The sequence below is a fragment of the Shewanella schlegeliana genome (assembly GCF_016765635.1).
In the GTDB taxonomy this organism is placed as follows: Bacteria; Pseudomonadota; Gammaproteobacteria; order Enterobacterales; family Shewanellaceae; genus Shewanella; species Shewanella schlegeliana.
Genome location: NZ_JAESVD010000003.1, coordinates 57,672 through 519,044 on the forward strand (window position 1 = coordinate 57,672; position 461,373 = coordinate 519,044).

The 461,373-nt window shown below is 45.7% G+C and carries 399 protein-coding genes, 6 tRNA genes, 2 pseudogenes and 2 riboswitches (1 of these 409 cut by a window edge); of the genes and pseudogenes, 144 read left to right on the forward strand and 263 right to left on the reverse strand.

Annotated elements, in window-relative coordinates; all coding sequences use genetic code 11:
* The 9 genes from JMA39_RS05700 to JMA39_RS05740 all read left to right on the forward strand — a co-directional run.
* Window positions 1–441: the 3' portion of a basic amino acid ABC transporter substrate-binding protein gene (locus JMA39_RS05700; protein WP_202720876.1), read on the forward strand. The gene continues 297 nt to the left of window position 1, outside the view; the window shows 441 of its 738 coding nt (coding positions 298–738); its start codon lies off the left edge, out of view; its stop codon occupies window positions 439–441.
* A 7-nt stretch (window positions 442–448) separates the two neighbouring features.
* Entirely contained in the window at window positions 449–1,129 is a 681-nt protein-coding gene (locus JMA39_RS05705) for an amino acid ABC transporter permease (RefSeq protein WP_202720877.1), read from the forward strand.
* Window positions 1,122–1,847 (forward strand): amino acid ABC transporter ATP-binding protein, encoded by a 726-nt coding sequence (locus JMA39_RS05710; RefSeq protein WP_202720878.1) that lies wholly within the window; start codon window positions 1,122–1,124, stop codon window positions 1,845–1,847. Before JMA39_RS05705 ends, JMA39_RS05710 begins: the two co-directional genes overlap by 8 nt.
* Window positions 1,848–2,008: 161 nt before the next feature.
* Window positions 2,009–2,488 carry an aminoacyl-tRNA deacylase gene (locus JMA39_RS05715; RefSeq protein WP_202720879.1) on the forward strand — a complete coding sequence of 160 codons (480 nt, stop codon included), beginning with the start codon at window positions 2,009–2,011 and terminating at the stop codon, window positions 2,486–2,488.
* A 248-nt stretch (window positions 2,489–2,736) separates the two neighbouring features.
* Entirely contained in the window at window positions 2,737–3,231 is a 495-nt protein-coding gene (locus tag JMA39_RS05720; RefSeq protein WP_202720880.1) for a hypothetical protein, read from the forward strand.
* Between the two features lie 346 nt (window positions 3,232–3,577).
* Window positions 3,578–4,144, forward strand: a complete 567-nt coding sequence (locus JMA39_RS05725; protein WP_202720881.1) for an NAD(P)H-dependent oxidoreductase — start codon at window positions 3,578–3,580, stop codon at window positions 4,142–4,144.
* Window positions 4,145–4,197: 53 nt separating this feature from the next.
* Window positions 4,198–5,445 (forward strand): NupC/NupG family nucleoside CNT transporter, encoded by a 1,248-nt coding sequence (locus JMA39_RS05730; RefSeq protein ID WP_202720882.1) that lies wholly within the window; start codon window positions 4,198–4,200, stop codon window positions 5,443–5,445.
* A 310-nt stretch (window positions 5,446–5,755) separates the two neighbouring features.
* Window positions 5,756–6,436, forward strand: a complete 681-nt coding sequence (locus JMA39_RS05735; protein WP_202720883.1) for a DUF2076 domain-containing protein — start codon at window positions 5,756–5,758, stop codon at window positions 6,434–6,436.
* Between the two features lie 609 nt (window positions 6,437–7,045).
* Window positions 7,046–9,088, forward strand: coding sequence for a dipeptidyl-peptidase 5 (locus tag JMA39_RS05740; protein WP_202720884.1), 2,043 nt, complete (start codon window positions 7,046–7,048; stop codon window positions 9,086–9,088).
* 123 nt (window positions 9,089–9,211) lie between these two features.
* Here the strand turns inward: JMA39_RS05740 and JMA39_RS05745 are convergent, their stop codons facing one another.
* The 3 genes from JMA39_RS05745 to JMA39_RS05755 all read right to left on the reverse strand — a co-directional run bounded on the left by JMA39_RS05745 (window position 9,212) and on the right by JMA39_RS05755 (window position 16,446).
* Window positions 9,212–9,559: a zinc-ribbon domain-containing protein gene (locus JMA39_RS05745; protein WP_202720885.1), complete on the reverse strand. Its 348-nt coding sequence runs from the start codon at window positions 9,557–9,559 to the stop codon at window positions 9,212–9,214.
* 216 nt (window positions 9,560–9,775) lie between these two features.
* Window positions 9,776–14,302, reverse strand: a complete 4,527-nt coding sequence (locus JMA39_RS05750) for an SslE/AcfD family lipoprotein zinc metalloprotease (protein ID WP_202720886.1) — start codon at window positions 14,300–14,302, stop codon at window positions 9,776–9,778.
* 302 nt (window positions 14,303–14,604) lie between these two features.
* Window positions 14,605–16,446, reverse strand: a complete 1,842-nt coding sequence (locus JMA39_RS05755) for a carboxypeptidase-like regulatory domain-containing protein (RefSeq protein ID WP_202720887.1) — start codon at window positions 16,444–16,446, stop codon at window positions 14,605–14,607.
* A 421-nt stretch (window positions 16,447–16,867) separates the two neighbouring features.
* Here JMA39_RS05755 and JMA39_RS05760 point away from each other — a divergent pair, with 421 nt between their 5' ends.
* The 3 genes from JMA39_RS05760 to JMA39_RS05765 all read left to right on the forward strand — a co-directional run bounded on the left by JMA39_RS05760 (window position 16,868) and on the right by JMA39_RS05765 (window position 20,886).
* A complete protein-coding gene (locus tag JMA39_RS05760) occupies window positions 16,868–19,579 on the forward strand; it encodes a hypothetical protein (RefSeq protein ID WP_237732668.1) in 2,712 nt (903 codons plus the stop codon).
* Between the two features lie 63 nt (window positions 19,580–19,642).
* On the forward strand, window positions 19,643–20,437 hold the full coding sequence (locus JMA39_RS21150; protein ID WP_237732669.1) for a hypothetical protein: 795 nt from the start codon (window positions 19,643–19,645) through the stop codon (window positions 20,435–20,437).
* Between the two features lie 152 nt (window positions 20,438–20,589).
* Entirely contained in the window at window positions 20,590–20,886 is a 297-nt protein-coding gene (locus JMA39_RS05765; RefSeq protein WP_202720888.1) for a DNA polymerase III subunit epsilon, read from the forward strand.
* A gap of 99 nt (window positions 20,887–20,985) precedes the next feature.
* Here the strand turns inward: JMA39_RS05765 and JMA39_RS05770 are convergent, their stop codons facing one another.
* Window positions 20,986–22,287: an NAD(P)/FAD-dependent oxidoreductase gene (locus tag JMA39_RS05770; protein ID WP_202720889.1), complete on the reverse strand. Its 1,302-nt coding sequence runs from the start codon at window positions 22,285–22,287 to the stop codon at window positions 20,986–20,988.
* A gap of 417 nt (window positions 22,288–22,704) precedes the next feature.
* On the opposite strand from JMA39_RS05770, the gene JMA39_RS05775 reads away from it, so the two are divergent.
* Complete coding sequence (locus JMA39_RS05775; protein WP_202720890.1) at window positions 22,705–23,091, forward strand: DUF2541 family protein; 387 nt, start codon at window positions 22,705–22,707, stop codon at window positions 23,089–23,091.
* Between the two features lie 70 nt (window positions 23,092–23,161).
* On the opposite strand, the gene JMA39_RS05780 is transcribed toward JMA39_RS05775, so the two are convergent.
* Both JMA39_RS05780 and JMA39_RS05785 read right to left on the reverse strand, forming a co-directional pair.
* On the reverse strand, window positions 23,162–23,689 hold the full coding sequence (locus tag JMA39_RS05780) for a hypothetical protein (protein WP_202720891.1): 528 nt from the start codon (window positions 23,687–23,689) through the stop codon (window positions 23,162–23,164).
* Window positions 23,690–23,829: 140 nt separating this feature from the next.
* Complete coding sequence (locus JMA39_RS05785) at window positions 23,830–24,618, reverse strand: AraC family transcriptional regulator (protein ID WP_202720892.1); 789 nt, start codon at window positions 24,616–24,618, stop codon at window positions 23,830–23,832.
* 101 nt (window positions 24,619–24,719) lie between these two features.
* On the opposite strand from JMA39_RS05785, the gene JMA39_RS05790 reads away from it, so the two are divergent.
* The gene (locus JMA39_RS05790; RefSeq protein WP_202720893.1) at window positions 24,720–25,970 is read left to right on the forward strand and encodes an MFS transporter; all 1,251 of its coding nucleotides are present in this window, start codon (window positions 24,720–24,722) and stop codon (window positions 25,968–25,970) included.
* Window positions 25,971–26,026: 56 nt separating this feature from the next.
* On the opposite strand, the gene JMA39_RS05795 is transcribed toward JMA39_RS05790, so the two are convergent.
* Together JMA39_RS05795 and JMA39_RS05800 are read right to left on the reverse strand one after the other, a co-directional pair.
* Complete coding sequence (locus JMA39_RS05795) at window positions 26,027–27,088, reverse strand: DUF2955 domain-containing protein (RefSeq protein ID WP_202720894.1); 1,062 nt, start codon at window positions 27,086–27,088, stop codon at window positions 26,027–26,029.
* 45 nt (window positions 27,089–27,133) lie between these two features.
* Window positions 27,134–28,201, reverse strand: a complete 1,068-nt coding sequence (locus JMA39_RS05800) for an HlyD family secretion protein (RefSeq protein WP_202720895.1) — start codon at window positions 28,199–28,201, stop codon at window positions 27,134–27,136.
* 100 nt (window positions 28,202–28,301) lie between these two features.
* Here JMA39_RS05800 and JMA39_RS05805 point away from each other — a divergent pair, with 100 nt between their 5' ends.
* Window positions 28,302–29,168, forward strand: coding sequence for a LysR family transcriptional regulator (locus JMA39_RS05805; RefSeq protein WP_202720896.1), 867 nt, complete (start codon window positions 28,302–28,304; stop codon window positions 29,166–29,168).
* A gap of 109 nt (window positions 29,169–29,277) precedes the next feature.
* Here JMA39_RS05805 and JMA39_RS05810 read toward each other — a convergent pair whose 3' ends face one another.
* Both JMA39_RS05810 and JMA39_RS05815 read right to left on the reverse strand, forming a co-directional pair.
* A complete protein-coding gene (locus tag JMA39_RS05810; protein WP_202720897.1) occupies window positions 29,278–30,660 on the reverse strand; it encodes a Na+/H+ antiporter NhaC family protein in 1,383 nt (460 codons plus the stop codon).
* A gap of 366 nt (window positions 30,661–31,026) precedes the next feature.
* Complete coding sequence (locus JMA39_RS05815; protein ID WP_202720898.1) at window positions 31,027–31,974, reverse strand: hypothetical protein; 948 nt, start codon at window positions 31,972–31,974, stop codon at window positions 31,027–31,029.
* A gap of 305 nt (window positions 31,975–32,279) precedes the next feature.
* On the opposite strand from JMA39_RS05815, the gene JMA39_RS05820 reads away from it, so the two are divergent.
* Window positions 32,280–33,422 carry a permease gene (locus JMA39_RS05820; RefSeq protein WP_202720899.1) on the forward strand — a complete coding sequence of 381 codons (1,143 nt, stop codon included), beginning with the start codon at window positions 32,280–32,282 and terminating at the stop codon, window positions 33,420–33,422.
* A gap of 57 nt (window positions 33,423–33,479) precedes the next feature.
* Here JMA39_RS05820 and JMA39_RS05825 read toward each other — a convergent pair whose 3' ends face one another.
* Together JMA39_RS05825 and JMA39_RS05830 are read right to left on the reverse strand one after the other, a co-directional pair.
* Window positions 33,480–34,391: a LysR family transcriptional regulator gene (locus tag JMA39_RS05825; protein WP_202720900.1), complete on the reverse strand. Its 912-nt coding sequence runs from the start codon at window positions 34,389–34,391 to the stop codon at window positions 33,480–33,482.
* 156 nt (window positions 34,392–34,547) lie between these two features.
* Window positions 34,548–35,495: a LysR family transcriptional regulator gene (locus JMA39_RS05830; protein ID WP_202720901.1), complete on the reverse strand. Its 948-nt coding sequence runs from the start codon at window positions 35,493–35,495 to the stop codon at window positions 34,548–34,550.
* A gap of 459 nt (window positions 35,496–35,954) precedes the next feature.
* Between JMA39_RS05830 and JMA39_RS05835 the strand changes: the two genes are divergently transcribed.
* Complete coding sequence (locus tag JMA39_RS05835) at window positions 35,955–40,955, forward strand: S8 family serine peptidase (protein ID WP_244999898.1); 5,001 nt, start codon at window positions 35,955–35,957, stop codon at window positions 40,953–40,955.
* A gap of 283 nt (window positions 40,956–41,238) precedes the next feature.
* On the forward strand, window positions 41,239–41,451 hold the full coding sequence (locus JMA39_RS05840; protein WP_202720902.1) for a ribosome alternative rescue factor ArfA: 213 nt from the start codon (window positions 41,239–41,241) through the stop codon (window positions 41,449–41,451).
* Between the two features lie 119 nt (window positions 41,452–41,570).
* On the opposite strand, the gene JMA39_RS21280 is transcribed toward JMA39_RS05840, so the two are convergent.
* From JMA39_RS21280 to JMA39_RS05850, 3 genes are read right to left on the reverse strand one after another with little or no spacing between them, the layout of a single operon-like run.
* Window positions 41,571–41,693, reverse strand: a complete 123-nt coding sequence (locus tag JMA39_RS21280) for a hypothetical protein (protein ID WP_269154425.1) — start codon at window positions 41,691–41,693, stop codon at window positions 41,571–41,573.
* Between the two features lie 29 nt (window positions 41,694–41,722).
* Window positions 41,723–42,604 (reverse strand): 3'-5' exonuclease, encoded by an 882-nt coding sequence (locus JMA39_RS05845; RefSeq protein WP_202720903.1) that lies wholly within the window; start codon window positions 42,602–42,604, stop codon window positions 41,723–41,725.
* A 54-nt stretch (window positions 42,605–42,658) separates the two neighbouring features.
* Window positions 42,659–43,258: a hypothetical protein gene (locus JMA39_RS05850; protein WP_202720904.1), complete on the reverse strand. Its 600-nt coding sequence runs from the start codon at window positions 43,256–43,258 to the stop codon at window positions 42,659–42,661.
* 285 nt (window positions 43,259–43,543) lie between these two features.
* Here JMA39_RS05850 and JMA39_RS05855 point away from each other — a divergent pair, with 285 nt between their 5' ends.
* Complete coding sequence (locus JMA39_RS05855; RefSeq protein WP_202720905.1) at window positions 43,544–44,821, forward strand: lipopolysaccharide biosynthesis protein; 1,278 nt, start codon at window positions 43,544–43,546, stop codon at window positions 44,819–44,821.
* A gap of 169 nt (window positions 44,822–44,990) precedes the next feature.
* Here the strand turns inward: JMA39_RS05855 and JMA39_RS05860 are convergent, their stop codons facing one another.
* Window positions 44,991–45,521, reverse strand: a complete 531-nt coding sequence (locus JMA39_RS05860; protein ID WP_202720906.1) for a hypothetical protein — start codon at window positions 45,519–45,521, stop codon at window positions 44,991–44,993.
* Window positions 45,522–45,531: 10 nt separating this feature from the next.
* Window positions 45,532–46,353, reverse strand: a complete 822-nt coding sequence (locus JMA39_RS05865; RefSeq protein ID WP_202720907.1) for a cytochrome c3 family protein — start codon at window positions 46,351–46,353, stop codon at window positions 45,532–45,534.
* Window positions 46,354–46,806: 453 nt separating this feature from the next.
* Between JMA39_RS05865 and JMA39_RS05870 the strand changes: the two genes are divergently transcribed.
* Both JMA39_RS05870 and JMA39_RS05875 read left to right on the forward strand, forming a co-directional pair.
* Entirely contained in the window at window positions 46,807–47,559 is a 753-nt protein-coding gene (locus JMA39_RS05870) for a winged helix-turn-helix domain-containing protein (protein WP_202720908.1), read from the forward strand.
* A gap of 60 nt (window positions 47,560–47,619) precedes the next feature.
* Window positions 47,620–48,138: a hypothetical protein gene (locus JMA39_RS05875; protein ID WP_202720909.1), complete on the forward strand. Its 519-nt coding sequence runs from the start codon at window positions 47,620–47,622 to the stop codon at window positions 48,136–48,138.
* Window positions 48,139–48,206: 68 nt separating this feature from the next.
* Here the strand turns inward: JMA39_RS05875 and JMA39_RS05880 are convergent, their stop codons facing one another.
* Complete coding sequence (locus JMA39_RS05880; protein ID WP_202720910.1) at window positions 48,207–49,037, reverse strand: hypothetical protein; 831 nt, start codon at window positions 49,035–49,037, stop codon at window positions 48,207–48,209.
* A 463-nt stretch (window positions 49,038–49,500) separates the two neighbouring features.
* Here JMA39_RS05880 and JMA39_RS05885 point away from each other — a divergent pair, with 463 nt between their 5' ends.
* Window positions 49,501–50,157, forward strand: coding sequence for a thiol:disulfide interchange protein DsbA/DsbL (locus JMA39_RS05885; RefSeq protein ID WP_202720911.1), 657 nt, complete (start codon window positions 49,501–49,503; stop codon window positions 50,155–50,157).
* 29 nt (window positions 50,158–50,186) lie between these two features.
* Here the strand turns inward: JMA39_RS05885 and JMA39_RS05890 are convergent, their stop codons facing one another.
* The 6 genes from JMA39_RS05890 to JMA39_RS05915 form a co-directional block, all read right to left on the reverse strand.
* Window positions 50,187–51,230 (reverse strand): glycosyltransferase family 4 protein, encoded by a 1,044-nt coding sequence (locus tag JMA39_RS05890; protein ID WP_202720912.1) that lies wholly within the window; start codon window positions 51,228–51,230, stop codon window positions 50,187–50,189.
* Between the two features lie 166 nt (window positions 51,231–51,396).
* Window positions 51,397–51,927, reverse strand: a complete 531-nt coding sequence (locus JMA39_RS05895; protein ID WP_202720913.1) for a cytochrome b/b6 domain-containing protein — start codon at window positions 51,925–51,927, stop codon at window positions 51,397–51,399.
* A 17-nt stretch (window positions 51,928–51,944) separates the two neighbouring features.
* Window positions 51,945–52,478 (reverse strand): menaquinone-dependent protoporphyrinogen IX dehydrogenase, encoded by a 534-nt coding sequence (gene hemG, locus JMA39_RS05900; RefSeq protein WP_202720914.1) that lies wholly within the window; start codon window positions 52,476–52,478, stop codon window positions 51,945–51,947.
* Window positions 52,479–52,697: 219 nt separating this feature from the next.
* Window positions 52,698–54,392, reverse strand: coding sequence for a di-heme oxidoredictase family protein (locus JMA39_RS05905; RefSeq protein ID WP_237732672.1), 1,695 nt, complete (start codon window positions 54,390–54,392; stop codon window positions 52,698–52,700).
* A gap of 150 nt (window positions 54,393–54,542) precedes the next feature.
* A complete protein-coding gene (locus tag JMA39_RS05910) occupies window positions 54,543–55,694 on the reverse strand; it encodes an imelysin family protein (RefSeq protein ID WP_202720915.1) in 1,152 nt (383 codons plus the stop codon).
* Between the two features lie 23 nt (window positions 55,695–55,717).
* Window positions 55,718–57,049: a porin gene (locus JMA39_RS05915; protein ID WP_373316327.1), complete on the reverse strand. Its 1,332-nt coding sequence runs from the start codon at window positions 57,047–57,049 to the stop codon at window positions 55,718–55,720.
* Window positions 57,050–57,611: 562 nt separating this feature from the next.
* Between JMA39_RS05915 and JMA39_RS05920 the strand changes: the two genes are divergently transcribed.
* Window positions 57,612–58,472: a TIGR03899 family protein gene (locus tag JMA39_RS05920; RefSeq protein WP_202720917.1), complete on the forward strand. Its 861-nt coding sequence runs from the start codon at window positions 57,612–57,614 to the stop codon at window positions 58,470–58,472.
* Here the strand turns inward: JMA39_RS05920 and cysC are convergent.
* The 5 genes from cysC to cobA all read right to left on the reverse strand — a co-directional run bounded on the left by cysC (window position 58,469) and on the right by cobA (window position 64,180).
* The gene (gene cysC, locus JMA39_RS05925; RefSeq protein ID WP_202720918.1) at window positions 58,469–59,086 is read right to left on the reverse strand and encodes an adenylyl-sulfate kinase; all 618 of its coding nucleotides are present in this window, start codon (window positions 59,084–59,086) and stop codon (window positions 58,469–58,471) included. The genes JMA39_RS05920 and cysC overlap by 4 nt on opposite strands.
* Before the next feature lie 121 nt (window positions 59,087–59,207).
* Complete coding sequence (locus tag JMA39_RS05930; RefSeq protein WP_202720919.1) at window positions 59,208–60,932, reverse strand: SLC13 family permease; 1,725 nt, start codon at window positions 60,930–60,932, stop codon at window positions 59,208–59,210.
* A gap of 2 nt (window positions 60,933–60,934) precedes the next feature.
* Window positions 60,935–62,374, reverse strand: coding sequence for a sulfate adenylyltransferase subunit CysN (cysN, locus tag JMA39_RS05935; protein ID WP_202720920.1), 1,440 nt, complete (start codon window positions 62,372–62,374; stop codon window positions 60,935–60,937).
* A 49-nt stretch (window positions 62,375–62,423) separates the two neighbouring features.
* Window positions 62,424–63,332: a sulfate adenylyltransferase subunit CysD gene (gene cysD / locus JMA39_RS05940; RefSeq protein WP_202720921.1), complete on the reverse strand. Its 909-nt coding sequence runs from the start codon at window positions 63,330–63,332 to the stop codon at window positions 62,424–62,426.
* A 26-nt stretch (window positions 63,333–63,358) separates the two neighbouring features.
* Entirely contained in the window at window positions 63,359–64,180 is an 822-nt protein-coding gene (cobA, locus tag JMA39_RS05945; protein WP_202720922.1) for a uroporphyrinogen-III C-methyltransferase, read from the reverse strand.
* A gap of 410 nt (window positions 64,181–64,590) precedes the next feature.
* Here cobA and JMA39_RS05950 point away from each other — a divergent pair, with 410 nt between their 5' ends.
* From JMA39_RS05950 to JMA39_RS05960, 3 genes are all read left to right on the forward strand, one after another.
* Complete coding sequence (locus JMA39_RS05950) at window positions 64,591–65,541, forward strand: phospholipase A (RefSeq protein WP_202720923.1); 951 nt, start codon at window positions 64,591–64,593, stop codon at window positions 65,539–65,541.
* Window positions 65,542–65,624: 83 nt separating this feature from the next.
* The gene (locus tag JMA39_RS05955) at window positions 65,625–67,109 is read left to right on the forward strand and encodes a S41 family peptidase (protein WP_202720924.1); all 1,485 of its coding nucleotides are present in this window, start codon (window positions 65,625–65,627) and stop codon (window positions 67,107–67,109) included.
* A gap of 117 nt (window positions 67,110–67,226) precedes the next feature.
* Window positions 67,227–68,087 (forward strand): PA4780 family RIO1-like protein kinase, encoded by an 861-nt coding sequence (locus JMA39_RS05960; protein WP_202720925.1) that lies wholly within the window; start codon window positions 67,227–67,229, stop codon window positions 68,085–68,087.
* Between the two features lie 81 nt (window positions 68,088–68,168).
* On the opposite strand, the gene JMA39_RS05965 is transcribed toward JMA39_RS05960, so the two are convergent.
* From JMA39_RS05965 to JMA39_RS05990, 6 genes are all read right to left on the reverse strand, one after another.
* A complete protein-coding gene (locus JMA39_RS05965; protein ID WP_202720926.1) occupies window positions 68,169–68,738 on the reverse strand; it encodes a peroxiredoxin family protein in 570 nt (189 codons plus the stop codon).
* Between the two features lie 150 nt (window positions 68,739–68,888).
* Entirely contained in the window at window positions 68,889–69,314 is a 426-nt protein-coding gene (locus JMA39_RS05970) for a DUF3010 family protein (RefSeq protein ID WP_202720927.1), read from the reverse strand.
* An 89-nt stretch (window positions 69,315–69,403) separates the two neighbouring features.
* A complete protein-coding gene (locus JMA39_RS05975) occupies window positions 69,404–71,140 on the reverse strand; it encodes a hypothetical protein (protein ID WP_202720928.1) in 1,737 nt (578 codons plus the stop codon).
* A 698-nt stretch (window positions 71,141–71,838) separates the two neighbouring features.
* Complete coding sequence (locus JMA39_RS05980; protein WP_202720929.1) at window positions 71,839–72,600, reverse strand: phosphoadenylyl-sulfate reductase; 762 nt, start codon at window positions 72,598–72,600, stop codon at window positions 71,839–71,841.
* Complete coding sequence (gene cysI, locus JMA39_RS05985) at window positions 72,593–74,290, reverse strand: assimilatory sulfite reductase (NADPH) hemoprotein subunit (protein ID WP_202720930.1); 1,698 nt, start codon at window positions 74,288–74,290, stop codon at window positions 72,593–72,595. The genes JMA39_RS05980 and cysI overlap by 8 nt, the downstream gene beginning before the upstream one ends.
* A 91-nt stretch (window positions 74,291–74,381) precedes the next feature.
* The gene (locus tag JMA39_RS05990; protein WP_202720931.1) at window positions 74,382–76,178 is read right to left on the reverse strand and encodes an assimilatory sulfite reductase (NADPH) flavoprotein subunit; all 1,797 of its coding nucleotides are present in this window, start codon (window positions 76,176–76,178) and stop codon (window positions 74,382–74,384) included.
* 344 nt (window positions 76,179–76,522) lie between these two features.
* On the opposite strand from JMA39_RS05990, the gene JMA39_RS05995 reads away from it, so the two are divergent.
* From JMA39_RS05995 to JMA39_RS06010, 4 genes are all read left to right on the forward strand, one after another.
* The gene (locus JMA39_RS05995) at window positions 76,523–77,701 is read left to right on the forward strand and encodes a Re/Si-specific NAD(P)(+) transhydrogenase subunit alpha (RefSeq protein WP_202720932.1); all 1,179 of its coding nucleotides are present in this window, start codon (window positions 76,523–76,525) and stop codon (window positions 77,699–77,701) included.
* A complete protein-coding gene (locus JMA39_RS06000; RefSeq protein WP_012153916.1) occupies window positions 77,701–77,976 on the forward strand; it encodes an NAD(P) transhydrogenase subunit alpha in 276 nt (91 codons plus the stop codon). Before JMA39_RS05995 ends, JMA39_RS06000 begins: the two co-directional genes overlap by 1 nt.
* A 6-nt stretch (window positions 77,977–77,982) precedes the next feature.
* On the forward strand, window positions 77,983–79,365 hold the full coding sequence (locus tag JMA39_RS06005; RefSeq protein ID WP_202720933.1) for an NAD(P)(+) transhydrogenase (Re/Si-specific) subunit beta: 1,383 nt from the start codon (window positions 77,983–77,985) through the stop codon (window positions 79,363–79,365).
* 160 nt (window positions 79,366–79,525) lie between these two features.
* Window positions 79,526–80,914, forward strand: a complete 1,389-nt coding sequence (locus JMA39_RS06010; RefSeq protein WP_202720934.1) for a MipA/OmpV family protein — start codon at window positions 79,526–79,528, stop codon at window positions 80,912–80,914.
* A 55-nt stretch (window positions 80,915–80,969) separates the two neighbouring features.
* Here JMA39_RS06010 and JMA39_RS06015 read toward each other — a convergent pair whose 3' ends face one another.
* The 3 genes from JMA39_RS06015 to hldE form a co-directional block, all read right to left on the reverse strand.
* Window positions 80,970–81,443 (reverse strand): TetR family transcriptional regulator, encoded by a 474-nt coding sequence (locus JMA39_RS06015; RefSeq protein ID WP_202720935.1) that lies wholly within the window; start codon window positions 81,441–81,443, stop codon window positions 80,970–80,972.
* Window positions 81,444–81,607: 164 nt separating this feature from the next.
* Complete coding sequence (locus JMA39_RS06020; protein WP_237732673.1) at window positions 81,608–82,483, reverse strand: hypothetical protein; 876 nt, start codon at window positions 82,481–82,483, stop codon at window positions 81,608–81,610.
* Window positions 82,484–82,565: 82 nt separating this feature from the next.
* The gene (gene hldE / locus JMA39_RS06025; protein ID WP_202720937.1) at window positions 82,566–83,996 is read right to left on the reverse strand and encodes a bifunctional D-glycero-beta-D-manno-heptose-7-phosphate kinase/D-glycero-beta-D-manno-heptose 1-phosphate adenylyltransferase HldE; all 1,431 of its coding nucleotides are present in this window, start codon (window positions 83,994–83,996) and stop codon (window positions 82,566–82,568) included.
* Window positions 83,997–84,096: 100 nt separating this feature from the next.
* Between hldE and JMA39_RS06030 the strand changes: the two genes are divergently transcribed.
* Window positions 84,097–85,023: an LpxL/LpxP family Kdo(2)-lipid IV(A) lauroyl/palmitoleoyl acyltransferase gene (locus JMA39_RS06030; RefSeq protein WP_202720938.1), complete on the forward strand. Its 927-nt coding sequence runs from the start codon at window positions 84,097–84,099 to the stop codon at window positions 85,021–85,023.
* A 428-nt stretch (window positions 85,024–85,451) separates the two neighbouring features.
* Here the strand turns inward: JMA39_RS06030 and JMA39_RS06035 are convergent, their stop codons facing one another.
* Together JMA39_RS06035 and JMA39_RS06040 are read right to left on the reverse strand one after the other, a co-directional pair.
* On the reverse strand, window positions 85,452–85,979 hold the full coding sequence (locus tag JMA39_RS06035; RefSeq protein WP_202720939.1) for an RNA polymerase sigma factor: 528 nt from the start codon (window positions 85,977–85,979) through the stop codon (window positions 85,452–85,454).
* Between the two features lie 119 nt (window positions 85,980–86,098).
* On the reverse strand, window positions 86,099–86,545 hold the full coding sequence (locus tag JMA39_RS06040; RefSeq protein ID WP_237732675.1) for a DUF6789 family protein: 447 nt from the start codon (window positions 86,543–86,545) through the stop codon (window positions 86,099–86,101).
* Between the two features lie 488 nt (window positions 86,546–87,033).
* On the opposite strand from JMA39_RS06040, the gene norR reads away from it, so the two are divergent.
* The 5 genes from norR to JMA39_RS06065 all read left to right on the forward strand — a co-directional run bounded on the left by norR (window position 87,034) and on the right by JMA39_RS06065 (window position 93,589).
* On the forward strand, window positions 87,034–88,644 hold the full coding sequence (norR, locus tag JMA39_RS06045; protein ID WP_202720941.1) for a nitric oxide reductase transcriptional regulator NorR: 1,611 nt from the start codon (window positions 87,034–87,036) through the stop codon (window positions 88,642–88,644).
* Window positions 88,645–88,729: 85 nt separating this feature from the next.
* Window positions 88,730–90,166 carry a M16 family metallopeptidase gene (locus JMA39_RS06050; RefSeq protein WP_237732676.1) on the forward strand — a complete coding sequence of 479 codons (1,437 nt, stop codon included), beginning with the start codon at window positions 88,730–88,732 and terminating at the stop codon, window positions 90,164–90,166.
* On the forward strand, window positions 90,166–91,707 hold the full coding sequence (locus JMA39_RS06055) for an insulinase family protein (protein WP_237732678.1): 1,542 nt from the start codon (window positions 90,166–90,168) through the stop codon (window positions 91,705–91,707). Before JMA39_RS06050 ends, JMA39_RS06055 begins: the two co-directional genes overlap by 1 nt.
* 145 nt (window positions 91,708–91,852) lie before the next feature.
* Entirely contained in the window at window positions 91,853–92,866 is a 1,014-nt protein-coding gene (parM, locus tag JMA39_RS06060; RefSeq protein ID WP_202720942.1) for a plasmid segregation protein ParM domain-containing protein, read from the forward strand.
* Window positions 92,867–92,875: 9 nt separating this feature from the next.
* Entirely contained in the window at window positions 92,876–93,589 is a 714-nt protein-coding gene (locus JMA39_RS06065) for a hypothetical protein (protein ID WP_202720943.1), read from the forward strand.
* A gap of 132 nt (window positions 93,590–93,721) precedes the next feature.
* Here JMA39_RS06065 and JMA39_RS06070 read toward each other — a convergent pair whose 3' ends face one another.
* Together JMA39_RS06070 and dsdX are read right to left on the reverse strand one after the other, a co-directional pair.
* Window positions 93,722–95,044, reverse strand: coding sequence for a D-serine ammonia-lyase (locus JMA39_RS06070; protein WP_202720944.1), 1,323 nt, complete (start codon window positions 95,042–95,044; stop codon window positions 93,722–93,724).
* 45 nt (window positions 95,045–95,089) lie between these two features.
* Window positions 95,090–96,427, reverse strand: a complete 1,338-nt coding sequence (dsdX, locus tag JMA39_RS06075; RefSeq protein ID WP_202720945.1) for a D-serine transporter DsdX — start codon at window positions 96,425–96,427, stop codon at window positions 95,090–95,092.
* 231 nt (window positions 96,428–96,658) lie between these two features.
* Here dsdX and dsdC point away from each other — a divergent pair, with 231 nt between their 5' ends.
* Window positions 96,659–97,603 (forward strand): DNA-binding transcriptional regulator DsdC, encoded by a 945-nt coding sequence (gene dsdC, locus JMA39_RS06080; RefSeq protein WP_202720946.1) that lies wholly within the window; start codon window positions 96,659–96,661, stop codon window positions 97,601–97,603.
* Between the two features lie 110 nt (window positions 97,604–97,713).
* Window positions 97,714–97,983 carry a hypothetical protein gene (locus JMA39_RS06085; RefSeq protein ID WP_012278625.1) on the forward strand — a complete coding sequence of 90 codons (270 nt, stop codon included), beginning with the start codon at window positions 97,714–97,716 and terminating at the stop codon, window positions 97,981–97,983.
* Between the two features lie 136 nt (window positions 97,984–98,119).
* On the opposite strand, the gene JMA39_RS06090 is transcribed toward JMA39_RS06085, so the two are convergent.
* From JMA39_RS06090 to glnE, 6 genes are all read right to left on the reverse strand, one after another.
* Window positions 98,120–98,632, reverse strand: coding sequence for a DUF3592 domain-containing protein (locus JMA39_RS06090; protein ID WP_244999890.1), 513 nt, complete (start codon window positions 98,630–98,632; stop codon window positions 98,120–98,122).
* Complete coding sequence (locus JMA39_RS06095) at window positions 98,619–99,107, reverse strand: hypothetical protein (protein ID WP_202720947.1); 489 nt, start codon at window positions 99,105–99,107, stop codon at window positions 98,619–98,621. Before JMA39_RS06095 ends, JMA39_RS06090 begins: the two co-directional genes overlap by 14 nt.
* A gap of 340 nt (window positions 99,108–99,447) precedes the next feature.
* The gene (locus JMA39_RS06100) at window positions 99,448–100,779 is read right to left on the reverse strand and encodes a DUF4236 domain-containing protein (RefSeq protein WP_202720948.1); all 1,332 of its coding nucleotides are present in this window, start codon (window positions 100,777–100,779) and stop codon (window positions 99,448–99,450) included.
* Window positions 100,780–101,310: 531 nt separating this feature from the next.
* Complete coding sequence (locus JMA39_RS06105) at window positions 101,311–101,706, reverse strand: hypothetical protein (protein WP_202720949.1); 396 nt, start codon at window positions 101,704–101,706, stop codon at window positions 101,311–101,313.
* 154 nt (window positions 101,707–101,860) lie between these two features.
* On the reverse strand, window positions 101,861–102,565 hold the full coding sequence (locus tag JMA39_RS06110; protein ID WP_202720950.1) for a DUF4347 domain-containing protein: 705 nt from the start codon (window positions 102,563–102,565) through the stop codon (window positions 101,861–101,863).
* Between the two features lie 255 nt (window positions 102,566–102,820).
* On the reverse strand, window positions 102,821–105,676 hold the full coding sequence (gene glnE / locus JMA39_RS06115; RefSeq protein WP_202720951.1) for a bifunctional [glutamate--ammonia ligase]-adenylyl-L-tyrosine phosphorylase/[glutamate--ammonia-ligase] adenylyltransferase: 2,856 nt from the start codon (window positions 105,674–105,676) through the stop codon (window positions 102,821–102,823).
* Between the two features lie 352 nt (window positions 105,677–106,028).
* Between glnE and JMA39_RS06120 the strand changes: the two genes are divergently transcribed.
* From JMA39_RS06120 to JMA39_RS06155, 8 genes are all read left to right on the forward strand, one after another.
* The gene (locus tag JMA39_RS06120; RefSeq protein ID WP_202720952.1) at window positions 106,029–106,988 is read left to right on the forward strand and encodes a hypothetical protein; all 960 of its coding nucleotides are present in this window, start codon (window positions 106,029–106,031) and stop codon (window positions 106,986–106,988) included.
* A 13-nt stretch (window positions 106,989–107,001) separates the two neighbouring features.
* A complete protein-coding gene (locus tag JMA39_RS06125; protein WP_202720953.1) occupies window positions 107,002–107,901 on the forward strand; it encodes a DUF350 domain-containing protein in 900 nt (299 codons plus the stop codon).
* A 132-nt stretch (window positions 107,902–108,033) separates the two neighbouring features.
* Window positions 108,034–109,761: a polyamine aminopropyltransferase gene (locus JMA39_RS06130; protein WP_202720954.1), complete on the forward strand. Its 1,728-nt coding sequence runs from the start codon at window positions 108,034–108,036 to the stop codon at window positions 109,759–109,761.
* Window positions 109,762–109,852: 91 nt separating this feature from the next.
* Window positions 109,853–110,266, forward strand: coding sequence for a YjfI family protein (locus JMA39_RS06135; RefSeq protein WP_202720955.1), 414 nt, complete (start codon window positions 109,853–109,855; stop codon window positions 110,264–110,266).
* Window positions 110,267–110,278: 12 nt separating this feature from the next.
* On the forward strand, window positions 110,279–110,968 hold the full coding sequence (locus JMA39_RS06140; protein ID WP_202720956.1) for a PspA/IM30 family protein: 690 nt from the start codon (window positions 110,279–110,281) through the stop codon (window positions 110,966–110,968).
* Window positions 110,969–110,979: 11 nt separating this feature from the next.
* Window positions 110,980–111,630 carry a hypothetical protein gene (locus JMA39_RS06145; protein WP_202720957.1) on the forward strand — a complete coding sequence of 217 codons (651 nt, stop codon included), beginning with the start codon at window positions 110,980–110,982 and terminating at the stop codon, window positions 111,628–111,630.
* Between the two features lie 136 nt (window positions 111,631–111,766).
* Window positions 111,767–112,096 (forward strand): hypothetical protein, encoded by a 330-nt coding sequence (locus JMA39_RS06150; protein WP_202720958.1) that lies wholly within the window; start codon window positions 111,767–111,769, stop codon window positions 112,094–112,096.
* 58 nt (window positions 112,097–112,154) lie between these two features.
* Window positions 112,155–112,952, forward strand: coding sequence for a potassium channel family protein (locus JMA39_RS06155; RefSeq protein ID WP_202720959.1), 798 nt, complete (start codon window positions 112,155–112,157; stop codon window positions 112,950–112,952).
* 82 nt (window positions 112,953–113,034) lie between these two features.
* Here the strand turns inward: JMA39_RS06155 and JMA39_RS06160 are convergent, their stop codons facing one another.
* Window positions 113,035–114,522: a CYTH domain-containing protein gene (locus JMA39_RS06160; protein ID WP_202720960.1), complete on the reverse strand. Its 1,488-nt coding sequence runs from the start codon at window positions 114,520–114,522 to the stop codon at window positions 113,035–113,037.
* Window positions 114,523–114,754: 232 nt separating this feature from the next.
* Here JMA39_RS06160 and JMA39_RS06165 point away from each other — a divergent pair, with 232 nt between their 5' ends.
* The 6 genes from JMA39_RS06165 (at window position 114,755) to JMA39_RS06190 (ending at window position 125,635) form a co-directional block, all read left to right on the forward strand.
* Window positions 114,755–115,435, forward strand: coding sequence for a TIGR00153 family protein (locus tag JMA39_RS06165; protein ID WP_202720961.1), 681 nt, complete (start codon window positions 114,755–114,757; stop codon window positions 115,433–115,435).
* Window positions 115,436–115,460: 25 nt separating this feature from the next.
* Entirely contained in the window at window positions 115,461–116,729 is a 1,269-nt protein-coding gene (locus tag JMA39_RS06170; protein WP_202720962.1) for an inorganic phosphate transporter, read from the forward strand.
* A gap of 192 nt (window positions 116,730–116,921) precedes the next feature.
* Window positions 116,922–117,467 (forward strand): TIGR04211 family SH3 domain-containing protein, encoded by a 546-nt coding sequence (locus JMA39_RS06175; protein WP_202721292.1) that lies wholly within the window; start codon window positions 116,922–116,924, stop codon window positions 117,465–117,467.
* 776 nt (window positions 117,468–118,243) lie between these two features.
* Window positions 118,244–121,438: a bifunctional proline dehydrogenase/L-glutamate gamma-semialdehyde dehydrogenase PutA gene (putA, locus tag JMA39_RS06180; RefSeq protein ID WP_202720963.1), complete on the forward strand. Its 3,195-nt coding sequence runs from the start codon at window positions 118,244–118,246 to the stop codon at window positions 121,436–121,438.
* A 349-nt stretch (window positions 121,439–121,787) separates the two neighbouring features.
* On the forward strand, window positions 121,788–123,668 hold the full coding sequence (locus JMA39_RS06185) for a methyl-accepting chemotaxis protein (RefSeq protein ID WP_202720964.1): 1,881 nt from the start codon (window positions 121,788–121,790) through the stop codon (window positions 123,666–123,668).
* Between the two features lie 86 nt (window positions 123,669–123,754).
* On the forward strand, window positions 123,755–125,635 hold the full coding sequence (locus tag JMA39_RS06190; RefSeq protein WP_202720965.1) for a methyl-accepting chemotaxis protein: 1,881 nt from the start codon (window positions 123,755–123,757) through the stop codon (window positions 125,633–125,635).
* A gap of 100 nt (window positions 125,636–125,735) precedes the next feature.
* Here JMA39_RS06190 and cydC read toward each other — a convergent pair whose 3' ends face one another.
* From cydC to JMA39_RS06210, 4 genes are all read right to left on the reverse strand, one after another.
* Window positions 125,736–127,475, reverse strand: coding sequence for a heme ABC transporter ATP-binding protein/permease CydC (gene cydC / locus JMA39_RS06195; RefSeq protein ID WP_202720966.1), 1,740 nt, complete (start codon window positions 127,473–127,475; stop codon window positions 125,736–125,738).
* Window positions 127,475–129,268, reverse strand: a complete 1,794-nt coding sequence (gene cydD / locus JMA39_RS06200) for a heme ABC transporter permease/ATP-binding protein CydD (protein WP_202720967.1) — start codon at window positions 129,266–129,268, stop codon at window positions 127,475–127,477. Before cydD ends, cydC begins: the two co-directional genes overlap by 1 nt.
* Before the next feature lie 353 nt (window positions 129,269–129,621).
* Window positions 129,622–129,969, reverse strand: coding sequence for a DUF3622 domain-containing protein (locus JMA39_RS06205; RefSeq protein ID WP_202720968.1), 348 nt, complete (start codon window positions 129,967–129,969; stop codon window positions 129,622–129,624).
* 206 nt (window positions 129,970–130,175) lie between these two features.
* A complete protein-coding gene (locus tag JMA39_RS06210; RefSeq protein ID WP_308440722.1) occupies window positions 130,176–130,319 on the reverse strand; it encodes a DUF3565 domain-containing protein in 144 nt (47 codons plus the stop codon).
* A 464-nt stretch (window positions 130,320–130,783) separates the two neighbouring features.
* Here JMA39_RS06210 and JMA39_RS06215 point away from each other — a divergent pair, with 464 nt between their 5' ends.
* On the forward strand, window positions 130,784–132,310 hold the full coding sequence (locus tag JMA39_RS06215; RefSeq protein WP_202720970.1) for a DEAD/DEAH box helicase: 1,527 nt from the start codon (window positions 130,784–130,786) through the stop codon (window positions 132,308–132,310).
* A 186-nt stretch (window positions 132,311–132,496) separates the two neighbouring features.
* On the opposite strand, the gene dbpA is transcribed toward JMA39_RS06215, so the two are convergent.
* Both dbpA and JMA39_RS06225 read right to left on the reverse strand, forming a co-directional pair.
* Entirely contained in the window at window positions 132,497–133,906 is a 1,410-nt protein-coding gene (gene dbpA / locus JMA39_RS06220) for an ATP-dependent RNA helicase DbpA (RefSeq protein ID WP_202720971.1), read from the reverse strand.
* A gap of 253 nt (window positions 133,907–134,159) precedes the next feature.
* Entirely contained in the window at window positions 134,160–134,369 is a 210-nt protein-coding gene (locus JMA39_RS06225) for a YheV family putative zinc ribbon protein (RefSeq protein WP_202720972.1), read from the reverse strand.
* Window positions 134,370–134,522: 153 nt separating this feature from the next.
* On the opposite strand from JMA39_RS06225, the gene JMA39_RS06230 reads away from it, so the two are divergent.
* Together JMA39_RS06230 and JMA39_RS06235 are read left to right on the forward strand one after the other, a co-directional pair.
* Window positions 134,523–136,433, forward strand: coding sequence for an ABC transporter ATP-binding protein (locus tag JMA39_RS06230; RefSeq protein WP_202721294.1), 1,911 nt, complete (start codon window positions 134,523–134,525; stop codon window positions 136,431–136,433).
* A gap of 70 nt (window positions 136,434–136,503) precedes the next feature.
* Entirely contained in the window at window positions 136,504–136,974 is a 471-nt protein-coding gene (locus tag JMA39_RS06235; protein ID WP_202720973.1) for a TIGR02444 family protein, read from the forward strand.
* A gap of 40 nt (window positions 136,975–137,014) precedes the next feature.
* Here JMA39_RS06235 and JMA39_RS06240 read toward each other — a convergent pair whose 3' ends face one another.
* Genes JMA39_RS06240 through JMA39_RS06250 form a run of 3 tightly spaced genes read right to left on the reverse strand, consistent with a single transcriptional unit; the run spans window position 137,015 to window position 139,591 of the window.
* Entirely contained in the window at window positions 137,015–138,604 is a 1,590-nt protein-coding gene (locus tag JMA39_RS06240; protein WP_202720974.1) for a GMC family oxidoreductase, read from the reverse strand.
* Complete coding sequence (locus JMA39_RS06245; protein WP_202720975.1) at window positions 138,594–139,076, reverse strand: hypothetical protein; 483 nt, start codon at window positions 139,074–139,076, stop codon at window positions 138,594–138,596. The genes JMA39_RS06240 and JMA39_RS06245 overlap by 11 nt, the downstream gene beginning before the upstream one ends.
* Complete coding sequence (locus tag JMA39_RS06250; protein ID WP_202720976.1) at window positions 139,076–139,591, reverse strand: TAT leader-containing periplasmic protein; 516 nt, start codon at window positions 139,589–139,591, stop codon at window positions 139,076–139,078. The genes JMA39_RS06245 and JMA39_RS06250 overlap by 1 nt, the downstream gene beginning before the upstream one ends.
* A gap of 165 nt (window positions 139,592–139,756) precedes the next feature.
* Here JMA39_RS06250 and JMA39_RS06255 point away from each other — a divergent pair, with 165 nt between their 5' ends.
* The 3 genes from JMA39_RS06255 (at window position 139,757) to JMA39_RS06265 (ending at window position 142,003) form a co-directional block, all read left to right on the forward strand.
* Window positions 139,757–140,737 (forward strand): hydrolase, encoded by a 981-nt coding sequence (locus tag JMA39_RS06255; RefSeq protein ID WP_202720977.1) that lies wholly within the window; start codon window positions 139,757–139,759, stop codon window positions 140,735–140,737.
* The gene (locus tag JMA39_RS06260; protein ID WP_202720978.1) at window positions 140,731–140,985 is read left to right on the forward strand and encodes a YheU family protein; all 255 of its coding nucleotides are present in this window, start codon (window positions 140,731–140,733) and stop codon (window positions 140,983–140,985) included. Before JMA39_RS06255 ends, JMA39_RS06260 begins: the two co-directional genes overlap by 7 nt.
* Before the next feature lie 130 nt (window positions 140,986–141,115).
* Complete coding sequence (locus JMA39_RS06265) at window positions 141,116–142,003, forward strand: phosphoribulokinase (RefSeq protein ID WP_202720979.1); 888 nt, start codon at window positions 141,116–141,118, stop codon at window positions 142,001–142,003.
* Between the two features lie 993 nt (window positions 142,004–142,996).
* On the opposite strand, the gene JMA39_RS06270 is transcribed toward JMA39_RS06265, so the two are convergent.
* Complete coding sequence (locus JMA39_RS06270) at window positions 142,997–143,782, reverse strand: tetratricopeptide repeat protein (RefSeq protein WP_202720980.1); 786 nt, start codon at window positions 143,780–143,782, stop codon at window positions 142,997–142,999.
* A gap of 454 nt (window positions 143,783–144,236) precedes the next feature.
* On the opposite strand from JMA39_RS06270, the gene crp reads away from it, so the two are divergent.
* From crp to JMA39_RS06290, 4 genes are all read left to right on the forward strand, one after another.
* Window positions 144,237–144,872 carry a cAMP-activated global transcriptional regulator CRP gene (gene crp, locus JMA39_RS06275; protein ID WP_012156707.1) on the forward strand — a complete coding sequence of 212 codons (636 nt, stop codon included), beginning with the start codon at window positions 144,237–144,239 and terminating at the stop codon, window positions 144,870–144,872.
* Between the two features lie 83 nt (window positions 144,873–144,955).
* Window positions 144,956–145,291, forward strand: a complete 336-nt coding sequence (locus tag JMA39_RS06280; protein ID WP_244999892.1) for a PepSY domain-containing protein — start codon at window positions 144,956–144,958, stop codon at window positions 145,289–145,291.
* 108 nt (window positions 145,292–145,399) lie between these two features.
* Window positions 145,400–146,074 (forward strand): response regulator transcription factor, encoded by a 675-nt coding sequence (locus JMA39_RS06285; protein WP_202720981.1) that lies wholly within the window; start codon window positions 145,400–145,402, stop codon window positions 146,072–146,074.
* A complete protein-coding gene (locus tag JMA39_RS06290; protein WP_202720982.1) occupies window positions 146,071–147,396 on the forward strand; it encodes an ATP-binding protein in 1,326 nt (441 codons plus the stop codon). Before JMA39_RS06285 ends, JMA39_RS06290 begins: the two co-directional genes overlap by 4 nt.
* 79 nt (window positions 147,397–147,475) lie before the next feature.
* Here the strand turns inward: JMA39_RS06290 and JMA39_RS06295 are convergent, their stop codons facing one another.
* From JMA39_RS06295 to orn, 43 genes and pseudogenes are all read right to left on the reverse strand, one after another.
* Window positions 147,476–148,276, reverse strand: coding sequence for a DUF1338 domain-containing protein (locus JMA39_RS06295; protein WP_202720983.1), 801 nt, complete (start codon window positions 148,274–148,276; stop codon window positions 147,476–147,478).
* A 143-nt stretch (window positions 148,277–148,419) separates the two neighbouring features.
* Window positions 148,420–149,880, reverse strand: a complete 1,461-nt coding sequence (astD, locus tag JMA39_RS06300; protein ID WP_202720984.1) for a succinylglutamate-semialdehyde dehydrogenase — start codon at window positions 149,878–149,880, stop codon at window positions 148,420–148,422.
* Between the two features lie 9 nt (window positions 149,881–149,889).
* On the reverse strand, window positions 149,890–150,909 hold the full coding sequence (astA, locus tag JMA39_RS06305) for an arginine N-succinyltransferase (RefSeq protein ID WP_202720985.1): 1,020 nt from the start codon (window positions 150,907–150,909) through the stop codon (window positions 149,890–149,892).
* Between the two features lie 135 nt (window positions 150,910–151,044).
* Window positions 151,045–152,262 carry an aspartate aminotransferase family protein gene (locus JMA39_RS06310; RefSeq protein WP_202720986.1) on the reverse strand — a complete coding sequence of 406 codons (1,218 nt, stop codon included), beginning with the start codon at window positions 152,260–152,262 and terminating at the stop codon, window positions 151,045–151,047.
* A 477-nt stretch (window positions 152,263–152,739) separates the two neighbouring features.
* Window positions 152,740–153,882 (reverse strand): HDOD domain-containing protein, encoded by a 1,143-nt coding sequence (locus JMA39_RS06315; RefSeq protein ID WP_202720987.1) that lies wholly within the window; start codon window positions 153,880–153,882, stop codon window positions 152,740–152,742.
* A gap of 133 nt (window positions 153,883–154,015) precedes the next feature.
* A complete protein-coding gene (locus tag JMA39_RS06320; protein ID WP_202720988.1) occupies window positions 154,016–156,496 on the reverse strand; it encodes a S9 family peptidase in 2,481 nt (826 codons plus the stop codon).
* A 102-nt stretch (window positions 156,497–156,598) separates the two neighbouring features.
* Window positions 156,599–156,760: pseudogene (locus JMA39_RS06325) on the reverse strand (glutamine amidotransferase-related protein); the annotation flags it as partial.
* 13 nt (window positions 156,761–156,773) lie between these two features.
* Complete coding sequence (locus JMA39_RS06330) at window positions 156,774–156,884, reverse strand: glutamine amidotransferase-related protein (RefSeq protein ID WP_373316326.1); 111 nt, start codon at window positions 156,882–156,884, stop codon at window positions 156,774–156,776.
* 64 nt (window positions 156,885–156,948) lie between these two features.
* Window positions 156,949–157,521: an anthranilate synthase component II gene (locus tag JMA39_RS06335; RefSeq protein ID WP_202720989.1), complete on the reverse strand. Its 573-nt coding sequence runs from the start codon at window positions 157,519–157,521 to the stop codon at window positions 156,949–156,951.
* 154 nt (window positions 157,522–157,675) lie between these two features.
* The gene (locus JMA39_RS06340) at window positions 157,676–158,971 is read right to left on the reverse strand and encodes a tetratricopeptide repeat protein (protein WP_237732680.1); all 1,296 of its coding nucleotides are present in this window, start codon (window positions 158,969–158,971) and stop codon (window positions 157,676–157,678) included.
* Window positions 158,971–159,612 carry an energy transducer TonB gene (locus JMA39_RS06345; protein ID WP_202720990.1) on the reverse strand — a complete coding sequence of 214 codons (642 nt, stop codon included), beginning with the start codon at window positions 159,610–159,612 and terminating at the stop codon, window positions 158,971–158,973. The genes JMA39_RS06340 and JMA39_RS06345 overlap by 1 nt, the downstream gene beginning before the upstream one ends.
* Window positions 159,612–160,013 (reverse strand): ExbD/TolR family protein, encoded by a 402-nt coding sequence (locus JMA39_RS06350; protein ID WP_202720991.1) that lies wholly within the window; start codon window positions 160,011–160,013, stop codon window positions 159,612–159,614. Before JMA39_RS06350 ends, JMA39_RS06345 begins: the two co-directional genes overlap by 1 nt.
* Window positions 160,006–160,521 (reverse strand): MotA/TolQ/ExbB proton channel family protein, encoded by a 516-nt coding sequence (locus JMA39_RS06355; protein WP_202720992.1) that lies wholly within the window; start codon window positions 160,519–160,521, stop codon window positions 160,006–160,008. The genes JMA39_RS06350 and JMA39_RS06355 overlap by 8 nt, the downstream gene beginning before the upstream one ends.
* Window positions 160,508–161,914 carry a MotA/TolQ/ExbB proton channel family protein gene (locus tag JMA39_RS06360; protein ID WP_202720993.1) on the reverse strand — a complete coding sequence of 469 codons (1,407 nt, stop codon included), beginning with the start codon at window positions 161,912–161,914 and terminating at the stop codon, window positions 160,508–160,510. Before JMA39_RS06360 ends, JMA39_RS06355 begins: the two co-directional genes overlap by 14 nt.
* Window positions 161,914–162,699, reverse strand: a complete 786-nt coding sequence (locus JMA39_RS06365) for a DUF3450 domain-containing protein (RefSeq protein WP_202720994.1) — start codon at window positions 162,697–162,699, stop codon at window positions 161,914–161,916. Before JMA39_RS06365 ends, JMA39_RS06360 begins: the two co-directional genes overlap by 1 nt.
* Window positions 162,696–163,520: a hypothetical protein gene (locus JMA39_RS06370; RefSeq protein ID WP_202720995.1), complete on the reverse strand. Its 825-nt coding sequence runs from the start codon at window positions 163,518–163,520 to the stop codon at window positions 162,696–162,698. The genes JMA39_RS06365 and JMA39_RS06370 overlap by 4 nt, the downstream gene beginning before the upstream one ends.
* Window positions 163,517–164,209, reverse strand: coding sequence for a hypothetical protein (locus JMA39_RS06375; protein WP_202720996.1), 693 nt, complete (start codon window positions 164,207–164,209; stop codon window positions 163,517–163,519). Before JMA39_RS06375 ends, JMA39_RS06370 begins: the two co-directional genes overlap by 4 nt.
* Window positions 164,206–165,543, reverse strand: coding sequence for an ATP-binding cassette domain-containing protein (locus tag JMA39_RS06380; RefSeq protein ID WP_202720999.1), 1,338 nt, complete (start codon window positions 165,541–165,543; stop codon window positions 164,206–164,208). Before JMA39_RS06380 ends, JMA39_RS06375 begins: the two co-directional genes overlap by 4 nt.
* Window positions 165,543–166,589 (reverse strand): FecCD family ABC transporter permease, encoded by a 1,047-nt coding sequence (locus tag JMA39_RS06385; RefSeq protein WP_202721001.1) that lies wholly within the window; start codon window positions 166,587–166,589, stop codon window positions 165,543–165,545. The genes JMA39_RS06380 and JMA39_RS06385 overlap by 1 nt, the downstream gene beginning before the upstream one ends.
* Entirely contained in the window at window positions 166,580–167,578 is a 999-nt protein-coding gene (locus JMA39_RS06390) for an ABC transporter substrate-binding protein (protein ID WP_202721003.1), read from the reverse strand. Before JMA39_RS06390 ends, JMA39_RS06385 begins: the two co-directional genes overlap by 10 nt.
* A 9-nt stretch (window positions 167,579–167,587) precedes the next feature.
* The gene (locus JMA39_RS06395) at window positions 167,588–169,624 is read right to left on the reverse strand and encodes a TonB-dependent receptor plug domain-containing protein (RefSeq protein WP_202721005.1); all 2,037 of its coding nucleotides are present in this window, start codon (window positions 169,622–169,624) and stop codon (window positions 167,588–167,590) included.
* A gap of 495 nt (window positions 169,625–170,119) precedes the next feature.
* A complete protein-coding gene (locus JMA39_RS06400; RefSeq protein WP_202721006.1) occupies window positions 170,120–170,584 on the reverse strand; it encodes a ClpXP protease specificity-enhancing factor in 465 nt (154 codons plus the stop codon).
* Complete coding sequence (sspA, locus tag JMA39_RS06405; protein ID WP_012156731.1) at window positions 170,584–171,213, reverse strand: stringent starvation protein SspA; 630 nt, start codon at window positions 171,211–171,213, stop codon at window positions 170,584–170,586. The genes JMA39_RS06400 and sspA overlap by 1 nt, the downstream gene beginning before the upstream one ends.
* A gap of 109 nt (window positions 171,214–171,322) precedes the next feature.
* On the reverse strand, window positions 171,323–172,018 hold the full coding sequence (locus JMA39_RS06410; RefSeq protein ID WP_202721009.1) for a cytochrome c1: 696 nt from the start codon (window positions 172,016–172,018) through the stop codon (window positions 171,323–171,325).
* Window positions 172,018–173,232 (reverse strand): cytochrome b, encoded by a 1,215-nt coding sequence (locus JMA39_RS06415; RefSeq protein ID WP_202721010.1) that lies wholly within the window; start codon window positions 173,230–173,232, stop codon window positions 172,018–172,020. Before JMA39_RS06415 ends, JMA39_RS06410 begins: the two co-directional genes overlap by 1 nt.
* On the reverse strand, window positions 173,232–173,822 hold the full coding sequence (gene petA / locus JMA39_RS06420; RefSeq protein WP_202721011.1) for a ubiquinol-cytochrome c reductase iron-sulfur subunit: 591 nt from the start codon (window positions 173,820–173,822) through the stop codon (window positions 173,232–173,234). Before petA ends, JMA39_RS06415 begins: the two co-directional genes overlap by 1 nt.
* A 409-nt stretch (window positions 173,823–174,231) precedes the next feature.
* The gene (hflC, locus tag JMA39_RS06425) at window positions 174,232–175,110 is read right to left on the reverse strand and encodes a protease modulator HflC (RefSeq protein ID WP_202721012.1); all 879 of its coding nucleotides are present in this window, start codon (window positions 175,108–175,110) and stop codon (window positions 174,232–174,234) included.
* Window positions 175,111–175,113: 3 nt separating this feature from the next.
* Window positions 175,114–176,265, reverse strand: a complete 1,152-nt coding sequence (gene hflK / locus JMA39_RS06430) for an FtsH protease activity modulator HflK (RefSeq protein WP_202721013.1) — start codon at window positions 176,263–176,265, stop codon at window positions 175,114–175,116.
* A gap of 49 nt (window positions 176,266–176,314) precedes the next feature.
* Window positions 176,315–177,610, reverse strand: coding sequence for a ribosome rescue GTPase HflX (hflX, locus tag JMA39_RS06435; RefSeq protein WP_202721014.1), 1,296 nt, complete (start codon window positions 177,608–177,610; stop codon window positions 176,315–176,317).
* Window positions 177,611–177,633: 23 nt separating this feature from the next.
* Window positions 177,634–177,912 (reverse strand): RNA chaperone Hfq, encoded by a 279-nt coding sequence (gene hfq, locus JMA39_RS06440; RefSeq protein ID WP_028766005.1) that lies wholly within the window; start codon window positions 177,910–177,912, stop codon window positions 177,634–177,636.
* 93 nt (window positions 177,913–178,005) lie between these two features.
* On the reverse strand, window positions 178,006–178,896 hold the full coding sequence (miaA, locus tag JMA39_RS06445; RefSeq protein WP_220741565.1) for a tRNA (adenosine(37)-N6)-dimethylallyltransferase MiaA: 891 nt from the start codon (window positions 178,894–178,896) through the stop codon (window positions 178,006–178,008).
* A 25-nt stretch (window positions 178,897–178,921) separates the two neighbouring features.
* The gene (mutL, locus tag JMA39_RS06450) at window positions 178,922–180,808 is read right to left on the reverse strand and encodes a DNA mismatch repair endonuclease MutL (RefSeq protein ID WP_202721016.1); all 1,887 of its coding nucleotides are present in this window, start codon (window positions 180,806–180,808) and stop codon (window positions 178,922–178,924) included.
* A 17-nt stretch (window positions 180,809–180,825) separates the two neighbouring features.
* The gene (locus JMA39_RS06455; protein ID WP_202721017.1) at window positions 180,826–182,148 is read right to left on the reverse strand and encodes an N-acetylmuramoyl-L-alanine amidase; all 1,323 of its coding nucleotides are present in this window, start codon (window positions 182,146–182,148) and stop codon (window positions 180,826–180,828) included.
* Window positions 182,132–182,608: a tRNA (adenosine(37)-N6)-threonylcarbamoyltransferase complex ATPase subunit type 1 TsaE gene (gene tsaE, locus JMA39_RS06460; protein WP_202721304.1), complete on the reverse strand. Its 477-nt coding sequence runs from the start codon at window positions 182,606–182,608 to the stop codon at window positions 182,132–182,134. The genes JMA39_RS06455 and tsaE overlap by 17 nt, the downstream gene beginning before the upstream one ends.
* 80 nt (window positions 182,609–182,688) lie before the next feature.
* Complete coding sequence (locus JMA39_RS06465; protein ID WP_202721018.1) at window positions 182,689–184,167, reverse strand: NAD(P)H-hydrate dehydratase; 1,479 nt, start codon at window positions 184,165–184,167, stop codon at window positions 182,689–182,691.
* Window positions 184,168–184,354: 187 nt separating this feature from the next.
* Complete coding sequence (locus tag JMA39_RS06470) at window positions 184,355–184,810, reverse strand: hypothetical protein (RefSeq protein ID WP_202721019.1); 456 nt, start codon at window positions 184,808–184,810, stop codon at window positions 184,355–184,357.
* An 854-nt stretch (window positions 184,811–185,664) separates the two neighbouring features.
* Window positions 185,665–185,740 (reverse strand) — tRNA-Gly (locus JMA39_RS06475).
* A gap of 14 nt (window positions 185,741–185,754) precedes the next feature.
* A tRNA-Gly gene (locus JMA39_RS06480) sits at window positions 185,755–185,830 on the reverse strand.
* 14 nt (window positions 185,831–185,844) lie between these two features.
* A tRNA-Gly gene (locus JMA39_RS06485) sits at window positions 185,845–185,920 on the reverse strand.
* A gap of 163 nt (window positions 185,921–186,083) precedes the next feature.
* A tRNA-Gly gene (locus tag JMA39_RS06490) sits at window positions 186,084–186,159 on the reverse strand.
* A gap of 14 nt (window positions 186,160–186,173) precedes the next feature.
* Window positions 186,174–186,249: transfer RNA gene (locus tag JMA39_RS06495), tRNA-Gly, on the reverse strand.
* 48 nt (window positions 186,250–186,297) lie between these two features.
* Window positions 186,298–186,373: transfer RNA gene (locus JMA39_RS06500), tRNA-Gly, on the reverse strand.
* 115 nt (window positions 186,374–186,488) lie between these two features.
* Window positions 186,489–187,034: an oligoribonuclease gene (gene orn, locus JMA39_RS06505; RefSeq protein WP_202721020.1), complete on the reverse strand. Its 546-nt coding sequence runs from the start codon at window positions 187,032–187,034 to the stop codon at window positions 186,489–186,491.
* Between the two features lie 112 nt (window positions 187,035–187,146).
* On the opposite strand from orn, the gene rsgA reads away from it, so the two are divergent.
* The 5 genes from rsgA to JMA39_RS06530 all read left to right on the forward strand — a co-directional run bounded on the left by rsgA (window position 187,147) and on the right by JMA39_RS06530 (window position 194,101).
* A complete protein-coding gene (gene rsgA, locus JMA39_RS06510; protein ID WP_202721021.1) occupies window positions 187,147–188,211 on the forward strand; it encodes a small ribosomal subunit biogenesis GTPase RsgA in 1,065 nt (354 codons plus the stop codon).
* A 154-nt stretch (window positions 188,212–188,365) separates the two neighbouring features.
* Window positions 188,366–189,229 carry an archaetidylserine decarboxylase gene (asd, locus tag JMA39_RS06515; RefSeq protein WP_202721022.1) on the forward strand — a complete coding sequence of 288 codons (864 nt, stop codon included), beginning with the start codon at window positions 188,366–188,368 and terminating at the stop codon, window positions 189,227–189,229.
* Window positions 189,230–189,243: 14 nt separating this feature from the next.
* Window positions 189,244–190,122, forward strand: coding sequence for a DMT family transporter (locus tag JMA39_RS06520; protein ID WP_202721023.1), 879 nt, complete (start codon window positions 189,244–189,246; stop codon window positions 190,120–190,122).
* A gap of 70 nt (window positions 190,123–190,192) precedes the next feature.
* Window positions 190,193–193,381: a mechanosensitive ion channel domain-containing protein gene (locus JMA39_RS06525; protein ID WP_202721024.1), complete on the forward strand. Its 3,189-nt coding sequence runs from the start codon at window positions 190,193–190,195 to the stop codon at window positions 193,379–193,381.
* Window positions 193,382–193,405: 24 nt separating this feature from the next.
* Complete coding sequence (locus tag JMA39_RS06530) at window positions 193,406–194,101, forward strand: glycerophosphodiester phosphodiesterase (protein ID WP_202721025.1); 696 nt, start codon at window positions 193,406–193,408, stop codon at window positions 194,099–194,101.
* 84 nt (window positions 194,102–194,185) lie between these two features.
* Here the strand turns inward: JMA39_RS06530 and JMA39_RS06535 are convergent, their stop codons facing one another.
* Complete coding sequence (locus JMA39_RS06535; RefSeq protein WP_202721026.1) at window positions 194,186–194,530, reverse strand: DUF3392 domain-containing protein; 345 nt, start codon at window positions 194,528–194,530, stop codon at window positions 194,186–194,188.
* 49 nt (window positions 194,531–194,579) lie between these two features.
* Between JMA39_RS06535 and JMA39_RS06540 the strand changes: the two genes are divergently transcribed.
* Both JMA39_RS06540 and JMA39_RS06545 read left to right on the forward strand, forming a co-directional pair.
* On the forward strand, window positions 194,580–195,506 hold the full coding sequence (locus tag JMA39_RS06540; protein WP_202721027.1) for a D-2-hydroxyacid dehydrogenase: 927 nt from the start codon (window positions 194,580–194,582) through the stop codon (window positions 195,504–195,506).
* A 182-nt stretch (window positions 195,507–195,688) separates the two neighbouring features.
* On the forward strand, window positions 195,689–195,880 hold the full coding sequence (locus JMA39_RS06545; protein WP_202721028.1) for a bacterioferritin-associated ferredoxin: 192 nt from the start codon (window positions 195,689–195,691) through the stop codon (window positions 195,878–195,880).
* Window positions 195,881–195,993: 113 nt separating this feature from the next.
* On the opposite strand, the gene parC is transcribed toward JMA39_RS06545, so the two are convergent.
* Genes parC through nudF form a run of 7 tightly spaced genes read right to left on the reverse strand, consistent with a single transcriptional unit; the run spans window position 195,994 to window position 203,939 of the window.
* The gene (gene parC / locus JMA39_RS06550; RefSeq protein ID WP_202721029.1) at window positions 195,994–198,261 is read right to left on the reverse strand and encodes a DNA topoisomerase IV subunit A; all 2,268 of its coding nucleotides are present in this window, start codon (window positions 198,259–198,261) and stop codon (window positions 195,994–195,996) included.
* Window positions 198,261–199,403: a PQQ-dependent sugar dehydrogenase gene (locus JMA39_RS06555; RefSeq protein ID WP_202721030.1), complete on the reverse strand. Its 1,143-nt coding sequence runs from the start codon at window positions 199,401–199,403 to the stop codon at window positions 198,261–198,263. The genes parC and JMA39_RS06555 overlap by 1 nt, the downstream gene beginning before the upstream one ends.
* A gap of 38 nt (window positions 199,404–199,441) precedes the next feature.
* Window positions 199,442–201,328, reverse strand: coding sequence for a DNA topoisomerase IV subunit B (gene parE, locus JMA39_RS06560; RefSeq protein ID WP_202721031.1), 1,887 nt, complete (start codon window positions 201,326–201,328; stop codon window positions 199,442–199,444).
* Window positions 201,329–201,383: 55 nt separating this feature from the next.
* Window positions 201,384–201,956: a YqiA/YcfP family alpha/beta fold hydrolase gene (locus JMA39_RS06565; RefSeq protein ID WP_202721032.1), complete on the reverse strand. Its 573-nt coding sequence runs from the start codon at window positions 201,954–201,956 to the stop codon at window positions 201,384–201,386.
* 27 nt (window positions 201,957–201,983) lie between these two features.
* On the reverse strand, window positions 201,984–202,823 hold the full coding sequence (gene cpdA / locus JMA39_RS06570; protein WP_202721033.1) for a 3',5'-cyclic-AMP phosphodiesterase: 840 nt from the start codon (window positions 202,821–202,823) through the stop codon (window positions 201,984–201,986).
* A gap of 21 nt (window positions 202,824–202,844) precedes the next feature.
* Window positions 202,845–203,279, reverse strand: a complete 435-nt coding sequence (locus tag JMA39_RS06575; RefSeq protein ID WP_202721034.1) for a DUF1249 domain-containing protein — start codon at window positions 203,277–203,279, stop codon at window positions 202,845–202,847.
* Window positions 203,280–203,315: 36 nt separating this feature from the next.
* Window positions 203,316–203,939 carry an ADP-ribose diphosphatase gene (gene nudF / locus JMA39_RS06580; protein ID WP_202721035.1) on the reverse strand — a complete coding sequence of 208 codons (624 nt, stop codon included), beginning with the start codon at window positions 203,937–203,939 and terminating at the stop codon, window positions 203,316–203,318.
* 291 nt (window positions 203,940–204,230) lie between these two features.
* Between nudF and tolC the strand changes: the two genes are divergently transcribed.
* Entirely contained in the window at window positions 204,231–205,550 is a 1,320-nt protein-coding gene (tolC, locus tag JMA39_RS06585; protein WP_202721036.1) for an outer membrane channel protein TolC, read from the forward strand.
* A gap of 72 nt (window positions 205,551–205,622) precedes the next feature.
* Here the strand turns inward: tolC and JMA39_RS06590 are convergent, their stop codons facing one another.
* The 3 genes from JMA39_RS06590 to JMA39_RS06600 are packed head-to-tail and all read right to left on the reverse strand — an operon-like array spanning window position 205,623 to window position 207,826.
* A complete protein-coding gene (locus JMA39_RS06590; protein ID WP_202721037.1) occupies window positions 205,623–206,360 on the reverse strand; it encodes a TIGR04219 family outer membrane beta-barrel protein in 738 nt (245 codons plus the stop codon).
* Between the two features lie 2 nt (window positions 206,361–206,362).
* Complete coding sequence (locus JMA39_RS06595) at window positions 206,363–207,334, reverse strand: DUF2333 family protein (protein WP_202721038.1); 972 nt, start codon at window positions 207,332–207,334, stop codon at window positions 206,363–206,365.
* Window positions 207,335–207,346: 12 nt separating this feature from the next.
* Window positions 207,347–207,826: a copper chaperone PCu(A)C gene (locus JMA39_RS06600; RefSeq protein WP_202721039.1), complete on the reverse strand. Its 480-nt coding sequence runs from the start codon at window positions 207,824–207,826 to the stop codon at window positions 207,347–207,349.
* Between the two features lie 33 nt (window positions 207,827–207,859).
* Here JMA39_RS06600 and JMA39_RS06605 point away from each other — a divergent pair, with 33 nt between their 5' ends.
* The gene (locus tag JMA39_RS06605; RefSeq protein WP_202721040.1) at window positions 207,860–208,597 is read left to right on the forward strand and encodes an enoyl-CoA hydratase-related protein; all 738 of its coding nucleotides are present in this window, start codon (window positions 207,860–207,862) and stop codon (window positions 208,595–208,597) included.
* 175 nt (window positions 208,598–208,772) lie between these two features.
* Here the strand turns inward: JMA39_RS06605 and JMA39_RS06610 are convergent, their stop codons facing one another.
* The 3 genes from JMA39_RS06610 to dusA form a co-directional block, all read right to left on the reverse strand.
* Window positions 208,773–208,973 (reverse strand): PspC domain-containing protein, encoded by a 201-nt coding sequence (locus tag JMA39_RS06610; RefSeq protein ID WP_202721041.1) that lies wholly within the window; start codon window positions 208,971–208,973, stop codon window positions 208,773–208,775.
* A 126-nt stretch (window positions 208,974–209,099) separates the two neighbouring features.
* Window positions 209,100–209,408: a hypothetical protein gene (locus JMA39_RS06615; protein ID WP_202721042.1), complete on the reverse strand. Its 309-nt coding sequence runs from the start codon at window positions 209,406–209,408 to the stop codon at window positions 209,100–209,102.
* 258 nt (window positions 209,409–209,666) lie between these two features.
* Window positions 209,667–210,644 (reverse strand): tRNA dihydrouridine(20/20a) synthase DusA, encoded by a 978-nt coding sequence (dusA, locus tag JMA39_RS06620; protein WP_237732682.1) that lies wholly within the window; start codon window positions 210,642–210,644, stop codon window positions 209,667–209,669.
* Window positions 210,645–210,910: 266 nt separating this feature from the next.
* Here dusA and JMA39_RS21395 point away from each other — a divergent pair, with 266 nt between their 5' ends.
* The 3 genes from JMA39_RS21395 to JMA39_RS06635 all read left to right on the forward strand — a co-directional run bounded on the left by JMA39_RS21395 (window position 210,911) and on the right by JMA39_RS06635 (window position 214,489).
* Window positions 210,911–211,984: a site-specific integrase gene (locus JMA39_RS21395; RefSeq protein ID WP_202721044.1), complete on the forward strand. Its 1,074-nt coding sequence runs from the start codon at window positions 210,911–210,913 to the stop codon at window positions 211,982–211,984.
* 265 nt (window positions 211,985–212,249) lie between these two features.
* Window positions 212,250–213,359, forward strand: coding sequence for a site-specific integrase (locus JMA39_RS06630; RefSeq protein ID WP_202721045.1), 1,110 nt, complete (start codon window positions 212,250–212,252; stop codon window positions 213,357–213,359).
* 80 nt (window positions 213,360–213,439) lie between these two features.
* Window positions 213,440–214,489 carry an AAA family ATPase gene (locus JMA39_RS06635; RefSeq protein WP_202721046.1) on the forward strand — a complete coding sequence of 350 codons (1,050 nt, stop codon included), beginning with the start codon at window positions 213,440–213,442 and terminating at the stop codon, window positions 214,487–214,489.
* A gap of 61 nt (window positions 214,490–214,550) precedes the next feature.
* On the opposite strand, the gene JMA39_RS06640 is transcribed toward JMA39_RS06635, so the two are convergent.
* The 7 genes and pseudogenes from JMA39_RS06640 to JMA39_RS06670 form a co-directional block, all read right to left on the reverse strand.
* A complete protein-coding gene (locus JMA39_RS06640) occupies window positions 214,551–215,036 on the reverse strand; it encodes a hypothetical protein (protein ID WP_202721047.1) in 486 nt (161 codons plus the stop codon).
* Window positions 215,037–215,041: 5 nt separating this feature from the next.
* Window positions 215,042–215,434: a hypothetical protein gene (locus JMA39_RS06645; RefSeq protein WP_202721048.1), complete on the reverse strand. Its 393-nt coding sequence runs from the start codon at window positions 215,432–215,434 to the stop codon at window positions 215,042–215,044.
* Window positions 215,431–218,715, reverse strand: a complete 3,285-nt coding sequence (locus JMA39_RS06650) for a type I restriction endonuclease subunit R (protein WP_202721049.1) — start codon at window positions 218,713–218,715, stop codon at window positions 215,431–215,433. The genes JMA39_RS06645 and JMA39_RS06650 overlap by 4 nt, the downstream gene beginning before the upstream one ends.
* Window positions 218,716–218,903: 188 nt before the next feature.
* Window positions 218,904–220,265 carry a restriction endonuclease subunit S gene (locus JMA39_RS06655; RefSeq protein ID WP_202721050.1) on the reverse strand — a complete coding sequence of 454 codons (1,362 nt, stop codon included), beginning with the start codon at window positions 220,263–220,265 and terminating at the stop codon, window positions 218,904–218,906.
* The gene (locus JMA39_RS06660) at window positions 220,265–222,589 is read right to left on the reverse strand and encodes a type I restriction-modification system subunit M (RefSeq protein ID WP_202721051.1); all 2,325 of its coding nucleotides are present in this window, start codon (window positions 222,587–222,589) and stop codon (window positions 220,265–220,267) included. The genes JMA39_RS06655 and JMA39_RS06660 overlap by 1 nt, the downstream gene beginning before the upstream one ends.
* A gap of 1,975 nt (window positions 222,590–224,564) precedes the next feature.
* Window positions 224,565–226,160, reverse strand: a pseudogene (locus tag JMA39_RS21160) (type I restriction-modification system subunit M); the annotation flags it as partial.
* A 187-nt stretch (window positions 226,161–226,347) separates the two neighbouring features.
* Window positions 226,348–226,728: a hypothetical protein gene (locus tag JMA39_RS06670; RefSeq protein WP_202721053.1), complete on the reverse strand. Its 381-nt coding sequence runs from the start codon at window positions 226,726–226,728 to the stop codon at window positions 226,348–226,350.
* Window positions 226,729–226,979: 251 nt separating this feature from the next.
* Here JMA39_RS06670 and JMA39_RS06675 point away from each other — a divergent pair, with 251 nt between their 5' ends.
* Both JMA39_RS06675 and JMA39_RS06680 read left to right on the forward strand, forming a co-directional pair.
* The gene (locus JMA39_RS06675) at window positions 226,980–227,753 is read left to right on the forward strand and encodes a hypothetical protein (RefSeq protein ID WP_237732684.1); all 774 of its coding nucleotides are present in this window, start codon (window positions 226,980–226,982) and stop codon (window positions 227,751–227,753) included.
* Between the two features lie 2 nt (window positions 227,754–227,755).
* A complete protein-coding gene (locus JMA39_RS06680; protein ID WP_202721055.1) occupies window positions 227,756–228,055 on the forward strand; it encodes a hypothetical protein in 300 nt (99 codons plus the stop codon).
* Window positions 228,056–228,135: 80 nt separating this feature from the next.
* Here the strand turns inward: JMA39_RS06680 and JMA39_RS06685 are convergent, their stop codons facing one another.
* The 3 genes from JMA39_RS06685 to JMA39_RS06695 all read right to left on the reverse strand — a co-directional run bounded on the left by JMA39_RS06685 (window position 228,136) and on the right by JMA39_RS06695 (window position 231,123).
* Window positions 228,136–228,420, reverse strand: a complete 285-nt coding sequence (locus tag JMA39_RS06685) for a pyocin activator PrtN family protein (protein WP_202721056.1) — start codon at window positions 228,418–228,420, stop codon at window positions 228,136–228,138.
* A 791-nt stretch (window positions 228,421–229,211) separates the two neighbouring features.
* Window positions 229,212–230,162 (reverse strand): LysR family transcriptional regulator, encoded by a 951-nt coding sequence (locus JMA39_RS06690; protein WP_202721057.1) that lies wholly within the window; start codon window positions 230,160–230,162, stop codon window positions 229,212–229,214.
* Complete coding sequence (locus tag JMA39_RS06695; protein WP_202721058.1) at window positions 230,146–231,123, reverse strand: LysR family transcriptional regulator; 978 nt, start codon at window positions 231,121–231,123, stop codon at window positions 230,146–230,148. Before JMA39_RS06695 ends, JMA39_RS06690 begins: the two co-directional genes overlap by 17 nt.
* A 432-nt stretch (window positions 231,124–231,555) precedes the next feature.
* Between JMA39_RS06695 and JMA39_RS06700 the strand changes: the two genes are divergently transcribed.
* Window positions 231,556–233,697: an OmcA/MtrC family decaheme c-type cytochrome gene (locus JMA39_RS06700; protein ID WP_237732686.1), complete on the forward strand. Its 2,142-nt coding sequence runs from the start codon at window positions 231,556–231,558 to the stop codon at window positions 233,695–233,697.
* Window positions 233,698–233,922: 225 nt separating this feature from the next.
* On the opposite strand, the gene JMA39_RS06705 is transcribed toward JMA39_RS06700, so the two are convergent.
* The 10 genes from JMA39_RS06705 to dnaB all read right to left on the reverse strand — a co-directional run bounded on the left by JMA39_RS06705 (window position 233,923) and on the right by dnaB (window position 248,249).
* A complete protein-coding gene (locus tag JMA39_RS06705) occupies window positions 233,923–234,681 on the reverse strand; it encodes a helix-turn-helix transcriptional regulator (RefSeq protein ID WP_202721060.1) in 759 nt (252 codons plus the stop codon).
* 112 nt (window positions 234,682–234,793) lie between these two features.
* On the reverse strand, window positions 234,794–236,731 hold the full coding sequence (locus JMA39_RS06710) for a hypothetical protein (protein ID WP_202721061.1): 1,938 nt from the start codon (window positions 236,729–236,731) through the stop codon (window positions 234,794–234,796).
* A 303-nt stretch (window positions 236,732–237,034) separates the two neighbouring features.
* The gene (locus JMA39_RS06715; RefSeq protein ID WP_202721062.1) at window positions 237,035–238,795 is read right to left on the reverse strand and encodes a flavocytochrome c; all 1,761 of its coding nucleotides are present in this window, start codon (window positions 238,793–238,795) and stop codon (window positions 237,035–237,037) included.
* 191 nt (window positions 238,796–238,986) lie between these two features.
* Window positions 238,987–240,663, reverse strand: coding sequence for an HAL/PAL/TAL family ammonia-lyase (locus tag JMA39_RS06720; protein ID WP_202721063.1), 1,677 nt, complete (start codon window positions 240,661–240,663; stop codon window positions 238,987–238,989).
* A gap of 432 nt (window positions 240,664–241,095) precedes the next feature.
* A complete protein-coding gene (locus JMA39_RS06725; RefSeq protein ID WP_202721305.1) occupies window positions 241,096–242,316 on the reverse strand; it encodes a sensor histidine kinase in 1,221 nt (406 codons plus the stop codon).
* Complete coding sequence (locus JMA39_RS06730; RefSeq protein WP_202721064.1) at window positions 242,303–242,977, reverse strand: response regulator transcription factor; 675 nt, start codon at window positions 242,975–242,977, stop codon at window positions 242,303–242,305. The genes JMA39_RS06725 and JMA39_RS06730 overlap by 14 nt, the downstream gene beginning before the upstream one ends.
* A 3-nt stretch (window positions 242,978–242,980) precedes the next feature.
* Complete coding sequence (locus JMA39_RS06735) at window positions 242,981–243,748, reverse strand: LuxR family transcriptional regulator (RefSeq protein WP_202721065.1); 768 nt, start codon at window positions 243,746–243,748, stop codon at window positions 242,981–242,983.
* A gap of 539 nt (window positions 243,749–244,287) precedes the next feature.
* A complete protein-coding gene (locus JMA39_RS06740; RefSeq protein ID WP_202721306.1) occupies window positions 244,288–245,562 on the reverse strand; it encodes a BamA/TamA family outer membrane protein in 1,275 nt (424 codons plus the stop codon).
* Between the two features lie 111 nt (window positions 245,563–245,673).
* Window positions 245,674–246,750: an alanine racemase gene (gene alr, locus JMA39_RS06745; protein ID WP_202721066.1), complete on the reverse strand. Its 1,077-nt coding sequence runs from the start codon at window positions 246,748–246,750 to the stop codon at window positions 245,674–245,676.
* Between the two features lie 92 nt (window positions 246,751–246,842).
* The gene (gene dnaB / locus JMA39_RS06750; RefSeq protein ID WP_202721067.1) at window positions 246,843–248,249 is read right to left on the reverse strand and encodes a replicative DNA helicase; all 1,407 of its coding nucleotides are present in this window, start codon (window positions 248,247–248,249) and stop codon (window positions 246,843–246,845) included.
* Window positions 248,250–248,372: 123 nt separating this feature from the next.
* Here dnaB and JMA39_RS06755 point away from each other — a divergent pair, with 123 nt between their 5' ends.
* On the forward strand, window positions 248,373–250,598 hold the full coding sequence (locus tag JMA39_RS06755; protein WP_202721068.1) for a S46 family peptidase: 2,226 nt from the start codon (window positions 248,373–248,375) through the stop codon (window positions 250,596–250,598).
* Window positions 250,599–250,781: 183 nt separating this feature from the next.
* Here JMA39_RS06755 and JMA39_RS21285 read toward each other — a convergent pair whose 3' ends face one another.
* The 5 genes from JMA39_RS21285 to rpsF form a co-directional block, all read right to left on the reverse strand.
* Window positions 250,782–250,910 (reverse strand): hypothetical protein, encoded by a 129-nt coding sequence (locus JMA39_RS21285; RefSeq protein ID WP_269154426.1) that lies wholly within the window; start codon window positions 250,908–250,910, stop codon window positions 250,782–250,784.
* Between the two features lie 65 nt (window positions 250,911–250,975).
* Window positions 250,976–251,428, reverse strand: coding sequence for a 50S ribosomal protein L9 (rplI, locus tag JMA39_RS06760; protein ID WP_012278732.1), 453 nt, complete (start codon window positions 251,426–251,428; stop codon window positions 250,976–250,978).
* 27 nt (window positions 251,429–251,455) lie between these two features.
* Window positions 251,456–251,683: a 30S ribosomal protein S18 gene (rpsR, locus tag JMA39_RS06765; RefSeq protein WP_005497284.1), complete on the reverse strand. Its 228-nt coding sequence runs from the start codon at window positions 251,681–251,683 to the stop codon at window positions 251,456–251,458.
* A gap of 11 nt (window positions 251,684–251,694) precedes the next feature.
* Complete coding sequence (priB, locus tag JMA39_RS06770) at window positions 251,695–252,000, reverse strand: primosomal replication protein N (protein WP_202721069.1); 306 nt, start codon at window positions 251,998–252,000, stop codon at window positions 251,695–251,697.
* Between the two features lie 8 nt (window positions 252,001–252,008).
* Window positions 252,009–252,422: a 30S ribosomal protein S6 gene (gene rpsF, locus JMA39_RS06775; protein WP_028766438.1), complete on the reverse strand. Its 414-nt coding sequence runs from the start codon at window positions 252,420–252,422 to the stop codon at window positions 252,009–252,011.
* 336 nt (window positions 252,423–252,758) lie between these two features.
* On the opposite strand from rpsF, the gene JMA39_RS06780 reads away from it, so the two are divergent.
* Window positions 252,759–253,502 carry a DUF481 domain-containing protein gene (locus JMA39_RS06780; protein ID WP_202721070.1) on the forward strand — a complete coding sequence of 248 codons (744 nt, stop codon included), beginning with the start codon at window positions 252,759–252,761 and terminating at the stop codon, window positions 253,500–253,502.
* A 254-nt stretch (window positions 253,503–253,756) separates the two neighbouring features.
* Here the strand turns inward: JMA39_RS06780 and rlmB are convergent, their stop codons facing one another.
* The 8 genes from rlmB to zapE all read right to left on the reverse strand — a co-directional run bounded on the left by rlmB (window position 253,757) and on the right by zapE (window position 261,967).
* Window positions 253,757–254,497 carry a 23S rRNA (guanosine(2251)-2'-O)-methyltransferase RlmB gene (gene rlmB, locus JMA39_RS06785; protein ID WP_202721071.1) on the reverse strand — a complete coding sequence of 247 codons (741 nt, stop codon included), beginning with the start codon at window positions 254,495–254,497 and terminating at the stop codon, window positions 253,757–253,759.
* Window positions 254,498–256,990, reverse strand: coding sequence for a ribonuclease R (gene rnr / locus JMA39_RS06790; protein WP_202721072.1), 2,493 nt, complete (start codon window positions 256,988–256,990; stop codon window positions 254,498–254,500).
* Between the two features lie 41 nt (window positions 256,991–257,031).
* Window positions 257,032–257,655, reverse strand: coding sequence for a tetratricopeptide repeat protein (locus JMA39_RS06795; protein ID WP_202721073.1), 624 nt, complete (start codon window positions 257,653–257,655; stop codon window positions 257,032–257,034).
* 185 nt (window positions 257,656–257,840) lie between these two features.
* Window positions 257,841–259,136: an adenylosuccinate synthase gene (locus tag JMA39_RS06800; protein WP_202721074.1), complete on the reverse strand. Its 1,296-nt coding sequence runs from the start codon at window positions 259,134–259,136 to the stop codon at window positions 257,841–257,843.
* 66 nt (window positions 259,137–259,202) lie between these two features.
* Window positions 259,203–259,391, reverse strand: a complete 189-nt coding sequence (locus JMA39_RS06805) for a DUF2065 domain-containing protein (protein ID WP_202721075.1) — start codon at window positions 259,389–259,391, stop codon at window positions 259,203–259,205.
* 261 nt (window positions 259,392–259,652) lie between these two features.
* Window positions 259,653–260,045: a 30S ribosomal protein S9 gene (rpsI, locus tag JMA39_RS06810; protein ID WP_012156791.1), complete on the reverse strand. Its 393-nt coding sequence runs from the start codon at window positions 260,043–260,045 to the stop codon at window positions 259,653–259,655.
* Between the two features lie 14 nt (window positions 260,046–260,059).
* Window positions 260,060–260,491 carry a 50S ribosomal protein L13 gene (rplM, locus tag JMA39_RS06815; RefSeq protein WP_202721076.1) on the reverse strand — a complete coding sequence of 144 codons (432 nt, stop codon included), beginning with the start codon at window positions 260,489–260,491 and terminating at the stop codon, window positions 260,060–260,062.
* Window positions 260,492–260,857: 366 nt separating this feature from the next.
* Entirely contained in the window at window positions 260,858–261,967 is a 1,110-nt protein-coding gene (gene zapE / locus JMA39_RS06820; RefSeq protein ID WP_202721077.1) for a cell division protein ZapE, read from the reverse strand.
* A gap of 299 nt (window positions 261,968–262,266) precedes the next feature.
* On the opposite strand from zapE, the gene JMA39_RS06825 reads away from it, so the two are divergent.
* The 3 genes from JMA39_RS06825 (at window position 262,267) to degS (ending at window position 265,382) form a co-directional block, all read left to right on the forward strand.
* Window positions 262,267–262,623 carry a ZapG family protein gene (locus JMA39_RS06825; RefSeq protein WP_202721078.1) on the forward strand — a complete coding sequence of 119 codons (357 nt, stop codon included), beginning with the start codon at window positions 262,267–262,269 and terminating at the stop codon, window positions 262,621–262,623.
* 189 nt (window positions 262,624–262,812) lie between these two features.
* Entirely contained in the window at window positions 262,813–264,168 is a 1,356-nt protein-coding gene (gene degQ, locus JMA39_RS06830; protein WP_202721079.1) for a Do family serine endopeptidase DegQ, read from the forward strand.
* Between the two features lie 131 nt (window positions 264,169–264,299).
* The gene (gene degS / locus JMA39_RS06835) at window positions 264,300–265,382 is read left to right on the forward strand and encodes an outer membrane-stress sensor serine endopeptidase DegS (RefSeq protein ID WP_202721080.1); all 1,083 of its coding nucleotides are present in this window, start codon (window positions 264,300–264,302) and stop codon (window positions 265,380–265,382) included.
* A 558-nt stretch (window positions 265,383–265,940) separates the two neighbouring features.
* On the opposite strand, the gene JMA39_RS06840 is transcribed toward degS, so the two are convergent.
* The 10 genes from JMA39_RS06840 to mlaF all read right to left on the reverse strand — a co-directional run bounded on the left by JMA39_RS06840 (window position 265,941) and on the right by mlaF (window position 274,643).
* The gene (locus tag JMA39_RS06840; RefSeq protein WP_202721081.1) at window positions 265,941–267,614 is read right to left on the reverse strand and encodes an Ig-like domain-containing protein; all 1,674 of its coding nucleotides are present in this window, start codon (window positions 267,612–267,614) and stop codon (window positions 265,941–265,943) included.
* Between the two features lie 190 nt (window positions 267,615–267,804).
* Entirely contained in the window at window positions 267,805–268,443 is a 639-nt protein-coding gene (locus JMA39_RS06845; RefSeq protein ID WP_202721082.1) for a response regulator, read from the reverse strand.
* A complete protein-coding gene (locus JMA39_RS06850; protein WP_202721083.1) occupies window positions 268,443–269,837 on the reverse strand; it encodes a sensor histidine kinase in 1,395 nt (464 codons plus the stop codon). The genes JMA39_RS06845 and JMA39_RS06850 overlap by 1 nt, the downstream gene beginning before the upstream one ends.
* 140 nt (window positions 269,838–269,977) lie before the next feature.
* Complete coding sequence (gene murA, locus JMA39_RS06855; RefSeq protein ID WP_202721084.1) at window positions 269,978–271,240, reverse strand: UDP-N-acetylglucosamine 1-carboxyvinyltransferase; 1,263 nt, start codon at window positions 271,238–271,240, stop codon at window positions 269,978–269,980.
* A 22-nt stretch (window positions 271,241–271,262) separates the two neighbouring features.
* Entirely contained in the window at window positions 271,263–271,514 is a 252-nt protein-coding gene (locus tag JMA39_RS06860; RefSeq protein WP_202721085.1) for a BolA family protein, read from the reverse strand.
* Between the two features lie 13 nt (window positions 271,515–271,527).
* Entirely contained in the window at window positions 271,528–271,821 is a 294-nt protein-coding gene (locus JMA39_RS06865) for an STAS domain-containing protein (RefSeq protein WP_202721086.1), read from the reverse strand.
* Entirely contained in the window at window positions 271,821–272,480 is a 660-nt protein-coding gene (locus JMA39_RS06870) for an MlaC/ttg2D family ABC transporter substrate-binding protein (RefSeq protein ID WP_202721087.1), read from the reverse strand. The genes JMA39_RS06865 and JMA39_RS06870 overlap by 1 nt, the downstream gene beginning before the upstream one ends.
* 32 nt (window positions 272,481–272,512) lie before the next feature.
* Complete coding sequence (gene mlaD, locus JMA39_RS06875) at window positions 272,513–272,983, reverse strand: outer membrane lipid asymmetry maintenance protein MlaD (RefSeq protein ID WP_202721088.1); 471 nt, start codon at window positions 272,981–272,983, stop codon at window positions 272,513–272,515.
* Window positions 272,984–273,058: 75 nt separating this feature from the next.
* Entirely contained in the window at window positions 273,059–273,844 is a 786-nt protein-coding gene (mlaE, locus tag JMA39_RS06880) for a lipid asymmetry maintenance ABC transporter permease subunit MlaE (protein WP_202721089.1), read from the reverse strand.
* Complete coding sequence (mlaF, locus tag JMA39_RS06885) at window positions 273,831–274,643, reverse strand: phospholipid ABC transporter ATP-binding protein MlaF (RefSeq protein WP_202721090.1); 813 nt, start codon at window positions 274,641–274,643, stop codon at window positions 273,831–273,833. Before mlaF ends, mlaE begins: the two co-directional genes overlap by 14 nt.
* Before the next feature lie 175 nt (window positions 274,644–274,818).
* Here mlaF and JMA39_RS06890 point away from each other — a divergent pair, with 175 nt between their 5' ends.
* From JMA39_RS06890 to mgtE, 12 genes are all read left to right on the forward strand, one after another.
* Window positions 274,819–275,778, forward strand: coding sequence for a calcium/sodium antiporter (locus tag JMA39_RS06890; RefSeq protein WP_202721091.1), 960 nt, complete (start codon window positions 274,819–274,821; stop codon window positions 275,776–275,778).
* Between the two features lie 46 nt (window positions 275,779–275,824).
* Window positions 275,825–276,802, forward strand: coding sequence for a KpsF/GutQ family sugar-phosphate isomerase (locus JMA39_RS06895; protein ID WP_202721092.1), 978 nt, complete (start codon window positions 275,825–275,827; stop codon window positions 276,800–276,802).
* A gap of 1 nt (window position 276,803) precedes the next feature.
* On the forward strand, window positions 276,804–277,355 hold the full coding sequence (gene kdsC, locus JMA39_RS06900; RefSeq protein WP_202721093.1) for a 3-deoxy-manno-octulosonate-8-phosphatase KdsC: 552 nt from the start codon (window positions 276,804–276,806) through the stop codon (window positions 277,353–277,355).
* Window positions 277,352–277,909 carry an LPS export ABC transporter periplasmic protein LptC gene (gene lptC, locus JMA39_RS06905; protein ID WP_202721094.1) on the forward strand — a complete coding sequence of 186 codons (558 nt, stop codon included), beginning with the start codon at window positions 277,352–277,354 and terminating at the stop codon, window positions 277,907–277,909. Before kdsC ends, lptC begins: the two co-directional genes overlap by 4 nt.
* A 65-nt stretch (window positions 277,910–277,974) precedes the next feature.
* On the forward strand, window positions 277,975–278,514 hold the full coding sequence (gene lptA, locus JMA39_RS06910; RefSeq protein ID WP_202721095.1) for a lipopolysaccharide transport periplasmic protein LptA: 540 nt from the start codon (window positions 277,975–277,977) through the stop codon (window positions 278,512–278,514).
* Entirely contained in the window at window positions 278,511–279,242 is a 732-nt protein-coding gene (gene lptB, locus JMA39_RS06915) for an LPS export ABC transporter ATP-binding protein (RefSeq protein WP_202721096.1), read from the forward strand. The genes lptA and lptB overlap by 4 nt, the downstream gene beginning before the upstream one ends.
* Before the next feature lie 137 nt (window positions 279,243–279,379).
* Window positions 279,380–280,843, forward strand: coding sequence for an RNA polymerase factor sigma-54 (locus tag JMA39_RS06920; protein ID WP_202721097.1), 1,464 nt, complete (start codon window positions 279,380–279,382; stop codon window positions 280,841–280,843).
* 30 nt (window positions 280,844–280,873) lie between these two features.
* Window positions 280,874–281,161, forward strand: a complete 288-nt coding sequence (hpf, locus tag JMA39_RS06925; protein WP_202721098.1) for a ribosome hibernation promoting factor — start codon at window positions 280,874–280,876, stop codon at window positions 281,159–281,161.
* Between the two features lie 2 nt (window positions 281,162–281,163).
* Window positions 281,164–281,607, forward strand: a complete 444-nt coding sequence (gene ptsN / locus JMA39_RS06930) for a PTS IIA-like nitrogen regulatory protein PtsN (protein WP_202721099.1) — start codon at window positions 281,164–281,166, stop codon at window positions 281,605–281,607.
* Window positions 281,608–281,815: 208 nt separating this feature from the next.
* Window positions 281,816–282,670: an RNase adapter RapZ gene (gene rapZ, locus JMA39_RS06935; RefSeq protein WP_202721100.1), complete on the forward strand. Its 855-nt coding sequence runs from the start codon at window positions 281,816–281,818 to the stop codon at window positions 282,668–282,670.
* Window positions 282,657–282,932, forward strand: coding sequence for an HPr family phosphocarrier protein (locus tag JMA39_RS06940; protein ID WP_202721101.1), 276 nt, complete (start codon window positions 282,657–282,659; stop codon window positions 282,930–282,932). The genes rapZ and JMA39_RS06940 overlap by 14 nt, the downstream gene beginning before the upstream one ends.
* Window positions 282,933–283,029: 97 nt before the next feature.
* Entirely contained in the window at window positions 283,030–284,394 is a 1,365-nt protein-coding gene (gene mgtE, locus JMA39_RS06945) for a magnesium transporter (RefSeq protein ID WP_202721102.1), read from the forward strand.
* A gap of 65 nt (window positions 284,395–284,459) precedes the next feature.
* Here mgtE and JMA39_RS06950 read toward each other — a convergent pair whose 3' ends face one another.
* Window positions 284,460–285,251, reverse strand: coding sequence for a molybdate ABC transporter substrate-binding protein (locus tag JMA39_RS06950; protein ID WP_237732689.1), 792 nt, complete (start codon window positions 285,249–285,251; stop codon window positions 284,460–284,462).
* A 234-nt stretch (window positions 285,252–285,485) separates the two neighbouring features.
* Complete coding sequence (locus JMA39_RS06955; RefSeq protein ID WP_202721104.1) at window positions 285,486–286,160, reverse strand: OmpA family protein; 675 nt, start codon at window positions 286,158–286,160, stop codon at window positions 285,486–285,488.
* A gap of 460 nt (window positions 286,161–286,620) precedes the next feature.
* Here JMA39_RS06955 and JMA39_RS06960 point away from each other — a divergent pair, with 460 nt between their 5' ends.
* Window positions 286,621–286,836: a transposase gene (locus JMA39_RS06960; RefSeq protein ID WP_237732691.1), complete on the forward strand. Its 216-nt coding sequence runs from the start codon at window positions 286,621–286,623 to the stop codon at window positions 286,834–286,836.
* A gap of 146 nt (window positions 286,837–286,982) precedes the next feature.
* Here the strand turns inward: JMA39_RS06960 and JMA39_RS06965 are convergent, their stop codons facing one another.
* The 3 genes from JMA39_RS06965 to JMA39_RS06975 form a co-directional block, all read right to left on the reverse strand.
* Entirely contained in the window at window positions 286,983–288,350 is a 1,368-nt protein-coding gene (locus JMA39_RS06965) for a hypothetical protein (protein ID WP_202721106.1), read from the reverse strand.
* Between the two features lie 207 nt (window positions 288,351–288,557).
* Window positions 288,558–290,096 carry an FG-GAP repeat domain-containing protein gene (locus tag JMA39_RS06970; RefSeq protein WP_202721107.1) on the reverse strand — a complete coding sequence of 513 codons (1,539 nt, stop codon included), beginning with the start codon at window positions 290,094–290,096 and terminating at the stop codon, window positions 288,558–288,560.
* A gap of 464 nt (window positions 290,097–290,560) precedes the next feature.
* Complete coding sequence (locus JMA39_RS06975) at window positions 290,561–291,403, reverse strand: glycine zipper domain-containing protein (RefSeq protein ID WP_220741545.1); 843 nt, start codon at window positions 291,401–291,403, stop codon at window positions 290,561–290,563.
* A 177-nt stretch (window positions 291,404–291,580) separates the two neighbouring features.
* Here JMA39_RS06975 and JMA39_RS06980 point away from each other — a divergent pair, with 177 nt between their 5' ends.
* Window positions 291,581–292,531, forward strand: coding sequence for a helix-turn-helix domain-containing protein (locus JMA39_RS06980; protein ID WP_202721108.1), 951 nt, complete (start codon window positions 291,581–291,583; stop codon window positions 292,529–292,531).
* Between the two features lie 131 nt (window positions 292,532–292,662).
* On the opposite strand, the gene JMA39_RS06985 is transcribed toward JMA39_RS06980, so the two are convergent.
* Entirely contained in the window at window positions 292,663–293,256 is a 594-nt protein-coding gene (locus JMA39_RS06985; RefSeq protein WP_202721109.1) for an alpha/beta fold hydrolase, read from the reverse strand.
* Window positions 293,257–293,461: 205 nt separating this feature from the next.
* On the opposite strand from JMA39_RS06985, the gene JMA39_RS06990 reads away from it, so the two are divergent.
* The 4 genes from JMA39_RS06990 to JMA39_RS07005 all read left to right on the forward strand — a co-directional run bounded on the left by JMA39_RS06990 (window position 293,462) and on the right by JMA39_RS07005 (window position 297,925).
* The gene (locus JMA39_RS06990; protein WP_202721110.1) at window positions 293,462–294,499 is read left to right on the forward strand and encodes a class I SAM-dependent rRNA methyltransferase; all 1,038 of its coding nucleotides are present in this window, start codon (window positions 293,462–293,464) and stop codon (window positions 294,497–294,499) included.
* A 394-nt stretch (window positions 294,500–294,893) separates the two neighbouring features.
* Window positions 294,894–296,063: an MFS transporter gene (locus JMA39_RS06995; RefSeq protein WP_202721111.1), complete on the forward strand. Its 1,170-nt coding sequence runs from the start codon at window positions 294,894–294,896 to the stop codon at window positions 296,061–296,063.
* Window positions 296,064–296,313: 250 nt separating this feature from the next.
* Window positions 296,314–297,450, forward strand: a complete 1,137-nt coding sequence (rlmC, locus tag JMA39_RS07000) for a 23S rRNA (uracil(747)-C(5))-methyltransferase RlmC (protein WP_202721112.1) — start codon at window positions 296,314–296,316, stop codon at window positions 297,448–297,450.
* Window positions 297,451–297,715: 265 nt separating this feature from the next.
* On the forward strand, window positions 297,716–297,925 hold the full coding sequence (locus JMA39_RS07005; protein WP_012278778.1) for a TOBE domain-containing protein: 210 nt from the start codon (window positions 297,716–297,718) through the stop codon (window positions 297,923–297,925).
* Window positions 297,926–298,006: 81 nt separating this feature from the next.
* Here JMA39_RS07005 and JMA39_RS07010 read toward each other — a convergent pair whose 3' ends face one another.
* The 8 genes from JMA39_RS07010 to JMA39_RS07045 all read right to left on the reverse strand — a co-directional run bounded on the left by JMA39_RS07010 (window position 298,007) and on the right by JMA39_RS07045 (window position 304,156).
* Entirely contained in the window at window positions 298,007–298,330 is a 324-nt protein-coding gene (locus JMA39_RS07010; protein WP_202721113.1) for a hypothetical protein, read from the reverse strand.
* Between the two features lie 121 nt (window positions 298,331–298,451).
* On the reverse strand, window positions 298,452–298,985 hold the full coding sequence (locus JMA39_RS07015) for a NifB/NifX family molybdenum-iron cluster-binding protein (RefSeq protein WP_202721114.1): 534 nt from the start codon (window positions 298,983–298,985) through the stop codon (window positions 298,452–298,454).
* The gene (locus JMA39_RS07020) at window positions 298,982–299,278 is read right to left on the reverse strand and encodes a DUF134 domain-containing protein (protein ID WP_202721115.1); all 297 of its coding nucleotides are present in this window, start codon (window positions 299,276–299,278) and stop codon (window positions 298,982–298,984) included. The genes JMA39_RS07015 and JMA39_RS07020 overlap by 4 nt, the downstream gene beginning before the upstream one ends.
* Window positions 299,279–299,554: 276 nt before the next feature.
* Window positions 299,555–300,148 (reverse strand): ATP-binding cassette domain-containing protein, encoded by a 594-nt coding sequence (locus tag JMA39_RS07025; RefSeq protein WP_202721116.1) that lies wholly within the window; start codon window positions 300,146–300,148, stop codon window positions 299,555–299,557.
* Window positions 300,132–300,839 carry an ATP-binding cassette domain-containing protein gene (locus tag JMA39_RS07030; RefSeq protein WP_202721117.1) on the reverse strand — a complete coding sequence of 236 codons (708 nt, stop codon included), beginning with the start codon at window positions 300,837–300,839 and terminating at the stop codon, window positions 300,132–300,134. Before JMA39_RS07030 ends, JMA39_RS07025 begins: the two co-directional genes overlap by 17 nt.
* Window positions 300,833–301,666 (reverse strand): ABC transporter permease, encoded by an 834-nt coding sequence (locus JMA39_RS07035; protein ID WP_237732695.1) that lies wholly within the window; start codon window positions 301,664–301,666, stop codon window positions 300,833–300,835. The genes JMA39_RS07030 and JMA39_RS07035 overlap by 7 nt, the downstream gene beginning before the upstream one ends.
* Window positions 301,656–302,633, reverse strand: coding sequence for an ABC transporter permease (locus JMA39_RS07040; RefSeq protein WP_202721118.1), 978 nt, complete (start codon window positions 302,631–302,633; stop codon window positions 301,656–301,658). The genes JMA39_RS07035 and JMA39_RS07040 overlap by 11 nt, the downstream gene beginning before the upstream one ends.
* Window positions 302,633–304,156: an ABC transporter substrate-binding protein gene (locus JMA39_RS07045; protein ID WP_202721119.1), complete on the reverse strand. Its 1,524-nt coding sequence runs from the start codon at window positions 304,154–304,156 to the stop codon at window positions 302,633–302,635. Before JMA39_RS07045 ends, JMA39_RS07040 begins: the two co-directional genes overlap by 1 nt.
* Window positions 304,157–304,342: 186 nt before the next feature.
* On the opposite strand from JMA39_RS07045, the gene nikR reads away from it, so the two are divergent.
* Window positions 304,343–304,753 carry a nickel-responsive transcriptional regulator NikR gene (gene nikR, locus JMA39_RS07050; protein ID WP_202721120.1) on the forward strand — a complete coding sequence of 137 codons (411 nt, stop codon included), beginning with the start codon at window positions 304,343–304,345 and terminating at the stop codon, window positions 304,751–304,753.
* Window positions 304,754–304,767: 14 nt separating this feature from the next.
* Here nikR and JMA39_RS07055 read toward each other — a convergent pair whose 3' ends face one another.
* Window positions 304,768–305,568 carry an AraC family transcriptional regulator gene (locus JMA39_RS07055; RefSeq protein ID WP_202721121.1) on the reverse strand — a complete coding sequence of 267 codons (801 nt, stop codon included), beginning with the start codon at window positions 305,566–305,568 and terminating at the stop codon, window positions 304,768–304,770.
* Window positions 305,569–305,685: 117 nt separating this feature from the next.
* Here JMA39_RS07055 and JMA39_RS07060 point away from each other — a divergent pair, with 117 nt between their 5' ends.
* Together JMA39_RS07060 and JMA39_RS07065 are read left to right on the forward strand one after the other, a co-directional pair.
* Window positions 305,686–306,807, forward strand: coding sequence for a multidrug effflux MFS transporter (locus JMA39_RS07060; protein WP_202721122.1), 1,122 nt, complete (start codon window positions 305,686–305,688; stop codon window positions 306,805–306,807).
* Between the two features lie 348 nt (window positions 306,808–307,155).
* Window positions 307,156–307,824, forward strand: coding sequence for a YoaK family protein (locus tag JMA39_RS07065; RefSeq protein ID WP_202721123.1), 669 nt, complete (start codon window positions 307,156–307,158; stop codon window positions 307,822–307,824).
* 59 nt (window positions 307,825–307,883) lie between these two features.
* Here the strand turns inward: JMA39_RS07065 and JMA39_RS07070 are convergent, their stop codons facing one another.
* Window positions 307,884–308,378: a peptidylprolyl isomerase gene (locus JMA39_RS07070; RefSeq protein WP_202721124.1), complete on the reverse strand. Its 495-nt coding sequence runs from the start codon at window positions 308,376–308,378 to the stop codon at window positions 307,884–307,886.
* A 379-nt stretch (window positions 308,379–308,757) separates the two neighbouring features.
* Between JMA39_RS07070 and JMA39_RS07075 the strand changes: the two genes are divergently transcribed.
* Window positions 308,758–310,143 (forward strand): aminotransferase class V-fold PLP-dependent enzyme, encoded by a 1,386-nt coding sequence (locus JMA39_RS07075; RefSeq protein ID WP_202721125.1) that lies wholly within the window; start codon window positions 308,758–308,760, stop codon window positions 310,141–310,143.
* 109 nt (window positions 310,144–310,252) lie between these two features.
* On the opposite strand, the gene JMA39_RS07080 is transcribed toward JMA39_RS07075, so the two are convergent.
* From JMA39_RS07080 to JMA39_RS21290, 10 genes are all read right to left on the reverse strand, one after another.
* Window positions 310,253–312,622 carry a putative bifunctional diguanylate cyclase/phosphodiesterase gene (locus tag JMA39_RS07080; protein ID WP_237732697.1) on the reverse strand — a complete coding sequence of 790 codons (2,370 nt, stop codon included), beginning with the start codon at window positions 312,620–312,622 and terminating at the stop codon, window positions 310,253–310,255.
* Window positions 312,609–313,526, reverse strand: coding sequence for a transporter substrate-binding domain-containing protein (locus JMA39_RS07085; protein WP_237732699.1), 918 nt, complete (start codon window positions 313,524–313,526; stop codon window positions 312,609–312,611). The genes JMA39_RS07080 and JMA39_RS07085 overlap by 14 nt, the downstream gene beginning before the upstream one ends.
* Before the next feature lie 401 nt (window positions 313,527–313,927).
* Complete coding sequence (locus JMA39_RS07090; protein ID WP_202721126.1) at window positions 313,928–314,263, reverse strand: DUF1971 domain-containing protein; 336 nt, start codon at window positions 314,261–314,263, stop codon at window positions 313,928–313,930.
* A gap of 83 nt (window positions 314,264–314,346) precedes the next feature.
* Window positions 314,347–315,522: an NADH:flavorubredoxin reductase NorW gene (gene norW / locus JMA39_RS07095; protein ID WP_237732701.1), complete on the reverse strand. Its 1,176-nt coding sequence runs from the start codon at window positions 315,520–315,522 to the stop codon at window positions 314,347–314,349.
* On the reverse strand, window positions 315,519–317,045 hold the full coding sequence (norV, locus tag JMA39_RS07100) for an anaerobic nitric oxide reductase flavorubredoxin (protein ID WP_202721127.1): 1,527 nt from the start codon (window positions 317,043–317,045) through the stop codon (window positions 315,519–315,521). Before norV ends, norW begins: the two co-directional genes overlap by 4 nt.
* 283 nt (window positions 317,046–317,328) lie before the next feature.
* Window positions 317,329–318,879, reverse strand: a complete 1,551-nt coding sequence (locus JMA39_RS07105; RefSeq protein WP_202721128.1) for an Ig-like domain-containing protein — start codon at window positions 318,877–318,879, stop codon at window positions 317,329–317,331.
* Window positions 318,880–319,267: 388 nt separating this feature from the next.
* Window positions 319,268–320,149 carry an AraC family transcriptional regulator gene (locus JMA39_RS07110; protein WP_202721129.1) on the reverse strand — a complete coding sequence of 294 codons (882 nt, stop codon included), beginning with the start codon at window positions 320,147–320,149 and terminating at the stop codon, window positions 319,268–319,270.
* Between the two features lie 174 nt (window positions 320,150–320,323).
* Window positions 320,324–321,421 carry a cysteine synthase A gene (locus JMA39_RS07115; protein WP_202721130.1) on the reverse strand — a complete coding sequence of 366 codons (1,098 nt, stop codon included), beginning with the start codon at window positions 321,419–321,421 and terminating at the stop codon, window positions 320,324–320,326.
* 186 nt (window positions 321,422–321,607) lie between these two features.
* The gene (locus JMA39_RS07120; RefSeq protein WP_202721131.1) at window positions 321,608–322,768 is read right to left on the reverse strand and encodes a pyridoxal phosphate-dependent aminotransferase; all 1,161 of its coding nucleotides are present in this window, start codon (window positions 322,766–322,768) and stop codon (window positions 321,608–321,610) included.
* Window positions 322,769–322,998: 230 nt separating this feature from the next.
* A complete protein-coding gene (locus JMA39_RS21290) occupies window positions 322,999–325,182 on the reverse strand; it encodes an immunoglobulin-like domain-containing protein (protein ID WP_202721132.1) in 2,184 nt (727 codons plus the stop codon).
* A 70-nt stretch (window positions 325,183–325,252) separates the two neighbouring features.
* Window positions 325,253–325,338, reverse strand: a riboswitch (cyclic di-GMP riboswitch).
* A gap of 443 nt (window positions 325,339–325,781) precedes the next feature.
* On the opposite strand from JMA39_RS21290, the gene JMA39_RS07130 reads away from it, so the two are divergent.
* Together JMA39_RS07130 and JMA39_RS07135 are read left to right on the forward strand one after the other, a co-directional pair.
* Entirely contained in the window at window positions 325,782–326,093 is a 312-nt protein-coding gene (locus tag JMA39_RS07130; protein ID WP_202721133.1) for an Mg2+ and Co2+ transporter, read from the forward strand.
* Window positions 326,090–327,121: an HlyD family secretion protein gene (locus JMA39_RS07135; protein WP_202721134.1), complete on the forward strand. Its 1,032-nt coding sequence runs from the start codon at window positions 326,090–326,092 to the stop codon at window positions 327,119–327,121. The genes JMA39_RS07130 and JMA39_RS07135 overlap by 4 nt, the downstream gene beginning before the upstream one ends.
* A 338-nt stretch (window positions 327,122–327,459) precedes the next feature.
* Here the strand turns inward: JMA39_RS07135 and JMA39_RS07140 are convergent, their stop codons facing one another.
* Window positions 327,460–328,134 (reverse strand): Bax inhibitor-1 family protein, encoded by a 675-nt coding sequence (locus JMA39_RS07140; protein WP_202721135.1) that lies wholly within the window; start codon window positions 328,132–328,134, stop codon window positions 327,460–327,462.
* A 128-nt stretch (window positions 328,135–328,262) separates the two neighbouring features.
* On the reverse strand, window positions 328,263–328,403 hold the full coding sequence (locus tag JMA39_RS07145; RefSeq protein ID WP_202721136.1) for a hypothetical protein: 141 nt from the start codon (window positions 328,401–328,403) through the stop codon (window positions 328,263–328,265).
* A gap of 66 nt (window positions 328,404–328,469) precedes the next feature.
* Here JMA39_RS07145 and JMA39_RS07150 point away from each other — a divergent pair, with 66 nt between their 5' ends.
* On the forward strand, window positions 328,470–328,631 hold the full coding sequence (locus JMA39_RS07150; RefSeq protein ID WP_202721137.1) for a hypothetical protein: 162 nt from the start codon (window positions 328,470–328,472) through the stop codon (window positions 328,629–328,631).
* Window positions 328,632–328,972: 341 nt separating this feature from the next.
* A complete protein-coding gene (locus tag JMA39_RS07155; protein ID WP_012278807.1) occupies window positions 328,973–329,224 on the forward strand; it encodes a DUF2999 family protein in 252 nt (83 codons plus the stop codon).
* A gap of 113 nt (window positions 329,225–329,337) precedes the next feature.
* Here the strand turns inward: JMA39_RS07155 and JMA39_RS07160 are convergent, their stop codons facing one another.
* Both JMA39_RS07160 and JMA39_RS07165 read right to left on the reverse strand, forming a co-directional pair.
* Window positions 329,338–330,309: a toxin-antitoxin system YwqK family antitoxin gene (locus tag JMA39_RS07160; RefSeq protein WP_202721138.1), complete on the reverse strand. Its 972-nt coding sequence runs from the start codon at window positions 330,307–330,309 to the stop codon at window positions 329,338–329,340.
* Between the two features lie 90 nt (window positions 330,310–330,399).
* Window positions 330,400–330,675, reverse strand: a complete 276-nt coding sequence (locus JMA39_RS07165) for a hypothetical protein (RefSeq protein ID WP_202721139.1) — start codon at window positions 330,673–330,675, stop codon at window positions 330,400–330,402.
* Window positions 330,676–330,899: 224 nt separating this feature from the next.
* Window positions 330,900–330,999: riboswitch (purine riboswitch) on the forward strand.
* A gap of 108 nt (window positions 331,000–331,107) precedes the next feature.
* Between JMA39_RS07165 and JMA39_RS07170 the strand changes: the two genes are divergently transcribed.
* The gene (locus JMA39_RS07170) at window positions 331,108–332,478 is read left to right on the forward strand and encodes an NCS2 family permease (RefSeq protein WP_202721140.1); all 1,371 of its coding nucleotides are present in this window, start codon (window positions 331,108–331,110) and stop codon (window positions 332,476–332,478) included.
* Between the two features lie 73 nt (window positions 332,479–332,551).
* On the opposite strand, the gene JMA39_RS07175 is transcribed toward JMA39_RS07170, so the two are convergent.
* The 3 genes from JMA39_RS07175 to JMA39_RS07185 form a co-directional block, all read right to left on the reverse strand.
* Entirely contained in the window at window positions 332,552–334,087 is a 1,536-nt protein-coding gene (locus tag JMA39_RS07175) for a TerC family protein (protein WP_202721141.1), read from the reverse strand.
* Between the two features lie 676 nt (window positions 334,088–334,763).
* A complete protein-coding gene (locus JMA39_RS07180; RefSeq protein ID WP_202721142.1) occupies window positions 334,764–335,561 on the reverse strand; it encodes a hypothetical protein in 798 nt (265 codons plus the stop codon).
* 2 nt (window positions 335,562–335,563) lie between these two features.
* Window positions 335,564–336,730, reverse strand: coding sequence for a BamA/TamA family outer membrane protein (locus tag JMA39_RS07185; protein ID WP_202721143.1), 1,167 nt, complete (start codon window positions 336,728–336,730; stop codon window positions 335,564–335,566).
* A gap of 319 nt (window positions 336,731–337,049) precedes the next feature.
* Here JMA39_RS07185 and ppnP point away from each other — a divergent pair, with 319 nt between their 5' ends.
* Entirely contained in the window at window positions 337,050–337,331 is a 282-nt protein-coding gene (ppnP, locus tag JMA39_RS07190; protein WP_202721144.1) for a pyrimidine/purine nucleoside phosphorylase, read from the forward strand.
* A 137-nt stretch (window positions 337,332–337,468) separates the two neighbouring features.
* Here the strand turns inward: ppnP and JMA39_RS07195 are convergent, their stop codons facing one another.
* Complete coding sequence (locus JMA39_RS07195) at window positions 337,469–337,873, reverse strand: hypothetical protein (RefSeq protein ID WP_202721145.1); 405 nt, start codon at window positions 337,871–337,873, stop codon at window positions 337,469–337,471.
* 829 nt (window positions 337,874–338,702) lie between these two features.
* Between JMA39_RS07195 and JMA39_RS07200 the strand changes: the two genes are divergently transcribed.
* Window positions 338,703–340,367, forward strand: coding sequence for an ammonia-forming cytochrome c nitrite reductase subunit c552 (locus JMA39_RS07200; RefSeq protein WP_202721146.1), 1,665 nt, complete (start codon window positions 338,703–338,705; stop codon window positions 340,365–340,367).
* Between the two features lie 121 nt (window positions 340,368–340,488).
* On the opposite strand, the gene JMA39_RS07205 is transcribed toward JMA39_RS07200, so the two are convergent.
* A complete protein-coding gene (locus JMA39_RS07205) occupies window positions 340,489–341,472 on the reverse strand; it encodes a tetratricopeptide repeat protein (RefSeq protein ID WP_202721147.1) in 984 nt (327 codons plus the stop codon).
* A 279-nt stretch (window positions 341,473–341,751) separates the two neighbouring features.
* On the opposite strand from JMA39_RS07205, the gene JMA39_RS07210 reads away from it, so the two are divergent.
* Window positions 341,752–342,744 carry a hypothetical protein gene (locus JMA39_RS07210; RefSeq protein WP_202721148.1) on the forward strand — a complete coding sequence of 331 codons (993 nt, stop codon included), beginning with the start codon at window positions 341,752–341,754 and terminating at the stop codon, window positions 342,742–342,744.
* Between the two features lie 87 nt (window positions 342,745–342,831).
* On the opposite strand, the gene JMA39_RS07215 is transcribed toward JMA39_RS07210, so the two are convergent.
* Window positions 342,832–343,488: a Qnr family pentapeptide repeat protein gene (locus JMA39_RS07215; protein WP_202721149.1), complete on the reverse strand. Its 657-nt coding sequence runs from the start codon at window positions 343,486–343,488 to the stop codon at window positions 342,832–342,834.
* Window positions 343,489–344,068: 580 nt separating this feature from the next.
* Here JMA39_RS07215 and JMA39_RS07220 point away from each other — a divergent pair.
* Window positions 344,069–344,425, forward strand: a complete 357-nt coding sequence (locus JMA39_RS07220) for a hypothetical protein (RefSeq protein ID WP_202721150.1) — start codon at window positions 344,069–344,071, stop codon at window positions 344,423–344,425.
* 242 nt (window positions 344,426–344,667) lie between these two features.
* Here JMA39_RS07220 and JMA39_RS07225 read toward each other — a convergent pair whose 3' ends face one another.
* The 3 genes from JMA39_RS07225 to JMA39_RS07235 form a co-directional block, all read right to left on the reverse strand.
* Window positions 344,668–346,308, reverse strand: coding sequence for a BCCT family transporter (locus tag JMA39_RS07225; protein WP_202721151.1), 1,641 nt, complete (start codon window positions 346,306–346,308; stop codon window positions 344,668–344,670).
* A 461-nt stretch (window positions 346,309–346,769) separates the two neighbouring features.
* On the reverse strand, window positions 346,770–347,273 hold the full coding sequence (locus JMA39_RS07230; protein WP_202721152.1) for an ACT domain-containing protein: 504 nt from the start codon (window positions 347,271–347,273) through the stop codon (window positions 346,770–346,772).
* Window positions 347,274–347,538: 265 nt separating this feature from the next.
* On the reverse strand, window positions 347,539–348,717 hold the full coding sequence (locus tag JMA39_RS07235; protein ID WP_202721153.1) for a transglutaminase domain-containing protein: 1,179 nt from the start codon (window positions 348,715–348,717) through the stop codon (window positions 347,539–347,541).
* A 294-nt stretch (window positions 348,718–349,011) separates the two neighbouring features.
* Here JMA39_RS07235 and JMA39_RS07240 point away from each other — a divergent pair, with 294 nt between their 5' ends.
* The 3 genes from JMA39_RS07240 (at window position 349,012) to JMA39_RS07250 (ending at window position 352,884) form a co-directional block, all read left to right on the forward strand.
* Window positions 349,012–349,578 (forward strand): excalibur calcium-binding domain-containing protein, encoded by a 567-nt coding sequence (locus JMA39_RS07240; protein ID WP_202721154.1) that lies wholly within the window; start codon window positions 349,012–349,014, stop codon window positions 349,576–349,578.
* A 124-nt stretch (window positions 349,579–349,702) separates the two neighbouring features.
* Window positions 349,703–350,065 (forward strand): hypothetical protein, encoded by a 363-nt coding sequence (locus tag JMA39_RS07245; RefSeq protein WP_202721155.1) that lies wholly within the window; start codon window positions 349,703–349,705, stop codon window positions 350,063–350,065.
* 671 nt (window positions 350,066–350,736) lie between these two features.
* The gene (locus JMA39_RS07250) at window positions 350,737–352,884 is read left to right on the forward strand and encodes a bifunctional 2',3'-cyclic-nucleotide 2'-phosphodiesterase/3'-nucleotidase (RefSeq protein ID WP_202721156.1); all 2,148 of its coding nucleotides are present in this window, start codon (window positions 350,737–350,739) and stop codon (window positions 352,882–352,884) included.
* 174 nt (window positions 352,885–353,058) lie between these two features.
* Here the strand turns inward: JMA39_RS07250 and JMA39_RS07255 are convergent, their stop codons facing one another.
* Window positions 353,059–353,958: a DnaJ C-terminal domain-containing protein gene (locus tag JMA39_RS07255; RefSeq protein ID WP_202721157.1), complete on the reverse strand. Its 900-nt coding sequence runs from the start codon at window positions 353,956–353,958 to the stop codon at window positions 353,059–353,061.
* Window positions 353,959–354,556: 598 nt separating this feature from the next.
* On the opposite strand from JMA39_RS07255, the gene JMA39_RS07260 reads away from it, so the two are divergent.
* From JMA39_RS07260 to JMA39_RS07275, 4 genes are all read left to right on the forward strand, one after another.
* On the forward strand, window positions 354,557–355,117 hold the full coding sequence (locus JMA39_RS07260; protein WP_202721158.1) for an imm11 family protein: 561 nt from the start codon (window positions 354,557–354,559) through the stop codon (window positions 355,115–355,117).
* A gap of 1 nt (window position 355,118) precedes the next feature.
* On the forward strand, window positions 355,119–355,592 hold the full coding sequence (locus tag JMA39_RS07265) for a hypothetical protein (RefSeq protein WP_202721159.1): 474 nt from the start codon (window positions 355,119–355,121) through the stop codon (window positions 355,590–355,592).
* Between the two features lie 252 nt (window positions 355,593–355,844).
* Window positions 355,845–356,882 (forward strand): nuclease-related domain-containing protein, encoded by a 1,038-nt coding sequence (locus tag JMA39_RS07270; protein ID WP_202721160.1) that lies wholly within the window; start codon window positions 355,845–355,847, stop codon window positions 356,880–356,882.
* A 538-nt stretch (window positions 356,883–357,420) separates the two neighbouring features.
* On the forward strand, window positions 357,421–359,502 hold the full coding sequence (locus tag JMA39_RS07275; RefSeq protein WP_202721161.1) for a WD40 repeat domain-containing protein: 2,082 nt from the start codon (window positions 357,421–357,423) through the stop codon (window positions 359,500–359,502).
* Window positions 359,503–359,985: 483 nt separating this feature from the next.
* Here JMA39_RS07275 and groL read toward each other — a convergent pair whose 3' ends face one another.
* Window positions 359,986–361,629 carry a chaperonin GroEL gene (gene groL / locus JMA39_RS07280; protein ID WP_202721162.1) on the reverse strand — a complete coding sequence of 548 codons (1,644 nt, stop codon included), beginning with the start codon at window positions 361,627–361,629 and terminating at the stop codon, window positions 359,986–359,988.
* An 89-nt stretch (window positions 361,630–361,718) separates the two neighbouring features.
* Window positions 361,719–362,009, reverse strand: a complete 291-nt coding sequence (locus JMA39_RS07285; RefSeq protein ID WP_012278835.1) for a co-chaperone GroES — start codon at window positions 362,007–362,009, stop codon at window positions 361,719–361,721.
* Window positions 362,010–362,259: 250 nt separating this feature from the next.
* Between JMA39_RS07285 and JMA39_RS07290 the strand changes: the two genes are divergently transcribed.
* From JMA39_RS07290 to JMA39_RS07300, 3 genes are all read left to right on the forward strand, one after another.
* On the forward strand, window positions 362,260–363,621 hold the full coding sequence (locus JMA39_RS07290; protein WP_202721163.1) for an MATE family efflux transporter: 1,362 nt from the start codon (window positions 362,260–362,262) through the stop codon (window positions 363,619–363,621).
* A gap of 29 nt (window positions 363,622–363,650) precedes the next feature.
* A complete protein-coding gene (locus tag JMA39_RS07295) occupies window positions 363,651–364,307 on the forward strand; it encodes a Qnr family pentapeptide repeat protein (RefSeq protein ID WP_202721164.1) in 657 nt (218 codons plus the stop codon).
* Between the two features lie 195 nt (window positions 364,308–364,502).
* Window positions 364,503–364,901 (forward strand): c-type cytochrome domain-containing protein, encoded by a 399-nt coding sequence (locus JMA39_RS07300; RefSeq protein WP_202721165.1) that lies wholly within the window; start codon window positions 364,503–364,505, stop codon window positions 364,899–364,901.
* A 90-nt stretch (window positions 364,902–364,991) separates the two neighbouring features.
* Here JMA39_RS07300 and JMA39_RS07305 read toward each other — a convergent pair whose 3' ends face one another.
* Window positions 364,992–365,936: a LysR family transcriptional regulator gene (locus tag JMA39_RS07305; protein WP_202721166.1), complete on the reverse strand. Its 945-nt coding sequence runs from the start codon at window positions 365,934–365,936 to the stop codon at window positions 364,992–364,994.
* Between the two features lie 469 nt (window positions 365,937–366,405).
* On the opposite strand from JMA39_RS07305, the gene JMA39_RS07310 reads away from it, so the two are divergent.
* The 4 genes from JMA39_RS07310 (at window position 366,406) to JMA39_RS07325 (ending at window position 371,667) form a co-directional block, all read left to right on the forward strand.
* A complete protein-coding gene (locus JMA39_RS07310) occupies window positions 366,406–367,488 on the forward strand; it encodes an efflux RND transporter periplasmic adaptor subunit (RefSeq protein WP_202721167.1) in 1,083 nt (360 codons plus the stop codon).
* A gap of 101 nt (window positions 367,489–367,589) precedes the next feature.
* On the forward strand, window positions 367,590–370,667 hold the full coding sequence (locus JMA39_RS07315) for an efflux RND transporter permease subunit (RefSeq protein WP_202721168.1): 3,078 nt from the start codon (window positions 367,590–367,592) through the stop codon (window positions 370,665–370,667).
* 230 nt (window positions 370,668–370,897) lie between these two features.
* Window positions 370,898–371,269 carry a hypothetical protein gene (locus JMA39_RS07320; protein WP_202721169.1) on the forward strand — a complete coding sequence of 124 codons (372 nt, stop codon included), beginning with the start codon at window positions 370,898–370,900 and terminating at the stop codon, window positions 371,267–371,269.
* Window positions 371,270–371,310: 41 nt separating this feature from the next.
* Window positions 371,311–371,667: a DUF6677 family protein gene (locus JMA39_RS07325; RefSeq protein WP_202721170.1), complete on the forward strand. Its 357-nt coding sequence runs from the start codon at window positions 371,311–371,313 to the stop codon at window positions 371,665–371,667.
* A 122-nt stretch (window positions 371,668–371,789) separates the two neighbouring features.
* Here JMA39_RS07325 and JMA39_RS07330 read toward each other — a convergent pair whose 3' ends face one another.
* From JMA39_RS07330 to JMA39_RS07350, 5 genes are all read right to left on the reverse strand, one after another.
* Window positions 371,790–372,104 carry a hypothetical protein gene (locus JMA39_RS07330; protein WP_202721171.1) on the reverse strand — a complete coding sequence of 105 codons (315 nt, stop codon included), beginning with the start codon at window positions 372,102–372,104 and terminating at the stop codon, window positions 371,790–371,792.
* Window positions 372,105–372,241: 137 nt separating this feature from the next.
* Complete coding sequence (locus JMA39_RS07335) at window positions 372,242–372,709, reverse strand: hypothetical protein (RefSeq protein ID WP_202721172.1); 468 nt, start codon at window positions 372,707–372,709, stop codon at window positions 372,242–372,244.
* Between the two features lie 141 nt (window positions 372,710–372,850).
* A complete protein-coding gene (locus JMA39_RS07340; protein WP_202721173.1) occupies window positions 372,851–375,256 on the reverse strand; it encodes a zinc-dependent metalloprotease in 2,406 nt (801 codons plus the stop codon).
* 198 nt (window positions 375,257–375,454) lie between these two features.
* Entirely contained in the window at window positions 375,455–379,159 is a 3,705-nt protein-coding gene (locus JMA39_RS07345; protein WP_202721174.1) for a response regulator, read from the reverse strand.
* A gap of 190 nt (window positions 379,160–379,349) precedes the next feature.
* The gene (locus tag JMA39_RS07350; RefSeq protein WP_202721175.1) at window positions 379,350–380,744 is read right to left on the reverse strand and encodes a PhoH family protein; all 1,395 of its coding nucleotides are present in this window, start codon (window positions 380,742–380,744) and stop codon (window positions 379,350–379,352) included.
* Window positions 380,745–381,074: 330 nt separating this feature from the next.
* Here JMA39_RS07350 and rapA point away from each other — a divergent pair, with 330 nt between their 5' ends.
* Together rapA and JMA39_RS07360 are read left to right on the forward strand one after the other, a co-directional pair.
* Complete coding sequence (rapA, locus tag JMA39_RS07355) at window positions 381,075–383,981, forward strand: RNA polymerase-associated protein RapA (RefSeq protein WP_202721176.1); 2,907 nt, start codon at window positions 381,075–381,077, stop codon at window positions 383,979–383,981.
* A gap of 149 nt (window positions 383,982–384,130) precedes the next feature.
* The gene (locus JMA39_RS07360; protein WP_202721177.1) at window positions 384,131–385,045 is read left to right on the forward strand and encodes a DUF3530 family protein; all 915 of its coding nucleotides are present in this window, start codon (window positions 384,131–384,133) and stop codon (window positions 385,043–385,045) included.
* Between the two features lie 30 nt (window positions 385,046–385,075).
* Here JMA39_RS07360 and JMA39_RS07365 read toward each other — a convergent pair whose 3' ends face one another.
* Together JMA39_RS07365 and JMA39_RS07370 are read right to left on the reverse strand one after the other, a co-directional pair.
* Window positions 385,076–385,567 (reverse strand): YqhA family protein, encoded by a 492-nt coding sequence (locus JMA39_RS07365; protein ID WP_202721178.1) that lies wholly within the window; start codon window positions 385,565–385,567, stop codon window positions 385,076–385,078.
* A gap of 176 nt (window positions 385,568–385,743) precedes the next feature.
* Entirely contained in the window at window positions 385,744–386,550 is an 807-nt protein-coding gene (locus JMA39_RS07370) for a crotonase/enoyl-CoA hydratase family protein (RefSeq protein ID WP_202721179.1), read from the reverse strand.
* 374 nt (window positions 386,551–386,924) lie between these two features.
* Between JMA39_RS07370 and JMA39_RS07375 the strand changes: the two genes are divergently transcribed.
* Together JMA39_RS07375 and JMA39_RS07380 are read left to right on the forward strand one after the other, a co-directional pair.
* The gene (locus JMA39_RS07375; protein ID WP_202721180.1) at window positions 386,925–387,920 is read left to right on the forward strand and encodes a response regulator; all 996 of its coding nucleotides are present in this window, start codon (window positions 386,925–386,927) and stop codon (window positions 387,918–387,920) included.
* A 13-nt stretch (window positions 387,921–387,933) separates the two neighbouring features.
* Complete coding sequence (locus tag JMA39_RS07380; RefSeq protein WP_202721181.1) at window positions 387,934–388,896, forward strand: GGDEF domain-containing protein; 963 nt, start codon at window positions 387,934–387,936, stop codon at window positions 388,894–388,896.
* A gap of 78 nt (window positions 388,897–388,974) precedes the next feature.
* Here JMA39_RS07380 and rraB read toward each other — a convergent pair whose 3' ends face one another.
* From rraB to JMA39_RS07410, 6 genes are all read right to left on the reverse strand, one after another.
* Window positions 388,975–389,382: a ribonuclease E inhibitor RraB gene (rraB, locus tag JMA39_RS07385; protein ID WP_202721182.1), complete on the reverse strand. Its 408-nt coding sequence runs from the start codon at window positions 389,380–389,382 to the stop codon at window positions 388,975–388,977.
* 29 nt (window positions 389,383–389,411) lie between these two features.
* On the reverse strand, window positions 389,412–390,140 hold the full coding sequence (locus JMA39_RS07390) for a 1-acylglycerol-3-phosphate O-acyltransferase (protein WP_202721183.1): 729 nt from the start codon (window positions 390,138–390,140) through the stop codon (window positions 389,412–389,414).
* Between the two features lie 236 nt (window positions 390,141–390,376).
* Entirely contained in the window at window positions 390,377–391,168 is a 792-nt protein-coding gene (locus tag JMA39_RS07395; RefSeq protein WP_202721184.1) for a metal ABC transporter permease, read from the reverse strand.
* 125 nt (window positions 391,169–391,293) lie between these two features.
* The gene (locus JMA39_RS07400) at window positions 391,294–392,175 is read right to left on the reverse strand and encodes a metal ABC transporter solute-binding protein, Zn/Mn family (RefSeq protein WP_237732728.1); all 882 of its coding nucleotides are present in this window, start codon (window positions 392,173–392,175) and stop codon (window positions 391,294–391,296) included.
* A gap of 28 nt (window positions 392,176–392,203) precedes the next feature.
* The gene (locus tag JMA39_RS07405; protein WP_202721186.1) at window positions 392,204–393,397 is read right to left on the reverse strand and encodes a hypothetical protein; all 1,194 of its coding nucleotides are present in this window, start codon (window positions 393,395–393,397) and stop codon (window positions 392,204–392,206) included.
* 78 nt (window positions 393,398–393,475) lie between these two features.
* A complete protein-coding gene (locus JMA39_RS07410; RefSeq protein WP_202721187.1) occupies window positions 393,476–393,757 on the reverse strand; it encodes an ABC-type zinc uptake system zinc chaperone in 282 nt (93 codons plus the stop codon).
* A 230-nt stretch (window positions 393,758–393,987) separates the two neighbouring features.
* Between JMA39_RS07410 and JMA39_RS21295 the strand changes: the two genes are divergently transcribed.
* The gene (locus JMA39_RS21295; RefSeq protein ID WP_012278861.1) at window positions 393,988–394,113 is read left to right on the forward strand and encodes a hypothetical protein; all 126 of its coding nucleotides are present in this window, start codon (window positions 393,988–393,990) and stop codon (window positions 394,111–394,113) included.
* On the opposite strand, the gene JMA39_RS07415 is transcribed toward JMA39_RS21295, so the two are convergent.
* Together JMA39_RS07415 and JMA39_RS07420 are read right to left on the reverse strand one after the other, a co-directional pair.
* Complete coding sequence (locus JMA39_RS07415) at window positions 394,103–394,246, reverse strand: hypothetical protein (protein WP_202721188.1); 144 nt, start codon at window positions 394,244–394,246, stop codon at window positions 394,103–394,105. The two genes, JMA39_RS21295 and JMA39_RS07415, sit on opposite strands and share 11 nt — an antisense overlap.
* 33 nt (window positions 394,247–394,279) lie before the next feature.
* Entirely contained in the window at window positions 394,280–394,498 is a 219-nt protein-coding gene (locus tag JMA39_RS07420) for a hypothetical protein (RefSeq protein ID WP_237732703.1), read from the reverse strand.
* Between the two features lie 299 nt (window positions 394,499–394,797).
* Between JMA39_RS07420 and JMA39_RS07425 the strand changes: the two genes are divergently transcribed.
* The gene (locus JMA39_RS07425) at window positions 394,798–396,420 is read left to right on the forward strand and encodes a mechanosensitive ion channel family protein (protein WP_202721190.1); all 1,623 of its coding nucleotides are present in this window, start codon (window positions 394,798–394,800) and stop codon (window positions 396,418–396,420) included.
* An 83-nt stretch (window positions 396,421–396,503) separates the two neighbouring features.
* Here JMA39_RS07425 and JMA39_RS07430 read toward each other — a convergent pair whose 3' ends face one another.
* The 3 genes from JMA39_RS07430 to JMA39_RS07440 form a co-directional block, all read right to left on the reverse strand.
* Window positions 396,504–398,216 (reverse strand): formate--tetrahydrofolate ligase, encoded by a 1,713-nt coding sequence (locus JMA39_RS07430; RefSeq protein ID WP_202721191.1) that lies wholly within the window; start codon window positions 398,214–398,216, stop codon window positions 396,504–396,506.
* A gap of 251 nt (window positions 398,217–398,467) precedes the next feature.
* Window positions 398,468–399,334: a MaoC/PaaZ C-terminal domain-containing protein gene (locus JMA39_RS07435; RefSeq protein WP_202721192.1), complete on the reverse strand. Its 867-nt coding sequence runs from the start codon at window positions 399,332–399,334 to the stop codon at window positions 398,468–398,470.
* Between the two features lie 107 nt (window positions 399,335–399,441).
* The gene (locus tag JMA39_RS07440; RefSeq protein WP_202721193.1) at window positions 399,442–400,326 is read right to left on the reverse strand and encodes a TraB/GumN family protein; all 885 of its coding nucleotides are present in this window, start codon (window positions 400,324–400,326) and stop codon (window positions 399,442–399,444) included.
* A gap of 45 nt (window positions 400,327–400,371) precedes the next feature.
* Here JMA39_RS07440 and JMA39_RS07445 point away from each other — a divergent pair, with 45 nt between their 5' ends.
* Window positions 400,372–400,683, forward strand: a complete 312-nt coding sequence (locus JMA39_RS07445; protein WP_202721194.1) for a prephenate dehydrogenase — start codon at window positions 400,372–400,374, stop codon at window positions 400,681–400,683.
* Window positions 400,684–401,643: 960 nt separating this feature from the next.
* Here JMA39_RS07445 and JMA39_RS07450 read toward each other — a convergent pair.
* The gene (locus JMA39_RS07450) at window positions 401,644–402,168 is read right to left on the reverse strand and encodes a DUF3016 domain-containing protein (RefSeq protein WP_202721195.1); all 525 of its coding nucleotides are present in this window, start codon (window positions 402,166–402,168) and stop codon (window positions 401,644–401,646) included.
* A gap of 242 nt (window positions 402,169–402,410) precedes the next feature.
* Between JMA39_RS07450 and JMA39_RS07455 the strand changes: the two genes are divergently transcribed.
* Entirely contained in the window at window positions 402,411–402,716 is a 306-nt protein-coding gene (locus JMA39_RS07455) for a hypothetical protein (protein WP_202721196.1), read from the forward strand.
* Window positions 402,717–403,020: 304 nt separating this feature from the next.
* Window positions 403,021–403,329 carry a hypothetical protein gene (locus JMA39_RS07460; protein WP_202721197.1) on the forward strand — a complete coding sequence of 103 codons (309 nt, stop codon included), beginning with the start codon at window positions 403,021–403,023 and terminating at the stop codon, window positions 403,327–403,329.
* 90 nt (window positions 403,330–403,419) lie between these two features.
* Here JMA39_RS07460 and JMA39_RS07465 read toward each other — a convergent pair whose 3' ends face one another.
* Entirely contained in the window at window positions 403,420–403,929 is a 510-nt protein-coding gene (locus tag JMA39_RS07465) for a DUF4240 domain-containing protein (protein ID WP_202721198.1), read from the reverse strand.
* 166 nt (window positions 403,930–404,095) lie between these two features.
* Here JMA39_RS07465 and JMA39_RS07470 point away from each other — a divergent pair, with 166 nt between their 5' ends.
* From JMA39_RS07470 to JMA39_RS07490, 5 genes are all read left to right on the forward strand, one after another.
* Window positions 404,096–404,488 (forward strand): hypothetical protein, encoded by a 393-nt coding sequence (locus tag JMA39_RS07470; protein ID WP_202721199.1) that lies wholly within the window; start codon window positions 404,096–404,098, stop codon window positions 404,486–404,488.
* Window positions 404,489–404,597: 109 nt separating this feature from the next.
* The gene (locus JMA39_RS07475) at window positions 404,598–405,395 is read left to right on the forward strand and encodes a response regulator (protein ID WP_202721200.1); all 798 of its coding nucleotides are present in this window, start codon (window positions 404,598–404,600) and stop codon (window positions 405,393–405,395) included.
* Window positions 405,396–405,531: 136 nt separating this feature from the next.
* Window positions 405,532–405,804 carry an HU family DNA-binding protein gene (locus JMA39_RS07480; protein ID WP_202721201.1) on the forward strand — a complete coding sequence of 91 codons (273 nt, stop codon included), beginning with the start codon at window positions 405,532–405,534 and terminating at the stop codon, window positions 405,802–405,804.
* 238 nt (window positions 405,805–406,042) lie between these two features.
* Window positions 406,043–406,735, forward strand: coding sequence for a TorF family putative porin (locus JMA39_RS07485; protein WP_202721202.1), 693 nt, complete (start codon window positions 406,043–406,045; stop codon window positions 406,733–406,735).
* Window positions 406,736–407,067: 332 nt separating this feature from the next.
* Window positions 407,068–407,247, forward strand: a complete 180-nt coding sequence (locus JMA39_RS07490) for a PA3496 family putative envelope integrity protein (protein ID WP_202721203.1) — start codon at window positions 407,068–407,070, stop codon at window positions 407,245–407,247.
* Window positions 407,248–407,324: 77 nt separating this feature from the next.
* Here JMA39_RS07490 and JMA39_RS07495 read toward each other — a convergent pair whose 3' ends face one another.
* The 5 genes from JMA39_RS07495 to JMA39_RS07515 all read right to left on the reverse strand — a co-directional run bounded on the left by JMA39_RS07495 (window position 407,325) and on the right by JMA39_RS07515 (window position 413,746).
* A complete protein-coding gene (locus JMA39_RS07495; protein ID WP_202721204.1) occupies window positions 407,325–408,704 on the reverse strand; it encodes an alanine/glycine:cation symporter family protein in 1,380 nt (459 codons plus the stop codon).
* A gap of 465 nt (window positions 408,705–409,169) precedes the next feature.
* Window positions 409,170–410,396: an organoarsenical effux MFS transporter ArsJ gene (gene arsJ / locus JMA39_RS07500; RefSeq protein WP_202721205.1), complete on the reverse strand. Its 1,227-nt coding sequence runs from the start codon at window positions 410,394–410,396 to the stop codon at window positions 409,170–409,172.
* A gap of 802 nt (window positions 410,397–411,198) precedes the next feature.
* On the reverse strand, window positions 411,199–412,209 hold the full coding sequence (locus JMA39_RS07505) for an ArsJ-associated glyceraldehyde-3-phosphate dehydrogenase (RefSeq protein WP_202721206.1): 1,011 nt from the start codon (window positions 412,207–412,209) through the stop codon (window positions 411,199–411,201).
* A 96-nt stretch (window positions 412,210–412,305) separates the two neighbouring features.
* Window positions 412,306–413,343 carry an ACR3 family arsenite efflux transporter gene (gene arsB, locus JMA39_RS07510; RefSeq protein WP_202721207.1) on the reverse strand — a complete coding sequence of 346 codons (1,038 nt, stop codon included), beginning with the start codon at window positions 413,341–413,343 and terminating at the stop codon, window positions 412,306–412,308.
* A gap of 58 nt (window positions 413,344–413,401) precedes the next feature.
* Complete coding sequence (locus JMA39_RS07515; RefSeq protein ID WP_202721208.1) at window positions 413,402–413,746, reverse strand: metalloregulator ArsR/SmtB family transcription factor; 345 nt, start codon at window positions 413,744–413,746, stop codon at window positions 413,402–413,404.
* 227 nt (window positions 413,747–413,973) lie between these two features.
* Here JMA39_RS07515 and JMA39_RS07520 point away from each other — a divergent pair, with 227 nt between their 5' ends.
* The gene (locus tag JMA39_RS07520) at window positions 413,974–415,242 is read left to right on the forward strand and encodes an alpha/beta hydrolase (protein WP_202721209.1); all 1,269 of its coding nucleotides are present in this window, start codon (window positions 413,974–413,976) and stop codon (window positions 415,240–415,242) included.
* A 111-nt stretch (window positions 415,243–415,353) separates the two neighbouring features.
* Here JMA39_RS07520 and pmbA read toward each other — a convergent pair whose 3' ends face one another.
* Window positions 415,354–416,694 (reverse strand): metalloprotease PmbA, encoded by a 1,341-nt coding sequence (gene pmbA, locus JMA39_RS07525; protein WP_202721210.1) that lies wholly within the window; start codon window positions 416,692–416,694, stop codon window positions 415,354–415,356.
* A 206-nt stretch (window positions 416,695–416,900) separates the two neighbouring features.
* Between pmbA and yjgA the strand changes: the two genes are divergently transcribed.
* Both yjgA and JMA39_RS07535 read left to right on the forward strand, forming a co-directional pair.
* On the forward strand, window positions 416,901–417,443 hold the full coding sequence (yjgA, locus tag JMA39_RS07530; protein WP_202721211.1) for a ribosome biogenesis factor YjgA: 543 nt from the start codon (window positions 416,901–416,903) through the stop codon (window positions 417,441–417,443).
* Window positions 417,444–417,631: 188 nt separating this feature from the next.
* Window positions 417,632–420,154 carry an Ig-like domain-containing protein gene (locus JMA39_RS07535; RefSeq protein ID WP_202721212.1) on the forward strand — a complete coding sequence of 841 codons (2,523 nt, stop codon included), beginning with the start codon at window positions 417,632–417,634 and terminating at the stop codon, window positions 420,152–420,154.
* A gap of 293 nt (window positions 420,155–420,447) precedes the next feature.
* Here JMA39_RS07535 and JMA39_RS07540 read toward each other — a convergent pair whose 3' ends face one another.
* The 35 genes from JMA39_RS07540 to JMA39_RS07710 form a co-directional block, all read right to left on the reverse strand.
* Entirely contained in the window at window positions 420,448–421,584 is a 1,137-nt protein-coding gene (locus JMA39_RS07540) for an ABC transporter permease (RefSeq protein ID WP_202721213.1), read from the reverse strand.
* A 1-nt stretch (window position 421,585) separates the two neighbouring features.
* Entirely contained in the window at window positions 421,586–422,749 is a 1,164-nt protein-coding gene (locus tag JMA39_RS07545; protein ID WP_202721214.1) for an ABC transporter permease, read from the reverse strand.
* Window positions 422,750–422,779: 30 nt separating this feature from the next.
* Window positions 422,780–423,751, reverse strand: coding sequence for an HlyD family secretion protein (locus tag JMA39_RS07550; protein ID WP_202721215.1), 972 nt, complete (start codon window positions 423,749–423,751; stop codon window positions 422,780–422,782).
* The gene (locus tag JMA39_RS07555) at window positions 423,741–425,132 is read right to left on the reverse strand and encodes a TolC family protein (protein WP_202721216.1); all 1,392 of its coding nucleotides are present in this window, start codon (window positions 425,130–425,132) and stop codon (window positions 423,741–423,743) included. Before JMA39_RS07555 ends, JMA39_RS07550 begins: the two co-directional genes overlap by 11 nt.
* A gap of 119 nt (window positions 425,133–425,251) precedes the next feature.
* Window positions 425,252–426,700: a metalloprotease TldD gene (gene tldD, locus JMA39_RS07560; protein ID WP_202721217.1), complete on the reverse strand. Its 1,449-nt coding sequence runs from the start codon at window positions 426,698–426,700 to the stop codon at window positions 425,252–425,254.
* An 87-nt stretch (window positions 426,701–426,787) separates the two neighbouring features.
* Complete coding sequence (locus JMA39_RS07565) at window positions 426,788–427,618, reverse strand: carbon-nitrogen hydrolase family protein (protein WP_202721218.1); 831 nt, start codon at window positions 427,616–427,618, stop codon at window positions 426,788–426,790.
* Window positions 427,542–431,834: a YhdP family protein gene (locus JMA39_RS07570; protein WP_202721219.1), complete on the reverse strand. Its 4,293-nt coding sequence runs from the start codon at window positions 431,832–431,834 to the stop codon at window positions 427,542–427,544. The genes JMA39_RS07565 and JMA39_RS07570 overlap by 77 nt, the downstream gene beginning before the upstream one ends.
* Window positions 431,834–433,300, reverse strand: a complete 1,467-nt coding sequence (rng, locus tag JMA39_RS07575) for a ribonuclease G (protein WP_373316313.1) — start codon at window positions 433,298–433,300, stop codon at window positions 431,834–431,836. The genes JMA39_RS07570 and rng overlap by 1 nt, the downstream gene beginning before the upstream one ends.
* Before the next feature lie 200 nt (window positions 433,301–433,500).
* Window positions 433,501–434,109: a Maf family protein gene (locus JMA39_RS07580; protein WP_202721221.1), complete on the reverse strand. Its 609-nt coding sequence runs from the start codon at window positions 434,107–434,109 to the stop codon at window positions 433,501–433,503.
* 94 nt (window positions 434,110–434,203) lie between these two features.
* Entirely contained in the window at window positions 434,204–434,692 is a 489-nt protein-coding gene (gene mreD, locus JMA39_RS07585; RefSeq protein WP_202721222.1) for a rod shape-determining protein MreD, read from the reverse strand.
* On the reverse strand, window positions 434,689–435,576 hold the full coding sequence (mreC, locus tag JMA39_RS07590; protein ID WP_202721223.1) for a rod shape-determining protein MreC: 888 nt from the start codon (window positions 435,574–435,576) through the stop codon (window positions 434,689–434,691). Before mreC ends, mreD begins: the two co-directional genes overlap by 4 nt.
* Before the next feature lie 41 nt (window positions 435,577–435,617).
* Window positions 435,618–436,667 (reverse strand): rod shape-determining protein, encoded by a 1,050-nt coding sequence (locus JMA39_RS07595; RefSeq protein ID WP_012278897.1) that lies wholly within the window; start codon window positions 436,665–436,667, stop codon window positions 435,618–435,620.
* A 172-nt stretch (window positions 436,668–436,839) separates the two neighbouring features.
* The gene (locus JMA39_RS07600; RefSeq protein WP_244999879.1) at window positions 436,840–441,261 is read right to left on the reverse strand and encodes a DUF6701 domain-containing protein; all 4,422 of its coding nucleotides are present in this window, start codon (window positions 441,259–441,261) and stop codon (window positions 436,840–436,842) included.
* Complete coding sequence (locus JMA39_RS07605; RefSeq protein ID WP_202721224.1) at window positions 441,254–441,754, reverse strand: MSHA biogenesis protein MshP; 501 nt, start codon at window positions 441,752–441,754, stop codon at window positions 441,254–441,256. Before JMA39_RS07605 ends, JMA39_RS07600 begins: the two co-directional genes overlap by 8 nt.
* Window positions 441,744–442,631 carry a PilW family protein gene (locus JMA39_RS07610; protein ID WP_202721225.1) on the reverse strand — a complete coding sequence of 296 codons (888 nt, stop codon included), beginning with the start codon at window positions 442,629–442,631 and terminating at the stop codon, window positions 441,744–441,746. The genes JMA39_RS07605 and JMA39_RS07610 overlap by 11 nt, the downstream gene beginning before the upstream one ends.
* A complete protein-coding gene (locus tag JMA39_RS07615; RefSeq protein WP_202721226.1) occupies window positions 442,631–443,206 on the reverse strand; it encodes a type IV pilus modification PilV family protein in 576 nt (191 codons plus the stop codon). The genes JMA39_RS07610 and JMA39_RS07615 overlap by 1 nt, the downstream gene beginning before the upstream one ends.
* Complete coding sequence (locus JMA39_RS07620) at window positions 443,193–443,669, reverse strand: pilus assembly FimT family protein (RefSeq protein ID WP_202721227.1); 477 nt, start codon at window positions 443,667–443,669, stop codon at window positions 443,193–443,195. Before JMA39_RS07620 ends, JMA39_RS07615 begins: the two co-directional genes overlap by 14 nt.
* Before the next feature lie 273 nt (window positions 443,670–443,942).
* A complete protein-coding gene (locus JMA39_RS07625; RefSeq protein WP_202721228.1) occupies window positions 443,943–444,431 on the reverse strand; it encodes a type II secretion system protein in 489 nt (162 codons plus the stop codon).
* Between the two features lie 13 nt (window positions 444,432–444,444).
* Window positions 444,445–444,954: a type II secretion system protein gene (locus tag JMA39_RS07630; protein WP_202721229.1), complete on the reverse strand. Its 510-nt coding sequence runs from the start codon at window positions 444,952–444,954 to the stop codon at window positions 444,445–444,447.
* Window positions 444,955–445,049: 95 nt separating this feature from the next.
* Window positions 445,050–445,658, reverse strand: coding sequence for a type II secretion system protein (locus tag JMA39_RS07635; protein ID WP_202721230.1), 609 nt, complete (start codon window positions 445,656–445,658; stop codon window positions 445,050–445,052).
* A gap of 69 nt (window positions 445,659–445,727) precedes the next feature.
* On the reverse strand, window positions 445,728–446,219 hold the full coding sequence (locus tag JMA39_RS07640) for a hypothetical protein (RefSeq protein ID WP_202721231.1): 492 nt from the start codon (window positions 446,217–446,219) through the stop codon (window positions 445,728–445,730).
* Window positions 446,220–446,237: 18 nt separating this feature from the next.
* On the reverse strand, window positions 446,238–447,458 hold the full coding sequence (locus JMA39_RS07645) for a type II secretion system F family protein (RefSeq protein ID WP_202721232.1): 1,221 nt from the start codon (window positions 447,456–447,458) through the stop codon (window positions 446,238–446,240).
* A 2-nt stretch (window positions 447,459–447,460) separates the two neighbouring features.
* Window positions 447,461–449,194 carry a GspE/PulE family protein gene (locus tag JMA39_RS07650; protein ID WP_202721233.1) on the reverse strand — a complete coding sequence of 578 codons (1,734 nt, stop codon included), beginning with the start codon at window positions 449,192–449,194 and terminating at the stop codon, window positions 447,461–447,463.
* Window positions 449,194–450,447, reverse strand: coding sequence for a tetratricopeptide repeat protein (locus JMA39_RS07655; protein ID WP_202721234.1), 1,254 nt, complete (start codon window positions 450,445–450,447; stop codon window positions 449,194–449,196). Before JMA39_RS07655 ends, JMA39_RS07650 begins: the two co-directional genes overlap by 1 nt.
* Window positions 450,444–451,352, reverse strand: a complete 909-nt coding sequence (locus JMA39_RS07660; protein WP_202721235.1) for an ExeA family protein — start codon at window positions 451,350–451,352, stop codon at window positions 450,444–450,446. Before JMA39_RS07660 ends, JMA39_RS07655 begins: the two co-directional genes overlap by 4 nt.
* Before the next feature lie 2 nt (window positions 451,353–451,354).
* Complete coding sequence (gene mshL, locus JMA39_RS07665) at window positions 451,355–453,025, reverse strand: pilus (MSHA type) biogenesis protein MshL (RefSeq protein WP_202721236.1); 1,671 nt, start codon at window positions 453,023–453,025, stop codon at window positions 451,355–451,357.
* A gap of 5 nt (window positions 453,026–453,030) precedes the next feature.
* The gene (locus JMA39_RS21170) at window positions 453,031–453,240 is read right to left on the reverse strand and encodes a hypothetical protein (RefSeq protein ID WP_237732704.1); all 210 of its coding nucleotides are present in this window, start codon (window positions 453,238–453,240) and stop codon (window positions 453,031–453,033) included.
* Window positions 453,241–453,346: 106 nt separating this feature from the next.
* Window positions 453,347–454,003, reverse strand: a complete 657-nt coding sequence (locus tag JMA39_RS07675; RefSeq protein WP_202721238.1) for an MSHA biogenesis protein MshJ — start codon at window positions 454,001–454,003, stop codon at window positions 453,347–453,349.
* Window positions 454,000–454,605 carry a fimbrial assembly protein gene (locus tag JMA39_RS07680; protein ID WP_202721239.1) on the reverse strand — a complete coding sequence of 202 codons (606 nt, stop codon included), beginning with the start codon at window positions 454,603–454,605 and terminating at the stop codon, window positions 454,000–454,002. Before JMA39_RS07680 ends, JMA39_RS07675 begins: the two co-directional genes overlap by 4 nt.
* The gene (locus JMA39_RS07685; RefSeq protein WP_202721240.1) at window positions 454,605–455,483 is read right to left on the reverse strand and encodes an MSHA biogenesis protein MshI; all 879 of its coding nucleotides are present in this window, start codon (window positions 455,481–455,483) and stop codon (window positions 454,605–454,607) included. The genes JMA39_RS07680 and JMA39_RS07685 overlap by 1 nt, the downstream gene beginning before the upstream one ends.
* 216 nt (window positions 455,484–455,699) lie before the next feature.
* Window positions 455,700–457,619: an RNase E specificity factor CsrD gene (gene csrD, locus JMA39_RS07690; protein ID WP_202721241.1), complete on the reverse strand. Its 1,920-nt coding sequence runs from the start codon at window positions 457,617–457,619 to the stop codon at window positions 455,700–455,702.
* Window positions 457,620–457,797: 178 nt separating this feature from the next.
* On the reverse strand, window positions 457,798–459,048 hold the full coding sequence (locus JMA39_RS07695; RefSeq protein WP_202721242.1) for a malic enzyme-like NAD(P)-binding protein: 1,251 nt from the start codon (window positions 459,046–459,048) through the stop codon (window positions 457,798–457,800).
* A gap of 203 nt (window positions 459,049–459,251) precedes the next feature.
* Window positions 459,252–460,025 carry a thermonuclease family protein gene (locus tag JMA39_RS07700; protein WP_202721243.1) on the reverse strand — a complete coding sequence of 258 codons (774 nt, stop codon included), beginning with the start codon at window positions 460,023–460,025 and terminating at the stop codon, window positions 459,252–459,254.
* Between the two features lie 184 nt (window positions 460,026–460,209).
* A complete protein-coding gene (gene rpmE / locus JMA39_RS07705; RefSeq protein WP_044555581.1) occupies window positions 460,210–460,422 on the reverse strand; it encodes a 50S ribosomal protein L31 in 213 nt (70 codons plus the stop codon).
* Window positions 460,423–460,622: 200 nt separating this feature from the next.
* Entirely contained in the window at window positions 460,623–461,348 is a 726-nt protein-coding gene (locus tag JMA39_RS07710) for a FimV/HubP family polar landmark protein (RefSeq protein ID WP_202721244.1), read from the reverse strand.
* Window positions 461,349–461,373 lie beyond the last annotated feature (25 nt).

The window sequence follows — 461,373 nt, forward strand, 5'->3', positions numbered from 1 at the left end:
CCAGAGCGTCAGGCTAGTGTTAACTTTTCTGAGCCTTACTATGAAGCCACCCAGATGGTGCTCGTCAATAAAGATAACAACAGTATCAATAGCCTAGATGATCTTAAAGATAAGCATATTGCGGTACAACTTGGCTCGACAGGCGACATCATGGCTAAGAGCTACAGCCAACAGGTGACCGCGTTCAACTCAGGCTTCGAAGCCGTGATGGAGCTAAAAAATGCCAAGGTCGACCTAGTGTTGTTTGACAGCGAACCTGCCATCAGCTTTTTGGAGAAGAATCCACAGCTAAAAATGGTTGAGCTGGATTTTTCACCAGAGTTTTACGGCTTTGCCGTGGCTAAAGATAAAGTTGAGCTACTAAACAGCATCAACACCAGCTTAAGCACCATGAAGCAAAACGGTGGCTATGACGCCCTCGTTAGCAAGCATATGAAGTGAGCCGGTAATGATAGATGCAATTAACACCTCACTTTTTACCCCCATAGGCGAAGATGGCTTAATCGGAATTTATCTTATTCTGAATGGCCTTAAAGTCACTTTGATTGTGACCTTCTTTGCCATGATAATCGGTTCAATTCTCGGTGTGGCAACCACCTTGATGAAAATGTCATCAAAGTGGTACCTACGCTGGCCCGCTAATTTCTATGTCAGCGTGATCCGCGGAACACCAGTGGTTGTGCAGTTAGTGATCCTTTACTTTATTGTGCTAGCTGCACTGGATGTGGATAAGATCACCGCAGCCGTTATCGCCTTCGGTCTTAATAGTGGCGCCTATATCTCAGAGATTATTAGAGCCGGCATTCAAGCCGTCGATAAAGGCCAAATGGAAGCGGCACGTTCGCTAGGGTTATCACAAGCAGCGACCATGAAAGAGGTGATTTTGCCTCAGGCGATTAAGAATATTCTACCGTCGCTAGGTAACGAGTTTATCGTGCTACTCAAAGAAACCGCGGTGATTGGCTTTATTGGCGGCGTGGATCTAATGCGTGCAGGAGAGATCATCCGTAGCCGTACCTTTGAAGACAGTGTACCGCTATTTACCTGCGCACTGATCTATCTGCTACTGACCTATATCTTCACCTTTATGCTGTCGAAATTCGAAACGAGGTTAAAACAAAGTGATTAAGATTAATGATTTACATAAGAGCTTTGGCGATAACCAAGTGCTAAAGGGCATAAGCGAACAGATTAATCACGGCGAAGTCGTCAGCGTTATTGGCCCCTCCGGTAGCGGTAAGAGTACATTCCTGCGTTGTATCAACTTGCTTGAGCAGCCTACACAGGGTGAAATCATCATCGATGGTCAATCGATTACCGCTGCAGGGGCTTGTGTCGACAATCTAAGACAAAAAGTCGGCATGGTGTTCCAAAACTTTAACCTGTTTCCCCATAAGACGGTGAAACAGAATATCACCCTCGCGCCTGTAAAACTAAAGCTAATGACACAGGCACAAGCGGATATCGAAGCCATGGCTCTGCTTGAGCAGGTCGGCCTAAAAGAGAAAGCCGATGCCTATCCATCGAGTCTATCGGGTGGCCAGAAGCAGCGGGTCGCCATTGCTAGAGCACTGGCAATGAAACCCGAGCTAATGTTGTTCGATGAGCCAACCTCGGCGCTGGATCCTGAGATGGTCGGCGATGTACTCGATGTGATGAAGTCGCTAGCCCAAAAAGGCATGACCATGGTGATCGTCACTCACGAAATGGGCTTTGCACGGGATGTATCAGACAGGGTCATCTTTATGGACGGTGGCGTTATCGTCGAGCAGAATGAACCCGAAGCGCTATTTAGCAACCCACAAGAGGCCAGAACACAGGCGTTTTTAAGCAAGGTTCTTAGGTAACTCCTATTGGTAACAGATCTCCAGGGGCTCGCAGTAAATCACAAGCGGTCCCTTTTATCCTCACCAGCATTAGCCCTTCAATAGCTACAATCCCCCTCGTGAGCAGCAGCTCTATACTATAATTACAGCTAAGGTTGTTTCGTTTTTTAAGGGGTAACACTATGTCTATATCAGAACGATTGAATCAATACCTAAATGTTAACAAGGTCGACTATGAACTGGTTCCCCATCCCCACAGCTTTAGCTCATTAAGCTCGGCTATCGCCGCCAACATTCCACCATCGAAGCTTGCCAAAGCGGTGATCTTAGAGGATCACGAAGGACGCAGAGTCATGGCAGTATTACCAGCAAATCATAAAGTTAGCCTACGAACGCTAGGAGACAAGCTCAACCGAGATCTGCGCTTAATTGAGGAGAAAGAGGTCTATGAGATGTTTGGTGACTGCCAAAAGGGCGCAATTCCCTCATTAGGAGAGGTCTATAATCTAGAAGCGGTTTACGACGATCTGTTAGTCGAAGCCAAAGAGATCTACTTTGAGGCGGGCGACCACAACACGCTTGTTCACTTGGCTAGAGAAGACTTTGTCAGGCTGATTAAAGACGCCAAGCATCTAAGGTTTAGTCACGAGAGTATTCATTAGTATGCACTGCGACTCAGTAAGATAAAGAGTTAAGTTGGGCAGACTCCCGCTGTCCAACATTGCTATATTTTGACATAGCTCCCCTCTTAAAAATTGATGAAAAACATAGTCAACAGAAAGCTTAATTAACAGTTCCCTTTATTTTCAATACCTTAATTAAAAGCTTGGACTTGTTGAATTAGCCATTCGAGTGCATGATTTATACTAGCGAAGAAAAAACACGCAGATAATTGGGCAAGGAAAGCACTATGCATATTTTTCTCTGGGTTAGCTCTATATTGCTTGCCGCAGGCTTGTTGTTTTTATCGATAAACTCGCAAGCGACACCTAAATCAACTGACAAGTCTCCAGCTATTGCTGTGACCATTGAGCTCAATAAATACTTAGGTGGGACCCAGGGCAAGTTGAAAGACAAGTCTGCATTGATCTTCAGATTCGGTAATGGCAGTGCCAACAATAATTGCAGCATTATCACCACTGATAACTACCTTAGACACTCTAAAAATCGCTTAGAAAATATCAACCTCAGTGAGTCAAACTTTTACTTCGATTGTATGTGGGATGGCACTTACTATTTTTTGTCTAATCGCGTTAGGACTTATGCAGAGGTGATAATCAAACAGCCCGATAGCCAATTTCCGATGTCGATGCACATAGAAGCTAAGCTGGTCAGCCTAACTGGAGAGCAGGCAAATATCATTAGCGGCGATATCTCCCTCAGAAGGCAGGCTAGAAACAATTAACAAAACTAAATCAGCATAAGATTAATAAGCCCATAATTAATAAGCACATAGTTGATAAGCTTAGAATTAACAAGTAAAGCCACCCATTAGCCAAAGCTATTTAATTTTGTGCATCGTGACAAAAATCAGCCGCAAAATGCCCCTTAAATGTGACTCTGTTACCAATATCTCATCAAGCCAATCTACTTTAATAAGCCGCTATGCAATATTAGCGCGCCGCTGCGATCGTCCCCAAAAACAAATTACATAAACCGATTGGGATCCTCATTTTCAATAGATTGTGAGGGCGATACTGTGAGCACTTTAAGACATCTAGTTATTACTATTACTTCAAGTGTATATATCAATGAAAGACAAAATAAGTAACCTGCTACTGATCTCCGGTCACCCGGATCTCAGCCGTTCCGTTGCTAACCAGCAAATCCTTGAGCGACTACAAGACTGTAGTCAGATTAAGATCCATAAACTCGATGAGGTATACCCAAGCTATCGAATTGATGTTCTAAAGGAACAGGAGTTACTGACTCAAGCCGATATTATCGTGCTGCAGTTTCCACTTTACTGGTCCACCTATCCCGCTTTAATGAAGCTGTGGTTCGACGAAGTCTTTACCTACAACTTTGCCTTTGGTCCCGAAGGCGACAAGCTCAAAAGCAAGAAGGTTATTCTCTCTATCACCTGTGGGGCGACTGAAAGCTCTTATCAGCCAGGCGAGTTTAATTTCTTACCGTTAGATCAGTATCTGCAAGCCGCAGTGCACCCTATCAAGGCTGCACAGATGGAAATTATCGATACGGTAATCACCTTCGAAATGAACTCAACTCCAGATGAAGGGGGCGATCAAAACACCGTCATGCAGTTAGCTCAACAGCATGTTGATCGCTTAACCAACTTATTCAATCAACTTACTTAATTATCCGATTGTCATCAGCTTAATTAATCAATTTCATAATAGGTCTTTCCATCATGTTTCAATCCATATTAGGTATCGCAGCCCTACTTATCGTAGGCTACCTTTTCTGTAATGCTAAAAACCAAGTTAACTGGCGCACTGTGGGTGGCGCGCTGATTATTCAACTCGTGATCGCAGGCTTTGTACTAGCCACCAGCTTTGGTTCCATCGCATTACTTGCGGTCTCCAACGGAGTTGCCAATGTGCTCGGCTTTGCCGCCAAAGGCATTAGCTTTGTGTTCGGTAACCTAGTGACCTTCCAAGTGGAGAACCTAGGCTTTATCTTCGCGTTCCAAGTTCTTCCAGCCATCATCTTCACCGCATCATTAGTCAGCTTGCTGCACTATATGGGCATCATGGGCTTGGTTGTAAAAGTACTAGGTGGCGGACTACAAAAGCTAATTGGTTCTTCTAAAGCTGAATCGATGAACGCTATCGCCAACACCGTATGTGGCGGAACCGAGGCACCACTATTTGTTAAACCTTGGCACCCACACCTAACCAAGTCAGAGATTTTCGCCATCATGGTCGGTGGTTTGGCATCGATTGCAGGCTCTGTTCTAGCAGGTCTTGCTGGGATGGGCGTTGAAATTAAATATCTTGTGATGGCGTGCTTTATGAGCGCACCTGCAGGCTTATTATTTGCCAAATTGATTATCCCAGAAACAGAGCAAACGGTTAATGAAGCTCCAGAACTTCCAGATAATGAAAAGCCATCTAACTTTATCGATGCTATCGCTAAAGGCGCCATTGCTGGTATGCAAATCGCGGCTGTTGTAGGCGCGCTTTTAATCGCCTGTATCGGCTTAATCGCGATGTTAAACAGCATGATCGGCTGGGCTGGCGGCTTATTTGGCTTTGAAAACGTGACTCTAGAGCTATTAATGGGCTATGCATTTGCCCCCATAGCTTGGTTAATCGGTGTTCCTTGGGTTGAAGCGATTGTTGCGGGAAGTTTTATTGCGCAAAAGCTGGTACTGAACGAGTTTGTTGCGTTCGCAGGCTTCGCTCCTTATATCTCAGGTGAGACAGTGGTTGCAGCAACAGGCGAAGTGATGTCTCCTAAATCTGTTGCAGTTATTACCGTTGCCCTATGTGGTTTCGCTAACATCGGCTCTGTGTCTATGGTGGTTGCGGCGATCAGCACCATGATCCCTAACAAGTCTAGCTATATCGCTTCAGTAGGAATGAAAGTACTGTTAGCGGCAACCCTAGCTAACCTGCTATCGGCCACCGTTGTTGGCCTATTTATGTCATTCTAATACTGTCTAATAGTGGCTTAAATACTAAGGTGAGGCGTACATTCAGATGCGCCTCACTTTCACTGAAACCTGTTTGTTGGATTCAGAGCCCTCACACTCAATCTCCCCCCCGTTTTCTCCGCGCTTTTGAACATAAAACTCTCTTAATCTTTGTAAGTTTTTAAAGTGGCTTGTTTGTTAATTGTTGTTAACTGGCAGTTATTTAAGCTGTTGATTAGGTAAATAATTATTAGTGATACGTACTCAGTGAACCTTAGGCTAGGATGCACGTCATATACGTAAAGACGTATCTTACATTTAGGAATTTGAAATGACTCCACAAGAAAAAGAACTGATTCAAAACGTAGCCGATAAACTAAAAGCGAGCCCTAATAAGCCAAAAGATGCCGAAGCGGAAAGCTTAATCAGCCAAGAGATCGCATCTCAAGAAGATATCGTTTACAAGCTAACCCAAGCGGTACTTGTGCAAGAGATGGCGCTTAAAGAGCTTAAGTCAAAGAGTGACTTCTTACAGACTCAAGTTGAACACTTCAGAAAAGAATCTGAGCGTGGCGCGCTAAGCCGCATGATGGGCGGTGCTAACCCAGCGCCAGTGCAACCACAGCCTGTACGTCAGCCAAGTGCGTTTGGTAGCTTTATGCAAACCGCTGCGGGCGTAGCTGCTGGTATGGTTGCTGGTAACCTAATTAGCAACGCACTGTTTGGCGACGAAGCGCCTGCAACTGCAGAAGCAGCGCCAGAAGTTGCTCCTGAAACAGCTCCAGAAACCGATGCTGGTGCAACAGAAACTGCTGCAGCCGATACCGCTGCGCCAGAAGATTCAGGTTCAAGCTTCTTAGGTGATAACTCAGATTTCGCTTCTGAGTATGCTAGCGAAGACACTTTTGCTAACACTGGTTTTGGCGGTGATGAAAGCTTTGGCGGCTTCGATGACGCAGGTTTCGGTGATGGCGGCTTTGGCGACTTCGGCGGTGACGACGAAGATTTTTAATCTCGCTTAATCGCAGCTAGCACCACAGCTAAAAACGAAAAAGATAATGGCGGCCGAATTCTAGATTCAGCCGTCATTTTTTTCAGTCTAATTTACTTTCTCAAGCCTCCCTTCTATTCAAAACTCAATTAACTCTTTAATTAATTTCCGTTTAAAGCAGATGTGTAATACCAATTGCATTAAGAGTTTAATCAATTCAGAAGCGCTCAAGCTTTTCAATTCAAGGCGCATGGACGACAGAATGGTTATTCCCTTGTGAGTCAATGCAAAGCAGAAGTGGAATGCTTGAGCGTTTCCCTTTGGCTGGGTTTCAAAGCACTGTATGCTGCGCCAGAAACTCTCGATATACGACTAAAAGGATTTAGGAGGTAGGGCGAAGCAGGATGCCAGAGCCGAGAATAACTATTAGCTTCAAGTTTCCAGCTTGCCTTCAGCGCTTTGAATTCCCACTGAATGAACAGACTCTCAATGCAATTGGTATAATCTGCAACAGCCTTTTGATATTCATATCCTTTTTGTAATATTCGCGGCTATACTAGCTTCGCCAGTAACAAGCTGGCTAAAACACTAATAAAAAACTCAAACAAATTGTTCTCAAGGAGACCACTCGTGAAGAAAGCCGGGATTCTGTTACTGTGTCTGCTAATGCCAATGGCTACAGCATTTGCAGAGCAAAGCAAACCGCTTTCGGTTGATGTGCTGTGGCAGCTCAACCGTATAGGCAGTCCAATTATTTCACCATCAGGCGATCGTGTTATCGCGCCTGTTACTCAATATGATGTGCCAGAAGATAAAGGCTCGACTCAGCTTTGGCTATTCGACAAAGACGGCGATAGCCAGCAAGCTCTTACCGCAAAAGGGCTACGTGTCAGTGAGCCAACATTCTCGCCCGATGGCAACACACTCGCCTTTATCAGCAAGCGTGATAAAGATGAAGCAGGCCAAGTTTACCTGCTACCTATGAATGGTCCAGGTGAAGCACAAAAGCTAACTGATGTGCCAGGTGGCGTGTACGGCATGAAGTGGGTAGGTAAGCACATCTACTTTATTAGCCGCATCTTCCCAGGTAAAAACTGGGACGAGATGACTGAGCAGCTAAAAGCCGATAAAGACAGCAAGGTATCTGCTCACCAATGGAATGAGTTACCTTACTCAAGCTTTGACCACTGGATTGATGAAGACCGTGAAGCCCATGTTTTCCGTATTCCTGCCGTTGGCGGTGAAATCGAAGCCATCACACAACCGCTTAAGCATCAACTTCCTCGCTCATCACAAAGCGCCTCTAGCTATGATATTGACCCAAGTGAAAAGTGGATCGCCTTTAACGCTAACGGCTGGGATGCCTCGCTTAAGAGCCGCGAAGTCGACCCTAAGATTGATATCTTCCTCGCTAAGATTGGTAGCGGTAAGGTTGAGAACTTAAACCCTGACAATGAAGCACCTAACAGTAATCCACAGTTTAGTCCTGACGGCAAAACCTTGGCCTTTACTCAACAGCGTATTCACGGTTTTTATGCCGACACTTCGCGCTTAATACTGATGAACCTTAAGGATCGCAAACAGCGCAGCATGACCGATAACTGGGATCGCTCTGTTTCTCGCTTTGGTTGGACTAAAGACAGCAAAGGCTTCTACGCTGCCATAGATGACGCCGCCACCAGCCGCATTTACCATATCAATGCTAAAAACGGCAAGGTAAAAGCCATTACCAAAGAGACCAACTTTGGTAAGCCGGTAATGGCCAAAGACGGCACTATCGTTGCAACCAACGACAGTTTCTTGTACCCAGCACGTCTCGTGACTATTAACCCGCGTAATGGCAAAACCACACGTTTAGATAGCTTTAATGATGACATTCTTGCTGACATCGACATGGGTACCTACGAGTCGGTCACCTACAAGGGCTATAACGGTCAGGACATTCAGATGTGGGTGCACTACCCTCCAGGGTTTGATCGCAGCAAGAAATACCCGCTGATGATGCTTATTCACGGTGGCCCACACAATGCGATCTCCGATGGTTTCCACTATCGCTGGAACGCACAAACCTTTGCCTCTTGGGGTTATGTGACGGCATGGCCAAATTTTCACGGTTCGAGCGGATTCGGCCAAGACTTTGCCGACAGCATCAACCCTGACTGGAAGAACAAGTCATTAGAAGATGTGCTAAAAGCCACCGAGTGGTTTGAAAACAAAGAGTGGATCGACAGTGAGCGTATGGTTGCTGGCGGTGCAAGTTACGGTGGCTACCTGACCTCAATTATTTTGGGGCAAGAGCATCCGTTTAACGCGCTACTTATCCACGCAGCGGTGTACAACATGTACTCGCAGATGGCAGCAGACTTCTCGGTCCACAGTACTCGTTTTGGTAGCTACTGGGAAAAGCCAGAGATCTACAAGGCTATCTCTCCGCACTACTTTGCCGAAAACTTTAACACCCCGACTTTGGTGATCCACGGTCAGCTTGATTACCGCGTGCCTGTCGGCCAAGGTTTTGAGCTATTCCGCACCCTACAAACCCGCGGTGTTGAGTCTAAAATGATCTACTTCCCAGATGAGAATCACTGGATCATGAAGCCAAACAACTCTATCTATTGGTACAACCAAGTGGAAGATTGGATGACTCGCTTTGCCGAGCCAGGCGGGCGTTAATCGATTAATAGCTTAATTAAATACCGATAAACAAACATATAAAAGGCTGCCTTTTCAGGCAGCCTTTTTATTTCATCACACTAAACAAGCAATTTAGAATAAATTAATCAAGATCACCCTTGTTCATTCGAATCGAGATTTTTTGCTAGTCTCACGGTTTGCACCTTGATGCTCAGCGACTAACGCCTCTACCTTGCTATGTAAAATGCTGCAATACAAATCTTGATCGTAAGACCCAGAAAGTGCCAGTTGCCTGCCCAATGGCCGCGCCAGTTTTACTTCATATCGGCATAACTCACAGACTAACAGGTAGTCAGGAGTGAAGCGCCAAACCGGGATAAAAAACAGTGAGGCCCACTCGGTTTCCTTGTACAAACGCCATGATGTTTCTTGTTCACAGCATAAGCAGTTACAAGTTATCGAAGGCTCTATCAACTCATACTTTTTGTCCATGCCAATAAGAAATAACATGATTAATCTCCAGTAAGCACTACGCGTAAACAGCTTATACTAATCAGCATAAAGACAGCAGATCTATGTGGATGATAGATATGATCTTAAGACATTGTAGAAGGGTTCAATCGACTATTAATATTTGGGGGCAAACTCTGCCCCCAATATTTTACCAATCACATACTGACTGACTAACTAATACTAGTATGAGATTAGTATGAGGTTGATAGCAAACTATCTCACGGTAATGCGGTCAATTTGAAGTGGGTCGCGTGTAGGCTTAGGTAAGTTTAATGCGGCAACTTTTGCTAATCCCGCCGCAGAGATCCCCCCCTCATACTGAGGAGTTAGGTCACCAGGATAAATAAAGGCCTTGCTTCCCGGATTCCAAGCGCGGAAAAAATCACTGAGATCCGTTTGAGTCGCATAAGATGCACAGAGTAAGAGCTGATCGCTCTTACCTATGCCATCTTGCCGATGGCACAGGTTATCGCCATTTAGCACAAACTGCTTGTCATCAATATTACGGGTTAAACGGTGCATCAGTTTAAATAGGTTCCAGCCTTGCAAACCTGTAGCGCTATCGTAATAAGCGGGTAAAGTCCCTTCTGAATACCAATTATCGATATTAAATTCAGTTTCAGCCCACTCTTTTAACTGAGCAAACATCACCAAACGCTCACCCGCGCCGCCTGCGGCCCAAGCATGACCATTTTCAGCCGCAACAAAATCAGGCGCAATGCGGATATCCTGCTCAACTCGACTCATCTTGCCGAGATGCTTATCTTGCATATAAAGCGCGAGCAGGTTGTTAACCACTTCCGTCGCACCATCGACATTGAACGGTGCTTCAGCAGCATTATGGCCAACCTCGTGCCATAGCAACCAAGAGTTTAACGGCGTGAGCGCAAGGTTATGACTCTCAGCGTTAAAGCTTGCATTCATCACAGGATAACCTGAGTGAGCCGCTCCGATACTGATAGCGATGTCATTAACAAAATGATGACGATTAGTTGGAATACTACTATCGGTCGCTTTACGATTTAGCGTCCCCTGTAGTACCTCTTCGCGGCTATAGAAGTTATTCATATCCTCAGCAAAAGTATCCAGCTCCTTAGCAAATTGCTCTGGGCTACCGTTGTAATTGGCCGCGTTAAGGTTGGCTTTCGCTGCGGTATAAACAAAGCTTTGAGATATGACTTCACCAATAGGCGCAGGAGAATCGAGTGGATTCAACCATTGTCCGCCTTTACCATCATACTGATAAAGAGGCGCGTCGACACTACCAGTAAAGTTCAAGGTGACCGTTTGACTCTCTTGATTTTGAATGCCTTGCCCTTGCACATAAATTAAACCACCATAGGGTGAAGTTAGGCTGTAACTGCTGCCAATATCACCTGAGTTTAGTGTGAATGACTGAGTCATACGCGGTGGTCGCTTAAGGCCCAATTCATGCTTTTCGCGCCCTGTTAGATCATCGGCCAAAGCCACAGTAATGGTGACGGGTTGACTGCTGCTATTAACCGATACGGTAAACGGCTTCTGTGCAACAGCCCATTGTCCTGTTGGTTGACGATTTCCGGCAAACCAGGCTGCAGTGTTATTACTCAAGTCGAATGTAACTTGTCCTCCACCTTGAGAGCCCGTTGCTTCACCTGGGAACTGACGAGGGTCAACTTTAATATCCAGATCCCAGAAAGAGCGGCCTAGCATCAAACGAGTCAGTGGTTTTTCCATGTAGTTCAAAGGATAACTCGGATTCATGTATCCTTTGTATTCACCACTCTCTTGGCCGAGGAGCATCTGCAATGACAACATCTGCTGTTGCAACTCAGCGGGGCAGAGAGTGCCGCCTTGAGCACGATTGTCGCTATAACAGTTTAAAAACTGAGTAAAGCGCTCGAAGCCTAACTCATCATCAAGACCTGATTCATAGCGATAATCGAGATTGTTCCACAACCATACCGTCATATTTTGATAGGTACGTTTGAGATCAACATTAGATAAGCGTACGCCTTGTTGAGCTCGACTGCGGAAATAGAGCTCATGTTGATATAAGCGTTCAATATTGGTGCCTAAATCAGCCGCTTTTACCATGGCGCGAGCTTGTGCATCACCCAGATCTAACTGAGTATACCGAGGGACAAACATGCCTCCGGTAACCGGGATATTATTACCGGGTCGGTATTCAAGGCAGTTGATCTCATAATGAAAATTGGGGTCGGTACACTCTTGATACGCAGGCGAGCCATCTGACTTGGTGAAAGCAGACAAGATACGAGCTTTAGCCGCATTCAGATCATCCGTTTGGCTTTCATCAATAAACGCAGTGTGAGTCGTTTCAACTCCATCTTCATCAGTCTCAACCCATTTGGCAACGGATAGACTTGGTTTATCATCGGGCTTATTCTGCTGCTTATAGAGCCAATCTACGCTGCCATCGGCTTGATTAATGATATAAGGAGATGTCGGTGTGCCATCTTCGCCTTCCACAGCAGCATAACGCTCAATGATCCAGATCCCATCGCCACGTTGGTTACGGACACGATCGGCATATCCACCACTGGGGCCGTTACCATTAGCAACAACGGATCCCCCCATACCGAAAGCAATACCGGCACTGTCGAGTAAACGCGACAAGGCGCCCGCATTATTAGTACCAGCAAGGGTCTCCATAATCATGATGTTGCCGCCGTTATTGACGTAATCAATTAACGCCGTGACATCATCTTGAGTCAATTTTGGCTGGTTAGTGTCAGCTTGCATCGGCAGAGCATAGTGATTGCCGTTAGTATTAATTGTGTATTCAAAACCATTAAGGATAAGTAGCGGCATAGTTTGCGGGTCAATTCCAGCAAAGCTAGCGACCTGCTCAGTCATCACACCAAAGACAGGATCGATGATAAAAGGTTCTTGCTCACCTGTTACCTGACCACCACGCTTAAAATAAACGTAGGGAATGTTGGTACCAACGCTGTAGCCAGATTTACCATCAGTCAGATATTTGAAGCTATTTTGGAAGAAGTGCTTCATATCATCACTGTCACTAGCGACTCGGCACTGGCTATTGTCATCGATGCCACCATTCCAGCTATAGCCATTAGGGCAAACTAGCACTGAGTTATAGCGTGCATTACCCATGACCATAATCTTGCCTAAACCTATTTCACCAATGCTGATAAAAGGCAGGTTAAAGGTTGCAGTTTCACCACTAACCTTGTCAGGTACCACTGTCGATGGTGCTTCGGTGATATACGCGAGGGTATCTTTATCCCACGCTTTGTTCGCACCAAAAGGGATCCAGTAGTTATTATCGTTACGGGCCATCATCACAGGAAAAGCGCTGTTAGCGATATTAACGGTAGCCTGACCACGAGCATTACCTGTACTGCCATAAAAGTTGGTACTGTCGTGAAACACATGAAAAGCACTGACTTTATTCCAACCAGCATCAGATGTTGTGCCCCATAGACGCTGAATGTCAGCTAAAATCTGACCACTGTCATCGGTGACATTGTTTAAGGCTCTAACAATGTCAGCGCCCTCAGATTGCACTTCAGGTAATAACTCTCTTGCTTTAGCTGTTTGTTGACAGTTGATGTCACACAACACGCTATCAATATCTCTGGCGAGCCCTAACTCAAATTGTTTACTAAATTCGGCAGTGATTATTTGCTCACCATTGCCCGTATCTAGCACGGTCTCTTTACTACTTAGAGATAAGGAAATGATTTCATTGATAACATTAGGATACCTAGCAAAGACTTCAGCAACCTGCGTAGGTAATTGCCAAGCTTGCCCTTGGCTTGTGGCATAACGTAACACTAACGCCTCGGCATTGAGGCCGTTATTACCTTCGCCAAGCTGACTCAATGTATAGCTTTTCTGATTACCGCGAACCGCTCCAAGCTCAAAAGTATCGATGCCAAAGCTGACGCTATCGCCCCAAGAAAATTGGAACGAACCATCAGAATCCGTAATCCCACGGCTGCTGCGACTGAAATACTCAACACCTGCTACAGGTTTGCCTTGGCTATCAGTCAGTATCGCAGTGGATAGAATATTCTCCTCAGGCTTATACTGGTATGCAGCCTCTGCATCGGCCGCGACAAAGTGAGCATTTAAATCCGTAGATGTACCAGTACTCACCTCAGGCTTTATGTCGGGAAGATGGGTAGAGGGGAGTTTATCGGCTTGAGCATCGTTCGCTTGCTGCTCTAGTAAGTTTTTGAATACCTCCTCTGGCATGGATAAATTGTTGAGATAATTACTTTCAAACTGCAATGCCTGCAATGTCGATAGCTCGATATCGATTTGCCCGCCCCGCACAACTCCCATGGTCTTAATCAGAGTTTGAGCATTTGATGCATTTTCAGGGTGTTCGGTAAATTCATCGGCATCAATTAAAAGCAATTGTTTACGCTCAGTTGGTGCTGCAGCTCGTGCTATATCCGCTCTCACGTCACTGAATGTTAGTAGTGGCATATTGTTATAGAGACAAGAAACCGTGTCGCCGATTTCGATTTCAAAACCATTAGGCTTTTGGTCATTACAACGAATAGGCTCCCCCAATAGTAATGTCCCATCTAGTGACACGCTAATTTCAAGCTTAATCGGAGTGGATGGCTCTAGTGGAATAGAGGGCACCACTGGCGTCGACGGCTCCAATGGAATTAAGGGGATCGACGGCGCAGCAGGATCATCATTACCACACCCTCCAATCAGTATTAATAACGCCAGTGTTAGAATTGATTTTTTCATTTTATTCCTAAAGAAAACTAACGAGCCTCGGCTATGAGCGAAACTCATTGCTACTTGTATGTTCAGAATAGCGATTATCTAGATACCCTCTTAAGTCGACATTTTTATCCGGGACTGTTGAGGTTGATGCATTAATAATGCGGAATTTTTATCTATTGAAGTGAAGGGGCTTGAGCACTTAATGAACAGATACTAAATGCAATTGGTATAAATGCCCCCTTCTGAACTCAGTGGCTTGAGCTAAAAAAAAGAAGCAGCCAAATATGGCAGCTTCTTTTATTTCGGGACGGGATAATGGACGATTATTTAGTCACGCTAACGTTATACCACTTATGATCGTCATAGTTTGACCATACTACGATACCATCGCTATTACGCACATAAGCATTGAGATTAAACTGAGCGACCGCATCCTCCTCTTTAAAGGTGTATTCCACCTGACAAGGGCCCCAATCGCTAATGATATAATCACCATTACCACCGACATTATGATTACCCGCTTTCTCAAAACGGCACTCAACAATATCATCTTGTGGATCAGTATAGAGTGCCTGTAATTGGTAGCTTTGTCCGACTCGAGCCATCACATCGGTCGCTGTAACGCCATCAATCAGTAAATCGTCAACCAATGCAGGCTTTAACTGGGTATCGAGTGGGATCTTAATAAACACCTCTTCACGTTCATTAAGAAAATCAATATAGGTTATATATTGAATCTCATACACATAACGTGATTGTGCAAGACTTGCGTCAAAAACAAAACTGTCGCCTTTAGCTGTTATCGCATTAGCTTCATCTTTTGCTGCGACAACAAATTCAGCAATACGCTCATCAGGCCCTGTCACTTCAATGTCAATCTGCACGCTGCCATCAATCGCAATCGGTTGCTGCACTTCAACCAACATATAAGTTGAGTCTGGTGGGTTATCAAACACCTCAGCCCCTACAGTCACGGTTTCCACTTCAAGTTCTTCAGGCTCAATATAATCTGCCATCATAAACTGCATCGAGGCCTGCGCATCAGTTGTGCCATCTAAACCAAAGAAACCGTCATCATTACTCAACTGTGCAAATACCGATATCATATACTCAAAGGTATCAGCTTCGGTAATTGTGTGTTGGTACTGATATACACCATTCCCATTAACGACTTCTTCAGTCTCTTGACGATAGTTAACACTAAATTTAGTCGTTATTGGTCGGTTATTAGGATCTTCAGCTTTCAGCTCTACCCATACCGTATCACCTACCGCATACTCAGTATTGATATCGCTAGAGTACCAATGAAAATCTTGCCAAAAACCTTGATGCTTGGCTTCATGGTTGAGATTCACTTCAGTAATGATTGGATCTTGATGCATTCTGAATGCGCCAATTGAGTCATCAAACTCTTCAATCTCAACTAAAGTCCGTGTCCAGATATTTGAGCCATCAAGGGCGATATCATCGGCCTTGAGCGTATAAGTCCCCGTTGGAATACGTTCAAAAGAGAACTGACCGTTATCGTCAGTAACCGCTTCAAACTCACCATACTTACCTTTAAGCTGTACCGTCACGCCTGCAAGCGACACCCCATCGCTATCGGTATAGGAAAAATCAGGCTTACCATCACCGTCAATATCAATTAAACGGTCTGCTTGCATATCACCATCGACATCGATATTAAGGTCGCTAATACCATCAAAATTTTGATCGATATTAACATCCGCTTTTGCATCACAACTCATGTCGACGTTTAGGTAAATGCCATCTCTATCAGTTAAGAGATTAAGCTCAGCAACTTTGTCGCCGTTTAGATCGATATTGTAGTAAAGATTACCCTCATCATCGGTTAAGTTGGTATCGGCAACACCGTCATTATTATAATCTTTATTGTATAGAGCTGGCTCAATTAAGGCGTTATATGCAGCGCCACATACATGCCAGGTCGCTAACTCAGACTCACCTTGCTCACCATTTTCAGCACTGTAATTTGTGCCGCGACGAGAGTTGACTCGAGCAAGTGCTTTATCGTCAAAAAGGTATGCGTCTGCAACCACAGAACCTAACACTTGGCCGCCAGATTGCTCTGACTCACTTCCACCACCGCCACAGGCGGTTAATGCACTCACTGTAAAAGAAACTAATAGCGCTTTTTTCATCATGATCCGTATTCACATAACAACACTCATCCTCGCGGCAAGAATCTGCAGCGGGTAACATTCATGTTGTAAATTATTTATAGATTAGGGAGTTAGAAAGTCACCGAGCGGCAACATCCCTTAAATTCGGCTCGAGATTATATACGCAAGCATACAAATAGGGGAGACTATTTTTATCATGCAGTCTTCCCTCGCTTTTAACATAACCTTTGTAGCTGTAATAGCTTGATTGGCCGATTGAAATAGTTCAAAACAACCCAGTGCTTTAGGCATTTATGCCTGGGTTATCACAAATTTCCAGTCTGTCATAGAATTCGCTAGCTAAATAACTGTTCTCATTACAATGTTCAGTTATCCTCAAGTACAAATCTCGTCGTTATTCCAGCATTTTTGGAATAGTTCCAATGTAATTTAGGACTGCAGTATGGACGCATTTAACCACCTACAAGTTATCGAATTTAACCGCCACAGCCCAGCCAGTATCGAGCAAGCCTTACAAAGCTATCAAGCTAAACTAGAAGCGCATCAAGCCTTTGTTAGAGGTGGTCGATTCAACTTGATGTTTATGGATAACAGCAGTGGCACGCGTGAGCACCTGCAGTTGGACATGCTACAAGATCAGCAGCTAGCAATGGCAGCACTCTCACTCAATCCAGATGGCGGCCACTTAAGTAGTTATGTTGTAAGTGATGAACGTCTGCTGTATCTATCTGAGACCTTGTTATTTGCCCTAGCCCTTGAGCATGAGTCGCTTTACCCACAACTGCGTAAGACTGCACAAGCTATGGTCAACTACGCCCGCTTTGAAAACGACACCAGTGAGATGTGGCTCGATGACACCCGAGTATTTGGCGCAGAACCCTTGTATATGATGGCGGCCAAAGACGCTAATGACGCCACTTATTTAGCGCAGTTTTTTATCCCCTATTGGGATGATGAGCATGCTGTTGGCTATGGCGATATGATGTTAAGCCTGCTTAAGCAACATGGTTGGTGTGAGGCGATGATCAATGCCTTTATCTGGTGTGATAATCACAGCTTTAGATTCGCCTTTTACGGCAGTGATTGGGAGCAACCTGCGCCAAGATTCCAGCCACTTGGGGATTACTTAAAAGCTAATCCAGATAAATATCCACGCTTTATTGAGCTGGTTAAGCAGCGTTTTCATGCTCAGCCCGCACTGGTTTATAGCGAGCATGACTCACTTGAAGAACAAAAGCCGATCCTCAATTTATATCTCACCTTGTTCGCTGAATGTTGTGGTCAAGACAGTGAAGAGATGAACTGTGAGCTAGCGGAGCATTTCATTAATGATAGCCTCGAAAATGAGGCCATTAATTTACAAAACCAGCTAAAGCTTGAGCTTAATGGCAAACTATGTTGTTACGCAGGCAGTATTGCCTACCAACAAAAGCAACGTATCGCCCGCACAGAGCGTAAGGAGGCGCGCGATAAGTATCTAGGCGGACTTAAAATGGTCAGCGAGTTATTGCTGAGCCTTGATAATAGCCATACCTTGCTCTCCTATATCTCAACAGGTGAACAACCAGAGATCTTAAATGATATAGAGCGCTTTAACATTGTCAGCCATAGCGAAAAACACGCATTAGCCTTATTTGAAGCCATTCAAGAGTCTTGCTGGGATATAGACGACTTTGACCATGTACGCGACAACTTCCATGAGGTGATGGAGCACCTAGCAAAAGATTTGCTGCAAGATAATGATGAGGACATGAGCGAAGCAGAAATCAATGGCTTTATCAGCCGAGTCAATCCTAAGCCCGAAAATGTAACATTGGCATCGGCTAATACTCAGCCTGAAAGCCAAGTACGCAGTGCGCAAACCCTGTTACGATTTGTCGACATTTTCTACCGCTTCTTTGGCCAACAAGCCTTTAATGATGAAATGTGCGACCTGCTAACGGGTGAGACAGAGTATCAAGCCATTATCAGTGTGGATGATTACTACGCCCGCTTTATGCCAGCAGGTGCCAAACAAAAATCGACTAATGAGATTAGTAGAGCAGAACAAAAATCGCTAGAAAGCTTACTCGATGAGTTTTGTGACATTGGCTATAGCCAGATCTCAGCTGAAATGCTTGAGCAAGCTGATGAACTATTTGCCAATCGCGCCAGCTTAAACTGCCAAGACTGGCCCGAAGATGAGTTAGGTATCGATGCGCTATGTGCTTACCTACTACTTAAAGATAAACAGCAAAACCATCATGATGATTATACCCAGGCATTACATGACAAGCTTAAAGGCATGTTTGAGCGCGCTGTTAACTTGATGCTAGAAAATGCCGATATCTTAGATGATGGGCCTTTTACCGAAAAAGGCCTCAATGATACCGAACTACAACAGCTAAAAGCTTATTTTACCGAGGCAACACCAGAGCTTAATCAGCAGCAGATGATAGCGCTTTTAAATCAACACCTGTATAGCCAAGATATCTGTCGTCGGGCATATTTATACTTCCCTAAAATTAGCCCACTGCAAAAAAGCTATAGCTTCTTAGATGACCACGATGATGACTATCAACGGGTAGTCCTAAGTTGCTTATGGCTAAAGCAGCTCGACATCCCTGAAGCCATTAATGCAGAGCGTATTTGGCAACTGCTGATCACCATGGCCCCCATCAGAGTCGTGCATGTTATTGCAAAGGCCTATAGCGAACAAAGCCGCAAGTTGAGATTTGAGTCAGCTGTCGATGAGCAAAACTTTTTCGACATGCTAAACAGCCATGGCATAGACAAAGCCTTTACTTTGGCCTACCAAGTTGAGCAGTTTAGCGCTAGCACATCCCGCACTGATGATTACCTGAACTTGGTCGAGTTAATGGGTGAGTTAGATAATGAGCAGCAAGGCATGATGGCTGCCGCAAGACGCAATGATGCCAAGGCGTTACTGCGCGGATTAGATTACAGCTATCAGCCAACAAAGCTCGAATTTCATAAGCATGTGGCAATGGCTTTCCCAAGCATGCCTTTTGCTCTCGATAACCAGCTAAAACAATGTTTAGGCGACTTTATTAAGCTTAATCAAAACTCGTGGGAAGAGGCGATAGCGAGCCAGTTTAGCGACAATGTGATCTTCTCAGACTTTGTCACTGACGCAGCTGAACTGCCTAAATAATTACGCCTACCGGTCAAATGGCACCCTAATGCCGATCTGAGCCAAAGCCGTAAAAACGATAGAATGGATTGGATCTATAGCGAGATCTTGCAGCAAGTTGGCGACGAACTACTGGTACTAGTGGCGGACAAAGACACAGTTAAAGAAGGTAATTTTTACGTTGGCGGCCAAGTCGTGATCCTCAATGACAAAATAGACGCCCAAAACGTGATTGATGCGGTTAAAAATTTACCCAGTCCACAGGAGCGCCAAAACCAAGTGAACCAAAACCTATGGGCATATCTGCAGGGTGAGCTAAGTTATGATGAGTTTGCGCCGCAATTTAACCAGTATGTGAGCTATGAAACCACGCCAAGCCTGAAAGAGTATCGTAGCCATGCGTTAAGCCAATATGTGTGGCTGCTAGATGATGAGCGTTGCGGCCGCTTAGTTAAGTTAATGGCAAACCATAGTTATCGCGCTTACCGGGTGTTCACCGACGGGCTCATCACTGGCTATATGGACATGCTTGCCCTGCAAGGCAAAATGGATTTAGCATCGCGTTTAGAGTGCGATGAAGATGACTACGAAGAAGCGACCTATCAAGCACTGCTCGATTGGTTATTTAGCCAAAACGTTAAAGGTGAGTTTCTGCTGCTGTATATGATTAAAAACTACCGCCCATGTATGGGAGAGTATATTGCCAGCATGGCGCGCCGAGATGAAATCAAGCCTCTGATGTCATTCTTGTATATTCAAACCAAAGCAGCCTTAGTGGATATTCTTGCCAAGCAAGCAGACTCAGCAGAGTTGATGCCCCTGTTTGATGAAGAGAAATCACGACAAATCCGTGACAAGGTTGAGGTGGTATTAGGCTAACGGTTCTGTTCTCGTAAAAGCGCGATTGCATGGGGCTAGAAACTCATTTTATGCTAAAATCCCCTATCAGCTTTATGAATGTGCAATCGCTCTCATTTGTTTGACTGAAGGTAGGAAAACCCTATCGAAATAAACTAATGAGGATACAAGATATGAAAAAATTAAATGCCGAACAGCGCAAAGCCCGAGATAACGAACGTTTTGCACAGCGAGTAGATGAACGCAGAACCAAGGGCGAAGATGTTGTTGCTTATGCTCTCTCTAATGCAAAAGCCTATAAGTTTCTGACTAAACCAGAGAGATACGAGCTTAAGCAAAGACAAGCTGCACTGCTCAATGAAGTAAAGTTGACAGCGGAAGAAAAGCTTAAACTTAGACAAGAGCAAGAATTGCAGCAAATTGAAGCGACCTTTGAAGCCGATGAAGACGGTTCAGCGTCCAGCAACTAAGGCTCTGCAAACTTAGCTTAGTGAAAATCGAGCTAAAACAGTAAATAAAAAGGGAAGTAAACTAACTTCCCTTTTTTTAACACTTTAGCTTATTACACGTTAATGTAATTTCATTCTTGGCCTGACGACACGCATTAACTTTTCTGCGCACCATAAAGCCGCGGTTTTTAAGGTGCCGTGAATTGCTTGTTGGTGCATACGGTAGAGTGAGATATACACTAGGCGAGCAATCTTACCTTCGACAAACATGCTGCTTTTGGTCAGGTTGCCCATCAAGCTACCTACCGTACTGTAGCGCGATAGGTTAACCAATGAGCCATGATCTACATAGACGTAATCTACAAGCGGCTCACCTTTGAGCTCGTTAAGAATATTTATCTCAACACACTGCGCCATCTGATGAGCAGACTGCGCTCTTGGCGGCACAAAGCTGCCATCGACTTGTTGGCAGGCGCAGCAATCTCCAATCACGTAAATATCATCACTAACGGTACTAAGCAGGTTCGGTTTAACCATAATTTGATTAGCGCGGTTAAGCTCAAACAGACCAATATCTTTGATAAAGTCAGGCGCTTTAACACCCGCAGCCCACAGCATAATATTCGCTTCGATTAACTCACCTTCTGAGGTAACAAAGCCTGCAGAAGTTGCTTCGCTAATGCGGGTATTTTCCATCACTTTTACGCCTAACTTACTCAGCTCGCGTCTGGCAGAAGTTGCAATGCGTTCAGGCAAGGCAGGCAGTATACGCTCACCCGCTTCAATTAAGTGAATATTGAGCTTGTCGGCCGTCATCTTACTCAAACCGTAAACCTTGAGCAGATCGGTGACATGGTACAGCTCAGCAGATAACTCAACGCCTGTTGCACCACCACCGACAATGGCAATGTTAAGTTCGTTAATAGTTTCTGACTGATGCACTCGGGTAAAGCTATCTAACAGGGCGTTATGAAAGCGATTAGCTTGCTGGTGAGAATCTAAAAAGAAGCAGTTTTCTTTAACACCTGGGGTATTAAAGTCATTACTGACGCTACCAATAGCGATAACCAGTTTGTCGTATTGGATCTGCCGTTCAGGTAATAACACATTGCCCGCTTCATCCAAAATAGGTGCCACTGAAATCGCCTGACTCACTTCATCTAAGCCACAAAAAGTCCCCAATTGAAATTGATAACCATGCTTAGCCGCGTGGGCAGAATAAACCACGCCATCAAGCGCACTATCCAAAGATCCTGTAGCTACCTCGTGGAGTAATGGTTTCCAAATGTGAGTTCGGTTCTTATCGACTAAGATGATTTGCGCTAGGTTTTTCTTGCCTAGCTTATGACCCAATTGAGTCGCTAACTCCAAACCACCAGCGCCACCGCCTACAATCACAATTTTTGGATTTGCCGATCTCATCACTTCATTCCTCTATAAAGGTCAAATATTGAAGCCCCATTTAGGCTTCAATAGAGCAAAATACTAAATTAACGATCACTTACTTAGCAGCTGCTATGTTGACCCAAAACATGACCTAAGTCACGTTTAATAAATCTGGTTTTTTGATAAAAATCAGTTGATTTAACTGGTAAATAAAAATTTAGCAACAGCATAATCAACACAGCTTTACAGGAATGCCGCATTAAATATAAAACAAACCAACAACTACCTTTTAGTCCTTTTAGGCTCATATATGACCAACAAGAAAAGCCGAACAGACGAAGTGCAGCAACTCATCAATAATTGTTAGCTAGATCTAAATTCATTCAATATTTGATAGCGCTAAAGCAAACAAAAGACTAATTTAGCCGCCCTTTAAAACCACTTACCGAAAATATGAACATGAAATCTTTTGTGGCAGGCCTGATGATGGCAGCCAGCATGCTAGCTGTTAGCAATGTTGCTATGGCTGATGAGCAAATTACCCTAGGTCGTACCATCTTATTGGGCAGCGGTGATCACGGCGCTGTGATTCCACTATTAGTGTGCCGCAAGACCGACGCTATCCGCGTAAAAGCAGAGCGCAATCTACACTTAGAAAAAATTAAAGTGACCTTCAACAACGGTCAAACAAAAACGATTCACTTCTATCGTGATCTGAAGAAAAACCAACACACAGACTGGCGCGGTTTCGCTTACCGTCGCTGTGTAAAGAAGCTTGAAGTCTTCGGTAACTCTGACGGTTCAAAAGCTGGCGTTAAAGTATTAGGCCGCAAAAAGTAATCGCTTTAAAACAAAAATGACCACATAAATGTGGTCATTTTTTCAAACTATCACAGCAGCAAACCTTAGGTTAATTTGCTTGCTGCTGGCACTCTAATAACAACTGCTGGAAGTGTGCACCTAAGTCTTGGCTGGCAAACTCTTGGCTAGCAGCCGCCATCTGCTGTAGGTGTTGCAAGCCCTGCTCAACACCTTCCTCGGCAATAATTTGTTTTGCGTAAGCTGCGGCATCGGCGCCTTTTTGCAGCAAGCTAGACATATTCTCCAAGCTAAAATCTTGCTCTAACAGCCCTTCTAGCTCACTAAGAAGCTCTGTAATCTTTGCTGACTCGACCAATGCCCCCTCTACGTTAACCAGTTCCCCAACAGGGTCCATCTCTAGCTTACTTGCTACACAAGCGGCAACGCTACCCGCCTCAGCGCCATTAGCAACAACTTCGATACCTTGACTGCGGATCTGTTCAATCACCTGCTGTAACTGCTCATTTTGGGCCAGCCAAGCTTGCTCTAACTGCTGCTTTTCATCGCCACCAAAATAACCACAACCACTTAGGCCAAACGCCAAAACAGCTGGAACTATTACCGTCTTTAACTGCATTTATATACTCCAACAAATCAAAGGCTAAACAGCCACTGCCGCTAGTATACCTAGATAATTAAATGCCGACTTTTAAACTTAATTAATCTTCAACTCACTGTTAACTCATTAATACAGTGACTAGATATCAATGATAAAACTCATAGCTGTTTCAACCTGATGTATTGCTTAGGAGACTGACCTAAGATCTTCTTAAAGAAGGTGATAAAGGCGCTGACCGACTCATAACCCAGCTCCTCAGCAATACGCTGCACTGACTCCCCCACCGCCAGTTTCTGTAGCGCCAACACAATATGCAACTGTCCGCGCCAGCGGCCAAAGGTAAGCCCTATCTCACTCTTAACTAACCTCGCTAACGTACGTTCACTCATTGCATGCTGACTTGCCCACTGAGCCACGGTTCGCCTATCTTCAGGCGCGGCGATCAAGGCTTTAGCAATCGCCTTTAGCCTTGGCTCAGTTGGAATGGGAAAGTCATAATGTTCGGTTCGCATACTGCGCAGCTGCTCTATTAGTACTGTGACTAACCGATCGGTCGATCCACCCTTTGCATAATCTTGCTCTTGTGCGGTTAAGTGGATGATTAACTCCCTAAGTAGCGGCGTCACCGACAAGGTACAGCTCTTATCTGGCATACCTTCAATATCAGGGTTTACAAATAACATGCATACATCGGCATTTTTTGAGATCTGATTGCTGTGAGCTAGCTGACTGGGGATCCATACCGCACAATCTGGCGGCACAATCCAGATTGCGTCATCAATTTTACACTTAACAAAACCGCTCAAGGCTAAGACTAACTGACACTTGTGGTGCTGATGAAATGGGGTTTCAGCATCCTCTTTTTCACTAATCAATCGCAGTGCAACCACGGCTTGAGGGTAATTATCGGAATCAAATTCAGGAAGCGATGGGATTCTGACTTTCATAACTTGACCGTTTTTAGCAAAATAAAGTCACTATAACTCAATACCGTAATTAATTAGAAGCGTAAGCTAGCGCACTTTCGTATTTACCAAAGGTGCCTATTATGACGTTACCGCATCCTTCCCGTTTTGCCAGCAGTGCATTCTTACTACTTGGCGTGCTATTTATCGCCATCAGCTTACGCAGCCCAATTACTGGCGTAGGACCGCTGCTTGATGCCATTAGGGTCGAGCTTCACCTTAGCCCGACTCAAGCAGGAATGCTGACAACCCTGCCTTTGCTGGCGTTTGCCTTCTTCTCACCTATCGCATCGAAGCTCGGTCGCAAACATGGCCTTGAACAAGCCCTAATGTTATCGCTATTGTTTATTGTCAGCGGCCTTGTTGTGCGCTCGCTCGGCTCAGCTAGCGCGCTCTTTATCGGCACGGTTATCATTGGCGCCGGTATCGCCTTTGCTAACGTGCTACTGCCAAGTTTAATGAAGCGCGACTTTCCAACTAAGATTGCCACCATGACCTCTATGTATGTATTAATGATGGGGGCGGGATCGGCGATGAGTGCCAGCTTAGCTATCCCACTGACGGATATGGCTAAGCTGTTGTCGATTGAAGTGATCCCAAGCTGGGCATTTTCCTTAGCTAGCCTTGTGATATTCCCACTTATCGCTATCTTGCTATGGCTACCACAGATGCGTAAACACACCGCACCGAGTAAAGACACCCAAGCTCTCGATAGCCACAGTTACCTTTGGTGTAATGGCAGCGCCTGGCAGATCACCCTATTTTTGGCGCTGAACTCCTTCTTGATGTACATCTTTATCAGCTGGCTTCCCACCATCTTGGTTGATCATGGTTTTAGCCATCGTGAAGCAGGCGTTATCCACGGAATATTGCAACTATTTACCGCAGTTCCTGCCTTGGTGCTTATCCCGTTTATGAACAAGTTTAACGATAAACGTCTGCTTAGTTTTGGCTTAACCCTGATGGCACTTATCGGTATTTTAGGACTCATATTGAAGCCTGAACTAGCCATGGTTTGGGGCATGCTTTTCGGCTTTGGCGCTGGAGGAGGGTTTATTGTGGCGCTAGCATTAATCAGCCTGCGCACCTCTTGTGCACAACAGGCGGCGACGTTATCTGGGATGGCGCAATTTTTAGGTTACTTACTCGCTGCAACGGGCCCAATGATCATAGGTGAGCTGCACGAACAAACCGCGAGCTGGCAGTTACCACTTATCGTCTGTGCAATCTGCGCAGTATTGTGGAGTGTATTCGCTTTATTTGCGGCAAAAGATCAGTTAATCGAACCTGCCGCTCACAACAGCAATACCACATTAGAGCAAAACCTCTCCTAATATTACGCCTAAACGGGGGCTATCGGCCCCTCTACTCGCTAAGCAATGCAAAGCTCCTAGGGCGCTCTCTGTAGCAAAGGCCTGTTTCTGATAACTCGCACCAAGACATGATGCACAACCCAGATAGCCAAAGACGTACCAATGACCGCGACGACAATTGAACTAAAGCGGTAACAAATAGAAAAGAAGGCATCTTGCTGCTCAGGGACAAAACTACTTGTCAGCGGCACCGTTAGCGCCGACATAGCCGAGAATCCGAGCCCAGCTTTAATCCCTCCAACCGCAAGCCAGCGGCAGAAAACACCAGCAGCGATAGCAAAACCAAGTAAGAACAGAATCATATTATTCGCCAAACTATATAAGGTGAGTTGCAAAATCATGCCCGCTAAACAGCCTAGAAAGGTACCGATAATACGGATCTTAGCCACCGCCATCGAGCCAACGAAGGTCATCGGTGCTAGTACAATAAAAATAGAAGCTTGAGCCGACAGGGAATCTTTAAGATCAGCCACCTGAAACAGGATAAATGCCACCATGGCGATAATCCAACCCAAGGCCGCCTGCCTCATCATACCAATATGATCTTTACGTTGATTATCGATTTGTGTTCGCGCTTCACTGTCGTTAACTAAGCTAGAGGGGGGTAACTTAACGACTGGCTCAGGAAACAGATAAAAAGCTAATGCCACCACGGGGCCCGTTAGCAATGCAGAAGCGATTAATCCCATCACGAAGTCTTCTAAATCAAAGCCCTGATAGCTGCCATAGTTAAGCAGTATCGATCCCATTAACAGCCCTATATAACCAAAAAGGTAGCTACTCTTGTGAGTCATAGCGATACACTTGAACAGCAACATAATCGCCACGGCGAGAGTCATTAGCAATGGGTAAGGCTGAAAGAAACCAACGATAAAACTGACCTGTATACAGACCCAAGTCACCGCAAATACTAGCTGCACTATGATGCCGCTATTCCACCTATCGATTTGGGTTAGCACAAACATCGGCAGTAGCGCGGCAAACATACCGTTTGACCAGCCAAACGCTAAGGTAACCGCAAGGCCAAATACACAACCAAACCAGATCCGCAGGGTCTTTCTCAAAGTCTCGAGCTGCACAATAAGGCTCCCTAGTAGGTTATCGTTTATTAAATGACAGAGAAATTAGTAGATATAGTGCAGCCAGCTCACCAGCTGGATCTGGATTTTTGCGAGCCAAGCCCACAATCTATCATCTGCAGGATAGAGCACTACCGTGGCACGAGAGCCAACAAATAATGGCTGAGGTAGAGTACTTGAACAGGTTAAATTAATTCTGACGCGCTGGGCATCTCGTACCCAGCGGTTACTGGTTTCAACATGAGTCAGCTGGCCATTGGGGCTTTGCTGCGCTGCAGCCACGCCAAAATCACGGCTCTGTACAACTAAGTTAAATACCTTTCCAGGGAAAGCATCGAATGCCACCAAAGCTCTAGAGTGCCTGTTTATCCGAGCCACCGCTTTTTCACGAAAATCAGCAGCGACCCAGAGTGAATCGGTTGGGATAAAGGTCAGCAGTGGCATATTGCTATTAGCAGTACTCCCCACCTCTAGCTGTAGGTTTGTTACTATGCCGTCACTTGGTGCAACGACTTGGGTATGAGATAAGTTCAGCTGCGCCTGCCGTAGGTTATTCTTGGCCGCGCGCACCACACTACTCTTTCCTGGTTGACTGCCGAGCTGCACGGTTAATGCCCGCAGTTCCTGCTGGGCTGCACGTAAATTGGCTTTAGAGGCAGTATTATTAGCCAAAGCATTGTCAAGCATGGAGACAGAAACCAACTTCTGTTTCGCCAGCTTACTAATACGCTTGTATTCACTGTTAGCATTATCAAAAGTGGCTTGATTAGTGGCGACTTTAGCCTCAGCCGCTTCCACTTTGGCATACATAGAGTCTTCTTGCTCTTGAGCCTGCACCAGTGCTAACTGAGCTTTTTCTACTGCCAGCATATACTTACGCTTATCTATACTAAAAAGCTTTTCACCTTTCTTCAGCTTTTGATTATTACTCACCTGCACATCGGTGACGGTTCCGGTCACTTCTGGGGCGATTTGAATCACGTAACCCTGTACTCGACTCTCTGTGGTGAGCGGTGCATAGCGGTCGGCAATGACAATATAGCCGACTAAAATAATAAAAATAATTATCAGGCTTTGCATCCAACGACGAAAAGCATGTTCAGCGGTTTGCATCAATAAGTCCAAGATCAATCTAAGGGGCGACTATTATAGATATTGCTAATTAGATTAAATAGAATGACAAATAGCACGCTTACAACCTACTGGTAGGACAATGAATCTCAACTTAGATGATCTACACCTATTTGTTTTAACCGTCCAACATGGCGGGATCAGTGCAGCCGCAAAACAGCACTCATTGCAACGCTCAAAGGTGAGTCGACGTTTACAAGAGCTTGAAAAGGCGTTGGGCTGTCAGCTACTGATCCGCACCACGCGTCAAATTGAGCTGACGGAAAATGGTCGTCTGCTCTACCAACAGGTTAGTCAACCTTTAACCGAGGTAACTCAAGCCGCCAAGCTACTAAGCAATCAACAGAAATCCTTACAGGGGGTATTACGAGTCGCTGTACCTGCCGCGCTGATCACCTCTAATATGTTTACCCTATTGATCGATAAATACTTGGATCAATTTCCCGGTGTATTATTAGAGGTGCTGCATTGTCAGGGGAGTGTCGATCTAAAAAGAGAGAATGTGGATATTCAAATATTACCCGATGGAGTAAAGGTGATAAATGAAGATTATGTACAGCAAACCCTGCTGCGCTTTCCAAGTAGCTTAGTCGCATCAAACGCTTACTTACAAAGCCACGCGCCAATTAACGCCCTCACAGATCTTCTTACTCACCCATTAATGGTCAGCCGCTACAACCAAACATCTCTGCCCGATAACCTCACCCTCAGACTCAGCTCTGATGATCTGCGCTTAATTCAGCATATGGCGACAGCGGGCAAAGGGATTGCGTTATTGCCAAGTATTTTACTCAGAGACGCCCTTAAATCAGGTGAATTAGTACCAATATTGGTCAATGAGAAATTACCAGAGATCAAACTGACACTTATCTATCCTTCGAGGCAGTTTTTACCAGAAAAAACCCGCGCCTTAATCGAACTGCTTAGAGATACCTTTAAGTTCAACTGATAATTCTAAAAGTGGAAATTCAGGACGGATAATAAAAAAGGGCTGCAGCTTATACTCATCAGTATAAGTGCAGCCCTTTAAAGCAATAAGCTATTACGGTATTAAACGTTTATGCCAGCAGTAAGAAACCCACAAAAGTCATACCAGCCGCAAGCAATGCGTATGGCAACTGAGTTACCGCGTGACTAACTAAGTTACAACCTGAGCCCTCTGCGGCTAGCACTGTGGAGTCGGAGTAGAAACACGCCTGACTACCAAATGACGATGCCGATAACAATGCACCAATCACCAGTGGAATATTAGCATCGACCGCTTGTGCCAATGGCATAACAATCGGAATCGAAACCGCAAAAATACCCCAGCTCGAGCCAGTTGCAAACGCCAAGATAGACATGCTTAAAAACACCACCGCAGGCAGCAATTGCGGCGTCATAAACGGACTGAGGCTGTCGATAACATACTGTGGCAGCAGCAACTTATCGCATACATCTTTAAAGATAAATGCCGCAATAACCGTACCTATAGCTGGTAGCATGCTCTTAAAGCCATCGATCATCTGCTCCATCATCTCAGACAGTGGCATCAGCTTCTGCACACCATAATACGGCAGTGTAACCGCAAGAGTTGCGATCAAGCCTTTTAGTACATCGATATCAAAATAGACAGTAAAGCCGACTAATAGGAAAATAGGCACAAAGAAATTATGCAGTTTGCCACTATCATCGGCATGCTTAAATTCATCTTCAATGGCTTTTAGTGCGTACTCATCTGAGGTTTGCACCTCATCTAAATCCATCTGCTTAATGGCAGGCTTGCCTTGAGCAGCGGCTATTTGCGCTTTTTTCATCGGACCAAAAGCGGGCACGATACCCAAGATCACTAGCAATACCATGGCCACAGCTAGCCAGGCGTAAAGCATGTAAGGGATTGCCTGCATGTAAACGGCGATACCCTGTCCTTCACTCGCGATGCCGTTATCGACTAACAGGCCACCAAAAAATACTGCCCAAGTTGATAGAGGTACCAGCACGCAAACAGGTGCAGCGGTAGAGTCCACCACATAAGCTAACATCTCACGGGAGACCTTAAATTTATCCGTGACACGCTTCATCGTGGAGCCGACCGTTAAGGCATTGAGGTAGTCATCGATAAAGATAACAACGCCCAAAATAAAGGTCATAAATAGCGATGACTTTTGGCCGTTAGCAAACTTCAAAGCTAGACGACCGAAGGCCATTGAGCCGCCGGTTCGAACCAGCAGAGCAATCAAGGCACCGAAGCCACCACAGACTAAAATTAACCAACCGATAGTTTCATCGGCCATCACGGACAGAGAGGTATCAGCAAAATTAGTCAATATATTCGCGGGCTCATACATGGCCAGACCGACTAATGCACCGATAATCAAAGAGAGGATTGGGCGGCGTAGCACAATCGCTAACACCAAAACCACCACAGGTGGGATAAGACTTAAGGCTGTCGGTTCAGACATGCGCTAAGGTCCTTATAATAAAGTGCCAAAATGGCAATTAATCACCAAACTCAAACAATTATTTGTCGAGTCTAATTGCTGCTCTACCGTTGAGATACCTGCCGATACCTTGAATTTTACGGGCAATTTGTGAGGCCCTAGTAAAAACATCGGCAGAAAAATAATCCCCATTGGCCTCGGAGTCAATCATAAATATCCTATTTTACTGAATTTTTATAACACCAAAGCAATAAATCGCTTCAAACGGAAGCACCAGAGTGGTTAACCACCACAAACCTAAATAACAAATTCATCAACAAGGTAGCAAAAAAATAGCAATACAGCGTATGGCGCCAGCCCGTATTGATACACTTCATGCAAACTATGTTATTCACTGTCTTCAGGTTTAGAAATAAAGATCCGATTGATATCATTACTCCATAACTGAATAATCTTGCGATTTTTGGCTTTATTCCAAAAGCATTTACCAAATAATATAATCGCTGCTCCTTCAAAATCTCGGCGATCCTCTAAACCAAACCTTAGCTTTAATGGCTCAGCTATCTTATCGATGGGTATGCCGACATCTTTGCTATCGGCGGGGTTTAACCAAAGCAACTCTTTATCGACATGAGAAATCGTGCCCCAATACATACGCGGCGAACCCGCTTCGGTGGGCTCAGCATCGGCAAAGTTAACGAACAAGTTCTTAGCTCGCCAACGGTACTTTTCATCGGTATAGACCCAAAGATCTGACTCGGCAAGCTCACTACCACGCATCAAACTATGAAGCAGTTTCTCTAAGCCCTCTTTAGCGATACGTTTTTCAGTGTCCGCAGTTTGTGCACCGTCCAGCTCTAGCGCTTCAGTTGCTGCTTGCTCAATGCCAGTGTTCAGAACTGGCTCTTCGGCGGGTTTATTTTCAGGCTTTGACGTTGAATTCAGATCAGGTTTCTGTGTGTGTTCATTTTTAGCGAGCTGAGCCTGATTACGCCTGTTAACGCTAGCTCTATTAAGACTAGGCTGGCGACTAAAATCGATGATCATCGCATCGCTATCGACCAACAGCTGATTAACCTCAATGGCATGCTGCTCCTCACGCTCTTTTGCCAGTGAAGGCTTAAACTCACGGCAATCAGCTTGATGATAGCGAGAACCAAAACAAGCCGCCTTGCCATCTTTAGAGGCTTTTCGATAATAGGCTTTACCCGCGCAGGCTGGACACACCAATGCTTGGCGATATTTCTCAATGTCGCCATCACTGAGTTTCTGAAACTTAAAAACGGAATAAGTCACAGGGTTCGACTCATCAAATAAACATATTGCATCAAGCATACTCATTACCACCCGTTTCGAAGCGCATTTCTAACCATATTTGAAAATATAGACAATCCCATCATAGGCTATTGTTAAATATAAACAATAGCCAGCTCCCCACCCTATTACGAATAGGCTTTTCACGCGCAACCTGAGTCGAACGACCCTTACTGTTCCTTTGGCAAGATCTAGCTTACCCCATTATAGTTCCACTTTTACCGAAATAATTATTGACTAATTTTTTAATCGGACTATTATCTGCCCAACTTAGTTATTTCGACACATCCAGAAATAACAAACCAAGTATTTTAGAGGTAAGAATTATGAGTCCTGAAATCATCGCCATGGCTAAAGAAACTGCCGGAATGTTTCTGTTTTTAGCGGCCGAGCTAACCCTGCTATTTATCGCAATTAGCTATATCGTCGGTTTGCTTCAGGAATACATTCCACCAGAAAAGATCCAATCGATTTTAAGTTCGAAGAAAGGTAAGGGTTACATTATTGCCGCGCTACTTGGCTCGATAACGCCATTTTGCTCGTGCTCTACCATCCCGTTCTTAAAAGGTTTGCTAAGAGCAAAGGCGGGTTTTGGTCCCATGATGGTGTTCCTGTTTTCAAGCCCATTATTGAACCCAATTATCATCGGCCTATTTATCGTAACCTTTGGCTTTAAAGTGGCACTGTTTTACTTCGTCGTTGCCATGACCGTATCGGTAACTGCGGGTTATATTCTTGAAAAGTTGGGATTTGAGCGTTACGTAAAACCCGAAGCTTATGAAGCGGCTGGCGCATCTAGCTGTGGTACAAGCTGTAGCGATACCCCTAAAGCAGCGGCAAAGGTTGAAGCTGAAACGGCAGTAAGTTGCTGCTCAGCCCCTAAAACTATCACTGTTCCAGTGGCTAATACCAGTTGCTGCAGCGAGCCGAAAAAAGCAGTTGAAGCGGTGACAACAAGCTGTTGCTCAGAGCCTGTACTTGCCACAGCTAGTTGCTGTACAAACAGTACTGAACCAGCGCTCAGCAGCTGTGGGACTAACGAAAGCGTCAAACAAGACAACCGTTGGATGCGTGTATGGCGCGCAACCTGGAAAGACTTTAAGCAGGTGCTACCTTACTTGATGATTGGTATTTTACTTGGCTCATTTATCTATGGATTTATTCCGACAGATTTAATCGCTGAGTATGCAGGCGAAGGCACTTGGTATGCTATTCCAATCGCTGCAGTGATTGGTATTCCACTCTACATTCGAGCAGAAGCGGTGATCCCATTAAGCTCGGCATTAGTAGCAAAAGGAATGGCGCTTGGTTCGGTGATGGCACTGATTATTGGTAGCGCAGGGGCAAGTTTAACCGAGGTGATTCTGCTTAAGTCTATCTTTAAGAATCAGATGATTGCCGCGTTCCTCGCAGTCATCTTGGGTATGGCGATGGCTGCAGGCTATCTGTACACAATTCTCTTTGCCTAAGCCTATCTAATGTTCTAAGGGCGATCTTGTGAGTATGTTCAATGCTCACAAGCTCCCTTATCTAAGTTTACCGAAAACACAATCAATCACGCACTGCTGTAACCACTCATCCAACGGGTTTCGACGGGACTTATTAGCATAGATTAATGCAAATTCAGACGATGGTTGCTCTAGCTTAGGATCAATCTTAAGCACCCTAAACCGATCTGATAATGTTGCAGCCAGTAACTTTGAGCAGGGCAGCAGCATATCGGTCAGCTCTAAACTTCTTAAGATAATATTCATTTTACTGCTTGATAGCTGAACTTGTGGCTGGCAACCTAATTTTCTTAATGCATCTACAGCAAAGTTTTTTGTTTCATTCCAGCCAGGAACAATATGTGAGGCTAATGGGTACTTTAAAAAGTCTTCGACCTGTATAACCTCCTTTTGAAGCGGATGCTCTTTACGGCAAAGCACAACAAAGTCATCTGTACCTAATCTCTCCTGGATTAGCTGCTTTGTCAGCTCTAATGGAAAATAGTTAATCGCCAGTTGAATTTCACCGTCAATAATTTGATCCGGTGTACTCTCCTCCCAATCAGCCATGTAAATTTCCATATTGGGGGCTCTCTCGGTTAACATTTTAATTAACGGAGGCACTAACCAATGCGCAATAAACCCATTCACTGCAATGGTCACTTTCCCACTATAAAGATAAGGATCGAACTCCTCCTCGACGTGAAGCGCTTCAAATAATTGATCCATCGCTTCTGGTAAGCGTGAACCAATAACCAATGCCTTTGAAGTGGGTTCTAAACCGTGAGCGGTTCTAACAAACAACTCATCACCAAAATAATCTCTTAAACGCCTGAGAGCACGACTCACCGCAGGCTGGCTCAGATGTAATATTTCAGCTGCCTTGCGAGTGTTTTTCACCTCAATGAGCACACGGAAAACTTTTAACAGATTAAGGTCGAGTTGGCTCATAAGTCAGTAATATCAAGAGAAAAGTGGAGAACATCTTCATTTGATATTAGATGCATCCTAAAGTAAAAGATACCCTAGGGTAAAATGAGCTCAGTTAAGATAAGCCCAAGAAAATGTAAACTCGGCAGCAAGTCATGCCACCGAGATAAAAGCAACTTAAGCTAAAGCAGATTCAAGCTGATAGCGAGTCGGCGTGTTTTTTTGAGGGTGACGATTCAATAGAAACTCAATAAAACCGGAAGTAACAGGACTTAGGCTTTTTGATTTAAGGTAAACAATACTAAAGCAACTTGTGAGTTTCACCATATCCGATACAGGCAGACTCACCAGCCTTCCCTCCGCAAGCTCTTTTCGCACCGCGATCTCAGGAGTAATAGCCACCATATTGCAATTTAGTAGTGACTCTTTAATCGGGTAAAATTGATCGAACTTAACTAAACCACCAAAGTCATGGCGATCTTTATCAAACAGATCACCAAACTGTGTCTGTAAACTTAAAGGCATAGCCCTAGGTAGCGCCAAGGGATATTCTCTTAAATCATCAAGCATTAATGTTTTACTCATCACTAGCGGATGATCGGCTCTAACACAAAAAATAATTTCATACTCGGGTAAAGGTAAGGTCACCAGTTCATCTCGCTTATCAAAATCTGTCGCTTTAGTCTCAGCAACAAACATAGATAATCCACCGCCTATTAACCGTTCATAGAGTTCTGCTGGTGACTCAACGATTAACTCAACATTGATATGTGGGTAGAGACGAATAAAGTTTCCAATAGCCGAACCTAACAATGCATTCGAAGGAATTGGACTTGAACCTATCAAGATATCACCAGCATCAAGACCATTGAGCGAGCGAATATCCCGATACAAAAGATCCACGTCATCGATAATTTTTTGCCCCTGCCTTACCACCAACTCCCCAAACTCAGTTAATGATACTGATTTAGAGTTTCGCTCCAGTAATTTAACACCAAGACGCTCTTCCATCTTTTGAATACTGCGAGACAGTGAAGGTTGAGCCAAGTTAAGCTGCACGGCGGCACGATTGAAATGTTTCAGCTTTGCCAGAACTAAAAAGTGCTTTAAATGCCTTAACTCCAATGAAAATCCCCTTACTGAATCGTTTACTTTCTCAACAGCAATCTTAATCTGTTCAATCTCTGTTGGATAATGACTCTCTGATATTTAAGAAATAACAAAAACGTATAGCCGACGCTTGTGATCTAACAAGAGGTTTCTGTGGCAAAGATTAACAATTTGTATCCTTCCTTTGCTCAAGGTCGTTTTCATCAACTATTTATACTTTTTCCTATATCGACCATTTTTATGGCTCTGTTCTTCTACAGCTCTATGATTAGCAAGCTTTTTAAGCCATATCCACCTGACTGTTAATGCTAACTCAGTGAATAATAAGTAAGCCTCTCCGCTATTACCAATGCAAAAAATGCATCAAACATTGATGAATTTCGCATTAGCCAGATGTTACGTATTTGTTTAAAGATTGTGTTCGAACGGGGCCTCAATACCCCTAATAACAATAACGATAGCGGGAGATTGACTGTGAAATTAAATACTATTTCAATAGCCATAAGCAGTGCCATCTACGGAGCGCTAGCCATGTCGAGTGCTCAAGCATTCGATTCTGAGCGTATAAAGCCTGTCAACATCATGGAGTTATATCAGGCTCAACAAGAAGCAAAAGCCAATAGCAGCGAATTGCCTATAAAGCCACTAAGGCGTGGTGATATGAGTAATATCCACTTCAGCCCCAAACAGGCAAAAGATAAAATTCAAATCGAGAAAGATCTCGTTGGGCAACACACCTATATCGTGCGCCTACATGGCAGTTCCGTAGCGACCTATGAAGGGGGAATTCCTGGGCTGCAAGCCACAAAATCAACATTGAACGCTCAGAGCAAGAAACTCTTTCGTGCTGGTCAACCAGCAAAAGGCAATGGCGCTGCAATCGATGCCTACACCAACCATTTATTGAATAAACAGCAAGACTTTATCCAAAAATCAGGGGTTGAGGTTAAACAACAATTCACTCTGGCAGCGAATGCCGTCACAGTGGAAATGACCCAAGCTGAAGCTTTACACCTTGCTAGCATGTCTGAAGTGGCTTATGTACAGCGCTCTAAAATCTACCAGTTGCATACCGATATCGGCCCTGAGCACATAGGCGCAAGCGGTGTATGGGATGGGACAAAAACCAGCGATGGCAATGCGTATCTTGGCGAAGGCATGGTCGTAGGCATAATAGATACCGGTATCAATACCGATCACCCCTCATTTGCGGCAATCGATGGTGATGGTCATGAGCACATCAACCCGCTTGGTCAAGGAAATTACTTAGGTGATTGCGCCTTAGAAGAGTTTGCTAACCGCTGTAACGATAAACTCATTGGTGTCTACACCCATAAAGATATTACCGCCGAATACAGCGATGAGTGGGGCAACAAACTCGCACCAGACTTTGGTGAAGACTTCCAAGGCCATGGTAGCCATGTTGCTAGCACTGTTGCAGGTAACGTTCTCTATGATGTTGATGTTGTTGGTTCTCAATTAGGTGGTGGAGAAGGCAACCCAATTGGGGTTCAAATGCCTAAAATCTCGGGCGTAGCCCCCCGCGCCAATATTATCTCTTATCAAGTCTGTATGGTAAGCGGTGGCTGTTCTGGTGATGCGATGTTATTTGCCATCGAGCAAGCGATCAAGGATGGTGTCGATGTCATTAACATGTCGATTGGTGGCGCAGAAAGCTTTCCTTGGGATGATGCTTTTGAAATGGCATTCTTATCGGCTCGTGAAGCCGGTGTCGCTGTAGCCCTGTCTGCCGGTAACTCTGGCGCAGCTTACGGTACTGACTCTCTATATACAGTCGATCACACCTCACCTTGGGTGCTTAATGTCGCAGCCACGACCCATGCTCGTTCTATCGTTATCGAAGATAAGGCCCTTGATAATTTTGTGGGCGGAGACGCCTCACTGATGCCCTCAAGAATCGATGCTGCGGGGATCTCGGAGGCTTTTAGCGGTGAATTTGTCCTAGCAGTAGATTATGGTGATGCTCGCTGTAATGCCCCCTTCCCTGCAGGCACATTTGAACCCACGCATATCGTTATATGTGAACGTGGCGACATTGCCCGAGTTGATAAAGCGGCAAATGCAGCTGCCGGTGGCGCTGGTGCGTTTGTTCTCTATAACACATGGGATGAAGGCGACAGCGTCGTCAATGATACCTATGTGATACCTGGGATCCATATCTCGGCTAAGCAGTGGTATGGAAACTGGCAAGTAACGGGTCTTCAACCTTGGCTAGCATCGGGTACCGGTCTTGAAGGCACCATTACAGCTTCAAATGCCAAGCGAGTCATCACCCCTGATGATGCTGACTGGCTAGCTGACTTCTCTTCTCGTGGACCATCAAGCACTGTTGATGAGATATTCTCTCCTGGTATTGCAGCCCCAGGAGTCGACATTTTCGCAGCCTGGAATGATGAAAACCCGCTAAATCCCCAAGCAGATACTCGTAACTACAACAGCATCAGTGGTACATCGATGGCCAGCCCACATATTGCGGGCATCATGGCATTAGTACGCCAAGCCAACCCAGGTTGGACGGCATCAGAGGTACAATCTGCTTTACAGATGACCGCCGACAGTACAGCCATTAAGGCTCTACATCCCTACGATAAAAAAGTCGAAGTCGCCGGGCCATATCGTGCGGGTCATGGTTTAGCCAATGTTGAGCGCGCTATCAATGCAGGCCTTATCATGGATGAGTCAGCAGATAACTTCCGCCGAGCCAATCCACAAAATGGCGGGCAGGTTCGAGAGCTTAACCTTCCACAGTTAATCAATAAGGATTGTGGTCTAAGTTGTAGTTGGATCCGCACAGTTAAAGCAACTAAAGATGGTACTTGGACCGTTAACACCAACTACTCCGATAGAGATCCTCTTTACTGGGATTTCACCTTAGATCCAACGGCAAGCGTATCTGTGACTCCTTCAACGTTCACTCTTAAAGCTGGCGAGACCATAGATTTAACGGTAACCAGTCTGTTTAAAGAGTCTGATATGGCTTGGTATGATGGTACAGTACAGACGGCCGTGGGTTCGATAGAGTTTGTGTCGAGTGATGCCAATACCCCGAGTGCCCTGTGGCCTTTCTTGACCACTTATAAAGGTAAAACCCTGCCAAACACAATCAATATCACCGCCCATGACGATCAGTCTAAACATGTCATTGCCGATGTCCCTTTTGGTGCACCGGGGTCAAGCTTAATCGGCGTTGCATACACTCCGGTTGAGGCAACAACGACTGAAATCATCCTGCCTAGAATGCAGTTTGGTGTCTCTATGATGGATGAAGAGTTCTATTGGGATACCAGCCAGCCTAATATCAAGACTTTTGAGGTAACGGTACCTGAGAACAGCGCCGTATTTAGAGCCGAACTCCTTGGTCGTGTGAGTTCAGAGATAGATCATGCCCTCAATCAATACCTTGATTCCAGTATCTACATCTTTAAAGACTTCAATAACGATGGCCGCCTACATAACTCTGAAGCCATTTGTGCCTCTATGCGTGGGCAAACCACTAAGGGCGAATACTGTGCGTTAGAAAACCCTGAGGCGGGTGAGTATACCATCATGGTGATGAGTGCTTATCCTCTGTTCCCTTTTGACAATGTTGATACTATTGAGATGGCACATGTGGTCATTCCAAAAGAGCAAACATCAGCCATAAACCTTAACTTTGAGGACACCAGTGAGCGTAACTCTAACCTAACCATCGACTGGAATATGGAGATGGAGCAAGGTAAGCGTTACTACTCTGCAGCTGCTATTGCTGCAGGTGATAATGCAGAAGGTTCACTCGCAATGGTGCCCCTTAATATTACTCGCGGCGTTAATAGTGTCTCCATTGATAGCTCTCAAGACACGGCTCGCGTGGGTGATATCATCGATGTTAGCGTTATAGTACAGCCGAACCTATCGGGCAGTGATAGAGAAGTTGAACTATCAGCGGTGTTATCTGATGGCTTAAAGCTTGTACCCGACTCCATCTCTTCCATTGATGGCTTGACCGAAAACGAAAATGGCTTCTCGCTATTGAGAACTCAGCTTAATACCGCGGCCAAAGAAACCAACTACAAGGTGACCACTAACCTTGAAGATGCGATGTGTCGAACTCCCCTCGATTTTGATTACCCTGATGGCACACCTATCGATGGCGGCTATGTAGACCTAGCAAGATTTGGATTCGATGTGACTTGGGGAAGCTTCTATGAAGTCAATGAGTGGGGCTGGGGTAACTGGGTTCACGATACTGAAATTCCATTGATGGCAGGGACATTAGCCCCGTTCGACAATGCCGATTACTTCACTACTGACAGTATTATTCTAAGCTCGAAAGGTTGGCTACAGCTGGATGTTTGGAACTACAACCCTTGGGACTTTGTCCCTATGGATATGTACCTAGAGTTACCCACTAACGATTACTCTACGCCACCTGATTTCATCGTAGCACCATTTTGGGGAGGTAAAGATGCAGCAGGCGATATCTTTGCTGAGCAGAAGTGGAATCTAGCCATGTATGAACCCAACTGGGATCCGAGTGAAAGTAAAGGCGTTACCCTAGCCTATGCCGATGACTACACTATTATCGAGTGGAATAAAGCTGCCACACACGATAAGAGTTGGGATGAAAACTGGAACACGATTATTAGCCCACGGGAGGATAGTTACGACTTCCAAGTATTCTTAAAATCGAATACCAGCCATAAACCTGGTGGATATGAAATCATAATGGCCTATGCCAACATCGATTTTGCTGGCGAAGCGGGTGATGGATCTATCGGTGTTCGTGGTTACAATGGCCCCCGTGGTACCTACGGTCCACTGAAAGGCCACACTGGCCAGAGTTATGCCTACAACGATTTAACCGATAAGGTCTCAAATGATTTGGTTGTCTGTTATGACATTAGCGGCCCAAGCGACAGCATCGTTGTGGTTAACATGCAAGCCGAGGTCACTCATGATTCATTAGGCATAGACCAAACTGTAACAGTGACTGGCGAAGTTGAAGGGATCTCCGATGCCAATAGTGAGCAGGTCATCGCCGTTGCCTCTAACATCATTATGTCAGCCATTAGTGATAAAGTTGTCGCAGAGAATACAAGCCTAGAGGGCATTGTAGTGAACTATGCCGATAACGATGGTGGACTGTCGGCCAATACCATTACTGTAACTGGTGAGCATATCACTGCACAGATTAATGGCCATACGTCTGGATCAACATTTGATATTACGCCAAATACCAACTTCTGGGGGGAAACTATGGTCACTGTCACGGTATCAGATAATATCTTCCCTAATGATGCAGCCTCTCAAAGCTTTATGCTGACGGTCACCTCTGACGGCGTAGAACCGACACCTCCGCCAGCAGCAGAGGAGCCAGCGCCAGAGTCTAACTCAGGTGGTAGCCTTGGGTGGTTAGCGCTACTCACTCTAGGCTTTGTTAGCCTAAGTCGCCGTAAAGGTCGCTCAGTGAAATAACGCCTATTAGCGTCAAGCGTTCCTGTATAAAGGCCTTCACCTGAAGGCCTTTATTTATCTCTATCCCCTATTTTTCCGCCCCTCGGCAAGCTCCCCCCTCAGCGCTGGGAAGATAACAGGATTGATTAAAATATATACAGCCCGATATTAGATAGCGTATAATTGCTCGCCGTTAATAGTATTAGCATTGACGAGAGCACTATGGCTCATGGCTCATGGCTCATGGGCATTAACAAGGATTCATAGCGAAACAACAGCTTGATAGAGCAAAAGAGGAGTATTGATGGCTAAACATCAAAAACGAGCACAGGTGCTTGAACACGAAAGTGGCCGCGGCGTAATAAAAGATAACGCCTTAAAGGCAATCGTTACCAGCTCGCTATTTAGAACGCGCACTGAAAAACCAAAGAAAGGTAAAGGGTCTTACAACCGCAAACAACAGAAGGGGCAGAAGCTGAAGGGCTTTGCCCCTTTTGACTATCTAGCGTTCGCTTAACTTATTTGCTTAAGTTATTCACTTAAGTTGTCACTCATATCAATACTGCAGCTCACCAGCATCGCTCTCATCCTCAGCATAAAACGACTTTAAATTCAGCAATCCCCCTTTTTAAGAGGCTAAAATTGATTGTAGATAAAACTGGCGATAGCTAAGACCACCAGCATAACAACCAGACGATATAGTACACCTTTAACCGGGTTGACCTCTCTGTTTTGCTCCGCGTGCTTTCTCTTCGACATAACCTGAAATCCTAAAATGAGAGAGTTGATTACCCTTTGCAACTTAAGCTTAAGCGTTGTTGCAGCGATAATGGTAATAGCGTCTTATAGGGCATTAACTGCTCGAGTAATCCATGCAAGATATCCTGTGCGACGAAGGCATCGGCCGCCGCATATTGCAGCTGTAGCTCACTCAATGACTCAGTTAAAGGCCTAGCCCAATTAGAGAGGGTAACCTTCTTGCTCTTAGGCAGTTTCAAGCCTAACACTGTTGCCGCCATCTGCTGTGTCCCCATCTGTTTAGGGGCTCCAAGCTGATTCATCACCCAGTTAAGATCCAGTATTGAGACCAGCCCAATATCGAAATCGCGCTGCATGGCACTAAGATCACTTCTTAGGCCAACTCCTACTTTCAGCCACTTATCACTAGACAGGATTGGCGCTAACGCGGCCTTAAAGTGGGGAATGTTCTCAGCCTGCATTCGAAACAGGTAGCAATTTGTCAGTGTCGAAACTTGGATCAGCGAAATAGGATTAGGGTTACGACGGCCCTTCTCAAAAGTCGCCGCAGTTTCGGTATCGAAACCGATACAGGTTTGCGCCTCTATATCGGTTATCGCCGCTTGAAGACAATCAGCTGTGACCACAATAATCTGCCGAGTTTGACCATTTAGCTTTGCCGATACCTTTTGAATCCGCTCGACATCGAAACCCTCTAATCGAGATAATTCTCTATCATCGACGCGGGTGATGAGGCTTGTTCGCAGTAGCAGCCAGTCGAGCTTAAGCTGGTTCTCTGTTGTGGTAATAGAGCCAAAGAAGGCTTTCTCTGCCGCCTGCATCGCCTCAAAATACTTATCAGCCTCAATACCTAACTCTCGACGTATCGTCGCCGACTTATCAGGGCTAAGGCCAAACTTAAATAAACTCATGCTCGCACCCTAGATTCAATCTCGCTTTGTAATTCATTACTGCTACAGACTCCATTATTGGGTCACCCAGACTAAGCCCCAATTTTGTTCTACCGCCTTAGCGATACCGGCTTTAAAGCGCTGCCAACCAGTGAACATCTCAAGGTATTCCGATTCCTGTGGAATGTAATCAGGATTATGTTCAAGCAACCAAGCATTAAATCTATTCCGTACCGTTTGCTCATCAAGCTTAGATAACAAGATAGCTAACTCGGCAAGGCGATGACTCTCAAAGGCAAAAGACTCATTGCTTCGATCCATTTTGATAGCATCATGATGGTTGATATCTAGCCAAGTTTGAAAAATACTGCCAGCGCCTCTCACCAACTCCTCGGTATCGTTGAGGATGTAATGGTACAGATCGACGTTACGGTGATTAATATCAGGCCCTATCATCTCAACCTGATGCTGCGGCCAATCCTGTGGCAAGACTAATGCTTTGCCACCACGAATAAGCCTAACAAGCTGAGTCAATATAGATTGCTGCTTAATGGCGACAACAGCCTCAAGTTCTGGTATTTGCCCCACTAGGTAAACTTGCATCGTTTGTGGGTTGTGCTTTAAAAATTGAATATGCTCATTCGGTAATGAGAATACATTTAGACATAGCGCCATTTGGGCTCCGTTAACAATCTATAATCACAAGCATATTCCCAAGTAATGCAGAAGAGTGAATGATGCAATTGGTATAAGCCACATAATAACAACTAATTAGCTAACAAGCCCAAGAAGTTAATCGTGAAACCTTATCTTATGATTCATATAGTAAGCCCAAACAACACATCCATACATTCCATCTTCAAGTTCACAGCTTTCAGCAACAGAACTGACGTATCAAAGATTAATGGCTAATATTTACCGCCACAGAATATGCCGTCGCCTATGGAGTTAAGTAACATCATGACAGAGTCTTCTTTCGAGCGGGCTAAACACGCCTTCACCAACGCTATCTGGGCCACATTCGCGAGCATGTCTCTTGGGCTCGCATTTAAGATCTGGTTAGCCCAGTGGGTCGAAAAAAGTGACTTAGCCCTTTACCATACTGTCGTCGACATCGTCTCCATGTCGCTTATTCTGTTGAGTGGCTTTCGCGCCTCAATGGTAGTGAGCTTTTCACAAACCAAAAATGATAGAGATATCACCAACATCTTCCGCTACTCACTGATTATTATGGTGCTATTTACTTGGGGGCTCGTTCTGCCCTATATCAAGCACCAACTCAATATCGACGTTGAATATATTCAGTTAGTGGGAATTATCCTTGGTATGGGCTTTAAGGTGTACTTTACTAATCAGATTGGCATGTATCGCCTCTACGATATCGCCAACAGAGCTACCTGGATAGAGCCTCTAGTACAGATAATACTGTTTTTAGTCTGCTACTATCTGTTAGCACAAACGCCTACCGCTTCGCTCTTCTTTAGCTTAATGTTATCTAACTTAGCGACTGCAGCTTATATGTTTATAAAGCGCAGAAAACTTATCGCCACAACGCCTCTAGCCCCGGTACAGCTCAACCCTGATATGCGAAATTTTGTTAAAAAGAGCGTAATGTCATCACTGGAGGTAGGGGCCAGTATCTTGATGATTTACATCACTGTGTTACTGACAATTGGCTACTTTACCATAGATGAGCTAGGCGACTTCCAAGTGGTAGTAAGGCCGATGATTGCCTACTTAACCATGCTGTTTATTTTCCCTGTTTACCGCTATATTTTGCCCGAGCTAGCTCAGTGCTTGCGAAATAAGGCTCACCAAGAGATTGCCCTTATTCGTAACTGGTTTTTCAAACTAAGCCTTGGAGTGAGTGCTACGCTACTGGCTGGGTTGCTGCTATTTAGTGACGAGTTAGTCGCTCTGGTATTCCCAGAGACATACGCAAAGGCAGCCCCCATCTTGATGCACTTTGCACTTTTCTTTGGTTTTATGATGCTTAATGCCTACCAGATCGCCTATATCAAATCCCATGGTTTATTCTTGCAAAGTTTGCTGATCCGCCTGCTTGGCGTAGCAACACTATTAATAATGTTTTACCTGCTCAGGCTATTTACCGATAACGTCGTTGCGGTGATTTTAGCCCTAGGTTGTGGCTATTTAACTATGTTTATCGCCTCGAGCATTATTGAGCGCAAGCTGCTTAATCAGCACCGCCTCAATACTCACGAGTTAGCACATTAGCCCATCATAAAAACAAAAAGAGCCGTAACTCAGAGGTCGTTACGGCTTTGAAGGCTTAACTCAATCTAGGGGAAGACGCTCCCCCTCCTGCATAGATTGAGGTTAGGCAGGGTGCTTATACTTATCTAAGCTTCTTTTTAATAGTAAAAGACACTCATTGGGCTGCGTATTACTCTTCGGCAGCAATAAGCTTTATCTCATTACTAGCCTGCGCACCATGGATCTGAATAGCCACTTTATATAAAGCAACCGCCCCAGCTGCGGCTTTACCTTCTAGGTCGAGATCGATTGCATCGAAAGTGTATTGCCCCTTGGTCGCTGTTTCAGTCAAGATCCCTACACACTCTTCATCTGTACTAGTGTCACACTTATAGCCTTGTGTCACATGCCAGCGTTTCCAAGCCTTTGCCTTAGTCGAAGGTGAAGCAGGATCCGGATAACCAAAATAGAAGATATCGTAATCGGTCGCCTTGGTAATGGCTTTATTATCACTATCTTTAAGACTAAAAGTTAATGCTCCTGTAGCGGCATCGACACTATCTAGACTCATCACGATATTCGTTGCTTCATCAATATCGATAGTATCTTCTACCGGTGGCGGCACAACCACTGGTGGCTCAGTTACATTATCATTGTCACTTCCACAGCCAAGTAGGAGCATAGAGCTTGCCAACATGGCGCTCAATATTTTGACCTTCATAGCTTACTCCTTAGTTAAAGTGACCTGTATGACAAGTAGTACACTCCATATCTGTCTTCACGCTAGCAGCAGGACCCATGGTCTCTGTTACACCGTGACAAGACTGACAAGCTTGCGCTTCTGCAGAAGGCTTAGCCTCAGGTAGAAGAGAAATATCCTCGCCACCGTGCGCACGGTTAAGCAGCTCTACGATATGGTAAGCCAAACTGGCAGACAGGCGCTTACAGCGCTCACCTTTTTCCTTAAATACCTTACCCGAAGCAGCAGACCAATTACTGATAGAGGAGTGACAAAGTGGGCTATTCGCAATAGATGTGGCGCCCACTTCTAAGCTCTTTTCTGCAGTAGAGCCGATGCCAGCGACAAATTCATCCGATGAAAGTGGTAAGTCTTGAGTTTCGTAATAACGGAATGTTGCGCCGATCACCGCACTATTTTGACCGTTGATATCACCTAAAATATTGATCAACATGCCCGCCGCATTCAGGTTACCGCAGATGGTGCCTTGACCAACGATACCGGCCCAGCCATAACCCGCAAGCGCCGTTGGGATAGTGGCAAACTTTTCTGCATCGACACTATTTGACTTAGCAAGCATAGTCACAATCGAGTGAAATACCTGATGCATACAACCGCCACCCGTTTCATAGGCAAGCTTGGCGGTTGCCATTGCATCTAGTGGCACATACTTAAGCGTCTCTCCCATCTCTAAACGATAGTTGCCATCAGCATCTGTGGCAGCAAAAGCAGAGGTTCCCACTAAAGCAGCACCAGCAGCAGCTGTGCTTAATCCGATAATCTTAGTTAACGCCTGACGTCTATCAATACTCATAATAATCACCCTATATCCATCATTATTTTATTTTGGTTATAAGCCTTATGGCCTATTACGGTTAGTAAACGAGTTCAAATTTGGGATAACGACTCGATGGGTTAACTTTAAGAAGTGTGGAAAATAAAAGTGTGATTTGAAGCAGATGAAGCTGGAGTGTAAAACAACATATATTCGAGCTAACAGAGGCTTGAATTCTCGCCGCCACAGCCGATAAACCCCGACCATTTGTGACTAAGGTCACATTATTAATGGGCATTTGCAGTAATATTTATGTTTCAGCAGGTTGATTAATTGTATGAATCAATGTGACTAACCTCTCATTTAGCCATACTAACCCCTGCATAACACTCAAATTTGTCACGGCAGCAGAACTTAAGCATCAGGATCACAGACTTCATTAGTTTAAGTTCATAGACTCATCTTATAGAAGATTCTAATGGGGCGACGAAGATGCAATTGGGACATTGCAGATTTGATATTGAAAAAGAAGAGCTGACAAACCTAGACAGTGGTGATGTTTGGCACCTGCCTAGGGCCGAGCTGCAAGTGTTAACCCTCTTAATTGAGTATCAAGGCAAGGTCGTCGCCAAGCCGCTACTAAAAAAAGGTAATGGTGAGCAGCCACCACTAAGTGACTCCTCGGTCACAAGAGCCGTATTCACATTACGCTCATTTCTAGGCCCACAATATGAATCGCTTATCGAGACAGTAAAAGGTCAAGGCTACCTGTTGCGCCATCATCGCAGCCGTAAGAATGACCGAGTTGCCTCAAGTCAAAAGCGGTTTTCGACTAAAGTAGCGGCAATATCTGCGTGCTGTATAGCCCTGCTCTTAAGTTGTGGATGGCTCTTTATAGACTCACAAAGCCAATCTCCAGCATCGCCTAAGCCTCTACAGGTTCGCAGTGTCGATACCCTCTCAGGGCAAACTGTCAATGTTATCCTGTATTCCCATTCTAAAACCAACAACGGCTTATTAACCGATCTCGGCCAGACGATGCAGCAGAGCTTCGCCCAGTGCCGACTCACTAGCTGGAAGAATACCTACCTGTCTTTGTCTCACGATAAGCAGGTACTCAACATCACTTTGCGGGGTGATCAGTTCGGCCAGTCTATTATTCGTAACTTAAAAATTAGCGATCTACGCCAACCCAAACAATTCATTAATCAACAATGGCTGCTGGCAGTGGACATTTGTGATTAATCGATACAAGACACTGGGCCGCAGAAATAGAACAACAACGCAGTACACAAGGAACTGATAATGAGCCGAACATGGCGCTGGGCTATTAACATCATTATTTTACTCATCTTGCTCGTTTGTGTCGGGGTGATATATAAACTGACTGCAAGACAGCCCGGTTTTATGCTCAGCTGCAGCTCAGAGCTTTTTAATCGGCAACAAAATGAACAAGATAGCAAACACTACCTGTTGGTCGATCTGTTCTCGAAAGATGGTCAGGCACAAATAAACTATCGCTACTTCGACCTAGACGGTAATTCGACGGGCTCGGTTTCTATGCAGGGACAGGTCAATAGTGTCGATCTTGATAGCATGCTTTATGATATTTCAGTCAAAACTAAACAAGAGTATCCTCACTCCGATCTTAAGCAGGCCCCTGAGCACTATAAGTACCTCTCTTATGTCAGTAGCTTAAACCTCAATAGAGACGGAATGCATAACCTGAGTGTGCAAGTATTAGAGCGTGATGAAAGCAAAGACTTTGCCGTTGTGCTGTTTCAACCAAGCAATACCGTTTGTGGCTGCCGCTTAGTTAACTAACGAGAACAAAAGCTAAAGACAAAAAAGCCACCTTGCTTAGGTGGCTTTCATTGCGGTGTTTCAATCGATTAGCCCCAAGGCATGTCGACATAGATCCTAACGAGGGTATCTCTATCCCAAGGTAGAATAGCTAAATAATCTGGCGAGTTCTTATCTCTATTATCATAAGGATCAAGATTATATTCGCTATGCTCCACACTTAGCTGAATCTTGCTATCCTCAATCCAGCCATCCAAACGGTAACTCACTATCCCTGAAATTTTGTTTTCAAGCCAATCGCTACCATCATTCCAAGTTTGCGCCTTGGCATAGATATCAAAAGAGTCCCCCAGTGGTAAGCGAGTATCGAATGCGACTGAGTAGGCTGTTGTTTTATTTTGAAAGTCTTCACGATCATAGCCACGTTCTCTTGGCACATCATCGTCAATCTCCAACATGTAATAACCCGCTGCAACTTCAAATCCCGCATAAACACGATCGCTATCGTATCTAGCTACAATACCGGGAAAGAGCTTAGCCTGCTTCTCTATCGAACTGACTGTATTCCGTTTCCCCTCTAACGTTACTTGCCATTGTAGGTTCATCACCTCAGAGAAGCGGTACAAGTTACCATCGACCGAAAAAGCACTCTGAAACCAAATAGGGATATGGTCGGGATCCAGCTTGTCTTTATCGTCATCGATAAAGATATCTATCTCCCCCTGCCAAAGCAGATCTGATTGCGTCTTATGCGCCGCATAAAAGCCAGCATGAGCACCAAGCGTATGCGAGTCAGCCTGATCGACTATGGTGTCATGAGCACCAAATGCGACACGCCAATCCGTAGCTTGTGCATTTGCCGCCAAGCCAGAGCCTACGATTCCTAATACTGCAATAAATAGTTGCGATTGATTGTTCAAGTCCCTTCCCCCCAAGGATTAACCAGGCTCTATATCAAACTTATTGATCTATATAGCAAAGCCGTATATTCAGTAAAACTAACATGAATAGATAAGATATCCAGTTTAATCTTAGTCAGATTACAGATAATGCGCTAAATACTTACCAATAATCCCAAGGGCTTTATCTGCCACGCTTTATACGGCTCAGAAACTTAAATTAGTTCCCCAAATACCTAGGTTTTTTAGAAAAAAAAACTGAGATTGTGAAGCTTGGCAAAAATTAAAATGAAAACCTCCGCTTCCGCTTAAAATCACTATATGGGTCACACTCTAAAGCATGTATTAGTCGCCAAATTCAGTCATAATTAAGCATCTGGTTTTATTCTTAACAACAATGTAATTTGCTGTAACGGATGAATAATATTTGTATTATTCGTTATCGCTCGACTACTTAGACTAACGTCACCTAGAGGACACTAGCTTGATTAAACATATTGCTTTAGCGTTAACACTTGCCGTTGCTCCAATGAGCAGCTTTGCCGCACAATTTATCGAAGGTAAGCACTTTACTGTTGTTTCAGATAAAGCCCCAAGCAGCGAGCCAAAACTGACTGAGTTCTACTCGTTCTACTGCGGTAACTGTTTCAACATGGAAAAGATGTACTTAGCGGACATCAAAGCTAACCTAAACAAGCAGATCACCTTTGACAGCAAGCACGTTGATTTCGCCAACACAGACATTAACACTGAAGTGATGCGCTCTCTTGCAGTGATCCAAACTTTAGATAACAAGCAGCCATTAACTGACGCTATGTTTAAAGTTATCCAGGGCGACAATGGTGAGAAACACGATCACAGCGCACCAGGCCATAAGCATGAAGAGCCACTAAAGAGCCGTGATGACATCAAAGCAGTATTTGCTAAGTTTGGCGTTGACTCTGCCCAGTATGACAAAATTGCTGATAGTGCAGAAACCGATAGCAAACTAGCGTTATGGCGCAAGCAACAACGTGAATTTAGAGTTCAAAGCGTACCAGCTTTCATCGTTAACGATAAATACGCGATTAACATGGGCTCTATCCGTACTCTAGGCGAGCTAATCGACCTAATGAACTACCTAGCGATTGAGCACAAATAATCTCAATTCTTTAGGAAAAAAGGCGCTATTTAGCGCCTTTTTTGATCTTCAAGTGTCACTGCCTTTTGTGGCTCAAGCACTTCGCTCAATACTTGCTGCCAATTATTAAGCATCAGCTCCCATGCTTGCTCACAAGACTGACGCTGTGTGTTGTTTATCGCTAATGCCTCGCCATTGAGCACTTGAGTGATCGCCTGCGCTATCCCCTCTACGGATAACTCTTGGATTAACTGATAGCCGCAGCCATTTCTCTGTAACAGATTAATTTGATCTCCCAGTCCATCGATATAGGGCAAGATAACCCCTTTACCCGCCGCGACAGCCTCTAAACAGGTGAGCCCAAACGGTTCCCAGCGAGAGGGGATAACCACCAGATCGCCTGAATCCAAGAACTGCGGCACATCATGCACCTCCCCAGTCAAACGAACATGGGGTAAAGGTAAGGCTAATTCAGACAGCAGTTGTGCATCCTCCCCTTCCCCCGCTATGGTTAAGCTGACTCTATCGCTAGGTAGCTTTGCCATCGCTTTTATCAACAGATCGAATCCTTTTTGCTGACTTAGCCGCCCGTATGCCAGCAGCTTAAGAGGTGAGGATAGAGGTCTACTCGATACGGCTATAAACGGACTCAGCTCCTTTGCTTGTCCCACCCATACCATTTTGTCTTTCATGAGGATGCCACTCTCTTCGAGCCAATGAACCTGCGAATTAGAGACCAGTAGCACCTTGTCCATCAGGCCATAGCCAAACTTGAGCATACGATAAAAACGCTTAGGGTGAGCGACCCTGAGAGCCACAAATTCACGACTATAATGATGCTCTTGATAGAGTATGGGGGTGCCAAAATTTGCCAGTTTAAGCGCTAGCAAGGCTGGAATTTTCCGCCAACTTAATGCGCCATGCACCACAATAATATCGGCAGCATAACGCTTAAACGAAGGTAGAGAGAAACGTCGATGTATTAGCTTAAAGAGGTAACTTTGATTCAGCCGTGACGCAGCCAAACTTTCTAGCGCCAAGTTGACGCCACCAAGCTTGATATCATCGATAAGATGAATAACGGTTGGCCGCAAAGTGAATCCTCACATAAAGCAAAAAGTTAAACCTTCCTTTTTACTTAAGTTAGAGAAATCGCTGCGAATTGAAAAGCTTTGTTTGAGATAATCGTAAAATTAACTGGGCACAGGCCAATTAATATCTAAAGCGACAAATTTCTAAGGCGACTAATTTATAGGGTAATTAGTTTCTAAAAAAGTCCAATAGATGCAAACAGGCAAAGATGGCATGCACAACAATAAAGCCAATAAAGGCCTGCGCAAGATGAATATGATAACTCCGCCACATCAAGGCATCGCTACTTCCTTGAGTTGCGAACCAAGCTATACCTGTGAGCCCAACGGCCAAGAACAGCAGCATGCCGATGCCTTCGACTATGCTAAATAAACCGCGCCCACCAGCAATAGGGATCTTGCCCTTAAAAAAGCCTAGGATATCGGTTTTAAGCTGCGAAAAGTCACCGATTAACCAAGGAAAGTACTGACGCCACTTGCCCTTAAGACAAGTGGTAATGAGAAAGGTCATCGACAAGAAAGCGGCGACAAGCCCAAGATAGACATGGCTCTGATCCCAAAACGTCGCATTAGGGCGTAAGCGGCGACCGATCAAGATCCAACCGCTGGTAAAGATAAGGTAGGCGCTAGTAATAATGATTAGCGCATGCTGCAGATCAATATACTTTCTTGCTAAACGTTTAAACGTCGACTGCGCCATATCTCGTCCTGTGCTTGTTAAACCGTAACCGCCAACTGATGAATACTGTCGGCGTAAGTATCAACCTTATTCCAATCAGTATATTCAATATTAGTATCAGCTGCCGTTGGACCTTTAGTGATCCACATGATAAATCGGATGATGTTCCTATCCATTACACCATAGCTAGGATAATTTAAGTTACCGCCAAACACCTCTGCCACATCGGGTACCCAAGGCGATTTTTCAAAGAAAGCCTGCATATATGGGTTAGTCTCTGCGGTATTTTTCAACGGCTTACGCGCTACCAAGTTAACCGAGAAGAAGCTACTCGGCTTCTGCTCTAATTCAGCCTTGTGAGCCTCAATAAAATCATAAACCGCAGGGTTATGTTTACCATGGCGAATACTGGCGCCGATGATAATCTTGTCAAACTCACCTAAGTCCACTTTATCGGCAATATTGACAGCCGTGACACAGTTGCCAACCGCCTTCAGTTTATCTTCCAGATAACTACAAATTTTACGTGTCTGGCCATGTACACTTGAGTAAACGATAAGAATTTTGCTCACCAGACATCCTCCTGAGGATCGAAATTGAACATGATGAAATCAATAAATAAATCATAGGTGATTTGACCAAAAGATTACATGAAACAGATCACGAGGTGCAGTGCTATAACCTCAATTAGCTTTACCTATCTCACAAAATCAACAGCGGAGTATCCTCAAAGAGAAAACTCCGCTTTTATTGACACAATTGTAAAAGCTATTGAACAAACAGCAATTTGCTTATAGGGACATCAAAAAATCAATAACTTGAGCTCGCTCCTTGGCCGTCAACGCCATAAAGTCTTGCTGACTTTTCTCCGCTTCTCCTCCATGCCAGAGGATAGCCTCTTCCAAGGTCGCAGCACGACCATCATGCAGGAATCCAGCCTGTGGGTTAACAGTCTGGGTCAGGCCTATTCCCCACAATGGACGAGTACGCCATTCGTTTCCATCGGCTAAGAAGTCTGGTCGTCCATCGGCTAACTCATCGCCCATATCGTGCAATAACATATCCGTGAACGGATAGATGGTTTGGCTCTTGTGACTATCGCTCATCTTGTTGCCACCAATCTCACCAGAGGTCTTAGTGACAAAGCTAGGTGTGTGGCAACCGCTGCAGTTAAGCTGCTCGAACAACCTTGCTCCCTCTCGAACATTCACATCATCAACATTACGCCTTGCTGGCACCGCTAGCGTTTCGGCGTAGAACACCACCGAATCACTAAACTCGGCGCTGGCTTCAGGCTCTCCATCTATGCCAGCTCCCGTGTCGACAAAACCGGTACGCGCTAAGTAGGAGTCATGTAGCGCAGTGCCAGCAACGCTCTCGTCAGGAAATAGCGGATTAGTGATCCCCATATCTCCACGTAATGCCCCTAGAGATTGCACTCGCACACTGGGGGTATTGGCCTTCCAGCCAAAACGCCCTAGCGAAACAGGATGGCTATCCCCCGCCTTGGCTTTAATCGCATCAAACACATAGTTAGCCCTACCTGAAATGCCATCGTTATCACTATCAGCAGCGTCAACATTAGCCAGAATATCCGCCTCATCAATCGCTTCTAATAGCCCTAAACCAAACACAGGCATACCATTACGCCAACCCATTAACACATCATCTTGTAGCAAGTTAGAGGTCACATTGCTGCTAGCTTTTGTCTCCCCCGGCGCATCATAGGGGTTTTCCACCTCAAACAACGGCTTCTTCAGGGTGACACTGGTGCCATCGCTGTAGGTTACCACCTTAGTTTCGTAGGAGAGGTAAACATCGGCCTGACCGACAAACTGATTTTGCCGCCAGTCATCGCGAGCTTGTAATACGCCACGATGAAACAGTTGGCCACCAAAATCTGGCACAGGGATTGGCGCACAATAATCATTTGCCGCAGTGCCTGTCACACAAACCTCATCTGGCGCCTTACTTATTCTTAAGAATATTCCCGCATCCGAACCAAGCTTAACGCGAGTTTTACCGGCTGGAACAATAGGTGTTGAGTTACGGCCATCGCGTTGATGGCATGAGTTACAGTCTGCGTTATTAAATACCGGCCCTAAACCATCGAGTTCTGGATGAGCGCTATTTGGCGCTGTAGTAAAGGCGGTTTCAAAGCTTAAGTCGCCCTCAAGGTGCAGCGCTAACTCTTCGGCGCTTAAGTTAGGTGCAGGAGTTGAGAAGCCATGCCCCGACTCCGATGCATCGAAGGTGGTGGTATCACCGCCGCTTGCCTTAATATCGGTATAGGCGGGATAGGTTTTCTCTTCTGGCTTTGGGGCTTCATCACTGCTGCCACCGCAGGCACTTAAGCCTGCAACACTCAATAAGACCAAGCTATTGATGAGGCTTTTTCGAAAGCCTTGGCTGCTGTTTGACTGTACTTTGTTTTGTTGCACTCTGCATTGCTGCACTTTGCTTTGTTGAAGGTATTTTTTTGTCATCTGCTGTTCCACACTCGGATTGAAATCGCTAGCTTTACTCCCTTAGGCCCAGGTATTGACTCACGACAACATGAAGCATTAACCACTTAAAAACCAAGGGAATTATTCGAGTAAAAAGGAGGCCTTATGGCCTCCTCATCAACTAACGCTTTAGATATTCCACTCTTTTAGCAGTGGCAGTACATCTGACTCTAAGCTCGCCTGTAGCTTAGTCAGTGCATCAACAGCGGTTTGAATTCGTACGCGCCCCTCAACATCTGAAATCGCTTGACGGAACGGCATATTGTTCTCACCCGCTATGGCAGCTATTTTAGTAATCGCATCGTCAATCTCACTCTTAACTCGCACTGCCAACTCTGGATTTGCCGCATTGACGAAATCGATAATCCCCTGCTTATCTGCACCACCTTCTAGTTCACCCAAGTAAACATTGCGCACACCAACGATGTTATCGCTGAAGTCTCTTAGTGAGTTCCAAGAGTACTGCGACTCAACCTTTGAGGTATCGGCCTTATCGAGTGACTCACCGAATGGATCGGCAATCTTACCGTTACCCACCTCATCGACAATGCCGATCATGCCGTTCACGAGCTCTTCTACCACTCCGACTTCAGAGCTGTAGAAGGTATTGCCATCGACGCCTGGCTTCTTAAGTAGTTCTCCATAAGCTTTACCCGACTGACCGTCATGGCTCACCTGCCATGCATCATCGAGCGTCTTGGTATAGTCACGGAACACTTCAGCAAGTCCCATCAAGTAGTCACGTTCATTAACCGTTAACTCGCTAATGGTCTTAGTGTTATCGGCGACACCGTCACCAAAGAGTAGGTATTCCATGGTATGGAAGCCCTGTACATCATCATTCCAGCCTTTAATCGTCTCAGCATCAAAACCTGTGTTGTTGGCCAGCACAGTGGTTAAATCTGTGGTGTTCAGTGGCCAGCTATCTAGATGAGGGTCGATACCGAGTGAATCTACAGGGCCGAAGATATGCGACTCTCCCTGCTCCCAAGGCTGACGCGCCGCTTTCCACGCCTCTTGCGCCGCCTCTAAGTTCGCCTGTGTCGGTGTGTTAACGAGTGTTTGAGTCGCTAACAACATCGCTTCGCCGCTAGCAGCAAGATTTGAGTAACCCGCCACAATCACATCATCGGTTAGATTCGTTACCATCTCGGTAGCTGAAAAACTAAAACCTGTGTCAGGCACAACGGGTGGTGTGGTGTCGTCAGAGCCTGAACCGCCACATGCGGCAAGCGTTGAAATAAGGGCGATAGCAAGCGCTGAATGGGTAAAATGTTTCATTGAAAACTCCATGTAATAAGTCATTAAATTGAGAATTGGTAACCAACGCCTAAAGCGAAAAAGTTAGTATCAGGAATAGATGCGACTGCCACTTGCTGTACGCCAGCTTCGGCTTTAATCACAATTTCAGGAATAGGGAAGTAGTTAACACCCGCACTGATCCAAGTGTTTTCATAGCGTTTAGTCGCAATACCTGTTTCCACCTCTTTTAGTGGATTGGAGTAATCGATATTGGCAAAGACAGTGACAGGTACTGATGTGAAGTGGCTAAGATCCACACCCGCCTCAACGAAGAAGGCTTCAGATTTCGATCCTAGCTGAGCAAAGTTGCCCGGCTTAAGTCCCGGAGTGGTTTTATTCGCCTGGGTAATCGCGTCACTATCGCTGAGCGTACCGTAAAGATACTGACCACGTAAGATCCAAGGCCCCTCAACAAAGGCGCCCGCGACAGATAAGATTTCAACCGTACCGTCTGCACTTAACTTGTTGGTTTTATGACGATTGCCGCTAGTATTTCCATAGTAATAGGACGCGCCGATAGCTGAACCTGTTTTAAAGTTGCCGTAATCGAGACGCACGACATAGGCAAGCTCATCGGCATTTACGTGTTCAAAACGCTTTTGATGTCCAGAGGCGACCCAGTCATAGCTACGGAAGTATTCTGAGTTTAAACCGCTAACCACTTGAGCTTGATAATGAAAGTTAGCAAGCTCACCAAAGATGCCGATACCATTCTCATTCCAAACCGCGGGCAGCATCGCCGCTTCACTCTTATGTCGCTGTACTGTTAGGTACTGGCTAGGTTTGTGTAGCATACTGCTGAGGCCAACGGGTAGATGGATATTACCGAACTTAACCCCAAAGGCATCATTAGGACGGTAGCGAATTTCGGCCTTCTCAATCATCACCTCGCCACCCGCTTCAACTTCGGCCTCAAACTCACCGAACTCATCGAAGCCGTCATATTCTAGTGCGGTACCTGTACCACCATGCTCATATTCGATCTCAACTTCCATGTCCCACTGTTCATTAAACTGGTAGCCAAACTCGGTAACGATCCGCTCCAGATCGAAACGACTACGGCGCTCTGGAGAGGTGTCCTGCACATTGTCGTAATACTCGTCACTGGTATAGATCACGCTACCGTAGGACTTAAATGAAAACTTTTCCCAAGCACTCGAGGACGATTTAGCTTCGTTAGCTATTTTAAGTGCTTGCTGCTCTTGCTGTCGCTCTTGTTGCTCAGCAAGCTGTTGTAGTTCGTTCTTTAACGCTGTCAGCTCAGCCTCTTGCTTAGCTATCGCTGCGGCTAATGTCTCTGGCTCGGTCGCTGATAGCGCATTAGTACTGAACATAGTGGCGATAGTTAACGCCACTATGTTGAGCTTTGTCTGCCTTGGAATAAGTTTCATAGATGGTTCTCATTTTGATTCTGCGCTGGTAAGCAATTGATATGTACCGGCTCCCCTTAAATTCGCAGACAAACTAACCCAGATGAGAATGATTTTCATTAATCTTTACAATAACATTTACAAACCACTTACACTAGATACCGATAGGCAACAAACAATACAGACTAGGCAAGCCCTAGCATTTCAACCGTTAAAGTAAAAACAAAGCTAGCAAACTACAACGCTCTAACGGTCATAAGAAAGCACTATAACTCTGAGTAGGTGATTTAAAATTTAGAAGAAAACAGATGTTGAATCAGTGAGATATAAGATACTTACTTCATATAATGAATTTGAATTTAAGCTGATATAGGCGCTTAGCTGGTGAAGAGGTCGCACACTTTAAAAAACTAGTGCAAACTAGATCAAAATCTATAAATTAGTCGGTTATCAAACAGATAGTCATGGACATAAATAACCGCCCAGATAACAATGAGCACAACTTATTGATGGTAAATGACAGATCATGGTTGAGACAGTAACAGACGCTGCCAAAGTCGCAGCTAAGCCAACGGTAAAAGAGAGCAGCAAAGCCACTGGGGTTTCAGCCCGCAAGAAAGCACTGCTGCTAGGACGTATGCTAGGTTTAGCCAGTGAAGATGACTATCGCGCCAGCAGTGCATCAATTGGCGAACGCGCCGCCTTTAGGGCGCAGAAGCAAGCATGCCAGTATCAAGAGAACCTTGAAACCATCTATAAAATTGCCATCAGCCATACTCCATCTGACGTAACTGGCGTCGATCTCGATCCCGACTGGGCTCATCAGTTTTTTAAACTGGCCGAGCAAATTCATAACCGTAAGATGCAGGAGTTGTGGGGCAGAATTTTAGCGAATGAGATCACCTCACCGGGCAATTTTAGTCTTCGCACCTTGGCAACACTGAAACAGCTCACCCATAAAGAGGCGCAGATCTTAGAGAAAGCTCTCGCCATGTCGGTACTGGTTAACAACGAGACACGGCTCAAGCTGATTATCGGCTTTAAACATGCCGGAGGCTTAGGTCAGTTCTTTAAGAAACCAACATCAACCAATATTGGTTTATCGCAATTTGGTCTGCCCTACTCCAATATTTTGACCTTAGTCGAGGCGGGGGTTTTACATCGCAGCGAGCTAGAAACCGGATTACTGAGCAGTAAGACACCGATCAGTTTCTCCCTAAGCGATCTAAAACTTAAGCTGACTCCAAAGAGCGGCCAGCTATTCTTCAGCTACTACCGCTTTACCCCTATCGGCGATGAGTTAGCGCAGCTTATTCCCTTCAATACCGATAAAGACTATATCAAGGCGATGCGAGCCCTATTTGCCCGCGACTTTAAGATTGATTAAACCGCTTTTTTTAGCTTATCTGAGTCAATCACCTGTATTGCCGCTAAATAGTCCAGCAGTGCGCTCACTTGAGTCGCTAAGTCGCCCTTACTGGTATCTATAGTCAACTCTGCAGCTGTTGGGTTTTCATAGGGGGCAGAGATCCCGGTGAAGTTTTTAATCTCGCCGGCGCGCGCCTTGCTGTATAGGCCTTTAGGGTCACGAGCTTCACACACCGCTATCGGTGTCGACACATGCACCTCAATAAATTGCCCTTCATCAAACAGTGCACGTACGCGCTCACGCTCCTCCGTTGTTGGCGAGATAAAGGCCGACAACACCACAAGGCCAGCATCGACCATGAGTTTTGCCACCTCACCCACACGGCGTAGATTCTCGTCACGATCATCCGCGCTAAAGCCGAGATCTTTGCATAGACCATGACGCACATTATCGCCATCGAGCAGATAGGTGTGAAAACCCGCATCGAATAATGCACGCTCTAACGCACCTGCTAGTGTCGACTTGCCCGAACCCGACAAACCGGTAAACCATAGCAAGATGGGATTTTGCCCCTTCTGCAACGCCCGAGACTGCTTATCAATACTGTGCTGGTGCCAAACGATATCAGACATAAACAACTCCAAAAAAATCTAATCTATAAAATAGTTAACCAGACGAGCTAACATCATCTGAACATCTGCGCCATTAGCCCTAAACAGAATGAGCTAATAGGGAAAGCTAAAATGCAAAAAACTAAAATGGAAAAAGTGCTGGAACTAATAACAATACAATTGCCGAGTACAACAGTGACAAAGGTAAACCCACCCGCACAAAATCACTAAACCGATAGTTACCCGCGTTATAGACCATTAAATTAGTCTGATAACCGTAGGGCGAAATAAAACTAGCACTGGCGCCAAACACCACGGCCAGAATAAATGGCCGAGTATCGACGCCATAACTTAGTGCGATGGCATAAGCCACCGGAAAAGAGAGCGCCGCAGCAGCATTGTTGGTTATAAGCTCTGTGAGCAACAGCGTCATCAAGTACACAGCCACGAAGGCGGCAAACACGCCATAACCATTGATCGCCCCCAAAATAAATGCGGCGATATCGTCGGCAAGCCCAGTCGATAACATCAGGTTCGCCAAGCTCAAAGCACTACCAACAATCACCACCAGCTCAAAAGGAAAACGCCGCTTGAGTTCAGATAAGCTCACCGCGCCTATGGCGATATAACTCATCAGGAGTAAAACCAGCCCCTTAACCAAAGGAAGAACACCTGTCAGACTGGCTAAAATCGTTACTAGAAAGCCTGTGAGCACCCACTGACTGCGGCGTGAATCAAGCCTAACACTCAGGTCTAATCCACTCACTGCGGCAAACTCAGATGCCAGCTTAGTGTTGCGGCAAAAGCCATCTCCCGGAGTGACCAGCAATACATCCCCGGCCTGCAACTCGATATCACCAAGGCCACCCTTTAGCGGCTGATGGCCACGCCGGATAGCCAAAACCGCGCCATCAAATTTTTCTCTAAAGGTCGACTCTTTTAGCGAGCGCCCTACCAAGGTTGAGCTTGGTGCAAGCACAGCTTCAATCAGGTTTTGTCCTTTAGCCTGCTGCTTACCAAACCACTCGAGACCATCGAACTGGTGCAACAACTCAACCGACTCCACCGCGCCACTAAAACGCAGAATATCTTCACTCTGCAACACTAAGTGCGGCGGCACTGGGCAGATGCGAATACCGCTGCGCTCAAGCTCTACTAAGTAAAGCTTTTTCAGGGCGCGTAAGCGATTATCTTGCACGCTCTTGCCTATCAGCAGTGAACCTTTAGCCACTCTAGCTTCAAGTAAGTAAGGCAAAGTCTCATCAGCAGACTCTTCACGTCTATCGGGTAACCAATTGGCTAATAACACCAACAGGCCAACGCCCGAGATAACAATCACAATGCCAATCATAGAAAACTCAAAGAAGCCTAAGGGCACGAGTCCTGCGTTTTCTACAAACGAATTGACGATCAAGTTAGTCGAGGTGCCAATTAGCGTGAGCGTTCCCCCCAAAATGGCCGCATAGGACAGGGGTAGCAACAACTTAGCTGGCGCATGGGCTTGGTTACGGCGCACCACCCCAATGAGCGAAGCCACCACCGCAGTATTATTGGTAAACGACGATAGCAAAGCGGTAGAGAATCCAAGCTTGGCCATCGTCGATGCCAACGAGCCCCGCCCTACCACTTGACTTAACTTACCCAGCAGCGAAGTTTTCTCCAGTGCTGCCGTCGACATGATCAGCAATACTAAGGTGACTAGGCTAGCATTGGTGAAGCTGGCTAAAGCGGTTTCAAGCTCCACCATACCAAGCAGATAAGTGGTTAATGAGGCGATAAAAAATAACGCTGCGGGTGTCAATATCCCCGCCATTAAGGCGGCGACTAAGGCAAATAAGATGCACGATAACACCCACAAATCAGCCACAGTTAACCCTCTACTTTACTGATATCAATTGCTTGCCAGTGAGGGTACTGCTTACGGATCAGTGCATTCAACTCTAGCTCAAAGTCACTGTATTGCTGAGCCGCTTTTTGTGTTTTGCTGCTCGATACCGCCATCACAGCCGCGACCGTTGCATTCGATAATCGGTCGATTAAGATCATGCCGCCGGTATCCCTCACCAAGCTATAAGGATCGATAGCAATCGATTCATTGAGCTCAAGGGTGACTCGCGCCATATCATTAAGGCCAATAGCATCGCTGCTGTTGCGTTCTAGGGTGTTGATATCTACTAGGTATTCAATCCCTGTGACACTGGCTTGCAGTTTTTTACCCGCGACTTTCAAGTCATATAGCTGACCGATTTGCAGTGGCTTCTCATCCATCCAAGCAATATCGGCGCTGACAATATTGGCAAGTGCTGGAGCATCTTTAACCTGCGACAGTAGATCGCCCCTTGAGATATCGATTTCATCTTCCAGAGTCAGCGTCACCGCTTGGCCAGCAATCGCCTGCTCAAGCAAGCCATCGAAAGTCACGATGCTAGCAACCTTGCTGCGTTTACCCGATGGCAAGGCCACCAGCTCATCACCCACGTTAATCACCCCCGATGAAAGGGTGCCGGAAAAGCCACGAAAATCCAGATCAGGACGCTGCACATACTGCACAGGGAAACGCACAGGTAGGCTATTAAGCTCACGGCGGGTATCGATGGTTTCGAGTAGCTCTAACAGTGTGCCGCCGCTATACCAAGGGGTTTGATTGCTGTTATCGACAACGTTGTCGCCCTTAAGGGCAGATAGGGGCACATAACGAATATCGATATCTCCTAACTGCTCGGCAAACTGGGCAAACTCGGCTTGAATATCGTTAAAAACCTTCTCGTCAAAGCCCAAGAGGTCCATCTTGTTCACCGCCACAACGAAGTGACGAATGCCGAGCTGAGATGCAATAAAGGCATGGCGACGCGTCTGGGTCTGCACGCCATAACGCGCATCGACTAAGATCACCGCCAAGTCACAGGTCGACGCACCTGTAGCCATGTTACGTGTGTACTGCTCATGGCCTGGAGTATCGGCAATAATGAACTTACGCTTATCACTTGAAAAATAGCGGTAGGCTACATCGATGGTGATCCCTTGCTCACGCTCCGCTTGCAGGCCATCTACCAACAGCGCAAGATCAACCTCTTCACCTGTGGTGCCAAGCTTAGCGCTGTCACTTTTCAGGCTAGCTAACTGGTCTTCATAAATTTGTGCGCTGTCGTGTAGCAGACGACCAATCAAGGTGCTCTTACCGTCATCGACACTACCGCAGGTTAAGAAGCGTAACAGCCCCTTGTGTTGCTGTAGTGACAGGTACTCTTTTACGCCTAGATCTTCCAGTTCTGCCGCCAGGCGTGCATTGTTATTTACTGCTTGATTCATAATGATTCCTTAGAGTTCTTCATCCACATTCACCGTTAGATGGCTGGGTTTAGAAATAGCCCTGACGTTTTTTCAGTTCCATCGATGCGCTTTGATCTGAGTCGATAAGACGACCCTGACGTTCACTCGAACGGGTCAGCAGCATCTCTTCAATAATCTTCTCTAAGGTATCGGCCTCGGAATGCATCGCCCCTGTTAGCGGGTAGCAGCCTAGCGTTCTAAAGCGCACTAGCTCCTCTTTAGGCTGCTCACCTTCTGCCAGTGGCATTCTGTCATCATCGACCATGATCATCATGCCATCGCGCTCAACGACGGGACGCTTCTGGGCAAAGTACAGCGGCACCAACTGAATGTTCTCTTGGTAGATATATTGCCAAATATCCAACTCGGTCCAGTTAGAAAGCGGGAATACACGAATGCTTTCGCCCTTATTCACCGCACCGTTATAGGTACGCCACAGTTCAGGACGTTGATTTTTAGGATCCCAAGTATGGTGCTTGTCGCGAAACGAATAGACACGCTCCTTGGCACGCGACTTCTCTTCGTCACGGCGTGCGCCGCCAAAAGCAGCATCGAAACCGTACTTATTTAGCGCCTGTTTAAGCCCTTGAGTCTTCATGATATCGGTATGCTTAGCACTGCCATGTTCGAATGGGCTTATGCCCATCTCAAGCCCTTCTGGATTCTTGTGAACTAGCAGCTCAAATCCAAATTCTTTGGCCTGGGCATCGCGAAAGGCGATCATCTCTTTAAATTTCCAGTCGGTATCGACGTGCAGTAAAGGAAAAGGAATTTTCCCTGGATAGAATGCTTTTCGCGCAAGATGCAACATCACAGAAGAGTCCTTACCGATGGAGTACATCATCACAGGATTATCAAATTCTGCCGCGACTTCGCGAATAATTTGAATGCTCTCAGCTTCCAGTTGTTGCAAATGGCTTAACTCTTTCGCGGCCATGCTAATTCTCCGTATTCTTCAATCAATTATTTTGTTGTTGCGGCTAACTCGAGATCATTGAGTTGGCTCTGCTGTGTTTTCGGCGTAAACCAATTGAGGCTGCCTGCTAATTCGACCACTTCGCCTATCACCATCAGCGCCGGCATCACAAGTTCGGGATGGCTAGCAAGTTCATCAAGGTTATCAAGGCTACCGATAAACACTCGCTGCTGGCTGGTCGTCGCCTTTGAGACAATGGCGACAGGGGTTTGCGCCGCTCTACCAGCATTAAGCAAGCCTGCTTTAATTAGATCTGCATTTAAAATACCCATGTAAATCACTAGGGTATTATTAGGGTTAGCGTAACTCTGCCAATCCATAGGGCGACTCTCAAGCTTGCAATGACCAGTAATAAAGCTCACGCCTTGGGCGTAATCTCTATGGGTTAACGGAATGCCGGCATAAGCCGCTGTGCCGCTTGCCGCGGTAATTCCAGGTACCACTTCAAAATCCACACCGGCGTCAACGATGGTTTCTAGCTCTTCACCACCGCGACCAAAAATAAATGGGTCACCGCCTTTTAGCCGTACCACGTTCTTGCGGGTATAGGCCTTAGTGACCAACAGCTGATTAATCTCACTCTGCGCCGCACTGTGAAGGCCTGCACGTTTACCTACGGCAATTTTCTCGGCGTGCTTTGGGATTAATGCCAAGATCTCATCACTGACAAGCGCGTCGTAAAGCACCGCATCGGCATTTTGCAACACTCGATAAGCCTTTACTGTCAGTAGATCGACATCACCAGGTCCCGCTCCCACTAGCCATACTTTTCCTCCAGCGGCTTGACCGGGTAAAGTTACAATCTCCATCACGCTACCTCACTCTGAATTCTTGTAGTGAAATATAGCCGCCTGCTTATTCCATAATAAATATGTATTTATTACCTTTTATAACTTTTAGTTATTAATGAGCGCGCGGATGTAGATAGGTGCGGACAGGACTTATGTAACACCTTGTATGAAAAGCGTTAAATCAATTAGAGCAAACGGTTTATTCTGCAGAGTTAACACTAGGGTGACTTTTAGCACTAAGTTATTGCGTTTAGATCTAATGTTGTCGCTATTTTTTATTAATAAATATGAGCTTGGCCAAAGTCATTACAAAACAAAAACGCTAGCAACCCAGTTACTAATTTGCTGAACAACTGTTAATACAAGATTCTGCTAGGTAGAATATTCCACATAAAAACAAAATTACTTAGATAATTTCAGGGAATACAATGAACAAATTAGCTGCGCTACTCTTAGCCTCAGGCTTGTGCTGCTCTTTTAGTCTTTATGCTCAAAGTGAGACTCAAGTAAGTAAGAGTGAAGAAAACGAAACCAACATTGAAGTCGCACCTAAGACAGAGGAGTCTTTGGTTGATAAACGGATCTCGGAAGAGAGCGCGACGGGTGAGCTTCCCTACGTCATTACGCCCCATAAAGTTAACTATATTCTGCCTGTGACCTATAGCAAATCGCCCAATATGGCTCCTTTTGCAGAAGAAGCCGCCGAGCATCCCTTCACCTTAGATAATATGGAGGCCAAGTTTCAAATCAGCTTTAAGTTCCCACTTTGGCACAATGTCTTTGGTGACAACGGCCACCTCTTTGCGGCCTACACCAACCAATCCTATTGGCAGGTATACAACAAAGATATCTCCTCCCCATTTAGAGAAACCAACCACGAGCCTGAGATCTTCATGCTGTTTACTAATGACTGGCAACTGGGACCACTGAAAAACTCTTTTTGGGGTTTTGGCGCCGTACATCAATCCAACGGCCAATCGGGGTCTAAATCACGTAGCTGGAATCGACTCTATGGCATGATGGTGTTTGATAATGGTCCCTTCGCCCTTGAAGCTAAGGCGTGGTGGCGTATCCCTGAAGATGAAAAAGAGTCCCCTAGCTCTCCAAAGGGCGATGACAACCCAGATATTACCGATTACATGGGGAACCTAGAGTTCAAAGGCGTATATGGTCTCAATGAACATAGATTTACCCTTATGGTGCGTAATTACATTAAAAAACCTAACTATGGCGCACTGGAATTCACCTGGAGCTATCCGATTCTGGGTAACTTAAGACTTTATACGCAATACTTTAATGGCTACGGTGAAAGTTTAATCGACTACAATGTACATAACCAACGAATAGGTATCGGGGTTTCAATTAACGACATCTTATAGTCGACCACTTAGCTCGATATCAAAAACGTCTATAGCAGGTTTTGAGTAAAGCGCTTTAAAGCCTGCCTGTACTAAGGATGGTTATGACTTTGAGCTATAAGGGCATATTAGGTATTTTTAGCCTACTCATCTGCATTAGTGCAGGGCTACTCAGCTACCAGTCTTTTTTTCCTAACCAGATAAAAACCGAGCTCAATGTGCGCCAATACCAGCAAGATATGAAACTGGTGCTCGATAAGCTTGCGCAGCACTCCGCCTTTGCCGCCAACAATCCGCAGCGGTTACATGAGATAACCTTAGAGGCGAATAGCCTGATACAGCGCTCAATCGGCATCATTCAGTCGGCGCAGTTAGCGCAGCAACTACAGCGACTACTTAGCCAACTAGATGATCCCGCAGTCCAAGTGTTCGCCCCACGCCTCAATACACCAACGGCCGGTAAACTGCCTATTAACTTGGTATTTGACCAGCGATATTGGCAAGCTTTGAACCTGCGAGGCAAGCCGGTCGATGCTCAATACCCCTACCTCTCACACATAGATGGCCTGCCTATTGCCCACTGGATTTTGGCGAGCCAACGCTATCTGCCAAGTTCACTGAAACAATCCCGTGTAGCACAGGCCAACGGCATCATACAGATAGCAAGACTCAGGCGTGAGATAGGCCTTAGGCACTCTAACGAGACGATAGTGACCCTAACCGATGGTGAACTCAGCGTGCAACGGGCGCTAACATTGATACAGGCCAAAGAGGCAGAACCGATTGAGTCAACTCAACACCGAGTCGATTTCCGCCTCCCACCACAGATAGATACCGAGACTTTACAGCAGCTTTCTCTGCAACTTGCCACTCAGCCTGAGAGTCATTCGCCGTCACAGCTTATTATCGATATTCGCGCCATTAAACAGCCACAAGATCTGCTTATGGCTTGGCTGACTAAACACTTCAGTGATAATAAACAGCAGCAAAAACCTCTGGCCGTACTGCAATACAAACGCTTTGCCAACGCCAGAGCCGATCGTATCGCTAGCCAATACACTCCTATGTCACAACTAAGCTTCTTTGAGCAGACAGAACTTAAGATCCGCGGCTTTGATAATGAGTTAAAGCCTAGTGAAGCCTTTAGTGATTATCTTGTTCGCCGCTTTCAGGCATTCGACACTGAATCTATAACCGAATTAGGGTTCATACCCAAGGTCGACTCCAACTCCGAAATCGCTCTAGGCTTGGCAAAATCTGCACAACTGTTTCTCAGAGTGGACTCTAGCTGTGAGCAAGAGTGTGAGTGGATAGCCCTAGCGACTCAGCACTGGCCTAGAGTTAGCCTTATCGGCGCAACAACCCGTGGCGACCTTGGCCCACGCTATCGAATAACCCTGCCAAATAGCGGAGTTCAGGTTCAATTTAGCTCAGGCTTGGTCTATCGCCCTAATGGTCAACTTCTGTCTGGAGCAGGCCTCACTCCCGACATCGCACTCAATCAACTCGCGTTTTACAAGATCAATGCCATCGAGCTTATCGGCGAAAAGTTATTAGCCCAACATCCTGTACCGAGCGTTTCCCCCTAGCAGCTCCCCCCTTAATTCAAACCCAATGAGTCCTCGTCAGACTGATTCGGATCATCTTTTTTCATGATAATAAACGAATTCATTCCATCACTCGGCCAACTAAGGTATAAGAGCCCCATGAAAACCCCAAAACGACTCCAACCTCTGGTTGATGAAGGACTGATTGACGAAGTGATTCGTCCATTAATGAGCGGCAAAGAAGCCGATGTTTACATTGTTAGGTGTGGTAACGATATTCGCTGTGCCAAAATTTATAAAGAGGCGCAGAAGCGTAGCTTTAAGAAAGCCGTTGAGTACCGCGAAGGACGTAAGAGCCGCAATTCTCGAAGGGCCCGTGCCATGGAGAAAGGTTCTAGCTATGGTCGCCAAGAGCAGGAACAAGCTTGGCAAAATGCCGAAGTCGACGCCCTGTTTCGCCTAGCCTATGCAGGCGTTCGTGTACCTAAGCCCTACGGCTGTTTCGACGGTGTCCTGCTGATGGAGCTTATCACCGATGAAGCGGGCTATGTGGCACCAAGACTCAACGATGTAACGCTAACGGCAGAGATGGCTATTGCGCACCACGCGATGGTGATGAAAGATGTGCAGCGAATGCTCTGTGCAGGCATTATTCATGGCGACCTATCTGAGTTTAATGTATTGCTCGATGATAAAGGGCCGGTCATTATCGATCTGCCACAAGCCGTTGACGCCGCTGCAAACAATAACGCCAAGCGCATGCTACTGCGTGACGTGAATAATATGACCCAATATTATGGTCAGTTTGCTCCATCTCTACGCGCAAGCAAATATGCTCAAGAGATGTGGCTCAAATTTGAATCCGGCAAGCTATCACCAGATGCAGAGCTAACCGGGCAATTTGTCGAAACTGAGCAAAGCGCCGATATCGATGCAATATTAGCCGAGATCCAAGCGGCCTTCGAGGAGGAGCAAGATCGTAAGGCTCGCATACAATCTGCGACAGAGGATGAGTACTAGTATTATCGATTAATCAGCAGCGACTTATCAACAAAAAAGCCCTGTAATCTTGCCATTACAGGGCTTTCTAATTTGTACTCACTATTCCACCTGAGTAGCTTCGCCTTGTGTTACAGGTGCTTGATTAACCTTCTCAATATTGAGCTCAGCCAATGTCGCCGCAATATCTTCAGCAGCAGTTTTAGCATTGATATCTTCATCGATCTTTAAGATCTTGCCATCTTTACCTATGTAAAAAGTGACCCGGCTAGCAACGCGAACGAAGTTGAGCACATCATAGGCCTTAGCCGTTTGCTTGCTGGGATCGCTCAGCATGGGAAAGTCTGCTTTCTGCTCGCGAGCGAAGGCTTGGTTATCTTCTAAATCATCAACACTGGCCATCATATATACGGCGTTATATTCACGAATAAGGTGACCTTTCTCGACTAAAGACTTACATTCCAAGGTGCAGCCATGGGTGTTAGCCATGGGGTACCAAGCCAACACTAAGGTCTGCTTACCCTTGTAGTCGCTAAGTTGATAAAAGTGGCCATCGGTGGCTTGAAGCTTAAAGTCGGGTGCCATATCACCGACTTTCAGATCCGTTGCCAGTGCACTCAACGGCAGCAGCAATAGTGCGATAAATCCAAATTTTGAAAGCTGTTTAATCATCTCGATCACCTTATAAATAGTCTTGTCACCTATAAAATATGACAAGTGTTCCCTTTACCAGTGTTTATTTTTAGCTCTTACAATCTATGTTAACCCCTTGCTGCCCATACGCCAGCTTCCTACTAAGGATTATCACTCAATTTAGGGGTGTTACTCACTCAGACACTCAAAGGCTAGATCATAGGCTTTACCCAGATCGACCGTTTTAGGTTTAACCTGTTTTAGCTCACTACAACGTTTATCTGTGGCTCGTAATGTCGCAGGGTGAATGAACTCTACCTCCTGCTCCACACTGGCTAAAATCGCCCCCTCCATTAGAAACGTTCCAGCCCCACCCGCACCTTGTCCCGTAGTTGCACGGCGATTTAGCACCAGCTTAGAGACGTTATGATCGACTAAGTACGTCTTTATCTGCGCAACAAACTCACGAGTTTCTGCTTGGCTCGGGTTTTTCACTAGGCTGAACTTATTTGTCTTAGGCGCTATCACTCTATGCTCACTTCTGCAGCCCGCCAAGGTAGCTAACCTAACTTCATTCGCTTTTAAAAAGCATCCACAGACTACCTGCTCAGCCATCTTTATTCCCCCAGTACCAACAAAAAATAATAAAACGCCAACCTTTACTGGCTGGCGTGTTGTCGCGACTGAATTATGCCATGATTAGCTTACTCAGTTGAGCGAGAGTTTGATAGAGAGTCGACTTCGAAGCCTTTTTGATCAACATCGAGACTCATCTTAACTCGCATATCATAATCTTTCACAGCCTCTAACCCTTCAGGAACCGGCTCACCTGTTAGTTCAATAAAAGTTAACAGCGGCTTAAACATCTTCATGTAATCGGCTGACATCACCATCAAACCGTTATTGACAACTGGCTCTGTCGCTAGACTATTGGCAATCGCTTCGCCCTTGTTACCTGCAAATATGACTAAGTGGTTACCCTTTATCGCCATTTTCGCCTTGAAGTTCATCTCTGGTGGCATAGGAATAATACTGTTGAGATCGATCGCGTCACCATTCACAGGCAGTTGAACATTGCCCAACTCAGGTACAAATGGCTTTGCCAAATTAAATAGCATGCTTGGGTTATCAGCAGAGAGCGTCATAACGGCATCCAGGCTCTCTAGCTGAGGATTATCTATGTCATCACTGATCTTATAGTCGATAAGTGATACAGCAACGCCTTTGACACCATTAGCCATACCAGTAAACATGCCTAACATACCGGGGCTTTGTTGACTCATTTGGGCCTGCATCGCCTCCAATGGGGCACATTGGTATTCAGGGGTTAACATATCATCCCAGATCGCATTCAATGATGGCACCATCTGGTTGGTATCGATACCGACACCTAATGTAAATACACTATTTTCAATGTCTTGCGTATAAGCAGGAATATAACCGCGCAGTTTTTGATAGGCATTGAGTAATACTTGATTCTGACTCTCAATCACGGCTCTAAAACCGATATTGCTCTCTTTATCGGTAATCTCCAGCAGGTCGTATCCCGCAACCGTTCGCGGCCAGTTATCGGCAATGGTAGAGAGTTCCTGCTGACATGCAGGGGTTTTCAGCTCAGCAAAAGGGTCCTCTTTGCTCATTTCAAATAACTTTGAAAGCTGCCCCGCGAGCTGATTGCCATCAGTCGTGGTTAACGCCGTCACAATCTCTTTGTGATTGATGTAACTTATCCCTTCGTTGGTAAAGCCATATTTGTTGATAATGTCTTCAATGATGTGAGCATCGACAATAGAGTTATCAATTGGGGTCACGCCGAAGGCCGTTTCGAGTAAAGTGGCCTCACTAAAAGAGGTGCTCAGTGTAGAGATAAGCAGACCATCATGCACCGCAAAAACCCAGTCTATCTGATCTTGCTCGGTAGCATCGGTCAACCGATAGCTACGGTAATCCACACCTTTTAAATAGGCTTTAGTATGGGTAAACCCACTCTCGACTTCCGCCTTATCGAGCAGCGCCCAGAAAGCATCGGGGTTATCGATGTCGACTTTTACCACGGGCATAGCGCCGAGTGTATAGAAGTAACTACGGATATTTTCAGCCAACCCGAAGGTCTGAATAAAGGTACTGCCGTCTTTCATCGATGCCATATAGGACTTCATCAGGCTGACAAAAAACTGCGCTCTCGCATCATTCTCTTGTTCAAGGTCTTGCTCAAGCTCATCAAACGCATCTATAGGGTATTGTCTGTAGGCTTCTGATAAGGAGTTAATATACGATTTAATAGGGAAAGGTTGCAGCTGTGCGGAAAAAATCGGGGTGTCAGCAGGGACATAGCTTAATACAGGGTTATCACCTGCCGAGACCTGCGTTGACTGCTGGCTATACCAATATCCACCAGCACCTGCAGCGACAACCACTGCGGCAATAAGCATCTTGTTCATTCAAAACTCCATTTGATATTTCAATTATTCCAATAGAAAGCATTGCGACCTTAAGCTAAACCATACTACATCAATATTTATCTCTTATACCAATCGGCTCAAGTATGCAGCTCCCCAAGTGATTAAGGGATATTAGCAGTTAAGTTAAAAGATAAAGCAGTAAGAAACAATAGAGAGGAAGTGTTGGTAATAGCAGGGGGATCACTCTAAAACGTGAAAACCCCTGGTGGCCCTACAGAGCGGGGCCACCAGGGGAACAACTCGCTTGATTAAGCAGGCGCTAGCAAGCCAATCAAAGCACTCAAATTAACGCCGATTAGCGTTGTAATTCGAGCTTGGTTTATCTGGTCACTGACAACTCTGCCTGCAATTTTTAGCTGATTTCGATGCCTATCATCTAAGGCTAGCATCCAATCAGTGGAAGACTAAATTTTGCGTGACCCAATTCAGGCCGATACAGAACAGTCCCCTAAAACCATCTACGGGAACATCAAACTATAGACCAAATAAATACCTGTGTATAACATTGTGAGTAAAAATGTACAAAAATAAACAAAATTTAATACTAAAGGATTAAATTCCTTTAGTAACACAGACTTACAAAAGCGATTTTTTGTATACAATATTACGAACCACTCTTTAAAGTGGTACTGATGTACCACTTTAAAGAGCAAGACCAAGTCTCTATTAAAACGAAATCAAATGTCGTAATGCAGTCCACATTCACGTTTCAATCCATTAAAGCGTGTTTCCTCTTCACTCATCCCTAGCTCCAGCGGCTTAGTCGAATGAGTGTCACCGACAGAGACATAACCTTGCTCCCACAATGGATGGTAAGGCAGCTCAAACTCGGTTAAGTACTCATGGACTTGCTTATTACTCCAGTCAATAATCGGCAAAATCTTATAGCGTTCACCATGGATAGCTAAAATCGGCAATGCTTCACGGGTACTTGATTGTGAGCGCCTTAATCCCGCAAACCAAGTACCAACTTCTTGCTCAGCTAAGGCTCGCTGCATAGGCTCAACCTTATTGATCTGGTTATATCTGTCCAAACCATCTAAGTCTTGCTCCCACAACTTACCGAAACGCGCCTCCTGCCAGGCTGCACTAAAAGGTGATGAGTACACCTTCAAATTCAGCTTTAGTCGTGCGGTCAACTCATCAATAAATTGATAGGTCTCGCTAAATAGATAACCAGTATCAGTGAGCAGCACGGGAATATCGGCTTTCTCGCTGCTCACCATATGCAGCATCACCGCCGCTTGAATACCAAAGCTTGAAGATAGTGCATGCTTACCCGGCAGATATTCCAGTGCCCAACGCACTCGCTCACTCGGAGTAAGCTTGGCTAGAAAGTCGTTCACTCGCACAAGCTCAGCTTGTTGCTCCACTTTTGGCGCGCTCAATAATGCCTTGAGCGCAGCCGCTGAAATCACAGAACCTACAGTATTAGCCATGAAAATCCCTAGCCGCATCAAGTACAGCCGTAACCACACCGCTACGTACGGTATAGTTACCAAAAGTTTCATCCGCTTGGCGCTCAGAAGCATATTGACCAAATAGGGTATCGAGCTCAGCTAAGATCTGCGCTTCTTGGATATTTTCACGATACAATTTATTCAAACGTGTCCCCTCAAAACTGGCACCTAGATAGAGGTTATAGCGTCCCGGCGCCTTGCCCACTAAGCCTATTTCGGCGGCAAACGGCCTAGCACAGCCGTTAGGGCAACCCGTCATACGAATCACGATGCCTTGGTCGATAAATCCGTGTTTTTCCTGCAGCGCTTCAACCTTAGTCAGAAAATCAGGGAAGTAGCGCTCAGCCTCAGCCATAGCCAGTGCGCAAGTTGGCAATGCGACACAAGCAATAGAGTGGCCACGGGTTTCGGTGATCAACTTGCCAAGCAAGCCATGCTGCCTTGCGAGTCCTTCAATCAGCGCCTTGTCACCGCTCGGCACACCCGCGATGATGATATTTTGGTTCGAGGTCATGCGAAAATCGCCCTGATGGACTTTGGCAATTTCACGCAGACCAGTCTGCAATGGCTGACCCGGTAAGTCTTTTACCCTGCCGCCTTCGATAAACAGGGTTAAGTGCCAGTTATCATCAACGCCTTGTTTCCAGCCATAACGGTCACCACGGTCACCGATCACCACATCACGCTTTGGCTCGAACTTAATGCCAGTGCGCGCTTCAACTTCCGCTTTAAACTTATCGAAACCGTGCTTCACTATGGTGTACTTCAAACGTGAGAGTTTACGGTTTTCTCGGTTACCCCAGTCACGCTGAATCGTCATTACCGCTTCGGCAAACTTGAGCGTATCTTCAGCCTTAATATAACCAAAGTCGTCGGCTAATCGTGGAAAGGTCGAGACTTCACCATGGGTAGAGCCCATACCGCCACCCGCCACCATATTAAAGCCCACTAGCTCATCGCCTTCGGCAACGGCGATAAAGCCTAGGTCGTTGGTATAGACATCCACATCATTGTCTGGCGGCACTGCAACCGCCATCTTAAATTTACGTGGCAGATAGGTCTTACCGTAAACTGGTTCCACCTCGTCACCTTCTGTGGTCACAAGCTTCTCATCGTCTAACCAGATCTCGGCGTAGGCCTTAGTGTGCGGCAGCATGTTGTCAGACAACTGCTTGGCATAGGCGTAAGCTTGTTGATGCAGCTTTGACTCCACTGGGTTGGGATTACACATCACATTACGGTTTACATCACCACACGCTGCAATCGAGTCTAAGGCTTCACGGTCGAGATCTTGAATGATGGTCTTCAAATTACGCTTTGGAATACCGTGATACTGGAACGTCTGACGCGTAGTGAGACGAATGCTGTTGGCACTAGTCAGATTTGACGCAATCTTATCGACTGCCAGCCACTGCTCCGGTGAACATACCCCACCCGCCACACGGGCGCGCAACATAAGACTATATAGAGGCTCAAGTTTCTGCTCTTTACGCTCATTACGCAGGTCACGGTCATCTTGCTGATAGAAACCATGAAACTTGATCAGCTGCTGATCGCCCTCGCTAAACGCACCAGTGACCGCCGTATCCAATCCCTCTTGGATAGTGCCGCGCAGGTAATCGCTGTCGGTTTTTAAATATTCATTTACTGCTAACTTTTGCTCACTCATGGCAAGGTACTCTCTTAAAATTCTTTTCTGCTCTCGCGCCAGTTAAAACCTAGCGTTGCTCAACATTGCTTTACTCGTTTAAAGCTAAGTCTTAGTAAACGTCTTTTTGATAGCGCTTGGCCGCTCTTAGCTCTTCTAGGTATTGGGCAGCTTGCTCTTCGCTCTTACCACCGTGTTGCACCACCACATCGAGCAGTGCTTGGTGAACATCTTTAGCCATACGCTCAGCGTCACCACAAATATAAAGATGTGCGCCAGACTCTAACCACTGCCACAAGGCATCACCCTGCTCAGTAATCTTGTGCTGTACATAGATCTTATGCTCTTGGTCACGAGAGAAGGCTAAGTCGATACGAGATAGCTCGCCACCTTGTAAATATTGTTGCCACTCAGTTTGATAGAGGAAGTCTTGCTCAAAGTGGGGGTTGCCGAAAAACAACCAAGTATTGCCCTGTGCGCCTTGGGCTGCGCGCTCCTGCATAAAGGCTCTAAAGGGGGCGACACCGGTACCTGGCCCAACCATGATCACAGGTGTCTCTGGATTTTCAGGTAGGCGGAAGTGCTTATTAGGCTCCACATAAACCTGCACCTCTTGACCCTCTTGCGCACTTGCTAAGAACTGAGATGCACCACCAAAGCGGGTAACACCGTCACGCACCTCTTCAACCAGCGCCACGGTCAAATGCACCTCTGATTCCACTTCACTCTGACTCGATGCGATAGAGTAGAGTCTTGGGGTAATACCACGCAGCAAGGCAACAAACTGCTCTGCAGTCACCTTAGCCGGATACTGACGAACTAAGTCAGCCACTTGATTGTTATTCACATACTCGCGGGTCAGAGCTTTATCGGCGCTGATAGCCTGTAAATCGGCATTTTGGCTTAGCTCGGCCCAACCTGTGACTAAGCCTGGGTAGAGCTGGGTCAGCTCCTTCTTATTGGTTAGCGCTTCACGCAGACTCAAGCTATCACCGCCGACTGAAACCGACTCATCACCATCAAGCTCTAGCACTTGCAGCAACTCTGAGACGAGTGCTTGCGAGTTAGTAAACCACACACCTAGGGCATCACCCGCCTGATAGCTTATTCCTGACTCGCCTAGTTCAATTTCAACATGACGAATATCTCTGTCAGAATCACGACCTGTCAGTTTCTGACTAACGAGTAGTTCAGCGGTATAAGGTTTTTGCTTGGTGTAATTTGAGCTTGATGCCTGAGAGCTAGCAATAGAAACCACACTGGCTCCGGCGCTTTGTACTAATGGCTTAACCGCTTCAAGCACATCGGCTTGCCACTGCTGGGCTTGGGCCTGATAGTCAACATCACACTCTGCTAGAGGTGCAATAGATTTAGCACCTAACGCATTGAGGCGTGCTTCGAAATCTTTACCGGTTTGGCAGAAAAACTCATAGCTTGAATCCCCCAGCGCCAACACTGAGTAATTAAGGTTATCCAGTTTAGGAGCTCGCTTAGAACTTAAGAACTTATGCAGTTCGATGGCATCATCGGGGGCATCACCCTCACCATGAGTGCTAACCACCAACAGAAGCAGACTCTCCTGCTTAAGCTGACGCGTCTTATAATCGGCCATAGAAACAAGATTTACCGCATAGCCCTGTGCCTGCGCCTTCCCGGCAAGCTCGGTTGCTATGCCTCTGCCATTACCAGTCTGGCTACCATAGAGGATAGTGATGGTTTGCTCAGCCCCAACCTGAGCGCTTGCCCCGGTTTGAGGTAACCCTGCGACTCCCTGTTCAGATGTTGCAGCAAGATAGCCGCTTACCCAAGCAAGTTGCACGGCATTCAGCTCTGCAGTGAGCTGCTTTAACTTATCGACTTGGCCTGCAGAAAGCGGCGAAGCGAGTGATGAAAGCTCTTTTAACAACATAGAAACGGCCCTGTATCAATTTAATGTTGCTCAGCTTAGCCCCTCCTTAAATATTAAAAAAAGAATAAAAGATAATTTTTAATTCGATTTAGGAATATACAAAGTTCAAAAATTAAGCTACAAAAGTAAGTGGTAACTCAAATAGTGCTTATGCAATAGGGTTTGTTAGTGCAAACTCCTATTAAAAAGTGTGGCACAGCGCAAACTTTTCAGTCTGACCAGCTCGGAAAATACCATATTGAAAAATATACGCTTGTGTCTAAATCTAGAGTCGCCACAATAAGCAACCAAACAAATAATCGACATCAATCCCTACGAATGTCCCAACAGAGAGGTTTACCTTTGTGAAGCTAGGTCTACCCAAAGAGAGTTATGCTAGTGAAAGTCGCGTTGCGATTATTCCGGCCAATGTGACTCGACTACTTAAAATTAACCTACAAGTTCTTGTTGAAAGTGGCGCTGGTAGTAATGCTGGTTTTACCGATGAAGACTATATTCAGGCAGGCGCAACCATAGTGTCTCGTGAACAGGTCTTAAGCGATGCGGACATCATTACCCTAGTGAACGCCAAAGATGAGCAACTAAACGAAATCAAGTCCAAGCTCAAGCCACAGCAAATCGTGATCGGCATGATGGATCCACTGGCGCACCCTGAAAATGCCCAAACATTTGCAGAAACAGGCGCCACAGCCATAGCCCTTGAACTTGTACCGCGGATCACCCGCGCCCAGAGCATGGATATCCTTTCTTCAATGGCGACAATCGCTGGCTATAAGGCGGTATTACTCGCTGCCCATAAGGCGCCGCGATTATTCCCAATGATGATGACGGCGGCAGGTACTTTAAAGCCTGCACGTGCCTTTATCATGGGTGTCGGTGTTGCCGGACTGCAAGCCTGTGCGACCGCTAAGCGTTTAGGCGCTGTCGTTGAGGCCTATGATATTCGCCCTGCGGCTCGAGAGCAGATCATCTCTGTCGGTGCTAAACCGGTTGAGCTCGACCTAGAAGCTGAAAACACAGAAACCAAAGGCGGTTATGCCACCGAACAGTCTGATGATTTCCTCAAACGTCAGCAACAAGCGATGGCTAACGTGCTTGCTCAGCAAGATATCGTGATCACTACCGCTGCCATCCCAGGTCGTAAGGCACCAATCCTTATCACCAAAGAGATGGTAGATGGCATGAAGAACGGCACCATTATTGTCGATCTTGCGGCTGAAACTGGCGGTAACTGTGAACTGACCGAGCTAGATAAAGAGGTGGTTTACAACGGCGTGACCATACTCGGACCATCAAATGTGCCTGGCAGCGCGGCAAATCATGCCAGCCAGATGTACGGCACCAACATCGAAAACTTACTGAAATTACTTGTCAGCAAAGAGGGCGAGCTTAATCTCGACTTTGACGATGAGATTTTTAAAGACACGGTTGTCGCCCACAGAGGTGAAGTCGTAAGCGCACGTTTACGAGAGCTTTTAGGCCTACCTTCTCTCGAAGCCGAAACGTCATCGGAGGCTAAATAATGGAAATTCTACTGTTACTGACCCTATTCGTGGTTGCTGTGTTCTTAGGCGTGGAGATGATCACCAAGGTGCCGCCGACTCTACACACGCCTTTGATGTCAGGTTCCAATGCGATCTCAGGGATCTCGCTTGTGGGTGCGCTGTTATCAGCGGGCTCTGGCGCCGGTATTTGGGTCAACGTATTAGGCTTTATAGCCGTGGTACTTGCCACTATCAACGTTGTGGGCGGTTACATGGTAACCAACCGCATGCTAGCCATGTTTAAAAGGAAATAAGCCACTATGAGTACGACGATTATTTACCTCGCCTACTTGGTGGCTGCGAGTTTATTTATCTTAGGGATCAAGGGGCTTACTAGGCCCCGTACCGCCGTTCGCGGTAACCAACTGTCCGCGCTAGGTATGTTTATTGCTGTGGTTGTGACCCTGCTCGATCAAAGCATTTTAAGCTATGAGTGGATCATTGCCGGTGTGCTACTCGGTGGCACAATTGGTGCCGTAATGGCAACCAAGATCCAAGTGACTTCTATGCCACAAATGGTCGCCATGCTAAACGGCTTCGGTGGCGGCGCGTCACTGTTTATCGCACTGGCTAACTTTATCGATCCACAGTCGGCAACTCATACGGTTGCGCTGGTTTCGATTACAGCGACTGTCATCATTGGTGCGGTAACTCTGTCAGGTTCGTTTATCGCTTTCGCTAAACTGCAGGAGCTTATCTCAGGTAACCCCATTAAGGTACCGGGAAACAAGCTGCTTAACGCACTACTGTTGATCACGGCAATTGGCCTTGCGGTTGCGATTGTGATGGATCCTAGCAACATCAACCTTATCTACGCCTTAGTCGCCGTATCTTTGGTGTTAGGCCTGTTATTGGTTGTACCAATTGGCGGCGCCGATATGCCAGTGGTTATTGCCCTGCTTAACTCCTACTCGGGTATTGCAGCGGCGACAACGGGTTTTATCACCGGCAATACAGTACTGATTGTATCGGGTTCGCTTGTAGGTGCATCGGGTATTATCCTGACGCAGATCATGTGTAAGGCGATGAACCGTTCACTGTTTAACGTGCTATTTGGCGTGATGGCTGAAGGCGGCGAGACCGTCGATGCCGACGAAGTCTACGCAGGCAAAGTGACCTCATCTTCACCTGAAGAAGTAGCTATGCTACTGGAAACCGCTGAGCGCGTTGTGATTGTGCCCGGTTATGGTTTAGCCATGGCACAGGCGCAACATGCAGTACGTGAACTCGCCTCTGTAATGGAAGCTCGCGGTACTCAAGTACTCTATGCGATTCACCCTGTTGCAGGTCGCATGCCAGGCCACATGAACGTCTTGCTTGCCGAGGCAGAAGTGCCTTACGAGCAGCTGATTGAGATGGATGAGATCAACCCACAGTTTGAGCAAACAGATGTGGCTATCGTTATTGGTGCTAATGACGTAACCAACCCAATGGCCCGTGAAGATAAGGGCAGCCCAATCTACGGCATGCCAATTCTAAACGTCGATAAGGCTAAAACTGTAGTTGTGGTTAAGCGTTCATTGAGCCCAGGTTTTGCAGGCTTACCTAACCCTCTATTTGCCATGGATAACTCATTGATGTTGTTTGGCGACGGTAAGAAAGCCATTGTAGAGCTAACCCAGAGCTTGAAAGAAGCCGATTAAGCTTAAATGCTAAAAATAGAAAAGGTCGCTAATGCGGCCTTTTCTTTTTACGCAACACGAGTATTAAGCTCTATTTAACCCATCCATGTTAAAACTATGTAATTCATGGTTAAAAACCAGTACTCTAGATCCCAGTACCCCGCGCTAAAAGAAAAACAATATGACTCTCAAGATACTTACACCACTGTCTCTTAGCCTACTCTTGCTCGCTCCATTTTCAACTCTACAGGCCGCAGGCAGTAGCGAGTCCGACACCAAGATGCCTCCACCTCCCGTTCAGCTGAATGAAGAGGTTATTGAAGAGCCAGCCGCCCAGTGGAGTGATAACTGGGGCATAGGCATTGGTATGCGCCGCGGCGATATTCCCTACGCCACCGAAGAAGATGAGGTCTATGACACCCTGCCTTTAATCTACTTTGAAAATGACTATTTCTACATTAATGGCATGGAAGCGGCAGGCCATATCTGGAAAAACGACAATCATCAAATCAACCTCTACACCCGCTTTCGTTTTGTCGATATCCCCAAGGAGTTGCAAAACGAATCCCAGTCACAAGCTTTTGATTTTGGCCTGCAATACCGTTTCGTAAAAGATGAGTGGGACTTTGACTTAGCCTTTCTATCAGACTCCAATAAACGCAGTTACGGTTACAGCCGCACTCAATACACTTGGGAGTCTGGGGACTGGAGGATCAAGCCTTATGCAGAATTTCAGTGGAAAAGCGCCGACTTTAACAATTATTACTATGGCTTAGAGCAGTACGAAATCGGTGGCGGCGTGGACTTTAATACAGGCGTCAAAGCGCGCTACCACGTGTTCAGTAACTTGTATCTACTGGGGCAGTTTGGCGTAGGCCGTCTCGAAGATGACGTCTACAATTTGCCAACCATAAATAACCGCTTTCAATATGAGTCCTTCCTCGGCTTCGGATTCTATCCCGAGCCCAATACCAAAAAATACTCGGCACAAGCTGCAGCAACTAAGCGTAAAGAGGGCAGTGAATTCCTACGTATTGCTCATGGCTGGGCGACACCGTCAAACCTAAATGCCATCTTAAAGTGGCAGACCAAGACCGACCCTTACAACAACCAGATGACCTCGGCATTTTATGGTACTCAGCTGACCGATAGCCTGTTTAACTTCCCAATCGATCTGTACCTGACACCTGGTTTAGTTTGGCACCATGATTCAGAGGTGCAAGAGGATATTGCCGAGGCGGTAATTGCGGTGAAGGCGTTTTACACCTTCGAGCTAGGACCGCGCTTTAGACTCGGTGTTGCAGAAGGTCTGTCTTACGTTAGTAATGTCACTCATATCGAAGGTAGTGAACTGGATCAAAAAGACTACAAGCCCTCTAAGCTACTTAATTACTTAGACTTCTCACTCGACGTTAACGTGGGGGATGTTTTTAACTCGGCGAAATTTGACAACATGTGGTTTGGTTACAGCATTCACCATAGATCGGGGATCTTCGAGTCTAGCTCCGCCTTTGGCCGCATTAGCGGCGGCAGTAACTACCAGACCGTTTACCTGCAGTGGCACTTCTAATACCAACGACAAGCTAACAAAAAGCCTGTTATTTATCGCTAAATAACAGGCTTTTTTAATGACTCTCTGCGGGGTGATTACATAAGGCTAAGGCGCTCTGCCCCACCAAAGCATTGACGAGTAAACGTCCTTGCTCGCCGAGTTCACTAAGCGCCCTCTCACTCGCCAATGTAATGGCTCTATAGCGACTCACGTTCACCTGCTTTGAGCCACAGATAGAGAAATATAGCCGAATGATGGCGATAAAATGTGGCTGCTTTAAAGATACTTTCCAAGAAGTTTGCAAGGACTGGATACAGGAGAAATCGAGACGGTCGATAAACAGGTTAGCGATACGGCTATCTAGCTGTGTTAGAAAGTCGACCTTATAGGGGAAATGGTGACTGATCCCGGTGCGGCTAATGCCCGTGGCCTCAGATAGTGTCGTATAAGACATGGCATCATAGCCAAGCTCTAAGATCTGCTTCATCGCCTCATCAAGGATCTGCTGCACCGTTTGCTCGGTTTGGACTTTAGAACGCTTCGCCATAACTCTACTTCATTGGAATAGACATGGGCTTACTCTAACAAAAGCATTTCATGAATTCCTAAATCAATGCATTCTATTCAGCTCTCATTCAGCTAACGCGACTCCCTCTTAATCTAGTGGAACTAGGCTGATTATTAATTGATTTAGTCTTAATTAATAGCGTGTTAATAGCGGCTTTCAATGTTCTCCGCCCTGTCTCGCTCCTCTGTACTCATCTGCTGTGAGCTCAGCCACTGCAATGCAGCGCTCTGCCCCATCACCTCAACCAAGGTCGGCTCAAGATAGCGCCCCAATGCAGGCTTGCGCCAATACATATAGCCAGGCAATGGCTGCACCGTGCCAGCGCCGAATGTACGCTGAATAAGGCTGGAAAACTCGTTGAGGGTGTCTGTATCGTGCGGACGTAATTTTGGCGAGATATCCGCCCAGAACTGATCGAAGCGGGCAAATTGATTTAGCTGCTCCACAGAGTAAAGCTTTAAGGCTTGAGCTAAAATAGGTACCGACCAATGGGACATAAACTCACTATCCGCCATCACGGCTAAATTACGCCTATGGTACTGCTGCCAAGCTAGCTCTAAGCTTTGAGTCTCACGTGCAATACGCCAAACTAAATACAGATCCGCCAGCCACTCGTGCTGATAAGGGCTGGTAATCGTTTGCCCCTGACCGCTTAACGCATCGATGGCATACAGATGACCGAGTTCATGCCAGTAAGTTAATTGTGACTGTAGCTTTAACGGCAAAGAGAAGTGGCCAACGCCCCAGTTGATGGTCTGCTGGCTTGGCAACTGCTGAAAGTCAGTGACGACTAGACCTGCTATTTGACCATGACGCAACGGCAATACCATAGCGCCTCGCTGGCCTAACAACTGCTTAAATTTGTTTAGCCCAGTGGAAAGTTGATTACGGGCCGATGGCGGAAGTTGCGAGATACACCTTTCAAGCTGATGTAGCTCGCAGACAAGGGCTTGTTTAGGACCAATATCGGTCCATAAGCCACTTGTCATGTTTATCGCCGTGATGCTTACCCCTGTCATATATGTTGCCAAGGTAGCAGTCGCGGCGAGCGAGCTTATCATTGTGGGTTATAGTCAGTAACTAGCGACTAATCATCAATGGCTACTGGTTAGCCATGATGTTTTGAATAATCGCCGTGGTAGAGATGCCATCTTCAAAACCCAGCACCTTAACCAGACCACCCGCGGCCATTACCTCAGCGCCACCAGCGATATCTTCGACTTTATAATCGCCGCCTTTAACCAGTAAGTCAGGCAGTAGGCGCGCGATAATGCGCTGCGGTGTATCTTCAGTAAATGGCACAACCCAATCCACCGAGGCAAGACCTGCCAATACCGCCATACGTCTGTCTTCAGGATTCACCGGACGACCTTCACCTTTAAGACGTTTAACCGAGGCGTCGCTGTTTACTGCCACAATCAGCCTATCGCCCAAGGCTCTAGCCTGCTGCAGGTAGCTCACATGACCCGCATGTAAGATATCGAAACAGCCATTAGTCATTACGACACGCTCACCGCGCAGCCTTGCTTGCTCTAGGGCGTACACTAGCTGATCTTCACTCACTGCGCCAAAGCCTGATTCACCATGACTTAGCGATAAGGCCTCAATAAGCTCGATGCGCGTGACAGTCGAGGTGCCCAACTTAGCCACCACGATACCCGCCGCCGTATTGGCAATCGCACAGGCCTGAGGTAATTCACTACCTGCCGCAATTGCCGTTGCTAAGGCAGAGATCACCGTGTCACCGGCGCCAGTCACATCGTAAACCTCACGGGCAACGGTCGGAATATGCAGTTCAGGCTGGTCTTTAGTGATTAGCGTCATGCCCTTTTCTGAGCGAGTCACCAACATAGCAGTAAAGTCATAAGCCTCAAGCAAAGCTTGGGCTTTAGCCACCAAATCGGCCTCCGACTCCACCTTGCCCACGACCACTTCAAACTCGCTCATATTGGGCGTTAGTAGGTAAGCGCCGCGATACTTTGCAAAGTCGCTGCCTTTAGGGTCCACCAGCACCTTCACGCCTTTAGCGTTAGCCGCTTCAATAAAGCTTTGTGGTGAGATAAGCGCGCCCTTGGCATAATCTGATAACACAGCCACATCGACCTTATCTAGCTCAGACAGGGTCTGCGCTAACAGGGCATCACTCTCTGCTTGAGAGTAGTTTTCTTCAAAGTCTAAACGCAGCAGTTGCTGGTTACGGGACATCACACGAAGCTTAGTGATGGTCGGCTTATCTGCAACCTTGTGCCAGTTAGGCTCGACGCCTTGGGTTTGTACGCCTAGGGTTAATGCGTCTGCGGTTTCATCAACGCCGACAATACCCGCAAGGCTTGCGCTACCGCCTAAGGTCGCGATATTGATCGCCACGTTGGCCGCGCCGCCGGGTCTGTCTTCGAGCTGTTCAACCTTAACCACAGGTACAGGCGCTTCTGGCGAGATCCGCGCTGTAGGCCCCGCCCAATAGCGATCTAACATCACGTCACCGACAACGAGAACCTTGGCTTTTTCAAATGCTGGCAGAGAAATCTTCATAGCGCCTATATCTTTCACAAAATTTAATACTGATTGTACCTAATTCTAATCGCTTTTGAGTTAGAATAATGAGTAATTTTTCAATGGATTCGAGTATTACGTGGTCGAAAAAGCACAATTTTCATCTCACCTTTATCATCCCAAGTACTGGCTATTGTGGTTAGGCGTGGGCTTTATGCGCTTAACGCAGCTGTTACCACTGCGAATTCAAATGAAAATGGGTGCCGCACTTGGCCGTCTTGCCATGAAGTTAGTAAGCAAACGAGTCAAGACAGCAAAGCGTAATCTTGAGCTGTGTTTTCCCGAAATGTCTGAAACTGAGATGCAGCATCTGCTCATACAAAACTTCGAGCAAACTGGTAAAGCTATCTTCGATACCGCAAACGCCTGGTGGTGGTCTGATGAAAAAATTCAGCAGCATATGACCATCAAAGGCCAAGAATATGTAGAACAGACATTAGAGAGTGGCCAAGGGGTGATCCTGTTTGCGGTGCACTGCTTACCCCTAGAGATGGGCGCTAGAATTTTCGGCCAGTTTCAACCCGGTGTTGGTGTCTACCGCCCCCACAACAACCCATTAATGGAATATCTACAGGTTAAAGGCCGCCTACGTTCAAACAAGGCCTTAGTGCCAAAGCGCGACCTACGCCAGATGGTACGCAGCCTACGCGAACCCAGTGTGATCTGGTATACCGCCGACCAAGATTTCGGCCGCTCAAGCGCCATCTTCATCCCCTTCTTCAATGTCCCCGAAGCCGCCACTATCACTGGCGCCACGACTCTCGCCAGACTAGGTAAAGCCAAGGTATTACCTTTCTTCGTCGAACGTAATAGTGATGACACTGGCTACAATATCGAGATCCAACCACCGCTGGATAACTTCCCTGGCGAGAATGAGATTGAAGATGCCAAGCGGGGCAATAAGATCATCGAAGAGATTATTAGCCGCAATAAATCGCAGTATATGTGGTTACATAGACGGTTTAAGACAAGGCCTAATAAGGGTGATGCTTCGTTGTATAAATAGGTTCTAGTACTGAGTGTTAGCAGGTTCTAGGTTCTAGGTTCTAGCAAGGCTAAAGGTATCAAGCTGCGCCGTGACGAAGTTGTTGATCCTCATTTATTTCAAAAATCACTATCGCCTCTGAATCGCCATCTGATTGTTATGAAGTCAGAACCTCTTTAAGTGCATGGATGCACGAAAAAGACCATGGCTCACCTAAGGCAACCTCGGCATCCCTGCCTCGCTCACGACTTTCTATTTACAAGAGCTCTTCAATAATCTCGGCAACTTCGATGGGAAAGAATATTTTCTGTAAGCCAAATATATCCTTTCAGCTTTTGGTTATGGCTAAAGAGATAATCCTTTTCTAACAGATAGGAATAGCTGGACAGCCTGAGTCTTATGGACAAATGTTATCCTTATCTCCTCTTATTGCGAACAAGCTAGGCTATTTAGTCTGGTGCAATCATATATTCACGGACTAACTCACGTGCGCGATGCAAGCGACTTTTGACGGCCCCCGTCGGCTCATTTAATCGTGATGCCATTTCAGTAATTGTTAACTCCTCAAAATCTCTGAGCAATACCACTTCAAGGTAATGAATTGGCAATGATTCAAATGCCTTTATAAGTTCAACTCTTAACTCATGGTCAGAGCGATATAACAATAACTCTTCAGCGACTTCATCAGGTAAAGGTTCATGTTTGAACATTCTAGATGAGAGTTTTCGACATTCATGTTTTATCACGGTAAATAACCAAGAGGAAAAAGCTGCGGCGGCTTTAAGACCGCCAACTTTACGCGTGATAATTAACAATGATTCTTGAACCGCATCGTCAACATCACTTGCATGGCAATGCTTATAGGCATATCGACGAGCGTCTGGCTGACAAACGGCTAACAAACTAGTTAGAGCCTTGGTGTCTCCTGTTTGTGCGGCCATAATTAAATCACTTCGGTTGTTAGCAGCTGTGCTCATAATTTACCCTGTTGATGGCTATACCATTGTATTAACTAGATATGATGTTATTTATCAGTGTTACATTACAATTCGAGTATTATCACTGCCTGATATTACTGATTTTAGTTTAATAGCGCTTACGACTCTTTACTGACTAAACGTCCATATACATATCCCAGCACCACACCCCAGACTAAGTGCATTCCTAGTGCCATTACTGGTGCCATCATTCCCAAATTAACTCCAAATAGGCCAGCACCTGACATAGGCATTGGCAGAATCATCATAAGAAACCACGCCAATACTGAAAATGCGACGCCTTTACTAATGGCACAACTACCTGGTAATACTTTAAACAGTAACGAAAATGTAAGCCCCCAGACAAAGGTGCCAATCATAAAATGAGCCATCCAGCCAACCACCATAGACTCTGGCAGCCCCATTTTCATATGCGCCATATTACTGAGCATCATGATTGGGTTTAACTCAGGCATTAACCCCATTGCTTGCTTCATAAGCATCAAAAGTGACAATACCACTGTGGCGACAAATCCTGCGATCATTGAACTAATATATTTATTCATACTTTTATAACCCTGTTTATTTTTAGAATGTGGCATTGCTCCAACACCACGACATATTTATTAAGAGGCGCTGAAGCACGAAAACGGTTCGCAAGATTAAAAATAAACTTCAAATAATTAGTTTTAGAATGGATTCAAGAAACGAGAGGAAAATTAAACACAATACTTTCAATGAGTAATATAAAACCAATATCAGATTAAATTTCTAAGATAGATAAACACAGGACCTCCCCTCTCTAAACTAACGGAAAACACCATTTCCCCATTGGCTCGACTCTTCACAAAAGAAGAGGGCGAAGCGCCACGACCTTTATCAAGCGGAGTTTGATTGCCAGCAATTGTTAGACAGTCTTTCAACTCTAGTTAAAGCTGTATAATTGACATCAACAGCACAGACCTCAATACTGTTAAAAAGACACTGGCTAGCAGGCTAATGTAAAGCAAGCTTAGGTTATTTATTCAGAAACATCCCTCAATGGAGAAGCACCATGGCCCTTAATCAAAGCGATCTGACTCGTATCGCACTGGATATCACTTCAGGCCTGTCCGACCATGATCGCTTTTCTCGTCTACTAGATACCATACGCCAAACCTTACACTGTGACGCAGCGGCATTGCTGCAATTTAGTGGTAAACAATTCACCCCGCTAGCTATCGATGGCTTAAGCCCCGATGTGCTCGGCAGACGCTTTATTCTATCTGAGCATCCTCGCCTTGAAGCCATTGCTCGCGCCGGTGACGTGGTGCGCTTTCCTGCCGACAGCGAACTGCCCGACCCTTACGATGGCTTAATCCCCCATCAAGAAGATCACTTGATGGTGCATGCTTGTATTGGCCTGCCTTTAGTTGCCAACGGCGCGCTTATCGGCGCGGTCACTATCGATGGTTTCGACCCCGAACAGTTCAACAGCTTTAGCGATAAAGAGCTGCGCACCTTAAGCGCTATCGCCTCAGCATCTTTAAATAACGCGCTGCTAATCGAGAAGTTAGAAAAACAGGCTGTGCAGTCGCAAGAGCCGTCATCGTTTAATCATAGCAGCGACAGTGAAGTTGAGGTTATTGGCCAGTCCTCCGCTATGCAGACGATGCAAAATGAGCTGAGCGTGGTGGCCAGTACCGATCTTAACGTTTTAATTTTAGGCGATACCGGAACCGGTAAAGAGCTGGTTGCTAAATCTATCCATCTGCACTCTCTTCGCGCAAACAAACCGCTGGTTTATCTTAACTGCGCCGCGCTGCCAGAATCCGTCGCCGAAAGTGAGCTATTTGGTCATGTAAAAGGGGCCTTTACCGGTGCTATCAGCCATCGCAGTGGCAAATTTGAAATAGCCGACAAGGGCACGCTATTTTTAGATGAAATTGGTGAGTTACCTTTGTCGCTGCAATCTAAATTACTACGAGTATTACAATATGGCGACTTGCAGAAAGTCGGCTCAGACAAAAGCCTAAAAGTGGATGTACGCATTATTGCTGCCACCAATAAAGATCTCAAACAAGAGGTATTGGCTGGGCGTTTTAGGGCCGACTTATACCACCGCTTGAGCGTGTTTCCCATCGTTGTGCCACCGCTAAAAGAGCGTGAGGGTGATGTGATTTTATTAAGCGGTTTCTTTGTTGAACGCAGTCGAGAAAAGTTAGGTTTAAAGAGCCTAAGCTTGAGTCCTGACAGTATTAGCCTATTAAATAATTATGATTGGCCGGGCAACGTTCGTGAGCTCGAACATGTGCTGCGCCGCGCGGCGGTATTGGCCCGCGCCCAAGCTCAGTCCGATACCGCGATAATCACCCCCCAACACTTTGATTTTCAGGGGAAGGATTTTCAGGAGAAGGACTTTCACGGTCAGGCCTCACAAGACAAGCGCTTAGCACATGCATCTCACGGGCAGCTAACCACAACAGGCAAAACATCTCCTAACCCGCTAGGTACTAACCCTGTCGCTTTGGGTCAAAACTTAAAGCAAGCCACCGAGTCATTTCAGGCGCAATATATCCGCCAAGCATTAGCGACGAATGGCAATAACTGGGCAGCAACCGCAAGAGCACTGGATGTGGATTCCGGTAACCTGCACCGTCTTGCCAAACGCATAGGACTGAAGTGAGTAGATAGGGGCTAGCGACTATAGAAAACTGTAGATTCAACTGATATAAATTAACTTGTTGGTTAGCAAAGGAATTGAGACCAAATTGAAGCGATTAATAATAAGCTGCCTGACAGTGATATACGCAGCCTCTTTCTCGGCAAACGCACAAGACAATCTTCAACCAAATAGCTGTGTGTTAAACACGCTTGCCCAACCGCTCTATGATGCAGAGCAGCAAATTCAATATCGCCAGCTTGATAATGGCCTGCAAGTGCGCACCTTGCCCCTTAAAAATACCCAGGCAGTCTCTATAGCCAGCCAGTTTGATGTGGGCTCACGCAATGAGGCTGAGGGGAAAACGGGTTATGCCCATCTGTTTGAACACATGCTATTTAAAGGCAGTGAGCATGCCCCCGGCGACAGCTATACCCAGACCATGAGCGCCTTAAGTGGCCAGTTTAATGCCAGTACCTTTTTCGATTTCACCAACTATTACCTGACTATTCCCTCTCAGGCACTCGAGTTGAGTCTATGGCTAGAGGCCGACCGCTTTCGCTACCCAAGCTTGAATGACACCACGGTGAAAAATCAACAAGGAGCCGTACTTGAAGAGATGGCCACCAGCATAGATAACCAGCCCTATGTACGCAAAGCGATGGCGTTTTTACTGTCACAAGTTGAAGGTACGCCCTATGGCCATGCGGTTATCGGCAGCATAGAAGATGTCAAAGCTGCGACACCCGAGAGTTTAAATGCCTTTCATCAACGTTTTTATCGCCCCGATGCCATGCAGTTAAGCTTAGTGGGCGATATTCCGCCTCAGACACAATCTTGGATAGACGCGCAATTTGGCGACTGGCAGGCACCCGAAATCGAACGGCCCCAACTGAGCGACCTTAAGATACTTCCTAAACCTGTGCATGGCGAAATCATCGATGAACGCGGCCCTTGGCCAGCAGTGCTATTTGCCTGGCATACCGCTGGCACAAATTCAGCCGATACAGCGGGGCTTGCGCTACTGGAAGCCTACCTATTTCAAAACAAGAGCAGTTTAATTCAGGGCACTAGCCTTAAGGATCCCGACCAACTGCTGAGTTACTCGATTCCCTTAACCATGACCCACCACGGCATGACCAACTTAGTATTGGTGCCCCGCGCCCGTACCTCCCTCGATAGGCTCAGTGACAATGTCCAGTCGCTGATAGCCTCTGTTGCCGCGCAGCCCATAGATGATCAGCAGCTTTGCCAGTTAAAGCAGATCTGGCTCAACAAGGCGTTATCCGCTCTAGACTCGCCGTCACTGCTAGCAAGAAACCTTTCGGCAACTCTGCCGCAAGATAGACTCCATCCCCTCACAGGGCCATGGCAACGTATCGATGCGGTTAGCGCTAAAGAGCTACAAGCCATCAGCCAAAGGTACTTTAACGGCAATACCGTACGTCTGGATCTGCTGCCACCTTGGTATATTCGCGCCACCAAATCGATTTTAGAGTTGTTACCGAAAGAGATGAGCGATAGCCTTGAAGAGAGCGTGATGTGATGGAGAATTTAACCTTACTACGGTTCACAAGCTTACAGATGACTCCACTGCTGAAACTAGGTTCATTAACACTTACGATAGGCTTACTGCTGAGCGTAGTTGGTTGTCAGCAGACTCATATTGAATTTACCCCTATCGCTGAGCCGAGCCTGCCTGTATTCGATAAATTACAAGGCGCCCCGCAACTCCCCGCGTTAGAGATAAGCCAGAGTCCGCCACAGAGCTTTACCCTAGTAACCCCTAAGCTCAAGCTCTACCCTCTCAATGATACACTTTCAACGCTTAATCACCTGTCTTTAGTGGCTTACAGCCAAGCCCCGATGGTAAACCTTGATGTCATAGTGGCTGCGTTTGCAGAAAAAAGTCGCTGGTTAGCGCAGCAATCAAGCTTGGCCTGCGCCGAGAGCCTACGCATTCGCCCAAGTATGCACAGCTTGACGATTAGTATCGACTGCCCAGACTCCCCCGCCCTTGCCAGTGAGCTGTTGATGCAGTTTTGGCAAGTCGGCAGTTTTGACGAAATCGATATCGCTAATGTGCGCCGCCAACTCAAGTTAGCTAAACATATCAACGCCTACAGCGGCGCTGAAATTGATGATGTGTGGGCCAAAAAAATTCTCGGCGAGCAGCATGTTTATAACCAAGCGCTCAACGACAAAGCCCTTGCAGATGAACTCGATTTAGACAAACTGAACCAAGTTAAAAAACAAATTTTAGCCCAATCTAATTGGGCGCTTTTAATCAATTCTAGCCTTGAACAAGACAAGGTGTTTATCTCGGCGCTGAGTCAACAATTTGAGTCAAACATGGCTAGCACGCCATCAACCCCATCTGTCATCAATAGCGAAGCTAACACTAAGCCCAACTTAAGCAATAGCACAGTGAACAACCCTGCCATCCCCCTAAGCAATGATAGTAAGACACTGTTTATCATCGATGCACCGGGTAGCGTGCAAACACAAGTACGTATCGGCTATCCACTGGATGCGAACAACAAAAATATCGACAGTATTCAAGATTGTAAGCTGCTCGCCAGTTGGCTGGGACGCAGTTTCTCTGGGCGTTTGTACTATGACTTACGCGAAGTGCGCGGCTTAACCTACGGCATTTATGGTCGCTGCTTCGATAACCCACTGTCACGCACACTGAAGTTTTATGGCAGCACTAAGCTTGAGCACACAGGCGCCTTTATCAGTGGCGTATTGGATCACCTGACATTAGCGACACAAGCGCCCGCATCGACTTTGGAAGTGGACGCCTTAACCACTTACCTCACCAGCCAAAAGATGCTGCGCCAAGCTAACTTTCGCGCCGTGGAAGTAGATACTATCAAGGCGCTGATCCGCGGCGATACACCTGAGCAGGAACAGCAAGCCGCAGATAGACTCGCCGCGCTTACGCCACAGCAGTTGCAGCAGATAGCCAGCTTGGTATTTAACAGCACACCCTATATCGTCATTCGAGGCGACGCCGACAAGATAAGCGTCGATATAAAAGACAAGTTGCCTGAATGGAACATAGTTGAAGCTGTGGCAAACTAGACGCGCCACGCTTCCCCCTTAAGCTGATCCGCTTGATTTTTGTTAGCGAGTCCTCAACCTAGAAAATAAATTCAATAAAGATTTCAGTTGTCGCCCATCAGGGTCGCATTAACTTGCAAAATTGGGTTTATTTATAGGAACACTCATGCATTCAAGCATCATGAAATTCGCCATCGATGATGGCTCAACCAACGTTAAGATTAGCTGGCTTGAGGACGGTCAAGTGCGCAGCGTGACCTCGCCAAACTCGTTCCGTAAAGACTGGAAAAGCGCAGCCTTACTTAGCGACCGCAAGGTGTTCAATTATCAAATCGCATCGACAAAATATACCTACGATGCGACATCTGACAAGGCACTTTCGACGACCCATGTTGCCTTTCAGTACGATGACTTAAACCTGCTTTCTGTACACCATGCGCTGCTACAGACTGGTGTAAAACCCTGCCCAGTCAGTATCTTAGTGACCCTACCTATCACCGAATATTACAAGGCTGACGACTGCCAGAAGAACGAAGACAATATCGCTCGTAAGAAAGCCAACCTAATGCGAGAAATCAGTCTTAACAAGGGCGAGCTATTTACCATCGTCGATGTTGAAGTGCTACCCGAGAGCCTACCCGCAGTGCTCACTACATTGATGGATTCAGGCGTCAATGAGTTTGCCAAGTCTCTAGTTATCGATTGCGGCGGTACCACGCTTGATATGGGCGTAATCGTTGGCGAGTTTGACGATATCTCCGCCGTGTATGGTAATGCGGAGATTGGCGTATCTATGGTAACCAATGCAGCACGCAAAGCCCTAGCCGCGGCCGACAGTGACGCCAGCTACTTGGTGGCTAACGAGCTAATTAAACGCCGCCATAACCGCGAGTTTGTTGAAGAGGTGATCAATGACATCAGCAAAGTCGATTGGGTGCTAGAGCGTATCGAAGATAAGATTGCCGAGCTTGGCGCGGCGGTAGCCTACGAAGCCAAAACCTTCACTCGTAACCCAAATCGCATCTACTTAGTCGGTGGCGGCGCTATGTTGATTGAAAACGCTATTCGCGAGGCTTACCCTTCGCTGAACGATAAGATTGTCATGGTCAAGGATCCGCAAGAAGCCCTGTCACGTGAGATCTGCTGCTACCACGCGGCAGAACCAAGCGACGCAGCATAAGAGGAAGCTATGCGCATTCGATTCAATGTTAGCCTAGAGCCTGAGCTCTACGACTCTCACAGCTATGCCATCACCAGCCTTAGGCAGTGGCAACAAGTGGAAAAAGAGCGCGAGGACGAAGCCGATACAGCACTGGTACGCCGCAATCGATTTCATCGCAATCTGTATCTTTCGGGGCTGTTCCTGCATGAGCTAGCACCGCAGTTACCCTCTATGCTGGTGCAGATGCTGCAGCAAGATAAGGTGAACTGCAAAACCTTAGCATCTCAAGTGCGCGCCGTAGGCCTACCGCTAGAAAACGCTAACAGCCGTGCTCTTACTGAGCCCCAGTGGCAGAAGCTAACATCGCTACTCGAAAGCGCCAACTTGGCCGCCCCCCCTGTTGAAACGGCGGTAATAAATGCCCCTGCAACAGCCATTAACGAGCTAGCCCTTGAGCAACTGCAGCAGCAACTCAGCCTGTTACAGCAGGGGCAACAGCAGATGTTAACCACCTTGTCAGACATAGCCGCAACACAGGTTTCGGCAGGAACGGGCTCAGACTTGAGTGATCACTTTAGTCAGCTAAAGCGCGGCCAAGATAAGTTAATGAGTCAGATTAACGCCCTGCGAGAGCAAGTCTCAGGCTCAGCCATTCCAACAACGCAGGCGCTAGCCGACAGCCCGAGTATCGAAACCCAGCTCGAACGCGCCAGCCGAGTCAAATCTAAAGGCCTGTGGTAGGCCTTTAATCTTTAAAGCTTTCAAGACTAAGCATTAGAAACAAAAAAGCAGAGCTGAGACTGAATATTCACAGTCTCAGCTCTGCCACTGTTCTAATTTAGCTTGCGATAAAAAATCAGTTAGCTTTTAATATTAGCTAGCCGATTGCGCTAGGTACTTCGCCATCTCAACCGCTGGCACCATTCCGCCGCCTGTTGCCCACACCACGTGGGTCGCATTGCTCATCATCTCAGGTGTTAGCCCCATACGCGCCTGATAGTCAGTATCAGCGCTCACTCTCAGTGCGCCCGGCATACCCGCTAGTGCCGATGGCTCAAGCTCAATACCCTCACTCTTAGCTAATAAGCCGAGTAAGTCATACATATGCTGATCGCTTAATGTGTAGTATCCATCAAGCATGCGCTCCATGGCGCGGCCCACAAAACCTGATGCACGCCCTACCGCTAAACCATCGGCAGCCGTTACGTTATCGATACCTAAGTCCTGTACGGCAATTTCGTCATGCAGACCCGTATGTACACCAAGTAGCATACAAGGAGAATGTGTCGGCTCGGCGAAGAAGCAATGTACGTTATCGCCAAAGGCTAACTTAAGACCAAACGCCACACCACCTGGGCCGCCGCCCACACCACATGGTAGGTAAACAAACAGCGGATGCTCGCTATCAACCTTGATGTCAGCTGCGTCAAACTGTGCCTTCAAGCGCTCGCCAGCAACCGAGTAACCTAAGAATAAAGTTCGCGAATTCTCATCATCGATGAAGAAGCAGTTAGCATCGGATTCAGCCGCTTTACGCCCCTGCTCAACAGCAACGCCATAATCCTGTTCATATTCAAATACATTCACACCGTGGCTACGTAACTTATCTTTCTTCCACTGACGAGCATCGGCAGACATATGTACGCTAACGTTAAAGCCAAGCTTAGCGCTCATGATGCCGATAGACATACCTAAGTTACCCGTTGAGCCTACCGCGATACTGTAACCACTAAAGAAGTTACGCATCTCATCGGTGAACAGCATTTGGTAGTCGTCAGACTCTTTCAATTTACCTGCGGCAATCGCCAGCTTCTCGGCATGGGTCAGCACTTCATAAATACCACCGCGCGCCTTGATAGAGCCAGAAATTGGTAGATGGCTGTCTTTTTTCAGCATCAGTTTACCGGCAACCTTTTGGCCGTACTTGGCTTCTAGTTCCTGCTTCATCTGAGGGATCGCCACCACTTCAGACTCGATAATGCCGTTAGACGCAGCCGTTTCAGGAAAGGCTAGCGCTAGGTATGGCGCAAAGCGTTGCAAACGGGCACTGGCATCGGCCACATCAGTGCTGTCTAAGCCAACAAAAGGCAGCGCTTCGGCTAAGTTAGTCGCCTTGGTTTCAAACCAGCTGACTTCTTCTAGCTCGATAAGCTTAGTCAGCAAAGGGAAGTCGTTTATCAGTTGCTTGGTGTTCATGGTTTCAGTTCCCCTTTTAGGATTAAATAACATAAGACTTTTGATTTAAATTACATAAGACAGTGCAAAGGTCGCAGCCAGTGCCACAAGTGAGGCGATAAAGGTTGCTGTGGTGTAATACATAAATGTTTGTTTCATTGTGGCGCCAGTGTACTGCTTAACCAGCCAGAACAATGAGTCGGTAACGATAGTGCAGCCGATAGCACCAGAGCCGATAGCCAAGGTCACGATAACTGGGTTTAAGTCTGGGTAAAGCACTAATAACGGCGACACAATCGCGGTTGCCCCCATCATAGCCACCGTTGCCGAGCCAACCGCTGCGTGCAAGATGATGGCAACTAACCAAGCTAGCAGCACTGGATGCATATCAAGATTAGCCAGAATTTGTGCCAAGCTGTCACCCATACCGCTACCACTCAGTACGCCGTTAAATGCGCCGCCCGCGCCGATAATCAGCAAGATATTGGCGATTGAAGCGAAGCAGTCTTCAGTTTTTGTTAGCAGGGTACCCATGGTCATCTTGTTGCGTAGACCTAACAGGTAATACGCCACAAAGGCTGCGATAAACATCGCGGTGATAGGGTTACCGATAAATTCAAGGGTGGTGTAAAGCGCGCTTCCCGGCTCCATGTACAGCTCGGCCACCGTCTTGACCAACATTAAAATGATTGGCAAAAGGATGGTGAACAAAGTGGTGCCCAGTGACGGTAGCTCGCTCTCTTTGCGAGTCGATACTTCACTAAATTCAGCAGGTACGCATAAGTGTGGCAGTTTGTCGCCAAACAGCTTAAGGAACAGTGGGCCGCCAATTAACGAAGCCACAAGGCCGATTAACAGACCCCAAATAATCACCGAGCCAACATCTGCGCCTAGCGCGTTAGTGACAAACAGCGCAGCTGGGTGCGGCGGCACGATGCAGTGCACGGCCATCAAGGCGGTACATAGCGGAATGGCCAGCTTCAGTAGCGAGGTATTGGTTTTACGTGCAATAGAGAATGCCAATGGAATAAGCAGCACCACGCCCACTTCAACAAACAGGGTGATACCACAGATAAGGCCGACCAGCACCATGATGACGTCAGGGCTTAGGTAGCGAGACTTTAGCAAGGTGATGCCTATTCGCTCGGCAGCACCTGAGATCTCCATCATCTTACCTAAGATGGTGCCCAGACCGATAACGATGGCCAAGAAGCCTAATGTGCCACCAATGCCAGACTCCATCGCCTTGATCATTTCAAGTGGCGCCATGCCCATCATGCCACCAACAAAGAAGCTGGCTAACAAGAGTGCTAGGAACGGGTGCAACTTGAACTTAACGATGCTGATGACGATCAACAAGATACTGCTTAGTAGCGTACCGATAATCCAGAGCTGTGATTCCATTGTATTTCTCTATTAGTTGAAAGAAGTTAAAAAGTGGCGCTATTAAAGCCAATCAATGAAATGCTGACAAAAGATATAAATTACAGTTCGCTTGAGCCAGATTGTGGCAACCAGCGTTCAGGCGTCACAAAAGTGGTTTTTACATGATCAAAGCTTCAACTGTGTTGATGTAATCGGCGCTAAAACGCGTCTTAGGGTAAAATGCTCGCATCAGAATTTGAGAAGTTAGTCATGTATTCCCAACAAGATGTGTTTAGTAGAAGCCGATTACTCAGTAGCTATCAGCTGGCAAAACTGCATACCTTCGAAGTGGTGGCACGTCACCAATCCTTTTCCCTCGCCGCCGAGGAACTATGCGTCAGCCCCTCAGCCGTGAGCCATAGAATTACCGCGCTGGAGAATGAATTAGGCTTTAAGTTGTTTAGTCGCTTTCATCGCAGAATCGAGCTAACAGAAGATGGCAAACGGCTGTTTTCAAAGTTGAAAGACAGCTTAAAAAGCTTGAATCAGGAAGTGTTCGAGATTAAAAACCAAGAGGTGTCGGGTAAGCTAACCGTCTACTCTCGCCCCTCCATCGCCCAGTGTTGGCTAGTGCCTAAGATTGCCGATTTCAGCCGCCAGTATCCGGCGATTTCAATCAATATTTTGACTGGCAACGAAAACGTTAACTTCAACAGCTTTCATATCGACTTGGCGATCTACTACGACAATCGCCCACGCAGCAAGCTGTTTTGCCAGCATTTAATGAACGAAACCATTATGCCTGTCTGCAGCCCCGAGTACGCCGCCGAACATGACCTTATCGGCAAGCCAGAGCACTTAAGCCGCTGCACCCTGCTACACGACAACCAAGCCTGGGAATATGATTCAGATTGTGATGAATGGAAGTACTGGGCCGATAAACAGGACCTCAGTATTGAAGATAATCGTTCAATCGGTTTTGACCGTTCAGACTTAGCCGTTATCGCCGCCATGAACCATGCAGGTATCGCCATGGGGCGAGGACAGCTCGTAAGTAAACGCATCAATCGAGGCGAACTGATCGCTCCCTTTGCTGGGCAGCAAGTAGCATGCGAACAGACTTATTATGTTGCTTCACACGATAAAGACTTAAACCCCAAGGCAAAGTTGTTTGTGGACTGGCTAAAACAACAAGCTAATTTGGCTTCCCAGTAACGCTGATCTTCTCGCTATTGCTAGCAAGGCTCGAATATTTCGATGGCAAATCTATTGCTCACAGCAAGCTTGCGGCATAATGGCGCTAATTACATTACAGAGTCATAAAAATGGACAACCAGCAAGACAGTTACATGACTGAAGAAACCTTAATTGAAACAGTCGAAAATCAAATCGCCGATGGCGAGCCTAAAAAGGTCAAAGAGACTTTAATGCGTTTGGTGATGACAGGCACACCTCGTGAAGAAGCGATTCAATGGATGGCCTGCGCGCTAGCGATTGAAGTGAGTGATGTGATGCTAAATAACGCCTCGTTCAACGAAAAGCGTTACAACCAGCACTTAGATGCCATGCCAAATCTAGACTGGATGGAAGACTGATATAAGCTGCTTAATATCAGCCTTATTTTTAATCGCTTTAGCACCATCTTATCTCGCATGTTAAGTGGTGCGAACGTTGCTATGCAGTTTGGGCTTTCTATGACCGAAATCTCGGTGCATCAAGCTGAATTAATGTTCACACATTGCGAACAATAAAGCTGTCACGGTCTGAGGTCATCTGCAGATACATCAGATAAAGGACGGGGATTAATATCAAGAAGAACACCACCAAAGCGACAATCATAAACAGATGCATTGTTGGCTTAATAACAGCTGTATCTGGGTTGCTGGGGTTGTAGTGCACTTGGATCTTCTTGCCACTAGGAAACTCTGCCACCAAGGCTTCGGCCTCCTCCCAAGAATAACCCGGGATGGCACCAGTGATGTCGGTCTTATTACTCTTGTGGTAGATTTTGCCGTCAACAGCATAGAAATACTCGATAGCAACCTCATAATGAGAGTCGGCACTGCTTCTTTCATGGTAGCGCTCAATGCTCCAACAATTCACCACCACCCCTTTAGCCGTAGGCCAATTAAAAGAGGCATGAAACTGATGCACAACATACGTTGCCAGACCCACAGCAAAAGAGAACATGATAAACATAAACCACATTAACATTGAAACCTGCGACAACTTAAATCGCTTCACTATTGTTACCTTCTATATCCGCGCTACTTTTTGCACTGCTATCGACGTTTCCGCCCTTAGTGCAATCCTTACAGCTATTCATCAAAACTTGATAACCTTTCACGAGTTTGATCGATGGCAAGATCATCGCAGTAATCATTAACGCTATAGCGACTAACCCCAAGATAAGCAGATAAAGAAAATCATCGCCACCTCCAGAAAAAAGCCCACCACGATTAAATATGTTGGCGCCCCAAGCGGAAGCAAAAGCCGCTAAATTAAGTGCTATATGTAAGCCGAATGATTGCAAGATAACCCAATAACCTTGTTTAAAAACGGGACAAGTGACGCGATACCAGTTAAATCCAACCCATCCAAGCAAGACTAGCCATAGCGTCGCCACAGGCAACCAAAGAACGCAAAGAATATAAATCACAGGCACAGCAAAGTAACTGTAGCGCAGCTGCGTGAGTTGGGAGAGTCTTGATAAGTCCATTTTAAATCCTTATTTACAGCAACTTTAGATAACACGGCAAAAGACTAAAGCGACTCTAGACCGCAGTGCTGTAATACATCTTGGTTTTAATCTCGAGTATTAGGCCTTGATATCCAAGGGGGGACCAAAAACATGCCATTAACAATGGGTATCATTACTGGATTTTATGTAAGTTCATTCGCGCCAATTAGCGATTGATTTAAGGTTCAAAAAAATGAGATCAGAATAGTTTACTCTGACCCTACATTTCTCGACCCTACATTTCTTCTACATTTCTTTGTGGGGATTCGTCAGACTCTGACCCCACTCAGCCTCTAATTCTCCTAATTTTCTATTTACATCAAATACGCAAATTAAAAGGCTCTATAGCTTTAAAAATACCCGTTGCTGTCATTTTCCTTTTTACTTCAAAAAGATCGTGACTTTTCACAGGATCAACATTCTTCAATTTGTCAAAATTTAGCTCTCGCAAACCATCTCGAGTGAACTTAGTGCTATAAAGATAATCTTCGTTCAACTTCCCAGTACCTGAATTTAGTCGCTGAGAGTAACCAGAAATAACAACCATTTGTGCTTTAGGTAAAGACGAAAGGGCAAAACAAGCAAGCCTTAATCCAATCCCATGAATATGCTGTGCATACTCCAGCTGCAGTTGCTTTTTAACTTTATTCTTAATATTTAGTTTTTTACCATTAGCAGCAATGGTTGCTACTTTTTGTGGGAGATCCTCAATTTCAGGTAAATCCACATCTAACCAGATAGCGTGTCCATCATTTGTAATTTGAAAATCAACTATCGTTTCTCTTGGCCATTCCATCAGCTCTATCGTGCTTGCCAGAATTTCATCCATTAGCTCGTTATTTGAGAGTAATTCTAATCGAAACGAGTCTTTCCTAAACACCTCCGCTTGTTCATGTAACTCTTTAGCCACTTTCCAATCAGAAACCTCATCTTTAAACTTAGATAAATACTTGTCATATTCAAAATCTATGCTCTTACATAACAAAGACCATTTACTAAGATCAAGCTTATGATTGTTTTCAGCATCAGTTAGTCGCAGAGCATGCATGTCTCTTTTATTCTGAAAGAGTCTTGCAAAAAAGCCTAAATTTGGAATATGTTCCTTAACTGGTTCAGCAGGAGGAACCTCTTTAGCTAATTTGACTGGTTTTGGTACATCATATTCTTGTATTTGATATTCTGGATGTATATCGATATTTGGTGAATCAAGAAAAATGTCTTGAAGTAATTCAATATCGCCATTTATCTTATCAACCTCATCTTGCAACCACCCCTGAATAATTCCTGACTGAGAATCAAAAATAAAAGTCTTATCTCGACCTTTTAACTCTTCTCCATCGGAATCAAAAATAGTTACAGTGCCATTTTCTTCATTTAATTCTAATGTCACTTTACTTAAACGCTGTATTCTCTCACTCTCCCTTTTCCTTCTCTGTTCTTCCTTTAGAGCTCTAGTTTGCGTTCTAGATGAAGATAAGATTTTTGAGTACGAAATGCCTGTACCCGGTATACTTGCCGAGCCTTTTACGCCTCTTTTACCTACATTTATAGAAGCTCCTCGACCACCAAAAGTTGTACTGACGCCTCCTAAACCAACATTTACTTTTATACCTGGCGCAATCTTGATCCTTTTATTAAATCTTATACCCATTTTTCAAGACCTTAATACACTTAAAATAACTGTTCCCTACTTAGATAATGCAATTGCAAAACTATCTAAGCAACTAATAATTAAAGTTTTAAATCACTTACCCCATAAAAAGAAATAACTCAAACTTTAGTATTGTAATCTTAAGTTAACTAGTCTCTATGAACCGTCAGGAAACACCAGTTCCTCATCGGAGTTGCCGAGGTCATTGAAGAACTCTTGTAAACATTAGGCGCGTGAGCGAGTCATGGATGACGAGGTAGCTTTAGTAGAGCCATGGATGGCGATTCTGAAGCGATAGCGATTTTCGAAAATGAGTGAGGATCAACAACTTCGTCTGGGGCGCTGAGGGTTCGCTAAGGGGGACAAGCGCTTTCCCCCTAGGCTCGGGTGCGGGCGAAGCGCCGCGACTTTTTATCAAACGAAGTTTGATTGACTCTAGTGTGGGATGGAATCCCACGACTTTAATCGTTAGACGCAGTCTAACTTAAAGGTCAGGCAAAGCCTGATAGAAAACAGTTTTTTACACGAAGTCTAAATAAACATCGCAATCATGCCACCAACCGTGGCAGCCGCCTTGACATATTGGCCTGCCGAATACGATGGGTCACCGTTCTCATCAATCTCTTCTGGATGATCTAGCCCTAGCGCACCAAAGACAAACGATTCAAGATCGCCCTCTTCTTCCGGCGCGGCATCGACCTTAGACGTAGAACCTTCGGCTTTAACAGCCAGCTGCTCATCGGCCAGCTTTTGCTGAGCACCAGCAGAGATAGCCACATTGGTACTCGCGCCCACATTGGGTAAAGACGCCGCTTGAGTCGTTGCAGACGTAGCCGCTTCATTAGCAACTTTGGTAGGAGTATTAGCGACCGAAGCCGTTATTGCGCTTCCTACAGCACTTCCTATAGCACCACTAACAGAAGTCATCAAACATTCCTCTAATTAATCCCTTTTACAACAGCGGGATACACTAGTGCAGATAGTAAGCAGGAAACCACTATCATCAAAGCAGATTTTGTCGAAAGTTTGATACAAAACATATCCTCGCTTACAACTTAGCCGCACACCAGAGGAGCTCGTCTTAAAAACTAAACTGAGTGCGATTGACCCATAGCGGTTCCTCTTGTGCCCCTTTAATATGGACAATATCGACATTGAGCTGGGTTAAACTTGCCAATACGCCGATAAACTCTTGGCCATAATGAGTGGTGATTAGGTTGGTTGTATAGAGAGTTAGCTCGCTGTCATCACTAAATTGCTCACCAAAAAGATTGAGACTGGATTGATGTTCCAGCAGATAATTTTTATCTATCCAGCGACCGCCCAAGTAGATTGCTGAGCTTGAGGCCTTAGCCACTATGGTCACATTCGAATAGAGTGGCTCATCGTATAGCGCCTGATTTATCTGCTCAAAGGGCTCAATATCCTCTTCCAGAATTAGCAGATGTAGCTCTCCTCTCACTCCTGAGAGTATGCGCTCAACTTGCTCGAGCCTGCGATCGACAATGATCAGGCTGATGCTTTGCTCAGCAAAGGCAAAAGCGCCATTTAGCTTGGTTGGAGCGCTCTCTTTTGCTGCCGCAATGACACTATTAATCAATAGCAGCACACACAGTAATAACAGCCAATAAAATGGGAACTCATGGGTTCTTCTATACTTAGGCTTTCTATTACTGCTTCCCCTCGTTAAAAACCACTGAGAAAAAGGGGTCCCCTTAAAGATCTTCATCGCCGTAAGGCTATCGTTAAAGGTGCTGTAACGGCTTACATGTTTGAGAACGTTCATGGTGAGCTCCTTAAAAAGAGAACAAGCTCACTGTTGCATATAACAAACCAAATTGGCTTTACCTATTAAGCTCAATAATTTAGCAAACACGTACCGCTCTTTACTATGTATTACTCAGCGATACTCTTATTGTGCAACGCATTATGCTTGCGCTTTTGCAGTATAACTAACAAAAAAACCTCTCATATCCGCCACATTTAATGTTGGAGATGAGAGGCTTTATTCGCTAAAAGCTGTGGTATTAACTGGCGCTAATTATCCGCCTAAGATCTCTTGGTAGATAACCTCAATTTGCTCGCTATAAGGCTTAACGTCATCTATCGGCAACACAGGCTTCTTCTGCTGCAGTACCAACCTATGGCTTTCATCGCGCAGGTGGCAATAGACCTGAGTTAATAGCTGTGCGGTCTCAAAAGGTAGCAGCTCTAACTCGGCAAGCTCGGCGAAGATCCTCACATTATCAGACCAAAACGACAGTGACTTGTGATCGCAAGCGTGAGCTAACACTAGGTACTGGGCGAGAAACTCGATATCGGCAATACCGCCGCAGCTCTGCTTAAGATCGAACATTCCCTCGTCGACTCTTAATAGATGATCGCGCATCTTAAGCCGCATCTCTCGCACATCTTTGGCCAGAGTCTCGTTATCCCGCCGCGTCTCAAGCACTTCCGCCCTTAGTTCATTGAATCGACTGGAAAGGGAAGCATCACCAAACATAAAGCGCGCCCTCACCAAGGCTTGATGCTCCCAGGTCCAGGCATCGTTGCGCTGGTACTCGCCAAAATGTTCGATTTCACTAACCAATAACCCTGATGCGCCAGAGGGTCTTAGACGCATGTCCACCTCATAGAGCTCACCTGAGTTAGTACGGGTCGAAAAGAGATGCAACACTCGTTGAGCCAGCTTTAAATAGAAGTGGCCGATATCGATCGCTCTGTCGCCGTTAGTCTGCCCAGCTTGGCTGCCATTATGAAGAAAGACCAGATCCAAGTCTGAGCCGTAGCCAAGCTCGATCCCCCCGGCCTTGCCATAACCGACGACGGCAAACCCCATCTCGTTGTCTTTAAGGTTTTCAGGCACGCCATGACGGGCACTCACCTGTGCCCATGCCTGATGTACCACCTGCTCGATAATCGCTTCGGCGAGGAAGGTCAAGTGGTCACTCACCTCCATCACAGGCAATACTCCAGTCACATCTGCGGCAGCAATCTTTAACTGCTGTGATAACTTAAACTGGCGCAGCGCTTCCATCTGCTGCTCCATATCATCCTCGGGTACTCTAAGCAGATATTGGCGCAGTTCACTGCCGTAATCATCGAGGGATGTGGTGTCATAGAGCTGCGCCGGGTCGATAAGCTCATCGAGCAACATAGGAAACTTGGCTAGCTGCTCTGCAATCCACGGGCTTGCAAGACAAAGGCTGACCAGCTGCTGCCTCGCACCGGGGTTTTCACACAAGAGTTCAAGATAGGTTGTTCGAGTTAAGATCTGATCTAACACCTTAGACACCTGCTCAAATGCTTTTGAGGGGGTTGCCACTGAGGTAAACTCACACAAGAGCTTAGGCATCAATTTATCTAAGGTCTCGCGCCCTCTAGGACCAATGGTGCGGCGCACCACTGTTTCATGCCAACTATTAAGCAGAGGCCAGAGCTTCTCGTCATCTATGCCCTGCTCCTCTAATATGGCTAAGGCGTGATCATCTTCATAGGCATTCCATAGCTGCTGGGTCCAGGTCTCATTATGATCATCAAGATTATTACCACCGACGGCATCGTTAAAGTGGCGGTGGATCTGCCTCATCGCGGTCTCGATTTGCTCGCGCAGATCCATCTCGGTATCGGCATTGAGGGCATAACATAATCGTTGCCAGTTAAGCTCATCGCTCGGCAGGGTTTGCGTCTGCTCATCGTTAATCGCCTGCAGTAAATTCTCGACTCGGCGCAGCAAGATATAGCTTTTTTCAAGCTCATCAACGGCCAAGTATTCCAGCTGCCCCATCTGGTAAAGGGTATTGATCGCGCCAAACAGACTCTGCTGACGCAATGCGGGCTCGCGACCACCACGAATAAGCTGAAAACTCTGCACCACGAACTCGACCTCACGAATACCACCGGCACCGAGCTTAATATTGTCGGTGAGCTTTCTGCGGCGTACCTCTTGGGTGATCAAGCCCTTCATTTTTCGCAGTGACTCAATGGCCGAAAAATCCAAATAGCGGCGGTAAACAAAGGGTCTGAGCAGATCATGTAGCTCGTCAGAATCCGATGTCCAAGGCCCGAGCGCACGCGCTTTGACCATGGCATAGCGTTCCCAGTCACGTCCCTGCTCTTGGTAATAATCTTCTAAGCCACTGAAGCTCACCACTAATGGTCCACTTTCACCGTAGGGGCGCAGGCGCATATCGACGCGATACACAAAGCCATCTACCGTGACCTGATTCAATAGGTTAACTAGGCGCTGCCCCATACGGATAAAGAACTGTTGGTTCTCTATGGCGCGGCGTCCGCCGATGGTTTCGCCATGCTCGGGGAAGGTAAAGATCAGATCGATATCGGAGGAGAAATTCAGCTCTCGCCCCCCTAATTTGCCCATGCCCAAGATCAATAGCTTCTGTGGCTTGCCTTGCCTATCACTTGGGGTGCCCTGTGAGGTGCACATCTCTTTATACAACCAGTCGCGAGCGGCAATCACTAACGCTTCTGCCAAGGCGGATAGATCTAATAATGACTCTTTGATCTCGCTATAATCAAAAAAATCACGCCAAGCGATGCGTACCATCTGACGATTACGGTACTGACGTAAAATACGTTTTACCTGCTCCTCATCGGTAACTGGCGTTAACAGTTCACTCAGCTCACCATCAAAGCCTTGGCGCTCAATATTATGCAGCTCATGCTCGAATAATGCGGGGATCCAGTCAGGGTTACGACATAGTTGCGTGCCGATAAAGTCACTCAACGCAAAGACAGTTTTTAGCTCTTGTTGCTGTGCTTGCGTCAATGATGACACTAATTGCGCCGAGCTATCATTCAGTCTTTGCCAATACAGTTCTGCAGTCGCAGCCATTTGAGTGGAGACAAGCTTATTACCCAGTGAAGCCGTGTGCATAATAATCCCTAACAATTTTGTATATCGACATATTATGTCGTTGATGATATAGATAGAGCGTGAATAATTGTGAGCAACTTTTTCAAATAATGTTGGCCAGTTGAGGCTATTTTCTCTAACTGCGCTATGAAAGCAGGAACGGTAGTATTTTTGTGCTCTAATAGGCAATACTATACTCAAGCAGTGGCAATTGCAGTAACGCCAAATAATTTCTCTTGCGAATTCAATGTTTCAGCAAGTAGAAACAGACTTAATAAGCTAAGATATCTTCGGTCTTATAGGCCTACTTGTCTTCGCATTAAGTGATATGGACTTGGCCACTTTAAGTAAAATAACCCAATTTGGAGAAACTATGGCAGGAATGCTAACCCGCGTTCTCACCGTCTTAATGGTTTTCGCCCTCGCAGGATGCGGCGATGACAGACCTGCTCAAGTGGCTAAGTATCAGCAGCTAACACAGCAGCGCTTGGATACCCTTAGCACTATGCTAAGTGACGGTCAGATCCGCAATGCGAATTTGCTAAAGCAATACGTGCAAGTATTGGAGAAGCAAAAGCCCGATTTAAGCCCCTTACTAAACGAGCTTGCCACCGATGCAACTAATCGTGGGCCGATGTTTACCTCGCTCACGCGGCGCTTAACCGAATCACAGAATCCTGCGAACTTTGTCGATATCGACCAGCAGTTAGCCGAGGTAGAAAACCTTTACCAAGCGGCGGACCCGAGTCTGTATAACGATATGCTGTCCGATCCCCTTAACGTGGTCGCCGATATGTCTGGTGGCGCACTCGCACGGGTTAACTCTATTAGCCGTGAAGCTGCTGCGCTTGCCAATGGCGCAGAAGACTTTGGTGCCGGCAGTCAATTAGTGGGCAACCCAGCTTACGGTAGCTGGCAGACTGGCTCAAACGGTATGTCATTCTGGGCTTGGTACGGCATGTATTCCATGTTCTCTAACCTGACCCGCGGCCCAATCGGTTACGATCGCTGGTCTAGCCGCCGTAACTACAGTTACTACAACGATGTTGGCCGCTACCGCTATACCTCGCCAAAACAGGCTAGAGCACAGACTCAAACCTATGAGCGCACTAAGAAACAGTTTAATTCTCAAGGTCGTAAGTTTGATAGCCCCTATGCTAAGTCGCGTACCGGCTCAACTAGTCTTTCGAGACAAAGTAGCAGCACGCCAAAAGCCAGTTCAACAGGACGCACCGCGAGCAGTAAGAGCAAGTTCCGCTCTAACTACTCTAAGGACAGCAGCTTCCGTAATTCCAGCAGTCGTACCACTCGCGGTGTTCGCCGAGGCAAATAATTAAGGAACCCTTATGACATTTTTACAAAACCACGGCCTCACCCCAGAGCTGATGATCATCCTAATTATCGATATCACCATCGCCGTGCTGTTGCTGGCTTTGATGCGCTACCTACAGGGATGGACGGTAAAGGTTAATAGTCGCCATGAGCTAGCCGAAAACGACAACTTTGCCTTCGGTATTAGTACCGCCGGAGCCGTGATGGCGCTGGGTATCGTGCTAACCGGTGCAATTACCGGTGAAGCCGCCGAGTCCTACTTAGTCGAGGCGATAGGCATGACAGCCTATGGCCTATTCGGTCTTGTGCTGATAAAACTTGGCCGTTTCCTACACGATAAAATAGCCCTCAATGATATCGATAAGAACGCGTTAATCCTTAAGGGCAACCTCTCGGTCGCCATCGTCGATGCCACCGCAGCGATTGCCACAGCGATTATCATCCGCTCGGTACTCCTGTGGGCAGAAGATCTTACGGTTTATACCTTTATCGCTATCTTTAGTGCCTTTGCCATTTCTCAGCTGATGCTTGTGCTACTCACCCGTGCGCGCGAGAACCGTTATGCTAAGCGTAACCAAGGTGCATCGATGCAAGATGCCTTTGCTCAAGGGCATGTGGCACTGGCGATTCGCCATAGTGGCTATATGCTTGCCATGGCCTTTAGCTTTAACGCTGCGAGTCACTTTATTATCTTCGACCCGCACGCCTATGTAGCGAACTTGATCGGCTGGCTGATCTTCTCAATAGTGATGCTGCTCTCTCTGTCACTGCTTATCAAACTCGTTAAAAAACTGGTGTTGGCCAAGATCAATCTATGTGAAGAGGTTGAGAAGCAACACAATATCGGTCTTGCAGCCGTGGAGATGGCGATCAGCGTCTCAATTGCGATTATCCTCGCGGCCTTGATGGCCTAAGGTTAAGTAAAAGGGAGCGCTCGGTGCGCTCCCTTTTCGATCGCCTTGCTTAGTGAAAGTCGATTAACAGGATTTTTAATAGCGACTATCACGACTAAGAATTATCTATAATCAATAAGCTACAGACACCCAATGCAAACCAACTCAAGCAGCACTACCACTTCAACCCATAATAAAACCATAGAATCAGGCAAACTCGGCTGGTTCGACGATGCCTTACTGCTCGGTATCATGGCCGTGCTCGCAGGCTGCGGCCTGATCTATGAATACCTGCTGTCCCATTATGCAGGGCGTATTCTCGGGGCGCTCGAAGCCGCCATCTACACCATGATCGGCCTGATGATCGTCTCCATGGGCCTCGGCGCCTTTGCCGCCCGTAAAATTCACTGCGCCTTCACTGGCTTTGCAGTATTGGAGCTCTGCGTCGCCCTTTGTGGCTCGTTGGCGATCTTAATCACTGCCGCCGTGATTGGCTTTGGTCAGCAGTTACCCCTTGTTATCGCCAATACCCTTGGCCTACCCGCCGATCAGCTGCCCGATGGCGGCTTTATAGGTACCTTGCAAAAACTCAGCGAATATCTGCCTTATGTGTGGGGGGTATTGCTCGGCCTGATGATAGGTATGGAGATCCCGCTTATTGCCCGCGTGCGCCAAGCACTGTCTGAAGCGCACCTAATGCACAACGCAGGAACCATCTATGGCGCTGACTATGTTGGTGCCGGTATTGGTGCGGCCATCTGGGTCGGCTTTATGCTGGCAATCGATATTCAGCTGGCAGCGGCGCTCACGGCAAGCTTTAACCTACTCGCTGGTTTTCTGTTTATCTGGCGCTTCTGGCATCAAATACGTCATGTAAAACTGCTATTAATAGGTCACTTTATCGCGACTGGGATCTTAGTGTTATTGGCTCTGCATGGTCCTTCATGGGAGCAGAGTTTCAATAACCTGCTCTATAAAGACAAGGTCGTTTATGCCAAAGCGACCCGCTTTCAGCAGCTAACCTTTACCGAGCGTTTAAGAGGCAACGGCCTAGGGCCTGTGCACTCGCTCTATATCAATGGTCGACTGCAGTTCTCTAGTAGTGATGAGCATATCTATCACTCCTTCTTGGTACACCCAACCATGGCGGCCAGCGCTCGTCACGACAAGGTGTTAATCATTGGCGGCGGTGACGGCTTAGGCCTGACTCAAGTGCTGCAATGGCAACCCGAGCAAGTAACCCTGATGGATCTGGATAGTGAGCTGGTAGAGCTGTTTAAGCAACCATCGAGCGATATGCCTGAGAATTTGAGTAAGGCACTATTGGCGCTCAATCAAGATGCACTAAACGATCCCAGAGTCAGAATAATGTATGACGATGCCTTTAACGGTGTCGATAAGTTGCTGGCGAAAGAAGAAAAGTTCGATGCGATTATTGTCGATCTGCCCGACCCAAGCCATCCAGATCTTAATAAGCTCTATTCCGATGCATTCTATTTAAAGCTAAAGGAACTAATGAGTAATGACGCTGCCTTAACCATACAGTCGACGTCACCTTACCATGCCCCTAACGCCTTTATTTCGGTGGGTAAGACCTTGGAGCTTGCAGGCTTTAATGTCGATCAATACCACCATAATGTTCCTAGTTTTGGTGAATGGGGCTGGAGTATTGCCACCTTAGGTGGAAAAAGTGCCCGAGCTAGGCTACAAAGTGTGCAGCAATTGCCCGTGGATGATCCTTGGCTAACCCCAGGACTGATCCATGCAGCTTTTGAGTTTCCGGGGAATTTTTATCAGCACAAGCCAGAGATTAAGCCCAATGTTTTAGGTTCAAGCCAGCTGTATCAATATCATCAGCAGGCTTGGTTAGAAAATCAGTAGAGTTTATTTTTGAATCGTAAAGATAGCGCTTGACATATTATGTCGCGGTGTTATCTTTAATCACAGACATAATATGTCAATAAGGACAAATATGAATATCCACACAATTGCCAACCACCTAAATGAACTTGGCGACAACAGCCATACTGGCTTTCAATTTGATTGTTATCCAATTAATGGTGACGTGGAAGTCTTACAAGTTAACGTAGTTGGTCGTGAAGAGATCCCGGTATTCGTATCGGTCACGGACAACCAGATCCTTTGCATCAGCTATTTATGGGGCGAGGATGAAGTAAATCAAGAACGTCGTGCAGAGATGTTTGAGACCATGTTAGAGCTCAACATTCCAATGCCACTGTCATCGTTTGCCAAGATTGACGATAAGTACGTGGTTTATGGTGCACTATCGGTGCACTCAAGCATGCAAGAGATTGAGCAGGAGCTATCTGTTCTTTCTGATAATTGTCTCGAAGTAATCGACGAACTCGTCGATTACCTGAATTAAAGGAGCCACATCATGGGCATTCTAAACAAAATTCTTACGGCCTTCCGTGGCGGTGCTACTGAAGTTGGCCAAGGCATCGTAGATGCAAACTCTACTCGTATCTTCGAACAAGAAATTCGTGATGCAGAGAAGCACCTTACTAAGGCTAAGCGTGACTTAACTGAAGTGATGGCTAAAGAGATGCAAGCGAGCCGCGAAGTCGATCGCCTAAAGCGCTCTATTGCCGAGCACGAAGGTTATGTGACTCAAGCCCTTGAAAAAGGTAACGAGCCACTAGCACTTGAAGTAGCAGAGAAAATTGCACAGCTTGATCAAGAACTTGCTGATCAACAATCTGCTAATGACAGCTTTAGCGCCCATGCGACTCGTCTAAAAGAGCTTGTGCGTAAGACTGAGCGTCAAGTTGCCGATTATCAGCGCCAGCTAACTATGGTTAAGACCACTGAAAGCGTGCAAAAAGCCACTGCGACGATTACTGATTCGTTTGCGGGCAGCAACTCAAAGCTTCTTAACGCTAAGGATTCACTAGAGCGTATCAAGGCACGTCAGCAATCATTCGATGATCGCTTAAAAGCCTCTGAAACCCTAGCGGAAGAGAACAGCGATAAAGCATTGCATGACAAGCTAGCCGAAGCAGGTATTGGCGAACAGAAGTCTAACGCTAATGCTGTTCTCGATCGCATTAAAGCACGTAAAGGTTAAAGGAGACTGGCGTGGGATTTCTAAGCCGCCTATTTGGCAAAAAAGAGGAACCTAAACGTCAACTCGACCACCCATCAAAACTCAACAAGGGAGATATGATCTCCCTTGATGATAGTTTTGCACTGCCACCACAACTTCGTGGTCAGCAACTGCGAGTTGAAGCGGTGAATACCTATGAGTATCAGCGTAAACAGCAAACAGAGTGGGTGTTAAAAGGTCACAGTGGCGATGCGATTTTTCTTAATCTTGATGAAGATGACGAAACCTATCTCGCCCTTTCGATTAAATTAAGTCGAGGTCAGGTTGAGCAGTTCTTCGATCTCGATCAGTTTAGCGAGATCTTCGAAGATGCTGGTAAGGCTGAGCTTGATACGCAACTGCTATCATCTGACTTGAGTGATTATGAGCAGTGGTTGTCACCTCATTATCATCAAGTGACTTCAGGCAGTTTTGGCTATTTCCACCGCCAAGACTACCGTGGCCTTAGACCTCCTCAAGACGCCGACGGTGCAACGGGAGAGCCGTTTGAGTCCTATCAGCTACTTGACGATAACGAAGACAAGGCTGTCGATGTCGAGGTCTATGAAAGCGGTGAAACCGATGTGATGCTCACCCTCTACCGACCTTTATCCGATATCAGAGAGTATTGGCCAGGCACTTAAATGAATGGTTCTAGATACAGATCTAGAGCCATTTTTTGTTTCAGCTCCAATGAGTGGTAGCATGGAAACAATTTTTCACCTTGTTAATACGCCCGCACCTTGTTAATACGGATTGGTAAAATTAGGTACCTCACCCATGACCAAACAAAAAAATCCTCTTCCTCCGCAGTGGCAACAGAACCAAAAAGCGGCCAAAGCGACTCAAATTGCCTTCGATCTGGATGAAAAGTTCCAATATGCTATTCGTAAGGCTGCGCTCGATGCAGGGGTGAGTCCATCGGATCAGATCAGGGAAATTCTCGGCTTAAGCGTGACTAAACGCCCTAAGCGTCCCCGCCTCACCGTATCATTAAGCCCGAGTGATTATGAAATTTTAGCTCAGAAATATAATCTATCCGCAGAGCAACAACTTGAAATTAAAAAATATGTATTAGATGATTTAATACAATTTAGTGCTGATAAATAGGCACAAAACACGGTGCCAGATGGCTATTTGCTGGCACCTATGAAGATGGACCTAAACTATGGCTAATAAAAAACGCTGGATACTTCAGCCAGAAACGCCTCCCACTCCCGGTCAACTCGCTATGATGCTGCTATCGCTACTGTCGGTGATTGTGGTTCTGGTGCTGACATTCGGTCGCGTCGATGGCGAAACAAAGCGCCTATTGTTTATGATAGATTTCAGTATCTGTCTTATCTTCATGTCTAACTTCTTTTACGAACTCTTTAAAGCAAGCGGAAAAACCGATTATCTAAAAAGCCATTGGATCGACTTCGTTGCGAGTATCCCCGCCATCGAAGCCCTGCGTATGGCGCGTCTGTTTCAGATCTTGCGAGTGATCCGCCTCATTCGTATGACCCGCTCATTGATTGTCCCTATGCTCAAACAGCGCAAACAAGCGACAATAGCCAGCCTGTTAGTCGCACTTATCACCATCTTAACCTTCTCGTCTGTTTTAGTATTGATTGTGGAAAGTGGTGTCGAAGGCGCTAATATCGACACTGCCGAGAGTGCAATTTGGTGGGCCTTGGTAACCATCTCCACCGTAGGTTATGGTGATTATTATCCTGTCACCACCGCAGGGCATATCATAGGTGGCGTCGTCATTGTTTGTGGTGTGAGTTTCTTTGGTGTGATTTCAGGTTATATGGCATCGGTTTTTGTCTCACCCGATGAAGCTGAAAAGCTCGATAGTCACACCGAAGAGATCCGCTCCGAGCTCAATATCAGTTTGCGACGGATGGAAGATAATCAGCAAAAACTGCTCGCCGAAATTGACGAGCTTAAACAAGCTATACAAGACAACAAGTCTGATTAACCCTATCTAGTCGACTAATAAAAAGCCCACATTTTTTTGCCAGTGCAAAAAAATGTGGGCTTTTCTGTTTAAACTCTAGCGATTAACGCCAGTATGGCTCGCTTCGCATTGCACTTAGGCGCGAGAACTCCATCGCCTGCACTAAACTCTGCTCTTTATTTTCTAACCAGTCGCTAATATCGAGATAAGCGGCCTCACTAATTAACTTTAGTTGCCGGTAAGCCGCTAGCGTACGGATCCCCAGAGCTAAGTCCTGCCAAGGCGCTCTAAACTGATCCCGCGATTTTTCACTGTAGAGGCCACCATAGGCGACACCAACAAAGATACTGTCGTCTAAGGCTTTAGCTACTGAAAGATAGTCAGCGCTACTGAGTTGATTATCGAGTGGCATCACATCTAAAATTTTCTGCCAAGAGTTTTCCTGCATCTTATCGGCAAAGCTTCTCAGATCCAGCCCTTTATCTATAAGCACTTCACCATCATTTAACTGCATCAGCAGACTGACTAAGTGCACCTGTAATCGTCCATAACAAATATCGCTAATTAACTGCTCCACTTGCCCTATTATGTTCAGCTGCTCAATCTTCGCCATCGCCACATCCACCAATGCCTGATGCATAGGTAACTTAGCGACTAAGGCGGCATTATTTTCAATGATGCTATTAAGACTGAGCCCCTCTTCAATAAAGTTCAGTCGCTGCTCGATACAGTCAAAATCGCTTTGGAATGAATCTTCAAGCAATCCAAATTGCTTAAGTGTGCTTTTAAGCAAACGGATACAGGCACGTAAACGGTAGCTCAACATCGGCAAGGCCATCACAGACTGGTTTGGCGCTAGAATCAGCGCCTCAATGGTCTGCCAACGATCTAGGCCAACGGCTAACAGGTTTACCGCAACTTGCTTAAGGCTTTGCTGTGGGTCAATCTCAATAAACCTCAGTGCTTCAATGGTTTCAAGACTGGATTGACCGGCCAATTGATAGCCGCGCTGAGCTTTACTGGCCTTACCTAAACGTACCGGAATTTCTCGACTGACTAAGCTGGCTAAGGTCAATAGTGCACCAGTATCACCTGCAAGCAGCTCAAATTCTAACTCGCAGATAGGGTCAAAACTGTCATCGACTCGAATTTCGCCGACATCTAAAGCGACCTCAACTAAGCTGTCATCGACAAAAATATGCCAACTCTGACGCTCAAAATCTGTATTAAACAGGCAGTAGAGTTCTGACTGTACTTGATCGATATTCGACTCTGCTGGCCAAATTTCATTCGGGAATAAATTTAATTTCGGAAAATCTTGATCTATATCAACATTAAATTCAGGCCGGGAATGGATACCGCCTACAACTTGACCAGCAGTCTTAATTGTCTGCTCTAAATGGTCATTAACGCCTCGGATCCGCAGCCCCATATCCCATTTTCGTAGCGTGAGCCCTGGAGTATCAAAGTAACTATTTGTTAGTTTTTCAACGCCCTTGCTATCGCAGTTTGGTAGGCTATCTAGCAGGTTTATAAGACTTTTCTTCTGATTCTCATTAAAAAAAAGTTTCAGCTCTATTTCAGCTTCCATCGATCAACCATTCACCTTGTCATCAAAAATTAATCAAACTGTCACTAAAGATACATAGTGTAATATTTCTGTAATAATATCGCCGTAGGATCCACTTTGCAGTTAGGATATAACTAGCTAGAATAAAAAACTGTCTATTTAAATATAAAAACACAGTTTTCTTACGCGGCCGCTTGGGTTAACATGCGCCCGCTTTTTCCAATAGTGGAATAACCAAAATAGGTACACGGCAATGCCAGTAAACTCTATTTTAGGCGTGTTTGCAAAATCGCCAATTAAGCCTCTTCAAGAGCATATCGACAAAGTATACGACTGTGCGTCATTACTTGTCCCATTTTTCGAAGCGACTGTCTCAGGTGACTGGGACAAAGCAGTTCTATTGCGCAAGCAAATTAGCTCTGCAGAGCAAGAAGCGGACTCACTAAAACGTGAAATTCGTCTCACTCTGCCTGGCGGTCTGTTTATGCCTGTAGAACGCACCGACTTACTGGAGCTATTAACCCAGCAAGATAAAATTGCTAACAAAGCAAAAGACATTTCAGGTCGTATCATCGGCCGTCAGCTAGTAATTCCACCTGCAATTCAAGAACCATTTATTGCTTACTTACAGCGCTGCATCGATGCAGTTTCGCTGTCAAAAGAAGCGATTAACGAACTCGACGACCTTCTAGAAACAGGTTTCAGAGGCCGTGAAGTGGATCTTGTGGCAAAAATGATTGGTGAACTCGACTCTATCGAAGAGGATACCGATGATTTGCAGATTAAGATCCGTAGACAGCTTTACGCTATCGAATCTGAATTAAACCCTGTAGATGTAATGTTCCTCTACAAGATAATTGAGTGGGTTGGTGACTTGGCAGATCTTGCCGAACGAGTCGGTTCCCGCCTAGAGCTAATGTTAGCTCGCGTCTAATCGGAAAGGTTATCAAGGTAATAACATGGTTGATGTACTAGTCACCAACGGCCCGTGGCTTATTGGCATTGCGGCTGTATTTGGATTTTTAATGGCATGGGGTATTGGCGCGAACGACGTAGCCAATGCAATGGGAACCTCTGTAGGTTCTAATGCTATTACAATTAAACAAGCGATCATTATCGCTATGATCTTCGAGTTTGCTGGTGCGTATCTAGCTGGTGGTGAAGTAACCAGCACGATCCGTAAGGGCATTATCGACTCGGCTTACTTCGTCAACTCACCTGAACTACTCGTTTACGGTATGATTTCAGCCTTGCTTGCTGCTGGTATCTGGTTAATCGTTGCGTCTGCATTAGGCTGGCCTGTATCGACCACTCACTCAATTGTTGGCGCCATCGTTGGTTTCGCCGCAGTGGGTGTGGGTAGTGATGCGGTAGCTTGGGGCAAAGTAGGTGGTATCGTTGGCTCTTGGATCGTCACTCCTGCAATATCAGGCTTTATCGCCTTTATGATATTCCAGAGCGTACAAAAGCTCATTTTCAATACCGACAACCCTTTAGAGAACGCTAAGCGTTACGTTCCTTTCTATATGGCTCTAGCTGGCTTCGTTATGTCGCTAGTCACCATCAAGAAAGGACTTAAGCACGTTGGCCTACACTTCACTAACGTTGAAGCGTATGCCCTAGCTGTTGTTCTAGCTATCCTTGTTGGTATTGGCGGTATGATCGCCATCAAACGCCTTAAGATGGACAGCAAAGCTGACCGTCAAACACAGTTCGGTAACGTTGAGAAAGTATTCGCAATTTTAATGGTCGTGACTGCATGTTGTATGGCATTCGCTCACGGTTCAAACGACGTTGCTAACGCGATTGGCCCACTAGCAGCTGTTGTATCAGTTGTTGAAAGCGGCGGTCAGATCAACAATACTGCGCCATTAGTTTGGTGGATTCTACCTCTAGGTGCTGTGGGTATCGTTTTAGGTCTTGCTATCTTTGGTCAACGCGTAATGGAAACCATCGGTAAGAACATTACTCACCTTACACCAAGTCGTGGTTTCGCAGCTGAGCTTGCTGCCGCATCAACCGTTGTTATCGCATCGGGTACAGGTCTACCAATCTCTACTACGCAAACACTAGTGGGCGCGGTACTAGGTGTGGGTATGGCTCGTGGTATTGCAGCAATTAACATCGGTGTTGTACGTAACATCGTGGTTTCTTGGGTTGTAACTCTTCCTGCGGGTGCGGGTCTATCGATCATGTTCTTCTTCATGATTAAAGGCATTTTCAACTAAGGTTGAGCAACATCTGCTTTACAAGAATCACGTAATATTAAGGGAAGTTTGATAATTTTTGTATCAAACTTCCCTTTTGCGTTTTATCCCTCTTTTGCCACTTGCATTAACCCCTCTAAATCCCTAGCATGTGGGCTAAATTTCGTAGATGAGAATAGATTAGTGTTAAGACTTCTAATTATTGCGGGAATGATGCTACTTTCCCCCTCTTTGCTTGCCGCAAACCAAACGCGCTACATCTCAGATGATGTTTACATCTACCTTCATGGTGGAGCTGGGACGCAATTCCGGATCTTGGGCAGTATCGAAGCTGGTCAAGAGGTGACTTCACTTAATGAAACTCAAGGCGACTACAGCAAGATAATCGACCATAAGGGTCGTGAAGGCTGGATCCAGAGTAAGATGCTAAGTGCGAAGCCAAGCCTTCGTGTAAAGCTGCCAGCGATTCAAGCTGAACTTGAGCAGACCAAGACCAAACTAGAAGCAGCCCTTAATAGCAGCGACAGCAACGCTCAAGAGCTTAGCCAAGTTAAATCTCAACTTGCTGCGGCTCAAAAAGCCTTAGACAGTGCGAGTAACGAACGCGATAGCGCTAAGGCAAAACTTGCCAGCATGCAGAAGAACGAACGTTTCGAGATGTGGAAGCAAGGTGGTTTTATCGCTGCCGGTGGTTTGCTACTCGGTATCATCTTAGTTTACCTGCCTAAACCACAGCGTAAGCCTAAGAACCGCTGGTAAGAACCGCTGTTAAAAAATCCAGCAGAAACAAGAAAGCCTGTGTTAGTCATACACAGGCTTTTTTATTGGTTCAGGTTTACGACTCGGTATCATCTTAGTGTACCTGTCTCTTAAAACAGCCTGACCACAGCACCACAACGTAAGCCTCAGAATCGCTCATAAACGCCTCAGTTAACAAGCGGATGTAATTCGGCTGCAAGGCCTACTAAACCAATTAAGTCCTACACAAGCTTGTATAGAAGCTCTCGCGTACTAACTTTAGAGACTAACTCAGTTTATATCGCTATTTTCATCCTTTGGTTCTCTTAATACCAATCAGTATCACTCCCTGCCCCCCCCCCGTTGAGGCTTTTGTTACTTAAGATTGCCACGAACCGCAGTACAAAAAGTTTGTACTCTCGTAGCAAAATCACTAAATGCAATCTTCCCCCCCTTAATATCACATTGGTTTATCAGGTAATTATTTTACTGATTGCTATAAAGTCATAATCCCCATAAAAACCGTCGGTAATAATTCAGTGAAACCGCATATAAAGCCATTCCGATTAAAACGCTGTGTTATTTTTAATCTTCCCCAATCGCCTATAATACAAGGGCTAGCGCTCATTCTAAAAAAACAAAATCAAACACAGATCACAATAAATATGGCAATATTGTCACGCGTCACATTTTATGGTTATAATCGGCCGCGCGGAGGCCTTAGATTGTATACAAAAGAATAACAACAGAGGTTTTGTCGCGACACCTTATCCAAGCAATCAGCCCCAGTGGCCAAGATGGAAGCGATTACTATGTTCAAAGCGAGTGAAGTTCTAGCAGGTCACTATGACTCAGCTACCCTCGATGAGCTGTTTAAAGCCATCACCAATAACTACATTGTCGATGAAGATGAATATCTGTCGGAACTGATCAAACTTGTGCCCTCTAGTGATGACGAGATCCAGCGCGTCACTAAACGAGCTCATGATTTGGTAGCGAAAGTTCGCCAATATGACAAGAAAGGCCTAATGGTGGGTATTGATGCATTCCTGCAGCAATACAGCCTAGAGACACAGGAAGGCATTATTTTGATGTGTCTTGCCGAGGCGTTATTGCGTATTCCTGATGCGGCGACAGCTGATGCGTTAATCGAAGATAAGCTATCAGGCGCCAAATGGGATGAACATTTAAGTAAGAGTGATTCTCTATTAGTCAACGCATCAACCTGGGGCTTAATGCTTACGGGGAAAATCGTCAAACTAGACCAAGCTGTTGACGGTAAGCCAAGCAGCCTGCTTAATCGCTTAGTCAACAAAGTGGGCGAGCCCGTTATTCGCCAAGCTATGCTTGCAGCAATGAAGATTATGGGTAAACAGTTTGTTCTTGGCACCAGCATAAAGGATGGCCTTAAAAACAGTGAGGCCAATCGCAAACTTGGCTATAGCCACAGTTATGACATGCTTGGCGAAGCTGCTCTCACTAAAGCTGACGCCGACAAGTATTTCTCTGAATACTCTTCCGCTATCGCGGCACTTGGCGCACAAGATTACGATGAAACTCAGGCTCCTCGCCCAACTATCTCTATCAAGCTGTCAGCACTTCACCCAAGATACGAAGTGGCCAATGAAGACAGAGTCCTCAGCGAATTATATGACACGCTGATCAAACTTATTGTGCAGGGACGTAGCCTCAATGTCGGGATCTCCATCGATGCCGAGGAGATGGACAGACTCGAACTCCACCTAAAGCTGTTTAAAAAGCTATACAACTCAGATGCTGCTAAGGGCTGGGGACTCCTGGGTATCGTTGTTCAAACCTATGCAAAACGCGGCCTCCCAGTTCTTTGCTGGCTCACCCGCCTTGCAAAAGAACAAGGTGATGAGATCCCAGTTCGTCTCGTTAAAGGTGCTTATTGGGATAGTGAGCTAAAATGGGCTCAGCAAAATGGTGAAGCTGGCTATTCACTCTTTACCCGTAAAGCGGGTACTGATGTCTCTTATCTCGCTTCTGCGCGCTACATACTGTCAGATGCGACTCGTGGTGCCATCTATCCACAATTCGCCACCCATAATGCCCAATCGGTTGCGGCCATCATGGATATGGCAGGCGATCGTCTCTACGAGTTCCAACGTCTGCATGGCATGGGCCAAGAGCTGTACGATACACTGCTCGCCGAAAGTCCTACGACCCAGATCCGCATCTACGCGCCTATCGGTGAACATAAAGAGCTCCTGCCCTACCTAGTACGCCGACTGTTGGAAAATGGGGCTAACACCTCATTTGTTCATAAGCTTGTCGACCCTAAAGTAGCAATCGAATCCCTTGTGGTTCACCCTCTGACGACCTTGAAAAAATACAAGACGCTTTCAAATAACAAGATCGTTCAGCCAGCCGATATCTTTGGCTCGTCACGTAAAAACTCCAAGGGACTCAATATGAACATCATCTCTGAATCAGAGCCGTTCTTCGCTGCACTAGACAAGTTTAAAGACACCACTTGGAATGCCGGCCCACTCATTAACGGTGAGACCCTCGCTGGCGAAACCAAAGAGGTTGTGAGTCCATTCGACACCACCCAAGTGGTAGGTAAAATCGCTTTTGCTAACAACCAAGCGGTTGAGCAAGCCCTTGCAAGCGCTAAGGCCGCCTTCCCTGCTTGGTGTTTAACGCCGGTAGAGGTGCGTGCCAATGCACTACAAAAACTGGCTGACTTGCTTGAAGAAAACCGGGAAGAACTCATTGCGCTCTGTACCCGTGAAGCGGGTAAAAGTATTCAAGATGGTATCGATGAAGTCCGAGAGGCCGTAGATTTCTGCCGCTACTACGCGGTGCAAGCTAAGAAGATGATGGCCAAGCCTGAGCTGCTTCCTGGCCCAACGGGAGAGCTCAATGAGCTATTCTTGCAAGGTCGCGGCATATTTGTCTGCATCAGCCCATGGAACTTCCCATTAGCTATCTTCATAGGACAAGTGGCTGCGGCGCTCGCAGCAGGTAACACTGTTGTGGCAAAACCTGCCGAGCAAACATCGCTCGTTGGTTACCGTGCGACTCAGCTCGCTCACGAAGCGGGAATCCCTAAGGAAGTGCTGCAACTTCTTCCTGGTACGGGCGCTACCGTTGGTGCCGCGATTACTGCCGATGAGCGCATCGGTGGCGTTTGCTTTACTGGCTCTACGGGAACCGCAAAACTGATTAACCGTACTTTGGCGATGCGTGAAGGGGCGATCATCCCACTTATTGCCGAGACGGGTGGCCAAAATGCCATGGTGGTCGACTCAACTTCTCAACCTGAGCAAGTGGTCCACGATATCATTGATTCGTCATTCACCAGCGCAGGTCAACGATGCTCCGCACTTCGCGTCCTCTTCCTACAAGAAGATATTGCCGACCGGGTACTCGATGTGATGAAGGGAGCAATGGAAGAGCTAAGCATAGGTCACCCGGGCTTAGTAAAAACCGATGTTGGCCCTGTTATTGATGCCACCGCTAAAGCAAACCTTAACGCCCATATCGACCATATCAAGCAGGTCGGTACCTTGTTAAATCAACTAGAGTTACCTGCGGGCACTGAGAATGGTCACTTTGTGGCACCGACTGCGGTAGAGATAGACTCTATCAAGGTGCTAGATAAAGAGCACTTCGGTCCGATATTGCATGTGATCCGTTACAAGGCGTCTGAGCTTGATAAAGTCATTGATGAGATCAACTCGACAGGCTTTGGTTTGACCTTAGGTATCCACAGCAGAAACGAAGGACACGCCCTCAGCCTTGCAAGCAGAGTGAATGTGGGTAACGTCTATATTAACCGTAACCAAATTGGCGCGGTTGTAGGTGTACAACCCTTCGGTGGACAGGGCCTATCTGGCACAGGTCCAAAAGCTGGCGGTCCACACTACCTGACTCGCTTTGTCACCGAAAAGACCCGCACCAATAACATTACCGCGATTGGTGGTAATGCAACCCTGCTGTCGCTAGGTGATAGTGACGAGTAGTAACCTCTCCTAAGGAGAAAAATTTAAAAAGCCGATTGCATTGCAATCGGCTTTTATTTTGCCAATGGTAGAGCTGTTATTACTATCACCCAAAACCTACTGCCGTGCAGGATTGTTTTCATGTAAATTATCCACCTCTTTAACACGCTAGACAGCTGTACACACAGTAACCTTTTCTTCATTGTATATTATTTGAGACAACTCTCCCATTTATCATGATACTGATATACATGCTAAAAACATTTGCTCTATAATTCAGTCGTTTTTTAAACATGGTATTTCTCTAAGCTTCCATAAATTTACGAGCCTAACTGGTTATTCAGCCTAAATTTTATCAGTGATAAATAAAATGACTCTTACGATAAAGCACAAAATTCAACTTGCCGTTTTAGTGACTATCCTTGCCATCAGTAGCACCTTGGCAACGCTTTCAACCCGCCAACTCAGCCAAGATACCGAGATGGCAATTTCAGCTCGTTTCCAGCTGCAAGCTGAAGCAGTAAGTAATAATATCTTCAGCTGGCTAGAAGATAAGAAGCGCATCGTTAAGGCTAACGAATCCCGAATAAAACAGGGCTTAGACAGTGATAGAGAGTTATGGCTATCGATCAATAGCGGCGGTTTCATCGACGTATATGCTGGATTTGATACTGGCGATATCATCTCTGGTGATAAGAGCCAGCCTTGGCCAGACGATTATGAACCTCGCTCTCGTCCTTGGTACACTCAGGCTTATAGCAGCTCGGAGATGATCATCACCCCTCCCTATATCGACATTACTGGCGCAGCTGTGGTGACACTAGCTCAGCGTTTTAGTGGCGCGATGAACGGTGTTATTGCTGCCGACTTGAGTATTGGTTACATAACCGAGCAGATTAATAACCTGCAGAGCGAGAACGCAGGCTTCGCCTTCCTATTGGATGAAAACAATAAGGTTCTCGCCTTTAGAGATAGTAGTTATGCTCAAAAAGATGCCAGCCGTCTCGCACAAACATTGACGCCATCAAGCATTGAAAATATTCGCAACAACGGCGAAATCAACACTATCGAGTGGCAAGATGGTAAAGAGAAGCTTATCCGTTTGACCCCTCTAAAGGGCACTAACTGGACACTGGGTTTAGTTGAGGACAAAAACCTTGCTTATCAAATGATTGAGCAGCAAGTGATCAATCAACTTTTGGTGATTGCAGTGCTGGCATTCATCATCTTAGTTATTGCATCTTTCATCGTAAACCAGATGTTTAAGCCGCTACAGCAATTAACCAGTGCGATTGAAACTTTATCTAAAGGCGATGGCGACCTGACTCAACGTTTTGCCGCCAGCAAACAAGATGAAATAGGCCTGCTCGAAGCCCATATGAACCGCTTTCTTGAGAGCCTACAGATGATGGTTAAAGCGATCTCTAGCGATACCGAGCAGCTAATAAGACAGATCCATGAATCTTCAGATATCGCATCTAAGGCCAGCGCAGGCGTAAATGGCCAACATCAAGATGTGGATCAAATAGCCACCGCAATTCACGAGATGTCAGCGACGGCAAGCGAAGTGGCTAACCATGCAGAGATGACCGCTAATGCGGCGCAAGTATCGACCCAAGCCTGTATGGAAGGTAATGAAGTTATCATTAAGAGCAGTGATTCTATTGAGCAACTGTCAGAGCAACTAGGTGATGCCTCTAAGGTCGTTTCCGCGCTCGAAGAGAACGCCACTGAGATCAACCAGATCCTGTCAACAATTCAAGCTATTGCCGAACAAACTAACCTGCTGGCGCTTAACGCTGCAATTGAAGCGGCGCGCGCCGGTGAGCAGGGTCGCGGCTTTGCCGTGGTCGCAGATGAAGTAAGAGTACTGAGTCATCGCACCCAAGACTCTACTGAAGAGATCCGCTCCATGATCGCCACTCTGCAGCAAAACAGCCAGCATGCGGTATCTTCGATGGCATCGAGTACCGACATTGCTAAATCGAGTGTGAGCTTTGCTAATCAAGCAAAAGATAGTTTAGCGCGTATCACCGACTCGATTACAGAGATCTCCGACATGGCAACCCAAATTGCCAGTGCCGCAGAGGAACAACGCGCGGTTACAGAGGATATTAGCCGCAATACACAGGCGATTAGCGATACTTCAAATGAACTATCGAATCAAACTCAAGAGGTCAATGACAACGCGCAGATGATGCTGCAAACCTCAAGTGAATTAAGTGCTCGCGTATCACGCTTCAAAATTTAACCTATCACTGTCGCTAAAGCCCTGCAAAATATAGGGCTTTAGCGACCTACGCCTGTTCGACCCAATTTTACAAATGATAATAACAAATGAACCTAACAATTAAGCACAAGATCCAACTTGCCGTTTTAGTCGTCATAGTGACTATAACAGCCACCCTCGCTCTTATCGCTACCAAGCAGTTAAACCAACAGACAGAAAGTGCCATCGCCAACCGCTTTACACTTCAAGCCGAAGCGGTCAGCAACAATATCTTTAGTTGGCTCGCAGACAAGAAGCGTATTATCACAGCCAATGAGGCTCCACTTCAAAATGGTTTAGATAATGCTAAAGAGCTCGAACTCAGTATTCAAGCTGGCGGCTTTATTAACCTGTATATGGGGCTAGAAAGCGGTCTGGTGATCTCAGGCGATAAAACTGTTGAGATCCCTGCTGGTTTTGACGGCCGAACTCGCCCTTGGTACCAAGATGCCTACAACAGCCATGAGATCATCACCACCAAACCCTATGTGGATATCTCCGGCGACACCGTTGTGACCTTAGCCAAGCGCTTTAATGGCCAAGCTTCAGGTGTATTAGCGGCAGACTTAAGCATCGGCTATATCACTCAACAGATCGATAACCTCAATATTGCTAACGCAGGTTTTGCTTTCCTGTTGGATGAAAACAATAAAATTCTCGCCTTTAGAGATAGAAGTTACGCTCAGCAAGATGCTCGCCGACTCGCAAATGAGCTAACGTCTTCAAACATACAATCGCTGCGTGAGAGTAATGCAATAGCAACTATCGAGTGGCAAGATGGCCAAGACAAACTAGTCAGCTTAACCCCGCTTAAGGGGACTAAGTGGACCCTAGGCTTAGTTGAAGACAAGAGTCTCGCCTATGAAGCGATACAAGAACAAATTCTACAATCACTGTTTGCGGTCGCAATATTAGCCTTAATTATTTTACTGATTGCCTCGGTTTCGGTGAGCTACCTGTTTAAACCACTGCAACAACTCAGCCTCGCCATCGAAAAGCTGTCTCAAGGTAACGGTGACTTAACCCAACGTTTTGCAGCAGAGAAACAGGACGAGATTGGTCAACTTGAACGTCATATGAACTGCTTCTTAGCCAGTTTGCAGCAGATGGTTCAAGCGATCTCAAATGATACCGAGCAGCTGATAAAACAGATCCATGACTCTTCAGATATCGCGGCCAAAGCCAGTGATGGCGTCAATGGCCAGCACCAAGATGTAGATCAGATAGCCACCGCGATCCATGAGATGTCGGCTACCGCTAGCGAAGTCGCTAACCATGCCGAGATGACCGCCAATGCGGCGCAGATATCGACCCAAGCCTGCCTCGAAGGTAATGAGGTTATCGTTAAGAGCTCTGACTCTATCGAGCTCTTGTCTGAACAACTTATTGATGCATCTAAAGTGGTTTCAGCACTCGAACAGAACGCCATAGAGATCAATAAGATCTTATCAACAATCCAGGCAATTGCCGAGCAGACCAATCTACTGGCGCTTAACGCGGCGATCGAGGCGGCGCGAGCAGGAGAGCAAGGCCGTGGCTTTGCCGTAGTAGCCGATGAAGTTCGCGTACTGAGTCACCGCACCCAAGATTCAACTGAAGAGATCCGCTCCATGATCACCACCTTGCAGCAAAACAGCCAGCAAGCGGTATCCTCGATGACATCGAGCACAGAGATCGCCCATAGCAGTGTCGAATTTGCTAACCAAGCCAAACTGAGCCTTGAGAGCATTACCAACTCTATTACCGAGATCTCTGATATGGCGACCCAGATCGCCAGTGCGGCCGAGGAGCAGCGTGCAGTTTCAGAGGATATCAGCCGCAATACACAGGCGATCAGCGATACCTCTCACCTACTGTCGTCGCAAACCCAAGAGGTAAGTGACAATGCCCAAGAGATGCTGCAGACCTCAAGTGGTTTGAGTGAGCGAGTTTCTCGCTTTAAAATCTAATACCAGCAGTACAAACCAAATCACCCATAAAAAAGCCCTGATAATTCAGGGCTTTTTCTTTACACTCGATTTCAATAGTGGTCGGTCTTTATCGATGACACTAGGCTAAACGCTGGAACAAGCTAGCATAATAGTCATCAGAGCTAAGCAACTGGCTATGATTTCCACTGACACGAATACTACCCTGTTCCATTAAGTGGATAGTGTCCATCTGATTCATGGCGGTTAAGCGGTGGCTGATCATCAACATGGTCTTGCCCTCGGCTAACTCGAATAACAGACGTAAAATTTCACGTTCGGTACGCTTATCCAGGCCTTCGGTTGGCTCATCAAGCAATAAGATTGGCGCATCACGTAACAAGGCTCGTGCGACACCGATACGGCGCTGCTCACCACCGGATAACTGACGTCCACCCTCACCTAACCAAGTATCCAGAGGCTTTTCACCCTGCAATAAACTCTCTAAGCCAACCTTTTGCAGCACGGCGATCAGCTTGTCATCATCCTTACGAGTCGCTCCCTCAATGGCTAAGGCTAAGTTATCTCGCAGGCTACCGCTGAAAAGATAGATCCGCTGACTCACCACAGACATAGATTGACGCAGTTGCTGTTCGGTATATTCAGCCACATCATGACCATCGATAGTGAGCTGGCCGTTTGTCGGTAACCACTCACGGGTCAGCAGTGATAACAGGCTCGATTTACCACAGCCCGTTTGCCCAAGTAGGGCTACTTTTTGTCCTGCAGCTATATCTAGATTTAATCCCGACAGCACGCTTTGATTGTCTAGATAACCAAAATCGATATCTTTAAGACTAATACTGCCTGCTGTAACTTCTGCGCTCTGCGCCTTCGCAAATGTCACACTTGGCACTTGCTCGACCACCTCATTGAGCCTGGTCGCCGCCGAACTACAAGCCGATAAGTGCTGGAAGGCGCCAGCTAGCGGCATCATCATCTCTATAGTCGCCATGGTTAAGAACACAACCATGGCAAGTCTTGGTCCTGGTGGTACAGCCGTACCAACGCCTGTGGCAGCTAAATACAGCATCAGCAGCACCGCAAAGCCATGACACAAAATCAAACAAGCTTGGCTTAATGCCGTCACCCGGTTCATCGCATTCTGACTATTAATCATCACACTTTGTGCCTGATAAAGCCTGTCTCTATACGTCTTTTGTGCGCCAAACAGCGTCAGCTCAGCCTGACCTTGAAGGTATTCCAACAACTGCACTCGCAGTGCTCGCTTGGTCTCTAACTGAGCAATTCCCGGTTTGCGGCCAAGAAAGTAAAAGCTTGTTGGCAGCAATAACCAGATGGCTAGCAGCACACTACATAAGGTGCGAGCTAATTCTGGGTCAAAATGGCCGACGAAAAAGTACAACGCCACCATCATCAATAATGACGCGGCTAATGGCGTCATCAAGCGCAGATACAGGTGATCTAAGGTATCGATATCGGCCACTAAACGATTTAGCAAGTCGCCTTGACGCACGCCTTGCAAATTTTTAGCGCTCAGGGGAAGCAGTTTGTTCCAAACCCAGCAGCGCAGGTCGGTTAGTAGACTAAAGGTTGCCTCATGGGTGGCCAGACGCTCACCATAACGACTTGCGGTGCGCACAATCGATAGGAAACGCACTCCACCTGCGGGGGTAAAGTAATTAAAGGTTTGCGCCGCCGCTATGGTTAATCCTGCGACAGCGGTTGCAGACAGAAACCAACCAGATAACGATAGTAGTCCGATCCCCGCCATCAAGGTGGTTACGCTTAAAAATAGGCCGATAAACATCATAAAGCCTTGGCTTTTAAAGCGTTTAATATAAGGAAATAGTGCTCTCATTACTTATCTCCCTTAAGTTCTGCAGAGCCAATATCAAACTCACTCACGCTACTGGCTTCCTCCAACATCTGTTTAAAGGTACCTGGCTCTGACACGAGCTGCTCATATCTCCCTTGCTGCACAATAGTGCCCTTATCTATCACCAAGACCTTATCCATTGCACTCAGGTTCTCTAGTCTATGGGTGACCATCACACAGGCCTTGCCCTGCATCGCTTGGGTTAGTGTTGATTGTACCGCCTGCTCACTCAAGCTATCTAAGCTTGCTGTTGGCTCATCGAGAATGAATAACTGCGCCTGCTGCGCCAGTGCCCGAGCCAGTGCAATTCGCTGCGACTGACCCACAGATAACCCTGAAGTTTGCTCACCAATAGGGTAATCGAGCCCCTGTGGTTGCTGCTGAACAAAATCTAAGATCTGTGCCTGCGCTAACAGCTTATAGATCGCCTCATCAGATAAGCTTCGCCCCATGGCTATATTATCGCGTATCGTGCCGTGAAACAGCTGCGGCTCCTGTCCAAGCCATGCTAGGTGTTTGCGCCAACCGTCCAGCGCTAATTCACTTAGCTCAGTACCAGCAATCTTTAGCTGTCCCTTATAAGGCAGGAACCCCAGCAAGGCATTAAGCAAACTGGTTTTTCCCGCGCCACTTGGGCCGACAATAGCCACATGCTCATCGGCTTTTACCTTAAAACTAACAGGGCCTAGAAGTAAGCAGCCATCGAGGCTATAGACGGTTAAATCCTTGGCCTCTATCTCTACAGCACCGCTAATTTTCTTATCGCCACCATGTTGCTCACTTGGGTGATCCAGTAGTGCCATCAGCTCTTCTGCTGCACCAATCGCCTGCGCTTTGGCGTGATAATGAGTGCCCATGTCTCTAAGTGGTTGATAAAACTCGGGGGCTAAGATCAATACAAATAAACCAGTAAACAAACTGATTGAAACACCGTAGTGACCAAAGTCCAAATGATGCAGGTAGCTAAAACCAAAATAGACCGCCAATACCGCAATCGATACCGCAGCAAAAAACTCCAGTACCGCAGAGCTTAAAAACGCCATCCGCAGCACGGCCATGGTGCGCTCGCGAAACTCTTCCGAGGCCTTACGGATCACTCTGGCCTCTTTCTCACCTTGATTGAATAACTTGAGGGTCGATAAGCCTTTTAGTCTATCCATAAAGTGGCCGCTTAAACGTGCTAGCGCACTGAAGTTCTTGCGATTAGCATCGGCGGCGCCCATACCAACCAAAATCATGAACATAGGAATAAGTGGCGCGGTCGCCAGCAGAATAAGGCCCGCGGCCCAGTTTATGGGGAACACGGCGACTAGAATTATCAAAGGAATGAAGCCCGCCAATACCACCTGTGGTAGGTAACGAGCGTAGAAATCTTGCAGATCTTCCACCTGCTCCAGCACGATACTGGCCCAACTTCCTGCGGGTTTGCCCTTGATAAATGCAGGGCCAAGCAGTGCAAGCTTATCGAGTACGGCTTCACGCATCTGCATACGGAGTCGCGCTCCAGCCTGAAAACTGGCGCGCTCTCGGGCGAAAGCCAGTCCACCGCGCACTATTGTTAGCAATAATAACGCCCAAAAATGATCGATAAAATCAGATTTAGGCAGCTCATCAATAATGATCCCTTGTAGCACTGTGGCAATAAGCCAAGCTTGGCACATCAAGCTGAGTCCGGTCAGCACACCGAAAAAAACCGACAGATTAAGATAAAAACCACAGGCTTTTTTCTGTAGTTTTAGCCACTTTGTAAGCTTTTTTTCTACTGTTTTATCCATGTTATTCCAGACTAAAGACTAGGGGGAGTGATGCTTGGCATCTTGCTAATTAAAACTCAATACCTTAATTAGAGACTTTGACCTAAGGCTTAAGTTCAATTGGAGCTAAAGCGCAAATGAATCTCAATATTGGCTGAGTATCGCAGGCATTAATCTCAGAATAAAACGGGGTTGGAATATTTGCTATCGGACTCACAAAAATTGAGCTAGATCAATAAATCGGGGTTATAAACAAAGACGGAGGATGAGTGATAGAGATAAAAAAACCGCATCAAGCTAGGCTTGCTGCGGTTTCAGCTTTAATTTAGATTCAACTAAATTAAATTGATTTTCAAATCGCTTTGAAAACGAAATTAACGCTCTGAATCAGACTCGTAGTCTAGATTATCTTCATCAAAGTCACGGCTTGATTCTGAAGATTCACGTGCATTGCGCCACGCGTCAGCGGCAAGCTCTTTAGCGTCAGCAGCTTCGTTACGCTCTTCACGTGCCTTAGCCTTGCGCTCGTTACGCTTAATTAAGTTCTCTAAGAATGACTTAAGCTCAGTCTCGCCCCAAGCTTGCGCTTCAGCTTCAGTGGCAAAACCTTTCTTGCTCTTAGATACCACGATCTTACGTGCCGTTTGGCGACGAGTGATCTGACCGGTCCAAGTCGCGCCATCTGCAACTACGCGAAAATCATACTTCTTAGTTTGTGTCATGTTACTTTTATCCTAACAATAATTCTAATACTTGAGCTAAGCAGGCTATGCACTTTCAGAAGGCCGCCAAAGGAGGAAAGCCAATCCGATATAGTTATAGCTAAGCTCAATCAATACGCAAGACCAACACCCTAAGTATCACTCTCGCGTTCATAATTCTGTTTATCAACCACGTCACCAATGATCACCTTTCATTGCCACGAGGTTTATTCCATTTCCGAGTCTAATTCACACAGCTTACAATTCAGCTTATAACCCAGCATGGCATTTCTGCCCTCAAGATGAGTCACCCAATCTCGCCGCTCCCAGGGAGGACGATGGCGAACATGCTGAGTATGACCGCAAGACAAATTGGCAACCCAATGGTCTTCATCATCTTTATGATAACTCACGATAGGCTGCAGCATGACAAAACCGCCGAATTAGGTATATAGGTAATATATTAGTTACCTAGATTTTGCTGGTGAAAATCGGTCGATGAACTTTCAGGGGCGCGAGATTAACACATGCAGCGCTGATACAACATCTTTTAATCGCCCAAAAATCACACAATCGATGTTTTTTTTCAAAATTAATCAATTTCAGTGCGTAACGGTTATCAATCCGCCCCAATAGCACAAGCTCGATTAGCTGCCATACTCAATGGAAGAGACGAGTTATAGGACAGCCTGATTATTTAGCCGCTGATTGTTTAATAATTAGCGCTTTTTAAGCAGATCCTGTAAGCTGCACGGCCGCCAGCATCCGCAGGCCCCCTTAAACCGCTGCCAGTCGCACTTTAACGCCTATTTCGCAGCCGAAATGAGACCTATCTATGAGTTTTGCCTCTCTGGGCCTATCAGCCCAAATTTTGAAAGCCGTTGCCAATAAAGGTTATGACACTCCTTCACCTATTCAAGCGCAAGCAATTCCTGCCGTACTTGAAGGTAAAGACGTGATGGCCGCCGCGCAGACTGGTACAGGTAAAACTGCAGGCTTTACTCTGCCACTGCTAGAGCTACTTTCAAAAGGCACTAAGGCGCCAGCAAAACAGGTGCGTGCATTGGTACTGACACCGACTCGCGAACTTGCGGCGCAGGTAGGTGAAAGCGTTGAAACCTACGGTAAAAACTTACCGTTAAAATCAGCAGTGGTATTTGGTGGTGTCGGCATTGGCCCACAGATCACTAAACTTAATCGCGGTGTTGATATCTTAGTTGCGACACCGGGTCGTCTACTCGACCTTTATAACCAACGTGCTTTGAGCTTTAGCCAGCTTGAAGTGTTAGTGCTTGATGAAGCCGACCGTATGCTGGATATGGGTTTCATTCATGACATCAAAAAAATCTTAGCTATTTTGCCTGCAAAGCGTCAAAACTTGATGTTCTCGGCAACTTTCTCTGATGACATTCGTCAACTTGCTAAAGGCTTGGTTAATAATCCAGTTGAGATATCGGTTACGCCACGTAACGCAACCGCTAACACGGTTCAGCAATGGATCTGTCCAGTTGATAAGGGTCAAAAGGCCGCTGTCTTGGTAAAACTTATCAAGCAGAATAACTGGAAGCAGGTATTGGTATTTAGCCGTACCAAGCACGGTGCAAACCGTCTGGCTAAAAATCTTGAAGCAAAAGACATTACCGCGGCAGCTATTCACGGTAACAAGAGCCAAGGCGCAAGAACCAAAGCCTTAGCCGACTTTAAGAGCGGTGCAATTCGCGTACTTGTGGCAACCGATATTGCCGCCCGAGGTCTGGATATCGACCAGCTACCTCAAGTAGTGAACTTCGATCTACCAAACGTACCGGAAGATTACGTGCATCGTATCGGCCGAACTGGTCGTGCTGGCGCATCGGGTCATGCTGTATCACTTGTTGGCGATGAAGAAATTAAACTATTGCGTGACATTGAGTTACTGATTAAGCAGAACCTAGAGCGCCGCGTAATTGAAGGTTTTGAACCCACTTATCACCTACCTGATACTGACCTAACGGGTAAGTCTCATGGCCAAAACAGAGGCCCGCGCAATAGCGGTAATCAAGGTCGTGGTAATGGCCGTTCGCGAAGCCCTAACTCGGGTGGTGCTAGCAACAAATCGCCAAATCCACGTCGCCAAGGTCATGGTGAAAACACAGGTGCAAAAGTCGAGCACAAAGATGGTCAGCGTAGCGGCGAAATGGCTCGTGGCCACCAGCCAAGCTCTGATTCACAACCAAGCAAACCTAGACGTCCACGCAGACCTAATAATGCTAATGGCAACTCAGCTTCAACTCAAGGTAAGCCATCTGGCCAGCGTCGCCCTAACGCTAACAGAAGCGGCAACGCCAACCGCAGTGCAAATAAGCCAAGCCAAAATAGCTAGCCATCCATGGGTCTTGGCATAAGTGCTCCAGGCACAAATACCAAGACTATCCATCCATGGCCTTGGCATAAGTGCTCCAGGCACAAAAAAAGCAGCGTTTATACGCTGCTTTTTTTATGGCTTATCATTGCCGTTACCTGAGTGAATCAAATGTGTAGACTCACTCCAATAACGAAGAATATGCGCTTAACGCATTTCCCAAGCTCGGTATGAACGGCCTTTTAGTTTGCCGTTAACTATTTTATGCAGTGCCTTTTTAGCCACTTTACGGTTAACCGCCACATAAGAGCGCATATCGGTGATTTTAATCTTACCGACTTCGCTACCTTCAATACCGTTCTCACCAGTTAGTGCACCTAAGATATCGCCAGGACGTAACTTCTGCTTCTTACCACCATCAATTTGCAATGTGATCATCACAGGTTGAACCGGGAAAGTATCTAAAAGGTTCTCTGGTGGCAGTGCTTCGTTCACAATATCGCGCTCAAGATAATCTTCAAGCAGTGCAATCTTATAGCCGTCTTCATGGTTATAGAAAGTGTGCGCCGAACCTTTACTGCCCGCACGGCCAGTACGACCAATACGGTGAATGTGTACTTCAGTGTCGTAAGCCACATGATAGTTGATCACCGCATCGAGGGCATCGATATCAAGACCACGAGCTGCAACATCGGTTGCCACCATGATAGACACACTCTTGTTGGCAAACTGCAGCAGAGTCTGGTCTCTATCGCGCTGCTCTAAATCACCGTGTAGAGCTACAACGCTAAAGCCATCATTCTTCAATTGCGCCGCAACATCTTTGGTTTCACGCTTAGTGTTACAAAATACGACGGCGCTCTCTGGGCGGTACTGCAGTAACAATAACTTCAGCGCACGCATGCGATCGTTGTTATTACCCACCTCATAAAAGTGCTGTTCAATGGTGCTTGTTGCGTGAGTCGAAGCCACTTTAACCATCACAGGCTTGAACATGATTTTGTCGGCAATCGACTGGATCTGCTCAGGGAAAGTCGCGCTAAATAGCAGAGTTTGACGCTCAACCGGCATACGTTCCATGATGCCTTCAAGCTCGACTTGAAAGCCCATCTCTAGCATACGGTCGGCTTCATCAAGCACTAAGGTATGGACGTTTTCTAAATCTAAACGGCCGCGATCTAAATGATCGATAATACGCCCAGGTGTACCAACAATAATATGCGCACCATGCTCTAACGAACCAATTTGAGGTCCCATTGGCACGCCACCACAAAGGGTCAGTACTTTAATATTATGAATGCCACGAGCAAGTGTACGGATCTCTTTCGCGACCTGATCGGCAAGCTCACGGGTTGGGCATAAAACTAAAGATTGAATGCGAAAACGCTTAACGTCTAATTTGTGTAGTAAACCCAAACCAAAAGCTGCTGTCTTACCGCTACCCGTTTTACCTTGGCCAATCACATCTTCGCCATTCAGGATCGCAGGCAAGCTTTGTGCTTGAATCGGGGTCATCGACTCATAACCCATAGTTTTTAGGTTATCGAGTAATTCAGTCTTAAGGTTAAGACTTGAAAACGGCGCTTGGCCATCGGTATTCGGGACTGATTGAGTCAAAGTATCTTTCCTAAGTATTCACTGCTCATAAGGGAGCTCGCTCTCCTAAGACTCGATACCTCATCAAGGCTCATCAAATCGCGCTTTGCAGTGATTAAATCATTTAGTGACAAGGCTCCAAAATCATAGGAGCAAAAGTTGTCGTTTTCTATCGCTATAAATTATAGCCCGCTATTGTAACAGCTATTGCTCTAGTTGCAGCATGTCGAATGAATAATAGCAGCCTAACCATGGTGTTTAACTGTGTGTCGAGTTATTCAGGGCTAAATACCCCAATCACTGCGCCAGTGGCCTTCTTAGCCACTTTTTCTTCGGTCTGTTGTTCACGATAGTCACAGTCGACGCACTCTACAGTCTCAACACCATTTTCTTTAAATAGCACGATAGACTCTTTAGCCTGGCACTTAGGACACTTAGCACCAGCCACGAAACGTTTTCTCACTTTTTTAGTCGTTGTTGTCATGATTTTAATTCCTGTCTATATCTGGTGAACATTTTGCCATAAAAGCTGCGCTATAACCGTATTTTTCCCCGATGCGGCGTAGATGTTGCTATGACTTCTAGGCTATTATCTCTCCCCAATATTTGCGCTAACTTAGACTTTAAGCCGACTTCAATGATCACCATCACTCAAGCTCAACTCATTCGTGGCTCGAAAACCTTGCTCGATGAAACTTCATTAACTGTCTATCCAGGCCATAAGGTCGGTCTAGTCGGTGCCAACGGTAGCGGAAAATCGTCACTACTAGCGCTGATTATGGGCAAGATTAGTCTAGATAAAGGCGAGTTTAGCCTGCCTAGCGGCTGGCAAATTGCTACCGTCGCGCAGGAAACTCCCGCCCTTGAAGTTGCGGCAATCGAATATGTGATTGATGGTGATACCGAGTACCGCGAGCTTGAGGCACAGCTACACGCAGCCCAAGAGGCCGATGATGGCCACAAAATTGCCCTGCTTCACGGTAAAATAGATGCTATTGGCGGCTATGCTATCCACTCTAGAGCTGCAAGCCTATTGGCGGGTCTAGGTTTTAGCGAGCAAGAGCAGCGCAATCCGGTGAAGAGTTTCTCTGGTGGTTGGCGCATGCGCCTCAACTTGGCTCAGGCCCTGTTGTGCCGCTCTGATCTACTACTACTCGATGAGCCAACCAACCACTTAGACTTAGACACCATGTACTGGTTAGAAGGTTGGATTAAAGCCTATCAAGGCACGCTAATTCTTATCAGTCACGACCGTGACTTTATCGATGGCATCGTCGATGAAATTGTTCACGTTGAAAATACTAAGCTGAACTACTACAAAGGCAACTACACCTCTTTTGAGCGTGTCCGCGCTGAACGTATGGCCCAGCAACAGGTGGCATTTGAGCGTCAGCAGAAAGAGCGTGCTCATATGCAATCTTTTGTCGACCGCTTCCGCTATAAAGCCAGTAAGGCGAAACAAGCCCAGAGTCGTTTAAAAGCGTTAGAACGTATGGCTGAGCTACTGCCATCGCAGGCAGATAGTCCATTCCACATGGCTTTTAGAGAGCCGGAGGCGCTGCCAAACCCACTGGTAACCATGGATCAAGTTTCTATCGGTTACGGAGAAACTGAAATCCTTAAGAAGGTGCACCTAAACTTAGTACCGGGTGCTCGCATCGGTTTGCTTGGCCGCAATGGCGCTGGTAAGTCGACTTTAGTGAAGCTGCTTTCCGGCGAGCTTTCGCCAATGAAAGGTAAATATGAGACCAACCCAGGCTTAAACATCGGTTACTTTGCCCAGCATCAGCTGGAGTTTTTAAGTTTAGATGACTCGCCACTGCAGCATTTAGTGCGCCTCGCGCCTAATGCTAAGGAGCAGGAACTACGTAACTTCCTGGGCGGTTATGGTTTTAATGGTGATATGGCATTAGCACCAGTGCGTCCCTTCTCCGGTGGTGAAAAGGCCCGCTTAGTGTTGGCTCTACTGGTATGGCAACGCCCTAACCTATTGCTACTCGATGAACCAACCAACCACTTAGACTTAGAGATGCGCCATGCGTTAACCATGGCACTGCAAACCTTCGAAGGTGCGATGATTATCGTCTCGCACGATAGGCATCTATTGCGTCTAAGTTGTAGTGATTACTACCTTGTCGACCAAGGCGAAGTAAAAAGCTTCGATGGTGATCTCGATGATTACCATCAGTGGCTACTCGATGCAGCTAAGGCAGCAGGTAAGTCGGATGAGACTGAGGCTGACAAGCCCGCTCAAGACAAGAAGCTACAGAAACGCTTAGAAGCGGAATTGAGACAGAAGCTGTCACCACTGAAGAAGATACAGACAAAACTTGAGAAAGAGCAGCAAAAAGCTAATGACCGCTTAAAGGAACTGGAAGAGATGTTGGCCGATACTAGCCTTTATGATGCCGATAACAAGACCAAGCTTACTCAAGTATTAGCAGACAGAACCGCTTTAACTCAGGGTCTGGAAGAAAGCGAAATGGAGTGGCTTGAGATCCAAGAAGAGATCGAAAGCATTGAACAGGGTGTTCGCGCCGAAATCTAAGATATCAATACAAGGGGAGCATGGCTCCCCTTTTTGTTACCCTCCTTACAAAAACATAAGGTTCGCCTCGATGACATTGTCCAGCCCTATTGACCACAGCTTATGGCTTGATTGCGATGCCCTCTATATGGAGCATCGAACTCTATGCTTACAGTTACAGGATAACCACCAGCTCAATGTCAATTTGTTACTATTAGCCTTATGGCTCGATAAACATCACTACATACTCCCCAAGCCGCAATGGCATGAGCTACAGCAAGACTCACGAAATTGGGAAGAAAAACTGTTACTGCCCTACAGGCAGTTCAGGCGTCGAAGTAAGGTCCTGCTTGAAACGGATGAATACCAACAGATGTTAAAGCTTGAGCTGATGCTAGAGCGAAAATCTCAGGCGATAATTTTAAAGGCGCTGCAATCGATGCAAGTTAAACAACAAACGGATACCACGAATAGCAACTGCGGTAACCTCAGCCACTATTTAGCCCTGTTTGACCTCGATAGCCGCGATTATCCCTCATTACACAGCCAAGATTCACAATAAAAAAGCGAGCCATAGCTCGCTTCTATCATGATCAAAACGGTTAGCCGACTTTAAGTTTCTCAGCTAACCGAGTCGCGTTTCTTGCGGTAATACCATAGATAGATAGCTGCGGATTAGCTCCCAGACTCGTTGGGAATATCGAGCCATCCATCACAGATAGGTTGTCGAAATAGTGTGACTCGCCGAAACTATTCACCATCGATAATTTAGGGTCTTCTCCCATAGGGCAGCCCCCCATCACATGAGCCGATGCCACTACGGTTTTCAGAGGTGCCAAGTCCATCTCACTGATTGTCTTTTTGGCCTCATTCCAGCTCGATAGATAGGGCATGCCCTCGCTGATAGGTAATACTTGCTTTGCTCCAGCTGCAAATTGCAGCTCTGCCATACTGGCAAACGCACGCCTTGCCGCTCGCCAAAACGCATCGGTTAGCGGGTAATCGAGTGTGAAGCCATGATCGGTCAGTTTAACCTGTCCCCCTTGGCTATTGTCATGGAAACCGTCTCTCACTAACGCGATAGTGACTTGTAGTTGATTAAATTTTTCCATCAGCTGGGCATGGCTTTGACCATAACCTAAGGTTTTAGAGGCGATCAAAATCGGATGAATCGGCGGGACTTCAAGCTTAAAACCAAGCTCACCATCGGCGCCATTTTGCCAGACGAATTCATCAGAATAGATAGACTGCGGCGCACCACTATGACCATTAACCGGATCGCTGAACACCGCACCGCTCAAAAGAGTGGGATGCAGGAAAGTACGCTTACCTATAATCTCATAGGGATCTGGAAGTTGAGAGCGCAGCATGAGCGTCGGAGTATGAATCGCCCCCGCCGCCAAAATATAATGCTTCGCCTTAAACATCAGCTCGACCGGTAGCGGCTTCATATTCTTATCGACAGCTTGGGCCTTCAGCGCAAAAATCTTGTCATTATGATGCTCAATCTTGATGACTTGCGCCTGACTCACCAGTGTCGCACCACGCTCCAGCGCCGCAGGGATTGTGGTGACCAACATGGATTGCTTAGCATTGACCGGACAGCCCATACCGCAATAACCTGTATTCCAGCAGCCCAACACATTGCGCTTAATGACAGTGTATTGCCAACCTAGCTTCTCGCAGCCGTGCTTTAATGCCTGATTATTACGATTGGGCTCGTAAGCCCACTTACTGATATTCAGCCGATGCTCCATCTTCTCAAACCAAGGGTCGAGTTCGATACGAGATAGCCCCTTAACAGATTTAGCCTGAGCCCAATAATCCAGTGCAGGCTCTGGAGTACGAATAGAGGTCGTCCAGTTAACGGTTGTGGATCCCCCTACAGCGCGCCCCTGAAAAATACCGATCGCCTTATCTGTGGTCTTCATTCCAGCCGCTTGCTGGTAAAGGTCGGGATAGGCAACTCGCTCCTCCATCACAAAGTCTTTCGATGATTTAAGCTGACCGCCTTCCACGATGATCACCGACAAACCTGCTTCGGTGAGAATTTCTGCCGCCACGCCGCCGCCCGCACCACTGCCGACAATCACCACATCGGCCTCTAAGGTTTGGCTTTCGGTGAGTTTAGCGGCATTAATATGACTCCAGCCGGAATCGAGTCCTGTTACGATAGGATCTTCAATAGCCATAAACGATTCCCTTCCCCTGCAAATGAGTTTTAACGTGCCCCATGCCATCACCTCTAGAAACGTAGGAACTTGATTTGCCGTAATGCAGTCGGCTGCTATGCTCGGGGTTAGTGTGCTCGGGGCTAAACGGGTCATTAACTAATTGCATCACTTCATATTCTCCAAGAACGTCAGAACTTGGTTTGCCGTAATGCTGTCGGCTGCTATGCTCGGGGTTAGTGTGCTCGGAGCTAAACGGGTCATTAACTAATTGCATCACTTCATATTCTCCAAGAACGTCAGAACTTGGTTTGCCGTAATGCTGTCGGCTGCTATGCTCGGGGTTAGTGTGCTCGGAGCTAAACGGGTCATTAACTAATTGCATCACTTCATATTCTCCAAGAACGTCAGAACTTGGTTTGCCGTAATGCTGTCGGCTGCTATGCTCGGGGTTAGTGTGCTCGGAGCTAAACGGGTCATTAACTAATTGCATCACTTCATATTCTCCAAGAACGTCGGCTTTGCATAATGCAATCGGCTCCAGTGCTCAGGACTAGAGTAGTAGCTGGCCATCACCAACTCCCGCAGTCCCTGATAGGCGGTCACCATCATATCCATATAGCTCGTACGCCAACTTTGCAGCATCTCAATCAGCTCTGGCTGTTTGCGCATCATCAAAGGCGTCATGCTGCCAGTTAAAATTAATAAGCCAAGTCGCCCCTCTAGCATCTCCAGCAACTGCTCGAGTTCATCAAAGCTATCTTGAGGAAGAAGAGAAATAGTGTGCTCGATGGAATCTAAGGTTCGATTTACCGCATCGCGTTTAAGCGCCGCAACATCGGGCAGTGCACCATCGAGAAAGACTGGCACTAGCACACTAAATAACAGGCGATGCTTGTCATCGAGTTCTTTATTCACGCCAACATAATCTGACGAGTAATAATTAACTCCCAGTGCTAAGCAAGCAGTACCTGCTAATGCGGTTGTGATAAAAGTCCGTCGCTCCATCGAGTCCTCTCATTCTTATTATTAATTCATGGCGGTAAACTGCACAGCCCTAGCGCTTACCGCTGCAGATAAAGCGAATAAAAATACCTGTACAAAATCTGTGTTACACTCTGCAGACAATAACAATTAAACATACGTTTTAATTTTCAGCAATAGCCAATTATTATGAGCCAGTTATTTTCTCCCCCTTGGTGGGCTAAAAATCCCCACATTCAAACGATCCTACCCGTGCTAACCAAAGTGGACAAACCACAACTTAGACGCGAACGATTAGAGCTTAGTGATGGTGACTTTATCGATCTCGACTGGCAAGGTTCCCCTAAGGAGCACCAGCCGATACTGGTAATCATTCACGGCTTAGAGGGGAGTGCACAATCCCATTATGCACGCCGTATGTTAGCGGCCTGTAAGGCGTTAGAACTGTGCGCAGTGGTACATCATCACCGCAGCTGTTCTGGTGAACTCAACCGTCTGGTTAGAGGCTATCACAGCGGCGATACTCAAGATCTACAAACCAGCTTGAGCCACTTAAAGACTCAGTACCCTAGCAGCCGCTTACTTGCAGCGGGATATAGCTTAGGTGGCAATGTGTTGGTTAAGTATCAGGGCGAGCAACAAGATGACAGCCTTATTGACAGAGGTGTTGCCATCTCGGCGCCACTGCAGCTAGGCTCCTGCGCCAATAGACTTGAGAAAGGTTTCTCGAAAGTTTACCAAAGCTATCTGATTAAACAGTTACAAGAGAAGATGCGCGGTAAAATCGCCAAGCCTGAACTACAACCCTTAATGCCAATAAATAAAACTGATATTAAGCAGCTAAACACCTTCTATGCCTTCGATGATAAAATTACCGCGCCGTTACATGGCTTTACCGATGTCGATGACTACTATACTCGCGCCAGTGGCTTGCCATACTTACGTCAGATCACTAAGCCAACCTTAGTCATTCACGCTAAAGATGATCCCTTTATGACTCATGCGGTGATCCCATCCAAGGCGCAACTATCGGATCAAGTGCAGTACGAACTGCACGATAATGGTGGTCACGTAGGCTTTATTGATGGTGGTAGTCCTTGGCGTCCGCAGTATTATCTCGAAAAACGTGTATTAAATTTTTTAACCTCACTGGAAACATCAGCATGTTAGTGCCTTATGAGTCTTTAACCCAGTTACCTAGCGAAACGTTTGACAATCTCATTAAAGAGTATCTTATCAGCCAAGTCGAAGATGGCAGTTTTTCAGGCGATGGCGAGCACAGTATGGATAGAGCAATCACTCAGTGCAGAGCCGCACTCAAGCAAGGGCTATTGGTGGTTGAGTATAACGAAGAAGAGGAGTCTATCGGCATCAGACGCAAAGAAGATATCGTCTACCAAGAGAGTGAATACGATTAAATTGACCTAAGCGAAGCGAATCCGTATAACTTAAGATACTGAACCGCAATCTGCTTACCTGAGTCACTAAAGTTAGCCAATTAGGCTAGTGTACAGGTGATAGTTAACTATCTATATTTTGGGTAAAAAAATGTCAGCGAAACATCCGATTATTGCAGTAACTGGCTCCTCTGGTGCAGGCACGACGACAACGACAACGGCATTCAATCATATCTTTAGGCAACTCGGCATTAATGCCGCGATTGTGGAAGGCGATAGCTTTCATCATTTCACTCGCCCAGAAATGGCGGTAATGATCCGTAAAGAGAAGACCGAGAATCGAAATATTAGCTATTTCGGTCCAGAAGCGAATGACTTTAATCGTCTTGAGCAGTGTTTTAGCGATTATAGCAATACAGGGCAAGGTGAGACTCGCGCCTATTTACACACCTTCGATGAAGCAGTGCCCTTTAACCAGATGCCTGGCACCTTTACCCAATGGCACCCACTTCCTGAAAATACCGATATGCTCTATTACGAGGGCCTTCATGGTGGTGTTGTCACCGATGACTGTGACGTGGCTCAGCATGTGGATCTGCTTATCGGCATGGTGCCCATTGTTAACCTAGAGTGGATCCAAAAGATTATCCGTGACACCTCGGAGCGCGGCCATAGTCGTGAGAAGGTGATGGATTCAATTGTGCGCAGTATGGATGATTATATTAACCATATGACGCCACAGTTTTCACGCACTCATATTAACTTCCAGCGTGTCCCGACAGTAGACACCTCAAATCCATTTAGCGCTAAAAGCATTCCAACCTCAGATGAAAGTTTTGTGGTGATCCGTTTTCGCGGTATGAAAAATGTCGATTTCCCTTATTACTTAAAAATGATCCAAGGCTCATTTATGTCACGCATGCATACCTTAGTGGTGCCCGGTGGCAAGATGTCCCTAGCAATGGAGCTCATTTTAACCCCGCTTGTAAAAGACCTGATGGATAAACGCCAACAGCTTATTGCTCAAGAGGGCGGGTAACCTTTACTAACTCATAGCTTATTAAGATTAGTTTAAGCCAGCTTATGTAGACTGCTGCTTATCGGGATTTCAGGCGAAAGAACGATAAGTTAGCGGTCCCTTGGAGGTAAATTCCCCCATCTTGATCTGTTTGTCTTCTTGGGACTGTTAACTGACCTCTCCTTATTAAAGCTCCAGAAAAGTAAATTCCACATCCATGCTTGCTCTGTTTGTCCTCTTGGAAGCGCTGACTGACCTTTAAAAGTAAATTCCACATCCACGCTTGCTCTGTTTATCCTCTTGGAAGCGCTGACTGACCTTTAAAAGTAAATTCCACATCCATGCTTGATCTGTTTGTCTTCTTGGGACTGTTAACTGACCTTTAAAAGTAAATTCCACATCCACGCTTGCTCTGTTTATCCTCTTGGAAGCGCTGACTGACCTTTAAAAGTAAATTCCACATCCATGCTTGCTCTGTTTGTCTTCTTGGGACTGTTAACTGACCTTTAAAAGTAAATTCCACATCCATGCTTGCTCTGTTTATCCTCTTGGAAGCGCTGACTGACCTTTAAAAGTAAATTCCACTTCAATGCTTGCTAAGTCTGCTCCTTAAGACTGTTAACTAACCTCTCATTATTAAAAGTAAATTCCACATTCATGCTTGCTCTGTTTATCCTCTTGGAAGCGCTGACTGACCTTTAAAAGTAAATTCCACTTCCACGCTTGCTCTGTCTGTTCCTTGGGACTGTTAACTGACTCCTTATTAAAGCTCTAGAAAAGTAAATTCCACCGTCATGCTTGCTCTGTTTGTCTTCTTGGGACTGATAACTGCCCTCACCTGCAAAGTTTTGAAACCTTAAAAGTAAGAGACAGGCTAGCTTCATATATCAGGTACAAAAAAAGCCCCTAAAATTAGGAGCTTCTTTGTTAGCTTTATTGCTGTTATTAGCGTATCGACTCAGACTGGCATTACTATCTCGCTACCATCCTCGCTACCATCATATTAACATCTCATTATGGGTTGTTGGTGAGTGGCAAGACTTCACGGTAGGGTTCATAGTTTTGATAGCTCTTAAGACGCTGTTTAAACTCTACTGTTTTACTTTGATCTTTGCTTAGATTTAATGCCTTAATGGCTTTTTGCTGAGTCGAGATAGCGGCAGTGAAATCACCAATTTCGGCATAAGCGGCAGCAAGGTTATCTAAGTTTGTCGGGTCTTGCTCATTTGACTCAAGCAGCGCCAATGATAATTCGAGTGCTTTATTACCATTACGGTATTGCGCTTCAGGACAAGTCGCGAGAATCCAAGCCACATTGCCAAGCGAAATCATATCGCCAACAGCATTAAACTGTTCGACCGCTTTACCGCAATTACGCTCAACACCTTGACCACCCGCTGCATAAATAAAACCCAGTCTAAAATTGGCCCATTTATTTCCTTGCTTGCTTAACTCGCTATACCACTGCTCGGCAGTCGAAAGATCGCGTTCGATTAGGCTACCTTCAAATGCTAAATCGGCGATGGTTTGCTGTGCTTTTACATGTCCAAGCTGGGCTGCATCGGTGAGCCACTGCAAACCTAAGTCTCTATCTTGTGCGACAAAACGACCAGATAAGTACATTAAACCCAACAGATATTGTGCATCTTTGTCACCCTGGGTTGCTTTAAGTTGAATGTGTACTAAACGGCTGGCCTCTTCGGAACCTTGAGGCTGCGGAATCGAGAACGCATTAGCCCCAGAACTAACGGCTAAAAAAAAGACCACCACAGTATTTAAAATCCAAGGTCTGCAATTCACGATAGACTCCTACAACTCACTAAAAAAGACTATAAATAAGACAATAATTAACCGTCTCTTTAATATTATTCTTCCTCAAGTTAGCCAGAAATTGACTAAAATGTCGAGTGCAAATAGCACGGAATTACTAATGAGAATTATTCACCTTGTGGAATTTGGCAATTAAGAATATTGTATACACGAATAAATCTAATCCGCCTCATATCCAAGTCGAAAATGATTGTAACAAGATGTGATATAAGCCTAATAGTTAACTCAACTATTCGTCTTAGCTGCGGATTCAGTTGACATATATCACTAATGTATCAGAATACGTATATCTAAATGGCTAGGTGGCTTTGAGTGGGTAAGTCTAAACTAAGACTTCTATCAAGGTTTTAATAGCTTAATTGACGTAAGATGCTTTATTAGCATATTCTTACTTTCATAATGTAATCAGCCGAGGAACATAGGCATGGCTCTGATTGGAAAGCCAAAACCAGATCCTACTTTGGAATGGTTTTTATCACACTGTCACATTCATAAATATCCAGCCAAAAGTACTTTGATCCACGCTGGTGAAGATTCAGATACACTTTACTACATAGTAAAAGGCTCTGTTGCCGTCTTGATTAAAGATGAAGAAGGTAAAGAGATGATTCTTTCTTACCTGAATCAGGGCGACTTTATCGGTGAGCTAGGTTTATTTGAAGAACAAGCAGAACGTACGGCATGGGTTCGTGCTAAGCAAGCTTGTGAAATTGCAGAAATTTCTTACAAGAAGTTCAAGCAGTTAATTCAAGTGAACCCTGAAATCTTGATGAAGCTTTCATCTCAGATGGCTTACCGTCTGCACAGCACAAGCCAGAAAGTAGGCGATCTTGCTTTCCTTGATGTTGCAGGAAGAATTGCACAAACCTTGCTTCATCTTGCCAAGCAGCCTGATGCGATGACCCATCCTGATGGCATGCAGATCAAGATCACTCGTCAAGAGATTGGCCAAATCGTTGGTTGTTCTCGTGAGACTGTAGGTCGTATCTTGAAAATGCTTGAAGAACAAAATCTTATCCAAGCACACGGCAAAACTATCGTGGTTTACGGAACACGATAAGCCAGTATTAAGCTCGGTTTAAGACAGCTTCTATAAAGTGGTCTGAGATTATCTCAGGCCATTTTTTTTATTAGGAGTTCAGTGTGAAACTAGCATTATATCTATGCCTTATGGCTGCGATGCTACACCTGCCTGCAGCGGTCGCTAATCAAAAAATTGAAGTTCAGCACTATGAAGCTCAGACCTTAGTTAAAACCGGTCAAATCCTCTCTCTCGACGTTACTCTTAGTAGTATCCAAGCCATGTGTAATGGCAAACTCATTGACGCTCACTTATATCAGTACCAGAGCCAATGGCGCTATGAAGTTCAAATCCGTACCTCAAAGGGCCAGCTCGTCGATCTCGTGCTCGATGCCAGCACGGGTCAACTGGCAAAACCCGCCCAGCTGCCTGCGAGTTGCAGCGCCGATAAAGTTTAATAATGACTTAAGAATCAAATCAGTTGCACTGAAGTGGCACTTTTGGGTTAACATGAGCTAACTCTGTAAAACGCCTGTCACTGTGCAAGGCACCATTGAGAGCACCCTATGAAATTACTTCTTGTTGAAGACAATACCCTACTAGTTGAAGAATTAGTTAAACAGCTTAAGCAAGCTGGCTATGTTACAGACACCACAGACAAAGTCAGTGAAGCTGATTACTTAATCAAAGAAACCAACTATGACTGCGTCATTCTCGATATCGGTCTACCCGATGGTAATGGCCTAGAACTACTGGAAAGCTGGCGTGAACAAGGCATCCACACGCCTGTCATCATGCTGACAGCAAGAAGCCAATGGCATGAGAAGGTCGAAGGTTTTAATTCTGGCGCCGATGATTACCTAGGTAAGCCATTCCATACCCAGGAACTGCTGGTTCGCATTCAAGCACTCATTCAACGGGCACACGGTAAGGCTAACACGCCTAATAAGCAGTTAACCTATGCAGGTGTTGCCTTAGATGAAGGGCAACAATCGGTGACTGTCGGTGAACAAACCTTCGAGCTTACGGCCATGGAATTTAGACTACTCAAGATCTTCTTGATGTCGCCTAAAAAGCTGTTATCTAAAGCTCAACTCACCGATAAGCTATATCAGTTCGACGATGAGAAAGAGAGTAATGTGGTTGAAGTTTATGTGACCCACCTGCGTAAGAAACTTGGCAAGACCGCCATCGAGACGCGACGTGGACAAGGATATATCTTCCACGGTCTAGCTCAATGATCTCAATCCGTACCAAGCTAAGCCTGTGGTTAACAGGCTTAGTGGTGATCGCCACTGCCGTGGGGATCATCTTTTTCGAGTCAATGCTGCGCCAAGCCTTCCATGACTCGATCATCGCCAGATTACAAGAAGACTTACAACAGGTACTACTCGCCACCCACCTCGAAGACGGCACCTTTAGCATCGACGAAACCCAACTTTCTAGCTTTTACCGACCCGTTTATTCTGGCCGTTACTATCAACTCGATCTTCCTGAGCAAGAACTAAGATCGCGCTCACTGTGGGATCAGCGCCTCGAAGTCGTCGACCTTGAGAAGGGGGAAACCCGAGCTTGGCAGACTAAAGGGCCACAGAATCACGATATTCAGCTGCTCTCTATCGGGTTAAAGTCCGATACCTCTGGGCTGGGCGCAACCTTAACCGTAGCGCAAGATCTCAGTATTGGTCGTAAGGTATTCTCCGAGGTCTACGGCACTAAGTTCATCGTCAACTTAGCCATGCTACTAGCAATGATCACTGGTATTTTTTTAGTGCTACGTCAGTCATTCAAACCCGTGCACCAGATGAAAGATACCTTGGCGAAGTTACGTGAAGGCGAGATATCCTCCTTCGACCTTAACTCCATCCCGCTCGAGCTGCAGCCGTTAGCCAAAAACTACAATGAGCTACTCGCTTATTCCAGTAAACAGATAGAGCGCAGCCGTAATAACCTAGGTAACTTGAGTCATGGCCTAAAGACACCTCTGGCAGTGATGCAGCAGCAGGTTGAAGCCCTCTACTTAAAAGAACCGGAGTCGGCAGAGGCATTACAGAAGCAGCTCGATTTAGTGCATAAGATGATTGAGCGAAAACTCGCAGCAGCGAGGATAACTGGCGACATGCTTCCAGCGGCGCAGATGCAACTGCCAAAGGATATCGAAGATTTGTCCCAGACCTTAAACAAGGTTCACCGCACCAAGTCGATTCATTGTCGCTTCGATATACCCAGCAGTATCACCCGATTGCCTATGCATCGAGAAGACGGCATGGAACTACTGGGTAACTTGCTCGATAACGCCTACAAATGGGCTAGCTCTGAAATTAGAGTCTGTATTAGCAATCAAGAGCAGCAGCTTAAGCTAAGCATCGAAGATGATGGGCCCGGGGTTGAAACCGAACAGTTGGCACAATTGACCCACAGAGGAAAACGTCTCGATGAAGCAACCATGGGCCACGGCTTAGGCTTATCGATCGTTAAAGATATTGCCGAGCAGTACAAGATTGAGCTTAAGTTTGAGCATAGCCAGAGCTTATCTGGTCTTAAGGTGACCCTGCTATTTTGAAGTCACTCATTGAGTGCCCAATAAAAAGCCGGACTAAGTCCGGCTTTTTATTGCTTGATACTAGTGCCAGCTCTAAACATTAACTCTGAACATTAGTGCTTTCGAAAATCTTGTCCGCAGAAGCCGCCACAAAGCCTGTATAAAGCTTTCCGTCTGCTTGAGGATAGCGCAAAGCAAATTCATAAAAACAGCTAGGAATGTTAACCACAGCGTCTGAGAAGCTAACTGGGATCTTATCTGCCATCGTCGATGATTGCTCCAGTAATACCTCTGGTGTGCCCTTAACTTCACCGCCCGAAGCATTCAATACAAAGCCCGCCGCTTTTAAGGCATCATTCACTGCAAAGATGGTGTCGTAACTCTGTAAGTGATTAATCGATACCGTGAAGTGATTCGCTCGATAACCAAAGGCTGCCACCCAAGCTGCGTATTCACTCTCCGCCAGTAGCGCCTCATAGGTCTTAGTATCTAACTGCCAATGACGACCTGAGTATAAAAAGTTATCAGCAGTGGTTGCAGTAGCATCCATCTGCTCAATCAAGCCATTAACGGTAGATTGCAGCTCTTCGCTGAACTCTTCGACTAATAATTCAGAGATAAACACCTTGGGTTGTGTGCTGTCCGGATGTTCAAAATGCTTAGCGTTAAGCTTCTTAGCCTCAAACTTATAGTCACCACAGGCAACATAGCCGATAGACTCAAAGTGTGCTGCCAATACCTCAAGATTAACCTTGGCAATATTAAAGGTGCGAAGTGCGATATGGTCGTTAATGATCGCACTGCCCTTTGATAGCAGCTGATGCACCTTAGCTGCCGAAGGTGTCATCTCGATATAATCTTGCCAAAGCGCTTCAAATAGCGCATTTACATTCGTGTGCATTACAACTCCTTTTACACCTACGTACTTAGCTATTTATTTAGTTTGTTTAAGTCACGCGGCGTTACACATTTTAGGGATACAATTTGCTTATAAACAAAAGGGAAGCGCCCCGAGCGCTTCCCCTTTAATTTTTGTGTTTGAAATTAAATACTTAAACCTGGGCTTAATGTGGCTGGTAGGCTGACCGCATCGGCTTCAACAGAAGCAACCGGGTAGGCACAGTAGTCGGCGGCGTAAAACGCGCTCGCTCTGTGGTTACCCGATGCGCCGACACCACCAAATGGCGCAGCACCCGAGGCACCAGTGATCTGCTTGTTCCAGTTGACGATACCCGCACGAATACGCGCTAGGAAGTAGTCATAATCTTCACGGCTATCGGCCAAGATCCCTGCAGATAGGCCATAACGCGTCGCATTGGCAAGCTTAATCGCTTCATCGAAGTCGCTATAACGCACCACTTGCAGCAGTGGACCAAAGTACTCTTCATCTGGTAGCTCGATAACATCAGTCACATCGATAAGACCTGGAGAAACGAGGCCAGTACCCACTTCGAGGTGAGTGAGTTCAACCAATGAGTTACCACCTAGGTTGATAAGATTACGTTGAGCTTCAACCATGCCTTTAGCCGCAGTCTCTGAGATCATCGATCCCATAAATGGCTGAGGCTGAGCGTTCCAAGGGCCGACTTTGATCTGCTTAACGGCAGCAACAAGCTGCTCAAGCAATGCGTCACCTGCCGCACCTTTCTCTACATAGAGACGACGGGCGCATGTACAGCGCTGACCCGCAGAAATGTATGCAGACTGGATAATGTCGTGAACGGCAGCCTTAGTGTCGGCAACATCCTTAATGATCAGTGGGTTGTTACCGCCCATCTCCAGCGCCAAAATCTTGCCCGGATCGCCAGCATACTGTTGATGTAAGATATGACCCGTGCGCGAGCTACCAGTAAAGAATAGGCCGTCAATCTGTGGGTGAGCAGCCAGTGCCTTACCCGTTTCAACTTCACCTTGAACTAGGTTAATCACCCCTTTCGGTAGACCCGCTTTCTCCCATAGCTTAAGCATTAGCTCAGCCACTTTTGGCGTAAGCTCAGATGGCTTAAATACCACAGTGTTACCCGCAAGCAGTGCCGGCACTATGTGGCCATTTGGCAAGTGCCCTGGGAAGTTATAAGGACCAAATACCGCAACAACGCCATGAGGCTTATGACGCAGTACTGCGCGTCCTGCTGGCGTATCGCTTTCGGTGGTGCCTGTACGCTTGTTATAGGCAGCAACAGAAAGGCCAATCTTACCTATCATGGCGCCCGCCTCTGTCGCGGTTTCCCACTGAGGCTTACCCGTTTCTTGTGCTATTACTTCCGCCATCTCGGCCTTGTTAGCCTCAAGCTGTTCACGATAGGCCTCCACTATAGCCAAGCGCGCGTCAAAGCCCATCATAAACCAGTCAAACTGGGCGTTACGTGCGGCATCGACTGCAACACCGACCTGCTCTGGAGTCGCGGTGTTACTCTTCCAAATCACTTCTTGGTTGGCAGGGTTAATCGATGTCACCTCGTGACCTAAACCTGCAACCCACTTACCTTCAATAAATTGTGTCATGTTCTGTTCCTACATTGGCAATACGCGGATCTGATCACCCTCTGAGACCAGCAGGCCTGCAGCTGTTTCGGCATCTAAGATCACGTTATCACTGTCTTCGACTACGGCTAGGTTGGCAGCTGCAGCGCGGTAATTGGCTAATTGAGTATTTGAAGCAATATAGCTTGTGGCATCGCTTGGGGTCTCACCTATGCTGACAGTCAGCAAACGGCTCTCTCTAACGGAGCGAATATCATGCAACTGACACTCAACCGTAGGGCCTGCATCGAAAATATCGACATAACCACGGCATCTAAAGCCCTCTGCTTGTAAGAGGTTTAACGCTGGACGGGTATTGGTATGAACCTCACCAATCACTTTTTGCGCCTCTTTAGGCAGTAGACATACATAGACGGCATTCTTTGGCATCATCTCCGCCATAAATGCTTTTTGACTCAAGCCAGAGAGATAATCGGCCTGTACAAAATCGATACCTAAGAAATGCTCTTGTAACCAGCCATAGAAGGGAGAGTTGCCCTCGGCATCACTTTCACCGCGCATCTCGGCAATCACAGTCTCACCGAAGCGTTCGGCGTGCTGTGCCAGAAACAAAAAACGGCTTCTTGAAAGCATGCGACCATTATTGTTTTTACGATAACTGCTACGTAAAAACAGGGTGCAAAGCTCTGCTGCACCAGTGTAATCGTGACAAAGGGTTAAGGTTTCGACCTCATTACGCACACCGATCTGCTCAGAGTGATAGACCTCTGTACCGAGTCGATAATGGTAAAAAGCATCTTCCATCCCCACCGCAGCTTCGAGTCCACAGGTACCTACGACTTCACCCGTTTCGGTATCTTCTAGCACCATCAAATAGCCTTCATCGAAAGGCTTATCGATCTGCTTAGTAAATGACGCTTCTACTCGAGCTATTTTGCTTCTGAGTAGATCGGCATTCACTGGTAGAGATGTGAATCCGTGTCCCGACTCCTCTGCAATTTGATACAGAGCATCGAAGTCAGTCGATCGGATTGGACGTATAACTAACATCTAGGAGTCTCCTCGCTGTCACTTGCCGTTAACTGTCAGTCTTACCACTCTATGACAAGTCCTGCTCAATAAACGTTCAAGCTATCCTACAGACAAAAAAAGGAGCGCTATAAGCAATAGCACCCCGTTTGCCCTTTAGGCTTCGACAACTTTAGCGACTGCACGCTCGAAACGCGCTAGACCTTCAGCAATATCGGCTTCAGGGATCACCAATGAAGGTGTGAAACGCACGACGTTTGCACCCGCAACTAGGCTCATTACGCCTTCGCTAATACCGGCAACTAAAAACTCTTTTGCACGGCCTTGGTATTTCTCGTTCATCACGGCACCAATCAACAGGCCCTGACCGCGGATGCCCGAGAACACGTCGTACTTGTCATTGATCTTGGTTAGACCGTCACGCAGCAACTGCTCACGCTGCTTAACGCCATTTAACACCTCTGGTGTATTCACAACATCTAGCACTGCATTACCCACAGCACATGCCAGTGGGTTACCGCCGTAAGTTGAGCCATGAGTACCGATCTTTAAATGATCGGCAATCTCTTTTGTCGTTAGCATCGCCGCAATAGGGAAGCCGCCACCTAACGCTTTTGCCGTTGTCAGCACATCTGGTACTACATCGCCGCGCATATAAGCATATAGTTCGCCCAGACGACCCACACCAGTTTGTACTTCATCGAATACCAATAGCGCATTGTGCTTATCACACAGAGCGCGAACCGCTTTTAAAAACTCAGGATCGGCATCGATAATGCCACCTTCGCCCTGAAGAGGCTCCATCATGATGGCGCACGTCTTATCAGAGATAACCGCTTCTAGTGCAGCGATATCATTAAATGGTACATGAGTGATGCTCTGAGGTTTCGGACCGAATCCATCTGAGTAAGCCGCTTGGCCACCAACGCTCACAGTAAAGAAAGTACGGCCGTGGAAAGCCTTATCGAAGGCGATAATTTGATCTTTTTCAGCGCCAAACTTATCCATAGCATAGCGACGAACCAACTTAAGGGCTGCTTCGTTTGCTTCTGCGCCCGAGTTAGCAAAGTAAACGCGATCGGCAAATGTGGCCTCAACAAGCTTAGTCGCTAGCTCTAGTGCAGGCTCGTTAGTCATAACATTAGATAGATGCCAAAGCTTCTCGCCTTGGGTCTTTAGTGCGTTAACCAAAGCGGGATGACAATGACCTAAACAGTTAACCGCAATACCACCAGCAAAGTCGATATACTCTTTACCTTCTTGATCCCAAACTCGGCTACCTTCGCCACGAACAGGAATCACTGCAGAAGGCGCATAGTTAGGCACCATAACTTCGTCAAACTGGGCACGTGTAAGATTCATATTTGAGCTCATTCCTTCTCATCCTTCATAATTATCGACCTTTTAACTGGCCGTATTCCGCCCTGTGTCTTTATCTTGTGTAGGTGACACGGCGATTGTTTGTATAACTAGAAGGACATTATTAGCTAAAATGTGATCAAAATACCAGTTTTTAACAAGGTTCATGTGAGCTAAATGGATAAACACTGCATAAAGATTTGAGTTTTAGAATTAACAAAGCAGATATAGCGGGGCTTTAAGCATAAATAGTCATAAAAAAGTTACCTAGGCCACAATAACACTAGTTATTCAATGATAATGAATAACTAGTGTGTGTTTTATGGCAAATTCTGTGACCTTTCCTACGAATTATCATGGCTAAATTAAAGAGCTGACTAGATGGATAACAGAGCATACTTGCTGCATAAATCAGCCTAAAGCCTTCTAGAAATAACCAAGCTTAATGGTAGGTTATTAACATAAAAACATCAGAGGCCAATGCATTACAGGCTAAAACAACACCAACTTACGAAAGTTTTGTGCGCTTAACCTAACCTGCTCTTGCTCGGTAACTTGATAATAGTCGAACATCAATCGGCGTTCAGCAGCCGAGATATTACCCGCCTCGTGCAGAAGGTAAACTTTAGCGAAACAACTGGCACGCTCGATTAAGGCAGAGTCTTGGTCCAGCTCCGCATACTTCATGCTTGTATCGATCGCCTTATAAGTTTGCGTCAGGCGGCTATTGTCGAAATTCAGTAAAGTAAGAAGTTGCCAGTTGAGCGAACGACTGTGGCTCAGCACTTGCTGATAGACATCATTTGCAGGGAACTCCGTTGCCATCACGGCGTCATATAGCTCCTTATCACGACTCGCACTCGCCTCTCTAAGCCATTCCCCCCACATATCATCAAAGGTATTTGCACACTGATTAATGACACAGGTTGCGCCTAATTGACTCATCAAGCTACAGCTATAAATAAAGGCCTTATCTTTTTCATGGAGTTCGGCTAAGGCCTGCGCCGCTATCGAAGAGACAACGCTGTAACGCCACAGCTTTCTGGTTAACCATAACATTTGTGGCTGACCACTTGGCATCATGCGTCGAAGACAAAAATAGGGAATTAACATCTGCAAGTTTTCGATGCCAATATAGTTGAGTACCAGTTTAATATCAGTGACCTGCACATCAGAAGATTTTGGCCTACGGTGCCTAAAACTTGAACCATTGACGATGTTGGCGAGATCCCGTTCAAGCCAAGGTAGCGCCGCGACCAAGGGTCTGACTCGCGCTAAGTCGACATGCTTAGAGTAAAGCAGTTCCAACAACAAAACCTGTTTCTCATCGAGCTTAAACTTGGCCAACACTTCTGCAGGTAAGGACAGTTGCTGTTCAATACAGGAATTCACACTGGTGAGCAGTTGCTTAGATACGGCATCGAACACCTGTTTAGCTTGATTTTGTTTTGCTAAGCGAGCACGAATAGCCTCGCTTTCGATCTCGAGTTTATTGGCATCGTCTTCCATTTCAACATAAAGCTCATCGGCCATGGCAACTGACTTACCCTTACCAACGATCAGCTGTTTATACAGTCGATGCTCTATCTCTGTTACTTGTGCAGGCTTAACGCCTCCAGCGACCGAAATTGCCACTTAGCCACTATCTCCCTGTATTAATACGTAACCAGTTTAACCACTTATCGATAACGATGTATAGATATAACGAAAAGGACTCCACTAGGGAGCCCTTTTTTACCGCTCATGGCGACTATCTGTATCTAGCCAGTTACTTAAGCTCCTGCTCGAATAACTTATGGATACGACGGTATTCATCAAGCCAGCTCGATGGTTGACGGAAACCATGGGGCTCCACCGGATAAATCGCTGTTTCAAACATCGGCTTCTCTAGCTCAATCAAACGCTGCACCAGACGCACGCTATCTTGGAAGAATACGTTGTCATCGAGTACGCCACTCATGATGAGTAGTGGCTTTTGCAGGCCTTGTGCATGCTCAATTGGCGAGCTACGCTCATAGGCGATGGGATCGACATCGGGCGTATTGAGAATGTTAGAGGTATAAGGCGCGTTATAGTGTGCCCAATCCGTTACAGGACGCAGCGCAGCACCAGCTTGGAACAACTCAGGCTCATTAAACAGTGCCATAAAGGTTAGGAAACCGCCGTAAGATCCACCGTAAGTACCAACCTTACCCGCATCAACATTGACGTTGGTCGCCATCCAGTTCACGCCATCCTTGAGATCCTCAACTTCAGGTGTGCCCATTTGACGGTACACAGCGGTGCGCCAGTCACGGCCGTAGCCTTTAGAGCCACGGTAATCCATATCCATCACCACATAGCCTTGCTGGGCAAGTAGGTTATGGAACATAAATTCTCTGAAGTAACCGGAGAAACCGTAATGCGCATTCTGTAGGTAACCCGCACCATGGTTAAAGATCACCGCAGGATACTTATCGGCACTATTTTTATCGTAGCCCTGAGGCAGATACACTCGGGCATAAACTTCACCCGCACCATGAGTCGATGGCACAGCCACAACCTCTGGTGCCTGCCATGCATAGTGCTTAAAGGCATCGCTGGTATAATCGGTTAGCTGTTTAAGTTTACCGCCAATTGGCTGCACAAATAGCTCTGCAGGCTGAATACGCGTCGATGCGTTTAGTAGCAGCGCCGTTCCATCTGGGCTTAAAGTGTAATCAAGCTGACCTTGCCACTGAGTCAGTTGCTCATCTTTGCCCGTTGCGATCTCAACGCGGTAGACGTTATCGATCCCCGGGTGAGTCTTATTGGCTTTGTAATAGATAAACTGTGCTTTAGGGCCCAATGTGATATCGCTGACCACGTATTTTCCTTGAGTCAGCGCCTTGGGCTTCTCCCCTTGCTCTTTCAGGTAAATATGTGAAAAGCCTGTCTCTTCAGACAGGTAGTACAAACTATCGCTATTAGGTAACCAGCCGTACTGGTTAAAGTTGTAGTTTACCCATGCATCATCGTGCAGACGGTGCTGTGTGGTTAAACTGCCCTTATCTAGGTTTACTGTGGCTATCCAACGGTCTTTGTTATCGACAGCCTCTAGCATCACTGCAACCTTATCACCTGACTCCGTCCACTGAATTGCACTTTGTGACCAGCCCCAATCTTGCATCAACTGTAAATTACGCGGCGCTTTCTCGCTCTTGTAACTCTCACCTTTTGCTTTAGCGTTCTCAGCCTTAACAGCGACGAGTACATCTTCATCAAAGCCGGTTAGCCCCTCGATGGTGATATCTTTCTTAGCGTGAGTCTCGAGATCTAGCAGCACTAGCCGCTCACCCGGATTTTTATCTTCGGCAACGCGAGCACGGGCCGGAACCGCATCGACATAACCGTCTTTACCAAGGTAGTTAGGCATGATGTCATGATCACTGCGCCAGCTATATTCCTTATCCTTTAGCGCAACGATCACATAGCGACCATCGGGAGACAGGCTTAAATCGGTAACGACCTCTTTATCGCCCAGATACCAGGTCTTGGCCGATATGGTCGGATCCGACTTAGCAAGTTCAGCTTTATAATCTTGTTTCGACTTAGCATTTTCTTGCTGCATAGCCACATACTGGATAAGCCGGTGTTGCTGCTTGGCGATATAGCTTGATGGCTCTTGCACGCCTTTTGGCTCTGCCGCCATCTTGATGTTGGCGATCTGCTCTACTAAGCCTGAGTCTTGATGGATTTTAAAAATATTATCGCCCTGCCAATAAGCGATATCGCCACTATTTAAAAAGCGCACGCCATCCACAGCGGTATTTTGGCGTGTTAACTGAGTGACCTTTGCGCTAGTTAAGTCTTTAACGAATAAGTTGCCTTGATAGATATAGGCTTTGCGCGCCTTGTCATTATTGAGCACCCCACGGCGTTGATCGGCACTATGAAGTTGGTTTAATGTCAGCTCGCTTGCAGCGGTGCCATCAATACTTTGCTGGTAATAGGTTTTGGTCGGTGCACCGTGGGCTTGCCTAGCGAAGTAAACTGACTGACCGTCATCGCTCCAGTAGGCACCTTTGGCAAATAAACCCATCCAATCAGGATTGGCCATAATTTGATTGAGCGTTAATGCTTGGTCTACTTGAGGTGGCGCCGATAAGGCAACTTGGGCTGCTTGATTTGTTGTTTGAATTTGCTCTGTTGAGCCATCGATTGAGCTACAACCCGCTAATACTGCCAGTGAAAGTGCACTCAAGCCGACATGACGAATGACGCTTTTCATATCCATCCCTATTATTATTGGTATTTTTGCGGACTTTTATACCACACTTAGGCAACGGACTTGCCTGAAAAATCAGTAAAATTTGTAACAGATGGTAGCGATTTAAATGATTTTGATGAAATTTGCTAACAGCTCGTGGCCTTGCTCAGTCAGAATCGAATCAGGGTGAAACTGGACGCCGTAGAGCTTTTTAGCAGGCATACTCATCGCCATGATCTCTCGACCATGTAATTAGATTGCATCGTCAAACCACGCATCCACTAACAAAGTTAGCGCTTTAGCTGCTCTTGATAAAATTTGCTAACAGCTCGTGGCCTTGCTCAGTCAGAATTGATTCAGGGTGAAACTGGACGCCGTAGAGCTTTTTAGCGGGCATACTCATCGCCATGATCTCTCGGCCATGTAATTAGATTGCATCGTCAAACCACGCATCCACTAACAAAGTTAGCGCTTTAGCTGCTCTTGATAAAATTTGCTAACAGCTCGTGGCCTTGCTCAGTCAGAATTGATTCAGGGTGAAACTGGACGCCGTAGAGCTTTTTAGCAGGCATACTCATCGCCATGATCTCTCGACCATGGACGGGATCGTCAAACCAAGCATCCATAACGAAACCAGTAGGAATCGCATCCACCAGCAAAGAGTGGTAACGAGTAACGGTTAGCGGGTTATTCAAACCACTAAATATGCCCCTATTGCTATGCAATATCGCACTGGTTTTACCGTGCATCACTCGCTTGGCTCTAACCACATTGGCACCAAATACCTGCGCTATCGCCTGATGCCCAAGGCAAACTCCGAGAATAGGCAGCTGGCCCGCGAAATGTTCTATAATCGACAACGACAGACCAGCCTCATTTGGCGTGCAAGGGCCAGGTGAGATCACTAGATGGCTAGGAGCTAAAGCCTCTATCTCCTCTAGGCTGATTTCATCATTGCGCTTGACCACAATCTCTTGCCCCAGCTGCTGAAAGTACTGCACCAGATTAAAAGTAAATGAGTCGTAATTGTCGATCATTAAGATCATAAAAGATCCGAGAACCTATATCGCTGTGTTTTATTGTACCCATTTCGAAAGCTTAGCTATGTCAGGCCTAGCTATGTTCAGATTATGAAGAGAGCTCAATAAAACCCAATGTGGATGATTTGGGCGCTGATGCTACCACAGCCATCACCTTGGATCACCTGAGTTTCTCTTCTAGCTGCACGAATGTAGCTAAACGCTGCCCAAAAGCTGCAGCTAAAGTTTCAAACCCTGGCGTTTGAGCCAGTTTACGGTAACTGGCCTGCGCCTCCGGCCACTGCTGCTCTAGCCAGTAACTTTGACCAATTAGCAAGAGCGCCTGTCCCTGCAGCTGGTTTCGCCGCTGGCGAGCGTGTTTTATCTCGGCCGCGGTGCCTAAAGGCAAGAGTTGCTGACCCACTTTGCTCCAAGCTCTACGGGCATTATCGCCCTGCTTTAATGCGGAAAAAAGTTGACCTTGTAGCAGATAAAAGTCATCAACCAAGCCACAGCTTTCGCTTAAGCCATCAAGGTTAAAACCCTCTAAAAAAACTAACGCCTCGTCATATCGTCCCGATAACCAAGCATATTGGGCACAAGCCAAAGCTTGTGAGTCAAACACCTTTATAGCAGAGCCTAGGCGAGAGGCGTCATCTGTATCAGTTTGCGAGGTACAGCTCGCCGCCAGATTATAGGCTTTAATCTGGCCAAACAGGCCTATGCTATCTTGCGGCCTGCTGCTGCCTGAAATTGCCCCTATCGACTGCGCAGCGATATCGCTTGCCACCGCCGCTTCAAGCTTATTGCCGAGCCCAAGTTCGCTACGAGTTAACACTTGCCAAGCGGTGCGGCTATCAGGCTCAAAAGCAAGCCACTGCAGAGCACTACTTTTAGCCTCTTGCCACTGCTCTAACGCCATTTGACTGTAACTAATGAGTGGCCACCAATGGAGCTTCACATCTGAAGATAACAAGAGATCGATCGCCGCTTGATATTGAGCTAACTGGTAATAGGCATAGCCTCGCATATAGCGCACCTGCGCCTCGATTGGCTTTTCTAGCGTCGATAACTCTAGGTTTGATAGTGTCGAAATAGCGGCTTCATATCGTTCAGTTTGAAGCTGCGCTTGAGCGAGGTTAACGACAATTTGCCCCTGATTAGGATATAGTTGATAGCCTCGCTCCCAGCAATTTAGCGCCTTAGCTTCTGCTCCAGTATCGGCAAGGGTTTTACACACATACTGAAATACGACATGGTGCGGCGCAGCCTGCTCAAGCAGTGGCAACATCAATTTTAGCGCTGCATCAAAATCATTGGCCTCAAGTAATGGACTCGCTTTATTGAGTAGACCAGACTCGTATCGATTTAACTCTCGCCCATGGCTAACATTTAAATCTCGCCCATGGCAAATAGCTGCGAAAAAAGGCGAGATAGACAAAAGCAGGACTAGCGATAATTTGAGAAAATTCATCATTAACTCACCTTAAAGTTAATCGGCACATCAACAAAGACCTTCACCGCTTTACCCGATAAAACAGCGGGCTTAAAGCGCCATCTACGCGCTGCTTCTATTGCCGATTGGTCAAACACTTGCTTAGGCTCGGCTTCTAATACCTGTGCCTGACTCACCATGCCATCCGCCTCAACAATGAGCCGCAAAAGCACTCGCCCGCCGCTCTTGAACTTACGCCCAGCCACAGGCATCTTCGGCTGAATAAAGCGCAATAACTCCGGCGCTTTATCAACATCTTTAATACCTGCAATCACAGGCGCAATACTCGGTAAACTCAAGCCATTAAGTGTTGGGATAGCCAACACTGGTACTTGCAGCGGCATATCAGCAACCGTTGGCATAATCGGTATGCTAGTCAATACTGGCGTTGCAGCGCTTGCTGTCACAGGCTTACTTTGCTCCTCTTTCTGTGTCGGTAATTTCGGCTTTTCTGGAGGAAGCAAAGGCAGCTGCAGCTCTTTTGTTTGCTGACTCAATAACTGCCTTGGTTGATTATCATTAAGACTGCTAGGCAGGTAATAACAGAGCAGTATTGTCATGCTTACGGACAACATTAACCGCATAGAGATAACCAGCACTTGCTGAGCGCGTCCTCTATTCATTAGTGGATCTCTGACGCCACGGAGCTAAAGCTTATGCCTGCCTGCTTGGCAATATCCAGCACCTTAATTGTCACCCCTGTTGGGCAATGAGTATCGGCAACAACCAACAACTTTGCCTTAGGAGTTTGACTGGCGAGCTGCTGCAGCTTACCGGGTAGGTAATAGATATCGAGCTCTTTTGACTCAAAGTAGACCCGCCCAGTAGTATCGAGAGTGACCACTATAGGGCTGCCATCGACGCTGGTGGCAGTGCTTGCTTGCGGACGCTTAATCTCCACTGAGGATTGCTGCACAAAGTTAGTCGACACTATAAAGAAGATCAGCAAGATGAAAACCACATCGAGCATTGGGGTCATGTTGATTTCAGGGTCTTTATCTTGTCTGAAACGATCGCTAAGCATGTTGCCCTCCCACTAACCGGTTCGTGTCGGCACGGTTTAGCTTTCTCTGCCAAAAAAATGCTAACAGCGAACCAGTTAAGCCAACAAATAAACCGGTTTGGGTGGTAACCATCGCCATGGAGATCCCTGCTGAAATCACTGCAGGATCATGAAATCCATAACTGGCTCCAGCATCGAACATTGCAATCATGCCGCTAACGGTTCCTAGTAAACCTAAAAGCGGCGCAACCATGGACAATAACTTAACCCCTTGGAGATCCGCATACTGCTGTGCTTGCGCTTGCCTTAGCGCTAACAAGCTCAAGCGCTGATTAAGCCAGTCATGTTGAGTCGTCACTATCATCTGCAGACTCTGCTCGGTCTCTTTAAATAGAGCTCGGCTCACTAACCACAACATCCATAAACAGCAGATGAATAACGGCCACATCACAATGCCACCAAGCTCAATAAAGCCTAGAATGGCGTGGCTAAACTGGCGCAGTGAAAACAGCATGTTATCGAGTGACATGCTCGCCTCCTCGCTCAAGATTCAAGGCCAGTAACAGAGCTGATTGCTGCTCCATATTTAAGCTAAGCGCCTGAGCACGCCGCTTAAGTGGGTAATGCAGTAATAGCAGAGGTAATGCCACCAGCAATCCCGCCTGAGTGGTGATCAAAGCCTTACTGATCCCTTGAGAGAGCAACTTAGGATCGCTATTACCAAACTCGGTTAATGACTGAAAAGTTTCAATCATGCCTGATACCGTGCCGAGTAATCCCAGCATAGGCGCCATTGCTGCCAATAAGGCAATAAAGCCTAGCCCGCGTTCAAACTGCGCCATCTGCTTTAGCATCAATTGTTTCAACCGTTGATCCATCGCCTCAACGCCACTTCCCTCAACGATTGCGTTAGCCAAAACGCTAGCCGCTGGCACCCTTGGCAAACCGAGTAATTGTTGCTTAATCGCTTGCAGGTCGGTTTTAGCCTCATCTCGCTCATTAAGCTGCGTTAATGGACGCCAGTACAACAGCACGACTGCGCGCCATAGCGCAATCGCTAATCCCAACGCGGCTAAGATAAGGATTGGCCAAAGTACTTCACCACCATCCTCAACCCACTCTGTTAGGCTCTGCTTCTCAGCTAAGCTTGGCAGCATTCGTCCCTGACTTAAATCCAATGGCAAAAGTTGAGACTGACCTTCCAACCATGCAGTTAGCTGCTCACTGATTGTTGAATCAACTGGCGCGATTGCAACGGGAAGCTCACCAGTTAAGGCGATAAAGCTTGGCATTTCAGTCGCTGACTTTTCGATATGAGTCACCGCCATTAAGCCGCCAAAGACCTTTAACACCTGCTCGGTCACGCTGCCATTGGCCGAGCTAATCGGCGCCTTGGCACTGAGAACTTTCGCCGTCATCTGCATATCATCAATCGCGTAGCCGACAAGTTCATTGAGCTGCGTCAAACTAGGGAATCCAGTATCCGCCTTGGCAAACGTTAAGTTTTCCACCCGTTGAGGTGCAGCAAATTGAGTAGGACTCTGCTGCCACTGCTGCGATAAACTACTCAACGCCTTTTGATAGGCTCCCTGCACTAACTTCATATCATCAACTGCAAGCTGATAATCTTGGCTGAGACTTTGCTTTTGCTGCGTTAACTCAATCAACTGCTGATTTATCAGTTCAAGCTGAGTACGTTTGCCATTTAGGCGCTGAACCAACTGCTGCTGATTCGTTTTAACCTCATCTATCTCTTGCTTTAAGTCACTACTCCAACGCAAGTTCTGTTGCTCTATCTCAGATGCTCGCAGCTCAATTTGTTGCTCAAGTGCTTGATACTCTGCAGCCTCTTTTACAGTCGACTCTTGTGTAAAAGCCAATGTCGATACGCTTAACAATAAGACTAAAATTACCGCTCTCATTATTTGTGCGCTCCTAATGGCAAGTTAACTATCTGAGCAACCTGCTTATTGGATGTAATTGCCATGGCTAATCGAATATCGCCCTGCTCGTTAACCGCTAAAGGCTGCCATTTACGAGACTGGTTATCGAACCATCCAAGCTTTTTCTCATCAGGCGTCATATAGAACCAAGATAGGCGACCTAAACGCAGCAAGTTCACCTGTACTGGTTGCTCATCGATAACGATGATCTCCTGAGATATCTGCTGGCCATAACCGTAAGCGACCTCGATAGCAATCACATCGAGCAACCGCCGAAAACGCTCGGCCAAGGGTAACTCACTGCTATCCATTGCGCTGCGCAGAAATGCCAGACGTCGCTTACGCTCATCAAAATCGAAAGGTAGGTCAGCACTGATTTGACGCTCTAGCCTGGCATACCAGATCTCCAACTGCGGCTCTAGTTCCTGTTTAAGAGCGTTAATCGTGGCGATATCTTGTTGCAGCTGTTTGACCTCCGCCTGCAATGAAGCCAGATATCTTTGCTGTTTTTGCAATTGATATTCAGTCCAATAAAGCTCACCAAGATCTTGTTGCTGCTGTGAAAGGGATTGCGCTTTTTGCTGTTGCCATGCTGCAGCTTCCTCACCCAGTTGCACCGACTGCACAACAGGCTGCTTTATCTGCTCAAGCCATTGCTCTGCTAAATGGTCCAGCGTCTTGTCATCTCCCCCCTCCGATGCATTAACTAGCAGAGGGAACACGCAACAAATAGCCAGTAAATTATAATGAATACGACCTATCATCTACGGCCCCCTTTTTTCATTGAACGGCGCCAAAACACCAGTCCTTGCAACAATAAGCTCACTAATAACAGGCCATAACAGGCAAAAAAGTAATTTACTAGCGGGTTATGTACCGCAAGCACCTTAACCTGCACCCCACGTGCCTCCTCTTGATGTGGCACTCTAAAGTCTGTCACAGTTATATACAGATCCTTCCATCTAAAGGGCCGCATAAACCCAGCATCACCACTGATCTTCTGCTCACCATCTTGAACAAAAAAATAGGCGGAGTTTATACGAGGATCGAACTGCTCAACACTGCGACGGGTGATCCGCCCTGCCGGGCTAAAGCCTGTTGCATCTTCGGTAATTAGACTGACATCATCGCGATAGTCGACGCTAACTAACTTAATCTGGTAACGACCACTATTGAAACGCTCTCCCTGATGCAGCACCGCGCTATCGTGACCGTGGATAAATACCAGATCGACGCCATGAAATATAAAAACCAGTAAGGTCAGGATATGTATTGGTAACATCATTATTCGTGGGCTGCGCCAGCGCTTGTGACGCCAGATAGGCAATAGATCGCGCCAAGAACACAAGGCTGTATTCAACCCAAGCAGGAACATCAAACCAAATAAGCCTGCTAACCAGAACCCAACCATGGGCGCAGCCGTTAAGCTTTGTAGCCACTGGGACATAGGCAGGTCGTTTAACGCCCTTAACACTTGGCGGTAAAGCTCATACTCACTCAGGCCTACGCCTATGGCGAACCACAGCGACAAGAGCATGAGCAGCACGAAGGCGAGGCGCATCGAAAATAACCAGTTCATTCTCATGACAAGCGATACCCCAACATCAATACGCAGATAAAGCCCAATACCACAGCCTTCCCCATGGCCAGCGCTCTGGCATTAGCAAACCAAGCCTTAGGTAAGTGAAATACCAGAATAAATAACAGGTAGGTCAGCGCCGAGAAGAAGAAATGACCGCTCCAACTCCAGCTGCGGCCCCAACCAATAAATGCCCAGTAACTACCAGCTATCTCACCGCCAAGAAAGGCGGTACCCGCCAGCAAACTAAGTAGGTGACTATGACTCTCTAAGTGAGTGTCACGCCAAAACGCATGAAATAGATAGCCAATGCCTGCTGCAATCGCCAAACCAAGCGCTATCGGACGAGATAGGAAAAATAGCTGCGCCCAAATCGACGTTAACATGGCACTATCGCCTGTTGGTGGCTCAAGTGTTTGGCTATATCCCAGCAGCAACAAAGCGATAAAAGTGACTGCCCATACATAGTTTGCTTGTAAACGCGTTTGAATCGATAAAGCACACAAACAAACTAAACTGACGATGGCGGTAACCACTAGGTAGGTCATCACACTGCTTGATGGAAACAGTAGACTATCGGCGTTGATTAAGCTCAATGTCATTACCGCTAACGCCAGCAACACCATATTGGCTAAGCGGGCAGCGAGTGAGCCTTGATTAAGCTCTTTAGCCTGCTTCAAACTTAGGTCACTCATTGAATCGACTCACCTGTTCTGCTGCCTGTTTTTTCGGCACTGATAAACTGCGCTAGTTTTTCTGGCAAACTGAAATCTTCTACATCGACGATCTCAGGCTTGTGTAACGACCAATGACGACACACCTGCTCAATTAAGCTTGGGCGAACCACCCAGATATGACGGCTATTCGCCACCGCGAGTAACGGGGCTATCTGCTTGCCAAATCCCTGTCCTCCAAGCTCCATAGGCCCTATCTCATCCACAATACAGATATCGCCTTGCTGGAAATTATTATGGTCAAGCGCTTGTTTACCAAGCGCTATCCCCTCTTGGGTAAAGGTAAAGCGGGTGCCTGTCTTCTTATCTAATACACCGGTACGATGACCAAATAGACAGCGCTCACCTGTAGCGATATCGACAATATCACTGCTGAAACGCCGCCCCTCCTTCATCACCCCAGGACAGAGCATTCCCTTTAGCGGGATCTGCTCTTGCTGACACAGCTCGATAAACTCAGCCAAAGCCGTGGTTTTACCACTGCCGCTTTCACCAGTAATGATGAGCACGTTACTCTGGCTTAATCCCAATACATTTTGTGGCATAAAAAACTCCTGCGAGGCGACTTGATAGCTGGCGGTGGCCAAGCCATAAAGACGACTGATGTTCTTACTGGTCATAACCGCTGCACGCTCGCCATAATCCAACACCTTGCCATGCTCCAATAGCAGCACCTTATCGGCATACAACTGGGCTAAGTTTGGATCGTGTAAGATGGCAATAACCGCCGTATTGGAATCAATACAGCTACGTTTAACCTGAGATAAAATTTGAAATTTATTTCGATAATCGAGGTGGTTTGTCGGCTCATCAAGCAGCAACAACTGCTCACTTTGAAACAGCGCTCTAGCCAACAACACTAGCTGGCGCTCACCGCCAGACAGACGGTTATAATCGGCCTTGGCCAATCCCCCAACATCAAGTAGCTGCATCACTCTTTTAGCATCATGAATGTCTTGTTCTGAGGGCGACTCAAAAGTCGATAGGAAAGGCGTTCGCCCCATCACCACCATCTCTAGTGCAGTAAAAGCAAAAGCAGTTTCTTGCTGCTGTGGCACTAGCGCCATCTGCTGCGCAATTTCGGCGCGGCTCATCTTGTCTAGCGCAGAGGAATTAAGATACACAGCACCTTGGCTAGGCTGATTTAACCCACATAAGCAGTTCATCAAGGTGGTTTTACCTGCTCCGTTGGCCCCTAGAATCGCTAAGAATTCTCCCGCTTTTAGCTCGAAGCTAACCCCTTCTAATAGGCACTTATCGCCAACGTAATAACTAATATCCGTAACAGTTAACATCAGTAAGCTCCTCCTTGGCGAAAGCGAAACAGTAGAAAAGCAAACAGAGGTGCGCCCACTAACGATGTAACGATGCCAATCGGGATCTCCATGCTAAAGCTCGCGCGAGCCACGCTATCGGCCAGCAATAAGAACATGGCGCCCACAGCTGTGGAGATAGGAATAAGGCGCATATTATTGGCTCCTGTGAAGGTACGCACCATATGCGGTACAACAAGGCCTATCCAAGCTACAGAGCCAACCGTTGCCACACAGGAGGCCACGATGAAGGAACTAATCACAATCAACACGAGGCGCAGCCTTGCAGGCTCAACACCTAAGCTACGACTTTGGTGGTCGCCTAAACACAACACATTAAGACGGTAACGTAATGTGTGAATAAGCCCATAACCAAGAGCGACAGGGATAATAAGCTGTGCCACCGTGCTCCAACTACTCACCGAAAGAGAGCCCATTAACCAAAATACAATGGCAGGTAGCTCACCATAGGGATCGGCTAGGGCTTTTAGCATGGTCAGGGCTGCACCAAATATCGAGCCAACAATAATCCCGGTCATAATCATTAAAAGCAGACTATTACTGCCAAAGCGTTTGGCCATAAACATGGCGGCGCAAGCGGCTGATAAGCCACAGACAAATGCCAGCAGCTGCACCATAATCCAGCTACTCCCCGGCATAATCAGCCCCATCGCCGCGCCAAACATACAGCCCGATGCCACTCCTAAAATATCTGGGGACACGAGTGGATTGCGAAATACCCCTTGGTAAACGGCGCCAGAAACAGCAAGCCCTGCACCGACAATTAAAGCGGTGAGCAAACGAGGCAAACGAATAAGCAAGATAACTCGCTCTTCTTGAGTCAGATCATCGGGAACCTGCCCAGTCATTATCAAGCTACTCAGCACTGACGGCAGCTTTTGAATTGCGCTGAACAGATCACCAGGATTGACTGAGAAGCGGCCAGCACAAAGTCCCACAAGACCGATTACAATGGCGATTCCAGTCCATTGTATCGGCTGTAATGAAAATCCTTTCGCTACTGACATCTGCTTATCTCATGCAGTGGTGACAGGCAAGCATCACCAAAGGCAACTTGGTAGTAGTGCGCAATTTCCGCGTCCAGATCGATATTATTAAATCGCTCTGGGTAAGCATTCGCCGCAATATAAAGCGCCCCCGCCATCGCCATCGGTGATGGCATATCCCAGAAGCTCCCCTTAGGCAGATGAATTTGTGGTAATTGAGCGATTTGAGTCATTAGTGACTTTTTTAGTTGCTCATCTACTTTGGTCGAGTCATTAGATTCACGTACTAATAACTGTGGCTGCCATAGCAGCAATTGCTCAGCATTCACCTTAGGGTAAAAACCAGGTACGCCTGTTGCGACATTATTAACGCCTGCAACAGCCATTAACTGATGCTGAAACATCTGTTCACTGGCAGTGCGGTATAGATCTGAGCTATTTGCGTAATAGGCACGAAGGCGCTGATCATCATTTAAACCGGAAAGCCCAGTTTGAATGATGTTGGCTAAACGTTGGTTTTCAGCTGCTATCTTAGCGGCTTTATCCTGAGTCCCGGTCGCCTTAGCCAGCAGCTCAAGCGCAGCTTTAGCATCTTCCAAAGTTTCCGGTTGAATCACTAAGCTAACAATACCTAGCGAGGTTAAGCGGTCAGCGAGTCGATAACCGTCCTTCTTACCAAACACTAAGACCAAATCCGGCTTAAGCGCGACAATGGTTTCTAAACTTGTACCAGCCGAGCGACTGCCGATCACTAAGGGAGCGCGGTGCGCGAGCAGTTGATTAATAAACGGTGAATGTTTGGTGCTACCGCCGATACCAACGAGTTGATCTGCAAGTCCAAGACTTAAAGAGAATAGGTTTGCCGGAGTGAAGGTCGTCACAATCCGCTTGGCAGGCTTTTGTAGCACCACCTCGCGGCCTTGCTGATCGACCAAGTGTATCGGCGATGCCGATACACTTGAAAGACCACAAAGGAGAATGACAACAGTACTAATAAGTCTGTTAAACATTCCTATTCCTTAGAAACGGTACTTTACGCCCACTTCATAGGAGCGGCCTTCGTTTGGCTGGCCGTATCCTTCGTAGTGTGACTCATCGAGTAGGTTATTAAGATTAACGTAGGCAGAGAGCTGCGGTGTAATCGATTTATTAATTCCCATATCGACAGTTAAGGTCTCAGACTCCCACTCATCAGAGCGCTCATCAATCAAAATATCGGTGCGGTAACGAACGCGCAGATTACTGTCGATATCTAGCCAAGGTTGATACCAGTTAACAATCGCTGTCACTGTGTCCTTTGGAATATCACGGAAGTAGTCAGAATCACGATCTTCTGTTGTATTGCGAGCATGAGTGTAGGTGTAATCTAGAGACAGACTGATATTCTCACTCAGCTGACTTTGGGTACTGATCTCGATACCGTAAAACTCTGAACTTCCCACGTTTTGATAAACTTCTAGATCCCAACCAGGATCAGTTGGATCTGGCATATAGGTTGATACGATCTTATCGCTCACGTCATGGTAAAACAGACCAATATCGATACTGTTTAATATCTGATGGCTAAAATCATTCTTCCAACCTAAGGTATAACTAGTATTACGCTCAGGTTTAATATCATGACGTGCGCCCGTGTCATCATACATTTCGGTAAAGGTTGCGAAACGAGTTTTTTGCGCAATAGAGCCATAGACTAAGCCTGCATTATCTAAGGTGTAGCTCATACCTAACATAGGATCTAGAGTATCTGAACCATCCTGACCCGATGCTGCATCGTTGTCACGATCTTCAACAACCGTTTGTTTATGCCATGCGATACCTGCAACCACATTTAGTGCACCAAATGTCATGGTATCTTCAGCAGCCAAACTAATGGTATCAAGCTGAGAACGCTCATAATCATGGGAACGTTCAGGGTCTACATATGCAACGTTCTTCTTCTTATGTACATCATTCTTAAAGTTTACAGACAGGCTTAAACTGTTCCAATCGGCTAACGCCATATCGGTAAATAGTGCACCACCGGCCGTGTAGTCACTAAAGCTACTGGTCGCTAATTTAACCTCTTTTTCTGGGTTGCTATAGGAGTCATAACTGTCGTTATGCATATGGTAGTAGCCTAATGCACGCACAGTGAGCCAATCATTAACGCGGTGTAAACCGCTTAAATCCATCCCCGTATCTTTATATTCAGAGATATCGGCAAAGCTACTAAAATCACTAAACACCTTGTTATTACGGGTGTTATAGGGCAATTCACGATCTGAGTCCAAACTAAAAACACTGGCAAATAGTTCGGTGTTTTCGTTAGCGTACCCACCACGAACCCAGATGTTAGTCGACTCGTAAGCCGAGTTTTCACGTTTACCACCATCTTCAACGATCATCTGTTTTGGTAAGTCGCCATATCGGTCTCTAACATCGGACAGTACTGGTTCGAAGTCATTAGACATTCTCATTGCATCACGACCACGGTGATCGACAGATGCAAATAGACTAAAGCCGTTCTTACCTAGGCTAAGTGTACCCGACTGGTAATTTTGCCCCATCTGACCAAAAGACGCTTGTAGATCACCACTAACTCCCTCCTGGCCCTTCTTAGTAATAATGTTAACTACACCACCCATACCATTTGGACCATAAAGCACTGATGACGCACCTTTAACCACATCAATTTTTGCAATGATGTTGGCAGGTATTTGGTTAAGGTCTAACTGACCATAATTAGTTTCATAATAAGGCACACCATCAAGCAAAATAAGCACCTTATCTTGCTCGAACCCCTGGATAGTCAGAAACTTCTCGCCCTTACTTGATTGAGCAACATGTACGCCGGGTAAATAGTCCAGTGCATCGGCAACCGTTTTGGCGCCAATGAGTTCAATCTGCTCAGCAGTCATGGTGTTGTTAATTGCGATATCCCTAACACCTGTTTCCTCTGAAACAACAATCTCACCGAGAGAGAACACATCATTTTTATCACTGGCTACGGCATATTGGCATGCCAACAAACTACTGATGATAACTGCGATTTTAGTATTTTTTGTTTTGATCACCGAAGACTCCGAACTGCTCGTTGTAAGGGGTTACAGGCCTTTAACACCATTAAAGAACCTGCTCACCGAAAATTCGCGCATATCTTATTCTTAATCTTGCGGTACAACTATTTACAAAAGCCAACTCTAGACACTAGTCACCCAATAAAAACCAATAACGACACAACACCATATAATTACAACCAGAAAAGGACAAATAGTCACAACTGGACAAGTTGGCGAGATAATATGTCTACACCTATAAGACTGCAAACTATTGTTTTAATTGCTAATATAGTGGCTGCTGAACTAGCTGATTTTACAGAACGTCTACCACTTAGGCTTACGAGGATGTTGTAGGAATTAGAGAGGACGATACCAGTTAAATTGAACTGTGAGTCATTGCTAACCTCATGATCCACTTTGATAGCGGCTCAATATTTAACACCTTGAAATGGATAAAACTCAGGCATAAAAAAAGCCAGTCTAAAGACTGGCTTTTCATGAGATTGAAACCTATTTCACTAAGGTTAAATGACCGCGTCGCTTCGGCTCTTTAGCCTCCACTTTCTCGGTTTCACCTTCGCTAGTTTCAACATCAGGCTCTTTCAGTACCACCGAAAGCCCTGACTCCTCTTCAGGATCACAATCTAGTTGATACGCTTCTTCCATTTCAAAGACCGTACCCGCCCCATTTTCTCTGGCGTAAATTGCAACGATTGAAGCCATAGGCAACAGTACCTGCTGAGGAACACCGCCAAAACGCGCACTGAACTCAATAAACTCATTAGTGATCTGTAGGCCACCTACAGCACTCTCAGTAATATTAAGTACAATCTGGCCGTCTTTAACATATTGCTGTGGTACTTGTGTGCCTGGCACATAAGCATCAACAACAACGTGGGGCGTTAACTGGTTATCCATCAACCAATCGTAATAAGCCCGCAGCAAGTATGGACGATTTGGGGTTAGCTCTTTCATTAGATACCCATGCGCATTTCGCGCTCAGTCTCAGTCAAAGAAGCTTTGAATGATTCACGATCGAATAAACGTGTCATGTAAGCTTTGATATCTTTAGCTGTACGGCTGTCGAGTTCGATGCCAAGTACAGGTAGACGCCACAATAGTGGGCCAAGATAACAATCTGCTAGACCAAATTCTTCGCTCATGAAGTAAGGCACTTCACCAAAGATAGGTGCAATAGCAGTTAAACCTTCTTGAAGCTCTTTACGAGCTGCATCGGCACGGTCGCCCTTTCTGATACGCTCAACAAGTGCATACCAGTCTTCTTCGATGCGGTGCATCCAAAGACGAGTTTGACCACGTGAAACCGGATAAACAGGCATTAGTGGAGGATGAGGGAAACGCTCATCTAAATACTCCATAATGATGCGAGAGTTATAAAGTACTAGCTCTCTGTCTACCAAAGTTGGCACTGTGTTGTACGGGTTAAGCTCGATCAAGTCTTCAGGGATCTCATTTGGATCAACCTGTAGTACATCAACCGTTACACCTTTTTCAGCAAGCACGATACGTACTTGATGGCTATAAAGGTCGTCTGCACCTGAATACAGGGTCATGATTGAGCGTTTGTTGGCAGCAACAGCCATTGATACCCTCCGGGATTCACAAATCAAAAGCAAAAAATGCAAACACAAACGAGGAGCAAGGCTCCCCGTTTACAATTTGCGGATAATACATTCTAACCTTTATTTGGGGTTAGTGTACATCTTTCCAGTACTCTTTCTTTAAGAGGTAGGCCACAACAAAGAAAATAAATAGGAATCCCATCACCCACCAACCTAAGCGTTCACGCTCAAGCTTGATAGGATCGCCAGAGTAAACCAAGAACCCAGTGATATCTCTAACCACTTGATCATACTCTTCTGGTGATAGCGTTCCGCCAGTTGCCACTAGCGTTCCATCTTCTTGTTTAACTGGAAGACCTTGAAGGCCTTCAAGCACATGCGGCATACCCACCGAAGGAAAAATGGTATTGTTCACGCCAAACGGGCGGCTTTCATCTTCATAAAAACCATGAAGGTATGAATAGATCCAATCTTCACCTCGTACACGGGCAACAAGCGTTAAGTCTGGAGGCGATGCGCCAAACCATTTTGCAGCATCTGCATCAGGAATTGCGTTCTCCATCAGCTCACCAATCTTGGTGCCTTCAGGTAAGTACTTAGCACGCATCTCATCAAGCGGAATGCCTAAGTCTGTTGCAACGCGCTCATAACGTTGATACTGAGTACTATGACAACCAGCACAGTTATTTTGGAACAGATCCAAGCCACGCTGTAAAGACTCTTGGTCATTCAGATCAATGTTAGCCTTCTCTAGAGGTGCTCCGCCACCGGCTGCGAAAGCCAAGGTTGGCACCAATGCAACTAATGCAATCAGTAATTTTTTCATTAGTGTGTCAACCTCTCTGGTACCGGCTTAGTCTTTTCATTCTTACTGTAAATCCATAGGAATAAGAAGAAACCAAAGTAAGTTAGAGTGAAGATACGTGCAGCAATTGTCAGTGCAGGCGTTGCAGGTACCGCCCCCAAGTAACCTAGTACTAGGAACGAGATAGCAAACTGACTGATATTCACCTTATGGATCATGCTGCGGTAACGGATTGACTTAACCTTACAACGGTCTAACCACGGCAATACAAACAGTACAGCGATAGCTAAGCCCATGCCGATAACACCCATTAACTTATCTGGGATAGCACGTAAAATTGCATAGAAAGGTGTAAAGTACCAAACTGGCGCAATATGCTCAGGTGTCTTCATTGGGTTTGCCGCTTCAAAGTTTGGCTTCTCAAGGAAGTAACCACCGCCTTCTGGCATAAAGAACAATACGTAACAGAAGACAATCAAGAAGCCAGCAACGCCCATGATATCTTTCACTGTGTAGTAAGGGTGGAATGGGATACCATCTTTAGGCCAGCCATTCTCATCTTTGTTCTTCTTAATTTCGATGCCATCAGGGTTGTTAGACCCCACTTCATGCAGTGCGATTAGGTGTAGAAATACCAAAACCACAAGTACAAGCGGCAGCGCAATAACGTGCAATGCGAAGAAGCGGTTTAGAGTTGCACCCGACACAACGAAGTCACCACGGATCCACAATGTTAGGTCATCACCAATAACAGGGATTGCACCGAACAAGGAGATAATTACCTGCGCGCCCCAGTAAGACATCTGTCCCCAAGGTAGCAAGTAACCCATAAATGCTTCAGCCATCAACACGAGGAAGATTAGCATACCGAACAGCCATAAGAGCTCTCTAGGCTTCTGGTACGAACCGTAGATTAAACCACGGAACATATGAAGATAGATCACCACAAAGAAGGCAGAGGCCCCGGTGGAGTGCATATACCGCAACAACCAACCGTATTCAACATCACGCATGATGTATTCAATAGAGGCAAACGCGCCTTCGGCTGTTGGCACGTAATTCATTGTTAGCCAGATACCTGTAAGTAACTGGTTAACTAGCACTAACATGGCTAGTGAGCCAAAAAAGTACCAGAAGTTAAAGTTGGTTGGTGTCGCATATTGACCCACGTGACGATTGTACGTAGCGGTCATTGGAATGCGTTCATCAATCCAACTAACAATATTCTTAACCATTACGCATCTCCTTTATCAACACCAATAAGCACAGTGCTATCATCAATATATTGATGTGGAGGAATTACTAGGTTCAATGGTGCTGGTACACCTTGGAATACGCGGCCAGCCATATCAAACTTAGAACCGTGACAAGGACAGAAGAAGCCTGATGCAACCCCTTCGACTTGCTCACCAAATGTGTCAGGTAGGTAAGTTGGAGAACAACCCAAGTGAGTACATAAGCCAACGGCAATAAAATACTCAGCCTTAATTGAACGCTCAGGGTTCTGTGCATATGCAGGCTGCTGAGGCTCAACGGAGTCTGGGTCGCGAAGTTGGGCATCGATTGCTGGCAGACCATCAATGATCTCCTGCGTACGACGAACAACCCATACAGGTTTACCGCGCCACTCAACTCGAATAAGTTGACCTGGCTCTACTTTACTAATATTTACTTCTACCGGCGCACCTGCTGCTTTAGCTTTGGCACTCGGATTCCATGACTTTATAAACGGAACCGCTACAGCTGCGGCACCAGCACCACCCACTACGGCGGTGGCTGCGGTCAGAAATCTGCGACGTCCGGTATCGACTGGCGCTTTGTTCATCCACTTGTCTCCAGAGAGTGTTGGAATTTTTGTTTTATCTATCTTTTCAAAGCTGATTTAAACCGAAATTTAAACCCGAATTTGAGACGCCGCCCATTATAGCCAAAAACTTGAAGCAGATCATAGTTAAAACACTCAACTTAGTTAACTATGTTGGTTTTAATGCTACTTCTGCATAAAAACTATGCATCAGAACCAACAAAAACGGCTATTTTAGTTAGCAGAACATCCTAAATAGTTTCATTCATATTCTTCTAAATTAGTAACTTAGCTCGTTCAAACTCACTTTTTGCAGACTATAACTTGATACTTGACGGAATAGGTAGGAATTAGAGAGCACAATAACTGTGGGTGATAGGTATAAAAAAGGCCTAACTTATCGTTAGGCCTTTTGCAAATTTAAAAAAGACTATTTTCCAGATGAACTATTCATGTACCTGAAGAATTCACTGTCTGGCTCAAGCACCATTACGTCATTCTTACCAGAGAAACTTGCTTTATAAGCATCTAAGCTTCGCATAAAGCTAAAGAACTCAGGATCTTTAGTGTATGCATCGGCGTAAATCTTAGCAGCCTCTGCATCACCTTCACCACGAGTCGTTAAAGCGATACGCTCCGCTTCTGCAGTTTGAATTGTCACACTTGCATCAGTCTTAGCACGGATGATTTCCGCTTGCTCTTGACCTTGAGCACGATGCTCTTTAGCAACGGCTTGACGCTCTGCACGCATACGCTGGTAGATACTGGTACTGACGTTAGCTGGCAAGTTAATTTGCTTAACACGCACATCGACAACTTCAACACCTAAGTCTTTAGCGCTTTCTGCTGCATTTTTAAGTGCATCAGATTGCAATTCATCACGGCTACCAGAAACAATCTCTTTAATAGTACGACGACCAAATTCAGTACGAAGATCGTTGTTGATCTTGCGCTGTAGTAACGTCTCTGCGTTAGCCTTAATACCACCGTTGGTAGATAGGTAATAACGTTCAAAATCTTTAATACGCCACTTCACGTATGAATCGACCATTAAATCTTTTTTCTCAGAGGTTACAAAACGATCTGCTGCACCGTCCAAGGTTTGCACTCGGGCATCCATAAACTTAATTTTATCAAGCATAGGGATCTTCAAGTGAAGTCCTGGAGCATAAACACGCGTCACGCCGTCATCTTTAAGTACCTTACCAAATCGAGAAACGATGGCACGTTCGCCTTCATTCACAACTAAGAGTGAAGATAAAGAGATCGCAATAAGTACCGCTATGATTATCGCTGTAAATCTACCCATCACTTAGTTCCTCCCCGACGAACGTTCACCTCGAGATGGGCGACCATCAAGAGGAATACTGCTGTTAGCATGAGTTGTACTATTCACTGACATAACAGGCGTTGTCGACTTACTCTTAGCACTTGCAGAATTATGCGCTTGGCTATTTTGCATCAGCTTATCTAACGGTAGGTACATCAAGTTACCGCTATTTTTAGCATCGATAAGTACTTTGCTTGTACCGCTCATGACATCTTGCATCGTATCAAAATACATACGTTCACGAGTCACTTCTGGTGCCGCTTGATACTCTGGTAATAGCTGCTCAAAACGAGCCACTTTACCTTTAGCTTCTAAGATTACTCTTTGCTTGTACGCAATTGCTTGTTGATCCATACGCTGCACAGTACCACGAACCTTAGGCTCTAACTGGCGTGAGTATGCTTCAGCTTCACGAATAAAGCGCTGCTCATCCTCTTGTGCTGCAATTGCGTCATCAAAGGCGTCTTTCACCTCTTCAGGCGGACGTGCAGGCAAGAAGTTCACGTCAACAACCATAATACCTAGGTTGTAAGGCTTGATAATTCGCTCAATTTCGTCCCATGTATCACGACGAATTTTATCTCGACCCGTAGTCAAAATATCATCCATAGTGTTGTGACCGATCACATAGCGCAGTGCACTATCTGTCGCTTCACGTAAACTGGCGTCAGCATCGACTACGCTATAGAGGTAATCTTTTGCATTACTCACGCGATACTGAACGTCAAGCTGAACGAGAACGACGTTCTCATCGGCAGTCAGCATGCTTCCAGAAGCTGGAATTGAGCGAACAGTTTGGACGTTTACTGGTGTCACTTCATCAATAAAAGTGGCTTTCCATTGAAGGCCTGGATCAACTTCACCAATATACGCACCGAAACGGAGCTCTACACCCTTCTCAGCTTCTTTTACTGTATAGAAACCTGATAGGCCCCATACAACAACGGCAATAACAAGGACTATGAGTAAGCTGGCACCACTAACGCTGCCACCAGAGCCATTGCCTTTCCCGCCGAAGCGCTTAGAAAGATTACGAAAAACTTCATCTAAATCTGGTGGTCCTTTATCATTACCACCTTTATTGCCATTTCCCCAAGGGTCTTGACCCTTGTTACCGGGCTCGTTCCAAGCCATTTAGTACTCCATAAGTGTATGAAATAAACGAGATTACTAAAATACTTAATTATGCGCCGACAGAGTCGACAACAAAAGTTTCAATTTCACCTTGGCTCTGTTTAACCAATCGGCGCCAATCGGCCTCCAATAAGCGAACAGAGATCATACAGTTCCCCAGATCGTCATACTCTTTCTGCTGTATTACATCCAGTTTATAAAACTGACCAAGATAATGCCCAGCCGAAGCCGGAATTTGCAATGTTAGCTCTAGAACCGCCTTACCAACAAGTTGGTTTACCGCTTCCTCAACTAATTCCAAACCTTTGTTTTGCTGAGCAGAAACCCAGACTCTAATCGGTGTCCCCTCGTCATCGTAGTCAATGCGTGGTTTCACCTCATCCAATAGATCGATTTTATTGCAAACGATCAACTGTGGAATATCTATGGCATCGATCTCCTTGAGCACCTTTTGAACTTGCTCAAAGTTATCGGCCATCTTTTCATCTGCACTATCAACAACATGCAAAAGTAGATCTGCCTGTCGTGTTTCTTGCAGTGTCGCCTTAAATGCAGCGACTAAATCATGGGGCAAATGCCTAATAAAACCAACAGTATCAGCTAAGATAACATCGCCATCTGGCAAGTCTAACTTACGTAACGTTGGATCCAATGTTGCAAAAAGCTGATCTGCAGCATAAACATCAGAGGTCGTTAAGCCGTTAAACAGCGTCGATTTACCGGCGTTGGTGTAGCCCACCAAAGACACGGTTGACATATCGCTTCGCTGTCGTGCTCTACGACTCTGATCACGCTGCTTATCAACTTTTGCTAAGCGGCGGTTAATCGTGCTGATCCGCCCTCTCAATAGACGCCTATCGGTCTCTAATTGAGTTTCACCGGGTCCACGAAGACCAATACCGCCTTTTTGACGTTCTAAATGCGTCCAACCTCTGATCAGGCGCGTTGACATGTGGCGCAATTGCGCTAGCTCCACCTGTAACTTACCTTCGAACGTTCTTGCCCTTTGAGCAAAAATATCCAAGATCAAAGTTGTTCTGTCGAGTACACGACACTCGCACAGCTGCTCAAGGTTACGCTCTTGAGCTGGACTTAATGCATGATTAAAAATCACTACATTGGCATCAGTTGCTGCAACCATCGCAGCCAATTCCTCAGCCTTACCCGAACCAACAAAAAACTTGCGGTCAGGTGAACGACGACTACCAGAGATCACACCGATTGACTGAGCACCAGCCGATTCAACTAAAAGCTTCAGCTCGTCTAAATCTTCTCGGTTATTTTCGTCAGTAAAGTCGATATGGACAAGTACCGCTTTCTCTCCCGCCTCATAACGATCAAACAAAAAGCAATCTCCTTAATAACAAATTACTTGTCGTCGCCATCGTCATGCTGAGCGTTATAGCCAGCTTGAGCGTTAGTCGCTTGGTGATTACTCACGTTAAATGGACGCGAAGGTACCACAGTAGAAATGGCATGCTTGTAAACCATTTGGCTTACTGTATTTTTAAGCAAAATAACAAACTGATCGAAAGACTCAACTTGTCCTTGAAGCTTAATGCCGTTAACAAGATAAATAGATACTGGAACGCGCTCACGACGCAATGCGTTCAAAAACGGGTCTTGTAAAGATTGCCCCTTTGCCATTTTCTAATTTCCTTTTTAATTAAAATTAATAGTTATTCTAATACAATAAAACTTTATCTTTGGTTTTAGTATTATACAGTAGCAGCTAATAATCTAGCGACTATGTTGTATTACTGTTTCAAGATTACTTTTGGCACCACTTTCGAGCCAAATCAAATCAGGCCATCCACGTAACCATGTTAATTGACGTTTTGCCAATTGCCTAGTAGCAACAATAGCTTTTTCGACCATAGTATCATAGTCAATTTCACCATCTAAATACTGCCAACACTGCCTATATCCTACACACCGCATGGATGGTAGGTCTAAATGCAGATCACCTCGTGCCTTTAAACGCTCGACTTCATCAGTAAACCCTAGTGTTAACATGGTTTTAAATCGAGTCTCTATAGCATTATGTAACACCTTTCTGTCGCTCGGCGCAATCGCAAATTGCACCGCTTCGTAAGGGAATGCGTCAGACTTCGTCTTAGTTAGCTCTGTCAAAGATTGACCGCTAATTCGATAAACCTCTAATGCCCTAGCGAGACGCTGTGGATCATTAGGATGAATTCGCTCTGCAGAAACAGGATCAATTTCTCTCAATTGATCATGTAGAACTTGCCAGCCTTGAGCTTCTGCCTCTGCTGCAATCTGCTCTCGAATCGCTTCATCGGCAGCAGGAAGCGGTGATAGCCCCTCCAGCAAAGCTTTGAAATACATCATTGTGCCCCCGACTAGCAAAGGCGTTTTACCGCGACTCAAAATATCTTCAATCTGATTCAAGGCGTCACGTCTAAAATCGGCCGCAGAATAACTCTGTGCTGGGTCGATAATATCAATAAGTCGATGCGGAGCTGCAGCTTGTTCGGCTGCATCGGGCTTAGCGGTGCCGATATCCATCTCTTTGTAAATCAACGCTGAGTCCACAGAGATAATCTCACAGTCATACTGCTTAACAAGCTCAATCGCTAATGCGGTTTTACCTGAGGCAGTAGGCCCCATTAAGGTAATAATTTTCTGTGGTTTTTTATCGGTCACTCTGATTTTCTTTTATCCATTGTTCCCAAGGCAAATCTTGGGATTGATTATAAAGCTCGCCCTGTAGATCGTTAGGTAACGTATTTAGGGCAAACCATGCCTCACTCGCACAGGCAAATCGATTTGTAGCTTGGTCCGCAAGCCACTTTATTATAGCTTCATCGCTTGGTAACTCTAATCTGACCCACTGTAATAGCTCAGGAATTAGAACCGCCAATTGGCTGTTTCTTAGATATGGGGGCACTTTCTTAATAATCAACTGCCCAAGACGAATAGATAGCTCAATACCTAACTTTCGTAATAGCTGTTCACGATTTTCAATAATCTCTGCCCAATCATTATCAACAGCAACGGCTACAGGCATCAATAGAGGCTGACCAATTAGTCCTTGGGCAAACTTAATACCAATTTCAGCTTTTAATACTGCTTTTGTAACCACAGCTATATCGAGTAATGATATTTTATCCTCTTTTATGAGCACCCAATACTTACCAGCTATGATCGGCGGCATATTCACTGTGCCGTGACTTGATGTAGTCATCCCCGCTTGAGCACTTTCTGGTCGTAAAGGCATATTGGAGCTTTGAGGCACTGCAATATCTGTATTTAACAGCTCTCCATAAGCTCGAATACTGCTAGGGGAAGGCGAACTCGCTTGATTGCTTCTAGGGGCAGATTTTAACTCACTTCTATAACGACTACTGCCTGCAGAGTAATCGACTTGCCTAGACGCTGGCTGACTCTCTCTCAAATCAAAATGCGCTGATGACTTGCTTGCGTTATCTGCCGGGTAATGAGCTGCTGCAACAGCGCCCCTTGTTGGAGTCGCCTGCCAGCCCGTTGCTGGCTGCGGTTCAGATTCTGCAGTAACGGGAAGCTGCACCGATTGAGACATCGCAGACTGTAGTGCCTGCAAAATATAATCATGTACATATCGACTCTGGTGGAAACGCACCTCATGCTTGGCAGGGTGGACATTCACATCCACTTGGTGAGGATCCAGCTCCAGCATTAGCACGTAACCTGGCGAGATCCCCTCAGCATATTGGGCAAATGCCTGGCGAACTGCGTGATTAACCAGTCTGTCTTTAACTAGGCGTCCATTAACGTAAAAATACTGAGTCTCACTGTATCCACTCGCAGCATTGGGTGACTGTAAGTAGCCACTCAAGCTTAAATCATTGTGTTGGCACTCGATTTTCAAGCAAGTTTCGGCAAACGCTTTGCCACAAATTTGCCCAAGACGTTGAATATATTGTACCTCAGTATTCGCAGGGCGGTAATTACGTACTGTCTTACCGTTATGCTTAAGAGTGAAATAGATATCACGTCTGGCCAAAGCAATGCGCTTGAGCCACTCATCGATATGGGTGAACTCAGTCTTATCACTCTTTAAAAATCGGCGCCTTGCTGGTGTATTAAAAAACAGATCTACCGCTTCAACAGTTGAGCCTACAGGGTGGGCGGCTGGCAACACTTTTACCGCCATCTCTGTACCTTCAGCTTGAGCCTGCCAAGCCTCTGTCTGCTCGGCGGTGCGCGAGGTTAAAGTCAGCCTAGATACAGAGCTAATACTCGCTAATGCTTCACCACGAAAGCCGAAGCTTAGAATGGCTTCTAAGTCATCGAGAGATTTAAGTTTAGAGGTAGCATGCCGAGACAGGGCTAGGCTTAGATCCTCTTTTGGGATCCCCGAGCCATTATCGCGGATACGAATAAGTTTAGCGCCGCCCTTTTCAATCTCGATATCGACACGAGTGGCACCAGCATCAAGGCTATTCTCAACCAGCTCTTTAATCACAGATGCAGGCCGTTCAACCACCTCACCTGCAGCGATCTGGTTAGCTAATTGTGGCGGTAACTTTTCTATTGCCATGATCTACTCTTAACAGCTTAAGCTCTTGGAATTTTCAGTTTTTGGCCAATTCGAATGCTATTCGAGCTAAGATTATTGGCCTTCTTCAAACTACTTACTGAGATCTTGTAGCGATGTGCAATAACCGACAACGATTCACCACTGCGTACCTTGTGCTCAACACTGCTCTTACTTGCCAACATTGAATTCACTGGAGGGTTAGCTTCAAAATACTTCACCACGCCTTTATGAATGGCTTTAGCTACATTATTTTGATGATCACGTTGTGATAATAATCGCTCTTCTCTTGGGTTAGAGATAAAACCCGTTTCAACTAAAATCGAAGGAATATCAGGCGATTTCAATACTGCAAAACTGGCCGATTCCGGCTTATGCTTATGTAACTTTGTCACTCGCCCAAGGTTAGAAAGCACATCTCCAGCAATGTTATGGCTGATCGCCATAGAGCGATCCATAGACATATCTAACAAGGTCATCGCAAGATACTGCTCATTGTCGGTATTTTGAATAATCTCACCCGCTCCGCCCAGTAGTTCAGAGTGCTTCTCTTTCTGCTCTAACCAACGACCAATTTCACTGTTAGCACGACGCATAGATAAAACCCATACCGACGCACCTTGAGGCTGAGGCGAGGTAAAGGCATCAGCATGAATAGAGATTAAAAGGTCGGCTTTACTGTTACGTGCAATTTCAGAACGCTTATTCAGGTTAACGAAATAATCACCTGTACGCGTCATTACTGCTCGCATACCAGGGGTCGCATTAATTTTTGCCTCGACTTTCTTAGATATCTCTAATACAAGTCTTTTCTCATATATCCCCGTAGGCCCTATAGAGCCAGGATCTTCACCACCGTGACCCGCATCAATTGCAATAACGACATCTCTCAACTGGTTTTTCGGCTTACTAACGGGTGGCTTTTTTGCTGTTGAACCATCGCTATCTAAATCAACCACCAAACGATTTCCGTATGGGGCTGTTGGAGGCAATGCAAATAAGCTCGCTTTTACCGGCTTATTTAGATCAATAACTAAACGTAGAGTTCCTTTTGAAGGGGGAGTGCTCTTGCGCACTTTTTTAACTAATTTACTATTGTTTTTGATCTTATTGAGATCGACTCTATTAGATGACTTCTTCAAATCCACGACCAAGCGATAGGGATTTGTCAGCGTAAAATAGCTGTAATCTGGAGACTGACTCAAGTCGAATACAATTCGGGTAGATTCCGGCGCAGCCCAAATCCTTACGCTTTCGAGTTTATTCGAACTCTGCGCAAAAAATGAAGCCCCGAAAGTAACAAAAAGTAGAAAGAATCTAAATATATTACTGTTTATTATCATTATTATTTATGGCCGCCAGTATTTTCTCACCTTTCGAAGAAAGTGCCTGTAACTCAACCTGCCGTCCAGTATTAACATATTTAATATGGATATGTATATCAGCAGGAGGTAATAAACCATGACCACGATCAGGCCATTCTACGATACAGAGGCTACGCTCAGTAAAGTAATCACGTATTCCCATGAATTCTAACTCTTCTGGATCGTACAAACGATACAGGTCGAAATGATACACGTCTAAGCCGTCTAGCTCATAGGGCTCGACTAGGGTATATGTAGGGCTTTTAACCGCACCGTGATGCCCAAGACTTTGAATAAGTCCGCGACTAAAGGTCGTTTTTCCTGCCCCCAAATCCCCGCTTAAATAAACAGTTAATGGCGGGGTAATGAGTCCTGCTAACTCAGTCCCTAATTTAACGGTTTCTTGCTCATCACTTAAATTTAATGTAATTGCTTGCATACTCATTACGAATCGAAAAGTGTCCTAGTAAAACTCTGCGTAGAATGCAGTACTTTAACCTAATCACCTAGCTTTCTAAACTAGATTTCATTAACTAACTGGCGAATGTAGGGCATCAAATCACTGGCTAACATTCCACGTTCACCTGATTTCGCTGCTAAGTCTGCCGCTTCTCCGTGGATCACTACGCCTAAACAGGCCGCTTCCATTCCCGTGTACCCTTGTGCCATTAGCCCACCAATCACACCTGCAAGCACATCACCACAGCCACCACTCGCTAAACCAGGGTTTCCAACGGGTGCAACAGTTAAGCTTTCACCATTAAAAATTAGCGTTCCGGCGCCCTTAAGTACAATTACACCACCATATTCCTCATGCAGAAGTTCTATTGCCTTAAACCTATCTTGTTCAACCTCTTCAATACTGACTCCAAGCAACCTAGCGGCTTCACCTGGGTGAGGAGTTAATACCCAATCTTTGCGTCTCATCGGCATTCCCTTCAGCTGATTAAGACCATCCGCATCAATCACACAAGGCTTATCACTGAGATCGACGGCCTTAAGCAAGTTGTAGCCCCAATCTCCTGTTCCAAGGCCTGGACCTATGACCAAGGCAGAAGCCCAACCCAGCTTAAGGTAGACTTCCATATCGACCAGCTCACAGCCCCAGAACATCAATTCTGGTCGAGTCGCACTAACGATAAGTTGGTGCTCAGGCCTTGAAATCACCGTCACGAGCCCAGCTCCACTTCTTAAGCAACCTTCAGCAGCGAGCCTTACGGCTCCAGCCATACCATAATCTCCACCAACAATAGAGACTTTGCCACAATCCCCTTTATGGGCATCTCGCCTGCGAGGAACAAATGCTTTTACACACTGACTACTGACAATCTGCATGGCACTTGGTTCAGGTAAAAAGTCTGTTAATCCTAGCTCTGCTATCAAGAGTTCCCCACAATGGTGACGAGCCCTCCCAGTTAACAAACCTTGTTTAACGGCACCAAAGGTCAAGGTCACATCAGCCTCAATCGCAGTGCTTGTATAGCTGCCAGTGTCAGGATTCAGGCCCGATGGCACGTCAAGACTTAGAACCCATGCGTGACTATGATTAACGGCATCGATGACGCTAGTAAGCTCTGCATTTAGTTCACCTGTAATTCCGGTTCCTAATAAGCCATCGACAACCACTTCCGCCTCAGAAATTGCAGTGTTACAAAACTCAACCACCTCGCCACCAGCGGCTAAGAAGCGACTAATGGCACTCTTGAGTTCATCGCTTGGCGTACTCGGCGCTGTGGCTTGTAACGTAACGTCAAAGCCTGCTTCGAGTAGTAAGGAAGCTGTAACATAAGCATCTGCGCCATTGTTTCCATGTCCCGCTAAGACTAAAACCTCGTTAGTGTTTGCTTGCCTCTCACTTAATAATTGAAAAGCTGCAGCCCCCGCTCTTTCTACCAATTGATACAAGCTGACACCACCACTATTGACGGCACTCAATTCCGCAGCTCTAACCTGTTTAGTTAAAAAAAGGGATGTCGGTAATAAGTTCGCTTGACGCATATCAGGGTTCCTGAAGATAGGGGAATAACTAATGTAGTAGCTTATAGCCAAAGGCTTAAGTGCAAATGAAAGCTAAACCTCAATAGATAACCTAAGTTTGATCTACCACAATTATAGCGGCTTGCTTCATTTGAATTTTAGTCAAAAAAGGCACCTCTCGGTGCCTTAACGATGAATACCTGTGGCCCTAGATATCATCCATTCGAATACTGCTGTGGACTAGACGTTGCTGCTGGATCCTTTCCACTCTAACGAGATCTTCCAGTGCGCCCTTGGTTTCGGCAGTAGCTGAGGAGTTCGCCGTTTTCTCTAACAATGCAATTAAACTGTTATCAAGCTTTAGATGTAGTTCTAGCACATCATCTTCACTCATGCTCCCAGGCAGTGTTAACTTCTGGCAGTGTCCAATGAAGTCCTCAAAAACGATATCTTTATACCAAGTATCTAGAACTTTTTTAGGCGCGTCATCGATGTAATTTTCAAGCTTTTCAGCAGTATTACGCTCATGCTGCTGAAAGTAGCCTAACATCAACTTAACTCTTGAAGAGTCAGCTTGAACCTGCAAACGGCTATAGAGTTGCGCCATCTCTATGCGGCATCTCGCCACATAATCTAAAAGTTCACTGAGTTGTTGAATACGCATTTTGAGCTCCTTAGTCCGCCACATCAATGTGACACGTCCAAATTTTAGTCAGTTTTAATTATGGTATGAAAAAACGACTTATTATTTGAACGCAGTCAAATTTTAGAAAACGCAAACCGGCTTACTTTAGACATTATGAAAGAAACTAGCACTCGATCACGTAATGATTCTCTATAAAGACATGGCAATAAAAAATAGCACTGGTAAAAATTAATATGTATTCAGGAAGTTCTACACGAAAGTTTGAAGAGAGCTTTTGACTTTAACAAGAGTGATTTAATAAGCGTTGGGCCAAACCCGCTCTTTAAACAAACAGGTCTATACCTTGGCAAAAAAAGGGGTATCAACATCTTCAACGAGCATAACTGAGCTAATGTCGCATAAACATTTTTGATCTTTATTAATATTTGCAGCTGAGATTTAATCAGGAATTTCTAGGAGGAAGATTGGAGCGACTTTAGGTTTAAACAAGAGTGATTCTAACAAGAGTGGGTTCGAACCCGGCTCTTTATGCAAACAGATCTATACCTTGGCAAAAAAGGGGTATCAACATCTTCAACGAGCATAACTGAGCTAATGTCGCATAAACATTTTTGATCTTTATTAATATTTGCAGCTGAGATTTAATCAGGAATTTCTAGGAGGAAGATTGGAGCGACTTTAGGTTTAAACAAGAGTGATTCTAACAAGAGTGGGTTCGAACCCGGCTCTTTATGCAAACAGGTCTATACCTTGGCAAAAAAAGAGGTATCAACATTTTCTACGAGCATAACCGAGCTAATGTCGCATAAACATTTTTGATCTTTATTAATATTTGCAGCTGAGATTTAATCAGGAATTTCGAGTAGGAAGATTGGAGCGACATATCGGGTTCGAACCGATGACCTATACCTTGGCAAGGTATCGCTCTACCAACTGAGCTAATGTCGCATAAATCTTTAAATTGGAGCGACATATCGGGTTCGAACCGATGACCTATACCTTGGCAAGGTATCGCTCTACCAACTGAGCTAATGTCGCATAAATCTTTAAATTGGAGCGACATATCGGGTTCGAACCGATGACCTATACCTTGGCAAGGTATCGCTCTACCAACTGAGCTAATGTCGCGTAAATCTTTTTTTACTTACCGGACTTGGTGTTCCAATAAGTTTAAATTTGAACGACATATCGGCTTCGAAACAAATAATCGATGACCTTTACCTTTGCAAGGTATCGCCCTTTTGCTCTAACAAAGAGTCAACTGAGCTAATGTCGCGTAAATCTTTTAAATTGGAGCGACATATCGGGTTCGAACCGATGACCTATACCTTGGCAAGGTATCGCTCTACCAACTGAGCTAATGTCGCATAAATCTTTAAATTGGAGCGACATATCGGGTTCGAACCGATGACCTATACCTTGGCAAGGTATCGCTCTACCAACTGAGCTAATGTCGCGTAAATCTTTTTTACTTACCGGACTTGGTGTTCCCATAAGTTTTAATTTGGAGCGACATATCGGGTTCGAACCGATGACCTATACCTTGGCAAGGTATCGCTCTACCAACTGAGCTAATGTCGCATTTCAACTTTCTTTTATAACCACTAAGTTTGCCACTTAGCGAAAAGTTGAGGCCGCATTATATGAAAATTTCCCTACTCTGCAACCCTTTCTTTCAAATAATCTGACTGATTGGTTAAATTCTAAATACTTTAGTTCGATAAAACTGCAATTCGGCGATAGACTCTTCGATATCTTGTAAAGCTTGGTGAGTGTTCTTCTTGCTAAAGCCCTCCATTGCAGATGGTTCCCAACGACGAACAAGCTCTTTAATTGTACTCACATCGATATTTCGATAGTGGAAGTAGTCTTCAAGTGCTGGCATATAACGATTTAAGAAGCGACGGTCTTGACCAATACTATTACCACACATAGGTGAAACACCCGCTGGCACATATTGCGATAAAAAGGTGATAGTCTGCTCAATCGCTTCTTCTTCACTAACCGTACTCGCTCTCACGCGGTCAATAAGACCAGACTCGCCGTGATGCTTTTGGTTCCAGTCATCCATCAAAGCAAGCTGCTCATCAGACTGATGGATAGCAAGAACAGGCCCTTGCGCAATAATATTGAGCTCTTTATCTGTCACTATCGTGGCAATTTCAATAATTCTGTCAACGTCAGGCTCAAGTCCTGTCATTTCCAAATCGACCCAAATCAAATTGTTTTCATCTATAGCCATAAAGCGACCTGTTATTCCTGTTAGCCTAAATTCAGGCTTTTTTATTCTAGACCGTGTATCATACTGGTTTTTTAAGCAACACAAAATCACCTTTATCATTGAAGACTAATACGTGAGTAAAAAGAAACCGCTAAGCCATGGTCAATTACGCAGAATGCGGACCAACCAAAAAAAGAAATTACAGAGCCGCGATGCGGGTGAAACGACTGACCTACAAGACAGTACGTTAGGCCCTGAGCAGCAAGGCACCATTATTTCTCGCTTCGGCCAACACGCTGACGTCGAGACAGATGGAGGCCACCTTGCCCGCTGCAATATTCGTCGTAATATTAAAAGCCTAGTTACAGGTGATAAGGTTCTCGTACGACTAGCACTAACCAGCGAGTCTGGAGCAAGCCGTATTGAAGGTGTCGTAGAGGCTGTGCATCCAAGACATTCTCAACTTTCACGCCCAGATCTTTATGATGGGGTGAAAATCATCGCCGCCAATATCGATCAGATTTTGATTGTCACCTCAACACAGCCCGCGTTCACCACCCAAATTATCGACCGTTATCTTGTGGCAGCCGAAGATACTGGTATTGAACCTGTCATCATCTTGAATAAAGTTGATTTGATAACGCCAGAAGAAGCACCTGAGATCGATGCGGCGCTTGAACGCTACAAGGCGATCGGCTATCGAGTCTACCGTGTCAGTAGCAAAACAGGTGAAGGTGTTGAGCAACTTCATGCGCTAATGGACAACAAGGTGAACGTATTTGTAGGTCAATCTGGTGTTGGCAAGTCATCGATGATCAATGCCATGATGCCCGATGCGGAACTACTTACCGGTGACATATCTGAAAACTCAGGCCTAGGTCAACACACCACCACCACGGCAAAACTGCTACATATCTCAACTGGTGGAGATTTAATTGACTCACCGGGTGTACGAGAATTTGCTCTATGGCATCTGCCAGCAGACAGAGTAGGTTGGTGCTTCATTGAGTTTAGAGATTATTTAGGGACTTGTAAGTTTAGGGACTGCAAACACTTAAATGATCCAGGCTGTTCTATTACAGAAGCCTTTAAAGCAGGTGAGATCACCGAAGACAGATACAATAATTACCACCGTATTATTGCCAGTCTGGACGAGCAGAGACATGCTCGTCACTTCAGAGCCGGTCCAGACGAGTAGTCACGACATATTAATTAAGCACGTAATTTAAAATCAGCGAATAACTAAGATTATTATGTTTTCCTACGATAATTTATGTCGTACAACAGCTCGCTGGTTTTATAAAATATAGATAAGATTTCACCCTAGGTGAAAAGATTAAAGGATATTGAAATTGGATAAGATCAAAATTGCCCTGCAGTACATAATGCCAAAGCACCTGCTTTCTCGTATGGTAGGGAAACTCGCGGCTGCCGAAATGGGCTCAGTGACTACAGCCGCTATTAACTGGTTTATCAAGCAATACAAGATTGATATGAGCGAAGCTGCGGAACCTGAAGCTAAAGCTTACTCAACCTTCAACGACTTTTTTACCCGCGCACTAAAGCCTGGCATTCGTCCACTGTGCGACGACAAAGACTATATTGTTCACCCTGTCGACGGCGCTATAAGCCAACTTGGTCCAATTAAAGAGGGACGTATTTTTCAGGCAAAAGGACATGATTATTCTTCACTTGCATTGCTAGGTGATCAAGCTGAAGATGCTAAGCGTTTTGAAGGCGGTGACTTTGCCACCATTTATCTGGCTCCTAAAGATTATCACCGCATTCACATGCCAATTAAGGGTACCCTGTCTAAGATGACTTATGTACCTGGTGAACTTTTCTCTGTTAACCCGTTAACAGCCGAAAACGTTCCTGGACTATTTGCGCGTAATGAACGTGTTGTCGCCATTTTTGAGACAGAAATAGGTCCAATGGCAATGGTATTAGTTGGCGCAACAATCGTGGCAAGTATCGAAACGGTTTGGGCGGGTACAGTAACACCACCAACAGGCAAGAAAGTGTTCACATGGGATTACCCAACTGAAGGTCCTAATGCACTGACCCTTGAGAAAGGTGCCGAGATGGGTCGATTCAAGCTAGGTAGTACTGTAGTAATGCTTTTTGCCAAAGACGCACTCGATGAATTTGCTGATGGAGTAGAACCAAAGAGCGTGACTCGTATGGGTCAAGCCTTTGCAAAAATCGAAGACTAGCCTCTAAGGGATGCATGGACAATAAAAAGACAGGGCTGTTAGAACTACACTTCGCGGTACTACTTTTCGGTGGTACCGCTTTATTTTCAAAGCTTATTCCCCTTAGTGCACTCGATATCACTGTGTTGCGCTGCGTCGTAGCTGCCACAGTGCTAGCGTTAATCGTCAAACTAAGCAAACAACGACTTTCGTTAAACGCAGCCAGAGACTACTTTATAGCGATAGCCCTTGGCATCATCATCAGCCTGCACTGGGTTACCTACTTTGCCTCGATGCAACTCTCATCTGTTGCCATCGGCATGATCGCCTTTTTTACCTATCCGGTAATGACGGTTTTGATCGAACCCATAGTCACCAAAACGAAACTCAAGTTGGCCGATGTCATCAGTGGCATAGTGGTGCTTATTGGCGTATCACTGCTGATCCCAGAGGCAAGTCTAGGTAATGATGTCACCTTAGGTATTGCTATCGGCATTTTATCCGCCGCGCTATTTACCGCTCGCAATCTGCTGCATAAACGCTACTTCACCGCCTACAGTGGCAAACAAGCTATGTTCTATCAAACCTCTGTTGCCGTGTTCTTTTTGGCCCCTTGGCTAAATGTGGAGCTAAGCAGCATAGAGCAAAATGTATGGTGGTTAATTATTTTACTAGGAGTGGTTTTTACTGCAGTCCCCCACGCCCTATTTACATCGGCACTAAGGCTCCTAAGTGCAAAAACCGTTGGACTAGTCTCCTGCCTGCAACCTTTTTATGGTGCCATGTTAGCTTTGTTATTACTCGATGAAGAGTTAGCGCTCAAAACCGTCATCGGTGGAACCTTAGTCATTGCTACCGCACTGTTTGAAACGCAGCAGAGTCATAAGTCAAATCGGGTGAAAAAGACTGCTTAGAGCGATTTATTTATCAAGCTAACTTGGCTAATATGGAGAGGTCTTTTCTTGCCTTATTCATACTCTTATCATGCATCGTTTTTTACTGCTTCTGCTATGTCTATTCGCTTTATCGGCTAACGCTAACTCGCCACTTCAAATTGATAAGCGTTTAGGGCTCACGCCTACCAACAGCGAGTCGACACCACAAGAGCAGCTCAGTCTACTCGAAGACAAGATCCATGACTTAGTCCTGACAGAAAATAGTGCGCGCGAACTAATAAGTAACTATGCAAAACATAAGCAAAACTTACTAAGCCAAATTGAAGATGCACAACAGCCACCTCGCAGCTTAGATCAACAGGATATCAACCAGCAGGCTTCACTCGCCTATCTGCGTTTATCGGAACTAAAAGATGTTGAAATAAGCTTAGGCCAAAAAATAAATGCGCTAATTAAGTCCCATAGCGAGTTGCCCGATGCACTCGTTAATGCCCGTGCTGCATTACAGAAACATAAAAAAATTCGTATTGGTGAAGAGCAAACCATTAATAATCAGCTCTTAATTGCGCAAGGACGCCTCTATGAGCAAGATGTCAAAACACTCGAAGCGCTATTGGCGAGCAGTCAAAAAGAGATCGACTTAAACCAGCTGCAACTCAAGTTAGTACGCGAGCAGTTGGCTCAACAGGAACTGTTAATTGAGCGCTTGAACCAAGAGATCGTTATACAGAGACAAGCGCGCACCGAAGCGGCTATTGCAGGCAGTTTATTACCAGGTGACAAAACCCACGACCCCATCGCCCAAGAACTTAGCGATAGTAACTTAATTTATGGTGAGAAATTAAAAGAGCTGAATCATAAAATCAGCCTTACCCTTACACAGCAGGAACAAGCCGAAGCCCAATACCAAGCTCAGGCTAAACAGCTAACCACAATCCAACAGCAGATCGGCTGGATTAAGCTAAATTCAGCCTTTGGTGAGCGCTTCTTGCAGATGCTACAAGCGCTACCTAAGCCACCAAATCAAGATCCACTGCAGAACGAGATAGCCAACACTCGACTCGCTCGCTACCAGATAGAGCAGGCACAAACTCTAAATAGTCAGCAAGTCACCTCTATTGGTGCCGATAATTCCTTACAGGCTAAACTGCTCTCCTCTCAAGGCATGTTACTGCAGCAACTGTTGCAAAGTTACGATCAGTACCTGAGTGAGCTGGCCGATCTTAGAGTCAGCTATGAGCAGCTAAACCAGCAATATCTAACACTTAAAAGCACACTCAACGAACACCTATTCTGGGTGCCCAACGCGAACAGTATCGGTAGCCTATGGATCACCGATCTTCATCAGAGCATTCAGTGGATGCTACAGCAAGCCCCTTGGGGTCAAATGCAGAGCTCGTTCGATGAACAAGGCAACCTGTGGTCATGGTGGCTAATACTGTTTGTGCTCAGCATCATAGCTCAAGATATTTTGACACCGAAATTTAAATCGGCGATGCGTCGTGAACTGCCTTTTGTCGGCAACGTAACTCAAGATAAATTTATCTATACATTCCATGTGCTTATCAACTCGCTAGGCTATAGTCTACTCAAACCACTGCCTATCGTGTTAGCAGGCGGGATCTTCTATCTATCGAGCCATAACTTCGTCTCTGCCATCGGTATGGGGATAATGGCACTCGGCCTGCTCTATCAACTTTATCGTTTTATCTACCTACTGGCACTGGACAGAGGCTTATTGATTAACCACTTTAAGTCACCAAGAAGTATTGTTCGCTCAGGGCAGGAACGCTTTAGACAGTTCACTATTATGGCGGCGCCATTCTTAGCGATTATGGCCTTTACCGAGGTGATTGATACCTCTCTAGTTCGCAACAGTCTCGGCCGTGGGGCATTTATTATCTTCTGTTTAATGCTGTTTTGGTTTTACAAAGATATGCTCAGCCTATCTAACAAAGAAAATACCGCCGATCACAGTAAGAATAAGAAACTGCTGCAAAAGCTGCTGTGGGCCATGCTAATAATCATGCCGCTCGCCTGTGCTGTATTGGCTTTCCAAGGCTACTACTACACTGCATTCCAGATGTTCCTACAGCTACAATTATCATTGATATTTGGACTTGGGTTCTTACTGCTATTCAACTTAATCAAGCGATGGATGTTAATTGAACGTCGCCGTATTGCCTTCGAACGAGCTAAGGCCAAACGTGCTGAAGTGTTGGCACAGCGTGAGAAAGGTGAGGTAAGCGTCAACGAACAAGGCGATACTTACGAAGAGCCGATTGTCGATCTAGAGACCATATCCAGCCAGTCATTAGGCTTAGTGCGCTCACTACTGCTGCTAGCCTTCTTAGCCAGCATCGTTGGTCTATGGACTCAAACCCACACCGCACTGTTTTCACTGCTTGACGGCGTCACCCTGTGGTCCAGTAACACCACAATTAACGGTATAGAGCAGCAGATCCCGATAACTCTGAAGTCACTGCTGCTATCGCTGATCATCGTTGGTTTCTCCATGATGATAGCTACCAATCTACCCGGCCTTATCGAGCTAACGATTCTGCAGAGGCTAGATCTCAGTCAAGGCACTGGCTTTGCCTTAACCACCGTCAGCCGCTATTTAGTAGTGATGTTTGGTGTGCTTGCAGGCTTCTCCACCTTAGGAATGGAATGGTCTAAACTGCAGTGGCTGGTTGCCGCCCTCTCGGTTGGTTTAGGTTTCGGTCTGCAAGAGATCTTCGCTAACTTTATCTCTGGTCTGATTATTCTATTTGAGAAACCTGTGCGTATTGGCGATACCGTCACCATCCGCGATCTCACTGGTACAGTGAGTAAAATCCAAATTCGTGCGACGACTATTATCGACTGGGATAGAAAAGAGATCATCGTTCCCAATAAAGCTTTTATTACCGAGCAGCTGATTAACTGGTCGCTATCGGACCCTATCACGCGAGTGATAATCTATGTTTCAGTGGCTCGCGACTCAGATCCGGCGCGAGTAGAGGCGGCGCTTTATCAAGCCGTGCAAGAGTGTGACGATGCGCTACTCTCACCAGAGCCTGAGGTGTGGTTTGCCGGCTTTGGCCAACATACCCAAGATTTCGAAGTACGCGCTTATGCAAAAGATATGGGTACCCGTTGGCCGCTTAAGCACAAGCTACATAAACAGATCAGCAAGAAACTACGTGAGAACGATCTAGAGCTGGCTTACCCACAGCTTGAGGTGCATCTATCTTCTAACCAGAGTAAAGACGTACAAAGCTTATTAAGAAGCTAAATTGACGTCGATTGAGGTTCCATTATGATGATATTTGCCCACCGAGGCGCCAGTGGTTATCTGGCTGAAAATACCCTTGCAGCCTTTGCAAAAGCCGTCGAACTCGGCGCCACAGCGGTTGAACTCGATGTTCACCTAGTTGAGGATGAGCTATATGTCTTTCACGATCGACGCCTAGAGCCGAAAAGTTCAGGAATAGGCCTAATTGAAGAGCTCACTAAGCAAGCATTAAGCGAGATTAACATAGCTGGCGAGCCGATTCCGACATTAACCCAAGTGTTAGACCTGCTTAAGCCCCACAACACCTTAGTCAACATTGAGCTAAAGGGCTTAGGCTGTCTCGACGCCTTTATCGCGCTTTATCCTAAACTTATCGGTGAGCTTGGGTATGATAGAAGCAAACTGCTTATGTCATCATTTAATCACCCCTTCTTGGCATCACTAAAGCGGCGGTTTCCAAACGCTATAGTGGCCCCGCTAATCGAAGGGGTGCCACTTGAGCTTGCTAAAGTGGTCAGCCAACTCGATGCATACTCAATCCACCTTGGTTTAAACTTTACCACTCAAGAGATGGTTGATGATGCCCATAAACGCGGTGCCAAGGTCTACGTCTATACAGTCGATAACCTTGAGGATCTCGATATGCTCAAACAGATGGGCGTCGATGGAATATTCACAAATTACCCAGACCGAGCCATCGCCCACCTCAACCCAAGTTAAGCAGTATTAAAAGCGGTTTCACCTATCACGAAACCGCACAAGTTGCCCAAAGCAAACAAAATAATCTACACTAAAATTAATAACTTAAACTTGTCTGTTGCGCTGTGCCCAGCTACCTATGGCAAAGAAAATCGCCACAACCAGTAGGAATAACCAATGGGATGGGATCTTTGCCATATTTTGCGCTAGAACGGGGCTTAAATGGATGATCATCAGCCCATAGCCAAATGCGTTGACGATAACAAAAATTAGCGTGCGTAGTAGAAAAGAGCGCCCTGCAAGGTAGCGACGCAGGAAACGATTGATATCGGCGCCAAAAACCACAAGACAACAGGCTATAATTGCCGTTGAAATTTCAGCTAACCAAGGGTAAATAAACGACCCTAGGTAGTTAAAAAATTCAATAGCCTTAGATATTAGATTAGACATTGGCCAAGCAGGTTAAAACTGAGGTTAATGTAGAATATAGGGAGTTAGTATGGGACACAAGCTACTATTACTCACCAGAGAGAATGAGCGATATCGTCAACTTTTAAATTCGTGCCACCTGCCTAATACTGAGATCTTAGACGATGATCCTCAAGGTATTTTTAATGCTGATGTCTGGTTAGCCGAGCCAAAATTGGCCGCGCCACTGCTACCTCATGCCGCAAACTTGAAGTGGATGCAGTCTACTTTTGCAGGCGTCGACGCCCTAGTAAAGCCAAGACAGCGCAAAGACTACGAGCTTACCAATGTGAGAGGTATTTTTGGGCCGCTGATGAGTGAATACCTGTTTGGTTACCTGCTGGCTTACCAAAGAGAGCACAGAAAATACCGCACTCAGCAAGATCAAAAAATTTGGTTACCGGGCAGCTTTAAAACACTGCAAGGGCAAACACTATTACTACTAGGCACTGGCTCAATTGCTAAACATATCGCTCAAACAGCCAAACACTTCGGCATGCATGTTATTGGTATCAATCGAGGTGCAAAGCCTACGAGAGGCTTCGACGAAGTTGATACTCTAGCCAATCTAACTCGGTACCTGCCACAAGCTGATGCCGTTGCCAGTATCTTGCCTAGCACTCCCGATACCCAAGGCGCCCTCAACAAACACACCCTGTCGTTATTAAAAGAAGAAGTGGTGCTGTTTAACCTAGGACGCGGCGATGTACTCGATTTAGATGCGCTCTATCAGCAGTTAATAGCCCACCCAGAACAGCAAGCTATTTTAGATGTATTTAACCAAGAGCCACTGCCGGAAGAGCACCCTATCTGGTCTCTAGATAATGTGGTCATTACACCGCATATAGCAGCGCCAAGTTTTCCTGAGCAAGTAGTCGAAATTTTTGCTGAAAACTTCCACAAGTGGGTTAAAGGCGAAAAACTATCCCATAGAGTGCACTTTGAGCGGGGCTACTAACGACCTGCTAGGTGGTTGATAGAATATAGACTAACGACCATTTGGCGCAAAGGTGTGACCTAGGCACGGTTTTTAATAACAGCCTTAGACGTAATGACCAATAACTATACCCAGTCGTTATTAGCATTGAGAATCATTTTCATCTATACTTCGGGCCATGTTCGATTTTGAGATGATATTTAATGTACGTTTGTCTTTGTCACGCAATCACCGATACACAGATCAAGGAAGCCGTTAGCCAAGGTGATATGTCGTTAGCCGATGTTAAGAAACGCCTAGGTGTAGCCAACCAGTGTGGAAAGTGTGCCAAGATGGCGACGCAGATAATCCAGAATCAGGTCGACATCGAGCCGAACTATTACGAGGTAGCTTAGCCTTAATAAGCACGCCGAGTTTCATTAAAAAAATGCAGCCAAAAGGCTGCATTTTTAGTTTTCAACTTACTCTTATATAGACTTAGTCTTGTTAAAATTAGTCTCGTAAGAGCTTAAATGACAGGTTCACCATCACCAAGTTCTACGCTATCGACACGCTGTAGTCCACGAGGTAACTTAGCACCACGGCGGCCACGTTCACCACGGTAATGCTCTAAGTCACTCGGCTTTAAGGTTAGCTTACGCTTACCAGCCCATAGAGTGACAGACGTATCTTCTGGGATCACATTCAAATGCAATAACAGCTCTTCACGATTCTTAGCACGTTCGCCAGGAATACCGATAATCTTGTTACCTTTACCCTTCGATAACTGTGGCAATGCATCGAGAGAGAACAGCAGCATCCGACCTTCATTAGTGATCGCTAAAATTGACTGAGCTTTAGACTTATCGACCTTCTGAGGCAATAACACCTTAGCATTAGCAGGCAAACTTAACAGCGCCTTACCCGCCTTGTTACGAGATACCATGTCTTTATTCGAACAGACAAAGCCGTAGCCAGCATCGGAAGCCAGTAGATAGCACTGCTCTTCATCAGACAGTAACAGGTGCTCCATCGTCGCCCCAGGCGCTAAATTAAAGCGCGTGGTGATCGGCTCACCCTGAGAGCGCGCCGATGGCAAAGTATGAGTCTCTGTGGCGAACGCCCGGCCAGATGTGTCGATAAATACGCTCGGTTGATTACTACGCCCTTGTGCTGAGCGTAAGAAGCTGTCGCCAGCCTTATACGAAAGGCTCTGACCATCAACGTCATGACCTTTAGCGCAGCGCACCCAGCCTTTCTCAGATAATACAACGGTAACTGATTCTGCAGGAACTAACTCCTGCTCTGTCAATGCTTTTGATTCTGTACGCTCAACCAGTGGAGAACGGCGCTCATCGCCATAGTCTTCACCGTCTTTGATCAACTCTTTCTTAATCAGCGTCTTCATACGGCGCTCAGAACTTAACAGAAGCTGTAACTTATCACGCTCTGCTTCTAGTTCGCTTTGCTCAGCCTTAATCTTGAACTCTTCAAGCTTGGCTAAATGACGTAGTTTAAGATCCAGAATTGCATCGGCTTGCTTATCAGAAAGATTGAAGCGTGAGATCAACTCAGCCTTAGGATCATCGTTATAACGGATGATCTCAATCACTTCATCGATATTCAAAAATGCGATCATCAATGCATCTAGAATATGTAATCTCGATAAGACCTTATCTAAGCGATACTCTAAACGGCGCTTGACCGTGGTCATTCTAAACTCGAGCCATTCAGTTAATAGCTCAAGCAGACCTTTAACCTGCGGACGGCCGTTTAGGCCTAGAACGTTTAGGTTAACTCGGTAACTTTTCTCTAGATCTGTAGTGGCAAACAGGTGCGCCATCATCTGGTCACAATCAACACGGTTCGAGCGTGGAACAACCACAATACGTACCGGGTTTTCATGATCCGACTCATCACGCAAATCGGTTACCATAGGTAACTTCTTCGCCTGCATCTGATTGGCTATCTGTTCTAAAATCTTACCGCCACTAGCTTGGTGTGGCAGTGCAGTGATAACCACTTCGCCATTTTCTACAGTATAAACCGCACGGGTCTTAATCGAGCCACGACCAGTTTGGTAGATTTTAGCGATATCAGCTGCTGGCGTGATAATCTCGGCCTCGGTCGGATAATCAGGCCCAGGAACAAACTCCATCAGACGTGGAAGATCCGCCTTAGGGTTTTCAAGTAGCTCAACACAAGCACCAACCAATTCTTTGGCATTGTGCGGTGGTACATCCGTTGCCATACCAACAGCAATACCGGTAATACCATTAAGTAAAATATGCGGTAAACGTGCAGGTAGCACTAACGGCTCTTTCATGGTGCCGTCGAAGTTAACCCCCCAATCCACGGTGCCTTGACCTAGCTCGCTAAGCAACACTTCCGAAAACTTAGACAATCTCGCTTCGGTGTAACGCATAGCAGCAAAAGACTTAGGATCGTCGGGAGCACCCCAGTTACCTTGACCATCAACCAGCGGATAACGGTATGAGAATGGCTGCGCCATCAATACCATGGCTTCATAACAAGCACTGTCACCGTGTGGGTGATACTTACCTAATACGTCACCGACGGTACGTGCTGACTTCTTGTGTTTTGACTGAGCCGATAAGCCTAACTCGCTCATGGCATAGACAATACGTCGCTGAACAGGCTTGAGTCCATCGCCAATATGCGGCAATGCACGATCCATGATGACATACATGGAATAGTTCAGATACGCCTCTTCCGTGAAGCGGCGTAGAGGCATCTGCTCTACCCCATCAAGGCTTAAATCTATCGCATCACTCATTAATCATTATCCTGTGACTGATTTTTTGCTGACTCTTTATAAAACAAACGATATACGTTGCCTTTTAAGTCATCAGAAATATACATGGCACCATCGGGCGCCGTGACCAATGCATATGGTCTAGCGACGGGAAACTCTCCGTCTAGAAAACTCACCACAGTGCTTCTTTTAGCAACTTGGCCATCTTTAATCTCTAACATCACGACTTGATAGCCGACCTTACTCGAGCGGTTCCATGAGCCATTTTCAGCAACGAACATCTGGTTATGGAAACGCTCAGGAAACTGAGTACCGCGGTAAAAATGTAGCCCTTTAGCACCAACATGAGCCGGTAGCTCATAGGTCGGCGATACCACTTTCAAATTTTTAGGCTTATCGTAGGCAGGCTCAATAATGTCGGTGGCATGAATATAGGGAAAACCAAAGTGGCTGCCTTTGCGCTCGACCTTATTGATCTCATCTGGCGGCAGGTTATCCCCCATCCAATCACGACCAAGATCGGCAAACCACAACTGGTTATCTTCAACCGCCCAGTCGAAAGCCAACACCTTGCGTACACCACTGACGATCTGCTCACTGTCACCCGTTTCAACATCTATCGCAATAATACTGCTATATGGCGCCTCTGTTTCACACACATTACAAGGCGCACCAATGGCAATATATAACAAACCATCTGGGCCAAATTGCATCGCGCGGCGACTCTTCTTACTGTTGCCAGGCAATCGTTCGTAGACCTCTTTAGGGCGTCCCGGCCTACGCAAACGAGACTCTATCTGGTTGAAGCGTAAGATACGCTCCTCTTCTGCGACGTATAAATCCCCATTATGAAATGCTATCGCCTCGGGATAATCTAGCCCTTTAGCAATCACATAACGCTTATCCACTCGACCATCATTGTCGGCGTCCACCAAGGCGGTAATGGTACCGTCTCGATAGGACCCCACAAATAATGTCCCTTTGTCTCCGACGGCGAGCTGTTTAGCGTCACCGAGATCGGAGGCATATAGGGTTAAGCCAAAACCTTTCGATACAGTGATCATTACAGGTTCGGCAGCGAGTGCACTGCAGCTAAATATAAAGTGAGCACAAAGCAGCGAGATCCCAACGGCTAATTGATTTCGATAATTTTCAAACGTCATTATTATTCTTTTGTCTGATGATAATCATTTATTGCCGACTAGAGCTGGGCGAGATCACCCTTAGTTTCTAACCAAGTCTTTCTGTCACCAGAACGTTTCTTGGCTAAAAGCATATCCATAAGTGCCAAAGTGTCATCGGCATCATCAATGGTTAATTGCACTAATCGACGCGTATTTGGGTCCATAGTGGTTTCACGCAATTGCAGTGGATTCATCTCACCCAATCCCTTGAATCGTGTAACTTGGACTTTTCCTTTCCGTTTTTCTGCGGTGATTCTGTCAAGAATACCGTCTTTCTCCGCCTCATCGAGGGCGTAAAATACATCTTTACCAATATCGACTCGGAACAGTGGTGGCATTGCCACGTAAATATGCCCCTGCTCCACCAACACACGATAATGCTTCATAAACAGCGCACATAGCAAAGTCGCGATATGCAGACCATCCGAGTCCGCATCGGCGAGAATACAGATCTTGCCGTATCTGAGCTCTGAAATATCCGCACTATCAGGATCGCACCCGATAGCAACAGAAATATCATGCACCTCTTGTGACGCCAGCACCTGCGAGGCATCGACCTCCCAAGTGTTCAAAATCTTACCACGTAGCGGCATAATCGCTTGGAATTCACGATCACGAGCTTGCTTCGCACTACCGCCCGCAGAGTCCCCCTCCACAAGGAACAGTTCGCCGCGCATCGGGTCTTGACCACTACAATCAGTCAGTTTGCCCGGTAGCGCAGGGCCCGAGGTTATACGCTTACGCGCCACCTTCTTGGCCGCCTTTAAACGCTTCTGTGCATTGTTGATGCACATATCAGCCAGCGCCTCTGCCTGCTCAGTATTGGTGTTTAACCAAAGACTGAATGCATCACGAACGATGCCCGATACAAATGCTGCGCATTGTCTGCTAGAAAGCTTCTCTTTAGTTTGGCCTGCAAACTGTGGATCTTGCATCTTAATTGACAAGATAAAAGTGCTGCGATCCCAGATATCTTCAGGGGTTAACTTAATACCTCGCGGCATTAAGTTTCTGAACTCACAGAACTCACGCATCGACTCCAGTAAGCCCTGTCTAAAGCCGTTAACGTGCGTACCACCAAGCGGTGTAGGAATAAGGTTGACGTAACTTTCGTTAAGGTATTCCCCTCCCTCTGGTAGCCAAGTGATCGCCCAGTCTGCCGCCTCAAGATTACCAGCGAAGCTACCAACAAACGGTACTTCTGGCAGTGTTGGAACACCGTTAACCGATGATTTTAGGTAGTCCTCTAAGCCACTTTCATAAAACCACTCTTGTGTTTCATTGGTCTGCTTATTAACAAATTTAATTCTCAGGCCGGGGCATAGCACCGCTTTAGCTTTAAGCAAATAGGTCAACTTGGAGATAGAGAAGTTGCCTGAGTCAAAATAGCTAGCATCTGGCCAAAAATGAACGCTGGTACCGGTGTTACGGCGACCACAGGTGCCTGTTACATGCAAGTCTTCGACTTTCTCGCCATGCTCAAAAGCCATCTGATAGACTTCGGCATTACGCCTAACGGTAATCTCAACTCGGCTAGATAGCGCGTTTACGACGGAGATCCCCACACCATGGAGACCACCCGAGAACTGGTAGTTCTTATTGGAGAACTTACCACCAGCGTGCAGTTTAGTCAGGATAAGCTCGACACCGGGGATCCCCTCTTCAGGGTGAATATCAACCGGCATACCACGGCCATCATCGGTGACCTCTAATGAGTTATCGGCATGCAAAATAACGTCGATACGACTAGCGTGGCCCGCCAATGCCTCATCGACACTATTGTCTATGACTTCCTGTCCTAAGTGGTTTGGACGCGAGGTATCGGTATACATACCGGGGCGACGTTTTACAGGGTCGAGTCCATTAAGGACTTCAATAGCATCTGAGGTGTATTGGTTTGTCATGGCACACATATTATTTTGTTATTCAGGCCATGTTGCGGCCCTACGGGTCTATTTGTCAAGAAAACAGATATTCACAGATAGAAGCAAGTTGGTCCTCATAGCCGATAAAGCTATGGTCACCACCGGGTTCTATTAAGAGCTTACAACAGTGATATTTCTGCACGGCCTGTTTATAGTCGAGCACTTCATCGCCGGTCTGTAAAAGTACATAAAAGCGATCGGGATTGATTATTGCGGGCGTATTGTAACGCGCCACATCCTGTTTATGTTCAGCAACAACTTGGTAGGTTTCATCCGTATAGGGATTGTACTGAGTGCCAATGAATTCATCAAACAGTTCGAAAGGTTTTACCGCAGGATTGATTAAAACTGCGCGTCCACCGTAAGTTTCCGCCAAATAACTTGCGAAATATCCACCTAACGATGAACCAATATAAGTAAGGGGCTGCCCCGCTTCTTTTGCCTTCTCAACAATATCTATCAGCAGTGCCATCGCTTCTAGCGGCTCGCTGGGCAGTTGTGGCTGTTGAAATGCTAAATCAGGATAGTTTTGCGTAATAAACCGCGCGGTAACTAAACCTTTATCTGAAAGGGGAGAACTATTAAATCCATGTATATATAGCAGCATACTTCCTCACACTGCGGCCTTTCTTATTTAATAACCGCCTGCTTCTTTATCGGGTGAAAATGTTTCACCTGGCACACGGTAAACATTAGTCAGAATGCTACCATCAGACTTAAGCTCCAGCAAACGATAGCCTGGTTGCTGTGCGTCTAAAGCAAAATAGGGAGACTTAGGTTTAAACTGAATGCAAGTGGACGGTGTCGCCATCAAATGCAGTTGTCCATGAGGGCCTGTGTGCTCGGTATCGATACTCTGATGGACATGTCCCCAAAGTAAACCTTTTACTTGTGGGTAATGAGCGACTCTGTCAATAAAGTCCTCACCATTATCCATGCAGTGCTGATCGAGCCAGTTACAAGCTGTAAGAATCGGGTTATGGTGCATCACCAGCAGTACATGACGTTCAGGCTCCGATTTTATCGCACTGTCGATAAGCTCAAACTCCTCATCAGACATATGTCCGCCTGGCCGCCCTCTTACCGTCGAGTCCAACATAAGGATCTGCCAGTTACCCGCCAAGATCCGCTTTTGACCAAACACCTTTGGCCCCTGCATATGCAAACTCATGATACGAGGATCGTCATGGTTTCCCGGCAGGTAGTGACAAGGTAAGCCCACGGGAGCTATCGCCTCGACAAAGCTATGGTATGACTCGTTGGAGTAATCTTGGCTAATATCACCCGTTGCGAGCATGAAATGTGCAGGGTAATTAACTGCAGAGATAGTATTAAGCACAGCCCCTAAGCTTTGAGCCGTATTGACCCCTAATAACTGGGCTTCGGGATCAGCAAATAGATGAGGATCGGTGACTTGCACGATTCTCACACTCTCGGTTTCAGAAATTGAATAAGAGATAGCCGTCTTTAGCAAATTAATTACCCAATAATCAGATCAACTGACAAATTTAGTTAAGTTATCAATCTTCAATAACTCTTCTAGAAAAGCATTGACTTGGTACTTTTCATCCCGATGATGCATATGCATATTTGGATAATCATACACTGGTCGTAATTGATAAATCTGTTGACTAGTTAACACTTCTGCTAATTTAGCATCATGATAAATGCGCACCGAAACTTTTGGAGTAGTGAGCCATTCGTTGCTACCTACACAGCGTGAAATCTGCACTAATTGAGTATATCTAGTGTTTTCTAACAAGCAGACATCTAATTGACCGAACTCTCCTTTTACTCGCCACTGTGTACCTTCGCTAGGTTCAAGAGTGAGCCACCTTTGAATGTGCATATAATTGCGCCCACAAAGCGCCAAAAACTGGCTGACATTAGGCTGATACTTAGATTTTTTAGCGAACAACACTTTTGACACAACTTAATCCTAACTCTTTTTAACTTCTGTTCAGCGCTAGAGCGGCTTAACTCCATACTGTTTAACGATATCTTGATAATTTAACTGTAGCCATAGCAGACCTATCACTGTCGATGCATTATCAATCCGACCAGAGACCACCATCTGATACGCTTGCTCTCGGCTTAACACATGCACCCGAATATCTTCCTGCTCATGGGCTAAGCCATGGATGCCTTTGGCTTCAGCGGCGGAGATTTTAGCCCAGTAAAAATCATAACGCTCACTGGTTCCGCCTGGGCTTGAAAAGTATTCGTTTACCTTGGTTAGCGCTTGGGCGTTCAAGCCAGCCTCTTCCTGTAGTTCACGACGAGCCACATCCTCCGAGGTCTGCCCGCTATCGATCATACCTGCCACCAACTCCAGTAACCAAGGAGTTTTGCCACTTTCAAGCACAGGAACGCGGATCTGCTCAATCAATACCACCTGATCCAAAATGGGATCGTATGGCAAAACAACCACGGCATGGCCTCGTTCAAATACTTCCCTTGAGACCTCATCACTCCAACCACCGTTAAAGAGGCGATGTTTAAAGCGATATTCGTTCATTTTAAAGAAGCCTTTATAAAGGGTTTTCTTGCCCAATAATTCGACATCATTACGATTAAATGTGCTATCCATCTCGTCTCCTAAACATACTTGTTTATAAGGGGGTTAATGCCACAATAAAGCCAAACTAAAATATTAATACTATGATGAAAGCAGCACTAATCATAAGCAAAAAAAACTGTTACACTTCCGAGTTGACTTAGAATTTGTACGTTTTTACTATTTAACCACTAAGTTTAGATGTATTGGGAAGCGTCGGGAAGCGCAAACCGCCTTACTCTGTGTGCGTTATTGTAAGGCTAGACTAAACATAACAAGTTAAATTCGCTCCTCAATGGAGAATTTTGTCTAAAAGGACAGCAAATGAAATTCAAGATCCGTTCTCTATGTGCTGCACTAACTCTTGCAGCGACAACGCAAGTAGCTCATGCCGATGACCTTCTACAAATATATCAACAAGCATTGACCAGCGATCCTGTTGTGCTACAAGCTCAAGCCCAGCGTGATGCTTTGTATGAGCAGATTGAAGAGAACCGTGCGCCACTACTACCAACTATCAGTGCCAATGTGGGTTACGACAAAGCATGGAATGACCCAAGCGCTGACTCTAGCGGTATCACTGGCGGCATTAAGCTTAACCAAGTTATCTACGATCACAGCGCATGGGTAGGCTTAAGCCTAGCGGAAAAAGCGGCTTCTCAAGCAGACTCTGCTTACGCATCTGCGCTACAAAACCTGATTATCCGCGTGACGAATGCATACTTTGACGTGTTAACGGCCAAAGATAACTACGAATTCCAAGGTTCAGAGAAGCGTGCTATTGAGCGCCAGCTTGAGCAGACTAAGCAACGTTTTGCTGTAGGTCTTACCGCGATCACCGACGTACATGAAGCTCAGGCTCAGTATGACTTAGCTAACGCGCAAGAAATTCTAAGTCAAAACACTCTTGCCAACAGCTATGAAGCACTGCGTGAAATTACAGGTATTGATCATAAGCAAATCGATATTTTAGATATGAATCGCTTCTCAGCAACAGCGGTTGCACCTGCATCTTCAACTGATTGGATTAAAATTGCAGAAACCAACAGCATTGACTTGATGACAACTCGTATCGGTAAAGATATCGCTGAAGAGACTATCGCCCTGTATAAAGCAGGTCACATGCCATCACTAAGCTTAAATGCCGGTTACACGAAAGGTATTGAGCAAGAACCTGCCATCAATGGTAATGATCAGTTTGATAACGGCACAGTTGGCGTAACACTAAGTATTCCTATTTTTGAAGGTTTCAAAGTGTCTTCGCAGGTTAACCAAGCACAGTACCAATATGTAGAAGCAAGCGCGAAACTTGAGCAGACACACCGCCAAGTGGTTAAAAATGTACGCAATAACTTTAACAACGTCGGAGCATCTATCAGCTCTATTCGTGCCTATGAACAATCAGTGATCTCTTCACAGAGTGCACTACAGGCTACAGAGGCCGGTTTTGAAGTGGGTACCCGTACTATTGTTGACGTATTGAACAGTACACGTAACTTATATGATTCAAAGCGTAAGCTTTCTGATGCGCGTTATGGCTATATCAACTCAATCCTGGCACTTAAACAAGCTGCTGGTACCTTGAATGAAGATGACGTTGCCTCAATTAACAATGGCCTTACTGCTCCAACACAAACTAAGTAATCCGCCTTGTTAAATAAAAAAACCGCCAAATGGCGGTTTTTTTATTTATGCTGAAATTAGATTAGTCGATGATTAGAAGACTAGTTCAACACCAGCGAAGTAACCTTTAAATTGCATATCAGCTGTTACACCATCGAAACCGTTTACGTCGAACTTAAAGTCACGGTAACCGGCACGAATACGGTAATCTAATGCTGTGCCATCAAAGTTCCAGCCAAGACCTAGAGAGTAGTCATAAACGCTTGACTCATCGACGCCCATCATCACATCGGCAAAACCGTATAGTCCAAGACCTGGCACGCCAACCTGTGCATCGATATAGCCCATTACGATACCGCTATCGATATCTTTAGTTTCTGGGTGACCAGCGTCAGCTACACGGAACTTGCCATCCATCTTCTTGTAAGCGGCACCTAAATCTAGGGCTACGATATCGTTATCTAGAATCTCGTAATAAAGCACAAAATCGGTATTGCTCAGATCTGTAGTGCTGTTAACGTCACCTTTAAAGTTATGACCGTTATAATTAAAATCAGCACCGCTCATCTTGCCATCGGCTTCTAAGCTATTTTGTCTAATTTTAACGTTTGGAATTAGCGGAATTGGATGCTCAACAGCAACCCAGATGCTACCTTGAGAAGATGAGTCATAGTTAAACTCTTGCTGTGGTTGACCCTTTTCAGCAAAAGTACCATTGGTATCAGCCTTCCAGTAGTCTCCACCAACTTTAAAACCAATAACTGTAGCAGCCTGAGCAGAAGTGCCCACTAATGAAGTTAATAGTGCACACGCCAATAACGTCTTTTTCATAGTTAACCTTGAGTCAATAAGTTAGTTAGATCGATAACCGCAGCATTCGCGCGGGAGATGTAGTTTGCCATCACCAAAGAGTGATTAGCGACAACCCCAAAACCTGAACCATTAAGGATCATCGGGCTCCAAACGGGTTGTTGTGTTTCTTCTAGCTCACGAATAATCTGACGCAGACTTACCTGAGCATTTTTCTTTTGTAAAACATCGGCGAAATCGACTTCTATCGCCTTCATAAAATTCAGCAATGCCCATGTCGCGCCACGAGTCTCATAGAAAACGTCATCGATTTTCCACCAGCTGGTTTTGATCTCTTGTGCGCCAAACCCTGGTGTTGATTGCTTTGCAGCACTGTCGCCTGACAAGTCCGTATTTAGGCGCTCTTGCCCCACACTTGCAGATAGATTTTGAGACATGCTGCCTAGGCGCTTTTGCACCTCTTTAAGCCACTCATTTAAGTTATCGGCACGGGCGTAAAACTGCGCGTCTGGGTTTTCTGTGGCCATCATACGAGCACGATAAAGCTTGAGTAGCTTCACTGCGTCACGATACTCACTTTCTGCGCTAGGCACTAACCAACTAGTATGCTCAATATTGAGCTTTGAATGCGCCGCTAACAGATCTTTATCTGCGGTAGACTGCGACTGGGAACGGCTGAACTCTTTACGCATAATCAGCGCCAAGTCACGCGTCTGTTCAATGGCACCAAACTCAAATGCAGCCATGTTGTCCATGAAGATCGATGGTGGTGTCACATCATTTGAAAGCCAACCACCAGGCTTATCTAGCAGAGTTTCAATAGTCAAAATCAATGCGCTAGTTGTTGCGTAACCAATCACATTGTCGACACTCTCTTGATTATATGCATTTTGCTCAATAGGGTCTGGCTCGACACTCCACCACACACTAATCAGATAACCAATCAAGAAAACAACAATAACGGCTGCTAAGACTTTCTTCCATGTCACTTGCATTTGACTAGCTCCTTAATGGTGATGATGCTGGTGAGCACTATCGCTTTGTAGTGCTTGTTTCTTAACGGGTAAGCTAATCTTTTGCTCTGTCCCATCGGCAAACTTAAGCGTCATGTCAACGCTAGAATCAATAGCTAACGGCGATAACAACCCCATCAGCATAATATGGTTACCTGACTCAGACAGCACTAAGCTCCCATGAGAGTCTATGTCAAAACCATCAACCTGACGCATTTTTATCATGCCATCTTCTTCAATTAATGTATGGAGCTGCGCCTCTTTGGCAAAAGGAGCATCGACTGCAACTAGACGAGTAGCATCACCGTGGTTTTCAACCGTGATATAGGCGGCACTATTAGGCACTGTAGGTGGCATCGCGCGCACGTAACCATCGACGAGCACGACTTGAGCATAAGCCGTAAAAGATAAACTACTTAGCAGCGCTAAGTTAAACAATCGTTTGAATATTAGCTTCAATGTCTTAAACTCCATTTAAACCCAATTCGTACAATGAGGACATAACGAATGAGCACGATTCAGGTTAAGGACGATAATGGGGTACGTATCATCACGTTTAATCGTCCAGATAAGCGCAACGCGCTTAACCTACAAATGTATACACAGCTAACAGAATACCTTATCCAAGGTGAGTCGGACAATGAAATTCTAGCCTTTATGTTTCGCGGTCAAACAGATTGCTTTACTTCTGGCAATGATGTCGCCGACTTCTTACAAAATAGCGGCTTAGGTGCCGATCATCCTGCGTTTCGCTTTCTCTTCTGCCTACTCGATCTGAAAAAGCCTGTCGTTGCCGCGGTCACTGGTGCAGCTGTAGGCATAGGCACGACCATGCTGCTGCATTGCGATTTAGTTTATGCCGATAATAGCGCTAAATTTCAGCTGCCTTTCGTGCAACTCGCTTTAGTTCCCGAGGCGGGCGCAAGCCTGCTTTTACCTCAGATTATTGGCCAAGCCAAGGCAAGTGAGCTTTTGATGCTAGGTGAAAGCTTTAATGCGAATCAAGCGCATTCCTATGGCTTAATTAATGAGGTTATCGACAGCGAAACGATCTTCGACTTTACCTTGAAGCGTGCACATCAGTTAGCGGCTCTGCCACCAATATCGCTACAAACGACAAAGAAGTTAATACGCTATAACAGAGAGCAGGTGCGGGAACAGATGAAGAAAGAGCTTGTCGAATTTGAGCAGAGGCTGGCAAGTGATGAAGCTAAAGCAAGGTTTGCTGCGTTTTTAAAGCGTTAATTCAACCTCGAATAAGCCATTAAGTGCGGATGCTAGACGTTGTTGTTAGCATCCGCATATTGTTGCGATTACCACGGCATGACGGTGCGCTTGATAATGGCTTGAGGTGATGCTTTTCAAGGTCGTTAGCATTCCCATTTTATTTACCTCTTTTCATTATTATAAAGCGCCAGCATTAGTAGGGCTTTTCCCACTTAGGTAACACTAAGGCCAATACAAAATAGGTCAATAGTCCCATCGCCGGATTACAAAAAATCGCCACCGCACACACCACTCGTGTCCACATGCAAGACCAGTCAAACTTATCAGCCATCGCGGCACTAACACCACAGACTAATGAGCGTGGGTCTTTTAAACGTTCTACAAAATCAACCATGACTAACTCCCTTCGATTAATCTTCTAACTTGTGCCACTCTAATGAACACACCAGACAGGCGAACATCACTAAGCTAACAACAGGCAATAACAACAGAACCATAAACTGAGCTAAGAACAACATAATTAATCCTTAGCTACCGCACTAGTCACTAATGGCTGTTCTTTGTTTTCAGCGGCAAGTTGCTCATTAGTCACCTGTTGCTCTGTTTCCATATCAAACAGCATTTCAGACATCTGAGCTTGGATAGAAAGACTTAACTCAGTCTGAGCCTTTGTCATCATATCTTGCATCTGAGCAGAAATATTTTGCTCGATATTATTAGCCACATCGCTAACAAGAGAGGTTTCAGCGTGGACGGTGGCACTCGCACCAAGAAGTAAAGCGGTAAATACTGAAGCTTTAACGGTTTTTAATACAGTAGAGTTAAACATAATGGATTCCTTTTCGAGTTTCGCCTAATTGCATCGTTCTGAATAAGAGCTCTGAATGACTTACTTTGAATTCCAGATTTCTTAATTACATAAGAACTAATACAAGTGGTGTGCCAACTTTCAAGAAAGCCATTAAGGCTATGTTTTTGTTTGATATTTGGTTTAATGGTTTTTTACGGAGGAGCTAACAATGTTTGAACATAAAAAAGATATTAGTGAAACTCACCATGCTCTGGTGAATTTCACTAAATTAGATAATTACAAGCTAACGATATCGTCCATAGCGGCTCGAGCTTGAGTGATAACCTCAATGCCAGCCCCTTGTTTGTGAGCATTTTCGCTTATATAACGGCGCCATATGCGTGAGCCCACTTCACCTTGGTAAAGACCAATAATATGGCGAGAAATATGGTTAAGGCGACCACCTTGCTTAAGGTGAGCCTCAATATAAGGCAGCAATCTTTCTAACACTTCATCACGGCTAAGTATCGGAGAGTCGATACCACATAATTTTTGATCCACTTCAGCCAGAATATATGGGTTTTGATAAGCCTCACGACCCACCATGACACCATCGAGGTGTTGCAGGTGAGTCTGACACTCCGCTAAAGTCTTTACGCCGCCGTTAATCGAGATATTCAGCTCTGGGTAATCACGCTTAAGCTGATAAACACGCTCATAATCTAATGGCGGGATCTCACGGTTCTCTTTTGGACTCAAGCCTTGAAGCCACGCTTTACGGGCATGGACGATAAACTCTTCACAACCCGCCGCTTTTACCGTGTCGATAAACTGAGTCAAAAACTCATAGCTATCTTGCTCATCGATACCGATACGGGTTTTAACCGTAACCGGAATATCCACCACCTGCTTCATCGCCGATACACACTCGGCAACGAGTTCCGGCTCAGCCATTAGGCAAGCACCAAAACGACCATTTTGCACTCTATCCGATGGGCAGCCCACATTAAGGTTAACCTCATCATAACCGCGTTCGCCAGCCAGCTTGGCACAAGCCGCAAGATCGGCTGGATTGGAGCCACCTAGTTGCAATGCAAGCGGGTGTTCTTCTTCGTTATAAGCTAGGTAATCACCTCGTCCATGCAAAATAGCACCAGTTGTCACCATCTCGGTATACAGTAGCGCCTGAGAAGACATTAAGCGCGCAAAGTAGCGGTAATGTCTGTCGGTCCAATCCAGCATCGGGGCGATTGAGAAGGTGCGGTTAAGGGGCATAGTGTCAAACCTCATTATAAACATGAGCTTATGACCAAAGCCCATCTATCTTGCAATGTTGTATTTCTGCATATTTTGTCCTATTTCCACAAAAAAGTCCCTTTAAGGGAACGATTTAGGGGCTTACAGGGACACGCATAGAAGAAATTGTCATACAAATTTGGGGCGTGGATTATACAGTCCAAATCATACCGCTTCAAATTTAATGAACCAACACAACGCCTTTGTCACTTCAAACATAATTCTAATTAGTCAGGAGATTTGATGTGGCAACTATTAGTATAGAAAAAGTTTTAACCAAAAAAGGCAATCACTACAAAGCACGTGTGAGAGAAACTAAACATGGAAAACGCCTTTTTGAAAAGTCGAAAACATTTGGTAAAAAATCTGAAGCGGAAAACTGGGCTAACTCACTTGCAGCGCAGATCAAAGAAAGGGGTATCCCTTCAATTAAACCTTGTGATAAAGAAATTTTGATTGGTGATTTAATCACACTTTATCTAGAAGACCCGATAACATCACGAGATTTAGGACGCTCCAAAAATGCAGTGCTCAGAAGGCTACGATCCTATGATATAGCTTTGATACCTGCACATGAGTTAACTGCTACTCACATAGTGCAGCACTGTCGTACCCGTCTTGTAGAAGCCACGGCACCGACCCCACAAACGGTATATCAGGATGTTACCTACTTGCGGAGCGTTATCAATGTTGCTGGACCAATGTTCGGCTACAACGCCAACATACATGCGCATAATGAAGCGATCCCAACATTAATTAAATATCAACTGATTGGCCGCAGTGAAAAAAGGGATAGACGTCCAACACAAATTGAATTGGATTTAGCTGAAGCTGGGTTACAAAAACGACAGAGCCATCACGCCTCATATATACCTCTTGTCGACATATTCCACATGTCGTTATCTACTTGCATGAGACTAGGAGAAATCACCCGTATTCTTTGGGATGATTTTGACGAAGATGCTGGAATCGTAACTATTCGAGATAGGAAAAACCCACGCAACAGCAAAGGTAACCATTGCGTTATTCCGCTTTTTCAGGACGCCATTAACATAATTAAGCGTCAACCCAAGACGGATAGAAGAATTTTTCCATATAAATCAACGTCAATTAGTGCGGCGTGGCAAAGAACCTGCCTAGAGAACCACATTTATGACCTGCACTACCATGACCTAAGAGCTGAGGGAGCTTGTAGATTATTTGAGAGGGGATTAAATATCGTCGAAATATCGCGCATTACAGGTCACAGGGACATTAACGTATTGAATAATATATATTTAAGGTTAAGTGTTAAAGACATTCATCGACGAATTAATTAATACAAATATTCCTCTTTGCTCCTGACGTTTAAAATCAGGAGCAAAATATATTGTGAAGTACATCAAATTTTTCAAACGTTAATATTGCGCAAACTATAAGCAATAAACGATTCAAAAGTTATAACTAGTTGATTAATAAGATGCGACCTCCACAAAAAAAGCAAAAGGTGCATAAAATCAGCTGCTTACAAGTAATTTTTAGTGTTAAATTTGATATTTAGATGAACTAACATCCGCTCCAACAATCATTCCTAGGAGTCAACCAATGGGTTCAGTTCACATTTCGCCTTGTAAAACTAAGATCGGAGTCAGCTATAAGACAACCTACAAATCCGCAAAAAAAGACCCTGTTAAAGGTTCATTTTCTCGTACCTTTGGCACAAAACAAGAAGCTGAACAATTTTCTCATAAATTAAAACAAAAGATTAAAAATAATGACTTTTCATTTATGAAAAAAATTCCAAAATTTATAACCGTTCGTGAGGGATTATTTAATTACCTTGAGTATGTAGCAAATACTGAAGAACTTATTTTGCCTAAAAATATGCCTACGATACTGAATCGTTTTTCTGAAACATCATTAGCAGAATTACCAATAGACTTAATTACAGCTAAAGATGTATCTGACGCAATACGGCAGATAAATGAGGAGTTCGACTTAGCTCCATCAACACTAAGTACCTATATCAGTCATCTATCAACGGCATTTAATGATGCTAATACATTATTAAATTTAAACTTTAATCTGGATTCGCTCTCTATTGCCCGAAAAACATTACAACGACATAAAATTATTGGCTCCAGCAATGTACGTGATCGTACTATGTCAGAAGAGGAGTTCATCAAAATTATGTCTTATTATAATGAGATGGAACAGAGAGGCCGCTCAAAAATCCCAATGGCTGATATCATTTGGTTCGCTCTATACACATGTATGAGATTGAGTGAAATTTGTGGAAAAATTAAACAACATCATTTTGATGAGTCGACAAACACATTATCAATACATGATCGGAAAAACCCTCGTAATCATAAAAAAATCACCAAAATAATGCTGAATGAGGTGACAGCAAGCATCATCAAAAAGATGCCCAAAGGCCTACCAGAGGATCCGATTTTCCCATTTAATCCTCAATCAGTTAGCACATCATGGGCTAAGGCCACATCAGAGCTTGGGATTCCAGACCTGCATTTTCATGATCTCAGAGCCTGTGGTTCTTCACATCTATTTCAACTCGGCATGGACATATTCACTTTATCGAAACTGACAGGTCATAGTTCTGCTGAAATGCTATTAAAACGCTATTTGCGTGGAATTCCAGTCCAGTTACCCTCGCAGGCGTTCTTAGCGACTCCTGTTCATCGCGCGGCTTAATTAGTTTTTAATCTATTAACTCTCTCCGCATTTAGAGGGAGTTAGCTTTCTGCACCCAATTTTGGACGATTTGAATAAATATGGTTACAAAAGATACAGTTAATTGCATTAAACAAACATATGGCACGCTTCAGTTATCGGAGGGGTCTGCGGGCTTTGATATTCAGCAAGCTTGGCTAATAAAGCAGTATATTCCTAGTAAGGCGTTTGGAGTTATTTACGGAGCCAGTGGTTCTTATAAATCATTTGCAGTTTTAGATATGTGTTGCTGTTTGGCCGCAAATAAAACCTGGAACACTCAAAAGGTTGAAGGATGTGCAGTTGTATTTATTGCCGCAGAGGGAGCGGTGGGGATTAAACGTCGAATACGAGCTTGGGAAATTGCTCATAAAACCAATGTGAATAATCTATTCGTGCTCGATAAAAGCCTATCGCCCTCTGAACCGGAGGAACGAATAAAACTCGTTAACGCTATATTTGAGTTGGAGAAACAACACAGTATTAAAATTGGACTTATCGTTTTTGATACGTTATCCCGTTGTTTTATTGGCGATGAAAATACCGCTAGAGATATGGGGCATTTCATCTTAGGATGTGAAACGCTCATAAAAACCACAACAGCAACTGTACTGTGCATTCATCATAGCGGTAAAGATCAGAGCAAAGGATGTCGTGGAAGCTCTAAATTGTTTGCAGATGCTGATTTTGTTTTTCAATTACAGAGACCTGCTGGAACTTCTCTATCCGTTAGCTTAGTCAACCACAAACAAAAAGACGACGAACCAGCTAAAACTTTGGGGATGATCTTTGAAAAAGTTACGCTCGGTATTTATTGTGATGAAGGCCAGCCAGTCTCTTCATTAGTACGTATTGACCAAGCCTTAACCGACTCTCCAGACAATATACCAGAGAACACTATCGTCAAAGTGCTTAGCACAATTTTTGATGGCAGCTGCAACCGTAGCGAACTCCGAAATGCTTTTTTCCCAAAAACTACGGGCAATATTTCTGCTAGAGAAAGAACTCAATTTAGTCGTATTTTGAAAAAAGCCCTAGAAAGCGGGCAAATAACTATTAAACAAATTAGCACTAAAGCCAGTGACAGCGATCAAATATCACTTGTTCATTAGATGTGACAGTGTGACGCACCTATAGGTGCGTCACATGTCACACTCTAACAAACATTAAGCACTATGCTGACCATTGCAACTCACCAGACTCCAAATCAATACTAGCTTTATCTAGCGTTACATGTTGATAAAACTCATAACCTAAGTGGTTACTGACCTGTACATCTGTCACAAAAATATGTTCAAAATAATTATCTATAGCTTTTGGAGTAATAGCGACTACTGGTTCCCCTGTTGCCTGTACGGACGAATACAAAATGCCATCAGCTTTTTCTCCTTCCAGCATCATTGAACCAATAACAGAAGTAACCTCATACAAATTGTCATTGCCTCTACGGGACATAATATCTGCTAAAAAGCGATCAGTAATTTGATATGCCAAAAACAACTCAGGTGAAAATTTCGACTTCATATATTCCTGAGCAACTCGATAGTAATCAAAATTTCCGTTTGACATGTATTGTGGTTTAGAACCACGTCTGACTTCATCCCAAAGGCCTATCATTCGCAATTTTAAATCTGTTCCAGCCCTTTGTTCTGAGCGCAAAACATTCATCTTATCAGAGCTACAGGCGCCAGCTTCGGATAAAACAACACCTCCCCAGCTTTATTCAATCGTCCTTGTTTTGGGAATTTAGCTGTAGGCATTTTAATATATGACAGTTCGTTTAAACTCGAAAAGCAGTCATCTTCAGAACGACGAGCGCGCAAGAGTTCCAAGTCATTAACTGGCAGCTCTAGGGTTATTGTTGTACACCCTATGAAGTAATCGAGTTTAGCACTAATTTCATCTGGACTAAGGTGGGTAACACCAGCAATATGGTCATTAAGCTGCTTAATATAAGTAGATACTAACATAAGAGCTGTCTGACCACATTCCACTGCAGCTTTTTCATTAATTAACTCAACTAACTCAGGCTGTAGAGAGCGACTTTGATTCATCATGCCTTATACCCACTCAACATATCAAAAATCACCCGTGCAAATTGTTGTGTCTTTGTCGGATCCGAAAGCAACTGCATCATCTGTTCTTGATGGGCTTCACTGCTGCCCAATATTGCATCGTCAATCGCTTGCGGGAAGTCGCCTAACATGGCTTGTTCTCGGGTGTTATTGGCGATTTGACTCATTACTGCCTCATTCTCAGTCAGCTTGTCCCGAACGGTAAAGGCATAGTTAATCATGTCTTTGTCGGTCAAGTTATCGGTGATGAACACCTCATTAAGCCTGTTGAGGATATGAGAAAGAAACTCTTCCTTCTTGTCTTTTGCCTTGGCAGTACCGATATCGGTGCTTGGCTCAAGTTGGTAGTCAGGAGCATCTTCTTTTAGCTGTATATCTTGCTGACGAATCTTTGATAGGCGGTAATGGCTCATCACCACGTTATCCAAATCAAGCTCATCTTCTTCGATGACTTTCTCACGCAACAGCGGACGAAGGTGTCGGGCATACAGGCTCAGCTTTTCCAGCTCCTTGTCATCATAATCGACAAGCTGCGACATGAATTCATAGAAACGGGTGAAGCTGCCTAAGTCCTTCCTGAAGATCTCAAGACGGTCTTTCTCTTCTTTGCAGTCTTTGAAGCTGTTCTCGGCGTTGGCGATGAGTACGGCGTCACCTGTTTTCTTGGTGCGCTCGAACATGTCCTTGGCTTTGATGTAGGCTTCAATGGCTGAGGTGTAACGCTTCTGCCAGCGTTCTTTTGCCGGATGAACAATATTACTGATCGCCGCATTCGATTTGTTCTTGGTGAAAAACGCCACACAGAACTGTTCAACTTCCGACCACAAGAAAATCCCGCTGGTACGCAACTTCTCATAGAGATCGAACACCATGTTCGGGTCGGTTACGTCTGCCAGCTCGGCAGTTTGGTAGTAAGGCTGGAATGCACCCAGAATATCGTCAGGCTCGTTGTAGAAATCCAACACAAAGGTGCCTGTTTGCTCCTTGCTTGGATAGGTACGGTTTAGACGTGAAAGGGTCTGCACGCACTCCACACCGCCGAGTTTCTTATCCACGTACATGGCGCATAACTTGGGTTGGTCAAAGCCCGTTTGGAACTTGTTTGCCACTAACATTACTTGATAGTCATCACTGTCGAAGGCTTTGCGCATGTCCCGGCCTTTCAAGTCCGGGTTCATGTTCTTCTCGGTGAACTTCTGATCCATAAACGCGAAGCTGTCTGGGTCATTCGGGTTGAATTCTACTTCTCCCGAAAAGGCCACCATGGCGCGAATGGCGGCATAGCCACTCCTGTTTTCAGCCAAAGCATCCGCCACGTATTTATCAAACGCCAGCTTATAGCGTACCGCTTCTTTACGGGAACTGGTCACGACCATAGCTTTTGCCTGACCGCCGAGTAACCCCATGACGTTGTCTTTGAAGTGCTCGATGATCACTTTTACCTTTTGCGAAATATTGTGATCGTGCAAGCGCACCCATTGGTTGAGCTTCACCTTAGCTTTTTTGCTATCGACCTCCTTGTCTGCCGCTTCCACCTTTTGCGCGAGCTGATACATAACTTTATAGTTGGTGTAGTTCTTAAGCACATCCAAAATAAAGCCTTCCTCGATGGCTTGGCGCATCGAGTAAACGTGGTATGCCTCTGGCTTGTTTTGTTTCGATGGTGCCAGTTCAGGGTTAGGTAAACGCCCAAACAGCTCCATGGTCTTTGGCTTAGGGGTGGCGGTAAATGCATAGTAGTTAAGGTTGGCACTGCCACGGCGGGCGGCAATGGTGGCATCCAGAATATCTTCCGACGACAACTCAACATCATCATCGGTTTCTTCTGTCATCAACACTTCTTTCAGCTGTCGCGCTGTTGAGCCGCTTTGTGATGAGTGCGCTTCATCGGCAATCACGGCGTAGCTGCGTTCTTTCAGGGTTACGCTGTTCTCAATCGCACGCAACACAAACGGGAAGGTTTGAATGGTCACGATAATGATGGGCTGAGCGTTCTCTAGCGCCGCTGCCAGCTTCTCTGATTTCGAGCCATCACCTTCTTTGTTGTTGATGCGCCCAACCACGCCATCGGCATGTTCAAACTGGTAGATGGTATCTTGTAGCTGGTCATCCAACACGGTGCGGTCTGTTACCACAATCACCGAGTGAAACTGCTTATTGCCTTCGCCATCGTATAACGTTGAAAGTTGGTGCGCCGTCCATGCAATCGAGTTGGATTTGCCCGAGCCTGCGCTGTGTTGGATCAGGTACTTATTACCCGTACCCTCATCAATCGCTGCGTTTATCAGTTTGGAAACCACATCCCACTGGTGGTAACGCGGGAATATCAGCGCTTCTTTCTTGTATTTACGCCCTTCCCAATCTTCCTTTTCTTCAATTTGAAGGTGAACAAAGCGCCCAATGATGTTGAGCAAGTTGCTCGGCACTAACACTTCATTCCACAGGTAATCGGTCGCGTATTGATTTACCTGATTTTCATCAGTCAAATCGGGGGCATCATTGCCCGCGCCGCCTTCTTTGGTGCCTTTGTTGAACGGCAAGAAGAAAGTGTCATCACCTGCCAGCTTGGTCGCCATGTAGACTTCATACTGACTCACTGCGAAATGCACCAAGGCACCGCGTTTGAAGCTCAATAGTGGCTCAGGTTTCTTGGTGGCTGGGTCTTTTGGTAGGCGGGTACGTTTGTACTGCTTAATGGCGTTTTCTACCGCTTGTTTGAATTCCGATTTCAGCTCAAGAGTAGAAACAGGCACGCCATTGATGAACAGCACCAAGTCGATGCGCCAAGCTTTGGCTTTCTTGCCTGTTAAGGCTAAATGCTCTGCGGTGGCATAGGGGCTATACACCAACTCAGGCACTACACGGCAAATGTTTTGCTGATAACGCGCCAAGGTTTCAGGGTTGAGGTTATGTTCAGGTTTGAACTGACACAGTGAAAAACGGGCATTGCGGATTTTCAAGCCATGACGCAGCACACCCAAAGTGCCAAAACTACGAGACGCTTGATCGGTCGCGTTCACATCTGCTTTTTTAAGCTGGGCAACCAGCGCCTCTAAAAAGTGGCGCTCCGTTTCATTGGGGAAGACCTTACATAGCTTCTCCCATTCTTTCGGCTGCGTCTCTTTTACAAACGCCAGTACATCGGCTTCATACAAAGCAGATTCGCGGTTGTAGCTCTCACCCGTACCTTGCACCCAGCCATTAGCCACCATCTGGCTGATGATGTCGTCCTGAAATACCCGTTCTTGTGTAGTGTCTTTCATAACCATTCTTCTTATTCTACTTATCCCTTTCCCAAACTAATTGGTGTTGCAGGTAGGCGGCAAGTGATCAAAGCCTCTGAGCATAGATTTCCTATGTGATGAGGTTTGCGAGTGCCAGCCAACACCGCTGCAACGCCAAGTAGGCAGGGAAAGCCACTCTGCTTTCTTAAACTAGAGTGGCAATGTACTTAAGCGGTTTGTTCCATCGCTTGATTTTGAGATGTTGGTGCTTGCCAGTTGCGAACGTCAATCTTGCCTGTGACGGCTGCCGAAATGAGCGAAGTTCGGCGTTCTTTAAGTAGCTCCACTTGTTGCATAGCTTTCTGAGTTAACACGTCAAACTTCGCACAAACTGTGTCCAAATGTTTAACGATAATGTTCTGCTCACTCATTGGAGGTAGAGCAAACGGAGCTTCACAGATATTACTAAGACTTAATCCTTCCTTTAGCCCATACTGAACAACATCAAAATATGAGCGTCCTACTTTAGAAGAAAGGGAATAAGTCAGGAATCTTGGATTGACTAGTAATGGTTGGCATCTAATGAGGCTCAGGTGTTGATTGATGTATGTAGTTACGGATAATTCGTCAACGACGGCTACTCGTCCGGTGTTTGCTCCAGTGATACATACAACAACATCTCCTTGTGAAAGCTTTGTCCTAACTCCTTCAACACCAGATGGAGGTGAAACACGCTTAGCCTTTTCTAATTGCAGCCCCATCTGATTGTTAAGATCCCCACTCTGTAAGAAGATCTCTTGCCCATCATCAGTAATGTAATCTGACCACCCTCGTGGACCCGAGGTAATAAATGTAGAAACCTGCTTTACACGGATCGATTCCCAATGCTCTGGCACTTCCCCTAACCACTCCACGCCTGAATCTTTCATCGGTGCTTGCGAGTTCAAGCCCTTAGTCACCACATGGCTGTTCACTGCTTGGCGCTTTTCTTTCAGCAGCTTAATCAGTTGCTGCTGCTTTTCGATCAAGGTGTCGATTTTTGCGGTTTCGTGATCGAGGAAGTGAAGTATTTTCTCCTGCTCTTCCATTGGTGGAACCGGAATATATTGACCTTTGATATCATCCCAGCCGATTGCAGCTCGGTGTGCCAAGATACCATTACCAAACGTAGCTAAGTGCTTCTGAAAAGGAGTATTTTCAAAAACCCTTAAGGCAAATCTCTTATGTAGAGTATCGGTATTCGCTTGCAAGATTATATAAACAGGACTACACACTCCATCATAGTCAGACATGCCATAGGAACCAATCGAATAGTTCATACTATTGATAACAAGCTGACCTTTCCTGACCAATTTGCACTTACTCAGATCATCAGGTTTTTTATTACCAATATCACCCTTTTCTTCGTAGGGAATTACACCTACGTTTGCCATAACTGATAAATAGTTTTGCACCTTGCCATCGTGATTCTTCTCGACTATGTGATCCACAGCAGCTCTACAAGGGACAAGCGACCAATGAGCAGGTACCTTGCCGCACCAAGCGATTCCGGTACTCTGATATTCAGAGTATTCATGTTGCTTACCCATTACGAATGCACCTCTTGCAGTAGCTTCATAATGTCGGTACTGACGGCATCCAAATCAGCATCAATCGCTTCCAGCGCACGGGGTGGTTGGTAAACATAGAAATGGCGGTTGAATGGGATTTCATAGCCCACCACACCAATTTCATTGTCTTTGTCATCGCGCTTATCTGCGTTAATCCACGCATCGGCAACGTGTGGCTGAACTTCGCGCTTGAAGTAGCTTTCGATTAGGGTTGATGTGCTCACTGTTGGATCTAGTGGTACGTTCTCGTTGTCACGCAGGTCGCCATCTTGTTGGAACTCAACAACCTTCCCTTTATACTCTTTCAAAGAGCCGCTGTAGGCACATGCACCGTATAGCGGCTGTGCGTCTTCTTTTAGCACTTTTTTGATCACAGGTTCAGCGTCTTGGTTCTTCCACGTTATTGCATCGATAAATTGTTTCTTCTGCTTGGCATCGAACTTAATGCCAGTGGCTTTGAACGCGCCTTTTAGGGTCAGTTCAAACTGGTTGAAGTCATCAGACTGTTTCGCTTTACCGCCAAGGTTATCGCCGACGGTAGCTTGCAGAGTTTTCGCCGCATCCATCAGGGCTTTCTGGCTCAACCACAGTTTGCTGTCCAGCACATCTTTGATTTGCTTTTCTTTTAGCTCTGGGAAGTCTGCTTTGATCAGCGCACGCACTTCGGCTTCCACTTCAATCAGTGTGCCGTATGTATCGTCATTCCACTCAGTGCCAAACTGCTCAAAGACAGCCTGCATCACGGCGTTAAATGGTTTAAGTGCAAAACGCAGTGACTCTACTGCTTCATCAGTGATTTGTGCCGACAAACGCAGTGGGCGTTCGATGGTCAGGCGGCGGTAGCCAAACTCATGAGTATCAAAAATCTTAGCAGTCAGTGGTTTGCCGCTTTCGGTCAGGGTGTCTACTTCAACAAACTCACCAAAGTTCTTGGTAATAGCGCGAATTTCATCATCGGTCAGGAAGTGACGCTTAGAGCCAAGCGACTTACGCATTTTGCTACTGAGGTTGGCACCATTGATAAGCTGTACTTTTCCTTTACGCTCTGGGTCTTTCTTGTTGGTCAGTACCCAAACGTAGGTCGCAATGCCTGTGTTGTAGAACATGTCCGTTGGCAGCGCGACAATCGCTTCAAGCAGGTCAGCTTCTAAAATGTAGCGACGAATTTCACTTTCACCGCTACCTGCACCACCAGTAAACAGAGGCGAGCCGTTTAGGATAATGCCAATACGACCACCATCAGTAACGAGGTTATCGACGTTCTTCTTATCACGCATCTTGCTGATAAGGTGCATCAAGAACAGAAGCGAGCCATCAGAAACACGCGGCAAGCCTGCGCCAAAGCGTCCATCAAAGCCTTTTTGTTCGTGCTCGTCTTTGATTTCACCCTCAATCTTTTTCCAATCGACACCAAACGGCGGGTTAGACAGCATGTAGTCAAACTTGTCGGCTGGCAGTTGGTCATTCGACAGGGTGTTACCCAGTTTGATGCGGCTAACATCTTGCCCTTTGATCAGCATGTCGGCTTTACAGATGGCGTAGGATTCAGGGTTAAGCTCTTGACCAAAGGCACGCATCACGGCTTTCGGGTTTAGCTCGTGCACGTATTCCATGCCAGAAGACAGGAAGCCGCCTGTACCCGCTGTTGGGTCATAGATGGTGCGGATAATACCGTCTTTGGTTAGGGCTTCATCGTCTTCCATGAACACCAGCGAGGTGGTCAGGCGCACGATGTCACGCGGGGTAAAGTGTTCACCCGCCGTTTCGTTGGACGATTCTGCAAAGCGGCGAATTAGTTCTTCAAACACCAAACCCATGTCATGGTTTGAAATGGCTTTCGGGCTAAGATCAGTAGTGGCGAATTTCTTCACCACTTTGTAAAGCAGGTTGGCATCATCAAGCAGACCAACAAATTCATCGAACTTAAAGTGTTCAAAGATCTCACGGGCATCAGCAGAGAAAGACTGAATGTAACGCTCAAGGTTAGCCTTGATGTCGCTTTGCCCCATCTTGCCAAGGTTCATTGGCGAGGTATTGAAGAAGGTTAAACCTTTCGAGTTATCTGGCGTTTGCGTGGCACGAAATAGCATCTTCTCCTGCGCTTCTTCTGGCAGGTTCATCGCTTTGATTTTTTCAGCCTGAATAACCACGGCATCTTTGCTTTCTTCTAGTACACACTCAAGGCGACGAAGCAGAGTAAACGGCAGGATTACACGACCGTATTGGGATTGTTTAAAGTCACCACGAAGTAGGTCAGCCACTGACCAGATAAAGGCAGCGGTTTGGGAAAAGTTGTTAGTCATCTAAACTATCTCTGATAAGTTCTTCTGGAAGAAATTTGTATGTTTCAACATTTGGGTAAGGGCACACAAAACGTAATTTTCCTTCGACGGGGTCGCTGTAGAAATAGAACCCCATAATCTCGCTATGTTGCACTGTTTCCTCCATTATTAATAGAGGAAATAACTTTGTAACTGTAATGTTCTCTTCATGGGTTAGGTCGCTGTGAGCCAAATATAGTTGTCCAGATACCATTGGTTCTTTAGTTTTAATTCTTGCAGTTTTTGCAGGGTTTACCCCAAGGCCTTTTAGTACTTCCACTTCATAAGAAAATGAAGTGCCATCATATTTTGCTTGTATGGGCTTAATTAGTGTTGTCATTTCAAAAAACGATCTCAGCTCGCTCTGCATTTTTTCGTTTAAAGACTGTATTGTTTCTTTTGCATTCCGCACTAATTCTGCAGAAGGAAGACCTCTGTGGGCAATATCATTTCTAAGGTCTGTTGCACGAGATAGTAGTTTCGTAATCTCATCATGGCAAAGAGACCTAACTAACACGGTTGAATCAGTAACGTGAGGCTTGTACTCACTCAATCGGTTGTGGCTAAAAGCCATTGTTAAGCTCTTAAGTCCTTTTGATGAGCAAAGGATTTTTTTGGCTGGGCTTCGGTGCCCGAATACAATAGATACTAAATACAAACCCAAAAACTCATAGATCTTAATAAATGCTTCAGCTCTTTCTCGTTCATTAAATTTCGACTCTGCTAGCTCCCAAAGAATGGCTAAAGGTGTTGGTAACATGGCTGAAAATTCTTGTTGATATCGATTAGTGACACTTTGATAAGGAAGTATCTGCTCTTGAGCAGTCTGAAAGTCACTAAATACTGACTTTTTGAGCAATTCAATTCTAGTAAGCACAGCATCACACTCAAACCAAAAATTAATCAATGCGGATTGGCTGGAGATAGGAGGGACTGATATTCTTGCGTTTAGCCATGAGGACATTGATATGTTCCTCCACGAACTAGAAGACATAAAGTTACTGTCGAGCCAATCCTTGCCTTCTTCTTGCTGCAAAAATATGTTGTAGAAATCAGCAAGAAGAGTATTAGCAGGTAAATCAAAACGTACAGGATTTTGCACTTTTCTTTGATCATTTAAGCTAGAGAACTCGATGATTTTCCCAGTTGGCGTATCAAGAACAAATATCCCTTTCGAATCTATTGTTACGACCTCTTTGAGTCGAAACAGTGTTCCTTTGAGCAATTCATCTCGAGAATGGTTTCGTTGAAAAAAAGAACGAAAATTAATTGCGTACCCAACAATACCTATTTCTTTATCATGTTCATCACACTTATCTGCGTTAATCCATGCGTCTGGTACATACGGTTGCACTTCATTTATAAAGCAAGATTCAACCAGCGTCGTGACTGGTAGGCTCGGGTTAAGTGGTACGTTCTCGTTATCACGCAGATCGCCATCTTGTTGGAACTCAACTACTTTCCCCTGCCATTCCTTGACACTACCGCTGTAGGCAAATGCACCATAAAGCGGCTGTTCGTCCCCTTTTAGCTCTTTTTTAACAACAGGCTCGGAGTTTTGGTTCTTCCACGCAACCGCATCAACAAACAGCTTCTTCTGCTTAGCGTCGAACTTGATACTTGTGGTTTTAAATGCGCTTTTCAGGGTCATTTCAAATTGATTGAAGTCATCAGACTGTTTATGCTTTCCACCCGGCTTATCACCTAGCGCGATTTGTAATGCTTTGCCTGCATCCATTAGAGCTTTCTGGCTTAGCCAAAGTTTACTTTCCAGCACATCTTTGATTTGCTTTTCTTTCAGCTCAGGAAAGTCAGCTTTGAGCATGGCACGGGCTTCAGTTTCGACTGAAGCGAGAATGCCATATGTGTCTTGTGTCCATTCTGTGCCAAATTGCTCATAGAGCGCCATCATCACTGTATTTAGCGGCTTAGGTGCAAAACGCAGTGATTCAATCGCCTCGTCGGTAATTTGAGCTGACAGGCGTAATGGACGTTCGATGGTCAGACGGCGGTAGCCAAACTCATGGGTGTCGAAAATTTTGCTGCCGAGGGTTGTCGGTGTATCAGCTTTCGGGTTCGCGGCTTGGCGACCACGGCTCGACTTTTGCTCGACAGGTTTATCTAACGCACGCGCATCAACCACTTCAAAGTCACCAAAGGTACGTGTAATGGTTTTGATATGATCTTCACTCATCACATTGCGCTTTGAGCCTAGCGATTTACGCATTTTTACGCACAGGTTAGAGCCATCAATCAACTGCACTTGCCCTTTACGCTCAGCCGCTTTCTTATTGCTCAGCACCCACACATAGGTGGCAATACCTGTGTTGTAAAACATATCGGTCGGTAACGCGACAATGGCTTCAAGCAGATCAGCTTCAAGGATATAACGGCGAATTTCACTTTCACCACTACCCGCACCGCCTGTAAACAGTGGTGAACCATTAAGGATGATGCCAATACGACCGCCATCCGTGACTTTGCCATCAACTGCATGCGGCTCTTTTAATGAAACAGGGCGCATCTTGCTGAGCAAGTGCATCAGGAACAGCAACGAGCCATCAGACACTCGCGGTAAGCCTGCACCGAAACGACCATCAAAGCCCTTTAGGGTATGTTCATCTTTGATTTCGCCTTCGATTTTCTTCCAATCCACACCAAACGGCGGATTAGAAAGCATATAGTCGAATTTGTCGGCTGGCAGTTGATCGTTAGACAGAGTATTACCCAACTTGATACTGCTAACATCTTGCCCCTTGACCAGCATGTCGGCTTTACAGATGGCGTAAGACTCGGGGTTTAGCTCTTGACCAAACGCACGTATCTCGGCTGTCGGGTTTAGCTCGTGCACGTATTCAATACCAGAGGACAGGAAGCCGCCAGTACCCACGGTTGGGTCATAAATGGTTCGGATAACGCCATCTTTAGTCAGGGCCTCGTCATCTTCCGTAAACACCAGCGAGGTAGTCAGACGTACGATGTCACGCGGGGTAAAGTGTTCCCCTGCAGTTTCATTGGACGATTCGGCAAAGCGGCGAATCAATTCTTCAAACACCAAGCCCATTTCATGGTTTGAAATAGCTTTAGGGCTAAGGTCGGTGGTAGCGAATTTCTTCACTACTTTATAAAGTAGGTTGGCATCGTCAAGCAAACCAATAAATTCATCAAACTTAAAGTGTTCAAAGATTTCACGGACATCAGCAGAGAAAGACTGAATGTAACGCTCAAGGTTGGCCTTGATGTCCCTATGCTTCATCTTGCCAAGGTTCATTGACGAGGTATTGAAGAAGGTTAAGCCTTTCGTGTTATCTGGCGTTTGGGTAGCATGAAATAACATCTTCTCTTGTGCTTCTTCCGGCAGACTCATCATTTTGATTCTGTCTGCCTCAATGAGCACAGCTTGTTTGCTTTCTTCAAGCACACACTCAAGGCGACGAAGCAGAGTAAACGGCAGGATCACACGACCGTATTGGGATTGCTTGAAGTCACCGCGAAGCATATCTGCCACCGACCAAATAAAAGCTGCCGTTTTAGAGAAGTTGGTATTAGGCATTTTAAGCAACACATAAATAAGAATAAGTGAGAAAGATTGTACATCAAGTTCGAACTATAATCTGCGTGCTAGATACAGGGATGTTAAAAGGCTACGTCAAGCCTATTCCATAATAGGAAACAGCTTACTCTGTTACACAAAAGCCCCCGGTGGGGGCTTTTGTAAACAGTTTACGTAAAAAATTGGATTAAACTTTGTAATCGGGTGCAGCAGACACAATGCGCTTAGCAAGTAGCTCAAGAATATCATTTACTTGCTCATCTCGATGAGCTTTAATTTTTTTTAAATTATGAATACTGAGTGTTAACTGACCATCGTCATTAGCAATACTTTCTAATTTAAAGGCATCAGCAGCATGCGCTGTGACCTGTTTAATCCACGCCAGTTTTGGCGTTTTCTCTGCTAAATCAGACGTATTCAAGAATTTAGCTTGAAGACACTTCTCAATAACTTGGTCTTCAATGCTGACTGATTCAAACTTTTCAAGTTCAACTGCATGCCAAAATAATTCTGTAGGTGAAATATAGTTATCCATATGTTTATTAGAAACATAAAAACTATTTGTCATTATTACAAATCGATATGATTCAAATTTTTTATTTTGAAGGGTAGTTTAAGAAGGGAATCCCTTATTACCAGTAGACAACATAAGAACGAAGTGGGTTGTCCTATCTGGAACCAACTCTGAGCTTAACAAGTTTTACAGTGGTTATTTGCAAACATCACAAAAAGTTTTTAATCTTAATTTAAAACAAATTTATGCTAAAAAACTGGACAGTAACAACTCAAGCTGTGCGCCTCGCAAGCGATGGAGTCGCTATGCGTGAGCGCTACTTGCTTGCAGCAAATCATACAAACCACAAACACACTGAAAACCTCATATCCATATTTGGAAGCGCTGATACTTCCAATCGTATTGCGCTTGCAGGTGAAGAGTTTAGGCTTAACCAACAATTATATAACCGCCGTGGGGGGCGCCCCCTTTCGAGCTATGCAATGGAGTATTGCCTTACTCTGCCGAAGGGATACCGTCCAAGCACTAAACAATGGCAATCAATTGTCAAAGATTGCTGCTTAGCTCTCGCAAAACTTTGCAAGCTAAACAACACTGAATTTACTCAATATCGAAAGCAAATTCGTGCTGTTTTGCACCAACAAAAACAAGAGGAAAAAAGAGGCGCTGGCGATCATGTTCACTTAATCATAGGAAAGGTGGTTAAGAATCGTGTCTTGAAAGAGCTGCAACAAAAGAAAGCGACCAAGTTGATCAAACTGGCATTTAATCACTCTGTTTTAAAACACGTTGGTGTCGATTACCGCAGCTATGAACCCGCTGAATTAGAGAAAGGTCGTAGGCTTAATACTTGGCAATATCAGTACGAAAAGTCTAAAGAAACATTAGATATTGAAAAGCTAATTAGGCAATTTCAAGCCCAAACTGACAAATGGCTAAAAGCCAAAGAAGACAACAATGAGCGCCAAAAGCGTAGGCAAGAGAGTCGACTCATTAAAACCTATGAATCTTTAAAAACGTATCCCCTATCTAGGTTGCAAAACGAACAAATTAATAAAATAAAAAGAGAAATAAACTAATTATGCCATATTACAATGGACGCTGGCATCGCTATTCAGAAGCTGAAAGACGTGAATACGGTCGTCAACAAAAAGAGGTTTTGCGCAAATTCTGGCATCAGACTTGGATATCTAAAACTGGACTTAAACAAGAAAAAAACTGGACAGATAGCATGATCAAATCTCTTCTTGCAGGAAAAGAAGAAAAGACTGGTAAAATAACAGCTTATAAACGTTCCACCATTAATCGTATAGAAAAGACAAAGCGCTTTACTACACTAATGACAGAGCGTGTAGCTAGACAACAAAAGAGAACAAAGTAGGGAAATAAAAAGCCCGTATAACACGGGCTTCTAACTTAAGTTAGACCTAAACAGCTATGAGTATACTCATTTCTTTGAAACTAAGCCTGCATCCGCTGCCACAGCTTAGCGCGCTCACAGCTTTTACGCTCAACGTACTTTACCAGTTCATCAAAAGTGACAAGCCATGGTGACTTTTGTGAATCACTTAAACGAAAAGTCGGGAACGGTAAAGCAAAATTAGCAGCTTTACGCTTTGCTGTATTAGGCTCCATACCAAGCAAAGTTTTAGCAATTTCTTCAACACGAATAATTGCTTGATTATTGAATTGAGCAGCTAATAGCGAACGGGTGGTATGCGTTATTTTTGGTTTTAAAGTTCTCATCGATTTATTCTTATGTGGATACCGATGCGCTTAGTTTTACAGAGTCTAAATCGCAGCGCAACAGGCCAAAAACACCAGAAAAAGATGAAATAGTAAATTTTAAATTAAAGCCAAAATTAATATTTATGTAAAAATAATTGCGACTGAAATAAAACACGCACTTAATGACAACGAGTAATATTTTCCCTTACCTAAAATATTATTTAAATCAATTTTAACAACAAGTCACGTTTGTGACCTGAATCACATAAGACTCATTTCTTGCAAAGTAAAAGCATAAAAAATGCTACTGCAATATTTAGAAATGACTAGAAGCTTGATTATTTTCGGAACTCAAAACTTAGACCGTTTGAGTCTGTACAGTGAGAAATTATTGCAAATTTTTTGATTGGACATACAATGCAGATGAAGAGACAAAGGCTAACGTAAAGTTGCGGCTCGCTTCCCTTTTCTTCCTTTATTTTTTGCCAATACACATAAAATGCTGTTTTAAAAGACTTATAATCGAAAGTAAGTCCAATCAAGCATGGGCGCGATTGAGAAGGTACGATTGATCTGTCTAACTGACATAAACTAATTATCCAACTTAAATAAAGACACCCTGCACTATAGGCTTAGTGTCTATTTGAAAAATACCCTACCTCTGCCAAGGCCATTATAAATAGCTAGCAATATCTACATACAAGGAAGATAACAATTGGCGAAGTGCAATAATCGCGCATTATAGCACTACATCAGGCACGAGGAAAAAGCCCTGAAGTGAATGTTTAACCATTCATCATGCAACGCGACTATTTATGGGCATTTACGATATAAGATTCCAACGTTTGTTGCAGCCACAAGGGGGCGAGGACTTTACCGTCAAGTGAACGCCTCAACCATAGATACACAGTAGGATGCGAAAAGTCTTTCAATAACAGCTTATCTTGAGGGTAGTCAATCTTACTCGCTCGTAACCCCTTAATACTCGATAAAAAGTTCACGGCACTCTTCACGCCAACAATCATAAATGCATTTGAATTTAGTAAACTACTTGCCGCACTACCAAGATCCGGTGCCGTCGCGTAGACCTGCACCTGCTTACCTTTTGATTTAGCATAGACACCAATTGGTGACTTATTGGCAGGGAATGGCATCGTCACCAGCTTCACTATAGGGTAATCAATCATGTTATCAATCGTTGGTGAATCCCAAATAGGATGCTCTGCTCGGGCGATAAGGTAACCGCCTCGATGCTGGATAACTGATTTTGACAATAACTCCTTTCTTGTTGATGGCGTAAAGCAGATTGCGGCATCGATATCACCATCAACAAGCTGCTGCTCACTCCTGTCAGACCAAGCCGATGTAGAGATTGCTAAATTAGGATTAATTCTGCTTTTGTTTGCCTCATTGATGACTTGCTGAGCCAAGCCAATCTCTAGCTGAGGCACGGTACTAATTACGATAGGAGGCTCTGGAGCGGTAATACTATTAATGACATCGCTCTCTATCGAGTCAGTACAGGCCAACATTTCAGAAAATGAGTCGTACAGGGCATGCGTCAGTTCAGTCGCTACCAGTTTATTGTTTTTACGGATAAACAGAGGATCGTCAAATACGTCCCTCAATGCATTCAAAGCTCGGCTAACTTTAGGCTGTGATAAACCTAAAGTCACTGCCACATCCTTAGTACTATTTTTGAGGTACAGCTGGCATAAGATCTCAATCGTGCTTAGATTGATGCTAGTTAACTTCTTCATCGCTGCCTCCGTTTTCAGAGAGTGTATTTGCCACAATGTAATTATGGATCTCATCGGCAATCCAGCTTGGATAGGTTCGATTTTTACGCATCTGAGTCAGGTAAAAATGATACTGACCGCTTCTTTGATTAATCTGACTGCTTAGCTCATCATCAAGTTTTTGTGACGCAATATCTCCCCGCTGGCAAAGAAACGTTATCGCATCTTTGTGACTAATAAGTGCAACGGCATTGCTTTGCTCTAACTGCAACATAAGGTCGGCCAAGAAACTAACCTTAACCAGTAAGTTTAAATCGCGCCCCGTATCTAAGGCATAACACTCTATCGGATCGATAACATCATTAAGCTCATTCCCTGAAAAACTGATGTAGGGATAATTAAATATGTCATCAATACCAAGCGATTCATTGCGACTGAACAGAGGATGTTCACGTCTTGCAACCAAAGCATAAGAATCTGATTTAGCAATTAAGCTGGAACATAACTGCTCAGTATTATAGGCAGTGTAAGTCACGGCAATATCAACATGTTGCTGCTTAAGCTGCTCAGCAATATGGCTGTTACAAGGTTTGAGGTGAAAAAGGTAATTGTGCGCTTCTTCGCTAGCTCTTTGCTGGAGCTGACCAAGAAGGTTCAGAGATAACGTCGGTGGGCAGGCGATCACGATCTCTCGTAAACGCGCACTATCGACACCCAGCTCGATGCTCTCGCAGTGCTTAGCTAATTCGACAATCCGCTTCATTTTCGGATAGATCTCGTTAGCTAAATCGCTTCTTTCAAACCCCTGCTGTTTGCGAATAAATAGTGGAGCGTTTAGTGAGTGCCTTAAAGACTTGAGACTACGGCTGACTTTTGAACTCGGCACCTCAAGTGCTTGACTCACAGTTGTCGCGTTAAGTGACTCATACAATAAAACGAATACTTGAATATCAAACAGGCTATTAGCGCTTAAGTTGTTCATTCATCCTCAAATCAAACGATTAATCCAAACTCCTAAATCATAAGTAAATAATCTAAACCAATCCTAAAAAGTTGCATATATGGGAGATCGACTTTCGTGAGCCTAATATTAGCTAATGCGCAATTTTGTGACTCACGCAGAGTATTCAATAACGAAAAAAACACTTAACTTTTTAGATTTGCAAAATCTGAATTTCACATTTTCACATACCAAGCACTTACAGATAAAACTAACTTAACCTGCACACCAAAAATAAAGCTCCACAAACACCCAGCAACTCAGAGCAATAAGCCACCACAAACAACCTGATCGAGACAATAACCCAATTAAGGCACAAATTGTAAGGGTGATCCGTCTCATATCAACACTGCAACAGTATTTATAACATTTCACTAACCGAGAATGGTTACCTTTAAGGAATGTATGATGATAATGACAAAAAAAACATCAATAGCTTTACTGATTGGATCGGCTTTATTTATTGGCGGGTGTTCAGACGGTAAAGATGGCAAAGATGGTGAAGATGGGGCATCAGGTGGGGGCGGAGAGCCGGGCACCTCTGGACTACATATCGATATGGCAGCCGAGGCAATCGCTAATATCAACAATGCAGTCTACAGCGATGGCATCATTACGCTTGATTTCGAACTTGAGAATAAAGAGGGTGTTGGACTATACGGTTTAAGCGCTGAAAACAAATTTCATGATTTTCGCTTCTCTCTGGCGCAGTTACAATCGACTGAAGGTACAGAGCTCAAGCAGTGGTTCTCGTTATTAAATGCAACCACAAACGAAGATGGCACCACTTTTGAGCAAGGCTTTGAGTCCATTGCAGACTGTAATGAGTGCTTGGTCGATCATAAAGACGGTACTTACACCTATACATTCAGCACTAACCTTACAACAGCAGATGATGCTGCAGGCATCGTCTTCGACCCAGCCCTGACTCAACGTATCGCTATCGAGATGCAATTTGAGTATGACTCAGGTCATGAGCTAGCAGAAAACGCACATTATGATTGGATCCCTGCAACGAATGCGACTGAAGGTGTTGAAACCCGCGATCTAGTTACGCTAGAAACTTGTTACAGCTGTCACCAACCCGCCAGTCTTAAGGCCCACGGCGGTCGCCGTTTAGATATGGAAAACTGTCAGTCATGCCATAATGGATTAGTCACCGATCCAAATGCTATTTCTGTCGAACTAGGTCATATGGTGCACGCAATCCATATGGGTGAAAACCGTGAAGGCAAAAATGCGGAAGGTAATATCGTCCCAATGCCGTACACCATTGCAGGTTACGGCGGCGATCATGCATTTGACTATCCTGCATTCCCAACTAAGCCCTTTATGGATTGTGCAACTTGTCACGTTGAAGATGAAACATTAGCAGATAAAGACCTATGGTTAGCCAATGCGAATGCGAATGCGTGTACAGGTTGTCATACTGACTCACCAGCACAGCATAACTCTAATAAAAACCCAGAGTTAGCCTGTACCGATTGTCACCAAGTCGATCACCGTAAGTTTAACAAGCCTTACGAGTCGGCTGCAGCGTACGATGCAGTGTTTGAAAACGTTAAAGTAGAAAACGGTGCTATTAGTTTCGAAGTTAAAGCCCTTGATATTGAAGGTGCTACAGTTTCAGGCCTAAGCCATAAAATCTACAAATACACGGCACCAGTCGTACAAGTTTCATGGAATGTAGAAAAAGATGGCGCAATCGGTGATGCAATGGCCGACTCTAGCCCATGGGCACGTGAAATTGAGTTCCTTCGTCCAACAACAACGAACCCATCGCCAGAGCATGAATTACCAGACAATGGTGTAATGACTGTGACCGCTAAAGATATGGGTATTCCAGATGGCGTATCAGTAGAGCTTATGCCTATCTTCAGTATCTGTTTTGATGCTCAAGGCGCTGATGTAGATTGCGCATCTGATAAGGTTGCAGGTAGTGCATATATCAAGTCAGAGCCACACCGCATTAATATGCCAACCGATGACAAGGGCAATGCTGTTGCACGCCGCGCCATCTTAGATGAAGCAAAATGTCGTGATTGTCATAGTGCTGAGATTCGTCATAAAGATAACGGCCTTGTTGCCTGTGAAGCTTGTCATACAAGTGATCAAGGCTTACAAGATGATACCGTTGATGGCGTAAAACAGTTCCGTGGTGCAGGCTTTGCTTGGAAGGTACACAAGGCATCGGGTCACTATATGAATAAGAAATATGGTGGTTCTGGTACGGTAATGAAGACCGACTGTGCAACTTGTCACGTGACAGATAGCAATGGCAATGTCGACGGTATCGAGTTAGGCCGTGCGAGCGAAGGCCGTACCTATGTGTTCCCTGCAAGCAAAACAGATGGCACTCCTATGTATGCTTCTGCCGACTCAGGGGCTTGTATGACCTGTCACTGGGGTCATGAGAGCGATGCAATGCTCAGCCACTTTAAGAGCAATGGCGGTTACTATGGTCCAGTTAAGGCCGATGCGATTATAGGTACAGCTGAAGAAGCTTGCGCTGTATGTCATAGCCCAGCCAAGTTGATGGAAGTACACAACAAGTAAACAGATCTTGATTACTTAAAAGTCTGAGGCTTCCTCGGGGGCCTCATTTGTTTACTTGATAAAGGGAAAAATCAGGTAAACACCACCTAGGATAAAGGGCGCAGCCCTTACCTGTAATAGAGCCACCTAAATTGTCCCTAGGTAAGCTCTAAGTTACATCTCCCTGCAAAAGCAAAAGGCACCCTAATGGTGCCTTTTTTGTTCCTGAAGACCGAACTGCAACCGTTAGCTGAGTAGTCCAAGCGAATAGCCCATACTGATCAGCTGTACCCGGTTTTTAGCATTGAGCAGCTCTTTTAATCTATCTAGGTGATAGTTAACGCCACTTTCTGTTATACAAAGTTTGGCTGCCAACTCTTCACTAGAGTAACCTTCTGCAGTAAGCCTTAAAATCGTTAGCGAACGTTCCGACAGACAGTTGAAATTACTAATGGGGTTTATTTGACTGATAAATTGTTCATTGAAGTAACTGGCAAACATCATCAGCTGAGTTTCAATCTCAGCTTCATGGGGTTGCAATCTGGCTAACAGCTCTTCCCTCGGTAGATCAGAGAAATAGACAAACGCACACAACCAATCCGGGTGATAGCTTGTCGGCAAATGCCACACTCCGCGGCTGCAGAACTGGTGTTCAGCCATCAGCTCTGCAAAGCGCTGCCCTTTGGGGCCACTATAATCGGGATCGGCCCAGATACTCATTCCCATTGGATGTGGACGGAAATAGGCACTATCGTCAGCGGCAAAGTACTGTAAATACAAGTGACGGAACCTTAAGACTCTTTCGCTAGAGTAAACTCCGTATCTACACTTGATCATATCAGCAGGGATACGGCGTTTAAGATTTTTAAACTGGTGGCTATACGGCGGGATCACCTTGGTTGTGATCCCGTAGAAAAACTCATTGATCCCATACTGCCGCAGAAATCGGCTGACATTATCTAAGACCCTAGGGTCGATATCGCATCTTTTTGTGTAGATATTCATTGCCGTGTAATCAATGGTTCAAAAACAACCGGGATCCTATCCCAGAGTCACTACAGAAATACTGCTATTTATCACAGTAATCTGCGGCAAATATGCCGCAGATTGACTTGTATCACGATTTATCTGGATGGCAGGTCATACAGGAGTATGGATCGGGAAACACATCACTCATATTCCAGTCGGAATTCTTTGAGTGCCAAATGTTATCGTACACCTCGTAGTTCCCCCACTTATCTCGCGGCAGGACATTGAGCAGGTCAGGATGGTTATAGATCTTGTCATTACTTAGCAAGGCATCCTTACGATATAACTTCTTAGTTGAAGCATCACCGTGATGCTTAGGCGTATTAGATCCTCCCGTGTGGCACCAGAAACAACGCGCAGTTTCATTGTGCCCTAATGGCGCACCATTACTACCATGACAGGTCGAACAGTAATAGGGCTGCATAATAGAGAAACCATCGTTGTTGTTAATCGGCCAGCTGTGGCCACCGTGCCCCAGTGGATCTTTGCTCTCATTGTGGCACTCGGTACAATCCGCAATTTTCCAACCAAAATGCGATTCAGTCAGAACTGGCGCATCTTTATCAGCCACAGAGGGAAGATCGAATACCTGCAGGTAAGCGATATCACTGCCATCACGGGACTCACTAAAATCACGTTCTTTTGGCTCTTGACCATTAAACTCCTCCATCCCCCATAACGGGTAATGACTCAGGTAGCCCGTCATCACAAACTCAACCGGCTGATTCATGACCCAAACATCACTCATCACGTGAATAACATTACCACCAAAGTTCGAGTTCCAATCCAAACGGCAATGCTCTGCATCCACCTGAAGATCCATGCCACCACTTTCAGGTCGGCTAAATTCACACTTGGCGTTCGGCTTGAAATCGTTCATTACCGCCTGCTCACCGTACACAGTCGTCCAGCCTTTACCTACCTGAGAGTCGATACCATCGACACTAAACAGGGCAAAATGATCGACTTTGGCACCAGTGGACAGTGTTGGCCAATAGTTAAACTTAACGTCGACACCACGCTGTCTGGCCGATAAAAACACATCCATCTTGGTGATGACCCCTGGCTGGAAGATATCGGGCCGCATGTTATGGGCAGTCACCTCCACGTTCTCAATCATCATTAGCGTATCTTTGCTTCTATCGTCTAAGTTGGCTGGATCGGGCTTGTTGATCATCAATCTTGGTACGATAACCTTGCCACCATTTTGCGCTAAACGCGCCATCTCTCGGTTCTGCACCCACAGCCTTCTTTGGGTCATCTCAGGAGAAAATGCTTGCAGTCGAACCGCCATGCCAGGTTGCAGCATAACCTGATCTAAACGTTCATAGTGTCCCTCTCCCTGAGGTCCTTTTCCATCTAGTGTGCCATTTAGCTTTTTCTCTACCCCGCCATTTGACTTGATTCTGGCATGCCAATCTGGTGTCTGAAAATTGCTATATACATTGGCATCACGCTCATCAAAGATCCCATCTTTGTTACGATCCCAAGAGATTGTAAACTCATGAGTATCGCGCCCAGTCTCTTGTGGCGAAGCCACTGAATCAAAACGCAGATCTTTGCGGGTATGTACTAGATAGCGCAGCAGATCGAAGACAGAGTAATGCCCCTCGACAAAAATATCAGCACGAGCGCTACCTGCACCTAGACCATCTGGGTTCGTTGACAGCACTTTTGCAATATCGGCGGCATTAATGGTGTAGTAAGGTTCTGGCTCGTTAAAAACACCATTGGGATGCTCAGGGGTTTTATGCAGGTGTGCATCTCGCTCATCCACATGACCATCACCATTAAGATCCAGCTCGGGATTTGCCTGCAACCAGTCTTTCAATTGGTCATCGTAACGCCCTAAGTAGACGGTAACTTCGCCTTCAAATTTAGCATCTGGCTTTACATCGACAGTTAAAAAGTCTGGTTTGGGTTGCTCTGGATCAGGTAAAGAAGGGGAAGCAGTTTCACTATCACTACCGCAGCCTCCTAAGAAGAACGCTGCCAACAACACAGCCAAAGGTAATTTGTTCATCATTTAATCTCTTTTTATATTATCCCCCGTATCGGGTGCTCGTGAGATTAGGATAAGCCAAGCAAATAACTACTATTAGATTTAGCAGATAAAGCCTCGAGTTTAGCGGGTTTGTGACGTGGATATTGAATGTAAAAGTGGCATTCAAATAATAAGTAACACCTTATTGCTGTTCACCAGTTAATTATAGATGAGCAACGATAATCAATGAGCGAGAGCCTTTTCATCATCAGATGCACCATCTCGAACAAATAAAAAAGCCGATCACATCTGTGATCGGCTTAGTGCTTACTTTTAATGCTTTAATTATTGTGCCGCAGCTTGCTGCCCTGCGATACGACCGAACACTATGATATCGGTATAGGCATTACCGCCAAGACGGTTAGAGCCGTGTGTTAGACCAGTTACTTCACCTGCAGCATATAAGCCTTTGATGATATTGCCACTGTTGTCTAATACTTCTGCTTTAGTCGTTGTAGCAACACCACCCATAGTGTGATGCACAGATGGCGTTGCTTTTAAGATCCAGTATTTACCTTCAGACATATCTACAAGACCTGCACGATTGTTAAATGCCAAATCCTTGCCTGTAGCAGCATATTTATTAACATCGCTAATAGTGCTTTGTAGCGCTTCTAGAGGAATATCGAATTTGGCAGCCGCTTCTTCGATACTTTCAACTTCAAACATTAAACCACGAGAGTGTAAATCGTTGAACTCACCTGGGTGCATATCGATAGTCTTAGCTAGAGCGTCGATCTTTTCATTCCAAATAACATAAGTGTATTTGCCTGTTTGGTTCAGGATTGCGTTAGAAATGACGTCACGGCGTTCTAGTTCTTCAACGAAGCGCTCACCTTCTTGGTTAACTAAGATTGCGCCAAAGAAACGAGCATCTGCGATTAACGCGATAGCCCCTGTTTCTGGGTTACAGATTGGATATGCTTGGATCTCACCAAGGTTAGCAGTCTTAGCATTAACCGCTTCAGACATTAAGATACCGTCACCCGTTGCACCAGAATGGTTAGTTGTACCATAGCGCTCATCGTATTCAGGGTTGAACTTCTTACGCATCTCGATATTTGCGCCAAAGCCACCTGCAGCCATTACAACCGCTTTCTTAGCATGGTAAGTGATAACCTTACCATTCTTCATCGCTTTAACACCGACAACGCGACCGGTCTCATCTTGGATAAGGTTCTTTGCAGTTGTGTTCAAGTGAACTGGTAAGCCGATCTCTTCAGCCTTAGCTGCAAACTTGCTTAGTACTTCTGCGCCAGTGTGTCCTTTAGGAATAACTGCGCGCTTTACAGAGTGACCTCCAAACTGGAAGATTTGATCTTTATAGAAATCAACTTTGATGTCATCACGCAACCATTCGGCTGCAGCAACAGCATTGTCAGCCATTACACGTACCATCTCTGGATCGCCTTTGTAATCGCCACCCTTTAATGTATCTTCAATAAACAGGGCTTTGCTGTCTGTAATGCCCATACCTTTTTGAACCCAGCTACCCGCTACGTTCATTTCACCACCAGAGATGAGTGAGTTACCACCAATGATAGGCTGCTTTTCAATGATAACGGCAGAAACACCTGCTTCAACAGCTTCAACACCAGCAGAGAAACCCGCACCACCCGCACCGATAACAACAACGTCATAAGTGTATTCTGATGGCTGTGCATCAACTTTCTTACCATTAATTGCAGCTGTCGCGACAAGTGTAATACCAGCAAGCTCTGCCGACTTAGCAACCGCTTTCTTCAGACCATCAGAGGTTGCCGTTGCACCAGAGATCCCATCAACGTTCACACTGTTGTTATCAATAATTGATTGCTTTACGTCTTTATAAACAGCAGCTGATAAAACTTTATTCTCTTTTTGTTTTACAATGTCAATTGCTGTAATTTTGCCATTTTCAAATGTTGTTTCTACAGTAATATCACCATGTCGACCTTTAGCCGTACCTTGTGATTTAATAATTTCGTTTGTTACTGCACAACCAACTAATATTACAGGTAAGGCAATAGCTACACCTAAAGCTGACTTTTTTAATTTGAAATTCATATGGGTCTCTTATAAAAGTAATGAGTGCTCAACAGAGCAATTTATTACGGTTTTCACTAAAATCTTTCATGCGTAAATGACATCAAACTAAAAGCCTGATGTCATTCATTAAGGGTTAACAATTTATTTTTTAGTAACCTATTTTTCTCACAGGTCACTAACGAGGAAATTAGAAAACACTTTATTAATTTTTAGTATTTCATTAAGAACTTTTGTGATGCTTCAATATCTACAGTGAAAGTACGAGTATCATCAGCATAAAACTTAACTGTTTCACGTAAGTCTTTTAATAAAGTCTTGTTCGCATCTGACAAGTCACGGTTGTGCACTTTCTTCTGAAGATCGAGTGCTTGACCATATGTCATTAACTCGAATGCGTAGATGTAAGAAACGCCATCAACAATCGTGGTTAAATTTTTCGAAGCCTGATGGAAGTTGCTGAAGTTATCTTCGATACCCCCTTGGTTAGCCTGACCATAGAAAGATACTGGGTTAGAGGCATGAGCGATATCGACAAATAGCGCTGTGAAACCATTTTGTAGGGTATAGAAACTCTGACCATTAGTATCATCAGGATTCACAAGCGCACGTGGTAGACCGGTGAAATATGGGTCGATCATCTTAATTTGACGATTAGATGAATACTTACCTAACTGAGCCATAGCGATGCTAAAAGCTTCTGTTGTCGTTGCTAACTGAATGGTGTCGAAGTTAGCAGACGAGTTAATCGCACCAGATACCTTGCCATCAGTGAAGTACTGTTCTACTTGTGGGTACTTGTTGAAACGTGACTGCTTAGCATTTAAGTATACTGTTGGGTTATCGTCAGAGCTGTTGATCTGAATGTGTACCAACTCTTCAAGGTTATTGTACTGGCTAATAGCATTAGCTACAGGCCAATGAGCACCACGAAATGACAGGCTATCTTGTAGAGGGCGCTTTTCATCACGCTGGAACAGGTATCCGCCTTCAAGATTATTCAAGATCTCATTACCCACTTCCTGAACGTGAGGCATAGGACGGGCATCTAGAGTATGAGGCAGAATTGGGCTGATGTTACCATTGATAGACTCAAGACCGGCAGCAATAAGCTTAGGTGAGAATTCTAGTAACTGCTCCGCTTGACCCATCGCATGAACTAACTGCGCAGTTGATAGCGCGTTATTGGAAAGAATAGATAGACCATCTTTGCCGAAAGGTACCAAAGGCTCAACACCAGCCGCTTTTAGTGCCTTAGCCGCTGGCATACGCTCACCTTTATAGAAAACCTCATGCTCACCCATCATTGCAGCACCAATGTGCGAAGCTAGTAAGATGTCAGAAAGACCTACTGAGCCATCAGATGGAACAACTGGAATGATATTTTTATTAACGAACTGCTCGTACAAACGAGCCACGTCAGGTTGAACACCTACATGGCCAGTAGCGATCTGGTTTAATCGGATAGTCATAGCCATACGTACAACAGCTTGGTCAATAGGCTCGCCAGATGCAGCTGCGTGAGTAAATAACATGTCACGGTTGAAATCTTCAGATAGCTTTACCGCTTCATCTGACATCTTTCCATCTTTACCGAAAACTTCAGTATCCTTGTTCTTACCAACGCCTACGGTTAGACCATAAACAGGTGTACCTTGACGAGCTGAATCCATCAACAGATCAAAGCTGTCTTGGATGTTCTGTTTGCCTTTTTTACTAACAGTAACGTTGGCTTCACCACTTTGAACTTTAAGCAACTGCTCAATAGTTAAATCTTTACCTGTTAGACTAATCGTTTCAGCCATAGCGCTGAATGAAGTCATCGGAACAACACCACAGCTTAATGCAATAGCTAAAGAGCTTAGTTTCAACTTATGTTTAACAATCATTTTAATTCCTTTATATATTACGGTGTGGTGTCACTCTAGCCCACATAAATTTTGTTTTAGAACTATGAAGAAAACTCTTCATTTAAAACCTAAACAAAGATTAACGTATAACAAATATTATGAAGTGATATCGCTCACTATAATATGGCACTACATCAAAACAGTGTGGGAACGAGCAGTAGTTTTAATAAATAAACAAAATAAAGTTCAACAAATGCACAACCATTGGTAAATAAGTTCATTTTTAACACTAAAACTAACTCATGCAGACTTAACGCTATCCATCGAAATTAATAAGTCACACATCACAGAAAACATTAAAAACAATTACCACTTCAAATACGCAAGCCACACTAAACACGATAAGTCTGACACATATCAAATAAGCTCAACAATATTAACTCTGGTCACAATATTATTTATGTTCTCATTCTACTGGCTCGAGTTGATAATAATTCTAGCCCTAAAATAATTATCATCATTGACTGTTGAGTAATCCCAATTAAGCTGCTTAGTTAACCTTTCAACCAACATCAAGCCCAATCCAAAACCGCTGCTATTGTGTTTTGACAAAGGATTCACAATATCAATTCGGTTACCGACTTGCTCAATGACAACCCCCTTAGCACCGTGTTCTAAACTATTTCGGATCAAGTTATTCAACACAATCGTCAAAGGCTCTTTAAGCACGTAAAGCTCGGTTTCATCGCAGATCAACTCAACATTAATATCACAGCCCTGAGCATACTTTTGATCATCCACGATGCTCGCCAATAAATGTGACAACTTCACATCACAACAATTCATTGGACTACAGTCAGAACTCATCAACCAAAGTAGAGTCTCCGTGATTGATTTCATCTGAGTTGTCGCTTGGCTAGCATGTAAAGTTGGCCCTGTGAGCTCTCCTTGTTGCAAAGATAAAATTTCAAATGATGACTGGCATATCGCGATGGGAGTTCTAAGTTCATGACTTGCAAATCGCAGAAAGGAAAGCTCTCTTTGCTGAGACTCTTTAAGTTGCTTAATCGAGCTGTCCAGCGCATCGACAATAGATTGGAGCTCGGCATAACACTGCTTTGGAAACCTAAGCTGCTGCATACCTTGCCAATCGTGTTGTTTGATTGCTTCGCTGATCTGATGAACCGGTAAGATCACCCGACGCTGCAGATACCAGGCGAGAATGGCATTAACCGAAAATGTCATGATGACTAACAGGAGAATCGCGGCCATGTTTTTCGGTGCAAACTCTAATGCGTGAGTGGCGTTATAATGCAACCAAACATAATAGGCTTTGCCCTCTTCGTTAGAGTACAGCATCAGGCCATCGATAAATTTCCCATCTGAATGCTGATGCTTAACATCAAGTGCCTGCTCTGGAGCTAAGCCACCGTTGATAGCCTTAACTTGCTCAGGCACGACATCCCAACTGGTGTAAACAGTGATATTTTCAGTTTCAATCGCATTTTGGCTTGCACTTGCATAGGCTTCTGCAGCTTGAGCTGCATTTCTCATGGTGATTTCATGCATACTGAACATTCCCGTACACATCATACAAAGGGGAATAAGGAAGTTTATAATCAGAGTGATTGCTAAAAAGCACAAACCATATACCTGATACACACGCTTCAAACTCAGCTTAGGCTTCATTATTTTCCACTCTTAAGCACAGACCTACACCACGAATGGTATGAATAAGTTTCTGTTCAAATGGCTTATCGACCACTCTTCGAAGCAGGTGCATATGACTTCTCAGGCTATCACTATCCGGGAGGCTATCTGGCCACAACAATCGCTCAATTTCCTCTCGTTCGACTGTTTCTGGGCTTCTTCGAGCTAGAAATGAAAGGATCTGCCATCCCGTACGTGACAAAACAAGCTCCTGGCCCTGACGATGTACCTGATGGGCACCAAAATCAAACTCGAGATCGCCAATAGTCAGTCGTTTTGGAGAGGGACGCCGCTGAGATACAACCTTTAGCCGTGCAACTAACTCGGCCAGAGCAAAAGGTTTAACAAGATAATCATCGGCTCCGGCCTCGAAACCTGAAAGCCTATCTTGTAAGTTGCTCCTAGCTGTCAGCATAATGATTGGAGCCATAATGCATTGCTCTTTCCACCTCTGGCATGCCGTAATACCGTCGCCATCGGGTAAATTAAGATCTAAAATGATCGCATCAAAGGTACTGTTAAATATGCTTTCCTCCGCCCGCTCTAGAGTTTCCGCATAGTCACATTCAATTCCATTTAACTCGAGATACTGAATGATATTTTTAGCCAGCAGGCGGTTATCTTCGACAAGGAGAACCAACATCTTCTATATAATTTCCAGTTGATGAGCGATATGAACTAAATTGGCTCTATTACTGGCAGACAATTTATTTCTTAAAGATTCAAGGTGGTATTCCACCCCACGAACAGTAATATCCAATTGCTCTGATATCTCGCGGTTATGTAACCCTGTGGCAGCCATTTTTAATGCTCTTATTGCTGTTTGATTAAACAGGTCATATTGGCGGTAGGGATTTATTTCATTATGAAAATGTTCAAATATGGTCAATTGAGCTTGTTTTAATGTCTGCTCTAGTTCTGCAAGCCTTAACTCTTCATATGGGTATTTTGATAATAATGTAAATCGACCGCTCCAAGTATCCGATGCAAAATGCTTTAGCGGCCAGCTGAGAACCGTATTGATACCGTGGCTATTAAACAGTTTTTGAACTTTAGTCGACTGGCCATCTTCGGAGAGAACATAGTGATAAGGGGAATCGAGTCGCAAGGCCGCTGCAAAGTTAATATCCGTAGGCGCAACACGTGTCACGTATTGTTGATGCAACTGCTTAACCGTCGGTGAAGAAGCAAATACGCCACCACTACTTCTTAACACTTTACGTGTCAGTAGGCTCTTACGATTGTTACCTAAGTAGTCTTGGTAAGCGCTATTGGCTATTCCTTGGAACCAAAACCCACCGAAGCCCAGCTCTGCAATTGGGGATTTAATACTGTTGAGAGTTTCTTCAGCTAATGGAGTTAGATCTGACTTACTTTCATCTATTAACCATGCATTGCTATTTATCTGTCCCATAATTCCGAGCCCAATCAAAACTATTTAAAGTCACAAGCGACCAAATTACACAAGGTAAAGCCAGTACAAGTCACTTTACTCAAATAGCATTAACGGATAAACACTCTTAATGGAGATTTTCTAAGCACACAACAGAAACATAAAATTTAATTTAAAGAGCATTTATTTTGACGCAATTTTGACGTTGCTTACTCTATAATTATTTTAATTTACCAGAAATAAAATCAATTACTGAATATTATCTGTAACTAAACAGTTAATTAATTGGATTATTAGAGTGACATCCCTTATTTAACTCTTTAATTCAGAAGTCGTGCTTTCTAACACATCTATATTGGCGCAACACCACAACCTATAAGCCATCGAGATCGCATTTTTCAGTATAGGATTGAAGTTTTCCTCCCATTCACCTTAGCGTGTTATCTGCTCGAATAGGCGCTTAAAATTCCTGCCCTCAGTTATTCTTTTCAAGAACAAGAAGTTAATAGAGACTGAGTTTCAAACAGTCTCCTACTACAAGGCTAACAGCAATAAGCGACTTAGAATGGTTGATTCACCATGATCCAGAATTGATTCGATTCAGCGCTAAAAGCCAGTTCTGCACGTACTACTATGCTCTCGACTTCAAATCGAGCGCCAAAACCAGCCGACCACTTTAAGTCATCGTGTAGTGCACTGACACTAAACTCATCACTCACCTGGCCTGCTTCTGCAAAGGCGACCCACTGCCACCAAGGCACATCGTATAAGTTGAATACTGGCCACTCTTGTAATGGCTGCCACCTAGGTTGTACTCGGTATTCTGCACTATAAAGCACTGCAGAACGACCAGTATAGCGCTTACTCGTGTAACCTCGCAGACGTTCGAAGCCACCTAAGCTCACTCCCGCAAAACTAGGAGGGCGATGGTAATCCCCATGTGAGTCAGAGGTCCAAGTTGGGGTATCGGCCAAGTAAAAGTTAAATGCTAAAATTTGCTGGCCAAACCATTCATTGGAGTCGATAGAAACAAAGGTACTCTGATCAAACTCCCAAGTGGTCCAGCTATTACGTGAGCTGCTACCAAAATCACGAGTCACTTTAAAGCTAGTTTGTCCGCCTTGAGTGCTGTTCTTACCATTGTCACGGTTATCCCAATCCAGCTCAACGGCAAGTCCTTTAGCTTCATCAGGTAGAAACTCAAAGCCCTCTAACTCTCGACTCTGGGTAAAGGGGCTGAACTTAATACTAGTTACACCCGACTCGAGCGGATTCCAACTAATATCACCTCTTGCACGTCCCAGGCTGCGAACCGCGCCTTGACTGCCGCGGCCAATTGGCAAAATATAGCGAGCATGAAACTTAGTGTAAGACTCATCACCGAGTGTGACTACACGCTCGGTATTACCATAAAGAGTCACTTGTTCAGGCACATAATAGACCCCTTCTTTAAAGCGAGCTTGGTAAGTCTCGACTGAGAACAACCATTGATCGATCGAAGGAATTTGATAGTCGTTAAAACGCAGGTAACTTACCCAACTGTTATTGGTGCTATATACGCCAATACCCAATATCGAGGATTGGATCTGCCCAGCGTGTTTGAGTACACCCGCTCCACCAAAAGCAGTGCTTAAACTTTCACTGGAAAAAGCAAAAGGTACGGCAGCAAATTCAGCTTGGTGATCCGGCAACGAGTCTTGGGGTTGTTCTGATTTAGATTTAGACTTAGTTTTAGCTTTAGGCGAAACAGATTCGATAATAATCGTCTCTTCACCCGACTCACGCTCTTCCGTCATCTTAGTCGAAGCGGAAGCAGCAAACGCCAGTGGCGACATTAGTCCAAATGCAGTAAAAGCAGACAGTAAGTAAGTTTTCAATTTAAAAATTCTTCATACAAGTGACGGGCATCGGCCTCAATCACAACTACAGGTATGTTGTATATTTGCTCAGTCTAGGCAAACTGCGACTCGCGGTGTTAACTTGGTAACCAACTCATAAGCGATAGTACCAATATGCTCGGCAACCTCCTCTACTGGAAGCTCTTTTCCCCAAAGCACCGCTTTATCACCCACGCTATCAGTAGCGTCAACTCCTAGGTCAACGGTCAGCATGTCCATCGAAACCCGGCCTACAATGGGCGCTAGTCGACCATTAATTAATACTGGCGTACCTAGCGGGGCATTTCGTGGATAACCATCACCGTAACCTATGGCTACAACACCAAGCTTGGTATCGCTATCAGCAGTCCAATAACTACCATAGCCCACAGGCTGCCCAGCTTTGTGGTCGCGAATGGCTATCAGTTGTGACACCAGCTCCATCGCAGGAATAAGCCCATGTTTAGTGCCTAGATCGCCAACCACCGGAGAGACACCATAAAGCGCAATGCCGGGACGGATCCAATTGGCTTGACTCTGTTGCCAGAAAAGCGCCCCTGCAGAATTAGCTAGAGTACGCTCACCAGGTAGATCTTTCGTTAATGCCTCAAACACGGCTAGCTGCTTAGCGGTATAGTCATTATCTGGTTCATCGGCACAAGCGAAGTGGGTCATAAAATTAATTGGCTTGGCGATATTTTTACAAGCTAATAAGCGCTGGTAAACAACGTGGAACTCGTCAGGCACAAAACCCAGTCTGTGCATCCCAGAATCGACTTTCATCCATACGCTGACGGGCTTACTTAGCTCAGCCTGTTCGAGCATTTCGATTTGAGACTCATGATGAACCACGGTTTCAATATCATGCTCAACTAGGGTCGCCAAATCTGCTTCGCGAAAAAAGCCTTCCAATAATAATAGTTTGGCGTTAATCCCACCGGCACGCAGCGCCAGCGCCTCTTCTAAACGCGCCAGACCAAAGCCATCGGCATTATCTAAACACTGAGCGACATTGAGTAAGCCATGGCCATAGCCATTAGCTTTAACAACCGCCATCACTTTGCTTGATGGGGCAAGTTCATGCAGTCTGGCCAAATTATTCTTTAATGCTTGGCGACTGATTTCTGCTCGTGGGAATGGTTTCAAAAGTAACCTTGTCTATCTAATCTAAAAATAAGAGCCTCTATGAGGCTCTATTGTATTTTATCACTGTGTAAAAAAGTGATGATAACCAATAATTAATCTTCTTCGAATTGCGGACCTGCATAGTTGTCAAAACGAGAGAATTGACCTTGGAAGGTTAGTCGCACACGTCCAATAGGACCGTTACGCTGCTTACCAATAATGATCTCTGCAGTGCCTTTATCTTCGGAGTCATCGTTATACACTTCATCACGATAAATAAACATGATCAAATCGGCATCCTGCTCAATCGCGCCCGATTCACGCAAATCTGAGTTAACAGGACGTTTATCGGCACGCTGCTCCAATGAACGGTTAAGCTGAGAAAGTGCAATAACGGGAATTTCGAGCTCTTTAGCCAAGGCTTTTAGCGAGCGAGAGATTTCAGAGATCTCCAAGGTACGGTTATCTTTTAGCGCTGGGACCTGCATTAACTGAAGGTAATCGATCATGATCATCGACAGACCGCCGTATTCACGGGCAATACGTCTAGCACGGCTGCGCACTTCTGTTGGAGTTAGGCCTGAACCATCATCGATATACATCTTACCTTGTTCAAGCATAATCCCCATTGTTGAGGATACCCGTGCCCAATCGTCATCGTCTAACTGACCGGTACGAATTTTTGTCTGATCGACGCGGCCAAGTGAAGCCAACATACGCATCATGATCTGTTCTGAAGGCATCTCCAAGCTGAAAATAAGCACGGGCTTGTCTTCATGCAGCGCGGCCTGCTCACACAAGTTCATCGCAAAGGTGGTTTTACCCATAGATGGACGTGCAGCAACAATAATCAAGTCACCGGATTGGAAACCGGCTGTCATCTTATCAAGATCGCCAAAACCGCTCGATACCCCTGTTACACCACTGGTAGGGTTGTTATATAACTCTTCAATCTTATCGACGGTCTTTTCAAGAATCGCCTTAATGCCTTCTGGACCTTCATTGGCATTGGCGCGTTGCTCGGCAATTTTAAATACCTTGGTTTCAGCTAAATCGAGTAGTTCACTCGAGTTACGCCCTTCAGGGTTAAAGCCTGCATCGGCAATTTCGTTAGCAACTTTGATCATATCGCGTACAACAGCACGCTCACGCACGATGTCGGCGTAAGAGTGAATGTTACCGGCACTTGGGGTGTTTTTAGCAATTTCACCAATATAGGCAAAGCCACCCACATCTTCGAGTTGGTCTTCAAGTTCCAACTGCTCAGACACGGTAATCAAGTCGATCGGTTGACCCGCGCTAATCAAAGACTCCATTGCTGTAAAAATGGTGCCATGAGCACGAGAGTAGAAATCTTCTTTTACAACGGCTTCAGCCACTCTGTCCCAAGCGTCAGAGTCCAACATCAAGCCACCGAGAACCGACTGTTCAGCTTCAATTGAATGCGGTGGCATCTTCAGCGCATCCATCTGAAGATCTCTTGGCTTATCTTTGCCCTTAAAGGCGCGTTGTTGTGACATTAAATCTCCAAAATTCCAACGATTAAGCAAAATGTGGTATAAAACCGGGGTAAAACAGAGCAGGCTTTTAACATCATACGACCTGCAACTAAAAATACACTATAACAATATTAAGGAAAGAACATGCGCAATGCATTGATTGCCGCCATCGCTCTATCGACAGGGATGCTGCCATCAGCCGTAGCATTGGCCGATGAAGGACAATGGCAACCCTATCAGATGCCGTCTATCGCCGATAAGCTCAGCGAACGTGGCATCGACATTCCGGCGAAACAGTTAGCGGACTTAACCAGCTACCCAATGAACGCGGTTGTCGGACTGGGCTATTGTACCGCCAGTTTTGTTTCGCCCCAAGGCTTAGTTGTGACAAACCATCATTGCGCCTACCGTGCTATTCAATATAACAGCAAAAAAGAGCATAACTACCTCGCTGATGGTTTCTTAGCAAGCAGTAAAGACAAGGAACCATCTGCTGGCCCTAACGAGCGTCTGTATATCACAGAAGCGGTTACCGATGTCTCTGAGCAGGTAAAAAAAGATATTGGTGAAGAGCCACTCAAGCGATATGAGAATATTCAAGCTAATCGCAAAGCACTAATTAAAGAGTGTGAGAGCGATGATAACTACCGCTGCTCAGTAAGAAGCTTTCATAACGGTCTCGAATATTACCTAATTAAGCAGCTCATTATTCGTGACGTACGTCTAGTATACGCACCACCTGAAAGCGCAGGCTCCTTTGGCGGTGATATCGACAACTACGAATATCCTCGCCACTCAGCCGACTTCACCTTCCTGCGCGCCTATGTTGGAAAAGATGGCAAACCAGCAGCCTTTGCCGAAGATAACGTCCCTTATGTACCGAAGAGCTATTTAAAAGTTAATGCCGACGGGGTGAAAGCGGGCGATGGTGTGTTTGTCGCTGGTTACCCAGGGTCTACCAGTCGTTACCGCTTAACCAGTGAACTTAAGTTTGCTAGCGATTGGTTATACCCAACGCTTGCGACTCGCTATCAGCTGCGTATCGACACTATCGAAGCCATGAGCGCTAACGATAAAGATGTGAAGATCAAATATGCAGGCACATTAGCTGGCATGGCAAACCGTATGAAGAAGTACAACGGTTTATTAGATGGCTTTAAGGCTACCGATATCACAGGCATCAAACAGAGTCGCGAAGATGATTTCCGTGCATGGCTTGCAAAAGATGCTGAGTATCAATCATTCCAAACTCAGTTTGATGAGCTTGAAACCTTACTGGTTGAGCAACGTCTTCAGCGTCAAGGCCGTTACTACTTCAATAATGCGCAAAGTAGCGAGTTACTCGCGACAGCCAATAAGCTATATCGCTTAGCCAAGGAGAAGCAAAAACCAGATGCCGAGCGTGAAGAGGGTTATCAAGAGCGCGATATGAAGATGTTTAAGGCGCGCCTTAAGCGTCTAGACTCAAGCTTTGCTATTAGCGTCGACAAGACACTGTGGATGCAAGACTTAGAAGCCTATCTTGCTCAAGATAATCGCGTCGCTCAGCTTGATTCCATGCTCAATGAAGGCGATAGCGATAACGAGATCGGCCTAAGTGAAAAGCTTGATGCGCTCTATGCCCTTAGCTCACTCACCGATAAGAATAAACGCCTTGCCTGGATGGACGCCGATGCTAGCGAATTTGAAACCAGCGCCGATCCATTTATTCGCCTAGCCGTTGCTCTATACGAGCAAAACATGCAGACAGAGAAGGATGCTAAGACCTTAGCGGGTAAGCTATCAAAAGCCCGTCCTGACTACATGAAGGCCGTTATCGCCTATAACAAAGCCAATGGCTGGCCAGTCTACCCAGATGCCAACGGCACCTTGCGTATTACTTACGGTATGGTCGATGGTTACCAGTCCACTGATGCGCTTTATAAGCAGCCATTTACCCGCTTAGAGGGTATCCTAGCTAAACATACTGGTGTCGAGCCGTTTAACGCGCCAGCTAAGTTGTTAGAAGCGATTGAAGCCAAACGTTACGGCAGCCATGCTGTTGAAACCGTTTATCAAGATCCTGCTTCATGGTTATGCCGCTTATTCTCATGCTTAGATAAGCCTGAGAGCTTTGGTTCAGTGCCAGTTAACTTCCTATCAAGCGTCGATACCACTGGCGGTAACTCAGGTTCCCCAGTGTTTAATGGTAAGGGTGAGCTGGTCGGGCTTAACTTCGACTCAACCTACGAAGCCATTACCAAAGACTGGTTCTTTAACCCAACCATTACTCGCGCCGTGCATGTAGATATTCGCTACATATTATGGATGATGGATGAAGTGGATAACGCTCAAAACCTGATTGAAGAGCTGGATTTAGTCAACAACTAATTCGGACTCGCTAGATACTAAAAAGGCATATGAGCAGCGCTCATATGCCTTTTTATTTTGCACCTATGCATGATTTACCTCCCATGTTTTCTTCCAATCTTCTTTATAAACCCATCTCGATATCTAGTTATACCGACAAAAAAACTGCCTTTGTATGCCGTTGGCTAAGCTCAAGACTAAATGCTACCTATATTGACGGGCTAAAGCCCGACCTACAAAAAAAGTGACTCCCGCCTCGCAGTCTTCCCCAGCCTGCTTTTCCTGCTTTTCCTGCTTTTCCTGCTTTTCCTGCTTTTCCTGCTTTTCAGGCATAAAAAAACACCGCACTAATAAATTAGGGCGGTGTTTTTATTAAAGCATTTGCTTAGAGCAAATTATTAAGCTTCTGCAACAACAGAAAGTTTAACGATTGCTTTAACTTCAGTGTGAACTTGAACTTCAACTTCGAATTCACCAGTAGTGCGGATAGCACCTAGTGGAAGACGAACTTCGCTCTTAGCTAGTTCAACACCTGCAGCTGTAACTGCATCAGCGATATCACGGTTGCCAATTGAACCGAATAGCTTGCCTTCGTCACCAGCTTTAGAAGCGATAACAACAGACTCAAGTGCAGAGATTTTCTCAGCGCGTTGAGTAGCAGCAGCTAGGTCAGCAGCTAACTTAGCTTCTAGATCAGCACGACGTGCTTCAAAAACTTCAGTGTTAGCAGCGTTAGCAACAACAGCTTTACCTTGTGGTAAAAGGAAGTTACGTGCGTAACCAGCTTTTACAGAAACTTGGTCACCCAAGTTGCCTAGGTTAGCGATTTTATCAAGTAAAATAACGTTCATTTTATATTCCTCTAAATTAATGCAGTATTACTGATGTAAATCAGTGTACGGCAGTAGAGAAAGATAACGAGCACGCTTGATAGCGCGAGCTAGTTGACGTTGATATTTAGCATTTGTACCAGTGATACGACTAGGAACAATTTTACCACTTTCAGTGATGTAGTTCTTCAAAGTTACGATATCTTTGTAATCGATCTCGGTAACGCCTTCTGCAGTGAAACGGCAGAACTTGCGACGACGGAAATAACGTGCCATGTGACAGTCTCCTAAGTTTTCAATTCGACATTTTCAGCGTGTAAAACCAAGCGATTTTGACCATTTCTGCTCTGCTGCAGATTAATGAAGCCTTCGACTTGTATTTCAACGCCGGCTTTTAGGTTTTTTGCAACGCTATTAAAGCGTTCACCACTTAATACAACTTGGATTTGGCAATAAACGTTGCGTAACATTCCTGCTTCGTAACGCTGCGATTTGTGTTCCAACATCACTACCGTATGGGCAATGCCTGCTGGGCTATCAAACTGCCTGGAACGCGTAATGGTTCCCGCTAATACCAAATTGTTTGTGGTCACAAAAAAACTTACTCAGCAGTGTTTTCAGCGCTTTCTTCAACTTCTTCAGCAGCTTCTGCACGAGGTGCACGCTCTTCAGATGAACGACGTGTGTCGCGCTCGTCTTTAGCTTTAGCCATTGGAGATGCTTCAGTGATGGCAGCTTTAGTACGCATAACCATGCTACGCAAAACAGCGTCGTTGAAACGGAAAGCTGTTTCAAGTTCTTCAACCGCTTCTGCAGTAGTCTCTACGTTCATAAGAACATAGTGAGCTTTATGCAATTCGATGATTGGGTAAGCCAGTTGACGACGGCCCCAGTCTTCTAAACGGTGGATTTGACCGCCAGCTTGGGTAAGAATACCCGTGTAACGTTCGATCATACCTGGCACTTGTTCACTCTGATCAGGGTGAACTAAAAATACGATTTCATAATGACGCATTTTTTGCTCCTTACGGTTATCTAGCCTCGTTGTTGGCTCAGTCAAACCTAATAGAGGCAAGGAACTAATTAAAGTGACTGAATTAAGCCGCGGAATATTACATAAACTCAAGCTAGAATTCAAGCAATTATTAATCAGTCTAGTAATGACGCTCCATGATGCAAAAATTTCGCGTGAAGCAGCATGCCAGCCTCACATATGGGCGTGGATCCCAATAAGGTCTATATAAGCTGTAAAGCTAATACAATCTAGTTTGCGCATAAGCTGATTCTAGGTATGATGTCGCTACGACAAAAATGTTGCTTCTCACTCCAAACAACATCAAGAATAAGAAGAATGCTAAAAACTCTCATTATTGTATTTGGTCTTTTGTGCTCGCAGTCCGCCTTTGCCTTAGTTCCCCCCGATTACCAAGAGCCACCTAGCGACATCACAGCCGAAATTGAGGCGGGTTTTCAGCTCAACACGGGTAATACCGAGTCGAGTAGTTTTAACGGCAGAACCAAACTAGTTTACGATACGAATCAGACCCGACAAGAGGGAACGGTTAAAGCTTACTTTGCTGCAGACAACGAAAAAACAACGGCAGAGAAGTATGACCTTCAGCTACAGTCGAACTATAAAGTTAATGGCGGTTACTTTTTTGGTCGTGGAGATTTTACCTGGGATCAATTTGGTAGTTATACCCGCATTGCAACCGTTTCTGGTGGTTACGGTTTCGATGCCGTTAGCACCTCTAAAACCAAACTCAGTTTAGAAGTCGGTCCCGGTTATCGTTATAACTTGCCGATTGCCACAACCGATGCCCCAATCCCCAAGTCCAGCAAAGATGTTATCTTACGTACTGCAGCAAAGTTTGAGATGAAGCTGCAAGAGTATACAAGTCTGAATGCAGATCTTACAGCCGAAACGGGTGAAGACAACAACACGCTAACGCTAGATATGAGTTACAAAAATACTCTCTTCCAAGACTGGGCATTTAAAATCGGCATGAACGTGAAATACACCGAAGTGGTACCAGAAGGTTCAAAGCAAACCGACACTATCACCACCTTTAACCTTCTTTATACCTTCCAATAGAAGGTTTAAGTTGCAAGGGCGTTCACAAGTTTATGGCTAGAAACAGAGCAAGCAACCGCTAAATTCTATGGCAAGTACGCTTGCTAAGAAATATCACAAAACGATTGATATAGAGCTATTGATACAGAGCTATTAATACCAAGCTATAAATACAAAAATGCCGATAAGACGTTAACCTTATCGGCATTTTTAAAGTTAATGCTAACCAGAAATCAAGCGCAAGACTCAAGTCCGAGGCGCATCCCCCTCATTCATTACGCTAGGCGCTGACGAACCGCTTCAAACAGACAAACGCCAGTAGCAACAGAAACGTTTAAGCTCGATACACTACCAGCCATCGGAATTGATACTAAGGTATCACAGCTTTCACGTGTTAAACGGCGAAGACCTTTGCCTTCTGCGCCCATGGCAATCGCCAAAGGACCCGTTAGGCTCGCTTGATAAAGCTCACAATCGGCTTCACCAGCAGCACCAATAATCCATACGCCTTTCTCTTGCAGACTACGCATGGTGCGCGCAAGGTTAGTCACCTGATATAACGGCACCATTTCTGCGGCACCACAGGCAACTTTACTCACAATAGGAGTTAAACCCACAGAATTATCTTTTGGTACGATAACGCCATGAACGCCAGCGGCATCGGCATTACGCAAACATGCACCCAAGTTATGTGGATCGGTCACACCATCTAAAATCAACAAGAAAGGCACTTCAGTCTTTTCAAGTAGCGCAGCTAAATCGTTATCGCTAAGAATTTTTGCAGGCTTAACTTTAGCAACAACACCTTGGTGCTGGCCGCCGTCTGACTTTTCATCCAACGCCTTACGAGAAGCATACTGTACTGAGACGCCCCACTCAGCTGCTATTTCAAGAATTGGCGTGAGTCTATTGTCATCACGACCTTGAAGTACCCACATCTCAATCACACGTTCAGGGCTGTTTTTCAGTACCGCTTCAACCGCGTGTAACCCAAATGTCATATCTTGCTTTTTCATCTATTTCTTACTCGCTTTACGCTTGGCTGACTTAGCTTTACTTGCTGAAGATTTTTTTGCCGAAGCTTTTGTCTTAGTCTTTTTAGCTGCAGTGCTGCTGCCGCTCTTAAATTTTCCGCCGCTGCTAGACTTTGCGCCTGAACGGCTCGGCTTACGTTTTGTCCCTGACTTAGACTTAGACTCAGAGTCACCCTCTGTGCCTTTGCCTCGAGAAGACTCACGCTTAGCACCAAGCTTTGCACCTTCACGATTGACTCGTTCACGCGCCGTTAATGGCTTGGTTGGTCTGCGACGTCTACCACCAGCCGAATCGCCTTCCATCATCAAGTCAATTTGACGATCATCAAGATTCACGCCAGCCACTTTAACCGTTACCGTGTCACCAATCTGATAAACCTGACCCGAGGCTTCACCGACTAAACGCTGACGCATATTATCATATTGGTAGTAGTCACTACCTAAACTTGAGATATGCACTAGACCATCGATAAATAGATCATTTAGGCGGACAAACATGCCAAAATGTGTCACTGAAGCGATAACAGCCTCAAATGTATCTCCAACATGGTCTTGCATAAATTCGCATTTAAGCCAGTCGCTTACATCACGAGTTGCTTCATCGGCGCGGCGTTCGGTGGTCGAACACTCTTCACCGAGCAGATCCAGTTCTTCAATCTGATAATTGAAGCCACCGTCAGGCGTCCATTTATCGGTTAACTCCGCATTCTCCTGCTTAGCAAGCAGGTAACGAATAACGCGGTGTAGAATCAAGTCAGGATAGCGACGAATCGGCGAGGTAAAGTGAGAATATGCCTCTAATGCCAAACCAAAGTGACCTTCATTATCAGGAGTGTAAGTTGCCTGACGCATAGAGCGTAACAACATCACCTGAATCAGCTCCGCATCGGCTCTGTCTGCAATCTGCTCCATCACAGCTTGGTAATCTTTAGGCTCAGGCTCTAAACCACCTTCCATCGTCAAGCCACGCTCTTTAAGAAAATCCTTAAAGTTGGTTAGCTTCTGCTCCGATGGCGCTTCGTGCACACGGTACAACACTTCGCCTTTGTGCTTCTTCACAAACTTAGCCGACGCTACGTTTGCTAAGATCATGCACTCCTCGATGATCTTATGCGCCTGATTACGGTTACGCGGCACGATCTTATCGATCTTGCGCTGCTCGTTGAAGATAAACTGGGTTTCAGTGGTTTCGAATGCAATCGCACCGCGCTCTGCACGGGTTTCTTCCAACGTTAAATACAGTGACTGCAACGTCTGTAGGTGCGGGAACAGAGGTTTAAGCTCTTCGCTCACCTCACCGCCCTCTAGCATGTCGGCAACCTGGGTATAGGTTAAACGCGCATGGGAGTGCATCACAGCAGGATAGAACTTATAGCCCGATAGTTTACCTGAAGCAGAAATGGTCATCTCTGCCACCATACAAAGACGATCGACCTTTGGCATCAAAGAGCACAGGCCGTTTGAGATCTTCTCTGGCAGCATAGGGATAACTTGTGATGGGAAATACACCGAGTTACCACGAGCACGCGCTTCTTTATCTAACGCCGATTCAGTGCGAACATAATGACTTACGTCGGCAATCGCCACCCATAAACGCCAGCCGCCTGATTTTTTCTTCTCAGCGTAAACGGCATCATCGAAGTCACGGGCATCTTCGCCATCAATTGTGACTAAAGGCAATTGGCGCAGATCGACACGACCTTCTTTATCCGCCTCAGTCACTTCATCAGGGATCTTACGTAGCTTCTTCTCGATCAAGCCAGACCAGGTATGTGGCAGGTCGTAATTGCGAAGTGCAATCTCAATCTCCATTCCTGGCGCCATCTCTTTACCAAGCACTTCGGTAACTTTACCGGCAGCCTTAACGTAACGACCTGGTCGGCGAGTCAGCTCCAACACAACGATATCGCCCTGGCGAGCGCCTTTGCGATCCTCTTCTGGAACTAAAATTTCTTGGGTAATACGACGATCATCGGCAATCACAAAGCCCATGCCCGCGTCTAGATGAAAGCGGCCAACCAATGCTGCGCTGCGCTCTTCGACTAAACGTACAATACGTGCTTCACGGCGGCCCTTGCGATCGACTCCCGCCTTCTGAGCTAGCACTCTATCACCGTGGAAATACATCAGCATGTCACGGTTGTTAATATAGAGGTCGTCGCCGCCCTCTTCTAGCTTCAAGAAACCAAAGCCGTCTCTGTGACCAATCACAGTACCTGTTAACAGGTCCATTCTCTCTGGTAAGCCATATGACTGGCCACGGGTAAACACTAGCTCACCGTCACGCTCCATCGCTCTCAAACGGCGACGAATGGCTTCTAACTGCTCTTCACCTTCAATTTGCAGTGCGGCAGCGATATGTTCACGGCTTAACGGGGACTTTTGTGAGCGTAAGTATTCCAAAATATACTCACGACTTGGGATAGGGTTTTCGTACTTCTCTTGCTCACGCTTAAATTGCGGATCTTTTATCATTCACTTTCCAAATTAGTGACACGGCCATCTCTGGGCCATGCTTATTGTGGCGTTCTAAGGTGCTCTTTCTTTGCCCTAGCAACTGCGCTGGGCGGCATCTTTGCCTCTAACACCTTTAACAAGTTAATTGCTTCGGCTTGCGTGGTTTCATCGCTAAAGACTTCGTTATATAGCCAATGAAATCCCACTTCGTAATCTCGAGGACTACCATAGCCCTCACCAAATAACCGAACCAACATCATCCGTGCAGGCAGATCGCCTGTCGCGGCAGCAGGCAATGCATACTGCACCGCCCTTTGTTTATCTTCGATGACAAACTTACCATCGTGATAATACTCAGCCATTCTCACCATGGCTTCGGCACTCCCCTGCTCGGCAGAGGTTTTTAACATAGAGATCCCACGCGGCGGATTCGCCTTAACGCAGATCCCATAATTGAGCATTTCCGCCCAAAGATACTGATACAAAGGCTGTTTTAGCACCTCAGCCCTTGCTTCAATATCCTGCACTATCTGACAATCATCGCCCTTAACTTGCGTCAAATAACGTTTAGTACGAATCAAATCAACCAACTGCTCTTGAGTATAGACATCAACGGCCTTGATGGTCGCGAAACTCGGTAGAGCGGATATCGATAAGATCGTAATCAATACATAACGCAGCATAAGAATTCTCAATGACAGTGGGTTAATCTAATAGTCGTTTATCAAGCTAGCAATTTTAAAGGATAACTCGAATATACTCTATTTTATGTCATCGGCAGTATAACGTATTTCTTGAGTCCAGCTATAGCGATGCACTTCCTTACTGGGAAGACATTAAAAAGGCCGCTTATCGCGGCCTCTTGTTATTAACTAAACGGATTCACTAGAATCATGGTCTCGTTTCTATCCGGACCCGTTGAGATAATATCGATTGGCGTTTCTAACAACTCTTCAAGACGCTTAATGTAGTTCAATGCCGCTTGTGGCAATTGCTCAACAGAAGTTGCGCCGAAAGTTGACTCGCTCCAACCAGGCATAGTTTCAAGAACAGGAGTTACCTGCTCATAACCTTCAGCCGCTAGAGGAGTTGTAGTCGCTACAGTGCCGTCTGGGTACTGGTAGCCAACACAGATCTTAACTTCTTCTAGGCCGTCTAAAACGTCTAGTTTAGTCAAGCAGAAACCGCTTACGCTGTTGATTTGAACTGCACGCTTCATAGCGACAACATCTAACCAACCTGGACGACGCTTACGACCAGTCGTCGCACCGAACTCGTGACCCTTAGTTCCTAAGTAGTCACCGATTTCGTTTTTCAATTCAGTTGGGAAAGGACCAGCACCAACACGTGTGGTGTAAGCCTTCATGATACCCAAAACGTAATCTAGGTGACGTGGACCGAATCCTGAACCTGTTGCAACACCACCAGCTGTAGTATTAGAAGAGGTTACGAACGGATAAGTACCATGGTCAATATCTAGTAACGTGCCTTGAGCACCTTCAAATAGAATTGGTTCGCCAGCTTTACGCGCCTGATCAAGTAGCTCAGATACGTCTGTACACATGCTCTTCAAGTAGTCAGCGATTGCTAGAGCATCCTTCAATGTCTCTTCGTAATCAACAGCATCACACTTGTAGTATTCAGTTAGCATGAAGTTATGGTAAGCCATTACTTCTTTCAGCTTAGTTGCAAACAATTCTGCATCAAACAGATCGCCTACGCGTAAACCGCGACGAGAGACTTTGTCTTCGTATGCTGGACCGATACCACGACCCGTTGTACCAATAGCATTATTACCACGCGCTTTTTCGCGAGCAATGTCTAGAGCACAATGGAATGGTAAAATTAGAGGACATGCTTCAGAAATTAGTAAACGTTCCTCTACAGGTACGCCACGCTCTTTAAGCATGTTAATTTCTGCCATCAGTGCGTCTGGTGCAAGCACCACGCCGTTACCAATAATGCACTTAACATTATCGCGTAAGATCCCTGATGGAATAAGATGAAGAACGGTTTTGTCGCCATCGATAACTAGAGTATGACCCGCATTGTGGCCACCTTGGTAACGAACGACATATTTAGCCTGTTCGGTAAGAAGATCGACTATCTTACCCTTTCCTTCGTCACCCCATTGGGTGCCGAGAACTACAACGTTTTTGCCCATTATTTGCTGCACGGTAGTGGTTAAAACGGGATTTTAGCAGATCTATGGGGGCGGTAGGCAAGTAATTTATGAAAAAATAATCAACAGTACGACTCCAACAGTGACTAAGGAACCACCCAATCTACGCAAAAGCTGCTGATTTTGATTAGAAATTTCTTTCAAATAGGCTCGCCAACGATTTGGAAACAAAAGTGGCCCAATTCCTTCAATTATTAGCACTAAACCTAACGACAGCATGATTAACTCGAAAGACATAACAAAGTGTTCCTTAGGATGAACAATCTAGCGAAAAAAACCTTAAATGGTGAACTTAAGCAGTTCAAAACTGTGTAACCCGTTCTTAGGGTAAGCTGAACTAAAATGATTAGGGAGTCACGATCTACTCGCAGAGTTTTTCATATTACAGGTTATCCCAACAGCAAAATAACCGATGATAAGAGTAACGGAGAATCTGTAGATTATAGATAAGAAAAAACCCAGCATATAGCTGGGTTTTTTGAACTCTGAAAGCGAAAATTAACGCTTAGAGAATTGTGGCTTACGACGTGCTTTACGTAGACCAACTTTCTTACGCTCAACTTTACGAGCATCACGGGTAACGAAACCAGCAGCACGTAGAGAAGGACGTAGAGACTCGTCAAGTTCCATCAACGCACGGGTAATACCGTGACGGATTGCACCTGCTTGGCCAGTGTTACCACCACCCTTTACAGTTACCATGATGTCTAACTTCTCAGTCATTTCAACTAGCTCTAGAGGCTGACGAACAACCATGCGAGAAGTTTCACGACCGAAGTATTCGTCTAGAGGTAGCTTGTTAACGATAATGTTACCAGTACCTACTTTAGCGAATACGCGAGCAGTAGATGTTTTGCGACGGCCAGTGCCGTAGTATTGAGTTGCAGCCATTGCTATAATCCCGTTTAGATATCAAGAACTTGAGGTTGTTGTGCAGCGTGGTTATGCTCTGAACCAGCGTAAACTTTAAGCTTACGGAACATGGCACGGCCCAATGGACCTTTAGGTAGCATACCCTTAACAGCCTTTTCGATAATCATTTCAGGCTTATGAGCTTGTAGCTTCTCAAAAGTGATCTGCTTAATGCCACCGATGAAACCTGAATGTGAGTAGTAAACTTTGCCTTTAGCTTTGTTACCAGTCACAGCAACTTTATCAGCGTTAATAACGATGATGTAGTCACCAGTATCTACATGAGGCGTATACTCAGGCTTGTGCTTACCACGTAGGCGAGCAGCGATTTCAGTAGAGATACGACCCAAAGTTTTACCTTCGGCGTCAACGACGAACCAATCACGAGTGACTGTTTCTGGTGTAGCAGTAAAAGTAGTCTTCATTTTACAAAAACCCAATGTTAAAATTCTGTCTCACATGTTTATGCCATCATTGGCAGAAACACAAAAAGTGCCATTCCCCGCCCCTTCGAGCAAAGAATAAGCTTTACAACTTCCACCGAATTGGTGGATAACGAGGGCAGGTTGCGGATTATAGACAAAGCTGAGTTAAAAATCACCTAATTTTTTAGTTTAATTCTTATCAGTTTTGATTCGTTCCGTCCGTTTGCTCACTCAATTTCAAAAATAAACCAGCAAAACAGCGCAAGAGATCAGCCTCACAGGGCGATACACTGTCATTGATGAAAATTTTGGTGGCGAACAATAAGCGATTCTGCACAAGTTTTCTATTTATTTTGTGCCTAAAATCTACGGGATATGCTCCAACGCCAGATAATCATGAGATTGCATCTCCGTTAGCCTTGAGCGACAGCGCCTAAACTCGAAGCTTAATAAGCCTTCGGTATAGATCTCCTCAAGAGGAACCGCCGATGAGATGATCAGTTTTACATTACGTTCGTAAAATTCATCCACCATAGCCAAGAAACGACGCGCGATATCATCTCCAGTTAACTGCTCCCCCATCTGCTCAACATTACTGAGTAGCACGGTGTGATAAAGCCGAGCGACTTCCATATAATCTCGCTGACTTCTAGGACCATCGCACAAGGCTCTAAAATCGATGAGTAACACTCCCTGTGCCTGTTGACGAATATCAATGATTCGACCATCAATCTCTAAACCTTGCGTCGAAACCTCTGACTCAGGTGCTAACTTGGTAAAATACTCTCGCAAATTTTGCTCTGCTTTAGCATCGAGTGGCGAATGGAAGATCTCGGCTTGCTCTAGGGTTCTTAAACGGTAGTCCACGCCAGAGTCAACATTAAGCACATCGCAATGTTTATTGATCGCTGCAATAGCAGGCAGGAATCGGGCACGCTGCAGGCCATTACGGTATAACTCATCTGGAATAATATTCGAGGTTGCAACCAGCGCTACGCCTTCGGAAAAAAGTGATTCAAACAGAGTCCCTAGCAACATAGCATCTGTGATATCGGAAACAAAAAACTCGTCAAAGCAGATAACTTGATATTGCGCTGCCATTTTCTTGGCAATAATGACTAAGGGATCTCGCTGGCCCTGAAGCTCCGCTAAGTCGATATGCAGCTGATGCATAAAACGGTGAAAATGTGCTCGCAGCTTTCTCTCTCCAGGCAGAGCATCGAAGAAGGTATCCATAAGGTAGGTTTTGCCGCGACCTACCCCCCCCCATAAATATAAGCCTTGTACACCTTGCTTACGCTTCTTACCAAATAGGGAAAATAACTTGCTGCTTTTACTCTGGCTGTCGTTTAAGGCTATAAGATCATCATAGACCCGCTGCAGTTGCTTTACCGCCTGCTCTTGTGCTGCGTCGTGTGAAAAATCATCTCGAGTTAAATCTTGTTGATAATGCTGCCAAGGAGTTAATTGCGACACGTAAATCATTCTCTATTTGTAGGGGACACACAAATCAGCTCGGTTCAAAAACATCGAGCCGTTTGACGAGTTATTTTTAATCAATCGTATCATGCTAACAGGCAAGAATGCTTGATCAGCTCCGGTAAGCTAATCATTCACTTCGCTCACTATTGATACACAACGACTGAATCAGGCTAAACATAGGGCCGTTTGACGATTTATTTTTTAGTTAATGTTTTAGTAAATACTACCACGCTACAAAGCCGCGATGTATATTTGGCTCAATCAGCATCATATAAGTTTATTTAGGAGTCTATATGGAGTGGGCATTAACCCTTGCCGCATTTGTGATTGGTGGCGTATTTGGCTATGTGGGTCATACTTTACTGGCTAAAAGCAATCGTCATAAAAGTAATAATGAACAGTTAGAGCAAACCCAGCTCGAACTCAGCCAATACAAACAAGAAGTATCAGATCACTTTGATGACCATTATAAGCAACTGGCAGAATTAACCGCCCAGCTTAATAGAGTCAATCAGCAGTGGAATGCTTCTGCCACTTTGTTTACAGCACCGGTGACAGAGAAACAGCTACCAGAGTTGAGAGTCCAAAGCATCGAAAAGAGCGAAGAACAAGTTGAGGTTCTTGAGGAGAAAGAGCTAACACCAGCTTAAAGGCATGGGGGGAAATGAACCTTTGTTAATAATTGATGAACTTTTTGATACTTAGTTGAGTCCGAACCAATAATGAATGAAACAGCATACTTATTAGTACCCGGCGCAGTACCAACAATAAGTAGCCACGCTCATTTGGTTTTGAAATTTTTTGAAAACTTTAGTTTTGAAAATTGGAGCAACATATAAATGAAGACTAAATTATCCTTACTTTCTGCAGCAGTATTAGGCGCAAGCCTGACCCTGGCCCCAGTAGTCTCTCAAGCTGCAATTCCCTTAGCCGTAGATGGACAAGAGCTACCTAGCCTAGCGCCTATGCTGCACAAAACCACCCCTGCAGTTGTTGCTGTCGCTGTCTCTGGCACACATGTATCTAAACAGAAGGTACCCGATGCCTTCCGTTACTTCTTTGGCCCTAACGCCCCACGCGAACAAGTGCAGGAGCGTCCATTTAAAGGGCTAGGCTCAGGGGTTATCATCGATGCTAAAGAAGGTTATATCGTCACCAATAATCATGTAATTGAAGGGGCCGATGAGATCCTTATTGGGCTACATGATGGCCGTGAAGTTGAAGCAAAACTGATTGGCACCGATGCAGAGTCTGATATCGCTTTACTACAGATAAAAGCCAAGAACCTAACGGCACTGAAACGCGCCGATTCTGATGCCTTGCAAGTCGGTGACTTTGCAGTAGCAATTGGTAACCCATTCGGGCTTGGCCAAACCGTCACCTCTGGCATCGTCAGTGCTATGGGGCGAAGCGGCCTTGGCATCGAAATGCTAGAAAACTTTATTCAAACCGATGCTGCGATTAACAGCGGTAACTCAGGTGGCGCACTAGTCAACCTCAACGGTGAGCTTATCGGTATTAATACCGCGATTGTGGCCCCTGGTGGCGGCAACGTCGGTATCGGTTTTGCTATTCCTGCTAACATGGTCAACAACCTAGTAAAGCAGATCATCGAACATGGTGAAGTTCGCCGCGGTGTGCTTGGTGTGATGGGCCAAGACCTCACTAGTGAGCTTGCTAAGGGCTTTGGTATTGAAACCCAGCACGGTGGCTTCATTAACGAGGTGATGCCAGATAGTGCTGCTGCCAAAGCGGGCATTAAAGTCGGTGATATTATCGTCAGTGTTAATGGTCGCAGTATTAAGAGTTTCCAAGAGCTACGCGCAAAAGTCGCAACCATGGGCGCTGGAACAAAAGTCGAATTTGGTTTAATCCGCGATGGTGATAAAGAGACTGTCACCGCTGTACTGGGTGAATCAACCCAAGCAGCTGAAGCGGCAGCAGGTGCGGTGCATCCTATGCTACAAGGGGCAAAACTCGAAACCTCTCGTTCATCGGGTGTGGAGATCACCGATGTAGCCCAAGGCTCACCCGCAGCAACTAGCGGCTTAATCAAAGGCGATGTCATAGTTGGTGTAAACCGGACTAAGGTGAAGGATCTCAAGGCGCTAAAGTCGGCGCTAGAAGATCAGAAAGGCTCTGTGGCGTTAAAAATTAGACGCGACAACACTAGCCTTTACTTAATCCTAAGATAGACAGCCCAACCTGCTAAACTGAAAGCCGAGCAATATGCTCGGCTCTCTTTTTAGGGTTTAAATCGCTTTAGCATGGGTATTACGTACAAACATGTTAATATAACTCATCTTTTTAGCACTTATTCTCAGACATGATTATCAAAGACACACTTATATATGTCGGTAAAGCCGTATTATTCGGCCTTATCATGGCTGTAGTGATTATTTTTGTTCTTCCACTCATTACCGGTCAAAGCATAACAAATGGGCTTAGCAGTCGGGTATCGACAAGTAGCAGCGAGTTATCTTTCTCTACCGCAGTACGCCGTGCCGCGCCTGCCGTGGTCAATATCTACAGCCTGAGCATAGATCAATCTAAGCCTTTAAACCCTGGCTCACTCCAAGGCCTAGGTTCAGGTGTGATAATGAGTAAGGAAGGCTATATTCTTACCAACTATCATGTAATCAAACGCGCCGATGAGATCGTGGTTGCCCTGCAAGACGGGCGGAAATTTACCTCGGAAGTTGTCGGCTCAGATCCCGAAACAGACTTAGCCGTGTTGAAAGTTGAAGGTGATAACCTTCCTATCGTCCCAGTTAACCTGAATGTACCCGCTCGCGTAGGCGATGTAGTACTGGCTATTGGCAACCCCTACAACCTAGGGCAAACCATCACTCAAGGGATCATCAGTGCAACGGGTCGTAACGGCTTAAGCTCTGGCTACTTAGACTTCCTGCAAACCGATGCTGCTATTAACGCCGGCAACTCCGGTGGCGCACTGATCGATACCACAGGTCAGCTTATCGGTATCAACACTGCGGCCTTCCAGATTGGCGGCGAAGGCGGTGGGCACGGTATTAACTTTGCAATTCCAATCAAACTAGCCCATAGCATTATGGGTAAGCTAATTAAAAATGGTCGAGTCATTCGTGGTGCACTCGGTATTGGCGGTGAAGCTGTTGGTCCTGTTATGGCACAGATCTTAAATCTGCCGGATCTGACAGGCGTCGTCATTACCAGTATCGACCGTAACGGCCCCGCTGCACACGCCAAGTTACAACCGCGTGATGTGATCACTAAGTACGAAGGTGAGTCGATTCCTGGTGTTGAGATGCTGATGGATAGAATTGCCGAAACCACTCCTGGAAAAAAAGTAATGATGACGGTTATTCGAGATGGCAAGTCCTTTGAAGTGCCAGTTATCATTGCTGAGAAGCCAGTTCATTATAATTAGGTGCTAGGCTCGAGTACTAGTAGGTTCTAGGTTCTAGGTTCTAGGTTCTAGGTTCTAGGTTCTAGGTTCTAGGTTCTAGGTTCTAGGTTCTAGGTTCTAGGTTCTAGCAAAACATAAAACGCGAAAAGGCAAAACAGGTTCAGCTGTTTTGCCTTTTTCATTTAGTGCTTGTTCTCTCAACTAGAGCGACTTTTTCTAGCAGCAGCCTCAGCTTTACCATCTTAGCTGTACCGCCTTAGCTGTACCGCCTTAGCTTTACCGTCTTAGCCCTACCGTCTTAGCCCTACCGCCTTAGCTGTACCGCATTAGCTTTACCGTCTTAGCTCTACCGTCTTCGCTTTCCTGCTTTTCCTAGCACCTAGGACCTTTCTTCGTTTTTCCTAGCACCTGCTTTTTAAATACCTAGAACCTTTCTCAGCCTTTCCTAGAATCTACTTCTGAAATACCTAAAACTAGCTTGCCTAATCGGTTTAACTCAGTAGTTCGCCCACAAAAAAAGCCACGCTAAATAGGTTAGCGTGGCTTGTCGGGAGGGACTAAATAGTGATGAACCTGTTTTTATTTATGGATTTTAGGCAGCGCCGCAGCTCTATCTGTATAGTCTGCATGACACTTACCACATGAGTACTCAGCTGTTGACCAAGGCATCTGGAACTTGCCATCTTCAGTGAACTGCTTAGCCGCTGGGTCTAAGTCGATTGTAAATAGGTGAGACTTCACATCACCAAAGGTGACACCGTTAACCACCTTACTGACCGCACTCTTAGCCTGCTCTGGCATATGACACGTTGTACACTCAGCTGCTGCATGTGGCCCAGCTGCCCAAGTATTTTCCGCAAACTCCTTATCATGACAAGCAGTACACTCTTTCACCGCACCGGTATGTAGGCCATCGTCACTATCTTGATTCACGGTAGACTTGTGTGAGTCATGACAAGTTGTACAGTTCATATTACGCTTAGGACCAATCTCATCCCCAGCTTGATAGTCACCGTGCGCTTCAGGTACGACACCTAACATTTCATCTGCAGTCTGGTGATGCTTAGATAAACCACCTCCTGATGCGATAATACGGCCACCAACTTGACTGCCATCAGGGAAGGCTGCGTTATAGGCGCTAATGTAAGTTGGATAATCCTTCTCGCCATCACGGGTATGACATTCACCACAAGTCACGGCTTTACCAAACGCCATATCTTCGGCTAGGAACTCGTCTGTCGTACGAGCCATGGCTATTTTAGTGATGTTAACTTTAGTCGGAGCCTTTATATGATCGCTACCTGCGCCATGACAAGCCTCACACTGGACGCCTTGCTCGGCGAAGGTGCCACCCATACCAGGTAGATCATCTTGGCGATCTAGGTTACGTGTATCGCCATCTTCAGTGGTGGTGCGCTTCCAGCCTGTGGTGTGACAATTACCGCACTTATATTGGTAATTAAAATCTCCAGTCTTATAGTTCCCCATGACATCTGGATCATCTAAGTGATTTTCTGGAATATTCAACTCACCAGCGGCATTGCGAATGTTATATTGCACATTAGTACCTGTGACAATATAGCCATCGGCATCTAACCAGCGCATCTTCCAGTGGTAACCACCTACAACATAAGTGACATCATCGTAACTCGTTGGTGCGCCAAGATCGTTGTTTGTCGTACCATCTGCATCGGGGCCGGCAAACTGCAGTAGATCAATTGCCCCAGTAATCGTTGCTTCAGGTGTGTATGGGAAGCTAGGCTGCTCACCATTAGCGATTTTCTGAATCTTGAAATTATGCCCAGTCTTAGCAAATGTCTTGTGCTGCTCACTATGACACTCAGCACACGCGGCGCTACCAACATACGTTAGCGGCTCAGGTTCAGGTTGTGCTTCAACAGTCACTGTCACGACAGCTGACGCCTCATCGGTGCCATCGGTTATCGTATAGTTAAACTTCACCTCTCCTAGCTCTGTGCCAGCAGTAAAGTCAACCTTACCGTCTTTGATCACGGCACTACCGGAGTCTACAGAAACGATAGTTAATGCATCACCATCGGCATCTGTATCATTGGCAAGCACATCAATTGTTACCACTTCTTGAGCTAAGACATTGGCAAAGTCAGCGACTGCCACTGGGGGAGTGTTTACTTCAGGTAAATTAATATTGTCATCATTGTCGCTACCACAAGCGGCCAACATGGTTATCATGCTGGCAAGCAGTAGTTTTTTACATGGAATGTGTGCGTTCATAAGTTCATCCTCAACATTGCTATTCATATCGCCAACGTTGCAGGGAATGGCGATTGATATGCCTCTATGGACATGCTTCAAGTATTGAAGAGTTACCACTAAAGAGATAGATAACTAGAGTTCACCACTACCATAGAGTTGTGAACTAAAGTTATCAAAAACAAGATAACGCACTGTTTAAATAGGAAATTTAGCCTTGAGAAATGTTGTGATTTGTTAAGATATATTGACCTGTATTTGTCAAAATGTAGAGCTTGTTCTCATTTTGCATAACAAGGCCTGCCTTTTTTAACTGACGTAGATGAAAATTAAACTTTGTATGGTCCTCAATTTCAACCAAACGGCATAAGTCCATAAACTTAACAGCCTTATGTGTTGCCAGCACTTTTAGGGATTTACGTCGATAGGGATTAGCCAGAGCGCTGTAGACTAAATCGGGGTCAAGATCGACACGACTCTTGAACAACTGTTTTTCTGCGAGGCTACGCCTTATGGTGACGATTAGCTCATCACTCTTAAAGGGCTTAGTCATCACGCTATCGGCGCCTTTTTTCATGGCATCGACAGCGGTATCGACGGTGGCATAAGCGGTGATGATAATGACGGCTATTAAGGGTTGGTTTTGTCTCAGGTTCGAGATAGCTTCAACCCCAGTCATGCCAGCCATCAGCAGATCCATTAGTGCAATATCAAAATGTTGCTTTTCACTCTCTTTAATCGCGGCTTCCGCGCTCTCAACTGCGGTGACACTAAAGCCCTCAAGTTCTAGTATTTCAACCATGTTTTGGCTAAGTTCTCTGTCGTCTTCAGCCAACAAAATCGTGATCATCAATGCTGCTCCCGATAAAAAGTGAGTTCCACACGCGTCCCTTTTTCCTTGCTACTCACAATATGCATCTTGCCATTATGTAATGCGACTATCTGCTCACAAATCGCTAAGCCTAGCCCAGTACCGTGGCCTAAGGCCTTAGTCGAATAAAACAATTCTGTTGCTCGAGCCAGTTCATCCTCTGTCATACCACAACCTGAGTCCTCTATGGACACATTAACTTTATGCTCATCTTGCGTCGCACTCACGATAATCGAGCTATTCGTCGGTGAGGCATCAATGGCATTGCACAAGAGATTAATAAACAACTCTTCTAGCTTGATTCTCTCGGCATATAAAACAATATTTTCACTGCAATCCAACTGAATATTATACTGCTTAGTGCGGTGTGACAGTAACTTCACACCTGAGTCTAAAACTTCTCTCAAGGCAACAAAACAGCGCTTACCCGATGCAGGCCTAGCATAGTTCAACAGTTCTTTACTGATAGATGATGCACGTTCAATCCCCAAGCGGACACGGCTTAGGTAATTTGCTTCTGAATCCGACTGGTGAGGATGTTTTCGTTCCCATAGATCCAGCGCTAAAGTGGACGATGCGAGAGGATTATTGATCTCATGAGCGACTCCCATTGCCAACTGACCTATCGCCTTGTACTTATCCGCCTCGATAGCACGTGTCAGCTTAGCGGCAGTCTTTTGCTCCTTCTCTAGATCAAATACTTTAAGCGCCTTAAATAGAGCGACTAAAATGACTCCGCCGGCCAGTGTTCGATAGATAGGTACGCTATAGTGATATTCAGTTGGCACTAATCCAGAAAGCACGCCATAAATCATTAAGCCGATACCACAGAGGGCGAAGTATAGACCATAACCATGTTCCTCCTGACGCAAGCTATTGCCATAAACCACCATTCCTATTCCCGCGAGCACCGCACTACCAAACCCTATCAGTATTCGAGTGTACTGACTGGCCTCAGCAAAACCCGCTTGATTAACCGCTAGGTGCTGCAGATCTGGGATCACTAAATAGAAATAGCTCAGCATTAAGGCAATAATCAGCCCATGACCAATATAGGCAAGGCGTTTATTACTGATGGTTAAGATCTGCCAGGCAAATACCATCAAGGCGGCATAGGATAAAAATAACTTAGCCAAACAGAGCCATTGGGTTAATAAGCGGTATTCGGGGGCGATATGATCCGAAAATATCAGCACATAAAGCTCTGACCATTCATGAAATGCATGGGAGAAACCAAACACGGCTAATGCCCAAAGAGTTGGGGCAACCTTTAATTGGCTGTAACGGAAATTACGAAAAACAACGGCACAACCCATCGAGAAAAAAACGAGGCCGTAAAAAAGATAGATGTTAAACGTGACAAAAACTGGCATATCCCCAACATAGCATCTGGCTCCGCGCTATGATTTGATCTGCTTCCTATTTTTTCAGGCTGTAACTTGCGCTAGCTCATAAAACAAAAAAGCCACTTAAGTAAAAAACTTAAATGGCTTTTAACCTAAAAGGCTGTCGATTAAGACTTAACGCGCTCGACGTGTCCGCCTAATCCCTTGAACTTATCTTCAATATGCTCATAACCACGGTCTAAGTGGTAGATACGATCAACGATCGTCGTGCCGTCGGCCACAAGGCCTGCAATCACAAGGCTTGCTGACGCACGTAAATCCGTTGCCATCACTTGGGCACCATTAAGCTTTTCAATACCGTGAATAATACAGGTATTGCCTTCAAGCTCCATAGTTGCGCCCATACGGCTAAGCTCAGGTACATGCATGAAACGATTCTCGAAAATGGTTTCGGTAATCGTAGCCGTGCCCTCTGCTAGTGCGTTTAGCACACAGAACTGCGCCTGCATATCGGTTGGGAAGCCTGGATAAGCCACGGTCTTAATATTAACCGCTTTAGGACGCTTGCCCTGCATATCTAGCTCAATCCAATCATCACCCGTTGTGATGTTGGCGCCAGCATCTTCAAGCTTAGCTAATACCGCTTCAAGCGACTTAGGATCTGCTTTAGTACAACGAATTTTACCCCGTGTCACGGCAGCCGCCACTAAGAAGCTACCGGTTTCGATGCGATCAGGCATCACTTGGTAGTCACAGCCTTGTAGTGACTCTACACCTTGGATACGCACGGTATCGGTACCTGCACCTTCAATCTTAGCGCCCATAGCGATCAAACAGTTTGCTAGATCGACAACTTCAGGCTCACGGGCGGCATTTTCGATGATGGTTTCACCGTCGGCCAATGCTGCAGCCATTAGCAAGTTTTCTGTCGCGCCAACGCTGATCATATCCATAAAGATATGGGCGCCTTTCAAACGGCCGTCAACACGGGCTTTGATATAGCCTTCTTTAACCTCAATCTTAGCGCCCATCTGCTCGAGACCTTGCAGATGCAAGTTAACTGGACGTGCGCCAATTGCACAACCACCCGGCAGAGATACATCGGCCGTGCCGTAGCGTGCAAGTAGAGGACCTAGAATCAGAATCGATGCGCGCATGGTTTTAACCAACTCATAAGGCGCACAGAACTCATTAAGGTTAGTGGTAGAGATACATACCTTATCTGTGCCCGAACGGGTCACTTCAGCGCCCAAGCAGCGCAGTAGTTCACAGCTGGTATTCACATCTCTTAAGTTTGGTACGTTCGAAACATTGAAATCAGTCTCGGCTAACACACCTGCCATCAAAATAGGCAAGGCAGCGTTTTTAGCGCCAGAGATAACCACGTTTCCAGCAAGTGCACCACTTGCTTCAATTTTTAATTTATCCACTTTAACTCTCTAAAATCCGCGATTACATATTAAAGATTTTTTCACGCTTCCATTGTGTTGGCGTGAAAGCATTAATCGTAATAGCGTGTAGCTCACCGCTAGTGATGTGAGCCATTAATGGGCCGTAAATTGTCTGCTGCTGCTTCACTCGTCCCATACCGTCAAAGCATTCACCTACAGCGATAATCTTGTAGTGTGTCCCCTCTTGAGTCACTTTAACTTCCTCTAAAGAAAGCGCGTCTAAAAGGATGGTTTCTATCTCTTTACATTCCATGGAACTGTTCACCTTACTTAGCTTCTTCAATAAAGAAGTCGTTTAAATCGTATAATAAAATAAATTTCTTAAGCTGCTCTGAAGGCGATATTAACTTTAACGTCGCCCCTTTGGTGGCAAATATACTGACTAACTCCAGTAAAAATGCCACGCCAGCACTGTCGCAATATTCAATACCAGAGAGCTGCAAAAATGCGGTATCTGGATCTAAAATACTGCTACGCCCATTCCATAGACTGAGCACCGCATCCTGATCTAACCGACCCGATACGCTGCAATAAATCCCTTGCTGTGTAAATGTGGCCACTAGCTCTTTTTCTCGTTAGCGTTCAAGTCAATATGTTGTTCTGTCTTCTCTTTCAGCAAGTTAATCACTGATTCTATCCCTTGCTGACGCACAAGGTTGGTGATCTCTGATTGCTTCGATGATAACAAGCTAACGCCTTCGGCAATTAAGTCAAATGCTTTCCAAGTGCCATCTTTTAAGCGACGCGCCTTGAACTGCAACTTAATCGCAGGGCGCCCCTGCTCGACAACCTGAATATTGACGCTGACAAACTTCTCACCGGCAAAGTCTTCGGCTCTGCCGTATTCTACAGTTTGGTCGGTATATTCGGTAAATGCCTGGGCATAAGTCGAAATCAGATAGCCTTTAAATGCTTCAACAAAGCGCTCGCGCTGGTCTTTAGTGGTATCCCGTAGATACTGACCTAATACCTTATAAGAGGCATACTTATAATCAACATAAGGCATCAACTCTTCGGTCACGATCACCTTTAAGTGATCGGGGTCGGCTGCAATCAGCTTCTCATCTTGATGAAAGCGGGCAAAGGTCTTGTTAGCAACCTCTTCAACCATAGTAAAGGGGTTACTCTGGTCGATATCAGTACTTGCGGCAGCCTGAGCCCCAACACTAAGCAGTGCCATCATGGCTAACATTACGCTGCGATAAAAACCTTTAAACATCTTAAAATACTCCAACTACTTATCCTAAAAGGCTAATCCTTTTTGCCCATGCTATAGAGGAACTGGCCAATCAACTCTTCCAGTACCAACGCCGAATGAGTATCTTCAATACGATCGCCATCAACTAATAGCTCAATATCATCATCCATAAAACCTGGGGTTAGCCCCAAAAACTGCTCGCCTAGCAAACCTGAAGTTAAAATTGACAGAGTGCTGGTCTCAGGAAAATCCTGATAACGCTTATCCATTGAAAGTGTCACTACAGGCACTAATTTTTTAGGATCGAGATCAATGGCACTGACGCGACCAACCACAACACCACCGACTTTCACTGGCGAACGCACCTTAAGGCCGCCGATGTTGTTAAACTTGGCATACAGGGTATAACTGCTATCACCGGATTTAACCTCAACATTGGCAACGTTAAACACCAGCACTAGAAAGGCTGCCAATCCGGACAATAAAAATAGACCGACTAGAATCTCAATTTTCCTTGTCAACATAACTCATTTACCACTCTATTCAATAAATCTAAACAATAATTAACGACTAGATAACTCTCTCAATCGTCATATCAACTACTGACCAAACATTATCGCCGTCAACAGGAAATCAAGCGCTAAAACCGCCAGGCTAGACTGGACCACGGTCTGAGTTGTCGCTCGACTAATCCCCTCGGGGTTAGGAATAACATGATAACCACGGTAAAGCGCTATCCATGTCACTACCACCGCAAACAATAAGCTCTTAATCATGCAGTTAACAATATCTTCTCGCCACTCAACTGATGCCTGAAGAATCGACCAGAAGCTACCGCTATCAATACCTTTCCACTCAACACCGACTATGTGTCCGCCATAAATCCCCACAGCAGTAAACATCAATGCCAATAGTGGCAAGCTGATGACGCCAGCCCAAAATCGAGGCGCAATAATCTGTCTCAGCGGGTCAATCGCCATCATCTCAAGACTCGATAGCTGCTCGGTGCTTTTCATTAGACCAAGCTCTGCCGTTAACGCTGAGCCCGCTCGACCTGCGAATAATAGCGCCGTCACCACGGGACCAAGCTCTCGTAATAAGCTTAGAGCAACCATGGGACCTAGGCTCTCTTCAGTACCAAAGCCCACTAAAATATTATAGCCCTGCAACGCCAGCACCATGCCGATAAACAGGCCTGAAACTAAGATAATTACCATCGACTGCACGCCCACCACATATAGCTGCTTTAGTAGCAATGGCGTCCCTTTTCGAAATCGAGGGCGGTGCATTATTGCGCCCCACAGCATCAGTCCGGCTTTTCCTAGCCCTATCACCAACTCGATAGCAGCCCGACCTAATCGAGCGATTTGATCAATCAAGTTCACGAAGTAGTTCCTTCTTATAATCTTCTGCCGGGTAATGGAACGGTACCGGACCGTCTGGCTCACCACCAATAAACTGTCTTAATTTTAGATCTTCAGACAAACGCAGCTCTTCGGGGGTGCCGTGAGCGATAATGCGTTTGTCGGCTAAGACATAAACGTAATCAGCAATTCCCAGCACTTCAGACACATCGTGAGAAACCACGACAGAGGTGAGATTAAGCGCATCGGACAGTTCACGAATAAGCTTAACCAACACCCCCATAGAGATAGGATCCTGCCCGGCAAATGGCTCATCGTAAAGCACCATCTCAGGCTCTAATGCGATAGCTCTGGCTAAGGCTGCACGGCGCTGCATACCGCCCGATAACTCCGAAGGCATCAATTGCGCAGCCCCTCTTAGGCCTACGGCTTCGAGTTTCATCAAGACGATACGGCGAATGATCGCTTCGGGCAGGCCAGAATGCTCTCTGAGCGCGAAGGCGACATTATCGAACACATTCATGTCGGTAAACAGTGCGCCACTTTGAAACAGCATACTCATGCGCTTACGCAGGGCAAAAAGTTCACTGCGACTGCACTTATGCACATCGACACCGTCGAACGTGACAGAGCCACTATCGGGGATTAATTGGCCACCAATCAGTTTAAGCAGGGTTGTTTTTCCGATACCACTTGGCCCCATAATGGCTGTAACTTTCCCCTTGGGGATCGACAGGGTCACGTCCTCAAAAATGACATGCGTGCCGCGGCTAAACGCCATATTTTTAGTTTCGACCAATGTTTTGGGGAGTTGAGTCATGCAAGAGCCCTGCATCTAAATTATGGAAACTTCCATTTTCCGTACCGGAAAGGGAGAAATTGTACGTAATTGACCAAAGAGGCACAACCAAATCGATACTATCTCACCTCAATACTTTCATTTTAATTCAATTACAGCGAAAATAAGCGGCTAGATCCCAACATACTAAGAATCGATGCTATTTAATATTTTTCTGTTAGTCGCAGGCTTAAGCGCACTAGTCTGGAGTGCCGACAAATTTGTTTATGGTGCAGCGGCTTTTGCCCGCAATCTTGGCTTACCGCCAATGTTAATCGGTTTAACGATTGTTGCTATGGGTAGCTCAGCCCCCGAAATGTTTGTTGCTGCAACCGCATCACTCGATGGCATGACAGATACCGCTATCGGTAATGTTCTGGGTTCTAATATCGCAAATATCACATTGATCTTAGGAATAACCGCGTTACTCGGAGCGATCTCAGTCAGTTCGCAAACCCTTAAACGCGAAATTCCAATGATGCTGGTCGCCACAGTAATTGTAGGTTACTTCCTGCATGACGGATTTTTAACGCGCATTGAAGGCGTCACCCTGTTGGTGATGTTTTTTGGCTTAATGGGCTACCTAATTTGGCATGCATTGACCAATAAGAATCGCGATGCCTTGGCACAAGATGCTGAAGAAGAAATCCCTGCCGATGTCCCTACGGCAAAAGCGATTTTATGGCTGGTTGTCGGCATGGTATTATTGCCTCTATCGGCAGACTGGATGGTACAAGGCGCGGTTGGGATCGCCAAGGCGTATCATCTATCGGATCTGGTTATCGGCCTGACCATTATTGCTGTGGGTACCAGTTTACCAGAGCTTGCCGCTTGTGTTGCCGGCGTCTTAAAAAAAGAAGACGATCTTGCTATCGGTAACATAGTTGGTTCAAACTTATTCAATATTTTAGCAGTACTTGCTATACCAGGTATCATAGCGCCGGGCGCCGTAGATGCCGCAGCGAGTACTCGTGATTTTTATATGGTGCTAGCAACAAGCAGTGCACTTGCAATACTGATCTTATTAACGGGACGCGCCAAACAGCTAAAACCATGGCATGGCGTAGTACTACTTATTACATTTATCGCATACCAAGCGTTACTTTTCCTATCTTAATCCTAGGTGCGATACGTTAAGCAGCAATTTAAAGAGAGACCAAGAAATGGTAGATGAACATCAACTACGCCAATGGGGTACCAAGGTCATCGATATCGAGAAACAAGCACTCGATAATCTGTATCAGTACGTCGACTCTTCAGAATTTGCCCAAGCTTGCCAATTAATCTTGCAATGTACTGGTAAAGTCATCGTGATGGGCATGGGCAAGTCTGGCCATATCGGCAACAAGATTTCAGCCACATTAGCCAGTACAGGTACACCTGCGTTTTTCGTCCATCCAGGCGAAGCCAGCCACGGCGACCTTGGCGTGTTGAGTGAAAACGATATCGTGCTAGCAATCTCCAACTCAGGCGAATCGAGCGAGATCTTAACCTTGATGCCTGTTATTAAACGCATGGGGCTGCCCATGATCTCGGTAACGGGTAAGCCCGATTCCAATATGGCAAAGCTTGCTCAGCTACACCTCTGCATCGAAGTGCCAGAAGAAGCATGTCCATTAGGGCTGGCCCCAACCTCAAGCACCACTGCAACCTTAGTCATGGGCGATGCCCTAGCCGTTGCACTGCTGCAGGCTCGCGGCTTCACCCAAGATGACTTTGCACTGTCTCATCCTGGCGGCAGCCTAGGCCGTAAACTGTTATTAAAAGTCAGCGATGTGATGCATAAAGGCGTTGAACTACCGAGCGTGCAAGATGATATCTGCATCACCGAGGCGCTATATGAGATCTCTAAAAAAGGCTTAGGTATGACGGCTGTAGTCGACAGCAACAATACATTGGTCGGGATCTTCACCGACGGCGATCTACGCCGCGTTATTGATGCCGAAGTCAATTTGCGAACCACGCCAATTGCCGATGTGATGACCAAAGGTTGCGTCACGATTACCGATAACGTATTGGCGGCAGAAGCACTAAAAGTCATGGACACAAAAAGTATCAATGGCTTAATAGTGATTAACGACAAGCAGCAACCTGTTGGCGCATTAAACATGCTAGATATGGTTAAAGCGGGAGTAATTTAACATGTCTCACCAAGGTTTCTACGGCCCAATTAGTGACTCTGTTTGGCAGGCTGCCAGTAAAATCAAATTGCTTATCTGCGATGTGGATGGCGTATTTTCTGATGGTCTGGTTTACATGAGCAACAGCGGTGAAGAGCTAAAAACCTTCCATACCCGTGATGGCTATGGTGTGCGCTCTGTACTCACTAGCGGTATTCATGTGGCGATTATCACTGGCCGTAAATCACAAATCGTTGAAGACAGATTTACCGCCCTTGGCGTCACACATATCTATCAAGGGGTCGACAATAAGCTGGCTCCCTATAATGAGCTACTCGCACTTTATAATGTCACTCCAGAAGAAGTCGCCTATATTGGAGATGATATGGTGGACTTACCTGTCATGCAAAAGGTGGGTCTATCCGTCTGTGTAGCAGACGGTCACCCATACGTGAAACAGCACGCCAAGATGACGACCCATATTAAAGGTGGTCACGGTGCTCTGCGTGAGCTGACTGATCTACTATTGTTAAGCCAAGACAAGTTTGACTCGGCCCATGGGATGAGTATATGAACCGCGTTACCCTAGCGATTATCGCCTTTTTTGGCACTGCACTTCTGCTCTACTGGCAAGTGCAGTCTAAAAAGAGTGAACAAGAGCTGGATATCGATATGAGTCAGCGACCCGATTATATTATCGATGACCTACGCAGCGTCCAATATAACGAGTTAGGTCTAATCAACAGTAAAGTTTCAGCTAAACACATGGAGCATTTCGATAGCGTCAGCATGACCTATTTTACTGAGCCTGTGTACCTTATCTACCCCGATGACGGCCAAGCCCAATGGCGCCTTCGGAGTGAGAAAGGTAGCCTAAATAAAGTCACTGGCAAGGTAACTTTAGAAAACAATGTTATTATCGACTCTATCAGTCCTGAAGAGCCGATTCAGACGTTAACTACAAGCTATTTAGAGCTTGATCTAAATACGATGATCATGACCTCTGACGAAGTAATCCACGTCACAGGCAACGAATTTGTCATTCAAGGATTAGGCTTGTACGCCGATCTGAATGCTCAGAGCGTTAAACTGGTTAGCCAAGTAGAAGGCATCTACGAAGCTAAATAACGCTCTATTACATGAACACTTTTGCACTCGCGCTAACAATCGCTTTAGCTGAGTAGAAGGACGCTATGAAATACAATCAATCTATCCTTGCAGGCCTATTTTGTCTGTTGAGTTTCAGCTCTGTAGCTAAAGTCGATGACCTGCTGCAAGAAGTGAAAATTGCCGCCGCAAGTCAAGAAGCCGATATCAAGAATAATCAGGTTATCTTCTTTGGCCCAGTAGAGGTCACTCAAGGCTCAATTAAGATGAATGCCGACGAACTACGTGTATTCTCCAAAGCAGACAAAAGCGGTAAGACACTAGTCGCGACTGGCAATCCAGCAACTTACACTCAGATGATGGAAGATGGTCGCCCAGCAACCGCTAGCGCCAAAGAGATCCGCTACGAGCTTGCAACCCGCACACTGACCTTAGTGGGTGAAGCAACCCTTGAGCAAGACGGCAGTCAAGTTACTGGTAATCTCATCAAATACAACATCGGCTTACAGCAGCTTATTGCAGAAAGTACTGGCAAGGGCGATGACAGAGTTATCACTATTATTCAGCCTGAAACCTATCAGGAAGAGAAGCCTAGTACGCCAGTGAAGAAGCAGGAACAGCAATGACTCAAATTACCTTAAAAGCTGAGAATCTTGCTAAAAGCTACAAGAATCGAGCCGTAGTGCAAGATGTCAGCCTAACCGTAAAAACAGGACAGATTGTAGGCCTACTCGGCCCCAATGGTGCAGGTAAAACCACCACTTTCTATATGGTGGTGGGTCTAGTACAAAGCGATAAAGGTAAGATTTTCATCGATAACGATGATCTTACTCTCGATCCTATGCATCTTCGCGCCCGCAAAGGTATTGGCTACTTACCACAGGAAGCCAGTATTTTCAGAAAGCTTTCTGTTCGTGACAATATCATGGCGGTATTACAGACCCGCAAAGATATCAATAATGAGCAACGTGAAGAGCAGCTAGAACACTTACTTGAAGAGTTCCACATCACTCACATTCGCGACAGTCAAGGTATGGCATTATCGGGCGGTGAGCGACGCCGAGTCGAGATTGCTCGAGCACTCGCAGCGAATCCAAAGTTCATTTTATTAGATGAGCCATTCGCAGGTGTCGACCCGATATCTGTAATTGATATTAAAAAAATTATTGAACAACTTAAGAGCCGTGGCTTGGGTGTACTGATCACTGACCACAATGTGCGTGAAACATTGGATGTGTGTGAGCATGCTTATATCGTGAGTCACGGAAACCTCATTGCCGAAGGTACGCCAGCTGAAATCTTGGACAACCAGCAAGTTAGGGCTGTGTACTTAGGTGAGCAATTCAGGCTATAGTTAATTAATACAGCGGAAGTCAAAACCCAAAACATAGAATTCATTTCTAAATAAAATCATAGTGTTGTGTTTTTAGGCTTCCTTCGCCAAACCAGCGAGCTTTAACGTTTAACTACAGTGTAGGGAATAGCGGTAAGATGAAAGCGTCACTTCAGCTCAAAATGGGTCAACAGCTCACAATGACTCCTCAGTTACAGCAGGCCATTCGCCTGTTGCAACTGTCTTCTCTAGAGCTGCAACAAGAGATCCAACAAGCATTAGAGTCTAATCCGCTATTGGAATTAGATGAAGAGCAGTCAGACGGTGATATCGACGGCAATGAAGACCAGTCATCGAGCGATTCTAATAACGATCTTAATCAAGATAGCGCCAGCGTTGAAACATCTGATGCATTGACACAAGACTCCATGCCAGACGAACTGCCTATGGATACCACATGGGATGAAGTCTACACAGTCTCGTCAAACTCCAGCTCCGGTGTTAGCCGTGAAGATGATATGCCATTTCAAGGTGAAACCAGTGAAGGCCTATACGAACATCTTGAATGGCAAAAAAACCTCACACCATTTTCTGACAACGATCTCGCTATCGCCACCGCAATTATCGATGCGATAGATGAGCGTGGATATCTAACCCAGAGCTGTGAGGAGATCCTCGAAGCCATGGGCGATCCAGAAACCGAACTGGATGAGGTTGAAGCCGTTTTAAAACGCGTACAACATTTTGATCCTATCGGTGTTGCAGCACGTAATTTAAGTGAATGTTTACTGATCCAACTGGCACAGTACACTGCCGATACGCCGCATATTGATAACGCTAGATTACTGATCAAAGATTACTTAGATCTGATTGCGGGACGCGACTTTAGACAGCTAATGCGCAAGACGAAGCTCAAAGAAGACGATCTACGAGACGCAATAGCACTGATCCAGACGCTCAATCCAAGACCTGGGCTGGCAATCGCTCGCAGCAAAGACGAGTACGTGATCCCCGATGTCTCTGTCAGCAAGAAGAAAGGCCGCTGGGTGGTTGAGCTTAACCCAGACTATATGCCTAAGATCAATGTCAATCAGCACTATGCCTCTATGGCACGTAGCACGACAAATCAGGCCGATGGACAATTTATTCGAGGTCACCTGCAAGAAGCTAAATGGTTTATCAAGAGTCTCGAAAGCCGTAACGACACCTTGTTAAAAGTGACCAACTGTATCGTTAAATTCCAACAAGGATTTTTCGAGTACGGTGAAGAAGCCATGAAGCCGATGGTGTTAAATGATATTGCTGAAGCCGTTGAAATGCATGAGTCGACCATTTCACGCGTAACAACACAGAAGTATATGCACACCCCAAGAGGTATCTTTGAACTCAAGTACTTCTTCTCTAGCCATGTTGGTACTGACGATGGTGGAGAGTGCTCATCGACCGCAATCAGAGCGTTTATTAAGAAGTTAGTCGCAGCTGAGAACCAGAAGAAACCATTGAGTGATAGCAAAATGGCGCAACTTTTGGCAGAACAAGGGATTAAAGTTGCTAGACGTACGATCGCGAAATATCGCGAAGCAATGCTGATCCCCCCCTCAAACCAACGTAAGAGTTTATAACTCAAAATTAGGCACTTGGAGGATCGTTATATGCAAATCAACGTGACAGGACATCATCTAGAAATTACTGATTCACTTCGGGGTTATGTGGAAGAGAAATTCACAAAGCTTGAACGACATTTCGATCAGATCAATAATGTGCAGGTTATTTTGAACGTAGTAAAAACGCAGCAAATTGCCGAAGCAAAAATCCACCTAAAAAAGGGTGAAGTATTTGCCACTTCGGAACATGCCGATATGTATGCTGCGATAGACTCCCTGATCGATAAACTAGATCGTCAGGTTATTAAACACAAAGAGAAACTAACTAAACACTAACGATGGAACTAAGTACCATCCTGCAGCCGGAATGCACCACCTGTGCCACTCCGGGCAGTAAGAAAAAGGTATTGGAGCTAATCAGTGATATTGCCGCTGTCCAATACCCTACCCTTTCTTCACAAGAGATTTTTGAAAGTCTATTGGCGAGAGAAAAGATGGGTAGCACGGGTATAGGTAATGGTATAGCTATTCCACACGGAAGGCTGGCAAATATTGAACGTCCAGTTGCGGTATTGATTAAATGTGAAGTTCCTATCGCATTTGACGCTATCGATAAGCAACCTGTAGATATTCTATTTGCGCTGTTAGTCCCATCTGATCAGTGTGAGCAGCATTTAGCAACACTGTCATCGATGGCTGAGAAACTCAACGATAAAGTAGTTCTGAAGCAATTGAGAAAGACCAGTAACGAGTCTGAACTATACCAAGTCATTACCCAGTAGCATCTTACTCGGGTCTTTAAATTAGTCGAATTACTCAGATGAAACTCTGATGATTTAAAGACCTAAGTAATTATTACAGCAATATTATTTATTTTTCATTACCCACTCAAATTCTTGCTTTCAGCCTTAAAAAAGTTAATCCTTACACTTGTGCAATATAATCATATAAAAACTAACATTCGTTTAAACTCTATCAGGTAATCATACGATGAAGCTTGTTTTAGTCTCAGGACGTTCCGGTTCAGGTAAGTCTGTTCTATTAAGAATGCTCGAAGATCTCGGCTATTATTGTGTCGATAATCTGCCTCTGCCTATGATGGGCACATTGCTCAAAGAGCTTTCGAGCAACACTAAGCTGGTCGCTATTAGTGTCGATATTCGTAACCTACCAGAGAAAGAGAGTGAACTGACCAAGCACCTGACCTTTCTACCTGAAGGGGTAGAGTTACTCAGTTTCTTCCTTAACTCCAGCGATGAAGTGCTGCTTAAACGCTATAACGAGACACGTCGTCTGCACCCTTTGTCTCACGATAACATATCACTTAAAGAGGCTATCGAATTAGAAGGTCGCTTACTCAAACCGTTAGCCAATATCGTCGATCACTATATCGATACCTCTAACCTCAATATCTACGACCTTAACGATCAGGTACGTGAGATCTTACTCGGCAATGTTGATAAACAACTGATGATCAACTTTGAGTCATTTGGTTTTAAACATGGCATGCCAACAGAAGCCGACTTTATGTTTGATGTGCGCTTTTTACCCAACCCACACTGGGAACCGGATCTGCGCCCGATGACGGGTCTCGATAAGCCAGTGCAAGACTTCTTGAATGAACGCCCAAGAGTCAATCAGTTTATTAAGCAGATAGAAGAGATGCTCGAGAATTGGCTGCCTGATTTAGAGCGTAATAACCGCAGCTACCTCACCATCGCCATCGGCTGTACTGGTGGGCAACACCGCTCTGTGTATATCACCGAGCGCCTCGCCGCGCACTTCAAAGGGGGCAAACACAATGTAAAAGCCCGTCACCGCGAGCTTAAAAATGCCGACCATTAAACGTGAAGTCACTATCTGTAATAAATTAGGTCTTCATGCCCGAGCAGCCACAAAACTTGTGGTGCTCGCCTCAGAATTTGACGCTGAAATCACTATTATTCAGGGAGAGAAGCAAGCCTCAGCAACCAGTGTACTAGGCTTATTAATGTTAGAAACCGGAATGGGCAAAACAGTACAGCTAGTGGCTACCGGAGTCGATGCCCAAACGGCACTTGAGGCCATCTGCCAATTGATTGATGCCAAATTTGACGAAGATAATTAATTCGTAATTTTCCTGTTTGATTTCCTATGTTAGCGCACACAAATACTCTTTAGTTAAGTTATGATAAGCGCCTTTGAAACTACCCAGTGAGGGAGCCATGCCGATTGAAGTCTTAGATAATGAAACAACGGACCAACGTCTCAATCAGCTGACTCAAGCATTAGGCAACGGTATGTTTGTCCACGTCCGCAATATGTTGCAGGACATGGCGGCATCAGACATTGCTTTTATTCTCGAATCATCACCACCTCGCACCCGTCAAGTGTTATGGCAGCTGATTGACCAAGAACACACAGGTGAAATCCTCGATGAACTTGGTGAAGAACTCAAAGATAGCCTGATCACCCAGATGAGTCCTGAGCGCGTTGCTAAAGCAGCCGCAAACATGGACACAGATGATCTGGCATATATTCTTCGAAGCCTGCCTGACAGCGTCTACAAGCAAGTGTTGCAGTCGATGACCAAGCAAGACAGGGTTCGCGTTGAGCAAGCACTGTCCTATCCCGATGACACTGCGGGCAGCTTGATGAATACCGATACGGTAACCTTAAGACCCGACGTCAACATCGATGTGATTTTACGTTACTTAAGAATACGCGGTGAGCTACCTGATGCGACCGATATGTTGTATGTGGTAGACAAACACGACCGAGTACTTGGTGGTGTACGTATCGCCGATCTGCTGACCTGTAACCCCGATGCCTCGGTACGTGAAATCATGATCTCCGATCTTGAAGGGATCCCAGTTGGCATGTCTGACAGCGAAGTCGCACAACTGTTCGAACGCCATGACTGGGTTTCGGCTCCGGTTATCGATGATAACAATAAGCTCCTAGGGCGTATCACCATCGATGATGTGGTTGACGTTATTCGTGAAGACGCCGAACACTCTATGATGGGTATGGCGGGTATGGATGATGATACTGATACCTTTGGTCCAGTATTAAAGAGTACCTTTCGCCGCTCACTTTGGCTAACGGTTAACTTATTCGCTGCGCTCTTAGCCGCATCAGTCAGTAATATGTTTGAAGGCACGCTGGAACAGTTTGCTACCATCGCCATTTTGATGACCATAGTACCAAGTATGGGCGGTGTGGCCGGTAACCAAACCTTAGCACTGGTTATTCGTGGTATCGCCCTTGGCCAGATTGGACAGAGTAACTCTCGCTGGCTGATTGGTAAAGAGCTCGCTATTGGCTTCCTGAACGGCCTTCTGTGGTCCGTTCTCGTCTTTGGTGCTGTGTGGGCGTGGAAAGGCGATATTGCGCTTGGTGCGCTTATTGGGGGCGCCATGCTTATCAATATGACTGTGGCAGGACTTGCTGGTGCCAGTATTCCACTCATATTAAAGAAAATGAATATCGACCCGGCACTCGCAGGCGGTATGGTGTTAACCACGGTGACCGATGTTATCGGTCTATTTGCCTTCCTAGGTTTAGCCACCGTTTTCTTGATGCATTAACCTTTCATATCAAGTACGTAAAAAGGCCGCAATTGCGGCCTTTTTAACTCTATGCTTCAGAGCGGCTACTGCTTTAATGGTGCGTCAAAGCCGTAATTTGCCAGAATAGTTTGTCCTGGCTCCGACAGAATATACATGGCTAACTTCCACGCATCGGCTTGAGCATCGTCGAGTACAATCAAGCCATAATTTGCGCCGACAGCCAACGGAGCAGGCATCTGTACAATCTGCAGATCGGTCACCTCTTTTTGCGCCAAGACAGCATTGGTACAATAAGTGAGAAAAACATCTGCACGGTTATTTTCCATTACCCAAGCATAGGTATTACAGCCCTTGGGGGCTTTCGCACTTTTCTCACCACCAGTGAGTTGCAATGCTTTTTGTTCAAGCTGCGCCTTAGCGCCAGGCTTTAATGCGTCTGCTTTGGCGAAAATCTTCCAAGCATAGTCCCCTGACGGATCGGCTTTGGGTGTCGAGGTGCCCACACGTACATTGGGATCGAGCATAACGGCGAGTATACCTTCACTGTTAACTTTAACATTTGGCTGGGCGATGGCGCACATCTGATTGCGGGCGAACATCACCACACTGCCTCCCTTACCAGCGGCTTTTAATGTTTGTGGATGCTTCATATTCGCCGAGGCAAACACGCCGCCCCCCTCTCCGGTTTCAATACGCTTACGCAATAAACCTGAGGGCCCGTAATCGGCGTGAACCTTCTGCTCACTCGTTTGCTGATAGGCAGTGACAATATCATTCATGGCATTTTTCAAGCTGCCTGCGGCTCTAAGTTCAATGGGATCGGCATTGGCTACAACAGGCAGGACTAAAAGCGAGACTAATATCCATTTCTTCATTATTTTTTCCATCTTTAGAAAGTTAACTATGCAAGTAGAGTATTTGTATCAATGAAAAAACATCTAACGCTAAATAACAATGACCCTCTTACATAAGCCAAGCCCTTTGTTTAACAGCGAGAGTTCAGTCACCCAGCAAGTCAATAACCCAGACAAAAAGTCCCCATTAAGACTAAACCCAAAAACAGAAAAAGCCACTCAAGAGTGGCTTTTTCATGCTATATAAACTTAAGCTTACGCCTGTGGCATCGGGCTTAAGATAATCTCCACCCGACGGTTTTCAGCACGGCCTTGTTTAGTTTGGTTAGAGGCAATGGGCTTTGACTCGCCCATACCGTGGGAAGCCACGCGCTGAGCTGGCACCTTATGATTCGTTAGGTAGTTTGCTACCTCACTGGCACGGACTTGAGACAGTCTTAGGTTATAAGACTCGGCGCCAGAGCTGTCGGTATGCCCCATGACATTGAGCTTAGTCTCATCATACTCAAGCGCCACCAGCACTACACTGTTAAGCACCTGCTGAGCACGTTGACTCAGGTCTGTTTGATCCACCCCAAAAGTGACATCATTTGGCATGTTCAAAATAATATTGTCGCCACTACGAGTCACGCTAACCCCTGATGACTGCAGCTGTTTACGTAACTCTGCTTCCTGCACATCCATGTAATAACCGATACCACCACCAAGTGCTGCGCCCGATGCGGCACCGATCAATGCACCTTTACCGCGATCGCTCTTGCTCGAAGAGGCAACACCAATCGCTGCACCTGCGATTGCACCAATCAATGCACCGTTAGTCGCCTTAGCGTTTTGAGATTCATTAGTATAAGGATTGGTTGTTTGGCAACCAGAGACCAACATGGTAGCGATTAAGCCGCCAACCAAAAAAGAACTGCGTTTTACACTCATTTTTACTACCCCTAACTGCCCTTACCTTCGGCAAAAGCGACCACTATTAAGTTGTATTTTTAAAGCAGTATATAAAGCACGGCGAATTAGACAATGGTCACGCCGTTAACTGGTTTAAAAACAAACAAACTGATATCGCGCTATAACAACAAAGACAGCGCACCTTGATGGTGCAACTCCGCCCCAATTTAGGGCGCGCATGGCTGAACCTTTTGCACCAAATTAGACGTAAGCAGAACTAACCACATGAAATATAATAAATTTAAATATCATGCCAAATTGGCACACATTAAGCATACTCATTATTGAGTACTCACTGGCTATAAAAATAATTAATAACAATGCTCAGAGATTAACGACAAGGCCAAGTTTAACAGCCTGTCTAGGGAATTCCGTCACCACGCTCAAAGACGTACAAACTACTGATGTTCCAACATTAGAATTAGAGAAGAGAATGCCGATGGATGCTATCAACCTTAACCTCAAAGTTATTAACGAAGTGAAAAATAACGGCCGTTTATTATCGGACGTTGCCAAAGATTATGGCCTATCGACTAAAACCGTTTACCAGATTGTTCATGAAAGCGAGCAAAGAACCAGTAAAGGTTCGCTTCCTATTTTGAAACAGACTAAACAGCTAAGTTTACGTATTAAACAGCTGCTCAGTCGTCGCTAGATTTAACAGGCTGTACCCTGTTAAGCAGAGGCGGGAAACACTACTTTCGCCCACACGAAATCAAAAAATTAACGCGCTAACTCTATACAAATAAAATACGCTTAATGTGAATTTCGCCTCTGCACCCCATCACCAGTCAATATCGGCTACTGAAAAGTGGCCAGTTGGTAACCTAGTGATTCCCTGTCATCAGGACTTAACACCATGGTGTAGTTACCTGCCTGATTAAACTGCACCACTGCTGACTGATATAGCAAAGTTAAGGTGTCATTTTCATCTTTAAATACCACACTTATCTCATAGTCATCTGACGGTAAACTAATAGTACTGAGCTCAGTAAACTCAACTCCTGATAGCTTATATTCGGCCGACTCTATAGTTTCACTCGAGCGCACAAAATAGATCATTAACTCCTCAAACTCCGGCACAAGATTAGCCAAGCTTATCTGATGCTCGAATGCTCTTGGTCGATGATCATGGGTGATCGTCATGCCCCTTGCTTCACCTAACTCATCCTCATAAACCACAATGGTTTTACTCTCATCTTGGTTAAAGGTGATCAACAGGTTATTGGCCAATACTTGGTTACTGGCACTGTCAGTAATAGTAACGCCGTAATCGTTGTAACCTATCTCTTTAAACTCAGTAAGTTGACTCTGCTCAAGCTCGTATAGATACTGCGACTCCTGATTACTGACTAGCTCAGCATCGATCCTGTGGGTATTATTGAGCCCATTAAACAACCGATACTCCGCATTTGCATCAATATTGACATAGGGATCCGGCGTGCCTGTTGAGTCGACATTATCGACCGTGATCTTAGGTAGCCCAGGACCAAAACTGTTGCGAATAATAAGCTTGTATACCGTGTTATCAGTTAGCTTCATTGCCGCGGTGGTAAACACGGGCTCAGCCTTACCACTTTCGGTGAGATACAGTACATACTCCCCAGTATCAAACATCTGCTCATCACTGTGATCTTTGTAGCTAATGGAGTCCAGCATGACCGCCGAACTAAACCCCTCCCCCTGTTTGCCAAAGTACAGGTCAAAACTAGACTCCCCTATCGCAGCATGGGCGATTAATACCTGCATCTTGCTATAGTCACCACTCTCATCACTATTGAGTTCATCCATCTCACTGCGACTGTAGACGATATCGACAAATTCAGGCTCACTATAATCGCCCACTAACATGAAAAGGTGATTGTCAGCATTGCTTAGCCCTATCGTCGATTGATAGATACTCAGCTCATCGCCTTGAGCATCTAGGCCACGGATCTCGAGATTGGTTGTTCCCGTCCCGTACTCATACCTAGGCAGAGAGTCGGCAAAGCTCACCTCTGAATAGGCATAATCATCGAGAACTAGCGCTGTCGAGGTGCTGTTTGCCGAGCCGTTGTAATACTGGATATAGCTACCACTGCTGGTAGGTTCACTGTCATCAGAACTGCAAGCGACTGCTGTCGCCATCACTGCTGATAAGCCGATATAACGCCATGGTGTTTGTTTCATCTATCTTCCTTAATTAATTCGCAATATGTGCACCTCTTATGACCTAAGATTTACGTCAAGAACTGTCAGATAGTGAAATTATCGGCAAGGATATGAATAGCTTTGTAAATGAGTGCAAGATAAGTATCGGCTGTTGCTTTGTGACTCCAATAAAAAAGCGACCCGATTAGGATCGCTTATCATTTATCTAGACTGGATGAGCTGAGGCTAGCTCGCTAGCAGCACTCTGAACTGCCTAGAGAGCTTCTTATCGTCTTGGCGACCATACTTGATCAGCAGATCCTCTCGGCCATCGCCATTGAGATCATCGCTGATTAACATGTTGCCATCCACCGGCAGTTGCAAACGATGCTTCACTGGATCTGAGCCAAATAGGCGCTTGCCCACTTGGCCTAAATAGATCTTTAGCGTCGACTCACCCTCCGACAATAAAAGATCCTTAAGGCCATCGCCGTTGAGATCCGCAAGCTTGACCACTGGAGTACCCGCTTGTCCCGAACTAAAGCTAAAGCTGAGCTCAACCTCCTTTGTCACATTGGAGTCATCACTAAATCGACCGCTAGAATCCATCTTAAAAAGATGCACATCTTGGTCGATACTGCCCGAGAGTAACGCACCAATAATTTGCGAAACACCAATATCAAATCCCGCCACCATCACTTCATCCCGGTTATCGCTATCGATATCGATAAACTCTAAGCCAGTGAGCGTACCTTCGGCTTTAATCACACTGCTCGCCATCTTGGGGAAGACCAAGGCGCCTTTTTGGTTCTCACCGAGGTAGATCTCATAATCATTCACCCTGTCGAATACGCCACTGCTTTTGGTGTAACGGATCACCATATCGGTCACCCCATCGGCATTAAGATCTTTAAGCTGCTCCACCTTGCGATAAACCAGCTCACTTTGATCTAACTGCTCACCGTAGGCATCGCGCTTATTCCACCAGTCAATGCCACTGATAGGCTGGCGTACCGAGATATACTCTGCTACCTGATCGAAGTCTTTAGTTTGATTCTGCTTATAGACCTCTAACTCCCCCTCACCAATCTTCACGATATCCACCAAGCCATCTAAGTTAATATCACTGATATAGAGTTTAGATTGGGTATAGGTGGCACCATCATCAAATAGACGAGACTGCGGTTTTATCGGTAGGGTTTGACGTTCAAAGCCTTGCTCTTTAGCCAAAAATAGATGTAGCTGATTAAAGTCATGGATCAAGATATCGTCGAGGTGATCACCATTAAGATCCTGAATAAACTCACCGCGGCTGATAAAGTCTGGCCGCTCTTTAAAAGATAACGAATTAATCTTGGCCACAGTTTCAATATATAACTTAGCGCTATTCTCCTTACTCACAAGCAGGCTTAGCTCATCTTGAGAAAGGAAATACAACTGCTGTAGTTTGCCAGGCACAAACTCTGTAATATCAAAGCTATGTAGCTCTTGAGGAAGCTCACGCTTCATTGCAAGTTGGTATCGCCCCTTTTCAATCGCATAGATAGCCATCCAGCGCTGACTCAAATCATCGACACCAAATACCACTAACTCTTTACCCGGCTCTGGCAGCAGATCAGCAGCTATGATGGGGTGAGTCAGCTCAAAAGGCGCATCGATTGTCATTTCAATAAAACTTAACGATGCCTTAGAGGCCGCTTGAGCGGATAGTGGTAATGTCGAAGCAGCCAGCAGGCACAAAACGCCACCTCCAATTAAAACTGCTCTCATATTGAAGAACTTCATGTTAACCACCTCATCCATAAATACTATAGAGAGTGAAACTAGCGGTTTTCTAGCCTAAGTAAAACCACTAGTTAACAGTTTGTAACATAAGCCTGAGTATTTTGAGCATTATTCAAGAGTAACGGCTCGATAGGTCCAGCGATTAGCGCCAAACCAGTTAATGATGAGACCAGCCAAGCAACGATAAGTGCACAAACAAAAGCACAGCAACGGGCGATTAAAACCACTGTGCAAACCATAAAACAGAAATGAAGAGAGTCACGACCTTGGGCTACTAATTGTCGATAGCCTATGTCAGCGTTACCAGTGGCAATTTAGCCTGTCCGAGATGGCGCCTAAAGGCTGCTATGCTCGACTGATGTTGCCTGTAACCGAAGAGTCATAGCGCCTACTTGGCCAACACGTAACAAACAAAAGGGTTTAGCAATAGATGCTAAACCCTTTTGTAACTAAATCATGCCTATCTAACTCTGGCGAGTGAACCTGTAAGACTGGATCTGCACTTCTTGGCCATTTACCACAGAGAAAGTATCAACTAAGAACACATCCTTACCGGCAAACCTTAATTCTAATCTCAATTTGCTGCGATCATCTCCCGAGTATGTTTGGCCATTTACACCGACAGGATAGTAGTTATAACGCTGTTGTTGAGACTGAAACTCTCCCGTAAACCTCAGTTTATCATTACCATTAAACTCAGTTTGTAAGCTGTAACCCATATCAGGGGTGTAAGCGAGTTCGACATTGCCAGCAATTGCTTGGTCGACGCCATTCACATTGAGCGCTTTAATTGAAAGCTCGGTGGCAGTGGTCCGAATCAAGTTGCCTTGAGCTTGCGCTGTCGCCTCAATACGCTCCCCATCGGAATTTACCGCCCAAATATTAACTTGCCACTCTCCACTAAAGTCATCTAAACGATCCCAGTTTGCCGCAACTGAACTGCTCGCTCCCGCATTCACACTTTGGCTTGGCAGTCCGTTGATGTTGATATTCTTATTGCCGTTCTCATTACGGTAGTCTTCTCTATCGTTAGCGTAGTCAGCACTCGCTCCTGCAAGCCCTCCCGCCGCAGCACCAACAGCAGCACCTTTAACTGCAAGACTAGCGTCTCCAGCAGCGGCCCCCATGACGAGTCCCAGCAAAGCGCCACCCGCCGCCCCCGTTTTCATACCACGGTTAGGGTCTTGGCCATCTGCACTCTCTATCGCCGAGTTAGCGCAGCCCATCAACATAGAAACACACAGCAGTGCTCCCAATGTTTTTACGGGTTTAATCCTTTGAAAAAGCATTATCTTGTTATCAGTCATAGTGTTTTTCCTCGGCTTAGCATGTATCTTGAAGAGTGGCGCAGAATTTTTAGCAAAGCAGTATTCGTTTATATACTCACACGCCGTTGTTAAGGCCTATTTAATCAAAATGGCAAAGAAGGCATTAGGGCATGATTAAGAAAAAAAATTATCGCCGTGCCTAGGGAAATTCAAAAGATGAGAACAGATAGATTTGTCGATATCGCTGATTACATTATGCAAAGAAGAGCCGAGGCGGGCCTTTCTCAAGAAGGACTTGCGACAGCTTTGATCAATTATGATCCTCTTTTTGCCGAACTAGACCCACTGACAATCAGCCGCTGGGAACGAGCAAAGGTTAGCCCTAACTTACGCCGCCAAGTTGCCCTTATGGAGTTTTTCAATGATCAACCGCATCAGTTATTATGCGATCCCGACTTTAATCTAAAACAATTACCCTCCCTAGATGCCTTCAATAAGTTCGTCGACCAGCAACTTAATTACAATCATGTTATGGGAGCACACCCCTATATTCCCACCGATGATATCCGTTTCGACAGGCTGTGCAAAAAAGCAGATGAAGCGCCAAAAATGTATGAGCTTATCGCTAACTATCATACGAATTTAAGCCGAGGACGTGAAAACTGGACTGCAGAATTTCTTGCGGAGCTAGCCAAAGTCAGCTCGACGCAAGTGGCATTCTATATGGTCGGTGGCCTTTTGGCCGGGCACATTATCATGCTAAAAATAAGCGATCACACTTTAGAGCAATTGCTTAAAGGAACATTGCGTGACGACCAAATAAAGCCAGCGAACCTACTCAGCCAAGAGCAAACGGGATCTCTGTATCTATTAAGTACCTATTTAGGCGGCCGACATGTCTCCGATGACTTTATCGCACAACTATTATTGACCTTAGCCGAAGATCCTAAAAATAGTCGGTTAGGCCTTAAGGCTCGCTCAGATATTGGCTTAAAGCTAATGGAGCTACTTGGTGGTGAAGTCGTTCAGGTAGGGAATGAGTTAACTGAAAGGCTCGATGGCGCCAAATATCAGGGCAAACGCCATAGTTTTGTTTCATTTCAACTCGAGCGACAGGCACTGCTAGCGAGCCCACTATTTCTAAACTTAATACGCAATAATCAATAGCGAAAACTCGAACGGCAGCCGCTAGCCGCTACTAGTTAACCACGGCATCAGCCCCTATCAACTTAGCAATCAAGTTAACGCTCAACAGCCAACAGCTAGCAGAAGTAACAAAATACATAATGACGATACACTCAACCTTTTGTATCCGTTGACTCGATAATCTTATGACAGATCGCCTTCGCGATGCGTCGGCTAAAAATGACCGTCAGATGCAGAATAATCACAAAACTTTTATTTTCGGCAATATGCCAAAAAGAGCTGGAACTGGGCACAATAGTAAAGTCGATAGGCGTCCAATAAGAGTAGAGCTTCACCTTAGCTAAAGCAGCTTCAGACTCCGCAAGCTCAGCCAGAAAAGCGCTATTAGGCCTTAACTGCCTAATGCCTTTTGAGGGATAGGGCAGATAAGCTAAATAACTGCCATTATGAGGTGTAGATAGACTAAAGAAATGGCTGACTCGCCGAGCGCCTCCAAGGTACTGCAGGTAATAACGTCCGATAATGCCGCCCATACTAAAGCCCACTAGCACTATCTGTTCAGCACAACCAAACCTACAGTCGATCTGCTGACGTAAACTCTCGGCCGCATGCTCTATACCGTGGCGACCATCAAAAGGACTAATCGTAGGGGCAAAACATTCGTGTCCCGCTCGCTGTAGTCGCTTTTGCAGCAAGCGCATCACATGTCCAGTATTAAAGATGCCATGTACCAATACGACTTTCATATTCCCTCAGTCACAAGTGACAACAAAGACCCAGATTTATTTCTGCGCCAAATTCAGTTTAGAGTCAAATGAAACGATCCGCTTACGCTCTCTTTGCCAAGGTAGCCAAGCATGAGTTCATTAAAGATTGAGGGTATTTATTAGTACATTTTTGCTATCATTAGCGGCGTCACCTCTGACACTATTTCTAATGAGCCTAATATTTATGTCGATCACTACATCGGACCCAGTAGCTATACCTCTTTCTCAAGCATTGACCCAAGCCATTGCTAAGCGTGCCGCATTTCTAAAGCAAGCTGAGACGCAAGATACCGATTGTTACCGCGTATTTCACGGTACTGTAGAAGGTTGTAATGGGCTCAATATCGATCGCTACGGCAATGCTTGGCTCATCCAAACTTTTCACCAATCTCTGACTCAGGAAGAGATTGAAGATATTCGCCAACAACTAGAACAACTTGCGCCTTTGCCAGTGATTTACAACGATCGCTCAGACAAAAACTCTCGAGTATTAAACCACTTATCTGAAGAGCTTCAGAGCTTCGCCACCAGCGAACAGCAGATGCAAGAAAATGGCATCCAGTTTACTAGCAAGTTACGCCATGAAGGCCAAGACCCGCTACTATTTCTAGATATGCGCGTAGGTCGTGAATATGTTGCCGCAAACAGCCACGATAAGAGTGTATTAAACCTATTCTCCTATACCTGCGGCATAGGTACGGCTGCAGCTGTCGGTGGTGCTAAGCGTGTCGTCAACGTCGACTTCTCTTCATTTGCCTTAGCGGCGGGTCGTAAGAATGCGGCGTTAAACCAAGCTGAAGATGTGTGTGAATTTATTCAAAGTGATGCCTTTCCTGCATTAAGGCAGTTGGCAGGCCTTAAAGTAGGCGGACGTCGCAATCAAAAGCTCCCCTCTTACCCTAAGCTTAGCGCGACTCAATTTGACTTGGTCTTTCTCGACCCGCCAAGATACGCTAAGAGTCCTTTTGGAATCGTCGATCTCATCAATGACTATCAGAGTCTGTTTAAGCCAGCGCTACTGACGACTAAATCCGGTGGCACTATCGTGTGCTGTAATAATGTAGCAAAAGTCGATCGTGATGAATGGTTTAACAGCTTAGTGCGCTGCGTCGAGAAACAGGGCCGTGAAGTCACTCAGCACACTTGGTTAGATTGCCATGAAGACTTCCCTTCATTTGATGGAAATCATCCACTAAAGATAGTGGCATTACAATTAAGCTAACCCGCTTTAGGCAACAGATTAAACACGGTTGTGAAAAAAACTTCAAGCAGTAAAAAGGCGGCCAACAAACCCGCCTTTTTAACCATCTATTAACCACCAAGCTCCCAAAGGACTATAAACAACAGTTAACGCCAGCCGGAAAACCTAAATCCTTTGCGACAAAACGACTTAGAAACCTATGTCACCACAGCCATAAAAACCCGCCTAAATTAAGCAAAGACGAATAAAAGTTTAACGCATAAAAATCAGCCATATAGAAACAAAGTAATCTAAAAAATAGTTTTTTATTTCTTAGTACATAAATTAAACTTTACTTTCCATATTAAAAGCATAAAATCCGCCTCCTCAAACCAACATTTAAACTTTAATAAGTATCAATCTATAGGAGATAAAGGTGGACATTTCTGCCTGCAAACCACACAAAAACAGTACCTTCGTACCTGTTGCTGGTTTATCGTTTTTTGCTATCGCTTCAGGCTTTCTAATGAGTCTTATTCCATTGTCACTTGCATCATTTGGCATGGATAGTTCGTTAGTCGCATGGTTAGCTAGCATCTTCTATCTAGGTATCTTAGTTGGTACAACCTGCATTCAAACAATCGTAGCTAAGATAGGCCACAGAATTTCACTGATGCTTTTTCTTGCGATGTTAACCCTGACAATCGTTGCGATGCTGGCTATGCCGACAGCAGCAGTCTGGCTAACCGCACGTTTCCTCGCCGGCTTTGCCGTTGCGGGTGTCTTTGTGGTCGTTGAGTCTTGGCTACTGATGGCCGATAGCGCAAAGCAGAGAGCTAAGCGTTTAGGCCTGTATATGACATCGCTCTACGGTGGTACTGCGCTGGGTCAGCTAGCGATTGGACCATTAGGCATCAATGGTGTTACCCCATTCCTTTGGGTTATAGCTTTACTCATGTTAGCTATCTTGCCACCGCTTTTAATCAAAAAAGGTCAGCCAGAAAGTCTTGAGCATGAGAAGATCAGCATGCGCGAAGTGAAAAAGATCAGCTTACCAGCAGTGATCGGTTGCTTAGTCTCAGGCCTGTTGTTAGGACCAATTTATGGCCTAATGCCAAGCTATATCAATGGCCAGTTTGCTAGTACCGAACGAACAGCATTTTTAATGGCGGTGATTATCTTAGGTGGTATGTTAGTACAACCTTTGGTGAGCTACCTGTCGACAAGAGTTAGTAAGAGCCTGCTGATGGCGCTATTTTGCCTACTCGGTACTATCGGTATCGTTGGTATCGCCGACGGCACCTCAATTGCAATTATCACTGTAAGTTACTTCTTACTCGGTGCGAGTTGCTTTGCGCTCTATCCTATTGCTATCTCGCTAGCCTGTGAGACGATGGTACTAGAGAAGATTGTTGCTGCGACAGAGCTTATGCTACTTAGCTACAGTGTCGGCTCGGTATTTGGGCCCGTCATTGCGGAGCACAGCAGTACTTCAGCGCATTCGCTGATCACTTATCTTGCGGTGGTATTGCTGACGACATCAATTTACATGTTGATTAAGAGTCTGCAAAACACCCGTAGCGGACACACTCCTGCAATTGGTTAGTCGCCACTTAGAGTAATATAAAGAGCGCAGCGTAAGCTGCGCTTTTGCTATCTGCTGCACACCAAAAATAACCGTGACTTCTTACCCACAAGGGGCGATTTTTGAGTGAAAAAGCACTAAAATAGCTACTTTATGAATTTCTTTAACAGATAGCTAAACTAAAACAGTTACTTGGGATAGTTACTCAAAATAGTATCTAACAGAAATAGTCGCCAATATTATCGTTCTAACGCTTTAGAGTACCCAATCAGTGAAATGTGCCCACTTTGATCAGCAGCAGTGTCTTTCTTGCCGCCATATAAACCAACCCATGCCTGAACAAGTTGCAGCTAAGTCCCAAGTACTCAAGCAATTACTGAACGACTTCGAGGTTGAGCAGTGGCACGCTCCTGTATTTGGTCCTGATAGTGGTTTTCGCAATAAAGCTAAAATGGTAGTGCTTGGCGCGGCGCATCAGCCCATCTTAGGTATTGTTACTCCTACGGGCGAGCCTGTCAGCCTATGTGATTGCAACTTATATCCTGCCGATATGCAGCAGCTGCTGCACCGACTAGAACGCTTTGTGCGCCAAGCAGGCATACCGCCTTACAATGTCGATAAAGTAAAAGGTGAGCTTAAGTTCATCTTGCTAACCCGCAGTCAGATCAAGGGTGAATACCTGCTGCGTTTTGTACTCAGATCTCACAAATCTATCGAGCGTATAGAGCGAGAGCTACCCCAGCTATTAAGCGAGTACCCACAGATTAAAGTGGTATCGGTAAATATTCAGCCTGTGCATATGGCTATTCTCGAAGGGGAAGAGGAGCTTTTCCTCACCGAGGAAACACGCTTATCAGAACAGTTTAATGATGTACCTCTGTTCATTCGACCAAAGAGCTTCTTTCAGACTCACCCAGAAATAGCAGCCAAGCTTTATCAAACGGCCCGCGAGTGGGTGGCAGAGCTTAAACCCGATACCCTTTGGGATCTATTCTGCGGCGTTGGTGGTTTTGGTCTGCACTGCGCATCGAAACAGAGTACATTAACCGGGATTGAGATCTCGGCCGAAGCGATCACCTGCGCCAAGCTATCGGCAGAGGCGATGGGCTTAACTCAAGTTAGCTTTACCGCGCTGGACTCGACCGGCTTTGCTCAAGGCTGTGATGCCGAAGATAAGCCTGACGTGGTCATAGTGAATCCACCAAGACGTGGCATTGGTGAAAGCTTGTGTCAGTCACTGTCGGCATTCGCCCCTAAAGCCATCCTGTACTCAAGCTGCAATCCACACACCTTGGCCAAAGACTTAGCCAAATTCCAAGGCTACCGAGTTCAGAAAGTGCAACTCTTCGATATGTTCCCTCATACGGACCATTTCGAAGTATTAGTCATGCTGCTTAAAGACGCTTAATCACCACAACACCTCCCAATATTAAGGCTTAACCCTAAGCCTTAATATACTTCTCCTATCCATCCCCCCTTAATCTCAGTATAAGTAAATCTAGCTACGGGATAATCATTTAAAAATTAGCCAGATACGATCTAGATTCCAAAAAAAAAGATTTGGGATAAGCAAATGCGACCAAATTCAAGTAAATGCGACATATTGTCCGTAATCGATATCTATCTTACGATAAGCCCTTTATAATTAATCCTTTATTATTAAGGGTATACTTATGAAAATCAGCGCACGTAACACACTAAACGGTACTATCAAATCAATCGACGAAGGTTCTGTAAACAACGAAGTTGTTATCGAACTAGCACCGGGTGTTGAAATCACTTCAGTTGTGACTAAGAAGTCTTGTGAGCAACTAGGTCTAGTTGTTGGTGGTCAAGCATACGCGATCATCAAAGCAAGCAACGTAATGGTTGCTGTAGACTAAGCAAATGCTTAATGAAAAAGCCGCAAACACCTTGGTGTTTGCGGCTTTTTTGTTTCAATCTTCTACGACTAAGCTAAATAGCTAGGCTCCCATCAAGGAGATAACTGAGCCGATAATAATCAAGGATACGCCTGCCAAAATCGTATATTTCACCCGTGTCGCACGCTTATATGCCAACAAGCCTTGATACTGAATATCGATATGTTCACAGTTTTCAAACCCGCGTCCCAGCGTCCAAATAAACAAGGTCGTGCGATCGAAGGAGGAGATAAATGAGCCTTGGGACCCCAGTAGCCGATCCCATAGCACCCTATCATGTTGCTTTAGTACGCGGTTCAACTCCGGCAAGCCCATAAAGGCCAAACCCACAAACAGAATGATAAACCCCATAACCAATACAGCCATCCCGCCCTCCTGTTCAAAAAACACCCACATCTATCACTAACATCGGATATTTCTGTCAGGATGTAAAGTCGACGATGGTCACCGCTATCAATTATTGAGTTTAATTCCTAGGCTGCTTATATTATTTAATCATTCTAAAGCCCGCGTATTGCACCTCAGTTTGCTGAGTCGATGGCATCTTAAGTAACCTTGGATCTAGGCTATTCGCCGATGCAGCTTTACCGCTGCAACCACAGCCACCCGATGAACCACCGCTGCAGCCACAACCGCCAGATGAACCACCACAGCAACCGCCCTTCTTCTCATGATTCAATGAGGCTCGCCCCTGAGAGGCATCCACCAAGCGGTGATTCAGATCTTTTGCTCTACGAATAAGCTCAGACAAATCTAAGCTGTTATCAGCCTGACTCACACTCATCCCAGCATCGAGTAACTTACCAAGCATACGTTCACCAATATGCTGTACCACCACAATATCTGCTTTGTGATCGATGATAAGGTTTAGCATCGCCTTTTTAGCGCTGCAGCCACCGCCCACTGCAGGGTTCTCAAAGCGAGCGATTAATTGCAGTTGTTCGTCATAAAAAGCGATCTCAGGCGCTTTGGTAAAGTGAGTCGCCAAACGCTCTCGACTCATTGGAATTGCGATAATCATGGTAAATCCTTGTTAATGCTCTGAGGGAGTAAAAGCGCCTTTCCTTGAGTAACGGCTGTCGCAACTTTCTTACGTGCACTCGCCAACAGGTAACCAAAGGTTTGCCGTGAGATCCCCATTGATGCCGCGGCATCGAGCTGACTCAGCTTTTGTACATCTCCTAGATTGAGTGCTTCAAACTCATCAGCTTCTAACTGGATTTTTTCAAGCTCACTCGATGGAATGCCATTAGGTTTAAATAAGCTACATGGCACGCAGCTGCTTAAGCGGCGGCACTTCTTAGGTCTAACCACAGCAATACTCCCTTCGATTAGTGAATTGCGCTTCTACTTTTGTCTGTCGTCAATATATGACTGCAGGCGTTACTGGCCTACGCCAATAACACCTATTATTAGTGATGTTTTGCGAGCAAACTGCGGTGAGAATCACACTCAAAAATATTCGCTGAGCCTAAATAATTACTTAATTACAAAAGCGCCAACTACACAAGCGTTAGCTACATAAGCGTCAAATGAAGCCCAAGTTTATGACTCAGTAATGGTAACGATTAGAGAGAAGTGTGAACTTAATTATGCCTGCGGCCAGTTAATTACCCGCTGACAGATAGCCTTGAGCAGGTGCTCATCATGGGAGATCACCAACAGGCCTATATTACGGCGCTTGGCACAGGCAAGCAGCTGTTGCCAGAATTCGGCTTGAGTCACCATATCCAAATGCGCGGTCACCTCATCACAAATCAGATACTCAGTAGTTGGCACCAGCGCCCGGATCAAATTAAAGCGTTGTAGTTGGCCCCCAGATAACTGGCTTGGTCGCCTCGCTAACCAAGACGCCTCTAGAGCATATTCTTGCAACAAGGGCAGATAGCCATCATCTTTCCAGCTCTCGTTTAACGAGGCCTTTAATGTCAACCTCGGATTAAAGGCAAACTCACTTTGCTGGATCAACCACTGCACAGGGTTGGCTTGGTTAACTAACTTCGGCGGCAACTCGAGTAGTTCGATATCGGCAGTAATCATTCCTGCAAGCACACTCGCTAACGATGACTTACCCACACCGCTAGGACCGGAGATCCCCACCACCTCTCCTCGCCGCAAGCAGAGATCGGGAAACTGAATGCTTTGACTATGCCTATGCAGATAACCATTACGCAGCGTTAGCATTTGTTCGCCCCCAATGCTCCGGCAGCGCCGCCCACAGACTTTGTGTGTAGCTGTCACAGTTGCCACTGTGAATATGGGCACTGGTGGTGATCTCAACCAACTTGCCATCACGCAGCACCAAGATGCGGTCAGCCACCGTAAGCAACTGTCTTAGATTATGACTAATCACCATCACAGCCACGTTTTCACTACGAGCTAAGTAGGCGAGGTGTTGATAGATAGTTTCTGCAGCCTGAGTATCTAAGCCGCAGCATGGTTCATCGGCAATCATGATTTCACTCGCCTGCCAACAGGCCTGAGCCAGTAATGCGCGTTTAGCCATGCCGCCTGACAGCTGATGGCGATAGCAACGGGTAATATCAGCCGCCAGCGGGAAACGCTTCTTGCGTGTCGCGCCTTTGGGCACACGGCTTAAGGCATAGCTTAATTGCGATGAAATTCGCCTTAAAGGATCGAGTACCGAAGCAGACTGCGCCGCCAATACTCGCCTGTCACCACAACTATGGAGCACCTGACCACTTAAGTTAAAGCCGTTAGGCACTTGCCCTAGTAACGCTTGTGCCAACAGGCTTTTGCCACTACCACTGGCTCCCACCACCCCGAGCACTTCGCCCTTGGCAATCGAGAAACTTAAGGGGGATAACAGGCAGATGTCATCCGATTGAATACTGAGTTTATCGACGCTCAACATGACACGGCTCCTTTACGATGGGTCTGCGGCCCCTGACGCAGCGCCGCTAATAACTGCTGAGCAATATAAGACAGCAGCAGTAAGCAGATAAGCAGTAACAGTCCAGGACACACACCTAGCCACCAATGTCCGGTGAGTACATATTGGCTCGCTTGAGACAGCAGGGCTCCCATAGAGGGACTATCTGGGTTTAAGCCAAAGCCTAAAAAAGTTAGCGCAGCCATATGAGTCAAGGCGTGGGGAAACAGGAGTAAGCCGCCAACCCACCACTGAGGCAAAATATGCGGCAGCATATGGGTTTTAAGCCTTTGCCATGAAGAGCAGCCAAACTGCTCCGCCAGTCGATAGTAAGGTGTTGACTGTACTTGCTGCATCTCAAAGCGTAATAACCGCGTAAGCTTGGGCCAGTGGCTTAAAGCGATGGCAATCACTAAGCCCCACTCGGCTCCGCCAAAGGCCAGAGAAAGTAAAATAAGTAACAGTAGATGCGGCAGCGACATAAACAGATCCACCAGCAGATCCACCAGCCAACGACAATATGGATGCAAGATGGCAAACATCGCCATAGTCAGCGCCAATACACTACTCATTATCACGGCTAAACCACCCACATAGATGCTCTGTGCCAACGCTTGTAAGCTGCGGCTAAACAGATCCCGCCCTAACCAGTCGGTACCGAAAAGATACGCCATAGAGGGAGCTTGATACTTATGCAGCAGATTGAGTTCTGCGCCCTGTGATGGCCATAAAAAAGCAACCAGCACCAGCAGCAATAAACTACAGCTTGCTAAGATAAATTTTGGTTGGCGTAAGATGTTATGCATCATTCGCCTCCACCATGAAGCGGCGCGAAAGCAGGCTGGCTATCAGGTTACCGCCAAAGACGAGTAACGCCGAGATCAGGGTGCAACCCATCAACAAGCCGGTATCACTGGCCAAGCCAGCCTTAACGATACTCGCCCCAATCCCAGGAAAGCTAAACACACTTTCTGCGATCAAGGAGCCACCAAATAGCTCGGCAACGGTGGCAAATTGCAAAATAATCGCTGGCAGCAGGCTATTGCGGATCACATGAAACAACACCACTTTGGACAGTCCGTCACCATGGGCTAATGAGTACTGCACATAATCAGACTGCAATACATCAATCACCTTCTCACGAGTATGCAGCATAATCGGCGCCATACTCACCGCTGTCAAAGTTACGACGGGCAATAGCAGGTGTTGCAACATGCTAGCTAACGACTGCTCGGTAAACGTCATGCCTATCGGCGCCGCGCAGCAAACGGGGGTCAGGCTAAGGCCAATAGAGAACAGGCTAATTAACAGCATCGCCAGCCAGAACGATGGCATACAGACCATTAACCAAGCGAATTTTTGAATAATGCGATCTAACCAACCGCCACGATAAACTGCCGCTATCAGCCCTAGCAGGTAACCGAAAACTAACGAGCAGATCCAGCTAAGAGCGATGAGTAGCAGCGAGATCGGCAAGCGCTCGGCAATCACACTCGACACAGGTTGCTGATAGAGACTTGAGTAACCTAAATCGCCCTGCATCAAGCCGCCAAGCCAGTGCAGCAAACGCTGAGCTACACTTTGATCTAGCGCCAGCTGACTCTCTAGTAAGGACTTTTGCGCCTCGGAGACGGCAAAAACATTGCCGCCAAGATAGGCATTGATCGGATCCAGTGGCGACCAACTCAGTAGCAGATAGGCAAACACAATAACCAAAATCAGCAGTAACACGAGTCTTAGACTCGTGTGTAATAGCGAGCGAGATAGATTTTTCATCACTTAGAGCACTGCCAACGCCACTGCTCAATATTATTGGCGAGTGGCCAACCATGTCCGTGGGCCTCGATACCGGGTTCACTAAGATCTAAGCATTCATTGGCGGCATAGAGATGCTGCAAGTTAACCAACCAAGTCCAAGGGCGATCTGCCGCGATCAAGCTTTGTGCCTGTTGCCAGTATGGCAGTGACTCAGACCATGATGCCGCCCCCTGCGCATTGTCTAACGCGCTATCGACCTGTGGATTGCTGTAGTAACCGGAATTAAAATAGCCTTTGCCGCGACTCGCACTGTGGTATACCGCCCTAACCTCTGTGGCGCTATGGCTGCCAAAGCCCAACAGCACAGGTTGACTATGCATCTGCAGATAGATCGCTTCCCAGCTTTTGCCCACAGGTTTGATCTCTATGCCTAGCGGTTTAACCATCTGCGCGACGGCTAACGCCAATTGCTGCCGAACCGTGTCGCCCGCTAAATAATAGAGCGTCATGCTAGCCGCTATGTCACCCTGATGGCGCAGTCCTGCTTTAAGCTGCCAGCCATTTTGTTCGAGCAAGCGCTTAGCGGCATCGAGATCGGGCTGACTTGCTTGGATCTGCTGCGGCCCCCAAGGTAAGCCATCGGCTATCGAATAGGCTGGAGTCGCGAAACCGTCTAATAACTGTTGTACTAAAACCTGACGATCAACGGCCATATCAATGGCTTGGCGAATGACGGCATCGGATGTGACATCATTACCTATACCAGCGCCTTGAACAGGCACCATAGGCCAGGCAATGCCGCGGTTATCGACGCTATCTATGCTCCATAGCTTATAGCCCGGCGGTAATATCTTGGCATAACGCGGCGCGATAGCAGCAAGATCCAACTGGCCAGAACGCAGTCTTGCATAGCGACTATCTTCATCGCTAAAGGTCACAACGATCTTAGAAAACGCCGGTTTTTGGCCGTAATAGTACGGATTGGGCTGCATGATAAGCTGCTGATTTCGATCCCAGCGCACAAAGGCAAGTGGGCCAGAACCGATAGGCTTAAGACCATACTGTGCGTCATAACTAGCCTTAGGCACGATGGCAAGATTAACTAGGTTATCGATAAAAGTGATATCAGCCTGCTTAAGATAGAATCGCAAGCTGTAGTCATCTAAGATCTCGACTCGGTCCAGATTGGTTAAGTCATGCAGCGATGCGCTGTTTTTCGCGGTATCGAAGCTAAACTTCACATCCGCCGCAGTTAAGGCGCTGCCGTCACTAAACTTCACCCCGTGGCGTAAATCTACCTGCCAGCTCAAACGATCCTCACTGAGGCGCCATGTCAGCGCGAGATCGCTCGCCAGTTCAAGGGCGTTATCGCGTTTAATCAAGGTCGATTGAAATAACGGACGGTTATACTTACCCCAACCATAGATTGGATCGAACCCCGTTTCCGGCTCGGCCCCCAAGGCAAGGGTTAACACCCTGTCGGTGTCTGCGAGACTAGCAAAGGGTAAAAGAGAGAGAACTAATAGAATTAACGACTTCACAAAAAACACCCACAACCCATTGAGTAATACTATTTTTCGAATCGTAACACTACACCCAATTGTTTAGTAAAACAGCTTATTCCAAGGACTAAATACAGCATCATTGACCTAGATCACTTTTATAAGGGTGCATCTTGCTTACATCTATAAGATACTCAAAGTAATTAAGTTTTTAGGAATTTACCCATGTCTAACGACACCATTCGCTTCACTGTTTCGATGCCACAGTCTCAGTTTGATGAGATAGAGCAAGACCTATTACAGCGAGGCTACCAGTCCCGTTCCGAATACATTCGTGACCTGTTTCGCGATCGTCTCGTCGATAAGCAATGGAACGAGAGTAAGGAGGATGTCGTTGGAGTACTGACACTGATTTTCGATCACCACCAACGTGGCCTGACTGAGAAGCTTATTGAGATCCAACATAATCATCTAGTACATGTACTGTGCAGCACCCATGTGCACGTGGATCATCACAACTGCCTAGAGACAATTATCATTAAGGGGCAAGCGGCGGAGCTTAACGCCATTGTGAATCGAATCGCCGCACTAAAAGGCGTTAAGGTGGCACGCTTAAGTCGCGCTGGCGTAGTTTAGCCCAGCAAAGTGCCTTAGAGTGCTTGAGGACCCGCCCTAAAGTACTGACTTGGCGTATTCCCTAGGTGCTGCTTAAAAAAGCTAATAAAGGCACTGTCGCTCGCAAAGCCCAGTGAAAATGCCACCCTAGATACGCTGTTCCCCTCGGCTAAACGCTCTATCGCGGCCTGCAATCGCCACTGCTGCCGCCAAGCTTGATAGCTCATCCCCGTTTCTTTAGTAAAAATCCGCGATATCGTCTTCTCACTGGCGCCAATCTCAGCCGCCATCAGCTTAAGCTGCTCGGCTTGACGCTGCCCAGTCTGCAGCAGCTTAAGCCAAGCTTGTAAGCGTTTATCAGTAGGTATAGGAAGCGATAGCTTGAGCTCTTCCGCCGAATTAAGTTCCTCGGAAAATAGGGCTATAAGCGCCGCCTGCTGCTGACTCGGCATATCCCATGGCCACATTGCCATTCGCTCAATCAATGCACCAAGTAACGGGTTAACCCCAAGCAACTTAACTGAGTGAGGCAGCGCGGGAAAAGCCTCAATATCAAAATAGATTGAACGGTAAGCCACCACATTTCGCATCTTGGCGCAGTGCTCTACTCCTGCAGGGATCCACGCAGCCTTTGTGGGCGGCAATACACATTGACGTTTGTCCCCCTCCGATAGGCATAAAGTTATCGACATACATCCCCGCGGCGCATACAAAAGCTGTGCTTTTTTATGCTGGTGCATCCCCGAATCATGCTGCCCCACATCGGCAGCGATCCCGACGACAGTGGCAGTGATCTCATCAGCATTAAAACCCTGGTTATGATCGATAATGGCCATAGCTCACCTTGTCCGATTTCAGCTGTTTTTAGTCTTTATTATTGTAATCGACCTATTAACGAATCGCTATACTCCTTCCCGCAATCTAGCTACAACATTAAACATTACGGAATGACTATGAAAACAAGACCCGAGATCTGGTTAATCACCAGCTTGATGATGTTTCCGCAAATCGTCGAAACCATCTACAGCCCAGTATTACCCGACATTGCGACAGCCTTTAATGTCAGTCAGCAGGCGGCCTCACAAACGCTATCGATCTACTTTATTGCATTTGCTCTAGGGGTCATAGTTTGGGGACGTTTAGCCGATATTATTGGCCGAAAACCCAGTATGCTACTAGGGTTGGCGAGCTACGCGTTGGGCTCTTTTATCGCTATCAACAGTCCAGAATTTGAATATCTACTACTGGCGCGAAGCTTAAGCGCATTTGGCGCTGCCGTAGGCTCAATTGTGACCCAAACCATGCTACGCGATTGCTTTGAAGGGCCTGAGCTTGGCAAGGTTTTTTCAATTATGGGGATGGGAATTGGGATTAGCCCGGCGCTAGGTCTTATCTTAGGTGGCTTGCTTGCCAGTATTTCAGGTCATAGCGGCGTGTTTTTAGCCCTGGGATTACTGGCGATTACCCTGCTGTTGCTATGTGTTTGGCGATTACCGGAAACACAAAGTCAAACAGTAAAGTCCAGCCCCTTGAGAGTACTCGCAGTAAAAATGGGCAAAGACATCATGATATGGCGTAACACCATCTTAGTTGCCAGCTTTAACCTGATACTTTTTAGCTATTACTCGCTGGCACCTTTTATGTTTACCCAGCTTGGACTAAACCAGAAACAGTTTGGAGCAAGCGGCATTGTACTCGCCATTGGAGTGCTAATAGGTAGCGCGACAAATAAGCATTTAATCAGCAAGGGTTGGCAAGGTGAGACACTGATCTCTTTGGCTTGTATTACCGCTCTGGTTGGCGCTATCGGCGTATATCTGACCCAATCTAACCTGTTATTTTTGCTGCCAATGATGCTTGCCGTCATCGGCTTTGGTATCGCAATCCCCAATATTCTAAGTCAGGCATTGGTCAATTATAAAGATGCGGCCGGCACTGCTGGTGCATTATTTGGTTTGACCTATTACCTGATACTAGGTGGAGGCTTGTCTCTAGCGGCATTTAATCACAATTTAGCGCAAGTCCTGCTTTGCTGCGCACTTACCTGCGTGCTTGTAAGCCTTAAAAAACGTTAAGCTAACAAAGATCAAGCATCACTAATGTTGTTAGTGATGCTTGGCGCTTTAGACTCAACAGCAGCGTTGCTAACCGCTCACTACACCAGCCTTTGGCTCCATCTGTTTGTACTGTAGATCTCACATTATTTCTAATACGATCAACCAGAATTTGGCTAGCGTTCACGGTACTTTTGCGATCTATACTGCAGTTTAGTATGTTGATAATTGGCAAAATATGAACCTTAGTCCAAAAGCGTACGTCTTGCGGATTTAACGTCCACATTTCCCTAATTTCAAGACTCAATAGTCCACCTACTTTACTGCTCTCAAGTAGCGCAGTCTATTGGGGGCAACTAAGGCAATACCGTGATTTCTAGACTTCCTAAATGGGTTGAGTATGGTGCTTTTATTCTAGCCTTTACCGCGGGTAGCGTGAATGCTATCGGCTTACTGGGTTTCGAGCACCAATCAGTCTCTCACCTCTCAGGCACGGCAACCTTGGTCGGCACTAAGCTGTTAAGCTCGTCACCCACAGTGCTATTTCACTTATTGGGGATCTTAGTCAGCTTTATGCTAGGCGCGGCACTTTCGGGTGCGTTTCTCTCCGGCAGCAGTGTCAAACTTGGCCGTCATTACGACACCTTGTTACTAATCGAGGCGGGCTTTCTACTGTTTGCCATCTATCTGCTGCAAGAGGGCACCTATTACGGTCACTACATGGCATCGGCGGCTTGCGGCTTACAAAACGCACTAGCAACCACCTATAGCGGTGCAATTGTACGTACCACCCATGTCACGGGAATTTTCACCGACCTCGGCATCATGCTAGGTAGCGTGTTTAAAGGTGAGAAGTTTGATAAACGTAAAGCGATACTGTTTATACTGATCATCGCAGGCTTTATCTCTGGTGGCACCTTGGGCGCTTACCTTTTTGCCAAACTGCAATTTTTTGCCCTGTTGGCTCCTGCAGCTATCTGTATTGCACTGGCGATAAGTTACCGGATCTATAAGATCCAGACAGCGATTAATCGCTAAATTAACGGACAACAAAAAAGCGCCTGAAGGCGCTTTTTATAGGGAAAAGGCAATCTTTGTTACTGCTTAATCGTCACTTTCTCAATGATAATCGCCTCACGTGGCACATCATCATGGTCGCCTTTTGAAGTTGTTTTTGCGCGGCCAATTTTCGTCACTACGTCCATCCCTTTAGTGACTTGACCAAATACCGCATAGCCCCAGCCCGCATTAGTCGTCGCGGTATGATCTAAGAAGCTATTATCGGCTAAGTTAATAAAAAACTGCCCTGTTGCCGAATGAGGCGCATCGGTGCGTGCCATGGCAATACTACCACGAACATTCTTAAGGCCACGATTCGCCTCATTGACAATCGCCGCTCGAGTCGGCTTTTCTTCCATTTCAGCAGTAAAACCACCACCTTGGATCATAAAACCCTTTATCACTCGGTGAAAAATCGTGCCTTCATAAAAGCCTTCTTGGCAGTACTTGATAAAGTTCTTGGCGCTAACAGGCGCCTTTTCCAGATCCAGCTCTATCTCGATATCACCTAAGTTGGTGGTAAAAATAATCATGGTCTCACACTCTCATTCATGTGCTTATACGCTTACCGAACATTTTACTCTTAGTTGAGAGCAAAAATGAGTTGTGCGCAAAAATATATTTTTAGCTTCCATTTAGGGTGATGAAACATAAAACACCAACTTTTGCCCAATTAAAAACCAAAACAACAAAAATACAACACAAAGCGTCAAAATAATGTCTCAAGCCTTGATAAATAAGGATTTTAATCACCAAATGCTAACTTTAAACGTGGGCAAAATCACATCTTTAGCCAAGCTAAATCTATAAAATTCGCCCACAAAGAATAGGCTTTAACCATAAACAACCAATAAAAACAAACAACATACATAACTAGTTATTTTTATTACAAAAGACAACAAGGAAAACCCCATGACCAAAAACTCTGAAGCAAGCTTAACCAACGCAGGACGTCGAGTTTTTTTAAAAACGACAACAGGCGTTGCCCTTGCAGCAGTCGGAACAAGCTTACTCCCAGCCACAGCACACGCGAGCAGTGACAATCATATTGAACCTTTCCATGGTCATGGGTCTGAGCATGGGTTTTGGAATAAAGTCCGCAATGAATTTATTCTAAATAAACGCACCACCTACATGAACATCGGTACCTCAGGCACCATGCCAAAGCGCGTACTAAAAGACTATAACCGCACCAACGAACAGATCTCGATCAACCCTTGGAATAGCAATGTTCCAACCTTAGATTATGCTAAGCAGATCGCACCAAGCTTTGGTGCCGATGAGCATGAACTCGTGCTATGCCGTAATACTACCGATGGTTTATGTACCATTATCAACGGTCTGCAATTTGAATATGGCGATATTATTTTAACCACTAACCATGAGCACCCAGGTGTTACAACACCACTAAAGCATGTCGCACAGCGCTATGGTGCTGAAGTGATTGAATTAGCACTCCCCGTATACACGCCAAACAATGAAGTAAGTGCTGATGACTTCGTGCAAGTCTTTAACGATGCAGTAAACCTATATGGCAACCGCGTACGTTTGATGGTGTTCTCTCACGTGACTTTCACCACAGGTACCACTTTGCCTGCTAAGCGCATCTGCCAAGAGGTCGCAATTCCAAACGGTATCGTCACCTTAGTCGATGGCGCGCATACACCAGGTATGTTCAACCTTGATTTCCATGATATCGACTGTGATTTCTACTCAGGAGCAGGCCATAAGTGGCAGTGCGGCCCAGGTGCGACAGGCTTCCTTTATGTGCGTGACAACGCTAAGCGTCTATTCGAATTCTGGAGCGATCGCGAAACACCACTGTGGTTTATTAATAGCTCATCAACAGCCACTGCAGTGCAAGCTAGATTACAATCGATTGGTCAAGATAACTATCCTGCTAAGCGTGCATTAGCCGACTGTTGTGCACTGTGGGATCAGATTGGACGTGATACAATTGAGGAGCGCATTCTAGACTTAAGCGCGTTATGCAAAAAGCAACTTGCTAAGAAGTTCCCAGATGCGATGATCTTCGCTCCAAATGTGCGTGAGCTATCGAGTGGCCTTACTTCCTTCAACCCATTCGATGATCTAAATGATGGCGAACTACTCACCGAGTTCCGTGACCGTTTACACGAAGAGTATGGCTATATCGTTAGAACCACCTCTTTCTATTTAGATCCATATGACACAGTTAAGACCTATACTCTGCGTATTTCTACTCACCTTTTCCACGATAACGATGACGTTAAAGGCTTGGTTAAGGCGATGAAACAGCTATATCGCGAAATGAGATAACCCATAACTGAGAACGGCCCGTTTGTTATTATTATAAATAACAAACCGGGCCGTTTTTTTCGTTAAATCGAACCAACGAAGATAGATATGATAGCTATCGCGCTATGAGTTAGCTGGCCTGTTCTACTTTTTCAACCAAGCCAATACTGTGCTGCTCACGCAATAGCAACCGAGTAAACTCAGCCGCTGGGACTGGGCGACTAAAGAGGTAACCTTGACCATACTCACAACTACGCTGCTGTAAAAAAAGCGCTTGTTGCTCATTCTCGATTCCCTCGGCAACCACTTTAAGTTTTAACGACTTAGCCATCGCCAATATCGCCGATACCAAGGATGCATCCGACGAGCAGGTGGTCATATTATTAATAAATGCACGATCAATTTTTAACTTAGTAAATGAAAACCTCTGCAGATAACTGAGCGCAGAATAGCCCGTACCGAAATCATCGATAGATAAACCAACACCAAGCTGCTTAAGATAAGAGAGCATCTTCATCAAGGCGTGACCTTGGTCTATAAGCAAGCTCTCTGTCACCTCCATATCCAGCTGGCTCGCGGGTAGACCCGTCTGCAGTAACACATCGACGATACGCGACTGCAGCTGCTCGCAATATCTAAATTGAACACTAGAGAAGTTAATCGCAATCTTAACCGGGCTAATTGCCTGCCACGCCGCAGCCTGAGTACACGCCTCAAGCAATACTATGTCACCGAGTCGATGGATAAGACCGTTTTTCTCTGCTAGCGGAATAAAATCCTCTGGTGAAACAAAACCAAGCTCACTATCGGTCCAGCGCATCAAGGCTTCGGCAGCGACAATTTTACGACTGCTCAAGTCCAGTATCGGTTGATAATAGATCTCTATATCGCCTTGTTGAATTGCCTGATGCAAACGCACATTCAGAGCAAAGTTTCGCTGTACATCAAGGTTCATACTTTCATCATAGAAACTAAACCCATTTCGGCCCATGTCCTTGACGCTATATAGCGCTGTATCGGCACGCTTTAGCAGCGTTGCGGCATTGTCGCCATCTTTAGGGTAGATAGACATACCAATACTGGTCGAGACAAAAAATTCTTGCTGCTCGATATGAAACGGTTTTTCAAACACAGATAAAATACTACTAGCCACCACTTTGGCAGAATCTTGGTGCTGAATATCTGGCACTATCACTAAAAACTCATCGCCACCTAAACGTGCCACGATATCAGTGCTACGCACAGATTTAAGCAAACGCTCACTAGTTTGCTTCAATAACAGATCCCCTGCGTGATGGCCTTCGGTGTCATTAACTTGCTTAAAGTTATCTAGGTCGATAAACAGCAACAGAATTTGTGTCTGTGCCACAGCTGCGCTACGAATCGCCTCCTGCAGACGAGCCATACCATGAGTACGATTGGCTAAATTGGTCAATTCATCATGGGTCGCTTGATAGGCCAGCATACTCTCCGATGCCTTACGCTTAGTGATCTCTTCATGTAATTGAGTATTTTGCATCGCCAGTTTTTGTTGCTGTTCAGAAGATAACTCCACCTGGGTCTGCAGCACTAAGTTGGCGTTATTGATCCGCATCAGGTAGATCAACCCCATAAATACCGGCAGCGCTAATAAGGAGATTGCGGCGATAAACCAAGCCGAAGTAAAAATATCTTGCTCACTGACAGGCTCAAACCAACTCTCTAATACAAAAGGTGTCGCAATGACCTTCTTCTCAAAGTAGATGATCCTTGAGGTGTCGCTATAGTAACTCGTAGTGCCAAGCTCTGTGTCAGATACACAGCCATTGAGAGAGTTCCAAACAACAATGTCGCCAGCAGGCGTCACTAAGTTTAAGCAGCTACCACTATCTAGGTGCTCTTGCGTCGACAACATACGGATCAGCAGATCAGTATTTAAGCTAGCCACTAAGATTGCCACAGGCTTGTTCTGATGATAAATCGTCTGCAGTAACTGAATAATAGGCCCGTCCTCACCTCTAACAAGATGAATCTTATGGCTAAGACTTTCCATCTCTTTAAAAGGCAACTGGCTGATATCAAAGTGACTCTCAGGCTGAGTATCGACAATAACACTTTGGCCTACACCGACGATCATCACCCTAGAGTAAACAAGTTGACCATCCATCTTATTCGACTGACTAAAGTTATCTATGGTTCGAGTCAGGCTAAATAAGCTAGAACCTAAGCCGTACTGCAACGACATCCCTGCAGCCAAGTTAGAGAAGTAGGTGCTGACGTCCCGCTTCATGCTCAAGTTGGCAATATTCTTTTCACTGGCATCGATAAAAAAGCTTAAGTTATCGGTGTAATTACTGACCCTTAGATTAAGCGCGCTATTCTGTGACTCCTTTAACCGACTCTGGCCTAAATTGGTGACGGTCAAAATAAGGATTAAGTAAGCACTCAATAGAGTGCCAGCAATGATGATAGCGGTTTTACTATTAAACCATTTGAACTGTGTCATGTTACTTTTTGGCATCTAATGCCGCTTTATCAAAATAGTCTCGGTAGTAATGAAATACTGTTGGGTAATGCTTCTTTACTAACTTGTTATAGCTACCGTCTGCACGGATCTGCTTTAGATACTGATTAAAGGCCTGTCGAAGCTGCGGCGAATCTTTGCGAAAGCCAACCCCCATTCTCTGCTCTTCAGAGATAGGACCAATAATCTTAATTTCATTTGGCCACTTATCTATCGCTATCAGTGAATCAGCAACATCTAGCAGGGTCGCCTCTGCCTCAACACTGAGTAGAAATGGCACCATCTCATTGAGCTGTAATTGCTTGGTTGGTAAAATAACATTGGCTTGAGTATCGTACAGATCATACAGATCGGGATCGAGGCAGGACTGCTTCATGGCGATGATATCTCGCTGGCGCAGCATCTCCTTCACCATAAAAACATCATCCAATGCCGAGCCACTGGGCTTAATTGGATTTAACTCAGACTCGGTACGCGCAACCAACCAAACCGCAGAGGGAAAATAATCATCGGAGAAGGCCACGATCTCCTCACGCCAATCCAAGATGGTAAAACCATTGGCAATCACATCGCCAATTATCGGCTCCGGCTCACCATAGACCACGCTATTATTGATGAACTGCCCGTTACGCCCTGTCAGCATGCCAAAAACCGTTCTCCAGGTGGCCGGAACAAACTGATATTCAACCCCAAGGTGACGAGCGAAGTCTTGCATCAGCTCAATATCGAGGCCACTATGAGTGACCTTGTTGCCTTCAGAGTACTGAGAAACGAAGTTTGCATAGGGTACACCTAGGTGGCGTAATACCCCTTCGGCTTTTATCTCGGCTAAATCCCTTGCCATTGCTTGAGATGCGAACACCCAAAAAAAGAAAAGTACCAGCAGCGGGCCTTTGTTCAAAATAGCAGCGCACCTTAATTTCACTTACAACCTCATCAAAAAAATCTCACGACTTTATAGCCGTTTAGGCAGAGTTTTAGAGCGTGGAGTATACCGTTAGTCGATGTAAAATCCGCGACACAAGCTACACTTTTAAAAATCATGAGCAAATATCAATCAATAGCAAGTAAAAAACAGAATAGGTACAATAAAACAATCGCATACAAACTAGCTTGATAACCAAATCATCACAAACAGATCTAATTTGTGTCGTCTATAAATGGCCTGAATAGCGCCAGTGTCGCCCCCGTTAATCCTAAGAAAAAAGGGAGCTGATCCAGCTTAAGCGGAGAGATTTTCAGGGCTGAAAATAGAAAAGTCAGCAAAAGCTGACTTCTTATCTTACTCATTTAATTCATAGCTTACTTAGTGTGAAACATAGGCTTATTTGACTTATCTGACTCTGACCAGAAATTAATATTAAATTGGGCATCATCACTTAGCTCAATACGATGCCAATACTGAGGGGGACTAGTGGCAAACTGACCCGCCTCAATCACCACCTTCAACTCAGGTTCAGTGGCTTCGCTATCGGCAAAGCCTAAATAGGTTACCACGCCCTCCATGACACATAACTGACCAAATACTCCTTCGGCCGTATTATGATGGCTCAGCAGGGCTTCAGGGACATTTTCCTTAGTAAAAAAAGCAGTTGAACGCTGGATTGTCCAATTTTTAGGGATGCGTAAATGGCTCATTTTTAACTCCTCTGGATGTGTTGCTGTAAGCGATTTTCTTACAGCAACATCTGCAATACAAAATTGTTTAAACCCATTGAAAGCTAGAGTGATTTCAATAGCGAGAATGCTTTACTCATATGTTGCTCGGCAACGACAAAGCCCTGTAACGTCCCCTCAGCATTTAACGCATTAACACTACAACCTTCAGCATCAATCTCCATCTGCCAGCGTTGGACGCCCACAACTGTGTTTCCCCCGAGTTGAATAGGGTAATGCGGTGTTTTAACCTTCACTAACATTGCGGGAAGGATCAGTTTAGTGGTTTGATCCAGTAAGGTTTTTGCCAGTGCATTGGCACTCAATAATGCCGGTTGCAGGTAGGCTAACACCTTGCCATCAATCTCCGCGCAATCCCCCAAAGCAAAGACATCCGTCGCCGACGTTTGCAGATAGCTGTTCACCACTATTCCACGGCCAACGGCAATATTGGCGCGCTGCGCGAGAGCAATATTAGGGATGAGCCCCGCTGCCGAGATCACCATATCAACCTCCACTTGCTGATTAGAAGCTAACTTGGCAAGGATTGAAGACCTCCCACAAGCACTATCGGTAGTGTGATTAAGCGCAACAACACTATCATTAAGCGCCAGCTCCACTCCCAAGCTCTGCATCTTCCTGCCCAGTTGCATGGCAACATACTCAGGCAATAAATTAGCCATAAGGCGATCACAGGGATCGACGTTAATCACCTTTTTTTCTGCGCTAGCGAGATCCATTGCGATCTCGGTGCCAATCAGGCCGCCACCAATAACGAGTATCCGCTTAGCCGATGTCAGTTCTTGCTCTATCGCTTGATATTCCTGCAGGCTGTTAAGGGTCACAACTCTGTCGATGGCATTACCTGACATAGGCGGAATAAAGGCTTTAGCCCCCGTTGCCAATACCAACTTGGAATACGGGTAAGCTTGATCTGCCACCAAGATCCTATGGCGATCAGGCTCTATTGCATCAACTCTCGTATTAGCCCAGAGCTCAAAATCAAACTCGGTGGCCATTGCTGCACCTGTCGCCCTAATTAGATCGCTAGCAAGCTGCTTTTTAGAAACCACATGGCTAAGATCTGGCTTGTTATAATCATCACCACTATCTGCAGTAAAGACCTGAATAGGTATTAATGGATCGCTACGCCTGATCGCTTTGATCAACTGATACGCAGCAAAGCCACTGCCGATGATGATTATCGGTGCTTTTGTTTGCTGAGCCATAGCACTCATCATTTAGCCCCCTTAACAGGCTGAAACACCTCTTTGCCTAAACCACATTCAGGGCAAAGAAAATCTGCAGCAATATCTGACCAAGTTGTACCGGGGGCAACATTTTGGTTCGGCTCACCAATAGCAGGGTCATACACCCAGTTACACACGGTGCACACCATGCTTTGCGTATCGAGCTCGGGGCTTATCGCAACTTCAGCTTCGGGAGTGAATGACTCAACGGCTGCTTGTTGCTGTACAGGCTCTTTGTCATCAGCCTCTTGAGTACTGATTGCTTCGGCAGTCGGAGCAGGGTTAACGATCTTCTGCTTTAATGGCTCAGATAGATCCCTCAACGCCCACTGCTTTGCAATATGTTGGCCATATTCGCGACATTCGCGCATCGCCTTACCATCGGGACGCCATTTGGTTTTCATGCCATAGGTCGTTTCAAAACCAGCATCGGTAAGGCGCGTATGAATACGGTCAACCGCACCACCATTCCAGCCAAAGCTCCCAAAAGCGGCGGCCTTCTTATTTTTAAAACGCAAACCAGTGATCTCTTCAAGCATGCCCGCCACCTTTGGCATCATCACATTGTTCATGGTCGATGAACCGACTAAGATCCCTTTCGATCTAAAGATACTGGCAAGAATGTCATTCTTATCTTGGCGTGACACATTGAAGACTTTAACGGCCACTGCGGGGTCAACGTCATGGATCCCTTGGGCGATCGCATCGGCCATCATGCGAGTATTGTTCGACATCGAATCATAGAAAAGCGTGATACGATCTTCTTGGTAGTTATCAGCCCATTCAAGGTACTGATGAATGATCTGAGCAGGGTTGTCACGCCACACGATACCATGAGAGGTTGCAATCATATCTACTGGTAAATTAAAGCTTAATACCTCATGGATCTTAGCGGTCACCAATGCGCTAAATGGGGTTAAAATATTAGAGTAATAGCGCAAGCATTGATCCATTAACTCTGTTTGATCGACTTCATCGTTAAACAGTCGCTCGTCGCAATAATGCTGACCAAATGCATCGTTACTGTACAGCACAGCATCGCCAGTTTGATAGGTCATCATGCTGTCAGGCCAGTGCAACATCGGCGCTTCGATAAAGATAAGCTGCTTGCCGTTACCGATATCCAAGGTGTCACCCGTTTTAACAATATTGAAGTTCCATTCCGGATGATGGTGGTGGCCTACAATCGAATCAACGGCATTTTCGGTGCAATAAATTGGCGTATTGGGGATCTTTGCCATTAGCGCAACCAGCGCACCGGAATGGTCTTCCTCTGCATGGTTTATGATGATGTAATCAATCTGATGGAGATCAATCTCCATCTCTAAATTTTGAATAAACTGCTGACTGAAACGATGATCCACGGTATCGATAAGGACAGTTTTCTGTTCACGAATAAGGTAGCTGTTGTAGCTAGTACCTTTGGTCATCTTGTACTCGGTACCATGGAAGTCTTGTACTTCCCAGTCGCGTTGCCCTACCCAATGAATATTGTTTTTGACATGGATTGTCATATTGCCACCTATTACTAAAATTTAATTAGTGCACTTACACTAAACCTGATCTTGTAATAGCAGCGAATGTGCCAACTTTTTACCTCATTGATTTACTGGATATTTTAAATATAAAGCAGAAATAAGACTGTCTTTTCAACAACAGAAATCAATGTCAAAACGACAACCATAAAGTCAAAAAGACAAACACCTCAAACATAAGCATTACTCGTTAATACCCAAAAATAACTCATAAAAAAGCCCCAACTTTATATAAGTTGAGGCTTTAAAATGCGCTTTTCTATTACTGGTGCATCTTCTCAATTAAGGCTGCGCGGGCATCGTAATCTTCTTTATGACAGCTTGAGCAACTGTCTTTAGAAGTATTCCAAGGCTGAACATACTTTCCATCTTTCGAGAAGTTTTCAGGACTATCAGCAGGATAATCTAAGTTAATTCTGAAGAAGTGTTTATCCTTCGGCATATGGCAGCTTTCACACTTGGCCACAAAACTGTGCACCTCAAGCTCAGGTGTGAACGGCTTGTCATAGTGGCAATCGATGCACTGCTTCACCATGGCATTCTCATGCCCAGGCTGGTCACTGTTGATCTTAGATTGATGAGGATTATGGCAAGTATGGCACGCCATATCCTGTTTCTTACCTGTGATCTCCCCAGTGTTGGCATCCATTCCTAATAGCGCATCACCGGCAACTCGTCCACCAATATCATAAGGGATTGTACGGCCACCTATGCTATCACCACCAAAGTCTTGGTTATGCTCACTGATAAAGGTTGGGAACTTACGGTTGGTTTTCTTACTGTGGCACTCAGCACAGGTAATCGCTTTACCAAACGCCATATCAGCCTGCTGTAAGTCTGAGGTGTAACGCCCCTTAGCAACACGGTCAATATCATCAGCCGATTGCGACTTAATATGCTTATCACCTGCACCATGGCACGCTTCACACTGAATCCCCGTCATCTCAAATGTCCCCTCGATACCAACGAGTCCATCTTGATGATTTGGGTTCAAAGGCGAATCTGGGGTGTAATCTTTCCAGCCCGTTGTATGACAGTGACCACAATCAAATGAATGTGAATCTGGCTCACCACCTGGCGCATAACCAGAGATATGGTCTATGGTAAAGTCTTCGCCATTTTCGGGTAATATCGCACGCACCCCAGTCCCCGACAGAATATAGCCATTGCTATCAAGGTACATGGCTGTACGGTAATAACCACCGATGACATAACTCACTTCATCCCAGCTATTAGGCGTACCAGCACTGTTATCTGCGCCATAAAGTAACTCAACCGAGCCTTCTAATGAAGAGAACGGAAACTGCGGCGCCTCACCGTTTTCAATTTTGCTTAATTTAAAGTTATGACCTGTTTCTAAGAAAGTCGCCTTATCGGTGTGGCAGGTTAAACAGGTTTGGGTACCCACAAAGTGACCCGTTTCAGTTGCTGCTGACACCTTAATTGTCACTGTAGAATCATCTGTCGCACCTTGCGGGTCGGCAACCGTGTAGCTAAACACCACAGTACCAGGCTGTTCAGGAGTAAACAGCAACTGGTTGTCTTTAATGACCCTGGTACCAGAGCCTTCGGTTAACTCCACCACGGTTAGCGTTAGCGCATCGCCATCAGGATCGGTATCGTTGGCAATGGCATCAACCATTACTGAAGTCCCCACAATGGCAGTTGCCGTTGTGGGTTGAGCTATAGGAGGGGTGTTATCACTGGGAGGGGGCGTCACAACATCATCATTGTCAGAGCCACAGGCGACCAATAAGGTGGCCATACTCGCGAGTAACACTCTTTTATAGCAAGCGTTTAAATTGTTCATCATGATATTCCCTGCAAAACTATCATTGCACTTTTATTTAAGTTGTTATGTTTTTTTACTGTTAAAAAGTCATCACAGCTTCCGGAAGCAGAAATGACTCTTCTATAAAAAAAGATAAAAATAAACCTAATATTCAATCAATTACACTTTATGCGAGCAGCAAAAGACCATCACACCGAATCGAAGCTGTGCACAAAGCTTATTTAAAAGTGGATTTCATTTATCTCTATTTTACAAAACAGAAAATAGTCAATTCACGACCTAGGCGTAATGGATTTTTCGTCCCAAAAATGGTGTTTTTCGTACCTAGTCACAACAATGTGAACTCAACAGCTATTTATTGCTGAGCACTTCAATCCCACTATGGAGTCAAATGATTGAAAAGCTGTGATTAAGAGGTGCAGGTGGAAGCATTATCTTTAAATTGAGAAGGTGTCAGTTGGGTATGACGCTTAAAAAACTTCACGAAATAAGTCACATCATCGAAACCTAATTCATAAGCGATCTCTTGAATTTTAGCGCTACTAATAATTAATCGGCGCTTTATCTCAAGAATGGCATGGGCATCAATTAATTGCTTAGCTGTTTGCCCGCTGGCTTGCTTACACATTTGGTTGAGCGATTTATAAGAGATATGCAGCATCTCGGCATATTCTGATGCATCACGGGTATGAGCCGCATGACTTTCGATAAGTAATAAGAACTGTTGAAAGCGAAACGCTTGAGTTTCACTTAAATGTTGAGCATCGGTTTCTCTCTCCGCAGCCAAGGCTACCAGCAATGATGAGAATAGCAGTTGTACGAGTAACTGCATTTCCAGTTTACTCTCCTGTGCCTTATTGATCTCCAGCAGTAGATTATCGCAAGTGTCGACCAGCAATGAACTTAGTGTTAACAATGGCTGTTGAGAGCTAACCAGATGAGTTGGTGTGAAAAAGGGAATACGAATATTAGCTAAAATGGTATTTAAAAAGTCCTCGGTAATATTGATCATTTTACCTTTAGGACGACTCTTCAGATCGAAGGCATGTACTTGGTGTTTATTGACAAAAATAAAGCTACCCGGTTTAAACGGATGATATTTAAAATCGACAAAGTGTCCACCGTGCCCTTCAGTAATATAAATAAAGCAGAAATAATTAATTCGATGGGGCTTTGAGGGACAAAAGTTACACTTAGATAGCTTGGTATAGAACAACTCTAAATCTAATATTTCGACACCCGCTTTATGGATATTTGGGGCTCTAAAATCAACACTCGGGACACTTTTCATCTATCTCTTGCCATCTGTCCCCTTGCAAGCCACGCTAACATGCCAAGGCAAACTTTAGGGATAAAACGCTAATAACTACTTTAGTGAACTATCTAATATCGTTAGTTAGTAATCAATAAAGACACATTGAAAATAGAACTCCGCTCCCAATCTAAACCGATTACCTGCCCTCGATTAGCCTCTGACCTCCACTATGGCCGATAACGGCTGTTTTTGATAGCGACGGAACATCGCCAGAGCGGATTCACTTTGACCCTGAATGCCCTTTTCTTGTAAAAACTGTTCGTTATAGAGCTTAGAGGCGGAGCGATCTGGCAGATCGCAATAAAACGTCACTATGGTGTTACCCGGTCCCATCTTAGCCGCCGCATAAAGGGCCCCCGCCACATTGAGTGCCGCACTACTACCGAGCACTATGCCATCATGTGCTCTAACATGTCGCGCAATGGCGACCAAATCAACATCTGGCAAGGTAATGGCTTTATCAACCTTTGCTTGGCGAAAATTTTCAACGCTGCGCATGATGCCGATCCCTTCTGTAAAAGAGCTGCCGTTAGAGACATACTGCCCTGTTTTCAGGTAGCGATAGATCCCAGAACCATCAGGATCCACCAGCCATGTTTGTAGCTGTCTATTTTTAGTCGATAAATAACGAGAGTTCCCTGCGATGGTGCCGCCAGTGCCGGCAACAGATACCAGAGCATCGATCTTTCCATGAGTTTGACGCCAGATCTCCGGCCCTGTCTGAGTAAAGTGAGCCTTGCTGTTGCTGGTGTTTTCAAATTGATCCGCCCACCAGTAATCGCTATTAGCCTCACCAAGACGCCTAGCCGTATGATAAAAATGATCAGGATTAGCAAAAGGACAGGCATCCACCAACTTAAGCTCAGCATCGTACAGGGAGATCATCAGCTCTTTTTCGCGCGCCTGACCTCTTGGCATCACCACCAGCATCTTAAAGCCTAACGCTTTTGCCACTAACGCTAGGCCAATACCCGTGTTCCCCGCCGTGCCTTCAACGATAGTCATGCCGGGTGTTAGCTTTCCACTAGCCACTGCATCTTGAACCATCTGCAAGGCGGCGCGATCTTTAATCGAGCCGCCGGGGTTTTGCTGCTCGCACTTAAGCAAAATCTCACAGCCACTCAACTCACTGAGACTATTAATGCGCAGTAGATCTGTATTGCCGATAAGCTCGGTGATGTTATTGGCAATGCCTTTAGTGACAGGTAACTCAAGTTCAGAGTTTGTGGAGGCTGAGGAGGCTGACATAGATAGCAATCTCTGCTGCTGATACTCATTCAATATTAGGCACAGATTTGAATTAAGCCAAACCTATGCTTCCATGATACTTAAGTTAACAAGAGTCGTTAGCAAAAACAGTTAACAGAGGTCAGTATTGCTTTAGCGCAATACTGATTAACTCGCTAAGATTAGCTATCGACACTCAGCCATTAATTACACCCAGCCCAACTCGCGAAACTTTGCCAAGGTCTTACAGAAGTATTGCATCTGCGCGGGTGTGCCGATAGAGAGACGATTCCAGCCTTCACCATAGTTAAATGGGCGGCCGACCAAAATACCTACCTTTGCCATGCGTTGCATATACAGCTCGCTATCGCCATTCACTTTGTGGAAGATAAAATTGGTCTCACTCGGTAGATAACCTAGACCAAGCTCGCTTAGCTGCTGATATACCAAGGCTTTAGCTTGAGTGTTTGATTGCAAACTCAACCCTAACCACTGCGGACTATCTAGGCTAGCCTTAGCCGCGACACAGCCGATTAGATTGGCATTATCGATACTGGCCTGCGCCTGCATCGCTTTAATGAGCTCGCTATGCGCCACGCCGTAACCGACACGTAGCCCAGCAAGGGCGTAGATCTTTGAGAAGGTTCGACACACCACAATATGTGACTGACCTTGCTTGACCCGTTCTACCGCAGACACAAACCCAGCTTGAGCGACATACTCCACATAGGCTTCATCGATAATAAAACTGAGCTGACTCGATGCCTTATCTAACCACTGATTCAGCTCACTCTGCGGTAATACTAAGCCCGTAGGATTATTAGGGTTACACAGATACACAATCGATGGACCATTATGCTGAGCCACTTTTGCTTGCATCTGAGCGAGATCGGTTTGCCAGTCACTATCGAGTTTCACCTTGACCACTGGGATCCCACGCGCCATGGCATAATCGATTATCACCCCGTAACTTGGGTCTGGCATCACCAACTGGCTATTGCTTTGCGCGAGGGCATCAAGCGCCATCTTAAGCACTTCCGAGGAGCCATTGCCATAGATCAGTTGCGACTCAGTCAGAGATAAGTTTGTGGCAATCGTTGCCATCAGCTCACTACGGGCCGCATCGGGGTAGCGCCAAGCATTGGGCAATGCATCGGTAACGGCTTGCTGGGCTTTAGGTGCCAAGCCTAGTGGGTTTTCATTAAAGTTAAGCGGGATCGGCTCATCCGTGCTCATCGGGGTCGATGCTATCGAACTTGCTACTGTAGAGATTGAGGTTGAGCTACAACCTAAGGTGGCTAAACTTGATGCGGCAGCACCTGCATATAGGAATTGACGACGATTTAGCTTAAAAGAAGATTTTTGCATAGTTAGTTATTATTATTGAATTAATATATACGCTAGATATTCTTATTAACTACTCACTATCGCTAGTCTATCTGTCATGATTTGCTGCCAAGATCACACTTTTTAATACACCTAAGTCTATATAAATAAAGAATAAATTAGTCGTATCTTTATTGTGTAAAAAAGCCCCGTCACATCGACGAGGCTTTAGCGTATTCATGCTATGCAAGCATAGCATTCACTATTAACGATTAACGTGCGAACCAAGCATCTTGCCAAGCACTGCCTGTACCTGGTGCATAGTGACTCGCAGCGCCGCTACACCAACCACTGTTTGGCCAAGGTAGACACTCATACACGCCACCAGCGTTAGTCACTACGTCACCGGCTTGGTATTGGGTACCTGCCGCGTAAGCTGGATAGTCGCCGCCCTCGCCATCTTCTTCAACCAAGCTAACGCTAGTACGACGAATCAGTTCCTGCTCTGGTGCACTCACCACGACTTCATAGCTACCTGCCACTAAATCCGTTGCTGACAAGGTGACAGCAGCAGAGCTCGATACCTTAACTTCACTGCTTGCAAACACAGTACTGCCTTGTACTAAACTGGCATTAACGACCATAGTTTGGTTAACACTAGCGCTAAACTCAATAGTCACACTGCCTTGCTCAAGCACATAGCGCGGCGCAATACCGCTTACATCAAGAGTTGGTTTAACCACTGGAGGCAAGCCGCCATCACAATCGCTATCACCTTGGGCTTTCCAGACGCCCCACTCGCCTGTGGTGCCCGGCTCATCACCTTGAGTCCACCAGCCTGCTAACCAGCTCTTACTAGCGTGACTGACGGTTTCACTGCCAAGATAAACCTTAGTCGCATCCCAAGCGTTATCACATACCGCGCCCTGTTCTTTTACTGTGATGGTTCGTGCCACTTCAACCTGTTGACCCGCACTATCACTGACACGATAGGTTAGTAGGTACTGACCAATACTAGCTGTATCCACATCACCTTCGACACTAATTTGCGCCGTTAGGTCGCCATCTTCGGCATCGATAGCACTCACGCCTGCCAATGCATCGAATGCACTATCCAGTAATACGCTAGCGTTGGCGACCCCCTTAAGCTCAGGCTTAGTGTTGTATACCTCTACCGTGCGCACCTGCTCAGTTAGGTTGTCATCGCTATCGCTTACACGATAAGTCAGTGCATACAAACCTAAGGTCAGAGTATCGACCGAGCCTTCGACTTGGATATCCGCAGTGAGATCTCCGTCTTCCATATCCTTAGCGCTCACACCAACTAATGCATCAAACTGCGCACCTAGCTTAACGCGAGTGTTGCTAAGCCCTGAGAAAATAGGCTTACCGTTATCTGGCTCTGGCGGCAGAATATCTTGACCATGAATGAATGGACCATAAGCCTTAATAAATGATTCGTTGTACGCCTGACCTGCAGAGCTTTGCCCCATGTCCCAGTTAACCGACCAAGTCATCACACCACGTAGCGGCTGACCCTGCGCTTTCAATTGCTCAAATGCCGCATATAACTTTTGCGGCTCATTGATATAACCCGTTGCAGCGGCGTCGATATTAGTTGGAATACCAAATACTAACTTATCGTGAGGGATCTTAGTAAAGCCATTGGTGCCGTTAGATAAGGCGTCGGCAATATGATAGATAAATTCCTGCTTAAGGTTATCGTTGTTTTGCGCAATCCAACCTAGCCCCTCGATATAGATACCATCGCCGCCTTGATTATAAAATTGGGGGTTAATCCAGTCGTAATAGCCCTCTAGCGCAGTGATATAAGGCACATACTTACCGCCTGTTGTCAGGTACGGAAATTCTGGCGCCATGGTGATCAAGAAGTTTTTGCCCTGCTCACGGTAGTAATCTTTAACGATACGCAGCGCCGCAGGGATAACGGCTTGGTTGTCTGCAGCTGTCACCGCCGCTTGCTCTAAATCGATATCTAGACCATCAAAGCCATAGACCTCGACAAGACGAATAATCTCATCGGCTAAAGCTTGCTCTTGGCCACTGCGTAGCTCAATGTGTGCATCGGCGCCGCCTAAGGCGATCAATACCGAACGGCCTTGGCGGTTGAGCTCGCCGATCTGCTCAATAAACTCAGCTTCGGTTAAACCAATTTCAGGATCGAGTTTAAAGGTAGGAATGGTGCCGACTGCGCCGTAGACCTTCATAAACGACACATCCACCACGTTATATTGCGGATCGACCTCAGTTAAGGTCACACAAGGGGCGACACCACCTTTATAGCCCGCGCCGCCACACCAGTTATGCCAGTAACCGACAACAACCCCAGCTTGTGGGTTAACCATATCAACACCATTGGCCATAGCTGGTGCCGAAACCGCGCCCATTGCCAAGGCGATGCTTGCGCCAAGTAGATTAAGTTTGAGTGATTTCATTAATTCATCCCTTTTCATTCAATATCGAAAAGCAACAAACAGGCAGCTAATATCTGCTGCCCGTGTCACTTGCGGTAGCGCCACTGCCGTAGGAATTGCTCCGTTAGGCTGGATGCTTTGCGTCACCTGCTTTCACAGGTTTTGCCTTTTTCATCAAGTGCATAAATAGCACTCATCTTATTTTGCGGATTATTATCTGTAACCCTAATTTTGTAAATCTAAATATATCGACAAAAACCAAGCTAACAGCAATAAACACCTTAAAACCACAAAAGACAAAATATTGACAACTAAGATACTGATTAAAGAGAGATAAAAATAAAACAAAACATACAATAACCAACATTAAAAGCAACTAATGCCAGAGTTATACAATAAAAGTAACCATTAAAAATAGTTTGACAAAATTAACGCCAAAAATATAACCCAAACCTAAAAATGTCAGATTATTGATATGAGTTAGCGCAATCACTATTTATTGGCACAAATCTCAAGAACCGCCCATAGAGTTCAACTGGGGTTCAGCTAAGAAAAGCTAATATTTGCGGTCAGTTTATTTCATGTTTTTAACCTAATGATTAGTTATCTAAGAGAGTTGAATGAAGATCCATGACACCAATTTAACTTACGAAAACCTCCCTAGCGTAATGCTGCTGCTCGAATCTGTTGCCTTTATGTGGGTCGTCACCCTGATCACCTTAGGGATAGTCAGCTGGGTAGCACTAAAACTTTGGCACCTACACTCATTACCAAAATACTTAGCCAAAGAACGCGGCATGCGGCAGGCCAAACTGGTTTTCTGGCTCTGTATGCTAGGCCTGTTTTGGAAACCGCTTTGGGTATTGGCCGTTATCGCCATCGTGACCGATTGGGACAGGGTACAAGAGTGGATTAGGGGGACGCGCGCATGAAAGAGATAATGCTGCCCTATATCTTTATCGTCTGGTTACTATTCAAGTTTAAAGTCGTTAAATCCAGACCTAGAAACTACTTTATCAGCGTATTTGTTGGCTGCTTAATTGCGATGACCCTATTCTTAGCTCATCGTTTCTACTCACCAGCGGATCTGACCAACTCCACCACAGTGCGCGCGCCACACGCCATTTTGTCACCGGCGATTGGCCAACAGATCGATACCATCTCAATCGATCACAACCAACACGTAAACAAAGGCGACCTGCTCTACACCTTAGTGGATGACAAGGTCAGTAGCGCCATCGATGAGGTCAACGCACGTATTAACGAAGTTAAACGCAGCATCGAAGCTACCGAGGTCAAACTGGCCCAAGCGCAGCGTACTCATCAACGTAAAGCCAATCTTGGCGAGCATGTTAGTGATCGTGACTTAGAAAACGCCGAAGATAACGTGGAGATAATTAAAGCCGAGCTTAAGGTGCAACACGCACAGCTAGAGGTGCAATACGCCCAGCTAAGAAAGCAAGAGTTTGAGCTTAAAAGGCTCGAAATTCGTGCGCCGTTTGATGGCATGGTCACCCATGTCTATATCGCCGATGGCTCACGAGTCGGTGCCATGCACCTTTGGGATACTGGGCGTAAGTTTGTCGAGATGCGCATTCCCGACCAATCCTTCGCCTATATTCAGCCGGGGCAGTTTGCCGAGTTCTATATTGACGCCTACCCAGGTCAAATATTTAGAGCTAGGGTACACAGTAAAGTAGAAGCTACAGGTGAAGCACAGGGCGATATCTTACCCCGTGAGCAGATGGTGTCACGCCACATCAACTTAGGCTCCATGCCTGTGGGGCGAACCGTAGTGCTTGAGGTCGATGACGCCACTATGGCGATGCTGCCTATTGGCGCGACGGGCTCAGCCTGGATAAGCGCCGACAAGCCATCGTCACTGCTAGGCTTTCTCGACATCATTGGCGGGGCAACGGTACGATTGACCGCAGTGAAAGCTTACCTTAATCCACTATAGTGATTGACAAAAAAGCACAGCTTAAGCTGTGCTTTTTTAGCGCTATAATACCAATCAGTACAAGAATTTGATCGACTCAGAGCAGTTTTTGGCAAACTAATTCAAGGCGAGTAGCTGCAATAATGGTTATTCCCTTATAAAGCTAATCAACGCAGAAGTAGGCAGCCAAAAATGCTCCAGAATGGCGAGTTTTAGCGATTCTGATGCTGTGACTCTTAATAAATAAAGAGGGACCTTGAACCTAGTTCAACTATGCTCTTCACTAGTTGCCTTGCCTCAGAGCCGCTAAACTCTCGCAGAGTGACTAAATATTTATACTGACTGGTATAAGCCTTAACTTATTTCTTTGATATCAGCTCTAATATACGTAAGAACAGGTTAATGATCTCCATATAAAGCATGCCACCAAAATCAATCGCTTGATCTAATGTATCACCGAATTTACTAGCACTAGCCCAGAAATAACCAATATAGCCACACATGCAAGCTGCTACAATCCAGTGAATAGCCTCATGGCTATGGCCAAATATGAATAACCAACTCAGCTCAATCACCAAAATCCAACCCGTGATCACTGCCAGCACCTTACCAAAATGAATAAATAGATTCGGCATCAGCGTCGCAGTAATAATCATTAACAAGGTAATCGTCGCGGTGTATTGAATCGCTGTTACAATCTCACTGTAGGAGAATTGTTGTAAACACAAGTTAAGCAATAAACCGACGCTTAACGTGAGTATGTTATAGCCTAAAAAGCTATATAATGGCGCTTCATAACGAAACATGATCAGAAAGCCTAGAGTAGAAAATACCAAAAAACCGATCAAAATAAACCAAGGATTAATACTATTAATCCACTCTGTCGGAAAGTAAACAACTGTCAGGTAGTTAGTAGTAAATCCCCAGATTAACACTAAGCCAATCACTAAGTTGAATACCCGCTTGCTAACCTGTCTATCTTTTAAAAACAGCCCAGACAAGTAATGACTCAGGCCTGCTTGTGACTTTTCCATGTAAGCTATTTCCTAGCAATAATGCGGTTATACCGCCAAATGCCGCGGAGCTTAGCCAAAGTTGATACTCTGCAATATAAACAAATATTCAATTTGCAAAATAGGTCAACAAATAAAGGGTTAACTGGTTATAGCTTATCCAAAATCAACATAAAAATAGCCGATGATTTTAACGTTTGCAGTGGTGAGGCTAATGGCAGTAAAAGCAGAACTGAATAGATCACTTTCTTATATCGATGGCAGTTGCCCATCTGAACGCCCGATTCCATGCCATACTTCACTATGTATCATAGGCGTAAATATCACGCTCAGTCGAACTAGTTGAGAATGTAAATATGAGCAAATCACACGACAGTACCCGAAGACAGCCAGACCATGGCAAACAACACTCTGCAGAGTTTGAGCATAAGAAGAAATTGGGGAAAAACCCTAATGAACCTCATGCCCCCAAGCCAAGCAAAGATCAACATGAGTACCATGAAAGCCCTGAAGATTAGCTTGAGTTCCACTAGCCCGTAAGCATGAAAAAGCGGAAAGTGAGGAGTAAATGAGGCTGGTTAAGCAGTCTAATACTCGGTGAAGACTATTAAAGAGGCCATATTGCTACAGCACAACCAATGTAGCGATACGGCTATCGCTTGTCTTCAATGTCTCGTAATAACACTTACCAATGGCTCCGCTCTGAAACTGTCTCTGAAACTGATATAGATTTATCGCTCAAAAGAACCTAACCCTAACTGAGTCGGCAAGATCATCACACAATCTAATTGAAGGTTAGGTGCAGAAAAGTGCTAGAATCAGCGCCAATTCACTTTCCACATCAAGCAAAGGTAATGCAATGAACCCGATTCTTGCGATCTTAAAAGAGCACAATGTCAGTGACGAGCAAGCTAAAGAGCTGTTCCAAACTTTAACAGAGAACCCAATGATGGCGATGGCTGTTATCGGCCAATTAGGCATTCCTCCAGAGAAGCTACAACAGCTTATGGGTCTTGTTATGCAAAACCCAGCTTTGATTAAAGAAGCCGTTGAAGAGCTAGGCTTAGATTTCTCGAAAGTTGAAGCGGCCAAGGCTCAGCTACAACAATAATTAGCTCCGGCAATAATTAGCGGCAAAAGCACCTAGCGACAGATGCTAGCAATTTGTGCCCCAAAAAAAGAGTAAGCTTTCGCTTACTCTTTTTTTGTCTGCTATTTATTGCCCTAATTGACGCTATTTTGATTTCTCTTCACATCAAGCAATTTAGGCTCTGGGAATAGCGGAATACTCAATTCTCTTGGCAAACTAAACAGCACGGCATCAACCACATCGTAACCATCAGCGGCATCGACAAACTTCCAGCTTTTGCCGATATCAGTAGAGTAGCCCACTAAGGCTGACTCTCGAACCATCACGCCTTCAGCGGTTGGGGTCTCTATCTGCACCGGCAAATAAGCGTAATACTCATCACCATCCATAAACATCTGAGTCTGCTCTGTAAAGGTCGCTCGGTCTTGACTAAACGCCCCAGACTTCATTTTTTCGGTGAACTGCCAAATGATGCGTTTATAACCTACTCGGGCCCCTTCATAAAAAATCTCTTCATCCAAAATAAAGCCCATAAAGGCATCAATATCGCCATCACGAATACTTTGTTGGAACACCTTGGCGGCAACGAGCGCCTTTTCAACCACCAGCTGACCTTGTCGGTCATAATACTTCTGCTCACCACTGCGCTCTCCGGCAATAACCGCACTGTGCCACTTCAACTGCCCATTAGGCCAAAACTCTTGTAGTGTGCCATTACCTTTAGCATCGAAATTGGCCTGTTGCTCTAGCGTGCCATCTTCAGAATACGCCTCACCTAAGCCGACTATCTGACCATCTTTGAAGTTGCGCACAGCTCTTAGGTTACCGTTCTTATGGTAATCTTTAAACTCGCCCTGCTCGAGACCTTCGTCAAAATAGCCCTCTTGTGCGAGCTGACCATTTTCATAAAATCGCTTTCTTATTCCGGCAGGATGGTGCTCGTCATAACGCAGCGTGCCATCTTCATAAAAGGTCTGCCAATGACCAACTCTGTCACCACGCAGCTCATAGCCGCGGATCTTCAGCTGGCCATTGTCATGAAAATCCTCAACTAATTCAGGCTTTGGCTCGACTTTGGGCTCAACGGGGTAATCGGCCGTTTTCATAATGAAATCAGTACTGAATGACTCGCCTTTCTCTTGTTCCTCTTCTGACAGCGTCGCTAAAATAGGCAGTAACGCCTCTACTGAATCTTGTTACTCTCGCTTGGCAAACGCATCAAACTCCGCAAAGCCGCTCGACTCTTTAACCTTAGTTTGTACTTGATTACTTTGCTCTGAGTCATAATCGACTGCAATCACCACTTTTAACTCACTGAACTCTGTATGACTTAACACCGATTGTTGCGCCGAAAACAGGGTCAATAAATAGCAGCGCTCAAAAGTGTCACATTCGATAGAAGAGGTTTTACTACTGCATGCTGACAGCAGTATTGCTGTGGCAATACTGGCTGTAATCATTAATATTTTCATAGAATTATAAACTCACTAAAATGCTAGCCGCATCCTAGATGAAAACCAGTCATTAGTGGGAGAGCAACTTTCTTTATGTGGATTGCCTCACGCAATAACTTAAGCTAGATAAGTTAGCTAGATAAGTTGCCATCAATTTCTACGGCTTCTTTTTCAGTAAAAACTTGATCCACTGCACATATCCCCCAATGATGCTTGCGCACTATCGGCAGCTGCGTACAATCCGCGCCAACAATTTATTGTGCTGTATATCGCTGGAAATTTGGTCCAGAAGTCTCTACCACAAGACCTAATCTTGTGACTACAGCCCAATCACCGTCCACTGCCAAAGGTCTAAAACACTTGGCAGCCCAGTGGTATTCGCCAATAAATTTATTGAACCCTTAGCGTTTAAAAAATTAGCGCATCAATAAACATTAATAAGGCATCACTGTGGCGATCTCTAGCTTACTTCAACGTGCGGGACAGTCCCGCTATATGGAAAATACTTTCCAACTTTCTAAGCGCAATGCCAATGTTGGCACCGAGCTTTATGCTGGCTTTATTACCTTCTTAGCGATGAGTTATATCTTGGCGGTCAACCCGGCGATCTTAGGTAGCATTGAGGGGATGGATAAGGGCGCGATCTTTACCGCCACCGCACTAGCAGCCGCACTTGCAACCTTGATAATGGGCTTTTTCGGCAATTACCCTGTGATGTTAGCGCCGGGTATGAGCATGAATGGCTTCTTCAAGGGCATGCTGGCCTCAAGCTCTGTAGCGCTAATTTGGCACGAAGCGCTATTCGGTATTTTCTTGTCGGGTATCGTGTATCTGATCTTCTCGATGACTAAGATCCGCAAGCAGATGATTGAGTCTATCCCAGAGGATCTCAAGCTCGCCATCACTGTGTCTCTAGGTCTGTTTATCGCCTTCCTCGGACTTAAAAATGCTGGCATTATCGTTGCCAACCCAGTGGTGCTCGTCAGCATGGGCGACATCACCCAGCCACAGGTTGCCATCGCCTTTATCAGTCTGTTTGTCGCGGTAGGCTGTATGGTACGCAATATCAAGCTGGCAACGTTTATCGCCTTTATGACCTCAATCACCCTGACGCTCATCAGTGATGCAGTACTTGGCACTCAGTATGCGCCTATTCCTGAAAATTGGTTTAGCGTGCCACCAAGCATAGAGCCGAGCTTTGGTAAGGTGTTCAACTTTGAGTTTCTAACCGTCGATAAGCTATTTGATCTGCTGTTTATCGTCATCATCTTCTTTATCGTCGACTTCTTCGATGGCTTATCGACCATTGTTGGTGTGGGTAAAGATGCAGGTATTATCGATAAAGATGGCAAAGTGCCGAATGCGCGCTCTGCGCTTGTTGCCGATGCGGGCGGCACGGTTATTGGTAGCGTGTTAGGCACCACCTCTATCACGGCGTTTTCTGAGTCAGGCATCGCCTCGGCTCAAGGCGCTAAAACCGGTTTAGCCGCGGTGGCTACCGCTTGTCTATTCCTGCTAGCACTATTTTGCTACCCAGTGTTTTCCATGTTTTCTACCGCCATCGTGGCACCTGCGATGATCGTCGTCGGTATTTATATGGTTGGCCGCTTAGGCCAGATAAACTGGGATCATAAACCATCGTGCATTGCCGCTTTCTTCACCGTGATGTTCACCATTTTAAGTTTCTCTCCAGCCAACGGCATGGCGATGGGCTTTATCAGTTACGCATTTGCCATGGTCGTAGCAGGTAAAGGCCGCGAAGTACACCCAATCATCTATGGCTTATCACTGATTTTTATCGCCTACTTAGTGATGCTGTAGGCTAGATAAATAACTGCAAAGCACATAAAAAAGGGGCCGTAAAATACGGCCCCTTTTCTTTACAAGATAAAATCTAACTCACTGGATCTAGATAACTTACCTTTACCATTGAGACTTTGAAGTCATCGGCTTCAACAATCTCAAATTTGAGCTTTGCAAATTCAATTACATCGCTCACCTTAGGAATGGTTGAATTTAGGGCCAACAATAAGCCTGCTACGGTGATGTACTCCTGCTGTTTATCAATCAAGCCTATGGTTTCTAGGCGAGATTCTAAGTCATGTAACGAAGTAGAACCTTTAACTAACCAGCCATCATTGCATACGCTGATCTCTGGGATCTCACCAATATCAGGGAACTCGCCCACAATCGATTCAAGCAGATCATGTAGGGTCACAATACCTTGAATGCTACCAAACTCATCAGCCAATACCGCCATCCCCGCTCTCGACTCTCTAAACCCATCGAGTAGACGAATGACGTTGATACTATCTGGCACGATATACGCTGGGAAAGCAGCAGCAATATCTGCTAAGTTCTCACCCGCTTCAATACCCAGCAGCAAGTCTTTACTGCGCACAATACCGACTAAGTTGTCTAACGAGCCACTACACACAGGGAAATTTTGATGGCGACTATTTTTAATCGTCTGCTTAATTTTATCGGTGCAGTCCTCAGTATTTAACCAAACTGTCTCACTTCTTTGGGTCATGACGGTACGTACATTTCGTTCTGAAAGAGACAATACGCCGGTAACCATCTCGCGCTCGGCATTACCAAAGCTCACTGGTGCAGACTCACTACCGTCATCGTCATCATTAACCTTGTAGTGCTTATTGCCCATTAGTCGGAAAATCGCTTCAGTGGTACGTTGGCGCAGCGGCACGCGCTCAGCATGCTTTGCATGGCTCGAACTAATCATCTGATTAAACATTTCAATCAAGATAGAGAAGCCAATTGCAGCATACAGATAGCCTTTCGGAATATGGAATCCGAAGCCTTCGGCAACCAAGATAAAGCCGATCATCAATAGGAAGCTTAAACACAATACAATAACGGTCGGGTGCGCGTTAACAAAGTTAGTGATCGACTTAGACGCCAACAACATCACAATCATAGAGATTATGACGGCAATCATCATCACGGTTAAGCTATCAACCATACCGACAGCTGTAATAATCGAATCGAGTGAGAACACTGCATCTAACGCAAGGATTTGGGCAATAATCACACCAAAGCTTGCATACACATTAGCACCTTGTTGCTGATGCATATCCCCTTCAAAGCGTTCATGTAGCTCATGGGTCGCCTTAAACAACAAGAACAGACCACCTGTGATTAAAATCAGATCTCGGGTCGAGAAGCTTAAGTCGTAAATACTAAACAGAGGCTGGGTCAGCGTTACCAACCAAGACACAATACTCAGCAGACCTAGTCGCATCAGTAGCGCCAGAGACAAGCCGATAGTTCTTGCCTTATCTCTTTGTTCAGGTGGGAGTTTTTTTACTAAAATAGCAATAAAGACAAGGTTATCGATACCCAGTACGATCTCGATAATAATTAGGGTAATTAAGCCAATCCATATTTGTGGTTCAAGCAAAAATTCCATCGTGTTTTTTCATTTTCCAAAACTGTCGCCTATGCTCCAGCTTGGTCAATAGCTCCTAAAATTTAACGCATTAAAATTAATTAAGTGCATTTATATTGGAGAAACCAGAAAATCTATAATTAATTAAACTTTAACTTTGTAATTTAAGACTTAAAAACAGATAGAAAGCCGATAAAATTATCGGCTCTAACCTTCCTGACAGCTTTCGAGAAATAGAGCGGTATCGATTGCGTGGCTAGCCTTCCTTACTGCTTTCGATAAATAGAACTGTATCGATTACGTGGCTAGCCTTCCTTACTGCTTTCAAGAAATAGAGCTGTATCGATTACGTGGCTAGCCTTCCTTACTGCTTTCGAGAAATAGAACTGTATCGATTACGTGGCTAGCCTTCCTTACTGCTTTCGAGAAATAGAACTGTATCGATTACGTGGCTAGCCTTCCTTATTGCTTTCGAGAAATAGAGCTGTATCGATTACGTGGCTAGCCTTCCTTACTGCTTTCGAGAAATAGAGCTGTATCGATTACGTGACTAGCCTTCCTTACTGCTTTCGAGAAATAGAGCGGTATCGATTGCGTGGCTAGCCTTCCTTACTGCTTTCAAGAAATAGAGCGGTATCGATTACGTGGCTAGCCTTCCTTACTGCTTTCGAGAAATAGAGCTGTATCGATTACGTGGCTAGCCTTCCTTACATGTAGAGCTGTATCGATTAAGCTCGATAAGGCCGTGAAGTATGATGCCATGATAGCGGGCTTGGATAAGCTGATAATCCAACTCTGGCGCAAAGTAGTAGGTCACCTCTTCGGAACCGGTTTGCTTAACCGGAATTAAGCTTAACTCGCCAAAGTGGCTAATCTTTTTTGTCAGTGGTTTTTGCACATAGAATTGATATGGCTCTATCGCATCTGAAGCCTGTCTGATTAAGCGAAACTGCTGTCGCCCTTGCAGTAGGTATTCTCGAATTTGAATTGCCAAGGTGTCCACATCTCGCAGCGCAGTATCATCTGAGCTGTAGCGTTCTACATCACCGTCGACCTCCACCTTCGATACACGGCCGTTATCGCTAAAGCTGGCCTGCATATCTCTAGCGCGAAAGCCTGTCACCTTCTGATGAAACTTTTCGGTGATCCATTCACGGCTTTCATTTGACCAAACTAACTCTGCCTTTTGCTGGTACTGAGTGCCTATCCCCAGAATACTGGCCTGACTGTTTGAGGTCACCACCGCGCTTTTACCAGACCAGGTTTCGGTGCGACTCATGGTACCAGTATGAATACCACTGAGATAAATATCGTAATCACCGCTACGACTGCACTGCTCTGGTGTTTGTAGCGATAGTTTTTGAGCTTCGCTCTCTGTCGCGTATGCGCTATGAGTCAGCACTAAAATAGAGGCGAGCATAGAAGCTAACATAGAAGCGAGCCCTAACACTTTCATCGCGATCCGCTTAGACACTCGAGCAAATAAACCCATCATGATTAAAATACTTCGTTCACATTAAGGTAGAAGTTAGTTTCGTTTTCACCCACGCCAATATCGAGACGTAAGTTAATGTTGTCTTTGATTTTAAATCGGAAACCTGTGCCGTAAGAGGTCAACAACTCCTCATTAAGATCGCTGACCTTTGACGCCACGCTACCCACGCCGCCCCAGAACACCATGCCATAGCGTTGGAACACAGGTAAGCGATATTCAACTTGTCCCATCATCATCTGTTTGTCACGGTAACGACCTTTAATGTAGCCACGCATCGCACCTGAGCCACCTAAATCAGGTAACATGTTCCAAGGTACATCGCCATCGGTAAAGTGTCCCTGCACTTGCCATGCGATAAGCCCTGGCGCAGAGCTCAACAGAGAGGTTGAGCTCAAGTCGATATAATTTGCTAACTCAAGATCATAGGTCGAAAAGCTTGAGTACTCATCGTTTTGATACAGGCCTGCATCAATTTGAAATAACCAGCCTTTAGTGGCATTTAAACGGTAATCACGAGAATCATAGATGCTGGTCACCACCACACCCGAGCTGAAGTTATTGGGTAAAATATCCGCCGAATCGACAGGTAGTCCAGTTTCAACCAGCGCTAATTTTTCTGCACTGGCGTAGGTAAAATCAGCCCCTACACCTAAGAAATAGTTATCGGCAACTTCCGTCATCCAGCGTGGTTTGAAGCTATATAGTTGCTCCTCAAACTCATGGTGATTGGCATCGATATTGCCCTGCTCTATGCCTTGGCCGTAATACACAGCAGCTTCGTTATGTAGCTCTAATCCCAGTAGTAAGCGCTGCTTACCGCCGTTGAAGAAGGTCATATTCTCAACTTCGACGCCGTAAGAGTTATTCATCGATACAAATGAGTTCAACACCAAGGATGATGGCTGCTCTTCACTCGCCGAACCATGGGTTTTATATAACCCCACCATCAACAAGCCCACACCAAATTTCTTCTCTGGTGTGTAATAGGCCGTTGGTAAGTAGCTCATATCGATAGGCTTACTTTCGTCAAACTCACCATCGGCACCAAACACTGATAAGATGTCGTCGACCCAAGTCGGCTGCATATCTTTAGGGGTGTCAAATAAAGGCTCTACTGCGACAGCCAAATTTGAAAAAGCGCACAGAGTTAACAATAAAATCCGTTTCATAAATACTCTAATCAGTAACGAAGATAATGGGGAATTAAGGGGCGGCATTCTACCACTACAAGCGCATTCAACAATGACTTTTTTTGATTAAGGATTAATCAGCCATGAGTTTCCGATAAGTTATTCACTTACTCGTAAAACAGCCAAAGTTCATGGTGCATTCTATCGAGTTGTGCAAGCCACTTCGTGCCCACCTGTAATCACAGCCAAGTTTTATTTTTGGAACTTACACAATTGATATATTATCCCGCCGTTGAGACGCGGGCCCTAAACTAAGGCTGTTTGGCCGTGCTCAACATTCTTATCACGAGGAAGAATAATGTTAGCTGTAAATGAATATTTTGAAGGTCAGGTAAAGTCTATCTCTTTTGCAGGTGCCGACAAACCCGCGTCGGTAGGCGTAATGGAAGTTGGCGAGTATGAGTTTGGTACTGCAGCACCAGAAGTGATGCAAGTGATCTCAGGTGCACTAACGGTCATGCTACCAGGCCAAAGCGAGTGGCAAACCTTTAACGCTGGTCAGCAGTTTGATGTTATCGGCAATGCCAAGTTCCAAGTAAAGGTCGAGACCCAAACAGCTTACCTTTGCATCTACGGCTAATTAAGCACTTAGCTCAGCCGTTAAACAAGTTAGCCGTAAAACAAGTAAACCATCCATTATTCGCCTCATCAGTAATGAACTGAACAGCTTAAAGTGGATGGTTTTTTGTCTGCGGTGAAATCATCAATTAAAACTGACTACTGCACCCACTGCACTAATTCTCCAGCATATTTTAACGCGTGCTGCCTTTTCACTAACTGCCCTGCAGGATCAAAGAGTAAAAGTTCAGCCGAGTCGGCATGATAGCTCGCTATCAATTTGTCTCCCTCAGGCGTGCCCATTCTCGCAATCAGAAAGTGCACTTGATCGCCAAGGTAATCACGGGCTTCATTCATCTGCTCAGTTTGACTATTACTCACCGCAAGACCGGCATCATAGACAAATACCAGCGCTGGCTTACCAGTACCGATTTCTTCATGGGTCGCTTTAAAACCTTTTGGCATCACCATTACTAGAGCCGCGAACAAAACCACTATAGAAGTGACGACTCCGAAAACGATCCAAGACTTACGACGACTCGAATTTGAATTTAGTGTATCCAAGGTACAAATCCCTCTTATAACGATTGAAGTACATACAAAAATGCTCCCCACTATAATGAATGAACCTGAGTCATAGATTAAAAACCATTAAATTACCGCACTGACGACGCCTCAGCTAATTTGCCATATTAATTAAACCTAATAAAACTAGCGCACTAAACCTATTACAAACACTCCAATTAAAACCTCCTCCTAATACAAAACAACAAAAAGCACAACAGACTAAAGTTAAAAACAAATTAAAAAAACAAATTAAAAAATAAATTATAAAAAACAGCAACCCCAACCAGTTCAAACTCCCATCAAAAAAAACATTTAAAGCTCAACAAACAATAACCAAAGCAAATATCAAATCAAATATCAAAATAAATGCAAAACCATTTTCCACCATGGAAACACCACAAATAGCAACGCACAAAACTACCAACAAAGACGCAACAACAAATGACTAGATGAAAACAGCACAAAAATCGATCACACTAAATTAGAACAACATCTTATAATGCAAACCCTGTAACAGCAAAGCTTACAGTATACCCACTTATAGGTATACCTATAGAGGTATTAGTTAGATTTTTCTTATCCTTTTCATAACAAAGTTTTAAAATTTTATTGATCGCACTCACGTTACAACCAATAAAAAGTTATTTATTAACCAGCCCCATGATAATAATAAAAACGTCAAATACATTATTGTACAAATAACAAAAACAAACCAACTATCAGAGAATGAAATAAAGCAAGCCCATATTTAAATATTAAATCCGCACTAGACGTAATTTAATAAGAAATAAGAAAAGCTTATAAAACAATAAACTTAGGAGTTGTGATGAAATTACAAAAACTTGCAATCGCAGTTGCAGTAATGGCCGCATTATCGGCTTGTAGTGATGACGATGATAAAACTAAAGTCTGTCCTGATGGCACTGAGCTAGATACAGCTACAAATGAATGTATTGTTGTTCCCCCAGTCGAACCGCCAGTCGAGCCTCCTGTCACGCCACCAGAGGAGACAGACTTTTACAACAGTGATAACTGGGAGGAAAGCTTCCCAGAACAATACAAAACTTGGGCACAAACCGCTGAAAGCAATCCAGCGTCAGGTGTACCAACCGATCTACTCGAAGCCAATCCTAATCTAGTCAGCGCGTGGGCAGGCTATGGTTTTGCTAAAGACTATAATCGAGCTCGAGGCCACCACTTCGCACTAACAGATATCATTAAAACCCTACGTACAGGTGCGCCAATGGTTGGTCACGATGGTAAAGTGGTTGGTGAAGCAATGGCAGCAAGCTGCTGGTCATGTAAAACAACTGACCTTTCACGTATGTATGATGAGGTCGGTGAAGGTAAGTTTGCAGATAATGGCTGGTCGGTGTGGGGCGAAGAGATGTCTAACACTATTGGTTGTGCTGATTGCCATGAGTTAGGTGAGAATAGCCTACGACTCAGCCGTCCTTATGCATCTCGCGCTATGGATGCGATCGACATGACCTTTACTGCACAAAATCATGACAGCCAAGCGAGCCAGACTTGTGCTCAGTGCCATGTTGAATACTATTTCGATGGTACAGACTCTAAGAAAGTTCGCTACCCATGGGATCATTGGGTGCCTGGTGTAGAAACCGATTATGCCAATATTGTTGACTACAAAGGTAATGATGACTTGTATAAGGGCTTTGCCGCTGAAGCGCAATTGGCTTTCTATGATGAAAAGAACTTTAAAGATTGGACTAACGCCATCTCAGGTGCGCCATCATTAAAAGCACAGCACCCAGAGTATGAGAATCTGTTAGATCGAACTGACCACATGATGGGTAATCATCTAGATTTCAGCTGTAATACTTGTCACATGCCTAAGGCTAACAATGCCGATGGCGTTGAATACTCAAACCATAAAGTGACATTCGATGCCACTAAGCTACCTGAAAGCTGTACAGGCTGTCACGATGCCGATGCGTTCGAGTCTAAGTTTGAAAAACGTAAAGCCGAGATCAACGAACTACGTTTTACAGCCAACGGAACAGATCCTCGCCTAACGGAAGCACACTTCAAAGCACAAGCAATTTGGGCTGCCAACGGTATCCAAGGTCTAGAAGCGGGTAAGACGATTGGCGAAGCTAAAGCGGCTTATGAGGCGGCACTTGCGGCTGATAATACACTCGCCAATGAAATGACCAGCCTATTGACCAAGGTACGTAATGCACAATGGTTCTGGGACAGCGCAACCGCTTCTCACGGTATCTTTGCTCATAACCCAGCAGAAGCTAAGCGCTTGCTAAACAAAGCAAATACTATCTTGGATGCGGCAATAATAGAAGCCGATGCCTTGCTTGCTAAGTATGATGCTGATTATGCGTATGATGCAACTAAGTACGATACTAAAGCTAAGGTGCAACCTCTTGCCGGACTTAACTTAGAAGCGATGAAAGCTGATAAAGAAGAGTTCATTAAGGAGCGCGTTGAGAAAGAATGGCCAGCAACACTGCACTAGGTCATAATCTAGTCCAATAAAGCATCATCTCGAGCAATGCCGGTCTCTCCCACAGACCGGCATTTTTTCATCTCTGCTAACCATCGCAATCAATATCGGCACCGCAGAATCCTCGTCCTACTTATTGGCTTATCTCACAGTTGTGAAACTGACTGCCGATACAGCGCTGACTCATCGCTTGTGCTTGAGCTAGTTGCTGCTCACTTAGCTTAGCGGTTATCAGCTTTAGTCGCTGTTTAGCGATTTCATTGCCCTGAGAACTCGCCGCCGCTAACCAAACATAAATTTTGATAAAATCAGGCTCGCCATTGAATCCGTTATATTCCAGTGTCGCAATATCGACTTGCGCCTCGGCTAAGCCAAGTTCTGCCGCTTGCCTCAGCCACAACTTACCTTTGCTTACGTTCACGTCACCAAATGCCCCCTCAATATATCCCATACCGAGTTGGTGCATCGCCGGAGCAAAGCCCCGCTCAGCACTGAGCAGATACCAATTAAGTGCTTGCTGAGGCTGGTTATATTCATCTAAATAGAAGTTACCCAACACATAGGGCGCTTCGCTATGACCATTGCCACTACTTAACTTTAGCCATTTCATGGCTTGGGTAAAGTTACGTTCACCACCATTGCCCTCCATATCCATTAGGCCAAGCATAAACTGCGCTTCAGCTTGGTAACGAAGCGGCTGTGGCTGTGACGGTTGCAAAGAATGGCTTTGATTGGCCAGTTTCTCGTACCAGTAGCGTGCTAATTTAGGCTCAGGTGTTCCTGCTGCGCCGCCACGGTACATCTCGGCTAACGAATATTGTGCTTCTGGCATGCCTTGCTCAGCCGCAATGCGATAAAAAGTCATCGCACGCTTTTTATCAAGCTTTACCAAAATACCTTTGGCATACAGATACCCCAGATTGGTGGCTGCATCGACATCCCCCTGTGTCGCATTATCGATACATTGCTCAGACACGTTATCGGCGAGCCCCGCTACCGCATAATCACACCAAGGATCAAAAATAGGCGTCTTAACCGCCACATCAACCTGCTGTTGTTGACTGCTGCAAGCCGTTAAAACAAGTGTAGTCAGTAGAGGGAGACAAAATATCCGCATAAACACATCCACAAGCAAAGTACAAAAAGTCTTAAATAACAACTATAAGTAATAGCTAAACTGCTCACTGCCGTATTCATCGGCGGGCAACATAACCAATTTACTCCTGTGATGATAGCCAGAATCAGCAAATAACCACCATCTTGAGCAAGTCGTTAAATAAATGGCTAACGGCTCATAAAACCCAGCGTTTGCTATAGGGCTATATTTGAATTTTATATAAACTCAAACGACTAGTAAGCCTCTGACAAATATCACTAATTAAATGATGGAGTAACGATGTCGATCCGTGGAATGAATGAGCTAAAGCAATATATAGCAGCTAATGACTTTGAATGGCTGAAAGCCAATGATGCCGCAAGTAAGTTCGACAGTATCTATGAGGATGAACAAGGCATCGCCATAATCGATAAGCTCAGAGCCGCTGGCGTGTTCAGTGATGAGGATATCTTCCTCCAGCTATATTGCGACAAAGAACACCATATGCATGACTGGCATCACCAACAATGGCTAGGCAAAACCGCAGCGCTTTTCGACATTCTTGAACGTTACCCACGAGACGGCAGCCTAACCATTGCAGATGCCCCTGTAGGCCCTTACTATGAGCTGGTGTACGAACTTAGCAATGACTTTTTCCTGCCCATGATAAAGCGCTTGCGAGAGCTGGGTTTCGAGTTGGATCATAACGCCTTTCTTGAGCATGTGTACGATGGCAATGACGATCCTGAGTATGAGCTATATGAGTTTCTAATCGGCCACTATCAAACGTTTTCCCGCCAAGCATTAGCCACCACCTGCGCCGCAATACTAAGCCATGAGCCCGATGAAACGGAACTTGAAGATAAAAATCAGCAGATTATCAACACCCTGCTGGCTAAGGGCGCCGATTTAGATGCTCGCGTTAACGATAACAGTTGCGCGGCCGACTATGGTTCGCTATTTATCGCCTTTTTCGCCCTTGCGCCAGAGTTACTCAAATCTCACCCATTAATTGCCAAAAACTACTTACCGAGCGAACAAGCCGTAGAAGAGATTAATTGGGAATATGTGGTATTGGAAAACGATTTTGGCCCAACACACCTAGCTGTACTGACTAACTTAGTCGCCAAAGGTGCCGAGTTACCATTAGATGAGATTGCCGAAAGCTTAGAGGAGATTTGGCATTACTTAACAGAGAAGGTCGTCGAGCACGATTCACCTAGCGCTGCAGAGCACCTCAGAAAATTTGACCTAATGGCTTACGCTAGAGACGTCAGAGCGATGACAGCTTAACCTCGTAGATAAATCTAGATAGCCAAGCCGAGCTCTGTATACCGCTCGGCAAGCCCTTATCCTGTCGAGCCACACAAACTGAAACTGTTAGTCAGCTCCAACAATGACCCCAAGAGGCGCTAATAGCTGCTCCTGCTGCCACATGCATATTTTGACATTACTGAGATCGACCTTTCTTGGATCTAACCCTGATAGCTCAGCATAAGAAAGATCGCAGCCTCGCACATTAAACTGTCCCCAAGCATCACTGGAGAAATCGCCCCGACTCAAATCAGAGCCCTTAAACGATGCCCCATATAAATTCGCGCCAGTCCATTTATTTTCAAATAGATCGCATTTCTCGATACATTGACGCTCAAAATTAGCGTAAGACAAGTTACAGCCAGTAATATACACAGAACAGAAATAGACTTGTCGACTGATCTGATTGGCAAAACTCGCCTTAAAAAAGTTAGCGCCCTTCAAGTCGCAGTTTCTAAACTCCGCACCGAAGCAATTGGTTCCAGTAAAATTCACCATAGATAACTGGCAACCTTTGAAGCTCGAATCTTGCAAGTTAGCATAGTCAAAATTACAACCACTCAATGAACCCGACTCGATAAATGAGCAGTCGACAAAACGGCTGTCTCTGAGATCGGTATGATTGAAATGACAGTTATAAAACTTACACCGCTCAAAATGTGAATCACTCAAGTCTTGATGACTAAAATCATGCCCTTCGAATTGCTCATCTATTCTATTCATTATCGCCTCTTGCAACATAAAACCAAATCTGGAAATCGGAGACTAACATTCAAAACCTGAGAAACCAACAAAAACAAAACCTTAAATATCAACAGCTTAACCTGAGCGCTATAAGCGATTTTAAGGCGCCAAAATGGCTCTTAGACCTTGGTGAAATTTTTAATGAAGACGCGAAGGGCAAGAAAAAACTTTAACTAAACCTAGGCGCTTACAGAAGGCCAAGCAGATAGATTTGAGCGTTAGAGACAATGCCGTTTCAGAAACAACATCCCACTGACAGGATTAAATATCCTTAGTTATGGCTAAATATTCGGTTTTATCAAAACGGATAACAAAGGTATTTCAAATATGACTCGACCTCATTCACTCATTTCGGCAGCCCTCCCTTCGCAGCAGCCCCACTACATTCGCAAAATTGACAGCACAAGAGGGGCTACTATTATTGCCTTTGTGAGTTAATCCTAAATACTCGTCATAACGTACTCGAATTAGGTGCTCATATTAGAGAGTCAGCCTAGCGGTACTGCAAATTTTCTCTGTAAGAATGCAGACTGCTAACAAATAAATGAGGCAGGATTAGATGAATATATTGAGTAAACTTTTGATAGGTTCAACCATCAGCATCGCAGCAATGAGTAGCGTAGTACAAGCCGGAGATCTCATATGTAAAGTACAAGGAGGCGATGATGTCATCATGAAAAATATCTTGATCATGCGCTCAAACCAATTTCTAGTGGAGATTAACGACAGCTGCAAATCCCCCATATTCGATAATATTTATCGAATAGACGGCGTTAACGGTCAAGATATCAGTGAGACCCCAACCTATATCTCTTATACCCAATACCCATTAGCTAACCACCAACTGCTTGCCACAGTGCAAGTTGCTGACCAAAAAGCCTTTACAGGTATGTGTACCGTCACGCAAGAGATGTAGTCAGCGTAATTAGTGCAGACCTAGAGTTATCCCTCCTTACGCTCCACCATAAACAGCCCCACTTTCTATCTAAAGCCACGCTAGATGGCTGCTGGTGTCGCCAAGAAATATCACCTTTTACTAAAAGACTCGCTAACCTGAAAATGCACAACTATCGGCGGAAAAAAGCCCCGGTACTGTTCATACCGGGGCTTAAAAATTCAAGCTAACTCACATACGTACCAACTAGCAACAATCCACACTTAGCCAGATGACTTTACTTGTGCAGTCGTTGCTGGTGAATCGCTTAATGATGGCTTACCGAATTGCCGCTCCGCCATCGCTTTAGCCATTTTAGGGGCTTGCCACAGTGAAGGTAACAAAATAAAAGATACCGGTACTGCTGTGATCACAATGAAGGATTGCAGAGCGGAGATCCCGCCCGAGCCCATCGCAATCAATGCGATAGCAACCAGTCCCATCAATACTCCCCAAAACGCGCGCATCGCTCCACTCGGCTCAGTAGAACCAGTGACAACCACGCTAATGGTATACGTCATCGAATCACCTGTAGTGACGATGAATGTGGTTGTGAGGATCAAAAACAGTATCGCAATCAGCGTTGGCATTGGCAGCTGTGAGGTGATCGCCAGCAACACGCCAGGCAAATTAAACCCTTCAAATGCCGCCGAGATCACACCGGGCTCCGCCAGCTCGAATGCAAGCCCTGAACCTCCAACAACACTAAACCAGAAACAGGTGATCAGCGGCGCAATAATCGAAATAGACAGGAGCAATTGACGAATGGTGCGGCCGCGAGAAATTCGCGCAATGAAGATAGCCATCATAGGGCCATAACCAATAAACCAGCCCCAGAAGAATACCGTCCACCAACTTAGCCAATTGGCATCGCCACGGTAGAGTGACATAGGCACGAAATTATTGACCATTCTGGCCACGCCCTGCATATAGCCATCGACGATAAAGCTAGTTGGGCCAAATAACAGAATGAAGATGATCAGTGCAGCAGAAAGTAGAATGTTGTAACGACTAATGAGCTGAATACCACGGCTAAGGCCACTCAATGCCGACAAGGTATACATGGCGATAGCAAACAACACCACTAGACTCTGGGTGATTAAGGTGTCTTGCACACCAAATAGTGCATTAAGTGCGTAGCTGATTTGCAGACCAAGGAAGCCAATTGGGCCAATCGTACCGGCGGCCACAGCAATAATACAGAAGGTATCAGTTAAGGTACCAATCCAGCCTTTAAGCGCCTTGTCGCCAAAAATGGGATACAGCAAGGTGCGTGGCTGTAATGGCAAACCTTTGTCGTAGTGCAGATGCATTAACACGATCGCGGCTAAGCTGCCGAGGATCGCCCATGCAAGAAAGCCCCAGTGCAGGAAAGATTGTGACAGGGCATTGATCGCCAAGGTGCGCCCCTGTGCTTCACCATAAAAGGGCGGCGATGAGACAAAGTGAGCAATAGGCTCTGCAGCCGCCCAAAATACGCCACCACCGGCTAACAGGGTACACAGAATAATAGCCAACCATTTAAAGGTATCGATTTCAGGAGTCTTGCGATTACCTAGGGTGACATCGCCAGTTCTGGCAAAGGCTAAGTAGAGACCAATAACAAAGTTAGCCAGCAAAAGAACTTGCCAAAAAGGGCCAAACCATTGGGTTACTTTTGAAAATCCAACTTGAATGACGTTGGATAGCGCTGAGGTATCGAAAACAGCAAGCAGTACGAAGAGAACAAGAAAGCCGCCACTTAACCAGAGTACAGGACTAGCAAAGGCGTTAGTGGTTGATGCATTACTTTGTTCAGGGGGATGGGCAGCAAGGTAGTTTTCATCCGTTGATTTACGATCAACAGATTGTGTCAAATTCGACATTGAGTATTCGCTTTTGTCATCGTCAGCAGTTAAATATAAGCCTGTTTTTCAAGACATATTTTGCGCTGAGTCGGTGAATTTTCCTCGGCTATTGCAAAGACATTTTGCGACTTTGTAAAGGTTGAGGCTGTAAAAGGGGCGATATTTTAACACATTCGAAAGTAGGAATAAAATCGAGCTAAGTAACAGGAAAGTCGCAGCCAATATTAGAGAGTAGTGAATTATTTCACTTTCAACATCATATCAAGCATTTAATCTGTCACCATACTGGTCGCACTAATGGCAAATTAGATGGCAAATTAGAGCTTCGTGGGAAAGTGTATAAATGACTTCAACCGTAGCCAGTACGGCTATGGCTTGCTAAAGATATGCAGACTAAGAATATGGTTACTAAATATAAGCTATCTCAGAGCTGCGCATTCATAGACTTGAATGCACAAACTCTAGAATAGAGAAGCCAGTTAGATCTGACTCACTCTCACATCACTACCTAAACCTTCAAGTGACTCGATCACTTTCTCACAGGTGATAGATTCAGGAATGGCAAGCTTTAAAGTTGAAGAAAAAACTGCTGTACCTAACCCTATAACGGCTAAACGGTGACTCTCCAACGATTCCAGTTCAACCTCAAGATCGGCCAAAGTATTATCTATATCTCGTGTTAGACCGGGACGGTCATTACAGTCAAATAGCAATTTGACGCTTTGGTATGTGCTAGAAGCTCGCTCAGGGGCTGGGGCGTAGGAGAAATACAGTGTAGGAAAGTGGGTCTCAAAGTCCGACTCAAGTTGAGACAGAGACTCAACCTCGATAGCCATCTCAAACAGAGCGGTAAACTGACCGCCAAGTTTAATGACCTTACTCATTTGCCATTCACCACCATGTTTACGGGTGATCTCAGCCAATGATTTGATGATGCCAGCTTCAGTCACACCGCTGACAGTGGTAACAAAAGTCTTCTTCATATGAAATCTCCCTCAATACAAAAGAACATACAGTGAAAACGAATCACTCGACATACAAGCTTATCGATAGAACCAATCTAGCACAGCCACAGTGCTATACCAATCTCATTAACTGAACTTAACCTTTTTTTTGGTGTGATTATCCAACCCACAACACTTTATCAGGCTATACCGCCAAGATGACGGTATAGCGCAGTGTTCTTGTAGTTGAATATGGCAACAGAAATGCTAAGCCACTCACCGTGAATCACTGTAGATTTGATTGCTATTGATAATTAACCTCAACGAAAGTTATAGGGCCTAAAACGCCCTCTTTGGAGATACTTCTAACCTCAAAACGGTTCACGCCTCGTTGTAATTCCCAAGTGAATTCTTCAGATTGATGATCTAACCAAGCGCTATGATTAGTTTTGATTTCATAATGAGAAAACTGCTGCATATTATTATAAAAAAACATGGCGACTTTACCCTGCGCTGCAAAGCGCCACATGTTCTCAAGATACTGCTCTTCAGTTTCTATCTTATTTTTTTGAATAACGGACTGAAAACTGGCACTTTCATTTGGTAGTGCTGACATAGAGAAAAGTGTTTGATTCATTTTCGGGTAGGCTATTTCAACGGCTTTAGTAAACAATTTAGTATTGTTAGATCCCATCCCCTGAAAAGTTAGAAAGGGCTCTTTTGCCTCCATCATCAACACAGTGCTCTGCTTCTTATCAGAAATCTGCTGCGAAGCGATATGATACCCAAAGTAGTTGCTTAGAAAATTACTATAGCCCGCTTGATTCTCTTGCTGCTTGATATCATTCAATTTGGCAAAACTGCTGGTGACAATAAATGATATCTGTTCATATTTACCCTGCTGCTTTAAAAGAAACATGTCATAAATATTGAGGTATTGCCCCTCATATTGAGCATAGGTACTAAACTGTGGGTCGAAGAATATCCATTTATTTAAGTCATTAGACCAAACCTCTGTCGCAACATGGCCTTTGCCCCAACCACCATAAGCGACATCGCTTGACTGCAAACCAATCTGCCTTGAATGATGCCCCATCGCAGACAAGATATCGGCCATCACTTTGCCGTACTCAACACAGCGATACCTTGTACCTTGTTGATGCACAGACTTTAGAATGTCTAACGAACTCATCCCACTCGGTGCTTCATTAAAGCCATCGTGTTGCCATTGGCTTGCAACCCAATCCATAACCTCAATAAACAGTTGTGGCTCTTGATAGTGCTTAAATTTGCCCCTTTCAAACACATAAGAAATAAGCTCAGGATCTTGCTTAAAGCTCACCTCTTTCGGCACCGCGACCACCTTGGTTTGATAATTATTGCTTGCCGTCACTTCCACTTTTACCAGCTCATTAGCCAACAATGCGCAGGGGAACAGAGCCGCAATACATAACACTTTCAACTTAAATAATGAGCACAACAAAATTCAATTCCTTGTAAATGATGGATTGGCACCTACTGCGGTAATCCACTTACCTATAAGCACTTAGTCTTTATTTAAAATCAATAACATACTATCAAGCCTGAGGTTTAGCAATAGCCTAAAAACTGCCAGCATTTATCATATTAATGAGCAGTTCATATTAATTTCCTCACTTAATTTCACTTAAAAATGAATTAATAAATTTGTTCATCATTAAAGGCAGACAAGCTCATTCTCAGATAGTATCTTGGTAAGCAAGCTAACTTGATGTAAACAAAAAGGAAGTCACACGCAATGCTCATGGAAAGAGGCACCCTCGTTCGCTGGAACGAGGAAAAGGGTTTTGGCTTTATTAAACCCGAAACCGCGAATACCAAAGATGTGTTTATTCATATATCGGTATTAAAGCAGATGGCGCGAAAACCCGTGGTAGGCGACCAAATCCTGTTTCATAGCGAGCGTCAGCCTGATGGCAAACTCAAGGCCAGCAAAGCCAGTATTGAAGGCGTAGCCATTGTTGCTAGTAGAGCTGATAACAAGCATCTCCGCAGGCGCCAACAGCAAGCTAAATCTTCCTCTTTCGGCAGTGTACTTATCTCACTTGTAATCCTATTAGGGCTAGGTACGCTTGGTTTCAAAAAGTATGAAGAGATGACAGCAACGCCAATACTGACCAATAAAGATGTTGAGCAAATGAAGTTTAATCCGGTACACAACTTTCGTTGTGAGGCAGGCAAAACCCATTGCAGTCATATGAGTTCCTGCGAAGAGGCCAAGTTTTATATTAAATACTGCCCCGACACTAGAATGGATGGCGATGATGATGGAGTCCCTTGCGAGCGTCAGCTTTGCAGCTGGTGATATTTAACCTGACTCATGCTGTTAACATTGTTGAAAATTAAACAATTACACGCTAATGCATGGCAAATTCGCTTTCTTAAGAAGTCGGTACTTAAACTGAAATCGGCGCACCAAAAACACGCCGATGAAACAAGCTTGGCCACTATTTCGAAACAGAGAGCCAAAATCTCGTGATGACATGGTCAATGATGATCCCTATATCACAATGCCATTTCCCACATCCCTATGGGACAGACGCGAAAGAGCGACCGTTGACGCCATGAATACAAGTGCCATTAACGCTGGTTTGCTAGGACATTATCTTAAGGCATCTTTCTTAGTTATTGTATTGGAATGCTCATTTAAACAGTTTTTTCGCTCCGGCAGAGCCACTTGCATTATGTTGCAACTGTTCCAGACATGTTTTAACGACGTTGCTAATATGGCTTTTTTTAGTGTGGGAGATTATATTTATAAAAAATATTCTTCCGATAAAAAACAGCGCTAAATTTTATTTCCCAGTCAAATTCGTTCTATTTAGATCAGTAAATATCAACAAGGTACATAATTATCTACTAATTCAGGAAGTCACTGTTCAAGATATGCTTAGCTAAGAGATAAATGTTACCAAACCACAGCTATTAATAGTTATACCCTAATCATGTTGCGAGCTAGTTTATTGTTTCCAATTAGTTTAAATAGTTATTTAATTTTAGTGTTCTAGTTTATGAACTATATTTCGATTTTGAATATATGCTCATCTGGTATTCCCCCTTGTACACAGCTGCAACCATTGTAATAAAAAAGCGTTAAAGGTTTTTTTTGCGTATAACCAGACCGTATTTAGTTGTGTAGTTGTAGTTGGGTTTAAGCGAGTGTACACACCTAGACTCGAACATCCATTGCTTGCTATACCTTTCTATTGCTTACATTTTTTAATTTTATTACTTAATTTTCTCGCATAATTAATTTCTTATTCATTTTAATTGTTAACGGCAACTTTAAGAAATCCTCCCCTCACTTTACTTAATTACTTTTTTTATTTAATTTGCCTTCGAATTCATGGGTATTAAGCATTACCGCTTGATATCCCCTACTTCATTTGAGAATAGCCTATCGCATTCTTGAGTGGTGGTAATGGCTTTAATAAAAAATAATAAAATGGTTTTTGGAGTAAACATGAAATTAAGTACTAAGAAGCTTTTGCTTGTTTCAAGCATAGCTGCGGCATTAGTGGGTTGTAACAGTTCATCAGATGACAACAATGTGAACGATAGCACCATCAGCGTTCGCCTGATGGAAACCACTGACATCCACACCAACGTAATGCCATACAACTACTTTGTCAGCGAAGAAGTTAACGAAACTAAGTTACCTGAATGGGGCTTAGCGCGTACCTCTTTGGTTATCGCCGCGACACGTGATGAAGTACAAAATAGCATGCTGTTTGATAACGGTGATTTAATCCAAGGCAGCCCAATGGGCGACTATATGGCGTCACTGGGTACAGAGCACGTTAAAGACAATACTCACCCTGTTTATAAAGCAATGAACGAATTGCAGTACGACGCGGCTAACTTAGGTAACCATGAGTTTAACTATGGCCTAGATTACCTAGATGAATCACTAAAAGGGTCAAACTTCCCTTATGTAAGCGCCAACGTATGGAAAGTTGATAACTCGCTAGAAAAAGTAAGCAATGCAACTGAAGAGTGTGAAGTTCGCATTACTGAAGAGTTCTATGAGACTGCTGAACACAAATACCAGCCATACGTGATCTTAGATCGTGAATTTAAGAGCAGTAACGGCGAGTCTTACTTAGTTAAAGTGGGTGTTATCGGCTTTACTCCACCAAATATTATGGGTTGGGATGCATCATTACTAAAATGTAATGTCATGGTATCTGATATCAAGAAAACAGCTGAATATTATGTTCCAAAGATGAAAGCTGAAGGCGCAGACATTATTGTTGCGATTCCACACTCAGGTCTAAATGACAATGACAATGAGTTTGCTGAAAACGCCACATTACACCTTGCCTATGTTGATGACATTGATGCCATCATGTTTGGTCACGATCACCGTGAATTCCCAAATACCACAGGTGAATACGGCGAAATCAAAGGTGTCGATGCAGAGCTGGGTTTAATCAATGGCATTCCAGCAGTTATGCCTGGTTTCTGGGGCGCTAAGTTAGGTGTGATTGACTTAACCCTAACAACGAAAGATAACGGCAAAAGCTGGGACGTTGACCACACTAAGTCAACTTCAGAACTGCGTTCACTCGTACCAAATAGCTCAGACCAAATCATCGAAGACTTAGTGGCGACAGAGCACCAAGGCACGATTGATTACATGTCTACACCTATTGCAGCAATCGATGTAAACATGAACAGTTTCTTCCCACAAGTGGTACCTGATCTATCGATTCAGGTGGTTAACGAAGCGCAACTGCACCAGTTAATGAAATGGAAAACTGAAGGTGAGTTTAAAGATGCTGCTGACGACGCTATCTTCTTGTCAGTTTCAGCACCATTCAAGTCTGGCCGTAACGGTCCACAAGACTTTACTAACATCCAAGAAGGCGAGCTAACTAACGCATCTGTTGCTGATATCTATGTGTTTGATAACAATACCCCAGCAGTGTTAAAGATGACTGGTTCAGATATGAAGAACTGGATTGAGTGGGTTAACTCAAACGCATACAACAGCCTACCTTTAGCTGATGGTGAGCGATTCCTTAATGAATCATTCCCAGGCTATAACTTTGATGTATTCTTTGGTGGTTTCAGCCAATCAGGTGAAGGCTTACTTAAGTACACTGTTAACGTTGAAAATGAATCAAAGTACATCGACATTAATGGTTTTGAATATACCGAGACTGAAAATAAGCAGCTAGCTAGCCTGACTTATAACGGTGTTGAAATTGCTGATGACGCAGAAATTTATGTCATTACCAATAACTACCGTGCGTCTAACGTAAAAATGCCAGGTGTCGATAAAGCGGTACTTGTTAAAGAAGACGCGGCATTTAATAACCGTGAGTTAGTGCAATATTACCTAGAAGACTCGCTAGCAGAGAATCCAGGCGATGCGTCATTGGCATTCCCGAATGCTGAAGTGTTCCAGCTTGTAGCACCAAATACAAATAGCGTTTGGTTTACATCAGCCACACTTGATGAAGCATTCCGTTGTGTTGACAATGGCATCACAGGTCTTTCTACAGAGCAAGAAGAAGACACTAAAGCGGGTACTGAAGGCTTTACTAAGTTCCACTTTAACTTTGACTACAACGGTGAGTTCAACTGTGCGGCTAAAGCCAAGTAGTTAACACAAAGCAGCTAACACAAAGTTAATAAGGCGGCTTTAAACCAAGTTAACTTAAAGTTGTAAATAAACTAAAACCCCTACTTAGCGATAAGTAGGGGTTTTTATATGCCGAGATTTAGGCCGATGAGAATGAGCTTATGCTCATGTACAAGATGCCTCAGCGCCAGCAAATTAAAGTGTATTGACTTCCGTTAACGCTTTAAATTGTTCGAGCAATGAACGCTGCTGTTCCGTTAGATCCTGCGGGATTTCAACTTTAATTTTCACAAACAAATCACCAGTCACCCCCTTACGATCTGTAACACCTTTGCCCTTTATCTTGAACTTACGCCCCGGTTGAGTCCCAGCAGGCAGCTTAAGCTTAAAACGCTTATCCAATACGTTAACTTCAAGCTCTCCACCCAATGCCGCCAACACCATATCGACGCTAGCGGTATAAATTAGATCGTTGTTGTCACGCTCAAGAAACGCATGTTCGCGGGTTGCTATAGTCAGCAATAGATCACCCGCGGGCCCACCATTCACTCCAGCACTACCTTTGCCAGTAAAACGTATTTTTTCACCGTCTTTAATACCAGCAGGGATCTTAACCTTTATCTTTTTAGTTTCGCCATTCACTGGTAATTCAACGACTTTCTCGACACCTTGCAATGCATCAACAAAGTCGACAGTGAACACAAACTCACTATCTTGGCCTTTTTGGGCTCGACTATGTCCGCCTCTTGATTGAGAGAACATATCTTCAAAATCAAAGCCACCAAAGCCACGATCACGCTGACTAAATCCGCCACCAAATATGTCATTAAATCCATCTTGACTATAATGACGCCCACCTTGGCCATTGTTTTCCAGCCCTGCATGACCAAATTGATCATATTTGCGACGCTTGTCAGCGTCGGTCAGCACTTCATACGCTTCTTTAGCATTTTTAAATTTTGCTTCTGCTGTCGCATCATCAGGGTTTTTATCGGGATGGTACTTCATCGCCAACTTTTTATAGGCTTTTTTTATCTCTTGATTGGAGGAGGCCTTGGAAACACCTAGCACGCTGTAATAATCTTGTTTAGACATGCTAAACCCTCACTACTGTATATCTCAAAAAAGGGCCATGAGTTTATCTATGGCCTAAAAATTAACAAGCTTATGGATCTATGAGCATAAGTGACTATTTAGTCCAAGCTTGTTTGGTACCGCTATTGTAATCCGAAAAAACCATTGCCACACATTAATAATCAATAATGCAAAAAGTCACCCTCAGCCATTGATGATAAATTACCCATTAACAATCAACAACATACATATAGTGCATTAGCTTAACTTGGTATTGGCTAGCCGTAGCTATTATTCAGTAACTGCCTCCCGTTTCAAAAGACTGCCTTGATAAAAAAATGAATAATTTTAGTGGCGAATGGCTAAATTACAGACAAAGAAAGTAAGCAGCTAGATTTACGCCATTAGCACAAGGAGATATGATTATTTGCAGATAAGTTTACGCAGCAAACATTTAGAATAATCAATTAATTACCAGCCAATGTATGGCAAGTTTACTCACTTAAAAGATTGGACTGCCAAGAGTGTGGTTATGGACCGCGAGTGATTTAAGAGAATAGGGAAGATTTAACCCGTTCAGGCTGTAAGATAATGGAACCCAAAAGCTAAAGGTTAGAACATGAGTGATTATTTTTTTGCAAAAGAGAACCTGCCTACGCCCATATATGCAGTAGCTGAAGAGTATGAAAACGCGGCTTACAGCACTCGATTTACCTTTCCAAGCGCGCCGATACCTGTTTTGGCAACACATAAGCCAAAAGAAGAGTATGAGATCCCAGACATTATATTGGAGCCCGCACTCGCTATATCTAAGCGCCTTTTTGATTCACTACAATTAGAGCAAATGTATGGCACGAACTGGATACCGATAAAGCTGATTGATCAAGGCGAACATGATTTCATGATGTTGCAATTGGCACATGAAGTCGATGTTATTTGTCATGAGCAGAGCGTTTTTAAACGATTCAAACGCGGCTATATCTCAGGTATGAAAAAGCTTGTTATTGACCCCGATAAGCTTTCACAGACTCCGCTATACAAAAGGCTCGTTTTCCGCGATAAGTCTTGGGGGTTTCACACCTTTTATCATAAAGATATCGTCAATCAAATAATGCGTCACTCACCAACGGGAATTGAGTTCGTGCCAATTGAAACCTTTAACGAGTCGTGGGCAGGCTGATATGTATATTCAATTTAACCAAGACAACATCAGTGCGTTACTGCCCGAAAAAAGGCCAGCCACAGTCTTTACCAACCCAGATCTGTTTATCGTTTTTGATAAAGCGGTACGATTTGTACTCTGGCAAGAGATTATCGACAAGCTACCCGCCCACTGGTTAGCAGACAAAGACCTATGGGATAGTGATTTCGATTTCGGCAGCGCTCCTGACGATGAAGACGGTGAAGACACTGAGAACGAGAGTGAGTTTGATGATTATAAAACCCTAGAACTGTTACAGTTCCCAACATTGGCCGGCCTTGATGTTGATGTTGATGTTGGTGTTGGTGTTGGTATTGAAGCTGAAGAAAAGCATGCGTTTGTTTATGACACTAATCATGCTCTCTACATCAGTGAAGACTTCATCAAAGACTTGAAGTCTGCGGGCTGTATAAACATATGGTACAACACCACGGCGCCCTTTGGACGATACTAATATGGTTGTGGACTGAGGGTCATTTAGGGGATAAGAAAAAGTTTACTCTGACCCCACTTTTATTAGCGGGAAATTGGGCTAATGAGTGATAAGTTTTATTTTGAAACCACTAAAACTCTTGCCTATGACAGCTAAAACCTCATGTATTTTCAGTAGCTTTTTTAGTCAAACAGCAGATAAAATGTGGTTAATAATTATCAAGCTGCTAGCGCATCGTTTATAGCCAAGCAGTAGAACGGATGCTATTGATAAATGATTCTGAAAACGAAAACCCCGCAAAATGCGCAATCAGCTCAAGCGATTGCAGGCCAGCAACAAGAGCAAAACGTGGCGTTCTTTCTACGCCGCGCCTATAAAGATCACCCACAGGTATTAGTGATCAACGACTTCAAGTTCCGCTTTAACGACGAAGTCGCCCAGATAGACCACCTCATCGTGTATAGCTACGGCTTTGTGTTGATTGAATCTAAGAGCATCAGAGGCCATGTAAAGGTCAACCAACAGGGAGAATGGACGCGCAGCCTGAGCACCTATCAAGGCAAGACTGATAAGTGGCAGGGTATGGCCTCCCCCATCAAGCAAGTTGAGTTACAGCAAGCTTTGTTACACCAACTGTTAAAGCACAATAGTGGTGAGATTTTAGAGAAGATGTTCGGACTCAATCAAGGCTTTGGCGGTCGATGTTGGCATCATCTGTGTGCAGTATCTAGCGACGCAATCATTGATAGAAAGTCGATGCCCAAAGCGGTATCAGACAAGCTAATAAAGTCTGAATTTCTGGTAGAAAAGCTCAACAAGGTGATGAACCTAAAGGGAAAATATTTACGTCTAGCTTATCTTGCCGATACTCGACCTTTCTTCAATCAAGAAGAACTGGAATCAATTGGCTCGTTTCTAATCAAGCAACATATCGCCCCCAAAACAGCTGCCACAGAAACAAGCAAAGTTGCCACAAGCGAAACTACTGTGCCACTAGCGACAACACCACTAACAAGCACGCCAATAGTAATGGCATCAGTCGCTATCACAGAGCCAGCACAACAAGAAGAAGCCGATAAAAGCCAAATAATTCAGATAGTTTTACGCTGCAAACATTGCGGAGAATCAACGAATTACACCCCAATGTATGGCAAATTCGGCTATTACATACATTGCAAACAATGCACTAAAAACACGCCGATGAAACAAGCCTGCCCACAGTGCAGCAGCAAGAATACAAGAGTTCAAAAACAACAAGAAATTTACACCTTGAATTGCCAAGAGTGTGGTTGTGGACAGCGGGTGGTTTAGGGGGCTAAGGGAAAGTTTACTCTGACCCCACTTTTTAAAGCTTAGTAAGAGGCTGCAAAACATGCCATTAAGGATGGGTGTCTAGGCTTGGCCTTCTAGGCTTGGCCTGCAGTAATAGTAAGGCGTATCTTCCAAGCTTATAAGCGTACTTCTAGCGCGGGGCAAAGCAACCTCCTACTTAAGCAATAACTAAACAAACAGTTAAAGCTTAGTAAGAGGCTGCAAAACATGCCATTAAAGATGGGTGTCTTTGATTGGGCTTCTAGCGCGGGGCATAGCAACCTCCTACTTAAGTAATAACTAAATAAACAGTTAAAGCTTAGTTAGAGGCTGCAAAACATGCCATTAAAGATGGGGGTCTATGGTTGTGACACGCTGAATTGTTTAGAGTGTGGTTGTGCGCAGCAAGTGATTTAGAGCTTAGGGAAAGTTTGCTCTGACCCTGTTTATAACAACACACCCGGAGGTGGACAACAATTTTATTGTCTGTTAACAGGGCGTTAGATTTCAGTATTATCCACAACTAGCCAAGGATGCTATGAAACATATCATATTAATATCTACCATTGCCTTTTTACTTTTTGCTTATTCGAGTAAGGATTCTCGATGGGAATTTTATAAGAAAGACATTGATCAAGAGTTTTGGACGACAATTCCCCATATTGATAGATTATCTAACCAGATCATGAAATTGGATTTTAACTCAAAAAGCTTAATTTTTAGTATTGGGAAGGCAGATGGCACTATCGACATAAGAGATGCCTCAGATTTAAATAAGAAGATAACCATTAAGGCTCATAAAATGCGAATTAGTAACTTGGTATCTTCTAATGATGGTGAGTTGCTAGCTTCTAGTTCGTCTACTGTTGATGAAATGACTAAAGTATGGAACTCGAAAACTGGGAAAAGTATTTTAGAGCTCCCTAAGACGCGAGGACCTGAAGTATTTTCAAATGACGGGAATATTCTTTATATAGCTCACAATAGTAAACTGTTTATTTACGATTTGTTAAATCAACAATTCTTTCCTGGTGAATACAAAGCAAATGGTGTTATTGAATCCTTAGCTGTTAGTTCAGATGATAAATCTCTAGCTGTAGGGACTACAGGCAAGGTGCAAATTTGGCAAATAGAAAAGAAACTCTCGGGCATATTCTTTTGGCAGAAACTAGAGAGTATCTCATTAAATTTGGATAGTGAGAAAACACTTTATGGATTGAAAAACTGGATACAAGCAATAGCTTTTAGTAAAGACAATAAACAAATTACAACTATCTCAAGGTTTGGCGGGATTGATATTCTAGACGTTCCTAGTTTATCCAATAGAAAGCAGTATCAAATAAAAAGAACTCAGGTAAAGACGGTAAACTACATAGATAGTGAAGGAGTATTTATAGTTACTGCTATGAAGGCAATTAAAGGAGAAAACGCAAGGTACATTACTAGATATGTTAAGCCTTTTTCTTTGAAAGCTGAAGATGATGAGTTTTCGTTTAATAATAAGTGTCAACCTAAATTCCCTTATGTTTTTCAAAATCCAAACATGGCTTTTACAGCTAACGTTGAAGCGCTGTTTTATTTAGCCGAAGATGGCAAGTTAAAAAAACAACCAAAGGTATTAAATTCAGAGGGGTGCCAACTTCCACCTAACGCTATACCCGATTGTGATAAAGAGTTTAGGTTTGTTAAAACACCTGAAAATAAAGTATCTGAAGATGGTTTTACGGTGTTTTACGATGGTCAAGATAAGTTTATACTTCCTAATCTGGTAAAAGAAGCGTTGGAAAAACAAAAAAAGTATGGCTGTAATAAACGTTATGATACCTCCCATAGTAAAACAAAGGTAAAGGAGTTAAAGCAACCTATAAAGCCAGTAACTATATATTATAAAAACAATCAAACCCCAGTCCCTATAAAGCTCAATCCGGAGTTGGATTCTCGGACATTAAAGCTAAATATAAAAGGCGAATCTTATTATTCTGAAAAGAAATACGATGCCGCATACGCAGCATTTGAAGAAGTAATACAATTAGACTCTTACAACGTCAGAGCATTAAATAACTTAGCCATTGTATCTTTGAAAATAGGCAATAAAAACAAAGCTATCATCTCATCACACAGAGTAATATATTCTCTGCCGGCCTCTGAAAAAGAAAAAGCTGCAGCTTTATTTAATATGGGGTTAGCATGTGAAGGTATAAGGCAGATACAGATACTAGGAGAAAGAAGTGGGCGGGCTGTCAATCGAATGTGGTACTGCCTTCAAGACTCTCTTGAGTTTTACACTCAGTCATACATCACCTCCCCTAGCAAAGGTCGTTCAGATTTAATTATTCAAAAATTTACTAATGCTAAAGCCGCTGAAAAGGAATGCCAATTAAGTGATGGGTACTATAAGTCTTACTTTAAACAAGGTAATAGATTTATTTTTTTAGATGAAAAACAACAACCTGACTTTTTAAATGGCTTAACTCATGAAGCTCATGGCAATACAGTCAGTTTAAAAAGAACGGCATCAGCTAAGCTAACAAATGGACTATATATATCTACTTTTTCGGCCCCTTCCTCCGGGGCTATTGCCCTAGATAATGAATCATGTGAGTTTTTTACCGATAGATAATAGATAAAGGGGGCAGATCTCATTAGCCTCAAAGCCACTTAATTCCGGCCCACAAGCATTGCCGGAACGACGGTGCAACTAACCACTCTGATAGCCAGAAAACAGAAATCCACTCTAAGTATGTCCATATACTCCGAGGATAATCGCATCCATGTGAAAAAGCCCCGATACCGTTAGGTATCGGGGCTTTCATCTATTCACCAAGAGCTCTTTTACAAGAAGTGGCTTTAAGCTTTTAGGCTGTAGACCTGCAGAGTATTTTTACTAATTTTTCCCATTAAAAAACCCGACACTGTTACCAGTCTCGGGTTTTTCTTTTTAGGTGTTGTTCTTAGCTTTACAGCCAAGAACTCAGGCCTATGGGGTAGACGTTTTTACGTAGGATAAATCGCTTTAGAGCAAGGCTTTTTGTCGCGACGTGTAGTGTTTTTCTACACGAGCAGCAAAGTAACGCCGCTATAAACGATTTAGACCAGTAAAAAATTACATCATGCCGCCCATACCGCCCATACCACCCATACCGCCCATGCCGCCCATATCAGCAGCATCTTCTTTCACTTCGCCTACCATACACTCGGTAGTGATCATTAGACCTGCGATTGAAGAAGCGAACTGTAGCGCGCTACGGGTTACTTTAGTTGGGTCTAGGATACCCATCTCTAGCATGTCGCCGTATGTGTCGTTACCCGCGTTGTAACCGTAGTTACCTGTGCCGTTCTTCACGTTGTTAGCAACAACTGAACCTTCTTCACCCGCGTTAGTCGCGATTTGACGTAGTGGCGCTTCCATTGCACGTAGTGCGATTGTTACACCGTGCTTCTGGTCTTCGTTGATTACGTCTAGCTCGCCGATTTTGCTTGCTACGCGTACTAGTGCAACACCACCACCAGCAACCACACCTTCTTCAACCGCTGCGCGAGTTGCGTGAAGTGCATCGTCAACACGGGCTTTCTTCTCTTTCATTTCAACTTCAGTTGCTGCGCCAACTTTGATTACGGCTACGCCGCCAGCAAGTTTAGCCATACGCTCTTGAAGCTTTTCTTTGTCGTAGTCTGACGTTGATTCTTCAGCTTGGATCTTGATCTGTGCAACACGTGCTTTGATCTGTGTTTCTTCGCCGTTACCGTCGATGATTGTGGTGTCATCTTTAGTGATCACTACGCGCTTAGCCGTACCTAGATCTTCTAGGGTCGCTTTTTCTAGCTCTAGACCAATCTCTTCAGCGATAACAGTACCGCCAGTTAGGATAGCGATGTCTTGTAGCATTGCCTTACGACGGTCACCAAAGCCTGGCGCCTTAACGGCTGCCACTTTAACGATACCGCGCATGTTGTTCACAACTAGCGTTGCTAGTGCTTCACCTTCAACGTCTTCTGCAACGATAAGCAGTGGCTTACCTGTTTTAGCTAGACCTTCAAGGATAGGTAGCAATTCACGGATGTTTGATACTTTCTTGTCTACTAGCAATACAAACGGGCTGTCTAGCTCAACAGTGCCTGTTTCTGGCTTGTTGATGAAGTATGGAGATAGGTAACCGCGGTCAAACTGCATACCTTCAACTACGTCTAGCTCGTTCTCTAGTGCTTGACCTTCTTCAACAGTGATAACGCCTTCTTTACCAACGCGCTCCATTGCAGTTGCGATGATTTCACCAATTGACTCATCAGAGTTAGCAGAAATAGTACCTACCTGAGCGATAGCTTTAGTGTCGGCACATTCTTGAGAAAGATTTTTAAGCTCGGCAACAGCAGCAACAACCGCTTTGTCGATACCGCGCTTAAGATCCATTGGGTTCATGCCCGCTGCAACGGCTTTTAGGCCTTCAGTAACGATTGCTTGTGCAAGTACTGTTGCAGTAGTGGTACCGTCACCGGCTGCATCGTTGGCTTTAGAAGCAACTTCTTTAACCATTTGTGCGCCCATGTTCTCGAACTTATCTTCTAGTTCAATCTCTTTCGCTACTGACACACCATCTTTAGTGATAAGTGGAGCACCGAAGCTCTTGTCTAGTACTACGTTACGACCTTTTGGGCCTAGAGTAACTTTAACTGCGTTAGCTAGAACGTTTACGCCTGCTAGCATTTTTACGCGAGCGTCATTACCAAATAATACTTCTTTAGCTGCCATCTTTAATATCCTTTCAATTCTTTGCGCCGTGGTTACGCAATCGCGTCAACAACGGCATTAAATGGTTGGTCTTTTTACAAGAGCAGGGATTAACCTACTACAGCCATTAGATCTGATTCAGATAGGATCAGAACTTCTTCACCATCAATCTTCTCTTTCTTCACGCCGTAGCCTTCGTTGAAGATGACGATGTCGCCAACTTTAACGTCTAAAGGCATTACGTTACCGTTTTCAAGAATGCGTCCATTGCCTACAGCAAGAACTTCACCGCGGCTAGATTGTTCAGCAGCACTACCTGTTAGTACGATGCCACCAGCTGACTTTGATTCAACTTCTGAACGCTTAACAATGACACGATCATGTAATGGACGAATGTTCATCGATGGATGCTCCTATTATTTTTTTGTTTGCCTAAATATTTTTCAGGCGAGTAAAGTTAGTAACGACTTCGCTTGGTTTCACCTTGGTGGAAGCCAAAACTGCCGCTTGATGTTCGATACATGGGGGTTAATGTCGGCAGATCCAAGTCCTATTTACAAAATAAATCCGTTTTTTTTAACTGTGGCGGATAAAATTTGTGGCAATCCTGATAGAATCGCCCTCCGAGCAAAGACTAGGCAAGACTTCCCCATGAGAGACAGACACGGGCTGCTAACTCAGCCAATTGGTCGTGTACTGCTAAATATGAGCCTTCCAAACCTGATTGGTATTTTAACCATTCTCGGGTTCAGCCTCGTTGACACTTTTTTCATCAGCCAGCTTGGTACCGAGTCCCTCGCGGCCATCAGCTTTACCTTTCCTGTAACCCTGATTATCTCTAGCATTGCCATAGGTATTGGCGCTGGCGTGTCGACCAATTTAGGGCGCTTAATTGGTGGTGGCCATGCAGATAAGGCCAAGGTGTTCTTACATGATGCCTTGATGCTGACCTTCCTGCTGATTGCATTTATCGCTCTGTTGGGTAGCCTGTGTATCGACCCACTATTTAGCCTGCTTGGTGCTAATGATTCAAGCCTGCCGCTTATTCACGACTATATGTTTATCTGGTACTTAGGCGCGCCGTTGCTGGTGCTGCTGATGGTAGGTAACCAAGGCCTACGCGCCACTGGCGATACCAAGTCACCGGCCAAGATCATGATGTTGGCGGCACTAATTAACCTTATTCTCGACCCCTTGCTGATTTTTGGTATCGGACCTTTTCCCCGCTTAGAGATTGAGGGGGCAGCGATTGCCACTGTGATCTCTTGGGTGGTGGCACTGTCGCTATCGACCCATCTACTGATCTTTAAGCGTCACCTAGTGGATTTTGTCGAACCTAACCTTAAGCGCCTCAAGTGTAACTGGAAGCAGCTGGCTCATATTGCCCAGCCTGCGGCGCTGATGAACCTACTTAACCCACTCGCCAACGCGATAATTATGGCGATGCTGGCGCGCATCGATCATAGCGCCGTGGCGGCCTTTGGTGCTGGTACCCGCTTAGAGTCGGTGATGTTGATTGCAGTGATGGCGCTGTCATCGAGCCTAGTGCCATTTGTGGCGCAGAATCTAGGCGCAGGGCAAACAAGACGCGCCCGCAATGCTCTTATGCTATCGCTTAAGTTTGTGCTGGTATTCCAGACCCTGATCTATCTGCCGCTGCTGTTTTTAGCCCAACCACTGGCTCAGCTGTTTAGTGATGATCCGCAGGTGATAGAGTGGCTGACCTTCTATATTTTAGTGCTGCCTGCAGCCTACGGTCCGCTAGGCATAGTTATCTTAGTGGCAACCACACTCAACGCTTATCACAGACCCATGAGTTCCTTACTGCTCAACGTCTGTCGTCTGTTTTTGATCATGTTGCCACTAGCGGCGCTGGGCTCCTACCTAGGAGGTGTAAAAGGCTTGTTACTGGCATTGCCTATCACCAACACCATTATGGGTATCGCCTGCTATATCTTGGCGACTCGAGTCTCAGAGCCTGAGAAGACTGATATTAGGGTGAGCCAAGCTTAACGCTTATCTAAAACGCTAAGGAGCAGCCTATGCACGCCATGGATCAAATCTTTAATGATGAAGACTTTTCAGACCAAGACTTGCAAGATGCCCGCTTCGAGCGCTGCAGCTTCTACCATTGCCGCTTTAATCATAGCGATTTAACTGACGCCCAGTTTATTCAGTGTAAGTTTATCGCCCCAGGTGACGACAGCGGCTGTGACTTTAGTTATGCCACCTTAACCAGCGCCAGCTTTAAGCACTGCAATCTGAGCATGGCCTTGTTCAAGGGCGCACGCTGCTATGGTCTCGAGCTGCGCGATACTAACCTGCAAGGCAGTGACTTTAGCCGTGCCAGTTTTGCCAACTATATTACCCCTAAAAGCTATTTCTGCTCGGCGTACATCAGCGGCTGTAACTTAGCCTATGCCGATTTGAATGAGCTGTTACTGGAAGAGTGTGAACTGTTCGATAACCGCTGGCGCGGCGCAAATCTGATTGGCGCGTCGATGAAAGGCAGCGACTTAAGCGGCGGCGAATTCTCCCCTGAGCAGTGGGGCAGTTTCGAGCTAAAGGGCGCTAATCTGACTCGGGTTGAGTTAGAGGGATTGGATCCTCGTGTGGTAAATCTTCAAGGCGTAATGATAAACCAGTGGCAGCAGGAGCAACTGCTAGCGCCACTCGGACTCATAGTGACGGCTGATTAATCCAATAAAGCAAGCGACTATCCGTTTAAAATTTGTTCAGTATCAAGCTTTCAGCTATCTATTGCCCAAAAGCCACTCCTCGGGGCTGTAACACTAGAGTAAGCCGCAACCACGACTATACTTAAGAAAACGATAAGCTTAGGCTCGCGAAGGCGATGCCTTAACTAATGCGATGCCTTACCTAAGGAGGTCCCTATGACCGCCCTCAAAGTCGTACTGCTAACTGCGATAATATTTTTAGTCTTCTTTCTCGGCCTAAAACCCAATATCAGTTTTAAACATCAAGTGCTGCCCATATTCCAAGCCTCCTGTATCGAGTGCCACTCAGATACCGGTGAAGGCACTGCACGCACAGGCTTAGTGCTCGATAGTTATGCCAACCTGATGCGAGGCACTAAGAATGGCCCAGTGATTGTGGCGGGAAGCCCCGCATCGAGCACATTGTATCTGGCTGTCGACCATCAGCTCGATTCCTCTATCCAGATGCCGCCCCATCATGACGATCATTTAAGCCAAGGTAGTAGCAAGCCGTTAACCAGCGAACAGATTAAAGTGATTAAAGAGTGGATTGAGGAAGGGGCTCAAGACAATTAACCCTCTTTTCGCTGTCTTTTCGCTGTCTTTTCGCCTCGCTTAGCCGAGCATTAGCGCAAGCAGACCTTAGGTCGGCTTGCGCTCTTCTGCCTAGAGCATAGGTTTAATCGGCCCTCTAATTCTGATCTCCTCACCGCAGTTTCCGTTTTTCAGGCACCGAGCTAACGTGTCCATCATAAAGTCGATAAAGCGTTGACTGGCTAAGCTAATAAAGCGCCTAGAGGGGTAGACCAAGAAGCACTTGCCCTCATAGGGCTCTATCTCCTCAAACAGCATCTCTAGCTCACCGTTATCAATATACTCTTTAGCAAAAGGCAGCGGCATCATAGAGATCCCCCGCCCCATCAGGGTCGCCTCTAAGCAGGTCGCTAAACTATTAACACAGAGATTGCCTTTCACCGACAAAATGCGATCTTTACCAAAAGGGACCTCATTAAAAATCCGCCCATTGGGATAGCGAAACAGAATCGAGTTATGCGCAGGCAACTCTTCGGGGGTTACAGGCCGCCCCACCCGGCTCAGATATTCTGGACTGGCAAAGAAGTGTACCCGCTCAGTAAAGATATGCCGTGCGACCATCTCATTCTCGTTAAAGGCATCTTCGAGCATAAAAGCGATATCGATATTATTACGGATCATATCCTGCGGCTCTGAGCTGATAATGATCTCGACGGTTAACTCTGGATTCAGATCCATAAACTCAAAAATGGCATGGGTAATATGCATCAGTTCTGGCACAGGAAAGATCATGATACGTAGATGACCTGTGACCTCTGATTCCTCACCACTGAGCTCTGACAGAGTCTGCTCCAACGTTGCCAACATGGCGGTGGTTTTATCGTAAAAATGGCTACCCGATGCAGTTAGGGTCATGGCACGGCTCTGACGATGAAACAGCTTAACGTTAAGCTCCTCTTCTAGCGCCTGCAAACGTCGGCTCAGAGTCGATTTAGGCAGATTGAGTATGTCTGCGGCCTCGACCAAGCTACCGGTTTCGACAATTCGATGGAATAGGGCAATATCTTCGGTTTTCATCTAATACCAATCAGTATAAACATTTAGTCACTCAGCGAGAGTTTAGCGGTTTTGAGGCAAGGCAACGAGCGAAGAGCATAGTTACTCTACGTTTAAGCTCGTTAACACAGCATCAGAATCGCTAAAACTCGCCATTCTGGAACGTTTTTGGCTGCCTACTTCTGCGTTGAATACCTTTAATAAGGGAATAACCATTATTGCAGCTATTCGCCTTGAATTAGTTTGCCAAAAATCGTTCTGAGCTGATCAAATTCTTATACTGATTGGTATAAAAACTCTCTAGCATTTAACCCGCTGGCTACGGGCGATTATCACTTTGCACACACTTGTGTTGTCAAAGCAAGTAAAATAAGTTCCACTTTTCGGAACCCATGGTTCCACATAATTCCATTTTACTCAACATTTAGGCCTGCTATCTTTGCTCACCTAATTACTGGCCTCTCGTTATATGGGAAATGGGATCTGCACTATGAAAAACCTGACTACTTCACTTTCACTCCTCATCTTGGCTGCACTCATGTCAGGTTGCAATGCAGAGTCTAGTGAGGCAACAGAGCCAAGCATCAGACCCGTTAAACTGTTTGAGATAAGCGATATCAATGCAGGTTCACTACGCAGCTTCCCTGCCAAAATCGCCGCCACTAAACAAGCCGAACTTGCCTTTAGATTACCGGGACACTTGGTTGAATTTAACCTAGTCGAAGGTCAGCAAGTTAAAAAAGGCACGGTTTTGGCGCGCTTAGATAGACGCGATGCGCAAAACACCCTACTTAACCGTGAGGCCGATTATGAGTTAGCCAAGGCCGACTTTAAGCGTAAAGGTGAACTGCTGCGCCGCGAGTTGATCTCACAGGCGGAGTACGATCTGGCCTCGGCGCAGCTAAAATCCTCTAAGGCCAATCTTGCTAGCGCCCAAGATCAGCTCAGCTATACCGAACTCACCGCCCCTTACGATGGCACGGTGGCCAAGATTGCCATAGATAACTATCAGATGGTGCAGGCAAACGAGCCAGTACTGGTGCTGCAAAAAGACAGCAATATCGATGTCGTTATCCAAGTCCCCGAGTCTCTAGCGAGTAAGGTCACGCAATTTAATCCCAATGCTGTCACTCAGCCTGTGGTGCGATTTGCTAACGATCCTAGCGTGGCTTACCCGGTACTGCTAAAAGAGCATGCCACCCAAGTCACGCCGGGCACTCAAAGCTATGAGGTGGTGTTTACCCTGCCGCGCCCAAGCAATATGACGGTACTGCCGGGGATGAGCGCCGAGCTCACCATGGATATAGCACAGCGAAACTCTCAAACGGTAACCGCAATTCTACCTCCGAGTGCCATCAGCAAACGCGATCAAGATGGCCAGAGCGTGGTTTGGGCCTTTGACAGCAAACTTGGCAAAGTTAACCAGCAGATAGTGACCCTAGGCAAGGTCACTACCGATGGCATTGAGGTTGTCGATGGCATCGAAGTGGGTGACAAAGTGGTCGTTGCCGGTGTGCAGTACCTGTCTGAAGGGCTTGAAGTAAAGCCACTGCGTTGGCAGCGAGGCGTTTAACGGGTCTCTCAATAACACCTACCTATAGCATCAAGCCATACCACCAAGTTATATCGCCAAAGCTGCGTTATTTGCCCCCTGCTTTAAAAGAGATTTAATTGATGAATTTTGCTGAATATTCCATAACCCACAAAGTCATTAGCTGGATGTTTGCCCTACTGCTGCTCATTGGCGGCACAGTCTCATTCTTTAGCTTGGGCCAGCTGGAGTTCCCCGAATTTACCATTAAGCAGGCTCTCGTGGTGACCGCCTACCCCGGCGCTTCGCCTGAGCAGGTGGAAGAGGAAGTCACTTTGCCACTCGAGGATGCGTTACAGCAACTCGACGGCATCAAGCATATCACCTCGGTCAACAGCGCCGGCCTATCGCAGATAGAGATTGAGATCAAAGAGAATTATGATGCCAGCGAACTGCCTCAGGTGTGGGATGAAGTGCGCCGTAAGGTTAACGACAAGGCGGTAGAGCTGCCACCGGGCGTACATACACCATCGGTTATCGATGACTTTGGCGATGTTTATGGCATCTTGCTCAATGTCAGTGGCGACGGCTACAGCGAGCGAGAGCTGCAAAACTATGCCGACTTCTTGCGCCGTGAACTCGTGCTGGTCGATGGCATCAAGAAGGTCACCATAGCGGGGGTCGTTAATGAGCAGGTGGTGGTTGAGATCTCACAGCAAAAACTCAACGCCCTAGGCTTAGATCAAAACTATATCTATGGCCTGATCAACAGCCAAAACGTGGTGTCGAATGCCGGCAGCATGTTGGTTGGCGATAACCGCATCCGTATTCATCCAACGGGTGAGTTTGATAACGTGCAGCAGATGGAGCGTCTACTGATCAGCCCTCCCGGTAGCCCTAAGCTTATCTACTTAGGCGATATTGCTAAGATCTATAAAGACACTGAAGAAACCCCATCGAGTATCTATCATGCGGATGGCAAACAAGCCCTGTCTATCGGCATCGCCTTCTCCAGCGGCGTAAATGTGGTTAAGGTTGGCGAGGCGGTCAACCTGCGTATGAGTGAGCTTTATAGCGAGCTGCCTATCGGCATGACACTGGATACCGTTTACGATCAGAGCAAGATGGTGGACCAGACGGTCAATGGCTTTCTGGTTAACTTGGCCGAGTCAGTTGCGATCGTTATTGGAGTACTACTTATCTTTATGGGCGTTCGTTCTGGCCTATTGATGGGGTTAGTGCTGCTACTGACGATCCTTGGCACTTTTGTGATGATGAATATCCTCAACATTGAGCTGCAGATCATCTCCCTCGGTGCCTTGATCATCGCTCTGGGTATGCTGGTCGATAACGCGATCGTGGTAACAGAGGGGATCTTGATCGGCATTAAGCGAGGTCAGAGCCGTTTAGAAACTGCCAAGCAGGTGATCTCACAAACCCAGTGGCCGCTGCTTGGCGCCACCATTATCGCCATCATCGCCTTTGCGCCTATCGGTTTATCGGATAATGCCAGCGGAGAGTTTTGCGCTTCCCTATTTCAAGTCTTACTGATCTCACTATTTATTAGCTGGATCACTGCGATGACCCTAACGCCCTTCTTCTGCAATCTGATGTTTAAAGATGGCGTGGTGAGCAATGATGACAACGATGATCCCTACAAGGGCTGGTTATTTGGCCTTTACCGCCATAGCCTCAACTTTGCCATGCGCTTTAGGGGGCTAACGCTTACCTTGGTTATCGCGGCGCTGATCTCATCGGTAGTGGGTTTTGGCTACGTTAAGAATGTCTTCTTCCCCGCATCAAACACGCCAATATTCTTTATCGATGTGTGGATGCCAGAAGGCTCTGATATCAAGGCAACTGAGCGACTATTGAGCCGAATTGAAGCCGACCTTTTGACGCAGCAAAAGAGCCAAGATACGGGCCTCGTCAACCTCACCACAGTGATTGGCCAAGGCGCCCAACGCTTCGTGCTCTCCTATGTGCCGGAGAAAGGTTACAAAGCTTACGCTCAGATCTTGCTTGAGATGACAGATCTACAGGCACTTAATAAATACATGCGGGTGCTTGAGCGAGAACTCAGTCTTAAATTCCCCGAGGCGCAGTATCGCTTCAAGTATATGGAAAATGGCCCAAGCCCAGCGGCTAAGATCGAGGCGCGCTTCTATGGCGAAGATCCTCAAGTATTGCGCCAGCTAGCGGTCCAGGCTGAAGAGATATTAAAAGCGGAGCCAACGGCCGTTGGCGTGAGGCACAACTGGCGCAACCAAGTGACCTTAGTACGACCACAACTGGCGCTGGCTCAAGCTCGTGAGACCGGGATCAGTAAGCAAGATCTCGACAACGCCCTGCTGACTAACTTCAGTGGCAAGCAGATCGGTACCTATCGCGAGAACAGCCATCTGTTACCCATTATCGCCCGCGCACCGGACGAAGAGCGACTCGATGCCCAGAGTATCTGGAAACTGCAGGTGTGGAGCAGCGACAATAATACCTTTGTCCCTGTGACTCAGGTGGTGTCTGATTTTAATACCGAATGGGAAGACCCTTTGATCATGCGCCGAGATCGTAAACGAGTGATCTCAGTGCTGGCCGATCCGATCAACGGTACGGGTGAAACCGCCGACTCGGTATTTAGAAAAGTGAAGGCCGATATCGAAGCGATCCCACTGCCAGCAGGTTACGAGCTTGAGTGGGGCGGCGAGTATGAAACCTCAAAAGAGGCTGAGGCGTCGGTATTTAGCTCTATCCCACTCGGTTACTTGGCGATGTTTCTTATCACTGTGCTGCTGTTTAACTCGGTCAGGCAGCCACTGGTGATCTGGTTTACTGTACCACTGTCGCTGATAGGCGTGGTCTCTGGTTTGCTGCTGTTCGATGCGCCCTTTAGCTTTATGGCGCTGCTGGGCCTGTTGAGCTTAACCGGTATGATTATCAAGAATGGCATCGTACTGGTTGATCAGATAAACCTTGAGTTATCCCAAGGCAAAGAAGCCTATCTGGCGGTTGTTGACTCCGCTGTGAGCCGCGTAAGACCGGTATTGATGGCGGCGATTACCACTATGCTCGGTATGTTGCCGCTGCTGTCCGATGCCTTCTTTGGTTCGATGGCAATCACCATTATCTTCGGGTTAGGTTTTGCTTCTGTATTGACCCTCATCGTTTTGCCGGTGACCTACACCTTAGCCTTCAGAATTCCTTACCAAGGTAAGCGGGTCTGAATAAGGAGGTCAAAACTTAAGTCAGCTTAAGTCCACTTAAGTGACTTATATCAATCAGTAATATCGACCCCAAAAATGCTTCCCGGCGTCCCTGATTAAGTGAGCGATCGCTTAATCAGGTTTTTTCTCTTACTGACTTACACAGATCGATAGCTCGATTAAACAAAATTTATGAGTATTCCCAACCATTGCCTGTTACTGTAATAACAGGGTTTAAGAGGGCTCAGAAAATGAATCACTCCTGTCGAAATCACATCGCCAGCAGCATGTTGGTGTTCACCGCGATACTTGCTATTCCGGCCATGGCTACTGCGCCAACACAATCTGATGAATACGCTATTGGCGTGATGGTCAAATCCCTCGATAATGCCATTAAGCATCCATCCAATGCATCCTTAGCCACGATTGCCGAGTACGGTACAGATAGCCGATATTATGTGATGATCCGCGGCTGGTTAGTGCAGGAGTTACAGGGAGTGAAAAGCCAGCTAGCGGCCTATAACTCACATGTTCAGGATAAGAGTTATGATGCCAATAGAGCTAGACTGCAGCAAAAGGTAGACTTTCTTCAGCATGCGATCCGCCGTATCGATCTCGAATGATCCAATATTTCATTCTCTATTTAATCAATGACGAATAACACATGAAAACTTCTGTAAAAGCTGCATTGCTGTCGGCCTTTGTTTGCCCTGGCAGCGGTCATTTTTATCTGAAAAAACACGCTATGGGTAAAGTGTTACTGGTTACTACGATCGCCAGCTTATGCTTCTTACTCTGGCATGCCTATCAACGGGCGCAGCTCATCTCACAACAGATCTTAAAGGGTGAGATCCCCCTTGAGCTGAATGCTATCTATAGTGCGGTGACTCAGGCGCCTGTGGGTAACGAGGCGCTCTATATTAATATCGCGACCATCGGCTTCATTGCCGCATGGGTCATTGGCGTCATCGACTCTTATCGCTTGGGTAAACTGGCCGATGACGCAGAACTGAAGCACTAGCTTACGAAATTGGCACTCAGGTTAACGATGACACTAACGTTAGTCTCGCTTAAGCTTCAGCCACAAAAAAGGCTACTTTTCAGTAGCCCTTTTACTCTTTATTTTCACTACAAATCTAGATCTTACAAACTACCGTCTAGCAGTGCTTCAGTCTTAGAAAAATCATGTCGACTAGAAGGGTGAGTATGTTTTACTGGCTCAACTTGAGGATTTTTTGAAAAATCATAGCCACTGGTGGCGGCTAATGTTTTTGAAAAATCATGACGAGTAGAGACAGGTTTAATGTCATTTGAGTTCATGGCTGCTGATACATTTTTAGAGAAATCATAATCAGCACGTGCTGCTGCTGTTTTCGAAAAATCTGGTCGTTCTGCCATTGCTGAGGTCGAGATACAGCCAATTGCTAGTGTTAAGGCTACGCTGGTTAACTTATTCATATACAACTCCAATCTTATTTGCCTACATTCGCTTAACAAAGAGTCTACGTGATCTGTTTGTTTTAGAGAATAAAAAAGAAGCAAATTTTGCATTTTGATACAATTTAAACATAAAAAGCTGAATTTTTAACAACTAGTTATGCGATTGGAGGGGGAGTAACAACATGAAGTTTAACGGTTTTAACTGGCCAACTGGGTCCATCGACCCTACCTTGGCCAATGTTCTGTTTTAGCGACAAAATCCCCATCGAAGCTAGACCCGGCGCGCAGCTACTATGGCTAGTGCAATGTCCAGAGGACAACATCTGACAACTTGCTTCACAAAGTGACGCACTCACTTGCTCGCCAAACTCAGCTACCAAGCTAAATAATTGATTACTAAATAAACTTGAGTCAATCTGAGTCGCGCTAGCATCGGCTACAGCTCCGCTACTATCGACAATGCTCAACTCACTATTGAATAAAATTGGGGATTGTTGCAGAGGCTCTTGTAGATGAACCTGACCAAGCCGGTGTAACTGATCAGGCAGCGCCATTGCAGGGGTAAGCAGAAACTGCCCCAACAAGGAAAAGAGTAATACCCAATAAGCTAAATGTCTGGCCATCAATGAATAGAAGAAAATGAAATCTACTATGTAGACAAAGAGATAACGAGATAGTTTCAATGACAAACAAGTTTTTAAGATAAAAAAAGCGCGAATATTCGCGCTTTTGATATCGATTAATCCCCTAATACAAATATGAGATTAAATCGGCGATCCCGGCGGTAGCGACAATGGCTTAGCAATTAGCTTATGTTTAGCATCTTTAAGTCCCTTCTCAATACCTTGCTGTAACCAAGCATAATGAGCAGCTTCATAAGCACTCACCCGCTTCACCTTGCGCTTAAGCTGCTTAACGGTATAAGCCAAACGCTCGGCCAGTTGGGCTTTCACTTCAGGTCTGGTTTTGGGATCATGAAACGCCGCTAATAGACTATCGATTGTCACGGTATTAACCCGCATCCATACGCCAAGTTCTGGCCCCGTTGGGATATCGTTAAATAGCGTGCTAGCCAATACCTTATCGGTCAACTTAGTGACTGACAATTGCTCCTTGTCGCTCAAGTAGGCTTGATTTACTCGATTGATCCGCTCTGGTGCATAGATTTGCGATAGGGTTAAACGGCTCAATACTTCGGCCATGGCTAGCGGATCGGTAATCACGCCTAAGCCTGAATCGAAGCTCTCACGCGTTTTATAATAGTTGCCCGCCTTGGGCACTAATAGCTCTTGCAGCTTCTCATCCACCACTAATGCATTTGGTGAAAGCGTTGCTAATAACGCTTCTAATGCCTGCTGCTGAATTGCTGGCGCCACATAGTGCCAAGTTTGACCATCGACACCATCACTATAACTGTATGTGGTACCACCAATCATCTTGGCCGCCGCGGCAATCTGAAAGCGTGTCAGCAGATAAATTGGCACAAACGCATCTTGAAGCTCGCCCTGTGGCTGCTCAGCCAGTAAGGCCTCGGCAGAAAAGTCATTCATCGCCTTGGCGCGCACTTCACCGAGTCGAGTGAGTTCGGCCACGGGATCGTTGCCATTATCCCAAAGACTGGCGTAGGCATTGCTCGCCCCTGCGGTACGTGAGTCAGCCTCGCCGATATATCTGAGCCCCTGTTTTGCAACATCGTCTCTGAGCTTGGCCAGTCCCTGCGCTTCCTCTTCACTGGCGCCGTACTCACCATAACCATAGGCCACGGTATATTTATCCCATGCGCCAATGCCTTCATCGTAGGGCTTGCTGATATCAATTTTATCGCCATTGATGGTCACCATAGGGTGCGGGTAGTCCATCACCGAGGCGTTGTTATTACTCGATGAGGAGAAGTTATGATCTAGCCCTAATGTGTGGCCAACTTCATGGGCCGACAACTGACGAATACGCGCTAGCGCTAGCGCCATCGAAGCGTCATCGGCTGCGGCCCTATCTTCCCAGCCTGCTGTTAATCCACGGGCAATCAGGTGATCTTGGCGCACGCGTTGGCTGCCTAGCGTCACATGGCCCTTAATAATTTCACCTGTGCGCGGATCGGTCACGGCTGAGCCATAAGACCAGCCACGCGTCGCGCGGTGCACCCACTGGATCACGTTGTAACGCACATCTTGAGGATCGGCATCTTCTGGCAGCAATTCGACCTTAAAGCCGTTGATAAAGCCTGCATCGGTAAAGGCATCCTCCCACCAGCTTGCCCCCTCTAATAACGCCGTTCGAATCGGCTCGGGTACGCCAGGGTCGAGATAATAGGTGATCGGCTTAACCACTTGGCTTGGTGCCGAGCCTGGGGTGACTTTTTGTAATCGATGACGCAATAGGAAGCGCTGACGAATATCTTCATCGACACGGGTGCCATAATCGAGGTATTCATCAGATAAATAACCGCTTAAAGGGTGATAAGCGCGTGCTTGGTAGCCCTCTTCAGGCAGCGCGATAAATGAGTAACGTAGACGCACCGATAGATGCTTGGCATCGGGAGTCACCTGAGCGACGTAGTTGCCTTCTTTGGCGGCGTTAAAGGTCAGTAGTACATCGATATCGCTGTTGCGCTCGAAGGATTTCACTCCTTCAGGCAAGATCAATGACTTTGATGGATCTAACTGATAGCTGCCCTGCTTAGTGTGTTCGAGTACATCGCTTATGCCGTGGAGATCGTTAACCACTAAGTCGTTAATCGCCACTAAATTTCGTTTACCAGTGACCAGCTTGCCACGCCACAACACTGACTCGGCAAAGGCCTCTTTTACCGCACGCTGTTCGGCAGCATTATCGGTGTCGGCGCGGTAGTGAGTATTCAGCTGCTTTAAAATAAGATAAGGACCGTGGCGCTCAAACTGTACCATGCGGGTACGCCCAAGCTGACCTCGGTCTAAACCGATATCATTAGAGCCGACACCATGGGGCAAGCTAGTGAGCATTAAGAAAGGCTGCTCTAATTTATTGGCTTCGAGATAGAGATCTCCCGAGGCTTTGTCATAAAACAGATTGATGAAACCTGTCGCTGCCTGACTCTTTTTAATCAATGTTGCGGTGTTTGTGGTGGCAGCCACAGCACTGGTCATAGGCACAACGGCGAGTGCAATTGCCAGCGCGAGCTTGTAGGGTCTCATTCGATCTCCTTGATCCTTGTTGGTCGCTACCGTGCAACTTTAGTGACAATAGCCTTTATTATTAATGAGTAGCTTATTTTGCTTTATATAATGAATGGCATTTAGCTTAATAAATAGGCTTGCACTTTAGCAAGCCTATCTTTGTCAATTTGAGCAAGTATCACTTAGGTTAGGTATAATTCGCAGCGAAGTATCGTTTTAGGACTTCCTACCGCACTCTTTTATCCAGTGGCTTAAGGTCTCGAACAGCTCTGTAAGCACGATAGGCTTAGTAATATGGGCATTCATTCCCGCCGCCAAGCTCTTTTCTCTGTCACCTGACATGGCATGGGCCGTCATTGCAATCACAGGTAACTCTTCTGCAGAATAACGTTTACGCAGCTCCTTAGTGGCGGTAAGACCATCCATCACTGGCATCTGAATATCCATCAACACTGCGTCATATTGAGTCTTATCGATCATATCTAAGGCTATCTGGCCATTTTCGGCCACATCCACTGTGTAACCCGCACTCTTAAGTAGCTCTGTCGCCACCTGCTGGTTGATAAAGTTATCTTCAACTAATAACACATAACCCGTATCTTCATCAGGCACCTCCTCTACACTTTCGGGTAGTGGATTTAAACTCGGCTCATCGGCGAAGGCTGAGATAATCTCATCGAATAAGGTTGAAGCCTTAAACGGCTTCTGCAACAAGGCAAACACGTTGGCCTGTTCCACATCTTTGTGCATCGGCTCAGCGGCATAAGCCGTCATCATCATGATGATCGGGCGCTTGGCCAGCCGACCATCGGCCACCATCTCATCGATCTCTTTGATCACTTCGATACCGTCCATCTCAGGCATCATCCAGTCGACTAATAGCAGATCAACAGGGTTCTTAGCTAACTTATACAGCCCCTCAGGCCCACTGGCTGCGGTATCGACATTGAAGTGGAAATCACGCATCACACTCGAATAGATCTGTAGCGCCGTCGGGTTATCATCGATAACGAGGGTCTTTAAGTTACCTAAGGTTTCAGGCACCACTAGAGGCTGTACTTCGGCCTCCTCAGCAATCTCGAAGCTGATGGTGAAGCTAAAGGTACTGCCCACGCCCATCTCACTTTCGACCTGCATCTGACCCCCCATCATAGACACTAAATGCTTACTAATAGACAGTCCGAGTCCGGTGCCGCCATACTTACGGGTGGTGGAGCCATCTGCCTGAGCAAAGGCATCAAACAGGGTCGCCTGCTGCTCTTTACTGATACCGATCCCGGTATCACGGATCCAGAACTTGAGCGTAATACGATGATCGCGTTCGCCCACATCTTCACAGCCAAGCTCAATTTCGCCGGACTGGGTAAATTTCACCGCATTAGACAGTAGGTTAATTAACACCTGCCCTAAACGCAGCGGGTCACCTTCGAGGAACAATCCTGCAGTGACTGGCGCATATAGCAGTAACTCTACGCCTTTCTCTTGCGCCTTAAGCGCGTTGAGATCCAATGCGTGATCCAGCACTTTATCTAACGGGAAGGCGACGCGTTCAAGCTCAAGCTTACCCGCCTCAATCTTAGAGAAGTCTAAAATGTCGTTGATGATCCGCAGCAGCGAGTGCGCCGAGAAGCCCGCCTTTTCAAGGTAATCTTTCTGCTGCGCAGTGAGCGAAGTGCGCTGCGCTAGTTGTAGCATACCGATAATGGCGTTCATCGGCGTGCGAATTTCATGACTCATATTAGCCAAGAATTCACTCTTATACAGGTTGGCCATCTCAGCGTCCTGCTTCGCCTCAAGCATCGCCACTTCGTTACGCTTATGACGGGTAATATCCTTGTGTGTTCCCACCATACGCTTAGGTTGATTATTCGGCGTAAACTCAACCACACGACCACGGGAGAGCACCCAGTGATACTCACCGCTCTTACCTAGCATTCTAAATTCAATATCGTAGGCACCAACCGGATCTGCTAGATATTGATCACGGTACTCCTCAACACGAATGCGGTCATCGGGATGGATAAGCTCATCGATTGTCGACACTAAGGCGGGGAACTCATTGACCTTATAGCCCAACATCGAATAGTAAGCTGGGTTACAGATGATCTGCTCAGAGTCTAGATACCAATCCCATAGACCATCTTCTACCGCATCCATGGCGAGGTGATAACGCTCTTCAGACAGACGCAGCTGCTCTGCCGACTCGTACTCTCGGGTCACATCACGCCACACGGCAATCAAGCCCAGCAGCTCACCACGGCGGTTATAGAATGGCAGTTTCAAGGTGTCGAGCAGCACGGGTTTGCCTGCAAGCTCGACCTTCTCTTGATAACGCAGTGGCGTTCTTTCTCTCAGTACCCGCTCATCTTCGGCACGAATACGCTGCGATTGCTCATCAGGGGTCAGCGCATCAGAGAGCTGACCAATCATTTCGCTTTCGCTAAAGCCCAACATCCGCTCAGCCGATTTGTTACAGCCAAGATAACGCCCATCTTTATCTTTAAACACAATCGCCTCGGGGATCGAGTCGAGCAAAGAGCGGAGTAAGGCGTATTCCTGTTCACGGCGCTCTGTGGTGTCTTTTAGGCGCTCTGTGCGCTGGGCTACCAGCTTATCGAGGCGCCTGTTCTGCTCAGCCAGATGACGAGTGTACTGTTTGTTCTCTTCAAAAATCCGACTCACCAGTTGGAACCATGGCGCCCAACCGACGGTGATCCGCTCTGGCGGCTTGATTGGCTCGGCCGAACATTGCTCCAGATGGGTCAACAGCCTAGAGGCGGGATTAACGAATGAGCGACGCGTCAACCAGTGAACGACTGTCACCAGCACCGACAGCGCCATCACCACCAACACGAAGGTCAGCTCCAGCTTTTCCCATGAGTCTTTAAAAAGCTCATCGACATCTTGCAGGTAGAGTAAGCGCCAAGGGGCATTATGCAGTGCCACAGAGTGGATGTAATAGCCGTTACGGATGATGCCATCATGGGCATCGAATAGCTCAGACTCAGGGATCGAATGAAGCTCAGAGGGGATCTTCTGGCTGATATGATAGACCCGATTAATATCGGAGTTGTCGATATCGCTATGGGTCAGGATATTATTGTTCTGATCCAGTAAGATCACCGTACCAGGCATCTTAAAGTAGAGACGAATTTGCTTACGCAATGATGCCAGCGTCATATCTAAGTTGATCGAACCGATAAACTCATCTTCGAGATAAATAGGCACGCCCAGCGTGGTTAATAACCCTTTTCCCGTTGGCTCCACATAAGCGGGGCTCCAAGCGACACTACGCTGGGGGTTGTTAGCTGGAGTGACTAACTGAAACTGTTTCTTATTCAGCAGCTCATCACGAAAGCGCTGCTCATCCGCTGGCCACGGGAAATAAGACATGATGCGGCGTTTGGAGATGTAGTAGATAGAAGAAGCCTTAGGCGCGGCTTCGTTGGCGACCGGAAAAGACAGAGATAGCTCGAATAGCATCTCCAGCTCTTGATAAAACTTATCGCTACGGCCATTGAGCGAACCCGCACCTGTAATGCGTCCCATGTTGGTAAAAGGTTCACCACTCTTGGCATAGCTAGGCTCTAGAGTAAAAAACTGGCCACTCTCGTTAAACTTTTCATATTGAGGTAGGCGCTCTTTACGCACCAACTCGCCTAATCTGAGATGATCTACCGCAACATTGCGTAGACTCTGAACCGCCCGAATACTCGACTCGAGTAACAGATCCACCTGCAGCACATGACGCTCAACCAGCTCTTCTGTCTGAGTAACCAGTTGTGCTTTCTGGCGATCAAACGACATCCAAGCCGTTGCCAAAGCCATGATGATTACGCCGATATAGGTGTAAAAAACCGCTCTGTTATAGTTCTTTTGAATCGTTGACTTTAGCTGAAGAGTCGGCTCATTACGTTTCATTTACAACCCTTGGTAATTCTCTCTCGTGAGCAATCAAAATATGCGCCAAACAGTTCTCGGCTCTGACCAATAATATCAGGAAGATAGCTTTCAATCATAGCCTAAAAACGTATAAAAAGGCCTCAACAATAGTGAGGCCTTGCATATCTGTTAACTCTGTCTTAACTCGAGAAAGCTAAAACAGTGCGAACTAGAGGTTTTCTTCGGCAAATTCGGCTAAACGTGAACGAACTACGCCATTTAAGTAGATATTGGCACTGCCATCGAAATCTTTAAACCGTTCGACGATATAGGTAAGCCCCGAAGTGACGGCGGTTAAGTAATTTGAGTCGATCTGCGCCAAGTTACCACTACAGATAAGCTTTGTGCCCTCACCCATTCGGGTGATCATAGTCTTAATCTGCGATGCGGTTAAGTTTTGGCACTCATCGAGGATAACAACCGAGTTTTGAATCGAGCGACCTCGCATAAAGTTAATCGACTTAAACTGGATATTAGCCTTATCCATGATGTAATTCATGCTGCCACTCGGATTGACATCGTGCTTATGCAGCACCTCTAGGGTATCGGTGATCGCCGCCAACCAAGGCGCCATCTTCTCCTCCTCCGTACCAGGAAGGAAGCCGATAGACTCGGCGATCTCTGGAGTATTACGGGTGACGATGACCTTTTCATACTGGCCTCGCTCGACCACTAACTCCAGTGCTGCGGCTAACGCCAGCAAGGTTTTACCACACCCAGCGGGGCCAGTTAAGATCACCAGATCGATCTCAGGATCCATCAAGGCCTGCATCGCCATACCTTGATAAACATTCTTAGGTCTGATCCCCCATGCCTCAAGATTAAGTAACCTCTCTTGCCCCAAGTCTAAAAACTTGAGCTCAGTGGGGGTCTTCTCGACAATGCGTCCACAAAAATCACCACTGTCGTCCAATAGATACTGATTGGTATAGAAAATATCATCACCAAGTCTATCTATCGGTACGCTGTGCACCGTATGACGGCCATCGCTTTCGGTGGTAACATCATCGGTTCGCTCCCAAAAACTACCTTCGAAACGGTGAAAGCCTTTGGTGAGGAAACGAATATCATCGATCAACTGGTCGGTACGGTAATCTTCTACCTGCTGAATACCCGCACCTTTGGCCTTAAGACGCATATTGATATCTTTGGTGACCAGCACCACTTTGCGGGGTTGATGCAGCTGTTGTAAGTGCAGCGCGGTATTGATGATGCGGTTATCGTTGTTGTCACCGGGCATACTGCCGATGGTGAACTCTATCTGATGGTCGGGGAAAATTGACAGGGTGCCAGAAGCGTCACCGTGACCCTCTCGGCTTGGGAGTGATACGCCCTGCACTATCTGCTCGGGTGTCGTCTGTCCTCCTAAAATATCTTCTAATGCTCTAATCGCGACTCTTGCATCACGACTCACATCTCGCTTTCTATCTTTAATCAGGTCCAGCTCTTCTAGAACTGTCATTGGCACGACTACGTCATGCTCCTTGAACGAGTATATAGCCAAAGGTTCATGCAGTAATACGTTGGTATCCAGTACAAACAACTTTCTGTCGTCTTGTTCCATGGCGCCTCCAATTGTGCATTAATTTTTTTAATATGCGATCGGCTTAGCTCCCCTTTATTGTAAATTTATTGTTAACCCTAATCTCATACTGCCACCAATATTGTTCGGCTTCAATGCCCGGTATAGTTTTTAAGCTGTAAAACTTGCTTCATTAATATCGAAGGAATGTGACTGCACTGTGAAACAAAAAAATACTCCTGTTCAACTGATTATTTTGTACACTACTATTTCAGATTGGGGACGAATATTAGTGGGTTCAATTTTCAATATGCTCACGATTGGTATACCATACGCGCCCCTTGTGATTCACCCAGTATATGAGAGTTTTAAATGCCGTTTTCCTTAGGTCAACGTTGGATCAGTGACACCGAATCAGAATTAGGTTTAGGTACAGTAGTTGGAGTGGAGGGTCGCATGGTGACCGTTCTTTTCCCTGCAACAGGCGAGAATAGGTTGTTCTCTCGTACAGAAGCCCCACTTACTCGTGTTATTTACAACCCGGGCGACACCATAGAAAGCCACGAAGAGTGGAAATTAACGGTGACCGAAGTTGAAGAGAAAGAATCACTGATTATTTACCACGGCACCCATAGTGAAACTGGTGAGCAGGTTAGCCTGCGTGAAACCTTGTTGAATCACAATATCCGTTTTAATAAGCCACAAGATCGTCTATTCGCCGGACAAATCGACCGCCTAGACAGGTTTAATGTGCGCTACCAATGCCAACAGCTACGCAATAAGTTAGCGACATCCGATCTGCTAGGACTGCAAGGGCCTCGCGTTGGATTGATCCCGCATCAGCAGTGGATTGCTCACGAAGTGGGTCAGCGCTTTGCGCCGCGCGTACTGCTTGCCGATGAGGTGGGTCTAGGTAAGACCATCGAAGCGGGTTTAATTATCCATCAGCAACTACTGACGGGCCGCGCCGAGCGTATCTTGATTATCGTACCTGATACTCTGCGTCACCAGTGGTTAGTCGAGATGCTACGTCGCTTTAACCTGCGCTTCTCTGTATTCGATGAAGACCGCTGCGTCGAGGCCTATGCCGATCACGACAACCCTTTCTATACCGAGCAGCTAGTGATCTGTTCACTGGATCTTCTGCGTAAGAAGCGTCGTTTGGATCAAGCGTTAGAAGCCGACTGGGATCTAATGGTAGTAGATGAAGCTCATCACTTAGAGTGGTCGGAAGAAACCCCAAGCCGTGCTTACCAAATTGTTGAAGCCTTAAGTGAAGAAATTCCTGGGGTGTTACTGCTTACCGCAACGCCGGATCAGCTTGGTCACCAGAGCCACTTTGCTCGTCTGCGCCTATTGGATCCGGATCGTTTCTACGACTACCAAGCTTTCCTTAAAGAAGAGGACAGCTACAAAGAAGTTGCAACTGCGGCTGAAGCCCTAACCTCTGGCGAGTCGCTATCGGCCGAGTCCATTGCCGGTTTGACCCAGCTACTGTCTGAGAAAGATATCAGCGCATCAATCGCGTTAATTCAAGACGAAGCGGCCGATGCTGACAGTCGTTTCCAAGCTCGTGATGAGTTACTACAAGATCTGCTAGATCGCCATGGTACAGGCCGCGTGCTTTACCGTAACAGCCGTGCGTCGGTAAAAGGCTTCCCTGTACGTAACTTGCATCTGCATCCACAAAAGATGCCAGAGCAATACATCACGGCGTCACGCGTAAGTGCGATGATGAACAAGCACTTAGATACCAATGCCAAGGTTAGACAGGTTCTTAGCCCTGAGAAAATCTACCAAGATTTCGACAGCAGCAGCGCAAGTTGGTGGAAGTTCGATCCACGTGTGGATTGGTTAATCGATTTCTTAAAGAATAACCGTAGCAAGAAAGTACTGATCATCGCTAGCCAAGCCGAAACGGCATTGAGCTTAGAGGAAGCGCTACGCACCCGTGAAGGTATTCAAGCGACCGTCTTCCATGAAGGTATGTCGATCATCGAGCGCGATAAAGCCGGTGCCTACTTCGCTCAAGAGAGTGGCGGTGCTCAGGCACTTATCTGCTCAGAGATCGGTTCTGAAGGTCGTAACTTCCAGTTTGCTAGCAACTTGGTGTTGTTCGATCTGCCGCTAAACCCAGATCTACTGGAGCAGCGTATCGGTCGTCTGGATCGTATCGGTCAGAAAAACGATGTTGAGATCCACCTGCCTTTCTTAGCCAACACAGCACAAGAGAGATTGATGCAGTGGTATCACCAAGGGCTAAATGCCTTTGAATGCACTTGCCCAAGTGGTCATATTCTATTTAATGAGTTCTCGGGTGAGCTATTAGAGAGCCTACTTAATAACGACGAAGAGACGTTAGAGAACTTACTCGATAGCACTAAGGCTCGTTATCAAGAGCTGAAAATCGCGATGGAACAAGGCCGCGATAAACTGCTTGAGATCAACTCTCACGGCGGTGAGCGTGCTAACAAGTTAGTGCAAAGCCTAGCAGACAAAGATGAAGATACTCAGCTTATCGGCTCTGTGATCCGTCTGTGGGATATTATCGGGGTCGAGCAGGAAGATAGTGGTGAAAACGCCATCGTGCTGCATCCAAGTGAGCACATGATGTTCCCGACCTATCCAGGTCTACCAGAAGATGGCATTACCGTCACCTTCGATCGTGAGATGGCGCTGTCTCGTGATGATATCGCACTGATCACTCAGGAGCATCCACTGGTGCAAACGGGTCTAGATCTGATCACTTCATCAGAAACGGGTACCACTAGCGTGGCAGTACTGAAGAACAAGGCACTGCCAGCGGGCACCGTGTTCCTAGAGCTTATCTATCTAGCCGATGCGTCAGCACCTAAGTCTAGCCAGCTATACCGCTACCTACCACCAACACCTATCCGTGTGTTGTTGGATAAGAACGGCAACAACCTGTCTGACAACGTGACTTACGAGAGCTTTAACAAACAGTTAAGCGCGGTGAATCGCCATATCGCCAGCAAGTTGGTTAATGCTTCACAGGCGATTTTGCACCCTCTACTTGCTAAAGCTGAGACTTTTGCGAGTGCAGAACTGCAAACGCTAACCGAGTGTGCTCGTGAGAAGATGACCAGTAAGTTATCGGGCGAACTTGAACGATTAAAGTCGCTGAAAGCGGTGAACCCGAACATTCGTGACGAAGAACTAAGCCACCTAAGCGAACAGATGAGCGAGCTAAACCGTTACCTAGACAGCAGCAAGCTACAACTTGATGCGATTAGATTGGTTCTAGTGAGCCACGCTTAAGCCTAACTTAGCGAGTGGCTAGCTAAGCTAAAATGAGCCCTGATATTTCAGGGCTTTTTTATGTCCTGTTTTTATAAACACCATGATGCTAATACCATAAACATATATACTGCTGAAGCCTTGTTATCTCAGTGGATATTATCGCCTGTATGAAGTTGTTCTCTAGCATCGCTAAACCCCTTTCACCTGTTTATGTCATTTGTGGCGTCCTAGTTGGCCTCTGCTCATTTATGGTATCGGCATCAAATGCGGATTACAGCTACCTTCCCGCCAGTGAAGTCAAACAGTTACAGGTCGAAAATCAGAGCATTCCTGCACTATTGCGCCCCTGGTTAGGTAAAAAACAGCTTGGTTTAGCCATTATCGTTCCCCCCTTAGGCGAGCGCGCCGATGCACCGGGCTTAGCCAGCTATCTTAGGCGCGAGCTAAATAGTGCCGGATGGGCAACTCTGGCCCTGACGCCACCGATGCAAGCCGATATTGGTGCTGAACTAAAGGACAAGGATGCAAAAATCGTTGTCGCCAATACGCCCGATGCTCAGCAAGATACCGCAGCTGAAACACCGATTGAGAACCAGAACATTCAGATGCATAGCCCGGCTCAAGAAGCAGCCAATGTGCCGCTACAGCAGCACGATTTTATGCTTGCTTCCATGGCTCAGCTCGATGCCTTAGGCAAACATTTTGCGGGTAAGCGAATGCTGGTAACAATGGGGGATAGTGCCAACCTAATCATAGAGTTGTTAGAAACACATCGCCTACCAAAGCCAGACTTGATGGTGATAGTGAACCCCTATAGTGAGCTGGAATCGGCCAATCAAGCTTTACCAAAGAAGCTGGCAAAGCTCTCTATTCCGGTATTAGATATCCAATCGAAGGATGGCACAGCGCAATCCCTTGCCACTCAGATGCAGCGATTAACACTCGCACCAGAGAATGCACCGCACCGCTACAGTCAGCAAGTCTTAGCGCTCGATTTAACCCTTAAGGTAACTTGGGATGACTGTCTTGAGTTAATCGAAGGTTTTGCCCGCAGGATCAATAAAGCCCATCCGAATGGATAGGCTTTATTGTCTTCAGTATGAACTGTGGATTTAGTCTTTGCTAAGCTTCAAAGCTCCCGCGATCAATACCACAGTTATGCCCATATAGAGCAGATCTAACATAGAAGTCGGCTTCATATCGGTAAAGAAAGAGAACACCTTAATGATCAGCATCATTAGGATCACTTTGCCCAACTTACTCTTAAGTGAATCGATGCTGCTAATGATCAGGATCTTACCAGCAGCCTCACTCTTACTGGCATGCTTAAGATTACTGATAAACAGCTCATACAAACCGAATGCAAAAATGAGTAGTACCGCACCCAGTAGGAAAGTATCTAAGATCTCCACCACAACCATCACTAAATCGTTACGCACCGCATGGCTGCCACTAAATATATAACCGAGAATAAGCTCAATCATATGCACGACATCTCTAATCCCCATGGCAAAGACAACGAAAGCCGCAATGATGCAAGAAAACACACCAAACAGAACAGACAGGCGACTGCTCCAGAGAAAACGTTCAAAAAGTTCACGCATGATTATTAAGGTTCCAATGAATTAGGGTGATGAAGTTATTAATAAACGATAGCAGAATTAATACACTACTACCGGAATCGTTAAATGGAACGGGAGTGTAAAAGAAGCAATAATTCACCACACTAAAAACATAAGGTTTCGTGAATCAGATCACACTTAATTCTCTTGGATACAATTTACCAGCCAGACTGCCTATTTCGGTAAGGTTTATCCGGTTTCTTAGTCTGTCTTAGTGCTGCAATCACTCGATTTTTACCCAATAATAAGCGAACCTGATACCAAGACTCACGACTTAATAAATGACGAACAGGAGCCGTCCAATTTTTATTAATACTGTGCTTGATAGCCGCATTAGCATCGGGAGAGGTACGCGCTAATTTAGTTGCTAACGCTGTCGCGGCTGCCAAGGGGTCCGCCTCTACAGCCGTCACCAAATTGATGGATAGGGCCTGCTGTGCAGATAACACCTCTGCCGACATAGTAAGCTTAAGCGCCTGATCTTTTGGCATTAACTCCCGTAAACCAGCAAAACCCGCCATGTCAGGAACCAGCCCCCACTTAGCTTCCATTATCGACATTTTGCAATCTGGCGCGGCAATTCTAAAGTCGGCACCTAGAACTATTTGCATGCCGCCGCCATAACAGACTCCCTCAAGCACGGCAATAACGGGCACGGGCAATCGTCGCCAACCTATCGAGACTCGCTGAGCTAAATTAGCGTTACCTGGCAAAAACTTAAATAATAATTTAACCGCGTCTAATGGCGAGCTCATCACACTTTTCACATCTAAACCTGAGCTAAAATTACCCCCTTCACCAAAAAGCACCACAGCGGTAAGCGCTCTGTCTTTTGCTAAAGTTTTAATACAGAGGTCAATCTCTTTGAAAAGCTTATAATTCAAAGCATTATACTTTTCTGGTCGATTGAGACTCACATAAGCAATGCCATTCTTTTTGGTAATTAGTACTAAATCATGAGTCATCTTAGCGCCCTTTCTTGGCAAGTGGTCAGTCCAGACAATTAAGTTAACATGTTTGGAATTATTCGTTAATAGCTATAACATACAGTGGTAATTCTGACGCTCGTCATTTTATTGTCATTAAAAATAGGCTTTCTATTAGTAAGTTGATAATGAATTATCGGGTTGTAGTGCTACCCTTTATAAGGGGCTACGTCATGGAAGGTAGTCAGAGTGTCCGTTTTGACAACACAATCCATGGACGCGCTACTGAATGCTCTATATTCCAGCTGCGACCCACTGGCTCTAAAAGATGACACAGACTCTAGCGCCCAAGATTAGAACTTTATTTGGTTGCCAAGATCTCAGTAGTTGATGAATAGGAAATAACAATAACAATGCCGCTCCCCATATTAATTTGTGACGATTCTGCGCTTGCCCGCAAACAGATGGCTCGCACACTTCCTAAAGATTGGGATGTCGATATCACCTATGCCACCAATGGCTTGGAAGGTATAGAGGCGATTCGTGCAGGTAAAGGCGAAGTCGTCTTTCTCGATCTGAATATGCCAGTAATGGACGGTTATCAAGTCTTGGAAGCGATCCAGAAAGAGGATCTTCCCGCGCTAGTTATTGTGGTTTCTGGTGATATTCAGATTAAGGCTCATGAACGGGTCAAAAGCTTAGGCGCTCTCGATTTTATTCAAAAACCTGTCAGTGCCGATTCGATTAGTCATATTTTACAAGAATACGGTATTTTAGAACTCGCTCAGGGCGCTGAGCAAACCCGCTCGCCTATGATCAAAGTCGATCTGCGTGATGCCTGCCAAGAGGTGGCTAACGTCGCTATGGGACGCGCAGCCGATCTACTCTCCAAGCTATTAAATGTCTTTGTGAAACTGCCAATTCCAAATGTAAACGTACTGGAAGTCAGTGAACTCACCATGACACTTAAGGCCACAGAGGAGCAGAGTACGATATCGGCACTTTGCCAAGGATTTATCGGCGCTGGCGTAGCGGGAGAAGCATTATTACTTTTTCATGACTCCTCCTTTCAAGATATGGCCAAGCTGATGAAGCTTGAAAACCCTGAAGATGAGCAAACAGAACTCGAAGTCATGATCGATACCGCCAATGTACTCATTGGAGCCTTTCTCAACGGGATTTCTGAACAGCTGCATATGAAGTTCAGCCAAAGTCATCCTGTCGTTCTGGGAAGACACTGTAGCGTCAACAACCTGATCAGTGAAAACTCCGATAAATGGAACCGGACACTGGCTATGGAGATTAATTACCGCATCGAAGACCATGATATACAGTGCGATCTCTTGCTACTGTTTACCGAAGATTCGCTGCCAACACTCAACTACAAGCTCGGCTACTTGCTGGATTAAGACACCTGATAAGATGGATACAAATACAGATCTAACCGCAATGAACGAACTCCACTGGCTAATCGATATGGTGCAGACCATAGAGGTGGGCTTAGTCGTGCTCGATCGAGATTACAACATTCAACTGTGGAACGGCTTCATGGAAAACCACAGTGGTGTCACACCTAATTCGATCAAAGACAAAAACCTGTTTGAGCAATTTGATTATCTGCCTGCAGCATGGCTAAAGCAGAAGATGGAGTCGGTTTACCTACTGAAGAACCGAGCCTTTATCAGCTGGGAACAACGTCCCTTCGTGTTCCGCTTCAAAAATTATCGCCCCATTACTGGCAGGGCCGATTTTATGTATCAAAACGTCACTCTGCTGCCACTGTCGTCATTAACTGGCGAAGTGACTCATATCAGCATGATTGTCTATGACGTTACCGATGTTGCGATCAATAAGCTTCAGCTAAAGTCAGCCAATGAACGTCTAGAATATTTAAGCCAGGTAGATGGACTGACCCAGCTATTTAATCGTCGTCACTGGGAATTATGCCTACAGAAAGAGTTTGATCGCCACGCACGTTATGGCAGCGACACTACCTTAGTGATGCTCGATATTGACCACTTCAAATCGATCAATGATAGATACGGTCATCAAGCCGGTGACAGAGTGATCCAGAATGTGTCTCATACCATTACAAAATCGCTGCGGGAAACCGATTGTGCCGGACGTTATGGCGGAGAAGAGTTTGGTGTCATTCTTGCGAGTACACCAGCGGCTAACGCACGCTTCTTTGCCGAACGTTTGCGTAAAAAGATCGAGCAATTAGAGATCTACTACGAAGAGCAGCTGATCAAAATCACGATTAGTCTTGGAATATGTGAATTAAAGCCCGAGATAACCGATAGCGACACTTGGGTGTCGCAGGCCGATCAAGCCCTGTATCTGGCGAAAGAGGCTGGCCGCAACTGCACTATCGCTCACGAGTAACTGTCCAAATATTTATAAACGCTAGACACAAAAATGCCCATCATCTAGATGGGCATTTTAGTCGGTGAACGTTACAGATTAGTGCAGCTCTTCGTCTTCATAATCATCTTCATCTCTGACTTCTTCGCCATTTTCGTCGATGAAATAAGTCCCCCAACCGTCATAATCGATCTTCTGCTTAGCCGCTAGCTCGATCATTTTCTCACAGGCGCTATCTAACAGATCCGTATTCAACTCATGGTTTGCAACGGCATCGAAACAGTAGATCACAGAGCCATCTTCTAGCTCCATCTCTTCGGCATCATTGACTTCATAGCCTAGCTTAAATGCGTCAACAGCTGCTTTTTCTAAACGATCGAAGTTCGTCGATGAAAAGTGATGCTCGATGGTGTACTCGGCATCGGGTAAAGAACCATCAGCAAGAATCGCTTCAACGATCTCACGGTTTTCTTGTTTCTGTTCGTTTAACTGGCGTTCAATAGACATCGATGACTCCTCAAAAATTTCGCGACCGATTATACCGCTTTAGTCATTAATGCAGAAGCTTCTTGGTTCAACTGCGACAACTTTTCCGACATAATGCCGTGAATACGCTTAGAGAGCTCTTTCACTTGAGTCTTATCAATTCCAATTGTTTCAATCGGTTCCATCATCTCGATGATCACCACACCATTGTTCCAACGGTTCAATTTAATATGACACTGATTTGAGGCTAATACAGGCACCATAGGTACCCCTGCGGCAATCGCCGTATAGAAAGCACCGGCTTTAAATGGCAACAAACCTTGGCCACGAGAGCGTGTACCCTCTGGGAAAATCCATACCGATAGGCACTTATCTTTAATCTTACGTGCAGTAGCCGCCATAGTATCAAATGCCTTACTACGGTTTTTACGATCGATAAGAATATTGCCTGACAGCCAATAGAGCTGTCCGAATAACGGCATCCACGCTAGGCTCTTTTTACCTAGGCTCACGGTGCCTTTCGGTACAACTGCCGTATGGGTAAACATATCGAAGTTGTTCTGGTGATTTGCCAGAAAAATACATGGCTTACCGCTTTGATTTTGCGGGTTACGTACAATGACCTTAATACCCAATACTGGGGCCGCCCAAGAAAAAACTTTGGCGAACATATGTACGTTATCTCGGTGACGAGGACGTAAAATACAAGCTAAGCCACCGATAATAAAGGCCAATACCAGCATGATAGACAAGATCAAACATCTAAGGATTAACAGCACTAGAATCTCCCGCGATTTAATTGGCGCCAGTATAGCCACCAACTAGATGCGACTCAATATAAATACGACTTATGTCAATGAACATTAGTTTACACGTGTAGCCTGAAGGTTGGCTAAACGAGATTAAAATCACGGGACTTTAGCTTAATTAGCTTAAGCGAACTTTAATCTCGTGTATTTTAACTCAAGGATTCTAGCTTAGTTCTTTTAGCCGTAAGGTCTGACCTGACACAGATCTAGTTCATCTCCTCACACTCTAGAGCCAAATGCTTGCTCTTCATATAGAGGCAAAGCCTAAACAGTATTGCCGTTACCGCTAAGGTCGCCACTATGGCTGCGCCACTAGGAAGATCCAGACTCGCAGACAAGACTAAGCCCGCAACATAACCCACTAAGCCCACGATATAAGCCCATCCGAGCTTAAAGCGCCCCTTAAATTGGTTTACCGCAAGCGCTGGCAAGATCAAACTACTGAATACCAGATACACGCCGACTAACTCGACTGAAAGCGTAATCACCACGGCAAAGATTAGGTAAAAAGCGCGACCATCAAGTAGCGCAGGTCGATAAATTAAAACGGCTAATACACTAAGGTAGATACAAGCTGGCAGGATCAACTGACTCCAGCTCACCCATAAGATCTGTCCAGACATTAACTGCTTCAACATCTCGGCGCCATGGGGATCGTTTGACAGTAGTAACATGGCCGCCACAGCAGCGAGTACATAGAAGCAGCCGATAATCGCTTCCAGTTCTTCTGCCATACGTTTAGACAACCAGGCGATAAAGCCTGCGCCCGCAATAGCGAATAGGGCTGGCATCCACACATTTGAGAAAGGCAGTGCTTCAATATCATGATTGAGGTGGCCAACGATCGCACCTAGGGCTGCGACCTGAGCGATCGCCAGATCGATAAAAATAATCCCTCGCTTTAACACCTGTTGCCCGAGTACCACATGGGTAGACAACACTAGGATCCCAGCGACAAAAGCGGGCAGTAAAATTGAGAGTAGATCGAGATCAAACATATGTAATGACTCTTATCATTAAAAAACTAAGACAGATCTCCTTTGGCGATCTGTCTTAGTTTGTTTTAGCCATAGTCGATGCCAAGCCTAAACAAGACAAGGCAACATCATGGCCATACTAAGCGTTATTGCTTCGCGCTCAACAAGAGGTCGATCGCGCTGTCATACAGACCAAATAGATCGACACTTTGCTCATTACCCCCTACCGACATAGGCAATATCAGCACTGGCAGATCTGAGCGCTCAGCCAACCAATCAGCACCGCGCTCACTCTGGTAGGAAGCGATCACGATTGCCAATATATCTCCTTGCTTAGCACGACTGAGTAAGCCCGCTAGATGAGAGCTACTCGGTGGGATCCCAGGCTTCGGCTCAAGATCGGCAACCTGCTCTAGCCCCAACCAGTTAAACAAGTACTTAAAGCTAGAATGATAAGCGATCACTTTACTGCCCTGTAAAGTTTGCGCCTTGGCCTCCCATTTAGGGATCGCAGCCTGCCAACGCTCGCTAAAGCTAGCTAGTGACGATTCATACTCTGCTTTCGTACCGGGATCTAACTGAATAAGCTTAGCCGTTAATGCGGTTGCAACATCGAGTAAACGCTTGGGATCAAAATGCAGATGCGGATTACCTTTTGCGTGCACATCGCCCATGGAGCGATCGACCGACTCGAGTCGATCTAGGGTTTCAATCTGCTCGGCAGCAAAGAACAAACCTTGATCGGTGGAGCGCACCTTGGCATTAGCCGATTTCATCTGCAGCATAGGTAACCAACCCACCTCAAGATCGGCACCAGCACAGATTGCCAGATCCGCCTGACGCATCTTAGCGATCAAACTTGGACGCGCCTGCACCTGATGAGGATCCTGCATTGCGGTAGTGGCAGAATAGATCTTGGCATCAGGTGCCAACTCTTTCGCCAATGCGGCATATTCAGGCTCGCAAGCAAAAATATTCAGCCCAGCAACGGCGCTGTTAGCAGTACCTAATGCTAAAGTGAATGTCAGAGCCTTAAGCCCCTTGGATAAAAAATGCTTAGAATTGATGCGCACCGTGAGCCCCCAGAGTCATGACATATTGTAACGTGATGACATTGTCATCTTCGATGCCATCGAAGTTAGTCCCTTGCTGGTTGGTGTACTGCAAACGCACAGTTGAGAAGTGACTATGATGCCAAGCAAGACTGACCTCGGTCTCTTTCAACTTTTGTGGGTCAAAGTGATCACCATGCATCATCTGGGTATCGACCTGGCCATAACGAAGCCCCGCCGACCAGTGAGGTGAAAACTGATAAACACTGCTTAAGTACCAGCCCTCTTGATAGTCTTTACCTTCATCGCCGTGACCATGTGAATCATGATCATCATGCTCTTCAATAGGCTTAAAATCAGTGACACGGAAATACTCACCGCTTAACGTCAGGTGTTGATACTTATAGTTACCATTGGGTGCCCACTTGTAGACGAAATCCCCCACATAGGTATTTTCACCCGTGTACTGTGCACTGTGACTATGGTCATGACCGTGATCATCTAGGGCAGCTACATGTTCGTGCTCATCGGCGGTCAAACGGCCATTTTCGTTACGCAAGTAGCTGAGACCCGCTTGCCAAGAACCGTTATCGCCAGCATCGCCACCGATCTTGGTAAAGGCGGTATACACACCGAGGTTTTTAAAGTCGCGTTCGCCATGCACATCGGCGGCACGCATGTTGTCACCTTTAAAGGCTTCAACTCCCATGGTCCAATAGAGATCCGTTGGTGCAACATAGTTCAAACGTACACCATCGTCGAAATAGTGGCTGCCTAAAAAAGCACGATAAACGGCGGGTCTGTCTGAAAACGCGTCCGTATGCACATGCTGGTTATTCAGGTAGCCAATATCTGATAGGAAGCGACCGGCACGCACCGAAAAACCACCCGGCATGGCCAAGGTTTGAATGAAGGCTTCTTCTAAACCCAGTTCTGTTTCACCATCATGCATCTCGACCACTGCGGTAAGCTTACCGTAGAACATATCGTCGATATTAGCACTGAGCGCGAACTCGGTATGGCCTAAACCAAAGCCTTCTACTCGCTCAGACATCGGTCTCTCTGCGCTCTGATAATAACCATCGAGTACGGCGCTAATTGCCGGATTAGTCAGGCTTGGGTCGCTTGCTACAGCTTGAGTTGAAATTAGCGCACACGCCGCCGCGACGCCTGTTAGGCGCATAGTTGAAATAGTCATCTTTTCTCCGAAATACAGCTCAGTCTTCCTCGTGGGAATACTTTTAAAATTCTTAAATTAGTGTTGGTTAGTGCAGAATTAAGCTGAAACTGGAGGGGCGCGGCTATTAAAGAAACTCACATGACGTGAGTAGGAATCTGGAAGGATGTACTCTTGGCTGACAACGCCCTGACGCTCTACAACGATGTGAAGTTCACAACTCGGCAGCAGATTGTTGACCTGGTGTTGGTGATAACACAGAGTACAATGGGTTTTAGCGCCATCGTCCAAATGACTCAAACTATGAGCGGACGCGGCAAATGACAGACACAGGAATACGGCAACAAGCCCCATTACCAGTTTCTGCTTTACGCTACTCATTCGAATCACAGTGTTAACCTTGTGTATTAAAACATGACAAGTTTATGTGGATAAGGATTGAAGTCAAGCCTAGAAATGGCTCTGTGTTACAAACGCTTTGTGATGAAGATCACCTAAACTTGAATAGCATTTAATACTGTCTTAAGCTCTAACCACTAATATTGCTAGCGTGAAATGGTATCCATAGTGATATTAAACAAGAGTTTATCTTTTAAAAAGGCGCAAACATCATGCTTGAAGTAATTCGCTCAAACCTAAAGTTTATCATCATGACAACGCTATTTTTTGTTGCGATACTCGGCGGTATTTACTACGTAGAAGCTGCACTTGAAGCACAAGTTCAAGTCATTGATTAAACAAGTTATCGACAAAACGCTCAAATATAAACAGCTCTGTAATAAGTAGCTCTGTATTTATACTCTGATGGCTCATGCCGTCAGAGTTGGAGCTAACGCGATTTATCGCCGCCCCCAAAGCAAGATTATCCACACTTAATCTCGCCTACTGTCACTAGCAGCTTAACTATCTGTATTTCTGCAGGTGCTCGCTATTATCAACGACTTCCTCTTCTGGTGCTTCTGTCACTTTCAATTGATCCATCAGATGGGTCACCAACATCAACATGATAGAAACGACCGCCACAGGTACGCAGATCTCACGCATACTGCTATCAAAATAGCTCCACACCAGTAAGATAACACCAGTATAAAAGCTGATGATTTTCACCCAAGATAAAACCACACTTTTGCCCAGCCAAGCCTGACAGAATGGACACTGGATCTCGCTAGCTAACCCCTTTCCTCTCTGGTTTTCAATTTTATCTATCGCAAACGATTTAGAACAATGGGCGCATATCACTGAGGTAATCTCTCTTTAAGCTGCATAATCGGCGTAATTTTCGCCTAATATTTAAGGCGGCGAAGTTTAGCAGATTTAGTCATGTATTCGCTATTTTGTTTACCGCTATTGCAATAACAAATCGACAGTTTTCTACAGGCATAATATTATTACTGGATTCTGAGACCTATCGGACACACCAAATGCATAAAATGCTCCCCAAAATTTTAATGCTTATTCTCTGCTTCTGCTCATATACAGCTACAGCAACCACAGAGAATACTGAATTAACCAATAACCTAAATAAAATTCAAAGCCTGATTGATGCTGATGTAAAAGCACTACCAAATACTAAAGGCGAAATTAAGAGTTTCCTTGAGTACCGTATTGGCCGTAATGCCGCCTTACTCCAAGACACTTTAAAGACTCAGGTGGAAAAAACGGATCCTGATTTCGCTTTTCTCAAGCCATATATCGTCAAGCAGTTAGCCTTTACCAATGAAGTAGAAACTTACTTCGAAAAACAAAGAGCTAACCTTATGGGCCAAGTCGGCAGCGGCGATGACAATAAGATCATGGTTGGCCTGATGCAGATCCAGCGTGAACAAGACAAACTGTTCACTGCAGAAAAAAGCCTATTAAGCTGGGCTAAAGATGCTGGGGTCGATACCGATGCACAGACCAAAACCTTTATCGCCACCTTAGTAACCCGTGCCGATGATCTCAATAGTTTTGTCTACTACAACCAAGAGCGCTTAACCCAAGCTGTGGCCGATGTTCAAGTCGCTGGCGCCGATGTTAGTAGCGAGCAAAAGGCACTTGTTGTTGATCTAAAAGAGCGTTTAGAGCAGAGTTCTACTAGTCTATCGACCACTATCGAACTGCTTGATTCTCTAGGCCAAGATACCGCTATCTACAAGCAGACACTATTTAGCATTTCTGGTGATATTACTCAGGATGTATTGAACTTCGATGTGGCAAGTAGCTTACTGTCTGAGTGGATGACTATCGCTAAGACTCAAGCGATGGAAAATGGCGCAAGTATTCTATTTAAGCTGATCATTTTCTGCCTAATCCTGTTCCTATCGAGCCTAGTCGGCAAGGTCGTTAAACGTGTAGTACAGAAGACCGTTAGCAACTCTAAGCTTAAATTTAGCATGCTGCTACAAGACTTCTTTATCTCACTATCGGGTAAAGCTGTATTCGCTTTGGGTCTGCTAATCGCCCTATCCCAGCTTGGCTTCGAGCTTGCGCCACTGCTTGCCGGTTTCGGTATCGCCGGTGTGATTATCGGTTTTGCATTGCAAGATACTCTGTCTAACTTCGCTTCTGGCATGATGATCCTGATCTACCGTCCATTCGACGTAGGCGATCTGATCAATGCAGGCGGCGTAACAGGTCGCGTAAGCCATATGAGCTTAGTATCGACGACCATTAAGACACTCGATAACCAAAGACTTATCGTGCCAAACAATAAGATCTGGGGTGATACCATCAACAACATTACCGTTGAGCACCAGCGTCGTGTAGATATGACCTTCGGTATTGGCTATGGCGATAATATCGAGCATGCAGAAAAAGTGCTTACCGATATCGTAATGGCACACCCATTAGTGCTTAAAGATCCTGAACCAATGATCAAACTACATACCTTAGGCGAGTCATCAGTGGACTTTATCGTTCGCCCATGGGCTAAGCCTGAAGATTATTGGGATGTATATTGGGATATCACTCGCACGGTTAAAATGCGCTTCGATGCTGAAGGGATCAGCATTCCGTTCCCGCAACGCGATGTGCATATTTATCAAACTGCTATAGAGAAATAGATCTCTATCGCGCTAAAGATAAAATGAAAAAAGCCCCGACAATGTAAGTTGTCGGGGCTTTTTATTATCTATTGCTGTGGTTCTTAAGCTAGACCGATAATCTCACCATCATCATTGATATCGACATTGAGGTAACCCGGTCTGATTCCAAGCCCTGGCATAGTCATCACTTGGCCCACCAGCGCCGTGATAAAGCCAGCCCCAGCGTTGAGTCTTAACTCGGTAATAGGCAGTTCAAAGCCTGTCGGGATCCCTTTAATGTTAGGATCATGACTTATCGACATTGGGGTCTTGGCAACACAGACTGGTAGCTCACCATAGTCATGCTTAGTCAGCCAGCTTAGCTGTGATTTAGCCTTTTCTGATAAGCTGACACTCGATGCACCATAGCCCACTTCCGCAAGCGTCATCAGCTTAGACTCAAGACTGCTATCGCTCTGGTAGAGCAAGTTAAAGCCAGATGCGGTTTGTGTCGCTCGGTAAACCATATCCGCCAGCTTAGTCGCTCCCTCGGCACCTTTGCCAAAAGCTTCGCTGATCTCACTACCGAAGGCCTTAGTTTGCTCAACGGCCTGTTTAAGCCACTCAAGCTCCTCATCGGTATCGCTTGGGAAGCGGTTAATCGCAACTACAACTGGCACGCCATATTGGCTAACGTTGTTGATGTGCCACTCAAGGTTAGCGAAACCTGCCTGTAGCCGCTCCATATCAGGTTGATTAATATCTTTGTTAGACTCGATGCCGCTGTTAGCTTTAAGCGCCTTAAGTGTCACCACAACCACAGATGCACTCGGGGCGTAGCCCGACTCTCTCACCTTAATATTGCTAAACTTTTCAAAGCCCATATCAGAACCAAAACCCGCTTCGGTAACGACCACATCGGCAAGCTTTGCCGCAATGGTGTCGGCAATAATCGATGAGTTTCCATGAGCAATGTTGGCAAACGGCCCTGCGTGAATAAAACAGGGATCACCGGATAGGGTTTGCATCAAAGTTGGCTCAATTGCATCGGCCATAATCACCGTCATAGCGCCCGCTACGCCTAGCTCTTCGGCGGTAATAGGCTCACCTTGAGTATTCAGTGCCAACACGAGGCGGCCAATACGTTGCCTAAGATCTTTTAAGTCTTGGCTCAATGCTAGAATCGCCATTAACTCTGACGCAGCGGTGATATCGAACCCCGAGTCATGTACAGGGCCATTGACCGCACCGTAACCCACTTTAATCTGTCTTAGGCTGCGTTCATTATGATCGACCACTCGGCGCCAAAGGATATTGTCAGGGTCAATGTTGAGCGCACTTAAGCCTGACTCTTGAGCGAAAGCCTCCGCCCCAAGACGAGTCTCATGGAATAAACGCGCATCAATAGCAGCCGCCGCTAAATTATGGGCGCTACTGACCGCGTGAATATCACCGGTCAAGTGCAGGTTCAACTCTTCCATCGGTACGACTTGTGCGTAACCACCACCGGCAGCTCCGCCCTTAGTACCAAATACAGGCCCCAAACTAGGCTGACGAATACAGGCACAGGTCTTAATACCGTTAAGGTTCATGGCTTGAGTCAAACCAATGGTCGTGACGGTTTTTCCTTCGCCAAAAGGGGTCGGCGTCACTGCAGTAACAATCACTAACTTGGCATTTGGTCTATCCGCTAATCTTTTAGCGACTGACAGTGAAACCTTAGCCTTGCTAGCACCACACAAGGAAATTTCATCAGGCTGTAGGCCCAACTCATTGGCGATCTCGGTTATAGGTAAACAGGTATGTTGGCGCGAAATTTCAATATCTGAATGCATTAGAATTTTTCCACGTTTTATTTTTATGTAGGGTAGTTACCGCTGCAATATAGGTGATCTCAGATAGCTAGAAAATAACAACAGGGTGTTATTTTAGCTTTTTGTAATCTACGTCAATAAACTGGTTATTTTTTTGCCGATTTTACATTCAAATTGGCTAGGTGAGTTTTTTTCATGAAACAGAAAACAGCCTCCTATTATCTGCCACAAAAAAAGGCGCTAAAAGCGCCTCTAATTATTGATACTGCAGCTTATAAGAAAGTGATTTCGCCACTCAGATGTGGACGACGTCCCTTTTGATCTCTGAGTTCAAATACGGTTTTATCCTCAAGCTGTTCGGCCGCAAAGCTAACATTATTAGGCATAAACAGCGGTAACTTAAAGGCTACATCAACCTGACAGGCTCGTTCACCGATAGTTGGCATTAACTGTGCGATACAACGGCCTTTCGACCACATGCCATGGGCGAGAACACGATCGAAACCGAAACGTTTAGACATCACTGGGTGAAGGTGGATCAGGTTATAGTCTCCCGATGCCTTAGCGTATCGACGACCTAAGTCTTCCGCCAAACTCCAGCTTACTGGATCTTGCCAAGCCATATCATTGGCCTTAGGTGGACGGACTCGTTTAGCCTTACCTTCAATGCGATACAGATAGGTCGACACCGACTCCCATACCAGCTCTCCAGCAACGTAAACTTTAGAGACTAACTCAAACTCGAGACCTGAGTCTGTTATGCGACTGTCAGTTAACGCACATTGGATATTAAACTCCTCATCCACGCGCGCGCTACGGTGTAGGGTGATACTATTTTTTAGGTGGATCATCCCCAATAATGGAAAAGTTATCGCATCATGGGTAAAGATAACCGCATGTAACCTAAACGCCATCACATAGAGGTAGGTCAGCGGTAGCGTTTTGCCATCGAAGTCGAATCCACAAACTTTAGCGTATTGCGCCACTTTGTCCTGAGACAGAGTCACATTCTCACTGCTCACTTTGATCATCGGCAACGGCTGCTCGTCCCAGCCGGGCTTGCGTCCAAAAAATATCTTGCGATAAAGAGTGAATAGCGACGGCAACGCCTTCAAATCGATACAGTATTCTTTATTCAAACCGATAGAACCTTTCAATATGACACAGGAAAACCCAAATTAGGCGACGTATTATACCCCAAAACTAACAAACCCGATAATCGTGTCCTGAGTGAAGAATATTAAGCTTACAAACACTGCAGCTTCCAGCAGTTTTTAGTCTTCACTCCCAAGAGCTGCAAATAAGACTGTACGCTCTTTTGTCCCACTAGATGTCCCGCTCCCACCACAATAAATAGTGGTTGTGCCGTTTCGGGAGACGCCATTAAATTAACGATCCCTTGCGCCATAGTCTGGTTGCGGCCCCAAAGCATTTTCTCAACCATTTCAGTCTCGCCCTCGCGGAGCATCTCCCCTTCCATTAAGTCAGCGAGCTCGGCTTCATCCCCACTACGCCAGGCAGAAATAAGTTTAAGCATATCGGTATCTGGCGCCTCTATAGCTTCGCGCATCATGCTCCACTGCGTCTTTGCGTCGAAAGAGGACAAGAGTTCAAATTGAAACTCGGTGCTTTCCAGTTCATATATGGGTTTAGCGCCAGCCCTGCTCACCAACACGGCATCAATCCCATAGGTACCGCTGTAGCCTAATGCAGCATAACGGCCAATACTCACCTGCATCGACTGTAGCCAAGGCGCATAATGCTCTATCGCCGTACAAAAGCTTTGCCTGTCTTGACAGTAATGATTAATAACCAGCTCAGTATCGGCATCCATGGGCAGAGGTTTTGAGCCATATTTAGATAACAGAGCAGGCACATCGGCATCTCTCACATCTGCTTCGACTACCACTGCCGCCGACAATTCATAGGCCTGTTCAATCTGCTGTGCGAGTGGAAAAAAAGAGGCTTCGCCCACATGAATAGAACCTAAGAGGTAACCCGTCTGGCCTTGGTAAGAGATCTGGTAAAACGGCGGTTTATCACTTGGTGCAGCACGAGTCGCCAATGTCACAAATAGCATAGCTAGACCCATAGTCATGAATAAACGCTTAACGACACTTGTTGCTATCATGCTTGCCCCTTATAATTCAGCAAAATTTCTAATTGAGAGGCTGTTATGCCACACACACAGGTTATCGAGCAACTAAAAGCCAGTTTGCAAACCGCCTACCGCCAAGCCATCGATGCTGACGCGAGGCTCGACGAGCTAAAAAAAGCGGGCCACGTAAAATTTGATGCCATTTTCAGTCCATCTGAAGGCTTCAGCACTAAAAGCAATCGCTTTACACCTTACGTGCAAGAGCTAGCAGCCGAGATGGAAGGCTTTATTCAAGATCCTGAGTCTATGACTAAAGGCCTCGAAAGCTATGTTCCTAAGCTCGGTTTATTACTGCAAACCATGCAGGCTTTCAAATCAAACGCCAAGTAATACCCTAAATATCAATCCGTTGTTAACGGATTGATATTTGTTATCTCTCTGTCACACCAGCTTCATACACTTTGCTAGCTCACACACTATCGGGTAGGAAAGGATGTCCGCAATCAATTTAAACTAGCATTGTCAAAGTTCATCGATAAAGAAAAAATCAAACTGCTTTTTCAACTTAGGATCTGATATCTCTATCCAGTGAGTCTATAGTTTTTAAGTACTAGGCCGAGGGTCTGAGCATAGTCCACTATTTTCACCTGTTCCACTATTTAAAACCGCTGCCTACGAGGGGCCTAGCTGAACTCAAAAAGCGTGGCGATGGCTCTCTGCAGACCGCAATGCTGAGCAGTGCAACCACCGCTTTTCTCCTTCACTTCGGGACTCCTTCCGCCTAAGGTGGCGCTCAATTGCAATGAGCACCTGCAGTCACTTTATAGCGCACAAATAAAAAACAGGCTAAGCAAGCAGTAATACCAATCAGTATGAGAAGTTGATCTACTCAGAACGTTTTTGGCAAACTAATTCAAGGCGAATAACTGAAAGAATGGTTGCTCCCTTGTGAAGTTGTTCAACGCAGAAGTAGGCAGCTAAAAACGCTCCAGAATGGCGAGTTTTAGCGGCTCTGATACTGTGACTCTTAATAAACAAAGAGGGAGCTTAACCCTAGTTCAACTATGCTCTTCACTCGTTGCAAACCACATGGTCTTGTATGTTCCAGACATACATAAGACATTTCCTCCATCCATGGAGGTCAGATGTGGTGAATGTCATTAAAGCACGACTATATGGATATAGGAGGTAGAGTAACGCAGGAGCAGTTACCGAGGAGCACTTAATGACCTTGTCTCAGTACCGGTAAACTCTCGCTGAGCGACCAAACCTTTATACTGATTGGTATAAGCTCATTTAACCTGTTTACAATCGATAGCACTATTGCTGCGCAAATTTGGTGGTAAACGTCTACAACTGAGGGGCGATAGACTTTTTCAGCCAAGATGTCAGCATCGCATTTTCATATCGATACGTCTTATCGTTCATCTTGTTAACTGAATACATAAAGTTCATGTCGATTAGTTTCTCATCGCCGGCGATAATCACCTTATCCCCCTCGATGACTTTATAGCTAAAGGTAATACGCGGTGGGTAGATATCTTTTACTATCCGCATATCGTGGGTAGTCGCTCCAAATGTCGGTCTTACATCGCCAGCCAGATCCAGATCGGTCACCACCATCTCAAGCTTCTGATCCGGTTTCAGGATTTTGCTAGCTTCTTTATTCAGGTTCTTGGTTAGTTGATCAAAGGTGCGCTTCTCAAAGCGTGATTGAATATCGCCGCTGGAACGAATATCACGAAAACTATCAGGGTCTTGCCATTCAACTTTGACAACACCATCTTCGGTAACTTGATTCTCGACTGCTTCATCGGCCGCCCAAACTGAGCTAGATACGAGCATCCCCGCAACAAATAGAGTTTTAAGTTTCATATATGCCTTCCCCTTGAACATAAGCGAATGATTAACAGTTGAACTATATAACACAGTTCCTGAATAGCTGCTTAATTAGCTTTTCGTCATAAATACAATCATATGAGTAGAGCATATTATAAACAAACTAGTTGCATCAAATTGCATCAAAATTCGACAACACCATCTGCATGCCTCTTTAGATTTTCATATTGAACCGTTAAGCTATGGCCGTTATCTGTTAGTCGCTGGAAGCCTACTATATGCAAAAGCTCACTCCCATCATATTTGTCGTTATCTTATTTACAGCCCTTGCTACCGCAATTTTCGGCATCAATCATGCCGAAACCGCTTCACAACCTGAAACCTGGTCGGCTTTTATCTACAAAAACGGTTACAACTCAGGACGGTATGATATGAAGGATGGCTTTGACAGCTATCCAAGCTGTAAAGCCTATGCTCAGCAAGCATCTAACAAGCTAAATGGTGTGGCCTGGGAATGTGGCTTAAACTGTGGCTTTGATTCCATGCGTCAAGGCTTCCACTGCGAGAGTATGACAAATGAGTAAGTTAAGAATGGGTCTGCTAAAGCGACTCTCATTTAAAGACATTCTCTTTTAACCCCTATAAACAGTAATAGCGTTAACTCTGACTCTGCGGTCTGCGATTTCTCTCTGCCAGCCTAATCGAAACTCATAGTGGCCCCTCTCCAAACAAGGCGTTCACTTTTTGTTCAGCTTTGGTACATGTTACATCCGCTAACATTCGTATCAAGTTAAAACATTGAACAGCGCTCTTCAGCCTGCCAACGCATATGCAGCGATAGAGTAAGCAACTAAAACCGGTCACTCATTTTATTGTTTGGAGTCAAATATGAACTACGCAACGACTAGTAAGATCCCATTCTCTGGCCGCATGGCATTTATCGCAGCATTGCTAATGGCATTTGGCTTTATCGGTCAGGCTAGTGCCCAAGAGTTTACCGACAAAGAGAGAGCGGCTATAGATGGACATTACGAAATTCTCGCCGAGCATCAAGCCGAGTCTGACCAAGCATTAGAGTCAAAATTACAGGCAGAGTTTGATGAGCAGGTGCTCGATTCAGAGCAGGAGTTTATGGAGCTAACCTGTGCTACTCACGGACTCGATTTCGACAGTGAGTCTGAAGTCTGCTACGAGTAAAGAGCCACAGACTGAGCTCACTTAAGTATGCCAATAAAAAACGAGACCAAGTGGTCTCGTTTTTTATTGCGATCAGATTATCACTTTATCTTAAAACGGAAAGGCCGCACTTAATTGTGGGTAAGCTGTCTTAAGCTGCTTTTTCTTATGGGAGAACTTTTTCCCTGCAGGGTTTGCCTGACCCGATGGCACATAAGGCAGCTCATCATCGGCACGCTCCTCATAAAGCTGGCCGGCAATCAGATCGTACTCATCGACGAATGGATAGGCATAACCATCTTTTTCTGGCCATTGAGGCAAGTTCCCGAGCTCATCTGGTGACTCAACCACTCTGTTATACCACTCCTCGCCCAAGGAGATTAAGAAGCAACGAAACTCGGCAAAAGCATACTCAGAATCACAGCCAGTGATGATATAGGCCGCGCCCCATACAGCCCATGTGTATGAGCGACGCATCTGCTGACCAAATATTTTGTCAAAATCTCTCAGATCGTCATTACTCAGCGGGCTCAACTTCTGTTTTAGCGCCTCTGCAAGCTCAGTTTGATCTTGTTGTGGTGATGTTCGGGTTACTAACGCCCAAAACTCAGATTCTGTCATTGGTTTCTCTAATCGTACGATGTAATACTAGCTATTCTATCGCATTACTCGCTAGCTTAGCTAAACAATCTCACGGCTAAGCGGTTTGTGTTATAGACGTGCCCCATCGTTTTTTTTAAACTCAACGCAACAACTATATAAAAAATATGATGACGTTAGGTATCTAATGACAAAACCACATCCACTGTTAGCTATTTTGATGTTCCTCTACGCCCTACTCGCGGTTGTCGCACTTTGGCGAACTTTGAGCACACAAGCATTCGATCTCCTAACACTGGGAGTTTTTCCGGTGCTTTATGGTCTTATCATGCGTCGCTTCTGGGCAGGAGTCGTACTCAAGATCTATCTGGCTATTCAAACCGTCGCGCTGCTTGCGCTGGCAACGGCAGCCATTATCGCCTACCAAATCACCCCTGAAGATGTAGTGGTTATTGTCAGGGGGCAAAATATCCCTATCAGCGCTATCGTGGTGACTGCACTTATCGTGATGACATTTCAGTTCTGGGTGGCCTTCAGTAACAAGACTCGTCACTATTTAAAGCCACAACCCATCGCCTAAACGGGTTATTGTCCATAGGGCTAATAGCGGACTGCGTAGGCAGCTGAACTTAAGCGATTAAAAACCAAAGTCGCAGTCATTATTAACAACTGAATCGGTAATTGAATCTATGCGTCATTTACAGCCAAATGAACTGTCAATCTTATTGGTTGAACCATCAGACACCCAACGAAAAATTATCTGTCAGCGGCTCGAGCAGGAGGGAGTTAAGCAGATCCAAACTGCCACCAACCTTGCCGAGGCGCTAAAGATCATCAATCGCCACCAGCCGGATCTCGTGGCGAGTGCCATGCACTATGAAGATGGCACCGCGCTGGAGTTACTGCAACAGATCAAGTCATCCCAGCACTTTAGTGATATTCAGTTTATGTTGGTCTCGAGTGAGTGTCGTCGCGAACAGTTAGAGAGCTACCGTCAATCTGGCGTGGTCGCCATACTGCCTAAACCGTTTACAGCAGAACACTTAGGTAAGGCATTAAATGCCACTATCGACCTGCTCAGTCATGACGAGTTAGATTTGACCCACTTTGATGTGCAAGATCTGCGCGTTCTGGTGGTAGACGATAGCAAAATGGCGCGCAACGTCATTAAGCGCACCATCACTAACCTTGGATTAAGGCTCATCACTGAGGCTGAAGATGGCCAACAAGCCATTGAACTGATGCAACAACAGATGTTTGACTTAGTTATCACCGATTACAACATGCCAAGTGTCGATGGACTCGAGTTAACCCAGTTTATTCGCAACGATAGCCAACAATCACATATTCCGATCTTAATGGTCTCATCGGAGGCCAATGAGACCCACTTAAATAACGTTTCTCAGGCTGGAGTGAATGCCCTGTGCGATAAACCTTTCGAGCCAAATACCGTGAAACAGATCATTTATCAGCTACTTGAAGAGTAAAAAACTGAGAAATCGCCCCTATTTTTGACTTTAAGCCCTATTTCACAGGGTTAAAGCGCTTTTAAAATGCAAAGGCTTGTGGCATGTTACATAGTGCTACTAACAAATAAATCTACGGAAAGAAGAGACTATTCAAATGAATAAGACTGAACTTGTTGCAAAAATGGCTGAATCTGCAGAACTAACTAAAGCTGAAGCCGCTCGCGCCTTAAAATCTTTTGAAGAAGCAGTTGCTGAAGCAATGAAGAGTGGAGAGAAGATCTCTATCGTTGGTTTTGGCTCTTTTGAAACAACACAGCGTGCAGCGCGTACAGGTCGTAACCCACAGACTGGTAAAGAGATCCAGATCCCTGCGGCTACCGTACCTAAGTTCAAAGCGGGTAAGACACTTAAAGATAGCGTTAACTAAATCACTGTTTCCGCAGTAAATAACTAAACCTCCTTATGGAGGTTTTTTTGTATCCAAGATTTGTCTTCATATCTGCCCTATCACGGTGCCTGTTGCCCCATGCTGAATCATATCTTTCCCCCTCTCTAACAATTCAAAATACAAACCATTGTTTTTATTTAACAAAAGTCTTGGCTTAGACTTTGCTAATTCTTTTAAGAAGTAAAACCACAATAATATTTCTACGAAGGGGAATAGCATGAACAAGTTACTTTTTAAGAGCACGGCAGTCCTAATGACGACACTACTGAGTAGCACAGCATACGCAGCGGTCGAAGCGAACATAGGCGCAACCTCTAATTACCTATGGCGCGGAATAACTCAAACCGATGACAGTACGGCGGTGCAAGGCGGTATAGACTACAGTCATGATTCAGGCTTTTATCTTGGCACTTGGGCTTCTAATGTCGACTTCGGTGATGACACTAGCTATGAGGTTGACCTCTATGGTGGATTTGCTGGCAGCATAGCTGAAGAGTTTGGCTACGACATAAGCTACCTCTACTACGCCTACCCGGATGCAGATGGCAACATAGATCTAGGTGAAGTCAGTGCAGCGATTAACTGGAAATGGATTGAGGTAAGCTACTCCCACTTGGTCAATGCAGGAGATGATGTTACAACTGATCCACTGGATAATACCGATATGGGCTATCTGCAAACCACCCTAAGCTACTCTCTCTCTGACACCCTTTCGATCTCAGCCCATTATGGCTACTCCAGTGGCGACGTAGTAACCGCTTGGTACGGCGTCAGTAACTATGCCGATTACTCACTGACTCTCAGTAAAGATACCAACTTGGGGACGGTATTTTTTACTGTCAGTGATACAGATCTTAAAAATGATGATGGCAAAATTTTGCTCGGATACAATTACAGTTTTGAGCTGTAACTCACTGTTTGAAAGGTTGTTTTAACTATTATTTAGGGTAAATAGCCAAAGTACCCAAGCAAGACTTTTAGTTGCTTAATTTCATTAAGCAACTAAAAAACATTCAAATTAATAAACTTTGAACTAAAAATGTAATTTTGTTACATGGATCGCATATTTTTAAATCACTCCCTGCTAAATTCCAAATTAAGCACTCACTAATAAGGTTTAATCGAGTAAGCCAATGAGTGCAGACATTGTTTAGTTATTAACCATATGGTATCGAGAGCATTTCCTTTTAACGCTAAGCAAGCGATTCGGAACAATGGATACCTAGCTAAGAGGAATTCGTGATGGCTCAGACTATTGATTTTGTGCCCAACGATGCAGAGATGGAGGCGTATACAACGCCTAAGAATCAGCAAGCTGCTGACGAGTTAGCACACAAAAAAGCGGTAAAAAAGCGTCTTGAAGATTATCTTGAACGCGCACAATTAAAGCGCGACTTAAGTGAAGATGACTTTTGGGCATAAACTTAACGTAGCGTAATAAAAAAAGCTCCTGAGATACTATCCAGGAGCTTTTTAGTTTATACAGCTTTTCCCCTAGACTACTTAGCCTGTTGCGACGCCATATCCGCTTGACGCTTCTTCAGAAAATACTCTCTGGTTAATGCAAATACCACTGGGCTCAGTAACGCCAAAGCGATCAAATTTGGAATCGCCATCATGGCGTTCAGCGTGTCAGCCAATAGCCAGATAAACTCCAGTGAGCTTACTGCCCCCAAAGGCACCACTATTGTCCAAAGGATCCTAAATGGCTTGATAGCCTTAATACCAAATAGGAACTGTACACACTTCTCACAGTAAAAACTCCAACCCAAGATAGTGGTAAAGGCGAAAATACTCAAAGCGATAGCCACCACATAATTACCCATAGGGAAAGCATGAGAAAAGGCAAAAGAGGTTAACGCCGCACCGTTCTCACCCGAAGTCCAAGCGCCAGAGACGATAATAGCCAAGCCTGTGATGCTACACACAATCAAGGTATCGATAAATGTCCCTAGCATTGCCACCAAGCCTTGTGCCACCGGGTTGTTGGTCTGCGCTGCAGCATGGGCAATAGGTGCACTACCCAAACCCGCTTCATTCGAGAACACACCACGCGCCACACCAAAGCGAATCGCAGCCCAAACCGCAGCGCCAGCAAAGCCACCTTGTGCTGCAACAGGATTAAAGGCGCTGTGCAGAATCAACTCAATTGCTGCAGGGATCTCAGAGGCGTAGACAACTAATACCGCCACACCCGCAGCCAGATAGAAAACCGTCATCATAGGCACCAGCTTACCTGCGACATCGGCAATACGTTTAATACCACCCATCAATACCGCACCAACCAGCACCATAAGTACCACACCGGTAATCCATGTTGGCACGCCAAAGTTGCTGCTCAGCGCATCGGCAACCGAGTTGGCCTGCACCGTATTACCGATCCCAAACCCAGCTAATGAACCAAACAAGGCAAAAGCGGTACCGAGCCAAGCCCACTTAGCGCCCAAACCGTTTTTGATGTAGTACATCGGACCACCAACGTGGTTGCCATTGTCATCCACTTCACGATACTTTACCGCTAAGACAGCCTCGGCAAACTTGGTTGCCATGCCCACTAGCGCTGTACACCACATCCAAAATAGCGCACCAGGGCCGCCGATAAAAATCGCGGTTGCGACTCCGGCAATATTACCGGTACCTATGGTGGCCGATAGCGACGTCATTAAGGCATTAAAGGGGCTAATCTCCCCCTTCATCCTCTTATCTTTATCGGGAATACGCCCAGACCATAAGAGTTTAAAACCAGTGCCGAGCTTTAAAATTGGCATCAGGCGCAAACCAAAGGTCAAGAATAATCCCACCCCAAGAATCATGACCAGCATGGGCGTCCCCCAGACCACACCATTGATCATGCTTACTAAATTCGTAATAGCTTCCATTCAAACCTCGTCGATACAGAGAATTTATCGTTATTATTTATATTTATACTTATATTTATAATCATGTATTTAGGGCTTTTTGATCTTGCATTTTTAATCTTGAATTAGATTAGAAAGATCAAAAGGTCCTAATAAAGCGAGCGCTCATCTCCATAAAGATAAAAACACTCAAACTTTCAAACAGAGTACAACGAATTGTTAACCTTTGGAAAGGCTGAAAAATAAACTAGCGCGGTTTACCATAGTGTGTAACCACGCTATGGCAAGGATCTGTTATAGCAATAGCTTGCTATAAGAAGGGCTTTTATCTGTGTATCGCTCGAGGCAACTTAAAGGAGATAACAAAGGTAATAAACAGCATGCCAGCCGCAAGTAACCAATATAAGCAGACAAGCCGATAGTCCTGTCGCTTGATAGACCCAACCAGAAAGCTCTACGACTACATAAAACACTCAACTTCTATTTTTAGTATGAAGTTAGAGTTTGATTTCGAGGCAACTTATAGGAGATGACAAAAGTAATAAACAACATGGCTGCCGAAATAAACAAACAAGCCGATAGCCCAGCCTCTTGATATACCCAACCGGAAAGCACCGTGCCTAGTAGCCGCCCCATCGCATTGGCCATATAGTAGAAGCCAATATCCAGCGACACCCCATCCTCACAGGCATAACTGACGATCAAATAACTGTGCAATGAGGAGTTAATCGCAAAGACGGCGCCAAACACCATCAGGCCGATGATGAGTGCGAGTTGAGGCGCTACCCAGCCAGTAAATATCAGCACGGCAAGTATTGCGGTTATCAATGCAAGTAAGCCCACCCACAGGGTTGCCACTTTGCCATCAGGAGCCTGCTTTCTCGCAGTAAAAGAGGGGGCGATAGACTGCACCATGCCATAGGCGATAACCCATAGCGCCAGAAAAGCCCCGACACTACTGTGCTCCCAACCTAACTGGCTAGCGAGAAACACTGGCAGTGCAATCACAAACCACACATCTCTCGCGGCAAACAGAAATAGACGTGCTGCAGAGAGGATATTAACGTTATCACTCTTAGAAAATATCTGGGTAAATTTAGGCTTTGACTTAGCTTTGCCTAAGTCAGCCTTCAAACTCAGCATGCTGCCAAGCCATACAATCAACAGCATTACCGCCATTATTGCCACAGCACCGCTAAAGCCAGCGAGTGACAGCAGTAAGCCCCCTAAAAAGAAGCCGGCTCCTTTTAACGCATTTTTAGAGCCTGTTAATATGGCAACCCATCGATAGAGCTTATCTTCGGCATCTTTGGGCACCAAAGTTTTAATCGCGCTCTTGGCACTCATCTTATTGAGATCTTTAGCGATCCCCGATAACGCCTGCGCCGCCATCACCCAGGGCACGGTAAGCATTGCCGCTGGCAATAACAACATGGATAGCGCGATAATCTGCAGCCCTAGACCTATGTTCATGGTTTTGTTGAGGCCAAGTCTTGCACCTAACCAGCCACCCACAAGGTTAGTGATCACACCGAAGATCTCATAAAACAGGAACAGCATGGCGATCGCCAGTGGCGTATAACCTAGGTCATAAAAGTGCAGCACCACCAACATGCGCAAAGCGCCATCGGTAAGTGTGAATGCCCAGTAGTTACCCGTGACAATCAAGTATTGTTTAACGCTATCAGGCAAAGAACGATATTTAGTTAACACGGCTTACTTTCCATATACCAAGAGTCCCTACACCAAGAATTAACAAGAATTAAAATAGTGAGCGTAATGCCCCCTCAAATTAGACACCCGTCACGAATCGGTATTGCTTAACGCTATCAGGCAAAGAACGATATTTAGTTAACACGGCTTACTTTCCATATACCAAGAGTCCCTACACCAAGAATTAACAAGAATCAAAATAGTGAGCGTAATGCCCCCTCAAATTAGACACCCGTCACGAATCGGTATTGCTTAACGCTATCAGGCAAAGAACGATATTTAGTTAACACGGCTTACCACCTTAAAAAAGGAACTAGGATGCGAGGACGTGGCTTCGCCACTGCTAGGACGCTACGCTGCTAGGAAAGCAAAGGCAAAAGCTATAACAGCAGACACCAGCTTTTGATTTTCCTGCTTTTCCTGATTTTCCTGATTTTCCTGATTTTCCTAGGACCTAGAACCTAAAGTTAAAGAAGGACCTAGGATACTAGGGCGTGGCTTCGCCACTGCTAGGACGCTGCGCTGCGAGGAAAAAGCAAAGGAAAAAACGAAAACAGCTAACACCATCTTAGTTTTGCCATGTTTCCACTGTCTCAGCTTGCATCGTCTTAGCTTGATGGGCTAAAGGCCAACCTACAGTCAATTTTCTATCTTTTCTTTACCGTAAGCGAAGCGTTCCGTGAGTGAGTCTGCGAACGTTCAGTAAGGCCGCAGGCCGCTCGTCTTAGCTTGACCATCTTAGCTTTTCCTGCTCTTCCCTGCTTTTCCTAGAACCTAGAAGCGAAGCGTCCTTCTTTTCCCTTTAAGCTTGATCCATCTTACCCACCATAATGGCCAATTCTGCGGTGCGGTTAGCATAGCCCCACTCATTGTCATACCAGACATAGAGTTTGACTTGGGTGCCGTTAACCACCATGGTCGATGGCGCATCAATGATGCTTGAGCGAGGATCAGTTTTGTAATCCACAGATACCAGCGGACGCTCTTCATAGCCAAGGATCCCTTTAAGCTCACCTTCAGCTGCTTGCTTAAGTAACTGGTTCACTTCTGCTTCTGTCGTTTCACGGTTTAGCTCAAACACACAGTCGGTAATCGAGGCATTCGCCAGAGGTACGCGAACCGCATGACCATTTAGCTTACCCTTAAGCTCTGGGAAGATATGAGTAATGGCTGTCGCACTGCCAGTTGTGGTTGGAATAAGACTTAAACCACAGGCACGGGCACGACGCAGATCTTTATGGGGCGCATCCAAGATCGTTTGAGTATTGGTAATGTCATGAATGGTGGTCATCGAGCCATGCTTGATACCGATCTTTTCATGGATCACTTTCACCACTGGAGCCAAACAGTTAGTGGTACAAGATGCAGCCGTGACAATCGGGTAGATATCCTTATTATAAAGATCATGGTTTACCCCCATCACGATATTGAGCACGCCCTCCTCTTTCACTGGTGCGGTAACCACCACTCGCTTTACGCCTTGATCCAGATAGGCTTGTAGCAAGGCTTTGGTTTTCATCACGCCAGATGCTTCAATCACCACATCACAACCTGACCAGTCGGTATCGGCAATCGCATTGTTACGGGTAGTCGCAATGCGACTTTCGCCAATGACTATGGTATCGCCGTCTGCCGTTGCTTCTTCAGACCAGCGACCGTGAATAGAGTCAAATGTTAACAAGTGCGCTAACGTTGGCGCATCACCAGCAGGATCGTTGATCTGTACAAACTCAACCTCACTGTTACTCCAAGCCGAGCGTAATGCGAGTCGCCCCATTCTACCGAAGCCATTGATACCAATTTTGATTGTCATAATTATCTCTCAACCTAACTTTTAAGGATGTAAGTAAATGCTTTAATTGAACAAACCAGCCAACTCTATTGCTCTGAAAGCTAGCCCATATCTCGATTAACTCGCTGCAGTGGGCTCATCCGCAAACAGATGCCGACTCCGATTAGCTATCGCCACTAGCGACAGCATCACAGGTACCTCCACCAGCACGCCAACCACAGTCGCAAGGGCTGCACCTGAGTGTAGGCCAAACAGTGAAATAGCCACAGCGACCGCGAGCTCAAAGAAGTTTGATGTAGCAATCATGCATGCAGGAGCGGCAATCTTATGGGTTAGCTTCATTCGCTTAGCGATAAAGAAAGCAATAAAAAAGATGCCATAGGTTTGAATCAATAATGGAATGGCAATCAGCGCGATATTTTGTGGCTGGGCGATAATGGTTTCCGCCTGAAAACCGAATAACAACACAACCGTAGCGAGCAGACCCAACATAGACCAGGGCTTTAGCTTAGCCACAAACGCATTCAACCGCGTTTCGTCACTATTTTTCTGCAATAAGTGCCTTGTTAGCACACCAGCAATAAGAGGCAATACCACATAGAGCACCACTGAAGATAACAGAGTTGCCCAAGGCACTTGAATATCGCTCACCCCAAGCAGCAAGGCTGTAATAGGCGCAAACGCCACCACCATGATCAAGTCATTTACCGACACCTGTACCAGGGTATAGTTAGGATCGCCCTTAGTGAGCTGACTCCAGACAAAAACCATGGCAGTACAAGGCGCTACGCCTAATAAAATCATGCCTGCAATATATTCACTGGCCGTTTGTGGATCGACCAAGTCGACAAAGAACACCCTAAAGAACAACCAACCTAAGGCAGCCATGGTAAATGGCTTCACCAGCCAGTTAATGACTAATGTTAGTACTAGGCCTTTAGGGCTTTTACCCACATCTTTAATCGCCGAGAAATCAATCTGGATCATCATCGGGTAGATCATTACCCAGATCAGCACCGCGATAACCAAATTCACATGGGCATACTCAAGCCCTGCAACAATGGCAAAGGTATCCGGAGATAAATTACCTAGAAACACACCCGCAAGGATGGCTAAACCGACCCATACACTTAAATAACGCTCAAAAATACCCATAATGTTTGACCTAATTACAGTGGAAATAGCAAAAATCTTTGCTCAATAAAATCGACAACTAACAGCAATTCTTAGCTCTTTCTGGACGGTCACCCATCTGCAAAAGCTTAGCTAAATTACTGTCGATTAATCCGGCCTGTTCGGTAGCCAAGGTGTGCAAAATTGCATTAGCCCAAGAGGGAAGCTCTGGGTTAATGCGATAAAAAACCCACTGACCTTGGCGCCTATCGACCAACAAGCCTAGCTTTCGCAACTGCGCCAAATGACGAGAGATCTTAGGCTGGATCTCATCGAGTGCCGTCATCAACTCGCAAACACACAGCTCTGATTCTGACTGGATCAGCAGCAAGCTGCGCAGTCTGGTGTCATCGGCCAACGCCTTAAAAAAGGTTAAAGGTGTCATCGTCATCTCTCGAAAAAACGCCATATGCACACAAAAATATGTGTGAAACAGGCACATGTGAAAAACAGTATATACGAAAAATAATATATATGTTTTTTCATATATTCAAGCGCGTATTTGCTCTTTTGAGAAGACATGGCGAAATATTAAACATAGGGTAAAATTACTGCTAAGTTATCTATATGATTTAGATGATATTCGCATTAAGCGGCAAGGAAAGAGCTAGCATGCATGGAATAAAAGTAATTGTCACAGTGAGCTTGATAATACTCGTTACAGGCTGTGCTAACTTTCGTCATCTGGCAAAAGAGGTCGATATGCTCAACAGCGTCTATGTCGAGTATCGAGTCACTATCGAATCGCAGCACGAAAATGAGTCTTTTGTATTAGTTCAGCTACAGGATCCCAGTGCAAAAGCCATCGATGGCTATGAAGTTGTAATAGGTAACCAGCCTATTACGGTGACGGGCGATAGTATGAGCCAATACCTTTTTACCTTTAATGACGCCAATAACGATCTTCGTTTTCAAGTCGGCGAGGCATTCTCCATCATCCCATTACCCGAAGAGACAGATAAGCCGTTACAACTTCAGCTCAGTAGTACCCAAGACAACTACCCGCAAGCCTTAGTCGAACGACCATTAATCAATCTGGTTAACGTTAAATTTAGTCCCGCTAAAATAGGGGAAACAGCCACTTTAGCCGCACCGAAATTTGATAGAAAAAACGCAGAGTTAGGAATGTGGAAACCTGTCACCCATCTCAAGCAAGGCAATAGCGGTGTGTTCTTTCTCGATGAGTTCGATAAGCGTAAGGTTCCAGTGCTTTTTATTCACGGCATGAATGGCACTGCACGAGATTTCGAACCACTCATCGCTAAGGTAGACAGGAAAAAATACCAAGTTTGGGTCATGAACTACCCCAGCGGTTTACCCATAGAGCTATTAGCCAATGGCCTTAATAGCCTGATTAAAATCATCGATTATCGCTATGACGTTAAAACCTTTCACTTAGTGGCTCACAGTATGGGGGGGCTCGTCACCCAAGGATACTTAGATCTGTGCCGCAACCAACTAGGCTGTGATGATATTGCCAGCTTCACCTCGATATCGTCCCCCTTTGGCGGCGTCGAGTCGGCGCAAAGCGGTGTGGATTACGCGCCAGTGGTGATGCCAGCTTGGCGCGATCTGGCACCAAACAGTGAGTTTATTACCACACTCTTTACAGACAAATTTACTGGCGATAGACAGGAGTTGAGTCGCCCTCCGCACCAACTTATTTTCGGTTACAAAGTCAGTGGCATCATCAACAAAAAAAGCAGCGATGGAGTCATAAGCCTCGACAGCCAACTAAGAGATAGCGCACAACAGCAGGCTGAGCGGGTATACGGGTTAAATGAAGATCACGTCAGCATTCTAGCCAATGATAATCTCGTTAAGGCGCTACATGAATTCTGGCAAGTCAGCGAACAAGCCCATAAGGTGAATAATCAGTAACTCAGCTATTTGTGCAACACAAATTTGACTGATGAAAACCAAGGCGCAATAAAAAAGGCTTCCCATGGGAAGCCTTCTTTATATGACAAAGCGCCTGTTAGCTAAGTGAGTTTAGTTACCAGCGATCTTCATCTTATCCATTAAGATCCCGCCTGTGCGGATCGATGAACGCAGATCTCTGTCTTTTGCCACCCCAACGATATTCTGGTACATATCTTTAAGGTTGCCGGCGATAGTGATCTCTTCAACAGGATAGAGGATCACGCCATTTTCGACGTAGAAGCCCGCTGCACCGCGAGAGTAATCACCGGTTACGGTATTTACGCCCTGCCCCATCACTTCAGTAACAATCAGGCCTGTCCCCATCTCTTTCACCAATTGGTCGAAAGTCTGCCCTGTAGTCGATAGGGTCCAGTTATAGATCCCGCCAGCATGACCAGTATTGGTCAAGCCCAGCTTGCGCGCCGAATAACTGGTTAATAGATATGTAGCAAGACGACCATTATCGATAATGTCTCTGGCCTTTGTGGCAACGCCTTCACTGTCGTATGCTGAGCTTGCCAATGCGCCTACGAGTAATGGATCTTCATGAATGCTAAACCAATCAGGGAAAACCTGAGTGTCGATGGCATCGAGTAGGAAGCTCGACTTACGATATAAACTGCCACCACTGATGGCGCCAACCAAGTGACCCATCAAGCCTGTAGCGATCTCAGGTGAAAATAGCACAGGTAACTGAGTCGTAGCGATCTTACGTCCGCCTAATCGACCTGCCGTTTTTTCTGCCGCTTTCTTACCAATAATTTCCGGTGCCGTCATCTCGCTAAATTTGCGTGCAACCGTGTAGTCATAGTCACGCTGCATGCCACCGTCTTGCTCACCAATCGCTACACAGCTCAAGCTGTAACGTGAACTACAGAAACCGTTGAGGAAGCCATGGCTATTACCATACACCTTAACACTAGAGTGGGCGTTGGCACTGGCACCGTCGGATGTTTGCACTCGCTTATCGGTATCTAAAGCAGCCTCTTCGGCCAAAACCGCTAAATGAGTTAACTCTTCAGGTGAGATATCTTGTGGATGATAAAGGTCAAGATCGGGGAACTCAGTCGCCATCAAAGACTTTTCAGCCAAACCATTATAAGGGTCAGCAGAAGTGAAGCGCGCAATATCATCGGCCGCTTTTACCGCTTGTTGAATCGCCGCCTTACTCAAGTCAGAAGTGGATGAGCTACCTTTACAGCCATCCCTAAAAACCGTAATGCCCAGCGCACCATCTTTATTAAACTCAACGGTTTCAACCTCTTTCATTCGAGTCGAAACAGATAGGCCCTGCTGCTTACTAATCGCAACTTCTGCACCAGAAGTGCCTAATGTTTTTGCATATTCCAGAGCCATAGAAACGGCATCTTTCAAGGAATCCAATTCAATATCAATGCTAGGTGAAGACACAGATCTACTCTTTATTTATCGGCAATGGCGATAGCATAACAAACCCAATTGCCAATCACATTAAATAATCCCGTCAAAGCAGCCACAATCGCGGTGGAATAGCTAAACATATCGCCTCCTAAACCTAGGTAACAACTAAAATAGGAAAGGAAATAAGCAAGTATAGATGTTATTATTAGCTCAGAATTTGTAAGAGATTTTTAGATATGAAGATTGTCGGTGACTCAGAACACTTCCACCAGCCCTATGACCAAGATGATAACTACGAAAGTAGAGCGGACGTTAAACGCGAGATCGCTATCTATCAGGAATATGGTAAAAAGTTAGTCGCACTAAGTAAAAGCCAAGTGCAAAAGCTAGAACTCGATGAAACGCTTTACGATAACGTCTTGAAAGCCAAAACAATCAAGATCAATACCGAAGCATACCGTCGCCATATCCAATATATTGGCAAGTTAATGCGTTATGTCGATCTCGAAGAGTTAGAGGTCGCATTAAAGAACGTATTGAACCAAAACAGTAACGAGAGTGCTAAAACTAACGTCGCTGATAAGACTCGCGATCAACTGCTAGCCGAAGGTGATACGGCGGTTCAGGCGCTAATCGAACAGCATCCTGAATTCGATCGTCAGAAGCTACGCCAGTTTATTCGTCAGACTAAAAAAGAGCTAACGAAGAACCCAGATATCGCCGCGTCTAAGACAGCTAAAGAGTTTGGTAGATACTTACGTAACGAGATCAAAGATTAATCGTTACATATGTAGACATCATCACTATATAGCTACACAATAGCTCCCTTAGTATTAACTATACTTAGGGAGCTTTTTTATGGGTCTATTTCTTAGGCTTTTACTGAAGGTCCCAGCTTATACCGATTGGTATCCTTTACCGTTCGGCATTGTTTCAGTAAAAATTTGTAGCACTAAGGAATATGCAAATGCGCCTGCCCTCAAAACTGGCTACCCTCCCCCTATCTTTATTCTGTCTTTCTCTACTCGGTGGCTGTAACGGCGCATCGGATGACAATGGTGATACCGACAACGGCGGTACTTACAGCCTCGCATTAAGCTATAAAACGGTCGAGAATGGCGTTTGTGCCGAACCAACTGACTCACTCAGTTTTTCTGCTAATGGCAGTTTCTGTGCCGTAGCCCATTTAAAACAAGGCAATAGTGACCGCAGTGGCCAACTGATCTCATTCTCCACAACTATCGGCCAGCTTTCAGTCTCGACTAAGCTCACCAACTCCAGCGGCATAGCCGAAGTGATTGTGAGTAACCCTTCAGCAGCTGAAGGAGCTGGAACACTAAGTGCCAGCTTCATCCAAGGTGATAACAGTGCCAATGCCAGCAAGAATTTCGAGTTCACTTCAGCAACGGCACCATCGGAGCCTAAGTTCACTTTAAATAGTGCTATCATCAACGGCACCGCCGTTGTGACTCAGTTTAAAGCTGATGAAACCGTACAGCTGCAAGCCCAGTTTTTAGATGAACAGGGCCAAGGCGTAGCAGGTAAGATGGCGACCTTCACGGCAGGTAGCGCTAGCCTAAACCCAGCTTCAGCTCTGACTAAAGAAAACGGGATTGCTCAGGTCAGCTACACACCAACTGAAAGTGAACTTGGCGCCGCTAATTTATCCGTGACTCTTGAAGATAACGGCAAGACTTATCAAAGTTCAGGCCTCTATGAAGTGCTAGCAAAAGGTGCAGTGAGTGACGAGGGGATTATCGTGATCGGCAACTTCTCAGCAGACGGCAGCACTTTTACAGAAAATGAACTCGCCACCACACTCCCGCTTGAAGCAGGTAAATATATTGTCAGCGCAGGTGGCACATTTGGCGTGACTGCAGACTTAGCCACTAAAAATGACGACGGTAGCTATACACGATTACAAACGCCAACCAGCGTTAACTTCAGCTCAAGTTGTATCTCAACTAATGATGCCAGCATAGACTCACCGGTAACGACTTTGTCAGGTACAGCGAGCTCTACTTTCCAAAACACCAGCTGTAGCGGCAATAGCCAGCGTGATGACCAGATCATCGCATCGGTTGTTGCGGGTAACCAAACCCTGTCGGCAACACTCGACTTTTCGCTGGCGAGCCAGACCTTAGCCAACTTAAGCTTTATCTCTGCCGAGCCAACCTCGATTCGCATAAAAGGCGCTGGCGGTACAGGCTCTAGTGAATCGTCGCTCATCACCTTCAAAGTGGCTGATGCCAACGGTCAGGCTATCGCTCAGCAGGCAGTCAATTTCTCACTGGACACCAATGTTGGCGGCATTAGTTTCGCTAACGGTGACACAAGCACTAGCAATACCAGTAACTCGGCAGGCATTGTAAGCGCTACAGTATTATCAGGCACTATGCCAACTCCCGTTCGCGTACTGGCAACCGCAACGGCGAATGGAGAGTCGGTTACCACTCAATCCGAGCAACTCACCATTAATACTGGTCTACCACTGCAGTTAGGCTTTAGCTTATCTAGTAGCTTGTTTAATCCAGAGGCCGCAAACCACAATGGCGAAAAAGTATCGATTACTGCTTATGCCTCGGACAGCTTTGGCAACCCAGCACCCGATGACACCACCATCAACTTTACCGCCGAGGGCGGCCAAATTGAGCCAAGCTGCGTCACAGTTAACGGCAGTTGTAGCGTTCAGTGGACCTCAGCCGATCCCCGCGTGCCCGATCACCGCATCACAGTCCTAGCTTACGCACTCGGCCATGAGACCTTCTTCGACACTGACGGTAACAATGTGTTTGATGATGCAGATGGCAGCGCTATTGCCTTAGCCTGCCTCGACAAAAATGGCACTGCAGTAGCCTGTACTGGTAACGGCATGGATATCGAAACTTATCATGCTCAAGGCTTTAGCGATTTAGGCGATGCATTTCGTGATGATGACGAATCTGGTGCACACACACAGGGCGAGCCCTACTTCAATACGGCATCAAATCCCACATACTCTGCTGCAGATGGACTATTTAATGGCCCTCAATGTACGGGCAGCTTATGTGGTTATGCTCAAGCCAACAAGACCTACATCCGTAAAGCATTGATCATGACGATGTCTGGCTCTACTGCTCACTTTGAGATTCATCAAGACGGCGCAGTTATCTACACCGACGGCCAACAAGGAGGCATTACGCCAAATGCCATCCCAGCGGGAGCCTCATCGGTGTTCCATGTACGCTTCTTCGATAGTGCTAACCAGATCATGCCTGCGAAAACCACACTGACAACGACAGCCAGCAAAGGGGAATTGGACGCCGACAGCTATGAAGTGCAAAACCGCACACAGGTAGGCGGCAGTAGTACGAGTTTTGTATTAACCAATGATATCGACCCTACCAGTGTTGGTGAGCCAGCTAAGAGCAGTTCGGTTTCACTCAAAGTTGAGACACCAAAAGCGGTAAAATCAGGTATTTCATTCATAGTAGAACTTAGCGGCACTTAAACGCCAGCTATTTTCAACAAGCAAAAAGCCCGCAGTAACTTAGGTTACCGCGGGCTTTTTATTTATCATGAGTGCATCTGATTCTATCGCCTAATTGCAATTTAATTGCATACGCGATGAATCTCACAGTCCAATGAAGATCAGCTTGGTATTGAAGGAGCTATTATCTGCTGCATAGATGAGTTCACGACGTCTTGCAGAGTCAATATCAAGATGAGCCGTTAATGAATGCGATGCTAAAAATCAGAATTAGCATCGCACTAAAATTAACACCACACTATAACTCACATCTATTATGCTGCAGGCTTTAAACGCTTAGATATGCCCCAATACGCCAAACCCGAGTAAACCACAACCATGGCCCATAGCTGCAACCACTGCGGCATGATGCTCTGCCACGAAGCGCCCATCTGATTTAACTCTAACATGGCCATAATAGCGGGAACCGCGGGCACCACTTGTGATATTGCCACTACCGCTTCAGGAATAAGCGCTGTGGGCCACACAAAGCCTGAGACAAACAGAATAGGCATAGAGACCAATAGCAGTACTTGAGTCGGTAGATCGCGACGAGTAAACAAGCTACTAAAGGCGATGCCTGCGGCACAGGTTGCAAGCAAAAATGGCAGCATCAGCAGCCAAACTTGGCTCAAACTTGCCTGCAAGCTCACGTCATACCAATAGTAGCAATAACCAACGTAGTAACTACTGAGCAGGCTGTAGATCAACATAAAGGCTGCCATACGGCTACAGATTAACTTAAACGGACTCACCTGCCGCCAGTAGCCCTGCTTTTTCCATTGGCTTGCCCCTAAAATTCCAATCCCTATCAATAAAGTCTGATGCAATATCAACAGAAACAGGCCCGGCACTACATAGGGCGTATAACCTAAGCTTGGATTAAACGCGGGGATACTGTTGAGTTTAACCACATCAAGACTCTGATTTACTGCAACGGCATTTTCCCCTTTGCCTAGCAGTCCCATGCGCTGGACATCTTTACTGACATCTAAGCCTGCTGAGACTAAACCTTCAACGATAGCTGAGTAGATCAGGAAGTAACTCGCATCACCGCCATAGCTTAATGTGACACCTTTGCCTAATAACAAATCTTGCCTAAAATCTGCGGGGATCACTAATAAGCCATGTGCTCGTCCAGTTTCGATCCAGCGCTTTGCCTCATCGATTGAGCCTACTTCTGTAATAACTTCAATTTTAGGGCTAGCATTCGCATCACGGATAAGCTTTCGGCTCAATGACGAATGGTCATGATCAATCACCACCACCTGCTGCTTGGTGGGCACCTGATTCAGATAGGGTAACGGATAAAGAATCGAATAAAACAGTACGCCACCGAAGACGGTAATGACGATGGTTTTGTCCGCCAGCACCGCTTTAATTTCTGACCAAATAAGTTGCAAAAGGCTCATATTACTGCTCCTTTACCAATGTGCTTAGCTCGCTCTCTTCAGTCACTGGGAAGCCTTTTCTAGCCAAAATAGCGATTGGAATGAGTAACAACAGGAATCCCCAATAACAGATCATCTGCGATAAGCTTGCCTGTAGATCTTGGCCATAACTAACCACCGCAATATGGGTTTCAATGTAATGACTGGTAGGCATGATAACTCGCCACCACTGGGCAAGGACGGGCATCTCATGAACGGGGAAAGTGACTCCCATAAAAGCAAAAGCGGGAGCAAACATCGCAGTGCAAAAACTAATAACTCTAGCGCTATCTTTGAGGGCGAAGAAAATGGTCAGCACCATCAGCCAAACCGCCAGTAACATCACCGTTTGGGCTATCAATAACACAGTAATACTGCCAGCGATGGGAAGCTCTAGAAATAGATAGATAAGTGCCAAGATAAAGCTACCATGCAACAGTACTATCGGGGTGTAAAACAGCACCTTGGCGGCAATCACTTTCCATAATCCTAGTTCATACCACTGCTCTGTGGTATTCCAGCGCAGCTCTCGATTGAGACTATTGGCAAATACCATCATGGCCAGCAGCTGCAAAAGTGCAATAAGCACTGGCGGCACTAAGAAGCCAACATAGTTGGTATTACGATTAAACAATGCAGTCGTTTGAGTGCTAATAGGGCTTAGGCTAACTGCAACTCGCTCAGGTGCGACCCCATTAGCAAGCAGTTTCAGCTCCCCGAGCGGTTTGAGGCCATCGGCCATCGTAGCCAATAATTGGCTAGAGAGTAATTTACCCACCAGCAAAAACTGGCTGTTATAACGAATATCTATGATGGGGGGGTTGGCTGTCAGTAGATCGCGATTAAGCCCATAAGGGAGTACCAGCAAGGCATAAACCTCCCCCTGCTTCATCGCTTCGACCGCGCTCGGCAACCCAGTATAACTAATAGGTTTAGTCACTGGGTTAGCTTGCAATTGACGCGCTAATGAGCGACTCACTTGACTGTTATCCAAGTCGACCACGGCAACCGGTAGTTGCCTTGGCAAGCCAGCACTAAACAGCAGCCACAAGCCGATGATACTCAGTAGCGGAATATAGCTTATCAACGCCAACTGCCATGGATCATCTTGCAGGGCGGTAAACTCTCGTTTGAGCAGCTTTATCAAAGCCTTGACCTCTTAGTTGTACGACTCACCTTAAAGGGTGAATAGCACCGACATGCCGACCCTTAGATCTGCAATCGTCTCATTCGGGCGCAACTCCACTTCGAAGGTACGCATATCGAAGTCATGACCACTCTCTGTGGCTCGCCAAGTGGCAAAGTCCCCCATCACAGCAATATTGGTTACCTTGAACTCCACTTCCCGCTCTAGCGCTGGAATGGTTAACTTGAGGAGATCACCTTGCTTAAACTTTTTCAGCAGATCTTCTCGTACCTGGAATACCGCCCAGGCATCACTCATATCAATCAAACTAACGACAGGAAAGCCACTCGGCGCCAACTCACCCGCTTGCAGTAACACTTCACTGATCTCACCGGTTTTGGGTGAGCGCATCTGGCTATCAAGCAAGATAGCAGAGACTTCATTTACCGCACCTTCGGCCATGCGAGCATTACCCGCGGCAGCAGCTTTGGTTTCAACACGAGCACCTTCATTAGTCATCTGGTACATGGCCAGAGCCGCTTGCTCGGTATACTTAGCCGCTTGCCACTGAGTAAAGGCTTCATCTCGCTTCTGTCTTGCCAGTACCCCTTCGTTAAACAGCACCTCTAAACGCTCATAAGTCGTGCGATATAACTTGGCTGCCGCTTGCGCCTTTAGCCACTCCTCTTTTGCTGCAGCAATTTGCTGCTTACGCGCGCCGTTATCTGCCTCTTTTTGCATCGCAACGGCGGCATCACGCCCGCCCTCTGCTTGCATCAATTTAGCTTTTAATTCTGGGCTATTGATAGCGAAAAGCAGGTCACCTTCAGTAACAAGATCACCACGTCTCACTAGCACCTCTTCGACTCGCCCCGGTACTTTTGAGGAAACGTTATATTCACGAGCCTCTATCTGCCCCTGCAGTAATTGTGGCTTTGGTGTGTAAGCGAGGATTAAGCCATATACTAGCGCACCAATTAATACGATTAATGCCACTGCGGCCAAGATACGGTTAGTGCGCATTAGGTTCCCCTTGCTGAATACTTCTACCAATAAATTCATCTAGCTGACCGCTTATCGCCATCAGTCTTGCATAGGCTTGTACATAACGATATTGCGCGCCCAATTGCTGGGTCGCTACCGCATTAAGCTTAAGCTCCGCATCCACCTTTTCGATTGAGGTCGATAACCCCTGCTTAAAGGCGATATCTCTAAGACGCTTGTTCTCTTCAGCTAGGCTCATGGAGGTATTTAACGACACCACCTCCTCTTGTGCCTGTAGCAGCTGGCGATAGCTTTGGTCGAGCAATAAGTTCAAATCCTGTTGAGTCTGCGCTTTAGTGTATCTCGCCTGTAGCAGGGCGCTCTTAGCGGCTTCAACCTTGCCGCTACGGCCATCTCGACTGAGTAAGGGAACCTTAACGCCTACCCCTAACATCCAGTCTGGCTCGATTTGCGCAAACAGGCTGTCATCTTCATAAAGGGTGTAATTACCGTAGAGAAATACTGTCGGCAGATAGCTGCCTTTCTCAACATTAACTAAGCCCTGTGCTTGCGCCTCTTTGGCCTCTAACAGCTTTAATGCTGGGTGCTGATTAAGGGTCAGTTGCATCAACTGCGGTAAAGAAGGAGCCTTGTTCAACATAAATAGTGGCGAGGTGGTATCAACTGTTCGTTCATGTAGCATCATAGATAAGGCGATCATTGCCATCTCTGACTGACGCTTGGCACTGCCGTAACTTACGCGGGCATTTTCCAGTGCAACCTGGGCATTGAGGCGCTCGACTCTAGCGATTTGTCCTTGTTGCTCAAGCTTTTCAGCATGAGAGACATGCACTTTTAGCGAATCAACCAATTCGGCCTGCGTTCGGGTCAGGGCTTCGGTAACGGCTACGGCGTAATAGCGATCGACTAACTGTAGAAATAGATCGCGAGTCGTCAGTTTTAGTTGCTGCTCTTTTTCGGCCACTTCGGCCTCATGGATCCCTTGAGCAGCAGTAATCTTACCACCTGTGTAGATAGGCCACATGGCTTGCAGGCTTGAGCGGAAAATATCTTGTTCGGTAAAAGGAGTGACAAACAGTGAACCCGGAATTCCCGCAAGCGCACCACCGAGAGCAGGAGGTAAGGTCGCAGGATCGAGAGAGGCTAGAGGGTTAAGATCCCGCAGATCTAATTCAATCGGCTTTTCTAGACGCGTGTAACTGCCTGTGAGGTTAATCGAGGGAAGATTCATATCTTCACCCGCCTCGCGTTCAGCCTCGGCTCGCTTCACCTCTTGAGCCCCCGCTTGCAGCTTGTCACTGACCTTAATCAGCTGCTGCCACGCCTCATCAAAGGCTATCGTCTTAGCCTGAGCGGTTAAAGGTAACAGTAGCAACAGCGCACATAGCGAACGTTTCATTAACACCTCTAGAGTGATTACTCTAATTAATTGTTAGATACTATCATTGCTAAATATTGCTCGCTAGGATTTAGCTATAAAATCTACAACTAAACCCTAGACTTTATGGCACTCTAGCTCTATGCGGTGCCACCAACAGTCAATTTATCCAGCTTCAGCGTAGGCTGGCCGACGCCGACTGGAACGCTTTGACCATCCTTACCACATACGCCCACGCCCTTATCTAGGCCCAAATCATTACCGACCATAGAGATCTGGCTCATCGACTCAGGACCATTACCAATTAGAGTTGCGCCCTTGATCGCCTGAGTGATCTCACCATTTTCAATCAAGTAGGCTTCAGATGCCGAGAACACAAACTTACCCGAAGTAATATCCACCTGACCACCACCAAAGTTAGGTGCATAAACCCCTTTCTTAACCGACTTGATGATCTCGGCAGGATCTGACTCACCCGCTTCCATATAGGTGTTGGTCATGCGCGGCATAGGTAGGTGAGCATAAGACTCACGGCGACCATTACCCGTTGACTGCTCACCCATCAAGCGTGCGTTGAGCTTATCTTGCATATAGCCTTTTAAGATGCCGTTCTCGATCAGCACTGTCTTCTGCGTCGGTACACCTTCATCATCGATGCTCAGTGAGCCACGGCGATTATCCATAGTGCCATCATCGACTACCGTCACTAACTCTGATGCGACTTTCTGACCAACTTTACCGCTAAAGGCACTGCTACCCTTACGGTTAAAATCACCTTCTAGGCCATGGCCTACAGCCTCGTGCAGCAGTACGCCCGGCCAACCTGCACCAAGTACGACAGGCATCTCGCCCGCAGGCGCATCGATCGCGTGTAGGTTCACTTGAGCTTGGCGCACCGCTTCACGGGCAAAGCCGAAGCAATAAGGTAGTCCATCACTATCATCTTCTAATAACACGCTGTAATCATGACGCCCGCCGCCGCCTGATGCACCGCGCTCACGCTTACCGTCTTCCTCTAGAATAACGCTACAGTTAAAGCGCACCAAAGGACGAATATCGGCAGCAAGTGTGCCGTCGCTTGCCGCGACTAAAATCTCTTCATGGACACCAGACAGGCTCACTACCACCTGAATAATGCGGCTATCTAGGCTGCGAATATAGGCATCGGCTTGCTTAAGCAGCTCAATCTTTTTCACCTCTTCCATTGCGGCAATAGGATCTGAGCTGATGTAAAGTGCCTTGCTCTGCTGCTGTGTCCAAGCATTAACTTGCCCTTCACCACCCGCAACGGCAATACCACGTGCAGCGGTGGCCGCCGCCTCTAATGCCGCAGGGGTAATTTCATCGGCATAGGCAAAACCGGTTTTCTCACCAGTAATGGCGCGTACGCCCACACCACGCTCGATATGAAAGCTGCCATCTTTAACTATGCCATCTTCCAATACCCAAGACTCATGGCGGCTACCTTGAAAATATAGATCTGAGAAGTCAATTTGATGTTCATGGATCCGCTTCAAATAGCTTTGCAGATCATCGATTGCTAGCCTATCTTGTAATAAGCTCTGTCCAACTTGGGTTAAAAGTGACATCTATTCTCTCTTAATATTAATTCAATAAAGTACTGCGGCAAGTCGAACACTCTTGGTGAGTATCTCGGTTTACCCTGAATTTCTAGCCTATTTTAGCCTTGGCGATATAAATCGATTATGGGTCATCACCGGCATTTTAGCGCGGATCGCTTGTAAGCTTTGCAGATCCACTTCGGCTTGTAGCCAACCAGTCTGTTGCCGCTTCTGCGCAACAACCTCTCCCCACGGACTGACTATCATACTTTGCCCCCAGGTCTCTCGGCTACCCTGATTATGCTGTCCCCACTGAGCAGCGCCCAAAATAAAGCACTGGGTTTCAATCGCACGTGCCTGTAATAGTACCTGCCAGTGAGCTTCGCCAGTCACTTTAGTGAATGCGGCTGGAACTGCGATCAACTCAGCGCCCGCCTCTCGCAAAGCTCTAAACAGATCGGGGAAGCGGATGTCATAACAGATGGCCAATCCCAGTTTCCCCATAGGGGTATCAACTACGACTATCTGCTTGCCGGGGCAAAAAGCATCGCTCTCTCGATACTGCTTGGTGCCGTCGGTCACCTCGACATCGAATAGATGCAGCTTATCGTACTGGCCCAATACGCTACCATCTGCATCGAATACATAACAGCGATTATAGACTCGGCCATCTTCGGCCAAAATAGGAATGCTCCCTGCCACCATCACAACCCGATAGCGTTTGGCTAGCTCAGCCAATGCTTGTTTTAGCGGACTTTGCTCTGCATCGGTGGCATATTGCAGTTGCTGGCTTTCATGGCCACCAAAAAGCAGACAACACTCCGGCAGCACCACCAGCTGTGGCTCAGCGGTTTTACGGGGTAACAGGCTAAGCTGCGATTCGATAAACGCTAGGTTGTCCGATACGCTGCGGCTGCTTTGACATTGCAGTAGGCTGACTTGCATCTAACTCTCCCTCTTTACTCTCATCTAGCAGTGGCTTTGGTGATGACTCCACTTTGACCTCACTAGGCTCAGTCTGCTTAGCTTGCTCACTTAGCTTCCCCTCTATCAGGATTAGCTTTGCAGGCTCCTTGCTACTATCGACAAAATCAGTATTTGGTGGTGTGACTGCCTTTAGCTCTACAGCTGGGGCTTGTACGTCTTTGGCAGTTACAGCCTTAGTGCTAACCTTAGTCTTAGTCTTAGGCTCGGTCTTAGTCTCGGCGAGGACATTCACAGCTGGGGCTGTTTGCCCCATGACTTGTGGTCCCACCGGCACTTGCAGAGTCTCAGGTTGAGTGACCTTAGGTAGCACAGATTCAGGGATCTCAATCTCTTTACTCTTACGCTCTAGCTCTTCAAGCTTTGGCTCTGACATGGTGCCAGTAAGCCTAAAGCGGATCTCAGAGATCACCTCAATCACAGGTTCGAGAACCTTGGTCAGCGCAAATGCACCTAAACCGAAGGTCCAACCGCCAGTGCTCAGCAGTACAACTGTGGGCACGCTAGAAGCCAACTGCGGCACGAAGCGAATATCGTAATTCAAACTCTCGGTGGTTAAATCAGTATAACCGCGTACACGCATATCGCCAGCTACGGCTTTCATCTCGGTATCGGTGGTTTTCACCACACCATTATCGAGCTTTAAGGTTCCGTAAAAAGAGTCAAAGTAGAGACCTTTACCGAATACATCGGAAAAGTCCAATGACAGTTTTCTTAATAGCGAATCTAAGCTAAATAGTGAAAAGATCCGAGCGCCCTTGTCACTGACCTCTGACAGGTGCCCTTTACCTAACTCAAAACTCACATCGCCATTGAGTGTCTCCAATGAGAATGCATAGGGCGCGCCAATCCAAGAGATCTCGGCCTTTACCTCAGTGGGTGCATTCTTCAGTCCAGGATCGATACCCAGCTGCTCAGATAGGTAATCAAACTTATCGGCGTCTAAAGTGAGCTTAAATGAGGTTAAATTCTTGCCATCACTCATGTCCCAAGTACCAGTACCTTTCAACTCTACATTAGGCGTTGTCATAGACACTGTCTGGATCTGATATGACTCAGCTTTGGGTGTCCCCTGCAGCACTAAGTGGCCTAAGGAGCGACCATACAGTGAGAAATCATCCACATCAATTGCCAATGGTGGCAGGTTCGCCATGATGGTGTCTGACTTATAATGGGCATTCTCTTCGTCTCGCATCTCGGGTGCCATATGGAATTTACTCGCCACCACTTTTAGCCCCTGATCGACCCAGTCGGGATAGAAGTCGATGCGCCCATCAAACTGCTGTGAAGTGACATCGAAGCGCCAAGCATGCTCGGTCGGCGCCGCAGCAAAATGCAGTTCCTCTAGCGGCTGCCCCATAAAATCGAGCTTATTAAACTTGGCGTCAATGGATACCAAGGGCGGAAATAGTGATTTTTGCTCTAACTGAGTCGCATCGGCTGGCAACACCGCGGTATCACTTTGGCTGACAAAGCTTTGAATAACCGGCAGCCAAGGCGAAAACTCAGTGTTATCGAGATCGATCTGCAGGTGGCCTTGGCTTTTACGTAACTGATCCCCAGGCTTAAATAAGCGCCCTAAGAGCAGATCGAAGTGAGCCAGCGAATTACCAGAGTTGGCATCGAAGCCGCCCCAAAATTCCAGTTGTTTATCGAGCTTAATCCCTAATGAGGCCTGCTTGTTATCGCCAATAAGCTCAGCGACCAAGTGCTTAGCCTCATCTTGTTTCTTGCCTAAAGGAGCCGGTAGGTTAAGCTCGGTTCCCATAAGATCGGTTTCCACTCGAGCCTGAACCTGATAACCCAGTGGATCGAAGATCAGCATCAGATCGCCTTTCCAATCGACTTTGCCTGAATAGTAATCACTGAGAGGGTTATGTAACTCCGCAGGCAGATTAGCGAGCTGCCACTGACCGTTAAGGGTGACATCGACGCCGTAGTTTTGATTCATACTTTCGGTATTAAAGCTAAACTGTAGCGGCTGCTGATACATGAGGGCCTTAAGCTTTGTCCCCGTGACTACGTCATTAACAAACTGCACTTGGCCGGTGAGCTTCTCTAGCTGGATCCCAGGCTCAGTGATATACACAGGCGTATCATTAAAGTTAACCGTGCCTTTAATCACCTCTGATTCGCCATCATAAAGCGGGATAGATAGATCGATCTGGCCTGTAATATCGCCAGCAATTTGCACCACATCAAGCGTAGCACCGACTGAATCCACCAACGGCGACTTTTGGATCACCTCATTGGCAGCTTCCGCTGTGGTGGCGAGATCGGCTTTAACACTCAGCAAGCTCCTTTCACCTAAGGCTGGAATACCGATATAGGCGCCATCGGCTTTGACATCGAGCAGCTGACCTCGGTTCACCCATAGATCCATGGCATCGTTTTCAAATAGCGCCGATAGGTTTAGCTCATCAACGGCTGGCCAAGTGTCTTGAAACTCAAACGTAGCATCGGACAGGGTAAAGCCGGCCTGGAAAATACCGTCATGCTGAGCGTAAGGATAATCAGCAAATGCGCCGTTCCACACCACAACCGCATCATCTGTTTTGCCAGCTTTTAGCGCTTCGGTAAGATAACTAACCAACGAGCTGCTCATACCTTTTAGTGGAAAGTAACTGTGAATATTGGCAACATCCTTGATATCAACATTGGCCAGTAGTGCCATATGTACCGCATCGCTAAACTCTAGGCGCAGAGCCGCATCGATATCTAAATCCAGATTGCTAAAGTGCACCTCAGGTAACGAGAGGGCTAAGTCAGAAAAGTTAAAGTCACCAGCAAACCCATCGCCTTGCAACTCAATTGGCGCGGCGAAGCCTCCATTAAAGTCGACTGTGTACTGCTGTGCTGGCAACGCAAAACGCAGGGACTCATCGTCGAGTTTGAGCTTAGCATCAATCGGCTGTACGCCCGGAACTGCGCCACTCGCCTGCCAACCGACCTGTTCTAGGTTAAGTGCAACTTTAGGCTGTTTGAGTAGGTTATCCCAATGAGCTCGAAGCTCGGTAAGCTTGCCTACAGGCTTAAGCGACTGCCAATGATTAAGTGCATCGAGTTCTACGCCAGGAATAAGAGGCAATAGCGGCAGCAACATATTCAATTCAAGCTGATTAAGGCTGGCATCGATGCCCTGCTCGTTTTGCCGAGCAAAAAGCTCAGCCGCTGGCCAAGTATGCTCATTGGTTGAGAAGTTAAGATCGTGACTAGCTAAGTTCCAGCCTTGCTCGTTAGGCTGCCAAGTCAGAGCCCCCGACTCGATGGTAAACTGCTGTGGCTCGTCATTGAGGAACCACTCTAGCCAACTAGGTTGGAACTCAACGGTGACACCATCGATGCTTCGGTTTGAAAAGCCAGCCCAAGCCTGCAGGTTAACCACCCCTTCTAGCGGTAAACTCTTGCTGGTATCGAAAGGGTTAGGCTGTCTCGACGCCCATTCACCAATATCTAGGGAGCGCGCGGCCAGGTACAACTGTCCAACCAGTGACTCGGGACGATTGCCACTGCCTTTAACATCGACGCTAAGTGCCAACTGTTCGACTTCAGAAGCGTCAGCATCGAGGAACAACTTACCCTCGCCCCGATGACGGTTATCGATATTGCGCCACTTCATATCTTTAATGAAGATAGGGCGATAGTCATGCCCCCGACTCAAGAGTTGAAACCTAGCATCTGTAATTGAGAAGCGCTCAAGCTGCTCTAGCAATAATTTATAAAGCCAGTCAGTTTGCAGCTTGGCGTCTGCGTTACGCGGCGTCATCGCCTTTAACTGATCGAGATCTAGCGCCACGTTCACTCCATCGAAGATGACATCCTCAATCTGCGGCGTTGCAGTGATCAGTGTCTGCCAAAAATCCAGCTTCACATGCACTCGATTAAATAGCAGGGTGACAGGCAGGTTTTCCTGTGCAGGTAAGACAAAGTTTTTGACGGTTAAGGCCGGACCATAGGCTTGCCATTCGGCGGCAAGCTGGCCTACTTCGACTTTCACTTGATACTCAGCTTTAACAAAAGCGACAAGTTCCATGCGCACTTGGTCTAGCTGAGGCAATAGCCCACGGAATAGGCTGACTAGCAAGGCAAAGAGTACTAGCACCATGGCTAGGAACTGCCAGCAAGCACGAGTGAGATTAAAGGTACGCTTTTTTGGCGAACAAGATTCAGGTGGCACTACATTATCACCACGTCGAATTTGTTCTGTGCATACATAGGCTCGCTCTGTAGCCGTACTCGCTTACCAATATAGACTTCAAGCTCACCCAGTAGATGACTCTCGTCACCCTTAAGGCTTTGATAAACGGCGGGAGAGCAGTACAGCAAAAACTCATCGGCATCGTAACCACGATTAAGACGAATGATCTCACGGAAGATCTCGTAAGAAACCGTTTCAACCGTTTTTAAATTGCCTGTACCCAAACAAACCGGGCACTCGCCGCAAAGTACATGCTCTAAACTTTCACGAGTACGTTTACGGGTCATCTCCACTAAGCCAAGGCCAGAGAAGCCGCTGATATTGGTTTTAACCCTATCTTTAGAAAGCGAGCTTTCTAGACTCGCTAACACTCGCTTCTTATGCTCGGCGTTTAGCATGTCGATAAAATCGATAATAATGATCCCACCTAAGTTACGCAGGCGTAGCTGACGAGCTATCGCGTGAGTCGCTTCGAGGTTGGTATTAAAAATGGTTTCTTCTAGATTACGATGCCCGACAAAAGCACCGGTATTGATATCGACCGTGGTCATCGCCTCGGTCTGATCTATGATCAGGTAGCCACCCGATTTAAGTTCAACCTTACGTCCAAGCGCGCGCTGCACCTCGTTTTCAACATCGTAGAGGTCAAAAATTGGCACTGGTCCCGTGTAATGCTCAAGCTTGTCGGCGATTTCCGGCATAAACTCTTGGGCGAACTGCTGAAGCTCTTCGTAAGTTTGATTAGAGTCGACCTGAATTTGATCCAACTCGGTGCCCACGAAGTCACGTACGATACGCACAGGCAAAGCAAGATCTTGATACAGTAAAGAGACGCCACGACGCTTACGGCGCTCGCTCACCTTAGCCCACACTCGCCTTAAGAAGCCAGCATCCTGCACTAACTCATCTTCACCGGCACTCTCGGCTGCGGTGCGGATAATGAAGCCGCCGTCGTCATCGACAAATGGCTCGGTGATTTTCTTTAGCCGTGCGCGCACTTCTTCAGACTCGATTCGCTGAGAAACACCAACATGGCTAGAGCCCGGCATAAAGACTAAATAGCGGGAAGGAAGAGTGATATCAGTGGTTAAGCGTGCGCCCTTAGTACCCAGTGGATCTTTAACCACCTGCACCATGATGTCTTGCCCTTGTCTCACGAGTTCGGCAATATCACGCACCACAAAGTTGCCCTTCTCTACATCGGCAACACACTCTGTATGCGGCACGATATCGGAGGCGTGTAAAAACGCGGCCTTATCTAAGCCAATATCGACAAAGGCAGCCTGCATACCTGGCAGTACTCGGCTTACTTTGCCCTTATAAATATTCCCCACCAAACCACGCTTCATGCGTCGTTCGATATGAACCTCTTGCAGAACACCATGCTCCACTAATGCAACTCGAGCTTCTGTAGGTGTTACATTGATTAAGAGTTCAGAGCCTATTTTTCTCTGCCCTCGGTTTTGCGCGATTCGACTTCTACTCACAACTCACCCCACTCAGGGAAATAGCTTAATTTAAAAAGGATTTGGCGTAGCTTGTGATCTGGCAATATTAAGCAAAGGGCCAATATTGCTAGTTAAAGTCTGCAATGAAGATAGTCTATAGCTTGGCAATTAAAGCCTGATTTTACTGATTTTTATGGCTATAAAACTTGCATCTCACACAACAACGCACGGGTTTCTACCAAAGGTAACCCAACTACCGCGGAATAACTGCCCTCGATAGCTTCAACAAAATTTCCACCTAGCCCTTGGATCCCGTAGGCTCCAGCTTTATCCATTGGCTCACCAGTCGCGATATAAGCCAGAATATCGGCTTGAGTTAATTCGCAAAACTGTACTTTAGTGGTTACCAACTTACTGACCGTTTTACTGCCATCGGTTAAGGCTACTGCCGTCATCACTCGATGTGACTGACCCGAAAGGCTAGCTAGTATTGCCGCCGCGTCAGCTTCATCTTTGGGCTTACCAAGAATCGTCTCGCCCTGCACCACTATCGTGTCTGAGCCTAACACCACCGTCTGCTCTTCTGTGCCATGTTCCGCAGCATATAAGGCTAATCCAGCTAAGGCCTTCTCTTTAGCTAAGCGCAACACAAACTCTTCAGCTGACTCAGCGCTGTTATGACTCTCATCGATATCGGCCGCTAAAATCTCAAACTCGAATGGCACATCTGCTTTAGTATTTAAAAAAGCTAACTGGCCTAACAACTCTTTACGACGAGGCGAGCCCGAAGCAAGTACTAACTTCATACACAGTACCCTTCTATGATTCTAACTAGACTAACGCTACCTGAAATGACGCTCACGACATTAGCCAAGCCTAAGGAAAACAAATAAACAGTGACTATCGAACCTTGTACAGACGTCTTACTCGACGTAAGACCCAGAAAATCCATGGCCACATTACTAGACTCGATAATGCTGGATAGAACAAACTAATATCGAACACAGCGCTGCCAGTAACAAATTGCACCCAAAATACGACTAGGTTATAGAGTGCGACCAGCATCGCCATCAATAGTGCCTGCTGCCACATAGGAAAGTTACGTAAGCGCTGGAAATGCAGTACCACCACATACACCACCACTGACATCGCGAATGCGCGAATACCTAGGGTTGCCCCAAGTAGGATATCCAACATCACACCGAGAACCCAAGCGGTCAAAATATTGTAGCGATGAGGCAATGCCATCGCCCAGTAGATAATCACCAGTAGTAACCACTCTGGACGCCACGCCTCCACCACATCGGGTAATGGCATAATTTGAAACAGCATTGCCACCAATAGGCTTAGCCAAACGACCCAACGGCCATTTGCCACATGTAAACTCATTGTGCGACCTCCTGACTCGCCTTCACTGCCTCTTCAATACCCTCTGGAGGGGTAAGATCTTTGCCGTCAGACTCTATATCAGGCCATAGTAATAACAGATAACGAATTCTATCTAGCGCAGCTAACGGCTGGGCGATCACCGTGGCGTAGCTCTGCCCGTCATCTTTTTCGACACTCATGACACGAGCGACGGGGTAACCTTCAGGAAAGCGTTTACCTAGGCCGGAAGAGACTAACAGATCACCCACACGCACATCGGTGCTCTTGGCCACATGCCTCATCTCCAGCTCATCGAGCACACCGGTTCCGACCGCCATTAAACGTACGTCGTTACGGGTGATCCTAACGGGGATGCCATGGGAGGTATCGGACAGTAACAGCACTCGACTAGTCAGTTCACTAACTTGCACCACCTGACCTGCGACACCTTGGGCATCGACCACAGGTTGGCCGACAAACACACCACTGCGTGCACCATGGTTTAATACCACATATTGATGGAAAGGATCGCTTGCCACTTCCATCACCTCGGCAACCATCTTCTTGGCATCCATGTGCACAGGCGAGCCGAGCAGGCTACGTAAGCGGTCGTTCTCTTGACGCAGATGTTCAAAACGCTGTAAACGCTCACTCATCAAGAGTTGGTGACGCATCAGCTCTTTGTTTTGCTTGGCCAACATGTTGCGCGTTGCCAAGTTTTCGGCCGAAAGGTCGAGTAGGGCGCCAGGAATATTAGCCACATACTGTAGTGGGCTTAACAGTGAGGAGAGAGAATTACGCACAGGCTCTAGCCTGTCATTAGCGACAAGCAGAATCACTGACATAATCACTGCCAGCATGAGTCTAAACTGATTGGAAATACCGCGAACAAAAATAGGCTTCATAACAAACGAGGGCGGTTAAACACCGCCCTTTTTAACCGTGGTTAGTTTTCTTCAGAGAACAGGTCGCCGCCGTGCATATCGATCATCTCTAAAGCTCTACCACCACCGCGTGCAACACAAGTTAATGGGTCATCTGCGATCATTACAGGAATACCAGTCTCTTGCATTAGTAGACGGTCAAGATCGCGGATCAAAGCGCCACCACCAGTCAATACCATGCCGCGCTCAGAGATATCTGATGCCAACTCTGGAGGAGACTGCTCTAGTGCCACCATAACAGCACTCACAATACCAGATAGCGGTTCTTGCAGTGCTTCTAAAATTTCGTTGCTGTTCAAGGTAAAGCTACGTGGTACACCTTCAGCAAGGTTACGACCGCGTACTTCAATTTCTAATACTTCATCGCCTGGGTATGCAGTACCAATTGTGTGCTTGATACGCTCAGCTGTCGCTTCACCAATCAGGCTACCGTAGTTACGACGCACATAGTTGATAATCGCGTCATCAAACTTGTCACCACCGATGCGAACAGACGATGAGTAAACCACACCGTTTAGCGAGATAATCGCAACTTCTGTAGTACCACCACCGATATCGACAACCATAGAACCGGTTGCTTCAGAAACAGGTAGGCCTGCACCGATAGCCGCCGCCATTGGCTCTTCAATCAGATACACTTCACGAGCACCCGCGCCCATAGCTGATTCACGAATCGCACGACGTTCAACTTGTGTCGCGCCAACAGGCACACAAACTAAGACTCGAGGGCTTGGACGGAATACGCTGTTGTTATGAACTTGCTTGATAAAATGCTGTAGCATTTTTTCTGTGACATAAAAGTCGGCGATAACGCCATCTTTCATTGGACGAATAGCTTGAATGTTCCCAGGAGTACGACCTAGCATCTGCTTTGCTTCAGTACCGACGGCTGCAACCGACTTCTGACCCGAACCGCTGCGCTCGCCACGAATAGCAACCACCGAAGGCTCGTTTAGCACAATGCCTTCTTCACGGACGTAAATTAGCGTATTTGCTGTACCCAAATCGATCGAAAGATCATTAGAAAAAATGCCGCGTAGCTTCTTGAACATGTAACCAGCCTGTCTCTGTGGAGTCGTAGAAAAAAGAAATCAGGTAACTTTATCACGCTTCTTAAAATCCACAAGACCGCAGAGGTTAACAATTGCTAATGAAACCCTATTTTTTGCGATATACAGCCCAAAGAGCGAGTCAATAACTTGTCTCACCCCTTGTTACTGACAATTAGTTAACTTCTCGCCAATAAATAATCCGGTCATGGCCACGGTAAGTGCCAAAATAGGCTGTCGATCGCGGGTCTTGTAACCCACTATTTGAGTCGTAGTTCCAATACCACTGCAGCCACCTGTCGACATGCTGCTGTAGCCCCACTTCACCATCGGCATGAGGGGCCGGGAAATAGATAAAGCCGCTACCTAAACCGATAGCTCCAGCCTTGCCCGTTCCCCCCGGACGAGTATAGCCTTGCACCCCTTCAAGCCCTGCATCGGGAGACAGGTGCAAGCCAATATCGGCAGATTCAGTCGCACTGGTAGTATCAAATACCGAGCAACTGTCATCACTATTGGTGAGCCACTCTCCACCCGCCCCGACATACTGGGTTCCAACCTCAAGACGCAGCTCCTCCGATGATGGGCCGTAAGCGTTTTGCATCACAAAGCGCCCGTAACGCAGCGCAAAAGCATCGTCTTTAGCGATATCGGTAAAGGTCAGGCCAATACAGGCTGCAGCGGCGTTGTCTTGGTAACAAATACCATCCTTATCTGTCACATCAGCCTTCGATAGCTCTAGGTCAAACAGACCATTGAAGGGTACCGCCAGCGATGCACTGCGGCCGTAATGCAACTGCGCACCGCTTAAGTAAGCCCGCTGTATACTGTTATCTTCATTGTTCGGATAATAATCAACAGTACCTGAGATTGGTGACTCGTCCAGCACTTGTAGTGCAGCACCATCTATTGAGGTTGCGCCTGAGGTATCGCGATAACTACGATCTAGCCACTGCTTACCTTGGTAACGCCACCAATCACCGACTTGATAGTTGTTGGTGATAGCACCACTCTTACTCTTACCAATAATAGACAGGGTTGGCTCCTCTCCAGTTGAGAAACCAAAAGGCTGATCCATATAGGTAAAGCTGCCACACTGCGCCGTAAGATGAGGAGTGTTAGCCGTCACGGTTAAGTAATATGGAGAAAAGCGCCCAAAGATCTCGCTACTTGAGTGGGTTTCAGGGATCGAGGCTCCTAGATAATTCAGCTCACCATCGAGTGCAACACTCATCGCCCCCACTTCAGAGTATGTCTGATCCGTCAGTCTTAGCGGTGCACTGTTAGCCTTAGTGAAGCTCAAACTGGTTAGCCCTAGCCCTCCAAGACCGCCATCTTTAATATCTCCATTCGAGACTAATGGCGCTTGTAGTACAGGTTTAATTTTTAAATCTGTTAATTGGAAGTTTTTAAGTGGCACTCGATCTTTATAAGCCGTGCCGTCATCGACACCACAAACCGCCTTTACGTTCATCTTAAAATCAGCGCCTGCCTTGGCAGACAGCTCGCAACTTGCCCCCGTACAGCCATTACGCCCAGAATCATTAAAGAAATGGAAGCCATCGGGTTTAGCCACAAATTGATCACTATGTTCGAGTATCAAGGTTTCACTGGTGCTACCATCGGGAGAGCTAATCGTTTCAGTCAAGGTTGCCGCAAGCTCCACCTTACCCGCTTCAGGGTAATTAACATTTAGCAATGCCTTACCATTGGCATCAAAATGAACTTGCAACTCTTCACTACTGCCGCCATCGATCACTTTACTGGCATTAGGTGCATTGAGACTATTGATGGTTAACTTGGCGGCCTCGTTGATCCCCGCGGAATCTGGCGTAATATAGTTAAACGCCATCGAAACCGGCTTAGTTTTATTAGCAAATAGCGGTACACATTGCTGGGTAACTTGATCTTTCTTAACCGCAAATAACTCAAAGTTGTTGGAGTTTTTACAAGCCGTTGAATCATCGATATCAAAATAGATGCCGCTATCTTCAAAGTTGAGCTGACATTGAGCATTGGTGACCAGATTGCCATCGATATAACAGCTGTAGTTAGCCGTCGGCAGAGTCGAGCTTAACCCTAGCGTGACCAAGCCCCCCTCGGGGTGCCATAGTTCAGTTGCTGTGTTACCGGTAAAGGTTTCACGAGTATAATTTGTGTTGTTTTTAGTTAGCGTTACAGAAGCGGGATCGCTAAGTAAGGATGTACAGTCAGGATTAGCACATGCTTGAATGGTTATTGATTTAGCCGCGCAGCTGAGTGCACCGGAATTAAAGCTAATTCGATAATGGTTTACCGCAGGCGGCTCGGCAGCATACTCAAACGCAAAATAACCTATGCTCTCAGCCAAATGGCTACGCTCGCCATCTCGGTGCTGGTCTTCATCTATCGCAAAGCTCACCTGGTTGTTAAAACTCTCTTTAGTGCAGCGTCTTACCCAGCCACCATCACCACCACGACGTTGATTTTTATTGGCAATAGTTAAGGGCTGTGCAGAATAAGTTTGCTGGTAACTATTATTAAAAGCACATTGCTGACTCAGGTTTTGAACTGAACTGCCGTTGCCATGATTCAAAGCGTTGGCAAACTCATACTTTAAGCTTTCACCATTGACCGTCATTACGCCTTGGCCTACACCAGCGACAAAGCCTATAAGCTCTGGCCTAGTTATCCCAGAGCTCATTTCAGAACCTTCAATTGCAATATCAAACTGTGAGCCATCAGCATCGACATTATTAATCACTGTTGTGATAAAGCGGTCATTATTATGAGTCAATGTCTGACCTATCATGGCAGGCTGAATACCAAAATCATGCTCAAACTCGATATTCTCGTAGCCTCGACCAGCACTTGGCAAGTTTTTACCTTGGTACAACTCGGTCGATATCGAACCAGCCTGTAGTGCCTTACCCCGCTCTAAAAAGCGGTAACCCGCTTCCATAACAAAGTAGTCCACCTTGTCCATCTTCTTGTCCAGAACTTGCGATATGCCAGAGTTAATCTGCTTAATAGAGGCATGACTTAAGTTTAAGCTATCGACTCTCACTGTAGAGGAGTGATCGCCATTGGCGTTGCTACCATCTATCGTTGGCATCAGCATCACTACGGGCGGCACAGAGTAGGTATTATCAAAATTGATAACCGCGTTACCGCTCGCATCGAGCTCAGCACGGCCAAATTCAAACTGCGGCGCAGGACAAGTTAGCAGCTGACTCGCAGGGACTGTTTCAAAATGATTTGAAGAGGGCGTTTTCCAATACAGACGGAAAGCCTCTGCACCAAAGGCTTCATGAAATCTCAGTTCAATAGTATGCGCCCCTTGTTCAAGGGATACCTTACCCTGATACTGGGTGCAGTCACAGGTCGCATGGGTACCATAAAATCCCGTTATGACTTCCCCATCGATCAGCAGTTCGATGGCATCATCTCCATCGATAGCAAAGGTATACTCACCCGTTTCAGGTGCTTCTATGTATCCTTCAAACACACCTAAATACTGGTCTTGGTCGACTGCAGCATTTGAATGAGGATTTATGCCATTACCTTTCTGATTTAAGTTTGTCTCAACAGACTCCCCTATTTGAAATTTAGTTTTCTTCACTTCATTAATTAGATCTTCAAAATCATCGTGATCTTCAGGACTATCACCATCATCATCCCAACTTTCAGCATCGTAAGTACGATAGGTTAAGCCTTGGATATTCCCCTGCTCAGCAGGGCACTGAGGAATAACGGGAGGATTAGGCAGGTCCAAGTCACAGTTAGGAACTAAGTCGATCAAGTAGGCATGATCATCAAACTGTACCCAGCCGTCGTCATCAATCGCAATATAATCAGAAGTAACAGCTCCCTCGACTCTTGCTTCTTCACTAAAAATAAGTCGTCCTTCAGAAACAATATGACCACGGAGATAAGAGTCTTCAGCCAAATCTATGTCTGAATAACCATACAGCATGAAGAGCTCTGAACGATATGGCAGCATGCTGTTGTACTGAACAAAGTGATTTTTGACAAAGAAGCTAACGGTTCCACTAGTAGGAAATCTAACCGTCACCCCCTCTGCTATTTGTAAGTTTTCAATCCAGTATTGGCCGGGCGCTAACTCTAATATGCCATCCTGAATATTTAACAGCTTAATCCGATAGATACCTGTATCACTATTGGTAAATTTAACCGTGTGATAGTAAAAGTGAGAGTTAATATTCGAGTACTCTCCCTCGGGTACCTCTATCACATAATTAACCGCATCCGACGGCCCTAAATTTTTATTGCTAGTTGAAGCACATTGCGCAAACGGGAGCCTGTCACTTGGTAATCTTGCAGTAAAATTACCCGCCTTACATTTTTTTGAATTGCCATTAGCGGGAACACAAGCAGACCTAGAGGAATCAGTCACTGAATAAGAAGGCAGTCTGCCGTTATTCGGGGCATCGAACAGTTTAGAGCCACTATGAAATCGTATTTGCCCTGAGCTGGAGTAAGAGTTAACGCCCTCTCTAAAGGTTTGAGTCCAATCAGCAGCAAATGACACTTTAATAGACAATAAGCTAAAACCGAGTAATACAATTAGTTTAAGAGAGCTTTTAGTACTAATCACGGGCTTCGACCTCCACCTGACGACTCACTCTAATACAGCTGGCATCGCTATCGCGACCAGAATCACATTGGCCTGTACTACAGGTTGCGGTACTAGTAATTAGGTACTGAGTCATATTATTTTGTGGAAAATTCGTGGTAACAGAAGAACAGGTCATCACCACGCTGCATCCATTAAAGCCAACGAGCCCTGTTTCGGTCCCTATATTCCATGTGGTTTGGGGAGGGCAACTCCCTACACTGCCATCAACAGGAAACAAGGTCGCTAAGGCGCGATCGGCACCACTATTCGCAGTAGCAAAGGCACGGGTACCCCACACCTCAAGATTTATCTCTTGATCGGCATCATCAAGCACGTTAATCAGTGTCGCTGCCAGTAAAAACATCACTGTGATAATAAATACACCGATCACTAAAGCACTCCCAGCTTGCTTGGAGCGAGAAGCTAGCTGATTAAGCTGGCAGTTGTGACAAAGCATTCGATTAGGGGACATTAATCACCTGCACTTGATGATGGTATTGGAACGTCTGCCCCTGCACATCAAACAAAGGATTCAGATGTACCATGGCGTTGTTACGTAGCGTTCCAGGGGTATAGGCGATGGGACTATTTCGGCCGATAGTATTGACCACATTCTCAGCCATCAACACACCTGTTCCCATATCGGCTGGCGATGGCTGCAGATTAGGGTGATTAAAACCATAGCCAGAATAACGTTTTAATAGACTTAACTCTGAAGTCACCTGCTCAAAGCAGTAACTCACCGCACCTTTCACACCAAAATAGCGCTGTCTTGGCGAGGCGGCATCGAAACGAACAGCGCGGCCAAAGTCGATACTAAGGTCGTTCGTCGTTGCATTAGCAGTAACGGCGTCAATACTAAACAGCTTGCCTTGCGTGCCCGTAGTTGAGGTATAAACATCGGCGGGTGATAGTGGATAAATCAGTAAAAATTGATCCTTATCTAAGCGTGCGCTGGCACTGGATTGCATCGCTGTGCCACTGCTCGCTGCCGAGGCTGGCACTATAGGCATATCTATATAAGACGCACTAGAGATGATCGGCATCATCTCGATACATTGCCAGGCACCATCACCACTATCGCGAACTCGAATGCTATTGGGTGCTGTATTACGGATCTCTCGGGTCATACGTTCGATTGCAAATCGGCTTTGACTCAATACTTGATCAACCGAGGTGGCATCGACAAAAATTCGGGTACCAAAAATCAAAAAACCACTCACCCCAAGCACTAAAACGCCTAGGATAATGATCACTGTTACCATCTCAACTAAGGTAAAGCCGAGGCTTTTTCGCTGTTTCAGTGTGCCCAATTGCAATCGCGAAGCGGGACGTATTAACGCTTGCATTAATAGTTACTCCTGATCGCATTAAAGCTCATCACCTCGCCATTAGGCGTGGTGACATTAATAGTAATAAGCTTAGTATTTAGGCTCGGTAAGTTGTTATAGGCGACTAAAACTTCTAAGCCGTAATTAATATAGCGATCGGCATAAGTCTCGCTGCTGTTGAGCATATCGCTACCAATATTAAGCCCTGTATAGTCATCGACATCGTTATAGTCATTGCGAGTCTCGGTCACCCCCGCAACGGTGTCTGGGCCCAAATTTGCTGGTGTGGTACAAGGTAACCCTGCAGGTAAGCCAAATGCAGGTTTTGCTGGCGCACCACAGGCGGGGACTCCACCATTCGCATTGCTGTTTTGATCGTAACGCTTACCCCAGATCTCATTCAAAATAGAGTGAGCGAGTTCTGCAGAACGAACTCGATGCAGGGTATCTGCGGCACGCTCAGCCTGAGGAAACAACATGGTACTCAGCAGCACGAAGGCGATACTGATCACCACCATACCCACAACTAACTCGACTAAGGTAAAGGCCTTTTGAGCTTGCCATTTTATGGCTGAGATTCTATTGCCCATCATGGATATAACCTTCAGATTCTATCGCAAGGAAGAGTGTCTCATCGGCAATAACACTAATGCAGTTACCACTGCAACGTGCGCCATCCACAATAGGGACACCTTGGGCATTAAATTGGATATTAAATGTGCTTGCACCACTACTCAGCAAAGCGAGACTCGCTCCACCTTGAAACGCTTGCGGTGCATCGGTGCGCACTGGCGTGCCAGAGCAAGCACCTTGGTAACGAGAGACTTGATATTGACTGTCGGTAACGGACAAACGGTAACAGCGGTCTTGATTGTTCATCGCCATCATCTGCACTTTACGCAGCTCACTGATAAATTCATCACGCAGGGTAAAAGCACTGTAACTTGATGAGGTCAGCAGGCGAGGGATAACCACCACAGCGAGAATGGCAATAAGGATTATCGTGGTCACTAGCTCCACTAATGTAAAGCCTGCGTGTCGCTGCGCTCTATGCATTGCTCGTCCTGATTGATATATGCAGTTGTACGTTGTATTGATTGTCGTCTACTTTCGCTACTAGCACTAGATTCTAGGGCGCTGCGCTGCAGCGGCTAGAGCGGGCTTCGCCCTGCTATAAAAGATACAACTGCAAACTGGTGTCGATTCCGGCTTTTCGCCATCTTAAAGCTGATTTTCCAACAGTTTATTAATTATGGCAAATAAAGCCACAATAAACGGTCTAGATACAAAAAAGGCCTGCGAGGCAGGCCTTTTTCACAGCTGTCTAAATTAACAACCTGTATCTTTTACTTCGTATTTCGGAGAAATACTTGAACTTTGCGCTGGCGTGTATTCAAAATGACAATCCACTACAGGGCTTACTGAAGCATCATATGGAGAACCAGCCTGATAAATAACTGTTGGTTTGGTTTGATCTGCACCAACAACAAACGTCCAATCATCTTCACTAATATCTAAAGCGTCTAAGATTGACTGTTTATCATTCTGTAAATAGCCATAAGCCGTTTTCACTGTATCCGCAGGTGCTGCGCCAATCTGTACAGTTGTATCACCTAACTTCTCTTTACCTGCAATAGCCGCCTTAGAAAAAACCAAAGAGTTAGCCCCTTGCATTGAGCCTTTTAAACCTTGAAGGGTCGATGCACGCGCATCGCTCTGTAGGTTGATAAACTTAGGCGCTGCTGTGACAGCCAAGATACCTAGGATAATAATCACAACCACTAATTCGATTAGAGTAAAACCATTTTGCTTTTGCATTTAAAGAGTCCTATTAACAGCCGGTATCAACAATTGTATATGTTGGAACATTCGATGCGTCTGCTTGCTCATAAGTCACCTGACAAGTATTGCTGTCATTTGGAGCACCTACCTGATGAATAATTGCAGAAGTACCAGATTCCTCAATGATCCAGTCTGCAGCTGCTTTTTCAGCGTCAGTTGCTGTAGAAAGCGCAAAGTTTACATCCATTGCTTTTGAAAAATCTGCTTCTTTAGCAATCAAGTAACCATAAATTGTCTTAACGTTAATAGGGGCTGCATCTGTACCGATATTTACATCAGTGCCTGCAGCAGCACTAGCTCGCTCGTCACCAGCTAAAGCTGCCTTAGCGAATACTAGGCCGTTAGCACCTTGAATCGCGCCTTTAACACCTTGCAGTGCTGATGCACGAGCGTCGCTCTGTAGGTTGATAAACTTAGGTGCAGCAGTTACTGCCAAAATACCTAGAATAATAATAACAACCACTAATTCGATTAGGGTAAAACCATTTTGCTTTTGCATAAAAATATCCTCAATCACATAACAAGCACGGCGAACGGTTAAAACCTGTCATCCGCAAACTATTAATTTTTTACTACTAACTAACAACCACTTGCTTAGTCAATAAAACTCGCAACTTGACCAGAACCTGGGTTGTAGGTCACCCCTTTACCCGCTAGGTTGCTTAGGTCGGCTAGATCTTCCGTAGGCTTACCGGTTTGTGGATCTAACACCAGTGATGAAGCTAGGTAATACAAACAAACATCAAGACCGCTAACAAGCTCGCCATCTATGGTATTTGAACTGCCACCCGCTCCTTCTGCCACACTCACTACATATCTTGCTTTACGCGCATCTTCTCCTGAAATTACGCTTCGCGGTGCATTTTGTAAAACAAGCTCAAACACTTCTTGGCACGTACCTACAGTCATGCCTTTTGCATCGGTATTGCTCGAACCCGTTGGATAACCAAAGCGAGGATCGAGTGACACCGTAGTGCCGTCTAATAGCACGGTATTATTGCGGCGACCGTCAACTTCCCACTGTGAGCGCACAAAGCTCACTGCAGTGCTTAAGCCACCCGCAACACCGTCTACACTGGCATCTTCAGCATCATCAGTTACGTTTAAAAACCGTGGAATAGCCGTTGCTGCCAATAAACCTAAGATCACGATAACGATGACTAATTCAATAAGGGAGAAGCCCTTCTGATACTGTTGTTTCATTTTACCCCCAGTGTTGTATGCGGCTATTCTAGCAGTTTGTTAAAATTAGAAAACAGATAATTTCACTCTTTAGTCACCTTGTGTCAAAAAAATGACCCGCCCAGAGGTGGTTTGATAGCTAATACTTTCACCTGACTCGCCAATATATCGGCAAACATCTGTTCTCGGATTGAATCGTGTTTCAATTTGTTGTGCATAACCAGCACCCAACAATTCAACCAATAATTGTCGACAGCCAGCAACACTTGTCTCATCCGGCACAGGCCAGCCACCCGCAGCCATACGCACTTGCCCCGTAGATGAGGCGTGCTCAGGATTATCTGAATACCAATCGAGTATCAAGATTTCTGGCTTACTGCGCATCAACCATTGAGAGCGAGCAACCCCCAGTACATTGAGTAAACGTGTATGCTCAGCTTGCATACTGGGCTGGCTCAGCTGCTTAATACTGCCAAAGTAACTAAAAGCTAAGTAAAACAATACAATTAACAAAATAATTAAGGCAATAATCTTGCCATAAACGCTAATCAACTCTGCATCGGCTTTTTGTTGATTAAGCACAGCCTTGTTCTCGCATCATCAGTTGCCGCCCTTAACCACATTAAGCATATCCCACATCGGCAGGTAGATACCCAGTGCTAGGACTAACACGATACAGGCAACAAAGCCGATCAAAATAGGCTCCAGCTTAGCGGTTAAATTCTTAAGATCGTAGTCGACCTCACCTTCGTAGAAGTCGGCGGCATCATTAAGTAACTGATCAATCTGCCCTGTTTCTTCACCGACGGCAACCATCTGTAGCACGAGCGGGGTAAACAGTTGACAGTTATTCGACACCCTTAGCATCGACTCGCCCGACTCGATACCCCGGCGCATGCCCACAATACGGTCATGCATATAGGCGTTATCGACCGCATCAGCAACGAGACTGAGCGCCTGAGTCATAGGTACGCCCGCACTGAGCATCATAGAGAAACTGCGACAATAACGAGACAGGGTCGAACGCTCGATAATGCTGCCTACAGCAGGAATATTCAGCTTCCACTTGTCCCACTGTTTCTCACCTTTTTCAGTGCTGTGCCAATATCGAATCCCCACAAACCCGGCCACCAGCACCACGATCATCGCTGGCCAGTAATTAACAAACAGATTAGAAGTATTAATTAACAGTTTAGTCGCCCACGGCAGATCGGCACCAAATCGTGAAAACATCTCTGCAAACTTAGGGATCACCATGATGTTGAGGATCACCATGGCAATTGCGATCGCGATCAATACAAAGATCGGATAACGCATCGCGGCTTTAATGCGCCTACGGGTTTCCTGTTCGCGCTCGATATAACCCGCCAGCTGAATAAAAGCGTCTTCCAGTTTGCCCGTGTTCTCGCCCACATGAACCATAGAAACAAACAACGCATCGAATACATCCGGATGTTGATTCATTGCTGATGATAGAGGGCGACCTGAAGTTAACTGCTCTGAAATATCATCTAGCGCCTCTTTCATCCGCACCGAATGTGTTGTTTCAGAAAGACCTGCGATCGCGCGCAGTATCGGGATCCCTGAGCGCGTCAAAGAATACATCTGCCGAGTAAAGATCTGCAGTTCGTCTAATGCAACCTTGCCTTTAAACAAAGCCTTAAAGCTAAATTCTTTAACTTCTTTTGCTATAGTCAACTCTAGCGGGATCACCCCGCGAGACATCAGCTGATCGGCCGCGGCACTTTCAGAGCTAGCATCCAGTAGCCCTTTAACTTGCTCACCTTGTGCGCTGCGGCCGCGATACTGATATGTTGGCATGATTAAGCCTCACCCTGTTCTAACTCGGTGTCACTGACATCTTCGACTAACTTGGCAACCTCTTCGATAGTGGTCATCCCCTGCGCCAAGTACTTTAATGCGGACTCGGCTAGCGGAGTAAAGTTAGGGCTCTGATAAGCGGCGCGGGTAAAGTCCTGAGGGTTACCGCTGCGCATCGCTTCAATCATAAGCTCATCAAGCTCTAAGATCTCGAACACACCGATACGGCCACGATAGCCACTACCGTTACAGCTTTGACAGCCTGCCCCGACCCTAAATGTAGCTTTGGAGTAGTCCATTTGACTCACACTCGATAGCCAGACTTTATCCTGTGCGGTGAGATGATAATCCATTGCACAATTTTGGCAGACTCGGCGCACTAGTCGCTGGGCGATAATCACTCTTAGCGCACTAGCAACAAGATAACTCGCCGCTCCCATATCCAGCAGACGCAGCGCACTGGTTACCGCATCGTTGGTATGCAGAGTCGATAGTACAAAGTGACCCGTTAACGCGCCTCGAAGACCAATTTCAACCGTCTCTTGATCTCGCATCTCACCCACCATGATAATATCCGGGTCTTGACGCAAAGTGGTTCTTAACACGTTAGAAAAATCGAGGCCGATCTTATGGTTCACTTGAACCTGATTAATTCTAGGTAACTGGTATTCAACAGGATCTTCAACTGTGATGATCTTGCGATCGGCGGTATTAAGCTCACTGAGCACACCGTACAGCGTGGTCGTTTTACCGCTACCCGTTGGCCCAGTCACCAACAACATACCATGAGGACGTTTGATCTGACGACGCACTCTTGCCAGCATCTCTGGCGGCATGCCCGTTTCATTCAAGGTCAACAGGCCTGCGGATTGATCAAGCAGACGCATTACCACCGACTCACCATGGTAGATAGGCATGGTCGACATACGTACATCAATCTTATGCCCCTTGATCTCCATATGAAATCGACCATCTTGAGGCAGACGTTTCTCTGAAATATCTAAGCCCGCCATTAGCTTGAGACGCAACACCAAGGCTGCGGCAATGCTCACTTCTGGCAAGATGTTTTCATGTAACTGACCATCGATACGCTGACGAATACGCAGTGACTTTTCACCAGGCTCGATATGGATATCCGAGGCGCGCATCTGCACCGCATCTTCGAAAATAGACTGCAATAACTTAACCACTGTGGTTTCGTTATCGCTGTCGGCTTCGGTCAGACTACCTAGATCGAATATATCATCTGCGGCATATTCCTCTTCGAGTCTGCCAGCGATCTGCGCTATCTCGTCGGTACGTCGATAGAGGTTATCGAAAGCATCTAATAGCTGCTGCTCGGTTACTACCGCGATAGAGATACTCTTTGGTGCTAGCTGTAGCTCAAGGTGATCCATCGCCTGCAGATCGGCAGGATCGCTCATCGCCACAAGCACACTATCACCGTTATCTTCTACGACTAAAGCGCGATATCGACGAGCCTGCACCTCTGGTAATAGGCCAATCACATTGGCCGCAATGGCGCGCTTACTGATATCGAGAAAAGGAATATGCAGCTGATGCGACAAAAACTGCAGTAGTTGCTGCTCTGTGATACATGACAAGTCTATCAGTGTACGGCCCAGCTTCTTTCCCGTATTACGCTGTTCGGCTAATGCTTGCTGCAACTGCTCTTCGGTGATGATGTGCTCCTGAACCAGCAGATCACCTAATCGCATTTTTAATTTGGGTTTCACTAGTACGCTCCTAACTGCAGCAATCGATTATCGACGTAAACCTTAGCCTGTGCGGATAAGTTACCTTGAGATAAAGCTTGGCTATATGCCGCTTTTGCTTCGGTGTATTTTTGCTGTGCATCCAAGGCATAACCTAATCCCATCCACCAGCGGCCTTGACTAGGCTCATACTTAGCAAGTTGGCGAAAGCTCTGTTCTGCTACTGGATAATTTTTCTGCGCCTGTGCCAAATCACTCTGTTGGTGCCACTTTTTAATGGCTAACTCACTGTTATCCGGAATTTTGGCTAAGCTCTTTAGCGCCAGTTCATCTTGACCACCGGCCTGCAGCACCCGCGCTAATAGCAGGGAAAATTCATACTCTTGCGGAAACAAAAGCTGCCCTTGCTCTAACAGCTTGGCCGCTTTGGCTAACTTGCTCTGCCCATAATAGAGGGCCGCTGCCTGTCTTCTTGCCTGATGTAAACTTGGGTTATAGGCGAGCGCAGCCTCGTAGTAACTTAGCGCGTCTCGGTGGAGCCCCTGTTGCTGTGCATCAGTTGCCAACAACATCTGCTTTTGCGCCAACTCTTCGGGTGAAAGCTTGACCTCTTTAACCGCCATATTACCGCTGCTATGCAACTGGCTAGAGCGATTAGTGGCAGGGGCAATATTTAGCTGAGTGGGCCTTACCTTTTCCGTCTTAGCGACTTTCGCGTTAACTGCTTCGGTCTTAGCGGTATCCGCCCTAGCAACTTTCGCATTAACGACTTCGGCCTTAGCTGTTTCTGTTTTAACGACTTTTGCATCAACAGCTTCGGTCTTAGCCGTTTCCGTCTCAGCTATTTCCGTCTTGGCTATTACCGTCTTAGCGACTTTCGCATCAACAGCTTCAGTCTTAGTCGTTTCTGCCTTAGCGACTTTCGCGTCAACGGCTTCGGTCTTAGCGATTTCCGTCTTGGCTATTACCGTCTTAGCGACTTTCGCATCAACAGCTTCAGTCTTAGTCGTTTCTGCCTTAGCGACTTTCGCGTCAACTACTTCGGTCTTAGCGATTTCCTGATTAGACGCTATGGCGGGTTCCGCTTGCATCAAATTTAAGGCAAAAAAGGTTCCAAAGCCGCCGACGGCTAATGAGATCACACAGGCAAGCAGCAAGGTTCGCTTCGAAGAGCTCTTAGGTTTAAAAGCTAACTTAGGCGCGGTCATACTCTCGATGCCATGTGGTTGTTGGCGCTCATCTAAATCTTTGAGCATCTTGTTGATTACGCTCATGCAACGCCTCCTTTAAACCAGTAAAACACACCTAAACAACTGCTAAAGAGAACCACAACAGCAAGCAACCACTTAACCATGCCATATTGATGCTTAATGGCGTCGCAAGTATCTGAAATCGCGGCATCAACATGGTGCGGTGCAATTTTTTTCGCTCCCTCACCAAAGCCTACAAGCAAAGCCTTGTGGGATAACACATTAATCAACCTTGGAATTCCTCGTGCGGCCTTAGCGATACGTTTAGCATTAGATTCGTTAAATAACCGTCCACTTTCACTACCAGCAACACTTAAGCGATGCTGAATGTAAGCAACTGATTCTTCAATCGTTAATGGGCGTAAACAGTAACTAAAGGTGATCCGCTGTCTTAGCTGCCTAAACTTACTCTGCGCAAGTCTTTCATCTAGCTCTGGCTGCGCAAACAAAACCACTTGCAGCAACTTGCGGCTCTCTGTTTCTAAGTTAGTAAACAGACGCAGGGCTTCGAGACTCTCATCGGGCAGTGCCTGCGCCTCATCGAGCACTAAGATAATTGAATGACCATGGGCACTTAGTGCTAATAGTTGCTGCTGGATCAAGCCAGTTAATTGCTGCTGATCGATCTGATTGGAATACTTTAGCCCAAGCTCCATCGCTACAGCCCAACGTAACTCATCGGGAGTTAAGTAAGGATTAGGCAGGTAGGCACAATGAAATCGCTCTGGTAGCTCATTCATCAATTTACGGCAGGTGAGCGTCTTACCCGTGCCCACCTCCCCAGTGACTTTAATAAAGCCTTCGCCAGTTTGTAACGCCGTTTGCAGCACTTGCAAGGCTTCAACATGCGGCGCGAGGCCAAAGAAAAATCCCGTATTCGGCGTTAGAGAAAACGGGGTTTCAGTTAACCCAAAATGCTGCAGATACAAGCTTACTGCTCCTCAGGATACCAACGGTCAAGCAGCTCTTGAGAACGCTTTAATTCACTTTCCCAAGTGTTAGCACCCACAACCACTGGCTTAAGCAAGATCACTAACTCTGTTTTAACTGTAGAGTTGGCGCGGTTGGTAAAGGCTTCACCTAAGAAAGGAATATCACCAAGCAGGGGAACCTTAGAAACAATCTCGGTATTTTCGCTCTTCATCAAACCACCGATCACCACAACATCACCACTCGCGGCCTTGATAACCGTATCAGATTCACGGATTTCACTCTGAGCTAAGGGCAGTTCTAGTGTGCTATCAGAGATCTTAATGCTCTTTATCTGCTCTTTAATATCGATAACCGATGGGTGGATGTGTAGTAGTACATTGCCCTGCTCATCGATTTGCGGTGTAACGTCAAGCGCAATACCTGAGAAGAAAGGTGTCAACTCCACATCTGGAGTAGTTATAGGGGTATTACTGGCCACCGTTGTGGAAGATACGTTAGTCACAAAGTACTCGTCTGTACCAACCTTAATCACCGCCTTCTGGTTATTAGACGCGGTTACACGCGGACTAGATAACACGTCGACATCACCTTGAGTATCGAGCAGATTAATCATGGTGCTGAAGTCGGATCCTTCTAGCTTGATAGAGGTTACGCCACCCAAGACATTAGAGATTTTATCGCCAAGACCCGCAGAAGGACTAGTGCCGAAACTGATGTCGGTACTACCAACGTGACCTAGTACACTTTCCCAGTGAATACCCTGCTGATAACCATCAGATAACGTCACTTCGAGTACTTTAGCTTCTAGGATCACTTGGCGCTGCAGGTGACTCTCAGCAGTCTTAATAAAGTTACGCACCTGACGGATTTCATTCGGATAAGCCCTGATCGTCACTAAACCCGCTTGTGGCGTCACGACCACTTGGCGACCACCGCCGGTATTACCAATAATCGAGACTAACGTCTCTTTTAACTCACCCCAGAAATCTGATTTGGTCTCGGAGCGAATAAAGGTACCGTTAGTTTGATCACTTGAGCTGTTACTTGAGCCAGAGTCATTATTGGAAGAGTTATTGAAATTACTGTTGCCGTTACTATTGTTATTGCTATTAGAGTTTGAATCATTATCTGAAATCCGGCCTGAACTTACTGAAGTCAGAGACAAGCCTTGGCGCTCCATATACAGATAGTTCAATGAGAAAGTCTCGGTGCGCATGCCTGCAGGGAAAATACGTAATACCCGCCCTTCTCGGCTCACTTCATAACCATAGATATCCTCTACAACTTGCAGTGCCTCTTTCAACGTCACGCTCTTTAACGACAGTGAAATCTTGCCGGTTACATCAGGATGAACAGCAACACTTAACGGAGTCCCTTGTGCAAGACTAGGGAAAAAGACTTTGGCATCGACATTGTTAGCGGATACATCGAAACGTCGTTCAGTCGGCCTTACAGGAGCAAAACCCTCTAGCAAATTACCCGACGAAAGCTCACGCTGCACTTCATCAGGCATCACAGCTGGCGGAGGCGTAGTCGCATTTGCAGCTTTATCAGCGGCAATAGATTCTGCTAACGCCTCCTTAGAAGCTACAGGGTTAGGTCTATCGACTGTTTGGCAAGCCACTAGCAATAATGACAGCAAAGGGGTGATATAGATTATTGAGCGCATTTTAATTATTGTCCCTTAAGATCTGTTACAGCTGGAAACAAAGTCAACTTACGACCGTCAGCTAACGACACCGTGTCTTTACCAATATGCACGATTTTGACACCTTTTACTTTTCCACCTAATGGGAAAATTTGATTATTTATCACAGCGTAAGCTGAGCTACCTTTCTGTACGATACTATTGAGCACCATGCTGGTGTTTGTTAAGGCTTTCACCGAAGTTGTATTTCCTGATAAATGCCCAGGTCTGGTCGGATCACGCAGCGTCGTAGCATGAAGGTTAAAACCTAATATACTGCACAGGAACGCTATCAATAGCGCACTAATCTTTTTTGGCAACACTGATAAAGTCCTTATTGATACTCAAGGTATAGAGCTCTAGCGATACCGAGGCCTTTGGATAGGTATCGACTCGATAGTCCATGCTACGCCAGTAGAGCTTATTCGGCATATTTTCTACAGCCTCGATAAATCTCAATACTGAAAAGTAATCACCAACAAATTCTAGTTTAATCCCATGGCTGTACAGGTTTAACTTCTTCTCTTCGCCCACCTCTAGTAGTGGAGTCGGTGCGATTGAGGTAAAAGACTGAAGCTTGATACCTTTTACCTTTGAAAGTAAGCCCGCTAGTAGGGTCGGCATATGATCTGCAGGCACCATATCTACCATCTGAGATGATAGCTGCTCGTCTATCGCCTTATTTTGCTGCTCAATATTACTTAGACGCTGACGATATTCGGTATTGGGATCTTTGGTTAAGCTCTCTTCGTACAGTGCAATCTGCTGCTTTGAGATGCGATTTTCACTCTCGATAGAGCGTTTCTGTTCACTGAGTTTGCTGTACTCATTAATTGCAGATTCTAGCGGTAGATAAAAGACAACACCGGCAAGAATAAGCGTAGCCGCAGCAACCAGCACTCTTTCCCGCTGGCTTAAAACATCAAATTTTTCTGCTATTTGCTTCCACTGCTGCCTCATTTGCTCAGCTCCTTGTCCGTGCTACTTGTCTCACTGGTCAGCTTAAATGCTAAAGGCTGATTTTCTCCTAAGCTCATTGTCATAGAGGCAAATGCATGGCCTTTTAAGGTGCTGGTTTTCAATCGCTCAATCCATAACGGGACACTCTCTGGGCTAGAGGTATATCCCTCGAAAATATAGCGATTTTCACTCACCTGAATGCGGCTCAACCAGATGCTGGCATTGGCCACAGATGCAAGATCTGTCATTAACGGTGAATAGCCATAGCTGGTTAGCATCTCTTGCTGGCTCAGTTTTCCAAACAGTTTTTGCTTGAGCTCTAACTGCTGCGCCTTTAAGGTTACTTCTGCAACCAAGTCTTCACTCGGGCCTCGTTTAGCCAGAGCGGTCTCGAGATCTTTCTTTTCTGAGTCAAGACGTTGCTTGGTTATCTCAAGTTTATTTTTCTCTGACTCAAGCTTGGCATTAAAACCAAATACCAACAAACTCGATAGTAATAATACGACCACTAAGCCCAACAGCAGTCGACTTAATTTAACAAAGGATAAGCGTAGCTCTGGCGGAAGCAATGTATCGGAATAAAGGTTTACTCTTAATTTCATTACGCCTGACCTCGCGCTAATTCGGCTAAAGCCAACTCGGCAAATACCGCCTCAACCGACGTCGAATGATAGGGGGTGACGCTTTGATTAAAGTTAGCGCTAATAAGTGTAGCAAGCCTCTCTCGCTCACCATCCATAACCAACTCGATGGAGGCGACAGGAGCCTCACGGAGGTGACTCTCGAAGTAGTCCATCGAACGTTGGATCTCTAGACTTAAATTATCGGCAACCCCATAGGCTAAATCTTCAGCAGAGACTTTATCAATCTGCAAGAAGCCTCGCACTCGACGTTGCATAAACACTTCACCATCTCTGACCACAGTCAGCAATAACTCTTGCCCTTCGCGATGACTTAATACCAGCCTTGCTAGATTATCGTTAAACAAGTTGCTCATCGCCATCTCTTCAATCGAGACACCGACTGTGTGTAAGCCTGCATTTTTGGCGGCTAACAACAGGGCTGATAACATGGACTTTTCAGTCACAACCACATTGACTTTATTTGTGGTCTGTTTCGATGATTCAAAGTAATCCAGATGAATATCCGTCACTGCTTGGCTTACGATATCTTTTACCGACCAAAGCAGTGCAGCATTGAGCTCATCATCTTGCACATTCGGCTTATCAACGAGTAATAGCTGATAGAAATCAGCGGCAAGTACGATTTGAATTCTTGCAGGACTAAACTCTTTAACCACTTGAGAGAATGCTTCCCCCCAATTATGGTGGCTAAACGAAAATGTCATGGCTTTAGCACCAACATCTGCGGCAGGTGCTTGAAAGACGGATATTTTGTCAGCACATATATAGATACCCAACTCAAGCGTCGGTGCAGCTTTGCGCCAAAACTGAATCTTATCCAACAAGCTTCCTTTCATTCATCTATGCCTTAGAAATTATCAAAAACTAACTGAGATGCGCCCGCGAAATGATGATAAATTGCACAATCAGTTTATATTAAATACTGTTAAACCTTAGCTAAATAGCGCAAGGTACTTATTATGCCATTAGTGTAGCGAGTTATCCCTGATTATTATAGATAAAACCCCAATTTAGGAATAAAGCGCAACAAACACCAACAAAAGCAAAACAAACTATACCTCTTCGATCGGCTCGCTAAAGAAGCTCCCCTGACCAGCACTAACCCCTAAGATCTGCAATGTTTGCCACTCTTCAAAGACTTCGACCCCTTCTGCACACACTTGCACCCCCGTGCGATATAAGCCCCCCATCAGACTGCGGACAAATAACTGATTCTCTGCACGCAGATGAATATGATTAACAATCGAACGATGCAATTTGATCAAGGAGATTGGGTAATGATGAATATATTCAGTACTCACCACCTGCTGACCAACTCCATCAACACAGATCGCCGCCCCCATTTTCTGAATCATATCTAATGGTTCAGCAAGTTGTGCTTGATGATTAACCAGAATATCTTCATTCACTTCGAAGATAAGCCTTGGTACTAGATGGCGGTATTCGAGTAGGGTCGTTTTGAGCCAACGCACAAATGCGCGACTAACTAACGTATCTAAACTCAAGTTGATACTGAATTTTAGGCTGTTATCTTTATGCTTTGGTAGCAGATCAAACATCACCATCTCTATCACTTGCCGCTCGATTTGAGGTGTTAAGCCGCACTTAATCGCCATAGGTAAGAATAGCGTGGCTCTAACAAGATTCCCCTGAGTATCACGCAATCTACAGGTCACTTCCTGATGATGGGCATGGGAGTCACTATCTACAACAGGCTGAGAAAATAGAAAGATCCTCTTGCTGACTAAGACATTCTCAAGAAAGCTACGCCAACGCACAGAGCCTTTTGATAGGTCACCATCAACCGCACCTTTATCGTACATAAACCAACTACTACTTCCCTGAAACTGTGCCGAGCGTAGCGCTAATTCAGCCTCTTCGACTAGGGCATCTTTATCATCGCCGACCTTAAAGTACGCCCCGCCAATATGGATAAAGTCATCGGGAAGATGCACCTCTGTATTGAGTTGATTCATACTTAAACGCAATAACTTAGCCGCCAGTTGGTCTGCTTCTAACTGCGAAATCTGTGGTACAACGACGGCAAACTGATTAGTTGAACGCCGTGAAAAAATACTATTGGCCTTATCGGCTAGAATTTGATTGATCGTGCCAATCAGCTGCGATAGCAATTCATCCACTTCATATTCATTAAGCTCTTTGCTTAACGAATCCAAATCTTCCATCTCTAGCAGGTACAACACACCAGGCGTCATCATGCCAGACTGGTTACTGAGCGCATCGAGACGGTTTTTCAAGAACAGTCGATTACCAATACCTGTGCTAGCATCTAGAAATGTATTAGAGCGAATAAACTGATCGAAACGAGCACGCTCTTTATGGGCATCGTCTAGCTCTAACAATAGGTGGGTGAGCGCTCGATTAATCAACCTAGGTTTACCATCGCCCTTTTCGGCCAATGCTTTATCGTACTCTCCCGATAAAATCAGGCTAGAACGCAGTGCAAGATCTTCGATACCACTGAGATGCACTGCAAACCAGCGAAAGCCCCAACGGACAAATAAAAATACGGCAAAGCAGCCAGTAATGATAACCAATACCTCGTTCCAACTCACATCGTCTTTATTAAATGGTGGAGGCATTATTAGCGTCATCAATAACTTACCATCAGTAAGCACGCTCTTATAGCTAACGCCGTGCTCATTCGGCATCGATGACTGGTACTCAAGAATTGATTGATTGTTTTGGGATAAAGAAAAGTCACTGGCTTGATAGGCTCGCAGCAAAGGCGGTAGCCACAGCTCAACCTCGGTTCGACTCTGTTGTGATAAACCTTGAGAAAACTGCTGCTCAATCAAGCTTTCTAATTCGGTGACCTTATGCTGCTGAAAAGCGTAAGTTAACTGAATAAAGCTGACCATCGCGGTCAAGAAACAGATGAATGCGACACCTGCCAATGACATGAGCCAAAAGCTAGTCAGTTTTTTAGTTAAAATTCGAGTCAGTTTCATCTGTCCGCTTCCTGCTGGAACTTATTATTATGCTTAAATCATCATACCCTGCATCGCCACCGTAGAGAATAATGATAAAGCCAGCCTTAGCTAGTAATACCAATCAGTTATACAGTAATCGAAAAAGCCTCGGCAATAAAAAAGGGCCCTTAGGCCCTTTTTTATGACATAGGAGTGATTAAGACTCCATGTAACCTTCAGGTAGCTCTTTAATTGTTGCTACACCAGATTCAATCGCAGCAATCGCAACCGCTTTTGCTACATTTGGTAGAAGACGCGCATCGATTGGCTTAGGGATCACGTAATCTGGACCAAATTCTAAAGAATCTACATTTGGATACGCTGCTAGTACAGAGGCCGGCACAGGCTCTTTCGCCAATGCAGCAATCGCGTGCACAGCCGCGATCTTCATCTCATCATTAATCTGAGAAGCACGAACATCTAACGCACCACGGAAAATGAATGGGAAGCAAAGTACGTTGTTAACCTGGTTAGGGTAGTCACTACGACCCGTACCCATGATCAGATCTTTACGTACATCGTGTGCCAACTCAGGCTTGATCTCTGGATCTGGGTTAGAACAAGCAAAAATAACTGGCTTATCAGCCATCAGCGCAACATCTTCAGCGCCAAGAACATCTGGGCCCGAAAGACCTAAGAATACGTCGGCACCTTTAATCACATCTTGTAGCGTACGCTTATCTGTATTGTTGGCAAATAACGCTTTATATTCATTAATGTCATCACGGCGAGTGTGAATAACGCCTTTTCTATCTAGCATGTAGACATTTTCGCGCTGTGCACCACAGTTAACAATCATTGTCATACAGGCGATTGCAGCAGCACCCGCGCCCATACAGACAAACACAGCCTCTTCGATAGACTTGCCCTGGATCTCCAGTGCGTTAAGCATACCTGCCGCGGTAACGATCGCAGTACCATGCTGATCATCGTGGAATACAGGCACGTTACAACGCTCGATTAGCGCTTTTTCAATCTCAAAACATTCAGGCGCCTTGATATCTTCAAGGTTAATACCACCGAACGTATCTGCAATCGCTTCAACTGTGTTGATGAACTCTTCAGATGTTCTGTGCTTAACTTCGATATCTGTAGCATCGATATTCGCGAAGTGTTTGAAAAGTAAAGCCTTACCTTCCATTACAGGCTTAGAAGCTAATGGGCCTAAGTTACCCAAGCCTAAGATAGCCGTACCGTTAGAGATCACAGCAACCGTATTGCCTTTACCGGTATAACGGTATGCATTGTCTGGATTAGCCGCAATTTCACGCACAGGTTCTGCAACACCTGGGCTATAGGCTAGAGCAAGGTCCATGCTTGTTTCTGCGGGCTTGGTTAGGCAAACAGCTGTTTTGCCTGGTACTGGGAATTCGTGATAATCGAGGGCTTGTTGACGAAGATCTGCCATTTTTCTAATCCTGAGTGCGACTAATAATATCCTGAGCGAAAGGTCGACAACTAAAGGTTCATTTTACTGCTCGATAATAGTGCTTTTATTAAGCATCTTAATTGAGCAAAAAACAGTTAGTTGATAGCCGCTAAGATACTTGAATCTCAGGTCATTTCAAATAAGTTCTTCTCATTTTTTAACTTTATCGCTATATATTATTTCTAAGGCGTATTTTCCAAGGTTATCTGAGACGGATGTATCGCATTTAGGCGATATTTACCGTAAGAAAAGTACAGCTTACCTCGGACTATTACCGGGCTTTCAAGCAGTTCTAGCGTCAAAATGTTACTAAACTTACCAATATCTTGCTGAGACATCATCACCACTAAGTTATTGTCGATATTCAGCTCAAAATTTTGACCTTTTCTTTCATAACCAGTAACAACTCCTCCGATCTCTAGCCACTTATTACTATCATCACGAGAAAGTGCATTCGTCAGTTTAGCTTGATAGGCTTTATGGCTCCAAAGTCCACGCTTATGCTCACGAGCCGTTTGCTCAACCTTACTTAAACACTGCCAAAAGTAATCATTTTGATAGACCCTAGCCTTAGCAAAGCCATTAGCTAGCATCAACTCTTGCAGATGTTGTAAATCTTGAGTGTAAACATAAGCCAATGTGCGCCCAAAAAAATCTAAGCGCCTCTTATCGAAGGCTAATAGTAGTTTCTGACCGGGTTTGATTCTCTTTGATAAGAACTGCTTTGCTGAGGTTGCATAGGGCTGAGAAAGTACAGGAAATTGGAAGTCTATCTCGGGGGCATCGATACCGATAAGACGGATCAGTCGACCATCGGTGAGTGTAATGGTGTCGCCATCGTTGACATAATCTAGGGTAACGGTTTCATCAAATTGAGTCGGCACACACAGACTCGCCTGTGCGGCGAAAACCTGTAAAGATAACAGCAGGACTGCCAATACTCTCATTAACCTCATCTCTTGGCTCTCCTTGTAAAGCTAAGCTTTAACACACTAAGAATTAAAAGTATCACGGAGCCATAACCGATAGCTATTCTAACAGGTGTAAAAGTATCCCCTTTTTAATACTCGTTTGATAAGCAGATTCTAGATAGCAAAAAGGCGCCAGAAGGCGCCTTTTTCAAATTCATTGCAGAAGTAATTACTTCTTGCCAAGTGCACCAAAGCGCTTGTTGAACTTGTCGATACGTCCGCCAGTATCCATAACTTTCTGGGTACCAGTGTAGAATGGGTGACATGAACCACATACGTCTAGGTGTAAATCTTTACCTACAGTAGAGTTAATTTTGATAACGTTACCACAAGTACAAGTTGCAGTGATTTCTGCATAATCAGGATGAATGCCTGCTTTCATTGGAATTACCTCAGTAAAAGGCCATGTCGCTCTTCCAACCCGAAGTCGGACACCACATGCAGTTAATAAAATTATTTAGGCGGCGAATATTACAGGATCTAAATTGTAGATTCAAGCACCACTTTGCCTGTTTAATGAATTATACCTTACTACAGCAAAAAGCCACTGCGACTGCGCTCTGTAGCGGTATTATTTAATTATTACTTCATCGCATCAAACTGCTTTTCTGCCGCCTTAGCATCGGCATACTTTTCAAGTGTCGTCATCGACGGACATTCCAATTTTGCCTCAGATTTTAAACCATGAATACTGCGCCGATTAAACGCATCAGGATTGCGCTCAAAAATAGCGAGCATCGCTCCATAGGGGCTAATTCCCCAGCGCTTAGATTGTCGGTTAGCAACCCGCCAAAGTGTCTCTTTACCATCAAACTCAATCTGGCAATCGTCTAAACGACTCACAAGCACATTGGCTCCGCTAACCCTAACGCCGCCTTTGTTTGCGGCCAGAGGTTCACTCGGCTTCAGTGCTGTAGATATCGATAGATGACTCGCGGTATTTTGAGCATCCATTTCTGCTTGCGGTATATTGGCGTTAAATAAACTCAGTACCTTGACTTGATGCCAGCGATTAACCCGATACTCTTTCACTATTAATACGGCCTCTTTATCAACCACATCATCAACCCCAGTCACCTGCACCATAAAGCTCGTCAAAGGTTTAGCGATAAGTCGTTCTTCACCACTGCCCTGTCGAATTGAGAACTGAACCTTTTTCAGATTATTGTGAGATGAAACGATATTAAGCTTTAAAGTTGGATGTTGGCCAAACTCAAACTGTCGCTCATTAATACTGACATGGGACACCTGCGCATGGGCCGTTGTTAACATCATCAAGCCAGCTAACGCCAATATGACTCTCTTCATTAAGGTCCTTCCTAATTTAAGTTAA

Coding starts and splice junctions, on each gene's coding strand:
- JMA39_RS05705 (WP_202720877.1), top strand. CDS start 449: ATGATAGATGCAATTAACACCTCACTTTTTACCCCCATAGGCGAAGAT.
- JMA39_RS05715 (WP_202720879.1), top strand. CDS start 2,009: ATGTCTATATCAGAACGATTGAATCAATACCTAAATGTTAACAAGGTC.
- JMA39_RS05720 (WP_202720880.1), top strand. CDS start 2,737: ATGCATATTTTTCTCTGGGTTAGCTCTATATTGCTTGCCGCAGGCTTG.
- JMA39_RS05725 (WP_202720881.1), top strand. CDS start 3,578: ATGAAAGACAAAATAAGTAACCTGCTACTGATCTCCGGTCACCCGGAT.
- JMA39_RS05730 (WP_202720882.1), top strand. CDS start 4,198: ATGTTTCAATCCATATTAGGTATCGCAGCCCTACTTATCGTAGGCTAC.
- JMA39_RS05735 (WP_202720883.1), top strand. CDS start 5,756: ATGACTCCACAAGAAAAAGAACTGATTCAAAACGTAGCCGATAAACTA.
- JMA39_RS05745 (WP_202720885.1), bottom strand. CDS start 9,559: ATGTTATTTCTTATTGGCATGGACAAAAAGTATGAGTTGATAGAGCCT.
- JMA39_RS05750 (WP_202720886.1), bottom strand. CDS start 14,302: ATGAAAAAATCAATTCTAACACTGGCGTTATTAATACTGATTGGAGGG.
- JMA39_RS05755 (WP_202720887.1), bottom strand. CDS start 16,446: ATGATGAAAAAAGCGCTATTAGTTTCTTTTACAGTGAGTGCATTAACC.
- JMA39_RS05760 (WP_237732668.1), top strand. CDS start 16,868: ATGGACGCATTTAACCACCTACAAGTTATCGAATTTAACCGCCACAGC.
- JMA39_RS21150 (WP_237732669.1), top strand. CDS start 19,643: ATGGATTGGATCTATAGCGAGATCTTGCAGCAAGTTGGCGACGAACTA.
- JMA39_RS05765 (WP_202720888.1), top strand. CDS start 20,590: ATGAAAAAATTAAATGCCGAACAGCGCAAAGCCCGAGATAACGAACGT.
- JMA39_RS05770 (WP_202720889.1), bottom strand. CDS start 22,287: ATGAGATCGGCAAATCCAAAAATTGTGATTGTAGGCGGTGGCGCTGGT.
- JMA39_RS05775 (WP_202720890.1), top strand. CDS start 22,705: ATGAACATGAAATCTTTTGTGGCAGGCCTGATGATGGCAGCCAGCATG.
- JMA39_RS05780 (WP_202720891.1), bottom strand. CDS start 23,689: ATGCAGTTAAAGACGGTAATAGTTCCAGCTGTTTTGGCGTTTGGCCTA.
- JMA39_RS05785 (WP_202720892.1), bottom strand. CDS start 24,618: ATGAAAGTCAGAATCCCATCGCTTCCTGAATTTGATTCCGATAATTAC.
- JMA39_RS05790 (WP_202720893.1), top strand. CDS start 24,720: ATGACGTTACCGCATCCTTCCCGTTTTGCCAGCAGTGCATTCTTACTA.
- JMA39_RS05800 (WP_202720895.1), bottom strand. CDS start 28,201: ATGCAAACCGCTGAACATGCTTTTCGTCGTTGGATGCAAAGCCTGATA.
- JMA39_RS05805 (WP_202720896.1), top strand. CDS start 28,302: ATGAATCTCAACTTAGATGATCTACACCTATTTGTTTTAACCGTCCAA.
- JMA39_RS05810 (WP_202720897.1), bottom strand. CDS start 30,660: ATGTCTGAACCGACAGCCTTAAGTCTTATCCCACCTGTGGTGGTTTTG.
- JMA39_RS05815 (WP_202720898.1), bottom strand. CDS start 31,974: ATGCTTGATGCAATATGTTTATTTGATGAGTCGAACCCTGTGACTTAT.
- JMA39_RS05820 (WP_202720899.1), top strand. CDS start 32,280: ATGAGTCCTGAAATCATCGCCATGGCTAAAGAAACTGCCGGAATGTTT.
- JMA39_RS05825 (WP_202720900.1), bottom strand. CDS start 34,391: ATGAGCCAACTCGACCTTAATCTGTTAAAAGTTTTCCGTGTGCTCATT.
- JMA39_RS05840 (WP_202720902.1), top strand. CDS start 41,239: ATGGCTAAACATCAAAAACGAGCACAGGTGCTTGAACACGAAAGTGGC.
- JMA39_RS21280 (WP_269154425.1), bottom strand. CDS start 41,693: ATGTCGAAGAGAAAGCACGCGGAGCAAAACAGAGAGGTCAACCCGGTT.
- JMA39_RS05845 (WP_202720903.1), bottom strand. CDS start 42,604: ATGAGTTTATTTAAGTTTGGCCTTAGCCCTGATAAGTCGGCGACGATA.
- JMA39_RS05850 (WP_202720904.1), bottom strand. CDS start 43,258: ATGGCGCTATGTCTAAATGTATTCTCATTACCGAATGAGCATATTCAA.
- JMA39_RS05855 (WP_202720905.1), top strand. CDS start 43,544: ATGACAGAGTCTTCTTTCGAGCGGGCTAAACACGCCTTCACCAACGCT.
- JMA39_RS05860 (WP_202720906.1), bottom strand. CDS start 45,521: ATGAAGGTCAAAATATTGAGCGCCATGTTGGCAAGCTCTATGCTCCTA.
- JMA39_RS05865 (WP_202720907.1), bottom strand. CDS start 46,353: ATGAGTATTGATAGACGTCAGGCGTTAACTAAGATTATCGGATTAAGC.
- JMA39_RS05870 (WP_202720908.1), top strand. CDS start 46,807: ATGCAATTGGGACATTGCAGATTTGATATTGAAAAAGAAGAGCTGACA.
- JMA39_RS05875 (WP_202720909.1), top strand. CDS start 47,620: ATGAGCCGAACATGGCGCTGGGCTATTAACATCATTATTTTACTCATC.
- JMA39_RS05895 (WP_202720913.1), bottom strand. CDS start 51,927: ATGGCGCAGTCGACGTTTAAACGTTTAGCAAGAAAGTATATTGATCTG.
- JMA39_RS05905 (WP_237732672.1), bottom strand. CDS start 54,392: ATGACAAAAAAATACCTTCAACAAAGCAAAGTGCAGCAATGCAGAGTG.
- JMA39_RS05910 (WP_202720915.1), bottom strand. CDS start 55,694: ATGAAACATTTTACCCATTCAGCGCTTGCTATCGCCCTTATTTCAACG.
- JMA39_RS05915 (WP_373316327.1), bottom strand. CDS start 57,049: ATGTTCAGTACTAATGCGCTATCAGCGACCGAGCCAGAGACATTAGCC.
- JMA39_RS05920 (WP_202720917.1), top strand. CDS start 57,612: ATGGTTGAGACAGTAACAGACGCTGCCAAAGTCGCAGCTAAGCCAACG.
- cysC (WP_202720918.1), bottom strand. CDS start 59,086: ATGTCTGATATCGTTTGGCACCAGCACAGTATTGATAAGCAGTCTCGG.
- cysN (WP_202720920.1), bottom strand. CDS start 62,374: ATGAATCAAGCAGTAAATAACAATGCACGCCTGGCGGCAGAACTGGAA.
- cysD (WP_202720921.1), bottom strand. CDS start 63,332: ATGGCCGCGAAAGAGTTAAGCCATTTGCAACAACTGGAAGCTGAGAGC.
- cobA (WP_202720922.1), bottom strand. CDS start 64,180: ATGGAGATTGTAACTTTACCCGGTCAAGCCGCTGGAGGAAAAGTATGG.
- JMA39_RS05950 (WP_202720923.1), top strand. CDS start 64,591: ATGAACAAATTAGCTGCGCTACTCTTAGCCTCAGGCTTGTGCTGCTCT.
- JMA39_RS05955 (WP_202720924.1), top strand. CDS start 65,625: ATGACTTTGAGCTATAAGGGCATATTAGGTATTTTTAGCCTACTCATC.
- JMA39_RS05960 (WP_202720925.1), top strand. CDS start 67,227: ATGAAAACCCCAAAACGACTCCAACCTCTGGTTGATGAAGGACTGATT.
- JMA39_RS05965 (WP_202720926.1), bottom strand. CDS start 68,738: ATGATTAAACAGCTTTCAAAATTTGGATTTATCGCACTATTGCTGCTG.
- JMA39_RS05970 (WP_202720927.1), bottom strand. CDS start 69,314: ATGGCTGAGCAGGTAGTCTGTGGATGCTTTTTAAAAGCGAATGAAGTT.
- JMA39_RS05975 (WP_202720928.1), bottom strand. CDS start 71,140: ATGAACAAGATGCTTATTGCCGCAGTGGTTGTCGCTGCAGGTGCTGGT.
- JMA39_RS05980 (WP_202720929.1), bottom strand. CDS start 72,600: ATGGCTAATACTGTAGGTTCTGTGATTTCAGCGGCTGCGCTCAAGGCA.
- cysI (WP_202720930.1), bottom strand. CDS start 74,290: ATGAGTGAGCAAAAGTTAGCAGTAAATGAATATTTAAAAACCGACAGC.
- JMA39_RS05990 (WP_202720931.1), bottom strand. CDS start 76,178: ATGTTGTTAAAAGAGCTTTCATCACTCGCTTCGCCGCTTTCTGCAGGC.
- JMA39_RS06000 (WP_012153916.1), top strand. CDS start 77,701: ATGGAAATTCTACTGTTACTGACCCTATTCGTGGTTGCTGTGTTCTTA.
- JMA39_RS06005 (WP_202720933.1), top strand. CDS start 77,983: ATGAGTACGACGATTATTTACCTCGCCTACTTGGTGGCTGCGAGTTTA.
- JMA39_RS06010 (WP_202720934.1), top strand. CDS start 79,526: ATGACTCTCAAGATACTTACACCACTGTCTCTTAGCCTACTCTTGCTC.
- JMA39_RS06015 (WP_202720935.1), bottom strand. CDS start 81,443: ATGGCGAAGCGTTCTAAAGTCCAAACCGAGCAAACGGTGCAGCAGATC.
- JMA39_RS06020 (WP_237732673.1), bottom strand. CDS start 82,483: ATGACAGGGGTAAGCATCACGGCGATAAACATGACAAGTGGCTTATGG.
- hldE (WP_202720937.1), bottom strand. CDS start 83,996: ATGAAGATTTCTCTGCCAGCATTTGAAAAAGCCAAGGTTCTCGTTGTC.
- JMA39_RS06035 (WP_202720939.1), bottom strand. CDS start 85,979: ATGAGCACAGCTGCTAACAACCGAAGTGATTTAATTATGGCCGCACAA.
- JMA39_RS06040 (WP_237732675.1), bottom strand. CDS start 86,545: ATGAATAAATATATTAGTTCAATGATCGCAGGATTTGTCGCCACAGTG.
- norR (WP_202720941.1), top strand. CDS start 87,034: ATGGCCCTTAATCAAAGCGATCTGACTCGTATCGCACTGGATATCACT.
- JMA39_RS06055 (WP_237732678.1), top strand. CDS start 90,166: ATGGAGAATTTAACCTTACTACGGTTCACAAGCTTACAGATGACTCCA.
- parM (WP_202720942.1), top strand. CDS start 91,853: ATGCATTCAAGCATCATGAAATTCGCCATCGATGATGGCTCAACCAAC.
- JMA39_RS06065 (WP_202720943.1), top strand. CDS start 92,876: ATGCGCATTCGATTCAATGTTAGCCTAGAGCCTGAGCTCTACGACTCT.
- JMA39_RS06070 (WP_202720944.1), bottom strand. CDS start 95,044: ATGAACACCAAGCAACTGATAAACGACTTCCCTTTGCTGACTAAGCTT.
- dsdX (WP_202720945.1), bottom strand. CDS start 96,427: ATGGAATCACAGCTCTGGATTATCGGTACGCTACTAAGCAGTATCTTG.
- dsdC (WP_202720946.1), top strand. CDS start 96,659: ATGTATTCCCAACAAGATGTGTTTAGTAGAAGCCGATTACTCAGTAGC.
- JMA39_RS06085 (WP_012278625.1), top strand. CDS start 97,714: ATGGACAACCAGCAAGACAGTTACATGACTGAAGAAACCTTAATTGAA.
- JMA39_RS06095 (WP_202720947.1), bottom strand. CDS start 99,107: ATGGACTTATCAAGACTCTCCCAACTCACGCAGCTGCGCTACAGTTAC.
- JMA39_RS06100 (WP_202720948.1), bottom strand. CDS start 100,779: ATGGGTATAAGATTTAATAAAAGGATCAAGATTGCGCCAGGTATAAAA.
- JMA39_RS06105 (WP_202720949.1), bottom strand. CDS start 101,706: ATGACTTCTGTTAGTGGTGCTATAGGAAGTGCTGTAGGAAGCGCAATA.
- JMA39_RS06110 (WP_202720950.1), bottom strand. CDS start 102,565: ATGAACGTTCTCAAACATGTAAGCCGTTACAGCACCTTTAACGATAGC.
- glnE (WP_202720951.1), bottom strand. CDS start 105,676: ATGCACACGGCTTCACTGGGTAATAAGCTTGTCTCCACTCAAATGGCT.
- JMA39_RS06120 (WP_202720952.1), top strand. CDS start 106,029: ATGGCAGGAATGCTAACCCGCGTTCTCACCGTCTTAATGGTTTTCGCC.
- JMA39_RS06125 (WP_202720953.1), top strand. CDS start 107,002: ATGACATTTTTACAAAACCACGGCCTCACCCCAGAGCTGATGATCATC.
- JMA39_RS06130 (WP_202720954.1), top strand. CDS start 108,034: ATGCAAACCAACTCAAGCAGCACTACCACTTCAACCCATAATAAAACC.
- JMA39_RS06135 (WP_202720955.1), top strand. CDS start 109,853: ATGAATATCCACACAATTGCCAACCACCTAAATGAACTTGGCGACAAC.
- JMA39_RS06140 (WP_202720956.1), top strand. CDS start 110,279: ATGGGCATTCTAAACAAAATTCTTACGGCCTTCCGTGGCGGTGCTACT.
- JMA39_RS06150 (WP_202720958.1), top strand. CDS start 111,767: ATGACCAAACAAAAAAATCCTCTTCCTCCGCAGTGGCAACAGAACCAA.
- JMA39_RS06155 (WP_202720959.1), top strand. CDS start 112,155: ATGGCTAATAAAAAACGCTGGATACTTCAGCCAGAAACGCCTCCCACT.
- JMA39_RS06160 (WP_202720960.1), bottom strand. CDS start 114,522: ATGGAAGCTGAAATAGAGCTGAAACTTTTTTTTAATGAGAATCAGAAG.
- JMA39_RS06165 (WP_202720961.1), top strand. CDS start 114,755: ATGCCAGTAAACTCTATTTTAGGCGTGTTTGCAAAATCGCCAATTAAG.
- JMA39_RS06170 (WP_202720962.1), top strand. CDS start 115,461: ATGGTTGATGTACTAGTCACCAACGGCCCGTGGCTTATTGGCATTGCG.
- JMA39_RS06175 (WP_202721292.1), top strand. CDS start 116,922: ATGCTACTTTCCCCCTCTTTGCTTGCCGCAAACCAAACGCGCTACATC.
- putA (WP_202720963.1), top strand. CDS start 118,244: ATGGAAGCGATTACTATGTTCAAAGCGAGTGAAGTTCTAGCAGGTCAC.
- JMA39_RS06185 (WP_202720964.1), top strand. CDS start 121,788: ATGACTCTTACGATAAAGCACAAAATTCAACTTGCCGTTTTAGTGACT.
- JMA39_RS06190 (WP_202720965.1), top strand. CDS start 123,755: ATGAACCTAACAATTAAGCACAAGATCCAACTTGCCGTTTTAGTCGTC.
- cydC (WP_202720966.1), bottom strand. CDS start 127,475: ATGAGAGCACTATTTCCTTATATTAAACGCTTTAAAAGCCAAGGCTTT.
- cydD (WP_202720967.1), bottom strand. CDS start 129,268: ATGGATAAAACAGTAGAAAAAAAGCTTACAAAGTGGCTAAAACTACAG.
- JMA39_RS06205 (WP_202720968.1), bottom strand. CDS start 129,969: ATGACACAAACTAAGAAGTATGATTTTCGCGTAGTTGCAGATGGCGCG.
- JMA39_RS06215 (WP_202720970.1), top strand. CDS start 130,784: ATGAGTTTTGCCTCTCTGGGCCTATCAGCCCAAATTTTGAAAGCCGTT.
- JMA39_RS06225 (WP_202720972.1), bottom strand. CDS start 134,369: ATGACAACAACGACTAAAAAAGTGAGAAAACGTTTCGTGGCTGGTGCT.
- JMA39_RS06230 (WP_202721294.1), top strand. CDS start 134,523: ATGATCACCATCACTCAAGCTCAACTCATTCGTGGCTCGAAAACCTTG.
- JMA39_RS06235 (WP_202720973.1), top strand. CDS start 136,504: ATGACATTGTCCAGCCCTATTGACCACAGCTTATGGCTTGATTGCGAT.
- JMA39_RS06240 (WP_202720974.1), bottom strand. CDS start 138,604: ATGGCTATTGAAGATCCTATCGTAACAGGACTCGATTCCGGCTGGAGT.
- JMA39_RS06245 (WP_202720975.1), bottom strand. CDS start 139,076: ATGCAATTAGTTAATGACCCGTTTAGCTCCGAGCACACTAACCCCGAG.
- JMA39_RS06250 (WP_202720976.1), bottom strand. CDS start 139,591: ATGGAGCGACGGACTTTTATCACAACCGCATTAGCAGGTACTGCTTGC.
- JMA39_RS06255 (WP_202720977.1), top strand. CDS start 139,757: ATGAGCCAGTTATTTTCTCCCCCTTGGTGGGCTAAAAATCCCCACATT.
- JMA39_RS06260 (WP_202720978.1), top strand. CDS start 140,731: ATGTTAGTGCCTTATGAGTCTTTAACCCAGTTACCTAGCGAAACGTTT.
- JMA39_RS06265 (WP_202720979.1), top strand. CDS start 141,116: ATGTCAGCGAAACATCCGATTATTGCAGTAACTGGCTCCTCTGGTGCA.
- crp (WP_012156707.1), top strand. CDS start 144,237: ATGGCTCTGATTGGAAAGCCAAAACCAGATCCTACTTTGGAATGGTTT.
- JMA39_RS06285 (WP_202720981.1), top strand. CDS start 145,400: ATGAAATTACTTCTTGTTGAAGACAATACCCTACTAGTTGAAGAATTA.
- JMA39_RS06290 (WP_202720982.1), top strand. CDS start 146,071: ATGATCTCAATCCGTACCAAGCTAAGCCTGTGGTTAACAGGCTTAGTG.
- JMA39_RS06295 (WP_202720983.1), bottom strand. CDS start 148,276: ATGCACACGAATGTAAATGCGCTATTTGAAGCGCTTTGGCAAGATTAT.
- astD (WP_202720984.1), bottom strand. CDS start 149,880: ATGACACAATTTATTGAAGGTAAGTGGGTTGCAGGTTTAGGTCACGAG.
- astA (WP_202720985.1), bottom strand. CDS start 150,909: ATGTTAGTTATACGTCCAATCCGATCGACTGACTTCGATGCTCTGTAT.
- JMA39_RS06310 (WP_202720986.1), bottom strand. CDS start 152,262: ATGAGCTCAAATATGAATCTTACACGTGCCCAGTTTGACGAAGTTATG.
- JMA39_RS06320 (WP_202720988.1), bottom strand. CDS start 156,496: ATGAAAAGCGTCATTCGTCATGTCGGCTTGAGTGCACTTTCACTGGCA.
- JMA39_RS06330 (WP_373316326.1), bottom strand. CDS start 156,884: ATGGCGATGAGTATGCCCGCTAAAAAGCTCTACGGCGTCCAGTTTCAC.
- JMA39_RS06335 (WP_202720989.1), bottom strand. CDS start 157,521: ATGATCTTAATGATCGACAATTACGACTCATTTACTTTTAATCTGGTG.
- JMA39_RS06340 (WP_237732680.1), bottom strand. CDS start 158,971: ATGATGAATTTTCTCAAATTATCGCTAGTCCTGCTTTTGTCTATCTCG.
- JMA39_RS06345 (WP_202720990.1), bottom strand. CDS start 159,612: ATGAATAGAGGACGCGCTCAGCAAGTGCTGGTTATCTCTATGCGGTTA.
- JMA39_RS06350 (WP_202720991.1), bottom strand. CDS start 160,013: ATGCTTAGCGATCGTTTCAGACAAGATAAAGACCCTGAAATCAACATG.
- JMA39_RS06355 (WP_202720992.1), bottom strand. CDS start 160,521: ATGTCACTCGATAACATGCTGTTTTCACTGCGCCAGTTTAGCCACGCC.
- JMA39_RS06360 (WP_202720993.1), bottom strand. CDS start 161,914: ATGAGAGCGGTAATTTTAGTCTTATTGTTAAGCGTATCGACATTGGCT.
- JMA39_RS06365 (WP_202720994.1), bottom strand. CDS start 162,699: ATGATAGGTCGTATTCATTATAATTTACTGGCTATTTGTTGCGTGTTC.
- JMA39_RS06370 (WP_202720995.1), bottom strand. CDS start 163,520: ATGAGAATGAACTGGTTATTTTCGATGCGCCTCGCCTTCGTGCTGCTC.
- JMA39_RS06375 (WP_202720996.1), bottom strand. CDS start 164,209: ATGAGTGACCTAAGTTTGAAGCAGGCTAAAGAGCTTAATCAAGGCTCA.
- JMA39_RS06380 (WP_202720999.1), bottom strand. CDS start 165,543: ATGTTAACTGTTACGGATATTAGTTATTACGTTGGCGATAAGTGCCTA.
- JMA39_RS06385 (WP_202721001.1), bottom strand. CDS start 166,589: ATGTCAGTAGCGAAAGGATTTTCATTACAGCCGATACAATGGACTGGA.
- JMA39_RS06390 (WP_202721003.1), bottom strand. CDS start 167,578: ATGTTTAACAGACTTATTAGTACTGTTGTCATTCTCCTTTGTGGTCTT.
- JMA39_RS06400 (WP_202721006.1), bottom strand. CDS start 170,584: ATGAAAGAGCTAACCCCAAATCGTCCATACTTGCTGCGGGCTTATTAC.
- sspA (WP_012156731.1), bottom strand. CDS start 171,213: ATGGCTGTTGCTGCCAACAAACGCTCAATCATGACCCTGTATTCAGGT.
- JMA39_RS06410 (WP_202721009.1), bottom strand. CDS start 172,018: ATGAAAAAATTACTGATTGCATTAGTTGCATTGGTGCCAACCTTGGCT.
- JMA39_RS06415 (WP_202721010.1), bottom strand. CDS start 173,232: ATGGTTAAGAATATTGTTAGTTGGATTGATGAACGCATTCCAATGACC.
- petA (WP_202721011.1), bottom strand. CDS start 173,822: ATGAACAAAGCGCCAGTCGATACCGGACGTCGCAGATTTCTGACCGCA.
- hflC (WP_202721012.1), bottom strand. CDS start 175,110: ATGGGTAGATTTACAGCGATAATCATAGCGGTACTTATTGCGATCTCT.
- hflK (WP_202721013.1), bottom strand. CDS start 176,265: ATGGCTTGGAACGAGCCCGGTAACAAGGGTCAAGACCCTTGGGGAAAT.
- hfq (WP_028766005.1), bottom strand. CDS start 177,912: ATGGCAAAGGGGCAATCTTTACAAGACCCGTTTTTGAACGCATTGCGT.
- miaA (WP_220741565.1), bottom strand. CDS start 178,896: ATGGGGCCTACTGCCTCAGGTAAAACCGCATTAGCGATTGAGCTTGTT.
- mutL (WP_202721016.1), bottom strand. CDS start 180,808: ATGGCAATAGAAAAGTTACCGCCACAATTAGCTAACCAGATCGCTGCA.
- JMA39_RS06455 (WP_202721017.1), bottom strand. CDS start 182,148: ATGATAATAAACAGTAATATATTTAGATTCTTTCTACTTTTTGTTACT.
- tsaE (WP_202721304.1), bottom strand. CDS start 182,608: ATGCAAGCAATTACATTAAATTTAAGTGATGAGCAAGAAACCGTTAAA.
- JMA39_RS06465 (WP_202721018.1), bottom strand. CDS start 184,167: ATGCGTCAAGCGAACTTATTACCGACATCCCTTTTTTTAACTAAACAG.
- JMA39_RS06470 (WP_202721019.1), bottom strand. CDS start 184,810: ATGCGTATTCAACAACTCAGTGAACTTTTAGATTATGTGGCGAGATGC.
- orn (WP_202721020.1), bottom strand. CDS start 187,034: ATGGCTATAGATGAAAACAATTTGATTTGGGTCGATTTGGAAATGACA.
- JMA39_RS06520 (WP_202721023.1), top strand. CDS start 189,244: ATGGACAATAAAAAGACAGGGCTGTTAGAACTACACTTCGCGGTACTA.
- JMA39_RS06525 (WP_202721024.1), top strand. CDS start 190,193: ATGCATCGTTTTTTACTGCTTCTGCTATGTCTATTCGCTTTATCGGCT.
- JMA39_RS06530 (WP_202721025.1), top strand. CDS start 193,406: ATGATGATATTTGCCCACCGAGGCGCCAGTGGTTATCTGGCTGAAAAT.
- JMA39_RS06535 (WP_202721026.1), bottom strand. CDS start 194,530: ATGTCTAATCTAATATCTAAGGCTATTGAATTTTTTAACTACCTAGGG.
- JMA39_RS06540 (WP_202721027.1), top strand. CDS start 194,580: ATGGGACACAAGCTACTATTACTCACCAGAGAGAATGAGCGATATCGT.
- JMA39_RS06545 (WP_202721028.1), top strand. CDS start 195,689: ATGTACGTTTGTCTTTGTCACGCAATCACCGATACACAGATCAAGGAA.
- parC (WP_202721029.1), bottom strand. CDS start 198,261: ATGAGTGATGCGATAGATTTAAGCCTTGATGGGGTAGAGCAGATGCCT.
- JMA39_RS06555 (WP_202721030.1), bottom strand. CDS start 199,403: ATGACGTTTGAAAATTATCGAAATCAATTAGCCGTTGGGATCTCGCTG.
- parE (WP_202721031.1), bottom strand. CDS start 201,328: ATGACAAACCAATACACCTCAGATGCTATTGAAGTCCTTAATGGACTC.
- JMA39_RS06565 (WP_202721032.1), bottom strand. CDS start 201,956: ATGCTGCTATATATACATGGATTTAATAGTTCTCCCCTTTCAGATAAA.
- nudF (WP_202721035.1), bottom strand. CDS start 203,939: ATGGATAGCACATTTAATCGTAATGATGTCGAATTATTGGGCAAGAAA.
- tolC (WP_202721036.1), top strand. CDS start 204,231: ATGAAATTCAAGATCCGTTCTCTATGTGCTGCACTAACTCTTGCAGCG.
- JMA39_RS06590 (WP_202721037.1), bottom strand. CDS start 206,360: ATGAAAAAGACGTTATTGGCGTGTGCACTATTAACTTCATTAGTGGGC.
- JMA39_RS06595 (WP_202721038.1), bottom strand. CDS start 207,334: ATGCAAGTGACATGGAAGAAAGTCTTAGCAGCCGTTATTGTTGTTTTC.
- JMA39_RS06600 (WP_202721039.1), bottom strand. CDS start 207,826: ATGGAGTTTAAGACATTGAAGCTAATATTCAAACGATTGTTTAACTTA.
- JMA39_RS06605 (WP_202721040.1), top strand. CDS start 207,860: ATGAGCACGATTCAGGTTAAGGACGATAATGGGGTACGTATCATCACG.
- JMA39_RS06610 (WP_202721041.1), bottom strand. CDS start 208,973: ATGGTTGATTTTGTAGAACGTTTAAAAGACCCACGCTCATTAGTCTGT.
- JMA39_RS06615 (WP_202721042.1), bottom strand. CDS start 209,408: ATGTTTAACTCTACTGTATTAAAAACCGTTAAAGCTTCAGTATTTACC.
- dusA (WP_237732682.1), bottom strand. CDS start 210,644: ATGCCCCTTAACCGCACCTTCTCAATCGCCCCGATGCTGGATTGGACC.
- JMA39_RS06630 (WP_202721045.1), top strand. CDS start 212,250: ATGGGTTCAGTTCACATTTCGCCTTGTAAAACTAAGATCGGAGTCAGC.
- JMA39_RS06635 (WP_202721046.1), top strand. CDS start 213,440: ATGGTTACAAAAGATACAGTTAATTGCATTAAACAAACATATGGCACG.
- JMA39_RS06645 (WP_202721048.1), bottom strand. CDS start 215,434: ATGATGAATCAAAGTCGCTCTCTACAGCCTGAGTTAGTTGAGTTAATT.
- JMA39_RS06650 (WP_202721049.1), bottom strand. CDS start 218,715: ATGAAAGACACTACACAAGAACGGGTATTTCAGGACGACATCATCAGC.
- JMA39_RS06655 (WP_202721050.1), bottom strand. CDS start 220,265: ATGGGTAAGCAACATGAATACTCTGAATATCAGAGTACCGGAATCGCT.
- JMA39_RS06660 (WP_202721051.1), bottom strand. CDS start 222,589: ATGACTAACAACTTTTCCCAAACCGCTGCCTTTATCTGGTCAGTGGCT.
- JMA39_RS06670 (WP_202721053.1), bottom strand. CDS start 226,728: ATGACAAATAGTTTTTATGTTTCTAATAAACATATGGATAACTATATT.
- JMA39_RS06675 (WP_237732684.1), top strand. CDS start 226,980: ATGCGTGAGCGCTACTTGCTTGCAGCAAATCATACAAACCACAAACAC.
- JMA39_RS06680 (WP_202721055.1), top strand. CDS start 227,756: ATGCCATATTACAATGGACGCTGGCATCGCTATTCAGAAGCTGAAAGA.
- JMA39_RS06685 (WP_202721056.1), bottom strand. CDS start 228,420: ATGAGAACTTTAAAACCAAAAATAACGCATACCACCCGTTCGCTATTA.
- JMA39_RS06690 (WP_202721057.1), bottom strand. CDS start 230,162: ATGAAGAAGTTAACTAGCATCAATCTAAGCACGATTGAGATCTTATGC.
- JMA39_RS06695 (WP_202721058.1), bottom strand. CDS start 231,123: ATGAACAACTTAAGCGCTAATAGCCTGTTTGATATTCAAGTATTCGTT.
- JMA39_RS06700 (WP_237732686.1), top strand. CDS start 231,556: ATGACAAAAAAAACATCAATAGCTTTACTGATTGGATCGGCTTTATTT.
- JMA39_RS06705 (WP_202721060.1), bottom strand. CDS start 234,681: ATGAATATCTACACAAAAAGATGCGATATCGACCCTAGGGTCTTAGAT.
- JMA39_RS06710 (WP_202721061.1), bottom strand. CDS start 236,731: ATGATGAACAAATTACCTTTGGCTGTGTTGTTGGCAGCGTTCTTCTTA.
- JMA39_RS06715 (WP_202721062.1), bottom strand. CDS start 238,795: ATGAATTTCAAATTAAAAAAGTCAGCTTTAGGTGTAGCTATTGCCTTA.
- JMA39_RS06720 (WP_202721063.1), bottom strand. CDS start 240,663: ATGATTGTTAAACATAAGTTGAAACTAAGCTCTTTAGCTATTGCATTA.
- JMA39_RS06730 (WP_202721064.1), bottom strand. CDS start 242,977: ATGTTGGTTCTCCTTGTCGAAGATAACCGCCTGCTGGCTAAAAATATC.
- JMA39_RS06735 (WP_202721065.1), bottom strand. CDS start 243,748: ATGGGACAGATAAATAGCAATGCATGGTTAATAGATGAAAGTAAGTCA.
- JMA39_RS06740 (WP_202721306.1), bottom strand. CDS start 245,562: ATGTCGCCACTGGCGTTTGCTGCTTCCGCTTCGACTAAGATGACGGAA.
- dnaB (WP_202721067.1), bottom strand. CDS start 248,249: ATGTCACAACAACGCGCCTTTAAGGGCAAAGATAAGCCAAGAGATCTT.
- JMA39_RS06755 (WP_202721068.1), top strand. CDS start 248,373: ATGCGCAATGCATTGATTGCCGCCATCGCTCTATCGACAGGGATGCTG.
- JMA39_RS21285 (WP_269154426.1), bottom strand. CDS start 250,910: ATGCCTGAAAAGCAGGAAAAGCAGGAAAAGCAGGAAAAGCAGGAAAAG.
- rplI (WP_012278732.1), bottom strand. CDS start 251,428: ATGAACGTTATTTTACTTGATAAAATCGCTAACCTAGGCAACTTGGGT.
- rpsR (WP_005497284.1), bottom strand. CDS start 251,683: ATGGCACGTTATTTCCGTCGTCGCAAGTTCTGCCGTTTCACTGCAGAA.
- rpsF (WP_028766438.1), bottom strand. CDS start 252,422: ATGCGTCATTATGAAATCGTATTTTTAGTTCACCCTGATCAGAGTGAA.
- JMA39_RS06780 (WP_202721070.1), top strand. CDS start 252,759: ATGCTAAAAACTCTCATTATTGTATTTGGTCTTTTGTGCTCGCAGTCC.
- rlmB (WP_202721071.1), bottom strand. CDS start 254,497: ATGAAAAAGCAAGATATGACATTTGGGTTACACGCGGTTGAAGCGGTA.
- rnr (WP_202721072.1), bottom strand. CDS start 256,990: ATGATAAAAGATCCGCAATTTAAGCGTGAGCAAGAGAAGTACGAAAAC.
- JMA39_RS06795 (WP_202721073.1), bottom strand. CDS start 257,655: ATGCTGCGTTATGTATTGATTACGATCTTATCGATATCCGCTCTACCG.
- JMA39_RS06800 (WP_202721074.1), bottom strand. CDS start 259,136: ATGGGCAAAAACGTTGTAGTTCTCGGCACCCAATGGGGTGACGAAGGA.
- JMA39_RS06805 (WP_202721075.1), bottom strand. CDS start 259,391: ATGTCTTTCGAGTTAATCATGCTGTCGTTAGGTTTAGTGCTAATAATT.
- rpsI (WP_012156791.1), bottom strand. CDS start 260,045: ATGGCTGCAACTCAATACTACGGCACTGGCCGTCGCAAAACATCTACT.
- rplM (WP_202721076.1), bottom strand. CDS start 260,491: ATGAAGACTACTTTTACTGCTACACCAGAAACAGTCACTCGTGATTGG.
- JMA39_RS06825 (WP_202721078.1), top strand. CDS start 262,267: ATGGAGTGGGCATTAACCCTTGCCGCATTTGTGATTGGTGGCGTATTT.
- degQ (WP_202721079.1), top strand. CDS start 262,813: ATGAAGACTAAATTATCCTTACTTTCTGCAGCAGTATTAGGCGCAAGC.
- degS (WP_202721080.1), top strand. CDS start 264,300: ATGATTATCAAAGACACACTTATATATGTCGGTAAAGCCGTATTATTC.
- JMA39_RS06840 (WP_202721081.1), bottom strand. CDS start 267,614: ATGAACGCACACATTCCATGTAAAAAACTACTGCTTGCCAGCATGATA.
- JMA39_RS06845 (WP_202721082.1), bottom strand. CDS start 268,443: ATGATCACGATTTTGTTGGCTGAAGACGACAGAGAACTTAGCCAAAAC.
- JMA39_RS06850 (WP_202721083.1), bottom strand. CDS start 269,837: ATGCCAGTTTTTGTCACGTTTAACATCTATCTTTTTTACGGCCTCGTT.
- JMA39_RS06860 (WP_202721085.1), bottom strand. CDS start 271,514: ATGGAATGTAAAGAGATAGAAACCATCCTTTTAGACGCGCTTTCTTTA.
- JMA39_RS06870 (WP_202721087.1), bottom strand. CDS start 272,480: ATGTTTAAAGGTTTTTATCGCAGCGTAATGTTAGCCATGATGGCACTG.
- mlaD (WP_202721088.1), bottom strand. CDS start 272,983: ATGTTGACAAGGAAAATTGAGATTCTAGTCGGTCTATTTTTATTGTCC.
- mlaF (WP_202721090.1), bottom strand. CDS start 274,643: ATGACTCAACTCCCCAAAACATTGGTCGAAACTAAAAATATGGCGTTT.
- JMA39_RS06890 (WP_202721091.1), top strand. CDS start 274,819: ATGCTATTTAATATTTTTCTGTTAGTCGCAGGCTTAAGCGCACTAGTC.
- JMA39_RS06895 (WP_202721092.1), top strand. CDS start 275,825: ATGGTAGATGAACATCAACTACGCCAATGGGGTACCAAGGTCATCGAT.
- kdsC (WP_202721093.1), top strand. CDS start 276,804: ATGTCTCACCAAGGTTTCTACGGCCCAATTAGTGACTCTGTTTGGCAG.
- lptC (WP_202721094.1), top strand. CDS start 277,352: ATGAACCGCGTTACCCTAGCGATTATCGCCTTTTTTGGCACTGCACTT.
- lptA (WP_202721095.1), top strand. CDS start 277,975: ATGAAATACAATCAATCTATCCTTGCAGGCCTATTTTGTCTGTTGAGT.
- lptB (WP_202721096.1), top strand. CDS start 278,511: ATGACTCAAATTACCTTAAAAGCTGAGAATCTTGCTAAAAGCTACAAG.
- JMA39_RS06920 (WP_202721097.1), top strand. CDS start 279,380: ATGAAAGCGTCACTTCAGCTCAAAATGGGTCAACAGCTCACAATGACT.
- hpf (WP_202721098.1), top strand. CDS start 280,874: ATGCAAATCAACGTGACAGGACATCATCTAGAAATTACTGATTCACTT.
- ptsN (WP_202721099.1), top strand. CDS start 281,164: ATGGAACTAAGTACCATCCTGCAGCCGGAATGCACCACCTGTGCCACT.
- rapZ (WP_202721100.1), top strand. CDS start 281,816: ATGAAGCTTGTTTTAGTCTCAGGACGTTCCGGTTCAGGTAAGTCTGTT.
- JMA39_RS06940 (WP_202721101.1), top strand. CDS start 282,657: ATGCCGACCATTAAACGTGAAGTCACTATCTGTAATAAATTAGGTCTT.
- mgtE (WP_202721102.1), top strand. CDS start 283,030: ATGCCGATTGAAGTCTTAGATAATGAAACAACGGACCAACGTCTCAAT.
- JMA39_RS06950 (WP_237732689.1), bottom strand. CDS start 285,251: ATGAAGAAATGGATATTAGTCTCGCTTTTAGTCCTGCCTGTTGTAGCC.
- JMA39_RS06955 (WP_202721104.1), bottom strand. CDS start 286,160: ATGAGTGTAAAACGCAGTTCTTTTTTGGTTGGCGGCTTAATCGCTACC.
- JMA39_RS06960 (WP_237732691.1), top strand. CDS start 286,621: ATGGATGCTATCAACCTTAACCTCAAAGTTATTAACGAAGTGAAAAAT.
- JMA39_RS06965 (WP_202721106.1), bottom strand. CDS start 288,350: ATGAAACAAACACCATGGCGTTATATCGGCTTATCAGCAGTGATGGCG.
- JMA39_RS06970 (WP_202721107.1), bottom strand. CDS start 290,096: ATGAAGTTCTTCAATATGAGAGCAGTTTTAATTGGAGGTGGCGTTTTG.
- JMA39_RS06975 (WP_220741545.1), bottom strand. CDS start 291,403: ATGACTGATAACAAGATAATGCTTTTTCAAAGGATTAAACCCGTAAAA.
- JMA39_RS06980 (WP_202721108.1), top strand. CDS start 291,581: ATGAGAACAGATAGATTTGTCGATATCGCTGATTACATTATGCAAAGA.
- JMA39_RS06985 (WP_202721109.1), bottom strand. CDS start 293,256: ATGAAAGTCGTATTGGTACATGGCATCTTTAATACTGGACATGTGATG.
- JMA39_RS06990 (WP_202721110.1), top strand. CDS start 293,462: ATGTCGATCACTACATCGGACCCAGTAGCTATACCTCTTTCTCAAGCA.
- JMA39_RS07005 (WP_012278778.1), top strand. CDS start 297,716: ATGAAAATCAGCGCACGTAACACACTAAACGGTACTATCAAATCAATC.
- JMA39_RS07010 (WP_202721113.1), bottom strand. CDS start 298,330: ATGGCTGTATTGGTTATGGGGTTTATCATTCTGTTTGTGGGTTTGGCC.
- JMA39_RS07015 (WP_202721114.1), bottom strand. CDS start 298,985: ATGATTATCGCAATTCCAATGAGTCGAGAGCGTTTGGCGACTCACTTT.
- JMA39_RS07025 (WP_202721116.1), bottom strand. CDS start 300,148: ATGCTAACGCTGCGTAATGGTTATCTGCATAGGCATAGTCAAAGCATT.
- JMA39_RS07030 (WP_202721117.1), bottom strand. CDS start 300,839: ATGTTGAGCGTCGATAAACTCAGTATTCAATCGGATGACATCTGCCTG.
- JMA39_RS07035 (WP_237732695.1), bottom strand. CDS start 301,666: ATGATGCATAACATCTTACGCCAACCAAAATTTATCTTAGCAAGCTGT.
- JMA39_RS07040 (WP_202721118.1), bottom strand. CDS start 302,633: ATGAAAAATCTATCTCGCTCGCTATTACACACGAGTCTAAGACTCGTG.
- nikR (WP_202721120.1), top strand. CDS start 304,343: ATGTCTAACGACACCATTCGCTTCACTGTTTCGATGCCACAGTCTCAG.
- JMA39_RS07055 (WP_202721121.1), bottom strand. CDS start 305,568: ATGGCCATTATCGATCATAACCAGGGTTTTAATGCTGATGAGATCACT.
- JMA39_RS07060 (WP_202721122.1), top strand. CDS start 305,686: ATGAAAACAAGACCCGAGATCTGGTTAATCACCAGCTTGATGATGTTT.
- JMA39_RS07070 (WP_202721124.1), bottom strand. CDS start 308,378: ATGATTATTTTTACCACCAACTTAGGTGATATCGAGATAGAGCTGGAT.
- JMA39_RS07075 (WP_202721125.1), top strand. CDS start 308,758: ATGACCAAAAACTCTGAAGCAAGCTTAACCAACGCAGGACGTCGAGTT.
- JMA39_RS07080 (WP_237732697.1), bottom strand. CDS start 312,622: ATGCCAAAAAGTAACATGACACAGTTCAAATGGTTTAATAGTAAAACC.
- JMA39_RS07090 (WP_202721126.1), bottom strand. CDS start 314,263: ATGAGCCATTTACGCATCCCTAAAAATTGGACAATCCAGCGTTCAACT.
- norW (WP_237732701.1), bottom strand. CDS start 315,522: ATGATGAGTGCTATGGCTCAGCAAACAAAAGCACCGATAATCATCATC.
- norV (WP_202721127.1), bottom strand. CDS start 317,045: ATGACAATCCATGTCAAAAACAATATTCATTGGGTAGGGCAACGCGAC.
- JMA39_RS07105 (WP_202721128.1), bottom strand. CDS start 318,879: ATGATGAACAATTTAAACGCTTGCTATAAAAGAGTGTTACTCGCGAGT.
- JMA39_RS07110 (WP_202721129.1), bottom strand. CDS start 320,149: ATGAAAAGTGTCCCGAGTGTTGATTTTAGAGCCCCAAATATCCATAAA.
- JMA39_RS07115 (WP_202721130.1), bottom strand. CDS start 321,421: ATGTCAGCCTCCTCAGCCTCCACAAACTCTGAACTTGAGTTACCTGTC.
- JMA39_RS07120 (WP_202721131.1), bottom strand. CDS start 322,768: ATGCAAAAATCTTCTTTTAAGCTAAATCGTCGTCAATTCCTATATGCA.
- JMA39_RS21290 (WP_202721132.1), bottom strand. CDS start 325,182: ATGAAATCACTCAAACTTAATCTACTTGGCGCAAGCATCGCCTTGGCA.
- JMA39_RS07130 (WP_202721133.1), top strand. CDS start 325,782: ATGAAGATCCATGACACCAATTTAACTTACGAAAACCTCCCTAGCGTA.
- JMA39_RS07135 (WP_202721134.1), top strand. CDS start 326,090: ATGAAAGAGATAATGCTGCCCTATATCTTTATCGTCTGGTTACTATTC.
- JMA39_RS07140 (WP_202721135.1), bottom strand. CDS start 328,134: ATGGAAAAGTCACAAGCAGGCCTGAGTCATTACTTGTCTGGGCTGTTT.
- JMA39_RS07145 (WP_202721136.1), bottom strand. CDS start 328,403: ATGGAATCGGGCGTTCAGATGGGCAACTGCCATCGATATAAGAAAGTG.
- JMA39_RS07150 (WP_202721137.1), top strand. CDS start 328,470: ATGAGCAAATCACACGACAGTACCCGAAGACAGCCAGACCATGGCAAA.
- JMA39_RS07155 (WP_012278807.1), top strand. CDS start 328,973: ATGAACCCGATTCTTGCGATCTTAAAAGAGCACAATGTCAGTGACGAG.
- JMA39_RS07160 (WP_202721138.1), bottom strand. CDS start 330,309: ATGAAAACGGCCGATTACCCCGTTGAGCCCAAAGTCGAGCCAAAGCCT.
- JMA39_RS07165 (WP_202721139.1), bottom strand. CDS start 330,675: ATGAAAATATTAATGATTACAGCCAGTATTGCCACAGCAATACTGCTG.
- JMA39_RS07175 (WP_202721141.1), bottom strand. CDS start 334,087: ATGGAATTTTTGCTTGAACCACAAATATGGATTGGCTTAATTACCCTA.
- JMA39_RS07180 (WP_202721142.1), bottom strand. CDS start 335,561: ATGATGGGTTTATTTGCTCGAGTGTCTAAGCGGATCGCGATGAAAGTG.
- JMA39_RS07185 (WP_202721143.1), bottom strand. CDS start 336,730: ATGAAACGGATTTTATTGTTAACTCTGTGCGCTTTTTCAAATTTGGCT.
- ppnP (WP_202721144.1), top strand. CDS start 337,050: ATGTTAGCTGTAAATGAATATTTTGAAGGTCAGGTAAAGTCTATCTCT.
- JMA39_RS07200 (WP_202721146.1), top strand. CDS start 338,703: ATGAAATTACAAAAACTTGCAATCGCAGTTGCAGTAATGGCCGCATTA.
- JMA39_RS07205 (WP_202721147.1), bottom strand. CDS start 341,472: ATGCGGATATTTTGTCTCCCTCTACTGACTACACTTGTTTTAACGGCT.
- JMA39_RS07210 (WP_202721148.1), top strand. CDS start 341,752: ATGTCGATCCGTGGAATGAATGAGCTAAAGCAATATATAGCAGCTAAT.
- JMA39_RS07215 (WP_202721149.1), bottom strand. CDS start 343,488: ATGAATAGAATAGATGAGCAATTCGAAGGGCATGATTTTAGTCATCAA.
- JMA39_RS07220 (WP_202721150.1), top strand. CDS start 344,069: ATGAATATATTGAGTAAACTTTTGATAGGTTCAACCATCAGCATCGCA.
- JMA39_RS07225 (WP_202721151.1), bottom strand. CDS start 346,308: ATGTCGAATTTGACACAATCTGTTGATCGTAAATCAACGGATGAAAAC.
- JMA39_RS07230 (WP_202721152.1), bottom strand. CDS start 347,273: ATGAAGAAGACTTTTGTTACCACTGTCAGCGGTGTGACTGAAGCTGGC.
- JMA39_RS07240 (WP_202721154.1), top strand. CDS start 349,012: ATGCTCATGGAAAGAGGCACCCTCGTTCGCTGGAACGAGGAAAAGGGT.
- JMA39_RS07245 (WP_202721155.1), top strand. CDS start 349,703: ATGAAACAAGCTTGGCCACTATTTCGAAACAGAGAGCCAAAATCTCGT.
- JMA39_RS07250 (WP_202721156.1), top strand. CDS start 350,737: ATGAAATTAAGTACTAAGAAGCTTTTGCTTGTTTCAAGCATAGCTGCG.
- JMA39_RS07255 (WP_202721157.1), bottom strand. CDS start 353,958: ATGTCTAAACAAGATTATTACAGCGTGCTAGGTGTTTCCAAGGCCTCC.
- JMA39_RS07260 (WP_202721158.1), top strand. CDS start 354,557: ATGAGTGATTATTTTTTTGCAAAAGAGAACCTGCCTACGCCCATATAT.
- JMA39_RS07265 (WP_202721159.1), top strand. CDS start 355,119: ATGTATATTCAATTTAACCAAGACAACATCAGTGCGTTACTGCCCGAA.
- JMA39_RS07270 (WP_202721160.1), top strand. CDS start 355,845: ATGATTCTGAAAACGAAAACCCCGCAAAATGCGCAATCAGCTCAAGCG.
- JMA39_RS07275 (WP_202721161.1), top strand. CDS start 357,421: ATGAAACATATCATATTAATATCTACCATTGCCTTTTTACTTTTTGCT.
- groL (WP_202721162.1), bottom strand. CDS start 361,629: ATGGCAGCTAAAGAAGTATTATTTGGTAATGACGCTCGCGTAAAAATG.
- JMA39_RS07285 (WP_012278835.1), bottom strand. CDS start 362,009: ATGAACATTCGTCCATTACATGATCGTGTCATTGTTAAGCGTTCAGAA.
- JMA39_RS07290 (WP_202721163.1), top strand. CDS start 362,260: ATGAGAGACAGACACGGGCTGCTAACTCAGCCAATTGGTCGTGTACTG.
- JMA39_RS07295 (WP_202721164.1), top strand. CDS start 363,651: ATGCACGCCATGGATCAAATCTTTAATGATGAAGACTTTTCAGACCAA.
- JMA39_RS07300 (WP_202721165.1), top strand. CDS start 364,503: ATGACCGCCCTCAAAGTCGTACTGCTAACTGCGATAATATTTTTAGTC.
- JMA39_RS07305 (WP_202721166.1), bottom strand. CDS start 365,936: ATGAAAACCGAAGATATTGCCCTATTCCATCGAATTGTCGAAACCGGT.
- JMA39_RS07310 (WP_202721167.1), top strand. CDS start 366,406: ATGAAAAACCTGACTACTTCACTTTCACTCCTCATCTTGGCTGCACTC.
- JMA39_RS07315 (WP_202721168.1), top strand. CDS start 367,590: ATGAATTTTGCTGAATATTCCATAACCCACAAAGTCATTAGCTGGATG.
- JMA39_RS07320 (WP_202721169.1), top strand. CDS start 370,898: ATGAATCACTCCTGTCGAAATCACATCGCCAGCAGCATGTTGGTGTTC.
- JMA39_RS07325 (WP_202721170.1), top strand. CDS start 371,311: ATGAAAACTTCTGTAAAAGCTGCATTGCTGTCGGCCTTTGTTTGCCCT.
- JMA39_RS07330 (WP_202721171.1), bottom strand. CDS start 372,104: ATGAATAAGTTAACCAGCGTAGCCTTAACACTAGCAATTGGCTGTATC.
- JMA39_RS07335 (WP_202721172.1), bottom strand. CDS start 372,709: ATGGCCAGACATTTAGCTTATTGGGTATTACTCTTTTCCTTGTTGGGG.
- JMA39_RS07340 (WP_202721173.1), bottom strand. CDS start 375,256: ATGAGACCCTACAAGCTCGCGCTGGCAATTGCACTCGCCGTTGTGCCT.
- JMA39_RS07345 (WP_202721174.1), bottom strand. CDS start 379,159: ATGAAACGTAATGAGCCGACTCTTCAGCTAAAGTCAACGATTCAAAAG.
- JMA39_RS07350 (WP_202721175.1), bottom strand. CDS start 380,744: ATGGAACAAGACGACAGAAAGTTGTTTGTACTGGATACCAACGTATTA.
- rapA (WP_202721176.1), top strand. CDS start 381,075: ATGCCGTTTTCCTTAGGTCAACGTTGGATCAGTGACACCGAATCAGAA.
- JMA39_RS07360 (WP_202721177.1), top strand. CDS start 384,131: ATGAAGTTGTTCTCTAGCATCGCTAAACCCCTTTCACCTGTTTATGTC.
- JMA39_RS07365 (WP_202721178.1), bottom strand. CDS start 385,567: ATGCGTGAACTTTTTGAACGTTTTCTCTGGAGCAGTCGCCTGTCTGTT.
- JMA39_RS07370 (WP_202721179.1), bottom strand. CDS start 386,550: ATGACTCATGATTTAGTACTAATTACCAAAAAGAATGGCATTGCTTAT.
- JMA39_RS07375 (WP_202721180.1), top strand. CDS start 386,925: ATGCCGCTCCCCATATTAATTTGTGACGATTCTGCGCTTGCCCGCAAA.
- JMA39_RS07380 (WP_202721181.1), top strand. CDS start 387,934: ATGGATACAAATACAGATCTAACCGCAATGAACGAACTCCACTGGCTA.
- rraB (WP_202721182.1), bottom strand. CDS start 389,382: ATGTCTATTGAACGCCAGTTAAACGAACAGAAACAAGAAAACCGTGAG.
- JMA39_RS07395 (WP_202721184.1), bottom strand. CDS start 391,168: ATGTTTGATCTCGATCTACTCTCAATTTTACTGCCCGCTTTTGTCGCT.
- JMA39_RS07405 (WP_202721186.1), bottom strand. CDS start 393,397: ATGACTATTTCAACTATGCGCCTAACAGGCGTCGCGGCGGCGTGTGCG.
- JMA39_RS07410 (WP_202721187.1), bottom strand. CDS start 393,757: ATGAGTAGCGTAAAGCAGAAACTGGTAATGGGGCTTGTTGCCGTATTC.
- JMA39_RS21295 (WP_012278861.1), top strand. CDS start 393,988: ATGCTTGAAGTAATTCGCTCAAACCTAAAGTTTATCATCATGACAACG.
- JMA39_RS07425 (WP_202721190.1), top strand. CDS start 394,798: ATGCATAAAATGCTCCCCAAAATTTTAATGCTTATTCTCTGCTTCTGC.
- JMA39_RS07430 (WP_202721191.1), bottom strand. CDS start 398,216: ATGCATTCAGATATTGAAATTTCGCGCCAACATACCTGTTTACCTATA.
- JMA39_RS07440 (WP_202721193.1), bottom strand. CDS start 400,326: ATGATAGCAACAAGTGTCGTTAAGCGTTTATTCATGACTATGGGTCTA.
- JMA39_RS07445 (WP_202721194.1), top strand. CDS start 400,372: ATGCCACACACACAGGTTATCGAGCAACTAAAAGCCAGTTTGCAAACC.
- JMA39_RS07450 (WP_202721195.1), bottom strand. CDS start 402,168: ATGAAACTTAAAACTCTATTTGTTGCGGGGATGCTCGTATCTAGCTCA.
- JMA39_RS07455 (WP_202721196.1), top strand. CDS start 402,411: ATGCAAAAGCTCACTCCCATCATATTTGTCGTTATCTTATTTACAGCC.
- JMA39_RS07460 (WP_202721197.1), top strand. CDS start 403,021: ATGAACTACGCAACGACTAGTAAGATCCCATTCTCTGGCCGCATGGCA.
- JMA39_RS07465 (WP_202721198.1), bottom strand. CDS start 403,929: ATGACAGAATCTGAGTTTTGGGCGTTAGTAACCCGAACATCACCACAA.
- JMA39_RS07470 (WP_202721199.1), top strand. CDS start 404,096: ATGACAAAACCACATCCACTGTTAGCTATTTTGATGTTCCTCTACGCC.
- JMA39_RS07475 (WP_202721200.1), top strand. CDS start 404,598: ATGCGTCATTTACAGCCAAATGAACTGTCAATCTTATTGGTTGAACCA.
- JMA39_RS07480 (WP_202721201.1), top strand. CDS start 405,532: ATGAATAAGACTGAACTTGTTGCAAAAATGGCTGAATCTGCAGAACTA.
- JMA39_RS07485 (WP_202721202.1), top strand. CDS start 406,043: ATGAACAAGTTACTTTTTAAGAGCACGGCAGTCCTAATGACGACACTA.
- JMA39_RS07490 (WP_202721203.1), top strand. CDS start 407,068: ATGGCTCAGACTATTGATTTTGTGCCCAACGATGCAGAGATGGAGGCG.
- JMA39_RS07495 (WP_202721204.1), bottom strand. CDS start 408,704: ATGGAAGCTATTACGAATTTAGTAAGCATGATCAATGGTGTGGTCTGG.
- JMA39_RS07505 (WP_202721206.1), bottom strand. CDS start 412,209: ATGACAATCAAAATTGGTATCAATGGCTTCGGTAGAATGGGGCGACTC.
- arsB (WP_202721207.1), bottom strand. CDS start 413,343: ATGGGTATTTTTGAGCGTTATTTAAGTGTATGGGTCGGTTTAGCCATC.
- JMA39_RS07515 (WP_202721208.1), bottom strand. CDS start 413,746: ATGACACCTTTAACCTTTTTTAAGGCGTTGGCCGATGACACCAGACTG.
- JMA39_RS07520 (WP_202721209.1), top strand. CDS start 413,974: ATGCATGGAATAAAAGTAATTGTCACAGTGAGCTTGATAATACTCGTT.
- yjgA (WP_202721211.1), top strand. CDS start 416,901: ATGAAGATTGTCGGTGACTCAGAACACTTCCACCAGCCCTATGACCAA.
- JMA39_RS07535 (WP_202721212.1), top strand. CDS start 417,632: ATGCGCCTGCCCTCAAAACTGGCTACCCTCCCCCTATCTTTATTCTGT.
- JMA39_RS07540 (WP_202721213.1), bottom strand. CDS start 421,584: ATGAGCCTTTTGCAACTTATTTGGTCAGAAATTAAAGCGGTGCTGGCG.
- JMA39_RS07550 (WP_202721215.1), bottom strand. CDS start 423,751: ATGCGCACTAACCGTATCTTGGCCGCAGTGGCATTAATCGTATTAATT.
- JMA39_RS07555 (WP_202721216.1), bottom strand. CDS start 425,132: ATGAAACGTTCGCTATGTGCGCTGTTGCTACTGTTACCTTTAACCGCT.
- tldD (WP_202721217.1), bottom strand. CDS start 426,700: ATGTCACTTTTAACCCAAGTTGGACAGAGCTTATTACAAGATAGGCTA.
- JMA39_RS07565 (WP_202721218.1), bottom strand. CDS start 427,618: ATGCAAGTCAGCCTACTGCAATGTCAAAGCAGCCGCAGCGTATCGGAC.
- JMA39_RS07580 (WP_202721221.1), bottom strand. CDS start 434,109: ATGAAGTTAGTACTTGCTTCGGGCTCGCCTCGTCGTAAAGAGTTGTTA.
- mreD (WP_202721222.1), bottom strand. CDS start 434,692: ATGAGTTTACATGTGGCAAATGGCCGTTGGGTCGTTTGGCTAAGCCTA.
- mreC (WP_202721223.1), bottom strand. CDS start 435,576: ATGAAGCCTATTTTTGTTCGCGGTATTTCCAATCAGTTTAGACTCATG.
- JMA39_RS07595 (WP_012278897.1), bottom strand. CDS start 436,667: ATGTTCAAGAAGCTACGCGGCATTTTTTCTAATGATCTTTCGATCGAT.
- JMA39_RS07605 (WP_202721224.1), bottom strand. CDS start 441,754: ATGTCCCCTAATCGAATGCTTTGTCACAACTGCCAGCTTAATCAGCTA.
- JMA39_RS07610 (WP_202721225.1), bottom strand. CDS start 442,631: ATGCAAGCGTTAATACGTCCCGCTTCGCGATTGCAATTGGGCACACTG.
- JMA39_RS07615 (WP_202721226.1), bottom strand. CDS start 443,206: ATGATGGGCAATAGAATCTCAGCCATAAAATGGCAAGCTCAAAAGGCC.
- JMA39_RS07620 (WP_202721227.1), bottom strand. CDS start 443,669: ATGCATAGAGCGCAGCGACACGCAGGCTTTACATTAGTGGAGCTAGTG.
- JMA39_RS07625 (WP_202721228.1), bottom strand. CDS start 444,431: ATGCAAAAGCAAAATGGTTTTACTCTAATCGAATTAGTGGTTGTGATT.
- JMA39_RS07630 (WP_202721229.1), bottom strand. CDS start 444,954: ATGCAAAAGCAAAATGGTTTTACCCTAATCGAATTAGTGGTTGTTATT.
- JMA39_RS07635 (WP_202721230.1), bottom strand. CDS start 445,658: ATGAAACAACAGTATCAGAAGGGCTTCTCCCTTATTGAATTAGTCATC.
- JMA39_RS07645 (WP_202721232.1), bottom strand. CDS start 447,458: ATGCCAACATATCAGTATCGCGGCCGCAGCGCACAAGGTGAGCAAGTT.
- JMA39_RS07655 (WP_202721234.1), bottom strand. CDS start 450,447: ATGAGCGTAATCAACAAGATGCTCAAAGATTTAGATGAGCGCCAACAA.
- mshL (WP_202721236.1), bottom strand. CDS start 453,025: ATGCGCTCAATAATCTATATCACCCCTTTGCTGTCATTATTGCTAGTG.
- JMA39_RS07675 (WP_202721238.1), bottom strand. CDS start 454,003: ATGAGGCAGCAGTGGAAGCAAATAGCAGAAAAATTTGATGTTTTAAGC.
- JMA39_RS07680 (WP_202721239.1), bottom strand. CDS start 454,605: ATGAAATTAAGAGTAAACCTTTATTCCGATACATTGCTTCCGCCAGAG.
- JMA39_RS07685 (WP_202721240.1), bottom strand. CDS start 455,483: ATGAAAGGAAGCTTGTTGGATAAGATTCAGTTTTGGCGCAAAGCTGCA.
- csrD (WP_202721241.1), bottom strand. CDS start 457,619: ATGAAACTGACTCGAATTTTAACTAAAAAACTGACTAGCTTTTGGCTC.
- JMA39_RS07695 (WP_202721242.1), bottom strand. CDS start 459,048: ATGGCAGATCTTCGTCAACAAGCCCTCGATTATCACGAATTCCCAGTA.
- JMA39_RS07700 (WP_202721243.1), bottom strand. CDS start 460,025: ATGAGGTTAATGAGAGTATTGGCAGTCCTGCTGTTATCTTTACAGGTT.
- rpmE (WP_044555581.1), bottom strand. CDS start 460,422: ATGAAAGCAGGCATTCATCCTGATTATGCAGAAATCACTGCAACTTGT.
- JMA39_RS07710 (WP_202721244.1), bottom strand. CDS start 461,348: ATGAAGAGAGTCATATTGGCGTTAGCTGGCTTGATGATGTTAACAACG.